Origin of the sequence: Paraflavisolibacter caeni (assembly GCF_025628885.1) — a bacterium.
GTDB classification, from domain to species: domain Bacteria; phylum Bacteroidota; class Bacteroidia; order Chitinophagales; family Chitinophagaceae; genus Flavisolibacter; species Flavisolibacter caeni.
In genome coordinates this window covers 461,370-922,742 of the sequence record NZ_JAOTIF010000001.1, presented here as the reverse complement: position 1 = coordinate 922,742, position 461,373 = coordinate 461,370, and the positions used below count along the sequence as shown (strand labels likewise).

Genomic DNA, 461,373 nt, shown 5'->3' with positions numbered 1-461,373 from the left:
GCAGAACAAAATGCTCATAAAATAACATTTGTTTCTTACAATGGATAAAAGGCATCCATTATAACCATGCAAAATCTTTTGCCTGGGGCATTTCGCTAAACACTTTGTGTACATGCTCAGGAGGAGTAATCAGCTTTCTTTGCTGTGTATGCATCCAGGCGCCATCAACAGAAAGCCGGGCAGCAACAGTTGACTTATTTTTTATGATCTCATGTTGTATACTCCAACGGGAGAAATCAGGCCGGGCTTTGCTAAGCTGTAAAGAAATATGAATCTCGTCGCCCAGAATGATTTCCTTTCTAAATACACATTCTTCCCTGAATAGAATCGGCCCAATCTGAAGCTGGTACATTGCCTCTGCAGTAAGACCAAACTGATTTAAGAACTCAATCCTGCAAAAAGCCCCCCAATCGTAATAAACTGAGTGCCTTAAATGAAAGTTTGGATCCAGATCTGACCACCTGATTTGTACCAACCTCTTATAATCTTCCATATTTGTCGTTCTTTTTAAATTTTTCCTTGAAAAAGCGCTCATCGCACCCATTTGTTTCAGAATCTTAACAGCTTTTATGGGCTCTATTTATACTACACCTTTATTTTTGCAGATTCAGTTGCCAAATAAAATGCTGCAGCCGTGTAAAACAGCTACCCATGAACACTGTTTAAAACATCAAAACAAAAGCATTTTATAGAATTATTTAAAACAAAAGATTAAACATGAAGAAAACCGTAATTGCAGCTTGCTTATTTTGTGCAATTTCTGCTTCTGCCCAGGTAAAAAAGGCAGTCGCTCCAAAAACTCCTGCGGGCACAACAAAGACCTCTGTAGCATCAAAACCAGCAACATCAACGACATTAAAGAACCTGAACGATTCTGCCAGCTATGCCATGGGTATCAGCTTTGCTAATTTTTATGTTCAGCAGGGCTTTTCTAATATCAACGTTGCCCTGGTGAACAAAGCGATTGATGATGTAATCGGCAAGAAAAAAGTATTGCTTTCCAATGAGGAGGCCAACATGATCATGATGAAATATGTAAACCAGGCTCAGGAAGCTAAAGCGAAAGGAAACATTGAAGCCGGAGAAAAATTCTTGGCTCAGAACAAAACCAAGCCAGGTGTGAAAACAACAGAATCAGGCCTTCAATATGAAGTGATCAAAGAAGGTACCGGCGCTAAACCATTAGCTACCGATACAGTTACGGTTCATTATGCGGGCACACTCCTGAATGGTGAAGAATTTGACAACTCATATAAAAGAGGCGAACCTATATCGTTGCCTGTAAACGGCGTTATCCGTGGCTGGACAGAAGCCTTACAATTAATGCCACTTGGTTCAAAATACAAGCTGTACATTCCTTACCAGTTAGGATACGGCACACAGGGAGCAGGAGCAATCCCTCCGGGCTCAGTTTTAATATTTGAAGTAGAACTCCTTAAGATTAATGACAAATCGTCTTAATTTACTTTATAAATAAAAAAGAGGGTGTCTCAAAAGTAAAATGAAGGCGCTGAGAATCGCATAAATGAAAATTGATTCCACCCCCTACCCGAATAAAAAGAGGGTGTCTCTTACTTTTGAGACACCCTCTTTTTATTATGCATGCTCAATAGCTTCATGGGCCATTTTTAATGCTTTCTGAAACTGTTCTTTTGGAGTGAGTTGGGTATTATCCAGAATGATTGCATTGTCAGCCTTTCTCAATGGACTAATCTCACGATTGGAATCAATATAATCACGTAGCTCCAGGTTATTTTTTACTTCTTCCAATGTTATGTTGGGATTTTTCTCATAAAGCTCCTGGAACCTCCTTTCTACCCTTACTGCATTATCTGCAGTCATAAAAATCTTGAGCTCAGCATCGGGGAAAACGATGGTTCCTATGTCCCTGCCATCCATAACAATCCCCCTCTTCTCTCCCATTTTTTGCTGCTGCGCCACTGCAAATTCACGTACTTCCTTAATGGCAGCGATTTCACTAACCTTTTCTGCAATCACTAAATCACGGATCACATACTCAACATTCTCACTGTTCAGATACATTTCTGACTTTTCACTCTGAGGATTGTATATAAATTCCAGGCTAATGTTTTCTAAAGCTTCTTTAACAGCTTTTTTGTGCGTCCAATCAATATGATTGCGTAAAAAATAAAGGGTAATAGCACGATACATAGCACCACTATCTACATAGACATATCCCAAGGCATTAGCTAACTCTTTTGCCACTGTGCTTTTTCCACAAGACGACCAACCGTCAATCGTGATAATGATCTTTTTATTCTTTTTCATCAACTTCTACTTTTAAATCCTTCGATTCAACTTGGCAAAAATGAAAATAATATACTGAACAACAAAATAGAACCGCAGATCAAGGGGATTAGGAACGGATGAATTGGATTTCCGTGTAAGGAGCCAGTGGAATGGTCAATGGTGAATTGTGAATTGAAGGAAAGAGAGAGGGTGGGTAGAATGACGAATGGGGTAATGAGGTTTGGAGTTTGAAGTTTGAAGTTGGGGGTTCAAAACTTGGAGGGTGGGGATTGGTGTTGTACCTTTAGGCGCAGTTCCATTGCCTCCGTTCAGGGCTTTTTAGGGCGTTCTGCCTGTAGGTTGTTTTCCCCTTATTTATGAGCATTTGCTCAATTCAGATCGAAGCATAGTCGAAAGATGGTCGAAGGATAGTCGAAGGATGATCGAAGGATGGTCGAAGTAGCCTAGGCTTAGGTACGGCTGATGTATACCTAAAGTACGGCTTAGGTATGGAGTAAGTAAGGCGCAGCAACGAAGGATAATTTGGTTTTGAGCGGACAAACAGGACAAAGGCGGTCATTTTGCAGTCAAGGGGCAAAATGGTCAGGTGATTGTGGTGAGGGTGACAACAGAAATCGTGACATTGTATGTGGGAGGAACTTATTAGTTATTATGGCTGGTGGGAGATAATAAAAAAGGTGCTGACTCATATTCTGAATCAGCACCTTGTATTTTAGGGAAACCCAGTTTAAGCTTTCGCTTCTTCTACTGGCTTTTGCAGTTCAAACTTCAACTTGCCATTTTCCTTATCCAGGTCAGCCTTCAGTATGTCACCTTGTTTGATGTGCATATTAAGGATTTCCTCTGCCAGAGGATCTTCCAGGTATTTCTGGATGGCACGGTGCAATGGACGGGCGCCAAATTGCTGGTCATAACCTTTATCAGCCAGGAATTCCTTAGCATCCGGAGTTAATTCCAGACTGAAGCCCAGGTTGTTCAGGCGCTTCATAACACCTTTCATCAGGATGTCGATGATTTCAAAGATGTGCTCTTTAGTCAGGGAATTGAAGATAATTACATCATCTATCCGATTCAAGAACTCTGGCGAGAAAGTACGTTTCAAAGCTTTCTCAATTACTGCCTTATGGTTTTCGTCAGCATTTTGTTGACGGGCTTGTGTAGCAAAACCTACACCTTCTCCAAAATCCTTCAACTGACGAACACCAATATTTGATGTCATGATAATGGTAGTATTCTTGAAGTCCACTTTTCTACCTAAACCATCCGTCAACTGGCCATCATCCAGCACTTGCAACAGGATGTTGTATATATCCGGGTGTGCTTTTTCAATTTCATCTAATAAGATGACACTATAAGGCTTACGACGGACTTTTTCTGTTAACTGACCACCTTCTTCATAACCAACGTATCCCGGAGGTGCACCAATCAAACGGCTAACGGTGAACTTTTCCATGTATTCACTCATATCTATGCGGATCAGCGCATCTTCAGAGTCGAACATATGTCGGGCCAATGAACGGGCCAGCTCAGTTTTACCTACACCGGTAGGACCTAAGAAGATGAACGTACCAATTGGTTTTTTAGGATCTTTCAAGCCTACCCTGTTACGCTGGATAGCTTTTACTACTTTTCCGATTGCCTCTTCCTGGCCTACTACCATTGCCTTCATTTCATCACCCATCTTACGCAGCTTTTCCGTTTCTGCTTCCACCATCCGTTTCACAGGAATGCCTGTCATCATGCTAATCACCTCAGCTATTTGTTCCTCTCCAATCGGGTAACGTTTGTGCTTGCTTTCCTCTTCCCATTGAGATTTAGCCTTTTCCAGTTCTTCGCCCAAGCGTTTTTCAGTATCGCGCAAAGCAGCTGCTTCTTCAAACTTCTGGCTTTTCACGACTCTGTTCTTCTCAACCTTGATATCTTCTATCTTCTTTTCCAGATCGAGGACGTTCTGAGGTACATTGATGTTCTTTAAGTGAACTCTTGCACCTACTTCATCCAGCACGTCGATTGCTTTATCAGGCAACAGGCGGTCAGTGATGTAGCGGTCACTCAGCTTCACGCAGGCATCAATAGCTTCCTGATCGTAAATAACGTTGTGATATTCTTCGTATTTAGGCTTGATATTGTTCAATATCTGAATGGTGTCCTCTACACTTGGTGGTTCCACCATTACCTTTTGGAAACGACGGTCAAGAGCTCCATCCTTTTCAATGTACATGCGATACTCGTCCAAGGTTGAAGCGCCAATGCATTGGAGTTCACCGCGAGCCAAGGCTGGTTTAAAGATGTTGGAAGCATCCAGAGAACCAGAAGCTCCACCAGCACCTACTATAGTATGGATCTCATCAATGAATAAGATCACATCCCTATTCTTTTCCAGCTCATTCATGATGGCCTTCATACGTTCTTCAAACTGGCCGCGGTATTTGGTACCTGCCACTAAGGCAGCGAGGTCAAGAGAAATCACTCTTTTATCGAACAGTACCCTGGACACCTTACGTTGTACAATACGAAGAGCCAGACCTTCCACAATTGCGGTTTTACCAACACCAGGTTCACCAATCAAAATAGGATTGTTCTTTTTACGACGGGAAAGGATTTGTGAAACACGTTCGATCTCCTTTTCGCGCCCAACAATCGGGTCTAAAGTACCAGTCTCGGCCAGCTTAGTGATATCGCGGCCAAAATTGTCCAATACAGGCGTTTTACTCTTTGTGGCACCCGCCTGACGAGATTTTTGTTGTGAGTACTTTTTTTCATCATCAAAATCATCATCACCCTCTTCCTGATACTCAGCTCTAACGTCGTTGGACTTAACCATTCCTAGTTCTTGTCTAAAGATGTCGTAATCCACGTCAAATTGATTTAAGATTTGAGTTGCAATGTTTTCCTTGTTCTTGAGAATTGAAAGCATCAAGTGTTCAGTTTCTACTGTAGGACTTTTTAATGCTTTAGCTTCCAAAACGGTAACCCTGATTACTTTTTCAGCCTGCTTTGTCAGCGGCAAACTATTAATATTAGCAATGTTTTTACCAGTCTTATCTTTAACAGCCAATTCTACTTCCTTTCTCAGTTCATAAAGATCTACATTGAAGGTCTTCAAAATCCGCACCGCAGTATTATCACCTTCACGAATCAAGCCCAGAAGCAAATGTTCCGTTCCAATGAAATCGTTACCCAACCGCAAAGCTTCTTCCCTGCTGAACGAGATGATTTCCTTTACTTGTGAAGAAAAATTATTATCCATTTGTTTTCTAATTGCTTTATAACAATAATACGAATATTTTTGAGGGGAAGTTGAGCAATAATTGTTAACTCTTTTCCCCGAAGTAATTATGGAAGTCAAAACTGATACCAAAGAAAAATTTCATGCCATTCGCGTGGTATCCAGCCATTTAACTGCTAATATGGCAGCAGATCTATATGAACAACTTGCGCCTATTTTACAAACTAGTATTCCAAATGTAGTGCTAAATGTTAAAGATGTAAAACATTTAGATGAAGATGCAGCCGAACTTGTCGTAAAGTTACAACAACACTTTTATGATAACAATGCCTCTTTTGTGATCTGCAATATAAACCGCGAGGTAGAAGACTTTTTAGAAAAAGCAAATTTGCTTGAGTTGATGAACATCACGCCAACTGAAAGTGAAGCCTGGGATATTGTGCAAATGGAAGAAATTGAAAGAGAGCTGTTAAATGATGAGGGAGATGAAATCTAAATTTTATTACAGTTAACTTATAGTAATTAACCACGACAGGAGTCAATTCAACTACTCCTCTTGTACTTCTATGAACCCTACCTTACACAATATTATTGCACAAAATTTAAAGATTCCCGAAGGAAGTTTACATTTTGAATTGGTAGGTGGGGGCAGCATCAATGAGACTGGAAGGCTAACAGCTGATGGCCAAAACTTTTTTTATAAAATCAATAATGCATCAAAGTTTCCCCATTTGTTTCAAAAAGAAGCCAATGCCCTAAGGTATATTTCCAGCCAAAAAATTATTAAGGCACCTGGAGTATTACATTGTATAGAAACAGAATCGGAACAAGTCCTGATATTGGAATGGATCAAAAGTGGTACTAAAACTCATCAATTCTGGAAATCATTTGGTTCCCAACTGGCAGCACTGCATTCCATAACAAACAGCCATTTTGGGTGGGAAGAACAAAACTATATGGGCAGCATAGAGCAGTCCAATCCATGGACGGAAGACTGGAGTTCTTTTTTTGCCAGCCAGAGGTTGATGCCCTTGGCAGAGCGTTGCCTGCAGGCGAATCTTTTAACAGTTAAACATCACCAGAAGCTAGAAAAGGTTTGTGATCAATTGAGTGCTGTTTTTGAACCGGAGCCCCCTGCCCTACTGCATGGCGATCTTTGGAGCGGGAACTTTATGTGCAACGACAATGAAGAACCTGTCTTAATTGATCCTGCCATATATTTTGGTCACCGTTCTATTGACCTTGCAATGACTACACTTTTTGGAGGATTTGACAAAGCATTTTACGAAGCTTATCATTATTATCTTCCTTTGCCGAACAACTACCAAGAACAATGGAAGATTTGTAACTTATATCCATTATTGATTCATCTGTATTTGTTTGGCAGCAGTTACCGCCCACAAATCGAACAAACCCTAAGTAACTTTCCGGTTTAGTTAGGATAAAGCGAGTGTACTGCATTAACCTTAATTTTATGAAATGCTATCGGTGACGATTTTAGGGAACAATTCTGCAGTCCCGGCCTACAACCGGCATCCAACCAGCCAGGTAGTTTCGCACGACGGAACAAGTTACCTTGTTGATTGCGGTGAAGGAACGCAAATCCAGATGATCCGATATAAGATTCGCCGCAGCAAAATTTCGCAAATCTTTATCTCACACCTGCATGGCGATCATTATTTTGGCCTGGCGGGATTGCTCAATTCATTCAATTTACTTTCACATACAAGTGAATTACATGTCTTTGGTCCGTCTCCTCTACAGCAGATCATTGAATTGCAGTTTGCCGCAGCACATACGCATATGTGCTACCCGTTGCATTTTCACACACTGACGCAAAATGAAGTTTTGGTTGATAATGATAAGATCAAGATCAGTTGCTTCAGAACGGATCACCGTATAGAATGCTATGGCTTTGTTTTTGAAGAAAAAATGAGTAAAAGAAAGCTGCTCTTAGACAGGGTACGGCAGTTACGTATCCCCGTAACTTTTTACAGTAGCCTGCAAAATGGCCTGGATTACATTACATCAAGAGGAGAAAGAATAAAGAACGACACTGTAACTGCTGCGCCTGAAAGAGGGAAAATATATGCCTTCTGTGCGGATACAAGGTATGATGAATCCATTATCCCCCATATAAGCGGCGCAGATATGATTTACCATGAAGCCACTTATCATGATAATATGCGTGATAAAGCTTATGAACGTTTTCATTCCACCACCAAACAGGCAGCAGTCCTTGCAAAGAAAGCTGGGGTAAGAAAATTACTCATTGGGCATTTCAGTTCAAAATACAATTCGCTGGATACTTTTCTGAAAGAAGCTAAGGATGTTTTTCCCAATACAGACCTGGCTTTAGAAGGTTTAACCTATGAAGTACACTAAGTGAAATTCTTTAAGTGATACATATTAAGATATGGTAATGATTAAAACTTTATAGAGGGAATTAATTTTTTAGCACAGTTTTCGCCATAGGTCCGACACTATCAATCTAACCATCAACCTATGAAAGAAATATACCTGCCAACCAGAATTATCAAATGGATATTTGCAGCGGCCGTCGTCGTTCTTTTATCCATTTCAGTAATTCTTTATTTGAGCTTTAGCAACCTTTTCGCCTCTTATAACCTACTCAATCAAAGCAATTCCATTACACTAAAATTGGAGCAGGTCATTTCTTACCTGAAAGATGCAGAGAATTCTCAGAGAGGATTTTTACTAACAAACGATTCCATGTACCTTGAACCAAGCCGGGACTCACAGAAGAAAGTATGGCAACTCATGTACGAACTGGAAAATATGATTTCCGAGCCCCACCAGGAAAAAAACTTGTCAAACCTGAGAAGATTAACTCTTCAAAGATTTCAAAGGCTAGATTCAACAGCTGTTTTTTATGCGCAAAACCACGAGCCAGCCAGGAAACAAATGGCCCTTTTACAAAGCAATGTTACTATGGACAAGATCCGTCTGCTGGTCAGCAAAATGCAGACAGAACAGATGAATGCATTTATGGAAAGTGATAAGGAAAGAAAGAAGTATAGTCAGTTTACTCCAGCCCTGGCCATAGCACTGATCATCACAGCTCTTATTATTATTTCTGCTGCTTTTTATCAACTTTCCAGACAGCTCTCTATTTCCAATAATTTCCAGAAACAATTATCCCAAAGCAATATTGACCTGGAAGAGAAAAAGAATGAGCTGGAGCAATCAAATGAGGAGCTTGAATCGTTCAACTATATTGCCAGCCATGATCTTAAGGAGCCTGTACGGAAAATAAAAACTTTCAGCAGCATGATCATGGATGTAGATTATCATAAACTTTCAGAAAAAAGCAAGCACAACTTCCAACGATTGGTATTTGCCGCAGATCGTTTGCAGCTATTATTGAATGATCTTATGGCCTATACAAGGGTAAGTGCAGCAAAGGAAGATTTTTCAGAAGTAGACCTTAAAAGCGTGTTGCAGGAATTGCGGGAAAGTATGAAAGAAAGCATTGAAGAAAATAATGCTGTTATTGAAGCTCCCAACTTGCCAACGATCAGGGCGATCCCTTTCCAGATTACGCAACTGTTTGAAAACCTGATCAGTAATTCGCTAAAATACCGCAAAGACTGGGAGTCTCCTTATATTACTATTCAGTGCAGCATCGTTGATGGCGAAGAAAAGCCAGAACAGATTACCGGAAGCCAAGAACATTATCATAAGATTGTTTATAATGACAATGGCATTGGCTTTAGCCAGGAATATGCAGAAAAGGTTTTTGAATTATTTTCCCGGCTACACAGCCAAAGTAATTATCCCGGAACTGGTATTGGATTGACCATTTGCAAAAAAATAGTACAAAACCACAAAGGCTATATAAAGGTTCAGAGTGAAAAGGATAAAGGGACGAGGTTTGAAATTTACTTGCCAGTTTGAGTCGGAAATAGAAAAACAAAGCCCCGGAGCTTGGAAACATCCGGGGCTGTCAATGAATAATTTATACCAGGACTTATTGTAAACTTGCCAGGAACTTCTTTACCTGCACATGAATGCCTTCACTTAGCGGCACCAACGGCAGTCGCAATTGATTATCTATAACTCCCAATTCATATAAGAATGCTTTTACACCGGCGGGGTTATTTTCTGCGAACAGCAGGTCAAAGCCTTCAAGTAGCGAAAAATGCAAAGATTGAGCTTTTTCAAAGTTGCCATTTAAAGCTTCCAGAACCATGGCACAAAAATCTTTAGGGAAGCAGTTGGCTGCCACGCTGATCACGCCATCAATTCCACAAGCGATCAGCGGCAAGGTGGTATGATCATCCCCACTGGTTACCAGGAAATCTTTTGGCTTATCCTTAAGGATGTGCATACATTGGATCATGTTGCCACTAGCCTCCTTGATACCTGCAATATTCTCTACCTCTTTCGCAAGGCGCAATGTAGTTTGAGCAGATATATTAGAGCCAGTGCGGCCGGGAACATTGTACAAAATAACCGGCTTTGGAGCGGCTGCGGCCAAAGCTTTGTAATGCTGGTAAATGCCTTCCTGTGAAGGTTTATTATAGTAAGGGCTAGCGGATAAAATAGCAACAGCTTTTTCCAGGGGAAAACTTTCTATTTCCTTGATCACCTCTTGTGTGTTATTACCACCGATTCCAATCACCACAGGAACACGTCCGGCAACGGCATCACAAGTACGATTGAAGATTTCCAGCTTTTCTTCCTTTGACAAAACGGGAGTTTCGCCGGTAGTGCCCAATGAAACCATGTATTGTGCACCGCCATTGATAACGAAATTTATCAGCTTATCTAAAGCATCGTAGTCTACCGAATGATCTTTTTTGAATGGAGTAACTAAAGCCACACCAGTTCCACGCAATAAAGCTTTTAAAGACATAAAAAAATTACGAGTTACGAATTACGAAAACAATTTGTTTCTGTCAGATCCTTTGAAATCACATTAGCCTTGCGCTTCGGTGTTTGCTTCCTCCCAGAATCCCATTTTACTAAATTTCTCGATCCGCTGATTCACGCGATCTTCAACCGGTATTTGTTTTATTTCCTGCAATACCGGTAATATAAAATCTTTTAACATTTGAGCAGCCTGGTTATAATCCCAGTGCGCCCCGCCATCAGGTTCAGGAATGATTCCATCGATCAATCCAAAACTAAGCATATTATCAGCTGTCAGTCGCAATTGGTCGGCGGCCACCTGTTTCTTTTCCCAGGTACGCCAAAGGATTGAACTGCAACTTTCCGGCGAAATTACCGTATACCAGGTATTCTCCATCATAAAAACCCGATCACCAACGCCGATGCCAAGAGCGCCACCAGAAGCACCCTCGCCAATGATGACGCAAATTACCGGTACTTTCAGGCGGATCATCTCATATATATTGCGGGCAATCGCTTCTCCTTGTCCCCTTTCCTCAGCTTCAAGCCCAGGATAGGCACCTGGGGTATCAATAAAAGTAATGACCGGTTTGTTGAATTTCTCGGCCAGTTTCATCAGCCGCAGTGCTTTGCGGTAGCCTTCAGGATTGGCCATCCCGAAGTTGCGCAGCTGGCGCGCCTTGGTGTTGATCCCTTTCTGCTGACCAATCACCATAACGGTTTCTCCTTCCAACTGGCAAAAGCCACCCACCATAGCCTTATCGTCCTTTACATTGCGGTCGCCGTGCAGCTCCACAAAGTTGGTCATCATCTTGTCGATGTATTTCAATGTGTAGGGACGGTCCGGATGGCGGCTTAACTGCACACGCTGCCAACTAGTCAAATTTTGTGTGAGCTCCTTTCTTTTTTCCAGGATATTCTCTTCCAGGCGGGCAATTGTATCTGAATAATCAATTTTTTTGTGCTCCGAAGTATGTTTTAATCGCTCAATTTCATCTATTAAATCCTTAATAGGTTTCTCAAAATCTAAAAACTGTCGGTTTGCATTAGAAGGCATAGGTACATTAATAAAGGCGCTAAAATTAAGGAGAAATATATTATTCGAATCAGGATTTGTCCGAACCAGAATTTGGAAGGGCTGCACTACCAACAAACGGTTCAGACAAGGCACAGAAGATATGCCGGCAGCAATGGCGGGGGAACCATGCAAAGAAGGCAATGGCAGACCTAGAAAATATGTACCGATTTTGAAGAATATTATTCCGCCAGAAGATGTTCCGGAACCGGAACCTTAGCATGAATATGGCGACGGAAGATCCAAAGCTCCCTGATGTCACTTACCGGAATGGTTTTATGAGGAAAAACCTCTGTATTATCACTTACCAGGATCCACTCCCGGCTAGATTGACGGATGATTCTTTTCACCAGCAGGGAATCTGCTGTGAGGATCACATAGACATTCAAATTCTTGATATCCTGCCAATCTTCTGCATGTACCATGCTGGCCAGGATTACATCCCCAGAAGAAAAGGTAGGCTCCATACTATCTCCGTCGATCTCAAAATAACTCCATTGAGCGCCCCCTGGGTGGACACCTGGTGGCAATGAATATTTTTCAAGACTTTCGATGAAGTCTACCTGCTCATATCCTTTCACATAACCAGCCTGAGCCTTTACTCCTACCAGGGGCACCCAAACGGTCTTTCTTTCCACTTTTTGCTCGCGCCGCTGCACATGATAAGGAAGGGAAGATACTTCAGAAGTTACTGGTTGTCCGATGACAATTGCATCCTGTGAATAAAATTCACTCTCCCGCTCCCTCACAAATTTTTCAATGCGTAAAATCGTGCTCCGACTGACCTTTGTTTTGCCCTTTTCGATCTTATTTACCAACTCGCGCGTAATGCCCAAAGAGAGCGCAAACTGCTCCTGGGTCATACTATATAACTCTCTGATTTTCTTGATGTTATGAGCAGAAAACATAGCTGTTAAGCAATTGTGAATATAAATGTGAATTTCGTGTGGATAATGTGAAATTTTGTAACTTTATCCTTCACAAATTTAGAGCAAAAATTCACATTTCCAAACGAAACAAGCACATGAAACAGAAAGTGACAAGGGAGTTTAGTTTTCACTACCCACTCACACAAAAGGTTGTGCGCAATTACCGCATAGTAACCGAACGAGTTGGTGACCTAGTGGTGGAAGGAACGGCATATTTCAATCCGGCTGTTTCGCCTTTTGATACAGAAAACAGCAGGTATGATGTGGATATAGACTTTATTAAATGGAACGACACTGATATAAAACCAGTCATTGAAGTATCAGGGATGCTGGATGACATTACTGAAGCAGCTATCCGGTATGTTCCCAGCCTGTTTCTCTCCAAACCAGCCAATGGACTTGCTGCTTAAAGATTTTCTCCTGACAGATTACTAAAAAACTATTGAAAACACCATGAAATTAAGAAAAGCGACACGTCAAAAAGCAAAAATACGCCTTGGACTTTCTGCAGTAAGCGGGGGTGGTAAAACCTATTCAGCCCTTTTAATTGCTCACGGCATTAGTGGAGACTGGAATAAGATTGCCATTATTGATTCCGAAAACAGCAGCGCGGACCTGTATGCCCACCTGGGCGACTTCAATGTACTTCCAATGACAGCCCCTTTTACTCCTGAAAAATATGTGGAAGCGATAAAGGAATGCGAGAAGGCCGGCATGGAAGTAATCATAGTAGACAGCATCTCCCACGAATGGGATGGCAAAGGTGGTTGCCTGGAAATTGTGGAATCATTGGGTGGCAGATACCAGGACTGGGCGAAAGTAACCCCACGACACCAGTCATTCATTGATGCGATCACTCAAAGCACCAGCCATATCATCACCACTGTACGCCGTAAACAAGATTATGAAATGATCAAGGACAATAACGGCAAGTTAAAGGTGGAGAAAGCCGGCTTAAAAGAAGTAACACGCGAAGGTTTTGAATATGAACTAACCATTAACCTGGAATTGGATATCAATCACAATGCTACTGCCAGCAAGGACAGAACAGGCATGTTCATGAACAAACCAGCTTTTGTGCCAACTGAAAAGACAGGTGAACTGATTCACCAATGGTGCGAACAAGGTGAAGAAGCGTTCAAGGTACAACCCGGAAGTGAATGGCATGAGCGCATTCAGCAATGCAAGACTCAAAAAGAACTGGTGGAATTATACAATAAGTTTAAAACCGATGTGGATGTAAATCCGATTTTACAGCAATTAATTTCTAACCGTAGAAACCAGATTAATGGCAAAACACTTAACGCAGCATAACCCGTTACCGGCGATTCGCGAGGGCCTGACGAAAACTCAAATCAGCAAACTGGCCAGGCAATCGGTAGAGAATGTCCTGGAAGATAATAGCTATATTTTCCAGGTAGCTGAAGCTATTGCAGCCATGGAAGAATTTGCAAAGCAGGTGAGAAGGGATGAAAGGTTTGTGGAAATATTGCGCGACGAGATCATCAAGCATAATGGCAAAGCTGCAACACCCTCTGGCGCCAAACTGGAAATCTGCGAGGCAGGCGTAAACTATGATTACTCCCAGGATGCAAGCTGGCGCTCTTTGGAGCAAGAGATCCAGGAACTCACAGAGAAGCGAAAAGCATTAGAAGAAAAGCTACGCCGGATTGCACCAGGTAAAATGTGGGTGGATAACGAAACAGGGGAAGTTTTTGAAGGCCCTTTAAAAATTTCGAAGTCTACATACAGAATCACGTTGGGCAAATAAAATAAGCGAACATGAAAACCATCACTCAAGATTGTATTGACATTGTGAAAGAACTGGCGGGGCACGAATACTTGTACTTCGACACCGCCCTGGAGGTTAGAACATCTCCGCACACTTTCCCCTTCCAGGCCTGGGGCGTTTGCGCGAGTCCCCAGGACGAGCTGTATGTCATGGATGGAAACCAGGAATGGCACAAAATAGAACCCAATGTGGGCAATGCTTATCTGGTTTTGGGGAGCCTTTACCAACGCCTGCAGCTACTCAAAAGGAAATTTCACCCTCACTCCTTAAAAGGGAGGAGCAGCGCGGCATAGATTCGCAATGTAAAGTGTAAGTAGCATAGTTCTTTAAATAGATTATTAAATAAAGCCTTCGGTGACCGAAGGCATGAGGTGTAATTATGAATCTAAGAAACATGGTAGCAGTTCAGCCTGTCAAGGGGACAGGGACCCCTAAGACCACAGCTAAACGAGCGCCAAAACAATATGTAAATACACTGGAGTACGAGTTAATAACCAACCTAGTACAACAGCAATACAGCAAAGACGGTGAAGTAAACTTTCCGTTACTGCTGTCTATTCCACTCCAGGACCGCATCCCTGCACTGGTACAGGAATTCGGTGTTAAACGTATGTACCATTTATTACTGATGATCGTAAAAGCCTTTACTTTCTCATTACCTATACCTAAAACAAAAAAGCTGAACGACACCAGAATGAGTGTTTGCGCCTGCGACCTGATCCTGACAGCACAGGAAGACCAACTGAGCCTGGAGGATATTATTCTCTTTTTTGAAAGGGCTAAAGCCGGCAAGTATGGCTCCATCAAAAGCCTGATCAGCCATTACCAGGTAATGACCTTACTTGATAAATACCGGGCTGAACGGCATGAGGCATTTATGAAAATCAAAGATGAGAAGGATGCCGCTCTGAAGACTTTAGGCCCAACAGAAAAGACCTGTGAAGAACCGAAGCAGATTGGAGAGATATTGAAGCAAGCTTCAATATTTGATATGAATAAGCGAATGAGCGGATGATATTAGATTATATGCTAATAGCAAAAAAGGCAGCCTTTCTGCTGCCTTTTTTTATAGCTATACCAACATTAACTACAATCATATCGGGTATAATCCTTGCAGTATGATGCAAAAAAGCATGAAAGAGTTTTTTTCTGCAAAAGACTTTGATGAAACAATAATTACTTGTCCACATTGTAACTGGAAGGGCTTAGGATCTGAAACCAATATTATTGACTTGTACGGCATATCCAAGTTAAGGGAGGTACACTGCCCAAACTGTGACAACTTTATTGCAGGCCTTGAAAGAGAAAGTGATCATGGTAATCCAGAAGGGGATGAGTTGAGTAATCAACTTGGGTGAAGTTGTTAATCATCAAACATAAAAAACAATTTTCATATACATTGGTCCAAACTGAATAATCATCTTCCCTTAGCAATGAAAACGCATTCTTCCTTCATTCAGCCGATTGCTTAATTTGCAGGTATGAGTGCAGGAAGAGACCATTATAACAGGGCGCCAGGAGCAAAGAGTACAGTGCAGGAATTAAGTTTCAAAGACCGCCTATCGGCACTACGAAATCTACCCCAATTTTTTAAACTCGTATGGCATACCAGTCCGCGGCTCACTGCCACCAATGCTATCCTCCGGATAGCCCGATCTGCTATACCAGTTACTGTACTATATGTAGGCAAGCTGATCATTGATGAAGTAGTAGCGATCACGCACGGCGGTAGCACACAAGGCAGTACGCTGCATCTTTGGGAGCTAGTAGCCCTGGAGTTTGGACTGGCAGTTCTTTCTGATGCCCTGAACCGGGTGATCATCCTTACAGAAAGCCTGCTGGGGGACCTTTTCTCCAATTACACCTCTGTCAAGATCATGGCACATGCAGCCACCCTTGATCTTGACCAATTTGAGGATGCCAATTTTTATGACAAACTGGAACGCGCCCGGCAGCAAACTGTTGGCCGCACCATCCTGCTTTCCCAGGTACTAGGGCAGGTGCAAGACCTGATCACTATGGGCTTTTTGTCTGTAGGATTGATCACTTTCAATCCTTGGTTGATCCTGCTGCTCCTTGTTGCTGTGCTACCAGCTTTCTGGGGTGAATCTTATTTCAGTGACAAGAGCTATGCACTCTCGCGTGGGCAAACACCGCAGCGACGTGAACTGGATTACCTGCGCTATATTGGCGCCAGCGACGATACGGCCAAGGAAATCAAAATGTTTGATCTCTCCCACTTCCTGATCGACCGTTTCCAGACATTGTCCAACCAGTTCTATAAGGATAATAAGAACCTGGCTATACGGCGATCTGTGTGGGGCACGATCTTTACCCTGCTTGGTACTGCAGGGTACTATGGTGCCTATATAGTAATCATCCTTAGAACCATTGAGGGCAAGCTTTCTATTGGCGACCTTACCTTCCTGGCAGGCTCGTTCCGGCAATTAAGAGGCCTGCTGGAAGGTATTTTAGGCCGCTTTACCAGTGTATCACAGGGAGCCATTTTCCTCTCCGACTTCTTTGACTTTTTCAAGATAGAGGCCCGCATCAAAGCAGCCGTCCATCCAAGGCCTTTCCCTAACCCTATAAAGCATGGTTTTGTTTTTGAAGACGTAGGTTTCCAATATTCGAACTCAGAGCGCTGGGCGATCCGTCATTTAAACTTTACCCTACATACCGGAGAGAAACTGGCGCTGGTTGGTGAAAACGGAGCGGGTAAAACCACGCTGGTAAAATTGTTAGCACGCCTTTACGATCCTACGGAAGGAAGCATACACCTTGATGGCCATGACCTACGCGAATATGACCTTGCCGGACTTCGGTTGAACATCGGAGTTATCTTCCAGGATTACCTACGCTACCAGATGACAGCTTCGCAAAACATTGCAGTAGGTAATATTGAAGAAAAAGAAAACCAGGATCTGATTGTTACGTCTGCACAACAAAGTCTTGCCCACTACCTTGTAGAGAAGCTTCCGGGGAAATACGACCAGATGCTGGGCCGGCGCTTTCACCAGGGTGTTGAACTTTCGGGCGGAGAATGGCAGAAGATCGCTCTTGCGAGGGCCTACATGCGCGATGCCCAACTGCTGATCCTTGACGAACCCACTGCGGCACTGGATGCCCGAGCAGAGTATGAAGTGTTTCAACGATTTGCAGAGCTTACAAAGGGGAAGACAGCCGTTTTGATATCTCACCGCTTTTCTACGGTCCGGATGGCAGACCGGATATTGGTCCTTGAAAAGGGAGAACTCCTGGAGATCGGCAGCCATGAAGAATTGCTGCAACAAGAGGGAAGGTATGCGGAGTTGTTTCATTTGCAGGCGAAGGGATATAGGTGAATGAAGAATGAGTTGAATCCGCCAGAGGCGGACAAGCTTGAATGACAATGATTCAAATGATGAATGAGGAATGGGGTGAAGGGAATGAGATGAGGATATTAGGGTATGGGGTGGGTGAAAAATGGTTTTCAAATACCAGACTGGTTGAGCAGGTAGGGCTTAGATACGGCTTTAGTACGGAGTAGATGGGGAGTACATGAGGAGTAACTATGGAGTAAGGTCTCTATAACATCTCTATAAAGTCTCTATAGATCGGGGAAAAATGTAAAATATAAAACTGGAGGTTAGTAGGATGGAAGATACAAAATGTTGGAGAATATAGTATTAAGGTTGGGGGGGCGAGAAATGAAAATTGGAGAAAGGGTAATAATGGCCCTGAACACCCTGATTGTTCCAAGAGACTCTGTCATGAAAAAGTATAACCATTTTTGAGTCAATTGTATTTGGCATGGGTATAGGATTTTTGATATGTTACTAACTTTTTTAGTATTAAAATACTAAACATTTTAGCTTTGCATTATCAACCAACCCATTATGTCCAACTGCGTTCGAACAATAGCACATTATGACCTTGACGCCTTTTATGTCAATGTTGAGTGCCTGAAGAATCCACAACTCAAAGGCAAGCCCCTGCTTGTAGGCGGCAAGAGCGATCGTGCCGTAGTGGCAGCCTGCAGCTATGAAGCCCGCAAATTCGGTATCCATTCCGCTATGCCCATGAAGCTGGCGCGGAGGCTTTGTCCACAGGCCACCATTATCAGTGGTGATATGGAGCATTATAGCAAGTACTCGCGGGTCGTTACCGATATTATCAGGGAAAATGTTCCTCAATTTGAGAAAGCTTCTGTAGATGAATTCTACGTTGACCTAACGGGAATGGACAAGTTTTTCGGCTGCATCAAATACAGCCAGGAGTTGAGGCACAAAATTACTAAAGAAACAGGGCTTCCTATTTCCAACGGAGTGTCGACCAATAAGCTTGTGAGCAAGGTAGCGACAGATGAAGCCAAACCTAACGGTGAATTACAAGTGCCTTCCGGAAGAGAAAAGAAATTCCTGGCGCCACTGGATGTGTCCAAACTGCCTATGGTAGGTGAAAAGACAACGGCCCTGCTGCGGCAAATGGGCGTTATGACCATCCAAACCCTGAGTGAGATACCTGTGGAAATGATGGAAAACCTGATGGGCAAAAATGGTATTGAGTTGTGGCGCAGGGCGAATGGAATAGACGATACGCCGGTAGTACCCTACCATGAACAAAAGAGCATCTCCACAGAAACCACTTTTGAAAGCGATACCATTGATATCCGCTTTATGCAGGCACAGTTGGTAAAAATGACGGAGCGCATCGGGTTTGAGCTCCGCCAGCAAAACAAACTTACAGGCTGCATCACCGTAAAGATCCGCTATGCTGATTTTAATACACTGACCAGGCAGAATACTATCGCGTATACCTCCGCTGATCATATACTGCTCAAAAAAGTGAAGGAACTGTTCACCAAGCTTTATGACCGAAGGTTGCTGGTGCGCCTAATTGGTGTGCGCTTCTCTCATCTCGTACCCGGCAATTACCAGATAGACCTTTTTGAAGACACCACCGAAATGATCCGGCTGTACCAGGCTCTTGATTCATTGAATTACCGTTATGGCCGCTACCTGATCATGAGGGCCAGCGGGTTGCTTTAAACTTTTCCAGTATGTACCTTAATTGTAAAACATATTTCTCATATCGCTACGGCACATTCAGTACAGAGGAGTTGGTAAAGGAAGGTGTAGAAGCCGGCGCCACGGCACTTGCGCTAACCAATATTAACAACACAGCCGACATGTGGGACTTTTATGAACACTGTACCAGCGCCGGCATTAAACCTCTATTAGGCGCTGAGATCAGGAATGGAGATGAACTGCTTTATATCCTGATCGCGAAAAATAATGCAGGCACATTAACCATCAACCGTTTCTTAACCCGGCACCTGCAGGAGGCGCAGCCCTTTCCACAACGTGCAGTAATAAGCCCCGACGCCTTTGTCATTTATCCATTAGGCAGCATTGACCCCATCGAACTGAAAGACCATGAGCTGATTGGCGTACAGCCAGCAGAAGTCACCAGGCTGTTTTCCATGCACACAGCCTCCTACCCCACCAAGTTTGTCATCCGGCAACCGGTTACTTTTAAAAATAAGAAAGGATATAACCTGCACAGAATTCTCAGGGCTGTCGACAAAAATATTATTTTAAGTAAGCAAACAGATGAACACAGGGCTTCACCCAACGAAACCATATTCCCTCCATCCTATTTACTCCATGCATTCAAGCAATACCCACAGATTGTTACCAATACCTTGCGCATTATAGATGCATGCAGTTACCAGGTAGACTTTCGCGAGGATAAGAACAAAAAAGTATTTACCTCCAGTGCAAATGACGACCGCATCCTGCTGGAAAAGCTGGCGCTCGATGGTATGCGCAACCGTTTTGGTGATCACAACAAAGAAGCAGAAGAGCGAGTCAGGAAGGAATTGCAGATCATAGACAAGCTTAGTTTCAATGCATACTTCCTGATCACCTGGGATGTCATCCGCTATGCACAATCAAGAGGCTTCTTTTATGTAGGCCGTGGCAGTGGAGCAAATTCTATTGTTGCGTATTGCCTGCAGATCACAGATGTAAACCCCATCGATCTTGACCTATATTTTGAACGCTTCCTGAATCCATACCGGGCCTCCCCTCCTGATTTTGACATAGACTTTAGCTGGCAGGACCGGGATGAAGTGATCGACTACATCTTCAAGCGCTATGGGCGCGATCATGTAGCATTGCTGGGCATGTTCAGCACCTTTCAATACAATGCCATTCTCAGGGAGCTGGCCAAAGTATTTGGCCTACCAAAGGATGAAGTGGATGCCATTTCTGCTAACCCCGATGCCATCCTCAATGAAGACCAAATACAGCGATATATTCTATTTTATGGAAGCATGCTGCAAAACTTTCCCAACCACCTGAGCATACATCCAGGCGGTATGTTGATATCGGAAGAACCCATCTATCAATACACAGCTTTAGAAATGCCACCCAAAGGTTTTGCAACAACCCAGATCGATATGTTCGGCGCAGAAAAAGTTGGACTCTATAAGCTGGATATACTGAGCCAGCGAGGATTGGGACATATCAAAGAAGCCATCAAACTGGTACGGCAAAATAAAAACATCACTATTGACATTCATGATGTAGAGCGGCTGAAAAAAGATGAAAAGGTGGCTGAACAGATCAGGAAGGCGGATACCATTGGTTGTTTTTACATTGAGAGCCCGGCCATGCGGCAACTGCTCAAGAAGTTGCGTTGCGATGATTATATTACGCTTGTAGCGGCATCATCCATTATCCGCCCCGGCGTTGCCCAGTCGGGCATGATGCGCCAGTATATCTACCGGTTTCACCATCCTAATGATTTTGAGTACCTGCACCCCAAGATGAAAGAGTTGCTGGAAGAAACCTATGGCGTTATGGTATACCAGGAAGATGTGATCAAGGTGGCGCACCATTTTGCAGGACTGGATATGGGAGAAGCCGATGTGTTGCGCCGGGCCATGAGTGGTAAATACAGGGGAAGAAAAGAGTTTGAAAGGATCAGGGACAAGTTTTTTCTCAATTGTAAAGAATTCGGCTATTCAGACGACCTTACAAAAGAGGTATGGAGACAGATCGAAAGCTTTGGAGGCTATTCATTTTCAAAGGCACACTCAGCCTCCTTTGCAGTAGAGAGTTACCAAAGTCTTTTTCTTAAAACCTACTATCCCATGGAATTCATGGTGGCAGTTATCAACAACTTTGGCGGCTTTTATTCTACTGAACTTTATTTTCATGAACTTAAAAGAACTGGCGCTCATGTTCATGCGCCTTGCGTCAACAACAGCGATGAGTTAACGGATATTCATGGAAACGAAGTATACATAGGTTTTATACACATTAAAAGCCTGGAGAAGGAGTCTGTTTTGCACATACTGGAGGAACGCAGCAGGCATGGTAAGTATGCACAGTTGCAGGATTTTATTCAGCGCACAGATATTGGTCCTGAACAACTTAATATCCTGATCCGCGTTGGCGCCTTGCGGTTCACTGGTAAGAACAAAAAAGAGCTGTTGTGGGAAGCCAACTTTTTACAAAAGCGGGTAAGGAAGCATGCATCCGGGTCTTCATCACTTTTTCCAGCCAAGCCCTTTCAATTTAAGCTGCCAGAGCTGCACCATACTGCCCTTGAAGATGCACTGGATGAAATAGAGCTACTAGGCTTCCCTCTTTGTCATGTATTTGACCTAGTGGATGCCGACACGTCGTTGTACATCAATGCCAAACAAGTACCTGAGCACCTAGGAGGGCAAGTGGATATTCTTTGCTATTATATCACTGAAAAACCAGTACGTACCATTAAAGGTCAGTTGATGTACTTTGGAACATTCATCGACTCGAATGGTGATTGGGTAGACACCGTTCATTTCCCGGATAAAGCTATAAAGCAGCGGCTGACGGGTAAGGGCTTTTATCATATACGCGGGAAGGTTGTTGAGGAGTTTGGGGTTTATAGTGTTGAGGTGGAGTGGATAGAGAAGAAAGGTTTTAAAGGTATATAACCCTTGCAAACCGCTAAAAGTTTCTCCGATTATTAGGAAGAAACTAACACAATAGATTGCTAACTTGCAGGAAAGGAGATATTCAACCATGAAAAAGGGAATTTTGCTTTTACTACTGGTAAGTTCCGTTTTTGTCCAGGCTCAATCGCTAAAAGAGGCTCTGTTTAGTGGAAAACTGAAAAACAGGCCTGGTACGGTTGTCCGGAAAGGAGATGATTTAAATGCAATAACAGATACTGTCCAAAAAATAGATACCGTCCATAACCTGGTGGCTAATGATAGCAGCAAAATACTGACAGCGCCTACAGTGGACTCTTCTACCAATAAACTGGCTAATAAAACGGATTCTGCAGCCATTACACCAATGGCGAATAAGAACAACAACCCAACTCCAACCGTTCCAGATGCAACGGGGGTTGATGCTGCACCTGGAATAGTTGCTGCCCCGGTGGTTGCTGATGCCGCAACCGAAAAAGCTGCAGCTCCTAAGAACAACAATGTACTATGGAAGGAATACATAGACACTGTTTCAAGCACAATAAAAACAGAGGTCTTACCGTCTAAGAAAGTCAAAAAGGAAACCTATTATGTAACGGTTTCCTATACAATTGGTACTGATGGACAGGTAGACATTACTGATGTGGCCGTTTCGCCGGAAAATTCATTCCTGAAAGACAATATCAAGTCAAGACTGATCCAGGATGCGCCTAAATTGAACCCTGTTTTATCCAGCACAGGAGCTCCGCGCAAAGTGAGTAAAAGGCACAATTTTACGCTAACAAAAGAGTAGGATCAGCAGGCTAATAGGTTATCATTGATGATTGCTTAGCTTTCATCAATAAATGTCGAAGCTTTTAGATAAATTGGTTTGGATAAACCATATTTGATGCTAAGAGCTTCGACATTTTTCATTGCACTCCTTATGCGCACCGTTACTACTGGAGTTTTCCTGCAAATCAAACGTCCTTTTTCTACATATTGATAAGAACTATTTTTACCAACCGGCCCCATGCCTCATACTCTAAACCATGGGCTGAAACGGACAAACGTTTTATGGACAGCAAACATTCAGCAATTTTTGCAGGCAGCAGGCAACTAGAGGTAACAGATGAATCTTTAGGCATTTCGTTTCCTGTATTGGTGCATTACCCTACATATCAGCCTTCTACTCCGACGCCATTCGGACCTTATATCATGGATGTAAGTCCTCAAGCAGACATTATCGATGGACAGTTTCCACTTGCGATCATTTCGCATGGCAACGGAGGCTCTCACCTATTGTATCGTACAATAAGTATCTACCTGGCAAAGAATGGATATATCGTAGCGATGCCTGAACATTACGGCAACAACCGTAACAACAATGAATTAGCCCAATCAACCGAAAACCTGGTACTCAGGCCCAAACATGTAAGCTTAACAATTGATGCGCTCCTATCTGAGAAGGATTTAGGCAAGTGTATATCCCCCAATAATATTGGGGTAGCAGGACATTCGTTTGGAGGTTATACAGCTTTGGCTTTAGCTGGTGGCATTCCATGGACACAAACAGGACAAAAGGTAGAAGCGCCACATGATCCAAGAGTAAAAGCTTTGGTCTTAATGGCACCAGCGGCAGGCTGGTTCATACCGAAGGATTCTTTAGCAGAAGTTACCGTCCCAATTCTATTGTTTGCTGCAGAACGCGATCCATATACACCAAAATGGAACGCAGATGTGATAATTAATGGAGTTTCGGACAAATCGCAGGTTACTTTCCGCCTGATCGAAGGCGCAGGACATTTTTCATTTCTAAGTCCATTCCCTCCAGCAATGAAGCATCCTGGTTTTCTGCCTTCGACAGACCCGGAAGGATTTGACAGAGAGCAGTTCCACATAAAACTACCACAGGAAATACTGAAATTTCTAAACGAGCAACTACATGCATCATGATATCAAACCATGTAGCGTGTTTAAAGTAATTGGTTCAAATACACAACCTGGCATGATTGTACATTATTAGTGAGGAAATGTACTATGAATTCATGCGAAGTGCCATTCCTTTCTTTTTATTAAATTCACACTACTTTTCTTAACTCTTAACCCATAAAAACGTTCAACTTGAAAAATTCTTTTTACTATGTGCTCGTTGTGGTTATTTCGTTGAGTAGTGTTTTAGCTTGCGAGCCTTCTAACGGGAATGAAGACATCAACAGGGATACAAATACCCCTGCAGATACCACACAATGGAGCGGCTTTACTGTACAGAAACTATATGATCAATTCCGTAATCCGTGGGGTATGGCCTGGCTCCCCGATGGACGCCTGCTTATCACAGAACGTTCAGGTGAAATCCTTGTTTTTAAGGATGACAAGTTTACAGGTGAAAAACTTTCAGGAGTACCAGCTGTTTTTAATAAGGGACAAGGCGGATTGATGGATATTCAACTCCACCCCAATTACGCACAAAACAAATGGATCTATATCACCTACAGCAAGCCGGGCCCTGGTGGCGCTGCAACAGCAGTCATGCGCTTTAAGCTGGAAGGTAACCAGATGGTAGAACAACAGGATATTTTTGTTGCAAAACCATATCTACCGGCAGACTTTCACTTCGGAAGCAGGGTTGTTTTTGATAAAAATGGGTTTCTCTACGTAAGCGTTGGAGAAAGGGGTACACAACCAAAGGTGCAGCAACTGGATAATGACCATGGTAAGATCCACAGGATATATGATGACGGACGAGTGCCTGCCGATAATCCATTTGCCGGGCAAAAAGACGCAAAAGCTTCTATCTGGACCTATGGTCACAGAAATCCTCAAGGTATGGTTTACGATGCTGCAAATGATCGAATTTGGGAAATAGAACACGGTCCAAAAGGCGGCGATGAACTGAACCTGATTCAAAAAGGGAAAAACTATGGCTGGCCTAAAACTTCGTATGGTATTAATTACGATGGAACGATCTTAACCGAGTATAAAGAAATGGAAGGTGTAGAAAATCCTGTTCGCTATTGGGTTCCTTCTATAGCGCCTTGTGGCATGATGCTGGTGACCAGCAAGCGATATCCTGAATGGAAAGGGAATTTATTGATCGGCGCACTTTCCTTCCGTCTCATTGCCCGTGTTGAGTTATCAGGTACTAAGTTTGTCAAGGAAGAAGATTTAATAAAGGATATGGCTCGCGTACGGCATGTGGCACAAAGCCCTGATGGTTATATTTATGCAATCACAGAAGGTCCTGGCCTACTATTGAAACTGGCACCGAATAAGTGATGTCGAATGGTTGCCATCACTTATTTATGCAGAAAAAAATCACACATGCGTGGCCGTTACTTATCTTTAGGACTTAATCATTGATCCGGATGAAAACATTGACGAAACGAAACTATTTTTTACTGATTGGGGCCATTCTCTTTTTCACAGGCTGTTCGAATTTAAATAAGAGCAGAAGTAATCATGAGTGGGTAAAACTTTTTAATGGCCAGAACCTTGATGGTTGGATCGTAAAAATACACCACCATGATGTGGGCGTAAATTTTGGAAATACCTTCCGGGCAGAGGATGGCATGATCAAGGTCCGGTATGATCAGTATGGAGATTTTAATGACCAGTTTGCCCACTTGTATTATAAAACTCCTTTTTCTCATTACCACTTAAAACTGGAATACCGTTTTACCGGTGAATTGCAGAAAGGAGCTCCGTCTTATACATTACTGAATAGTGGTGTTATGTTTCATTCACAGGATCCGCGCACGATGCCTAAAGAACAAAACTGGCCCATTTCAGTTGAAATGCAATTGCTTGCAGGATTGGGAGACGGGAAGCCGCGCCCCACTGGTAATATGTGTTCGCCGGGTACAGACATCGTTTACCAGGGCAAGCAATATGATGGTCACTGCCTGAACTCAACGTCTAAAACTTATGATAAGGGTGAATGGGTAAAGGCAGAACTCATTGTATTGGGAGATTCTTTGATCACGCATATCATCAATGGAGATACCGTGTTGCAATACAGTAAACCAACTATGGGAGGTGGTGTGGTATCCGGTTATGATTCCACTTTATGGCAACCAGGCAAGCCATTAAAATCCGGATATATTGCATTACAAAGTGAAGGACAACCTATTGATTTCAGGAATATTGAGTTGAAGAATCTTGAGCGGTAATTACAGCCTGCATAACTTGTAATTATAAAAAACTATTCCTCTTCCCTGTCTTCACTGCGGTTATCGGGCCGCTTTGGCAAGGAAAAGTCCTGCATTCCGAATTTATAAGTTAAACTGGCCCGGAAGGTGCGTACATTCCTTCTTCTGTATGACTCCTGATAAAATGTTTCTGTATCGTAGATATTGCCGAAGCGATAGCTGTTGAACACATCGTTGATATTAAAAGTAAAAGAAGCCTTATTGTCTTTCAGAAAATCTTTCCGTAAGGCAAAGTCAAGCCTGTTTTGTGGAACATTTCGACCTTGAGCCGTTACCTCTCTTGATTCGTATGCTCCTATGAGCTGAAAACGCAGGTCATTCAGCAAAGCATTTTTTGCAGCACCAAAGTTGTAATTCAATGTCAATTTTCCTTCCCAGTTAAAACCTTTATTAATTAGTCTCAGTTCTCCCACATCAGCCTTTACATTCCGGTGTTGCAAGTTCACTGTTGGCACTATATCAAAGTGCGTATCAAACCTATGTTGAAGGGTCAGCTCTAAACCAGAGTAGTTTGTGTAACGGGCATTGATGAATGTATTCAGGATCGCATTCGTATCTATAGCAGCATTGTTCAACTGCTGGTATTGTGATGCACTGATGGTATCACTATAGCGGGTGATATCACTCTGGTTGTTGCGGAAATACAACACCCCCAGAAAATTTCCTTTTTTATATTTCTGGTTATAATTCAATTCAAAGGAATTGATGAACTCAGGCTTCAACTCCGGGTTACCCTGCCGCAAATTTTGCGGATCGCTAATATCAACAAAAGGGTTCAGCTGCCAGAAGCCCGGGCGCTGGATCCGTCGTGTATAATTCACCTGTAGCTCGAGATGGTCACTTACCTGTTTGGTTAGGAAAAGACTCGGAAATAAAGCATCAAACAAACGTCCTAACGTACTGGGATAATCGTAACCGAATTTTTGAGCACTATCTATTAATTCCCCTTCAAATTGCGATACTTCTACCCGCAGGCCGGCCTGGTATGAGAAAGTTTTTATTTTATTGGAGTAGGTGATATAAGCAGCATTCACCATTTCGTCGTACGAATAATTATTACTAAGCGGCAATAAAGTTTCCGAACCATTGTTTAGTGAAAATGAAGAAAAATAACTGGTTTGCCGGTTGATATAGGAGCGCAAACCTGACTCCAATTTCGAGTTATTTCCGGTAGGGTCAACAAAATCCACTTGAAAGATGTATTGGTCGAAGTTATTACTGCCTTTATTGCGCACACGGGCATCGACACCCAAAGGTGAGCCATCAGGCCGGAAAAACCGGTTTACGATATTGGCCACTTCACTTCCTTCGCCCCAACTGTAATTGAAATTGGCGCTTAATTCTTTCCCTTGCTCCGGGAATTTATGGGTATAATTCAGTTGAGAATTGTAGCGGTCGAACTGGTTTCTGCCTTCTGCTTCCCGTTCTCCAAAGCGTTCCAAAATATGACTGCTGTTTAAGTACTCCTGGTCTTGCTCTTCGTTGTTGGAGAATTTGCCGCCAACAATATTTTGTGTCAGAGAAATTGTCGAACGGTTGGAGGCAAAGAAATCAACACCAAAACGTACAGACGAAAAACGCCGATTTATATCATTCCAGGAAACCTGGTTAAAATAGTTGCTCACGGCACCACCCACTTTATTTTGCCGCAAGGTTTTTCCCTTTGCCATTCCGCCTTGCCGATTGTAACTGCCAATTGCAAATACATTGAATTTCCCCTGCCGGGCATTCAATGTAAGATTTCCATTCAGAAGATCGGGGTGCCCTCCACCTACTGTGGCAATACCATTCAGACCAACCCTCCGGTTGCGCTTTAGAACTATATTAATGATACGCGCAGAACTAGTTGCATCGAATTTGGCAGAAGGATTGGTAATTAGCTCTACGCGATCAATCTGATCTGCTGGTATCTGGTCGAGCGAGAGAATGGTGGGATGCCCGTCTACAAAGATCTGAGGCTGTACGTTGCGCAACAGAACATTCCCTTCTACATCCACCGAAACGGATGGTATGTTTCTTATTACATCCAGAGCAGTCCCTCCAGTTGCCACGATACTGTTTTCTATAGAAAATACTTTGCGATCAATGTCCATCTGTAGTGCTGGCCGCTGAGCGGTCACGCTAACACTTTCCAGTACCTGAGCTTCCCGTTTCAGTGAAATATTACCTAAGTCAATGATAGATGCTCGTCTTTTCAATATGATATTCTTCTCCCATTTTTCATAGCCAACACCTGATAAGGTTACGCGGAAGGAGTCTGCCTGTGGCAGGTTGCTAAAATTAAAATCACCATTGCTTTTGGTAAACATGACACTGACAAGTGTATCCTTTTCTGCACTGACACTATCTTGTAAATAAGCATATAATTGAACGGTAACTAATTCGATGCCTTTGCGGGTTACAGCATCTATGCACTTTCCCTGAATAGTTTTGTTATTGAAACTATTGTTATTTCTCTTTGTTACAGGTGACTTTTCAACATCAACCTGGGCTTGCGCAGTCAGGAGAAAGAAAATAGATAGTAAAAGGAGAAATGGTATCAAAAGCGAAAATCAGGCTATTTGAACATATGCCTATTAGCAAGGGTTGCAAAAAGAAGGCCAACTAAACAGCCAGGCATATCAACTGAAAAGCCACAAATAACTGATAAACAATCACTTGTGACTCTTTATTCTTACGAACAGGACTCGTCAGACCTTTAGGCATTAGCCAATGCACGGTCCAGGTGCACATAGCCACCATCTACGTGAATGATTTGGCCTGTGGTGTGGCTGGACTTTTCGGAAAGCAAAAACACCGTCATGTTGGCTATTTCCTCAGCCGTGGTCATCCTGTTTTCCAAAGGAATTTTAGAGGTAATCTGTTGCAACTTTTCTTTCGGATTTGGAAGGGTCTTGATCCACTTGTCGTACAAAGGCGTGTAACATTCCGCAACAATAACAGCGTTGACCCGTACCCCATGCTTGAGCATTTCTACGGCCCATTCCCTGGTCAATGCATTCCTGCCCCCATTGGCAGCAGCATAAGCAGATGTACCGCCCTGGCCTGTTTCCGCAGTTTTGGAACCAATATTTACAATCGCTCCCTTTGATTTTATCAACTCAGGGAGTGCAAAATGAGCCATTAAATAATAGTGCACCAGGTTGCTATGCAGGCTTTTCATAAACTTGTCATAGCTACCACTCTCCAGCCCTACCCCGTCATTGACCCCCGCATTGTTCACCAGGCCATCAATACGCCCCAACTCATTCAGGACAGCTTTTACAGCCTGCTCACAATCTTCGGGTTTGGTTAATTCAGCAGTTACCTGGAAAGCTTGTCCGCCAGCATCCTTAATTGCTACAACTGTTTTATTGTTATCGTTTTCATCTCTGCCAACAACTACTGGTATCGCCCCTTCGCTGGCCAGCACTTTGACAATGCCTTGCCCTATGCCTTTAGCACCACCGGTGACAATGATTACTTTATCTTTTAATCCTAAGTCCATTATTTAAGCTTTAATAGTTGTCGTTTTAACCTCTTTATATATTTCTTTGGTAAAGGCGATTACTTTTTGTTTGGAGGTACCCAAGCCATCGATACCCAGCTCTACGACGTCTCCTGGTTGCAAATACACCTGGGGGTTGAAGCCCAGCCCTACACCAGCTGGTGTACCGGTAGAGATCATGTCTCCTGGTAAAAGGGTCATAAAGCGGCTCACATAAGAGATCAGGAATGGGATTTTGAAAATGAGGTTGGCGGTGGTGCCATCCTGCATCATCTTCCCATTCAAGGACAGCCAGAGGCGCAGGTTGTCCACATCCGCGATCTCCTCTTTGGTGGCCAGAAACGGTCCTACCGGAGCAAAGGTGTCGCAGCCCTTACCCTTATCCCAAGTGCCATTGCGTTCCAGTTGAAATTCCCGTTCACTGACATCATTATGCAGTGCATAACCAGCCACATAGTCCATAGCCTCTGCTTCTTCCACATAGCTAGCCTTTTTTCCTATGATCACCGCCAATTCCACTTCCCAGTCTGTTTTTTGGGAGTCCCTGGGGATCATCACCTCATCATTGGGACCTATCAAAGCGGTAGTCGACTTCATGAATATTACGGGTTCTGCAGGTATGGTAGCGCCGGTTTCTTTGGCGTGATCAGCATAGTTGAGGCCAATACAAACAATCTTGGAAGGACGGGCAATAGGACTGCCTAAACGTTCGTCTGCCGATACCTTGGGAAGTTTTCCCTTATTGGATTCCACAAATTGTTGCAGGCGCTTCAGTCCGTCATTTTCAAAAAAGTATTCATTATAATCTTCAAAGTAATCCGAAACATCAAACCATTGACCTTCATGAATAATACCAGGTCTTTCTAATCCTTTTTCACCAAAACGAATCAACTTCATAGTATTGTATTGAATGGAAATTATCTTTTAATTATTCAGTTTTATAAATCCGCCATCAATGGGGTAATCACAACCGGTGATGAAAGAGGCTTCATCAGAACAGAGGTAGAGAATGAGACCTGCAATTTCTTCGGGCTTGGCCATGCGGCCAATAGGCTGGGTTTTAGATAACTTTTCAAACATTTCTGCTTCCTTGCCGGGGTAGTTTTTTTGCAAAAACCCATCCACAAAGGGAGTATGCACCCGGGCAGGGGAAATGCAGTTGCAGCGGATGCCCTCAGTGATGTAATCCTTAGCCACCGAGAGCGTCATGGCAGCCACCGCTCCCTTACTCATAGAGTAGGCAAAGCGATCCGGAATGCCTACGTTGTTGGCAATAGAGGCCATGTTTAAAATGATACCCTTCCCACTTTTTTTCATCAATGGAAGAGCCGCATGCAAACAGTTGTAGACACCTTTCACATTGACCTGGAACACCCGGTCAAAGTCTTCTTCCGAGGTGCTGTCACACTTGCCAATGTGGGAGATGCCGGCACTGTTGACCAGGATGTCAATGCGGCCAATGCTGTCAAACAGCTTTATTACCTGCCCCTGCTTCGTGACATCACAGGCATGGGCAATGGCTTTGCCATTTACTTTATTATTAGCTATAGTGCTTACAACAGCGTCCAGGGCGTCCGCATTTAAGTCCAGGGCATGCACCTCGGCTCCTCTTTCGGCAAATAAAAGGGCAACCGCTTTACCGATGCCACTGCCGGCACCAGTCACGACGGCTATTTTTCCTGCTAAATTGTTCATGGGTTTTCAATTAATTGTTATAGAGATACACCTCGTTTCCAGGGAATAAAATCATCCTGTCCCAACAGCACGGCCTTGGGCGTTTCCTCCCCGCTGGCGGCCCGGATGCAATACTCCAGGATCTCCTCTCCCATCTGTTCAATGGTCTTTTCACCGGTGATAATACAACCGGTATCGATATCGATGATATCACTCATTCTATTGGCCAGAGCGGTATTGGTAGCCACTTTAATGGTAGGACAAACCGGATTACCGGTAGGTGTTCCCAGCCCTGTGGTGAACAGGATCAAAGTAGCGCCAGAGGCTGCCTTACCAGTTGTAGCCTCCACATCATTGCCGGGGGTACACACCAGACTTAAACCGTCTTTAACGGCAGGCTCGGTATAATCCAGTACATCCTGCACAGGAGAGCTGCCTCCTTTACGGGCTGCTCCCGTGGACTTGATGGCATCGGTGATCAAGCCGTCTTTAATGTTGCCGGGCGAAGGATTCATATGAAAGCCCGAGCCTAGTTTTTCAGCCAGCTCATTATAGGATTCCATCAGGTGGGTAAACTTGTTGGCAGCTTCTTTGCTGACACAGCGGTCCAACATTTCCTGTTCCGCCCCGCAGAGTTCCGGAAACTCGGCCAGCAATACTTTTCCGCCCAGGGCCACCAAAAGGTCGGAAGTATAGCCCACCGCAGGATTGGCAGAAATGCCACTGAAGCCATCACTGCCTCCGCACTTCACACCAATAGTCAATGCACTCAGGGGAGCGGGCTCTCTTTCAATTTTATTGATCTCAATGAGGCCCTGGAAGGTCTGCCGAATGGCTTCACTCACCAGTTGCTCTTCACTTGCAGTCTTTTGCTGCTCGAAAATGTAGAGGGGCTTATCAAAGGAAGGATTACGCTTTTTCAGATCGCTGAGGAAATTTTCAACTTGTAAATGCTGACAACCCAGGCTCAGCACAGTGACGCCTCCCACGTTAGGATGGTCGGCATAAGCGGCCAGCAGGGCACTCAGTGTAGCGGCATCCTGGCGGGTACCACCACAACCACCACTATGGTTCAAGAATTTGATACCATCTATATTTTTAAACACCCGTGCGGAACTCTTGGCAGCCACGGGATAAAGGCTAACGTTGGAAATATCTTCCCCTGCCTGGTAAGCATGGAGCAAATCCCTAGTAAAGCTTTCATATTTATCACTTTGGGCATAGCCCAGCTCATTGTGCAGGGCTTCTTTGATCATATCCAGGTTGCGGTTCTCACAAAACACCATGGGCACAAACAGCCAGTAGTTAGCAGTACCAACTCTTCCATCACTGCGCTTGTAGCCATTAAAGGTTCTGTGTTGGTATTTGGAGACATCGGGCTTCAGCCATTGCTGCTGCAAGCCACGGTAGGCATAAGCACTGGCAGCATGTTTGGTATTGGCTGTAGTCATCAGACCGCCCTGAGGCACAGGAGTCTGTGTTTTACCTACCAGTACTCCATACATAATCACTTCATCACCTTCCTTCATGTCCCGAATAAAAAACTTGTGTTTGGCGGCAATATCTTCCTTAAGGATAAAATCTTGTCCATTATAGGCAATGGGCGTTCCTAAAGGCAAGTCCTTTAAAGCCACCAGTACATTATCCTCAGGATGTATTTTTAAAAAAGAATGAACACGTTCTTCCATGATTTGTTTAATTTTCATTTAATTGAAAAATCTGATCCATCAATATCCATTTCTCACCAGGTTTTGCCCATGGTAATGCCTGCTGGTATTTCCACATGAGCTCCTCCCAAGCTTGCACCTTTTCATTACTTTGATCCAGTTGCTGCTTTCTTTCAAAGCTAAAGGATTCATCCACTTCCATGATCATAAACATACGGTTGTGGCTGCGGTAGATGTCCAGGTTCACAATGCCGGCCTCTTTGATGGAGGCAATGATCTCCGGCCATACAGCCCTGTGGCAGGCTTCATATTCGCGGATCAATTCCGGATCATTCTTTAGATCTACGGTGAGACAATATCTTTTGTTCATACAGTATTATTGCGACAGTTAACTATGAGATAATTGAACACTTAATTCTTTGGCTTCTTTGTTGGTTACCAGGCGAAGGGAGAAATAAGCCACGGCCACAAAGCACAGGGCTGGTACCATATAGGCCACCTGGATGTGGAACAAATCAGACACACGGCCCATCACCAATGGCATGACCGCTCCACCTACAATGGCCATGATCAGCAAAGAAGAGGCCTGCTTGGTCCGCTCTCCCAGTCCGATCAGGCTTAAAGAGAAAATGGTGGGGAACATGATGGACATGAAAAACTGTAAGGCCACCAGGGCATAAATGCCTGCCAGGCTCTTATTCATCACTACTACCACCAACAAACCTATACTGATCAGGCTATAGAGCAACAGCAGGCGGGCAGCTGAAATATATTGCATCAGGAAGGTGCCAATGAAGCGTCCACCCATGAAGGCAAAGAGGGCAGCCGATAAATACAGGGCTGCTACTTTTTCATCCATGCCTTCCGCATAGCCGGCATAGCGGATGAAAAAGCTACCCACACACACCTGGGCGCCTACATAAAAGAACTGAGCCACCACCCCGCGCACAAAATTCTTTTCCTTGAAGAGATTTCCCTTTGTAGTAGTAGTTGCAGTACCCTGGGCTTCTGCAATTTCGGGAAGGGCGGTTTTCCAGATCAGTGCTGCAACCAGCAACACAATGATGCCGATGATGAGGTAAGGCAATTGCACAGCACTGGCTTCCTTGGTCAGAAAGGCATTCAATTCTTCGCTGCTCATACCCTGTTTGGTGGCATCTGAAATAGAGTTGCCTGTTAATATTACGGTGCCCCCGATCAAGGGAGCCAAAGTGGCAGCCAGGCCGTTGAAGGACTGGGCAAAGTTCAGGCGGGTAGTGGCCTTGCTTTCATCCCCTAAAGCATTGATGTAGGGGTTGGCAGCTGTTTCCAAAAAGGTCAGTCCGCTGGCAATGACAAAAAGGGCCAGCAGGAACAAGGAATAGTTGCGGGTACTGGCAGCTGGATAAAACAGGAAGGCCCCCAAGGCAAAGAGGAGCAGGCCAAAGACAATACCTCCTTTATAGCCGTATTTTTTCATAAACAACCCTGCTGGCATAGCTACCAGGAAGTAAGCAATGAAAAAAGCAGAATCGATAAATGCCGATTGCATATCTGAAAGCTGACAGGCCTTTTTCAAATGGGGAATCAGGATCGGGTTGAGATTATGGGCAAAGCCCCACAAAAAAAACAAGGAGGTCACTAAAATAATGGGAAGCTTGTACTTACTAGAACTTTTCATATGAATAAATTGTTTTAGCAATCGCATATTAATCAGACAGTATGCTCATTACTTTTACGAACTGCCTGTCGCGAATGATGTGTAAATGATCAGGAAAAGCAAAAAAAGAATTTATATACCAGCGGATCCATTATAAAATTGTCAAACTATTCAACAATTTTAGCATTAGCATTTCATTTACGCCCTTCAGATCACCAGTTTTTCAAGAAACAACACTTTTTTTCCATTAATGTATTCATAACCCTAAAGATTTTATAAAATAAACTATTTTGGCAGATCCTGTGCTCCATCCAAAGCTTTTACCGTTAATTTAGCTTAATAACCCTAAGTAAAGCGATGAGACCCCAATTGCTGAAAGTACTCAAAGGTCCAGGCCGTTCATTTAGTGTGCGCCAGGATATCGTGCCCCATGTAAACACCCGTTGGCATTATCACAACGAAGTAGAATTGATTCACTTCAAAAACGGCGAAGGAACGCAGTTCATTGGTGATAATATTTCCAGGTTCAATCCCGGCGACGTAGTACTTGTAGGAAGCAATCTCCCACATTATTGGCGGTTTGATGACGCTTACTTCGATGAGAGCTCCAAGAAAAGCGCAGATATCAGAGTTGCCCATTTTCATGAAAACTTTTGGGGCGAGCATTTCCTGGATCTTCCGGAAAACCTATCCATAAAAACAGTGCTGGAAAAAGCTAAAAGAGGAATACAGGTTACAGGAGAAAACAGCCTTATTGTAGCAGAAATACTAGAAGATTTATTAGTAGCTGAAGGTCCCCGAAGAATTGTTTTATTGATAGAGGCATTGAATACCATTGCAAACTGCAATGAATTGACACTTTTATCTTCTATAGGCTTTAAGCATGATCTATTAGAATCTGAAAAGGACAGGATCAGTGCGATTTACGAATATTCAATGAAAAACTTTAAGCGCAAGATCCAGTTGGAGGAGATATCGGATGTAGCAAGTATAAGCCCGAACTCATTTTGCCGGTATTTTAAATCCAGAACAAGAAAAACCTATTCCCAATTCTTACTTGAATTAAGAGTAGGCCATGCTTGCAAGTTGCTTATAGAAAATAACCTTAGCATCAAGCAAATTTGTTATGAAAGCGGTTTCAACAATTTTACTTCGTTCCATAAATATTTTAAAATTATTACAGGAAAAAGCCCACTGATCTACCAGAAAGAATTTACAACTAACTAACCAACTAACTAATTCATTGTTACATCAATTACACATTGAATAATATCTTACTAATACTATTGTAAGCAACAAGAGAATGGTTTATATAATATACATTTTTTTTGGGAAACGCCCTCACATAAACGCATAAATATTAATTTTTTTATTCAACAGTAATTGAAAACTTTGTATACAAATACATTACAATGAGAACCATCTTCATGGCAATTGCATGCATGTATGTCTCTATTTCTTGCTATGCCCAGATATCTGACGCTGAAGCAGATGCTGTTGCTAACCTATTAGGTGTTCAAAAGAAACAGGCCATAGCTAAGTTAGTCTCAGTTTCCGGAAAGGATTCCATCGCATTCTGGAAGCTTTATAATGAATACCAGGAAAAGAACCTTGCTATAGCCAAGAATAGAATTAGATTATACGAACAAACGGCTCATTCATATGGCAATATGACTCCAGCTTCTGCCGATTCGTTAGCGAAGAAATATTTTGAGAATCGAATGGTTCAGGAGAAGAGTCTCGAAGAGTATTATAAAAAGATCAAAGCTGCCACAAACTCTGTAGTTGCTTTTCAATTTTACCAGGCAGAAATCTACCTGACCACTCAAATCAGGGCTTCCATTATGCAGCAAATTCCTACATATGGAGAAATCCAACTTGCTGCTAAAAAGAAGCAATAATCTTTTTTACCTACCGGATAAAATAAATGCACTAAGGCATAACGGATTCTTGTGAAACCAGCCACCCATCACAAGAACCCGTTTCTATTGCTAGAACTGCGATGATCATTTGAGGATCGACGCAGTTCTGGGAATTAAAAGAGGTTTTTGCTTTTAATTGTAAATTCCTTTTTAAGGCGGATATCGGTGGACGAGCTGCCGATCATGATTTCAAATTCACCTGGCTCTACGGTCCAATTCATATTGATGTCCAGCAATGCCAGGTCATCAGGCTGTAGCGTAAACTTTACTGTCTTCTTTTCACCGGGCTGTAAATGGATGCGTTCAAATCCCCTCAACTGCATTTCATAGGTGGTTACACTTCTGATCTTATCTTTCAAATAAAGTTGTACCACTTCATCTCCTTTTAATTGTCCGGTATTGGCAACATCCACATAAACTTCAATGGTTCCTTTGGAAGCCGCAACTTCTGGAGAAACCTTCAAATTACTATACTCAAAACTGGTATAGCTCAACCCAAAACCAAAGGGATACAATGGCCCATTCACACTTGTTTTTCCATAACCATTTGGCCCGTCTGAAGGCTGACCCGCATGAGAACCGGGTTTAAATGGAAAATTCAACTCTAATTGCCCGGTAGTTTTGGGAAAGGTCATTGTTAACTTTCCTCCCGGATTGTAATCACCGAAAAGGGCTTCTGCAATCACTTTTCCACTAGAAGGACCAGGAAACCATGCCTCGAGAATAGAAGGGATATAGCGGTCGGCCCAGTTGATTGTCAAAGGCTGCCCGTTTATTAATACAAGCACCACAGGTTTGCCGGTTGCATATAAAGCTTCCAGCAACTGCTGTTGCCTGCCAGGTAAATCAAGAGATGTCCGGGAGAGGCTTTCTCCTACACATTTTTCATCCTCACCCAAAACGGCAATAATCACATCAGCATCTTTAGCTTTATCGACTGCTAGTTGCATACTATCTTGCTCGCCGTTGTTTAGCGGAGTAGAAATGACCTCTGTTTCCGGCCAGCCGGGATTGGTCACATCACAGCCTTTTTCATACATTACATTGATGCCATTTCCGGCTTGAGCCTGGATGCCTTCCAACACGGAAATAACCGGGTTATTGGATGGTCCATAACGGCTAACAGCATAGCCCTTTGCAGCTGCCAATGGCCCTGTGACCAAAATGTTTTTCAGATTGATTTTTTGAAGGGGGAGCAGGTTGTTTTTATTTTTCAGCAACACCAGTGATTCTCTATGTAATTGCAGGGAAACAGCTTCATCCTTTGTGGTATGAACCAGTTTATCTGCCTCCGCCGGTTTGCTAACATATGGTTGATCAAACAGACCTAGAACAAATTTCACGCGCAGCACTTCTCTTACTCTTTCATCCACATTGGTCATGGATAACTTTCCTTCTTTTACCAACTCGCGGATGTTGGTGATATATTCTTTCGGGCTGTAAAAATTGGTCCAAACATTCAACCCTGCCTCAACTGCCTGACGGGTAGATTCTTTAAAGTTCTCAGCGACATGGTGTTTCTCGTGCAAAAATTCAACCGCCCTGCTGTCTGAAACTACGTATCCATTAAAACCAAATTGCTGGCGCAGTAACTGGGTTAAAAAATAATAACTCCCGGTGACAGGTATACCATCCCAGTCGTTATAACTACTCATAACGCCCAAAGGTTTTGCCTCCTGGATCACTTTTTTAAATGGATACAGGTACAATTGGTGCATTTCCCTTGGCGCCACATGCGGGTCGGTCCTGGCATCACCATCACGGCCTCCCTTGGGAACGCTGTAGACTGCATAATGCTTCAAGGTAGAAGCAACACCCTGGCTTTGGATACCTAATACCATCTGCTTGCCCAGTTCTGCGATCAGGAACGGATCTTCTCCATAACATTCTACGACCCTGCCCCATCGCTGGTCTCTAGCCGGGTCTAAAATAGGTGCATATACATTCGTGTAACCAAGCGCCTTCGCTTCTCTGCCTACGATTTGTCCCGCCTGGTTGATCAAACCCTTATTCCAGGTAGCACCAATAGAAATGGGAGCAGGCAGTGGGGTTGCCCTGTCGTGACAAAGTCCGTGAATGCCTTCGTTGGTAAAATCAACAGGAATACCGAGGCGAGTTTCCTCTACAAACCATTTCTGAATGGTGTTTATGGCTTCAGCATGCCTGCTGAATGGATATGAATATTTGGATTGTGCGCTCTTATGATTAGGCAGGCTGTTTAATTCTTCATCAATATTGGCGATACCATCCTTCCATATTTCATTCTTCCAGTTGGCTGTAGGCATTTCATCTTTTAATACCCTTCCATAACCATAGAGTGTAGCCATCTGGCAAGTCTTTTCATCCAGTGTCATCTGGGATAAAAGATCCTCTACCCTTTTATCAACCGGTAAAAGCGGATTTTCAAAAACATCTTTTACACCATTCTTATTAAAATCAATCCAACCGTTATTGTAGATACTTTTTTTGCTTTGTGCCATCAGCACTGCAGTACTCAAGCAAATTGCAACAGTTAAAAGCCTCTTCATAGTTATTCGCAGGAAAATTTAATTTCCGGCAAATATATCCTCCATTCAATCCAATGAACATGACTTTTTTATAAAATGAAGTGATGCTATTACCCAAACAGGCTATCCAGCAGTTTGACAATTCAAAAGCGCCTCATGTAATGGGTAATCCATCTCATTATTCATATGCAGACTACGACTTATTTCATCAACAAGGTCGTTGATGTAGCATGGCTTTTCAAAATAATATTGAGCGCCATAACTATATGCTAATGCAATATTTCTTGCATTACTGGAGCCACTCCAAAAGATCACAGGAATATCCCTGAATGAGGGAATCGTTCGAATCAACCTTAAACATTCAAGGCCATTTTGCTTTGGCAAATGAAGATCAATAAATATGATGGAAGGCTTCGTATTTTCCAGGAAGGACCAAAGAGCTTCTGCAGAATTGATACAAAAAAATTCAATATCACTGGAAATTTTCGATACTGCCCTTTGAAACAAATAACAATCATCCTCGTCATCGTCAATCAGGAGTATGGATTTGTAATTAATAACTGGATCAAACATTGGCTTCTAAGTAAGGTCAGGATTATGGTTTACGTGTCTAAATAACACAATACTACGTGCGAATATATATTATTATTACATAAAGTGCAAATCAGATCAGTTGAAAATTGGCGAAACGATCGAGTAAATAATAAAAAAATAGCCAACTTTTCCCGGTTGGCTATTTCCTGTTTTGAAGGAATTGGGTGTTGAGCGTTTTTAGTATGCTTTTCTTAACATGTCCGCAAATTCATTGGGCAGCGGGCTGTCCTCCACCGCTTTGGCTGCTTTTTCCACATCATATTCAAAGCGTATGAACTCTACTTTCACTGTATCCTTGTCAAGTATGCTGCTGTCTGGGTTAATGGTTAATAAAACATAACAGCCATTGGGATTGCCGTCTTTGGGTTTACCTACTGAACCAATGTTAATGGCGTGGCGGTAGTGAGCGTTCTCCTGAGATTCTGTTGGCAAAACTCTGTGATAAGGTTTATGGGTATGACCAAAGCACATGATATCAGCATCGGCTTCTTCCATTATGCGGAGCAGGCTTTTTTCTTCTCTTTCTTCGAAGAGGTATTCATTGATCTTACGCGGGCTTCCGTGTACGAGCAAAAGATTCAATTTATCTTCGTTCAGCTGGAACTCTACCCTGATGTGTGCAGGAAGCGTGCGCAGGTATTTGCGTTCTTCGGGTTGTACAACAGAATCTGTAAAGGCTATAGATTGCTGACCCAAGCTTTTATCTTTATCTGTTTTATAGGCACATCCACAATCACCACTCATCAAACCAATGCCCTGGTCGTAGTTACCTGCAATGGTTGGAATGCGTCTGCGCTTGATTTCATTGATCACTTCATTTGGCCAAACGTTGTAACCTACCAGGTCTCCAAGGCAGTAAACTGCATCAGGGTTTTGTTCGTCAATACTTTTCAAACAGGCTTCCAATGCAGGAAGGTTGGCATGTATGTCACTAAACAGTGCTATTCTCATGATTAAGCGCTTTGTAATTGGGGTTGTTTATAATATTTATTTCTAAGCCAAAAGGCTACATTGACTAATGCGATCAGGGCCGGTACTTCCACTAAAGGGCCAATGACACCGGCAAATGCCTGCCCGCTGTTGATACCAAACACACCAATGGCCACAGCGATGGCGAGCTCAAAGTTGTTGCCGGCAGCTGTAAAGGCAATTGATGCATTCCTGGAATAGTCAGCTCCCAAGGCTTTTCCCATGAAGAAACTTACCAGGAACATGATGGCAAAGTAGATGACAAGTGGTATAGCAATACGCACTACATCCATAGGTATCTGCACGATCAACTCTCCTTTAAGGCTAAACATCACAACGATTGTAAATAGTAAGGCAATCAGAGTGATGGGCGAAATCACAGGGAGGAATTTATTTTGATACCATTCCTCACCTTTTGCTTTTAGCAACACCATCCTGGTAATGACACCTGCGGCAAAGGGAATACCCAAGTAAATGGCAACACTTTCTGCTATTTGACCGATGCTTACGTTTACTTCTGAACCACGAATACCAAACAGAGGTGGTAGAAGGGTAACGAACACATATGCATATACACTATAGAGTAATACCTGGAAGATACTGTTCAGGGCCACCAGACCAGCTGCATACTCGCGGTTGCCTTCAGCCAGTTCATTCCATACGATCACCATAGCTATACACCTTGCAAGGCCGATCAGGATCAATCCTACCATATATTCCGGGTAATCTCTCAGAAATGTAATAGCTAATACAAACATCAGGATGGGACCTATTACCCAATTGAGCAATAGTGAGGTACCCAATATCCTGGTGTTTTTGAAAACCTCTCCCATTTTCTCGTAACGCACTTTAGCTAATGGCGGATACATCATCAGGATCAACCCGATTGCCAACGGTATATTGGTAGTACCAGTTGAGAAGGAATTGATAAAGCCTGATGAAGAGGGTATAAAATAGCCGATGGCTACACCTGCTACCATCGCTAAAAAGATCCAAAGCGTTAAATAGCGGTCAAGGAAACTGAGTTTTTTTCTTTCCCTGGCCGGGGTACAATTGTTTGCTGACATTATTTGATTTTTAATTACCTACTATTTTACTTCTGCGTTCCATGATGATGGTATCGCGCCAGATGCCATTCATCTGAGCGATTCGTTCACGACGGCCCATGATCCGAAACCCGTTTTGCTCATGAATGCGAACACTGGCTGTATTCTCAGGGAATATGCTGGATTGTAAAGTCCAAATACCGTTCTGCTCACTTTCCTGCACTAACTGCCGTAAGAGCTGAAAGCCAAGACCATTACCTCTATACATTTCAGCTACATATACACTTACTTCCGCTACACCTTTATAAACAGGGCGGGTTGAGACATGCGAAAGCGCTGCCCAACCCGCTACTTTATTATCGATCAATGCTACAATACGACTATGTGGTAAATGTCCTCTATCCCACTCTTCCCACGATGGAGCAGACTGCTGAAATGTTGCCTGGCCTGTAGCAATGCCTTCCAGGTAAATAGCTCTTACCTGGGGCCAATGTACTATATGCAGTGATTGAAATAAAAACATATGTTCTATTTAGCAGCATCCAGCTTTAGGATCGCAACAAGGCGTTTCTGCGTAAACAGTAATGCTGTAGATACCTGTGCCAGATTGTTTAAATGAATCGATTTGTTCTGCTGACAGGTAATTGCTTAGAATATCATCGGGAATGACGATTTTCTTTTCCTTCTGCAGGGTAATGTTTGTAAAGCCACTGCTTTCGATGAGTTCCAGGTATGTTTGTTTTTGGATGGCACCGGCTACACAACCGGCATACATTTCAGCTGCAGAACGAATATTGTCAGGTAAAGTACCTTCCAGGACTATATCTGATATGCTGAAGTGACCACCAGGTTTTAGGACGCGGAAGATCTCTTTGAAAACACCGTCTTTATTGGGTACCAGGTTGAGCACGCAGTTGCTGACAATGACATCTGCGACATTTCCGCCTACAGGCATTTTTTCAATATCGCCCTGGCGAAATTCTACATTGTTGAAGCCTAACTTTTCAGCATTAGCCCTTGCTTTTTCGATCATAGCAGGTGTAAAGTCAATTCCTATTACCTTACCTTTTTCCCCTACTTCATGCCTGGCTATAAAGGCATCATTACCTGCTCCAGAACCAAGATCTATCACTGTATTTCCTTCTTTGATCTTAGCAAACTGGGTAGGCAAGCCACAGCCTAAGCCAAGGTCTGCATCAGGATTATAACCTTCCAACTGGTTGTAATCATCTGCCATAATGTTGTATACTTCAGTTGAGCAACAACCGGATCCGCAGCAGGAAGACTGATTGGTCTCTTTGTCCTGCTGGGCTATCGCAGCGTACTTCTCGCGAACGATCTCTTTTAATTTATCCTGAGATTCCATGGTATTTGATTTATTGCATTATTGTAATATTACGATCATTGATTGTAAAAAAAGGTCAACAACACTTATTCTTATTTTCATAAGCTACAAAGAAAGACGCCAACTGCTGCTTGTACTCTTTCCACACCTTTTCATCAATACAGTAACAAATACTGGCTCCTTCCACGGTTCCTTTGATCAGACCAGCAGTTTTCAGCTCCTTCAGATGTTGAGAAATGGTAGCCTGAGCAAGGCCCAGTTCTTCCACCAAGTCGTTACAAATACAGGCATTGGCTTTGATCAGCTCCTGGATAATCGCAATGCGGGCAGGATGGGCCAGCGCCTTCATCATTTGAGCGAGCTTATTTTGCTCTTGCGTGAATATTTCGGTTTTCGATGCTCCCATATCTATCGCAATATTACGATAACTATTGGTAATAACAAAAAATAGGGGCTGTTTATGAAAAAGGCCAATTGCTTGAACAGCAACTGGCCTGGAGTGAATGGATAGCCCTTCTTTTTCAAGACCCTTTATTTCTTAGGATGCACATAGGCTTCTGCCTTCTTCTGCTTTTTGTCTACTTTCTGTTTGGCCAGACTCATCCCGCATTTGGGGCAAGTACCAGGTTTATCGCTTTTCACATCCGGATGCATGGGACAGATATACAATTTCATCTCGCTCATCTTCATCGCTTCTTTTTTGGATTGCGTTAAAGGAGCATTGCATTTGGGACATCTGCCTGTCACGTTACTGACTACTTCCGGATGCATCGGACAGGTGTACTTAGCCTGAACAGTGGGAGCAGGAACATTCTTTCCTTTTACAACGTTGTTACCAGCCTGGGCAAGCATGACCTGAGCGCTTAACAGGATGGTGATCATTATAATTATCTTTTTCATTTTACTTAGTTTTTTATTTTGAATCAATGATTTAAACAGAGGAGCCGATTACAAAAGCATTGTTGACATGAACTTTACTTTTCATTGCCCTGGAAATCTTATTACGAGGTGCAATAAATGCTTTGACGAAAGATCAATTTATTGGCGTATTGAACTGCAGCTATATCAGTTTCATCGCCGGAGGGGAATGGTATCAAATTCTAAAAACGTTATTGAAAATAAATATGGGGACTCCATATTTTCCAAGGGGCGCGTTGATGCTATTAGCCCTGACTGTTGTATAGACGGTTATATGTGCAGTTGGTAAGTAAGAAAAAAGGAGGTTCAGCTTTACAGGGAACAATTTAATAAAAAGGGCCTGCTCCGTATTGCTGGCAATGTCCAAGTTTGCCGTTTTCAATTCATCCTTACAACAATCTTTAGATTTTATTTCACCAGTGCAGTCTTTTGAGTTATGGCCAGCAGCACATTTTTTGTCTGTACCTGTTAAGTCCCATGAAACCAATTTGCCCATACAGTAGTGGAAATGCAGCCCCATTCCACTTGCTTCAGAGAGATAGATGAGCGCTAATATGAAGACAAACAGCTTTTTCATAACTCCAGCAAACTTAAGAATTCACAAAGCGCTTTTCTATGATGCCGGTCATTGCATTGTCCAATAATTATCAATCGCCGTACGACAAGAAACTAATGCTATCAACGCTCAATTGACCGGAAGGCCGGGAAGCGGCACTCATTTTTATTCCCTGGTTTTTATTTTTCAATTAGATAAGGTAAATTAGGAAGTGTAACTTTATGTTGTTCAATTAGAATACCTATACTCCTCTACCCTGAATGTAAATACCTATTACCGGCTAATCTTGGATACAGTGTTGAAACAGTTCATGTAAACCTGGTATAAATGCTACGTTCTTTCTAAAATTAATTGTATGAAAAGAATAGTCATTTCCACACTGTTTTTCTCCTTAGCCATTTGCTGTTTCTGCCAACAAACAAAAGTTCCTAAAACATTGACCAGCCAGGATTACCTGAAAAAAAGCAAACGCCAGAAAACCGCAGCCTGGTTATTGACAGGAGCAGGCACTATTGGATTGATTACCACAATGACAATTGATGCAGGTCAGGCAGTTGAGGGAGGTCTAACAACATTATTCTCATTAGGCTATGTTGAGCCTGAATACCATTCTTACACAGTGCCTTACTTATTAAGTGCTGCCTGTGTTGTGGGAGGTATTACTTATTTCATTTCTGCTTCAAAAAATAAAAGGAGGGCCCGTTCCGTCTCAACTGACTTGAAAATGGGCAATATACCTGTTCTGCATCCATTCAGTATTGCAAAACGGTATTATCCTTCTGTAAGCCTACAGGTTGCATTATAGCATACAGATAATATTCGTGGAGCTTTGAATTTTGCACTTAGGACTTTTGGTTCAGGTGTGTGAGTTTAAAATTCCGGAATTCCACTTTCATGGGAGGTCCTACATGTACCTGAACGCCTAACAGGCCAGTCATTCTCCCGTTTACAGGATCATGATCGATGACTTCTGACATCAGTACGCCATTGACATAATGCTGTATGTGGTTTCCCTTGGCAATGATCTTATAGTGATTCCAACTACCGGGCGCATGGATGAAGTTCCTGAGTGAATCTTCTGATCCTAAAGACTGCAGTACCACTGAGGGTGTCCAAGTGTTGTTTTTGATGTAAGCCTGTAAAGAATCTTTTGCTACAGGAGGCAGTTCTACCCTTTGGCCACGTTTGGCAATGGTGGTCCGTCTGCGCTCTTCATAATTCATGCCGGTATAGTTGTCGTTACTTCTACCTCCAATGTCCCCTTGATAGCCCCTCAAAGCAAGAGGAATACTATCTATTTCTTCACTTCTATAATTAATACCACTGTTCCCATTTAAGGTAATCCTGTAGTCCACCTCCAATTCAAAATCCTGTACTGTACCACCACGCCAGATGAGAAATGAATTACGTTTGAGCAAGGTGGAGGGTGTAACCTCTCCGACTATACTACCGTTCTCTACTCTCCAGTAGAGCGGATCACCTTCCCATCCCTTTAATGTTTTTCCATCAAAAATCTGCTGGGTACCAGATTGTTTGCTGACAGATTTAGAAGGGGAGCAACTTCCTATTAAAAACATCAATCCCAAGAGGACTACGTAGTATGTATTGTGAATTTCCGGGTATGATTTTACTAATTGAATATACTTCTGAATAAGACGCTTCATTTTCATTTGTTTCTTATACGTTTAATGTCTAATTGTGAATCTTGCCATCACATAACTATACCTCTGTTAAACTTACTGATTTTGTACGAGCATAATGGAATGCATTATGAAGGCTTTCTTAAGCCATCAGGCAATACATGGCAAGTCGTAAGGCACTAAGCAATGTAAATGTTGCTATTTGACCACTTTCATTTTCTTAGTAGCTAATGTTTTATTATCTACAACCAGGGAGTAGTTATATACTCCACTGGCTAAAGCAGAAACATCAATATTGATGTTTCCGGATGTGCCCAGAGTAACCTGTCGGATACTTCTGCCTAAAGCATCAGTAATGAGCAGGTATGCCCTGTTGCTTCCCCCTGGTATGGCATACTGAATAGTAGCGGTGCTCTTTACCGGATTGGGACTAACGTCACTCAATTGAAAACTGTTTAAAAATGTATTGACGCTTCTTCCTTTTTTCAGGTTTATGATTTCTTCCTTTAATTGTTCTATTTGCTGTTGTTGTTCCTGCATAGCCTTGATCAAAAGAGGAATCAGTTCGGTATAGTTTACCGCTTTAAGGTCGGTATTTTCCGAAGGTTGTGATGGAATGGTTTTAATGGATGGCAGTCCCCCTGATTGTTCGGGTTTTGAAAGCCGGGCTAAGAGCGTACTCATCTTTGTTTCTTTGACCAGAGCAGGCAGTACTTCTGCTACATCCTGAGCTATTAAACCATAGTGTCTTCCTTTAGGCAGATTCATCAACTTAAAATTGCCATCCTGTTTGTACTCGTATTCTTTAGGCTGAAGCTTGTTAATCACTGCTATAGCACTGCTGATCTCAGTAATGTTTTGTTTGAGCATTCGATCAGAACTCTCGTAGGTTCCGGTAGTAAAAACATTGCCATCAAAATAACCAGCCCATTCAGGGCTATATCCAAAGACCCCGTAGTTGGTGCCTACGCCATAAACCCCATAAGAACCTTCACCGTAAGCGCCTACAACGTTACTGACCCCATAGATCCCATAGCTATTGCCCTTACCATAGGTGCCGACACCATTCGTAGCAGTACTAGTGCCACGGAGACCATAAGTAATGCTTTGCGCATCAACACCAGTATGCCCTCCCTGGATAGTTAAAGCAGGTGCAGTAGTAAAGCGGCCATTAATAGTAGCGCCATCGGATACAGTAAAGGTTCCACTTACATTCAGGACATTGAATACAGCCAATCCGTTGGTAAACGCTCCATTACCTACTACATGCAGTTTATAACTAGTTGAGGTAGTTCCGATGCCTACATTGCCTGCTACATACAAGCCATTGGCTGGTCCGCTGGAACTGCTGCCCACAGAAACCCCGCCATTGCTGTTGACGATTAGTTTTGACGAGCCATTGATCTGAGCCCTGAAGGGACTACCCGAAGCTGTATTGACCACCAGCTTCGAGCTGAGTGTGGTGGTGCCAGTACCAATGCCTACATTGCCCGAGGCATCCAGGCGCATGCGTTCTGCATTGTTGGTGAACAGCCGTAAGGGGATGGCATTGGTGGTACCGAGTTTGGAGGTAGTGGCTGAAGCATTGGAGTTACCAGCCAGGCTCCAGTAAGGGGAGGTATTTTGGGCCAGCGTGTCCTCAGGGATGAGGGCAATGGCCAGCGCCAATAGTAATAACCGTTTCATGGTATAGAAGTTTAATGATGATCACCGGAATGAAATCAAAGGGTGTCAAAATGAAAGCTGTTGAGAAGGAATGCCGGGCAGAAATTGATGATCCATTTGCTTCAAACCTGGAATCAAGCGCAATGTGGAAGAAACCTGGTAGTAGAATAAAACCTGATTGCACGAATCCAGAAAGCAACTGTGAAGGTACTCTCTTCATGGAAGGTGGACAATCTCTGCCAGTAGACAGGGCGAAGAGTTCTTTGTTATTGACACGGTAATAAGCACCCAAATGACGAGGCCATAAAAAATATACCATGACTTAGTAGTTCGTTTCCTTCCCGATGAATGGTATTTCCTGGTCTAATAAGATTCTTTTCTTCATTCTTGAACTACAGATTATGGAAAACATTCACCCTTTGTTGAATATTGCGTTTTTGCCATTTTCATGCTTTATCCTAGGCTTTGGTATGCCTTTGCTATGCCTTTACTATGCCTTTGGTATGGAGCAGGTATGGAGGGATTGATTCGAATGATGAATGACCAATGGGGAGAAAAGATGATAGATAATAGATGTGAGGTTTGGGTTTGGGTTTGAGGGAGGGTGTAGTGGTTAGGTGTCAAATGCCTAAAACTTCAAATTTGTAAAACTTAGAGAAGCTAGTTGAAATGGTTGATCTTGCCATTTTCGTTATCTCTAGCATGTTTTGAAACTTCTTTATATTCAACTGTTTTTTGCAATAGTCTGTATGATAGTTGTGGTTTTCCAATAAACAAATAGTGCTGTTGCACCATTTTTCTTTACTTATGTGAGTATGATTTATTGCTTCAATTTCTTTTCTCACTAGTTGATTCAGTATTGGAAACTTGTCTGTTCCCAAATTATATAGGTCAGCATCGCATAAAATCTGCTCCAGGAGGCTGGCAGGAGCCTGAGGCATCTTTGTGCCCAGAATACATTTTCTTACTGCATCTATGGTTCTTTCATCTAAACCATTAATGATTAAAAACTCTTCTGCCTTTTTTGCTCCTATTAACTCATGATTCAATATATCTTCATAATAGCCACTATCATGGAACCAAGCTGCAATAGTGCAGATAAAAAAATCTTTTTTATTTAACCTATAATGCTTTGATATCTCAGTCACTGCAGAAACTACACTTTCTGTATGATTCAAATTATGGTAAATGAAGTTTTCATTCCTATGATCTTTCATGTATGTTCTTATGTAGTTAGAAGCTCTTGCTACAAACACTTGATAATTCATATGAAAATATTTAATTGACATATACTAGTCTCAATAAAAAAGAATTTGTTACCCACTTTTCTGATAAAAAAGTCAGCGCTTTTAAATAATCCGCACAAATGGTAAGCAAAAGCCTGCTAATAGCAAAACGCAATAAATTGCTCCCTTTTTGCTCCCTTATCGGTATAATAAAGCGCAAACTCTTAATTATATTGAGTTTGCGCTTAGAGGTGGTAAAGAAGACATTATATGGACCTGAGATCACCTGGTCCTAAACCGGCGAAAAGGACCATTAGCAATCTTATTGCTTCCTTACCTGACAACAACCAGGCGTTTACTGTCGACCTGTTTTCCATCTACCCATAAGGTATAGAGATAAATACCAGAAGAAAATTCATTTGCATACAATGTGACCTGATTGTTCATGCTGTTCAACTCAATAGTCCGTCGAACATCGCCTTTCATACCTGTGATGACCAATTTGGCTGACAGAGCGTTGGCGGGAATATAAAAACGAATGGTCGTTTTGTTGTTAAAAGGATTGGGCACATTCTGTTCCAGGTTAGCAGCATGAACAGACTGCTCCACACCTATAACATCGCCAATGGTTTCGTTTTTTGTGGCCATTGTTATGACCTCAGTAGTTGTAGCGGTTGAGTTCGGTTTAAGCAGCGTGATCTTCCCTGTATTCCCCCCATATTCTGATACATAGATATTTCCATTCCTTACATCTTCAACAAGATCCAAAGGATCCACAAAGCCGGTGAAGCCCTGAATGGATGATCCATCTTTGTAATCAACAATATCATTGTACGTTCCACCAGGCGTGAGCGTGATAATATCATCATTTTGACTGTACCTCACTACGAGGAGTTTTCCTTTGAGGGCGCCATTAAAGACGTTGCTCTTGTATTCGATTGCTCCATCAGGTGATTTGTTGGCCTGGAAATCAAATGCATATCCCCTCCAGTTCACATCTGGCAAAGTACCTACAGGATAAGCATTTACCTGGGCCTTGTCTGTGTTCGCAGTAGGATTGCCGCCATTAAGCACATACTCTCCCCGCATAGGATTGGGATGGCCGTAATAACCACCTTTCTTTACCCTGAACAGAAAATCATTTTGTGTTTGCTGCACATTGGTTAAGGCCGGAACATAAGGACCATTGTAGGTAGTGCCATTGGGCCTGAGGGTTCCATTGACCGATGCCGGCGTATTGCCTCCGGCTGCAGAGCCGTTGGTGGGAACATATAACTCACCATTGCTGTGCCATACCAGGTCATAAGCATTTCTTACACCCGATGCATAGATCGTTAAAGGCGCAGTGGTTGCGTAAGGGTTATACGTACCGCCCCCTTCTGCTGTTTTCACATTCAAAGGCAGGGCACCTAATTTGGTTTTATCGAGACGCAGTACTGCCGCTGAAAGCAAATGCTCTGCTCTATTGCCCCAGGTTTGATCGGCTTTACCCATCGCACTGTTGGAGCCCTGGGTGAAATACAAAGCACCATCAGGCCCGAAAGCTATGCTGTTGGTCAGGTGGTCTTTCACTGACCTGGGCAAATTGATCAATACATCCTGAACATTCTGCAGGTTGCTACCGCTTAGCTTTGTCAGTTTACCATCCCAATCGGGGCCGTTTAAAAACACATATGTACTGTGGGTTACCCAAGCAATCAAATTCGTAGCTGTTGAAGCGGGATCAAAAGCAAAGCCAATGGCTAACCTGGGTGTCCTGGCGCCATAGGCATCCTGTAAAGCATAGATGAGTTGAGGCGTATCCAAAGTACCATCCGCTTTTATAGTAAAACGTTTAATGATCCCATCAATGGATAAGGCATAGAGTTTACCATCAGGCCCAATGGTGAGACTGGAATGTCTACCTGCCGCATTGGAAAGTTGCACCTGCATAAATGCAATACCGGATGTAGGATGAGGTGTAGCGGTAGTGGTGAAACTACAGGAATAAGGTATAAAGCCAGCGCCTGATAAATCCTTGACACCGCTGGTAACTGAGAACACATAAGTGGTACTTAATTTTAAAGGAGCAGAGGGCACTAAGGTAATGGCATCACCTCCTCCTGTTCCATTCACATTTGCCGGCACCCTTGTCCCGGTTGCTTTTTCAGCGAGATAGACAGTAGAGGAAGTTATAGTGGCGTTGTTGATGCCACCGTTGGGCAGGTTCAGAATACTCGTTGATATTGAAGCGTATTCACTGACATTTGTGGCGCCATATTCAGGATTGACGGAAACTACAGAAGGTCTCTGGACAGAAGCCTGCTGAACGATTATATAATTGATCTTGGTGTTGGTCCCACCAAATGCATCAACTGTTAAACGCCCATCCGTTACTTTAACCGAAACAGTGGCTTTTCTAAATCGCATACTGGTGGCAGGTACAAAGTCTAAAATAACTGGTACACCTTCCGCACGAATGGTATGCCTGCTATCAAGATAGGCCCCATCTCCTACCGAAACTGTAACATCATAAATGCCATTGGCTACCAGGGCTTCCCACCTGCCTTCAACAGGCGTACCACTAAAGCCAGCAATATCATCTGCCTGCATATGCATGAACGTTGCCAGCAAGGTATCGGAAGGACTACTTCTTTTACGCCCGTTTTTAGTCAGGTCCAGAGGCGTATTATCGTTTCTATTGATCCACCCATAGGTATTGCCTGAGCCCTGGTAGGCAGAGGTGCGTAGCCCGTAGGCTTGTCCAAAATCTCTCAGCCAACCGGCAGGTGGTATGGTTGCCGCGTCCTGAAAATTAATTTTAAAACTTGTCAAGGCAGCCATCGTTCCCGTTTCTGCTGGTGCAGCGAAGGTGTTGATGGGCGGGAAGGACAAAAGGATAACCACGACAGCTATAGCTGTCGACAAAGACAGAGAAGTCTTTCTCATGATAAGAAAATTTAGTAAGGTGTTGTTCTTAAAACTTATAGATTGCCTGAAGGATGTAGTATAACAAGATCAGAATTGCAAAAGGGAGGCGCCTATTTCATTAATTGTAAACTAAGACAGGCAAAAAGAAGTGAGGATCAATAGAGCATTTTTCTTGTATATACACTGGAAATTCACTCAATTGTATTTGAAGCACATCTGCACATTGATCAATATGCCACAGGTAAAGTCTTTTACTTACAATTATTCTTTGTATGATTTCCTTAAAAAGTATTTCTAACAGTCCCTGGCAGCAGGCCTGCTCCAGTTGTTCTATTGGAGAAAGATGCTGTGTGCTGATAGCGGTATTGGCTTTGCGCTTTTGTCTTTGAGCAAATGTAGTGTTGTCAGGAAGTAGTATTTCCAGTTGCAGGGGATTGTGTTGCATAACTTCTGGTTTAAGAGTGACTATTTAGAAGAGCAGGCCTGCATCATCATTTCAACGATGTATAATAATGTCTCTACTAAAGGAAAATTGTTACCCTGCTTTCCAAGAAAAATTTATCACTTACAGAAGTGTAGCTTATAAAGAAGTGAGGATTTGCTATGAATTGGCTGCCTAGTAGTATATTTTATTCAACCAAAACGAAGGCAGCCCAAAAATAAGGATGAGGGTATTTTGCTTTGAGTTGTAGTTGGGCTGATCTTAAAGCATCCTGTGGGCTTTGCCCGGTTAGCCAGTAGTGATAAAATAATATCATCAGCTGCATGGTGACTTTATCCGGCACCTGCCAGAGAGAAACGATCATTTGCTTGACCCCTGCCATCTTCAAAGCTCTTTGCAGACCAATGACCCCTTCATTGCCCTTGAGATCTCCCAGGGCTGTCTCACAGGCACTCAGCACCACCAGGTCTGTACTGCTCAAATCCATCTGTGTCAATTCATAAGCGGTGAGGATACCATCTTCTTTTCCAGCTGGCACCGGCTTTCCAGCCCAAGCATCATTAGCCCCAGCCAGCACCAGTCCACTACGAAACAAGGGATTCTGCTGCAGCGTAAAAGCACTACCCTGTCTTAGATCGGCTTCATTAGTTTTCTGTTCCCTTACCGGCAGGAAGAAGCCATGAGTGGCCAGATGCAATACCCCGGGGCTGTTACCACTGAAATGCTTGAAGGTTTCTTCTGTGGCCTCGGAGCCACTCAGGGTATTCACTTCCATGCCAGCTTTGGTCAATACTGTTTTTAAGCTATCCAGTTCTGCCTTGGTGTAAGGCAATGGCTGCCAGCCTGAAGTGCCGCCCCTCGCCTCTTTAGTGTCCCAGGTGTACAAATTAAAGTCTGAGATAGCGGTATTTACTTCATAAAGTCCCCTCGTGTTCGTCTTGTGTATTGCCAGGCTATTTTGGACTGAGTTACTAGGAGCAGAATAGGTAATGTTTCCCCAAAGAGAGGCTGTAAGTGATTTGCTGTTTGGTTGCGTTGGCAGAGCAATTGAGCGAGTGCTCAATCGTTGACGGAGCTGGTATTTGTCTATGAGCAGGTTGGAGGCATCTATAGGTAGTGCCTGAAAGGACAGACGATGCAACAGTCCGGCTGGTGCATAATATACCGTTTTAACTCCCTGCAGGTATTGTTCCAAAGGTTTCCAAACCAGTTGGTACAGGGAGTCAGCCATATTTCCTTTTCCTGTTTTCCTCCTGCCATATAGTTGGTCCACAGTTTGGAAAGTAGTGTTGGAAGAAGCGTATAAAAGACGCTGCAATTGCTTTTCCTCACAAAGGGGCAGGAAGTGAACCGTAGTATCCCCGGGTAACAGCACCAAAGCGGCATACATGACGCTGTCGGTCCATGTTCTGTTGTTGTAAACCCTAAAACTGTTTCTAATGTTGTACACTCTAAAACTAGTAAACTCCACAGCAGCTTCTCCCTTTTGCAGTTTTTGAGCGATGTCCTCAACGTCAATTTTCTGGTTTTGCAGTTGCTGACGGAAAGCAGCCGTAGTCCGGGAGAGTTGTTGTTCCAATGCATTGGTAGCTTCTTCCAGGCTGTCCAGATAAGAAACCCGTTGTTTCAGTGGCCGCAGCAGCTGTTTGCCCAAAAAGGCTTTATTGGCCAGCCACTCTTTATACAGCTGCAGAGCGATGCTGTCGCCGCTTCTGCGAATGCTGTTGAGCACACCTTTCTGGTCTTCCAACACCATTCCTTTCAAAGCCAGCTCATTCTCATATACCTGCTTTACAAGTGTTGCTTGGTGATTCTTTTGACCCAAAAGCACAGAAGGCAGATAATGGAACTGGTCGGATTCCCTGCTCAAAAAAGACATCTTCTCATTTTCGGATAAAGCAGTATAGGCTTGACGGATATATTTCAGTTCAGTAGCAGAAGCTTCCAAGAGCAAGGGATAAGCTTTATCCTGCCTGTTCAAGATACTGTAGAGAAAACCCAAGCCGTTTAAGTTTCTCAAATAATAGGGATGTTCTTCTCCCAGTACTTTTTTCCTAATGGCTAAGGCTTCCAGATGTAACGATACTGCCTTTTCATACTGGCCCAGATCCCTATACAAATAAGCCAGATTATTTAAAACACTAGCATAATAGGGATGATCTTCTCCCAATACTTTCTTTCGAATAGCCAATGCCTGCTCGTATAAAGGCAAGGCCGTTTCATAATGCCCCATTTCCCTATGCAGTATGGCCAAGAAATTTAAAGTAGTAGCATAATCAGGGTGCTCTTCTCCCAGTATTTTCTTTCTAATGGCTAAAGCTTGTTCGTATAAAGGCAGTGCCTTTTCATACTGGCCCATATTCAAATACAAATAAGCCAGGTCATTTAAACTGGTTGCATAATCAGGGTGTTCTTCTCCCAGTGATTTTTTCCTGATGGCCAAAGCTTGCTGATGTAAGGGGAGCGCTTTTTCATAATGAGCCATTTCCCTATATAAAAATGCCAGGTTATTTAAAACATTAGCAGTATTGGGATGATCTTCTCCCTGTACTTTAATTGTGATGGATAAAGCTTGTTCATATAGAGGCAGGGCTTTTTCATACTGCCCCATTTCTTTATACAGATATGCCAGGCTATTTAGACTGGTTGCATATTCCGGATGTTCTTCTCCCAGTACTTTCTTTTTAATGGCTAAAGCCTGCTCATATAAGAGCAGGGAAGTTTCATACTGGCCTAACCTCATATACACATCCGCCAAATCATTTAATGTGGTTGCGTACTCAGGGTGTCCTTCTCCCAGTATTTTCTTTCTAATGGTCAAGGCTTGCTGATACGGGAGAAGAGCCGTTTCATACTTGCCCATTTGGAAATACAGATTGCCCAGGCTATTCAGATTCCGAGCATATACAGGATGCTCTTCTCCATAGCAGGCTTTCGTAAGAGCCACAATAAACTGGCGGAGCATTATTTGCTTGTTTGGATCTCCTTTTGTCGCCCCCTGTTGTGATACCTTTGCGGCTGCAACCATAAAAGAATCTGCCTGCTTGCCGAGTTTTTCCCTACCTCCTGCTTTCAGCAACCAATCAAAAATGAGCCACTGCTCTTTTTCAGCAGCCTTTATCAATGGAGTGACACCTTCAGCATCATCAATATTCACCCGCGCTCCTTTTTCCAATAAATAGCTCACTACATCCAAATGACCAGCATCAACAGCCCACATCAAAGGTGTCCAGCCATCATTTTTGAGGCTTTTGGGATTGTATTCTTTTTCATCCAGAGGTAAGCGCAAAGTGTCGGCCAAGAATTGTAATAATTCCAATTTTCCCCTTCCTGCTGCTATCCCTTGCATGCTGCCGTAATAATGATCATCGACATTAATGCCTGCAGAATCACAAGCCTTTGCGCCCTGTTGCACCAAGAGCCTGACCAAAGGAAGATCACAATAATATGCTGCCCACATTAAGGCATTGGTTTCATTGCGGCCTGATACATTCATGCCGACGGTACTCTTCATGCATTGCTGCAAGGCCGTTGGATCACATTTTTTTATAGTGTTGAATAAGGTACTGTCTATTTGCCCTCTTGCCGGTGATGAGACCATAAGTAAGTATACCGGCAAGAGCATCCATAAACGGACCAGGCAAAAGTCAGCAAGACGAACCATATTGAAAAAGCATTAAGCATTCAAGGTATCAAGCACCTTCAATCATTGAAGCTGTTCAATAGTAACTGTTTCAACCAATAGGTTACATAGGTAAGAATCAAGCGCCGGTTCAACAAGCCATGAAGTAAAACTGCCTGCTATTAAATATAATGATTTTTTTTAAGTTAAATCTTATTTTTTTCACCTAACAAAAGGGTGTTCAAACTTCATTTTGACCTGATACCCGTTATGTATTACACAGTATAACGGACATTAATCCCCGACATCTTAGAAGTCAGTGGAAACCAAGGTTTTAAATCAACCAGCCGCCATGTTATTTTCTAATGAAAATAATCACCAATGAACATCTCAAAAAATTGGTATTGAACCAGGTAAATTAACCATAGTTGCGGCATTCCCTTTCATTAAAATTTTTTGTAAATTCATATTATGCACCCGGACCAAAAGTATATTGATGCATTATTAAATAATGACAGAAAATTATTGGGTGAACTTTACCAGAAATGCTTCCCAATTATTAGAAATATGGTGGTGCAAAACAAAGGTACAGAAGCCAATGCGGCTGATATTTTCCAGGAAGCTTTGGTTGATCTATTCAAGATCGCAAAGGCCCGGCAGTTGACCTTACAATTCTCCATATGTGCTTATATAAAGGGCATGTGTACCAACAAATGGCGCGATGAATTAAAAAAAAGTAACTCTGAGGGGGTAACATTTACAGATTTTGACAGACAGGATGATATAGGAGAAGACTACTTCAAGGTGGCGGAAGAACACAACTTGAAACAAGCCCGTCTGAATTTAATCAAAAAGAAATTAAATGAGATGGGCGAAAGCTGTAAAGAATTAATCCGGCTAAGCTGGGCAAGGAATGCAGCAGGCAAGAGAATATCAACAGAGGAGATTGCCAAAGCTCTTCATATAACCGAAGGTTACGCCCGAAAGAAAAAGTCAGAATGTATTGTAAAACTAATGAGGCTGGTCATGGATGATCCTGAGTATAGAAACCTGAAACACTAACAACATGAATGAAATTTTGCTTGAAAAAGTAAAGGATTACTTCAGTGTCAACATGACCCCGGAAGAGAGATTGCAATTTGAGAAGGACCTGGAAACCGATGAGGAGCTAGCTAAACTATTTGATCTTTACCAAACTATTGAAAATGGAGTAGATGATATCGAAGAATATACAGAGGAAGAAGCGGCGCTTAGAGATACGTTGAAAGAACTGCATGAAGAATATGGCATCCATGAAAGGCATCATGAACCAGAAGCGTTCATAGAAGCCCATACCTCAACTACCGAAGTTGGCAAAGTAAGAAGTATAAACCTGTGGAAGAACCTGGCCATTGCTGCTGTACTCATCAGCATTATTGCATTGTGCGTTATCTGGTTGGTTCCGGAAAGAAAAAGCAGCCAGGATATTGCCAACAAAAATGAAACAAAAGAACAACCGGTAAGCACCATTCCTGAAGACACGTCCACACTACCGGTGAACAAAACAGATGAACACAAGGCGATGCAGGAAAAGAGTGAACCTCAACAAAACAAGGACAGTATCCAATCTATAAAACCTTCCACCCTAACTAAAGAAGAACGTGAGGCTTTGTATGCCAATAATTTCAAAGCAGATAAAACACCTGCCCGTACTCCAGACCTTCTGAAAGATGCAATGGATCATTATAAAGACCAGGAGTACAGAGATGCGATCGCTACAATTGACATAGAGTCCATTCAAACATCTCTTGAAGATCAAAGAACAAGAGGAATACCGGACGAACAACAGAGGCAAGAAGAAAATATCACCCTATTTTATGCTCATTACTACAAAGCCATAAGCCACATGGCTGAAAATAAGACAAGTCAAGCGATACCAGAATTACGTAATGCATTAAAGAGGAGCCCGGATCAATTCTGGCAAGGCAAAACGAGATGGTACATGGCTTTAGCCAACCTGAAAACCGGTAAAGTTAAAGAGGCAACGGCGTTGTTAAAGCAAGTGGCACACTCAAGTCAGGCAAGGGAATACAGACTAAAAGCATTAAAACTAATTAACGACCTTCCTGTGCAATAAACCGACTCATGAGCATTAGATAAGGAAGGGAACCAGTTACAACAAAACATTTCTTATCAGTCATTCTGATTGAAAGCCCTTTTCATTCATTTTAAAAATGAAGCCATATGAGATTTAAGGTCATTAAATCCAAGGCTACCCTTTTGGCCCTTTGGTTGCTCACTCAACTATATCAAGCATTTGATGCAAATGCACAGACATCCACCAGTTTAGTCAAAGGAATTGTGCATGATGCCAATAAAGAACCACTTATTGGCGTATCGGTGATCATTCAAAATAACAAAACCAATTTTACTTCTGGAACAAGAACTGATACTACTGGTGTTTTCTCTACCCGTATTCCTGCCGGCGGGTCATATAGTTTTTCTTTTTCCATGGTAGGCTATGAGTCACAAACATTGTCGGGTTATCACATCAAAGAAGATACGACCTTTTCCCTGGTAGTTGAAATGAAATCAACCACTGCATCCCTTGACGAGATTGTCGTTGTTGGGTATGGCACCAGGAAGCGGTCTGATGTTACTGGAGCTGTAGCCTCAGTGCCCAGGGAGCGCCTATCCCTACTCCCTGTTACCAATACTTTGCAGGCCATTCAAGGTACTGTGGCCGGTGTTCATATTTCACAAGGTTCTTCTGTTCCTGGCTCTGCTCCAACTGTAGTGATCAGAGGTGAAAGTTCCATAAGTGCTTCTACCAGTCCATTAATTGTTGCAGATGGTGTTCCATTTAACGGCTCCATTAATGACATCAATCCCAATGATATTGCATCTATTGACATTTTAAAGGATGCATCTTCTACAGCTATTTATGGCACAAGGGGGGCCAATGGTGTGATCCTGATCACTACAAAACGCGGCCAGACAGGAAAAACCATCATCGCCTACAATGGCTATGGAGGCCTTGAAGACTTTGCTCATACAGTTAGGCTTATGGGTCCTGAGCAATATGTTCAAAAGTATGCAGACTTCAAGGCCCAGGCGGGGATCAACAATACAAACGTGTTGCCTAATGCTTTTGAAAGAGATAACTATGCGGCTGGTATCACTACAGACTGGATAGATGAAATTTCACAACAAGGATATATTCATAACCACAGCTTGCGTATTCATGGTGGCAATAAAGATGTCAGGTTTTATGTTTCCGGTGATTACCTGAAACAGCAAGGTGTCATCAAAGGATACCAGTATAACAGAGCCAGTATACGATCTAACCTGGATGCAACCATTACAGATTATTTATCGGTTGGTTTGAATTTGTTTTTTACCAACAATAATTATGATGGAGGCAGGGCGGCCCTAACCTTGGCTAACGCAATGAGCCCTTATGGAACCTTATACAATGCCGATGGCTCTTATGCTATTTATCCTATGTTTTCTGAAACACTTTATACCAGTCCTTTATTAGGTCTTTACTCCACCCGAAATGACAGGAGCAAAAACATCAATACCAACGTCTTTGCTGAATTGAAACCAGGTTTTGTCAAAGGTTTAAAATATACAATCAATACAGCGTATAGCTATGTGCCCACCAGTTTTCAAAGTTATGTAGGAAGGAAAGCTAATAACCTACTTGGTGCAGCCCAGGTGGACAATACTGAAACAAAGAACTGGCTGATCGAAAATTTTCTTACTTATGAAAAGGCCTGGAAGAAACATCATATGAATGCTACAGGGTTGTACAGTGCGCAGCAAACGAATTTTTTCTTGTCCAGTACCATTGCCACCGGTTTTATCAATGATGCTATTTCATTTAAAAATCTATCCTCGGCGTCTACAACGGCAGGAGCTTCCAATTCCTATCAAACCAATTTGCTGTCACAAATGCTTCGTGTGCATTATTCATATGACAGGAGGTATTTGTTTACAGCGACTGCCAGAAGAGACGGATACTCTGCTTTTGGATCTGCCACTTCCAAATACGGCTTTTTTCCATCAGCATCGTTAGGATGGAACATCAGCAATGAGCATTTCATGAAAAATGTGAAGCAGGTCGGCAATCTTAAACTGAGGGTATCTTACGGGCTTGTAGGTAACCAGGCGATCGCTCCCAATGCAACAGCCACCACATTAGCCAACGTTCGCCTTCCTTACAACAGGATCAGCACTATTGGCATTGCGGCCAATGTATTAGGCAACGACGATTTAAACTGGGAAAGTACTTATTCTGGCAATGTTGGCATTGATTTCAGCATATTACAAAATAAAATCAGCGGAACCATAGACGCTTACAGCACCAGCACAAAAGACCTCCTGCTATACAGGGCAATACCTTCCATTACAGGTTACAACCGGGTATTGGCAAACCTTGGTAAAGTATCCAATAAAGGGGTTGAGATCAGTTTGATGAGTCAAAATATAAACAACAAAAATTTCAGGTGGGAAAGCACAGTCAATTTTACAACCAACAAAAACAAGATCCAGGACCTGTATGGAGATGCCAAAGATGATATTGGAAACAGGTGGTTCATAGGCCATCCTATCAATGTCATCTATGATTATCAGATAGCAGGCGTATGGCAGGCAGGTGAAGATCCCAGTGGCCAGGATCCAGGAGCTAAGCCCGGAGATCTCAAGTTTGCAGATGTTGATGGCAGTAAGACAATCACTCCAGCAGATAAAGTAATCCTGGGGCAAACAGCTCCCAAATGGTATGGCGGGCTCACCAATACCTTTCAATACCGGAACTTCCACCTCAACATCTTTATACAAACTGCGCACGGCGTTACTAAATACAATCAAATGATGGACTTCAGGGACCTAGGAGGCCGACAAAATCTACCGGCAGAAGCAGGTTACTGGACAGCTGAGAATAAGAGCAATACAAGACCATCGCTGACCTATACCAATCCAAGGTTATACGCTTATCCCCAGGATGCCAGCTATACCAGAATCAAAGATGTTACTTTAAGTTTTACAGCACCGCAAAGACTACTGGATGATATAAAATTAAGCGGACTTACTATTTATGCCAGCGGTAGAAACCTGGCCACCTTCACCAACTGGGTGGGCCTGGATCCAGAGGCTGATTTCAGCAGAAACATTACAACCAGTGTTGCCACCAACGAAAATAACTTTCCCTTAGTACGCTCCATCGTATTTGGCGTCAACATTACACTTCGCTAATTCAAAAAACTTTAATAAGGTGAAAAAGCAATTCCTATTACCAGCAGTCATGATCATTACAGTAGTAACCATAATATCCTGCAAAAAAGATTTTCTCGACGAAACGGTGGAATCGAATTATACCTTAGGGACATTAACAGACTCCCTTTCCTTTGAATCTGCAATTGCCGGTATCCAAGTTCAATACGGACTCTGGCACACCCTGCAGCAGGACAATGTGACCTCACAGGGATGGCTGGCTGCCTGGCAAGTTGGTACTGATGTGGCCTATAATAAATCAGTAGCTGATATAGACCCCTATATGGTTCCCTATATCAACTATGAAAAGCTCACTGCCAGCGACCCTGTTGCGTTGTTTGCCTGGAAGTGGGCCTATAACCTCATTAATAACTGCAATATTGTTATTTCAAAAGTTGACCAGGTGCCGATGGGCCTGTCCAATAAAAACAGTATCAAAGCAGAAGCCAGTTTTTACAGGGCCTTTGCCTATCATACGCTGGCCACTTTATTTGGCGGGGTGCCTATTACCACCGAACCAACAACGGAGCCTAAAACAGATTTTGTAAGAGCACCTCTAACGGAGGTGGACCAGCTGATAATTTCGGACCTAACATTTGCCAAAACCAATTTGCCTTCCATCGGCAATGTTAAATCCAATGCAGGCGGAAAGCTGTATGCGCGGGCCAATAAGGCGATGGCTTCCCAATTGCTGGCAGAAGTATACCTGAGAACAGGCGAATATGCAAAGGCAGAGCAGGAAGCAGATGCCGTTATCAATAGTGGTGATTTCAGTCTGACCACTTCAAGGTATGGTATCAAGGTCAACCAGCCCGGGGATCCTTTTTCAGATATGTTCATTTATGGCAACCAGAGGAGAAGCCAAGGGAACAAAGAAGCGATCTGGGTACATGAACTAGAAAACCCCAATACAGTGATCGGAGGTCTTGGTCCAGCTTCGTCCTCTCTTTTTCCAGGTTATATCTTTGCCGGGCCACAGCATCGCAGGGTATGGGTACCGCGTTATTATAATCAAAAAGGCATGGTGATAGCAGATACTTTGGGCGGCAGGGGTATTGCCCGGATGGCCCTTACCTATTTTGTCATACATCAATTGTATGAGCCTGATGACATGCGCAATTCGCAGTATAACATCAGGAGAAAGTTCTATTATAATGATCCCACGAATGCCAATTATGGTAAGGAGGTAATCCCAGGCGCCGGTGTTGATACAAACACTGCTATTGTGCCTTATACCACTAAGTGGAATGCATATGATCCCAATGCAGCTTTAGGAGGTACCAACTCCATCAAAGATATCATTGTGATGCGTTTAGGTGAAACCTATTTACTGAAAGCAGAAGCACAATTTAAACAGGGCAATTCAGCCGGGGCTGCTGCTACACTGAATATATTGAGAGCAAGGGCCCATGCTTCACTCATCGCAGCATCACAAGTAAGCATGGATTTTATACTGGATGAAAGGGCCAGGGAACTACTGGCTGAAGAAAACAGACGCATGACCTTAATGCGCACGAAAACATTGGTAGAAAGAGCTGCTGGCCGGGGATTGAAAATCACAGGGCTGGCATCCAAACATTTATTGTTGCCCATACCTATCTCAGAAATACAATTGAACAAGGATGCGTTACTGGAACAAAATCCAGGATATTAAGTAAGTACAGGAACCAGACAAAACTATTGTAGTATGAACTCCTCATTACTAAGGGCACTCTTATGCCTGCCCGTTAGCATGTGCCTGCAGGCCATTACATCAACAGTAACCGGCAGGGCGGCAGCACAAACTTTTGATCCTAACCTATCATTAAACGTTGCCATGGATCAACTGGCGCTGGCACAAGCTTATCCCAATAAAAGCTCATATCCCCGCTCTACCAACCCGGATGGCACCATCATCAGAGTAACCGCAGGAGACTGGACCAGCGGCTTTTTTCCAGGTTCTTTATGGTTGATGTATGAAAGGACAAAAGATATTGCCTGGCGGACAAGAGCCGAGCAATGGACAGCAGGACTGCAAAGCCAGCAATACAACACCTCCACTCATGATGTAGGTTTTATACTCTTTTCCAGCTTTGGGCAGGGATACAGGCTCACTGGCAACCAGCAATACAAAACGATCTTGCTGCAAGGCGCGAAATCTTTGGCTACACGCTACAATCCAATAGTAGGCTGTATCAAGTCGTGGAATAATGCAAACTATCATTTCCCTGTCATTATCGATAATATGATGAACCTGGAACTCCTGTTTTGGGCCACAAAGGCGAGTGGAGATTCCTCCTTTTATAAAATAGCGGTACAGCATGCGCTGACCACCATAACCAATCATTTCAGACCTGATCACAGTTCCTATCACCTGGTTGATTATGATCCGAATACCGGGAAAGTATTGGCCAAGCTTACTTACCAGGGATTGAATCATTTGTCCGACTGGGCAAGAGGCCAGGCCTGGGGCTTATATGGTTTTACGATGTGCTACCGCGAAACAAAAGATACCAGGTTCCTTGATATGGCAAAGAAGATCGCTGATTTTTATATTACACACCCGAATATGCCAGCCGATTTGGTTCCGTTCTGGGATTTTGATGCCTTTGATTTTCGTGATGCATCTGCGGCCAGTATTGCCAGTGCCGCACTGATGGAATTGAGCCAGTATGTGCCGGAAAAAAGAGATGTGTATTACAACTTTGGGATCAACACATTGAAAACCCTTTCTTCAACAACATACATGGCAGCGAAAGGCACCAACAATTATTTCATCAGCAGGCACTGCGTAGGCAACAAGCCAAAGAATTATGAAGTGGATCAACCGTTAGTCTATGCAGATTATTATTTCATTGAAGCTTTACTGCGCCATCAAAAACCATCTCCCATCGTAATGGCTACAGGTGGAAACAATAGAATAACGTTGAAGTGGAATGTCTCGACAGGTGCCAAGTATTATAGTGTGCTAAGCAGTACCACCAGTGGAGGTCCTTATACCACTATAGCCTCTACTATCACCGGCATCCAGTATACCCATAGCGGCCTGAGTGCAGGAAAAACTTACTATTATAAAGTAACGCCCTGGAATGCCATGGGAGCAGGTGAGGCATCAAAGGAGGCCAGTGCAACTACCAATCGACCGCCATACGTCAGTATGACCAGTCCTGCGAACAATAGCGTTTTCACAGCGCCAGCAACATTTACATTGAAGGCAGCCGCTTCAGATCCGGATGGCACTATTAGCAATGTCAAATTTTATAAGGGGACCAGTTTTTTAAAAGCCGAATACAATAGTCCATACACTTGCGACATCAGCAACCTGCCTGCAGGCACATACACATTCACAGCCAGGGGCACTGACAACCAGGGAGCGCAAAGCAATGCTGCATCAATCACTATAAATGTGGCAAGTGCGGAGCTCATCACTTACAAGCGGCCATGAGGCAAATAAAAATAGAATGAGTTGGCTGAAAATTATTCAGTCTTCCCTTTGATGAAAATGGTATTAGTTCATATTACCTGGCGACGACCAGTTTTTTGCTGTCTGTTTGAGTGCCATTGATGTAAAGGGTATAGGTATAAGTGCCTGCTGTCCATGCAGCTGTGTTTACATTGAGTTGACCATTTCCTTTATTACTGATGGTGATGCTTTTGATGATGGCTCCTTTCATGTCTGTAAAGACCATGTTGGCAGTACGGCTGTTTTGGGGAACATAATAGCGGATGAGTGCTGCGCCGGTTGTAGGATTGGGTGTGCTTTGTTCCAAGTAAGCAGAAGAGAAAGGAGCAGCATTCATATTGTTCATCGTTATTAGTGCTTCCAGCTTTTCAAGACGTTGTTCTAATTGTTCATTGTTGCTTCTTAATGCATCTACTTCTTCTTTGAGTTGTTTGTTCATGAAGTTCAATTCCTGCACGGCTTTGACTAATGGCACCACAAATTCAGCATACCTCAAGCCATAGAAGTCCTGATTATTCTTTGGCTTGTCAATACCACTGAATTCATATTGCAGCTTCTTTGCTATTTCCTCGACTTCCTGGGCCATAAAACCAGTATGAATGACTTGAGCACTGGCAGCTTTGGAAGCAATCTCTTCCGCTGAAGGTGTCGGTCTTGCACTTTGGCTTTCTTTGTCATCGATGGCTGGCAAATCCTTATTAAGCGCCTTGTCCAATCCTTCCACATCAACTGTGTAAGTAACGGGTCTTAACTGAGTGATAAATGCCAGTCCCGGGACATCTTCCTTTACATTCTTTTTATACCTGCCATCAGATAGCTTGGACCAGCTGGCATAGCCACCAATAGAAGTGACTGAGCTATTGCCGATACGCACCTGGTTGGAGGCTTTAGTAGTTGCTCCATTCCCCAAGGCAGTAGTATTGGAAAGGCCGGAGGTGGAAGGACCTGCCTGATCACCTATCGCCGTATTGTAAGAGCCGGTGGTGTTGCTGTATAAAGTAGCAACCCCCAAGGCTACATTATCATGGCCAGAAGTATTAAAACGTAAAGCATGATAACCAATAGCTACATTGTAAGAGGCGGTGTTGGCATATAAAGCATAATAACCACTGGCAGTATTGTAAGAGCCGCTTGAGTTGGAGTACAAAGCATTCACACCTATAGCCGTATTATAAGCGCCGTATTTATTGGAATATAAGGCCCATGCACCAACTGCGGTACTGGCATTAGTAGTGGAGTTTCTGTATAAAGCAGCATAGCCAAAGGCGCTATTGTAAAAGCCTGTGGTATTGTTGTCCAAAGCATAGGCGCCATACTTTGTATTCGATTGTGCGGATACAGCATGCAAGTTGGGTGTAGTCACAAGAAGGAAGAGCAGGACTGCTAAATGAAGAAAAGAAGGCTTTGTCATAACAGAGGTGTTTTAGATGTGTACAGATAGGATGTCCATCAGCTAACCATAGAGTGAGTAGAGAAGAAGGCCGGCAGGTGGAGGAGTGCCTTGCAGAAAACGAGCTATTATATCAGTATTGATAGGGACGAAAGAAATCACTAACAATGGCAAAGCTACCGCAAATCTATCACCTGCCTAAAAGTAAAAGGTGGCACCAAATGGGGCCACCTTTCTACTTCTTTTCGAAGGCTGAGTTATTTTGCAACAGTCATTTTCTTAGTGGCTACAATTTTATCATCTACAATCAAAGAGTAGTTGTAAACACCTCTGGCAAGGGAAGTGACATCCACATTGATCACACCAGAGGCAGTAAGTTGAAAGGCTTTAATCTTCCTGCCCAAAACATCTGTAATCAGCAGTTGTGACCTGATGCTTCCTTCAGGTATGGCATACTGAATAGTTGCATTGCCTTTAACCGGATTGGGACTTACTTCACCAAGTTCTGCCCTGCTTAAAAATGCATCGAAGCCCTGACCAATTGAAAGTTTCCTCACTATTGTCTTAAGGTCATCGATCTGCTGCTGTTGTTCAGAATTGTTCTGCTGTAATTTTTCTATCATTTGCTGTTGCTCCTGCACTGCTTTAACCAGGATCGGAATGAGTTCTGTATAGTTAACAGCTTTAAAGTTGATGATTTCCCCATTTGTTTCATTTACCACTGCAGGTTCAGAGCTTCCAGCATTGGACTGACCAACTACGGGTGCAGCAGCTTTTGCTGTTCGGAACTCGGTTTCCTTTACCAGATCAGGAAGCACCTGTTCCAAGTCTTGAGCAATCAGACCGTAGTGCTTGCCCTTAGGCAAGTTCATCAGTTTGAAGTTTCCATCCTGCCGGTATTCATACGCTTTGGGTTGCAGTTTGTTAATCACATCTATAGCACTGCCCATGTCAGTAATGTTTTGTTTGAGTTTACGGTCAGACCCTCCATACGTTCCTGTAACATAGATATTACCTGCAAAATAACCTGCATAGGAACTGGCAGTGCCGGTGGAGGCATAAATGCCATAAGAATATTGTGAGTAGGCATTCAATCCCCAACAACTACCAGTACCTGAAGCATACGATCTAAGGGCATCACCACCAGCATAGTTACTAGTTCCATATACACCAGTATTGCCAAAGCCATAAACGCCAAAAGTAGAACTAGTGCCGTAAACGCCATAAGTACCACCCGTGCCATAAACGCCATAATAACCAACTCCATAAACGCCATAACCGTTGCTTGTGTTCGCGGTGGCATAGATGCCTCTGCTACCACCTTGTGCAATAACGCCGTAGCCAGTGCTGGTAGTAGCGGTTGCTGAAACGCCATAATTACCTCCTTGTCCATGCACGCCAATCTGAGTACCAGTACCAAAAACGCCATAGGTACCAGATGAGCCATAAACACCTATATATGGGCTGTTGCCATAAACGCCATAGCTAGTGGTACCGGTAGTGTTTCCATAAATAGCGTGACCTGAACTTAGTACATTCAGTTTATAGTTGAGGGTATTGGTACCGATCCCCACATTGCCTGTAATATAGGTATTGCCTGCTACATGCAGCTTTTGAGCAGGGGCGGTGGTAGCAATACCTACGTTACCTGAAGTGTTGATATAGACCCGGGTGGCATTATTGGTATACAGCCGTAGCGGGATAGCATTGGTGGTGCCCAGTTTGGAGGTGGTAGAAGATGCATTGGAGTTGCCCGCCAGGCTCCAGTATGGAGAGGTGTTCTGAGCACTTGAATGCTGCGTACCTAGCAAGATAGCTAGTGCTACCAACAAGGATAGATGTTTGCTCATGGTTATTGCTTTAAAGTGATAAATTATTGTAGGGCATAGGGCTATTCCACAGGTAAGGATTGAAGATTGTAGAGTTAAATAGAGAATGGTAGTCGATAGGGTAAACCTTACTGCTTAGGTAGGAATGGTGTTCAATAGAGAATTGTTCCTCTAAAGTAAAACCATTTATAAAAGTTTCAAAGCTGATGGGCAGCATAACTTTATTGCCATGACTACGTCAATGTGATCTACGGGGAAGGTGCCAATTGCAACTTTTGAATGGGGTGTTTTTATTAAAAGAGGGTGCATTTAGGTGCATTTGGGTGCAAACGCGTCCGAATGGGCACCACCGTGAAAATGATTGAATTCTTCTGCTATCATTGTGTTGAGGATGGCAATAAAATCAATCTTCGTTGTTGATCCTGCAAGGCCTCCTCCGGGGTTGACAACAGTTAAAATCCATACAATATCTTATGGCAAAACAAGCAGGAATTTTTAAGGTAGAGGGTACCATGGGAGATGTTACTTTCTACAAATCAGGCGATGGCTACATGGTACGCCTGAAAGGTGGAATCAGCGGTAATCGCATTGCTAATGATGCAGCGTTTGTAAGAACGAGGGAAAACGGAGCTGAGTTTGGAAGGGCCGGTAAAGCCGGGAAACTGTTGCGTACAGCGCTGAACAGTTTATTGCAAAATGCTGCAGACAGTAAATTGATCAGTCGCCTGGTTACAGCGATGATGAGGGTGATCAAGGCGGATGCCACTAGTACCAGGGGCATGAGGAATGTGATTGACGGTGAAGTGGAGTTGTTGCAAGGCTTTGAGTTCAACAGTGAGGGCAAACTTTCTTCGTGTTTGTATGCTCCTTATGATGCCAGCATCAACAGAGCTACCGGGCAGTTTAGTGTAGCGGTGCCTCCTTTTATTCCCTCTCACATGATCGCTGCGCCAGGAGGTGCTACTCACTACAAGTTTATTACGGGGGCTGCTGAAGTGGACTTTACAGCTGGCAGTTACAAGGTGGATACCAAGGAAACACCTGTACAGATCCTGGACAACATGCCTACGGCTGCAGTGAGCCTGGAGAGTACGCTGACACCTGGCAGTACGCATCCGTTGTTTTTGGCCCTGGGTATTGAGTTTTACCAGGAGGTGAATGGGGAGATGTACCCGTTGAATAATGGATCATTCAATGCGTTGACGTTGGTGAAGGTGGAAGGGATTTAGGGTGTTTGGAGTTTGAGGTTTGGAGTTTGGAGTTTGGAGGGAAGATCTTTTCCTATGATTAACTAAGGGAGCCGGGGGAGGGTGAAGCTAGTGTTCCGAACCCGGCTTTCAATTTTCAACAATTCAAATTATTAGTATGAAGACGATATTAAATAGAATGGCGGCGCCGACGCCTCCTTTCTTTGTTAAGTTGAGAAATATAGGGTTAGTGCTTACGGCTGTTAGTATTGCGTTGACGAGTGCACCAATTGCTTTACCGGTGGTGGTGATCAAGATTGCGGGGTATTTGGCAGTGGCGGGTGGTGTAGCATCGGCAGTGAGCCAAGTGGCTGTGAGTGATGAATGATGAGTGGTGGAGGGATTTCGGATGTGGGATTTCGGATTTCGGAGAGGGTGATAAAAAATGGGAGGGATATTATGCAGCATTATTTTGATCCGATGACGAGGGTGGGTATGATTACTTCGACAGTGCTTACTGTGTGGGCGAATATCAGGAGTGAGGATTTGTTGAAGACGGCTATATTGGCGGCTGTGGGGGCGGTGGTGAGCTTTTTGGTTTCGCAGGTGTTGAAGGCTGTTATGAGGTGGATAAAGAGGTAGTGGTGGGTTAGATGGGTGTATAAAAAAATGATCCCCTCCGTTTGGAGGGGATCATTTTTTTATCGGCGTCAGACGGTTGTTTTCATAGGATTATTTAAACGCCATTGCTTTTCAAGGGTACGATGTTTTCAAAAGTGATACGGTTGTTTCAAAAGTGATACGGTTATTTTCAATAGTAGTACGGATGTTTTCAATAGGATACGGATGTTTTCAATAGTGGTACGGATCAAAAATCAAAATTCAAAGAAAAATCAGCAGGTAGTTTTGTTTTCACATAGGTTATTGGATTATACAGTTTTCATAGGTCATTGTATGGTTTTCATTGGTTATGGATGTTTTTCATAGGTCATTGATTCATTGGAGACACAAAGCTATATCTGAATATTTGCCTTTGTGGGTGAGAATCGTTCAATGGGGGTAGGAAAAGGCCGAAATGCAGATTCCCGGAGGTGGGATTCTTAGCACTATATTGCTGTTTTTCAATGAGTTAGTGATTACACTTAGCTTTCGCATAGAGGAGATTAGGTGTTAATCCTAATCCAGATTGGTAATAATGAAAGGCTAGTTGATCAGCTTGTTTTTTGTTGCTGGTTGGTTAAAAAACAATTAACCAAGCATCGTCTTTTCCGTGCTGGCCTACAATGTCGCCATCATTGCTATTTGTAGTTCCTGTAACCAGGTAGGTGCCACTGCCTGTCGCCACAATGGAATTGGCTACATCTAATCCTGTTCCACCAAAGGGCTTTTGCCATTCTATACCGCCATTGCTATTTAATTTCGTAACCCAGGCATCTCCACTCACATACTGCCCACTCCCATTCACACTGGCAGTGCTTCCTGCCACCATACAACCACCGTCAGGTGTGGGAATAACTGAGTGCCCAACATCATCATTTGATCCTCCCAAAGTTTTTTGCCATACCTTATTTCCACTCCCGTTTAGCTTTATTATCCATGCATCCTTGCCGCCATGCAAACCAGTCACATCGCCGTCATCACTAGTAGTGTAACCCGAAATAATGAAACTACCATCTGTTGTGGCTGCTATACTCCAGGCAAAATCTACCATAGTGCTGCCGAAAGCTTTCTGCCACTGTAAACTGCCGCTTTTATCAATTTTGAAAGCCCAAAAGTCTAACGATCCATGCGTTGGCATAACATCTCCGTCTGCACTGTAAGCATTACTGTATCCTATAGCTACATACCCTCCATCAGCACTTTTAGTAACAGATATGGCCATTTCTGAATTAGTACCGCCATATGCTTTTTGCCATAGTAGATTTCCAGTGTCATCAATTTTAAATAACCATGCATCACCAGCACCAGTTAAGCCCGGTGTCACATGTTGCCCACTCACATCACCATCAGTGCTTGCCGTTACCGCTGCCACCAAGTAGCCACCATCTGAAGCTGCAATAATGGAAAAAGCCTGTTCATAACTTGAACCTCCATAAGTTTTCTGCCAGACCTTGTTCCCATTTGCATCAATTTTTACCAGCCAAACATCTTCGCCCCCATGCTTGCTGGTTACATCGCCATCACTGCTGGCAGTCCTTCCAACAATAATATAGCCACCATCCGGTGTCGCAATGATTGCATTGCCATTTTCATCTGCGGAACCGCCATATGTTTTTTGCCATTGCTTTTTTCCTTCTGCGTCCACCTTAACCACCCACACATCTTTTTTGCCATGGTTCGCACTGACATCACCATTGTTGCTCAAAGTGGAACCTACAGCAATATAACCTTTGTCCGGGGTAGGAATTGCTGCAGTAAATTCATCGCTCTCCGTTCCACCATAAACGTTGCGCCATGGTGTAAATTCATATTGATTCTGAGTGATGGAAATGTTCACTGCTTGTGCTGCATTCTCATCCGGCTTCACTACTATAGTGGCTGTCCTGTTTGTGCCAGTGGTATTACTCTCTTGTATCGTAACATACACCTTTGTATTGCCAACTCCGTTGGTACTACTGGTTTTTAACCAGGTAGCGGTAGTTGGATTTATTGATAAGGTCCATTTACCACTGTAATTGACAGTAAAAGAATCAATAGCTGTCGAATTACCGTTTAAGGTTATACTGGTGGTACTGGTATTTAATTGAGGGGGTGTTTCATTAGAATTGCCAGATTTCTGGCAGGACACAATCAGGAATGTACATATAAGTACAAGAAAATCAATTGGTTGTTTCATTAGGTAGCGAATTTTTGGCGGCAAATATACTGATGGTTTATCATATGTCCGGACCTGGGTTTGTTATTGAAATCATAATGATATTTTATATGATCAGGTATTATTGCAATTAATCAAACTAAGACTAACTAATTATCCTGAGATAAGGCTTTGCTCTATGAGACTGTATTATGTTTTAAAATTGTATGACCAGATACTTTATGGTGTTCTTAATCCCTGGACGAAAGACTCCAATTCAGCGGTGAAATACCAGCACCTGCTGCATGAATTGACTTTGGAAACGTTCCATGTGCGGCCGATATTCGATATGAATTTCCTGAAGCCGGTTGGGCCGAAGAGACAATATTATGCGGCTATTATTGAGCATGAATTTAGAAGCATACTTAGCGATTTCGACCGAGAGATGGGTGCTGCTAACAGTGAGGATGAGAGGACCTTCCTTGCTACTAAAGTTCTCAAAAATGTTGATCAACATTTAAGGAGAACGGCTTTTATTATCAATAGCAAAGGATATAAGAGTGACATCATTTTACCGCCCAGTTATTTTCGCCATACCACTGAGTGTGACACAGCTGATGCGACCTATATCCTCCAGCTGATGAAATTCCAGTTGATCCGCCTTTACCTGGAATTGCAAGAAAGGTATGCGCCTTATATCGACATGGAAGTATTTTGTGAGGAGGATATCCACCAGCACTATTTTGGAGAAACGGCACCTGAGCGGTCATTCATTGTAAAGGTGTGTTCAACATCTATCCATCCTGTGCAGACCACCTATGTTCCGTCAACTGAAAAAGTGTTCCAACCCAGGATGTATGATGTGAGACCACCTGTACCGGGTGTGTTGTCCTATGAAAAGATCGTTGCTAATCAAGAAAGATTTGCGCGGCTGGAGCGTGTGTTGTTTGAACACCATCTTATTGACCATGATTACGAGTTTCAACGAAAGCCCATGGGTAATTATTTAAGAATGGCGGCAATCTACCTTGTTGCTTTTCAAAAGGGATATTTTCAAAAGTATTACTTTATAAATGGGCGTAGATATACGCTTACGGCAAAGGATGTGCTGAAATTTTTCAATCGCAGGTACAATATCCATATTGATAAGCAATTCAGAACCCTTAGCAAGAAGGGAGCATTGAGCCGTTTCCTGGAAAATAATCAAAATAATCTCTGGATTTCCCTTATAGACAAGTTATGAAAGTCCGGATTTTCCCATAGTTCGTACCAGAGCAAAATACCAGGGAAGCTTATAAGAAACTGACGTTCAGCAACATGCGAAAAATAGAAAATCCGGATTTTAGCAGTTTGAATTCTTTTGCACAATTTCACACTGACTCCGGAAACAGGAGTTGACTTTAGCGCTGAAGTCCATTTTATCACAATAATCTTCGTTATTAAAATGGACGAAATTTTCAAACGACTTGATGAAATCGTAGGTCTCATCAAGAACCAAAGTATTTACCTGAAAGAGGTCATGACTTTCAGTGAAGCCTGCCTGTACTGCAACTTTCCCAACGCTCATATGTACAGGCTTGTCAGCCAGGGGGGCATTCCTCATTATAAACCCAATGGGAAGATGATCTTCTTCCGAAGAACGGAGCTGGATACCTGGCTGCTGCGCAAACGCAATTTTACCAAGGATGAACTGAAACAAGTGGTCACTTCTTTTTTACTGGAAAAATCAAACGCAGACAAGCTGAATGAACAATGGATCGACAGCCAGGATGTGATGCAGGCACTGCATATCAGCAAAAGAAAATTACAAACGTTGCGCGACAACGGCAGTCTGCCTTTCACCCATATCGAGCACAAACTCTACTACAAGGTCAGCGATGTAGAAGCCCTATTGGAACAAAGTTATGTAACCTCAAAACCCGATACTCATGGAACAAAATAAAGACATCATCATCACCAGGAAAGACATTCTCGATCTTACGTATTATGGCATGAAGGTGTATGCCCATATACTGCATCATTATTATCCCAAGGATGAAACGGTTCTTGTTTTAAAAGGCAAGAAATGCAAGCCGGCTAAAAACCCTTTCAACGGGGATGAACATACGCTGATGGTGTATCTCAGGAAGGATATGGCGATGCATTATGATACAGCCGTTCAAAGTTTTGCAGGCAATGTATTTGCTTTTGCCGCACAGCACTACCAACTAAAAGGAGCAGCTTTGCTGGAAAGGATCGACGAGGATATGGAGCTGGGCATTGGCAAAAAACAGGTAGAGCGCCAAACTAAAAAAGCCAATGGTCAAAAGCTTCAACATCCTCAACTTCCTCAGAATCCTCAAATCCCCATTTCCTCATTGACCCATTTTTGTCATCATCCGCAAAATCCCACTGACATGAAAAGCAGAAAAGTATATAAAGTCAGATCTCCTCAATTCAGCTATTTCAGGAAGCCCATCCAAAATACCGTGCCTCTTGGATATGGCAGCCTTGTGGATATTTATAAGGTCATTACCAGTACCCAGTTTGAAAATGTCACCCAAAAACTAAGGGCCATCACAGATAAAGAGAAAGCCCGTAAGTTTAAAGAGAAGAATTTTGATTATGTTACTTTTTCCGGCATTTTCTCCAGCCGGGAAAATAATGCATTGGTCATACATTCGGGGCTTTTCACTGTAGACTTCGATCATGTGCCAGATGTTGAAGGATTGAAGCGACTGCTGTTGAAGGATCCGTACTTTGTAACAGAAATGCTGTTTGTCTCTCCTTCCGGCGATGGGCTCAAGTGGATCATTCCCATCAATACTAATAAAACATCACACCAGGAGTGGGCCCAAAGCATTGGTGCTTACCTTTTTAAAACGTACGGGCTAAAGATGGATCCGTCAGGCAAGGATGTGGCCAGGGCGTGTTTCCTGCCTTATGATCCTAATGCTTATATCAATCCTAAATATTTACATTAATGGAAAGAAAAGAATTTGATCCACAGGATTGGATAAAGAAGGAGGATAGTCATCAACCGGTTTACCAGACTGATGCCTCTGAGGTAGAACTTGTCATCAGCAGCATAGAAGCAGCAAGGGTGGATATTACAGCTTCTTACACCCACTGGCGTAATATAGGCTTTGGGCTGGCCAGTGCTTTTGGCGCAGCTGGCAGGGAATATTTTCACAGGGTCAGTTGTTTTTATCCCCGGTATGAAAAAGGGGAATGTGACAAGCAGTATGACCAATGCCTGAAGGCTAAAGGCAGCGGTATTACGCTTAAAACCTTTTTCTATTATGCCCAACAGGCGGGGATAGCCACAGCCACACCCCCAACCCCTAAAGTGGAGTATCAACGCACAGGCTCTGAGGATCAGGCAATGCAGGATAAGGTAGAGCAAGAGCAGGTGCAGCAGGAGTTGCAACCGGAGCCCGGGCCAGCAGAAGAACTTGAGCAAGGGCCTCCTACCCTGCCTGCAGGGATTTATGAAGAGGTCCCCCATTTTTTAAAGAAGGCAGTTGCGCTGGCCACCTCGAATGAAGAGCGGGATATTTTACTTTTGGGATCGCTGGTGGCCCTGAGTTCCTGCCTGCCTAAAATTTATGGTATCTATGATGGCAAGCAGGTGTTTTCCAACTTATTCCTTTTTATTACCGCGAGAGCATCAGCAGGTAAAGGCCGCCTGGTGCATTGCAAGCAGTTGGTGTTGCCGATTCACAAGCACCTGAGGGAACAGGCCCGTTTGTTGAAAAAGGAATATAACCTGTTATTGGCCGAGTTCAACCAGAATGAAAAAGATAGTAGTGTAGAAAAGCCCGGTAAGCCGGCTGAAAAGATGCTGTTGATACCGGCAAATAACAGTACTACTGGTGTGTTTCAATTGTTGCATGAAAATGAAGGCAGGGGAATGATCTTTGAAACGGAGGGAGATACCCTGGCGCAGGCTTTCAAGAGTGACTATGGAAATTACAGTGATGGTTTCCGGAAAGCATTTCATCATGAGACCATTTCCTATTACCGGCGTACAGACAGGGAGTATGTAGATATAGACAGCCCTTGTATCTCTACTATTTTAACCGGAACACCTAAACAAGTATCCACTTTAATTCCAAGTGCAGAGAACGGGCTGTTCAGCCGTTTTATGTTCTACTACATGAGTGTACAGCCGGTATGGAAGAATGTATTCTCTTATTCTTCAGATAACAGCCTGGATGCTTATTTTGGCAAGCTTGGGCAGGAGTTCTTTCAATTTTACAAGCAACTGGAAGAGCAGCAAGAGCCTATAGAGTTCCAGCTTACAGAGGAGCAGCAGGCTCAATTCAATCAATTCTTTTCTCAAATACAAGTGACCTATATCAGTTTGAAGGGTGTTGATTACCTGGCGACGGTGCGGCGATTAGGTTTGATTGCTTTTCGTACCAGTATGATCTTTTCGGCTTTGCGTATTATGGAGCATGGCACTATTGCCAGGCAGCTGCTTTGTGAGGACAGGGATTTTCAAATCACAAAGGATATCGTCAAAACGCTTGTGAAACATGCATCCAAAGTTTTCTCTGAACTTCCTGAAGAAGAACAATTGCCACAACGTAAAGACCTGAAAGAACGGTTCTTTGTATCTCTGCCTAAAAACTTTGGTAGAAAAGTATACCTGGAGGCAGCCATCAAGTTAGGTATACCTGATAAAACTGCGCAGCGCCACATTGCTGAATTCTGTAAAATGGGTATGCTTCAGCATAATGGGCGTGACAAGTACCAGAACTTAGTTGTCGAGAAAATGGACATTTTGGGGAGGTGAGGAAATGAGGATATGAGGATTTGGGATATCGGCTATTCCTACCATAAAAAAGAAGCCGTATCATAGTTTTGATACGGCTTCTTTAGAAAATGTCTTTACCAGATTAATTATCCTGTTTCTCTTTGGTTCCTTGTGCCTTGAAAATAGAAAAGCCTAAATTGATGCCAATCCAAGGTCTATTCCTGTAAATCCATTGTCTTCCCACTTCTCCTGCTACCAGGTCGTAACCAGCAAATGCACCAATTTGAAATTTATTGTACTCGAAAAGATAACCAAGAGATAAAGTCAATGCGGACTGGTTTGATTTTACTTTTACATATCCTTGCGTCGTTGTACTATCTACACCGATAGAGGTTATACCAAAGCCGGCCAGGAAGTTATGTGCTATTTCATTTGGTTCGAAGGTTTGTTGATGTTTCCAACCAAACAATAATCCCAGATTAAAATCATTATCAAAATCGAATGGTACACGGTAGCCGCCCTTTTTTAAGTCATCACCACTACCAGGTCTTATTTTCACCAGGGTTGTTGCTGCACCCACAGTAAACCCACCTTTCTTTTCCCACTTCTGTGCACTTAATTCATATTCTGCTTTTGGTAAGATAAAATATTTTGATCGCTCATTTTCAACAACATATTCCTTATTGAGTGTGTCATTGGATCTCCACTCCAAAAAGCTTATCACATAATCACCATCTTTCGTAATCCTGTCAATCGTGAACTCCCAGCCTCTTTCAACCGTTTTCTTTATAACATTTGCATCCTTGTCCTTTTTTTCATTCCCAAGGGGATCAGCTTCTTTTAATTCAGTTGACTGGGTGAACTGATGAATTCCTTTTAGTAAATCCTTCTGTGCGAAAGCATAAGATAAAGTAAATAGCAGGCAGAGTGTCAATACATATTTTCTCATAACGTTGGTTTTTTGGCGTGCAAAAGTGAGGCAAGTTTTTTAGAATACAAATAGTCTATGTGTTTTTTTCTTGTCCTGATATAATATTTCGGATATACTATGTTGTTATACTACCAGATTATAATCCCGCATGTTTGCCCAGTAAAGGTGTTGATCATAAGAGGTTTTTGTCTTTTTATTTATTATTTTAAAACGATATTAAATCATATCGTATGGTGTTATAAAACATTACATTGCGCCGCCAAAATTTAATAACTGTTGTTATGAGTAAGCAAAACCTGCAAACTAATGTCCTGCCATTTGACTGGCCCGAGGAAACAATCCTGATGTATTTTAACAAGAAAGAACAACCGAATAGTTACCGGCTTAACAATAGCCGATTTCCTAAACGGTGGGCAACACTTTTCCCAGACCTGAATCCCCCAGACTTTATATATACATCTTTCGAGCAGCCGGAAGAAGGTTTTGTTTCACAAGCTATTGACGTAAGGACTGACCACCCAGGCTTTGTTCAACATTATTACCACCATAAGCTACATCAACACTTTAAAGAGCAAGATGAGCTGATTGTAGCACCAGGCTTCACCAATGGAATCAACATTTGGGAGCCTGAAAATGAAACGGCAGATTGTTATGGATTCGAGCGTTTTTTCCTGCGCGTGCAACTACGGACATTAAGTGATCTACCTGAAATGGTAATCGCTTACAAGGGGCCTATTGAAGTACTCAAGAGCAGCATAGCCGACAATATATCATTTGTACCGACGACTACTTTGGAATGGGTATTGGCCGGAAAGCGCCTGGCCAGATATATTGATTATGTTCGGGAAGGTAATGTAGATTTTGGTGGTGCATATCCTGTATTAAACAGTGGACTTAGAAAAGCCTTAGGCATGGCAGCACCTCCAAGAGGGCAACCTAATCAATACACAGCGCATTATCAATACATCAAGGACTTTTGCAGCCAGTACCTGTATACAGCAGCGTTCAGGGCATGCATCCCTGTTCTTAATCGATTTTTACCAGCCAATTCAAAGCTGGTGCAAGTTATTCATCAAAACAATCATCATCAACAGCCTGGCAAGCGTACCAGACAGGCAGAAAAAAATACATCATGGAATTAAAGCCACACAAGTATTGTCCTCATCCCTATATCCAAATGTTCTTTATAGCACACTACCAGGACCAGCACCTAATTGAAACTTTACAACAATATTTATTTAAAGGGCACGGGCAGTTTCCTGGTTTACACAGATATGTTCAATTAAACATCCACCCAAATGAGGAGTTGGATATCGTGTTTCATGATCTTGAGCATCCCTACCGGGAAGTTACGATTGCCTTAGATAACAATGCCTTCAACTGGTATGGAGACATCACTTATATTGCTATATACATTTCGCCCTATAAGGACATTGACGAGGACCCGAAAGCCAATGCATTTCACTATCAAGTGATCAATGCCCTATTAGAAAGAGGGATTACTTTACAAGTATTCAAAGCGGAGCAACTGAACGATGCCGATGCACCTCTTGAAAAAATTCTTGCCGATGCTGCAGTTGCCATGCTGGCCAAACTAGACGGGATTCCCTGGCGCCTGACTGCACCGGTGAAGCGTGAGCTTACCTTTGGCATCAGCGCTTTTAAAGGTAAAGCGGATGGTGTACCCTACCTAGGATGTGCGTGCAACTTTAGCAATGATGGCACTTTCGAAGTATTTGAAGTTTTCCAGAAGCATGAAGTCAAACTGCTTGCTGGCTTTATCAGTTACATGACCAGCAGATACATTTATGAACATGAATATCCATCAAGGATGGTCATTCATTTTTACAAGAAATTAAGTCCTAAAGAACTGGAACCTATACAAAAAGCAATAGAGGAACTGCAATTATCGAAACCCATTCCCATCTTTTTGATATCTATGCATCAAAGCCCTGATATTCTTGCCTTCGATATGAATTCGGAAGACAGCATGCCCAATAGCGGTACCATTATCAAGGTTGGACAACATCAATACCTGCTTTATAATAATGGGAAGTTTGTAAATGGGCATTTTGATCACAACAATAGTTTTCCATTGCCTATCAAGTTGGAATTTGACTGCACAGATAAAGGGCTGCTTGAAGATAAGGAGGTGGTTATTGAGCTGATTGACCAGGTGTTCCAGTTTGGCCATATGTATTGGGGTTCTTTGCCGCAGCAGGGTTTACCGGTGAGTGTTTTGTACCCGGAGATGATGGCGCGGACTCTACCCTATTTTAAAGATGGGTGGATACCGGGTTTTGGGTTGAGGAATCTTTGGTTTTTGTGAGGGGGTGTGGGGAACGACAAAACCCGCTACGAGAGCGGGTTTTAAAATTAATTTATTGGTGTACCGGTTGCACCTCTTCATCGGGCTCTTCGGTTGATTCTTCTATCTTATCGGAATCTTTGGAGCGGCGCAATTTTACCTGGGGGTTTTCCTGTGTGCCAACAACAGTAAACGGAATGCCAATAATGCCAAATGGAGGCAAGCCAAGCCGGCCCGTTAGATTTAGCTTGCCATCAAAGCTAACCTGGCCTTCGAAGCGGGGATGAAAACCAAAAACTTTCATCTTTGTGCGTTGGAGCGTGATGATATTGTTGGCAATACTTGTTTTGATATCTACTTTCCTGAGATTCGGGTTGTTTACACTATCCTTATTGGTAGCCTTGCTTACAGCACTGAATAATTTAAGACCATTAACTTTTACGTCATGTAAAGACATAACACCGCCGCCTTTGAGTGAAGGGTAGATTGGTTCCATGTTGGCATCCAGTTTACCGCTTAATTTATAATCCAGGGAAACTATGCCCTCTGTTTTGGATGCAGAGCTGGCAAGGTCATGAAAGAGGCGGATCTCATTATATGCACGTTTTATATCGAAACTGTCTGCTTTGATATGATATTCGAAACTTGCTTTGCGTGGAGAAATGCTTGCATATGTCGCATCCATCTCTATTGGTGCATTAATCAGTTCAAAACCCGTTTTGTTGAGAATAAGCTTCCCGTTGGCGATAGCCATACCACCTTTGAAGTTTTGTATTTCAAGGCTATCATATGTTACTTTATTGGCTGCAACATTAAAAGTAATATCGAAGTTGGAAGGAATGATCACCACACCGGAGCTATCAGCCGGAGATGCAGTGGTATCGCCTGCATAAGCCATAAATTCATCCACGTAAAAGTGTTTGGTGTTTAGATCAAAGCTTCCTTTCAGCGGTGCATTTTCCTGCATTGCGTAATTGACAATATTAAAAAGGTAGCCATTTAATGTGATGCCTGTTTTGCCGTAAACAGCATTGAATTTTTCGAACCACGTCTTTTCATTTTCAAACCGGAACAGCCCGGTCTTTATCATAAATGGCAATGGAAAGTAGTTGGAGTACAATGTAATATCTTGTAGCTCTGCCGTTCCAGAATTGTTCAGCCTGTTGTAACGGCCTGCAGTTGCATCGCTTTGCAGGCCCTGCAGTTTAAGATTGGTTTTTATAGTGCCTTCTACGTTCAGCCCTTCCTGTGAAAATACCTGGTATATCCTTCCAATATCAAGCGTGCCGCTGGAGGTAATGTCATACTTCAGATCTTCAAAATTCTCCAGGTCTGCTTTTATAGTGAAAGGCTGGCCTTCGAATAAGAAAGAAATGGGTTGCAATTCAAACTGCATATCGGCCAATGTGCCTTTGTCTGTAATTGCATTCGCCCTTAGCTGTATCTTTTCTATAGGGTGGGGATAATAGCTGGTTTTTAAATAACCATTTTGCAGGTTGATGTTCGCCTTTGTTACGGGAAATTGTTTTTGATCTGGCAGGTATTTACCTTTTAAAATCACATCAAGATTAAGGTCGCCGGCAATATCTATGCTTTCAAGCGGGTAATAATTTTTGATATTGCCGAGATGCAACAAAGCTTTTAGATCTGCATCTACATTGGTAAGATCGTTGAGCCTGAAATAACCTTTGATATAATCACTGAGCATATTTGCGTTTAACTGCTCAATGGACAGATCAGTATGTTTGTAATTTCCATCGGAGTTCGAAGCATTTAGTTTGAAACTGATGTTTTTAATATCCTGCGGTAATGAAGTGAGTTTGAAATAGCCATTGGTTAAAGATGATTGCAGATTAAAGGCAGGGATATTGGTAATGATCGTATCTGTTCCCCGTCTACCTTTTTGCACTACCGCCGTCTCATATTTTCCGTCTGCAGTAAAATGAATTCTATACTTTCCTTTTACGTCAAAAGGTTGCACACCAAATGCCCTGTCCCATTTCTCCAGGTCCATTTCACTGTTGATCTTTGCATGCAGCTCAGGTCTGCTTAGATTCTTAAGTTTAATAATGGAGCTAAAATAGTCCTTGTCGATATTGAAGAAGATGGAATCAATATTTACATACAGGCTGTCTGTATTCAGTGAAGGAAGTTTTGAGTCGAAATTGAGGAACAGATTTTTTACAGGAGAGGGTACGTTCTGGTTATTAATATATCCTTCGCGGATAGTCATCTTAAAACCGAGATCAGGCATGAGGTTTTGTTCTGCAATATATTTTCCTTTTAAGTAGGCCTGTATCTCCGTTTTTCCACCAAGTTTTGTTTTGCTAAACCAATCCATATATTCAGGCGGCAAAGCAGAAAATACATCATGCAAGTCACCTTTGGTAGCGTTTAATTCAAAGTCAATATTATAACCCTGTTGCAGGAGCTCAAATTTGCCGACGAAATCCACGGGCAGCGAATTGATCAGCAGGTCATTTTTAGTGAACTCAAATGCAAGTGAATTGGTGTTGATCTTTGTAACAAGGTCGGCCCTTAATGTTTTTGAGTTGATATAGTGTCCAAAGTTGTAGTCAAAATCGAACGTTTTCACCTGTATGTTGGAAGAAAGATCAAAGATGGCCTTGCTCAGGTCACCCTTGCCCACATAGTCCAAATTTTGCGCTTTAATAAGAAGGGGGATTGATAGATCATCATACACAAGGTTGCTGTTATCTATCTGTATTCTTTCGATCTTTAAAGATGTACCGGAACTGTCTGGTGATGCAGCCGAATGTGTAGTATCTGATTTATACACATTATAATTGGCAGCACCTTCCGCATTTATTTTTATAAAAATATTTGCTTCCGTAAAATATATTTCATCGATACTGATCAATTCAGAAAATAAAGTTGAAAGATCAATTCCCAATGCCAATTCGCCCGCATTAAGCAGTGTATCTTTCGAGTAGGGAGCAGAGCCCATCACAGAAATATCATACAGCGTAAGGGTAAGCGAAGGAAAATGATTGAAGAATGAAAGTCGTGCCTTTGAAAAGTTCAGTTCAGTGGTAATGGCATTGTTGGCCCATTTTTTTATTTTATCCGCCACGAAGCCCGGGAACAAAACAGGAAGCAAAAACATGAGCAGTAAAATACTGCCAATGGTGATGCCACTTATCGTGAGGATTTTTTTCATCACTTGTAAATAAAATTATAACAATTAAATGATTAGGATTATCATGTTTGGACATTGACATTTTGAATATGCCAAGAATTATAAATTTTGGTAAGTGAACTAATGATCAATTATGATGTACAAAAACTAGAGCTCGATGGGTTGGGAAGACAGGATTCAACAGATTCCGGTGGTTTACGGAATGGCACATAATAGTAATCAATTTAAAAAAGAGCAATTACCCTTCTTACAAAATCCTGTATTCCGCTTCTGCTTCTTGCTCCGCTTTTAAGCGATAGAGCTCCTCTAACCTTGTAAAGGGGGCTATCAACCGCTCATCCAGACCTTTACTTTCCAGCCGGCTAAATATAGTATATCCTTGTTGGTCAGCTGCAAAGATGGTCTGGTAAAGAGAAAGGAAAGATTCGCTTTGTTTTTGCAAAGAACGAATAAAATAGTTCAAAGGCTCTTTTAATTTGGCCTCCAGCAATCCTGTAATCAGATGGAGCAGGTGTGCGGCATTGGGTCTGCTCTTTTCCAGGGATAGACAAGCCTGGGCATATAACTCTTTAATAGGAATGCCCAACGCATGCAATCCCATGTTGATGAAATAACTATTGTCTTCAAATGGATTCACTGCCCAACTCTCCTGCATAATGTTTTCAAGGAATAGCTGTTTATTCTGCGGACCATTTAAAGCGGTTGCCAGCAGTATAGGCCCGCAACAAGAAGGAGATGCGTCACCTGCAGCATGTTCGTTTAGGCGAATGATCAAATCCTGCCGGTGGATCCTGGCTGCAGGCAGTACAACATAATCCGGAAACAAGGGCTGCTGCAAACACCTTTCCACCTGCTTTTCTATAACAACTTCATAGCCCTCACAAGAATAATTTAAAAGGGCCAGACAAACAGCTTCTTGCAGGGCCCAGCCCAGCTCAAATACACGGTTGTAATAATCTATCAATATTGGTAACGTATTTGGTTGACCAAGATAGCTGAGCGCCACTAAGGTTTCAGGAGGGAAGTCTTCCCTTAGCACACCATTACTGATGGCCTGAGTAAACAAGTCTTCCGCCATTCGATCATTCCCGAGGGTCATAACCACCTGCAACAAGTCCTCATGCTTTTGCAGTAAAAAAAGCTGGTAAACCTGTTCTGCATCTTCCTCAGCACCATATTTACAAATTGTATCTAATAGTGGAGGCCGCAAAAACGAATACCGATCCAGTGAGGCTAATGCTTGGGTAGCTTTCAACATAAGCAGTTAAATATCATTTACATCAGAATAGTTGTACCGTTTGTCGCCTGGTTTGATTGGTAATTGGCCAAAGTATATCGTTACCTGTTTTAGCTGCCGGTGCAGTTACTTTCTGCTCTGTGAGTAAAAAACATTCAAAATTGACGGCTTCGCTGTATTCAATTTTTATGGTTTTCCCGGCATAACTTCTAAGATCAATTGAAATCATCGACCAGTCTTTTGCTTTAGCACTGGGCATTCCCGAAACAGCATATGATGCGTAATCATTGATTTTTGATTTGCTTGAACGCATGATGGGCGCCGACAGTCCGTTGATTTTTACTGAAGGTGTAACCGGGCGACCAATCAGCAGCAAGTCGCATCTTGATTGTGCATTTGCCGGAACCTGCAAGGTGGTAGACATGTCTTTTTTATTTGTACTAAACTGAACTGGCTGTAATGGCCGCACGCCAGAAAGGGCCTTACCTTTTTCAAACTCAAAAACCATGGTAGCATAGCCTGGCAACACAATCTCCATGGCTTTGCCTGCAACAAATGTTTTTGGATAAACATCCTGGTAAGGAAAGACAACCCGGGCCCGGTACTGTTCATTTTTATTGCCATAAAACTGAACACTTTCATTAAACGGAACAATCAATTTTTGTGCAACCGCTTGCGGATTACGGGCTACCAAAACAGCTTTATTCCCATCCCATCCAATATATCCATAAGTATTTCCTTCATCGGGGCGGCCGCCACAATAAACTGTATTATTCAAAGCGCCTCGGTGTTTGGCGGCCCAGTTGTTGGTGGTGCAAAGCGCCTTCCAGTAATCATCGCTCATTACAGATGGAGAGATGTACCATTCTTTCAGCAAGGTTCCCCGGCCATAATGCATGATCACATATTCCAACCAGTCTTGCAAATTATCCTGTGGACTCTCCATTCTTCCATCGCTTGTTTTAATAATGCCATGAGTCATTAACCGGGATATGGGCACTAAGGGGCGGTCGGCCGGATTCCCAAACATGCGGTAGATATAAGTATCCCGGTCGGTACTGGCCATGGCCCTGGTTGATATTTCGGGCCAGTTCTTATTAGTACCATCATCGCCAGCCAGCATCCATAAATAATCGGCATACATGAGCCAGTATGGCGAAAACCATATCCAATTGGTCAGGTTCTGATGTATTTCAGGGTTTATTTTTCTTGTGGCGAGTAACATTTGAATGGCCGCATCCAGGTTGGCCTCGTGCCCGTGTCTTTCTGTAGGCGGATGCCCATTGCCTTCGCCCGCATCACTTAAATCATTAAAGTCGTGTTTGTAATAAATGACGCCGGTTTTCTTAGTAATATCCGGCAGTTGTTGCAGCATTTTATTTTTGTATCTGGCTGCCGATAAACTATAATACCTGCCATATTGCGAGAAATAACTATTCCGCTTTGCTTCTTTATATCCTTGCTGAATGCCCCAATCGATATTATTGGTGTAGCCGTTCAGCGACAGCCACATGCCAAAGCCCACACCTTCGGCTTTCAGCTTATCACTCATTTTCCTTACATCATCAAAGCCATTAGGAAAGTATTTTGGCAGAGGTTCCCAAATAGATTTACGATCCTGCCAGCCATCATCCACCACCATGGCATCCATTTTCACGCCATAGGGCGCAATCGCTGTTTTAAAAGAACGCCAGATATTCAACAGGCCATCACCACTCAGATCTTTTGCCATGGGCTCAAACCAGTTGTTGTAATGCAAAAAAGACCGGGGTGCTTTCCAGATGGTTGATAAATAATTCATGAATGCCTGTTGCACCGATTGCCCCGGCAAACTAATTCCACATGTTGCAGTCTTGCTCAGCACCTGGTATTTTCCCGGTGTGGTTTCGACGGCATAACCGGGAAAATGCATGAGCCGAAGCATTCCTTTTTCGCCCTTTGGCTCAATATCTTTGCCCTCCAGATCGATATAGCTGTAGTTGCCTACTTTTTCGTAATACCTGCTATAATCTTTTGGCGTATTGCCATCGGTATGCCTGCTATAACCTGCGGGATATTCCAAGCCAAAAAACCATTTCTCATTTACAAACACGGGTTCGCCCCTTCCGCCACCCGAGGCATTTCCTTCTATAACAAACCGCTCCGTTTCCAACCGGTCGATGGTGGCATTTTTATCAAAATCCAGGCTTACCACTTTGCGTACAAATGGTTCGCCCTGACGAATGCTGTATTTGATATGTATTTGACCTGGCGCATCGGCAGGATATTGACGCCCATTTTCTTTTTGATAGCTGACGATCAACCAGGAAGAATCGCCTTTTTGCATTTGTCCTGGTTTGCCCTGAAGGATATAATCATTCAGTGTCACCGATTGATTATCCATAAACAGCATGTGCAGTTCCTCGCTCTTTACCGACAATACATTTTTCTTACCGGCATCGGCAAATTGAGTGGTCAGCCATACTCTTCCATTAAACTTCAACGTTCTGCTTATTCGATCGTTCTTTAGCACAAGCTCCTGCGCATCACTTTTTATAAAAAGGAAAATAGAAAATATCAACAGTGTCCAATATCGTACCGGTGGTTTGCTCATTTGCAATGATTTGTAGTTTTTTTATACTGCAGGTCAAAAAGCTTCAAAATAAGAAAAAGAAAATGCAGCAAGTGTATGCAAACGTTTGTGCAAAAAAGCTGTTCATAGTTTTGCTGTCCTTTATTCTACTTTTGGGCAAACCGTTTCTTATTTATGAAGATGACCATTTGTAAATTTTTGTTGGTGGGTTCCGCAGTTGTTATGGCAGGATTTGTCAGCCGTCGAGCCAACCTACCTCACCCGTGTTGAAAATGGCTGATCCTGGTAAATGCGACTTAACAGATCTTTCCTTGTAGCAGTGTAACGAGTATTTGTAATACCTGGTTCGTAAAATATACCTGTACTTTAAAACTATCTTCTTCCTTTACAGCATCGATTCTGCCCGAATGCACCATTATTCCATTTTTAACAACCACATATTCTGCATACAACGACATTTCACCGATTGCAGGCGCTTTAGATGCAAAACCGGTGATACCTACTCCCCAATCGGCAATAAAAAGCCTACTTACCCCCAAAGCCATTTGTTCAGATACTTTCAAAGAAACAGAGTTCACTTCCAAGGCATGAACAGGATCTACAGATAAGTGTCTTGTTTTCTGCCCGATGTTATAAGTAGTGATACCACCCTGAAAAAACTGCAGGGCTTTGGTTGCGCCAGAAAGCGCAGCCTGCAAATGACCAGCAGTAACACTTTCTGCTACTGCAATACTTTCCTTTGCTTTAATCAATGCTAATGCGAGCGCATCGAGTGCCTGTTTATCGTATACCATAGCCGGATATTTAAATTCAAACGTTTGGGATCATGTAAAAATGTTGTGCCAGCGGTGGAAGTGTTTTCTAAAGAACGTTCAGTTTGTTTTTATTTACAATTATCTTGCGCAACGACTTAATACTGCATGAAATACTTATTCCTGTTTGTCTGCCTGCTCTCCGCATTCAGTGGTTCTACGCAAAATAGTGCTACCATTACTTATGATGTAAAGTATCATGGTAAAGAAGTTCCTGAAGGACGCATTAAATTATTCATTGACGGTAAACACGCGCACCTGCAAAAAGTGGCAGACCCGAACGCCAAAGAACAGTTTTACCTGGATTATGCCACGAAGCGCACCATGCAGGTACTGACCCTGCAAAACAATGCTCATGTTACTCAGCTGAAAGATTTTAAAGATTACGAACAACCTGAACTGCTGCCGGATACGGCTACCATTTTGGGATATCCTTGTAAGAAGGCCAAAGTGATCATCCGCTCCAATACTGTTGAAGTATGGTATACCAATGCCCTTCCGATTAAAGGCACCCCAAGCATTGGAACAACGCCGGGATTAGGACTTGTATTGAAAACCGTGAGAAATGGCGAGTATGAAGTAATCGCCACCAATATCAATACCGGCAAGGTAAAAAGTACAGAGCTTAACTGGCCAACAACTGCCGGTATGGGAACTATTGTAGATGCAGCTACCTATAACCAGCAGGTGATAGAAAGCAGATTTAAAACAATAACTGTTTTCAACCATGAACAGATCTCCTTTGGTTATGATAAGTCTAATCCCGCGGAGGGACAAGCCAATGTTACTTACCACTATGCCGGAGGTACCGTAATCCTGAAGAAGATCAAATTGCCTAATTACGTAGCAGGCACACAGTTATTTGCAGAGCTGGCACAATATTCAAACGGGGATGCTTATGACAGAACCGGTTCCGTGTTTATGGTCCCCCTGGATAAGCAAGAATCTTTCTTGAACGGCCTGCAAAAAGGCGTAAAAAACCTGCCTGTATATAAAGAGAAATACCAGGGCGTGGTGGCTACTGACCATTACCTGCCCACACTGGAACTATTGAGATTCTTTACTCCATTTGGCATCAACAAGTATAATAAGGTTTCCAATATCAAGGGATACAACTGGGCGGATTCGGCAGTATTCCGTCAAGATATCACAGAGCTGCAACCCCGTTTGCAGGATGAGGTCTGGATCGGTGTGTTTATCGGTAACTATGACAAGGGCGGGCATGTCGTTAGCCTGCGCCTGAAATACTACCCAGGAGATGGAGAAGAGCATCAAAAGCCTGGACGATTCATTTTACCCATTTTCAATACCACCAATTTAATGGAGATGGCTGGCCAGGAATATGGCACCATGTTCGATCATGACTCCCTAACCGTAACTGTGGATATTCCACAAGTTGTGAAGAACTTACAGTTACGGTATATTACTACCGGTCATGGCGGCTGGGGCGGCGGAGATGAGTTTAACCAGAAGCTGAACGAGATCTTTGTAGATGGTAAACGGGTATATCATTTTATTCCATGGAGAACAGATTGTGCTACTTACCGTTTGCTGAATCCCTCATCCGGAAATTTTACCAATGGTCTCTCTTCTTCCGACCTGAGCCGTTCTAACTGGTGCCCGGGTAGCCTGACCCCACCGGTATACATACCTTTAACAGACTTAGCACCCGGCAAGCATACATTCAAAGTAGCAATTCCGTTGGGGCAAAGAGAAGGAAGCGCTTTCAGTGCCTGGAATGTATCGGGATGTTTGATAGGAACAACCAATTGACAGCTTCCTGTTTCGTTTTAACGACAAAGCCTGTTTTCTTTTCCAGTCTGTCAAAGAAAATATCCCTTTAAAAATTTATTAACACTCCTGAAAAAATTTCACTTCCTGTCAAGTCTATGTTTGAAAATTTTTCAGGATCCTTGTCAATTTTTCACATCAAAAGCCTCTCGCACATTGCTTGTATTAATGAATAGCGAAACTTAAAAATGGAGATTTATATGGCTAACATCATGAAAAGTATATACTGATCTTACAACTTACGATAATAACATTTAGCAGCGTAATCAACCACCTGAATACCGAGATCTATCCACAGAGTTAGCAGAAGTAATAAAGGATGTTGGATACGATCTCTACTATCAAATGAAGGGAAATGCTTACATAGGTGATGAAGTTCACTCACAGTGGAGTGAAAGGTATCCTACTTGGTAAATGAGAAGTCAACCGGTTTGCTGTAATGACCAGGGTTCATTTTAATTATTGTTCTTCAGGAACACCTGTTCTAAATACGCCACGATATGCAGGCTTTATGGAATTGTGCTACCTTGGAGCAGGCGAAGTCTACAGCTAACAATAAGAGACTTGGCGTGGGAAGAACGGCGTAAAATCAATTAGAATGAATCAGCTAAAGCTTTGATCTTCTTTATACCAGGCGAGTTTCTGCAATAGCATCAGATAATTGGCTCTCTATCTCATACAGCCAGCGTGTAGTTCCTGGTAGAAGTTTCCAAACCCTTTTTTCCTTTTCCTTTAAGCTAAAAGAAATGGGCTTGTTGTTTGCATCTTTTGATGTGATGAAGAATTTAACGCCCTGGTAGTTCCTTATCATTGTAAATTCAAATATCCTTGTTTCATTTCCAACTACTATTTCCTTGGTAAAACTTTCCATGTAATCTAAATTTTAATGATAAATGTGAATGCATTAAAAAGCCCCGGCTTGCTAGGGCTTTTCTTAAAGACTTATGTATTAGTACCGGTTTTTATTATAACTGCCTGCGTTGTTGAAGTTTCCGCCGAAATTGTTACGGGCGGGCCTGTCTTCTTTAGGCTTGGCTTCCATTACTTTAATGGTCCTGCCATCTACAGTAGACTGGTCTAATTCAGCAATTGCTTTTTTGGAAGCCGCATCATCAGGCATTTCCACGAATCCAAAACCTCTTGATCTTCCGGTTTCCCTGTCAGTAATCATTTTAGCTGAGGCTACTTCTCCATAAGGCGTAAAAAATGCTCTTAAGTCTTCATCCTGAACGTTGAAGCTTAAATTTGAAACATAAATGTTCATACTTGATAAATAAAATAAATTAAAAATATCTGAGGAAGGCAAGAAGTAAGAAACTAACTAAGATGCAAATCACTAAGCAGAATAATTAATGAATACTGATGCGAGGCTCAAATTAACCCAGTGAAGATAAGCTTTATTTTGGCATTATCTGTAAAAAGAATCATAATGCATGAATAATGATTCGCCAAAAGTTTAAAAGTATAAACCATAGCTTTCAGCTATCAGTACATCTCTCCATTGTTGTATCGGTCTTTTATAAGCCTGGCCAACCGGCATTATTTCACGATTAAGAAAAAAGAGACCTAACCGATTATGCCCTTGTTGGAATGTCGCAGAGCTATGTGCATTGGGCCTACCCACAAGCTGTATAAAGACAGTCCTAAGATAAAAGACATCACTTCTCTTGTTGTGTGTTATTCATCGCCCCAGCGCATAGCCTTACCGACCGAAAGCATTGTTTGTTGGCACCCTGCAGCACGGACTAAGGCGGCATACCAAAGGCCAAAACAAATAATATATTTCCAGGCCATTGCGGCCTTGATGAATGTCTTGAACAGGATGAAAATGTATGAACTTCAAAACAATGGTATGTTTAGCGGGCGCATATGCAAGTTTGCCTTTCCTGACTAACCAGCCAAAGAACTTGAACAGGCAGTTGCGACGGTCATTAAAAGTTTTGGGTCCAAATTGCTCTTTGCTGATTAACACCGGTGTATCCTCCGGGTCATAGTCTCCCCACTTCTTGAGCATGGCCCCATTCTACACAGTTATTGCTATAGTCTATCTGCAGCCCATTTATGCAGCCTACGTGGAAAATAAAAAAGGAGCTACATTTCTGTAACTCCTTTATTTTTAGTGGTCGGGAAGACAGGATTCGAACCTGCGACCCCCTGGTCCCAAACCGGTAAAAGGAACAAGAAGAGTTTTGGTTATCAGCAAATTATAATTCGCCACCTTTTGTCTCTTGTCAAATTCTACTGCAGTTATAAGCTTTTGTAGCTAATGTAACAGTTACAATAGTATTAATAAGGTTTAAGTACTTGTCCTGTATTAGCACCAAATACACTCTTTCTGAAGCCGTATTCGAGCTGCTTCATTGTTACCGGCATCTCGCCAGGAAAGAAGGGAAAATATTGCGGTGAATTTTCAATAACAGTAGGACTAACGGCATTGATACGAATACCATTCTCTAACTCGATGGCTGCTGCCCGAACAAATCCTTCTATTGCTGCATTCGCTGCTGATGCATTGGCAAAATTCTTTTGAGGCTCGTGGGTCAACGCTCCTGTAATTAATGTAAATGAACCCTTAGGATTGATGTAATGTTGACCTATCAAGACCAAATTAATTTGCCCCATCATCTTGCCTTCCACACCACTGCGAAACTCTTTATCGGTTAAGTTTTTCCAAGGACCGACATAAGTAGGACCTGCTGTGCAAATCAATGCATCGAAAGCACCCAGCTTTTGATACATCTTTTCTATTGCTTCCGGTGATGTAATATCTACCTGAACATCTCCTTTTTTGCGGTCTGCTCTTACTATTTCATGCTCTTTTTCCAATGCATTTGCCAAATAGCTTCCCATAGTGCCTGACGCACCTACAATTACAATTTTCATTTTCTGCTTTTACTTTTAAATGATTATGTGAAACAAAATTCGATTGGATTGTAACCAGTTTAGTTGAATGAAATCTTAGTTCTATAGCACTTATTTCAAATCAAAAATGTTCTTCAATCAGATCTTTGTTAACCATCAACCCTGTTGTGGTGCCCATTGAGACTGCATTAGCAACTGTCCGCATACGGGTCGTATTGTCTCCACAAGCAAATACGCCGTGAATAGTAGTCTTTTGTGCATTATCTATTTTAATGTAACCATCAGACGTTATCTCACAACCTAAGGCTTGCGGAATGCTGCAATGTTGAACAAATGGAACCCGCGCGTACAAAGCCTTTACAGGTGCTTTGCTTCCATCTTTGAAAATGATATTTTGGAGATACCCGTTCTTATGTTCTAATCTTTCAATCTCAGCCTGCACTATGTTGATGTTGTGCTTTTCGAGCTTAGCTGTATGCTGGTTAGTAAGTGTAGATTTTCCGTTCGTATAAAGGGTAAGATCATTCGTCCAGTTTGAAATAAGAGAGGCAAACTCATACCCACTGTCTCCATTTGCCAGTATGCCTGTCTTCTGATGTCGCACTTCATAACCGTGGCAATAGGGACAGTGAAGAACACTGATGCCCCAACACTCTGCGAAGCCTGGAATAATCGGCATTGTGTCCTTAATTCCTGTTGCGAAGACTATTTTTTTTGCTATGTATAATTCGCCTGACTGAACCTGAATTTGAAAACCGCTCTCCGTTATAATGCCTGCGGTTGCCAATCCATCAAGAAAACTAACTGTTCCATACATACTAACTTGCTGCTTTGCGAGGCTGGCAATTTCTTTAGGTGCCTTTCCATCATTTGTAAGGAAGTTGTGTGAATGCGGTGTTTGCTTGTTACAAGGATATCCACTATCAATTATCAAAACATTTCTTAACGCCCTTCCTAAAGCCATGCCTGCTGCAAGACCGGCGTAACTGCCACCAATTATTATTACATCAAATTGCTTTTCACTTTTCATGTTCTTTCTTATTGAACTATTAAAAAATTGCAGCGGCAACGCTACACTGGTTAATATTCGCTCACAAAAGTAGAATGGGCAAAGAGGGGTATGGTAGGACGATTATAAAGTTGACCAGGATTTTTCTCAAGTTTTAATTATACTGCTTTCTAAATGCATCCGGTGAATGCCCTGTGTGCTTCTTAAAGAACCTTATGAAGTAGGAAACATCTTCGTAACCTAAATGGTCGGCTACATCTTTTACCTGGTTAGACGTGGCAAGCAAATATCTCTTTGCTTCGAGTATAATTTGTTCGTTGATGAGGTCTGATACTGTTTTTCCTACAGACGCCTTTGTAATGGCATTTAACTGATACGAAGAAAGGCTTAATAAGTCAGCGTATTGAGAAACATTTTTCATGCTCCCAATGTTGACTTCTAACAAACGGATCAACTCTTCAAAACGCTCTTGAGTGTAGCCGCTTTCAGTTTTTGCTATGCTTTTCGGATTGCGGCTTTGCCTGATGTATTCTATGAAAAAAAGATCAAGGTTAGCTTTTATTGCTTCTACGTAGCCTTCTTGCTTCGTGGTAAATTCATTGAATACACTGGTTAAGATAGCGTGCAGTTTCATAAACCGCGAAGCTTCCACTTCGCAGTAATTTTTACTTGATGCTTTCTTCCATCGCTGATCAGTAATTGTATTTTTCGGTTGATAAAACGATAGATCAAACTCCATCAAAAAGCCTGTACTATCTGCCATCAATTCAAGCCTGTGTACCTGACCAGGACGAAGGATGAAAATTGAGTTATTATGTACCTCGTATTGCATAAAGTCTATCTCGTGAATGCCTGTTCCTTTGTGCAAGGCAAGTACAAAAAAGAAGTCATGTTTATGAAGGTCGTGAACTAAATCTTTCCCAATAAGCACTTGCTGAACATCACGAATGCTGAACCGACCAGCATTGCTTTGCTCCCTTTGGGCAGAGGTTATATGTCTGACCGGTATTGTTTTCATTGCTTAAAGTTATTGATATAGTCCAAGAAGCAGCCTGTGTTGAAAATGGCTGATCCTGGTAAATGCGACAAAGCCTAAACCGATATACTTAAGGAAAGTTCTTATCAACTTCCCGTATATCTTCTTTAGGATAGTTGTACTCAGCTTGCAATTCTTCTTCTGTAAAAGTTAAGCTATTGGGATCAATAATTAATGCTAAGGCTTCGTCCAATCTAGCATATTTTCCTTCAAAGGCACTGGAAACTTCGTTTGTCAGGTACACAGTAAAACGTAGCCCAATAGGAGCGGATGTTGATTCACCATCATTAAAATGCAACAAATCCATTAGTTGTTTTTTATACTTCATGAGCCTTTGGTAAACATCAATTAAATGTTTATGAGTGATTTCTCCCGTTTCGCCTAATTGCCCTTCATTTTCCCGAACAGTTGTTTTGATCATAGCGATAATGCCTTCATATTCACGAATGTTTTTTCCTTTGATGAAACTTCCCGAAAGCAAAGCATTTATGGTTGGCAATTGATTCACCAAAAGAAGGGATTTAGCTTTACCAAGAAAATTATTTGATCTTTGACTAAACAAGGCTTTGGTTAATGCATTGATTTGCCGAAGTCTTACATAACGGGGAGGGCTTTCCTTTAATAAGCCTTCTTTCCACAACTTAGGATTCGGGGTCATCTTCGTAAACTCGATGATCTTCTCGATCAGATCAACAGCCGTGTATTGCTTGTAAGTATTCATTTGTGGATGTTAAATAATTTTATCGCACCTGCTGAAATTATGAAAAGAATGGAACATTCAGAGGGGACTGTTACTTTTTCAACCGGTTGTACTTCTTCAAAATCTCCTGCACTCTTGCCTGCGGCAGGGCATAGAGGGTATTGCCATTATTTCCTTTCATGGTCTCAGCCGCTACCATAGCGTTGATGATGGCTTCTTCGGTTGCCTGCACGGTGGCTTCATAAATCTTGTCCATCAGCTCTTTCGGGATTGATTTCCATGTCTGGATGGTTCCTTTTTCGTTGGCCTGCGGCTCCTGTGTACTAAACGCCAGGAAAATATCTCCCGAACTGTTTCTTCCTAATCCGCCTGTTTTTGCTACGCCCAGCGAAACTCTTTTTGCCACCAGCTTCAACTGGCTGGGTAACAGGGGTGCATCTGTTGCCACCACAACGATGATGGATCCATCTTTTCGTTTGTTGTTGTTCGTTACCGGCATCAGATCTGTAATCTCCTGCCCTACCGGAATGCCTGCAATCAACAGATCTTTTCGTCCGCCATAATTGCCTTGTACAAATACGCCAACGGTATAATTGGCTGTGTCGATCCTGATAGCCCGGGATGAGGTTCCGCTGCCTCCTTTGAACAGGAACATCGCCATGCCTGTGCCCCCACCTACATTGCCCTCTTCGACGGCACCTGCATGGGCATTGTTCAAAGCTTCCCACACATGCTCCTTACGCACATGCAAACCGTTGATATCGCTCAGGATTCCATCCCAGGTTTCGGCCACTACGGGCAGTCCGAATGAAAAGTCAAACATTTCCGAACCAGAGAAATGCTGCACGCCCCAGGCGCCAATCGCATCACGGACAACACCTACACTGTTGGTATTGGTGATACCGATTGGTCCATAGCCTAATCCGTATTCTTCGATCACCGTTGTTCCAGTCATTTCCCCGTCGCCGTTCAGACAGAACCAGCCGGCGGGGTAAGCCGCATTGGTTTTTCCCTTGGGAAGAATAACGGTGACGCCGGTGCGAACACCTTTTCCTGCCGTGTCTTTGATGAGGGTTTTATAGCCCACTAAAACACCCGGAACATCGGTGATGGCATTGTTGGCTGCCGGTGTTCCTTCAAAGGGAATGCCCCATGCTCTTGCACGGAGTTTGGCAGTTTGCGCAGAGAGCAGGTTAAAACAGAGAAGGGAAATACAAAGAAGAAAGAACCGATACATGCAAACTAATTTGACGCAATGTAAACAGAAATTCGTAACCGGATTGGGACCAATGGAAGGGGTTTGCCCGCGTTACATGTAGCAATACAAGGAAAAAAAGCTGTTCATAGTTTTGCTGTCCTTTATTCTACTTTTGGGCAAACCGTTTATTATTTATGAAGATGACCATTTGTAAATTTTTGTTGGTGGGTTCCGCAGTTGTTGTGGCAGGATTTGTCAGCCGTCGAGCCAACCTACCTCACCCCTCCAATCATTTATACCAATATTCAGTGATCAGTGCATTACAAAAAGGATTCTTTGCCTCAGACGGGATTAATTGCGGCCAGTTAAAGCAACATGGCAATTTTGGCATTGGCACTTTTAATGATGTTGACGGAGAAATGATCGTACTCAACGATACTGTCTACCAGGCAACTGCCAGCGGCCAGGTTGTACCGGTAGCCGACAGCCTGCATACGCCTTTTGCTACGGTTACATTTTTTAAAGCAGATACTGCATTTACCCTCAGCAATGCCGGTCAGCCGGCCATTTATCAATTGCTGCAACGCCACATGGAGCATAACCAGGTGTATGCCATTAGGCTTACCGGTACATTTGATTCCATGCGTGTAAGAAGCGTGCCCAAACAGAAACAACCTTATCCTACCCTTGTGGAAGTTGCACAGAAACAAACAGAGTTTCAATGGACAGACATAGCAGGAACAATGGTTGGATTTTTTTCTCCCGAATATTTATCGGCCGTCAGTGTGCCGGGATTTCATTTTCATTTCCTTGATCACAAACGGACCCGTGGCGGGCATATGCTGAATTTTCGTACAGCTACAGTAACCGTTGAACTGGGCCGGATGCAGTCGTTTCAGATCGGATTTCCGCATTCAGCCGATTTCAATAAACTTCAGTTAACCGGTATCGATAAGCAGGATATCTACAAGGCAGAACATTAATGGTTGATGTTTCAAAAATTACCACAATTCTATATCTGTAGTATTGATTATTATAATAGTAGTTAAATTTTCTTTTTTTCAGTATAGCATGAAGACTGAGCACATTCTATTTTGGCAAAAGAGACCAACCTCCATATCTCAGAAAGCTAGAAATCTACAGAATTTTTTAAATCATATCTTAAAATCACTATGGTTTGTATATTAGCATGTTAACAAATCTACCCCCTGATTCTAAAGAAAATTTATAAACATACCACTAACTGCCACATGAAAAAGTATCTACCAGTTATAAAAAAAATAAATGCACATGTAACGGATTTCAACTCATACTTGCGCAAAGAGTTTACTTTTCCTTTATTAAATGAAGACAAACTTAATGATCAAACTTATTATTTGAACCCAACAGGAAAAGAATGGAATGACTGCCAATTTCCTCGCAATCCTCACATAGGTGGAGTATATTTTTACATGGGGGAAACTGTTTCAAGAAGAGACGACTTTCATGTTTATATTGGAAAAGCATCCATGAAGTCAAAAATTGGAGAGCGGCTTTATAATCATTTTAAAAACTGCTGGAAAACAAATGAAACAATAATAAGGAATAATAGAGGAGAACCTGTCCTAATTGAATTGATTACTTCTATTCCTTTCGAAAACGAAGCTCTAATTTTTTTAGCTCCAGCTCTGGAAGAATATTTAATAGACAAATTACGTTCGGATTTTCCATTATTCAATATAATTGGCAATAACTAGTTACACCATTAAGCTCAAATACATTGGCGTCATATTGATTTGGAACTACTCTAATATTCATCATATGGCATATACTAGGAAGAAGCAATACATTTATACAATTGAAGACCATCCTTTTGATACATTTATTCCGCCAAACACTAAATTTTTAATAATTGGTACATTTCCTACTTATATAAACAATTGGAGGTACAAATTTTATTATTCAGGTAAAGGGAACACCTTTTGGAATATCATAGAAAGTGTGTTCAAAATAAAGTTTAAATATCATGAGGGTGACGAAGCAGTTGAAGAAAGGAAAATGTTTTTAAGAACTAAACGTATTGGAATAACAGACATGCATGTAAAGTTCTATAGGAAAAATAATTATTCTACGGACGAAAACCTTCATACGATTATTTTGAAAGATGTATTCCTACTACTAAATCAACATCCTACTATTGAAAGAATAATTCTTACCAGCAGAACAGAAGTTTTTGGAGCATTGGGACTTTTGAAAACATAATTTATGCAAAAACAGTTTCATTTTGACGCTCCGATAAGAAGGTCGGATAAAATATTAGTATGAAAATTCAATTGGGATGGTAAGGACATTGACATCGTAGTACCGTTTTCCCCCTCACCACGCCTAATTTCTGACAATAAAACAACATTAAAGGAACTAACCAGTATGTATGAAAAATGCTAAACCTAATGATAAAAAAGTACGAATTGCCAAACTAGGGATTAGTGCTGAGACGATGATGAACGTAATATCAAGCTGTAATTTCTAGCTTCATCTTTTGTATTTTTACCAGTGGCATTTTAGAACTGGACGTTCAATGAATACAGCCACATTTCCAAACCTTGTCCATTATGCGTAAATTTAGGTACCATTATGAAAGTAAAGGCGATTTCTAAAGAAGATGCACTGATTCTTGCTCAACGAGATGAATCACATTTTTTTGACCATAAGGCGTTACAGGTTTCTGGTCAAAAAATTCAAAAAATTTCAACTGCATTTGCCAATGCTGATTGAGGAGAATTTATTATTGGAATTAAGGATTCAAAGGACGAGCCTGATATAAATAAACGATGGGCTGGAGCAAACAAAATAGAAGAATTCAATCCTCATTTACAAGCCCTTTCAGAAATTATTCCAACATTGGACTTCAGTTGCACTTTTTTCACCTGCAAAGATTTCCCTGGTATGGTTATGCAAATTAAAATTGAAAAGAGTGCAAGTGTGCATGAAACTGCTGCAAAGGAAATTTACATTCGGAATGGGGCGCAATCAAATAAAATAACAGATAAACAGAGGGTAGTCGAATTACAATTTGCGAAGGGAGCCTCTTCATTCGAAGATTTTGTGGTTAGTACACTCCCACCAGAAACTATCTTTGAATCCGATGAAATAAAGTCTTTCTTGAGTGACTTTTCGCCAAAAACAGATCCTCTTGATTTTACAATTAGTGAAAATCTTATCGATCTGAAAAATTATGATCCACGTGTTTCTGGGTTGTTGCTGTTTGCAAAAAATCCGTCTGCGTGTTTACCTCGGAAATGTGCGGTGAAAATAATTAGATATGAAACAAAAGAGGATGAGCCAGAAAGAGATTACTTAAAAGAAACTATTGCAATTGAAGGTCCGGCATTCAAACTAATCACTGAAACGGTCGAAAAGGTAACAGAAATCATGTCTTCAATCCATGTCTGGACTCCAGAAGGATTACGGTCTATGTCCTATCCACCTGAAGCAATATGGGAAATTATTACTAACGCCATTATACATAGAGACTATTCAATATCTGATGACGTTCAAATTTTAATATACGATAATAGAATAGAAGTTTTAAGCCCCGGAAAGCTTCCGGGATATGTCACAGTTGACAATATTTTAGATTCAAGGTTTGCACGTAATCATAAGCTTGTAAGAACACTTAGCAAATATAAAAACGCCCCTAATAAAGACATTGGAGAGGGCCTAAATACTGCATTTGAGAAAATGAAAGAGTGGAAATTAAAACCTCCAATTATTGAAGAAGTAGAGAGAAATGTAAAGGTTACAATACCACATACTCCACTTGCTAGGCCTGCAGAATTAATTCTTGAATTCCTTTCTCATAATGATAGAATCAATAATAAACAAGCTAGAGAAATTACTGGAATAAAATCTGAAAACTTAGTAAAAGTCGAATTTTATAAACTAAGAGATGAAGGATTATTAGAAAGGATACCTGGGCTTGAGGGGCCTGCTGCTGCATGGAGGCTTTCTAATAAAGGAAGAAACTTTATAAAAAAATAAATACATAGCCAAAGGGTGGCTAACACAATGATCTTGGCTTTTTGCAAGTATTTAAATAATTTTAATTCCACTAAGCAGTATTGTTGCAACCCCCAACCTTCAGCAATATACTATGGCAACACTCAATTACTTTTTACAGCGAGGTAAACCTAATAAAGATCAACTTAATATCATTGATATCTTCAATGTTAAAGATTTGCTTTCGCAAAGAGGATTCGAATGTACGTCAGAAGGGGAAATCGAAGATACTTTGTTAGATAAAAAAGCTAATCCCAAATTTGCAAGGGATAGTAATTACATTCCTAATTGGCAAGTTTTTGAGGAATTTATAGAGAAATTTTGCCAAAAGAAATTTCGCCTCTTTGTAAGAGACATGATCTTTGGAAATACAAGTGCAATATCTCCTTCTGAAACAAGTGATTATGTTTTTAAAGCCTCAGCTGAAAACGAAAAGCGTTATTCAAATACTGTTGAACTTTTAATGGCATACTTGTGCGTTAAAGAACTGAAAGCACTATCGGCAAGTTATGGTGTAAAAGTTAAGAATGCTCCAGATGGAGGCGACTTTGATTGTCTCGCAAATTTTCAAAACTCCCTATTTCATTTTGAAGTAAAATCAGGAAGCGTTAAAAATATTGATGAGACTACGCTCCGATGCTTCCTTAATCGACATACTTTTTTATCACCAAATGCATCTGTTTTATTTCTTGATTATAAAAGTGGTAATAAAAATAATTTGGACGACCTGATACTAAAATTTAAAAATTTGAAATTAGATTCTATTAGAAGAATACGCCGAATAAATAGGATAAAGGATGGATCAAATAAGTTCTACACTCTTGGGGGAGACCTGATTATTGTAGATCTTCACAACAATGAAAATATTTTATCAAACTTGAGAAGTGCAGTACAGTATTTTCATAGGTATAATTCATTCAGTAACACAATGACATACCACAAGATCAATCCTGAAAATATGGGGTATGAATCAACGAAACTGTTTTATGAAAAGTAGGTCATATAACATGGCATTGCAGGGATGAAAAAAGAGCCTTTGCACAAAAGAATTCAATTGCATTGCTTTCTAATTTTATAAAAGACCCAATTGACAAACCAACTGATGACTGGCTTCGATATCAAACAGGAAAAGAATGAGTAGCAAAATCCGGATTGTGGAATAGCAACATGTTTAATTATCCTTGCTCTGAGCAACGGTTTGTCATTAAGCATTGTACACCAAAAGTAGCGGGTATGGTAAGATCGATTAGCTTAAGAAGCTACCGCTTTGCAGAACGTTTGATGGTTGCTTCCAGAATGCCTTTAAAGTTTGCTTCCTCAAAACCTATCCGAAAATCATTTAACTGTTTATTATTAGCTCTAGTCAAAGCGGCAATAATTATCCTTATATCATTTTTAAATACTGAAACATTTTTATATGCCTCTTGGTACTGTTCTGAAGAAATAGATTGAGGGTCCTTTATGGCAGACTTATAATCAACATAAAAGCATTCTTGTTTTAAGTTATCTGCATTATCCCACCATTGGTAATTTTCTATGCCTGATATCACTCCATAAAGGACATCAGTTACTGCTTTCGCATAATACAAAATGGCATTCTCATCTTTCTTTTTCTTTTCTATAGATACAAGACTCTTTAAAGCCATTATCACTGAATAAAACTCCTTAATAATGGAATGCCTTGCTCTATGGTTACGAAAAAGGCTCTTATAACCTTCAACTTTGCGTAAATCGAAATCTTTACTCTCCAGGAACAGCAATAAAGCTTTAATTATTTCCTCTGTTCCTAAAATAAGGTGGGCTACAGCATTTGAATATTCCCCTGCCGGAGCAAGAATTTCAGCACAACGAAAATGGGTATTTGCATTTTTCATTACGACTAGATAAACATTTGCACATTCTGCTCTACTAATGTTTAAAAAGTTTTGAGAGAAAGTTACTTCCATAAGATTCGGATTTTAAAATTCAGGCTAAACAGTCTTGCCCGTGGTAATTTTATACTTTTTCAACCTTGATTCATTGCCTTTTAACCTGTTCTGCTGATAGAATTGTTTTACAGCGGCAAAGCTTTGCAAAACAGTTTCATCTATCGTTTTTCCATCAACAGGTTTTTCTTTCAAATCATTAATGGTTCCGATGAAACTGATAACTATAAAGTAATCATCAACAATTGCACAACTATTGGATAAGTTATACTTTCTTATAAAGTTTTCAAAAGCTTTTTGGTCTTCAAATGTATAAACCCGATAAAGGTTAAAAGGATATTCAACATTTTTAATAAGAGCATTGCCTGTAATAGCTGGGTGCTTAATAAATGCAAATGGTGTAGGCATTGTATTGTTTATTTGGTACGGTTATGCTTCTGCAGCAATTGTTAGTATTTCATTCTCTTCATGCACTTTATCTGTTCCTTCAAATGCTTCTTTTAGTACTGCTTGCAAAAGCTGTTGTGATTGAATTTGGTTATTAAAAATATGTTGCTCCAAATTATTAATGTATTGTAGGAGTTGTTCAACTTTTGCAATTATTTGAAGCTGTGTGTTCATCGGTGGAAGTGGAAATGCTTTTTCAAGAATATCCTCTCTGCTTATACCGGGTATTGCTATACCTGATTTTTGATCTTGAAGTTTATCGTAAATAGAAGCTAAAAAGAGTTTTACAAAGTCTCTTTTAATTAAAACAGTTCTAATGGCCATTAATTGACGTCCTATAGCTACATTATCTTCATGAAGTAAATTTAATTTACCAACACCAGAACCCTTAACTGTGATTAGAATATCATCTTTTTGTGCAAAAACCTTTGGCTTTTCAGTCCACCTTGTAAATACAGGTTTTAAGTCTCCAAAATCAGATGGTCCTGTTAAATATGGAACTCCGACACCAACCTCATTATAGTCATGTGCTTCAATATGTTGCCCTGATATAAGACTAATTACCTCCCCTACCCTACACCACACCCATCCCTTAGGCAACTCAAAAGGAATCTCTCCATCCGCAATAGGTGGTAATTCTTTTTCCTTCTTCAGCTTGCCTTCTCGAACTAGCTTTTGTTTTTCAGCTTTAATGCGTTTTAATAATTCGCTAGCTGATTCATCCTCTTCATCCCGCTTTGTCAGCTTACCTTGTACAGCTTCCTGTAAAATGGTTTGACGGAGGAGTTGTAGATAGGATTGTTGATTATTTAGTTCGTCATTTAATACTTGTAACTTGTTCTTTATGAATCCAAACCTTTTAACTAATTCTTTTTGCTCTTCAATGTGTGGCAAATAAACTTCAAATTCATAAAACTTGTCAGCTTGGAGCCTTTGTCTATTTGTTGTGCCTTCACTTGCCTTAATACATGCTTCATTAAAGTGAGATGTTGTTGTCAGCCAATAAAAATAGTGAAGATCAATTATGTTTGTATTAATATCATGTGACCAAAAGTCGTTTGTTACAACCGCACCATTTAATTCATTTGGCACTATACCAAAAGCTGCATTTCGAGCATCAATTCCAGATAATATAAATTGGTTTGTTTTTATTGAATATAAGGTCGAAGACTTAATAGAGCTACCTTTTACAGTTGCTCTTTTAACTACACCTTTGTGATACATTCTGATAGTAACAAGTGTATATTCATCCTGTGCAATAATTTTCACAGGTTCCTTTACTCTTTTCAAGAAATCTCCAATCCTCACTTTTCTTCCACTCATACTAGCCCTTTTTTTAATTCTTCTAATAATTCATTGCTTTTCTTGAAAGACTTGCTCAATAACTCCATCAACTCACTGCTTGCATATTCATGTTGCTCTTTCACAACATTTGGATTTTTTATATCTAAATTATAATTCCTATTCTTAATCTCCTTCACACTCACTTTCCATGCATATTCATTCTCCACCCTCCTATTCCACCAAGCTTTTTCAAGGTCAAATTCTTTAATGCTTATCGGCCTTGTTTTGTTGTAGTTCTTTACTCCATCTGGATAAGGATGCTCAAAATACCAAACCTCTTTTGTAGGTGTATCTTTCTCAAAGAACAACAGATTAGTCTTAATTCCTGTATATGGAGCAAATACGCCATTGGGCAGGCGTACAATAGTATGTAGATTACATTTCTCAAGCAGAGTTTCTTTAATGCGTGTAGCCACACCTTCGCCAAATAAAAACCCATCTGGTAAAACTACACCACATCTACCACCATCCTTCAGCATCTGCATAATTAGCGCCATAAATAGGTTGGCAGTTTCCCTGGTACGGAACTGGACCGGAAAGTTCTTCTCCACACCGTCTTCTTCCATACCTCCAAATGGAGGGTTGGTTACTATTACATCGACACGACGCGTGCTAAAGTCAATGTAACTGTAGCTAAGCAAGTTGTCATGGTCGATAGAAGGCAATTCTATACCATGCAGTATCATGTTAGTTGTGGCCAGCATGTGTGGCAGGGGCTTCTTCTCTACACCCCAAATACCGTTTTGTAGCTTTGCCCTTTCTGCTAATGTTTTTACACCTTCGTTTCTTTGGATGTGCTCTATTACATTGGTCAAAAATCCTGCTGTACCGCAGGCTGGATCCAGCACCTTTTCACCCAGTTTTGGATTTACCATTTCCACTACAAACTGGGTTATTGGCCTTGGAGTGTAAAACTCACCGGCATTGCCTGCACTTTGCAGGTCGCGCAGGATCTGCTCATAAATATCGTTAAAGGCATGTCGATCTGCCTGAGTACTCAGGTGAATGTCGCTATTGATTTTGTTAATCACTTGACGCAGCAGCGTACCGCTTTTCATGTAATTGTAGCTGTCCTCAAATACATCACGGACCATGCGGACTGCATCTTTATTATGATGCAGTTTCAAGTCCTTTAGGCGAGGAAAGAGTGAATTGTTGACAAAGTCCAGCAACTCATCACCAGTCATGCCTTCTTCATCAGCCGCCCAGTTGCGCCAGCGCAGATCCTTAGGTATTGGAGATTTATATTCTTCATTAATGATTTCCCAATCGTTTTCCTTTTCATCAAATATTTTCAGGAAAAGCATCCAACCAAGTTGGGAAATGCGCTGCGCATCGCCATCAACTCCGGCATCTTTGCGCATAATATCTTGAATCGATTTTATGGTAGAGGTTAATACAGACATACTAATTATAGATAATTAAAATTCAAAAAGTGCTTATATGCTTTTGCCGCAATAACTTCTTCTTGTGGGTATATATATTCTCGATCTATAGGCAAATTTCGTTTTCTACCTCTGGAATCATGAGTTAAATAATAACAGATGTATTCATAAAGAGCCTTATGAATATTATAACATTTGATTTTTGGAAATATAAAAGGAGAACCTTCAATGATTTTTCCCAATCCCTGAAAAAAATATTCTAAGGGTTTATCGGAACTTGAATTATAAATGAATAAGCCTTTTTGATTGATAATATTTAAGTTTTGCTGGTTATAAAAAATATTAAAGGAAGGTCTACTTTTTAACTTAAAAGCAAACCCATCCTTCATAAAGCCAGGAATATAAGCAACCTTATATTGACTTAGAAATTCGTATCTTAATTCTTTCATACTAAATACACTATCAGATAAGCCAATATTTCTGTCTTTGTAACTGTCTAGGATTTCGTCTATATTTTTTAAAGCAGATTTCAAAACAGATAACAGATTTATAAGTTCAGGCCACCTTGTATCAATTATATATAATGAACAGAAATTATCTATATCATTATCCGAATCTGCATATTTCAGTCCATCTGTTGCGAAAAAGAGCGCATTATCTAAACTATATGTCCAATCCAATAAAGGTGTAGGTGCGCCATAATGTTGTAAGAAACTTAAAATGGAAAGATCATATGCAGGTTGTCCAAATGCTGTAAAAAACTTTTCTAATAGTCCATTTTGCCACTTTTTAGCATTATTGATTTGACTTTTTATAAAGTCATTATAGGAACAATTAAAGTTCTTTAATTCCTTGTTAGCCCATTTCCTTTGCGCCGAATTGAATAATTTATACTTTGCATCTGAGCAACCTCTAAATAATAAATTATCCTTTTGCTTTTCATTTTTAAATTCCTTTATGAAATCGTCGAACTGTTCTCTAGAATAGATTTCAGTCTGTTCAAAGTTTATTGATTTGCCTTTAATGTTAGGATACGTAGTTAACCTTGCCATTATGCTAATTTATATAGTTGTTCTTCTAGTTCTTTTATAGCACTCCTGTACTTATCACGACTCCCAAACCGCTTAATGATTTCAATAGGCGTTCCGAATTTAGTAAATGGATCAATTGATAATACCTCAGTGCTTTCTATTGTTGCGATGCCTTCATCAGCATATTTATCTAATAAGGCTTCCAGTACTTTCCGTGATTGTTCACCATACTTTACAAAGTAGTTACGCTTCTTTACATTGTTTGCCCGCTCCTTCCGGGTAAGGGGTTGTTGATCAAATGCAACATGGCAAATAAGATCGAAGAGGTCTACTTCTCTATTTACTGCATCCTGCAATGTACTTACCATTACCCCTTGTTCTTCCAGTTCTTTTATGATTGCAGCCTTACGGTCTGCTTCGTTCCATTTATTTAAAAATTCATTTAAAGAGGCATATTGTCCTCTAACGATTTCCTTGGTATAATCCTTCAGGTTTTTAGTAATCAGTTTCCCATTCACATCAAAATACAATTCCTGTGATTGTAATACAGACACATCAACTCCATTTACATAAACTTTCTCCCTTGGTGGGGTGGGTGGCTGAGGAACAGGCTTGGGTGTTCCTTTGGGCTTCTGCTCATCTTCATTAATATTTCCGTTGTTATCATCTTCATCCGGTGCAGGATAACCATCTGAACCGCCTTCTTCTTCATCAGGATCAACAGGAGGGTCATTTTCACCTTTTTCTTTTATTTTAATAGGGTCACCATCGAATTTTTTATCAGCAAATAACTTTGTAGCATTCCTGAAATCAAGAATAGTAAAATATAACTTGTCGAATGCCTCATTAATACGTGTACCACGACCAATGATCTGCTTGAACTCAGTCATGCTCTGGATATTGCTATCCAGCACGATAAGTTTACAAGTCTGCGCATCTACTCCTGTAGTCATTAACTTGCTTGTGGTAGCAATAACCGGGTAACGTTCTTCCGGGTTAATGAAATTATCCAACTCTCTTTTACCCTCATCGTTATCCCCTGTGATCTGCATAACATATTTGTAATTCTCTGCAACCAAGTCTGCATTCTCATTGGCAATGGCATAACGCATTCTTTCGGCATGATCTATATCAACACAGAATATAATGGTTTTAGAAAAACGATCAGTTGCTTTTAAAAACTCGGTGACCTTTTTCGCAACAGTTTCTGTACGTTCATCAATGACAATGTTTTTGTCGTAATCTTTCCTGTTGTATATCCTGTCTGCTACTTCATTTCCCTTTTTGTCTCTTTTGCCTTTTCCTGGCCTCCAACCTTCTTCAGTATCGGTATTAAGCGTGACTCTTATCACTTTGTAAGGGGCCAAAAACCCATCATCAATACCCTGCTTAAGAGAATATGTATATAGCGGATCACCAAAATATTCAATATTTGAAATTTCTTTAGTCTCCTTCGGTGTGGCTGTAAGGCCAATATGTGTAGCATTCTTATAATATAATAAAATATCTCTCCAGGCACTGTCTTCAGCTGCGCTTCCGCGGTGACATTCATCAACAATAATCAAGTCGAAAAAGTCTCTGGAGAACTGTTTGTATATATTGTCAGCGTCCTCACTACCCGATAGCCCCTGGTAAAGAGCGAGGTATATTTCATAGCTCTTGTCCACTTTACGGTTCTTGACAACCGTCATCTTATCCCTGAAGTGCTTGAAATCACCACGTTTGGTTTGGTCAACTAGTGCATTTCTATCGGCGAGAAAAAGTATGCGTTTTTTTACACCTGCCTTCCATAAACGGTAAACTATTTGGAAAGCTGTATACGTTTTTCCAGTACCTGTGGCCATTACAAGTAAAATCCTGTCTTGACCTTTTGCTACCGCTTCGATGGTCCTATTAATAGCTATTTCCTGGTAGTAGCGTGGTTTTCTGCCAGAGCCATCCTCAAAATAAGGTTGTGAAACAATTCTTTCTTCTTCGGGTGTCTGTATACCCTTGTAGCTTTTAAACTTTTTCCAAAGATCATCAGGTGAAGGAAAATGATCTAATGAAAGTTCCTGCTCAATATTTTCACTTGCTGTGCGATCATGAAATAAAAACCCATCACCATTACTGCTAAATACACATGGGATATCCAAAATCTTCGCGTATCCTAAAGCCTGCTGGATACCAGAACCAATTGTATGGTTATTGTCTTTTGCCTCAATGACAGCTATAGGATTAGAATTGTAGTAAAGGATATAATCAGCTCTCTTGCGCTCACCTCTGGCTGTTAATTTTCCTCGCACGTAGACTTTGCCGTTGGTAAAGGAAACTTCTTCTAAAATCTGCGTATCCACATCCCATCCTGCTTTCTGCAAGGCTGGTGTAATAAGTTTTGTACAGATATCACGTTCGGAAAGCAGTTTCTTATCGATCATTTTGGTTGTACTTAGCTCTGGTGAGGTTTAGAGCGATAAAAATAATATTTAAACTTTTTCAACCCATAAAAATCCATCTAGCTCAACTGGTTAAATGTAAATAAAATATCACAGATCAAAACAGCTTCGTTATTAGCTAACCAGTTTAGACAAATGATGAAAAACAAACAAGGTTGCCATTTGCAAAGAAGGATCTAACAGGCAAAAAATTCTGGTATAAGGGAATAAAGAGGCTTTGTTATTGGATTGCAAGGTGATCTTGATGCAGTAATGCGCTGAAGATGTCGTTAAGCAATGGGCAGGTAGTAGGACAAAGCAACAAACTAAAAATAACCTAGTGGCTCATGTACGGGCAGGTATGCTTCTCTTACGCAAGTAACTCCTGCTGGATTCCAGCTAATCTTCCACAAAATATGAAGATCGACACAAAGGAGACACTTTCTATATTTTCCTCGTTGCTTTAGAATCGTTAGAAATGCAATCGCATATAATCAATATCGCAGTCTTTATTTCATTCACATTGGTTACAAAATCCTTCCCAAGCTTAATTGGATAGTTTTACATTAAGAGAATTCACAAAATATTTACTTAATGTAAATGTTAAATGCGTTTACCCTCTATGGTTATTAATTATATTCACGAATAAATCTATATCTTATGATTAACGAGCAATTAATCTTAAAGCTGATGTCGTATATCAATAGAAAATCAGTTATCGGCCTCATGGAAGAAGGCTTTCCCGAATTTACCCGCGAAGAAAACGATCAGATCCCAGAGCTATGCTTCCTTTTGCGCAAAGCTGGCTTTCTTGATAGCAAACATAAGAATTGTTATTTCTTAACTCCTGAGGGTGAGGAAGCGTTAAAAAGAAAATTACCTATCGGTTAATTCCTGCTTTTTCTTCGATAGGCAGGTTTTTGTAAATTGAGAGGAAATTATAAAATTATTTTTATGCTAGATGATAAAAACCAAGGCTTTCCACAATCGGAACCTCCCGGACCGTTCGAGAAGGGCGGGGCAAACAGTTTTCCTTTCGAGGAAACGACCACAAGAATAAGAAAAGGTGATGACGGCAGCGCAACAAATGATATTCCAAGGGAATCACCAAATATAGAACCTAAGAAATCCACATCATCTGAATAGCAAATAGTGGGCTGCAAAAAAGAGGGGCGCTATAACAATGATCAACATGGAAAAGTTGAGCAGTGTCCATCTTTTTCTATTCAGCGTGCGGTTTTCTTTTATATCATTTTCATAACTCATGATCAGGTTCAAGATGACGTTTTTCTGACGGAGGTTTTCGTCAGCGCCCTCATTAAATGACCTGCTTTCAAATATTTTGCAGGGCGTCCAACCGGGTATGCAATAATCTTTTGGCAGAATGGCAGCGATCAGTAAACCGGAAATGATAGCCAAGACAACGCTGCCCCATATCGCCATTTCTAACATAAGATCCCAATATTTATTTGTTTCCCATCGGTCAATCGAATAAGCCACAAGAGCGATTAATAAGGCAGAAGTGAGGTTCAGCATATTAGTTGCTCGCTCTGTAATGATCTGCCCTGTATCGACGGAATCTTGAAGTTGCTTTTCTGCCTGTTCCAAATAGAATTTCGCTTCATCTAGCGAAGTCTTTTCAATCTTTGTCTCTTCGATGCGGTAAGTTACTCTTTCGTTTCCTTTGAGTAAGATTTTTTTAAGCCACTTTGCCATCGATTTTTTCTTTGCCAGTCGTGAAGTTGTTTGTGTCTGGGTGTTTCCCATAGCTATTTAGCCAAGAAGAAAAAATGTTGCTTGTTGAAAAATGCTTTAAGGCTTACATTCTATTCTTCTCCAAATAGAATTGCGTAAATCTGCTTTTGGCAATACTATTTGACAGAAGTCGTTATTTCACCTTAAATCGGTCGGTCAGGTCCTTAGTAATTCTAGAATTAAGTTCCGTGAAAATCGCTTTTACTCCTTCGATAACACTGTCCTTATCGGTAATTTTGAACTCAACAGTCTTCCATTCAATTTCCTTATAGTTAAGTTTTCTATTATCCCAACTTTCTTCAATATAACTAGCGTGAAAATAGAAAAAGCGTATGGCTTTTTTTGAAAGGAGGAAAACTATAACAAGGTTGTAGCTGTTAATATTCGGGTATTTTGAGTTTGCAATAATAGAAAGCCCCTTGAACGGCACATCAATTTTTAAATCGTAGCCATCGAGCTCATATTTTGCAGGCTTTTCTTCCTGCACCTGCGACCTTAAACGTATTTGATTTGATAAAGCAGAGAACACTTCATTTGGATCATCATAAACTCGAGTGTGAGTTGGTTTGGCAAAAAAAGCATTTGGGTTCTCTTTTAGCCATTTCCCAATCGTAATACGTGAAGGAACATTCTTGATTTCTTCAATAACAGAGACCTTCAATTCATACAATTCATTAAGTTCAGGAGCAAGTTCAAGCTGTGATACCACACTCCTAATTGTTTCCAATAATGTAATTGCCTCTTCCTTGGTACTAAATTCCTTTGCTTCACTCTTCACCATATCAGCAATATTCGGAGCTTTAGATGCAGATGGTGCAGGTGCGGGTTTAGCAGACAAACTTTTTAAATATTCTCTGAGTTGAGGTTTTATTGTACAAAACCTTTCAGTTAATTCAGCCTGAATTACAAAAAACGGTGTTTGGTCGCCGTTGTTTTCGAACTCATCAGAAATAAAATCAATAATATCTTTGTACCTTATTTCATCAGTTTTATGCAGCTGAATAGAATCAATAAAACTTTTAGTAAAGAAACTCATCTCATCGTTTTGAAATGAGGATTGAGTATTAAGTGAAGAGTTCAAAAAGTAACACTTGTTAAAAGTTTGTTTTGACGAATCAAAATATTTAGCAATTGCGTCACTTTCTTTAATATAACTTGTGCCAGATTGACAAGCATCAATTACTTTGATCACAAGTTTTGGAGACAAAGTTTTCAGCAAGGTATCAATCTCCATGTTTTGCAATGAAGTTTGTTTTCTCTTAGATGGGTCAAAGTCCGAAAGAAGATAATAAAACTCATTATTATAAAATTCACCATGCCCTGTATAATAAAAGAAAATCTCATCGATTTTCTGCCCTTTATTTACAGAAACAAAGTTTGTCAGTTCGTCTTTTACTTTAGCACTTTCCTCATTAGCATTAAGAATTAATGTTGAATCGAATTTCTCGGTCTTTGTTATTGTGTTGTGGATAGCGGCTGTGTCATTCGCACAACCAGGAAGATTATTTCTTTTGTCTTTGTATTCGGCTACGCCTATTATTATTGCTAAATTCATATGCAGTTATTTGATTGCTACCAAAGTAAAAATTCATGTACCTTCTTATCCCAATTCCAGCTGATTATCAACTCCTATTTAAACAAGTTTTTATATAAGATGCAAAAATAGCAACAATGAAAACGAATTATCTATTTCTTCTGCATAAAAACAGAGTTACTTCGAGAAAAATATGATGCGGGATGACTAATTTAAATACCAACTTTTTAAAATAGTGGTTTCAACAACAATGGTCGCATCAACCAGTCCAAAAACAATACGGTTACCTAGGAGAAATGGTACCTGTTAGTTAAATTTATTACTAACTCTATATAAGGTATATAAAAGATGTAAACTAAAAAGTACAAGTTAACGAAATCAGAATACGATTTACTTCTAATTGATTTTTACTACACAAAAAATAAAAGCCCCTGAAAATCAGAGGCTTTAAATTTAAAGTGGTCGGGAAGACAGGATTCGAACCTGCGACCCCCTGGTCCCAAACCAGGTGCGCTACCGGCCTGCGCTACTTCCCGAGAAAATTTGTCCAGCGGTGAGGGAGGGATTCGAACCCTCGGTAGAGCTTTAAGGCCCTACGACGGTTTAGCAAACCGTTGATTTCAGCCACTCATCCACCTCACCGTCCTTACCTGCCTTTGCAAGCGGGTTGCAAAAATAGGGAGAAATTATTTACAAAAAACACATCCTAAAAAAAAAATAAGCACATCTATTTTCGATGTGCTTAGATATACAAATTTTTGAAGGTTTGGCTCTCGTTATCAGTGCATTACATGGCTGCCAGCTGCACTTTCTGCTGTAATTCGAGTACGTTGTCCCTGAATACACCGTCTGTGTCCATGAGGTCTTTTACGGTCTGGCAGGAATGGATCACGGTTGTATGGTCCCTACCGCCAAAGTGCTCTCCTATGGTTTTCAGTGAATTCTTGGTGAAGGCTTTTGCCAGGTACATGGTGATCTGGCGGGCCTGCACGATCTCCCTCTTGCGGGTCTTCTGGAGCAGCTTGTCGTAAGGCACTTCAAAATAGTCGCAAACCATGCGCTGAATGGTGTCGATGGTGATTTCCTTGCTGGAGGATTTGACAAAGTTGCGCAACACTTTCTTGGCCAGGTCCAGATCAATGTCCCTGCGGTTGAGCGAGGACTGCGCCAACAAAGAAATCAAAGCGCCTTCCAATTCGCGGACATTGCTGTTGATATTATAAGCAATGTATTTCACCACTTCTTTCGGCATTTCCAGGCCGTCATTCTTCATCTTTCTTTCGAGGATCTCTATGCGCGTTTCATAATCCGGCATCTGGATATCTGCGCTTAACCCCCACCGGAAGCGACTCAGCAAACGCTCCTGTACACCTTCGAGGTCTTTGGGCGATTTATCAGAGGTTAATACTAACTGTTTTCCTGATTGGTGCAGGTGGTTGAAGATGGCAAAGAATGCATCCTGTGACCGCTCTGCACGATTAAAGAATTGCACATCATCGATGATGAGCACATCGATCATCTGGTAAAAATGAATAAAGTCGTTCACCGCATTGTTGCGACTATGGTCGACAAACTGGTTGATGAACTTTTCGGAGCTCACATACAATACCACCTTGTTGGGCAGCAGCCGTTTTACTTCATTTCCGATGGCCTGGGCCAGGTGTGTTTTACCCAAACCAACACCACCGTAAATCACCAGCGGGTTGAATGAATTGGCACCAGGCTTTTCCGCTACTGTTTTACCAGCACGACGTGCCACACGATTGCTATCCCCTTCCACGTATGTTTCAAATGTGTAGATAGGATTCAGTTGCGGATCGATCTGCATTTTTTTCAATCCAGGAATCACAAATGGATTTTTTACTACGGGTGTGTTGATCACCAGGGGAAAATTCATTTCATTGTTTGATTGTGACTTGTAACCATGTGCTGCAACGTCGACTGTTACAGGTTTGTTGCGGTTATTGCCACCATCCACCATGATCCGGTATTCCAGGCGGGCATCCTTTCCAAGCTCTCTTTTGAGCGTTTTCGCCAAAAGATTTACATAGTGCTCTTCAAGGTACTCATAAAAAAACTGGCTGGGAACCTGGATGATCAAAACTTTCTCCTTTATGGAGACAGGTTTTATGGGCTCAAACCATGTTTTATAATGCTGCCACTCCACGATGTCTTTAATAATAGATAAACAGCTGGCCCAAACTTGTTCGGCGTTCTTATCCATGTAAGTAGTTTGCAATTTTTTATATTCAGTATTGAACAGTCGTCTGATAGTTTTTCACAAGTTGTGCGTAACTAAATTTCGCTATTATAGTTGAACGAATTTCTAACAATCTGTGTAAAAAAAAATTTTTTCTTCAATCCTTTTTTTCGTAATTAAAAAGAGACCAAAACAATCCAAATTTTTTTTACATACTGACAAAAAAATTATGCACGTCCACTATAATTATCCACAAAAAACTTTTTAGGAATTGCCTGTCGAAAGAGAAATCTTTGGTCCGGTAAAATCGAGAAATCCTGAAAAGGATCGCACCAAAATAGCGCCAAAATTGCATTGCAGCTGAAAACGGAATCATTTACACTACCTAAACATTTCAAAAACTTACAACCACAAACGCAAATCTAAATATTAAAAGAGGAAACATCAATAGGTTATGAACATTAATTAAAATGAAGCAATCAAAGTTCCGGCTATAAAAAAGATATCCACCATCCATCCATGCAGGGCTGTTGGTGATTTTTTGCAACAAAAAAAAATTGAAGAGTTCCCTATTTATTAACTCCTGTTAAAACCTTGCCTGGACCTGGAAGACAAACCTTGAAGCATTATGGTCCGGAACCGCAAGGTTTTTCTCCGCATACTTGTCGAAGATCATCCCCAGTTCGAAGCGCAGGAAATATTCGTCTGCCAGCTGGCAGGACAACATTGGCATGCAGGTCGTCTTTTTACAATTGTCTCTTTTCTCATCATAGTTTATAAATTCGTAACGTGTAGACAATTCCAATGACTTTACATGCGCGGAATTCATCTTGTATTTAAGGTTGGGTAAAACGTAATAACCAGAGAGCATATAATTCTGCATCAATTTGCGATCAACTGCAGATGTATCGAATGAACTATTGTTGGTGCCTCTTTTGTATTCAGACTGCACTTCCAGTTCCCACGGTCCACCCAATTGTGCAACGTGATCAATATCAGCATTCAAGGCCCAAACCTTTTCGCCCTTTGATTTTCCAACGCCCCCGTTCAAACCCAGTTTTGTTTTCGGACGTATGCCCAACTCCACACGGGCGGGAAACAGTTTACCATTATCGTTATCCGTCAACTGGTTGCGGCCATTGCCATTGAACACACCCAGATAATATTTCACCGGTATGTTTGCCACTTTGGCAGATCCGAAAACAGTTGCACCTAACTGGAAGCTTTGCCAACCGTTTGCACCAAATGCATAATACTGGTTGGTCCATTCGAGACTTTGCAACAATTCTTCGGGGTAAAGGTCTTCCCTACCGAAATAAGGACGGAACTGACCCACCTGCAGGTTGAGGTAATCACTGAATTTATATTTTATTGTTGCCAGTTCCAATACTTTATTGGCAGGATTCCCGATAAAGTCTGTCAGGTTTAGGAGCACGGCAGCTTCTGCCCTTGGCGTGATCTGTGATTTCGCCTGGACCCTTGCTCTTCTTAAAGAAAATGCCGAGGTAGCATAATCACCCGGGACAGCATGGTATTTACCATTGATGTCAATATTTTTATCAAAGGCGGAGGTATAGCGTGCCAACATCATTCCTGATACCACTACTTTTTTGTCTTTATGGAGACTATCCTGAGCGTTGGCAGCAAAGAAGAACAGGCTATTTATTATTACCAGCAGGGCGTTTACCAGATTTGACTTCATATGAGGCAGTTTTGAACCAGCAAAGCTGAGATCATTTGCCCAGGAATTAAATGAACTACTTCAAACGGTACAATGATTTCCATCAGACCTGCGGGAATAACCTGATCAGAGAAAAGATGCAAACGGGCGGCTTACCGCATTATTTATATGGACACTATACATAATCATTTGCAAACATGACATTCGTCACCAAATTAGCATGTTGAAAAAGGTGTAACTTAGACCGGTTTTAAGGCAATTAATTGCAAGAAGTACTTCAGAAAAACAGTTGTTAACAGCAACAAGATCAAACCTCTCTTAAAAGGGACCGTTTGATCCGAGATGGAGATTGAGGGAGACAAATTGAGATAAGAAACAGTTCAAACAATCGACTGGCATCTAATATCGTACTCCTAAAAAACACCACTTCTGAACTGCTTGCATATCCCCGCAGACTCTTTGGAAGCCGATGTCGCTTAAGGCTTGTGTCAATTACTACTGCCAATTGAATTGTTCAGCGTTTCTTTTCCTGTCTGATTTTCTAAACATTTTAAATTCTGAACAATGACCACAATTTCGTCACCAAAAGCAGCTATTGATACTGCACTGGTGAGCGCTTACAAAAAATCGTTAATTAATGATCTTGAAGCTTGGGTAAATACCATCGCAGAACAAACCAAAGCAGATTCTGTTTACTGGTGTGATGGTTCAAAGGAAGAATACGACAGGCTATGCAATTTGTTGGTAGAGAAAGGAACGTTCATACGTTTGAACGAAGAAAAAAGACCTGGCAGCTTTGCCTGCTTCAGCGACCCGAGTGATGTTGCCCGCGTTGAGGATAAAACTTTTATCTGCAGCCGTAGAAAGGAAGATGCCGGACCTACCAATAACTGGATGGAGCCGGCAAAGATGAAGCATATCCTTGACAGTCTTATGGAAGGCTCTATGAAGGGCCGTACACTTTATGTGATACCCTTCTGCATGGGGCCTGTTGGTTCGCAATATTCCAGGTATGGCCTGGAAATTACCGACTCGGAGTATGTAGTTGTGAATATGCATATCATGACCCGCATTGGTGATGCTGTACTACCTTATATTAAAAACAACGACTACGTTAAATGTATTCATACCGTTGGTGCCCCGCTGCAAGAGGGAGAAAAGGATGTATTATGGCCTTGTAATCCCAATGTGAAGTACATATCACACTTCCCGGAAGATCGCCTGGTGATCTCTTATGGCAGTGGCTATGGCGGTAATGCCTTGATGGGTAAGAAGTGCTTTGCGCTTCGCATTGCTTCTGTGATTGCCCGTGAAGAAGGCTGGCTTGCAGAACATATGCTGCTGATGGGCGTAGAATCGCCACAAAAAGAAAAAGTATATGTTGGTGCCGCCTTTCCAAGTGCATGCGGTAAAACCAACTTTTCGATGATGATCCCGCCCCAAGAATTGAGCGACTGGAAAATCACTACTGTTGGTGATGACATTGCATGGATCCACAAGGGGGCTGACGGACAGCTTCATGCCATTAATCCAGAATCCGGATATTTTGGCGTAGCGCCAGGTACCAATTACAAAACCAACCCGAATGCGATGGATACCATCCGGGCCAACACCATCTTTACGAATGTAGCCGTTACACCGGATGGAGATGTATGGTGGGAAGGTTTGACCAAAGAAATACCGGAAGGACTTACTGACTGGCATGGCAAACCTTATGATGCTTCCAGCGGCAAACCTGCAGCACACCCCAATTCAAGGTTTACTGCTCCTGCTTATCAAAACCCTGCTATCGACCCTGACTGGGAAAATCCCAATGGCGTACCTGTAGCAGCCTTTATATTTGGTGGCCGCCGCAGTACAGCTGTACCACTGGTGCATCAATCTTTCAACTGGAACTTTGGTGTGTATACAGCATCTACCATGGGTAGTGAAATGACAGCAGCAGCATTTGGTGAAATAGGAAAAGTGAGAAGAGACCCTTATGCCATGTTGCCGTTCATGGGTTATAATATTGGAGACTATATTAATCACTGGCTGCAATTTGGCCGGGATCTACCCAATGCGCCCCGCATTTTCGCTGTCAACTGGTTCCGGAAAGATGATAAAGGCAACTTTATATGGCCTGGCTTCGGACAAAATATGCGCGTGCTGAAATGGATCTACCAGCGCATCAAAGGCAATGCATCGGCTGTTGAAAGCCCAATTGGCTGGGTTCCCCGTTATGAAGATATGGACTGGACAGGTCTTGATTTCAGCAGGGACGATTTTGCCAGGATCATGACCATAGATCGTGAACCCTGGAAACAGGAATTGTTATCACACGAAGAACTTTTTGAAAAGTTCTATGACAAACTACCTAAAGAATTCTTTTTCTTGAGAGAATTGTTGTTATCAGCCTTGTGGCGTTCACCGGAACATTGGGGGCAACAGCCGGAACAGGTTTAACCCCCAGCTCCGCCTGAGGCGGAGAGCATCAGCGCTGCGAAGCCTTGGCTGATTTCTGTTCATACTTCCTCTTAAAAAGAGGAAGTATGAACTTCTATTAATTTTTCCAATATGAAATGGATTATTGATCTTTTTACAAACCACTCTACGGTGGCTTTTACGATACTGGTATATGCTATTGTGATTGCTTCCGGTGTTGCTATTGGTAAGCTTGCTTTTAAAGGTGTGAGTTTTGGTATTGCCTGTGTACTTTTCACGGGCATCATTGCCGGGCATTTTGGATTTCAAATTGAAAAAGAAATCCTGGAATTTATCAGGGAGTTCGGGCTTATCTTATTTGTCTATGCTATGGGCCTGCAAGTTGGACCGGGCTTTTTTGCATCCCTTCAAAAACAGGGGCTTAAACTCAACCTCGTTGCCGTACTCTGTGTACTACTCAGTGTTGCAGTAGTCGTTACCATTTATTTTATTACAGATATTCCCTTGCCTAACCTGGTGGGATTAATGTCAGGCGCAGTTACCAATACCCCGGGTCTTGGTGCAGCGCAGCAAACCTTAAAAGACCTCTCCTCCTTACATCCTGAATTGCAAAACTTGCCACCGATGGGTACATTTTATGCTTTGGCTTACCCAGGTGGTGTATTGGGCATTATACTGACCATTATCGTATTTAAATGGATCTACAAAATCAATATTGAAAAAGAAAAGCAGGCCTTGTTTCAAAAAAGTCTGGAACACACGCCCCGTCCCAGTACGATCAATTTAAAGGTCACCAACCCATCGCTTAACGGCAAGCCTGTGCAGGCCTTATTTGATACGATGCAGTCCAATTTTGTTGTATCGCGTGTTTATCAAAACAGCCAGGTAAAAACAGCCTCCAAAAACACTGTACTACATGAAGATGATGTGATACTGGTGGTGGCGCAACCCAATGACTTTATAAGGCTTAAAACCATTGTCGGCGAAGAAAGCAAGATGGACCTCACGAAGATCAGCGGGCCACTGGTAGCGAAGCAAATCCGCATTACCCGTAAAGAAGCCTGTTCCCGTTCACTTGCGGATATGAATACCATTGATGAATACGGAGTTACTATTACCAGGATACTTCGGTCAGGCATCGAGTTTATACCCGACGGCCATACACGTCTTCAATTTGGAGACATTGTAACAGCCATAGGAGAAGAAGATGAAGTGCAAAGATTGATCAGTAACCTTGGCGATTCGGACAAGAAATTAAAAGAACCGCATATTGCGGGATTGTTTTTGGGAATCGCATTGGGTGTTATTGTTGGCAGTATACCATTTGTGTTCCCTGGCATATCCGTACCAGTGAAACTTGGTCTGGCTGGCGGTCCATTGATCGTGGCCATATTCATCAGCCGTTATGCAAGCCTGTTTCCACTTACTTCCTACGTGACACAGAGTGCCAATTACATGGTGAGGGAAATAGGCATTGTATTGTTCCTGGCCAGTGTTGGCCTTAAGGCAGGTCCTGATTTCGTCAATACGCTGACATCGGCTCAAGGCCCTGTATTCCTGTTGATCGGGTTCTCTATTACCCTGATCCCTTTGGTGGTTACAGCAATCATATCAAGACTGGCATTTAAACTGAATTACCTTGAGATCTGCGGACTGATGGCAGGTGCTTCTACAGATCCTCCTGCGCTTTCTTTTGCAACGCAAATAGCGGGATCGGATGCACCAGCTATTGCTTATGCAGGCGTTTATCCTTTGACTATGTTTTTAAGGATATTGTTGCCGCAGATATTGTTGTTGTTGTTATTGTGAGTGGGCTAACCATCGGAGTTTTCTTCATCGTTGATTCTCCTTATGCGAATGTGCTTAGCTGATTCTTTCCGGGTGATCAGCATGGGTATTGCTACACCTCCGGCGAGGCTCATAAGGATGAACAATACTTTGAGGCCAGAGCTTATTGTATCTGAAAGCACCTGTTCAAAAGACTCAGGAGGAACTGTTCCAGACAACTTCATCAGGCCGAGCATCATTTTGTATGCAAAAATTCCTGGCACCATCGGGATCACGGCAGGAATGGAAAATACAAGTGGTGGCGAATGTTTGTTATGAGCTGCATAAATACTGATCAATCCTATTACAATTGCTCCAGCTAAAGTGGCCATAATAACACTGACTCCCAGAAAATGCATCAACAACACTTTAGTAATTCCTCCTGCTGCACCCATCAGGTAGATCGATAACATTGTGCGTTTTGGAACATTAAAAATGACCGCAAAGCCAAGAGCAGCCAGTCCAAACCAGATACATTTTTCAGCAAAGGTTATCCATTCCATCTGTTAAGCTTTATAAATGAGGAAAGAAGTAAACAGGCCAAGGGCAATTGCAAAGGCCAGGATCAATCCATTTAATCCCCGTACGAGGCCAATTTGAAGATTGCCATCGATCATATCAGAAAATGCGTTGATAAGCGGCACTCCTGGTATTAAAAAGAGAACGCTGGTTGCAAATGCCGGTTCATGACCTATACCAAACTTTATTGGCAACCCGGCAACAAGCGTAGCTGCAAGGGCAGCTAAGTAAATGCACAGGTAAGTATTAAAGCCCTTTTTAACCGTTTCCTGCCGTACAAATAATCCTACCATCGAGGCGGTGAACGTAATGAACATGTCCGTTATGTCACCTCCATTCAAACGGCAAAAAGATGCACCAGCTAATCCAATCAAAACAAGGATCAGCCAGCGTGGATAATGTGGTAAGGAAACCAAACGATCAAGCTCGGCCCGAATCTGCTCCACACTCCATTTTTCTTCTACTACAGCCCAGCTCATCCGGCTGATCCCTGAAACTACTTTAAAGTTTGCGCCATGTGGAGAAGTTCTCTTCAGACTGCTAAAGAATTCATCGCTACCCTCTTGATGAAGGCTCAGTAAGATGGTTCTGTGCGAGATCAGCAGTTCTGTTTTGTATCCAAATGATTCTGCTATGCGGTTGATGGTAATCCTGATCCTTCCGGTATTAGCCCCCGAGCTCATCAAAACAGCCCCTATATTGAGGAGGGTCATACCTAACTCCTTTACCTCAGTTTGTGTATCTGAACCTGGTATCACGTTGCATGAGTTTTAGACAATGCAAAACTAAGCAGATAGTTTAGATACCAGTTTGATGAGAATCAATTGGGGAAGAGACTTTGAATATTTCGGATGTGGGATTTCGGATTTCGGAGTTTTATAGTTTGGGGTTGGGGGTTGGCGTTAGAGGCGGATGTCCTTTTCTGTGGGGATGGGTAAATCGATGTTTAAGTTGTTGAAATAATTTGTTTTTACTTGTTTAAAAAACCAGACAACGTCGGTCAAGTTCCAATGGCCATGGGTATCTGCCAGTTTAAAGAACAAGAGATACATCAATCCTACACCAGGCCTTGTATCCACATTATCGTTCAACTCTTTCCATCGTTTGGTAGTGGGCAGCTTGCCTGTCCGCATCCATTCACAGAACAAGCCATAGGAAACATCATGTTCTTCGATGACGGAATAGATGCGCAATTTTTCTATAACAGACAAGAGGGTTTCGTTTTGCAGTATTTCAATAGCAGCGTATAAACTCACGATAGAATGCCTCTTTATTGTAAAATGCTTGTACAAAGGATGCCTCACCAGCTTTGTCTTATCGCATTCTACTTTACCGATATCATGCAGCAAGGCAACAATCCTCAACTCATCCATGAGCTTTTGCCGGTCTATATTCATGCGATCCAAAATATCAAACAGCTTTGACTGGAAAGAGCTTTGCCTGCGATGAAAAACTTTATATATGTTTTCAGTAACTGCAACCAGGTGATCGGATAACATTACACCGTCAACATTGGAATAATGGCTATCGACACATTGAGTTGCCCGTGTCCACCAACCAGATTGAAGAATTTTTTCAAACAATACATCCTCCCGTGAAAGAGTTTGAACATTGTAAGAGCGATTGTAGTATCCTGGCAGCATGTTAGTTAGGTTATATGGCTATGCCAATAAAACTATAAGTAATGTCAATACCAAAACCTGATTTTGGTCAGTTCCCTTTTCCTGTCCTATTTTCGTATTATTGGTTAGTATTTAGCTTGTTCGAAGCATAACACATAGAGAGACCGCACATGCAGCAGAAAATAGTCATCAAAGTATTACCCTCCGAGTCAGAAGATCAGCAATTGCTCACGCAGATTGCAGCCCAGGCGTGCAGTGTGTCGACTGACCGGATAACAGGCTATAATATTTTAAAGAAATCCATTGATGCCCGTTCCAGGCAAATCTGGGTTAACCTGACCCTGCAGGTATTTATTGATGAACCCTTTCATTCCTTACCGCTCATTCCGCTGGAATTACAGGATGTGCACCATGCTAATAAAAGGGTTATTGTTATTGGTGCAGGTCCTGCAGGGCTGTTTGCAGCTTTGCGCCTGATTGAGCTGGGCATTCAACCCATTGTGCTGGAAAGAGGAAAGGATGTAAGAGCACGCCGCCGCGATCTTGCCGCCATGAATAAAGAAGGTATTGTGAACCCGGAAAGCAATTATTGTTTTGGTGAAGGCGGTGCAGGAACATACAGTGATGGCAAGCTGTATACCCGAAGTAAGAAACGTGGCGATGTTCAACGTATCCTCAGCATTCTGGTACATTTTGGAGCAGAAGAAAAGATACTGTATGAAGCACATCCACACATTGGTACCAACAAGCTACCGCATATTATTACAGCCATACGAGAAAAGATCATTGAATGTGGCGGCAAGGTGTTGTTTGAAAACAAAGTAGTTGACTTTATCCTGGAAAGAGATGAAGTAAAAGGTGTGCAGACAGCAGATGGGGAAACGATCACAGCCAGCGCCGTTATTTTAGCAACAGGCCACTCGGCCAGGGATATTTTCCACCTGCTGCATTCAAAAGATATTCTTATTGAATTCAAACCATATGCTTTAGGTGTACGGATCGAACATCCCCAGTCGCTGATCGACTCCATACAGTACCACACACCTAACAGGGGCGAAGCTTTACCTCCAGCTTCTTACAGTCTTGTACAGCAAGTAGAGGCCAAAGGAGTGTTTTCGTTTTGCATGTGTCCTGGTGGTATTATAGCGCCAGCAGCTACTGATGTAAATGAAATTGTGGTGAATGGCTGGTCGCCCTCCAAGCGCAATAATCCTTTTGCCAACAGTGGTATGGTGGTCACGGCAGAAAAGGCGGACCTCGCCAATTCCAGTGAGTTGAAAAAATATATCAAGAAAAACCATTTGCCCGCTACAGAAGCACTATTAGGGCTCTACTTCCAGCAAATGGTGGAACAAAAAGCATATGAAGCCGGTGGTGGGAATCTGGTTGCGCCAGCCCAGCGTATGACAGACTTTGTGGCTAATAAAACATCTGCTTCTCTCCCGATCTGCAGTTACTTGCCGGGCATTGCCTCTTCCGACTTGCGGCAGGTATTGCCCCCCTTTATTCACAAGTCGCTGCAGGAAGGCTTTAAAGCCTTTGGGAAAAAGATGCAAGGCTACCTAACCAATGATGCAGTGGTGGTAGCAACAGAATCCCGTACCTCTTCGCCAGTGCGTATCCCGAGAGACAGTATGACATTGCAGCATCCACAAATTAAAAATTTATATCCCTGTGGCGAAGGTGCGGGTTATGCTGGTGGTATTGTTAGTGCGGCGATGGATGGAGAAAAAGTGGCGGAGAAAATAGGAGTTTGGAGTTGATGGGGCAACTCCAAACTACAAACTATGAATTATTCTTTATCAAATTGTTTGGCGAGGAGGAGGTCTTTTTCTATTAACTGATTCTTTTTATAGGCTTTCCATTCAGCCTTCATTTTCTTTTTTACTTTCTTATCGTTTGCATTGGTCACTAATGATTTCAAACCGGGTTTGCCTGCATCTACCCAGCAGGTGTACCAAAAGTCGGCATTTAAATGAGCAGCCTTGAGTAATTGCTGGTTCACTGTATTGCCGAGGCGTTTGTTGTAAGCTTTAGCGAATTCAGTAGTATATACTCTTGACATTTTTCCATAACGCATTTGCATGCGGAATTTGGCTGAATCTTCAAGTCCTCTGGAGGCTTCTATTTCCTGCTGGAAAACATCTTTGAGTAAAACATTCGCTTCACGGGCTGCCTCCCAAATTGCCTGTTCAGGATTTTTTAAATATTTCGCTTTATGTTTTTCATTCAACTCAAATTGGGACAATTCAATTTCAGGTATGGTGCTTTCCCATAAGCTGTGTAAACCTTTCTGACCGGTGAGCTGACCATCATAGTTCATGGTCGTATGCAACGGGACATGTGCATCTGCAATATAGTGCCCCATGTCAGCAGCATAAAATAAGATGCTGTCCTTATTCTCCTGTTTAAAAGCATTTGTCAATCTTTCTTTCATGACCATCACCCAGTAAGGTACATATCCGTATGCGAGCAGTGTGTCTTTGGAGTATTTTGCTACTGCATTATCCCATTGGTGTGGCATCACCCAAAGAGCAGAATCACCATAAGCTTCAGCGTCGATATAATGCTTGGGCTCTTCACTCTTATCTGAATTACGCCGTTGATCAGGTCTCACAGAATTTTTTACCAGGTAGTCCATATTTTCATAAAAAAAAGGGCGCATGGCCTTTGGCAGTTGGTAAATGGCCAGTTGATTGATCGTGCGGTGTGCCAGGAAACCCCAGCCGGAAAGGAGTACTGTTCCTAAAATAAAACAAACAGACAATAAAAATCGCTTCCCTATTCTCATTAGTGTACTTTTACGCGAAGGTAATGGGAGCGAAATGTAAAATGTAAACAACCTAAACTACAAACCTTACATTCATAATGAATCTTTTAGAAGCAAACCATCTAAAAAAATACTTTGCGACACAAAAGGCCGTAGATGACATCAGCTTTTCTATTGAAGCTGGCAGCATCTTCGGGCTGCTTGGACCCAACGGCGCGGGCAAGACCACCCTGCTGCGCATGATCACCGGCATTTTTTATCCCGATGAAGGCTCTATATTTTTTGAAGGAAAAGCATTCGACCCTACAAAAGACCTGGCCAAGATTGGCTATATGCCAGAAGAAAGGGGATTGTATAAGAAGATGAAAATTGGTGAGCAGGCTTTATACCTTGCCCAACTAAGAGGACTCAGCAAAAGTGAAGCCATGGCAGGTATTAAAAAATGGTTCGAGAAACTGGAGATGCAAAGCTGGTGGAATAAAAAAGTGGAAGACCTGTCGAAGGGTATGTCGCAGAAGTTGCAGTTTGTGACCACTGTTTTACACCAACCTAAACTGATCATCCTTGATGAGCCCTTCAGCGGATTAGACCCGGTGAATAGCAACATCATCAAAGATGAAATTTATAATCTTGCCCGTGGAGGTGCTACGATCATTTTCAGTACACACCGGATGGAGCAGGTGGAAGAGATCTGTGATCATATTATACTGGTGAACAAAGGCCAGAAGATACTCGATGGCAGTGTGAAGAATGTGAAGCAGCAATTCAAACAGCATCTTTTCAGAATAGGTTTTGAATCAGAAGCCAATGGACCTATCAGTTCAGCTTTCGAAGTGATCAAAAACAATCCTGATCATTCCCTGACGGTAAGGATCAATGAAGGGCATTCACCCAATGATGTATTGCATCATTTTTTACAACAGGGAGACAGCATTATTTCATTTAACGAGATCCTGCCTTCGTTGAATGACATCTTTATTCAGTTAGTAGAAGGGACTGCACCGAGCAGGCAGTTTCAGAGGGCGAATGGTGAATGGTGAATGGTCAATGGTGAATACAATTTTTATTATTAAAACTTTTTCATAGAAAATGAATAAGACATTGCTGATTATACAAAGGGAGTATTTGAGCAGGGTTAGAAAAAAAACATTTATTCTTTCCACGATCCTTACTCCACTACTGTTTGTTGGATTAATTGCAGCAGTAGTTGCGATCACAGTGAATAATGCAACCAACGAGAAGGTAGCAGTTGTTGATCCCGGCGGCATTTTTAAATACAGCCTGCAAAGCAGCGAACAGGTTACTTATGACTTCCGTAAAGATGTAGACACCAGCAATTTTTCATCTAAGGGATATTCGGCTGTATTACTGGCGCCCAACTCAGAGATGAACAAATCATCCAACTTCAAGATCGTGTCGCATAAGAGCCTGAGCAGGTTTGCCAACGACCGGATCCACGACGATATCAGTAAGGCATTAGAAAATAACCTGATTAGCCAGCAACTGAAGATCGACCCCTTGTTAATCGATTCACTCAAACACCAGGCGGAACATGTAGGCATTGAGGCCGTGAAGACTGATGAATCGGGCAACCTAAGCAACAGCAACTTTGATGTAGCCAGCGGCATCGGGTATGTCACGGGTTTCCTTATCTATATTACTCTATTCATTTATGGTGTCATGGTGATGAGGGGTGTGATGGAAGAAAAGACCAATCGTATTGCCGAAGTGATCGTATCTTCTGTGAAGCCATTTCAATTGATGCTGGGAAAGATCATTGGCATTGGAGCTGTTGGTTTAACGCAGTTTTTAATATGGATCGTTTTGATCTCATCGCTCAGCGCGTTGGCAGCATCGTTCATACCGCCAGATGTTTTGCAGCAGGTGCACGATGCACAACAGCAGATCCCTGGTTCGGCAACACAAACATCAGAGGCTATTAATAAACTGGCCAGTGCACAACAAAGCCTGGCTACCATTAACTGGGGCTTGCTGGTTGCCTGCTTTATCTTTTACTTCCTGGGAGGCTACCTGTTTTATGCTGCTTTATTTGCAGCTGTAGGCAGTGCAGTGAACGAAGATGCACAGGATGCGCAAAGCCTTACTTTCCCTATAACCATTCCAATTATCCTGGGCATTATTATCATGATCAACTCTATCAATGATCCGGGCAGTTCGCTGGCAACCTGGGCGAGCATCATACCATTCTTCTCCCCTATTGTTATGATGTCGCGCATTCCATTTGGCGTGCCTGATACTGTTCCTTACTGGCAATTGGGATTGTCCATGATATTGCTGATCCTTGGATTCCTGTTTACAACCTGGGTAAGCGCCAAGATTTACCGTACAGGCATTTTAATGTATGGCAAAAAACCCACATGGAAAGAAATGATCAAATGGTTGACGAGGTAAGGAATATTATCCCACTAAATGTGATAAAATAATCCCGGTAGCCACTGCAGCATTCAGCGATTCAGCTTCGCCCCTCCTGGGAATGGTAATTTTCTGAGTAGCTAATTGCATTGCTTCCGGGCTTATCCCCTTTGATTCATTGCCAATGATCAATACTCCATTTCCAGCTTTACCGCAATCATAAAGAGACGTACCATTTAAAGCCGCAGCATATTTGGGAGCCTGTTCATTTTTCAGCCATTGCAGGTCATGATCGTAATACACATTCACCCTGGCTATGCTTGCCATGGTGGACTGAACCACCTTTGGATTGTACCTATCGGCACAGCCTTCACTGCATATAATATCTTTAATGCCAAACCAATCGGCTATACGTATAATAGTGCCCAAATTGCCAGGATCCTGGATAGTGTCCAGGTAAAGACAAAGCTGGTCTGAAGCTGAAGGCACCTCTGGTTTAAACTGCCTGAGGACAGCAATCACTTCATTGGGTGTTTGCAGCTGGGAAATCTTTTCCAGTGTCCGTTCATCAATCTCTTCATATTTTATTCCCTCTACAGGGTGTTGCTGCAACCAGTCTTTTACCGCGTAAATCTTTTCAAAGCGTTCGGGGATCAATTGTACCAGTTCTGAAACGATCTTTGGGCCTTCAGCAGTGAATAAGCCGGTTTCCTCCCTGAATTTTTTGTGGCGCAAACTTTGAATATCTTTAGCCTCTTTTTTACTAAGCATAGTTGGGTTTTAACATTATGTTTTATTCTTGGGTAAAGTCATACAGGCAATCACTTTTGATCTACGTACCGCTAATGATGCTCATCATTGTTTCATCCTGTACGATCATAAAAGGTTATCCTAAAAACAAACCTTTTATTTACCAAACTAATATCCATTTGAATGGCAAGTTTACTAAGGATCAAAAAAAGGAGCTTGAATCAGAATTATACCAACAACTCCATGACAGCATCATGGTACGTTCCGTGCGCAAATTTAACCCTTTAGGAATTTTCACTTTCTTTCTAAAAAAAGGCCCCCGTCTTATATATACAGAAATTGTAAAGCCTGCAGTGTTTGATAGCCTAAATGCAGAAAAGTCGAAAACATTTATGGCGGCGAAACTACATTCACTGGGTTATTACCGCGACAGCATCAGCTATGATACCAGCCTGCAAGTAAGGGGAGTTCAGAGCCGGACCACTGTGAATTTTCATGTAACACCGGGCCACCTCTTTTTAATAGATTCGGTTTTATTGAACCTTGCCACTGACACCGCCAGTAAAAATGATGACACACTTCAAAAAATTACGCTGGATGCGCAGAAGGAATCCCTGTTGAAAAAAGGAGAGGCATTCGCCATGCCGCTCATATCTACAGAATTTGACCGGCTGACAGATGTTTATCGCAATAATGGCTACCTGCGATTTTCCAGGGAGGAACTGCTTGCTGTCTGGGATACTGTTGGACTGGCCCTACTACGGCCCACATTAGACCCGATTGAGCAGGCAACACAATTACAAGAATTGAGACGCAGAAGGGAGAATCCAAGTGCCAGCGTGGAAGTACGCCTGCGTGAAACCGAAGACACGACCCGCCTTACACGCTATTATGTAGGGAACGTGGTTGCTTACCCGGACCTGTCCATCGATACAGCCACGCTGGTCCCATTTGAAACTTATTTACAAGACTATAAAATTATATCTTACCGGAACCTGTTTAAGCCCAAATTAATAGCACGAAATATTTACCTTAAGCGTGGAGACCTATACAGCCAGCGCAACTACCTGCATACAATAAACCGGTTTAACTCTTTGGGTGCCTGGAGACTGGTGAGCATCGATCAAATACCGAGAGATTTTTCTGATACAGTTGATTTTAGAATCAACCTAACACCAGCTAAAAAATACCTGTTCAACTTTGATATAGAAGGTAGTAGTAACCAGCAGAACAAGAATCCTTTTATTCCAACAGACTTGTTAGGCGTTGGTGCGAATGTCGGGTTGCAAAACCGCAACTTTGGCAAGGCATCTAACCAGGCCAATACAGGTGTGCGCTATGGAATTGAGCTCGAATCGAAAGACAAATTTATCCAGACCAACCAGATTGCATTAATCAATACTGTTGCGTTTCCACGCACGATCCCTAATTTGAATTTTATTCCCAGTCAATGGAAGGAAAATTCCAAAACAATTTTTGCGCTGAATGCATCCAATGTAGACCGTAAAGATTTTTTTAATTTGACTGCTTTCAATACTTCCTGGGGTTTGTTGTTTAACTGGAAGAATAAACTCCTTGGCATCAAATTACCAAATATTGAATTAACATTCCTCGATCGTGATTCATTACTTGAAGAACTTATTAAAGATAATAAATCATACAGTTATATTTTCAATGACGGGCTGGTTACTTCTTCCATCTACACCTTTTCACAAACCACTGCCAAGAAAACTGTAACCAGTGTCAAGCAATTTAATTTAGAACCATCCGGCCTGATCCTGGGCATGTTTAAAAATAAAACACTGGACAGTAGTCTTTACCGGTTCATCAAGTTGGATGCGGAGTTCAGGCAAACACGTAAATTAGGGCGTGATGAATTTGCATGGAGGGCCTTTGCAGGTGTTGGATATGAGTTGCCATCCACACATAACCGGAACAACACTTCGCTCCCATTTTTTAAACAATACTATGGTGGTGGCTCTAATAGTATGAGAGCATGGGCACTGCGCAAGTTGGGGCCGGGTTCAACGGTACAATCTTTTGACCAGGATGTTGCACCGGAACGATTTGGAGATATTCAATTAGAAACGAATGCCGAATACCGCTTTTTCATCACAGATATTGGAGGAGTTCTCATCAACAGCGCCTTGTATACCGATATTGGTAATGTCTGGTTTTTGAGAGAAGCGCCAGGCTTCCCCGGAGGTGAATTCAAATTCAACAAGCTTTGGAAGGACCTGGCCATTGGTACAGGTACAGGACTACGTATCGACTTTGGCTTTTTTCTTGTGCGGCTAGATTATGCTTATAAAGTAAAAAACCCCAGCCCTGATACTATTGAAGCCCAAAACAAATGGTTTTATAATTGGAAGCCGCTGAATGGGCAGTTGCAGTTGGGGATCAATTATCCGTTCTAATGGTGAATGGTCAATTGTGAATGGTGAATGGGGCATAAAAAATGACGAATAAGAATCAGGCTTTACTACCTAAACTTATTCGTCATTCGAATTTTTCTTCATTCATCAGGCTGTTGCCTCTTCCATCTTCTCTCTTAATTCTTTTACAGTCATGTTGTAGAGTACGCTATGCCTGTTGGCAACACGCTGTACCAGGTGAACGTGGGCAATGAACTCCTGCACGATCTGTATTTTATCGCTGGGGGTTACCACCAGCAATTGCAAATGCAACTGCTTACAGAGTTCCATCAGGTAAGTTGCTTTTTCCTCATCCTGGTTACTAAAGCTTTCATCTACAGCAATGAAACGGAGGCTTTTGGAATTCTTGCCTTCCTTGGTAATACCAAACTGGTAGGCAATGGCACTACATAAAATTGTATACGTTAATTGAGCCTTTTCACCACCTGACAATTGTCCCATCTGGCGATAGGTTTTCTTCAACTCGTTGGTGTTGCGGTAAATTTCATCGGTCCAAAACTCAAACCAGTTACGCACATCCAATACACGGGCCCTGTAGGCTTCACTCTCATCCAGGCTGGCAACGAGCGGTTGCACTTTATCCCTGAAGTGAGCCGACTTTTCTTCAAAGCTGCTTTGCTGCCAGTTGGCTGCCTGTGGCAAGGCTTCCAGCAATTTAGAACGGAACTCTTTAACGGTTGTATCCATGACATTCCGGATACCTAATTGAATAAAGGTATCGGGTAAGCGGTTGAAATTGATACCAGCCAATGAGCTATTCAGTTTGTGAATACTGTTCTTGATCTCACGCTCCCACTTTTCCATTTCCTCATTCAAACCACCGATCTTGTAAGTGATGGTAATGTTGATGTAGTTATCGAAATCCTTCTTGTACTTAGGCAGGTTTTCATTTTCCAGTTTACCCAGCCACTCAATGTATTCTTCTGCAAAAGCAGGATCATCGGGCAGGTGGTGCACATCTCCGTTCCAATCGGGGAAACGCTGTTGAATTGTAATGGAAGGTGATTTAATGCGACTGATGCTCTTTTGTAAAGCACCTTCTTCCTTGTGTAAACTTTCCCTGAGTTCGCCTACTTTTTTACTGATGGCCGATCTCAGTTCATTATACGTTTCATCAATAGTTAGCAAGGTCAAAGTGGCGAAAGCAGATGCGTATTGTTGCTGAAACTGCAGTAGTGCATCTTTGTCTTCGTCCTTGATCAATTGTAACAAAGGCTGCAGATGTTGCTGTTGCTGTTGCCATTGCTGCAATTGATTTGTGGTTAAAGATTCGTCCCTGATCAATGCTGTTCTTTCTTCATCTTTAGAAGAGAGCTGCTGTTGAATCGATTCCAGCTGCTGGGTCAATGTTTTTAGCTGGTCGTTACTTTCACGCAGGCTTTCAATTTGCTGTTGTACAGCATGAATGGACCGCTGCACGCTACCAGCATCCATCAAGGCAAAACCTTCGTGTTCCTCAATCTTTAATATAGCATAGGACTGTGATTGTAATCGTGCAGCCTTCCGCTTACAACGTTCAATGGTTTCATTCGACTGGCGAATGGTTTCCAACAAGACGTCTCTTTTGGTTAGATATTTGGCTTTCTTTTTTTCGTTGTTCCAACCCATTACATAACGGCCCGGATCATTTCTATCCGGACGGTCATCTTTCTCATGGCGGTCACGGTTCTTCACCAATCCATTGATCGTAATGGCCCTATCGTAGCGATCCAGTTCCGATTCATCATCTATGCAGAAATAATCAAAGCTTTGAATGATCTGCTGTTGTACCCATTCGCTCAGCCTGTGCTCAGGATGGAATTCCAGTTTCTCGTAAACAGTACCTTCATCTGCATAGGGCAATAACACGTCGTCAAATACCTGGTAATAAACCAGGCGCGAACGCAGGTTGGTATTGTTGACGTAACGGTTTACTTTTTTATAATACTTTTCAGGTATCAGCAAGCGTAATGAAAAGCCGTGCAGCAATTTTTCGAGGGCTGCTTCCCAATGTAATTCTTCTGCACGTACCTGCATCAGTTCACCGGCGAATGGCAACTCTGAGATATCTATTTTCAGTTCCGTACAGATCTCCCTGCGCAGGTTCACCAGGTGTGAAGGAATGTTGTTCTTTGATTGCAGCAGCGCATTCAACTCCCGCTCAACGTCTTCTTTTTCTTCAGAAGCCTTGCGCAAAACATTTTTAGCTTCAAAGTCATCTTCTTCGTTCAGGCGCTGTTCTCTTTCTATGCGGTGTTTCGCTCTGCGGGCCTCTCCAACAATACGTTTATAGGCGGCCTCGTCAGCAGCAACGGTTTCTTCCAGACTCAATGCAGTGCACCATTCCGAGAATTTCACATAATTGGATTGTACCAGCTGCAATTTATCATTCAGCGATTTGATCTCCTGCTCCAGTTCTTTCAAACGCTGGCCTGCTTTATTCTGCTCAATCTGGTTGCGGGTAGTACGTTCCTTTTCAGTTAATTCAGCGATGGATTCCTTGATTGCAGACAATTTATTCTGAATCTCTCTCAGAGATTGCTCCGCCTCATCAACGGCAGTATGCAGCAATTGATTCTTCGTATAACCGTTCCAGATAGCCGCTATATCTAACTCTCTTTGAGATACATCCAGTTGTTGTTTGTAAGCAGCATATGTCTGGTAATGCAATTCCAGTATCTTCAACAGGGAGATTTGCTCTTCGGCCTTTTCGATATTCCTCTGAGCATCCAACAAAGTGTTCAGGTGCTTTTTCAACTCCAGGAACTGCTCTTCCATGTTGCGTGGCTCCAACATGTGTGTGCGGATGAATTCATCCAGGTTGCCCAACACCTTGATACCAACGGTCTGGTTGAACAGGCTAAGGGCCTGCAGGCTTTGCATACCGAGCACATCAGTCAGACGCAAAGCGTATTTGGAGGCAGCATCAAACCATTCGATCTTCGGCTTGCCGCCATTACGGTTGTATTGCAGATCCATCCTGCGCTTCCATCCACCACCCAGGTCAAATGGAGTAAAATCCTCTTCAATGTGCAGCAGTGTATGTGCGACGGCAAATACCTTTTTCATCTCCCCGCCGCTGAAATAACGAACCTGGAACAGGGATACTTCCTGGCCAGCCTCGTTAGAAAAGGCAGCCATCAGGATGCTGTAAGCCTCCTCTTTATTTTCACGCAGGTATAAGGTTTTAGTAGTGCTGCCGTTCTCACTATTGATCGTACCGTAACCACCCAGTACATAGCTCTCCTCAGTCCGGTCGCCTTTTTTCTCGCTACCAGATGACTGGTTGTAGAAGCGGTACTTTTTTTCGGGTACGATTAGTGTCAACAAAGCATCGACAAACGTGGTTTTACCACTACCATTGGCACCTGTCAACAGGGAAGTCTCACCCAGTGGCTTAATGACGTGCACATGCTCGTCGAAAGTACCCCAGTTATACACTTCCATATATTGTAAACGGAAACCTGACTTCTGGTTATCCGTGCTGAATACGCTCAGTTGCATAGTCGTTTAATTGCTGTTTAAATTGTTCTAAAACCTCGCTGTCCACCTTTGCTTTGATGATCTTGCGGATGCGGAATTTTTGCTCGTCGGCCAGCTCACTGTTGCCCATTTTATCGAGGAAACCGTTTTCTTCAGCTTTATCGATCAGGCGGTCGAGTTCTTTGATGAACTTGACACGGCTGGCATTTTCTTTAAAGAACAGTTCTGCATACTCTTTGATCTCACGGCGTTTTTTCACCAATTCCCTGGTGGTTTCATCGCCGGTTTCAAACTCCGCCATCATATCGCGCAACAATACCAGCAGAATGCTTTCCTCGTATGTAAACGACCTCCTAACCATCCAGCTAACGGCAGCTTCCTCATCTTCTTCATTGGAAAAATGTTTCAGGTAAGCATAGCCGTCTCTTTCATCCAGAACCAGGGAAAGGCCCAACTGGTTCACAAAAGTTGTCAGCTCTGTTTTATACAACAGTAGCTTTTCCCAGTTTGATTTTTCCAGGTATTCTACCGGCCCTTTCAGCAATTTGATGAAGACCGGTGTAAATGGTAGTATTTTATTGTTGACCACGGATTACAGGATTATATATGGATGAATCAAATTTTCTTTTTATAGATTAGCGATTGAACAACAAATAGGGTACTTCTATAAACTTGTTACTCTCGCTGTTCAAGGCAATATGTTCGCTCATGCTACTCATGATCTGCGCCTTGCCTCCTTTGTCTTTAACAAAAGAGAAGTAGGCAACCACTTCTGCCACGCCATATTCCAGTCCGGTGATTTCGATGATCTCTCTTAAAGTAGCTGTATGCTTATCTTTTAATATATCTTCTACGTTCTGCCACAATTTTTTCTTATCCACAAAAGGAGCATTCAATAAGCGGCTGAAACGAGCCATATCTTCAATCGTCTCGCTACCGCTTACCGGTTGCCTTACCATTGAAGGCATGTTTTTAGGTTCCTGCTGCAGCCTCCTGTCCATGGACAACCTGATTTCTGCAGCTCCTTCCACCTGAATACTGCAGGGAACGCTATCGTTGTCCATTAATTGCAGCACCAGTTCCTTGATCCCTCCAATTTGCTGCCGCAGTCTTTTGTGTTGCGCCATTTCCTTTTCCGTGATAATACGGCTTAATTTTTCTGCCATTTTATCATTGGCCTCATACACCACACGTCCCTGCTCCAGCAACATGGATTTGATGTTGTCCAGGAAGTAGTAATCAGAATCAATATTCCTCAATTGGAGCAATTCCAATAACTGGCTGGTCAGTTGCCGCCATTCCACCTGCCCTGCTCTTGAAATCAGGAAGTCCCAGAAAGCATAGAAACTGCGTCCCTGGTTGCTGTTGCGCAGGGCATCATAGGCGTCGAAGGCATAGCCAACAATAGCGCCCTTATTCACTTCGGCTTTCGTGTGTTGTTCAACGATGTTGCGGTGGATCTGCCTGAAGTTGTCTTCTACTTCGCGGAAGTCGCCCAGCAGCTCGTAACAGAGGCGGGTAAACATTTCAAGGCGTTCTGCTACCTGGGCATTGCTGTATACTTCCACGGAAGCACCATGCTCCAGGGCGTTGATTTCCCTGTCGATGTCGGCACGCTTGCTCTTTAATTCTTCCAGGCGTTTGAAACGGTCGTCTTCAGTTTTTTCAACTATATCATGGAGTGAGTTGAACAGCATTTTAAACCGGCTCTCCGTTCCCACGAAGTCGCGACGGCTAAGGGTTTGCAACCACTGGAACACCTTTTCCGTATGTGCACTCAGCTGGTACATGGTTGTGCCGTCAGCTGCGGGAAAGTCCTGCAACAGTCGTTTTTGCACCCAGTTGAGCAGGTATTTGCGGGCGCGGCTTTCCTCATCCTCACCAAACTCGATCTTCGCTTCTTCCCAGTCTTCTACGCCTTCATTTTGAGAACTAAGGGCTTCGGCTAGAAGTGTAGTCAATGAAAATTCAGGCAGGGAGAAAACAGATTTTTCCTTGAACACCTTGTACAAAAAAGGCAGTACCCAATGCGCATTGCGCAAGCGCAACATGTGCAATGCCGGGGCGGTATCGAACAAAAAGCTGATGTCGGAGCCTTTCATGGTATTTTATCCAAAATTTTGGGCGGGCAAAATACAGTTTAAGACATTGCGAAATGGTATTTGCGCCAATTGTGTGGATAAAAAGATGAGTTTGTGGAATGATGGTGGATAAGTTACTTACCTGCTTCAAGCACTACATGTTTGATATTCTTTCTATTGTAAGTATACGTAATATGAATTTTCCCATCTTTTGCCTGGATTACAGCCGGATAGCTAAATTCTTCATCCGAACCGTTTTCCAAAATGCATACATCTTTCCAGTTCAAGCCATCTTTAGAAACAGCCACATTCAGTTTTTGGCGATTATTCCACCAGTCCTTACCCTTGACCGTTGGATTGTAAACAATCAGCTGTATTCCGTTTTTTAATGTAACAGCATCTGTCCCGGAATTTGGATTTGGCAATTCTGACCGGGATAAGGCCGTCCACTGATTACCATTATCCTGCGACCATGCATAAACGACTCTATCCTGGTCACTCCTGCAAACGATCTGCAAGCGCTTGTTTGGATATTGTAGAATGCTCGGTTGAATTACTTTAAACTTACTATTACTATCTACTGGAATGATTTTCCAGGTTTTACCTAAATCTGAAGATTTCTCAATATGCACCTTCCAGGTATTATCAGTTTCCACACTTGAAGGGCTCAGTATCGTACCATCCGCCAGTTGGACAGGCTTATTTTTGATAGGGCCCAAAACGCCCGCAGGAAGCCGCTCGGGTTGATTCCAGGTTTTCCCATTGTCTTTCGAGGTGCGCACCATGCCCCACCATTCCCGGGGATTAGGCCCTACTTTATAAAAAAGAAATAATTGATCCTGTTTTGCTTTGAACAGCACTGGATTCCAGCATGGATACCTTAGTGTATCATTGATCACACCATCTGCAATGATATAGGGTTTTGTCCATTGGTTGTTTTGCTTAGCGGTTAACCAGATACAAACATCCTTGTCTCCTTCCCTTGAACCAGCGAAAAAGGACACCAGGATTTCACCAGGCGATGGTTCTACAATACTTGATGCATGACATGCCTTAAATGGACCATCATTCACAATGATCTCTTCACTCACTTTTCGAAAAGCCATTTGAGAAAACCCTGTTGAAAACATAAAAAGGGAAAGCACAGTTGCTACAATCTGTTTCATAAAATCGCAAAAGCTCATAACGAATTTAAAAATCACCTTTACTATTGACGAATGGTGTTAAGCAAACTCCTTCCCTACCACGGTCCAGTCATGGTTTCCATAACCTTTTGCGATCCATTGATCCATCAGGGCCGCAATTGCAGGAATGATCGCAAGATCCGTCCCGCCTTGTTGCGCAGCTTCCAGGAACAATTGCGTATCTTTTCTGGCCATAGCCAACTCCCAGGAAGGCTTTGTATCATCCCCAACGGTCATTCTTTTCAACCTGGCCTGCACCTGGGTACCCGGATTCCAGGATTCTAAGAGGGACATCAAATCATCTGTAGCAATGCCAAGCGCTTTTGTCAACGCAAGCGTGTCTCTTAAACCAATTGTCAAACACACCAGGAATGCATTGCCAACAAGTTTGATGGCCGCTGCTTTTCCCACTTCGGGTCCATAATGAAGCAGCTTGCCCGTCATTTTGGATAATACTGGCTCCAGTTGACCAATGATATCCTGGTCACCTGACAACAGAATAAAGCCTGTACCTTCCAATGCATTCACAGGACCCATGAATACTGGTGCATGTTGATAAATGAAACCTTTTTCCCTCCATTCCCTTGTTCTCCTGATCGCTCCTTCTTTTGAGGTAGTCGTATGGTCTAAAATAATAACACCCGGTGCAAATCCTTCACTGGCAGCTTCCAACACTTCGTCAACTGAGGCATCATCTTTCAATGTGAGATGAACCAGGCTTGCCCCTTTCACGGCATCCTTTACATCACTGAATGCCTTCGCTCCAAATTTTTCAAGCTCCAATGCTTTGGATGTTGTACGGTTCCAAACCTGCACTTGTTCACCCCTGTTAATCATGGCTTTTACAAAGTTGGAACCTAACAATCCCATGCCTAAAAATGCCTTCATATTGATTTTATTTTCTTGTAGCCTGCAAGTTTATGAAATAAAAATTTAAGCGGCCTGTTGCTGAGTTTTATCCATTACCCCTACATTTGTGCCAACTTTAGGGGTGCCGAAAGGCTGAGATGATACCCTCGAACCTGATCTGGATAATGCCAGCGAAGGGAAAAGTGATCCATATTACTTCGTTTCGTCCATTCCTAAAGTGTCAATTTTTAACCTTATACCGGAATGGAAATTCAATTGAATAATCAGCCAAAGAAAATCAGTCCCCATAGTTCGGTCCAGCAATTGTTGGATGAAGTAGTTGGTGAAAAGCAAAAAGGAATTGCTATAGCTATCAACAACACTGTCATCCCCAAATCTGCCTGGACGCAACATCTCATTCAATCCAACGACAACATTTTGATCATTAAAGCTACACAGGGAGGATAATACAGCTCCTCATCTTACCACTCACGAAAACATTGACATGAAAAAAACGAATGAAGTTCCCAAGCAGGAAGTGATCACGACCGCTCCGCTTCCCGGATCCAAAAAAGTGTATGTACCAGGGCAACTGCACAACATAAAAGTCGCCATGAGGGAAATTACACTTTCCACTACCAAACTTGCCAATGGCAAAACAGAAGAAAATGCGCCAGTAACTGTTTACGATACCAGTGGTCCTTACACTGATCCGGAGGTAAACATTGATATCAAAAAAGGCTTACCCCGGCTTCGTGAGCAATGGATCAAAGACAGAGGGGATGTGCATGAATTGCAGGAAGTAAGTTCCGCATATGGAAAAGACCGGATGAATGATGCCTCACTGGATCACCTTAGATTCGAGCATATTAAGAAGCCATTGATAGCAAAGGCAGAAAGCACTGTGACACAGCTGCATTATGCTAAAAAGGGCATCATCACACCTGAAATGGAATATATTGCGATCAGGGAAAACCAACGCATCGATGCATTAAAATACCAACTCAATGGCCAGTATGAACTGCTTACCCAACAACATGCCGGCAACAGCTTTGGAGCCAACACACCGAAAGGCCTGATTAGTCCGGAATTTGTTCGCCAGGAAGTAGCTGCAGGCCGTGCGATCATACCCAATAACATCAACCACCCGGAAAGTGAGCCTATGATCATTGGCAGGAACTTCCTGGTCAAGATCAATGCCAACATAGGGAATAGTGCTGTTACTTCCTCCATCGAGGAAGAAGTAGAAAAAGCAGTATGGGCTTGTCGCTGGGGCGCAGATACCATCATGGACCTTTCTACCGGGAAAAATATTCATGAAACAAGAGAATGGATCATTCGTAATTCGCCTGTTCCCATTGGTACTGTACCCATCTACCAGGCCCTGGAAAAGGTGAATGGCAAAGCAGAAGATTTAACCTGGGAATTATTCAGGGATACATTGATCGAACAGGCAGAGCAGGGCGTTGACTACTTCACAATACATGCAGGCGTATTGCTCCGTTATATTCCGTTGACAGCAAAAAGAATGACGGGTATCGTTTCCCGAGGTGGTTCCATCATGGCAAAATGGTGTTTGGCACATCATAAAGAAAACTTCTTATACACCCATTTTGATGAAATCTGTGAGATCATGAAAGCATATGATGTCGCGTTTTCACTGGGTGATGGCTTACGCCCAGGCAGTATTGCCGATGCCAACGATGAAGCACAATTTGCCGAATTAAAAACACAGGGCGAACTGAATCAAATTGCCTGGAAGCATGATGTGCAGGTAATGAATGAAGGTCCCGGTCATGTGCCCATGCATTTGATCAAGGAGAACATGGAAAAGCAACTGGAATATTGCAAAGAGGCTCCTTTTTATACCCTTGGGCCATTGACTACGGATATTGCTCCGGGTTATGATCATATTACCTCCGCAATTGGTGCAGCCATGATTGGCTGGTATGGCACAGCCATGCTTTGCTATGTAACGCCAAAGGAACACCTGGGATTGCCCAATAAAAAGGATGTTAAAGATGGTGTGATCACTTACAAACTGGCAGCACATGCAGCAGACCTGGCAAAGGGGCACCCGGGAGCACAATATAGGGATAATGCATTAAGCAAGGCAAGGTTTGAATTCAGGTGGGAAGACCAGTTCAACCTATCACTAGATCCGGATACAGCAAGGGCATTCCACGATGAAACATTACCGGCAGACGGCGCAAAAGTGGCCCATTTCTGCTCTATGTGTGGACCTAAATTCTGCTCCATGCAAATCACCCAGGAGATCAGGGATTTTGCAGATAAAGGCATGCTGGAAAAATCAAATGAATTCGCCCTGGGTGGTAAAGAAATCTACTCCTGACATGTTGATTGTAATTTCTGATGCAGCAATGATCCAAAATGAAGCAGAGATGATCAATGCCTTATTTAATGAAGGCATGGAAATCTTCCATTTGCGCAAACCGGAAGCAACTGCATCAGCATTGCAACAATTAGTGGAACAGGTAGATCCTGAACATCGGAGCAAAATATCCTTGCATGCGCATCATCATCTGGCAAGCATGTTGGGGACGATGCGCTTACACTATACTGAGTCAAAAAGAAGATGCAGTACCCAGGTGGAATGGCAGGCATTACAACAGGGTGGTTTTCTCTTAACGACTTCTATCCACCAGGTAGAGGAAGCAGATAATTTATCCTGCTGTTTTGCGTATGCTTTTTTGGGCCCTGTATTTAACAGCATATCAAAGCAAGGATATGAATCCACGATCTCAAAAGAAACAAAGCTTCCTTCACCAGGAACAAAGTTGATAGCGATTGGAGGAATCCGGGAAAACAACCTGGAGGATGCCTTGCAAATGGGCTTTCATGGTGTGGCAATATTAGGTTCAGTCTGGCAAAACAATGATCCGGTTAAAAGTTTCCGAAAAATAAAAAAAACATGGAATTCAATCGTCCTATAGTGTTGAGTATTGCAGGCCTGGATCCCTGTGGGGGTGCAGGTCTGCTTGCCGACATCAAGGTCTTCGAGCAACATGAAGTGTATGGCTTAGGCATATCAACGGCCCAAACTGTGCAAACAGAAAATGCTTTTTACTCGATACGATGGGAAAAAGATATAAACATCCTGGATGCAGTATCCAGGATGCTTTCCCATTACGAGGTTGCCGCTGTGAAGATCGGTATCGTACAAAACCTTGGATCACTACACCAGTTAGTTTCTGTGATTCATCAAAAAAGCAGCAACATCAAGATCATTGTGGATCCTGTCATTCGCTCAACAACTGAATTCAGCTTTTGGCAGCAGGGGGTTGATGAAATCCTATTGTACCAGCTATTACAGAATTTGGAATTGATCACGCCAAACTACAAAGAAATCGTTCAATTGGTAAATGAGACAGACGCCATAGAAGCGGCAAAAAAACTGTCTCAATACTGCAATGTTTTATTAAAGGGTGGCCATAATGAAGATGAACCCGGCGTTGATTACCTTTTTATGAAAACAGAAGTGACCAGGCTATATCCCGGCACTTCGAAAATATTTCCAAAACATGGGTCTGGCTGCATTCTTTCTTCAGCGATCGCGGCACAACTAGCCAGAGGCAATGATTTGATCACTGCCTGCAGAAAAGCAAAAAGTTATACGGAAAAAGTTTTATTAAGTAACTCTTCACTCTTAAGTTATCATGTTTTCTAAACTTCAATACATATCGCAAGGTAATACAGCCAATGAGCAAATAAAAAATATCCAGGAAGCACTGGATGGTGGCTGCACCTGGATTCAGTTGCGCTTTAAAAAGGCCCAACCATCAGAACTCCTGAAAGTAGCAGCAATTGCAAGAAAATTATGTTATGATCTCGAAGCCACTTTCATCGTAAATGACCACGCCGACATTGCAAAGGCTGTGCATGCAGATGGCGTACACCTGGGTTTGCAGGATATGCCTGTAGCGGAAGCAAAAAAGATCGTTGGTGATCAAATGATCATCGGAGGCACTGCCAATACTTTTGAAGATGTGCTGCAGCGCTACCGGGAAGGCTGTCATTATGTAGGTGTAGGGCCTTTCCGTTTTACGAAGACCAAGGAAAAGCTAAGTCCTGTTTTAGGGTTACCAGGTTATGAAATATTGATCAATAAAATGAACGCAGAGGGTATCAGTATACCTCTTTATGCAATTGGCGGCATACTGCCTGAAGATGTTGAGTCCATCATGCAAACAGGCCTCTACGGCATAGCCATTTCAGGAGCCATCACTCATCACGACCATAAAAAACAAATTGTTCAACAACTAAATTCTTCCTTGTATGCAAAAGCTTACAATAGGTAATTGCCAGTTCAATTCACGGCTTTTTTTAGGCACCGGCAAATTCGGCTCTCCACAAAGAATGGAAGAAGCTGTACTGGCTTCAGGAACAGAACTGGTTACTGTGGCCATGAAACGGATCGATTTCGAAACAGAAACAGATTCTCTGTTGGCACATCTGCATCATCCGCACATCAACTTACTGCCCAATACTTCCGGAGTACGCAATGCTAAAGAAGCAGTATTTGCTGCCCAACTGGCCAGGGAAGCATTGGAAACAAACTTGGTAAAGCTGGAGATCCATCCAGACCCTAAATACCTATTGCCTGATCCCATCGAAACTTTAAAAGCCACTGAAGAATTGGCAAAACTGGGATTTATTGTTCTCCCTTATATACATGCCGACCCGGTTTTGTGTAAAAGGTTGGAAGAAGCAGGAACAGCTGCAGTGATGCCATTGGGCTCACCTATTGGCAGTAACAAAGGGTTAAAAACATTTGATTTTTTAGAGATCATCATTGAACAAAGTAATGTACCTGTAATTATTGATGCGGGTATTGGCGCACCTTCCCATGCGGCTAAAGCAATGGAAATGGGAGCTGATGCAGTGCTGGTTAATACGGCCATAGCTGTGGCAGGCAACCCTGTACAAATGGCTTCAGCTTTTAAACTGGCTGTAGAAGCCGGCAGAATGGCCTATGAGGCCAAACTGTCTAAAGCAATAAAAGGTGCCATTGCCTCAAGTCCATTAACTGAATTCTTATATGATGACCTTTAAAGAGCATTTCGACCGCTATAACTGGGATGAAGTTGCTTCATCTATTTTGCTGAAAACGGAAGCAGATGTGGAAGCTGCTTTAGCTGCCCCCAGGCGTACACTGGAAGACTTCAAAGCCTTGATCTCCCCTGCCGCTGAACCCTACCTGGAGCGAATGGCCCAAATAAGCCACCAAACAACCCAAAAACGTTTTGGCAATACCATTCAGCTCTTCGCACCCATGTACCTGAGTAATGAATGTAATAACATTTGCACCTACTGTGGCTTTAGCTTTAACAATAAGATCAAACGCAAAACCCTTTCTGCCGCAGAGATCTTACAGGAGATCAATGAGATCAAAAAGCACGGCTTTCAGCATATCTTACTGGTCACAGGCGAAGCCAACCATACCGTGCATGTGGATTATTTTCTAAAAGCGATAGACATCATCAAGCCTCATTTTGCCAACATATCCATCGAAGTGCAACCACTGGAGCAGGATGAATATAAAACCCTTCATGAAGCAGGTGTTTACTCTGTGCTGGTGTACCAGGAAACCTACCACAAAGAAGCATACAGGAATTACCATTTGAAAGGCAAGAAGTCTAACTTCTATTACCGACTGGAAACACCAGACCGTATAGGCCGGGCAGGCATGCATAAAATTGGCCTTGGTGTGTTGCTGGGACTTGAAGACTGGCGCACGGATAGCTTCTTTTGTGCTTTGCACCTGGATTACTTGCAGAAGAGATACTGGCAGACAAAATATTCCATTTCTTTCCCGCGGATCAGGCCTGCAGAAGGTGTTGATATTACAGACCACCTGATCAAAGACAGGGAGCTGGTACAGTTGATCTGTGCCTACAGATTACTCAATGAAGATGTAGAAATATCTATATCAACAAGAGAGACTGAAAAATTCAGGAACCATATATTAAAACTGGGAACAACCACTATAAGTGCAGGCTCTAAAACCAATCCTGGTGGCTATTCTGTTGACCCCGACACTCTGGAACAGTTCGAGATCAGCGACGAGCGATCTGCCGCAGAAATGGCTACAATCATTGAAAAGCAAGGTTATGAACCAATATGGAAAGATTGGGATAAAAACTTCCAGTCCAATAAACTCTTTTCCTGAATGTAACAACCCTGGCATCTGTTCCCGGAGGCCAGGGTTGTACTTTATCCGGATTGGGAAGCATTACTACGACAACCCGAGCTCTTGATGTAAATTCTCGATCCACACACTATGTAACTTGCTTTCAATTTCACGAACTACACGGCACATTTCTTCCCACTCACTTGAAAAAGCTTTCAGTTGCTTTTCCATTTCTTCCAGGTGATTCTGTTCTTCAGCAATGATGTTGCGCACACTTACAGGACTCTTATATGCACGTAACACATCCTGGTAAATGGGATATAATTCATCGGCTCTTACTTCAATGGCATAGGTCACCAACAGGTAAGCTGCATATTTTAAACGCTCATGCTTCAACTCATGCTTCGATTTTAAATAGCGACAAACATCAATGTCCAATTGATTCAAATAAGCATAACTTGATTTAGGAGCTAACAGGTACTGCCATTCATAAGTAGGACATGCATCTTTGCGGATCTTTTGTATTTGCTTTTTCAAGTAAAAAGCATGCCTGGCTTCTTCTGATGCATGTTTTAAGATCACTTCATTAACGAAAATCGGGTGCTCACACTTCTTGATCTTTTTGGCTCCTACATTTTCCATCATGGACAATGTATTCAGCCAATAAGCATGAAGTTCAGGCTGCTCAATGATTTTATGTAATAGTGCTTGCATGATTAGTGTTTTAAAACTTAAGTATATTTTTCTTGTAAATAATGCAACATGTCTATGATTACACCATATACAAGTTGCAATTCAGTTTGTGTAATACAATATGGCGGCATGAAATAAATGATGTTTCCCAGCGGACGTAACAACACGCCTTTACCAAGGCAAAAGTTGTAAGCATCATCCCTGATCAAATTAAAGTAAGAAGTATTTTCTGTCGTCTTGATTTCCAGTGCCAGTATAGTTCCTGTCTGCCGCGCACCTTTAATGAAAGGATGATCCTTGATATTTTGAAGAAAGGAATGATGCTCCTGCGCAATCAGCCTGATTTGTTGCTGCGTCTCCGGCTGCGTCAATATTTCCATACTCGCCAGGGCTGCTGCACAGGCTACCGGATTAGCAGTATAAGAGTGCCCATGAAACAATGCCTTCGTTGCTTCATCGGAATAAAAAGCCTGATAAATATCTTCAGTGCATATAGTTACAGACAAAGGCAAAAAGCCACCGGTAATCCCTTTGGATAAACAAATAATATCCGGTCTATGAACCAGGTGTTCAATAGCAAAGTTCTTCCCGCTACGCCCGAAGCCTGTCATCACTTCATCTGCAATACATAAAACACCATTTCTTTTGGCCACAGCAAGTAGCATATCCAAATGTTCCGGCTTGTACATCTTCATGCCTGCTGCCCCCAATACCAGGGGTTCAAAAATAAAAGCAGCCACATCTCCTTTCGAAGTCATTTGCTGCAGCATTTCTGTGCATTGATCAATATTGTCATCAGAAGGAAGAGGGATATGCACTACATCAAACAACAACTCCTGGAAGGCTGCAGTAAATACACTTCTTGCCCCTACAGACATAGCGCCGAATGTATCTCCATGATAAGCATCTTCAAACGCGATGATCTTAGTCTTTCCAATCTCACCCTTATTATACCAGTACTGCAACGCCATTTTCAAGGCCACCTCAACTGCAGTGGAACCATTATCAGAATAAAATACTTTGGAAAAACTTCCTGGTAATAGTGCTAATAATTTTTCAGCAAGTTTAATAGCAGGCGTATGGGTAAACCCCGCAAAGATCACATGCTCTAACTGAAGACATTGCTGTGCAATCTTCTCTGCTATGTAAGGATGGGCATGTCCATGTATGTTGACCCACCAGGATGAAATGCCGTCCAGGTATTGATCTCCATTAGAGCTATACAGGTAACAACCTTCTGCTCTTTCGATATGAATAGCCTCACCGGCTAACTTCATCTGTGTGAATGGATGCCATATGTACGCTTTATCTTTCTCTGCCCAGTTCATAAAGCTTTGTTTTTAGATCGCCAGAAATAGATGTAGCAAATTCAGCAATGGTTTCCTTGTTCAATTGTTCAAACTGCGGGATGGAAAAGAGCAAAGGCAAACCTGTATATTGAAGAATAAATTCTCTTGTAGACAAAACCTCTTCACCACTAAACACAATGCCCAGTGGGCGTGCACCTGCAAGACTCAATGCCTGTACACTCAGTAAAGTATGATTGATGCTTCCTAAGTAATTGTTGGAAACCAATACTACAGGAAGATTTAAATGTCTGATCAAATCAATATTCAATAAAGATTCACTCAAAGGTGTCATCACACCACCAGCTGTTTCTACAATAATAGGAAGATCCGAAGAGGGTATCGTAATCCCTTCCAGCGTAATAGAAACCTGATCCTCTTTTGCAGCATAATGCGGAGATGCTGCTTGTGTCAGGCAAAATGCTTCCTGGTGAATATTGATATCATTATTGACAACATTCTTTTTGATAAACAAACTATCAGATGCATCAAGGTCTCCGGCCTGCACTGGTTTCCAATAATCATATCCAAGTGCCTGGACCATGACTGCAGAACAAACAGTTTTACCTATACCTGTATGGATGCCTGCAACTACCAGGTTCATGTTAAAAATAATTTTATGGCTGTCAATAATTGATCAATTTGCCTGCAAGAATTAAAAGCATGCAGGCAAATGCGTAACCTTTCGGAACCTGCCGGCACAGTAGGCGACAAAATAGCTTTCATAAAAAAACCCTGTTGCCTTACGTACTCGGCCAGCCGTTTCACCCGTTCATTACCCGGCACGATAACACCCTGTATCGGAGAAGGATTGAGCAGGAAGCGTACATCTTCTATTGATGTCTCCCTGGCAACTTTTTGAAAATGATGAATGAGCCCAAACAGCTTTTCCCTTTGTGCAACTGCCATTTCCTGGTATGACCTTTGAATCACTATAAAGGCATGTGGAGGCATAGCAGTTGTGTAAATAAACGAGCGGGCATGATTGATCAAATAATCACGCAGCAGGGAACTACCCACCACTGCGGCCCCATGACAACCAAGTGCTTTGCCAAAGGTGATGATGCGTGCCCATACATCGTTTTCCAACTGATGATGACATACCAAGCCCCTGCCCTGATCACCATAGATACCAACAGCATGAGCTTCGTCTACGATCAATGCAGCCTTATGCTCTTTGCATACATCTGAAATTTCCTGCAAAGGCGCCAGGTCACCATCCATTGAGTAGAGCGATTCAATAACAACATATACTTTTCCTTCCGCCTGCTTCAACTTCTTGCGAAGATCATCCACATCATTGTGTTTGAACTTAAAGCGTTTTGCCAGGCTTAGGCGCATGCCATCAATAATGCTTGCATGAATATGTTCATCGTAGATAAATACGCTATGCTTATCGGCAATGCAGGAACACAAACCCAGGTTGGCCATATAACCTGTATTGAACAAAAGTGCAGCTTCTGCATGGTGAAAGCCGGCAACTATGCGTTCTGTTTTTTCAGCTAACGGAGAGTTGCCGGAAACAAGCCTGGAACCTGTTGATCCGGAGGCCATCTCTTCTTGTGATCCGGTACCATCCAGGCTCAATAAGTTTGATTGTGCCAATCCCAAATAATCATTGGAACAAAAATCAATCAGCCCCTCATTGCAGGCTAATTGACGCAGCAATCCTTCCTGCTCTCTTTTCTGCAAAGATTGAGACAGGTATTCATCTATCAAATGAGTGTGGATCATGGCGCGCTCATCCCTTTTCTGACACCAAATGAGCATGTTCCTGCTGTACATCCTTAAACGGAGCCCTGGGTGTTAGCCCCAACAACTGGAACATCAGCCTGTCTTCGTTGACGTCGGGGTTCGGAGTCGTGAGCAACTTTTCGCCAGAAAAGATCGAATTGGCACCCGCCATAAAGCAAAGTGCTTGCTCCGCCAGGCTCATTTCATTTCTGCCTGCGGAAAGGCGCACAACACTTTTGGGCATGATGATTCTTGCAGTCGCGATCATGCGGAGCATTTCATCGATACCTACCCGCTTGTTGTGTTCCAATGGAGTCCCTTTTACTGGTACCAATGCATTGATGGGAACTGAATCCGGATGTACCGGTAAGGTGGCTAGTGTGTGCAACATCTTGATCCGGTCTTCATTGGTTTCACCCAACCCGATAATACCACCACTGCATACAGTCAGTTTAGCCTTACGTACGTTCTCTAATGTATGCAGCCTGTCATCATAGGTACGGGTGGAGATGATTTCTGTGTAATAATCTTCCGAGGTATCTACATTATGGTTGTAAGCAAAACAACCTGCAGCCTTTAATTTTTCCGCCTGTTCATACGTCAACATACCCAGCGTGCAGCATACTTCAACGCCCATTTCATTGACAGCGGTTACCATTTCAAGTACCCTGTCAAAATCACGGTTGTCCCGTACTTCTCTCCATGATGCGCCCATACAGATCCTGGAGGCACCATTGGCTTTTGCATTCTGTGCATGCGCTACTACTTTTTCCAGCGGCATCAGCGCATGTACATGGACATCAGTATTATACCGGGCAGCCTGTGGACAGTAGGCACAATCTTCCGTGCATCCACCTGTTTTTATTGAAATAAGGCTGCTCACCTGCACTTCACTATAAGCATTATTTTCTCTGTGCACCTGTGCTGCCTGGAAAACCAGGTCCAATAAAGGCCGGTTATAAATTTCGGATACTTCCTGGAGCGTCCAGTTATTGCGTATGGTCATCGTTTCAGGATATTTTAAAGGGAGCAAAAGTAAAGGGATTCCTGGCAACTTAAACGCATGAAGAAAAAGTACATGTATAAATCAATGGCAGGTAGAAAAAATAAATTACTAATTCCAGCTGTGTCAAAATTACACAATAGTCTATTATAAACAGCTAAGCGAAAACTGGCTTGTATAACCGTTGATTGCACATGCAGTAATTAAAAAAATTCTTGAAAGGTTTATGGAAAAAAACAAAAGTTATATCTCAATAATAAACTTAACATATGGACGCAACCAAAATTTTAAAAGCCGACATTCTTGACATTCTCTTTGAGAACAGGAACAAAGATTACGGAGCTTACAATTTAAGAAAGACATACAACAGCCGCATTATTACTGCTTTGGCCATTACTGGCAGTCTTGCTGCATTTCTGTTTATTGCATCTTTTGCTAAACCGATAGAGAAAAATGATGCAAAAATTGATATAAGAGATGTTGTGATAGAAGAAATTAAAACAGATGATAAGAAACCGGATCCCCCTCCTATTACACCACCAAAACAAGAAGTACCGCAAGTGGAACATACTAAGCTTACAAATATTAAAATTGTAGAAGACGATCAGGTGAAGAAAGAAGATCTTCCACCTGATGTCACAACACTGGCTGATACAAAGATTGACGTAGTAAATATAAAAGGTACTAAAGATCCGGGTCTTGCAACGCCACCAGTTATAGACGATAATAAGAATGTAGTGGAAGTTCCCAAAGCAAAAGAAAATGAACCAGAAATTTTCGACAAAGTTGAGATAGAAGCTGAATTCCCAGGTGGTTTAAGTGCCTGGTCACGCTACCTGCAAAACAAACTGAATAGCAATACGCCGGCTGAAAACGGAGCACCTAACGGATCTTATACCGTTGTTGTTCAATTCATCGTAGATAAGCAAGGAAATATCAGTGATGTAAAAGCATTAACGAACCATGGTTATGGAATGGAAGAAGAAGCTATACGGGTCATCAAAAGAGGACCACAATGGACGCCTGCCATTCAAAACGGACGTAACGTAAATGCTTACCGGAAACAACCCATTACATTCATTGTTGCTGAATGATCATTCATTGAAACAGGTAACAATAAAGCCCACCGGAAAGTGGGCTTTATTGTTATTCTACTGCTGCATCCTTATTGTTTTTGAATCACCCCACAGCCAATCCTTTCCCCTGAATTACCTGAAGGCTGGGAAGTATAATCATCTACACCACTATGTACAATAATGGTCTTGTTGAGGATGTCCGTTTTAGGATCTCCGCCAATTGACCACAAGTCTGATTCCAGCTCCATGCTTGCTTTGCCACTGGCATCTAAATTTATGTTCCCTATATCACCTGAATGAAAGGAACTGCTGCCCCACTTGCCATGGTTACTGTTGGTGGGATTCCAGTGTCCCCCGGCATGTTTTCCCATTTCGCCACAATCTGCATGTTCGTGAATGTGCACCGCCACACTTTGATTGGCTTTGGTGGGAACAGATATATCCAGTTTCATTTTCACTTTGCCGCCCTGCATCTGTTCAAACTGAACAGTTCCTGTTACAGCAGTATCAGGTTTTGTGCCTGCAAGTGTAGCTATAGCTCCACCCTGCATACTGCTTTCTTTGTTGCTGCTGCTTGTTTTCTTTTCATTACTGCAAGCAAGCAACACAAATTGAGAACACAATAGAACAAATAATAGTTTGATTACAAATAATCTTTTCATAATAAAGTATTTTTTCTTGCATAAAATTCCTTAAAACTTTCATACCAACCTTACTGACCACCAATAGCCAGGAACTCTTTAATTCCATTCATTACGCCACTTGGGAAAACACCAATGCCTAAGAGTATGACGGCAAGAACAATCAGTGCTGCGTACATGGCATTGTAAAAAAATGGATGCAGCACTTTTTCTTTTTTAGCAATTGATGGCGCTTCCGCAAACAATGTAGTCAGTATACGCAGGTAGTAATAGATCCCCACAACGCTGGTAAGAACCAACACAATAACCGGCGCCCATAAACCCTGCTGTACGCCGGAAGTCAGCACAGCAAACTTACCGATAAAACCACCCGTAAGTGGTATACCTGCGAGGGATAATAAGGCAACAGTTAAAACTGCGGCAAGTATAGGATGACGCCAGAATAACCCCCGGTAACCTTCTAATTTTTCTGCATCCCTTTCTCGTGTAGATAAGAGTGTGATGATTCCAAAAGCTACCAGTGTAGTAATGGAATAAGCCAGGAGGTAAAACATCGAGGCTTCAACACCTGCCTCATTGCCGGGCAGGAATGCAACGATCAGATAACCAAAGTGAGCAATAGACGAATAAGCAAGCAACCGCTTGATATTATCCTGCCGCAGGGCCAGGATGTTACCAGCAATCATGGAAAGTATTGCCAGTGCGGCAAAAATGGTAAAGGCCAGGGAATTGGCCTGCAAATGAACAGCCTGTCCAAAACGGAGCAGAACAGCAAATACACCAATCTTTGAAACAGTAGCGATAAATGAAGTCACGGGTGCAGGTGCGCCCTGGTACACATCAGCGGCCCACAAATGAAACGGCACTATGGCCAGTTTAAAGCCAATGGCTACAACCATCAATCCTACCCCTGTCACAAATAAAGGAGAAAGAGTTGTACCTGTTTTCTGGGCTATTGCATTGAATTCCATACTGCCTGTTTCCATATAGATCAATGCCATCCCAAAGAGCAAAAAGGCCGAAGATACAGCCGCCAATACAAGATATTTCAAACCCGCTTCAACAGCATTGTTGCGGGTACGCAAGTAAGCGATCAATGCATATAAACTGACACTCAACAGCTCCAGACCGATAAAGAGTGAAATGAAATGCCGGCTGATGGTCAATACAGCGGCTCCAAGTGTACTCAGGAAAAGCAGGATATAATACTCTTTAGGATTTTCTTCCCGCTCTTCGAAATAGATGAAGGAAAACAAACCAACCACCAGCACGGAGAAAATGATCATACCCGTAAATATGGCGGCAAAGCCATCTACTACCAGCAAAGGAAGCACAGCAACAGGCAACACATCACGCACATACCACATGGCCAGGATGACACTGCACATCATTAAAAAACCAGTTACCTGGATAACAGTATGAGACTGCTTGAAAGCGATCAGCAGGATCACAATGATGGATGCTGTTGCTAACAGCATAAAGGGAAGTAAGGCAAGGAGTTGGACTGAGGTCATGGGATTGAGATTACAGATTGATGATTGTTCATTTCAAAACTGACGCTTTTCTCCATTCCTTTAATGACCGGAGAAACAAGGTTCATTACAGGTTGTGGATACAATCCAAGCAACACAATGGCAATAGTAAGCGAAGCCATTATCAACATTTCGCGCATACTTAAATCAGGCAGACTTATATGTGATGATGGTTGCCCCAGGAAAACTTTCTGCAATAGTCGCAGGGAGTAGAGTGCCGAAAATACCAGTCCCAAGGTTGCCAGGACAGTGATGACCACGTTGCTTCCGAAACTGCCCATCAGGATCAGAAACTCCGCAATGAAGTTGCCCAGGAACGGCAAGCCCAGCGAAGCCATAGTAAACAACATTGCGACACCTCCCATTGCCGGCATAGAGGTCCACAAACCACCCATCCTGCCAATATCTCTCGTGTGTAAACGTTCTTTCAACATGCCCGCTAATACGAACAAGGCGCCCGTACTGATACCATGTGTGACCATTTGCATCACCACGCCCTGCATCGCCATCTCCCTGAAAGCAAATATGCCTACCAGGACAAAGCCCATGTGACTGACAGAAGTGTAAGCAATTAACCGCTTGATATCGGTTTGTGCAAAGGCCAGCAGCGCTCCATAAATGATACCAACAACTCCTAACAGCATTGCCCACCAGGCAACATCAGCCGTTACCTGTGGAAAGAGGGGCAATACAAAACGGATGATTCCATATGCACCGGTTTTCAACAACAAACCGGCAAGGATCAAACTACCTGCCGTAGGTGCTTCACTATGGGCATCAGGAAGCCAGTTGTGGAATGGGACCATTGGCAACTTAATAACAAAGGCCAGCAGGAATCCCAGCATGATCCAACGGGCAGTAGAAGCCTGCATGGTGGTACCCAACAGGTCGGTATAATCAAAAGAAAAAGCGCCGTTTTGAGCCGATGCAATAAAATACAAAGCCAATATAGAGATCAGCATAAGCAGACCACCAGCCTGTGTAAAGATGAAAAACTTGTAGGCAGCATAACGCCGGTTGCTGTCGCCCCAAATGGCAATCAAAAAGAACATTGGTACCAGCATTACTTCCCAGAAGAAGTAGAATAAGAAAAGGTCCAAGGCAACAAATACGCCACTGATACCTGTCAGTGTAAATAAGAGGTTGAAATAATAAAATCCTATTCTCCCTTTCACCTCATTCCACGAACAGAGTACAGACAGTGTACCCAAAAAGTAAGTAAGCAATAACATCACCAGGCTCAGCCCATCCGCAGCCATGTGAAAACTGATGCCATATGTAGGCACCCATGCCGCCTTATAATCGATCAGCCATGCATTGGCGCCACTTGTTGGAACGCCACCATGTTGCCACCAGATGCTGCAAGCCAATATAAGATCGAGCAGTACAGCCAGTAGCGCCACCCATTTCACTACCTCTTTGTTCCATCGAGCCAACAACCAGCAAATAAGCCCCCCAGCCATTAATATGATGATCATCCAGGCAAGTATCATAAAAAAAGATTTGTTTAGTTAAAGTGCCATATATCACCCCCATATCTGCAGCCCCAAAACGAAAATGATCCCAATCAGCACACCCACTACATACCAGCGCAATGAACCGTTTTGAGAAAACGAGAACCATTCATTCAAGCGCTGGCTGGTAGTGGCAATACCCTTGTTCAACAGGTCAAAAACATCACTTTTATTGATACGGGTTAGAAAGTAAAACGGTCTTACAAATACAGTGTCATATAAGTCATCGAATCCCCAGCCCTTATAAAAGAAATTCCGCAAACTCAACATCGCAGGAGATGCCTTCCATTGTTCAAGAATCGAAGTATTCTTGTAATACAAAACATAACCGGCATACACCCCTAAAAGTGTAACAGCAGCTGCTACCAGTTGAAAGATAATTTCAGGAGGGTGCCCTTCCTGTAACAATGTTTCGGGCAGATACCTCTGAACAAGGTCAGAGAATAAAGAAAGATGTACCAGGTTGTGTGGCCACTCAATAAACCCTGCAACAATACTTAAAACGGCCAGGATCATAAGCGGGATGGTCATCGCTTTACCAGGACGCTCACCAATATGGGTCTTCATATCGCCCCAGAATACCACAATCATCAGGCGGGTTGTATAAAAAGCAGTAATTAAAGCACCGGCAATGGCAACCAACCATAGCATAGGATTTCCATTTTGAGCACTCCAGGCATACCACAAGATCTGGTCTTTACTGTAAAAGCCGGCACTGATCAAAGGCAATGCCGCCAATGCTGCTGCACCTGCCAGGAAAGTCCAGAATACAACAGGCATCCTGTCTTTCAACCCTCCCATTCTAAAGATGTTGTGTTCGTGGTGCAACGACTCTATAACAGCGCCCGCAGCAAGGAATAAAAGGGCTTTAAAGAAGGCATGGGTAAAGAAATGGAAGATGCCTGCACTCCATGCTCCTACACCTAAGGCCAGGAACATATAACCGATCTGGCTGATAGTTGAATAAGCCAGGATGCGTTTGATGTCAGTTTGCGCCATTGCACTACAGCCAGCCACAAACAAAGTAATGGCACCTATAGCTGCTGTTGCAGCCATAGCCACGGGCGACAATTGAAACACCACATGCATACGGGCAATGAGGTATACACCGGCAGTCACCATGGTTGCTGCATGAATCAACGCACTCACTGGCGATGGGCCTGCCATGGCATCCGGCAACCAGGTTTGCAAAGGCAACTGGGCAGATTTACCCATTCCTCCTGCCAGTAGTAATAAAGCAATCCATGTAACATTAGAAGCACCGGGCTGGAAGTGAGCGGGCGCTTGCGTCATGATTTCAGGAATGTTCAGCGTTCCTAATTCACGGAACAGCAGGAAGAGGCCAATAGCCATTGCTGTATCACCAATGCGTGTAATGTAAAAGGCTTTATTAGCTGCAGCCACATTAGCCGGTGTTTCATACCAGAAGCCAATAAGCAGGAAGCTGCACAAACCTACCCCTTCCCATCCTAAATACATCAGCACCAGGTTATCTGCCATTACCAGCAGCAGCATGGAACAGACAAACAAATTCATGCTGGCAAAAAAGCGTGCATAGTCACGGTCGTGACGCATGAAAGCGGTTGAATAAATGTGAATCAAGGCCCCGACAAAAGTGATGATGAACACAAATACAAGTGTCAATGCATCCATCCGGAGATCAATGCCCGCGGAAAAGTTTTCCGTTTGCATCCATTGCCACAACGTTTGAGTATAGGCATTCCCGGTAGGCGGTGATTGTAAAAACTGCATACCAATGAAAATGGTGATCAGGGCTGCAGCGCTTACAGAACCGGCTCCAATTCCTGCAATAATGCTTTTAGGCAAATGCCTGCCCGTAAGAGATAGTATTAAAAATCCAGCCAATGGCAAAGCAGGAATTAATGCAAGCAGGTTATTCATATTGCATAATTTGTCTTGTTATATTGATGAGTATTCTTCCGTCTTATCTCTCAATTCCCTAAGCTCCTGAACATCCAATGTCTTGTGTTGCCTGTGAGTTTGCATTACCAATGCCAGTCCAACAGAAACTTCGGAAGCAGCCATTGCAAGGATGAACAAAAACATCACCTGTCCATCAGGCTGTCCCCACCTCGCTCCGGCGGCTACAAAAGCAAGTCCCGCGGCATTCAGCATGATCTCAACTGAAACCAGGATGAAAATGATGTTCTTTCTTGTCAGCACACCAACCAATCCCAACACAAAAAGTATAGCGGCAACAATCAATACAGCCTGAGGGTTAAAGGGCATGATTATATGGTTTGGAGTTCAAAGTATATACGTCTGGTTCAACGGTGTTTCAGAGCATGAGATCTTTACTATTTCATGGCTTATACGCCACTGGTTTAGTCTGTTTCTCATCTTCAGGTTTCGTGCTTCTTACCTCTATCTTGGTACTAACTTCCTCTTCCTGCAAGAACCGGTGCAAATGTTTCTTCTTATGCTTACCAATATGGGCAGCACCAACGATACCAGCCATCAACAGGAAGCCCGTTAACTCTACGGCGATGATGTATTCACCATATAGTGACAGGGCCACTTTTTTTGAATCGATGAAGATAAAAGATGCATTACCCGTTCCTGAACGAAGCAGCAGGTAAATGATCTCTCCCAATAATACCAATGACAGTATGGATGGACCTAACCACACTTTTGGCAGTAGCCATTCTTTTTCCTGTTGTGCGGTTTCTGAGCCCAGGTTCAGCATCATCACAACGAAAATCATCAATACGATGATCGCACCTGCATACAAGATGATTTCAAGGACAGCAACAAACGGCGCACCGAGCGAAAGAAAGATCATGGCTACAGCCATAAACGAAACGACCAGGTACAACAGCGCATGGATCGGTTTATAACGCGTAATAACCATAATTGTCGCTGCAATAGCGATAGCTGATGATAAATAAAATAAGACATTCATTTTTTTAGTTTCTGTTTTCTAACACTCCCCTTTAGAGCTGGTACCACCAAAGCAGAGTTTGTCCCGTCATTACGGGAGGGTTAGGGTTTAGGGCAACAAACTATGCACGTCAACAGGCGGCTCTTCATTATCCCCTTCTCCTTTCCCCTTAACGCCGGCCTGGATGCCTGCTACCTGGTAAAAATTATATCCCGGGTATTTGCCCTGGCTATTGATCAGTAAGTCTTCCTTTTCAAATACCAAATTCTGGCGCTTGTATTCGCCCATTTCAAAGTCCGGTATCAACTGGATGGCATAGGTAGGACAGGCCTCTTCACAAAAGCCACAAAAGATGCACCGGGAAAAGTTAATGCGGAAAAACTCCGGGTAACGGCGTCCATTTTCATCTTCAGTTGCCTGCAATGCAATGCAGTCAACCGGGCAGGCCGCAGCACACAAATAACACCCGACACAGCGCTCACCGCCATCAGGATCTTTGGTTAATACGATCCTTCCCCTCCAACGCGGATGTAGTTTTACTTTTTCCTCAGGATACTCTATTGTGACCTTTTTCTTGAAAAGGTGTAAAAACGTCAACCAGATCGTGCGAATGTGACTAAACATAGAAATAGTTTTAAAGTCAACCGTATATAATAACATCTACATTTCCCATTCGTCATTCCGTCATCCCCTGGTCCACAAGGCCACTGCCCCCGTCACTAGCAGATTCACCAATACAAGAGGCAGCAATATCTTCCATCCCGTTTCCATCAATTGATCATAACGTGGCCTTGGCAATGATGCGCGGAGCAGAATGAAAAACAAGATGAAAGCAAAAGTTTTAATAAAGAACCAGGCCCATGGTGGCAGAAAGGCTGGTCCCAGCCAACCACCAAAAAACATGGTAGTCATCATAGACGAAATCAGTGTAATCCCGATATATTCCCCTACGAAGAACATCCCGAACTTCATACCCGAATATTCAGCATGGAAACCAGCAATCAATTCACTTTCAGCTTCAGGAATATCAAAAGGCAGGCGGTGCGTTTCGGCTATACCAGCAATAAAGAAAATAATGGCGGCCACAGGTTGCTTGATAATAAACCACATATCCTGCTGTGCAGCTACAATGTCTGATAGCTTAAACGAACCTGTTAGCATCACCACACCCATCAGGCTCAATCCCATAAACACTTCATATGCGATCATCTGTGATGCGCCACGCAATGCTCCTAACAGTGAATACTTATTGTTCGACGCCCAACCACCCAATACGATGCTGTAAACACCTATCGACGACATAGCCAGGAAGAAAAGCAATCCTACATTGAGATCCGCAACCACAATGCCCGGAGCAAAGGGGATAATGACGAAACTTAACAAAGCGCTGCCCACAACAATGGCCGGCGCCAGGACAAACACTTTCTTATCTGCAAAAGGAGGGATCCAGTCTTCCTTAAAAAACAGTTTTAAAGTATCCGCCACTACAATAAAAATTCCCAGGGGTCCAGCCCTGTTGGGTCCTAGCCGGTCCTGCCAAAGCGCCAGCATTCTCCGTTCCACCCAGATCAACCCGGCGGCAATATTCAGCATCACAAACAGAACCCCTACTACAATGAGAACATGTTGTGTTACGGTCATGTTTCGTATGTTTAATATTCTAATTTTTACCTTTCCCCTCCCGACCATATAGAGACCTTATAGAGACTTTATAGAGACCTTACTGCGGTCTAACTCCATAGGAACTCTATATCTACTCCGTACATACAGCCCTCTAACAGCCCCCAAACTCCAAACTCCAAACCCCAAATCTCCTCTACCATCTATCATCTATTCTCCCCCATTCGTCATTCCATCGATTTTCCCCCACTCTCCCCAACTCATCACAGGCGATCCCTGCAATCCGGCCGCAACAAGTGCAATCCCTTTGGGTAAACCTTTCTGAATCTTCACAGGAAGCATGCAACTTGTCCCATTAATCTTTAACTGCACAGATGAGCCTTCCTCAACACCCAGACCCTGCAAATCCTCAGCAGACAAAGCAATACTTGGCTGCGGTGATAATTCCTGCAAGGCCTTCGTATAGCTGCTGAGTTCTCCAGAACCCAATACATGGTATTGCGGCAGCAGCAGCCATTTCTGGTGCCGGACGGCAAACGCTTCTGGTATTTCATGAAAAACAAGAGGAGTTGTTTGGGTGGGTTCCTTAAATAAGCTAATCCCCGGATCACCTCCCTTTAATGAACCGCCAGGTTCTTCCTGGTACTTGGTCACGGCTTGCACTGAATTCCATCCCGGGGCCCAAAAGAAAGGAATCAAGGGTGCCGGTGGCAACCCCTTGAATCCTTCCATAGTAAAAGAAAACGGGGAATCGTTATCCTGTACTGGTTTTGGTTCGCTAACATTCCGGTCGGCCAGCATAGCTGTGCGTCCGCTATATCGATGCGGCTCCCGGGGAATACGTTCCCCGTGTATAGTAAAGTGACGTGGTGGAGAAGATTTGGTGATGCCTTTAAATTGCGGCAACACAGATTCCAGTTTTTCCAATAACTCATTCGGGTAATGGTCATGCCCGTTACCCGCTTGCATTTTTAGAAGGTACAAGTGCCACAACCACTTCCAACTTTCCTTAATAATTCCTTCAGCTGGCACAAACACCTGGAAGTATCGCTGGGCACGGCCTTCATAATTCACCAGTGTGCCATCGCCCTCAGCAAAAGTTGCTGACGGTATCAACACCTGGGCTTTTTCTGTTGTAGCATTGTGCAGGGAGTCAATCACCACAGCATTCCTGCAATGGCTAAAGAAATCATCAACCAGGGTTGCAGATATGTTACGATACAGGTCATTTTCCAGGACAACAACAGTAAAGGAATCCCCTTCCCTTTGCATCCTGTCAACTGCTTTCTCCAACGAAGGCGCCTGCATCAGGGCAAGCCCCATACTATTACATTCAGGCAGTGCAAAACCCACTTTTGCATGGCAAGCAGTAGCAAGGGTGACGGCAGCCGTCAAAATACTTTCATTATAACAAGTGATCCCACTAATAATCACAGGATTTTTAGCAGTTTTCAACGCATTTGCTATAGCCTGCGCTTGCTGCAATAATGATTCATCATTAGATACCCCAGGTAATGAAGCATCAAGTTCATGAGCGATTGCCCAACCCAGCCTTGCGATATCATCTGGTGCTAAGCACTGCTGGTGTGCAGCAATTTCATCAAGTGGTGAACCAGCGACCGTTATATTGGCCAGGAATCCTTTTTGATCCTGCACATATTCTTTAATAGCGGCATCATGCCATAGAGGCAGGTTGGTTTTCTGGGCTGCCTGTGCTGCCGCAGTCTTCACTACTGATTGACGAACTGCTAAGGCCATCATGGGAGCCGTATTCCAGATATCTTCGCCCAGGACGACAACTACATCCGACTGTTCAATTTCTTTCAAGGATGCACTTCGTATGCTTCCTGTTTGCATCCAGCCAGCTATCTTCCTGGTCAGGTATGCTTCAGCCTCGCTTACCCCCTGGTAAAAGTTATCATGGCCAACCAGTTGCATGAGGGCAAAATTGCTTTCCACAGAAGCTCTTGGCGAACCAATGCCCAGCAACTTTTGATGCGTGAGGATGGTACCCATAGAACGCATCAGTTCTTCTTCACTGGCAGCTTCCCCTGTTCTATTGCGAATTATAGGTTGCTTAATCCGGTTTTCACTGTTGACAAACTCATACCCATAGCGTCCGCGGTCACATATAAAATAACCATTCACGTCGCCATTATAGCGGTTCAGAATACAACGCAGTTCACCATAACGCTCACCGGCAATGATATTGCATCCCACACTGCAATGGTTACAAACAGAGGGCGCCATTGTCAGATCCCATTTACGGGTGTAGTGCTCTTTGAGTGTCTTATCAGTGAATACACCGGTTGGACAAACCTCTGCCAGGTTACCACTGAATGGACTTTGCAGCACGCCATCTTTATCTCTTCCGAAATAAACATGGTTATGTGCTGCAAAAACATTCAGATCATCACCCCCGGCATAATCCCGGTAGTACCGAACACACCGGTAACATTGAATGCACCGGTTCATTTCATGGTGTAGCAACGGTCCCAGGTACTGATTTTTATAGGTACGCTTCCTGAATGTATAGCGACGGTAATCATGACCAGTCATTACTGTCATATCCTGCAAATGACAGCTGCCTCCTTCATCACATACAGGGCAGTCATGTGGATGGTTGGTCATGAGCCATTCAATGATCTGCTCACGGAATGCCTTGGCAGTCTGATCATTGATGGAAAGTCTCATACCATCTTTCACGCCTTCCATGCAACTCATAACGAGGCGCCCCTTCGTGTCGGCTTCATCTTTATAGACCTTTACCGCACACTGGCGGCAAGCGCCAACACTGTTAAGTGCCGGATGCCAGCAGAAATAGGGCAGGTCAAATCCCAGGGTAAGACAAGCTTCCAAAAGGTTTTTACCTTCTTTTACTTCGTATGGTTTGTTATCGATGTATATAGTTGGCATGGTAGATTTTTAATAAGGACATCCCTTTTGATGAATATGTCTTTCAAAATCGTCCCTGAAATATTTCAAGGCACTTTGCAGGGGTTCCATGGCTCCTGGCGCCAGTGCGCAAAAGGTATTGCCCGGCCCAAGGAATTGTGCATGCATCTGCAGCAGTTCCAGGTCTTCTGTGCGCCCTTCCCCTTTTTCAATACTTAAGAGTATCCTTTCCACCCAGGGCAGCCCTTCACGACAAGGGGTGCACCAGCCACAACTTTCCTGCGCAAAAAAGTGCTGCAGGTTGTGCACAAAGCCAACAGGACAGGTTGCATCGTCCATCACGATCATGGTCCCTGTACCCATACGGCTTCCGGCTGCAGCAACTGATTTAAAATCCATCTTCACATCAAGATGATCCACAGTTAGAAAGTCGGTAGAAGCACCACCAGGTAATATGCCCCTGATTTTATAGCCATTCTTCATACCACCGGCATGCTCTTCAATCAGTTCTCTAACGGTTACACCCATGGGTAATTCCCATGCCCCCGGACGATTTACCTTACCGCTGACACCATAGATCTTTGTACCTGCATCTTCGCTCTTACTCAGACCTTTGAACCAATCTGCTCCATTATTCACGATATGAGGAATACAGCAAAATGTCTCCACATTATTGACAATCGTTGGTTTGCCAAACAACCCGCTGATCTGAGGGAAAGGAGGCTTAGCCCTTGGCGTGGCACGCTTTCCTTCCAGTGCATTCAACAAAGCAGTCTCCTCTCCACACATGTATCGGCCAACACCAGTGTGCAGGTGCATTTGCAGGCTCCAGCCGCTGCCCAGGATGTCGTTTCCCAGGTAGCCAGCTTCATAGGCTTCAGCTATACTTTTGCGAATGAGGGCCGCTGCTTTTTTATACGCCCAACGTAAAAAGACATACGATATATCAGCCTGGATGGCATAAGCGGCAACGATCATACCCTCTATCAACTGGTGTGGATGTCCCTCAAGGAGCAACCTGTCTTTAAAGGTACCTGGCTCCATTTCGTCTGCGTTGGCAACGAGGTATTTGGGATGAGGCGCATTTTCTCCCATTGGTACAAAACTCCACTTCATCCCCGTGTTAAAACCAGCACCACCGCGCCCCTTCAGATTACTCTCCTGCACCATCTTCTGAACCTCCTGTGGCGTCATCTTTAATGCTTTGCGCACAGCTGAATAACCACCCTTAGCTTCGTATTCTTTAAGGCTTAGTGGCTGTTGCAAGTTGATATGTTGGGTTAAGGGCTTTTCCATCAAGCATTTACTTTATTTTATTCTTTTAAACATTTTACTCATCTATCATTTGTATTGAGCCAGAATATTTTCCAAATCCTGAACCTGCACATCCCGATACAGGTCTTCTCCAACCATCAAAGCCGGCGCATGATCACAACAACCCAGGCAGGCATTGGGTAATAGTGTAAAGCGCCCGTCAGGTGTTGTTTCTCCAAATTTGATATGCAGGTGTTCGTGCAGTGCTTCGTACAGTTTTTTATACCCCATTACATAGCACGATATGCTATCACACAATAAGATCACATGACGGCCCACTGGCTTGCGGAAAATGAGGTTATAGAAAGTAGCCACACTATCCACTTCTGCCGGGCTCATATCCAGGTAAGCAGCTACCTCTTCCAGCTTTTCATCGCTTACCCAGCCATGGTGCTGCTGCACAACTTTTAAAGCTTCTATGACTGCAGCCTTTTTGTGAGGCACCAGGCTTACTTCGTGGTCAATTGCATGTATTTCAGATTCGGATAACATATCCTTTTTGTTGTAAGCTTTTTATTCAAACTTTTAAAATCATTATCGCTTTCACTTGCATCATATCAACGGTCTATGTCAGCCAGTACAAAGTCCATTGCGCCTAATATAGAAAGCAGGTCAGCCACTGTATATCCCTTGCTGATATAAGGCACCATTTGCATATGAGGGAATGATGGCGTGCGGATGCGAACACGGTAAGGAGAAGTGTTGCCATCACTGGTCAGGTAATAGCTGTTAGCGCCTTTGGTTGCTTCTATGCAACTCATAGCTTCTCCGGCTGGAATCACTGGTCCCCAGCTAACACTCAGGAAGTGGGTGATCAGTGTTTCAATATCCTGCATGGTATATTTTTTCAAGGGTGGTGTTGTCAGCGGGTGATCCGCTTTGTAACTGCCTTCCGGCATGTTGTTCAGGCATTGTTCAACAATGCGCAGGCTTTGCCGCATTTCTTCTACCCGTACTACAGCCCTGTCGTAGCAGTCTCCATTTTGTGCAATGGGTATATCAAAGTCAAACATTTCATAACCGGAATAAGGCCTCTTCTTTCTAAAGTCCCATTCAAAGCCACAAGCTCTTAGCCCAGGTCCGGTTACCCCCCATTCTATGGCCTCTTCCAACGTAAACACACCAATACCTTTTGTACGCCCCTTGAAGATACTGTTCTTTATCACCATACTATTGTATTCCTTCAGCTTTTTAGGGAACATCTCAACAAATTCCCTTACCAGTCCATCCCAGCCATTGGGCAGATCCTGGGCAACGCCTCCAATACGGAACCAGTTGGGATGCATGCGGCCACCACAGACAGCTTCAATGATATCGAATACTTTTTCACGATCGGTGAACATGTAAAACACAGGCGACAACTGACCAACATCCTGGGCAAAGGTGCCGAACCATACCAAGTGACTGGAAATACGAAACAGTTCACACAGCATAACACGGATCACTTTCACACGGTCTGGCACTTCTATGCCGGCAAGCTTTTCAACGGCCAGGAGATAGGCGAGGTTGTTCATCACTCCTCCCAGGTAGTCTACCCGGTCGGTGTAAGGAATGTATGTATGCCAGCTTTGCCGCTCCCCCATTTTTTCGGCACCACGGTGGTGAAAGCCTATTTCAGGAACAGCATCTACAATGTCTTCACCATCCAATTGAAGTACAATCCGCAGAACGCCATGTGTACCGGGGTGTTGCGGCCCAATATTCAGGAACATAAAATCAGCATCCTCACTTTCCCTCTTCATGCCCCACTCTTCAGGCTTAAACTGCAAAGCAGCCTGTTCGCGGTCCATGAGGTCTTCCATCAATTTAAAAGGCCCGATCTCTGTAGCTCTGGCAGGATGCTCTTTACGCAGAGGGTGGCCTTTCCATGTAAGCGGCATTAAGATGCGTTGCAGATGCGGATGACCATCGAAGCGGATGCCAAACATGTCATACACTTCACGTTCGTACCAATTAGCGTTTTTGAAAAGGGATGTAATCGAAGGCATGGTTGGCATATCACCTTCCGGTGCTACTTTCAACCTGATGAAACTATTGCGCTTATAAGAAAAAAGAGTATAGACAACAGTAAAGTCTTTTGATGGAAGCCCATTCGTTTTTGCCCGGTCTCTTTCATCAATTCCGCACAGATCATAGAGAAAATTGAAAGGTTGCTCAACCGAGCTCTTGAGGTATCTTAGGATGGATATAACTTTATCTTTAGGCACCCATAATGTTAATATTTCATCAATCGTTGTTTGCCGTTGAATGTCATTATCGCCAAAGCGTTGTTGCAGATTCTTCAATATAGCAAAATCGTCGGGCATCGGGTGTTTGTTGATTTTATGTTTCAATATTATTAATCCTATTCGTCATACTACATTCGATTCATTCGCCATTCCCTAGACTTCATCAATCGTCCTGAAATCCACCATATTCATTCTCTCCTCTCTCTTCTTTTCCTTCATGGGTGTCATTTGTGGTCTAATGATGCCTTGATCACCAATCACCCAGCTCAAGGGACGTTTCTCTTTCCCAACGGCTTCAGACAGCAAAACCAATCCCTGCATAAAAGCATCCGGGCGAGGTGGGCATCCGGGTACATATACATCTACCGGCAAGAACTTATCTACGCCCTGAACAACACTGTAGATGTCATACATCCCACCACTATTGGCGCAACTACCCATTGAAATTACCCAGCGAGGCTCCATCATCTGCTCGTGCAGGCGCTTAATGATCGGAACCATCTTAATGAAAACAGTTCCAGCGATCACCATAACATCTGCTTCACGGGGCGTACCCCGGATCACTTCTGCGCCAAACCTGGCTATATCATATTTACTGGTAATACTGGTTGCCATTTCGACAAAGCAGCAGCTTAATCCAAAGTGAAAAGGCCACATGGAGTTTCTCCGGCCCCATGCCAGCAAACTTTGCATGGAAGTCAGCATGATACTTTTACTCACCGCTTCTTCCATACTGCCGGTACCGGAAATATTACCTGTTGATTCGCTTGGTTTACTTAACCACCACTTCATATAATTGATGATTTTGAAATTTGGTGAATTAGTGATTTATGATCACAGGTCATCAGCCTTGCTCCATTTCACATTTACATATTCAGGCTTTCACATTTTCTCCTTTCCTCTTCCAGTAGGCTCTCAATATTTTCTTTCCATCAGGCCCAATATCCAGTGCACCAATGCCCCATTCATAAATCAGTACCACTACCAGTTGCACAATAAAAACAGTTGCACCTATGTAGCCGGCCCAACCTAATTCATAAAGCCCAAGTGCCCACAAGAAAAGAAACACCGCTTCCACATCAAAAATGACAAACAGCATGGCCACGAGGTAGAACTGAGCGGAGAAACGCAACCTTGCAGACCCGGTTTGCTGAATGCCTCCTTCATAAGGCAGTTCTGTTGCCCTTTCTTTATGCCGCTGCCCCAATAAATAGGAAAGGGTCAGCATAGCAATCAGTAAGAAAACTACAAGGCCTGCATATAACAGCAAAGGCCACAAAACAGTACTGGTCGTTTCATTTCCTGGCATACCAATGGGTTTGCGTTATTGAAAAATGAACAAGAAATGCTATTACACTATAAAAGAAAAGAAGCAGCTTTTTTTTGGATTGGACGTAGGCAAGATCTATCAGGCTTCAAAAAACCATATAAGCCGAAAAAATTAACCTGTAATGTAGTGTTCCAGGTTTTCAATAATAAAATCTTTTTCTTTGAGCATATACTTCACGACATCACCTATTGATATGATGCCTATCAATTCTCCACGATCTAAAACTGGAAGATGACGAATATACTTATTGGTCATCACTTGCATGCACTCTTCAATGGTATTATCTGGGATAACATAAATGGGATGGTCGGACATAATGTCTCCTACAACCGTATCTTTCGAAGAACGCCCCTTCAGGATTACTTTCCTAGCATAGTCTCGCTCTGTGAAGATTCCAACTAACTTTCCGTTATCGCAAACAATCAACGCTCCTACATTTTTTTCTTCCAATGATTCTAAAGCATCATACACAGAAGTATCTGGACTTACACTATGGACTGCATTGCCTTTTGCCTGCAATATGTTTCTAACAGTACCCATAACTAAGGATTTAAGACAAGAACGTTACTATTAAATTAAGCCCTTTTTTAACTTCAGCAAAAAAAATTATAGCAGTGTCTGTTTTATTACTTGCATTCCCCTGAGAAAATTATAATTCACTCCCCTAAAATGTGACGCCAATAATATAATCACTAACTCTATTCATGAAAAAGTAAGACCGTTACCGGACAAAGAGTTATACTTATTGCCGATAACAAATCAATTTATTTGCGGAAACCAATAGCTATATTACTGCTGGGCTTGTTGCTATTAACCAACCTTGAGTTACACGAGCTTGTGTAGCTGCCAATTCTTATTGAGCATTTCCAGGGACATAAGGCGGGTAACTTACAAATGACATTTTAGGGCTTTATCCTGTGCTTTGGTAGGGCTTTGATAGGGAATATGTTGGGAGTATCGATACAGGAGGTATGCTTTAGCGTGGATGAGAGGAAAGAATGACGAATGGTGAATGGTCAATGGTCAATGGTGAATAAAGGGAAGTGTAAAGGGAGGGGGTTCAAAACTTGGAAGGTGGGGGTTGGTTGTGTATCTTTAGACTCAGTTCCATTGACTCCGTTCAGGGCATTGAAGGCGTTCTGCCTGTAGGTTGTTTTCCCCTAATTTAGGAGCATTTGCTCAATTCAGATCGAAGCATAGTCGAAAGATGGTCGAAGGATAGTCGAAGGATGATCGAGGTAGCCTAGCCTTAAGTACGGCTGATGTATACTTATGGTACGGCTTAGCTATGGAGTAGGTAGGGAGTATCTATACTCCAAGTATGCTTCAGCAACGAAGGATTATATAAAAAAAGCCACTCTTCAGTGGCTTGGAGGGTGATTATATTCTTTTATAGCCTGACTCGTATATCCTTTTTATTCTGAGCACAACTAACTCTTTTACAAGTGGAATTTCCGGAGGGTGGCATCCATCATCTTTTTGATTTCATCATTGCATAAGTTACCGATGCTGCCTTCGTGGGTATGGTGCAGACCTTTGGTATAATCGAAGTTAAACTCTCCTTTTTCAATTTGATTACCTACCTGCTGGTATGCTTCGCGGAAAGGTATGCCCTGGTTCACCAGTTCATTTACGGCTTCTACGCTGAACAGGTATTTATATTTCTCATCTGCCAGGATGTTGTCCTTGATCTCAATGTTTGTGAGCATTAAGTGCGCCAGTTGCAAGCAGGCTTTCAATTCTTCAATGGCAGGAAACAGGATTTCTTTGGTCAGTTGCAGGTCGCGGTGGTAACCTGAAGGCAGGTTATTCAACAATAATGTCAGTTCGTTGGGGATGGCCTGAATGCGGTTGCATTTTGCACGAATGAGTTCAAATACATCCGGGTTCTTTTTGTGCGGCATGATACTACTACCTGTAGTCAACTCGGAAGGGAAGGAAATAAAATTGAAATTCTGGTTGATATAAAGACAGCAATCCATTGCCAACCTGCTTAAAGTAGCGGCAATGCAGCTAAGGCCCATGGCTGTTACCTTCTCGGTTTTACCCCTGGTCATTTGGGCGTAAACAGAGTTGTAGTTCAGTGAAGCAAAGTGAAGGGCATTCGTGGTGAAGGTCCGGTTCAGAGGGAATGAAGAACCATAACCAGCCCCACTTCCTAATGGGTTTTTATTAGCAACAACATAAGCCGCAGCGAGCATTTCAAGGTCATCAACCAGGCTCTCGGCATAGGCACCGAACCAAAGTCCAAAAGATGAAGGCATACCGATCTGCAAATGCGTATAGCCAGGCAAAAGCTTGTCCTTGTACTTTTCGCTGTTCGCGATCAACAAGTCGAACAAGGTTTTTACTTCGTCCTTGACGAGGAGGATCGTTTCGCGTAAAAACAATTTGATATCTACAGCAACCTGGTCGTTGCGGCTGCGGCCACTGTGAATTTTTTTGCCAATATCACCAATGCGTTGGGTGAGCAACAACTCTACCTGTGAGTGTACATCTTCTACATTTTCAGCTATGGAGAATTCTCCTTTCTGGATTTCCTGCTGGATGTCCTGTAATGCTTTAACAGCAGTTTCTGCTTCATCCTTTGTCATCAGGCCCACTTCTCCAAGCATCGTTACATGTGCAATGGAACCCTGCACATCATGTTTTGCAAGGAGCTGGTCAAATTCCTTATCCCTGCCCACTGTAAACTTTTCTATGATCTCAGAAACGGAAGTACTCTCTTTTTGCCAGAGTTTCATCTGTGTATTTTTTATTTTTAAATGATCAGGTGGAATCCGCCATAAAAGTTTTCATCGCTATTGGTATTATAGCATCAAAATTTTATGGCTCATTTCATAATACCTGATTTAAAAGTTTGATATAAAGATCAATGCCCTCTTTTATTTCGTCTATATAAATAAACTCATCTGCCGTATGGCTCCTCGCAGAATCCCCGGGGCCCATTTTTAAAGCGACAAATGGCATCAATGCTTTATCTGATGTTGTGGGAGAGCCATAATAAGTCCTTCCCAGCTTTATTCCTGCCTGCACAAGCGGATGCTCCAAGGGGATTCCTGACGAACGCAGGCGGGTACTTCTTGGCTTTGCATCGCACTGCACATTACTGCGAATAATATCCAGGACCTCTTCAAAAGTATACAATTCATTCACCCTGATATCTACCACAAATTTGCATTGTGCAGGCACTACATTATGGGCTTTGTTCTCGGTTTCAATGACCGTTACGCTCATTTTTACCGGCCCTAATAAATCAGAAACCTTTGGGAACTGGTAGGATTGAAACCATTCAATATCTTTCAGTGCTTTGTAGATAGCATTTTCCCCCTCATTACGAGCCGCATGCCCGGCCCTTCCCTGAGCCATACAATCCAACACCATCAATCCTCTTTCAGCAACAGCCAATTGCATAAGTGTGGGTTCGCCAACAATTGCGCACCAGGCAACAAAAGGGTTTTTAGCCCCGGCTCCAACGGATTGCAGGAATTCAGGAGCGCGCAATAGGGCTTCAATTCCATTTTTGCCGCTGATCTCCTCTTCTGCAGTAGCCGCGTAAACAAGATTGTATTTGAGCTCCTGCTGATTGTAATAATGTAGGAATAGAGCTAGCAGGGAAACCAGAGCTCCACCAGCATCATTACTTCCCAAGCCAAATAATTTGCCGTCCTTTTCTATAGGAGCGAAAGGATCCAAAGTATAGCCTTTATTAGGCTTTACGGTATCGTGGTGAGAATTTAATAGAATGGTTGGTTTTGAGGCGTCGAAATATTTATTCTTTGCCCAAACATTATTTAAATACCTTTCAGAAGGCACATTGAACGTATGTAAAAAAGCTTCGATCGCGGCAGCCGTGTTCTCTTCTTCCTTGCTGAACGAGGGAAGTGCAATTAATTGCTTGAGTAAAGAAATTACAGGATCCGCTCTGCTCTCATCACCGGGGGAAATATTGGATCTTGTATTCTTGTTTTGATCATTGATCATTTCAGACATCAATTATTGAATATAAAGCAAGGTGCACTAAAATAAAAGCATTATGCTTCTGCCCTGATTGTTGTTCCGGCTTGGCCTTTAATCAATTGGCCCAATTCTTCCGCCTTGCCAATGATCACTTTTTGAACCCCGCTGTTCAGTGCAGCAAATGCATTATCCAGCTTAGGGATCATGCCGGCGAAAATGGCACCTTCAGCTTTCAACTGCTGGTAAGAAACAGGATTGATCTCATTAATCACTGTTGAATCATCTTCCGCATTACGCAGTACACCGCTTTTTTCAAAGGAGTACACCAGACTTACATCAAATGCCTGGCTTAGTCCCTTTGCAATTTCCTGAGCTATAGTATCTGCATTGGTGTTCAACAATTGTCCTTGCGCATCATGCGTAATCGGTGCTACGACAATGTTGATATCCTGGTTCAAGAGGGTTTGGAACAAATCTGTATTGATGGCATCCACATCACCCACAAAACCATAATCGATTGCGGCTCCTCTCCTCTTATGTGCCAGGATTGCATTTCCATCAGCCCCACAAATGCCAATAGCATTGGTACCTGCGGCCTGCAATTGCGCTACAATATTTTTATTCACGAAACCAGCATACACCATGGTAACCACCTTCAGTGTTTCCGCGTCTGTAATCCGGCGGCCCTCCACCATTTGCTGAGGAATATCCAATTGTGCAGACAGTCTTGTAGCCAGTTTACCACCACCGTGCACCAGAACCTTCTTTCCTTCAACAGATGCAAAGGTTTTCAAGAAAGAAGACAGTTTAGCCTCGTCATCAATAATGTTTCCACCAATCTTAATTACAATGAGTTGCTCCATTTGTTGCTTGCTGTGATTAGAAAAGTATACTGAATACTTACATTTTAGAAAGAATTTCTGAAAGCACAGCCTGTGCAGCCCAAACCCTGTTACCTGCTTCATGGGTAACAATACTATTTGCACTATCCAGCACATCGCCGCCTAATTCCAGATTTCTTCTCACCGGAAGGCAATGCATCACCTTAGCATTGTTGGTTTGCTTTAGCTTCTCGTTGGTCAACATCCAGCTTTGATCGTTTGAAAGAATCTTTCCATAATCCTGGTAACTGCTCCAGTTCTTCACGTAAATGAAGTCAGCATCTTTCAGGGCTTCATCCTGGTTGTGGGTAATGGTAGCTCCTTTTGTGAATTGCCCGTCCAGTTCATAGCCTTCAGGATGTGTCACTACAAAGTCTGCCCCGCCCCAGGCGTTCATCCATTGTGCAAAGCTATTAGCAACACATTGCGGCAAAGGCTTTACGTGCGGTGCCCAGGTCAAAACCACCTTTGGCTTGCGCGCCTCTTTGAACACTTCTTTTATGGTGATGAGGTCGGCGAAGCTTTGTAAAGGATGTAAGGTGGCACTTTCCATGCTTACTACAGGAATGCCGGCATATTTAATGAATTGATTAATGTACAGTTCACTGTAATCCTCTTCCCTGCTCTTCAGTGAAGGGAAAGTTCTGATGGCCAGAATATCAAAGTACTTGCCCATGATGGGAGCCGCTTCTTTGACATGTTCTACCGTGTTGCCATTCATGATCGCATCTTCGCCAAATTCCAAAGCCCAGCCCTCCTGGCCAACATTGAACACAATCGCTTCCATCCCAAGGTTCTGGGCGGCGATCTGTGTACTAAGGCGGGTACGCATACTTGGGTTCAAAAACAGGCAACCAATGCGCTTATTGGTACCCAATGTTTTGTCTTTGAAAGGATTGGCTTTGTAATCCAATGCCTTTTGTACAAGGCTGTCGATGTTTGATACGTCCTTAACAGAAATGAACTGGTTCAATTTTAGCAGGGTTTAAAATTACAATCTAAAGAACTTCAATCAGGCTTTGCTTTCATTAGTCACTTCAACTTTTTTTTCGCCATTCAGCACATTGATCTCTTCCTGCAGCACATCTAAAAACTCATCAATTTGCTTGCGTGTAATGGAGAGTGAAGGCAGTAAACGGATCACGTTTGGCTTGGCTTCACCAGTAAATATGAAGTGTTTATATAAGAGATTCTTGCGAAGGTCTTTTAATGCTTCGGGTACGTCGAAGCCAATCATCAGGCCACGGCCTCTTACGTTTTGGATACCTTCAATTGTTTTCAGACGGTTCATCAGGTACTGACCACGCTGTACGGCTTTTTCGATCAAACTATCCTTTTCGATCACTTCCAGAACTGCAAGAGCGGCAGCACAAGCTAACTGGTTGCCTCCAAATGTAGTACCGAGCATACCGAACTTTGGCTTGATGTGGGGTGCGATTAAAATACCACCTATCGGGAAGCCGTTGCCCATGCCCTTTGCCATTGAATAAATATCAGCATTTACACCAGCATGGTCATGCGAAAAGAATTTACCGCTGCGTCCATAGCCACACTGCACACTATCCGCAATCAATAAAGCACCATTCTGATCACACAAGCGGCGGATCAACTGCAGGAAGCTGTCGGTAGCTACATTGATACCACCTACGCCTTGAATGCCTTCAATGATCACTGCGCAAACTTCATTTCCCTTTGTCTGGAAATAAGATTTCAGAGCAGCTTCATCATTGAAAGGAAGGAAGTCTACATTTTCAGTTTCATTTACCGGGGCTACAATCGCAGGATTGTCGGTAGCAGCCACCGCCAGTGAAGTTCTTCCGTGGAAAGCTTTTTTGAAGGCTACAATCTTTTTCCGGCCTGTATGGAAAGAAGCAAGCTTTAACGCATTTTCATTAGCCTCAGCCCCGCTATTGCACAGGAAAAGCTGGTAACCGGTCTTGCCACTTACTTTAACCAGTTTATCTGCCAGTTCCTGTTGAATAGGTATCTTAACCGAGTTGGAATAAAAGGCAATTTTGTTCAGTTGGTCTTCAATTCTTTTCACCCAATGAGGATGTGTATGACCAATACTGATGACAGCGTGACCACCATACATATCAAGGTACTGCACACCGGCATCATCCCACACATAACAATCTTTTGCACGTACAATGGTGATGTCGTTGAGGGGATATACGTTAAATAGTGTGCCGTCGTGCTCGGAGCTTGTTTTATTGGGATTAGTCATTTTGTTCTCAAGTGTTTAATAAATTAATTAAATTCCTTAAAAGCCCATGGGTTTTAAGGAAAGGCCGGCACATTCATCAAAGCCGAACATAAGGTTCATGTTTTGCAATGCCTGCCCCGATGCTCCTTTTAATAAGTTATCGATAGCTGAATGCACGACTAACTTAGAGCCCACTTTCTCGAGGTGAATCACACATTTATTGGTGTTAACCGCCTGCTTTAAAAAGATAGGAGTTGTGCTTATAACAGTAAAAGGATGATCATGGTAGAAATCCTGGTATAATTGATTCAGTCGTTCCTGGGTTAAATCCGAATCGATCTGTGAACTAATGAAAATACCCCTTGTGAAATCACCTCTCCAGGGCACAAAGCTGATATCTATCTGGCTACCAGGCTGCAATTGATGGAGTGACTGTCCTATTTCATGCAGGTGCTGGTGAGAAAGGGTTTTATAAGCCTGAATGTTATTAGCCCTCCAGGAAAAATGCGAGGTAGCAGCCAGGCTTTGCCCTGCACCGGTAGAACCAGTGATACCTGTAGTATATACATCATGCAGCATGCCCGCTTTTGCCAATGGTAACAAACCTAATTGAATGGCAGTAGCAAAACAACCAGGATTAGCTATGTTCTGAGCAGAAATGATCTTTTCTCTATTCAACTCAGGCAAACCGTACACGAACTTACGGGCATCGAATTTTGAGGTCTGTGTAAGCCTGAAATCCTGAGAAAGATCGATCACCTTTATTGTTTCCTCAATAATGTGCTCTTCCAGGAATTTCTTTGCTTCGCCATGACCTACACACAAAAACAAAACATCAATATCATTGCTCAACTCACCAGCAAATTTCAACTCTGTATCGCCCAACAGGTCCTGATGTACAGCATACACAGGTTTGCCCGCATTACTCCGGCTATGGATAAAGGAAACAGAAACATAAGGATGGTTGATCAGGAGACGGATCAGTTCACCACCAGTATAGCCAGCGCCGCCAATGATACCAACTTTAATCTTGCTCACACCCCGGTCCGCCATAAGCGGAGAGGGCTGGGCTGCGGGGCTCTTTTTTTTAGAAGCACTCATTGTTTTTAGAATTCGTTAGGTTGTGAATTAACAAATCGGGTCTGTGCGTGGATACTCCTTTTAGGCATTGGAGGTATTATCTTCCTGCACCTGGAAATAAATAGAAGTTTGATTGCCAAAGATCTTGCTGAATCCTCTTACATCTTCACCGCTCCAACCTGTATTCATTTCGCCGTACTTACCAAATTTGCTGCTCATCAAATCAAATGGAGATTCGATACCGATCACCTGGAAGCGGTAAGGAAGTAATTGTACGAATACTGTCCCGGTAACGCTTTTTTGGGAACTTTCCAGGAAAGCCTCAATGTCTCTCATCACGGGGTCCAGGATTTGGCCTTCATGCAGCCAGTTGCCATAGAACTGGGCCAGTTGGTCTTTCCAACCCAATTGCCATTTGGTCAGCACATGCTTTTCCAAAGCATGGTGTGCTTTTAAAATCACCATAGGAGCAGCTGCTTCAAAGCCTACGCGGCCTTTGATACCAATGATGGTATCGCCCACATGGATGTCCCTGCCAATGCCATAAGGTCCGGCAATAGACTGAACATATTGAATTGCTTCGGTAGGATGGCTGAATTCCTTGCCATCTACCTTTACTAATTCCCCTTTCCTGAATTCCAGTTGCAATTCTCTTGCTTCTGAAGCAGTTACCTGGGTTGGCCAGGCCTCTTCCGGCAACATGCCTTTAGAAGACAGGGTTTCTTTACCACCAACGGAAGTACCCCAAAGTCCTTTATTAATTGAATAAACCGCTTTCGCAAAGTTCATTTCTACGCCCTTGCTTTTCAGGTAATCAATTTCCTGTTCGCGGCTCAGTTTCAAATCACGGATGGGTGTAATAATTTCAACACCCGGGATCATAATATGAAAGATCATGTCGAAGCGCACCTGGTCATTACCAGCACCGGTGCTACCATGAGCTACAGCATCAGCATTCAGCTTTTTAGCGTGTTCTGCAATATGCAGGGCCTGGCTTAAACGCTCAGCACTTACACTTAAAGGATAGGTATTATTCTTTAAAACATTACCAAAAATCAGGTACTTAATAATGCGGTCATAATAGCCTTTTACAGCATCGATGGTTGTATGCGTTTTTACACCCAGGTTGTAAGCATGCTCCTCAATCTTTTTCAGTTCCTCTTCACTAAAACCGCCTGTATTTACAATAATGCTGTGAACCTCGTATCCTTTTTCCTCAGTTAAATATTTAACGCAAAAAGTAGTATCCAATCCGCCGCTAAAACCTAAAACCACTTTATCACCAGCTTTCAAACCAGTTTGCTGAGCTTCACTATTATTTGACATTTCCTGCATGTTTATGTTCCGGTTATTAATTGAAATTTTATAATACTGTTAAAGATCTCTGCCCTAACTGGGAAGGATTAAAAGTTAAAAAAATGTGTTAACATAGATTTGAAGCGTGAAGTTCCGTTCTGCAGCCTCTTCAAACGATTCAGGAAACGGCTTTGCTTAAATTGGAGTAAGCGTTCATACACTTTTGACTTCTTTTCAAAATATTCCTTTGTTTCTTCGGGCTTATAATGATCTTTCGGATCATAGAGCATAGCCGTGCAAAGGCAATTCTTCCGGTCTTTGCTCATCAGGATATCGTAATTCACGCAGCTTTTACAGCCAGCCCAAAACGCTTCATCCTGAGTAAGCTCAGAGTAAGTAACCGGCTCATAGCCCAGTTCGCTGTTGATCTTCATAACAGCCAGACCTGTAGTCAGACCGAATATTTTGGCGTCAGGATATTTTTCGCGGGAGAGATCAAAAATTCTTTTTTTGATGCCTTTAGCCACCCCACTTTTTCTGAAAGCAGGCGACACAATCAGTCCAGAATTGGCAACATACCCGCCATGGCTCCAGGTTTCAATGTAGCAAAAGCCAACCCATGTGCCATCTTCGGTAACCGCAATCACGGCCTTACCTTCATCCATTTTCTGGGATACATATTCAGGGGACCTTTTAGCTATACCTGTGCCACGAGCCTTTGCAGAGGCTTCCATTTCGTTGGTGATGATTTCAGAATAAATCTTATCTGCAGGGGTTGCTACCCTGATGATAATATTTTGATTTTCCACGCTATAAAAGTATTTAGGAAAAAACTATAAAAGGATTACCAGTCCCAATTAAAATATGAATGTTCGGGGAGATATTTCACTGATAGGGGCCTTGGTGAACGGGGCTCGTCCTATCAGCCCTCACGTCGTCTTGAAAGATAGCGGAAAAGGTCAAAGCAAACAGCATACACACCCGTAGCCATGAACGGGTGAAAAACAAAGTATTTAGTATGTGTATTAGAGTTCACTTTTCTTGAAGTTGGCGCAAAGTTATATGATAGCATAAAAAAACAAGCAAAAAATTTTCGTAATAATTCCACAACTTTTAGACATGGTTCATTATGCCAAAACCGAACCAATTGCAATTCAATCTAATTGAAGGAGGTTCGCTAAGCGTTGAATTGAAGGAAATTTCGGAAATCTGTTAAAATATTGCTAATCGCCCTTCCGTTATCTTTGCTTTATAACCCATGCATATGCAAAAATTGCTTGACCTACGAAACGAACGACTGGAAAAAATCCGACTGGGCGGTGGCAAAAATGCCATTGCCAAACAAAAAGAAAAAGGAAAACTTACTGCAAGAGAGCGCATCAACTATCTCATTGATGAAGGTTCTTCATTCACAGAAATCGGCGCATTCGCCGGTTTCGAAATGTATGAAGAGCAGGGAGGCTGCCCAGCCGGAGGAACGGTAGCCGGAGTGGGCTATGTCAGTGGAAGACAGTGTGTAATTGTGGCCAACGATCAGACGGTGAAAGCAGGCGCCTGGTTCCCCATAACGGGAAAGAAAAACCTGAGAATGCAAGAAATAGCCATTCAAAACCGGTTACCTATTATTTACCTTGTGGATAGTGCAGGCGTTTATCTTCCCATGCAAGATGAAATTTTCCCCGATAAAGAGCATTTTGGACGCATCTTTTATAATAATGCCCAAATCAGCGCCATGGGTATATTACAAATTGCTGCTGTAATGGGCTCTTGTGTAGCAGGTGGTGCCTATTTACCTATCATGAGTGACGAAGTTTTAATGGTAGAAGGAGCTGGTTCTATCGTCATTGCAGGTCCCTACCTGGTTAAGGCAGCAATTGGAGAAGACGTTGATATTGAAACACTTGGCGGTGCTGTTACCCATACCGAGATTTCCGGTATGGCTGATTATAAATTCAAAACAGAAGAAGAATGCCTTGACCAGATCAAAAGGATCATGGACAAACTGGGACGATCTGAAAAAGCTGGTTTTGACAGGGTGCAGCCTGTCGAGCCCAAAATAAACCCGGAAGAATTACATGATATTGTTCCACTGGACAACACCAAGCCTTATGATATGCTGCAAGTCATTGAAAGGATCGTAGATAATTCGGAATTTGACCAGTTTAAAGAAGACTATGGCAAGACTATCCTGTGCGGCTTTGCCCGCATTGATGGCTGGGCTGTGGGTATTGTTGCCAACCAGCGCAAGATCGTCAAAAGTAAAAAGGGTGAGATGCAAATGGGAGGAGTGCTGTATAATGATAGTTCAGACAAGGCGGCCAGGTTTATCATGAACTGCAACCAGAAGAAAATTCCGCTGGTGTTTTTACAGGATGTTACAGGGTTCATGGTAGGCACCCGAAGCGAGCATGCCGGCATTATTAAGGATGGTGCTAAAATGGTGAATGCAGTTGCCAATTCGGTTGTACCCAAGATCACCATTGTTGTAGGCAATGCGTTTGGCGCAGGCTACTATGCTATGTGCGGTAAGGCCTATAATCCAAGGTTCATTTATGCATGGCCTACGGCCAAAATTGCTGTGATGGGAGGCGAACAGGCCGCCCGTACATTGCTACAGATACAGGTGGCAAGCATGAAAGCTAAAGGAGCAAAAGTATCGGCAGAAGAAGAATCCCGCCTGCTCAATGAAATAAAGGGCAAGTATGAAAAACAAACTACTCCCTATTATGCAGCAGCCCGCTTATGGGTGGATGACATTATTGATCCACTGGAAACACGGAAAGTGATTTCAGAAGCCATAAACGCTGCCAATAACAACCCCGAGGTGCCGGAATTAAAAGTTGGTGTTTTTCAGGTGTGATTTCTGAAAACCTGTAAGGTTTTTCAATTGTTATAGGTTTTATTTGCAGCTCAGGTAATTTAAACTAGATGTCAAACCCAATTACAATTTACACGGACGGTTCATCGCGTGGTAATCCCGGACCCGGAGGGTATGGAGCCATTTTAATGAGCGGGAATCATTACAAAGAATTATCAGCAGGATATCGCAGAACCACCAACAACCGGATGGAATTGATGGGCGTTATTGCCGCACTGGAAGCATTAAAGAAGCCGGGACAACACATTACTATTTATTCCGATAGTCAATACATTGTAAAAGCCATTCAGCAGGGCTGGCTGAATAAATGGATGGCCACCAACTTTGCCGGCGGCAAAAAGAACAAGGATCTGTGGGTTCGCTTTTACAATTTAGCCAAAGGTCATCACATTAAGTTTGTGTGGGTAAAAGGCCATGCAGATAACATGTACAACAACAAATGCGACCAACTGGCAACCACCGCCGCAGATGGCAGAAACCTCCAGGTGGATGAAGGATTTGAAATGGATCCCAATCACTTAACATTATAACAAAAAGCCCTGGAGTCAAATTTCCGGGGCTTTTTGTTATATCTCAACAAATTAATCAACAAATTAAGTTATGCCAGGCTGTGAACTGTTTTTGGTTCAGCAACCATTTTGTTGATCAGGTAAAACCCGCCAAACAATATTCCGCAGAAAAACAGGTCGCCTACCAAAACATTACCGGCAAATCCATTAATCAGGCCGTATTCACGATAAAAAGCCAGGCCATCATTATAGCACATCAACAAGCCATCAAAAGTTTTAGGGCGGTTAAAACCACCACCACCTGCCCAAACTACAAAGTTGGAAGCCAGGAAATACATCAATGAGCCACTAACTGAAAAACCAATTACGTTGAGCACATTTACTCTCTTCATTAAAAACCCGAAAAGAGTTAAACCAGCAAAAAGCAGGTAATTGTGCCACTGACCCACATAAAAACCTTGAATTTCACTTAACCCAGCTACGTAAAGAGACTCATACAAAACATCTGAAAGCAGCATGGAAAGAAGTGGCAGTACAAATGCAAGACGTTTATTGCTAATAACAGCACCTCCAAAAATGGCTAAAGCAATTTGTGGTGCAAAACCGTAAGGACGTCCATCCCATACACGGTACAAAGCCGCCACCAAGATCATCATTCCAAAAATAAGCAGCAGGGATTTATTAAGTTTCATCAGTAAAAGTTTAGACAAAAGTAAAGAAACAAGAGATTTATTCCTCAATCATCTGGGGTACAGCTGCCCGATACACTTCGGCCGGGCTGTTGGATACCAGTTGATAAGAAGTTCCGGCACAAACAAACGCGGCTTCGCCCTTGGAAAGACTCAATTGCACACCCTCACCTTTTACGCTAATGCTACCATCCAGTACCAATAGTATTTCGGCGCTATAAGTCCGAAGTTGCTGTTCTCCATTTTGAAGCAAATACTGATATAACTCAAACTCTGGTGCGGGAGTTTTGAACTGTATTTCCTCCTGTTCGTGCGCATGAGCCCCTAAAATGGTGGGGATCGTTTCTTCAAAACGGACATGCTTCATCAGCTCGTGCACATCGATGTGTTTATCAGTTAACCCTGCGCGCAGCACATTATCCGAATTAGCCATAATTTCTACATTCTGGCCTTCCAGGTAAGCATGAGGCAATTGAGCAGGCTGATAAATACCTTCACCAACCTGAAGATGTACCAGGTTGAATAAATAAATAGAGAAGATACCACGGTCGTACTGCCCATCTTTACAGAAAGTTTCAGCTGCGCGTGCTACCCAGAATTCCTCCTGGCTTTTCAGCAATTCACCATTCTTATATAAAGGGAGCACCCTGGCGACCTCTAATCCCAAAATTTGGTTGACCTCTTCCTGATCCATCAACATCACTTTTTCATACAGGCCCTGGTAACCATTTTTTTCAAACTCTTCGAGTAAAAAGTCAAAATCAGGCACTGCAGAAAGTACTTCTTTGAGTTGGTCAGCGGGTTTAAATCCATGTAATAACCAAAAATCACTAAGTGCCACCATTAGCTCAGGCTTGTGATTTTCATCTTTATAATTGCGGTGAGGGGCTGTAACCGGTATTCCAATCGCATTTTCAGCAGCATATCCAACCTCTGCCGATGGTTTGCTGGGGTGCACCTGAATGGAAAGCATTTGCTTTACATCCAACACTTTGAGCAGATAAGGCAGCTCACCAAATCTTTCTACGACTTCCTGTCCTAAAGCTTTTAATTTATTTTGCTGTATCAACTGGTTGAGCGCTGTTTCCTGGCCATCGATCTCTACCGTACTGGAGTGATTAGGGTGTGCTCCCAGCCAATATTCGGCATAAGGCTTTTGATCCGGATTTTTTGTACCCAGCAAATTGGGTATATATTGAGTGCCGCCCCACGAATAGTGTTGTACTTTTCCTTTTAGCTTACAGATGTTTTGAAGTGTAGACATTAACTGTTATTTTGGCGACAAAGATATATGGCAGCACACAATCAACTAGGGCAAAAAGGTGAAAGCATGGCCGAAGACTACTTCCAGCGTAATGGCTATACGATCCTGCACCGCAACTGGCGCCACAGTCATTTAGAAGTAGACCTAATAGCTACTAAAGGTAAGTTGTTACATTTTATAGAGGTCAAAATCCGGTCTTCGCAAAAACATGGTTACCCTGAAGATAGCGTCACCACGAAAAAATTGAAATTCCTTTTGAAAGCTGCAGATGCATTCCTGTACCTCCATCCTCAATATAAGCTCATTCAATTTGATATCCTGTCCATCACACTCACCAACACTGAACCAGAATACTTCCTGATTAAAGATGTTTATCTCTAACCGTTGATCCGCTCTATCATTTTTTCCACCATTTTAAATGTTGCGGGGCAATATTGTACATTTTGCTTGTGTACATGCATATAGTTAACCATTCGTTTTTTTGTCAGGTGAGGAAAGCCGGCACAATCTGCAGGACGCACATCGTAAATCATACACTTATTATCATTGCGATTCAGAAACTGGCATGGACGGCTACTGTTCATCCATTCACCAGTTTTCGCATCCTGAACCAGCCATTTTTCTTTAAACTGCTTCATGGTCATACCCAGCTGAGCGGCAATGCGTTTGATATCCTGGAAAGTGTACGTAGGCGTCATTTCACGGCAACAATTAGAGCACAACAGGCAATTGGTTTCCGCCCAGACATCTTTTTCAATGATTTCAGCCAACGCATCCAGCTTCTTAGGCGGATTGTTTTCCAACTTTGTCAAAAAACGCCTTAACCTGCTTTTGTGCTTCAACATATAGCTTTTGAACTTGCGCCGGAAATAAGACATATGGTAACTTTTCCTCCGAAGTTATATGAATTCGATCAATTACATTTGCCAACCTTAAAATGAGTCTAATGAGATATTTATTTTCAATCATTTCTTTATCCTTACTCTTTGCAAGCTGCTCCAATAACAAAGAGACTGCCTCCGCTAAACCTTTTTGTGATACCACTTGCAATACAGACACTTTTAAATTTGCAGGAGATCACAAGCTGAAACCAGTAGTGACCATATCAGTGAACAATTGCATTGCCGACACGCTTTCATTCAGCCACGAAGCCATGCCAGCCAGCCGCCAGGTTCACATGGGCACCTATCTTGGCCACCTTGTACGCCTGAATAACTCAGCGATCAGTGCTTATTTCAAAGATACCAGCTATGTATGGTTAACTTTCAACGATTGTGCTACCGGACGCGGATATTTGCTGAAACTGCCATTCAATAAAAAAGAGAGCATCCGTAAGATGTCCAGTGCTATCAACAGTTTTGACAAAAAATTCGTACTTCCAGAAGACCTGCGTGCCTATGCTGACTACAGTACTATCTATGTAGAAGATATAGCTACCGGTAAATCTGAAACCATGACTTTCAAAGAAGAGTACAAGATTGACTGGGATAACATTCATGAAACTATTGACTCAGTTAACATCAGCCGTAACCGCATTTATGTTCAATTGAAGAAAGACGGACAAATCGTTCCAATTGAAAAAAATATAAGCTTATAATTATTTATGGTCTGTGGTTTGTAGGTCTACACTGAAAAAGACAAACCACAGACTTTTGACAACAAAACTTTCATGTGGGAGCCATACAAAAAAGGATTTAAAGCATACCTGCAACTGGAGCGTTCTTTATCTGACAATTCGGTTGAAGCTTACCTGGCAGATATTGAAAAACTAACGGCTTTCCTTCAACATACCTCTACTTTAAAGACCCCCTCCGAATTAGCATTAAGTGACCTGCAGTCATTTATTAAATGGGTTGCAGAAATAGGCATGACACAGGCCTCACAGGCCCGCATCGTTTCAGGTATTCGCGCATTTTACAAATACTGCCTGTTGGAAGACATCACCAAAACCGACCCAACAGTGCTCCTGGAAGCGCCTAAACTGAAACGCCACTTACCTGACGTATTGAGCTTCGATGAAATTGAAAATATCATAGCCCAAATTGATCTTAGCACTGCCGAAGGAGGACGCAATAAGGCTATACTGGAAACCATGTACAGTTGCGGCCTCCGGGTAAGTGAAGTAGTTAATTTAAAACTATCGCAATTATTCCTGGATGTGGGATTCATCCGAGTTGTGGGCAAAGGCAATAAAGAACGGTTAGTTCCCATTGGCAGCAGCGCCATCAAACACATTACTATTTATCGCAAAAATATTCGAGTACACCTGCCTGTTCAAGCTGGTGAAGAAGACATATTATTTCTTAATCGAAGGGGCAAAAGACTTACCCGTGTCATGATTTTTCTGATCATTAAAGACCTTGTAAAGAAGGCAGGTATCACAAAAAATATATCACCCCACACCTTCCGTCATTCCTTTGCTACCCACCTTGTTGAGGGCGGTGCCGACCTGCGTGCCGTTCAGGAAATGCTTGGGCACGAAAGCATTACCACTACCGAAATTTATACACACCTGGACAGGGAATTTTTGCGGAAAACTTTGGAAAAATTTCATCCAGGATTTACAAAAAATAAGCAATAAGGCATTTTTCTATGGCTTAACTTCACATCTCAACTGAGTTCCGATCCTTTGAAGCCCCCTCCAAGCCCTTGAAATATTCTGTGTTTTTTAATAACACGAAGATTCCATTGTTATGGATAAAAACTCAAATGCGTTGAATTGGTTTGAAATACCTGTTACCGACTTAACCAGGGCCAAAATGTTTTATGAAACAATCTTCCAAATTAAAATGCAAATAATGCCTGAGATGCTGGGCATGAAGATGGCAGCTTTTCCAGGGGAAGCCAAAAGTGGGAAGGTAATTGGAGCCATCTGCGAAAGTGAAGTACACGAACCTTCCATGGATGGTGCAGTTATTTACTTAAATGCCAATCCTTCTATCCAGAAGGTACTTGACCGTATTGAACCAGCCGGTGGACAAGTGCTCATGCCCAGAACAGAAATCACTCCGGAAACTGGCTACATGGCTTTTTTCATCGATACTGAAGGAAACAGGATAGGATTGCATGCCATGCAATAGCATTATTCATTTTCTTCCAGATAGGCTATGATTCCTCCTTTAAGATTATATAAGTTTTCAAAACCAAACATTTGCTGTAGCTCACGAATAGCACGGGCGCTACGACCACCTGATTTACAATGCACCACTACTTTTTTGTCGCGTGCAATTTTATAAGCATGTTCCGAAATTGAACCCAACGGAATTAATTCTGCGTTGATGTTTATACTTTCATACTCATGTGGTTCGCGAACATCTATTACTTGAACATCTTCTCCATTGGCTTGCCATTGTCTTAGTTCTCCAGGATTAATTTCCTTTATGTCCACTTCGCTGGTCTTTATACCACAAAACTGTTCATAATCGATCAATGACCTGATGGTAGGATTGGCCCCGTTCAGAGGATTATCCATACTTCTTTTGATCTTCAATACGCGGCTCTCAAAACGCAAAGCATCAAACATATAAAAACGGCCACTCAAAATCTCCCCGATACCGGTGATTATCTTTATTGTTTCCAAAGCCTGCACACTACCAATTATACCGGGCAAAACACCTAACACACCTCCTTCAGCACAATCCTGTACTGTTCCTGGTTCAGGTGGTACCGGGTAAAGATCACGGTAATTAGGCCCCAATTCCCCATCTGGCTGCCTGAAATTAAATACGGATACCTGTCCTTCAAATTGGTGAATGGAAGCATATACATTGGGTTTTCCAAGCAGGACACAGGCATCATTGATCAGATAACGGGTAGGAAAGTTATCGGTGCCATCAGCTACTACATCGTAGTCCCGAATAATGTCCATTGCATTTCCGGAGGTCAGCCTGGTATTGAAAGGCACAATTTGGATGTGTGGATTCAATGCTTCTAACCTTTTACGGGCAGCTTCAACTTTGGGTTGCCCTATAGATTCTACTCCATATAAGACCTGCCGCTGCAGGTTGCTTTCATCTAACAAGTCAAAATCTACAATACCAATAGTACCAACACCGGCTGCTGCCAGGTATAGTAAAACGGGACTCCCTAAACCACCACAGCCAACTACCAGTACCTTTGCAGCTTTCAACTTCTTTTGGGCTTCCACACCAAATCCAGGAATTATGATATGACGGTTATACCGGGCAAGCTCGTCCTGATTAAAGTGAAGATCTCGATTTTCCATAATTGACCATTTTGATTTTGAAGTCTATTAACATCAATTGCTGGTTTTTGAAACAATACCTCATTGCCAGGCTGGCAAATGATCCAACTCAATCAATTTCCCTTCTTGTTTTTGCCACCCTCTTGTAGTAGTGCCATTCGTTATGACCAGATACTCCACCGGAACACTGATGTTGTAGCGCAACACTTGTTCCAGGACTGCTGCACTTAACGGCACTTCTGGGGCTTTACACTCTACCATCAGCCATGGCACAAATGCCTTATTATATATAAGTATGTCGAATCTTTTTCTGAGGTTATTCAAAGAAACCTCTTTTTCTAATGCAATCAATGTGGATGGATAACCCAGTACCTTGATCAAATAGTTTACAAAGTTTTGCCGTACCCACTCTTCTTCTGTAAGCTGAAGCCATACTTTGCGGATGGCATCAAATATGAAGTGCTTCTGCTCCTCTTCCCTGATATTAAACTGTGGTTCAGGGTATTCAACATGAATCATGGACCAAACTTATTGAAACTTGACCGGGACTTTATAATATTCTTTATACCAGGCAACAAATTGCCTGATGCCATCTTCAATAAGCGTAGACGGATGGTAATGAAAATCATTTTCCAACGCAGAAACATCTGCATAGGTAACATGAACATCACCGGGCTGCATTGGCATCATTTGTTTTTCAGCTTCCACACCTAGCTCTTTCTCTAATAAATTAATAAAGTAAAGCAAGTTAACAGGCTTGTGATTACCTATATTATAAATACGATAGGGGGCTTTTGAACTATCGGGCGAGGGATTGGTATCCATCCATCCGGGGTCAGACGATGCTGGTTGAAACAGCACTTTAGCAACACCTTCCACGACATCGTCAACATAGGTAAAATCTCGCCTCATTTCGCCACCATTAAAAACTTTTATTGGCTTACCGTCCAAAATGGCATTTGTAAAAGAAAAATAAGCCATATCTGGCCGGCCCCACGGACCATAAACGGTAAAAAACCTCAAGCCAGTTGTAGGAATTTTATAAAGGTGACTATAAACATGCGCCAATAATTCATTGCTTTTTTTAGTGGCCGCATATAATGAAACAGGATGGTCTGTGTGTTGGTCTGTTGCAAAAGGGATCTGGGCATTTAAACCATAAACACTTGAACTGCTGGCATAAACCAAATGTTTTACCGGGTAACTTTTACAGCACTCAAGTATATTGGTAAAACCAACAACATTACTATTAATATATGCCAAAGGATTCTCTATACTGTACCGAACACCTGCCTGTGCTGCTAAGTGGCAAACAACATCGAAATGGCTTTCATTAAAGAGCTTCGATAAAATATCTCCATCTTCCAGATTAGCCTTAATAAATGAAAAACCATCACTTTTTGTGCTTTGGATCAGCGTATCAGGTTCAATTTCCTGTTGATTGATCCCAAGTTCCTGTAAACGGCCGAACTTTAATCCAACATCATAATAATCATTAATATTATCCAGACCAACGACTCTATGCCCTTCTGTCAGCAACTTTTTCACCAGATGAAACCCAATAAAACCAGCAGCACCAGTTACCAGAATTTTCATTATATATTTTTTAATTCTTGAGGCGCGAAATTATCAAGTAATGTTGTATGGAACCAAGAGTTAATTTTATCAAGCACAAGTCAGTCTTCCATGACCAGCGCACATATGTATAAAAAACATGTTTATTTTTCAGGACATCTTTTTATGAAGTCCTCAGTCCTTTAACACCAAGTCTCGTCTTAAACTATAAGTTATTGAAAGGGTTCCCTGTATCCCGGAACGTAGTTCGCTTTCTGATTCCCTGGAAATTTCAAGAACTACCGGCCCGCTCTTTAAAGTTTGCAGAGAACTTTTTTTAATAATAAGTTTCCCGTTTTTAACAGCTTCCAATTGATTGATGCCATTGCTTTTGAAGGCGGTATCCATCACAACCACCCTGACCACATCTTCTGGCAGTAAGCCTTCCAGCAGCAAAACAAGATCACCTGCTTTTGAAACCGGCCCACTAAAATCCGTTAACAGTGACATTGAGTGAAACTCAAAATCTTCTTTATGTTTTTTATTATCGGTGCTAGTAAACGTTAAGGCATGCTGCCCTTCAAATTCTGATACGGGATTTTGCAGTTCATAATAAGGACCCAAATACCGGCTACTATCCAATTTCATGGCATGTCCGTCTAATTCTATTTTCGACGGTTCTTCAAGGGTGAGTGCATTTTTCATTGTTTGATTTCCAAATAACCGAACAACACAGGTGGCCATTTCACTCCCCTCCTCTGCCCTTATATCATAATGAGCATATATCCCCGGCTCATTCCTATTTATTTTAACCACATCGTCATCGGTACATGAAGCCAGGATCAATCCCGCCATAACGAAACAAAATCCTTTCATACAGGTAAATTACAGATAATATCCAGCCAGATTGGTATAAAACAAAACAAATACCCTGATAGCAGGTTAAGGTTTCCCTATAGCTGTAAACAGCATTCCCAATTTCAATTATCTTTGAACTTTCTGTCAAAATGGCTTTGATCCAAGTTCAGCATCTTTTTTGACAAGGAATCCGGACAGTTAAAAACCTGTCCGACTTTAGATTTTATATTTTAATTATTTATTATGGGCTTTTTTTCAAAAATATTCGGTGGCAGCAAGTCTGAAAAAGATGTGAAAAGCATTATGCCGCTGGTATCTAAAATTAATCAGAACTTCAACGCTTACCAAAGCCTCAGCAACGATCAGCTTCGCAATAAAACGAATGAGTTTCGTCAACGTATTAAGGAATATCTGAAAGATATTGATGCAACAATTGAAGCAACGAATAAAAAAGCAGATGAACTTCCTTATAACGATCTCACAGGCAAAGATGCTATTTATCAGCAGGTAGATAGTTTGAAAAAAGACAGGGACCAAAAAATAGAAGAAATCTTAAAGGAATTACTTCCTGAAGCTTTTGCAGTAGTTAAAGAAACTGCCCGTCGCTTCAAGGAAAATGCAGAGATTGAGTCTACAGCAACAGAGCTGGACCGCGAGCTGAGCGTTACCAAAAACTATATAAGGATCCAGGATGACAAAGCTTATTTTCAAAATGCATGGACGGCAGCCGGTGGACAAATTACCTGGAACATGTTGCACTACGATGTGCAATTGATTGGAGGTATTGTACTACACCAGGGTAAAATCTCAGAAATGGCGACCGGTGAAGGTAAAACCCTGGTATCTACCCTGCCAGCGTATCTCAATGCCCTTGCTGGTGAAGGAGTACACATTGTTACTGTGAACGACTACCTGGCCCGTCGTGACCAAGAATGGAACGGACCCATTTTCGAATTCTTAGGGCTGACGGTGGATTGTATTGACAAACACCAGCCAAACACTGAAGACCGTCGCAGAGCTTATAATGCAGATATTACATACGGTACCAATAATGAATTTGGCTTTGACTACCTGCGTGACAATATGGTGCACACCCCGGAAGAAATGGTACAGCGCAAACACCATTATGCAATGGTGGATGAGGTGGATAGTGTATTGATCGATGATGCCCGTACACCATTGATCATTTCAGGCCCGGTGCCCCGTGGTGACGACCAACAATTCCATATTCTGAAGCCCCGTGTGCACCAGCTAGTAGATGCACAGGAACGTTTGGTCCGCGGCTTCCTGAACGAAGCTAAAAAGAAAATTGCCGCCGGAGATGATGATCCGAAAAGCGGAGGCCTGTTTTTATTCCGTGCCTATCGTGGTTTGCCTAAATATGGTCCGTTGATCAAGTACCTGAGCGAACCAGGCGTGAAGGTAAAACTGCTAAAAGCAGAGAACTACTACCTGGCTGACCAGCAGCGTAACATGCATATTGTAGATGAACAACTTCTTTTCCAAATAGATGAAAAAAACAAAGCCGTTGACTTAACGGATAAAGGACTTGCAGCTATTACAATGGCTGGAGAAGATCCCGAGTTTTTTGTATTACCGGATATTGGCGTGCGTCTCTCAGAGATTGAGCAGGCAGATATTCCGGCAGAAGAAAAATTACGCGAAAAGGAAGCGATCTTAAATGATTATTCACAAAAGGCAGACCGAATTCACAGTGTTCAGCAGCTGTTAAAAGCTTATGCTCTTTTCGATAAGGATGTAGAATATGTGGTAATGGACGGTGCTGTAAAGATCGTAGACGAACAAACCGGGCGTATCCTGGACGGGCGTCGATACAGTGATGGTCTGCACCAGGCTATTGAAGCTAAAGAAAATGTTAAGATCGAAGCAGCAACACAAACCTATGCTACCGTTACGCTTCAAAACTACTTCCGGATGTACCACAAGTTGGCGGGTATGACTGGTACAGCCGAAACAGAAGCAGCAGAGTTGTGGAGCATATATAAACTGGATGTGGTAACCATTCCAACCAACATCCCGATCATCCGTAAGGATGAGCAGGACCTTGTGTATAAAACCAAGCGCGAGAAATATAAGTCTGTAATTGATGAAATAGAGGCCCTCCGCAATGCAGGCCGCCCCGTACTTGTAGGTACTACATCGGTGGAAGTGAGTGAACTCTTAAGCCGCGCCCTGCAGGTGAAAAAAATACCACATAATGTACTGAATGCGAAACAACACGCCCGTGAAGCACAGATTGTGGCTGAAGCCGGTTTGGCTGGCGCCGTAACTATTGCCACCAACATGGCCGGTCGTGGTACCGACATCAAACTCGGGCCTGGAGTGAAAGAGGCGGGTGGTCTTGCTATTATTGGCACAGAACGCCATGAAAGCCGCCGTGTTGACAGGCAGCTGCGTGGTCGTGCTGGTCGTCAGGGAGACCCTGGTACATCTCAATTCTATGTATCGCTGGAAGATGACCTGATGCGTATGTTCGGCTCTGAACGTATTGCCGGTATGATGGACCGCTTTGGTTACAAAGAAGGCGAAGTGATCCAGCACAGCATGATCACCAAGTCCATTGAAAGAGCACAAAAGAAGGTAGAGGAAAACAACTTTGGTATCCGGAAGCGCCTGCTCGAGTATGATGATGTAATGAACAAACAGCGTAATGCGATTTATGATCGCCGCAACCACGCCTTGTTTGGAGACCGCCTTGCTTTGGATATTGACAATGCATTCTCTGTAACTGCAGAAGAACTGATCAGCATTTACCGCGAACAAGAAGATTTCGAGGGCTTCAAACTGGCTTGCATCGTCAACTTTGCTATCGACACCAAGATTGACAAAGAACAGTTCTTAAAAACAGATATGAACACATTGGCGGATCAACTGTATGTGGAAGCTATTGAGAACTATCAACGTCATAAAGATGATGTAAAAACCCAGGCTGTCCCTGTTTTCCAAAATATCCGCCAAACACAGGGCGCCCATATCGAAAATGTGATCGTACCATTTACTGATGGCCGTAAAGGAATCAATGTAATGGCCAGCCTGGATAAAACACTGGCTACCGAAGGTGAGGAACTGTGTAATGCTATGGAGCGCAACATTACCCTTGCGATCATTGATAATAGCTGGAAAGAGCACCTGCGCGCTATGGATGATCTGAAACAGAGCGTACAAACAGCCTACCTGGAACAAAAAGATCCATTGGTAATCTATAAAATGGAGGCTTATAACCTGTTCAAGAACATGAGCAGTGAAGTGAACAAGGAAATCGTTTCTTTCCTGTGCCATGCAAGTTTACCGGTGCAGGAAGAAGTGCCGCAACAGGTTCACGAGGCTCAAATACAAAGAACAGATATGAGCCATATGCATATGAACAAGGAAGAGATCGATGCTGTTGGTGAAGATTATGCAGCGAATGAAAAGGATTATTATGATCCTTCTGAAACTGCAGTCAAGCAAGAACCCATCAAAGTTGGGCCAAAGATTGGACGCAATGATCCTTGTCCTTGTGGCAGCGGAAGGAAGTATAAAAACTGCCACGGTAAGGATCTTTAATAAAATGATCATTCAGAAAATAAAAAATGCCGCTGTTTTGCGGCATTTTTTATTGAAGTTTGCCAATTATTTTTAACGCCATGACGATCGCAAAATACATTGACCACACTATTTTAAAGCCCAATACGACACTGGCAGAAATTGAAAAACTTTGTGTGGAAGCCACAGAATACGGTTTCGCCTCGGTATGCGTGCCTCCTTATTTCATTAAAGATGCGGCTCGATTGATCTCTGGTTCCCAGGTTAAAGTTGCCACAGTGATCGGTTTTCCTTTCGGCTACAGTCACTACACTGCAAAAGTCGCCGAAGTGAAACAGGCTATTGAAGATGGCGCTCATGAACTGGATATGGTCATCAACATTGTAGCTTTGAAAAACAAGGATCTTGATTACCTGGAGAAAGAAATAAATGCAATCACGCAACAGATTGCCGGTAGATCGGTTTTACTGAAACTCATTATTGAAAGTGGCATTTTAACAGATGATGAAATTGTTACCTGCTGCGAGCTATACCAAAAATATCCTGTACAGTTTATGAAGACATCAACCGGATATGCAGATAAAGGGGCAACAGTGGAAGCGGTGCAACTGATGCGTCAGCATTTACCGTCTCAAATAGAAATAAAAGCCAGCGGAGGTATCCGGAATTATGAATTTGCCAAAAGCTTATTGGATGCCGGCGCCACCCGATTGGGCTGTAGTGCCAGCGTTGCCATCGCCAAGGGCGAAAGTGTAGCAGGTGCAGGCTATTAACTTTATAGCAACAATGCTGGAACTATTTTTGGTTTTAATATTACAAAAATGAAAAGATGAAATATTTCTTATGGCTTGTTTTGGTGCTTGCCGGAACTACTGGTTTTGCACAAAATGATTCAGCCTTCCGTACCGCTTCGTCTGTCATTGTGCACAAGGATTCACGCATTGATTTGCTGGTAAAGAAACAAACCAGTATCAATGTTGCATCAAAAAAAATGTATGGGAGCACCATGCGTGGCTATCGTTTGCTGGTGATGAATACCAGTAAACGCGATGAAGCCATTGCTGCTAAAACAAAGGTTTACACGTATTTCCCTGAATTGAAAGCTTATCTTGCTTACCAGTCGCCTTTTTTCCGATTAAAAGCAGGCAACTTTAAAACCAGAGACGAAGCAGTGCGTTACCAGCAGCAAATGAAGTCGATGTTTCCTAAAGGGGTTTTTATTGTAAATGATGTCATTGAAGTGAAACCTGTGAAGGATGATAACGAGGAACAGGATCAATAAAACGGTATTGAATCATTGATCTGCATTATTGAAGCTGTAAATCAAAATTTAATGACGTATTCTCTGGGTTTCAACTTAATTTAATTAATTGATTACTGCTTATGGTTATTCAGAAAATTAAAGAATTAGCAAAACAATATACGGCTGAATTCATTGATATAAGACGTTACCTGCATGCTCATCCGGAACTGAGCTACCAGGAATTTGAAACTTCTCAACTCGTTCAGCAAAAGCTAAAAGAATACAATATTCCTTTTGAAATCAAATCGACCACAGGAGTTGTTGGCATTATAGGTGGGAAAAACCCACAATCCAGGATTGTAGCGTTAAGAGCTGACCTGGATGCTTTGCCAATCACTGAACAAAACGATGTACCTTATAAATCACGAAATCCAGGCGTCATGCATGCCTGCGGACATGATGTGCATACGACATGCCTGTTAGGTGCAGCTAAGATTCTTTCTCAAACAAAAGACCAATGGGAAGGAACAGTAAAATTGATATTTCAACCTGGTGAAGAAAAGAACCCTGGAGGTGCTAGTCTTCTGATTAAAGAAGGTGTACTCGAAAACCCTAAACCTCAAAGCATTTTCGCGTTGCACGTAAATCCACAGCTCGAAGTAGGCTTGCTCAGTTTCCGTGCAGGAAAGGTAATGGCGAGTGCTGATGAAATTTATATTACTGTCAAAGGAAAAGGCGGCCATGCGGCTACCCCACACCTGACTTCTGATCCTATTTTGATTGCCTCTCATCTTGTTGTAAGCTTGCAACAAATTATCAGCCGCAATGTAAACCCCTTCTCTCCTTCCGTTTTATCTATTACATCTTTCCAAGGTGGATTTACAACTAATGTAATTCCTACTGAAGTAAAATTAATGGGAACTTTTAGAGCGATGGACGAAGAATGGCGTTTTAAAGCACATGAACTAATTAAAAAGCAAACGCTTGAATTGGTACAAGCCATGGGCGGTGAAGCCGATATTCACATTGATGTAGGCTACCCATGCGTATACAACAATGCAGAGCTGTACCAACGTGCTAAAAGTATAGCAGAAGATTTCATGGGTTCCGAAAACGTTCAAGAAACTGAAATGCGTATGGGAGCTGAAGACTTTGGCTATTACTCGCAACAAATTCCGGGTTGCTTTTTCCGACTAGGAACAGCCAATAAAGCCAAAGGTATTACTGCAGGTGTTCACACCCCTCTTTTTAACGTAGACGAAGCTGCTATTGAAATAGGAATAGGTATGATGGCAACCTTTGGAGCTACTGCAAAATAAGTTTGTCGTTACTAATTCTGTGTGATGATAATAAGAAACCACTTTCCTGATCCGGTAAGTGCAAACCAGGAAAGTGGTTTTAATGGTCAGTTCAATCATCAACTATAAACTAAATATTACATATTCCTTCCTCTAGAACCAGAGTTCTTTCCTGAAGAAGAACTTCTGTTGGAAGAGGAACTGCGTCCGGAAGAAGTACTTCTTGAAGTTGAACTCCTTGAGGATGAACTTCCTGGCATATTTCCTTTTCCGGTTGAAGAGCCTCTCATGTTTGAAGCAGATGTTTTACTGCCGCTTGATGAAGCTTTACTGCTTGAAGAACCTGCTCTTCCTGCTATTGTACTTCTTTCATTTGAAGAAGCGCCCCTTGCAGATGAGCCACTGGAACTCCGTCCTGATGTTGAAGAAGTTTTTGATGTAATGTTTCTGCTGGTACTTCCCCTGTTTGATGATGCTAAAGATTTGGTTCCGAGTTTTGAACTTGTACCCCTGCTGGTGGATTCACTTCTTGTACTTTTTTCACTTGGGGTACCACCGGTTGTACGTCTGGTGCCCGTGCTGCTTTTTGAAGTTGTAGTACGTCCGCTTGATGCAGCAGAACGGCCACCTGAAGTTGAACTGGAAGTACGGCCGCTTGAACTGCCGGAGCGTGCACTAGAACTGCCGGAGCGTCCGATTGAAGAACTCCTTGAACTTGATGTTTTCGTCGATTGCGACTGACCTGAGCGCCCTGCTGTCGTAGAGCGTTTCTGGCTAGTTGTTTTCTTTTCTGCCATAATAATGGGTTTTATGTACTATTTCAAAACACATGCCATGGCTGCATAATGTGCCCGTAAACGTTTTATCTTTCGCTGCAGAAATCTGTTTGTATTTTGCGCTAAAATTCGAGCTGCCATTAAAACGGGAAATGATTTGAGCAGATGTCTCATTTATTTCTAACCAATATTATATGCAAAACAATTTAAGAAAACAAGAAGCACTGAGGTACCACGCTAAAGACCGTCCTGGTAAAATTGAAGTAGTGCCTACAAAGGAAGCGAAAACCCAACGCGATCTTTCTTTAGCTTACTCGCCAGGAGTGGCAGAGCCGTGTAAAGAAATTGCCGCAAATAAAGAATCCGTTTATAAATACACTGCAAAAAGCAACCTGGTAGCCGTGATCAGTAATGGTACGGCAGTCCTGGGGCTGGGGGATATTGGCCCTGAAGCAAGTAAACCGGTAATGGAAGGAAAGGGTGTATTGTTTAAAATTTTTGCAGACATTGACGTGTTTGACATTGAGATCAACGAAAAAGATCCTGAAAAATTTATACAGATCGTAAAAGCGCTGGAGCCGACTTTTGGGGGCATTAATCTGGAAGATATCAAGGCGCCCGAATGTTTTGTAATTGAAAAATCCTTGCGGGAACAATTGACAATCCCCGTAATGCATGACGACCAGCACGGTACAGCCATCATCAGTGCAGCTGCATTATTGAATGCCCTGCAACTGCAAAAGAAGAAAATAGACAAAGTCTGCTTTGTAGTGAATGGAGCCGGAGCTGCGGCAATGGCTTGTATGGAACTTTATGTTTCCTTAGGTGCATTGCCCGAAAACTTTTATGTATTTGATATTAAAGGTCCCTTACATCGTGGCCGCACCGACCTGGAAGCGTTTAAACTCAAATTTGCAAATGCAAGTGCCGAACTTACGCTGAACACTGCATTGAAAAACGCAGATGTATTTTTGGGCCTGAGTGTAGGAAATGTAGTAACTGCAGATATGATCAAAGGCATGGCCAAAAACCCTATTGTGTTTGCAATGGCCAACCCTGACCCGGAGATAAGCTGGCACGACGCTACTTCAGCCCGTAACGATATCATTATGGCAACTGGCCGGAGTGATTACCCTAACCAGGTAAATAATGTATTAGGCTTCCCCTATATCTTCCGCGGTGCACTGGATGTACGGGCTACACAGATTAATGAACCAATGAAACTGGCTGCTGTAAAGGCTCTCGCCGAGATGGCCCAATCGCCAGTGCCGGATATTGTAAACCTTGCCTATAATACTAAAACCATCACTTTTGGTCCTGATTATATTATCCCCAAGCCACTAGACCCTCGTTTATTAGCGACTGTGGCTCCGGCGGTTGCCAAAGCTGCCATGGATAGTGGTGTTGCCCAGCAACCAATTAATGATTGGGAGAAATACCGAGCCGATTTGAACCGCAGGTTAGGCCTCGATAGCCAGGTTATGGGCATATTAGGCAACAAGGCAAGAAGAGACCCCAAAAGAATTGTGTTTGCCGAAGCGGATAACGCCAAGATCCTGAAAGCTGCGCAAATCATCATTGATGAAGGCATTGGATACCCCATCTTGTTAGGCGACGAAACCAAAATACAAACTATTGCACAAGCCAATGGTATAGACCTCGAAGGGCTTCCTATCTTTGACCCGCGAAGCGATGCCATGGAAGAAAAACGCAATGCCTATTCTGAAGTATTCTTTCAAAAGCGGCAACGTAAGGGCTTTAATTATTATGAGGCTAAAAAGATCATGAAAGACCGAAACTACTTCGGCTGCATGATGGTAGAAATGGGTGATGCTGATGCTATGATTTCCGGCCTGACAAAAAATTATCCAGACACCATTCGTCCTGCACTTCAGGTGATTGGTACGGATGAAGGCGTAAAAAAGATTGCAGGCATGTACCTGATGCTTACCAAGAAAGGACCACTTTTTTTAGCTGACACAACAGTAAACTTTAATCCTACAGCAGAAGAATTGGCAGAGATCACATTGTTGACAGCTAGAGAAGTGCGCAACTTTAATATCATTCCACGCATAGCCATGCTGAGCTATTCTAACTTTGGCAGCAGCAATTCACCGGAAGCAGAATTAGTGGCCAATGCAAGGAAAATTGTAAAAGAACGTATGCCTACATTGATCGTAGACGGCGAAATGCAGGCAAGTACGGCTTTGAACAAAGAACTTATGAGAGAAAACTATCCTTTCAGTGAATTGGTGGATAAGGATGTCAATACAATGATCTTTCCTAACCTTGCATCTGGAAACATTGCATACAATTTATTAAAAGAGCTAGGTGCGGCTGACGCCATTGGCCCCATTTTGTTAGGACTGAATAAGCCAGTGCATATACTGCAACTAGGCAGCTCTGTCCGAAATATTGTAAATATGGGTATCATTGCCGTCACAGATGCACAAACAAAAAACCAAACAGCTACCCAGGAAGCCATTAACCGCTCACCCTGGTGGAAGCGATTGAAACGGAACAGGCAACAGGCAATGTGATCATGAATGAATTACTAATCTTAAATAACTATGAACTTTCTAAGTGAAGTTGGCAAGTATATCCTGATGTTAAAAGGTATGTTTTCCAAACCGGAAAACTGGAAAATGTACTGGAAAGAATTTATGCACCAATGTGCCGAAATCGGCATTGGCTCTTTGGGTATTGTAGCGATCATCTCCATTTTCATGGGCGCTGTATCCACGGTTCAGACAGCCTATCAGCTGGTAAGCCCACTTATTCCCCTTTCTACCATTTCCACCATCGTAAGAGATACTGTTATACTAGAATTCTCCCCTACTCTAGTATCCATTGTACTGGCAGGCGTAGTGGGCAGCAAGATTGCCGGAGAACTGGGGAATATGAGGGTTTCAGAACAAATTGATGCCCTCGAGATTATGGGTATCAACACAAAAGCCTACCTGGTTTTGCCTAAAATCTTAGGAGCCCTGGTGGTGATCCCTATGCTGGTGATCATTTCTATGGCACTGGGTATTTGGGGTGGACGACTGGCTGGCTCCGCAGCGGGTATCCTCTCAGGGACTACATACGATAAAGGACTTTTCGCGGACTTTATACCTTATAATGTTTTCTTTGCCATGGCAAAAGCCTACACCTTTGCATTTATCATTTCCAGCATACCGGCCTATTTTGGCTATCACGTAAAGGGCGGTGCCCTGGAAATTGGTCGCGCCAGCACCAAAGCGGTCGTTGTAAGCTGTATAGCCATACTGTTTGCCGATTATATATTGGCGGCTTTATTATTATAATAATGAAAAAAACAATTATTCGGAATAATGCACTATTGATCTTCGGCATTTTGTCTGTGTTGAACCTCATTATTTTCTATTACAGGGACTATTTCCAGTATAAGGCATATATCAATTACAATTCATTGTATATGCCGTATGATTCTACAGGCTCAAACAAATGGAAAGAATTCTATGAAAACCTAGATAAAAAAGAAATTAAGGAGGCAGACAACATTTTACAGAAGAATACCGAAATAAAGAAAAAAACCTCTACAATAGAAAAAGTTTTAACGATTGGGAATTTTATTTACAATGAATTCCATGCACAAACAGGAATGCCTACCAAGAATTCACTGTATTTATCAGCAATACCACTTTACAGGTTTTTAAAACAAAATAGAAAAGAAGAACTCTGGTGCGGACAATATGCTTCAATGATGCTTACTTTTTGCTGGTCGCAAAACATTGCAACTCGCTATATTGAAATCTTTCATCCTGGAAATCATCATACGATAAACGAATGTTTTATACCAGAATTGGGTAAGTGGGTAATGGTAGATATAACTAATAATATTTTGATATCTGAAACCAGACAGAATGGATATTTAAATTTTGTTGACTTTCATAATAAAGTAAACTCATTTCAGGAAATTTCGTTAGTCAGTTCAACAAATAATAAAATAGGAAAAAGCCTGTTGGATAAGAACAATTCATTTGTAACTACCTATTTTAAAGATAATGATCAGTATTATTTTTACCATCACATAAATTTAAAAAAGGCTTATAAATCAACAGAAAAAATCAAACGCTACTTCTTTCCCATGTATTGGTACGAGATTTTTAGTGAAAATCAATCAACTAATTTATTATTTTTTGTAAAATTAATATTTGTATTTGCCTGGTTATTAAGCCTCATCTATTTACTAAAAACATTGTTTTATATATGATCGAAGTAAAAAACCTAAAGAAGAGCTTTGAAGAGAAGACAGTTTTAGAAGACGTTAGCTGGAAAATGGAACCAGGGCAATGTAACCTGATTATCGGATCAAGTGGTAGTGGGAAAACTGTTTTTATGAAGTGCCTCGTAGGCTTATTCCGGCCCGATAAGGGTGACATTCTATACGATGGCCAGAACTTCACCCAAATGACCATTGAACAGAAAAAAGAGATCCGCAAAGAGATTGGTATGCTCTTCCAGGGCTCTGCCCTCTTCAGCAGCATGACTGTTGAAGACAACATCATCTTCCCCCTGAAAATGTTTACAAACGACAGCCACAAGAAAAAACTGGAAAGGGTAAATGAAGTTTTGGAAAGGGTAAACCTAAAAGGCAGCAACAAAAAGTTCCCGGCAGAATTATCAGGTGGCATGATGAAGCGGGTGGGTATCGCCCGCGCTATTGTGCTGAACCCAAAATATTTATTTGTAGATGAACCCAACTCCGGCCTGGACCCCCAAACATCTGGACTTATTGATAAACTTATTGACGATATCACCAAGGAATATAATATTACAACAGTCATCAATACGCATGATATGAATAGCGTAATGGAAATTGGTGACAATATCATTTATATGTACCAAGGCCGTAAAGAGTGGGAAGGCAATAAAAAGGAGATCATTTTCAGTAAAAATGAACGTCTCAACAACTTCATCTTTGCATCTGAATTTCTAAAAGACGCCAAAGACATGCGGATGCTGGAAGAAACTGGTCATATTCCCAACAACCGAGATATGCAGGAAATCATCAATAACGAGGAGCCTTTGATTCCGCCTGATGAGAATGAGCAGGTGTAGGTAAGGATAGACAGCGGCTTGGATTAAAAATGAAGGATCGAAGTATAAGAACTAATGTTTTTCTTGTTTATTTTTAGCTACCTTCATCTTGTATGGGCATATAAATAATATTAAATTTATTTTTATTTATAAGAAATTCCATAAAATGGCACCAAAATGCCGTAAAAACAAAACAAAAGACTAGAAACTCTTTTACTCACCCCTATCTTTGCGCAAAATTTTTAGGTCATGAACTTGCATGAATATCAGGCGAAAGAACTGCTAAAAAAATTTAATGTCCCCGTACAGGAAGGATATGCCTGTAGCACCCCACACGAAGCCGAAGAAGCTTACCGTCAAATCAAAACTCAATACGGCAGCAACTTTGCCGTGGTAAAAGCCCAGATCCATGCTGGTGGCCGCGGTAAAGGTAAAGTACGCGAAACCGGCGTACATGGCGTAAAAGTGGTAAAATCACTGGATGAAGTAAGCGATACCGCTCAAAAGATCCTGGGAGGTACACTGGTTACCATTCAAACCGGAGAAGCTGGAAAAGTAGTGAACAAGATCCTGGTAGCCCAGGATATGTATTATGAAGGGCCAACCGAGCGGAAAGAATTTTATCTTTCTATCCTGCTGGATCGTGCTAAAGGCCAGAATGTGATTATGTACAGCACCGAAGGGGGTATGGACATCGAAGAAGTAGCGCACCATACGCCTGAAAAAATATACAAAGAGTGGGTACACCCTGGTGGCGGCCTACAAGGTTTCCAGGCTCGCAAAATTGCCTTCAACTTAGGACTCCATGGCGAGGCCTTTAAGAACATGACCAAATTTGTAACCAACCTCTACAATGCATATGTAGGATTGGATTGCAGCATGCTGGAAATCAACCCGCTGTTTAAAGCAGCTGACAATAAAATTGTTGCTGTAGACTGCAAGATGAACCTGGATGACAATGCATTGATGCGTCACTCGGACCTGTCTGCTCTGCGCGACCTCACTGAAGAAGATCCTACAGAAGTAGAAGCAGGCAAGCACAATCTGAACTTTGTAAAACTGGATGGAAACGTAGGTTGCATGGTAAACGGTGCTGGTTTGGCTATGGCCACTATGGACATGATCAAATTAAGCGGTGGTGAGCCGGCCAACTTCCTGGACGTGGGTGGTACTGCCAACGCGCAGACCGTTGAAGCAGGATTTCGCATTATCATGAAAGATCCCAAAGTAAAAGCCATCCTTATTAACATCTTTGGTGGTATTGTACGTTGTGATCGTGTAGCTCAGGGTGTTATTGATGCCTACAAGAATATGGGTAACATCAACATTCCTATCATTGTACGTCTGCAAGGTACCAACGCCGAAGAAGCCAAGAAGCTGATCGACGAAAGCGGACTGAAAGTACAGAGCGCCATCTTGCTCAGCGAAGCAGCAGAATTGGTGAACAAGGCTGTAGCTTAAATAAAAAGTAATCATTACAATATACAATGATCCCGTTCAGCTTCCAAATTGAACGGGATCATTGTTTTAACAGCTATCCTCATCAAAATTACTGGATACCAGCTGTTAACAATAATGCCAATTTTTACTGCATCACGAATTTCTTCTGCATTTGCACAGGACCTTGTATATAATAAATGTAAACTCCAGTCTTAACAAGGTTTATTAATGTTAAATGGGTTAAAGCTCCTCCTCCATGGTTAATGTATTCAACACTTACCACCTGTCCTGCTGTATTCAAAATACGACACATGTATTTACCAGCCGGCAAGTCACTAATCTGCAAAGAAACCTGACCATCCTTAGCAAACACATTCATACCACTATATTTAGCTTCTAACCTAATGCTTACAGAATCGCTAAATATAAACTTACCGCTAGTTTCCACTGCCTTAATTCTGTAAACAATCTTCCCTTCTAAATTATTATTATCTATCCATGTATAAGATGCACTACCATTATCATTCTTAGCAGGAGTTATTCTCTTCACAGCATAAAATATTTGTCCACCAACTGACCGCTCAATATCATAATACGCAATGCCTGATTCTGTTAGATTGGTAAATTCCACTTCCACTCCGGAAGATTGCTTAGAGGCCCTTACATTGTAAAAATGAACTGGCAACACATCAAAACCGGCAATCCCAACAGCAAAGGGTGAAAAAGTAGCAATATTCATTCTGGTAGCCGTGTAGTTAACAGCATCAAAAGTACCTGATGGAGCATCCCAATTTCCATTTGTAAAATGTGAAATACCTAACCCTGTTCCATTTTCAAGAGCTGTCAAGACATTAGTTCCTTCCAGATTCTGGCCTTTAGGCCAGCTCAAACTTATATCTGTCGCTAAATTTTTAGTTCCTGTTACATCCCAAACAACATTGACAACATTCTTTCTTTGGGCTTCTTCCAGGGGGAATCCAGGTTTTCCATTTGCGGTAATACCCTTAAAAACAGTGATCCCGAAATCATTACTCGAGGAGGGTATTATTGTTGCTGGTAAATAATAGGTACCATTACCAACTGGAAATAAATAACTCGTATTAGCTGGAATATTAATTACATGCAAAATTCCCATTTGCCCACTATTATTTACTTGCGTAACAATATGCTTAGTAGCACTGAATGGCTTGCCTAATATTTCTTTTGAACTGAAATTTGTTAATGCTAATGTTTTAGAAACAGGAATCGTTAATAAGCCTTTATTCAAAGTAAGGACTTCATAAACATTAGCGCTTTGGGTCAATTCAACACCATTTTCATTGTCAATGATCAAATTATTGAACGTAGTTATAGAAGAACCATCTACTTTCTGACGGGCAGTTCCATTAAAGGAAATTGTACCAAATCCTGCGGTAAATTGATCTCCATTATTGAACCAATTACCTTTAATACTCAGGACATACTTACCCGCTAATAATAAAGGGGCTCCAGTTAAAATAGTGAAATTGCCATTAACTGTATGGTTTTGCCCAAGCATCCAGCTTTTCTGCATCGTGCCACTAATAATCAAATTATTATAATCAAGATCAGTTACTATCTGAGTATTAATCGGACCATCAGTTGGTGCTGTACTTCGATAGTATTCAACCGTGCCATTAGAACTGAGGCTATTTAAATCCCAATCAACATTAGTGCTGATTCGTTCAAAAGAGGCATCACTACTTCTACCCAAGCCTCCATGATTAATTGTTCTAATATAGCCATTTGGGCCCATAGTCAATTTTGTCATTCCTCCTTGCGGCTTTATTACTCCAATCGGAGAAGTAAAGTCCAAGGTACCATTCACAACAAGAGAGCCGTTGTTTGGAATTGTAATACTAGCAGTTGCCTGGTTCAAAGTAACGCCATCATCAATTGTAAGCGTTCCATTAATTTTAAATATACCTGATACAGATTTGATACCTCCTCCTGAAAGTCTTAAATTTTTATAATCCATTGTATAAATTGTTTGGTCACCATTCCTTGAATATTTAATTGTGGAACTACTTCCATTTAAGTATAGAGCAACGATTCCAGAACCAGGCATAGAGAACGGAATTGCACCAGCAAGATCAAGTGTACCTGTTCCCGGGCTAACATTTAGACTAAGACAAGACGTTGGTCTATTACCTCCATCTGAATCTGCGTCCAAAATGACAGTACCTTTAACCATAACAGAACCTGAACTTATATAGAATAAAGAATGGCCCAGATTATTACCATTTACTTCTGCTCTTACTATAAGATCACCTGAAATTTCTAATTCGGATATAGTCGATGTTAATGTTGAAGAGCATACTTGGATTGGATCTTTTATTATAGACCCAACTTTTACGGATTCACAAAATATCTTACCTCCGCCTTGAATTGTAGCATTAGTGCTATTGCTTGCAGCATTTTGAAGCAAAATCCCTTTGGTAACATTTAAAACAACACCTGGACTCACAGTTAACTGTCCTTGAATAGAACTCGTATTTAAAAATGTAATAGAATTAATTGCTGATGTCACAGAAACGGTAATGGTATGTCCTGGTTGAATAAAGACATTGTCTCCACTTTGAGGAACTACACCACCAATCCATGTACTTGAGGTCTGCCAGTTGCCATTGCCAGCAGATGTAATATCTGCAGCAAAGCAAAAAGAAATGGGAAAAGATAAATTTGAAATAACAATTGCTACAGGGAATAATATCTTCCTGTATAAAGATTTCTTTACCATATATTGAAAGTTAGTTTTGGTGTAGCCTTACACAGGTTAAGCCTAATTCTTATTATTCAGAAGATAAATAATAAGTTCAATATTAAAGACACATTAAATTTATACATGCGCTGTATAAAATGCAAGCTTTTCTAAAGTATTTTTTGCAAAAAACACTTATACGCTACTGAACTTCAATAAGATATGCTTGTCTTAAATATGCACTATCATTAACAAACCCATCTTATCAAAGATTGTCAACAATTAAAAAAGGCCCCACTTATGCGGGGCTTTTCTACTAATCTAAAAACTATTTTACTTTATCTGCATATTTCCAAAACTTCCCTTCACATCAATCCTCGTCTCTACCCAATTCATTCCAATTTTAGGATTATGTAAGCTATTTATATGAAAACTATACGTACCTGCCAATAGCTTCTGCCCGGGGTCATAAGAAGTAAATTGTAAAACACCATCAGCATTCCCAGGATAAAATTCTACATATGAGTATGTGTCTTTTTTATACCTGTAATTCACCTGTGCATCACCCTGAAGTCCGCCAACCGGAGAAGACACGATTGTGTATGCACCTACAAGACCAGGTTTCAGCTTTCCTTCATTAATAGTAAATTTAATATAATCGTTTCCTTGAGGATAAGGAATATCCACTGCCAAAATCAATTGCTTGCCCGTATTGTTGCTGCCAGATATCTTAATGGAATCTCTACTTAGTACAAAGCTCACAGAATCTGCTGTATTGCTGGCAGGATATGTAAACTTTCTTAATAAAGTTGCAGTCTCGTCAGGCAAATTCGAAACCGACCCTGGTTTTTGAACATCTTTTCTGCAAGAGCAGAACGAAATAACAACAATAAAAAGAGGTAAGTAGAAAAACTTCATATGCGCCAGGTATTTGTTCCCAAATCTAAAAGCGCCCCTACATTATGACAAATACAGGCATGTTAATTATTTTATAAGCAAGAGCAGTGGTAACAGACATGTATAAACGGAGCAAATAGACAGGTCTACCAATTCTTTGATGGTAATACAAGCAACAGAAAAATATAGGCCGGTGCGGAGAAAGGAAAGAAATGCACGGTCGACGGCCATATGACTTCATTTAAAGTAACAGCAAACAATCTGGTAGCAGAATCAGTTCAATACTTTAAAGACAACTTATCTCAACACCAATTCTTCCTTCAATTGCTTGATCTCTTCTTGCAACTTTAACTCTCGATCGTGTTTAGCAGCAGCTTCAGCATATCTCTGTACACGGGCAAATCGTTCTTTCCAGATGGCAGCCTGGTCCATTTCAGCCTGCAACGCCTTCATTTTTTCAATCAGGTTGTACCGCTTGACCAGCCAGTTCATGAGAAACAGATCGACCAGTGCACCGATACCGAAAAAGCCAGCTGTACACATCCATATAATTGCAGTCTTTTTCTTTTTCAAATAAAAGCGGTGAAATCCCAGGCAGCCAAAAAAACCAGCCAGCCAAAGCCAATAGGCATTTTGTAAAGATTTTGGTTTGAAATTATCCATTGGTTTAAAAGAATTGTTTTCTTAAAGCCAAAACATAGGGTTATGAGAAAAGGATTTACAAGAAATGCTTATTTCATCAGCAGTTAGTCGTCAATAAATTCTAATGGGTCGGAAGTTGGATAGGATGTTTAGGATCCTTCGGCAAAGTGCGTCTTAGCAAAAGCAATGCCTATTCTTTTAAAATGGGAAAAATTGCATAATAAAAATATCAATAACTAGCAAAAAAACAAATTAACATAAGGCAAATTATAAAAAGCTCCTTAATATAAAATAAATACCAAATATATTATAAGAGTTTTCCGTTCAAACCTCGCCGTTAAGATCACTTCCCAATCTCAATTTGATTTTCCATTTCCTTTTTAAATCGCCCCATATTAACATACAATATCATACAATCTACACTTCACCTTCGCTGCTAGCCAAACCTAAGTGTTGGTAAAGCTTAATTGTTCACATCCCATTTCCAGGTGCGAAAATTGTATCAACTTTGTGTCAAACCATTGCTTTTTAGTGAATAACTGTCATAAAAATGTGCATAAAGGTTGCCTGGAGTTGTGGAAACAAATAAAAGGCGAATGGAAAGGATATCACCTATTTCTGCCAGTATCTTTACAAACTGGCTTAGTGATAACACTTAGAGTTATAGCCATCAATACATGTTACAAGTCTGGTCGAAACCTTTTTGTCATTGATAAAAAATCAATGGTTTAACCTATTTTCTGAATTTTATGGATGTTTCAAACCTCAATCGCGACAAAAAGCAAAGAAGAAAGGCCTCTGTGGACCTGAGTACAATGGTGTATGGCAAAGTGCCGCCACAGGCAAGAGAACTGGAAGAAGCCATACTCGGTGCCGTTATGCTCGAAAAAGGAGCTTTTGATACCGTAATTGAAATCCTGAAACCAGATTGTTTTTACGTAGATGCGCATCAGCGCATCTTCCGGGCCATGCAAGGCCTGGCGAATAAAAGCCAGCCTATTGATATCCTGACAGTAGTGGAAGAATTAAGATTCCGCGAAGAACTGGATATCGTGGGCGGTCCATACTATGTTACAAAACTAACCAATAGCGTCGTTTCCTCTGCCAACATTGAAGCTCACTCGCGTATTGTGCTGCAGAAGTTCATCCAACGTGAACTCATTCGCATCAGTGGTGAAATCATCTCCGAAGCTTACGAAGACAGCACCGATGTGTTCGACCTTCTGGATATGGCAGAGAGCAAAATGTACGAGGTAACCAGTAACAACCTGAAAAATAGTTATAAATCCATCGACTCGGTACTGGTACAAACAATACAACGTATTGAAGACTTGCGCCACCGGAACGAAGATATCACCGGTGTTCCTAGTGGTTTCCCCAGCCTGGACAAAGTAACCTACGGCTGGCAAAATACCGACTTGATTATCCTGGCGGCCCGTCCTGCCGTGGGTAAAACAGCCTTCGCGCTTAACCTAGCCCGTAATGCGGCCCTGCACCCTACCAAACCTACGCCAGTTGCGGTATTCTCCCTTGAGATGAGTGCCAGTCAGCTGGTACAACGTATCTTATCGGCAGAAAGTGAGATCTGGCTGGAGAAAATTGCCCGGGGTAAGATGGAAGAACACGAAATGAAACAGCTCTATGCAAAGGGTATCCAAAGGCTCGCCCAGGCACCCATCTTCATTGACGATTCTGCCGCCCTGAACATCTTTGAATTGCGCGCCAAATGCCGCCGCTTAAAAAGTATGAATAATATCGGCTTCATCATCATCGACTACTTGCAGTTGATGAGCGGAACCGGAGACAAAGGCTCCAACCGTGAACAGGAGATCAGTACCATCTCCCGTAACCTTAAGGGTCTCGCTAAAGAGTTGCAGGTGCCAATCATTGCATTGTCTCAGTTAAGCCGGGAAGTTGAAAAAAGAAAGGACGGCGACAAAATGCCGCAGCTGAGTGACCTTCGTGAATCTGGAGCCATCGAGCAGGATGCCGACATGGTTTGCTTTATCTACCGTCCTGAATACTATAATATCAATAACAATGAAATGGGAGAAAGCAACCGAGGTGAAACGCACATCCGTATAGCCAAACACCGTAACGGTTCGCTGGAAACTATTGTATTGAGGGCCCGCCTGGAAATTCAGCGATTCTTTGATGATTCGGCCGGCAATTTTGGAGGAAATCTCCCATCTAACTTTAAACCGGTGCCAGATGAAGACGGTCCTCGTATGTATATTCAAACTGGTAGTAAAATGAATGACCTTCAAGATGATGATGATCCTTTCTAAACCTCTGATGATTACGGGAAAGTTCGGATAGGAATTAATTGAAAGCTTGAAATAATCATGGCCTTACCCTTTTTTTACATTGATGATATAGCAGCTGGTGATATCGTACTGGATGAAGATACATCCAAACATATCACCCAGGTATTGCGCATGAAGGTTGGCGAGCAATTGCTGTTAACCAATGGCAGGGGAATAAAGGCGTCAGCTGAAATCATCAATGATCAACGTAAAAAGTGCGAAGTAAAAATTTTAGAAACAGAAACTGAATTACAGCTTTCACCCAAAATAGCCATTGCCATTTCACTTATTAAAAACAATTCACGGTTCGAATGGTTCCTCGAAAAAGCAACTGAGATTGGTGTTAACGAGATCATTCCTTTGATTTGCGAAAGAACAGAAAAGGAGAAATTCAGGCATGAAAGGTTGCAGCAAATACTAATCAGCGCAATGCTCCAATCTCAACAGTGCTGGTTGCCTGTACTGCATCAGCCAACACTGTTTGAAGAAGTGGTGATTCAATCAAATAAAAATGGTCAGCTCCAGCAGGAATTTCACTATGAGCAGAAATATATAGCACATTGCCTTCCCGAGCAAAAGCAGCAACTGGCCGCATTCTCCACAAAACAATCATCAATCATCCTTATCGGCCCAGAAGGAGATTTCAGTCTTCAGGAAATCAATATAGCATTACAACATAAGTTTCAGCCTGTAGCTTTAGGTAATACCCGCCTGCGCACAGAAACAGCAGGTATGGTTGCAGCAGCACTGTTAAGAAATGTATAGTCGATAACCTATCAAAACTAATGTGCCTGATCGTCTGTTAAAACTTCCTCTCTTTGCACTGGTCCACGTAGTTCAACGGGTTTGGTTATACGCTTTCTCAGTCGCATATTCAGTAACTCTACGCCAAATGAAAAGGCCATCGCGAAATAAACATAGTTTTTCAAATGCAATTCATGCGCCTGCTCTGAATTCCAGCCTTCCATCAATAATACAACAGCCACCAGCACCAGAAATGAAAGCGCCAGCATTTTCAGTGTTGGGTGTTTATGAATAAAGTCAGAAATCTTCTGACTAAATAAAAACATGATTACCATCGCAATACAAACTGCAATGATCATGATTGGAAGCTCTTTAGCTATACCTACTGCTGTGATCATACTATCAAATGAAAAGATCATATCAACGATGATAATTTGAAGAATGGCAGCTCCAAATGAAGCCGCTTTCTTAGTAGCATTGTCTTCTAAAGCTGCTTCATCTCCTTCTAGCTTATGGTGTATTTCTTTTACAGTTTTATACAGCAGAAACAATCCTCCGCCAATCATAACCAGGCTTGCAAGGTCGAAGCCTCTGCCAAAGACAGTAAATAGAGGTTTCCCTTTTTGCTGCACCAACCAGCTCAGGCAGAATAACAAAATTACACGCACACCAATACCAGTCACCATCCAAAGCCTTCTAGCATTTAATTGCTTGCTCTTATGAAGCCGCCCCATGATGATGGAAACAAAGATCACGTTGTCAATTCCTAGTATCACTTCCAAAAGCGCTAGCGTAAAAAGACTAATTATATTATCTATTGAAAATAACCCTTCCATGGTCCAGATGTTTAATGTTTAATGAAATTTACCCGCTCATTGCCTATTGCAAATAGTACTTTACAACTGATCGCAGATTTTCTTTACAATAAAAGGGCCTTCATAAATAAAACCTGTCCATACTTCGCAAAGAATACCGCCTGCTTGCATTTTCTCTTTGGCATCATTGGCTGTAAATATGCCACCACTGGCAATAATGGGTATCGTTCCTCCTGTCTTTTTATGTATATAGGAAACGACCTCAGTAGCACGTTTTTGTAAGGGCAATCCACTCAAGCCGCCAGCACCTATTTCTTGAACCTCTTCATTTTTTGTTTGAAGGCCGCTCCTGTCAATTGTAGTATTCGTTGCGACAAGACCATCAAGATTGATTTCTTTAGCAAGGTCTACCACATCATCGATCTGGGTCCAGGTAAGATCTGGTGCAATCTTCAACAGAATAGGTCTAGGCTGCTTATAATCTTTATTCAGCGTCTGAAGGTGAGTCAGAATTCTTTTCAAAGCATCCTTTTCCTGCAGCTCTCTCAAGCCTGGGGTGTTAGGAGAACTAACATTTACGACAAAAAAGTCTACGTAGTCATGCAATGACTTAAAGCAGATCTCATAATCCTTCCATGCATCCTCATTAGGTGTCACCTTGTTTTTACCAATATTACCACCGATAATGAGTGGTAAATGCGTACGCGATTGGCCATTGCCCATGGATAATTGACGTTCTTTCCATGCCTTTAACCTCTTAGCAACAACTTCAACCCCTTCATTATTAAATCCCATTCTGTTGATCAGGGCTTTATCCTGTGGCAACCTGAATAATCGTGGCTGATCATTGCCCGGCTGGGCTTTTGGAGTCACCGTACCTATTTCAACAAAACCAAAGCCCAACATCTCCAATTCGCTCAAATAATTGGCATTCTTATCAAATCCAGCACCTAGGCCGATTGGATTTTTAAAAGTCAAACCAAAGTGTTTGGTGACAAGAGAAGAACCCCCATCGAGGCGTTTTGGGGAAAACAGTTTTGAAAGACTTTTACGGACAAAAGGAATTGAGCTCAAGGTTCTTAATCCGAACATTGAAATATGGTGCGCCGTTTCTGGCTGAAACCGGAATAAAATGCTTCTAAGTTGTTGATACATGGGGGTGCGAAGATAAGGATAGCGTAAATGAGATGGAACGACAAAACTCTACTTTTAAGGCTGAGTGTAAATTCTTAATTTTATAAGAACACAAATTTGAACATATGCAGGAAGCTTATATAGTAGCTGGTTACCGTACCGCAGTAGGTAAAGCAAAGCGTGGTGGATTTCGCTTCTTCCGGCCAGACGACCTGGCCATTGAAGTCATCAAAGGCTTGTTGAATTCTGTTCCTCAGCTGGATAAAAATCTGGTAGATGATGTGATTGTTGGCAATGCTGTACCGGAAGCTGAACAGGGCCTTCAGGTTGGTCGTATCATCGCGGCCCGCGGTATTGGCTATGATACACCAGGAATGACAGTCAACCGCTATTGTGCCTCCGGATTGGAAACAATTGCCATTGCCACTGCCAAGATCCGCATGGGTATGGCAGATTGCATTATTGCCGGCGGCACCGAAAGCATGAGCCTGGTACCTACAGCTGGCTGGAAGACAGTTCCGGCCTATTCCATTGCTAAGGATGATCCTGATTATTATTTAAGTATGGGACTAACAGCCGAAGCTGTGGCAAAAGAATACAATGTTAGCCGTGAAAGCCAGGATGAATTTTCTTACCACTCCCACCAAAAGGCATTGAATGCAATTGCCAATGGTTATTTCCAAAAGGGCATTTTACCCATTAATGTGGAAGAAGTTTACCTGGATGAAAAAGGTAAAAAGCAAAAAAGAACTTTTATAGTCGATACAGACGAAGGCCCTCGTGCTGATACTTCAATGGAAGTATTAGCAAAATTGAAACCGGTGTTTGCAGCGAATGGTGTAGTCACAGCCGGCAATTCTTCTCAAACCAGTGATGGGGCAGCTTTTGTTTTGGTCATGAGTGAAAGATTAATTAACCGGTTAAACTTAAAACCTATAGGGCGATTAATAGCCTGTGCATCTGCTGGCGTACATCCACGCATCATGGGTATTGGCCCCGTTGCTGCTATTCCTAAAGTGTTACAACAAGCTAATATGAACCTATCGGATATTGACTTAATTGAATTAAATGAGGCTTTTGCATCACAATCAATTGCAGTGATCCGGGAAGCTGGATTAAATTCCGAAATAGTCAATAAAAATGGAGGTGCAATAGCATTGGGCCATCCTCTGGGTTGTACCGGTTGCAAATTAACTGTTCAAATTTTAAATGAGCTGGAAAGAGAAAACAAAAAATATGGTATGGTGACAGCCTGCGTAGGTGGCGGACAGGGAATTGCCGGAATTGTGGAAAAATTATAAACCGCAGGGAAGTATTATTTAAGGCAGATGTGTTGATATCTTTTAACTCAACAATAAGCTCAATTGGTGAAAAACTAATATATTTGTGTAAATAACATATTTGTTGCGTAAATGTCAAATAAGTTAATATGTAAATCTCTGATTGAACATTTGTAGAAAGCTTATTGAGCCGCGACAAAGGAAAATTCAACTAACTGTGAATTCCATAAAAAAAGTCTTATACGCTGATGATGATTTAGATGATAAAGCTTGGGTAAGCGAGGCTTGCAAATCCATGGCTTCTCCAATGTATATTGACTTCGTAGAAAATGGAAAACAAGTCTTAGCCTATCTTGCTAACTGCAATGAAGACAGTAAACCCGCGGCCATTATCCTTGACTTAAATATGCCAACTCTTGATGGCAGGCAAACATTACAGCGCCTTAAAGCCATGCCTGAGTTTAAAGACATTCCTGTAATCATCGTTACAACCTCTGCCAGTAAAATAGATATGGAAATGTGCAAACGACTTGGCGCAGCCATGTACCTGACCAAACCTGACACTTATACTGGCTGGCAACAAATTCTGAAACAACTGGAACCACTTGTTATAGATTAAACACTAGTTTTTGATTCTGAAATTATCTATCATAGATTCCTATTCAAGCCGCTAAAAGCGGCTTTTTTATTTTTGTGCCCATTTCATTTAAGCCAAAGAAGTAAATGGCGTAGTCACGTTTGCCGTATTGAACCAAATTTAAACAACCGTTTCCTTCCGTTCTCCTATCTGCTGGCGCCACATGGCGTAGTACAGGCCTTTTTCTTCCAGTAAATTCTCGTGTGTGCCGGTTTCTACTACTTCTCCCCTCTCCAATACATATATCCTGTCAGCGTGCATAATGGTGGATAGACGGTGGGCAATCAAAATGGTGATCTGATTATTTAGTGCAGAAACCCTGCGAATGGTCCTACTGATCTCTTCTTCAGTAATGGAATCAAGTGCCGAAGTAGCTTCGTCAAAGATCAACAAACGAGGCTTGCGCAATAAAGCACGCGCTATGCTCAGGCGTTGTTTTTCACCGCCTGATAATTTAAGTCCGCCTTCACCTATCATAGTATCAAGTCCTTTCTCTGCCCTAGCCAATAGGTTTTGACATGAAGCCATCTGCAAAGCAGCAAATAAATCTTCCTCTGAAGCAACGGGATTCACAAACATCAGGTTTTCTTTTATTGTACCTGAAAACAACTGCGTATCCTGTGTCACAAAACCTATCTGGTTGCGCAGGTCATTGAAATCTATTTGATTCTCATCCAGTCCATTATAAAAAATTTTACCATCCAGCGGACGATACAAACCAACAAGTAGTTTCATGAGGGTCGTCTTGCCGGAACCTGAAGGACCAACAAATGCAATGGTTTCACCTAAAGTGGCGGAAAAGCTGATATCATCTATTGCTTTGTGCTTAGCAGTCTGGTGTTGAAAACTAACATTTCTAAAATCCAATTTTTCAACTGGTCCTAAATGTGTTGGTTTCAATGGCATTGGCTCCGGAGCCTTTTTCATCAGGTTCTTAAAATTGAACAGAGAGGCTTCTGCCTCGCGATAGCTTAATATGATGTTGCCGATCTCCTGCAAGGGACCAAAGATGAAAAACGAAAAAAACTGCATCGTAACCAACTGCCCGGCATTCATCTGTTCATGATATACCAGCCACAGAAGCATAAATAAAATGATTTGCCGCAGTGTATTTACAAATGTTCCTTGTATAAATGAAATACTACGAATGCGTTTCACTTTTGTCAGCTCCAGCCCCAGTATTTTGTATGTGTTTTTATTCAGACGATCCACTTCCTGCCCGGTTAAACCCAGACTTTTCACCAGTTCAATGTTGCGAAGAGATTCCGTAGTTGTACCAGCCAAAGAGGTCGTTTGTGCAACAATGACCTTTTGAATGGTTTTTACCTTCATACTCAACAGGTTAGAAATTAGCATGAGTAATGCAATTCCACCAAAATAAATAAAGGGTAACGACCAGTGAATACGAAACGCAAAAACAGCAACAATAACAATTCCCACGAATACTGTAAATAATATATTGACAAAATTGTTGATAAAACGTTCTGTATCTGTTCGAACTTTTTGTAAAATGCTCAATGTTTCACCACTACGCTGGTCTTCAAACTCGGCATAAGGCAGCTTCATAGCATGTTGCAAGCCGTCGGTGAAGACCTTGGCCCCGAACTTTTGCACGATCACATTTAGAAAGTAATCCTGGAAGTTTTTAGCAATACGGCTTACCATGGCGACACCAATGGATGCTCCTAAAAGTAATAAGACCGGCTGTGCAAATTTCCCAAACGGCCGGTAGGCTTCCGGGTTTTTAGAATAATCAAAAGCAAAGTTCAGCAGCTTACCAAAAATGATCGGATCAAGCATGGAAAAGCCAATATTAATAGCGGCAAGGAGAAGCACTAAGAACACCACCCATTTATAAGGCTTAAAATACTGCATTAATATCTTCATGAGACAATACGATTGTTTGTATACAGTTTATAGTTTTTTATTTGTACTTAAAGTTGACTTTTCTGGTTTGGAACTTTACTGAACAGACAAGTTCTTCCACCAGTAAGGACAAGTATAAACTACAACCGAAAACTACAAACTTATCAAGAGATTCTTTTCTCGTACTTCCGTATAGACCATCCCTTGCCCGTTAGCTCTTTCCACCATTTTTTCAGTAAAGGCAATTGTATGTGCTTTTTTTTCTCCAATTTAATAGCGCCAACATCCAAATGGTTTATCAGCTTTACCAGGCTTGGAATACTCTCTTCTTCATTCTTTCTAAAGAAAGTCTGAAGAAGTTTGCGGAATTCATTCAATTCGAAATAATCTGCAAAGTAATCATTTGCGGTTTTGATTGGCGGCTGTTTTTGAAAAGCATGACTGAAAGCAAAATTTACAGCAAACGGGTGGGGGATCTTTTGAAACAAACCATTGATCATTTCACCTGCATATTTTACAACATGCAACATGGAATTATTCAATCCAATAATTGCTGCATTATGAACAGGCGTTTCATGCACTTTAGCAGGTAATCCATCCATTTGATGTTGTGATTGGGATAAAATAGATTGTACTTGCTTGGCTACACTATTATGACCATTTGTTTGAGGCAATTCTTTCCTGTATAAAAAGAGTATCCCCTTTTCGATTTCCCCGAAAAGTGTTTCTAAAGGTTTTAATGGGTAAGTAGCAGTATCACAAATGAGAAGATTACCATGTGTAGTTAAGAAAAACTTTTGAATGATCTGCGCTTTTGCATGCGAATGCTCATTAAAAGGACCCGTGATTTCAATATGTGGGAAGAAAGTGAGGAAATCATCAAAAAGGCGGGGATGCCCTGTATGTACTACTACAAAGAGGCTGGGAGGCGGCTTAAGATTATAAACTGATAAAAGCTTAAGCAGGGCATAGCGGCACTCATTAGTACTGTGTATGCCTTCGGACGCATTGTACAAAATATAGTTCTGCATGCTGCAGATAGTTTATGTGATGGGAAAAGGCTGCGTATCAAGCTGTACAAACATCTAGCCAATTAACCAATATATTGCAGTTTACCTCCTGGCAGATGATGAATGTATTATCCGGCCCAGCCCTCTCTATCTAAACTCCTGTAATGAATGGCTTCAGCCAGATGCTCGGGTTTTATATCATCACACAATGCCAAATCGGCTATAGTGCGAGCAACTTTAAGAATGCGGTCATATGCACGGGCAGAAAGATTCAGCTTTGTCATAGCAGCTTTCAAAAGGTTTTGACCTGTTGTGCTTATCATGCAGATTTCACGTAATTGCCTGCTAGTCATTTGTGCATTGCAATAAATGCCGTGGCTGCTTTTAAAACGCTCAGCCTGTTTTTCCCTGGCTTTCATCACCCGCTCTCTGATTTCTTTTGAGCCTTCCTGTAATTTCATAGCTGATAAGCCATTGAAAGGAACCGGAGTAACCTCCACATGCAGATCAATGCGGTCCAAGAGCGGCCCCGATATCTTGTTCAGATATTTCTGCACGGAACCTGGAGGACAGCTGCATTCCCGATCCGGGTGATTATAGTATCCACATGGACAAGGGTTCATGGATGCTATCAACATAAACGATGCAGGGAAATCAATAGCTACCCTAGCACGGGAAATTGTCACATTTCTTTCTTCCATAGGCTGACGCATGACCTCAAGTACTGTGCGCCTGAATTCTGGTAATTCATCAAGAAACAGGACTCCATTGTGAGCCAGAGAGATCTCGCCCGGTTGTGGCACACCACCGCCGCCAACCAACGCCACATCTGAAATGGTGTGGTGAGGAGAACGGAAAGGGCGTCGAGAAACAAGGGTAGCATTTTCCGGCAACTTACCGGCTACTGAATGGATCTTAGTGGTTTCCAAAGCTTCATGTAGTGTTAGTGGGGGTAAGATGGAAGGCAAACGCCTGGCCAGCATGGTTTTACCGGCACCGGGGGGCCCTATTAGAATTACGTTGTGCCCACCAGCCGCAGCAATCTCCAGTGCCCGTTTGATATTTTCCTGGCCTTTAACCTCAGAAAAATCTAACTCAAAATCGTATTGAGACTGGAAAAACTCTTCACGAGTATCAACCGTTACAGGTTTTAAACTTTCTTCACCACTATTGAAAAACTCAATTACATCCCTAATGTGATGAACTCCGTATACTTTAAGGTTATTTACAATACCAGCCTCTCTGACATTAGCTACAGGCACAATTACTCCTTTGAATCCTTCTTTCCGTGCCTGTATCGCAATAGAAAGAGCACCTTTGATCGGTCGCACTTCACCATCTAAACTTAGTTCGCCCATAATAATGTACTGCTCCAGTGCATCATTATTGATTTGGGAAGAGGCTGCAAGTATGCCGATGGCCATTGGCAAGTCGAAAGCTGTACCGCTTTTTTTAATATCAGCTGGCGCCATATTTACTACAATGCGGGTGCGGGGCATCAAAAAGCCTATAGATTTAATTGTACTTTCCACCCGTTGCAGACTCTCCTTTACAGCATTGTCTGGCAAACCTACGATCAGGTATTTTGTTCCAGTTTCCATAGAATTCACTTCCAAGGTGATCGTGATCGCTTCTATACCATACACAGCACTTCCATAAGTCTTCACCAGCATAAGCAGTTAATTTTCAGTATACAGAATTTGAAAGAAGTAGCGACAAGAAAGGAATGAAGCAGTCTCATTTTGGTTTTGTTTGGGGTGGTAAGATATAGGTTTTGAATAAAAAATAAAATGATATAAGCGGGGATGAGGGATGATTCGAATGACGAATGGAAGAAGTGTAAAGTGAGGGGGTTCAAAACTTGGAAGGTGGGGGTTGGTTTTGTACCTTTAGGCACAGCTCCACTGACTCCGTTCAGGGCTTTTTTGGGCGTTCTGCCTGTAGGTTGTTTTCCCCATTATTAATGAACATTTGCTCAATTCAGATCGAAGCATAGTCGAAAGATGGTCGAAGGATAGTCGAAGGATGGTCGAAGTAGCCTAGGCTTTGGTATGCCTATGGTGGGGAGTATCTATACTCCAAGTATATTTCAGCTAGGGAGTATCTTGGGAATAGACAGGGAGTAAGTATGGGGTAAGTAGCGGGAATGGATGGGTACTGTTGAAATACTCTAGCCCTACTATCAATATACTTATGGTATACTGAAGCTACTAAAGATGAATTCTGTTGAAGCGGACAAAAAGGACGAGTGTTGACAGAAGATGTCAAAGTGGTTATTGGGTTTGTGGATGTTGATGGAACTGAACATTCAATTATTGAACCAGAATGAGTATATAATTTGCCTTATTGGGCACAGGAACAAAAGATGTATGAAATATGAGTTTTTCAAATAAATAGAAATACAAATCAGTTAATGCACAGCTTATTTATGATTTAAAGGGCGTAAAAACACTTAATTTTTACATATTTTAAAATTTATAAGCAGAAAAAATACAATTGGCAACAAAGTTGAATGAAACGATGCAGTCTTACTTCACTAAACAACCTCAAAACTTGACTATGAAAAAGCTCTTCATTGCAACTCTTGCATTTGTATTCGTTCATTGCAATACGCCTGAGCCGACTACAACCAATCCAGGAACTACTGATACCTCTACAATGACCAAGACAGATACGTCAATGATGGGTACCGACACAAGCATGAACAGAACAGATACCAGTGGTACAAGAGATACCACTAAACCAATGTAATAGAGGTATAAAGATTCTATTGAAGGCAATGCTTTTGCGTTGGCCAAGTAACGGGTGATAGCATTGCCCTTCTTTCCTCATGTCTTATCCATATACTTCAAGTCAGAATAAATCCTTACTTATCCCCAATCTGTAGTGAATGGTTCTGTTTTTGCTTTTCTAATATAAACAGTTAACAATGAACAGGCTTTCTTATTTATTGCTATTGGCTTTGGCAGTTTCAGCCACTCTTACTTCCTGCGAAGTGGTTGAAGGGATATTTAAAGCAGGCTTCTGGTCTGCAATTATCCTGATTATTGTAATAATCGCACTTATAGGATGGATTGTATCAAGATCCAGAAGATAAGTATGTAGTGAGCAGAAAATGTATGTGAAGAAGGGGGCAACTATTAATCCTAACATTAAATCACAAGCCTCTTGCACCGTTCTACTATCCAACTACTGAGGTTTCACTTTTCATTTTTCCTGCTGCCAGTATATTTGTTTGCTATCAGCCAGGCACCGAATGTGAACTGGCTCCATGCAATCATTGCTTTCGTGATCTTGCATTTGCTGGTATACCCTGCAAGTAATGGCTATAACTCATATATGGATCGAGACGAAACGCCTATTGGTGGATTAGAAAAGCCACTACAGCCCACAAAACAATTGTTTTTTGTTACTGTGGTGATGGACATACTTGCGGTTAGTTTATCAGTTTTGCTTTTGAATGTCAGGTTTGCGGTGTGTATTTTGTTCTACATTCTTGCTTCCAGAGCATACAGTTACCGGAAGATCCGACTGAAGCGCTACCCAGTAGTGGGATTTCTTACCGTTTTCGTTTTCCAGGGTGCTGTAGTTTTCTATGCGGTATATACAGCCTGTGTAGGCGCAGTTTCACAAGCAATTCCCATTCTGCCCTGTTGGATTGCCAGTCTGCTGATTGGTGCTTTGTATCCGCTTACTCAAATCTACCAGCACGATGCAGATCTCAAAGATGGTGTAGTTACCTTAAGTTACTTGCTAGGCAAAAGAGGTACTTTTATTTTCAGTGCATTGCTCTTTATCATTGCCACGATTTCTTTATTTATTTTATTCAGGCAGCAGGAACAGCTGGCTAAGTTTTACTTATACCTGCTCGTTACCTTACCGGTGGTATTGTTTTTTTGTTACTGGATGGTTAGGGTGTGGATCAACAACACAGCTGCAAATTTCAGGAACAGCTTGTTGATGAACCTGGTATCAACCCTTTGCACAATCATTTTTTTCAGCACTCTTATTTATACCAATCATATTGAGCAGGATCGTTTCAATAGGCACGGCAGTACCAGCATTTTGCCACCAGCAAAATGACATACTACAATTTATGGAGGCTGTGTATGCAGTGGGTGAAGCTGAAATGCGAAAGTTGCGATTTGTTTACCGTCAAAGCGGTATTCAGCAACGATATTCTGTATTATCCGATTACAGCCGCCCGGTAAATGAATGGAGGTTTTACCCTCAAAGTGAAAACCTGGAACCATTTCCTTCACTTGAGCAGCGAATGGCTGTTTTTAGCAAGCACGCACCACAACTTTCAATTGACGCTATCCGCAACTGTCTTGATGGCGTGATACACCACGAAGAAATCACTCACCTAATGACTGTCAGTTGCACAGGCCTCAGTGCACCAGGACTAGATCTACAGGTGATGGAATTATTGGATTTGAGGAAAGATATCTTTCGTACTTCCGTAAACTTCATGGGCTGCTATGCAGCTATCCATGCATTGAAGTTGGCGAATATTATCTGCAAAGGAAATTCAGCTGCGCGTGTACTGATTGTATGTACCGAACTCTGTACGTTGCATTTCCAGCGGGAAGCCACACCAGATAATATCATGTCGTCCCTGCTGTTTGCAGATGGTGCTGCTGCTGCCTTAATAGTACCAGAAGAAAGTGATTATAGAGGATTGGACATAACCGGATTTTATTCAGAAGTGATCCCAAAAGGAAAGCGGGACATGGCCTGGGAGCTTTCTTCAACCGGTTTTTTAATGACCTTAAGTGGTTATGTACCTGAACTTATAGAGGAAGATTTTTCGGGTGTTGTAGAACGTTCCCTGCGGTCTGAAATATTCTCACAAGATGAAATTACTCATTGGTGCATACATCCCGGAGGAAAGAAAATTCTTGAAGCCATTCAGAAAAGTACGGGCGTTGAGCCAATACAATTACAAGAGTCTTACCATATCTTAAAGAATTACGGTAATATGTCATCTGCAACCATATTGTTTGTGTTGAAAAATATTTTGCATCAAAACCAAGAAAAAAAGAAAGTCTTTGCCGCGTCTTTTGGGCCTGGGCTAACAGTTGAAACTTTTACTGCTGTATCGTAATTGATTGTTCATCTTAAAAGGAATTGAGCAGGAACGATTCTTTTTGTATTTTATTCCTAAAATCAATATTGATCCTATCAAACAGAAGTTTAGATCATATCAAAAAGAACTACTTGACAATCCATTTATTCCTTTTAGAGATATAAAAAAGAATATGGAGGAATTGGCTTTTATTAACCATCGGTTGGGCGGGCACCATATTACCCTTCAAGGAGTGAAAGCCTTATTAAAAAATCACAAGAGACAAGAGCCCGTGCAAATAACAGAAATTGGCTGTGGAGGAGGGAATAATTTATTCACCATACAAAAATGGGCAGAAAAAAATCATGTAAAGGTTGAGCTTACAGGTATCGACATCAATAAAGAATGTATTGCCTTTGCCAAGGAGCAGCCTCAAAATAAAGACATTCGTTTTATATGTTCCGATTACCGCTCGGTTATGCTTTTGCCCTCCAGACAAGTGGTTTTTTCATCCCTTTTCTGTCATCATTTTACTGATGAAGAATTGGTATTTCAATTAAAATGGATGTATCGTAACAGTTCCATTGGCTTTTTTATCAACGATCTGCACCGGCATCCCCTCGCCTATTATTCCATTAAATTGCTCACCAGCATCTTTTCAAAAAGTTACCTGGTAAAGAACGATGCCCCCCTTTCGGTAGAGCGGGGATTCATCAGGAAAGAGTGGAGCAATCTTTTTCAGCAAGCAAACATAGAGGATTTTACTTGCCAGTGGAAGTGGGCGTTCAGATGGCTGGTTATCTGTAGGAAGAAATGAGTCAACTTAATTCCATATATGATGTAGCCATTGTTGGTGGAGGCCTGGCTGGTCTTTCCTTATCTATACAATTATCTTCCAGAGGGTATACTGTGGTGTTGTTTGAAAAGGAGCGGTATCCATTTCATAAAGTTTGTGGCGAATACATCAGCATGGAATCGTGGAATTTCCTGGAAAGCCTGGGCTTTCCACTTACCTCATTATCTCTGCCAAGGATAGAAAAACTTCAGTTGTCTGCCCCTAACGGACGTAAGCTTACGGCTGAGCTCCCTTTAGGAGGCTTTGGCGTGAGCCGATATATGATTGATGCTAATTTAGCTTCCATAGCAAGAGCAAGAGGGGTTTTGGTATTAGAAGAAACCAAAGTGTCGGATATACTTTTTGATGATCAGGAGTTTATCGTTTCTTACCAGGATAAGGAGGATAGCAAGCAATTAACAGCAAGAATTTGTTGCGGCACTTTTGGCAAACGGAGTAACCTGGATATTAAATGGAAGCGAAACTTTTTAGAACATAAAAGTAGTCACCACAGAAATTACATAGGTGTAAAATATCATATAATGACGGATTGGCCGGCAAATGTCATAGGCTTACACAACTTCCAAGATGGCTATTGTGGTATTTCGAAAATTGAAGATGACCGGTATTGCTTGTGTTATATGACCACTGCAGCCAATTTAAAAAAGCACAATTCCTCTATCCCGGAAATGGAGCGGGAAATACTTTTCAAGAACCCCTCATTGAAAAAAATCTTTACCCATAGTGAAATACTTCCTGGTTTCCCCCTAGCGATCTCTCAAATCAACTTTAGCGTAAAAAGCCAGTTGGAAAACGGAGTGCTGCTACTGGGTGACGCCGCAGGCACTATTACACCATTGTGTGGCAATGGCATGAGCATGGCCTTACACAGCAGTAAGATAGCCGCGAGGCTAATTGAAGCCTATTTAAAGAATCTTATTTCCCGAGGCCAAATGGAATCAGACTATACCCGCGAATGGCGCCATCAGTTTTATAATCGACTAAGGACTGGCCGGATACTCCAAAACTTCTTTGGTGATGAGCGTTTGAGCAACTTGTTTGTTGGTATGTTCCAGGTGTTTCCTTTTCTATCCAAGGCGGTCATCAAAAAAACACATGGCCAACCTTTTTAAGAGACTATCAGTTTCATATCCAGCAAAAAGGCATATCATTTGCACTTAAATGGAAAAACAATGCAAGGTAAAAAAACTGTAGTGCTGGGTGCATCGCAAAATCCCTCCCGATATAGCTATTTGGCCTTACAGGAATTGCAGGAAAAGGACCACCCGGTATTTGCAATAGGTAAGCGGACTGGAAAGGTAGGCTCAGTAAACATTGAAACGGACCATTTGCCACTTGAAGGAGTAGATACTGTAACATTATATCTAAACCCAATGCATCAAAGAGAGTATTATGATTATATACTTTCCTTAAACCCCAAAAGAATCATTTTCAACCCCGGGACCGTGAACGAAGACCTGATGAAAATTGCCAGGGAAAACCATATCGAACCAGTGGTTGGTTGCACTTTAGTAATGCTGGCAACAGGGTTATATTAAACTAAAACAGGTACTACATTTTGCGGAAGTGCAGAGAGCCCAATTTTCTTCATGGCAAATCTGTACATCTATTTTCCGGCCTCGCATAATCTTTATTGTTTATTTATTCTTGGTTTCGTAACAGATTTTCAATAACTTAGGAAAACATCTTTTTATGCGTTGGAGAAAATTTAACGGGGAAACCATAAATCTTCCGATCTACCAGGCTGTTGAAGCTGCAATCAAGCGCGAGACAGCAGCTGGTTACAAATTAAAAGTGTGCATAGGCACTGACTCACAAGTAAAAGGAAGGGAAACAGAATTTGCTACCGTAGTTGTTTTTTTACGAGAAGGCCATGGGGGCTTTATGTTCATTCACAATGATAAAACACTGCTGCAGTACTCTATCAAAGAGCGGATGCTGGTGGAGGTTGCCAGAAGTATAGAGATTGCATATGAACTATGCAATCTTTTTACTTTATATGATGTAGATATGGAAGTCCATGCCGATATTAATACCAATCCGCATTTTAAAAGCAACGATGCCCTGAAAGAAGCAATGGGCTATATACTGGGTATGGGCTTTGCCTTTAAAGCCAAGCCGGAGGCGTTCGCCAGTAGCAGTTGTGCTAACCGGGTGGTGAATTAGTTTTCTTTTTCCATGGTTTACTAAGGAGCACTCCCACTATTATTACCAGTGCAAACAGACCTATAATGATCTTTTTGAACTGAGCGAGCTTTCTTTCGCTTTCCTGTAATTGTTCTGCAGGTGACAATTCAGGAGCCGGGTATGTTTCCTTCAAACTTTCCTCATTGGGTAAGGTACGTCCTTTCGCCCTGGCCAAGCTATCGCTCCATTCTTTAAAAATGTTGATCTCTGAATCTATCCTTTTTTGTAATTCAGCGGTATCCACTTCCACCTCATCCTGGGCAAATGAGCAATTATTGAAAATTAAAAAGAGGAAAAGAAATAAAATAGATCTATTATCTATTAAGGTCACAAAATATCGCTTAAGAATTTAAAATTTAACCTGTCTATTCAGCTCGCTGATGAAACTTAATATCTGCTTTCCACCTGTATGTTTGACAGCAGATGTTACAAAGTGTGGAGGTAGTTCTTCCCAGGTTTCGCTCATAGCCTCTAAAAATTGACGCACATGGGCAGCTGTTTCCTTCTGGGTTGTTTTGTCTGATTTGGTAAACACCAATGCGAAAGGGATCTGCCACTCACCCAACTGGTTAACAAAATCCAAATCAATTTTCTGCGGCTCATGACGACTATCGATTAGCGTAAATAAGTTGAGCAGGTTTTCCCGTTTACGAACGTAGTTTTCGATCATTTTTTGCCAGCTTTTACGCTGCGACTGTGAAACTTTGGCATAACCATAGCCCGGAAGGTCTACCATGTACCACTCTTTCCTATCACTGGAGATGATGTTAAAATGATTGATCAATTGTGTTTTCCCGGGGGAACCCGATACCTTGGCCACTTCTTTTTTATTACACAGCATATTAAGCAATGAAGACTTTCCTACATTGCTCCTGCCTATGAAAGCATACTCTGGCCTGTCCGGCTTGGGACAGTTATCTATTGAAGGACTGCTGATCAAATAAGTGGCGTTAATAATTTCCATGGACTGCAAAGTAACTCCTATTCTCCGTTACTTTGCAGGCTTATGACAGATTTTCCCCACGACAGCATAAAGCCTTACGACGTACAAGGTGGTAAAAAGGAGCAGGTAAGTGAAATGTTTGACCGCATAGCCGGCCGGTATGATTTCATGAACCGTTTTTTGAGTGCTGGCATTGATGTAAGCTGGCGCATCAAAGCGATCAAGGAACTGAAGAAAGACCAACCCCAGCATATTTTAGATGTAGCTACCGGCACTGGCGATATGGCTATTCGCGCATGCAAAATGTTGCATCCAACCAAAATTACAGGCATTGACATTTCTGCAAAAATGCTCGAAATAGGTCGCCAGAAGGTAGATAAAGAGGGCTTTAGCGGGAAAATTGAACTTTTGCAAGGAGATAGTGAAACCATCAATTTTGGAGATAACACTTTTGATGCAGTTATGGCAGCATTCGGTGTTCGCAATTTTGAACACCTGGAGAAAGGCATGAGTGAAATACTGCGGGTAATGAAACCAGGAGCGAGACTGATTGTACTGGAATTTAGTAAACCGAGAATCCCAGGAGTAAGATCATTGTATAACTTTTATATGGGTGTAATAGCACCACAAATTGCAAAACTCTTTAGTCAGAACAAAAGGGCCTATCAATATCTTAACGAATCAGCCAAAGCTTTTCCTGACCGAAAAGATTTTATAACTGTATTGAATAAAGCCGGTTATATAGAAACTTCTTTCAAACCACTCACTCTTGGAATTTGCTGTATCTATCGTGGGAGAAAGCCTGCTTGATCATTACAACCGGAACGGATCTTCATGCAAGATGAATAAGGCTTCAGAAAATATTCATCCGGATGTGATGACAATTTTTTTATCGTAAAGGCGTTATTCATTTCTATCGAAGGAGCAAATACCATCAGCTTTGAATCTAGACGATAGCAGTCATCCTATAATCGATTGGAAATAAATAACTTATGAATTCTGTGCATCAAGTGAATATCAAATCCCTGTACCGTAAAACGATAACACTCTTTATACTTTGTTTTATATTTCTTTCTTTCAACGCCAGATCTCAAAAAGTTCTATACCAGGAAGACCATGATAATAAGCCCTATTATTTTGGTATTACTCTTGCCGCGAATATGGCTCGTTTTCATACAGAACTTCACGAACAGTTTTTACACCAGGATAGTATTTTAGTAGCAGAGCCTCTTAACTCAGGTGGATTTTCACTGGGACTGCTTGCAACAGCAAGACTCAGCCACAGGTTTGAAGGCCGTTTCAATCCGCAACTGTCATTCTTAGACCGGAGTATTGCCTATAAACTAACATATCCTGAACATGACGGAGAAACAAGTATCAACAAAAAAATAGAATCGGTTATCGTAACCTTTCCTTTACAGTTAAAATTCCAGTCTGATAGGATTGGAAACTTCAGGGTTTACTTATTGGGAGGTGGCAAAATGGATTTTGACCTTGCTTCCAATGCCCGGGCACGCAAGGCAGAAGAACTGGTTAAGATCCAAAAGTTGGATTATGGCGTAGAGGGTGGTATTGGTTTTAACTTCTATTTCCCAAGTTTTATATTTTCTCCAGAAATAAAATTCAGTAACGGGCTGCGCAACATCCACAGCCGTGATGAAAACCTTAAGTTTTCCAGCGTAATTGACCGCATTCAATCAAGGCAAATTGTGTTTTCTATTCATTTGGAAGGATAATACTACATTCCTCCCCAACGGTAGCTCTCATGTTTTAAGCCAACCAGATCTATCACCCTATTCACCACAGTTAGGGCTGCATCTTCAATGGTTTTAGGATTGCTGTAAAATGAAGGCGAGGCCGGACATATAACGCCGCCAGCCAATGTAACGGTCTCCATGTTGCGGATATGCACAAGATTATAGGGCGTATCGCGCAAAACCAATATCAACTTTTTTCGCTCCTTAAGTATCACATCGGCACCACGTGTGATGAGATCGTTTGACACGCCGGAAGCGATCCGGCCCAAAGTACCCATCGAACAGGGAACAATGATCAACGCGTCGTATTGAGCCGACCCTGAAGCAAAAGGTGCTGTGAAATCTTTTGTAGAAAAATAACGCGCATTGTAATTTTTATAACCTTCGCCACCTATTTCTGTTTGCCATACAAAAGGAGCATTATCACTCATCGCAATTGACAACTCTGCCACCTGCTCTTTTAGTAATATTAATTTATCTAACAACAATTTGGCATAAATAGCTCCGCTGGCTCCTGAAATTGCTACGGCAATTTTTTTCATTCTTTTCAATTATAGGTTGAAATTACAGGAACACTAATAAATGAATTCAATGTTTTCATTTATTGCTGAAAGTTTTATGTGAAGAACCAGTTCCTCACTGAATTGGTTTTCACAACTAAACAGAAAGTATCTATTTAAAAAGGATATCCTATTGCAAAATTAAAGACCAGGTTTTCATCCCTCCAATCCGGGTTACCCAAATCCATATCCTTGAAGATCCATCTTTGACCTTCAGGCTGCCAGGGTTTATGAAAGGGCATGGCGAGATCAAGGCGCAGGATCAGGATGCTTACATCCAACCTTACGCCCAGGCCGGCATCGATGGCTAACTGCTTTATAAAGTCTTTCGATAGTTTCCCTTCTGCTTTGTATAATACAGTATCCTTCATCCATATATTTCCAGCATCGATAAAAACAGCGCCCTTAAAGCGCCCACCCAGGGGATACCGCAGTTCGGTATTCATTTCCAGTTTATAGTCGCCCCCGATCTCCGGGAATGTACTTTGCTGCAATTCAGTGGCCTGTGTACTTCCGGGCCCGAGGTGTCTTGGAATAAAGCCCCGCAGGCTATTGGCGCCACCAATGATATATTGTCTCGAAAAGGGAAGAAAAGGAGAATTCCCATAAGGATAACTGGCCCCGATGATCAGGCGATTCGCCCAATTAACATTTGGTCCTAACTTCCTGTAAAACCGGTAATCAAAAGCAGCTTTTAAATACTGCATAAAATACGAATCACCGATCTTGGTGGAAAACGGACCGTTGTTTCCTTTAATGAAGCCAAGGATAGTACCTGCAAATTCAACGCCGGCATGAAGATAGGAGGCATTCATTTTATGAGGCGGATTGTTGGTAACTATATATTGCATGCCGAGTGAAGGGATAATGATCGTTGGAAGCACAAATCCTAGGTTAGATTCATTACTCATTCGGGTGGTAAATGTATTCGTAAAATTAGCAGTATTGGTCACCGTCAGGTTAAGTGGGGTAAGCCGGTATTCCTTGGCTGCGGTATGACCCCACCTCCACTCATATCGGAAATTAAAAAAGTGTTCCGTATATAGATCCTGGTGCCTCACCCAATCATAACTAAGCGGGAAAAAAGTTCTGGGGAATTTAGTAAAATCATTGCTCGCCCTGAAAGGTGCTATTAGTTTGGGAATATTTAAGGACGCTTCGATTCCTAATCGCCAGTTATTATTAGCACTCAGTGAATCGTTCGGAGTCAGCTCAAACGAACCGGTTGCCTTGATCACCAAGGCTTCAGCCCCCCGGAAAATATTCTTGTCTGCCCATTGCAGGCTCAACTGCCCGCCACTGTAGCTATTGCTTCGGGTGAAACCGCCCAACTCGGTCTGTAGCTTCTTTTTCTTCAAAGGCGCCATATAATAGGTCACATCCATCAGGTCTTTACTGTCGGCAACTTGCGTAAACTGGGTTTTAATAAATCGAAAGGTTCCAAGACTATTCAACCTGACCTGGGATTTATTTTGCTCAGGCAGTGAATAAAGGCTGCCTTTTCGAAACGTAATGGCCCTGGAAAAAATATCTGGCTTAAATTTCCTTGCTGAATCATAAATATGAATCCCCTTATATTGTGGCAGCATCTTTACCTGGCTGTCGGGCAAAGGTTGTAGCGAAGTAAAGGGGGTGAGTACAACAACATGATTGATCCTATAGGGTGTTTTTGCCGCAGCAGGGATAGGTTGGTTAATGGCCCAATAAATTGCTGCCGTATAATTGTGATGATTCGTGTCAATATAGGTGAGCAACAAATCATTTTCAAAATAATAGTAACCCTTTTCCTTTAGCAATAAAGTAAGGCGCTCTTTTTCTGCTTTAATTTTTCCCACACTATATTGTTCACCGGTTTTCAGACGCGCTTCCTCTTTAGGCAATTGTAAGAGATCACTTGCCAATTGGCTGCTGTCCAGCCGCCACCTGATGGGTCCAATCATATAGGGGCGCTCCACCTTAGCCTGGTATAAAACCTTCAATTTCTTCTTAACTGTAATCGTATCTCCAACCACCTTGCTATTAAAGTAACCTTCGTTCTCAAGCAGTGTCTCCATGTTTTCAGCAATGGATGCAGGAGAGAGACTTCGGGAAGTCACCGGGGCTTCTCCAAACTTATTCCGGAGCCAGTATTTGATTCCTTTTTCCTTTTTGGGCTGTCCTATTGCATACCAAAGCCACACTTTATAAGGCTGCCCCAAAAGCATCTTATTGGTTTTAGGTGCGGTGATGTCAGCCAGTTTGTTTTTGAGCACTGAAGTTTTGGTTTTTACTTCCGGAGCCTTTTCAACTTCTACTTTAGCGCCATAATACAGCTTTTCTCCGGCTGGTAAACGGCGATTCACGCCACAGGAGCAACAGCCTGCCAGCAGAATAATGAAAATGATATTTTGCAGCCTCCTCCTCATTTTTCTTCATTGGGTAAATACTTTTTACGATGAAGCAATTCCTTTAGGTGATCATAAGATAACTCAAAAGTGAAACTAACGCCTACTTCAGTAAAATAGCCCTGTACGACAGCGTCGAATTCATTTTTCTGGTAAGCTTTTACCTGTAGATGTCCGTCTTTCGACAGTTTATAAGTAGTGGTGATATCAGGAACGTATTGGCTCCCGCTCTTTTGGGCTGATGAGCCGTCGTCGTTGAGAAGAAAGTTTTCTTCAACGGAAATAACCATCCGGTTTTGGAACAGATCTTTGGACATGGCCACTCCAAGATCTGTTTTCGATATCGGGTCATCTCCCGATTTATAGCTCGTCATGTTCACATCTATGTCAACACCTTTAATTAATTGGTCAGCCACCTGGTTCATGGCCTCCGCCAAAAAGCTGCTCACGCCTTCCTTTAATGCGTTATTTACATTGAGATTACTGCTGGCAACTGTATTAGACCCTTCTGCACTAGAGAACCGCTTGGTTAACAACAAAGAAAACACCTGCTTATTCATGGCTGAAACATCATTTCGAAGCCTGTCAAGTTCGTGTTCAATATCTGACCTCACTGAACTGTTCAGACTGTTTTTTCCTTGTTTTAATTTAATGTCAAAGGAAAGTACTGGTTTCGATACCGGCCCCTTAATCATAAATACAACAACAAAGGTTGCTTTTTGTGAATAGGCCTCGTCATCAATATCCTTGTAGTCCAGCAATCCTTTAGCACTAGTTTCTACTTCATATTCAGTGGTTACATCGGCCACAGCCGACATAGGGTCGCCATCAAATGTGATCGTGCTGCCTGCTACCAACATAAACTTTCCCTTCAGTAATAGATTGTTCATTTTGTAATAGCCGGATTGGAGATGATACACACCATTAATTCCCATCTGCCCGCTTTCCCCCAACCCTGCATTTAAACGGCCTTCTCCTTTAACGAGCAATTCATCATTGGTTGAAGGGTCAATAATGACGCTGAATACTGCATCCTTGCTTACTTTCAGGTCCAGGTTATACTTCAGTCCTTTGAATTCCTTACGTGCTGTAATGGAATCCTTTACCGGCGCCTCAATATCTGCACCTGGTAAAGAAAGGGTATCGATGTCAACAAAAACAATTCCGCCTTTCTGCCTTTTGATGGAATTGCTTTTGGGAGACAAAAGAAAATGAACACTGCTCTTTTCGTGCAGGTATGCATTTCCGTTAATGACGGGCTCTTCACTGGTGCCTTTAATAGCAACTTGTGCATCCAGGATGCCTGTGCCGTAAATGTGACTTTCCGCCTGGCGGACTGCATTCAATACAACAAGTTTTTTGGTCTCAAGGCTTAAATCCATCCCAACTTTTCCTATTGAAATTATTTTCACTTGCCCCTGCACGGTTAATGGATGGCCTAACGTATCAGAGATGATAAATTTCCTGAAGTTTATTGCAGGGTATTCAATATAGATCTTTTGTTTGTCTATCCTGTAAAGGGCATTGAAATCTTTAAGAGCAAACGTGACTGAATCCAAACTGATGACGCCTTGACCGCTTAGTGAGTCTGGAGAACCAGCCAACTGCAATTCTCCACTTATTTGACCGGATACACGGGTAAGCCACTCTTTCGTAAATTCCTGGGCCAGGTTGATATCAAGCTTTTGTAGCCTGGTATGCACGTTGATCCTCTCATGAACCGGGTGTATACTTCCGGAAAAATCCAACTGATTATTACCTGATATGCTTCCATTCATGACCAGGCTATCACCACTGGTATTGGAATGAAAATTAAGATCTCCAACAGGAATATTGTAAACTGCCAGGTTCTTTGCAATGATATCTCCTGTTAATACGGGCACCTTATTAATTGGTTGCTGAATATTGATATCTGCTTTTAGCGTGCCCTTTGCGATCATGGTATCTCCATAGGATGCAATTGCCAGGATATTACCGATATCAAAACTATCAATTCTGATATCTATAGGCGATATGGTTTGCCGATCCTTACTGTTGATGTATAATATTTGGCCTTTATTTTCAAGAGAAAGATTGTCCACAATAAAACCATCCTTTTGAACAGTCACACTATTGTCAATGGGTACTTTCCATTTAGAATAGTTAAGGTTTAAATCATCTGACAGCCTGAATATAGTTCTGTTCTTTTCGAATGTTACACCTACACTTCCCGAATAATACTCCTTACCCGTAGTGTCTTCTACCTTGCCCTTTACATCCAACTTGTCTTTCCGCAACTCGCCGGTAATATTTGGGGAAGCAAGCGGCTTAGCTCCGCCAAGTATTTCCCGTCCTGATAAAACAAACTGTATTGCCGAATCGGATGACTCCGCTTTAAATTGCAAATCATTACCCACATAATTGTCATACTGAATACTGGGAGCTGACATCTTAATAAAAAGAAAAGAATCTTTTTTGCCTGCATCATAGGTGCCATTTATCATTACTGGTTCATTGAATGTAAGCTCCGGCACCAATGAACTCAATAATTCATCTTGTGTCAATTTCACATCAACACTGGTCCGGCGATTCCGCATACCTGGCAGACCGAGATCTACATGTGCCTGGTCTTTCACCAGGTAAACAGCTTTCAATAAAGACGAGATTTCTGAGGAAAGCATATTAACCGGATAATTGCACCTCAGTGTTGCATTGATAAATGGAGCATTGGCCAATAGAAGAGTACTGTCCGGGTCAGATTTACAAATGAATGAAATACTGTCTGCAAAAACCTCCTTTCCCCGGACGGTGATTCTATTACTATCTGCCCTGATACTTGCATTGATTCGTTGTGGGCTTGCATAATCTGCATCAATATTGATGTTGGAGGCTACAATGATGCTATCGCCAGTAAGATGAATCTTATTAAGGTCAGCCCTCCCAATAAGAATATTCCCCTGCACAGCAGTGCCCCGGTTGCTGATATGACCCTGGAGGTCTATTTCTGTTTCCAGGTTGGGATCATCGATCCGTCCTCTTGCAGTAAACACTGATTTGGAGATTCCGCCTTCCAGGTTAATATTGGAATAGGAATACCCTTGGATCGTTGCAGATGCAAGCTGCAGTACAACAGTTGCAGCCAATTGGCCCATCTGTATTCCTCTGCCTTTGATCAAAACATGGCCGGTAGTTTTTCCCAAAATAGAATCAAGCCCTAACAATTTTCCGGTTTCAAATTGGTTGGCATCCAATTGAAAATCATAATCCAGTTGGTTGGGATCACTGATATTTTGAGCAGTTCCTTTAACATTCAATTGCCCTAATGTGCTGTTCAGCCTCAGATCGGCTGTAAGCTTTTTGCCAGTTCCCTGTATTTGGCCTGCCATAGCGACATCTCCGGGCAGCCTGGTATTTGCTTTTTCAATCTGGTCTAGAAGGTCCTTTGAAAGTATTTGTTTTTTTAGATGCAGTTGATCAATGGTAGCCTTATAAACTGGCGCGGTTGAGCCTCTGATATTCAAATCTATGCTGCCATTGAATTGAACCTGTTTACTGGAAGTTGTAAGGCGAACTTCTTCCGCCTTGAAGTTGAACAGGTCTCCCGAAACATTCGCTGAGACCATTATATTTTCGGATGGCAACAGCGAAACAGGTAATATTTTTTTTAGGCCGGGTTGTATCAACAACAGGTCTCCATAATTGATGGTTGAATTTTTAATCCGGACTTTGGGAGGGTTAGCAGCCTGGTAAGAACCAGGCCCGTAAGGCAATATAAGGTTTCCTCTTGTAGACAATTGAGACTGATTGATGGCGGCACTAAGATCGCTTACACTCAACAGGCTTTTAGTGAGCCGGACCTGGGCAGTCATTTTTTTAAAGTTAAGCTGATCATTCATCAGCAGGGAGCGGACATCCAGATTTGTGAGCAGGCGTGAAGAATCGAGATCACCATGAGTGATTACCAGGCTAATTCTTTGAAGATTGAGATGCTGCCAGTCTAATCCACCCTTTGCAGGAACCGCTGAATTATGGTAGGCAAATGAATTATTGTTTAACGTAATCGTGTCTACATGGATATCCCAATAATAATTTTTAGTGGGCGATTGCTTCTGCTCTTTTTCAGAAGCTACCTTCCTGGCCGGAATACAGCTCAACAGTTCAACAGTTGACTTGTTTATGCTAATATGCCTGCCCTTAATAGTTTGGCTGGCCAGGTCCAAAAATCCATCTTTGAATTGCAAGCTATCTACCAGGATATCAATACCTGTCTTATCGCAGGGGCCGTGGTATGAAAACCGGATGTTTTGTAACCCCAATTTATTGATGGCCACTACCAGGGCAGCCGGGTCAGCCCGGCTACTGGAAGTTGTTACAGGCTTACTATTTCCCGATGAGAATGAGTCAATAATGGATACCTGGCTGTTCATTAGCAGGAGTTGATTGACACGGAAAGTCGTTTTTTCCAGGTTAAGCTCATCAGGAGTACAGGAAAAACTGCCAATGACTGCAGAAAGGTAAAACTTCCCCTTCTTATCGTTTAAGCTAAACCTGACATTATCCAGGAAGAGCTTATTAGCCGACAATTGCATGGGAGTGCTTTTTGATGGGGCTGTCTTTGGCTTGGAAGAAGGCGTAAAAGCATCAAGGATGAACTGGAAATTGAAGGCGGTATCCCCGGCTTCGCGGCCTAAATGAAGCGTAATCTCCTCTAAACTAACCCCAGTGATATCAACTGTATTCGAAAGGAGTTTAAGGGGCTTGATTCCGGCATACAGGCGGCCACCGCTTAACAGCGTATCCCTTTTACGATCCAAAATGAGCACCTGCTCAAGGACGATCCAGTTTGGCAATCGGTAATCGATACTTCCAATATTCACCCCAGTCATCCATTTCTGTTGCAAATAGCTTTCAACCTTTTGTCTTACGATTGATTTGCCAATGGGTGTGTGGAGAAATAATAGAAAACCTGCAATTAAAAAAATAATTATTGCAAAAAAAATAACGGCTCTTTTGATCCATTTCTGAACCATAATTTTTAAAGTAACCTATTGACGTCACTAAATTTACAATAATTATTTCTGCTCTGTTTTTGCTGCCTGATCAGTGAATTTTTAACCGGCACAGCGTATCGTGTTCGTAAAAACAGCTACGGTCATAACTTGATCAATTGGTATATATTCAGAAGGGTATTATTTAAGTTTTCCTTCTTTAGCTTCTTCTTTCATCTTTTCATTAGCAACTATTGCCAGTTCTACACGTCGATTTTTCTTGCGATTCTCTTCGGTGTCGTTGGCATATTTGGGTTGCGTTTCTCCATACCCTTTTGTAGTGAGGCGATCTGCACTAACTCCTTTTGAAATAAAAAAATCCTTTACAGCATTAGCACGCTTTTCGGACAATGTCATATTGTATTCATCACTACCTGAATCATCAGTATGGCCTTCTATAACAATATTTGTTTCCGGATATTTGTTAAACACCTCTACAGCACTGGCCAGATCGCTTTTATAAGAGTCGTTGATTACACTGGAGTTTTTTTCGAACATAAGCTCCGATCCAAATGTCATGTTGATACCTTCACCTACCCTTTCAACCTGTGCAGTTGGTACGGCTTGTTTCAAGTCCTTTGCCTGGGTATCCATTTTCTTACCAATCAGATTGCCGGCAGCACCGCCAATGGCCGCACCAGCCAGTATACCCCAAATGCTTCCTTTGGTAACTGCTGCGCCTATAGCAGCGCCTCCGCCAGCACCTATTATAGTTCCTTTTTGTTGCTTATTCATGGTTGAACATCCAGCAAAAAGAATTGATGCGGCTGTAATGCATAATATAGTCTTTTTCATAGCTTAATTTTTTATTTACAAACCAGGGAAGCAAACATATCTTGTTTCATATCTTTCAAGCCCAGGGATATGGCTTTTTTTAATTCTACGCACACCTGGTCCCTTTCCTGTGCAGACATTTTACTTCGCAGCTCTTGCGTATTATTGGTATGGTATTTTTCCTGTAACATTTTCACTCGCGCATTGCTTCGTATCTCATACATCTCAGCGTCGGCCTTTCCCATTTCAACTGCTTTATCATATTGCACAAATGCTTCATCGTATTTTTTTTCATCACACAACATATCTCCTTTTTGTATTACATAGTTTGGATTGGAAGGATCTAAGGCCACGGCTTTCTCAAGAAAGTAATTGGCGCTATCAGCATTGTTTAATTGACGCCAATGGAATGCAGACATTAATGCATAGTTGGAAGCTCTAGCTTTTGTATCCTGATTTTTTTCGGTAAGAGCTATCAATTTTGAAAAGGTTTGATTGGCTGCATCAAATTGCTTCAGTTTATTTTGAGCTAAAGCTTTTTGAAAAAGCGCAGCAACACTCTTGTTTTTTGTTACTTTTAATGCAGCATCACTGGCCACTATGGCCTCTTCATATTTAGCCAAGCCGTTATAAGCTTCGGCCTTGCCCACAGCAGTTGCTTCTTTAGCATCTTTTGTCGTGCATGATTTTTCCATGGCAGTAAAGGCGTCAATGGCTTCCTGATATTTTTTTTCCTTTAATAAACTAATCCCATTATTGTTTTGCTCGCGGCATTTTTTTCCCATTGTAATTGTTTGAGCAGATACCGCAGTGTATATAAAAAAGGCGGCAATAAGTAATAAAACCCTTTTCATATCAATGTATTTTTGAGTTATGTAAACAAATCTGTTATTTCGGATAAACACCGGCCTGGCCTTCTCACAGGGCAGTAATTTTAAACACTGATCTTTATGATAGATTTACAAATGACTGTGCAGAAAAAAAACATTTAAAGGAAAGATCCCTTCTTTCCAACTCTTTTTGAAATAAGCTAAAGCGATCTGAAAGTATATTAAATATACAACAATTATTATTATCCATTTTAGTCACCATATGAACATCCCTCAAAATTTATTTGGAATTACTAACTTTAAGAAAGATAAGTTATCCGCATATTTTACCACCAAAATCATAGGTGTAAAGATTGTGTCCACAGAAACAGAATCAAAAAGCGATGTATAGGATTATTTCATGTAAACAGTTTTGAACCTGGCTAAGGCAGCCATCCGGGCTTTATTTAATACCAGGACATCACCCGTAACATTGAAATTATCCGCTGCTTGCAGGGCTTGCAAGAATTTGGTTTCTACTTCCAAAGCCGGACAGGGCCATCCGGGTGGATATGACCTTAGAAAGTAAGATCCTGTTTCCACTACCCAAATCATAAGTGCCGGAAATGCTGTTACATCCACCAATACCGATAAACCTGTTCTCCTCATCCTTAAAGATGATATGTGGCTCTTTGCGATATGTGCTGTCCACACTAACCGGTTGTCCATAAAGTTCAGTAAGCTTCCAGTATTTTTCCAGCAGGGCATAATATTCTTTGCTTAAAATATATTTACCGGCCAACCCACCAGAGATCTTATTGCCATTTTTATCCAATTGTGTCAAAGTATTTTCACCTACAAAGTAGCTGCTTTTTTCCTGGCCGTCCAAGGTTATCGTACTGCCCTCATTGTTCCAACTGAACTTGCCCGAATACTCGTGTGCACTGTCTGATTTGCCGAGGTATTTTAATTTGAGACGATAACTAAGATCTTTATTCAGATAAACAGTGGTTTGAATGCCCTGGCAATCGGCACAGGGAAGAACGCCCCGATAGATACCATCCCAATCAAGTGAGTTGCGGCTGTTATCAGACTTAGTTGATGCCATATTTTTTGTTGTAGTAGAAGGTGTCTTGCAGGTATAAAAGCCAATGATAAACGATATGAATATACTGGCAAAAAGTAGCTTTTTCAATGGTTAAAGCTTTATTAAGTCAATAGATTTCTTTAATCGAATTCACTAAAACACTTCATTCAATCCAAAGAAAATTCCATCGGACCCATATTTCCCTTTTGCAAAATCGGCACATAAAGTTATCCGACCTTGTTTTTTAAAAAGAACCCGTAGACCAACTCCGCCGCCTGGCTCCCATGAATCGAAAACCTTTGTATTATTATCATCTGAAGCGGATTGCAGATTAAAAAAACAAACCCCACTCAAAAATTTGTTACGTAAAATTGGAAACCGGTATTCGCTTTCTAAATATGCATAAGATGGACCTTTAAAGTATCCCAATGTATAACCCCTGCCGCTCCGGCCATATGTATCAGATGCTGTGCCAGGTAATCCCAAGTACGGTAATTCGCCGCCCAATTCGTAAGATGCCCAATGCCAAAGAGCTATGACATGTTCCGGGTTGCGCTTGCTTAAAGACCAATACTTTCTAAATTCATATTGAAGTTGTAGTGATTGCTTATTACTTCCCAGCCATACCGGATTAAAACAAAAGCTCAGATCAGCGTATATCCCTCCATAAGATCGTACAGGGTGTTCCCTTGTATTATATTGTAGAGTTAGTATAAAGCCGTTGAGTGAATACCCAGTTGTATCAAAGCCATTACGCAAACTATACCGTTTATGTGGCGTGCCCAACAAATTTGTGTTTTTTTCCTCTTCGATGTTTGAGAACATATTGATATTGATACCCGCCCCAACAAACCAATGCTGTGCAATTTTTCGATACAACTTTTCAAATAATCTTAAATAAGTATACTTAATGGGGTAGGCACTATCAGCAATTTTAGTTGGTAATTCATTAATATTGAAACCGTTGCCGCTACCACCTGCCCTTTTCTTTGTACCCAATCCATAATCTACCTGTCCGTACCGGGCAATTTGCCAGTTGCCTTGCCAGTTCCATCGATTTTGAGCCGTAAACAGATTATGCCTGAACTGTACGTTCTTTATTCCCTTGGAAGAATAAAAGCCTTCCAGTCCATAAACAGAATAAATAGTATTTTCCGGGCTACCGTTTTGCTTTCCACCGGATATTTTTGCACCAATTATAAAACCAAAACTTGGATTATATCCGAATGAAGGTAATAAAGCAATTCCTGTTTTTTTACCAAGCTTCAAAGTATCTGCCTTTCTCTTTGTTATTTTAAGAAAGACATCTGATATATCCATAGGCTGTACTGTATCCTTTTTCTGGGCCTCTGTTTTTTGTGCTTTTGAAGTATTCAATAAACAACATGCCGATACTGATAGCACAACAATAACTATCTGCGCAAAAGACTTACAGTTTTTTATAAGTAAATGCATAAAAAATTATGATTTGCGCTCATGAACTTACTTTTGATTATTGGAAATTCTTTAAAGCAGTTAAGCCTGACCGTACGAAATGAGTTTCTGCTGTAAAATCATAATCCATCCAATTTTCATTTTTGAAGATGTAATGATTTGACTTAGTTAAATAGGCGTTACAGATGTTAAGCAGTCATATGCAGTTGTTTTACAAATCTACTACTAATTCTCTGCTTTATTCAGCACTGGCCTGGAATAAGCCCTTTCAATCTTTGCCAATTTTTCTGAAGCAATTGTTTATTGGATTGAAAGGGATACTACAATTTGAGATATTAGACTACGTTCATTAAATATACTATGACAAAAATTTAGAATTGTATTCGAATATGAATGGCTTTATTTACTAAAAAGGCATTCATAATCATTAGAACTATTATTCATTAAGGTTGAAGCATAAAATTCGATACTTTTAAGCACTTATTCTGCTCATTACCATGAAGTTTGATACAGTTACGATAAAAGACATTGCCAAAGCACTTAATCTGTCAACATCCACTGTTTCCAGAGCTTTAAGAGGCAGCTATGAAATAAGCCCTGAAACCAAGAAGCTGGTTTTGGAGTATGCAGAACAGATCAACTATCGGCCAAATCCCATTGCACTAAGCCTAAAAGAGCGGAGAAGCCGTGCTATCGGTGTAGTTGTAAGTGAAATTGCCAATACTTATTTCTCGCAAGCTATCAATGGCATAGAGTCGATCGCTTATAACAAAGGCTATCATGTAATCATTACCCAAAGCCACGAATCACAGGAACGCGAAAAAGTGAACGTTCAGCACCTAGTTTCACGTTCAGTAGATGGCTTATTGGTATCCTTGTCGAGCGAGACATCTGATATTTCCTTCTTTAAGGAATTACATGAGAAAGGACTGCCTATTGTCTTTTTTGATCGTATTCCAGATGAAATTGAAACTCACAAAGTAGTTGCCAATAATTACCAGGGGGCATTTGATGCAACTGAGCACCTTATTTTTCAGGGTTTCAGAAATATCGCACATATCACCAGCTCAGCATTTCTATCCATTACAAAAGAAAGGTTGAGAGGGTATAAAAATGCTTTGGAAAAGCATGGTATTCCATTCAACGAAACTCTTATTAAACATTGCAATCATGGCGGTATGATTGTAGAAGAAGTTGAAGAGGCTGTGAACGTATTGCAGAAAGGGGAAAACAAGCCTGATGCTATTTTTTGTGCTGGCGACCGGATCACTATGGTTTGCTTCGGTATCATCAAGGAATTGAAATTAAATAAGGAACTAGGCTTTACCGGCTTCACTAATACCAACCTTGCCCATTTATTCTCTCCGACATTAACTGCAGTTCGCCAGCCAGCCTTTGAAATTGGACAGGTAGCCATAGAACATTTGATCCAAATCATCGAAAGCAAACGTCCTATTACAAAGTTTGAAACAAAAATGCTTGATACAGACCTGGTTGTTAGAGAATCTTCTATTAACGTAAACAAAGAAAAAATAAAAGCGAAATTGTAATTGCCTAAACTCAGGAACTGTTTTCGTATTAGCTGGATATCCCAAGCTAACATTTATTAAAAATTAATAAAGATTTTATTACATAAAAAAGCGCTCCAACTTTCAAGATTGAGCGCTTTTTTTATTGTATAAGAATGTAGTAAGCGTTAAGAGGTTATTTTCATTTTCCCAATACATTTCTCCAGGCTCTCTCTCCAGTTTTTCAGTTTGATACCGAACGTTTGCTGTATTTTAGTTTTATCAAGAACGGAATACTGGGGGCGCTGTGCAGGCGTAGGATATTGCTCTGTTGTAATTGGATTAACCGTGCAGGATGCATTGGAAAGCCTTTTGATCTCATTAGCAAAATCGAACCAACTGATCAAACCCTCATTTGTAAAATGATAGATACCGGGTACCCATTTGCCACCATCAATAATCTGCATAATTACCTCTGCCAGATCAGCAGCATTGGTAGGTGTTCCGTATTGATCAGCAACCACACCTATTTCAGGCCTGCTTTGCATTAACCGGAGCATAGTTTTTACAAAGTTGGCACCATAGGTGGAGTATACCCAGGCCGTACGGATTATGATCACATCAGTGTTCGCTTGAACTGCTTCTTCTTCCCCTTTCAATTTTGATTGGCCATATACATTGGCAGGATTCACCGGATCAGATTCCTTATAAGGTTGGGTTGCCTTTCCGTCAAATACATAATCAGTAGACACATGTACCAACTTAACATTGTGCCCGGTACATGCTTCGGCAAGATTTCGTACAGCCTCACTATTGATGGCAAATGCAAGTGTAGCATCTGTTTCCGCCTTGTCAACTGCAGTATATGCAGCGCAATTCACCAAGTAATCTGGTTTGATTTCTTCAATAGTTCTGTCTACTTCATCCTTTTGAACAATATCCAGATGTTCCTTATCATAAAAGAAGAATTGGTAACCTTTGAAGCGGGAAGCCAACTCCTTGAGCTCACTCCCCAATTGGCCATGTGAGCCTATAACAATGATCTTTTTCATAATTAAAATTGGAAATTGGAGACAGAATCCTTGAAAACAGGAAGCTGTAAATCTTTTTCAGAAACAATAGCTCTAGCTGGTTCAACTTTCCAGTCTATACCCAATGTAACATCGTCGAAACGGATACCGCCTTCACTTTGTTTATTATAAAGCGCATCGCATTTATACATTACTACGGCAGTTTCACTTAAAACTGAAAAGCCATGAGCAAAGCCAGCAGGAATCAATAACTGCTTCTTGTTATCCGCTGATAACTCGATACCAAAATGCTTTCCGAAGGTTGGTGATCCTTTGCGTATGTCCACTGCAACATCATAAATAACGCCTTCCAGAACCCTTACCAGTTTGGATTGGGCATGGGGGTTCAACTGGTAGTGAAGTCCTCTTATAACGCCATAAGAAGATTTGGACTGATTGTCCTGTACGAAATTGCAAGTAATACCGTTTTGATTAAAAACGGCCTGATTATAAGCTTCAAAAAAATAGCCGCGGCTATCTGCAAAAACGGTGGGTTCAACAATGATCAACCCCGGAATCTCACACTTTGTAAATGGCATGTCGAAAATTAAAAGGCAATGATCAATAATTATTAATTACTAATTATTGATCATTGCTTATTATCTATTGTATTTTATAATTAAAAGCTCCAGTAGGATCTACTTTTGATTTTGCCCCGGTAAATACCTTTCAGGTCAGCGATCAAGGCCTTGGGTTTAGTAATGGATTCAAAATACTGGTCATCCAGCGCAGCATAAGGCTCATGACAAACCGATACAATCACCGCATCATAGCCGCCATCCACTCCATCAGCCAGCTTAAAGCCATACTCATGATGCAGTTCCTCAGAGTCGGCATGGGGATCCACCACATCCACATTCAGGAAAAAGTCTTTGAGCTCGCGTACCACATCAGCCACCTTGGAGTTGCGGATGTCGCTGACATTCTCCTTGAAGGTAGCTCCCATCACCAGCACCTTGGCAGCTTTGACATCACTGACCTCACTGATGATGTGCCGCACCACTTTGCGGGCCAGGTAATGTGGCATATTGTCATTGATATAACGACCTGCCAGAATTACCCTGGAGTTATAGCCCAGCTCACTGGCTTTATAAGTGAGGTAATAGGGATCCACTCCAATACAGTGACCACCTACCAGCCCAGGGAAGAATTTCAAAAAGTTCCACTTGGTACCGGCGGCTTCCAGCACTTCATAGGTATTAATGCCCATTTTGTCAAAGATGATCGATAGCTCGTTCATCAAAGCGATGTTGAGGTCTCGCTGGGTATTTTCAATGATCTTGGCCGCCTCTGCCACCTTGATGGAGGAGGCCCTGTGCACACCAGCCTTCACCACCAGTTCATACACTTTGGCAATAGTATCCAGGGATTCGGCATCACAGCCGGAAACCACTTTGACGATGTTGGCCAGGGTGTGGTGCTTATCGCCCGGGTTGATCCGCTCAGGGGAATAGCCCAGTTTAAAGTCGACCATGTTTTTCAACCCGGAGAGCTTTTCAATAATGGGCAGGCAGTCCTCCTCGGTGCAACCCGGATAAACGGTGGACTCAAACACCACGTAATCCCCTTTTTTGATCACCTTGCCGATGGTCTCGGAGGCTTTTTTGACCGGGGTAAGGTCGGGCACATTATGATCGTCCACGGGGGTGGGTACGGCCACAATAAAAAACCTGGCTTCTTTTAACTGTTCCAGGCAGGAGGTAAAGGTGATGTCGCAGTGTTCAAAGGCTTCTTTTTCCAGTTCATTGCTGGGGTCGATGCCCTGCTTCATCATCTCCACGCGTTTGGCATTGATATCAAAGCCGATGACGGAGGTTTTTTTGGCAAATTCCAGGGCGATGGGCAGGCCCACATAACCCAGTCCGATCACTGCCAACTTTTCTTTTTTCGCTACGAGGTCTTGGTACATTAAGGTATTATATAATTATTTACTATAATGATTTAGAAGTAAATGGCTCATTTCACGCTTACGAACTCTTTGGGTTCTTTGGCCCATTCCTCTGGCGGCAGGGACTTGAAGTAGGCATAGGTGCGCTCCAGACCTTCCTTTCTGCCTACCATCGGCTGCCACCCCAAAATGTTCATGGCCTTTGTGATATCTGGCTGCCGCTGTTTGGGATCATCCGCCGGCAAGGGCTTAAAGACAATCTTGACGTCATTGCCCGTCAATTGCAGCACTTCCCTGGCAAAATCCAACAAAGAGATCTCGCTGGGATTGCCAATATTCATAGGCAAATCATAGTCACTCAACAGCAGGCGGTAAATGCCTTCAATCAAGTCATCCACATAGCAAAATGAGCGGGTCTGCGAACCATCGCCAAATACTGTGAGGTCCTCGCCCCTGAGGGCCTGACCGATAAAGGCGGGCAGCGCACGACCGTCGTTGAGGCGCATGCGTGGACCATAGGTATTGAAGATGCGTACAATGCGGGTGTCCACCCTATGAAAAGTATGGTACGCCATGGTGATCGACTCCATGTAGCGCTTGGCTTCATCATAAACGCCCCTAGGCCCTACCGGGTTGACATTGCCCCAGTACTCCTCAGTTTGCGGATGCACCAGCGGATCGCCATACACCTCTGAGGTAGAGGCCACCAGGATGCGAGCTCCCTTGGCTTTAGCTAGCCCCAGGCAATTGTGGGTGCCCATAGCCCCTACTTTAAGAGTCTGAATGGGTATTTTCAGGTAATCGATGGGGGAGGCAGGAGAGGCAAAGTGCAGGATGTAGTCCAACTTGCCAGAAATATGAATGTACTTGGTGACATCATGGTGGTAAAACTCAAAATCTTTGAGCTTAAAGAGGTGTTCAATGTTTTTCAAATCACCAGTGATGAGGTTATCCATAGCGATCACCTGGTAACCTTCCGAAAGGAAACGTTCACACAGATGGGAACCCAGAAAACCGGCTCCCCCTGTTATCAATACTCGTTTTTGCATGGTCTTCAGTTAATACACTATTAGGGCCATGAATAGCCCTAATAATGTATATATTATAGAATGGTTGTTATTGACTTACGTATTTACTGACCGTGGGACGCCCGATACTTTCATAATAAAACCCTTTCTCCTGCATAGCTGCTACATCAAAAAGGTTGCGGCCGTCGAACACCACCATTTCTTTGAGTGCAGAAGTGATCTTGTCAAAATCCGGGGTACGGAACTCGTTCCACTCTGTAGCTATGATGAGCGCATCTGCACCTTCCAAACACTCATATTGAGATTCAGCAAACCGTATCTTGTCACCAATCAAAGTTTTTACATTTTTCATGGCTTCAGGATCATAAGCAGTTATGACAGCACCATTTTCCACCAATGCATCGATAATCTCCAGAGCCGGAGCTTCACGGATATCATCTGTATTTGGCTTGAAAGCAAGTCCCCATAGGGCAAAATGCTTACCAGCAATTGAGCCGCTGTAATAATCTTTAATCTTTTGCACCAGGTGCTGCTTTTGGCGTTCATTTACTTCCATCACTGCAGAAAGGATCTGGAAGTCATAATCCACTTCATTGGCAGAATGCACCAATGCTTTTACATCCTTGGGAAAGCAGGATCCGCCATAACCAATTCCAGGGAAAAGGAAGCGCTTACCAATTCTTTCATCGCTACCGATACCTTTTCTAACCATATCAACATCTGCACCAAGGCGTTCGCAGAGTTGAGCCACCTCATTCATAAAAGATATCTTGGTAGCCAGGAAGGAATTGGCTGCATACTTGGTTAGTTCGGCGGAACGTTCATCCATAAAGAGGATGGGATTACCTTGCCGAACATAAGGCGCATACAAGTCTGTCAGTAATTTTTGGGCTCTTTCAGAAGTAGTACCGATTACGATGCGGTCTGGCTTCATGAAGTCATCAACGGCCACGCCTTCACGCAGAAATTCCGGGTTGGACACCACATCAAATTCGCCCTTATAGTTGCGGGCAATCGCGGCGTGCACTTTTTCCGCAGTACCAACAGGAACGGTGCTTTTATCAATAATTACTTTATAATCTTGAAGAAGTTTTCCTATATCTTCTGCCACACCTAATATATACTTTAAATCGGCAGAACCATCTTCACCTGGCGGTGTAGGTAGTGCAAGGAAGACTATTTCGGCATCCCTGATGCCATCTGCCAGCGATGTGGTAAACTGCAGGCGTTCCTCTTTGAGGTTTCTTTCAAAGAGTTTTTCCAGGCCGGGTTCATAGATGGTGATGCGGCCGCCCTGCAACATATTAACTTTTCTTTCATCTATATCCACACAGGTCACTTGATTACCCGTTTCAGCTAAACATGTACCAGTTACCAGGCCCACATAGCCTGTACCTACTACTGAAATCTTCATATTTGGAATCTATGGTTTAAAGGTTTACAAAACTTAAAACACTTTCTACTATGAAATTAAGCTGTTCCTCCTGCATTTCGGTATGAATCGGCAACGAAATTACTCGTTCTGTCAGCCAATCAGTTACCGGCAGGTTCACATTTGATGATATAAACTGCTGAAACATCTGTTGCCTGTGAGCAGGAACAGGATAATAAATCATAGAGGGGATATTCTTACTCGCAAGATACTGCTGTAATTGGTCTCTGTCAACCCCTTCAAGGATTAATGTATATTGATGAAAAACATGATGGCTATACGCAGCCCTGAATGGTGTAGTGATTTTTGAATTCCCTGCAAAAGCTGCATCATAGTAGTCTGCGACCTTTCTTCTTGCATCAATGTAACTATCGAGATGCCTCAATTTTATATTTAGGATGGCAGCCTGAATTGTATCCAGGCGACTGTTGCAGCCTACTAAATCATGATAATAGCGTTTGCTTTGCCCATGGTTGGCGACCATTTTTAACTGGTTAGCCAGTGCATCATCATTGGTCATAATAGCCCCCCCATCGCCATATCCACCGAGATTTTTTGATGGGAAAAAGGAAGTTGTTCCAATTGTACCAATAGAGCCGGTTTTCTTTTTGCTTCCATCAGCGTATATATATGCACCACCTATTGCCTGGGCATTGTCTTCTATGACATAAAGATTATGACGCCTGGCAATGTCCATAATTTCTTCCATAGGCGCGGCCTGTCCGTAAAGGTGCACAGGAACAATAGCCTTTGTCTTTGGAGTGATTGCTTTTTCTATTTCTTGCGGGTCAAGGCAAAAAGTTTTAGCATCAACATCAACAAAAACCGGTTTCAAGTTTAATAAGGCAATGACTTCCGCTGTGGCAATGAATGTAAAGGAAGGAGTAATCACTTCATCTCCAGGCTTTAGTCCCAATGCCATCATAGAAATTTGAAGTGCATCAGTACCATTGGCACATGGAATAACATGTTTTACATCATTATATTGAGCTAAAGAAGCAGCAAACTCCTGAACTTCAGGTCCATTAATAAAAGCACTGCTTTCGAGAACTTTTAAAACTGCAGCATCAATTTCATCCTTGATGTTTTGATACTGCTGTTTTAAATCTACCATTTGAATAGAACGCATTGTAAAAAGTAATTTGGAATTGGGAAACAGGAATATGCAAACAGGATTTCACCTATTTATATTTAAATGAGTGAGAAATGACGTTCAGTCCTAAATTCCTGACTCTTATTAATTAATTCCTTTTTTCCGAACGCCGCAAAAATAGTAAAATATGGATTGGAAGATTATTTGACTTTACTTTTGCTGCAATTGAAACTCCCTAGCACTTGATTTGGATTTATAACATCTTTATTTTTTTTTATCAGTTCATTGTTAAAATTGCCTCTTTCCGCAACGAAAAAGCAAAGCAATGGCTCGTTGGACGAAAAGATATATGGGCACAATTAGAACAACAATTACCATCCAAGGAACCAATTATCTGGATTCACAGTGCTTCAACCGGAGAGTTCGAGCAAGCTAAGCCGATAATTGAACAATTAAAAAATTCTTACCCTGCCTATAAAGTTTTAGTAACATTCTTTTCTCCCTCTGGATATAATGCTGCGCGCAAGTATGCACTAGCGGACTATAAATTTTACTTACCAGTCGACACCAGAAGAAATGCAGGACGTTTTCTGAACATTGTCCGGCCGCAGCTTGTCATATTTGTAAAATATGAATTCTGGTATCATTATCTAAAAAGCATAAGCAGTCGCAATATTCCACTCCTACTTGTCTCTTCGTCATTTCGTAAGAACCAGGCTTTCTTTAAATGGTACGGAGGGTTTTATAAAAAAATGCTGCATTTTTTCACCTGGATCTTTGTGCAGGACGTCTCATCCTTAAACATTTTGAATCAACAGCAAATTATCCATTGCAGTATCAGTGGAGATACCCGATTTGACAGGGTTGCGGCCATAGAAGAAAACTTTTCAGAAATCCCATTGGTGGCAAGATTTACCGCCAATGAAAATGTAATGGTTGCAGGCAGTACATGGCCTGAAGATGAAGAATTATTGGAAACGCTTGCCGCTCAATTCCCAGCGCTAAAATTTATTATTGCGCCCCATGAAATTAATGAAGGCCATATCCAGAATATTCAGAATAGGCTTCCATCACCAGCCCGTTTTTCCCAATTGAAAGATAATGAATCCAACCTTCAGGATTACCAAACACTGATCATTGATAACATTGGTATGCTGTCAAGATTATACAAGTATGGCAGCATTGCTTATGTAGGCGGGGCTTTTAAAACCGGGCTTCACAACATTTTAGAAGCAGCTGTATATGGAAAGCCCGTAATTTTTGGTCCAAACTATCAGAAGTTTCGGGAGGCAAAAGAACTGATTTCTGCAGGCGGGGCATTCAGTATAACAAATGCCGCCGACCTCCAGCAAAAAATTTCAATTTTATTAAATGATCAACATGCACTTGCAGTTGCCAGTGAAGCTGCTGCAAACTATGTAAGTAATAATAAAGGAGCTACTGCACGTATTTTTCAAACAATTCAGGAGAAACGTCTTCTTACCAGGTGATAAAAATGTTGTACTGAATCCTTGTAATCATCCCAGCCCAGCTTCACTTTCAGTTCCCTGTTGATCCAATATTCGGCTTCAGGAAGGATGTGAAAACCATTAATGGTCTTAATGCTACGTTCATACATCGTCTCATCGCCACGGAATAATTCATTCACAAAAACAAACCGGTCATTTACACCAATGGCTTTTCTAAGATCTTTAATGGGAGTTTCCTTGAGCACATGAGCCAGTTCCTTTTTATTCTCCTTTAGCCTATCATTCAGCGTTTCTTTTGATTCCCCAACAAGATCATTGATTTCCTTTTGGAGCTTCAAATCCTTTTTGGGCGGCTGGTATTGCGTTAATGTAGGAGCTTCCTCAATGGCATCGAAATGATTATCCATCACCAGTGGATGCACTATCTTTTCGGGCTCTGGCGCCGTTTCCTGAATCTTTTGCTTAGGAGGTAAATAAGGTTCATGTTCAGGGCGCTCTGCTGCAGTAACAACCGGAGGAATGTTAGGTACAGACTCCTGAGCTTTCTCTTCATTAAAATTTGGAAGTTCTTGTCCTGGTTGCTCAACCGCTTTAGGCACTTCAGCAACGGGATTCATATGAGGCACAGGTGGCACTCTGTAAATTGGTGGTGGTATTGGATGTCCTTGAGCAACAGGTTTTGCTGTATTTTGAAAGGTTTCCTCCACATGCTGTACAGGTGAAGGCATTTCCTTTTCTTCAGGTATGGATACTTCTTCAGTTTTCTCTGGAGCCTTCATGGATTTTGGCTCTCTATTCAAAACCGGGTTTGGATTTGATGGCATTACCACTGTAACTTTTTTAGTTACAGGTGATGTATTTCTTTTTTGAATCAGTAATAATTCATTTTGCAACAACTGAGTTGTAACCAACATGGCTTCTACCCCTTCATTTCTCTGTTGCTGCTGAATAAGTTTATCTATTAAAACCTTGACACGTTCCATTTGTTTATGGTACTTTTGGCCGCTAACGGAATGGTTAAGTAATTGTTTTTCATTGTAAAATGAAATTAAAATTACAACCGTATCCTGTATAATGCTACAATGACTGCTTAGAATTTAGCAAATGTTTATCGAACCGAACATAAAAGGAGAACGCCGCGGATGGATTGAAGTGATCTGCGGCTCAATGTTTTCAGGAAAAACAGAAGAGCTTATACGGCGACTTAAGCGGGCAATGATTGCCAATTTGAAAGTAAAAATATTTAAGCCGTCCATGGATGTAAGATTTGATGAAGCGAAAATTGTGTCGCACGATACGAACTCTATCATCTCTACACCAATTGACCACTCCAGCCAAATTCTAGAACTTGCTGACGATGCTGATGTGGTGGCACTGGATGAAGTACAATTTTTTGATGATGACATTACTGAGATTTGCGATGAATTGGCATTTAGAGGAATCAGGGTAATTGTTGCTGGTTTGGATATGGATTACCAGGGTAAACCTTTCGGCCCTGTGCCAAGTTTGCTGGCAAAGGCTGATTATGTTACCAAGTTGCATGCGATTTGTGTCCAATGTGGACATATTGCCAATTATTCATATAGAAAGACACCAAACCAGGAAAAGATCATGCTGGGCGAAAAAGATGTATATGAACCCCGATGCCGCAGGTGTTATTTACTGGACGGGAAAATAGATTAAAAGCATACTACTAACATTTAATAATTGATGATTTCCCTTTCACAAATCTGGGCTCTTTTTAAAAAAGACCTCCTGCTGGAGATCCGTCAGCAGTACACTTTCTATGGTATTCTTCTGTATGTCGGTGCAACGATCTTTGTTATTTATATGGCAATGGAACAAACAGAAAGCCAGGTATGGAATGGACTCTTCTGGATCATACAATTATTTATATGTATCAATGCCGTAGCCAAGAGTTTCTTACAGGAAAGCCGCGGGCGCATGTTGTATTTCCAGGCATTATTAAGTCCCCAAAACTTTGTACTGGCAAAGCTGCTTTTTAACTCATTATTAATGGTCGTCATGAGTGCAATCAGTCTTGGCTTGTTTATGCTTTTCCTGGGCAACCCTGTTCAGAAAATGGCAGAATTTTTTGGATTGGTGCTATTGGGTGGCTGGGGCTTAAGCCTTGTGTTCAGTTTCCTGGCAGCTATAGCTGCCAAAGCGCAACAAAGCGCGGCCATTATGGCCATTCTCGGCTTTCCGCTCATCATTCCTCAATTACTGATGCTGATGAAGGTTTCCAATACTTTTTTCAGCAAATCCAACCCCGAAATATTAACTACGGTAGTTTTACTCGCAATCATTGATCTTTTCGTCATTATCCTTGCGATTATACTATTCCCTTTTTTATGGAAAGATTAAAGAGATGAAACTCCAACCTTGTCTCCTTAAATTTGCTCAACTTTGTGCTTCGCAGCACTAAAGCGTTCAAAAAACATTTTATTCATTAAATTAAAGACTAATCAGTGGCTATGAAAAAATGGTGGTGGAAAATACTCTGCATCGTTTTACTGACTTATACTTTTATAGGAGGTTTATTATTTCCTGTTCCCAGGATTATGATCTTAAATGAAACCATTCGCAACCTGTACTTCCATGTGTGTATGTGGTTTGCAATGATGATTCTATTCACCATTTCTGTCATAAATGCAGTTAAATACCTCAATAAACATGACCTGAAGTATGATATCAAGTCACGGCAATATGCGGTAGTAGGTATCGTTTTTGGCCTGTTAGGCTATGCCACGGGTGTTATCTGGATGTCATTTACCTGGGCGGATCCTAATAATCCGGCAGTTGCTTCTTTCAGTGCTATTGCCAAGGAACCAAAGCTTATCGGGGCTGCCATTGCATTGTTGATTTACTTTGCATACCTGGTACTGAGGGATTCTATTTCAGATATAGATAAAAAAGCGCGGATCAGTGCTGTTTACAACATCTTTGCTTTTGCCTTTTTATTTCCTTCTATCTGGATATTACCCCGCTTGTTGCCAAGTTTACATCCAGGAGGGGAAGGCAATCCTGCTTTAAATTATAATGATATCGATGCCCGCATGAGATTGGTATTCTATCCTGCTGTTATTGGCTGGACACTATTAGGTTCCTGGATCGTAAGCCTTAAAGTGAGAATGAATATTTTAAAGGAAAAAGAACACCTGTCAGACATTTATTTACAAGAAAAAAACGCACCTATTCATGAAGCATAAACTGATCTCTACCCTTTTCCTACTGCTCATCAACTTCTTTGCTTTTGCTCAAAGTAAAAATGTGGAGATGGCTGATACTTTCCGCAGTAATGGAAAAATATATGTTGTTGTAGCTGTGATACTGACCATTTTTGCAGGCATCATTATTTATCTGATCCGCCTCGATAAAAAGATTTCCCGTTTGGAAAAAGAGCTCTGAGAAGTTTATTAATAAATGTTAATAGTATTTAGTTTTTTGATTTTGCATAATGAAAGCTCATCCTGATTATTCAATTATTCTAAGTTTGAAAGAATTATTGAATAATAACGATAACTATAAACTATAGACCATTAACAATAAACTCTTTCATAGCTTTAGGAAATGAAAACGATTGCACATGATACACACAAGAGAGTTCAACTTTACACAAAGCGTTAATCAGAGCTTTGATAAAGCTGCAAGATTTACAAAATGGGATACAGGCATTCTCAAACAAATAAAAGCATGCAATGCCGTATACCGTATGAAGTTTCCCGTACGCATGGATGACGGGCGTATTGAAGTAATTGAAGCTTACAGGGTACAGCACTCACAACACAAAACACCTTGTAAAGGAGGAATCCGTTTTGCCGCAGAAGTCAATCAAGATGAAGTAATGGCATTGGCTTCACTCATGACCTACAAATGCGCCATCGTGAATGTTCCCTTTGGCGGCGCAAAAGGGGGTATTAAAATCAACCCGAAGGCACACTCGCCTTACGAATTGGAAAAGATCACCCGCCGCTACACCGCCGAGCTCATTAAGAAAAACTTTATTGGACCTGGTACTGATGTACCAGCACCAGACTATGGGACAGGTGAACGCGAAATGGCATGGATTGTGGATACCTACCAAAGTCTTCGCCCTGGCGAAATAGATGCTGCCGGATGTGTAACAGGTAAACCCGTTACGCAAGGTGGAGTTCGCGGTCGCAGGGAAGCTACCGGACTGGGCGTATTTTATGGGCTGCGTGAAGTATGCAATATGCCCGATGTAATGGGAAGACTTGGATTGACTACAGGAGTGACCGGAAAAAGAGTGATTGTCCAGGGACTTGGCAACGTTGGCTATCATACAGCTAAATTCTTTCATGATGCTGGGGCAAAGATCGTTGCCTTGTCAGAATATGAAGGGGCTATTTACAATGATGAGGGACTCAATATTGAAGAAGTATTTGAACACCGCAAAACTACGGGATCCATACTCAACTTTCCCCAAGCCCATAACTTCGACAAAAACACAGATGCATTGGAATATGAGTGTGACATCCTTGTACCTGCAGCGTTGGAAAATGTAATCAATGGAGATAATGCTCCAAGAGTAAAAGCAAAGATTATTGGTGAAGCTGCCAATGGGCCACTTACACCAGAAGCCGATGAAATCTTCATTGAAAAAGGAACACTTGTAGTGCCTGATATTTACCTGAATGCAGGAGGTGTTACCGTATCTTATTTTGAATGGCTCAAAAATCTCAGCCACGTTCGTTACGGACGCATGGAGAAACGCTTCAACGAAAACATGAATGCACACATTCTTGGCCAAATGGAAGAACTGACTGGCAAGCGTGTAGTGGAACATGAACGGCAGTTTATTATGCATGGTGCCAGTGAAGCTGAATTGGTGTATAGCGGTCTTGAAGAAACTATGATAGACGCTACTCACGAAATCATGAACGAGTGGAAACGCAATCCTGATATTCCGGATATGCGTACTGCAGCCTTTGTTGTAGCCATTAATAAAGTGGCTAATGCATATGTAGAACTGGGTATCTTCCCATAAAAAGCATAAATCAGGTAATAAAATAAAAGCCCCGCGATCGCGGGGCTTTTATTTTGCTATTGTTTGTAAATTGCCCAAGTCCCAATCATATGAAGAGATTTTACATGCATGACGGAAAGGCACAAAAGGGGCCGTACGACATCGACGAGCTGAAGCAACAAAACATCTCGCCGCAAACGCCTATATGGTCCGATACCCTGAAAGACTGGACACCGGCAGGACAGGTGAAAGAGTTGCAGGAATTATTCAACAGCCCTCCTCCTCCTTATCATCATCCAATGTCAAATCAACAGCATACCTCCCAACCTTATAGATTGATATGGATCGCAGCATTGGTTTTAGCCTCTATTGTTTTTTTAGCCATTATCTTTTTTGTCAATAAGAGGAATATGGAAACAGACGGACCAACTGTAAGCACTGCTTCGACTGCTTCTCCTAAAAAACCTGGTATACAGGAATTGGATGAAAAGGAAAGGCAAAAGATCGCGTTGGAGCATGCCCAGGAGATCATTAACAGGGAATACCGAAACAACTGGAGCAAATACATCACATACCAATCCAGTGATTTTAAAGTTGGCTTTTTCGGTGGCATCAGTGATCTTGAAATCACTGTAACGAATAATACAGAGAGTATATTAGATGAAGTTGATATTAAAATAGATTATATCAAGGAAAGCGGTGATTTATGGGAAACCAAAGAGGTTGTTTTTTCCAATATCCAGCCAGGCACCAGCAAAACAGTTAAAGCTCCTGAAACCAGCAGGGGGATCAAAATAAAAACAGCCATCACCAGTATCACAGCAAAGTCACTATCCTTTTGTTACGACATCTCTCAAGAGAAACAAAGAAGAACAAACAATCCTACTGACCCATGGAAATGCAGGTAGTTTCATTACTTATAAAAATCTCCCGGTATAACTCTCCTTCACTTTTTTCAATCCTTCCGGTTTGCCGGCATACACCAGGCTGCCGCCATCATCACCGGCTTCAGGGCCAAGATCAATAACCCAATCGGCACTCTTGATAACATCTGTATTGTGCTCAATTACTAATATGGAATGTCCCTGGTCGATCAGGGCATTAAATGAAGCGAGCAGTTTTTTGATGTCATGGAAGTGAAGTCCTGTAGTTGGCTCGTCGAAGATGAACAATACTTTTCCGGCGGACTTGCCTTTGCCTAAGAATGAAGCCAGCTTCACCCTTTGTGCTTCACCGCCAGACAAGGTATCGGATGATTGCCCCAGTTTTACATAGCCCAAGCCAACTTCGCTCAAAGGCTTGATGGCGTTGCATATAGCTTTCTGTTCTTCGAAAAAGTCAAGAGCTTCATCCACGCTCATTTCCAGTACTTCAAATACATTTTTGCCTTTGTACTGAACTTCCAGCACCTCTTCCTTGAATTTATGACCATGGCAAACCTCGCAGGTCAAATGCACATCGGCCAAGAACTGCATTTCAACGATCTTTTCCCCTTCCCCTTTGCAGGCATCACAGCGGCCTCCGTCAACATTAAACGAAAAATGTTTCGGCTGGAAACCTCTTATTTTACTCAGAGGCTGGGAGGCAAACAGATCGCGTACATGATCCCATGCTTTGATATAGGTTACAGGATTACTTCGTGAAGACTTACCGATCGGATTCTGGTCTACCATTTCCACCTGGGTAATGGCATCAATATCGCCGGTTATGGCCCTATGGAAGCCCACTTTCTCGCCTGGTTCACCCAAATGTTTTTTCAGTGCAGGATATAAAATATGTTTAATCAAGGTCGTCTTCCCGCTCCCACTGACGCCACTCACGACGCCCAGGACATTCAACGGGAATTCAACTGTGATATCTTTCAGGTTGTGCTGGCGGACACCTTCGACAATAATTGATTCGCGCCATTTGCGCACCTTTTTGGGTGGTTCGATGGTGAGCTCTCCGTTTAAATACTGGCCGGTAAGGCTTTGGGGATTGCTAATGATCGCATCATAGTTGCCAGAAGCAATCACCTCGCCACCTAAATGAGAGGCAAGCGGGCCCATATCGATTATATAGTCTGCTTCACGCATCATCATTTCGTCGTGTTCAACCACAACGACGGTATTACCCAGATCACGGAGTTCCTTTAAAACCCTTATGAGGTTTTGCGTATCGCGGGAATGCAGACCAATAGATGGTTCATCGAGAATATATAAAGAATTGGTCAGGTTACTTCCCAGGCTACGGGTAAGCTGAATGCGCTGGCTTTCACCCCCACTAAGCGTATTGGCCAAGCGGTTGAGGGTGAGATAACCAAGTCCGACATTCAATAATGTATTGAGCCTGTGGTTGATTTCGATAACGATCCTTTTGGCTACGGTAGATTCGTATTCAGAAAAGTAACGGACGGCCTCTTCGAACCAAACGTTTAAATCTTTTACAGGCATCTCGCTCAGTTCGCCGATATGCCGGCCATGCACTTTTACGTACAAAGCCTCCTTGCGCAAACGGTATCCCTTGCATTCAGGACAGGTGGTACGGCCACGATAGCGGCTTAAAAGCACACGGTACTGAACTTTATACAAGTTTTGTTCTACTTCCTTGAAGAAGTCGTCAATTCCATAAACATGCTGATTACCTTCCCATAAAACGCGGTACTGCTCTTTGGTCAGGTCGGCAATGGGTTTGTGTACCGGGAAGTCGAAATGGCGGGCTGCCTTTACAAAACTCTCCTTCCATTTACCCAGTTTCTCTCCTTTCCAGGGCGCAACGGCACCTTCGTAGACGCTTAATCTTTTATCCGGAATCACCAGGTCTTCATCAATACCCAACACCTGAGAAAAGCCTTCACAAACCGGGCAGGCACCAAAAGGATTGTTGAAGGAAAACAAGTTAGGAGAAGGTTCTTCGAACGTCATTCCGTCCAACTCGAAACGGTTATTAAAATGCAGTAACCGGTTCCCGTCCACTTCAACATACACATCGCCTTCACCTTCATAAAAAGCTGTTCCTACTGAATCAGCCAGGCGGTGTTCGTCATCTTCGTCAAATTCTTTAGCAACAATGCGGTCGATCAGCACGTATACATTGGAAGGAAACTGAAAAGTCTTCTGAAAATCGACACTATTCTCTTCCAGTAAATCTTCGATCCGGTAAATAGCACTTTCCGACACAGGTGCTTCCTGCTGCGACACTGAGAGTTCAGAAACGTAAATCCTGGAAAACCCTTTCTGCATCAAGATGTTCAATTCCTCTTTAATATCACGGTTGCGGTGCTGCTTAAATGCGGTGAGGATATATACCTTACTTCCCTCCTTCAATGCCTTGACTGCATCCACGACATCTTTCACATCATCTTTTTTAACCACACGTCCGGAGACCGGAGAAATGGTTTTACCTACCCTTGCAAACAAAAGACGGAGATAATCGTATATCTCAGTCATGCTGCCCACGGTACTGCGAGGCGTGCGGGTAATTACTTTTTGCTCGATGGCAATAGCCGGGGCCAAACCTTTGATGTAATCCACATCGGGTTTGTCCATGCGGTTCAAAAACTGGCGCACGTAAGCACTCAGGCTTTCTGCATACCGCCTCTGCCCTTCGGCATATAATGTATCTATAGTCAATGAAGACTTTCCTGAACCGGACACACCGGTAACCACAATCAACTGGTTGCGCGGAAAAGCAACATCAATATTTTTAAGATTATGGACACGGGCTCCTTTTATGAAAATGGGTTCGCTTTTATGCAAACCACCCTTCGCTTCTTTTATAACTGCCTCTATTTTCATGATAAAAAACTTAGCAAAAATACGGGATTGCGGAATGCTGATTTGAGATTTAAGAATTTGGAAATTTGGCAGGGAGAAGTGGTGATGGATGACAGATATTCGATGATAGATGATAGATGGGTGGTGACTGGGCTGTTAGAGGGCAGTTGATACGGAATAGACAGGGAGTTCCTATGGAGTTACACTGCAGTAAGGTCTCTATAACATCTCTATAAGGTCTCTATAAGCTGGGTGGAAATGTAAAATGCAGCATAGAAAACTGAGGGGTTAGTGTGATGGGGAAATCATAAAAATTGTGGAAATAAGTGGATTGAAGAATTCCCATTTCAGCAATAAATATGGCAAATTTTTGAAATTAGTTAAAAAGTTATCGATTGAAGTGCTTGGCCTGATTTTTTAGTAGCTTATTTCTGGTATCGGGTTGAAAAATACTTTGAGGTTGCCATGTGTGTCTGAACTTTTGAGGATTAGAGGCCTGCCGATTCGTTTCCAAATCTTTCTACATCTATTTGTTAAACTTTTATATATATTAATGATTAACAGTATTTTTTGAAAAGAAAAAAGGATGAGCCTAAAAAGTGCTTGCGAAATTTAAAAAAGCATTTTACTTTTACTCTTGCATTTTATCCTAATCCGTAAAATAATAGCTTATCGTACGATTTTTACTCCAAGAATTTTTACATAATCCGCATCAGAAAATCTAATAAACGATTAGGAGTATTATGCCATCTTTAACATCACTAAACGACCATGAACTTGTAAACTCTTTTGTTGCAGGTAATATAAACGCATTAGAAACGCTGATATTGCGTCACAAGGATAAAATTTATACATCTATCCTATTTTTGGTTAAAGACCAGTACCTTGCTGAAGACATTTTCCAGGATGCTTTTATTCGCATCATTGATACCATGCGCAGTGGAAGGTATACAGAGGAAGGAAAGTTTTTACCTTGGGCCATGCGTATAGCACACAATCTTTGTGTGGATCACTTCCGCAAGGTAAAGCGTACACCAACCATTAAAAACAGTGAAGACCAGGATATCTTCGAAGTGCTCAATTTTACAGAAGAAAGTGCCGAAGATAAAATGATCAAAAAGCAAAGTCACAGCCGGGTGAGAGATATGCTTGACATGTTGCCAGAAGACCAGCGGGAAGTGATCGTGCTGCGTCATTATGCGGATATGAGTTTCAAACAAATAGCCAGTGTCACCAATTGCAGCATCAATACGGCTTTGGGCCGTATGAGGTATGGTCTCATCAACCTGCGCAAAATGATGACCCAAAAGCAAATTGCACTTTAGAATTACTGTTAACAATTCATATAAATAATGAAATGACCCACTTTCAACAAGGGCTCTTTTGTTGTTTATTTAAGCGAATGAACAACTCATAACCATGATAAGTTGTTCATTCGCTTTGCTATGACCAGTAATCAAGTCATTGTCATTCTTAATCTCCAACTGCACCCCAAACCGCATTTGTAGGAGGCTGATTAGGAATGACGCCCAATTATCCCGACTCACCCCGGTCCGCCTAAGGCGGAGAGTGTCAGTGCTGTATAGCCCTGACTGTTTATTTTCTTAAAAAATGAAGCCCTCAACTTTTTAAAAAGTTGAGGGCTTCATTTTTACGTTCGTTTATAAACCTTTTATTTCCTTAATCCTTAAAACGATTAATGGCTTCAAAGGCAAATTGACTTTTTTAAAGTCTTTATCATACACCCGGTAATCCATTTCCTTTGTGGTTTCAAATATTCCGGGATATTCAGTAATGGTCATATCCCAAACGTCAATGATCTCCACCTTAAAACGGGTACCTGGCATTACTTTTTTATAATCGGCATTTTTAACTGGGAGGTTAAACAGCCACGATTGATTTATCTCTTTGCCGAAATTGATAAAGTAATATCCATTGCCTGCGGTAGCAGTTTTATTATCGCGGCTAATGTCGGCTAATTGCAGGGAGTTGGGGCATTCCTCCACGAGTTTTCTAAGAAATGCAATCCGTTTCCAACTAGTGCCTCTAAAATGACCACCCTTGGCCCAGAAGATGGTATCGGAATCGTCCTTAAACATATAACATTCGCCATGGGTAACATAAGTACCGCCCATCACCCCATTTAACACCAAATACGTCATTTCCTCGGGGCTATAACGCCCCCAGCGGTATGGCAAATTCCCTTCATATCCCACTTCGTCGGAAATAATGGGCTTGTGGTAGATCTGACGCAACAAGGCTGCCGAACCGGGGCTTTGAACCGGTGATTCATCCTGTATGCTAACATGGGTAAACTCCGGCTTCCAGTAATCGAAATAGGTGGCAGTTGCTCCGTGTATAGAACACAAATGACGATAAGGATCGTTGGCGACAACGGTTTTGGCGATCAGATCCCAGTCCGCCGGAGTTTTAGCCTTTACATAGTCCCATTCATTGGCCAATGACCACCATACATTCCGGAAAGAGGCCAATCGGGCCGTCAGGTATTTGATGTAGCGAATGTTCGTTTCATTGATCATGGCGTCGAAACCCCAACGTCCTTTATCATAGGGATGAAACAGGATCAGGTCGGCTTCGATGCCCAGGCTATCCAATTCATCTATACAATGCTCCAGGCGCTGAAAAAATACAGGATTGAATCTTTCAAAATCCCAGACTTTAATCTCATTGCCCTTTTCATCCTTTTTAGTTCCTTTCAATTCAAAAGGATACACTTCCGGCTCTTCTTTGACCAGGGAATAATTTTTTGGAAAGACGCACATCCGGATTTTATTGAAACCCGATTGTTGCAGCGCATTCAGCGTAGCTTTTTGCACCCCTTGATCCATATGGTTCCAGGCGTATGCAGTCGTTCCAAATGGATAATAGGGTTTCCCATCAGCATACCTGAAACTATATACATCAGACACTTTGACCATGCCGTGATTGTTACCGCCAGGCTTTACACATTCTAAGGACCCTTTTTTATTGTTCAATTGCGACAGATTACTGGAGGTGGTATACCGCCAGGAGCCAAGCCTTGTTGGCATGAACCGTATTTTATAGTTTCCTTCGCCATCATAGAAACCGTTGACCGAAATGCTGGTGTCTTCCCCAGTAAAAGTGGCCTTTAGGCTGACATTGGTAAAAGGATTTTTATCGGTACCGGCTTTGAGGAGGACTTCATACCTGCCCCATTGCGCAACTTTTTGTTGGGCCGTTGCTGCCAGACCCGGTAGCACCATGTAGCAAAACCAGAGTATTATATTTTTTATTTTATTCATTTCTCTTTTGTTTACTTTCTTTTACCTACATATCAACTTCGAATAGTTACATTAATTTACGTTTTCCAAAGATATGGATTGGCTAGTACTAAAAAAATAGTAACAAATGCGGAGGCCTTGCTTCTAGTGAAATGATTGATAAGCTGTAATGGAAGTGTGTTATTGGATGGCGCAACCTCTCGAGCGCCATATAAAGGTTGGCTGTCGCCAACAGAAATGCAAGGCGTGTTTACCATCGCAATACCATGACCGCTGCCGGGTAAACCGGCAGGCAATAAGGCGCACGCACCATTTTCGAATTGACGTATTGCAAGACTGGGCTAAACGATGGGCCTGGTTGCTATTATTATTTCTTCATGGCATTCAAGCCGCATTGCAGCCATTGGACAAACTCTTCTGCAACAGGGGTATAAGATTTGGTTTTGGTCAATACTTTTTCATCGGGACTGATAATAGCATATTGCGGCTGCGAGACAGCATTAAAATTTTCCGATTGAAACGTGGCCCATTTGTCACCAACAGTAACAATAGATTTCTCAACACCAGTTTTTGTTTTGAACTGAACCTGTTCGGCCAGCGGCAATCTTTTACGCTCATCAACATAAAGTGATACCACAATAAAATCATTTTTCATCATGCGTGCTACATCAGGATTGGGCCAAACTTTTTCTTCCATACGACGGCAATTGACACAGGCCCAACCTGTGAAGTCAATGAGAACAGGCTTGTTCTTTTCTTTTGCCAGGCGCAGGGCTCCTTCATAATCGTTGATTATAGGCTCAATATTTTTTTCACAGTTCACCGGGTGTTTGTAAAGGCTATAACACATGGGTGGCGGGAAGCCGCTGATCAATCTAAGATTGGCCGCGCTTGTATTGGTAACACCAGGAACCAGATAGAGCGTTGCTGCTGCAAACAAAATGATGAACGCCCAACGGGTTTTGGTCATCTTCGGCTTACTATCATGTGAAAAACGGATTACTCCCAGAAGGTACAACACAATGGCTATACCAATGATGATCCAGATGGCTATGAAAGTTTCGCGTCTTAAAAAGCCCCATTGCTTGACAAGGTCGGCATTTGATAAAAACTTTACTGCCAATGCCAGTTCAAGGAAGCCCAGCACTATTTTAACACTGGTGAGCCAACCGCCAGATTTGGGCAGTGATTGCAACCATCCCGGGAATAGTGCAAATAAGGCAAAGGGTAAAGCCAGCCCGAGACCAAAGCCTGCCATACCGGAAGTCAACTGAATGGCACCACCATCGTTGGTCAGCGCACCTGCCAGCAGGGAACCGAGGATAGGACCCGTACATGAAAATGAAACAATTGCCAGGGTCAACGCCATAAAGAAAATACCCCAAAAGTCACTAATGCCAGATTTTGTATCTATTTTATTGGCAAAGCCTGAAGGCAGTCCTATTTCATACAAGCCAAAAAAAGAAAGAGCGAAAAAAATGAAGATGACGAAGAAGGCAAGATTCAACCAGATGTTTGTGGAAATGTTATTGAGCACTTCAGGGTTGGCCTGATCAACGATATGGAACGGCAAACTTAAAATCACGTAGATAAGAAAGATGCTAAAACCATACATCAAAGCATTCCTTACACCTTTCTGCCTGCTGCCGGAACGCTTGGTGAAAAAAGAAACTGTAAGCGGAATGAGGGGGAAAACACAAGGAGTGATCAATGCGATCAATCCACCCAGAAAACCAAGCAAGAAGATGCCTGCCAGGCTTTTATCTGCAGTATCATCATCACCACATATGGATACAGGATTGCCCAGATCGAGTGAAGATATCCTGATTCGCGTAGAAGCAGCTGTCCCCCCTTCAAGTGGAACGGTAAAATTAAAAGCGGTACCGGGGTAAAATTCATCCGCCTTTCCATAAGTATATAGCAAAACACCTTGTAAGGTTGCGGGTACAGGTCCCTTGATATTGATTAGCTGCTTCCAGGAAGTCGGGCTCTCATAAATCTTTACGGAAGTGCCCTCAAAAATGGAACTTTCCACTTTCCTGGCATTGCCAGAATCATTCATCTCGCTCACCAGCTGGATAGAAGAATCCGGAAACTGGAGTTCTGTTGTGGCAATATCACTCAACTTCTGATTGGGAGCATATAACTGCCAACCATTGGTATTGCTTACTGAAAATTGAACTTCATATTGTCCATTGCCTATTTTCCGGCTGGATACCTTCCATGGCAATACCGAGGAGGAATCCTGTGAAAAAGCAAAAGAGCTAATCAAGAAAAATAAAACGAACAGAAATGATGGTTTGCAAGAATTCATTCTACAAATTTTAAACAAGGCCCTTTTTATCAAAGGGGAACAGCCTTTGCGCACAGGGTTCCGGGCTTCAAGCTTATTTTAGTTTGATCTGCAAAGAAATGATGTTTGCCTGTAAATCAGTGCTTCTGCTGTAATGCCCGTACCGAAGTTCTAAAGTGTTCACATGCTGTATGCCCAATACCCCCCTTGGTGGTGCAAACCTAATACCTGTGCCAAAGAAATGACTGTTAAACTTTGACAGGTCATAATCAGAGGTGAAGTACTGATCGCTGAAATTGTGCAATTGGTAAGGCGCAAAGTAATCAGCAGCCGATTGGGAATAAAAGCGGTAATAAGGACTTATTGAAACAAAAGGGGTTAATTTAACCGGGGTCTCCAGTTCCGCCGTATGAGCTTTTACGCCCCAACCATCAGCATAAAAACGATAGAAAGAACGCAAAATGATCTTATCGCCTAAAAAGTAATTAGCCCTGATCCCGATGGGGAACTTTACACGGGTATCTGGCAGGGTTTCTGAATTCAAAGAGCCATCCTTAAAATATACACGCTGGTATTTTGTAGCCAGCAACCCGGTTTGATACACAGGTTCTGCAATAACGGACAACTGTAATCGTTGATTAATGACTTGTGCCAATGAAAGTGAAAGGCTAAAAGAATTGCGGTTAGGATTTTCATTCTTGTCCTCATTATAACCCCGCAACTCAATGGGATAAATGATATGCCATTGATCAAAATAACTTTGGAACTTAAGCCCAAACTCCCGGTTATTGTCTTTTGAAGCTTTGGTATAACTGGCACCAAAGCCTACAGAAGTGTAGTCAAACTCCTGGGAATAGGAAGCGGCAAGCCCGATTGATGACTTCTTTTTTTCATTCTGCAATGTCCAGGAAAGCGTTGGATAAATACGAGTATCAGAATAGGATGCAGAAGTAATTGTGGAAGGGTCAATTTTATCAGAAGAAGCGGAAGTGTAGTGATCTATACCCAACTCCAGTCCATAACTGTGTTTACGGGCCTTGCGATCATACTTTGACAATTTGAGTTCGAATGTATTTGCAAAGTCGGATAGTTTTTCAGTCCCAATACCACCTGTAACTGCGGAATTATTTCCATCCTGGTGGTAATAGCTGGAGACAAAGTTTACTTCATCTAACTGAAGTTTCCTGCTTTTATAATTTGCGGTATCCGCGCCCTGGGAGAATGCACTTAAAATACCCAGGTACATGCCTAATAGAGTTAGAGATATCTTTCGCATTGATCAGGGAGAATTTTGAGTAACGAATGATTCGAATGACGAATTAGTTGCAGCCGCAACCACCACCGCTTTTACCGCCATTGGCGCCGGAAGCACCTTCGCGGTAAGACTGAAAACTTTGTTCAAACCGCTGTGATTTACGGGCTGATAATTCCATTTCCGAATCATTGAGACGACTTTTCTGATACTCCTTTACTGATTTACAGGAGGAAAATGCGACAACAGCTCCTATAAAAAAAAGTGAAGTCCGAATAGCATAAGGCTTATTCATTTTTATGAAATTTTAATATTGTGCGTAGTATACATCTTATTATCATCATCAATAATGATGCAGGCCACCCCATGTAATTGATTGATCATATTCAACCCGGCCCTGATGCCCATGACCATAACCGGTGTAGCCATGGCATCTGCCAATTCAGCACTGGAACAAATAATGGTAACACTTTTTATGCCACTGACGGGCATACCAGTTTTAGGATCAATGGTGTGCGAATATCTCTTTCCATCAATGATGGCAAACTTTTCATAATTGCCGGAAGTAGCCACTGCCATATTGCTGATATTCAAGTAGGAGAAAGGATGTTTTGTATCAGGATCAGCAATCCCTACTGTCCACGGGCTTCCATTTGGTTGCCCTCCCCAAGTAATCAAGTCTCCAGCTGCATTTACAACGCCGCTTTGAACACCATTTCGCATCAAAATCTCTTTGGCTTTATCAGCGGCATAGCCTTTACCGATCCCACCAAAGCCAATACGCATTCCTTTTTCCTTCAAAAAGACAGTGCAATTAGCTTCGTCAAGAATCACATTCCGCCAGTTGATCAACCGGACCATTTGCCTGGCTGTTTCCTTATCAGGGAGCGCTGTCATGCTGGCATCAAAGTTCCAAAGGCTTTTATCAACAGATCCATAAGTAATATCAAAAGCACCTTGGGTCAATTTTGAAATTTTAAGGGAGCGGTAAACCAGGTCAAATACTTCCCGATCAACCTTTACGGGTGTTATACCAGCATTCCTGTTGATCAAAGCCGTCTGGCTTTCTTCATTAAAGGTGGTGAGCAACTTTTCAATGCGACTGATCTCTGTTACCGCCTCATCGATGCGTTCATTTGCCCAAGAGGCATCATTGTGAACAACCGTAATCTCAAAACGATTGCCCATCAGGCGCAAAACTTTTTTATGTGCTGTTTCTAGCGACAGGCTGCTATCAGCGGGGTGCATTCATTGCCGTATTTAATTCGTTTACGAACTGTTCCGGTGTTTCATTTGGAAGACCTTCCCATTGTTTCAAAATCTTTCCAGATTCATCGGTCAGAATGGTAAAAGGAAACTTTCCCTCAGGGTTATAACGGTCTGCCAATGCTTCATTCGCTTTCATTTGGTCTTTTGGTAATTGATTTTTTTTCAAACGCGGAAAGTCCGCGCGCACCAACACCAACTTTTCAGTAGCATAACTTTCAAAAGTGGAGGATTCAAAAATCTCCTTTTTCATACGGATGCAGGGGCCACACCAATCAGACCCAGAGAAGTTAATCAATATATACTTGTGAGACTGACCTGCCTCTGTTTTTGCCTGGTCGAAATTTGTAAGCCAAGGTGCAGGAATCAACCAAAAGGCAAAAACGAAAAGTTTGAAAAGAAGATGCATGGAAATTTAGTTATTTATGGTTATGAAGGGAAAGACAATACAATATAAAAATTCTCATTAAAGCATAAGCTTATGCTTTAATGAGAACGGAGAGGAACAACATTTATTTTCTGATGGTTCCAAAAAATGTAGCGCGTTAAGATTAATTTAACGCTACTGTAAAGTTCACAGTTTTGGGAGGAAGGCATTTTTTATCATCGCAGGTTTGGAACTCAAGCTTGCCGGCTACAGCAGTTTTAGCCTTTCCTTTAACAGTTACTTTTTGAATGAAATTCACTTTCTGGCTGTATTGATTTGCAGAGACATCCAGCTTTTCGTCTCTGAACTTTTCCAGTTTACCTACTTCTTTGACAGCACCGTCAAACTGCAACAGTGGGTTTTTCGAAAATGAAAAAGAAGTGGGTACCGCAATGGCATCATCTGGTTGATTTTGAGAATACAAGTGCCAACCCGGAAGAATACTTGCAGTTAAATGGATCTCGTAAATTGTGGGACTGATCTTCTTAGAGCTGAAAGCCCAGGATACAGGTGATTGTTGGGCAAAGGATAAACTACCAAATAATAATGAAGCAATTACAAATATTTTCCGCATAGAATACATCTTTTTGCCTTACAAATTTCCTGAATTGAATGCTTTTATCATGTTAAAGTAAAACGATAAAAGCCAATAATCAGCCAATTATAAAAATGCAAAATGAAGTTGCCATGAACCATCATTGGACACAGCAACTTCATTTTAATTATTTAGATATATGCCGGTTTACAGGATATATTATGCCGTTTCCAGAACCAGCGAAAACAACTTGTTAAAAAGCTTGCGGCCATCTGTATTGTGCAGAGCAGAAGAACATGCTCTTTCCGGGTGGGGCATCATACCAATAACATTCCTTTCAGCATTACAGATACCGGCAATATTGCGTACAGAACCATTAGGGTTCGCTTCTTCCGTTTCATTTCCTTCCTCATCGCAATATTTCAGCAGCACCTGGCCATTTGCTTCCAATTGATTTAAGGTCTGTTCATCAGCATAGTACCGACCTTCTCCATGGGCTACAGGGATCTTGTAAATTTCGCTGTCAGCATCTTTTATAAAAACGTTCCTACAAACAAACTTCTGGTGGGCATTTCGTAATAAAGCACCAGGCAGCAGGTGCGACTCGCACAAAATCTGGAAACCATTGCAAATACCTAATACCTTGCCTCCTCTTTGCGCAAAATCAATAACGCTTTGCATAATAGGGCTGAAACGTGCAATGGCGCCTGTACGAAGGTAATCGCCATAAGAAAAGCCTCCAGGCAAAACAATGCAATCTTCGGTAGTAAAACCGGCAAGATCACTGTTTTTATGCCACAGCATTTCTGACTTCTGTTTCAGGTCTATTTGCAGAGCTTCATGAATATCCCTATCGCAATTTGAGCCCGGGAAAACTACAACGCCAAATTTCATAATAGTGAATTGAGCCGCAAAGATAGTTCACAGTCTCAAGAGTTCCCGAGCTTCTATGATAAAGGCTTCAAAAAGTTTAGTTTCTCTTCCAATACTAGTTTACCAGTGCCGTAAAGTTGCTTAAACCTTCCACCCCAATTTTACAAACTGCATTACCAGGATGAAGGCAACAGTTGCAAAAAAGATTCCCAGGGATATCCACCTTTTTTTGGGGTACAGGTAGGCACTTGAATGAAAAGCAGCAAAGGGCGCGGTCATAAACAACCAGTTATGCAGGCGATTGTCTGCATTTATAAAGGGTATTGCCATAGCAGTGATCAAGTAAAGAACCAGCAAGGTCCAGTTCTTACGTACCTGGATCAGCATTCTGCGCAAATGTCCCCTGATGTAAGCTGCTCCTACAAAGAAGGGCACAAATAGCAAGATCGCAACAATAATGATCGAGGCAGACATCCGCATGTCGGGCAGACCAATTGTCACATTTGGAATTATGCGGTCAGGAGTCAGTTGATCGACCAGGAATAAATAAACAGCGTAAAAATAATAAGGTGTCAATGCCCCAATAAGCATCAATACCAGCTCATTAAAACGAAAGGGCTTCAGTATAGCCATTCCAAGGCAAAGCGTAAGCAAAAAAGCTGCGGAGGGGAAGAAAATAAAAGAACTAAAGCCAACAATGAGACCTATATTATAAACAATACCCTTTGCAGCCTGTTGGTTGTACAACCTGAAAAGTTTTCCGAAAGCCCAGATGATGAGCGTTGCTGCTACCAATTGAGGAGAAAGATAGCTCCATTCAGGTAAGAGCGAAGTGACCAGTAAATAAGCCATTGCAGGCAAAAAAGTTTGATGCGTGGTCATCCTGTATTCATTCACATAATGATTCAGCATCAGCGCCTGTACATATAAAATAAGGAAGGCAACAAAGGCAGATGCCGAACTGTTGCTTTCCGTAAGCCCCAGAAGGGAAGAAAAATAAGGGTATAAACCACCGTCAGTTGCTGTTGCCTGTAGCGGTACAGAATACAGGAACAGGGGTATTTTGATCAGTAATCCGAAAATGAACAGCACTGCAACATTTGCAGGCGATTTTTGTTTGAAAAGTGCAATCACGCGGCAATGCTATTAATTAAATTCCACTTTAGCAAAGCAAATGTAATTACGATAATAGCAGGGGATGATCATTTGCCGACCGCTCACCTGTTTTCCATATTTGGCAAGAAACTCATACCCCTTATCCAGATTTTTTAATGTTGGATTACGGTTGATCTTACCATCTGCAGTAAGTATCAAGTCGTTCAACAGCAATGTCCTTTTTTCTTCCTGGTTGTAGAGGAAATGGATCTGGCCCCCTGTATTCAGGATCTGATAGGAAATGCGATCGTCTGACTCATCATCAAACTGTCCCTTGTGAATCACATTGCTCCACTCGAGTTTGCCGGTATTATCAAAAGAAAGAACGGTAATGTTATCAGCATGATGGCGCATCGCCTGTCCGCGGTTGTAATACTGGTTGCGCCACCACCAACTGTTATAAGGTGAAGAATAGGAATAATAATCATATGCACTCATTGGATACCCATACAGGTAACTCCAGCGGTTCCAACTATTGAAGCGGGATGTAGTGTAATAAGATTCACTGCCTATAATAAAGCCACCATCCCTTTTTACAATGATATTACGGATAAAATAATCATTAAAAGCAGTTTTCACCGAGGCCTCACCCCTGGCTTCGGCCCTTAGCTCATCACTAAAGTTCACTGCATTTTGCATCACTGGCTGCCCGGATTGTTTATCCCAGCTATAGAAATAAAATCCTTCAACATTACCACGGCGTTGCTTATAGTAAAAAGAGGTAAGGAAATACCGTTTGTTATTATTATCTACCTTAATATGCGGCTCATCCAGGTAAAGCTTATCATGAGGCACCTTAACAGTAGTAAATGAATCAGCCATTGCCGGTTTCAGCACAAGGTTGGTTTCCACTACATTATCATTGCTGTTACGGGTAAACTTGGTAAATACCAGGTCGCCATCATTGTCCAGGTTGAATTTGTCCAGGAAATCATCCCGCTCTTGCATAGGCATATTCAATTGAGTTCTCTTTTTCAAATTCAATTCCTTGTCATATAATAAAGTAGTTACAACATAATTAGATTTATTACGGGAATTGATCTTAAAGACCATAATACTGTTCTTGTCCTCGCTGCTAACGGCAGAATAAATACGGTCACTACTGGAAAAACCAATATGAGAAGTATCTAATTTATAAACCTCTGAAGCCTTTTTTCCATTTTTATCTACTTTAACAGCGTCACAATAAACAACATTTTTACGTTGGTATTGGTACACCATGTAGGCGAAATCAGGGTAAGAAAAAAAATCGATATTAATCAGCCTGTCATAAGGGATATAATCATGGAGTACTTTTTCAAGCTGCTTCATTTCATTATCGTATACACTCACATAATTTTTCCCGCTAAGACTTTTATAAACTAAAAAATTACCGGAAACCTTACCAATCACTTCAAAATTCATACGGCGACTCTCATCACGCTCAGGTTCAGAATAGATGATCCGTTGGGCGAAAGTGGTACCGGATATTAGAAAAACAAAGAATAAAAACAAAAGACCATTAAACTTCATAGGAGAAAATTAACTGCTTAAAATTAATTGTTGCGCTGTTAATAAGACGTGTAAATTTTGAAGAAGCTGCATGAATAATATCAGAACCGGCTGTACTTTTCCTTTACTTTTTGGATACTTGGTCTAAAGTTGGTATATGAATCTTTGAAGTTTGGCATTACATTTAACATTAGTTTGAGGATTTATTTTGCACCCTTAATAAACGGCATATAGTGAAAGTTTCAACCAAAAGAGCGACGCTTGCAGGATTATTAGTGGCTTTGGGGATTATTTATGGCGACATTGGAACTTCGCCTTTATATGTTTTTAATGCAATTATTTATGGCAGAACCATATCTGAACCACTCATCATAGGCAGCCTTTCCTGTATCATTTGGACCATCACCCTACAAACAACGATCAAATACGTACTCCTGGTTTTAAGAGCAGATAACCGTGGAGAAGGTGGCACATTCGCCCTGTATGCCCTGGTACGCCGACGACGAAAGTGGCTGGTGATCCCAGCTATGATTGGCGGCGCAGCCTTGCTTGCTGATGGAATGATTACACCTCCCATCTCTATTACCTCTGCGGTTGAGGGCCTTAAAGAACTTCCAGCTTTCTATAATATTGAAGAAAATGTTGTTTACATTGTTTTAGTCATCCTGACCCTATTTTTTTTCCTGCAACAATTTGGAACAGCCTCCATAGGCAAATTATTTGGACCGGTTATGATGATCTGGTTCACCATGCTGGCAGTTTTGGGCGTTGTACATCTTACTGATGATCTTACTATTTTTAGAGCCTTTAGCCCTCACTATGCCGTCAACTTTGTATCCACCTACCCGGATGCACTCTGGATCATTGGGGCAGTTTTTCTCTGTACTACAGGTGCAGAGGCCCTTTATAGTGATCTTGGACACTGCGGAAGGGCCAATATCAGGACATCCTGGGGTTTTGTCAAAATATGCCTTTTGCTCAACTACCTGGGCCAGGCAGCATCCTTGCTGCACTATCATAAAGGAGTAACCATTACAGATGAGATAAGAAATGAGATAGGAATTAATGCCTTTTACGACCTCATGCCTCAATGGTTTATTATTATCGGAGTGGTCATTGCAACGAGCGCAGCCATTATTGCCAGCCAGGCAATGATTTCAGGTTCTTTTACCCTGATCAGCGAAGCCATGCGACTGAACCTTTGGCCAAAGTTCAAGATCCGCTACCCATCTGAAGAAAAGGGACAGTTGTTCATTCCTTCCCTCAACCTATTTATGTATATCGGCTGCGTAGTCATTGTTCTTTACTTCCAAACTTCATCAAGAATGGAAGCGGCTTATGGCCTGGCTATCATCGTAACCATGCTGATGACCACGATGCTGTTTTCCAACTTCCTGGTATTGCAGCGGGTGAAGCCAGTTTATATTTATACATTTTTGATATCTTATACAATTATAGAACTGGTCTTCCTGGTTGGATTGCTGCAAAAGTTCACACACGGAGGTTACATCACTGTGTTACTGGGCGGGGTGATGTTTGTTGTGATGTATGCCTGGCATAAAGCAAGGAAGATCAAGAACCGCTATGTGGAGTTTGTACGGCTGGAGCACTATATTCCCAAGATCCAGGAGTTGAGCAACGACCGCTCGGTACCCAAGTATGCCACCCACCTGGTGTACCTGACCAGTGCCGACAACCCCAAAGAAATTGAGCATAAGATCATCTATTCTATACTGAACAAAAAGCCCAAAAGGGCGGATATCTACTGGTTTGTGCATGTTGACACCCTGGATGATCCTTATACTGCAGAATATAAGGTGGACCATATCATTCCCAATGATATCATCCGCGTGGAATTCAGATTAGGCTTCAGGATAGAACCGCGTATCAACCTGATGTTCCGCAAAGTGGTGGAAGACCTGGTGGCCAACAGGGAAGTAAACATCACCAGTCGCTATGAAAGCCTGGAACGCAGCAATATTGTGGGAGACTTCTCCTTTATTGTCATGGAAAAATACCTCAGCCAGGATAACGACCTGCCGATCATTGAGCGCATGGTCATGAAGCTTTACTTCTGGTTGAAGGATGTCAGTCTTTCAGAAGAAAGGGGCTTTGGACTGGATGTCAGTACGGTAACCGTAGAAAAGTTCCCGCTGATCGTGGCACCCGTTACCAACCTGAAACTGAAGCGGATCGAAAGCTAAAACCTCACCGCTTTTTTCCTTTAGCCTTTCCAGTTTTTCCTGTCATGCCTAAATCCCTGTCAAACAGGTACATACCTCCTTTATCGTCCCCAATCAGCTTTAGTTTATCTAAAATATTGCGGGCCAGGGTTTCTTCTTCAATTTGTTCTGCAACATACCATTGAAGGAAATTGTGGGTAGTATAATCTTTTTCCTGGATACAAAGTTCTACCAGGGCATTGATTTCATTAGAAACTTTGATTTCATGGGATAGAACGATATCAAAGATTTCCTGGATGCCCTGAAAATCATTCTGCGGAGCAGCAAAAGCAGGCACGAGCCCATGGCCGCCGCGATCATTGATATAATGAAAAAGCTTCAACATGTGCATCCGTTCTTCATCGGAATGATGATATAAAAATGCAGCAACGCCATTATAACCTTTAACCTGGCACCAGGAGGCCATGGCTATATAATACATAGAAGCATACCCCTCCAGGTCAATCTGCCGGTTCAAAGCACTTTCGATTTTTGATGAGATCATAAACAGAGGTTTCTTGAAATTTACGCATTCCTGCTCTCTTTGTTAAGTTTATTTTAAAGAAAATTTGTTCATGTAACTTTTTGACGTTGCTTTGCCTCTAACCAATAAAGCCAGGACTATGACAAAACTTTATACATTCTTTCTTCTTTGCCTGCCATTTTTCTATTCCTGCAAATCTGCCAGCAAAGCTTATGAACAGGGTGATTATGAAAATGCTATAGAGCGATCCATCAGAAAATTGCAAAAGGATCCTGGTGACCGGGAAGCTAAAGAGCTGCTTCAGAGCTCCTATAAATTTGCTGTTGAACGCCACGAGGAGCAGATCCGCATTTTATCCAATAGCAGCAGCGACAGGAAATGGGAACAAATGTTCAATGAATACAATTCGCTGCAGCGATTGTACAACATGATCAGGCAATATCCTTCTTCATCAGCAGCTGTGCATGCGCGGGATTATTCCAGCTATATTGAAACCTACAGGGATAAGGCAGCCGATGCGCATTATGAAAAGGGGTTAAAATGGCTGGATGATGGAACAAAAATCGGTTTCCGGGAAGCTTATCATGAATTCAGGTCAGCTCTTTATTTCAAGCCAGATGATATTGATATCCAAAAACAAGTCCAGCTTTCTTATGAATCTGCACTGGTAAGAGTAGTTGTATTACCAATTGATGCCATTAATGGCAATTATTATTATAATAATAGCTCATTCCAGATGCGTAACTTCCAGGATCAGTTGATCAGGAATCTGAATTTACGCTCCAATGACAACTTTGTAAAATTTTACAGCACACTGGATACCCGTAGTGGGGCTTTCAGGCCCGACGAAGTACTGGAAATGCGGTTAGGACGCATCAACATAGGTCAACCCATTGACCAGCAGCAGTCTCGCCAGGTTTCAAAAGAAGTTGTGTCAAAAGAAATTGTGTACAGGAAAGACTCTATCGTTAAAGAATACACTAAAGTTTACGCAACCATCAATGTAATCAACAGAATACTGGTTTCCAATGGAGATCTTTTTGTTACCGCCAGAGATGAGAATGGAAAGATCTTTTGGTCCGACACTTTTATAGGCGAGCATCGCTGGAATACGGAGTTTGCAACTTATACGGGTGATGAAAGAGCATTAAGTGATAATGACAAAGCCCTCATCAACCGAAAACCCAATACTCCACCGGCCCCTGAAGCTATTGTTGAAAATATCTTCCGCCAAATCGAAGACAATTTATCCCTACGACTGAAAAACTATTACTTGCGCTATCAATAGGCGATGACAGATGGCAGACGATCATTTAAGAATTGCTCATCTGCCATCTATTCTTCAATCGGCACCACCTTTCTCTTTTGGTTCGATTTAACCTTTTCAGGAATTGCGGCGAGTATTTCTTTTTTGAGCGCCTGCACTAACCGGCGCTTCACATAATTCCGGTGCGTTGCAATGCTCACTTCCCTTACTGGAGCCGGCGCTTTAAAATACCGTAAATGCTTTTGCTGTTTAGGACTCATATCCAGTGTTGCCAATTCGGGAATAATGGTAATGCCGTCGTTGGTATCTACCAAGCGCCTCAGGGTTTCTATGCTGCCGGCCTCATATTCGAAATGGCTGCCTTCTTTACTGCTTTTACGTAATTGACAAAGATTGACAATTTGCGAACGAAAGCAGTGCCCCTCTTCGAGTAACCACAATTTATTTGGATCAATATCAGTAGGTAACACATAGCTTTTCTTATATGCTGCATTGTCTTTGGAAACATATGCTACCAGCTCTTCATAAAACATAGGGTCTTCATTGATACCCATTTCCTGTAAAGGGGTCACCAGGATCCCTGCATCAATACGGCCTTCCCGCAACCGTGCAATGATCAGGTCGGTAGTCAACTCATTCACCACCAGTTTAACCTGAAGGTATTTTTGAGTGAAAGCAGGAATAAACAGAGGCAATAAATAGGGGGCCAATGTAGGAATAATCCCTACCTGTAGCTGACCATGCAAAATCCCTTTCTGTGTTTGCACCACTTCCAGTACGCCATTACATTCTGCAACGGCTTTTCTTGCCTGTGCAATGATTTCAGCACCAGCCTGAGTGGGTACCACCGGCTGCTTGCTACGATCAAAAATCTGCACCCCCAATTCCTCTTCCAGCTTTTGGATCTGCATGCTCAAAGTTGGTTGTGTAACAAAACATTGAGCCGCAGCTTTTGCAAAGTGACGCGTATTGTCAACCGAAATAATATATTCTAATTGCGTCAGGGTCATTTAATAGGATTTATCTATTTTACTATAAAAATAATCAATTTCACCAATCAGGCTTTTCTAGCCATATTTGTTTCATTATAACAACACGCCTCTCAAACATAAATACTTACCGTTATAAGCAAACAAAAGTTAACCACAGCATCTGGCATTCCTTATTACCATCTCGAAGACACTCAAAGCATTGGTCCACGTGGTCCGTTACTGCTTCTCTGCTAATTGAACATTTTCGCCTTTGATTTGTAATTTATACTCCACACCCACTTTCAAGGCAAAATTCTCTTCTCCATGGCTCACGGGAAAACCAAAACAAATAGGGTAATCGAATTCTTTCACCTGATCGTATATTAATTCATAAGCATTTTTGCCGAAAGGCCTCTCCGTATCTTTACTATCAGTAAAACCTCCAATGATCAGTCCTGCCAGGTTTTTCAACTTTCCACTACGTTTTAATTGCAGCAGCATCCGGTCAATGTTATAGAGATACTCACCTACATCTTCTAAAAAAAGTATCCTGTTCTTTGTTTTATAATCTGAAGGGGTTCCTATTAAATGAGCCAATAAAGCAAGGTTTCCCCCAACAAGTACACCCTCTGCATCTCCTGTATGATTCAACTGGTGGGGCTGACATTCATATACCGCAGGCTTGCCCTCCATGGCATCTTTCAGGGATTGTATATACAGACCGTTGAATCCTTCGCCATTAAAGGCCGCGGCCATTGGCGAATGCAGCGAGGCAATTTTGAAGCAGGAATAAAGGTGGCAATGGAAAACAGTAATATCACTAAAGCCAATCAGCCATTTAGGATGTTTCTGAAACTTCTTAAAATTAAGATCATCTATAATCCGGCTAACGCCATAGCCACCACGGGCGCACAAAATGGCCTGCACATTTTTATCATCCAACATTTCCTGCACATCCTGCAAACGCTCTTCGTCTGTTCCCGAAAAATAATTATCAGATGAACTTTGAGTAGTATTACCCAACTTAACCTGGTAGCCCCAGTTTTGAAGTGTCTCAATACAGGTTTGCATTTTTTCAAAGTGCATAAAACCCGCAGGTGCAACAATCCCTATCGTGTCGCCTTTCTGTAAATAAGGAGGAATGATCATTATTTAATTTCTATTAATGTTGTTTCGTCTGATGTTACTTTCAATCGATGTTTCACCCCGCACTTCAATGCGAAATTGGCTCTCTGGTGGCCAACAGGAAAATCAAAGCAAACAGGATATGTATAATTTTTCACTTTACTCAATATAATCTCTTGCAAAGACCTTCCAAACTCCTCTCCCTCATCGTCCGGCTTTATGTTGAAACCACCAACGATCAACCCCTTTAACGTCTTTAGCTTACCTGTACGCTGCAGGTTCCAGAACATCCGGTCAATACTATACAGGTACTCACCAGTATCTTCCACAAATAGGATCTTTCCAGCCGTATTGATATCGGAAACCGTTCCGGACAGGGTCTCCAGCACTTTCAGGTTTCCCCCAACCAGGGTCCCTTCTGCTATCCCGGCTCTGTTACAACTATTAGGAAGGGCAGTATATGCCATTTGCTTCCCACTCAAAGCCTCTTGAATAGACTGTATCGTCTGCACCTGTATAGGCTCCGAAATGGCAAGGTCGTCAGGAAAACTATTACACATCTTTGAGTGAATCGTCGCAATCCCGCAGTTCCGCTGAATATGACTATGCAAAACCGTTACGTCGCTAAAACCGATGATCCACTTTGGCCTCAACTTGAACCGGGCCCAGTCCAACTGGTCTACTATTCGAACAACTCCATATCCCCCCCTGGCACACATAATAGCCTTAATAGAAGGATCATCCAGCATCTGCTGGAAGTCGGCAGCCCTTTCTTCATCAGTGCCTCCAAAGGAGAAATCCTGTTTTCCAATGGTATTACCAATTTTTACTTTATATCCCCAGCTTTCCATAATAGAAATGGCTGGGCCCAGTCTTTCTATGGTAATATGCCCTGCCGGTGCAGTAATGCCCAGGGTATCACCTGGCTTTAAATAAGGTGGAATTGCAGATATATCAGTTTTTATAGATAAATGAAGTGAAGCAGCGGCTTTGGCTTCCCGGATTGGGAAAACAAGAGCAGAGGAAAAGGCACTAAGGGCGGATAGAAAGCGCTTCCGGTTCATAATTAAAGATCACAATTTATTACTTGTTCATTCAAATAAAATCATTTAAAAAAAGCTTTCCGGTACTTTTGCGCAGATTGAAAGAATTGAAAATGACTACAGAAAATACAGCATCACAAGAAACTCCTGCTGCAGCTGGGGGTAAATTACCCAAAAGGTATCTGGTCACTTCTGCCCTACCTTATGCCAACGGCTTGAAGCACATAGGGCACCTGGCCGGGGCTTACATTCCTGCAGATATTTATGTACGCTACCTGAGAGCACAAAAAAGAGATGTGGTTTACGTGTGTGGAAGCGATGAACACGGTACGGCTATTCCTATCCAGGCCATGAAAGAGGGTACAACTTCCCAGCAGATCATCGATAAATACCACGCAATCATCAAGCAGAACTTTGAAGACCTGTCTATTTCATTCGATATTTACGACCGCACAAGCAATCCTATCCACCACGAAACTGCTCAGGAATATTTTACTTACCTGAACGACCGTGGCGAACTGGAAGTAAAAGAAAGCGAACAATACTACGACGAAGAAGCGCAAACCTTCCTGGCCGACCGCTATATCAAAGGAACCTGTCCTAATTGCGGCTTTGAAGGAGCATTTGGCGACCAGTGCGAAAGATGTGGCACTTCTCTAAGTCCGGACGAACTGATCAATCCGGTAAGCACATTAAGTGGCAAGCCTCCGGTTAAGAAAACCACCAAGCATTGGTACCTTCCTTTGAACAGACATGAAGAATGGTTACGTACCTGGATTTTGCAGGAACATGCTAATGACTGGAAGACAAACGTGATCGGTCAATGTAAAAGCTGGATAGACAATGGCCTGCTCCCCCGCGCTGTGACCCGCGACCTTGATTGGGGCATCAAAGTTCCCCTTCCTGATGCAGAAGGCAAAGTGCTCTATGTATGGTTCGACGCACCAATCGGATACATTAGCGCCACCAAACAATGGGCAAAGAATACCGGCAAGGACTGGGAGCCTTATTGGATGGATAAAGACACAAAGCTGGTGCATTTTATTGGGAAAGACAACATCGTGTTCCATTGCATCATCTTCCCTGTCATGCAAAAGCTGCACGGTTTCCTGGTACCGGACAATGTACCTGCAAACGAGTTCATGAACCTGGAAGGTGACAAAATGAGTACCAGCCGTGGCTGGAAGCTTGAAATGCAGGATTACATTGACGACTTCATCAAAAAAGAAAACGGCGGCCCTCAATTGGCGGACGCACTCAGGTATTACCTGACAACCATTCTGCCTGAAAATAAGGACAGCGAGTTTACATGGAAAGGATTCCAGGACGCCGTAAACAGCGAACTGGTTGCCATCTTCGGTAACTTTATTAACCGCACTTTTGTGCTGATGCACAAGTTGTGTCATGGCAAAGTGCCTAAGTTCCATAATGATCTTATTGACGAACAGGATAAAGGACTCATCGCAGAGATCAGCCTGACAAAAGCCAAAGAGGAAGACTTGCTGGAACAATACAAATTCCGCGATGCCCTGTTTGAGGTGATAGACCTGGCTCGTAAAGGCAACAAGTACATGCAGGACAAAGAGCCCTGGATCAAAGCAAGGCAGGTAGGTGAAGACGGAAACGTAACAGAAACAGCCCAGGCACAGATAGACAATTGCCTGCACATTTGTCTACAATTGAGTGCGAATCTCTCTATCCTCATCAACCCATTCTTACCCAACACAGCAAAGAAAATGTGCCACATGATGAAAGTGGTAGATAAAATGCTTGAATGGGGAAATGCAGGATCCATGAAATTATTGAGCGTAGGTTATTCCCTCCGCGCACCGGAATTATTATTCAGAAAAATTGAAGACGCAGAAGTGAAAACACAGATCGACAAATTACAAGAGGCAGTTAAAGCCAGGGAAGTTGCCGCTTCCCAGGTAGCCACCAATGAACAACCGGCAACAAACAATGAGCAAAAGGAAGGAACTCAAACCAATCCGGATCAAAGTGCCTCAGTAGAGGCCGCGGCCAAAGCCGAAATCATTTACGATGACTTTGCCAAGCTTGACCTCCGCGTAGGTACTATACGCTCAGCTGAAAAAGTAGCCAAAGCTGATAAACTCTTAAAACTTGAAGTGGATATGGGCTTTGAGAAAAGAACCATCGTTTCCGGTATCGCACTTCACTTTGCACCGGATGAGATCATCAACAAGCAGGTAGTAGTAGTTGCCAATCTTGCCCCTCGTAAAATGCGCGGCATTGAAAGCCAGGGCATGATACTGATGGCAGAAGACCAGAATGGCAAATTACATTTTGTGAGCCCAGAAACGGCAATCAACCCCGGCGCTACAGTGAGTTAACAGCATCACAAATACATCAAACAATTAAGCCGCTTCCCAGCGGCTTAATTGTTTATAGAGCCCCCGGTATCTCAGCTATTGTAATCTCTGGCACGAAAATTTAATAAGCCATCGAGTTAAAGACACATTAAATAAAGCCCTACATTATGAAAAAGATCTTTGCAATGGCATGTGCAGTGTTATCACTGACTGCATGCAAGAACAAAACAGGTACATCTACTGTTAATACAACAGATACCGTAACGACCACGACAGTTGACACCAGCACCGCCGCTACAACAGTAGATACAACAATGACAACAACCACTACCTCAACTGCATATACTCCGGGAGAAGGAGATGTCATTTATCGTGAAAAAAAGGTGATGGTTTACAAAAACGGGCAATGGGTAGTGACGGAAGAAAATGTAAAAATGGATAATGGTGTTGTAGTACACAAAAATGGAATTGTAATGAAAGATGGTAAAGAAGTGAAACTGGAAGACGGTGAAGTAGTGAACAAAAGTGGTAATATCTTCGACAAGACCGGTCACGCCATTGAGCATGCTTGGGATGCTACTAAAGAAGGTGTGGAAGATGCCGGTAAAGCAGTAAAGAAAACAGCTCAAAAAGTTGGAGAAAAAGTTGAGCATGCAGTTAAGGATGATAAGAAAGAATAATTACCATTGTTTATGTAATATCCCTGCCTGTAATATAGAATACTCGCAGGGATATTCTTTTATGCATCCAGCAGTCCTTTATCAACTCCATATTTTCCCGCCTGCAGTCAAATATTATTACCCACTACTTCATTACCCACTCATCCTATTAATCCCATCTTTTCAAAATAAAGCATTAATTTAAGCGCCTGAACTGTAACCATCCGACAACCTATTTGCACAATATGTCCGCTTCAAGGCGTAATATACTACCGAGACCAGTCATAATAATAGGCGTAGTACTGTTGATAGCTCTCGTTAGCCTCCAACTCTGGTTCAGTTATAACGCCTCAGGTTTCCTGGAGAACATTGTCAGTCAAAGGTCGCATGGCAAACTGAAACTAAAAGTAAAAGGCTTAAGGTTCAACATTTTTAGCAACTATGTAGAAGTGAAACAAGGCACACTTGTGACAGGCAATGCGCTTTCGAGTCCTGCTACTTATAATATAAAGCTCAGCAAACTGTCATTGCATGTAAGCTCATTCTGGCCTTTATTGTTCCAACGCGCTTTAATGCTCGATTCTGTTAAGATTTACGACCCTATTGTTGATGTAAACCGCTGGCGGGAAGATACAGCATCCATCTTCAACAAAAGCGATTTTTCCTTACCTAACGAATTAGGAAGAATGTACAACTCCCTTCTCGATGGACTGGAAGCTTTTGGCATCAAGAAGATCGTTGTAGAAAGAGGCCGATTCCGGTTCAACAATAAAATGGACCCGGACAGCCGGCCGGTAGTTCTTTCCAATATATACTTTAACCTTGTACGCCTGGCAGACGGCTCCATCCAACGGGATGCCTATATTCAGGATAAGCAAAGTGTAGAATTGCGCACTTACAACCAGGACATAGTACTACCAGGAGGAAGACACCGTCTTTCATTTAGCAATTTCCGTCTGGAACTTTTTCAAAAGCGGATTGAACTCGATAGCTGTACACTCACGGCACAGTCAACCGGCGCTTCTAAAAGCAGTTTTAATATCTTCTTCAATAAACTGCTTCTCGTTGGTGTGGACTTTAATGCTATGTACCGAAACAATCTGATTCGAGCCGATTCTGTTTACTGTATAGAACCGATGATCCATCTTGTATTTAATCGTTCTGATAGCTCACAGGCACAAGTGGTACAAACCAAATCCAAACCCGACCCCGAAAAAATACTACGCGATCTTACCGGCGATCTTGACCTTGCATTTGTAGGCGTGAAAGACGCAGGTATAAGAGTGGATATCCATGGATTAAAGAGCCGCTCACTTTACAATTCCCGTAAAGATGACTTTGCCATGCACCATCTGCGTATTAGTCCGGATTCTTCAATTCCTGTTAAAGTAGATCAATTTGACCTACTGGTAAGGGATTACAGATTGTACAACCAGGATAGTTCAACTGCCATTGGTTTCGATAGTGTGCATTTTAGTAACAATAAAATAGTATTGAGCAATTTTTCTGTTGTCACCACTCCTTCCAGGTTTGGCCCATCTAATTTTAGAAATTTCAAAATTCCACATTTCGAGCTGGTTGGACTCGATTGGTACGAACTCATATTCGAAGAAAACCTTTTTGCCAATGAAGCAACACTGTATAATCCTATTATTAACTATAAGGGAGCTCCACGCAATCCATCGAGAAAAAAGGCAAACTTGTTTCAAATACTAAGAAGCACGGATGCATTGCTTACACTTGACAGAATCAATGTTGTGAATGGCCAGTTGAATGTACAACTAGCATCTGGCACATCTATTCATTTGCAAAATGCAGAACTTGGCTTGCATAGCAATAAACTGCTGGCATCTAAAAACAATGAAGGCGTAAAAAGTGCCATTGACAATCTGTCTTTTAAAACCGGCATTATCCATCTAAAAAACCTGACTGCCAGGCTGGATAATGTACAATACACAGGTAATAAACTGGCCACCGCCCAAAGCCTGATCATCAATAATAAAGATAAAAGCGTTTATGCTACTGCTCAAAATGTCAGAATGAACAACCTGCTGCTGGATGAAAGTGCACAATCTGTTATTGTTGACGGATTGCAGTGGCAAAGCGCATCTATCAATTTATCAAATGCAGGCACCATTGAAAATGACTCTCATGGCAAGACCAATGTTTCTTTTCATAATATTTCCGGACACAATACACAAATCCAGCTCTCAAACAAGTCAGCAAACCTTTCTACCTATCTTCAGTCTATCAGCGCCGCTTCATTCGCCCTGGCGGGAAATCATCCTCCCAAAATTGAAGGACTCGTTATCAATGGAGATCAGCTTTCTTTTGCCAACGGCCCCATGACCATAAAAGCAGGTGACTTTTACATTGCTGATGGCGTACAATCTTATATTTCGGACCTTAAGCTCGATAAGTTTGAAAACAGGGACAGTTTTAAGGTGCGTTTACCTAAAGCAGCATTTTTATTGAACGTCAATTCTGTGCTTCACAACAATATTCAATTAGATAAAATACAGCTGCAAAGCCCTGATATTAGTATGAGCAAATGGCAGCCAATAAAACCTAAGGAGCATACTGGTAATATCAGATTACACATAGGAGCATTAACAGCCACAAGCCCTTCTATAAAAATTGTTGTCCATAGAAACGACTCTTCAAGCTTCATCAATCTGCCCAGGTCGAAAGATGGCCGGATATTGATCAATAAATTGACGATGAATCAGGATGGCACCACTATAGGAAAGCTTTCGCTGGAAAGTGAAGCTGCTACCTTTACTAAAACCAATGGCGAAACGCTTGGGGTTGAGAAGGGAAATATAAATGTTGAATTATCTGATATCCATTTATCGAATGGAGGAGCAAAACCCAGTTGGAATACCTTGCTCACCAGGTTATACCTTTCAAATCCCAATAGCTTTACAACACGCAGTGGAGGCCGCTTTTCTTTTGAAAAGGCTTCTGTTGGCAATTTTCAGCTGTCTTCCGAAACCATTACCGACTTTAATAAACTTGCGCGCTTAAACTTTACAGCATGGGTACGCACCACTACCGGTCAATACGTTGATAGCAATACAACGATCAAATGGTTTAATGCAGGTTACAATGCCGATGAAAAAGTAATGACACTCGATTCGTTTGTTTACCTACCCACCCTCTCCAGGGATTCATTGATTGCAGCCACCCCTTACCAAACTGATTACAAGACGCTTCATACCGGCCCTGTTCAATTTACTGGTTTCGACCTGGAACGGTATAATAAAGACAGTATTTTCATAGCCAATACCATCACCATTTATCGTCCGCTGATCTCGGTTTACCGCGACAAACGCCATCCTTTCCTGGGTGGCCAGGTTAAACCTTTGCCGGCTGAAACGATGAAGCAAATAAAACTGCCAATATCTATAGGCAAAATTAATCTGATCAATGGATTGCTCACGTATACCGAACTGAATCGGAAAACAAGAAAAGAAGGAACTATTGCATTAACAAACCTGGATGCGTCCCTGGGCAATATTACCAACCGGAACCTGCAACTGGGCGACTCCTTGTCTTTGAGCCTGGATGCCATGCTTTTGGACTCTGCCCAACTCCGTTTGCGGGTAAAAGAATCCTATACAGATTCACTGAACGGCTTCTTAATGACATTGCGTATGAGGCCCGCCTCTTCACTCACATTCTTAAACCCTGTATTGGTACCACTCTCCAATATCAAAATAACTTCTGGCGTCATTGATTCTTTGCACTTAAGAGCTATAGGCAGTGAATATGTTTCCTTAGGCGAAATGAACATGTTTTACCACGACCTGAAGATCAGGCTAATGAAAGGCGGTGACGAAACAAGGTCTACATTTATCCGCAAAATTCTTTCCGGATTGGCCAACACCTTTGTCATTAAAAAGGATAACAATGGACAAAGCAGCATCGTATATTTCGAAAGGCGCCGCGACCGTTCATTTTTCAATTACATCGTAAAAATGACCTTTAGCGGGATGGCATCAAGCGTTGGTATAAAAAACAACAAAAAATATATGCGCCGGTACCAAAAAGTTCTGCAAGAAGGAAACCTCCCCCCCATCAGGTTCGAAGATGCGCTGGAAAAAACACTGGAAAGCAAGAACGGTGGACAGGATAAGGGTATTAAACTTGGATTTAAGAACAGTAAAAATGAAAAAAATGATAGAATCGAAAGAAATGAAAAAAGTGAGAAGGAAAAGAACAGGTTGCTCCAACCTTGAGACAACCAAGAGCTCCAATTTCACGTTTCTCATATAACTGCACTCCATTAGCCATCTGGTATTACCTATTTTACATTTTAAATTTAAATTATGAAACGGATCGTTCTCATTTTACTGGTAATTATTATACTTGCAGTAGGCTGGTATGCCTATAGAGCTTATACAGGAAAAGTAAAGTCTCTGACAGAAGTAAAAACAGACGTAAAGATCAATGCAAAAGAATTGATTGCAGCATTTGAAAAAGATTCAGCTGCTGCTAACAAACAATATTTGGGAAAGGTGATGGAAGTAACTGGCAATGTAAAATCAGTTGAAAAAGAAGAGGGATCTGCCACTGTTTCCTTGGGTGAAAGTGGAGCAATGTCTTCTGTCAGGTGTAGCATGGATACAACTTATGTACAAGAGGCAGCGAATATACAGGAAGGAAATTCAATAACTGTTAAAGGTGCCTGCACCGGCTTTATGTCCGAAGAACTCTTAGGCTCAGATGTAATCCTTAACCGTTGCATCGTCGTAACGGGCAAAAAATAAATAAAATGAGAAACAAATTGTTTTTGGCAATCAGCTTTATCTTAATGACAGTTTTTGCTCAGGCACAGGATAAATTTTTCACCAAAAGCGGGAAAATCAACTTTTACTCAGTTGCCCCCCTGGAAGACATTGAAGCCAAACACAAATCGGCCGTAGCAGTTCTCGATACTAAAAACGGGACGCTACAGTTTTCTGCCTTAATAAAAGGCTTTGAATTTGAAAACGAAGAAATGCAGCAGCATTTCAACGAAGACTATATGGAAAGCGACAAATTTCCAAAGTCCGAATTCAAGGGACAGGTCGTCAACAATGCAGCCGTAAATTATCAAAAGCCAGGTACCTATCCTATACAGGTGAAAGGCGCACTAACGATCCGTGGTGTTACCAAGGAAGTACAAACGCCCGGCACAATTAAAGTAGACGGCGATGGAGTAAAGGCTGCTGCCACCTTCAATGTTCAGGTTGCAGATTATAACATTAAGATCCCTTCTCTTGTAAAAGATAAAGTTGCAAAAACTGTTAAAATAACCGTCGATACTAAACTGGATCCTCTGAACTAATCAATACTTCTTCAGAGGACTTAAATTAAAAAAGGTTGAAGGTATTACAATGATACTTCAACCTTTTTTAATTTAAGTTTATTGATCATTTATTTCCCTTTTGAGGTCAAGCTGTTGATATACACTTCCACATTTGTATAAAATTGATGTAGCTTATTTCCACTGGCATCTGTCGCATCATTTGCATTCAAGCCATTCTTCTGTTCCCATTCATCAGGCATACCATCAGCATCACTATCTTTTGGAGCAGGCAAAGATTGCAACACTGGCCAGGCTTTCGAAGATATACTATAATCAGTACCATGAGGAAAACCTCCTTGCACATCAATAAAACGACCTGTCCTGTTCCGAACATCTTTGATGATCCTTTGATCTAAAGTATCCCTGCGATAGGAAGCTCCGGCACTCTTCAAAACAGCCTCATAAGCTCCCTGAGGGCTTTGCATAGTTATAGCGACTGAAGAAAAAGGCGTATTCACTTTTGCTTGATCAGCATCTGCCTTGGTTCCATCTTCCATAATAACTCCCAACCAGTTATTGGTAGTAACTTCTGGTGCACCATCAATATAATTACCAGCAAGGAAAAACTTCCCAAATGGAATCTTTGGCTCTTTCTTATAAGGATTGACTACTCTGTTCTTTACCTTTTCATTGGTAGAAGGGCCATACTTGTAATAATTGTTCACAATGTTGTAATTACCACCTTCACCAGCATACACATTATTAACACCCCAATCATAGATTACATTGTTCCTGAAATCAGCATTTTCTATAGGACTGTTCCTGATACCATCAAAGCGTGGTGTCCTGCTGTTACAGTGAGCAAATAGGTTGTGATGGAGGGATGCATGCTTGCCGCCCCATATGCCACCGTAGCCATGATGCTCGAAATCAGTATCCCCTGTTTCAAAATGATAGGAATAGTTCAGAGGCTCAGATAATAAGTTCCATTGCAAAGTGGTACTGTCTCCTGCATAAACAGAACAAACTTCATCTGTACTCCAACTCATTGTGCAGTGGTCAATGATGATCTTATTGCGTCTGGTACCACCGAAAGCATCATCACCTCCAGCTCCATCGATCTTGCCCTTATTCTGATACCTGTCACCCATACGAAACCGCATATAGCGAACAATGATGTTATCACCACCCAATTGCACTGGGTAATCAGCAAGGCAAATACCATCACCAGGAGCCGTCTGCCCTGCTATGGTAATATCAGATTTGATAGACAATGGCCACTCAAGGTGAATAGTTCCTGAAACGGCAAAAACAACAATTCGAGGTCCCTTTGCCAAAACAGCATTACGAAAGCTGCCTGGACCGTCATCATTTAGATTTGTAACGACCATCACTTTACCACCCCGTCCCCCGGAAGTATATTTTCCCCAGCCTTCAGCGCCAGGAAAAGCAAGGGCTTGACCATTGGTAACATTCACCTGCTGATTGGCATCAAATTGTTTGCTTGAAACCACTTGCGCTTTCCTGGTTTGTGCACAAGCCTGCAGCAACAATGCAGCAGAAAAAATAGAAAGAATGAATTTATTGAGCATGTCTAAAAATAAATAGGTTGAAACAATTAAGGCTGCAAATAATGCAGCCTTAACCTTAATTAACTATCAAAAAAAATATTATCTCCATCTTGGATCACCAGCAGTTGCCTTACCTGCAAAGGTATTGTCCTTGATTTTAAAGTCGCCGGTAGCCGGACCTTGCCACAACTCAGTATAAGATTTAGTATAAGCAATTAAGTTTGGCAAATCATTAGATGTAAATACAACATCAGTTGTCTTATAGCTTCCACTTACATCAATATTTGTAGATGCACCAAATCTAGCCCCTCTAAATGCTGTTACAGGTGGAGTTGCGGTAGTTCCTTTACCAATTCCAAATATGCAGCCTGCAATCTTAATTCCGCCGCTGACATTATTGGTACCAGAAGTGCTGTAATCTATAAAATAGTTTCCACCCAATGGTGCTTCATTTATAGTACAATTTTCAACAGTTACCGTGGTTGAATTTTGTTTGCTGGTAATTACTTTTTCAGTCTTAAAAATAGTACTGTTCTTGATTGTGATGTTTTCGATCTTGCTTAAAGCCACATCTACATTCACTACACCATAGTTACCTACGCTATCAATTACGCAATCATTAATGGTGAAATTGGTGATGTTAACTGCAGCTGTCTGCAAACGCACCATCCCTCTGAATACTCTTGCTACACAAGATTCAAAGCTGAGCCTGCCTACATTTGCAGCAGCGTTGGCATTCACTACATATTTACCAGTATAATCACTACCTACCAGTTTCACATTCTTAAAGTCTATATAATCAATGTTACTTCCAGCTACCAGGTTAAAGTTACCTGTGAAATAAATAGTTGCAGGTTCTGTTACCAATAGATCTGAACCACTCAGAATAGTCACTGATTTATCAAGACTCAAACCCGTAGCAATATTGTAAGTATAACCTCTTTTCAAGATAACCGTGCTGCCATTTGGTATCAGTGGCAATGTATCGGCCAATACGGAAGGCCTGTCAGCTATACTCCTTAAATCAACCAAAGTACCAGATAATGGAGCTTTAGTAGTATAGTTGTCCCAACCACGAACAGTTGTACCGCTATATAAATACACAATGTATTGGGAAGAACCAGCTAATCCATTGATGATTTTATATTTATTAGAAACATCTGTACTTGTTAATGTTACTTCCTTAACCAGTGAACTGTCAGATCCTTTCAGCACTTTTATTGATGTAACAGTTGCACCACTGTTTGTCCAGCTCACTTTGATTGCCTCATCACTTACATCATTCACAGTAGGTGTTGCCAGGATAGTTGGGAACTTAGGTGTCTTAATACCTCCCAAATTGGAGTATTTAGAATTTTTCACGGTATCCTGAGCATTGGCCTTCACCTGTACTTGGTACAACTGGTTCCATTTCAAATCCTGAAAAACCGCATAGCTCGTATCAATGTTTATGGTTGCATCAATTGTACGGAAAGTATCACGGCTGATTTGAACAGTGTAAGAAGACGCACCGGTGATCTTCTGCCATGAAGCAGATACCCAGTTAGCTTCTGATACTAAACCTTCTTTTGCCACAGGCCTGAAAAGTCTTGTCGCCTCTGGTAAATCTTCTTTTTGGCAAGAGGCCAGGGCCATAAGCACAGCCCCAAACCCCAGAATTAAATTTCTCATCGTTATATAGTTAATTCTCACTAAGATGTTTTTTAAATTGATTAATAACCGTATTGCCCGGCATTTGTAACCGAACCAAGGCTGCTTGTAACTACAGAAGAGTGAACAGGCAGGATGTATCGTACAGGAACACTACCGGTATTATCAGCATATCCTCTCCACTGTCTTAAAACATAGTCCGCAGGTGCATTCGTTGTCGTATTGCGCATTGAAACCAACCAACTTACCTTGTAATAGCCATCCGGGTTATCACCTTTATTAGGCACATCTATTACTGGAACGTTCGTTGCTTTTGTGAACTTGTTCAACCAGGTAACAGAACCATCAGCGTTCTTCTTATAGTACATATAATCGGGGAGATTTGCATAAGTACCAGTTCCAGCAACAGCATCTTCTCCCATTTTAGTAAGTGCATTCCTGGTCTCAGCTACTTTTTTACCAAAAAGGTTCCAACGCTCTAAATCGTATTTACGGATACATTCGCCACCAAATTCCCATGCACGTTCGTTAACAATCGCATCAAAAAATGCGTCTTTGCTGCCTGATAAAGAAGCTACATAGCTATCCACCTTTTCAGCCCAGGCAGATTGAGAAAAGGCGCGTTGACGTACCTTTTTCAGGGCGTCCTGAGCAGCAGCTGTTGGGCCATTCAGTTCATTTTCTGATTCCGCCAACATGAGCAACACATCTGCATAACGCATCAGGGGCCAATTGATACCAGTACCTTTTGCTGAAGCAGAACCTAATGCTACAGGCACCATCATCCTGTTCCATTTACCAGGAGCAATTGAAGTTGCTCCGGTAGGAGTTTGTTTCAGGTCTTTATCATAATATATAATTGAGCAGGTTACATCCAACCGTTTGTCCAATGTATCAAATGAATGATAATAGGTTGGAGGGAAACCCAAGTAGTTTGAGCCAGAGCCATAAGGGTGCGTACCAGCATCCACTCTTATACCATTACACCAGGCTACATCTCCAAAACCAGGTTGAAAAGCCACTTCATAAAGTATATCAGAATTAACAGGCTTGATGTATTTATTTTCATTCATAAATACAGTCTTATAATCGCCAAGATCGCGAGGCTTCAAACTAACCAGCTTCTTAGCATAGGTATTCGCGACCTCATAGTATTTACGATAGTCATCCTTTCTGCGCATTTGCATGTCAGGATACAGCCAGTAACCACCACGCATCAAAGAAAGACGTGAGATCATTCCAATTACAAATTCCCTGTTGATGCGCTCAATACCATAATCCAATTGGTCAGCCCAATACATTTCAGGTTCAATTGCTATCAGATCATCAATCAATGTAGAGAGGATCGAATCCCGGCCTGCTCTTGGCAAATAGAAGTTATCACCAGCCCTTGTTGGGGTCGTTTTAAACGGAACGTCTCCCCAATGATTCATCAGCAGGTAATACCAATATGCACGCAGCGTGAGGGCTTCGCCTTTTAACTGCTTCATCTCTTTATTATCCTTGATAGCGCTTTTATCAATGCCTTCGACACATTCATTGGCCAGGTTAATAGCCTTGTACGCATTATTCCACACTGTACGTAAATCGGCATTGGCATCAGTTGCCTCAAACGACCAAATATCACGGCGGGAGTTATCCGGAGAAGCACCTACACCTCCACCTTCAATGTCGGTATTTCCGGTAAAGATGTTAGAAACACGGGAAGTAAATGCATCCTGGTTAAACAGTGCATATACGCTCAGCACAGCCTTCTTGGCATCTGTTTCATTCCCAAATACATAGTCTGAAGTAAATTCAGATTCAGAAGTTGTATCCAGGTACTTTTTGCACGAAGCAAAAAGCAGGGAACCTATTGTTAGACTAAAAAATATGATTCGTTTCATCTTAAATGAATTGTTTGTTGAAATTGATTTTCGCTTAGAAAGTAACGTTTAAACCAAAAGTGTATGTCCTGGACTTAGGATAAGCAGAATAGTCAACACCAGGTGTCAACTGGGAATAAGAACTGCTTCTTGTTGCGCTCACCTCAGGATCAAAACCACTGTATTTAGTGAACAACAATGCATTATAAACAGTTGCATAAGCCCTGAGTTTAGACAATCTAACTTTTGAGATCACGCTCTTTGGTAATGAATAACCAAAAGTCACGTTGTTCAGGCGAATGAAAGAACCATCCTCTATAGCCCAAGAGTGTACTACAGGAGAAGCTGTACCCATTGAAAATGGAGTCCAGATCTTCGCATTCTTATTCAATTCTGCCAATTCCGCGAGGTCTGTTACCAGATTACCGTTTGCATCAATGTACTTATAACGATCGTTATAATTCATTGTGTTCAGCATGTTACCATAGGTAGTTCTGTACAGCATGTTAAAGGAGATCTTGCCTGTATTGTAAATATCATTGCCATACACCCAGTTGAAGAACAAACCTGCATCAAATCCTTTATAAGTACCACTCAGGTTGAAACCACCCTGAGCTTTAGGCAATGCATTACCAATCACGGTACGATCTTTATCTGCAGTGATCAAGCCATCTCCATTCAGGTCCTTTAACTTCAGCAAACCAGGTCTTACACTCAAACCACCCATTAAAGAACCTACATTGGCAACTTTATCGTTTAAAACATAAGTCTTTGTTGCCGCATTATAAGAAGTGAAGTCATCTGAAGTATACATTCCATCAGTAACAAAACCATAAATCAAACCAACTGATTTACCAACTTCTAACATGTAGTCATCTGAAGACTTCAAATCCGTACCTGCCCAACCAGATTGATACCATTTTTGGTTCACTCCATCCAGCTGGTCAATCCTTGAACGGTTCATACCTGCGTTGAAAGAAGCAGTGATTTGAAGGTCTTTTTTATTGACCAATATACCATTCAGTGCCAATTCAATACCTCTGTTTGAGGTTTGACCAATATTTGTCAATTGAGAAGAATAGCCTGTATAATCAGGAATGGTTTGTTGAACCAACAGATCCTTAGTAGTATTCCAGTAAAGATCTAAAGAACCACTGATACGGTTTTTGAACAGGCTGAAGTCAGCACCAGTGTTCCGGGTAATGGTAGTTTCCCATTTAATATTGGGATTCGGAAGAGTACTACTAGCTGGTGTCCAGTAAGTATTGGAAATATCACCCCAACCATATGTTCTATTGTCGGATGGTGTCCATATTTGTCTCCAGGCGTTATTAGGAATGCGGTTATTACCAGCCGTTCCATAGCTAACCCTGAATTTAAGATCGTTGATAAATTCAACGTCTTGCAGGAAATTCTCTTTAGATGCACGCCAGGCCAAAGCTGCAGCAGGGAATAAACCCAGGCGGTTGCCCGGAGCAAATTTGCTGGAGGCATCACCACGGTTGGTAAGCGTCAACAGGTATTTATCTTTATAAGTATAGTTGATACGGCCAAACACAGAGAACATATTTTCACCTTCGTAAACAGAAGTGGAATGTCTGTCCTGTGTACCTAATGCCATATTAGCAAACAACACTTCGGGTGTCAGGTTCACGGCAAAATATTTAGCCCTGTTGAACTCTGAAAATCCTTCACCGCCTAAAACTTCCTGTCCAACCATCACATTGAAGTCATGATCGCTTCCAAGGTTGAAAAGATAAGTGAGGGTATTGGCCCAACGGTATTTTGTTCCGTTAGAGTTGGTAATTTCACCTAGAGGCAGGTTACCACCTACGTTCTTAGATTCACCGGTTAATGGACCATAATAACGTTTGTTCTGGCCGAAGCTCAGATCATAACCAAACTCAGAACGGTAAGAAAGATTCTTAATGATTGACCAGCTTGCGGCAGCATTCATATTCAACACTTTATCATTCCTTCTTCGGTAATCTTGTGCTGCAAGATCAATTGGATTAATAATGCTTTTCAGAAACTGCTCATATTCATCATCACCTGAACCTGCGGCAATTTCGTCCATCTTGATGGCATCAGCCAAACCATTGACAGGACGGGTTGTGATACCATCACCAATCCTGACACTTGAGCTACCAGAAGTACCGGCCCCATCTACAACAGTATTGGAAAAACGCGCCCCCAAATCCAACTTCAAAGCATCTGAAACAGCATGGTTTAATTTAAAGTTCAGGTAAGTTCTTTGATAGGCCGACCCTGGCATCAAACCTTGATCCTTGTTATTTGCAAGACTGAAGCTCAATTTTGTTTTGTCAGTTCCACCTGTAACACTCAGATTATGTTGCTGGGAAACTACAGGTTTGCCGAACAATTTATCTTGCCAGTCAGTTCCTTTCTGACTTTTATACAATTCAAGGTCTTCATATACACCAAAGTATTTAGTGAAGTTATCCAGGTCTGATTGACTTCTCACTTTTGCATATTCATACTGTGCCAGAGTGAATTCATATGGAGAAAGTACATCTAACTTTTTAGGAAGCGTTCTTAATTGGGTAAATCCATTATAAGATATAGAAGTTTTACCTCCTTTTGCGCTCTTAGTAGTAATGATAACAACACCGTTTGCACCCTTTGCACCATAGATCGCAGCAGTAGCTGCGTCTTTTAAGATGTCTATGCTGGCAATGTCATTAGGAGAGATATCATTCATACTACTTACCTGGAAACCATCCACAATGTATAGTGGGGAATTGTCCTGAGTAACAGAGCCGCCACCCCGAACACGAATAACGATTTCTGCACCCGGAGCACCATCAGTAGTAGTAACTGAAACACCAGGCATTCTACCGGTAATGGCTTCAGCCGCACTGGAAACCGGCACTTTTTCCAATTGCGCAGCATTCATTGAAGATACTGTTCCAGTCAGATTCTTTCTTTTTGTGGTACCGTAACCAATTACAACCACCTCGTCCATAGATGAGGCCTGTTCTTTCAATACAACCGTAACATTTGCTTTCCCATTAACTGCCACCTCTTGTGTAGCATTCCCTACATAAGAAAACACAAGGGTCACATTCAGGTCAGGCACCTTAATACTGTAATGGCCTTTTTCGTCAGTCGTTGTCGCTGTAGTTGTTCCTTTTACTTTGACAGTTGCACCGGCTAGCGCTTCACCGTTTTGCTTCATTACATCACCGGACACAGTTACATTCTGAGCCCAGGTAGTTACAAAAGCAAACAGTAAAAGCAGCAGGTACGAAATTTTCATTTTCATATTCTAAGCTTTAGTGTTTAAAAAGTTTATATTGATATACATAGAATTCCCTTTACCGGAATGGCATCTCATGGTCGCTGGGGTAAAAAATCGAGAAGTTTGGGAAGAGGTTGTAATGTAGAAGACAATGCGACAGGCATCGTTTGCAATGCATGTTTCTGGTGAGATATGCATGTTACAACCGTTTTACTAACACATCATGCTAACCAGATGAAGCACCTGGGCTTAGAAAAAATCGTGTAGTCAATGTTTTGCCACAAGCAATCAAATTCATAGTTGCGTTCAGTTTGAATTAATAATGATCATTCCTGCTAATGAACCACCTGGCTTCATTAAAGCTTTAATCATTAAAGACGCAACAAGATCAAAATAGGGGTACTGCCGTTGAATATTTTTTTTAAACTTACATATGGAGCTTAATAACCAGCATTCTGACTGAGGTTGGGATTTACGTCACGTTGGGTTTGAGGGATAGGCAAAAGCTCACTTTTACCTGGTGTAAAACCCATGGCAAAGGCGCTCGCAAATCTTTGATGACTGCTTCCTCCCAACCACCAGTTTACCCTTGTTTGTCCTGCAGGAGCACTAATAGCAGGACTAGGTTTGTAAAATGAGTTTAAGAAGGGGTTGAAATCATCTACATTAGACCGCATCGGCTTGTCGACAAAATATAGATAAGAAGGCAATTGAGAGGCATCTTTAGCATATGCAGGGCCATCTTCCATATAAGTAAAAGGTGTAAATGCAGGGCGGGAAGAAGTTGTAGTTGTAGCCCACGTATTAAGCCTGGCCCTGGTTTCTGTAATAGCAGTTGCCAAAAGGTTCCAACGGATCAAATCATATTTCCTGATACCCTCACCACCAAACTCTAACATTCTTTCCTTTACTAAATATTTAAAGAAAGCTTCTTTTCCGGAAGTGGGGATCACTGGGGGTGTCTCTTTATATGTTCCACCATGTCCCCTTAAATTTACTTTCCGTACTGCTTCAATGGCAGCAGTTGTCGGCCCATTATTCAATTCATTTTCAGTCTCAGCAAACCATAACAAAACATCAGCGAATCGGATAAGCGGCCAGCTTAACTGCATATTTTGTAAACTATTGTTCGTTGCAGGCCTGTTTGATGTGGTAGAATTACCGGCACTGAACACATAACTGGGGTTGGTTACCCATTCTTTTCTGAATTTACCATCATTGATGGCATTGATGGAATGGCCGGTTTTAATGGTATCAAAGGTGATTTCGTACGGCACGCAAGTGACATCTCTCCTGACATCTGTTGAATCAAACATATAAAAATAGGTGGGCAAAATATTTAAGTTGCCTCCTCCTACTCCATTCACTCTGGTACCAGTCTGAATCCCCAATTTACTATCTGCATTGCTCCCATATGCCATAGAGGCCACCATCATAAATTCACCTGCCGGATCATTGGTATTGTGCGCAAGCAAATAGTCTTTAAAGATGCTTTTATAAGATGACAATAATGAATGTTGATCGGGATGTGCTAAAATTTCTGCACACTCATCATGAGCAATTTTATAAAAATCCAGATAATTAGAAGGACGGATCAATGCCCCTCCTGTAACCGGTAAAGAATACCCGCCCCTGGTTAAAGCTATTTTTGCTCGCAGTGCTTTCGCAGTACCTTTTGTAAACCTTTCATCTACAGCATCTCCGATAGAGGTCACTTCTGTTCTCCAGGGTAATAAGGTTTGCGCCAGCGCCAGATCAGACAATAGTTGGTCATAAATGCTGTCACGACTAGTACGGGATTTAAACAAATCGGTCTCAAATTGTGAAGGTTGCCATTGTACAGGTATATCGCCAAAATTGCGGCAAAGCTCATATAAGTACTGGGCTCTTAACACCAATGCTTCACCATGCATTCGCTTCAATTGAGCTTGTTGCAAAGGGCTTCCACTTTTGTACAACTCCATTTTTGGTATATTGTAAATACACAGATTAGCCCTTTCAACACCCTGATACAATTGGTTGAATGGGTTCGTAATCTGAAGATTTCCAGGAATACCCAGGTACTTTGCCAAAAGCTGGCCTTCATCATTTGTCTGTGTATTGGTACCCTTTTGTATTTCGTCTGTGTCATATGGCCAATAACCGCTTAGGCGGATGCCATAACCAAAATCCCCTGCCATGGGACCATACGCGCCAAGCAACGCTTTCCTGGCATTGGGCATATTGTCAAAAACATAAGTAGCATCAAAAGAGGAAACGGCTTCCGGAGAAAGAAATTTTTTACACGATGCAAAATGGCTACAAATCAAAATGAGAAGGACTGTTTTGATCAAAAGTTTTTTGTTCATCGTTTGCATAACACTAATAAATTATAGATAAAGCTTATTTAAAAAGTTAAATTAACGCCAGAGACAAAGGTCCGTGCCCTGGGATAAGCAGAGTAGTCAACCCCCATTGTTGTGGGATCATTTCTTCGTGCATTTACATCCGGGTCGAAACCGGTGTATTGGGTAAACAACATGGGATTATTCGCTGTAATATAAAACCTTAAACGATTGAGCTTCAACCTATTCAACAAAGCTTTTGGCAGACTATACCCAAGTGTTACATTGTTGACACGTAAATAAGAACCATCTTCTACAGCAAACTTTTGAGGATTGAAACTTACAGTTCCGGTTGATGGAAACCAGATTTTTGCATGGGCATTTGTTTCAGCTAATAGCTTGGGATCAATACCAACTACTGCATTGTTCACAACAGCCTGAATCAATTGACCATTGGCATCAATCATTTTCCACCGGTCTTTCATTATGGAAAGTAGGTTAATATCGTTGCCTACCGCATTACTGTATTCCAGCTTGTTAGCATTGAAAATATCATTTCCATAAGAAAAGTTCAGAAAAAGACTCAGATCGAAATTCTTGTAGGAGAAGTTTTGTGTGAATCCTCCAAAAAAGTCGGGTTGTGCATGACCAATAATAGTACGGTCATTGTCCAAATCGATCACGCCATCACCATTAATATCCTTGAATTTTGGCGATCCTGGCTGAACACGGTCACTTAACACCTTGCTGTGATCAGCTATACCGGCTTTCAATGTATATTCATATTGGAATTGCGAGTACGACGTGTTGGAATAAGGCTTTACATCAAAATCATCAACTGTAAAAAAACCATCATTGACCAGGCCGTACATCAAACCAGTTTCCTTCCCCACTTGCAAAATATAATCAGCAGGAAAGTTAGCGGTGCTGAACCAGCCAGAGTTCCGCAATAATTGCTGATTATTGCCTAAGGATACAACCTTGTTTTTATTAAATGCGATGTTAAAATCCAAGTTCCAGCTGAAATCGCCTTTGCGGACAATTTGAGAGGATAGTTGCAATTCGATACCCTTGTTTTGAGTGGTACCAATATTTTGAAACTGATTTGTGTATCCACTGGAGGTTGGTATAGCATTATATAATAAGAGATCCTCAGATTTGTTGGAATATGCATCTACAGAGATATTGAACTTGTTATGTAGCAAACTGGCATCTATACCAATATTTTGAGAAATGATCTTTTCCCACTTTAACCGCTCGTTTCCCAGATTATTAGGAATAAAGGTGCTGTTCAAAATATTATTCAAACCATAACCACCATTGAAAGAGGAAACATATGTAGTTCTATAAGCAAAAGGATCAATACGGTTGTTGCCTGAAGTTCCATAAGAAAGCCTTAATTTAAGGTCATTAACGAAAGGCATATTACTAAAGAACCGCTCATTCCCCAGACGCCACGCAAAAGAAACAGAGGGAAAATAACCCCACATATTGGAGGGAGAAAAAATGGAAGTGCCATCTGCGCGTATCGTAAATTTCAGCAGATATCTTTTATCATAATTATAATCTATTGTTGAGAAAAAAGATGCACCCCTATATGGCTCTTCGCTGGAAACAGGATTGGGCTGAATTAAAGTTCCTGAAGATGTTGCTGCTAATTGAAGATTATTGAATGCTTCGTCAGCAGAAATACCAACAGGAAACCAGCGAATTTCCTGTGCGAAGCTGTTTTCAACACTCTGCTGCGTTTCTTGTCCCAAAAGAATGGTCAGCGCATGTTTACTATTAAAAAGCTGGGGATTTGAATAGGTAAATACATTCGAATTAGTAAATGATTTCCGGCTGGTATTGCCTAGATAAACAAGAGGCTGCTTCTGGTTAGTTTTTGAAGCGAGCGTGATCGTATCATCAAAAAACTTATAATTACTCAAAGTGACGTCATAACCTAAGGTTGTCCTGAACTGTAAATTCTTTACAAGCTTGTACTGTAAATAACCACTCATGAAATAAACATTCGTATACCTTCTTCTGACTTCAGCAGCAGAAAGCAGCAGTGGATTAATGATATTGAGCCCATTTCCAGCATTGCTGATATCTAAGTTCGGGTCATAGAAATCCTCCGGATGGTCTTCGAGAAGCAAAGGGCGGTATCGAATATAATTTCGCAACCTGTTAGAACCTGCGCCCCCTTCATTAGAAGTGCCGGCACCGTTTATCCTCTGATAAGTGTACCGGAAATTGAACCCAGCTCTAAGTTTACTATTGGCCTTATGGTCAAATTTAAAATTTGCTGATCTACGCTCTAAATCAGAGTTAAGTAAAATACCATCCTGGTGATTGCCGGTCAGGCTCAGATTGTAAGTATTTTTATGATCGCCTCTCGAAATACTGATATTATTCGAATGTTGCAAAGCATCTCTACCCATTGTTTTTTCCTGCCAATCGTAACCAGTTATCTTGCCGTAATAGTTTTTAATGGAACCAAAATTGCCCATATTACCGGTATAGCGGCTGATTACAGAAGTATCATTTCTCCATAAAGCTCTCTCCCACTGATATAAAACAAATTCGTAAGGATCCATCATATCCAGCTTTGATGCCAATTGCTGTACGCCAACAGAACCATTATAGGAAACCTGGATTTTACCGTTGGTGTTCTTTCCGCCTTTTGTTGTAATTACCAAAACGCCATTCGCTCCCCTGGCACCATATATTGCGGTTGAAGCTGCGTCTTTCAAAGCATATACCGATTCTATATCTTGCGGATTCAAAACATCCAGTGCATGCTCAACAGGCATGCCATCTACGATGTATAATGGGCTGCCATCACCCGTAATGGAATTCCGGCCCCTGATATTTATAGTAGCTTCAGCACCGGGAGCTCCATCCGAAAGACTAATCTGCACGCCTGCCAGTCTGCCCTGCAAAACGCTAACCAAAGAGTTTAAAGGGTTATCCTTCAATTCCTTAGCTTGAACGCTGGATACAGAAGCCATTAAATCTCTGGGACGGACGACTTCATAACCTATGACTACTACATCTTCAATCTTGCTTTCAGCATCCTGAAGCTTTATGGTAAGATTGTTTTTATGTCCAATTACAACTTCTTTCGACTCTTTATGCACATAAGAAATGATTAATATAGATGTAGTATCTGAAACAGTAATGGTGAAACTGCCATTTTCATTAGCTACTGTTGCATTTTTTGTACCCTTTTCAATAATAGTAGCAGCCGCTAGCGGTTCTCCTTTAACATTGACTACTTTTCCTGAAATTTTTATGGGAGATAATAGGTTCGTATCACTTACGGGAGCAACAGGCTTATCGATGATCGCTTCTTTTACAACGATTGTCTTATCAACTATAGCGTAAGTTAAAGGTAGTTTTGAAAAACAAAGTGTTAGAGCCTGTTCTAATGATGCATTTTCAATTGAGACGGTTACTTTATCGTATTTTTTCAGAAGACCATCAGCATAAAAAAATGAGTAACCAGTTTGGTTTGTTATTTGTTTGAAAACTTTTTCAAGTTTACTATTCTTTTCTCGTAAACTCACTCCTTGAGCAGACAACCTCGCTCCCCCAAAAGAAAATAATATGGCAACCAGAAACACTATTACTCTCATTAGATCCCAATTACCTAAATTTTAGAAGAGAAGATTGATAAACGATTCTTATATGAACAGTCAAAAGCAATCTTTGGCATAAATTCAAAATTCTAAGTTATGGCGATAATCCAAATCTGGCAATTATTTGGTGTAAACGAAGTTGTAAAGAATTGTTACAACGCTCCAGTCAGTCATTTCTCAAACCTTATTTTATTAAAAATAAAAGGAGGGGTTCCCCCCTCCTTTGCTTGCCATTCGAAACAGTTTTTTTGTTTTACTATTTTATAATGACCTAAGTATATACACCCTATTTGCCTGTGTTGACAGGTCATACTCGTACGTTTTCTTCAATTGAGGTTTATTCAACTTTGCCTTCTCTGAAATGAGGGGGTCCTTAATCTGCGCTACGGTATAAAAAGAATTCGGATTCACCCCTTTTGCTTCTTTAAATGGTACCTGGCCCAAAACGCTCAGTGGATCATATACCCTGATCCTGCAATTACCTCCTAATTTAGACGTCACCTTCACCTGGCTAACTTTCCCTTCCTTCCAGCTTATATCCAGCAAAAAACCTCCTCTCGCCACAAGCCCCTTTACAGTGCCATTGGGCCATGCATCTGGCAAGGCTGGCAAAATATGAATAGCTCCATCATGAGACTGTAGCAGCATTTCGGCAATGCCTGCCGTACAACCAAAATTACCGTCGATCTGGAAAGGAGGATGGGCATCAAATAAATTAGGATAAGTACCGCCATGTTCACTTTTTGCTTCTATAGGCGCAGGCGTCAACTGGTCGGCTATCAGCTTGTAAGCTCGATTTCCATCGAGCAGGCGTGCCCACCAGTTCACTTTCCAGCCCATGGACCAGCCGGTCGATACATCACCCCTGTACACCAGGGAAGTTCTGGCCGCGTCAAACAATTCCGGATGGCGGTATGGAGAGATCTGATTACTTGGATACAAGCCATACAAATGCGAAATGTGACGGTGCTTGTCATTGGGCCTGTCCCAATCCTGCATCCACTCCTGCAATTGACTGTGCTGGCCTATTTGCATAGGTGGCAGTCTTTGGATCATGGTTTGTAAGGTATCAGCAAAAGCGCCATCAGTACCCAATATCTGGGCCGCCCTGATAGCATTGGAAAATACATCAAACACCAGTTGGTTGTCCATGGTAGTCCCGGCAGCTATAGAAACACCACTCTGGTAAGAGTTTTCCGGCGACATGGAAGGAGCCACCACCAGCCATTTGTTTTTAGGTTCTTCCTGCAAAACATCCACGTAAAAAATGGCTGCCCCCTTTACAACAGGGTATACCTCCTTTAAAAAAGCCTTATCACCGGTGTACAGATAATGCTGCCATAGATGTTGACTCAGCCAGGCTCCGCCCATGGGCCACAAGCCATAAAAAGCACCATCTACCGGACCAGTGATTCTCCACAGGTCAGTATTGTGGTGAACAGCCCAACCCCGCGCCTCGTACATTTTGGAGGCACTTTCTTTCCCGGTCTGTGCCAGATCCTTAAGCATGCCGAAAAGCGGCTGGTGCATTTCTGGCAAATTAGTGACTTCGGCAGGCCAGTAATTCATTTCTGTGTTAATGTTGATGGTGTACTTGCTATCCCAGGGTGGGGACACCTTATCATTCCAGATACCCTGCAAATTGGCTGGTTGCGTACCTGGCTGGGAACAGGAAATCAACAGGTAACGTCCAAATTGAAAGTAAAGCGCCGCTAAATGTGGGTCATTGCCTGAAGCAAATTCCGCTATACGGACATTGGTAGGCTTTCTTGCAGCCTCCGTAACACCCAGATCCAAAGAAACCCGGTCAAAATACTTGCGGAAACTCTTGATATGTTCTGCCCTGGCTGTAGCATATTGCTTGCGCACAGCATTAGAAAGGAACATTGCTGCTTTTGCGGCTGCATCGCCACTGAGGTCTTTATAAGTCTTAAAGTTAGTACCAATGGAAATATAAAGAGTGGCTACATCAGCACCCCTGATTTGCAGACTGCTATCTGTTGTGCGCACGCTTCCCCCTTCTACTTTGGGCTGCACCTGCGCCTCAAATTGTATCCGCCCTTTTTTATTGTCAACATCACCGCTTTTTCCGGAAAGTATAAGTTTGCTACCCGCAGCTTTCACATTGTACACTTTATGCGGACTGTTCATCACCAGGTTGCAGTTAATGCTTTTAGGTTTACTGGCAGTCAGCCTTACAATGATCACCCCGTCAGGAAAAGAAGAAAAGATTTCACGCCTGTAGACCACCCCACCAACTTTGTAAGAAACTGTAGCTATGGCATTTTGAATATCCAGATCACGGTAATAGTCTGTTGCATTTTCCTGGCCAGGAAAATGAATAAAGAGATTACCTACAGGCTGGTAAGGCATGCCATAATTATTATCCGGAGCAACCTGCCTGGGTATTTTGCTGTTCGCCTGTTCCTGCGCTTCTTTATACTTTCCTTCAAAGATCAATTTGCGAACTTCCTGTATGGTTGGATACAGGCCCTCCACCACATTGTTGCCTGGCTCTCCGGCCCATACGGTTTCTTCATTGAGCTGCAATTGTTCCTGAGCAACATTGCCAAAGATCATAGCTCCCAAACGGCCATTACCAATGGGAAGCGCCTCATTCCAGTTCGATGCAGGCTGTTGATACCAAAGTTTTAAATTGGATAACTGATTATTTTGCGAAAACGCTTGCCCATAAATGAGCAGCAAAACAAGAATATACGACCGGATCATGATAAACTTATAAATTGTCTTAACCTGTTTTGAATTCTTTGCTAATACTAATTGATATTGAATATTCCTGCGCTTGCCCCATTTTCGAATACAACCTTATTTTTAACGGCGGATGTATTAGTATTTACAACTTTTATGTTGCTGCTTTCTGTATTTAAAGATTACTGAATAGGCTCTACCCTGAAATAGTCGAAGTCTGCATAACCTGCATCATTGATCTGGGTCTGCCTGGTGCAGAACAGCCCCACCTTCGCACCGATCCACCTGCCTACTTCAGCTGTGAACTCCTCGCCCACTTCTGTGTACTTCTGTCCATCCACACTATAACTAAAGCGACATTTTCCACCCTTGCTCACTTTCACTCTGAAGAACACAGTGGAATCCTTCATCTTCATTATCTCCTGCTCCACTTCAGGTTTACCTCTTTCGGCATCCTTACCCAATGTATAAACCAGGTAAATCCCATCCTTTTTGCTCTTCAAGGCCACATTGGCATAGCTGAAGCCCATGATGGTCAGTCCCGCCTTTTCATTTTCCAGCTTGTTGTTAGGGGTAAAGATCATCTTCGTAGTCACCATGAACTCCTCTGCGGGAAATTTCTGCAACAGCACATTGGGCATATCCCAAAGATTGCGGGCACTGTCTGCCTTATCTGAAAACAACCTTAAGCTTCCTTTGGCTGTATTCAAGAACGCCCAGGTGCCCTTGGGATTGGCCATCCACTGCCACTGCAGCCCCAACACTGTCCCATTAAATTCATCACTGTCCGGAGGAGTAGCTATGGGATAACTCTTGCCCACATTGGGCTTTTTGTAGGTCAGCACCGGCTCTCCTTTGCCATCTCCATCTTTGTCCACGCCAATCACTGGCCAGTCACCTACCCACTTCATCGGTTGCAGGTGCACAATCCGGCCATAGGCTTCTTTGTCCTGGAAGTGGAAGAACCAGTCCTCGCCTGTAGGGGTAGTTACCCAAGCCCCTTGGTGGGGTCCATTGATGGGAGAAGAGCCCTGGTCCATCACTACCCTTCTTTCATAGGGTCCATACACGCTTTTTGAGCGCAGTACCAGCTGCCATCCTGTAGGAACACCTCCTGCCGGAGCAAAGATGTAGTAGTACCCATTACGCTTGTAAAACTTAGGGCCTTCAAATGTAGGGTCCAGTTCATGACCGTCATAAACCATCACACCCGCATCCAGGGTTTTGGTACCCTCCGCGTTCATTTTTTTAACCACCACAATGCTTTTGATACTTGCCCTGCTGCCGGCATAGGCATGCACCAGGTACACCTGCCCATCATCATCCCAGAGCGGACAGGGATCGATGAGTCCTTTACCGCCTTCCACCAGCACTGGCTCACTCCAAGGACCAGCGGGATTTTTGGCTTTGGTAAGATAGATGCCAAAATCCGGATCCGGGTAATAGAGGTAAAACTCCCCTTTGTGGTAGCGGATGGCCGGAGCCCACACACCATTCCCATGCTGGGGTTTGGAAAAATGTTCAAAAGGTGGTTGGCGTTTAAGAGCATATCCGATTAAAGTCCAGTTCACCATATCCTTAGAATGAAGAATTGGTAAACCAGGAATATCTTCAAAGGAAGAAGAGGTCATATAATAATCATCTCCAGCCCTGCATACATCAGGATCAGAATAGTCGGCATGAAGCACCGGGTTTTTGTAAGTACCATTGCCCAGGTCAGAAACCCAGACTTTAGAAACAAAGGGCTTCTGTACTGCCACATTTTTAGTGGCCACACCACCATCTTTTTGTGCTGCTGCACTCAAAGCAGCTACACAACCAAAAGCAAACAAAGTTCTTTTCATCAGTAGTTCTATAGTAATAATTAAAAGTTGAATTGTTTATAGTTTATAACCAATGGCCCTAATGTTTGTTTGCCACAGGCTCCGCAGCGCTGGCGCTATCCGCCTTAGGCGGACTGGGGAGAGACTTGGCCTGCTCTGCATACTTCAACATATTCAGCAACAATTGCAGTCCTACCACGTTAGCAGCATTTTTTTGAGACGTATTGAAAGTAGTCATGGCAGCATTCTCGCCATCTCCTTCCGCCTTCTTTTCCATCTTCACATCTTTCAAACAAGAGAATAGATCCAGGGCAGACAAGATCACTTTCCTTCTTCCATGTGGTATCACACTCAACGCAGAATATACTTCCTGCTTGTGATCGGACACGCATCCTACAATGGTTTCTCCATTGAAAATACGCAAACCTAAACGGTTTTTATTGTAAGTAGCAAAGCATTGGTATTCCCAATTAAACACACAATTCTGTGGCAACCCTGCAAATAAAGGATGCTGCTTTACAAAGTAATTACCACCATACCATGTGGTACCCAACTCTTTCAGACCGCGATAATCGATTACTTCCTTACGACCTAAGAAAGTAGCCCACTTCTCAATATTTCCTACAACAATCAAAGTATTACCTTCATTTACCCATTCCAGTATTTCTGTTACCAAAGGATTACCAGTTTGCTGAGGCTCGAATGCTCCAACCACCAGGTATTTCCCTTCTGGTCTTCCGTCTTTAAACTCTTTGAAGTTGTTGACACCTGCAGATTGTAAAAAGTTGGTCAACACTCCACTGGTATCAGCAACCATTCCCATAGCAGGAACGCCTGTAGCATCCAGGCGAACAGCGAACAATTGGTCATCTCCTGTAGCAACTGTTCTATTACCTCTTTTCAATTCAGCTGTAATTGTTGTATAACCTTCCGAAGATGGAACAAACATCAAACCTTGCGTCAGTAATTCTCCATATTTAATACCTCCCGAAACCTTTACTGGTACCGTTTTGCTCCACACAACCTTTCCACCTCCATCAGTTGCTTTCACATTGAGTTCGAAGTCACCCTTCACATCCTTTTCATTCACGATGAATAGATCTACCACTGTAGTATCTCCAATAGCCAATACCTTGCGGTTCATCTTCACTGCCACATAAAGCGGTTGATTATATCGGGCAATCAGGTTTACATCTCCCTTGGGATTACGATAGTTATCAACAATACCAGAGTGGTTTTCCAGTTTCATGCTTTCCCAGCCATTTACTGCATAACCATCAACAATGTTGTTGATGCGGATGTTTTCTATAGCCCTGCCCTGGTAATAATAAGCTACATTACCCATTGCCTTGGTCAATGCATCTACAGAAGGAAATGCCTTGCTGAAACCTTTTGTTTTTAAGAAATTGTCATAGGCTTCATACCACTTCAGGTAAGCATCGCTTTCCCAGCCAATATCCTTTCCTCTTTTCAAAATATCATCCCTGATCAGTTCCAATCTCGGCGGAGCACCAATGGCGCCTTCCTCTCCATAGTAAATGATCTCGTCTTTATGATCAGTATAGCGCAGGTATTTGGTCGGACTACTGTATAAGTTATCATGATATGTACCAGGCCCTCCTGCATGGTGCTGGTCAAACCAACCATAATCCCTGAATGTAAAATCATAAGGAAGTAAGTGAAGTTTGAAGCGTGGATCTGGTCCCATCTTGATATCACCATTAGAGGAATTGTATGTAATGATCCTGGTTTCATCCAACTTGTGTGCAGCAAGCATTTGTTGCCTGTCCTGCTCCTGCGGCTGTGCACCACGTTCATTATGCATATTATAAATGACAAGTGAAGGATGATTGCGGTCGCGGCGGATCATACGAAACAACTTTTCATTGCGGACAGTGAAGTAGTAACTTGCCTGCATCTTACCCAACGAATCAGTAGCATTGAATCGATCTGCAGGATACTGGTTGCCGCCAGGTTCTTCAAAGTAAAGAAGCCCTAATTCATCAGCATAGTCCAATACAATCTGCTGACCAATGGTGCGGTGGAAATTGAGCATATTTAATCCAATGCTCTTGGCAACCATAATTTGTTTTTTAGCCAATTTATCTGACGGGGTAATGCCATTGATTGGCCAGAAGCCCCAGCTAATGGAGGTACGCAGTACAATGCGATTCCCGTTAAGATAGTATTGTTTATCACCGGCTACGTCCCTTACTTCGAACCAACGGAAACCAAAGCGCTTGTTTAAAGTATCAATAGAACTGCCGCTTTTTAAAGTAGCAGTAAGTACATACAAGTTTGGATCATCAACACTCCAAAGCTTGGCGTCATTAAGAGCGATTGTAAAAGTCTGGGTGTTGCTTCCGTCTGCAACATTTTGAACGCTATATTGTTTTTGAAAAACCATTTTCTGCGCACCTTTTGCTTCTTTGATCTGTATCAGCAAAGCGCCGTTTACAGGTTGACCTGAAACATTTTCAGTAGTAACAGCTACATCAACCTCGTTCTCCTTAGGCTTATTCTTCACAAAGATGTCGCTGATGTAAGCCTTATCCGTAGCTACAAGTTGCACCTTGCCAGTAATGCCTCCAAAACCGTGAGTAGGCTGAGTCCTGTAAGCCCCCCACATAAAATTTTGAGAATCACGCCAGTCAAAGTTCCCATTGGGATCAGTGATGCGCACAGCAACTTCATTCTCCTTACCATAGACAACAGCATCTGTAATATCCACTTCAAAAGGTGTGCTGTTCACCAGGTCATAGCCCACCAGCTTTTGATTGACAAAGACTTCGGCCCTGAAACGTACTGATTCAAACTGGAGTGTGATGCGTTTGCCCTTTAATGTTGCAGGTAACGCAACCTTTGTGGTAAACCAGGAAACACCCAAATAATTACCCGATACACCAAAGGGATTACCGTTATTACCCCAGTAAAATTCTTCAACGGTTGCAGGAAGATGAACCATTTTACCGTTAGCGCTCTGAAGTGCAGCCCACCCACCAGTGGGTTTATTGACAGGTAACTTTTGTATAGCAACCGGAGGCGTGTATAAAACATCATTCTTCCACTGGGCTGCAGTATCCAGCCACAGTTTCCAGTTATTTCCTGAAATATTTTTTACAATTCTACCTTGCTGTGCAGAGACGTTTAAGGAAATAAAAGATAACAATAAGCAGATAGTTTTGGTTTGGATTTTCTTAAGGAACATCATATTTTAAAATTATGGCAGCGTTAATAATGGCAGCTTTAGTTTTTATTAAGATTTCACGATGATTTTCCTGCCTTCTATTTCAAATTGCACCTTGCCTGTAAGTTCTAGTATCTTTAAAAGCTGCGAGATATTTACATTTCTTGAGATCTGTCCGGAAAACCGCTCCGAAATTTTATCCCTGTATTCAACTTCTATATCATACCACCTGGACGCCTGGCGCAGAATGGTCTCCAGATCAGCACTTTGAAATTGAAACAGGCCATTTTTCCAGGCTATTACTTCATCAAGGTTTACATCATTTTCTACCAGGATTTGCTCACCCCTACCTATCGCAGCCTGCTGTCCGGGTTTCAACATACGGGTTTGTGTGCCTTTAGAAACTTTTACACTTCCCTCCAGCAAAGTGGTAAGCATAGCCGATTCATTATTGTAGGCATTGATATTAAAATGAGTACCCAACACTTGTATGTCCGTCCCGTTGACACGAACATGAAAAGGCATAGTAATATTCCTGGCCACTTCAAAATATCCTTCACCCTTTAGCTCCACCACCCTTTCCTTCCCGGCAAAAGCTGCGGGGAAATGAAGGCTGGAGGCAGCATTAAGCCAAACCTTTGTTCCATCTGCTAAAACCAATTGGTACTGCCCACCTTTAGGCGTGGTGATCGTGTTGTATAAAATTTCATTCGGCTTGCCATTCTGAGAATGATAAGATACTTGACCGTTATCAAGCATTATAATTTTCACCATATCCTGCTGCGCCAAAGTTCCTTTCCTGGCACTATCCAGCACAATTTCAGTTCCATCAGCCAGTCGCAATATGGCTTTATTACTGCCGGGAGCAATATCTTTATTTACTTTGGGTTGTGTGCTGATAGCGATTTCCTGTTTTGTCTTTTGTGATTTCCACAACCAAAAAGCCCCTGAACCAAGTAATAAAATGAATACTGCCGCCACCGCCATTCGACGCCAATTCATGCGCACCACTTTTGCCGATTTCTCTTCCCTCCTGATCGCCTTTTGTACATTTTCCTGGATCTGGCCTAATAACGCACTGTCTTCATCAGACTCAAATGTGTGTTCCTCCAGTTCTTTATCTAAAATAGCCTCCAATTGCTCCTGGTGCTGTTTTTCTTCCAGCATCCTGTTTAGCTGCACACGCTCTTCCTCAGAAAGAGATCCTGACAAGTATTTTTCCAATAAAGCTTCAACAGATATCTTATTCATATTTTTTCAGATTGAGACCTTAACGGCACAGCAATCTTCAATATAATTAAAGACGCATTGAATTGACAATAGGGGTACCTGTATTTAGACTTTTTCAAAACTTAACCGAGTTTAGTAAAATGATAAAAAATATGGTAAGGTTTACCTCAGCATGTGTTCGCATGTATGTCCTTAGGAAATTCAATGACCTGCCAATATGTTTTTTTACCGTCTCCCTCGACAGATTCATCTGCGCTGCAATCGCTTCATAAGAAAGCCCTTCATCCCTACTTAATAAAAAAGCTGTTTTCTGTTGCTGGGGCAACAATTCAACGGCCGTCTTCAAATGTTGTTGCAACTGTTTGAAAGAAAGCTGCTGGTCAGGAACAACTCGCTCTTCCTTATAAACATCCACAACATCCGGATCAAGCGGATTAGCTAACTTCTTCCTTAGTTCGCTAATAATGTGGTTTCGGGCCGTGATAAACAAAAAAGAATCAAAACGCTCAATTTGAGGAAGCGTCTCCCGTTTTTCCCAAATCTTTATAAATACTTCCTGTACAATATCCTGTGCCTGATGGGATGACTTCAAATAGGTAAGAGCCTGACCATAAATATTGTTCCAATAACGGCTCACCAGGACCGCAAAGGCTTTTTCATGGCCCTCTGCAATTTGCTGCAACAAGAGTCTGTCATCGCTTAAAGCGTTCTTATCCATATGAATCCTGATTGGCCGCTTCCCGGAAAATTTACCAGGGCTTTCAAAATTAAGCAAATGAACACTTAATTGAATGACAACACTCAATTTATAATACGATTTTAAGGCCACTTACTCAATAGCACTACCAACAATAATTAAAATAGTACCATTTTTCATTAATATAGTAGTTATCATCTTCATTACACACCTAAGAGCCTGAGAATCAAATAGCGAACCCCAAATTGCTTTGATTACATTTTTGTTTGGATTACATTTAAATGATAGATCAGATCTATAACCGCTCTAAAAAATATTCATATGAAACTACGTGTCGTGGTTTTAGGTGCCGGATTCGGAGGTCTTGAACTCAGCACCATTCTTTCTGAAAAAATGGGAGATCAGCTCGATCTTACCCTAATAGATAGAAATGATTCATTCTTTTTCGGATTCTCAAAGTTAGATGTCATGTTCGGTCAAAAAGCACCTGAAGATGTACGACTCTATTACAACAACATCCGGAAACTTGGTGTAAAATTTATCCGGGACACCATAACTTTCATAGACCCTGTAGCAAAAATTGTAACAACACAGCATGGCACATACGAAGCCGATGTATTGGTAATTGCGTTGGGTGCGGATTACGATATTGCGGCAACAACAGGACTTGCAGAAGGTGGGAATGAATTTTATTCTTTTGCAGGTGCAGAACGTTTAAGAAATGCACTGCCTACCTTTTCAAAGGGTAAGGTAATTGTAGGAGTGTGCTCTGCCCCTTTCAAGTGTCCTCCTGCGCCAAGTGAAGCAGCTCTGCTCATGCATGATTATCTTACCCAGCGTGGTATCCGCAATGAATGTGAAATTAGTATTGTCATGCCCTTTGGATTGCCAATTCCCCCATCCCCGGATACATCAAAAGCATTACTGAAAGCTTTTGCGGAACGCAATATCAATTTCATTCCCAAACATTTTATTAAGGCCATTGATCCATCGCATAAGGTTGCAATTCTTGATGATGAAACTGAAATGCCTTTTGATTTGTTTTTGGGAATTCCCAAACATTGTGTTCCGGAAGTGGTTGAGAAAAGCGGTATGACGGTGAATGGATGGATCCCTGTTGACCGGACAAATCTTAAAACCCAATATCCTAATGTATATGCTATTGGCGATGTAAACAGCGTAGGTACACCTAAAGCCGGCGTGTTTGCAGAAGGGGCTGCAAAAATTGCTGCGGCATCCATTGTTAAAGAATTTAGGGATGGAGAACAACCATTACCTTATAAAGGAGATGGCACGTGCTATGTAGAATTTGGAGGTGGCCAGGTGGGGAAAGTATATGTTGATTTCTTTTCAGGTCCTTCACCTTTTGGTATCTACACAGAAGCCTCTGTTGATCTTGTTGAAGACAAACATCAATTTGGTTCCAGTAGAGAAGCCCGTTGGTTTAATGGAACTCCTAATAGCGCATCATGAAATATTCTTTTCTATAACCGCTGCTGTCCATTGGACGTTGAGCGCCTCCTACCGCTGTACTGCGGGTAGGATCTGGTTTATGTCTAAGATCCAACAGTTGAATTAATAAATATATGCTTTAGCATAGATGGTGTCGATCAACTGTTTTGACACCAGCGATAGTTATTTATTTATAGGGTTTCCGGTTGCTGTCCATGTGGGTGAATTCATTTTTAGTCCAGTAATTTTTAAAACATAAGCAGCATCACAAGGTGGGACGGATGGTAAATTTACCTTTAAACCAGTAGCATTCTGACTGAAGGTAAGCTGACCTTTTGAGCCCAGCATAGTAACGGAGGTGATCTTACCTTGAAGCGACTGACCTTGTGCAAGAGATGAGATAAGTATTGAAGCACCGGGCCATTTACCAACGATGATGGCATAGAGCGCATCTCCTTTAACAGTAAAGCGGATCTTATGCGGCCCATCCTCGCCAAATTGAATCCAGTTATGCGTACCGTAGATGGCATCGCCATTCACATCAAGCCATTTACCAATATCGAGCAAAGTTTCCTGCTGTTCCTGGGGAATGACACCGTCTGCTTTTGGTGAAAGATTGAGAAGAAGAGTGCCGTTCTTACTTACAATATCTACTAACGTTCCAATAATCGATGCCGCACTTGCCACACCCATATCACTGGTATATCCCCAGGTAGAACCGATCTTACTGTCTACCTGCCAAACCCCTGTGCGTATGCCCGGCGGGATTCTTCCTTCAAAATCAAGAATGGAGCCGATGGTTGTAATATTGGTGCCTGCAGGTGCAAAGGCCGCTTTTTTAGTGCTTATCGAAACTTCCTTACCCCATTGTTTTGCACGGTTGTAATAGTAAGCTGCTATCTGAAGCTTTAAAGGGTCAAGGTAACGCTGGTCAATACCATTGTCGAACCATAACATATCGGGCTGGTATTTATCAATCAGTTCTACATTGCGCTCAAACCAGTTAACTAAAAAATTCTGGCAAGCCGTATCGCTTCGATCAGCTACGTTGTAAAAGCCTATCCAGTTCGGGTCGAAAAGGTCAGCTTTTTCCGCTTTCATCTGTTCCAGCATGTCAGCAGGGGGATTGATGAACTGGAAGTTTTCTATCCCATGATTAGATACCCCGAATTTAAGGCCCTGTTTACGCACTGCTTTGCATAGTTCGCCAATGAGGTCACGTTTTGGCCCCATTTGTTTGGCATTGTAAGGCGTAACCTTGCTATCCCACATGGCAAAATTATCGTGATGCTGAGCAGTTGGAATTACAAACTTTGCCCCCGATTTTTTGAATAGTTCCGCCCACGCATCTGCATCAAATTTTTCCTGGTTAAATAACGGTATGAAATCCTTGTAACCGAATTTGTCCTGCGGCCCGAAATGTTCGCTATGCCAGGCAATCATATCCTTATTGCCATACATGTGCTTTTCGTACCATTCACTTTTATAAGCAGGTACTGAATACAACCCCCAGTGCATAAACAAACCAAACTTTGCTCCCACAAACCATGAGGGCACTTGATAATTGGCTTGCAGGGATTTCCAAGATGGCTTAAAAGGTCCAGGCGGAAGTTTAGATGGAATCTTTTTTACTGCCCCCTCTACTACCTTAAGTGTTGTTTCCGGCGCCATATCGAAACCGTAATCATTTCCAGCTTCGCCTATTGCTGTGTTGAGTGGCCTTGTAATCGGAGGATCGTGTTGCGGCATGCCGGACTTCGCGGCGGGTAGCGTTTCTTTAGAGGTCGCCTTTATTTGAGCTTCTGCAGGTAAAGTATGTTGGAACATGAAAACAGAAGCGCCAAAGAGTAAATGCATGAATCGTTTTGTCATAAGAGATAGATATCAATTTCTGATGATATAGGTTGACATGTTTGTCCTGGTCATTTCTTTGTTAGACTTCGGAATATTAATCTTTGTATGAACTATATAAGATCAACACCGGTAACCTTTAAAGTATAAGCATTTTCACATGGCTTTTGAGCAGGTAATATTACTTTTAAACCTTCATTATCCCTTGTGAATTGAACCTTTCCATGGCCGAGTAATTCAACATTATCAATCCTGCCCACTTTCTGCTCGCTGTTCGTAGACAAAGGTCTGATCACGACTTGCTGCCCTTCTGGCCAGCCCATAAAGAAAGCGTACAAGTCCTTGCCTTTAGTAGTAAACCGGACATCTTCATGTGTAAATTGTTTGCGGTTTCTTTCATTAAATTGCTGGGCCGAATTCACTTCTTTTTCATTTTTGGTTATCTGTGATTGCGGACCCTCTCCATAGATCTTCCAAGGCCTTGTTGCATAAATGCCTTCGCTGTTTACTGCCATCCATTTTGTTATCCCATCCAGAACCGTTAATTCATCGTTATCCAGCATACCGCTTGCTGGTAACGGGAAGTTGAGCATCAGGTTTCCATTACGGCTTACAATATCTACCAACAGGTCAACTACTGTTTTTGTTGATTTATAACGACCTACTCTTTCCCTATTGTAATGCCAGTCTCCAATACAGGTATCGGTTTGCCATGGCTGCGGCCAGATGCTCTCCACTACACCACGCTCTACGTCAAATACGCAAATGCCAGTTCCCGGAGCCGAATCTTCGGGTCTCTTACTGGTATATACCGCCTGTGTTTTTTCGCCATTTTTATTAGCGCTTTTATTATACAAATGCGCTAATATGCTTAAGCCATGTTCTTCAAAAGGCATATGACCATCACAATACAAAAGATCTGGTTCATATTGATCAACCAGGTCTTTTATCCTATCGAACCAATGCCTCTTCCAACTTTCAGGAATACCATTTTCATCCCAATCAAGCTTGCGATTAAACACTTCTTCGCACCGGCCATAATAGTCAAAATTCTTTGGATCTGCACCATCATAAGGAACTCCTGCCAATGGACCATCTTTATCACTCCCTTTACTGGATGAAAACCATTTATAGGTAACCCATAAATGATCACTGATACCAAATTTTAAACCATGCTTCTGTGCTGCTTTTTTAAAGAGGCCCACTATATCTTTCTTTGGTCCCATATTCACAGAATTCCAGCGGTTATGTTTAGAGTTCCACAAGTCAAAATTATCATGGTGCACACCCATAGTCATAAAATATTTAGCACCAGCTTTTTTATATAAACCAAGCAGGTAATCGGCATCAAACTTTTCAGCTTTCCAGGCAGGTATGGTATCCTTGAATCCAAACTTGGATGGATGACCATAAGTTTTCACATGGTGTTCGTATTGTTTATTACCTTGGATATACATGTTACGGGCATACCAGTCGCCAGCTTCAACAGCCGATTGTGGGCCCCAGTGCGCCCAGATGCCAAACTTTGCATCGCGGAACCAATCCGGAATCTGGTAACTCCTTAAGGAAGCCCTTGTCCCTTCAAATTGTCCCTTATCTATAGGCAAAAGTTCAGTAGGAACTTTGGTACCCGTATTGCTTAATGCAAGAGCAGGATTCAGTTGCAAAGCAGGAACCCCTATGGCAAGGCTCTTTAAAATGTTTCTTCTTGAGATAGGCATTTTATATCGTTTTATTTTTAAAAAATTGAAGAAATTATTCTTGATCAGCCGATTTCAATCATTGCTTTAATAACTCCATTGGCTGGATTTAACCACTGTTCAAATTCATCTTTCACCTTATCAAACAAAACCCTGTGTGTAATATAAGGTGTCGGATCTACTTCTTTACTCTTCATAGAAGCAATCACATGTTGAAAGTCTTCTCTTGTTGCATTGCGGCTGCTCATTAAGGTGGCCTCTCTTTTATGAAATAGCCAGCAAGAAATAAGCAATATAAGAAGCCGAATCAATGAAGGCTGATTGGGCATCACTCAACTGGCAGGCTTTCTTTAAATGCGGAATCAAGATAGGATTCAGGTTCAAAGCAAAGCCCCATAAGAAGAAAAGAGAAGTAATCAGAATGATGGCAAAGCTCGTTTTCGCTGTTTTCATTGAATATGCATTAATAAATGAACAACTGTATAATATGCTTTTTTGCCTTGGCAGAATACTACCATTTTAAATTAGGTAGTAACTTAAAAACATTACTAACCTAACTTAAAATGGTATCAATCTAAATACATTGTACTTTACTACGTTCCTGTAATATCCGAATCAGAATCAAAACCGATTTAATAACCAGGGTTTTGAACGAGTACTGGTTTATTTCGATCAACTTCAGTTTGAGGAATAGGCCAGAACTCATACTTACTCTCATATTTTGTTTTAACAGTAGGAGCCAACGGATTGGGAATGAAGCCATTTAACTTTTGTTCTGCTATGCCCCATCGTCTCAAATCAAAATAACGTAAGCCTTCCATAGCAAATTCCACCCTTCTTTCATGTCTTATACGTTCCCTCATTTGATCTTTTGACAAACCTTGCGGTAGTGGCGGCATATTAACACCTGGCCTGGCTCTAACTTCATTAACCTGCTGATAGACAGAGGCATCCGGTCCCACTGCTTCATTTTGAGCTTCAGCATACATCAGCTTGATGTCTGCAAAACGTAACAAGACATAATCATTATCATCCAAAGCACCATAATCTGGATTCACCAAGCCAGGTGTCAACCATTTTTTTACAGCATAATAACCTTCTATCCAACTGTCTTTTCCTGGAGTGGCTACTGAAAGATCGCCAGTAAATGGCCACCCTTCAGCTTTGGTATCACCGGGCATGAAAAACGTCATGGTCTTTCGCGGATCTCCAGCCTCATATTCGTTGATGAGATCCTTGGTACCCAGCTCACCTTTCCATCTTTGCAAGTGAACCGCAATAGCAACATCCTGGTGCTGGATATTGGGAAGCAGGTATTTCACAGAAAACATAATTTCTTTACTATTGTTCTGATCTGGCTTATAAAAATTAGATGCATAATTGGGATTCAAAGAATAAAAATTGTCAGTAATAATTTGCTTGGCAAGAGCAGCCGCTTCTGCATATTTTTTTTCAAAAAGCAACACCCTTACTTTATAACCTTGTGCAGTGCTTTTTACTGCATGACCCGAACTATAAGTTGTATTTGGCAAGGCGGCAATGGCTGAATCCAGGTCGCTTTCTATGAACTTAAGTACATCAGCTCTTTCTGATTTAGCTAATCCATTTTTATAATCCATCCCAAACGGATCATCCTTAACAATAGGTACATTTCCATACAATTGTGCAAGCCAAAAGTAGTTGAAGGCCCTTAGAAAATAGGCTTCACCCTTATAAGCTGTTAATTTATTCCCCGAAAGCACTTTACCAACATTGGCAAGAAATGAATTGATAGCTGCAATAGCACGATAATTATTGACATAATAGTTCGCTACAAATTCGCTTGATGAAGGCGTAATACCCGATCTAAGCGCAGATGTACCACCACCATAATTATATTGGCCATAAGAATCGTCACTGTAATTATCCCAAGACACGATTGTGTATTGCGAAGTTGCATAACCTCCACCGCTAGCATATAGGTAATTGTATAAACCTGTTAATGCCAGGTCTGCGTCTGCTTCTGTCTTCCAAAAAACAGTAGTAGATAATTGATCTGGAGGAGTCACATCTAACAAGTCCTTTTTACAGGAGCTAAAAAACAAAGAAGCAATGAAACAATAGTGTATGATATATTTTGAATAAGATTTCATATTACACAATTTAAGAGGTCGTTAAAACTGAACATTGGCACCAAAAATAAAAGTCCTGATTTGCGGGTAGGTTACATAGTTACCATCCCCTCCTCTTTCTGGGTCAAGGCCTGGATATTTACTAAACGTTTTTACGTTATCGGCAGAAAAATATATTCTTGCTGATTTCATTCCAGCTTTAGCAACCAAACCAGTAGGTAGCGTATAACCTACCTGGATATTCTTCAGCCTTAAAAAAGATGCATCTTTCAAAAAATAAGTAGAACGATAATTCTGAACCGGTGCATAACTATCTGCTACATATATTTTTGGCATTGAATTGGTTGGATTGGTTGGTGTCCACCTGTTTCTCCAATCAGTAGTAGGAACAGATCCTTGCCTGAAAGGTTCTATACCCCAGCCGGTGACATAAGTTTTTTGGCCTTCCGATCCGTATAACTGGGCGCTGAAATCAACATTCCTCCAATTGGCTCCAAGATTGACTGCATACTGGTAAGAAGGATATTTACCGCTTATATAAGTACGATCTTTGTCATCGATTATTCCATCTCCGCTTATATCTTTTATTTTTAAATCACCTGGTGTTGGTGTCACTGGTTGCTTGGGTGATTTATCAATTTCTTCCTGGCTTTGGAAGATACCATCCCAAACATACAAATAATATTCATCCAGCGGGTGCCCTTCTTCCCTAATGGTTGTATTACCAATTTCGGTTTTACCATATTCTTCCAATGTGTTTTTGTACGTCTGGAAGTTAACGCCAACATTATAAGAAAAGTCATTAATGATTCTATCTCTGAATTGTGCGGAAAATTCTAATCCTTTGTTTCTAACTGCACCATCATTGATGGTAGGCGCATTTAAACCCAACCAAAGTGGCACTTGAGAAGTTCTCAATATATCAAAGGTGTATTTGTTGAACCAATCTGCCGTTAAAGAGAATTTATTATTAAATGCAGTAAGATCCATTCCTATATCAATGACCCTGGTGGTTTCCCATGTTAAGCCGGGATCAACCAATGTACTTGCAGAATAACCCGGTGATATTGTGCCTCCAAACACATAGTCCCTGTTACTGAGGGTAGGCTGGTAAGGATAAGTACCGATATTCTGGTTGCCCAGCTGGCCCCAGGAACCCCTGATTTTTAAATCATTCAACCAACGTACATCTTGTAAAAAGGATTCTTTTGAAATTCTCCATCCTCCCGAAAATGAATAAAATAAACCCCACCTGGTATCTTCTGGTAAACGGGATGTTCCATCATAGCGGATACTAGAACCTAAAAGATATTTATCCTGGAAATCGTAATTCACATTTCCGTACAGAGAACGGATTGCCCATTCAGAAGAGGTACCATTGTTGGTCATTCCATTAGTTGGCCCTGCATTCAACTCTCTTAAAAGGTTGGTTGTAAACTGGGTGCGACCGGCATTAAGATTGCTGGCCTGGTTATGTTCCTGCTGGAAGCCGCCAAAGGCAGAAACATTATGATCGCCCAGCATCTTCTTATAGCTTAATTGGCTATAATAAACAGTGTAAATATTATCACCTCTTCCCACATTCAATCCAGGTGTTCCAACATCCAATAGTCCTGCCGAACTCATATCGTTATAAAAATAAGTTTGCACGACCGGCCTGAAATCATTTGATTTAAATGAATTATAATTCAATCCAGCCCTGTTTTCCCAGGTTAATCCCTTTAAAATTTCTATATCCATAGAAAGGTTACCCTGCAAATAATAATCATCTGATCTTACCCTAACATCTTCGCCCACTAATGCCACAGTGTTTTTATTTCCCTGCTCATTTGGGTAAGCTCTTTTGATCCACTTACCATCAGGTGACTTTGGTGGATAAAGTGGTGATTGAGCAAGTGTAGAGAGGAACATATCACCCGAACCTTGGGGTGGGTATTTCCTGTCACCGTAACGAGCTTGCAGATTCGTACCAATTGTTATACGCTTATTAACTTTTGATGATAAACCAAGATCCATGGTATATTTCTTATACTCAAATCCTATCATCGTTCCTGGTTGATCAGTATATCCAAGACCCAGACTATAACTAGTATTTTCCTTACCACCGCTAAGATTTAAATAATGATTATGGGTATAGGCTGTTTGAAAAAGATCATCCAGCCACTTATGGTTGGGATACTTAACCCTGTCAGTTGCATTTCTATATAAATCAATTTGCGCCTGTGTATATAATGGCTGGCGGCCTGAGTTTCTGTATGCCTCATTTGACAATTCCATATATTCTGCAGAATTGCTAATGACATCAGGAAGGCTGGTGGGATTTGAAATGCCTAAATTGTAATTATATTGAAGAGAGAAAGCTCCTTTTCCCTTCTTTGTTTTCACAACTATTACACCGTTGGCACCTCTTGACCCATAAATAGCTGCAGAAGCAGCATCTTTTAATACAGTAACAGATTCAATATCATTTGGATTCAATACAGTCAAATTGCCCGGCAAACCGTCTATAATCACTAAAGGGTCATTACCAGCACCACTAAATGTGCTAACACCCCGGATCCGCAAACTCACCCCTTCATTACCTGGCTCTCCCGATCCTTGTATTACTTGCAATCCAGGCAATTGACCCTGAAGTAAAGTAACAGGATTGGTCGCAACCCGCTTATTCAATTCCTCTCCCGAAATACTAACTGCAGCACTTGTTAGTTTTCTTTTAACCTGCGTACCATACCCTACCACAACTACTTCACTCAATTTTTGGGTAGTAGATTGCAATTGAATATTTAAAGCTGTCCTATTCCCTATGGCCACTTCCTCATTTCCATAACCAACTGAGCTAATTAAGAGCGTAGCATTTGGTGGGGCACTAATTGTAAAATTACCGTTCGCATCTGTTTGCGTAGCTGTTTGGGTTCCTTTTACTTGAATGGTAGCACCTGTTAAAATTGAATCCCCGGCAGTCACCCGACCTTTTATTATGTGCTGGGCATACAAAATGGATGATAAGAAACTAAAAGCTATAAGAAGATAAGGCCTAAGGCTTTTTCGGGAACGTATAATTCCCTTTTTGTAGAAGAAAGGTTTCCTCCAGGTTTGCAAGCAATTTTTCATGACTATTTTTTAAATTTAAGAAAAGATGGCACCAAAAGGCTGCTTAGTTAAATGAGGTGGATAGTTTTAGATTTCTTTTGAAAGAACATCCCTGTAGAAACAGGAACGTTTTGGATTGTTTGCCATATGAAAATCTTACTATTTACTACAATTTAACTTTCGTAACCGCCAAATAGATTTGATGTGTTTTTGTAACAATATTTTTTCCCAATAAGCCAGCCCGCTAGCTATAATAAATAAGGCACTGAGAAAAAATGCATAAGACCTTGTTGCAGCTGCTGGATAAAACAAAAAGGCTCCAAATGCAAATAAGAGAAGGCCAAGGATAATACCGCCCTTGTAACCAAAACGGTTCATGAATTTACCGGCCGGAATAGCCAACAAGAAATAAGCAATATAAGAAGCCGAATCAATGAAGGCTGATTGGGCATCACTCAACTGGCAGGCTTTCTTTAAATGCGGAATCAAGATAGGATTCAGGTTCAAAGCAAAGCCCCATAAGAAGAAAAGAGAAGTAATCAGAATGATGGCAAAGCTCGTTTTCGCTGTTTTCATTGAATATGCATTCAAACAGCCCCTCATCCCACTTTTACTTGCTGCTCCTATAACTGGAATATCTTATCCATCAAAATCCACTTTTCCCCTGCCTTCGCCCAGGGAAGTGGTTGCTGAAATTTCCACATGAGACGCTCCCATTCCTGCACCTTTTCATTAGCCTCATCCATTACAGATTTCCGCTCAAACGAAAATGACTCATCTGTTTCCATGATCATAAACAGCCGGTTGCCAGTCCGGAAAATCTCCATATTCAGTATGCCGCTATCTATAATACTTTCTTTCACTTCAGGCCAGACCATTTGATGCCAGGCTTCATATTCAGCAATAAGAGCAGGATCTTCATTAAGATCCAGGGCTAGACAATGTTTTTTCATACGCAACTTGATATACTGGCCTGTTGTTCATGAATACAACCCAGTTTTTTTTATTAGAATATCCTGCTCGTTTATTAATAAACAAAAGGTTTACAATTGTATGATCAAAGTTAACTATGGTGCACACCGGAACTGTTATCTGTATTAGACTTTCTTTTATCTGAATCCGACTATTTTTATAAATTTGTTTACCAGAGAAATTAATTATGAGCAGAAGATGGTTAAACCACTCATTCTCTTTATTGCATGTAGACCATGTACGATTAAATCATAAATGGAATTATACCAATGTAATAAGCCCTTATTACCGTATATATTATATTGATGAAGGAGAAGGCTTTATATTAAGCTCGAAAGAAACTATAAAACTAGAAGCCGGATACCTTTACATAATCCCAAGTTTCACTTTATGTAATTTGAAATGTTCAGCTACGCTAAGCCAATATTTTCTTCATTTATTTGAAGAATCGCCCGATGGTATCTCTTTATTCTCCAACAACCGGACGCTGATGCAAGTACAGGCAAATGATATAGATATTGCTAACTTTAAAAGGATACTGCAAATAAACCCTGGCAGGGGTATCAACCGTTCAGACAACCCCAAAGTATACGAGAAGAATGTCTATTACAAAGAGTATCAGGAATTAAATAACATGCAGCGTGATGCTGTATACTTGGAAACCCAGGGGATTATTTTACAATTGCTCTCCAGGTTCTTAGATTCAGAGAAATTCAAACAAAAAAATGCGGCTTCCATTCCCTCAAAAATCTTAGAGGCAATAAGCTATATACAGCTCAATTTAGATAAGGACCTTACAGTTGTGAATTTGGCAAAAAGGGCGAACCAGAACCTGGATTATTTTTCAAGGTTATTCCTACAATATACTGGAGAGAGACCTCATGCATACGTTCAGGAAAAGAGGATTGAAAGAGCACAGTACATAATTACAACTACCAATAAGTCCTACTCTGAAATAGCAGAAGAAACAGGATTTGAAAGCCTGCCCCATTTCTCAAGAATCTTTAAAAAGGTTACCAGTCTGACGCCTGGTCAATATAGACAGCAAAACCACTCGTTTAGTATGTTTCAATAACCTCTTACACAACCCATCCTTCAATTTTCAAATAACCGAGCAAGCGCGGATCATCAGCGGACATAGCTGGAAGCCAGAGTTCGATTGGCTCACGGTCCCACCAAAGGCCCTCGGGATTACCCGGAGGTGCAAAGCAGTAATGATACAGCACTGCCCGGATATAGCGCGGTGGCTTGTCAGGGAAGGGATTGACAGCAAACAAACCCACAGCACCAGGATCATTATGAAGGAGCTTCCATACTAGATGCAGCGTCCAGGGATACCTGTTAGGCGACCCCATAGCGGCGAACCACATCTGCCAGTCAAGGCGCAACTGGTAGGGCGCTATCTGGGGTGGCCGCTTGTCCAGGGCGACTGGTAAGCCTTTGTAGATATAGGGTTTCCAGTCGGCTCTGTCGCTGGGATACTCGTCGCTTGTTCCCTCAAACACCACATTGAAACGTTCCTTTCCCACTGTTCCGAAGGCCCCATAGGTATTGACAAGGCGCAGCGGGTTGAAGGAGGTGTTCATGACCTGCCGCCTGGAGGCTAGGTTCTTGACAGGACGATAACTCAGAAAGCCAACCACTGCCATTACTATATAAGCGGTTACTTGCTGAGGAATGGATACCCTGGCTTGGACAGTAGCAATCTGTGCCTTGCGGACAAGCCAGCGGGGCAGCACCTTTGCCCAGAAGCCATCGTCCATACAGGCCAGGCCAGGGATGATCGTCAGCCAGTTTAAGATTGAGAGGTTGCCGCTAAGGATAATACTGCCCTGGAAGATTACGATCACTGCCCCCGCAACCTGCCTTGCTAGACGTGGCCAGAACACAAACCATGGCGCACCCAGTTCGGCCAGGTGATTGAACCACACGCCCATTTTCAGAACTGGACGTGGCAGGAAATGAAACCACCGGCTCAGGGGATTGGGAATGGGCTGGGTCTCGAAGTGGTAATAGAGGGCGGTGCCTTCACGCCATACCACATTCCCGCGGATCTTGATCAACCCTGAACCAAGCATGATGCGAAAGATCAGCCACCGGAACAGAACGATGATGGGCAAGGGCGGTGCGTTACGGGGAAATGGATGCATGTCAAGTAAGGGACATAGAAAAATAGCTAGGAATCCGGTCTCTGTAAGTTGGCTCTCCCAGCCGTATCCATACCACTCCTGCCCTACATGAACAATAGATAGATAAAGAACCCAGAGCGCGATCAGCAGTGGGACATTGGCATATCCTGCAATGACCACGCAGGAAAGCACCAATCCGGTCCAGGATACTGTTAAAAGAGCTTTGTCAGAATGCCGGTACCAGAAAAGTGAAGGCAAGCGCCTGATGGCGGCTCTTTGAGAGCCCAATACACGACTCACCCGCTTCAGGTAAGGCCCTACAGGAGTCAGGCCCTTAGAGCCGATCAAAGGAAGGATCTGCCGCACAGCCACAAGGAAAGCTACCCCATAGATGACTCCAACCATCCGAAGGATCAGAAATCGGGTCAGCCAGTTCCTTTCACTTTTCACTTATTAAAGTTAATGCTTATGCCTCTTTTCTGCTCCTGCCGGGCTTTGAATGTCATTCAGCACCTGTCTTGCATTGGCCAGCTATTCCACTTCTTCTCCTTCATCACCATCCTTGGTATAAATGGCAATGGCACCGCCAGGCGCACCCCATCCTCCCAAAAACGGGCTTTTTATAACCTTGATCATGGCAATGTCATGCACAGGCAACATATTGAGGAAGCCGGCATCTACACGGATTTCATCAACAAAGATGGCAGCGGGTTGGTTGCGCAGATAAGGAATGCGGATGTTTCTGTTGGTATATACCTGGAGGCCAGCCACCCTGCCTTGCAACCAATCCAGTACATTAAAGTAGCTATTGGCCCCAATGGCATTATTGTCATTCACCAGGTCAAAGTAGGTTCCATCAACAGTGCTGAAAAGTCCACTGGTGTATTTTTGATCCAGCTGTTCTTCCCTGCCAAGAGGTACATGACGGCCTCTTTGGGCAAAAGTTGCTATGGTCAGAAGTGAAATAAGAATGGTAAGTATGCACTTTTTCACGGTTTACTACTCCTTTGTATTTCAGCTAATATTTTATCCCGAAATACACTGTTATAACAGAAATAAGTATGCCGGAAAGAGGTAAGGAATTGTTAGTTTTTTGCAGGCTTTCCGACCTCTAAAAAAACAAACGGAAAGGGCTTGCACCCTTTCCGTCGTCATTCATTGCTGAACTTATAATTGCTAAAACAAATTATTGTTTTACAATTTTGTGAGTAGTGATCCGCTCACCATTTCTTACCACCACATAGTAAATACCAGCCTTTAACCCTTTAGCAGGTATACTGTACGAGCTGTTGGTTAACCGTTGTGAAAGCACCATTGCACCACTGGCGTTATACACTTGCAGCGAAGCACCCGCCTGTAACTTGCTTACATTGATGTTGATGTGATGCGCTACAGGATTAGGATAAACCTTAACCTGGTAAGCAGTTGACTCTTCACCAACGTTATGGGAAGAAACCACAGAAGCTATAGCATTGCATCCGCCCAGCCGGTCGCCATGAGCCAAATGATCCTGCACATCTTCTGAAGAAATGCAGATCTCTTTGCCGTTGTGGCAAACCTTCACTTTGCTGTTGTCCTTACCACAGCTTACATCTAAAGTATTGATCACAATAGAGGTAGAAGCAACACACTGGTAAGCATCCTTTACTGTAACAGTATAGGTACCTGCAGCACTCACGGAAATAGACTGATTGGTCTGTCCGTTATTCCACAAGTAAGTGTAAGGCGAAGTGCCACCACCAGCTACAGTATTAATATGAAGCAATGTAGGTCCATAGCCAAGGTAGATGGTGTTCTGTTCATCCACAGCTGGATTCATAGCATATACATCAGGAATGCTAACGGTCAAAGGAGCATTCACCACAATTGTGGTCTGAGCAGTGCTTTCATTTCCATGGCCATCATCAACTACCCAGTTGATGGTACTAGTGCCCACACCAAAGCTACCACTGGCATCAGCGCCGCTTCCACTTCTGGTAGTTGCTCCACTGATGGTATAGCTGATGTTTACCGCGCTGCACTGATCCGTTGCTGTCAATTGAGGAATAGCATAAGTGCCGCTGGTATGATAACACTGTGTGGGCACAGTAGGTATATTCGTAATCACAGGCTTGGTCACATCCTTCACCACCAAAGAACCATTGACATAAGTAATGCGATAGTTGGAAAGGCCTGTACCTAAGGCATTATTGGGAACTATAGGATAAGTACCAACGCCTCCTCCAGTGCTATTGAATGCAACCTGGTTAACGGCATCACCAGATACAAGTCCATCTGCAATAAATGCTGTAGTACCCAGCTCCATAACACTACCACATTCCATAGTCTGGTCAGCAGCAGTAATGGTCAATGGCCTTTGACCAATAGTAATCGTAGCTGTAGCAGAAACCGGAAGATAGTAACTGTTTCCTGCAAAGGACGCCGTAACGGAATAGGTTCCGGCACTTTCAGGAGCACCTTCTAAAACTTGTCCCTTGGCATCTGTATAAGCAAAGCTCACTTCAGGGCTTAGCTTGTCTGCTTCACCACCTGTACCATAAGCAAAACCTGCAGCCGCATGTGACTGCCCATCATAGGTAAAATTGCCACCTTCCAGATGAATAGCAGCCCCGGCTTTGGAATAATTGGTAACACCAAATGAAGAAAACGAGCTGATTCCGGAAACTGTTGCTGTATACGGATCCGCAGTCGTTCCGCTTCCACCAGGTGTTGCAGCCGTGATGTTCCAGTTGCTTCCTGCATACTTCATAACTGCTAATAATTGCGCAAGATCAAATCCACTAGCCTGATCAGCAGCCTGCCATCCGAACTTGGCAGTCACATTGCTTCCGCCTTCAACATCCTCACTGATTTCCCATTGTTTATTCACTACTTTACTTGCATCAGTAACGGGATGGTCAAAGGCATTTTTAACATTTACAGCGAAATTATCGACAGTACCACTGTTGGTTAATACAACCGGGTTATAACTGCTGGATGAAGTACCGATAGGGAAGGTTACAGCTGTTGTTCCTACCGCTCTTTTCAAACTTCCATTTTCTGAGGTTATGAAATAATTCCCTCCCAGGTTCAGGTTGGAAGTTTTCGTAGCATCCACCAATCCTCCATCAGCTATCGTCAACAATACTTTACCGTTGTTGGATGCTGAAGGTGCACTGTTCACAGTATTGAATCCGGTCCCCAGTTTTAAAGTTCCTCCTGAACCTATATTCAGTGATACAACCGATGAAGCATTGGTTGAATAGGCAACCAGGTTGGATGTAGTTGTAGTTGCACTCAGATCTAGTGTACCATTGATATTATAAGTATAATTACCACCAGGATTTGCCGTGCTGGTTCCTGTTGGACTGAATGATCCTGAAGGATGGGTCAGCTTAACGGTTTTTCCGGGATTGATCGTCAGTGTAACGTTCTCGTTCACTGTATTACTGCTGTTATTGTAATATGCCGTAAACGATCCGCTGTTATAAGATAAACTCACATCCTGGTCAAAGATTACCTTCAGTGCATTCGGATTGGCAGGTAACGGACGCAGGCGGGTAATTTTAGATACACCCGAACCTGTCCACAATACAGAAGCACAGGCTGGATTAAATTCCAGGGTGATCAGATCATCCGGGTTGGCATCACCTCCAAATACACCATCATTCTGGATGATCACACTAGCGGCAGAACCGGCACCAATGCGCAGGGTTTGTGAACCTGGTGTTGCCCCATAACCGCCATTGCTTTTAAGAACAGCACCGTTTTCAATGTACAGGCTGTTCACGCCCTTTAATCCATCAATCATTACGGTATGCCCGGCTCTGATGGTAACATTTACATTGCTTGGCTGAACACCTAACCCTTGCAAAACCCACGACTTGGATGATGCACTATATTTTTCCCAGATGGAAGTTGCATTCGTACCATTGCCGCTGGATGCGTTGGTCCAGAAGCCTGAACCAGCAGTCCTGAATTCACCATCTAAAGGAACACTGGGATCAACAATAGCTACATAACTGTTATGGGATGCTAAGCCAGCTTTAGAAGCTTTTACATAGTAATAATAGATGGTTCCTTTTGCAGGCACACCATCAGTAACACTGAAAGCTACGATCTCATCGCTTCCTCCGTTTACTTCATTGATCTTTGTAAAATTGACATTGTCTGTGCTGCGGTATACCTCGTATAACACACCACTCATAGGCCAGCTTAAGTTCCAGCTAAGTGTAGTATTGGAGGCACCTCTCTGAGCACGGAAGTTAGAAACAGCTAATTCAGTGGTAGCAGAACCATTTAATGCAGGGAAAGTAGTAAATGGATTCCACGATCCAAACAGGTTGCTATTTACATAATAAGGCGCAGCTTCTGCATCAGTCAATTGCTTCGACCAGGAAACACGTTGACTAACATCAACAGGATCACCATTGTATTTCCTGCTTTTATATTCTGCATAAGTAATGAGTGAGGTATTAGTTGTGGAATTCCAGACAGACCAACCTGCAGGCATAACCGATGTACCCATTACTGTATTAAGAAACACGGTTTTTGATTCTTTTCCCTGATCATTTTGCCAGGGTCTTCCTAAAGAATAACTGGTAACCCCGCGGTTATTAGGAATTCGGCAATCCCTGAATACTTCACCGTATGTCTGTCCGGGCGGCGTATTGGCCGCAGTAACGTAACCTCCGGAGTTGCCATCAACCCGGTCCCTTCCGTAAATGATACAGGCATCAAATGCCGCTGTCGAAGCACCGAATATAAAGTCAGTATTTCCATCAATGTAACACTCTTTAAAATAGTGCCTTTTGCCATCACCATTGTGCCACACCGTATCCTGGCCACTGATGAAACGGCAATTCTTGAAGGCACAACGGTCACCCACCACATACAAAGCAAGCGCTTGCGGGCCATCTCCTACATAACCGGATGCATTTTCAACAGTAACGCTCATCATGAAAAAGTCACTGGCATTCACTGTAAGAGTTGCAGATGTGCTGGTACCAATCGTAACTCCATTTTCTACTTTACCGGAATAGGAATCCCAGCTAATGATCGTATTGGCAGCACTTTCTCCTATAAAATGTATGAATGGTTTATTAGATGGAATATTGACCTTCTCAACGTATTTACCATTCGTGATATAGATAATGTATGGAGTGGTCCGTCCTGTAGGCGCTGCATTAATAGCAGCCTGGATACTGGTATATTGACCACTGCCATCCAATGCCACCACAGCGTCTGCATTGGCTGGCGTGTAGATAACCACAGGAGCAGTTGTTGCACCGCTTACTGCAATCGTAGCTGCAGTCGCACCATTGCTGCTTGTGGAAATATTCCCTCCGTAGGAGCCCGCCTCAGTAGCATTCAACCTTACAAATGCAGTTTCGTTAACACTGTTATTACTAGGCACAAAACTCAATGATGTACTCCAGGTATTGTCATCATCTGATAATTCAAATCCTGAAGGAACAGTAACCTGTACATTCCCTGAAAGATTGCTACCAGTAACCGTAAACTGTTTGGAAGCAGAAGGCGTACCCACAGTCTGGGAAAACGAACTGATACTGCCTGAAAGAGAAACAGTTGGTACTGATACATTCAAAGTGCTCTGGACTGATACAGCCTGCGAATAGTTAAAGGCCTTATCTGCTGTGAATATATGATAATAGTATGTCGTACTTGCTGCCAATGCAGCTACACTTCCATCATCGGTAAAATTGGTAGCTGTCCCTGTATAGACAACGACATTGTCAGAACCCATCGTATTGCCGGCAACATAAACACCATTGGCATTGGGCACAGGTGCTGTCGCAGAAGTGCTCCGCACTACAACATAACCACCACCATCAAAGCCACTGGCAGGAGCTTGCCAGCTAACAGCAATATTGTTGACATCAACACTTTTGTTAGCAGCTGGCGATATTACGGCATCCGGAGCTGTAACATCAAATGAATTTCCGGGATAAATTACATAGTCGTCAATATCAAAAAACGGGGATTGCGGATTTTCCACTTTAACACCGCCAAATGTATTCGTAACAGTTACGCCACTTTGGGTGGTCATTACACCGCGGAAAACTACCCAGTCGGATAAAGCTGTACTATGCAGCACCACATCTTTCTGAGATGTGGTAGTTCCGGTGCTGCCACTCATGCCACCTACTATACTATTATAACCACTCAGGGATAAACTTCCAGCTCCGGCACTGGCAGCTTTCTTATACCAGAACTGCACCACATAACTGGTGCCTGCCTGCAAAGTGGGAGATGTTAATACAGGTGATACCAGGTATTTAACACTGGTACTGGAGCCATTCCAATGCATTACTTTAGAACCTGTACGTGCACCGCTACTCAGTATTTGAAAATTAGAAGAAGCTTCCCATTTAGACGTTGAAGTATGAGAAGACACTGTAGCATAAGAACCTGGAGTCTGGTTTTCAAAACCACCATCCATATCCGGGAAAGCACCTATTGGTTTGCTTTGCACTAAAGGCGCAGGCACCGACGTTGTTCCATTCACTGCAAAACTAAGTGTAGGAGCGCCACCGCCGGAAGCGACAATATTTCCGGAATAAGCTCCGGTAGCCGCTGCATTCAGGCGCACACTGATCGTAGTGGAAGAAACAGCTCCTTCATTGGCTGTTAAACTTACACTATTGCTCCAGTTGATGCCATCAGTAGATACTTGGTAATTGGCTGGCGCCGAAATGGTGATATTACCGGTAAGATGTGCACCGGAAACAATAAACGTCTGCACGGCAGAAGGAGCGCCAGTTGTTTGTGCAAAACTGCTGAAACTTGGATTGGCATATATCACCGGATCGGTATTGACAACCGGATTGGTAAGGCTGTTCAGGTAATTTTCCAAATTAGTGAAACCATTTGCAGCGACAATACCCCGGTCATCGGAACTATTGAGATTTAAGCCATTGGCAGTTTCCCAGCTGTCAGGCATACCATCATGGTCACTATCCACTGGAGCCGCCGTAGCATTCAGGTTGGGCCAGGCCGTCACCGTCTGCTCATATGGCGTTCCATGGGGATATCCACCTTGCACATCAATGATGCGCCCCGTGCGGTTGCGCACATTGTTTACAATCCTTTGGTCCAAGGTATCTCGATTAGGCAGGGAACAACCCGAACCCTGCAATACCGATTCATAAGCATCCGTAGCCGATTGCGTGGTCACAGGATACCCTAATTCAAAAGCACTGTAAGACCGCACGGTAGCCAGATCTGCAGACCCGCCCTGCGGCACTACACCCCCGGACCAGTTGTCCGCAGTATAGGCAGCAGAACCATCTACATAGTTGCCCTCCACAAACCACTTGCCATAAGGAGTAGAGGTACCATAACTGGGATTACAAATCCGGTAGCGCACCCCACTGCTGGTATTGGGGCCATACTTGTAATAGTTGTTCACCACATTGTAATTGCCCCCATCACCCCCATACACGTTATTGATACCCCAGTTGTAAATAACGTTATTGCGGAAATCCACATTCTCCACCCCTACCGTGTTGGGGCTGTAAGTGCTGATACCGGCAAAGCGGGGGTTGCGGTTTCTACAGTGGGCAATGAGGTTGTGGTGCATCGTGCCTCTCTTGGCCCCCCAGATACCCCCATAGCCATGCTGCTCATAGTCCACATCCCCGGTTTCAAAGTGGTAGGAGTAGTTCAGGGGCTCAGAAACCATACACCACTGGATGGTGAGGTTGTCCCCCCTATAAATGGTCAGGGCCTCGTCCGAGCTCCAGCTCACCGAGCAGTGGTCGATGATAAGATTATTGGACCCCAGGGCACCAAAGGCATCATCGCCTCCACTGCCATCCACCGGGTTGCCATTGGCATCCAGCTTCTTTTGGTTTTTGTCCCCCATTCGGAAGCGCATATAACGTACAATGACATGGTCGCCACTGATGGAGACAGGGTGGTCGGCTACACAAATACCATCACCAGGAGCGGTTTGACCAGCTATCGTGGTATTGGCCTTAATGCTCAATTTGGAATTCAGGTGGATGGTGCCTGATACCCGGAACACCACGGTGCGGTAGGTAGCCGGGGCTGTGAGGGCATAGCGCAAACTGCCGGGCAGTCCGTCATCACTGAGGTTGGTGACCTCAAAAACGGTGGTGGGCGTAGAGGGTGTCCCCCTACCCCCGGTGGTATACATACCAGACCCCTCCGCTCCGGGGAAGGCAATCTGTTGCGCATTGATTGTGCTCGCCCTGAATAGGCCCAGCACAATCAATAAATAAAACAATAGCAGCTTACTGCGTGTGTAAAACATACAATCTATAGGTTTTGATTTAAAACTCGTTGATGACTAAATGGTGAATGAAACTTTCTAATAGCACACGATTACACAGATAGCAACCATCTCTTAAAAACAGGCAATACTTTGCATATCCTCAGATTCACATCCAGGAATTTGTAGAATAATAAAACTATATGGACAGCCTGGTAGTACTTGCTAAAATTGAATGAGAAAACAAATGGTTCGAATTCTGTAAACGGATATAAACAGATGAACCCTTATGCCTAGGTAATATCATAGATTAACTGTAAGGAATAGGTCTTCTTGAAATATTACATTCAAATAATCCCGGGAACATATCTCTAATCATCTATTATAAAACAGCTTTGACCCGGAATTCAAAGAATTGCAAATTCAAATTCATTCAATCCTTCTGGATGATGCGATTGATGCACAGGTAATTTTGTGATATTAAATGAAGAATTAAGATCAGGTTTCTAAGTAAGCATATGGATTATAACAAGAAGGTGAAATGAAAGGGAACTTTGTCTTAAACTTAATTTTCGTTCCCTCTTGATAAGACATAGGGTTCGGAAGACACCAGCATAACGATGTCTGGGCAAAAGCAATCAATTTCATAATTGTGTATTCGGTTAGAGTTAATAATGATCAGATCATTTGCTCTTCACTAACTCAAGCATGAACGGAAGTGATCACAACTCGTCCAATTTTATATTGAGTCTCCACCACAATGATTAAAGACGCAATGTTTTGAAAATAGGGGTACCTACCATTCAATTATTTTTAAAATTTTCAAACCAGATACCCACCACTCTCCTACTCAGCCCCCCTTCACTCCAAACCTCAAACTCCAAACTTCAAACTCCAAACCTCAAAATTCCGAAATCCCAATATCCCCTCTTAAACCTCTCATCCTTCCTCCACCATCTTTCCTCCCCAAATTCCCTTTCCCCTGTTTATCTTTGCGGCCTTTAGAAAATATATACAATGACCATCTCCTACAATTGGCTGAGCGAATATTTACCCGTTAAGATCGACCCCGAACGACTTTCCCGCATCCTGACCTCCATTGGTCTCGAGGTGGAAAAGATGGAAGTGTTTGAAGAAGTAAAGGGAGGACTCAAGGGCCTTGTCATTGGCGAAGTGCTCGAAACTGAAAAGCACCCCAATGCCGACAAACTGACCGTAACCAAAGTATCTACAGGCGGAAAAGAACCCCTCCAGATCGTTTGCGGCGCTCCCAACGTAGCTGCCGGCCAGAAAGTAGTAGTGGCTACCGTAGGCACCACTATCCACCCTACTGCCGGAGATTCCCTGACCATGAAAATCGCAAAGATCCGCGGTGTGGAAAGCTACGGCATGATCTGCGCTGAAGACGAGCTTGGCCTGGGCACTTCCCATGCCGGTATTATGGTCCTGAACGCCGACGCCAAAGTGGGCCAAACAGCCGAAGAGTACTTCAAACCTTATACAGATATTATATATGAAATAGGCCTTACCCCCAACCGCATGGACGCCATGAGCCATTGGGGCGTGGCCCGCGATGTTTGCGCCTATATCACCCACCACGACAAAAAAGAAGCTAGACCGGTAATGCCGTCAGCTCCTTTCAAAGTGGACAATCAGTCACTGAAAATCAGTGTAAGCGTAGAAAATGAGAATGCCTGTAAACGTTACGCTGGCGTTTGCATCAGCAACATCAAGGTACAGGATTCACCAAAGTGGTTGCAAAACAAATTGAAAGCCATCGGCCTGCGCCCTATTAATAATATAGTAGACATCACCAATTTCATCCAGCACGAAACCGGCCAACCGCTGCACGCCTTCGATTATAACGAGATCAAAGGCAGCAAAGTGGTGGTAAATACATTACCGGAAGGCACGCCTTTCGTTACCCTGGATGAAAAGGAAAGAAAACTGAGCTCCGAAGACCTGATGATCTGCGACGCAGAGGAGGGCATGTGCATTGCCGGCGTTTTCGGCGGCCTGCATTCAGGTGTGTCCGAAAAAACCACTAACATCTTCCTGGAAAGTGCCTGGTTCGATCCTACTTTCATTAGGAAAACTTCTTTCCGCCACAACCTGCGGACCGATGCGGCTACCCGCTTCGAAAAAGGCGTGGACATTTCCAATACGGTTAGTGTGTTGAAACGTGCAGCGGCTTTAATGAAAGAAATAGCCGGAGGAGAAATTGCATCCGATATAGTAGATATCTACCCTGATCCCCAGCCCAAACAGCAGATCGTTTTCAAATTCCAGTACCTGAAAAAGTTGAGCGGCAAGAACTACCACCCGCAAACGATCAGGAATATCCTGCAAAGCCTGGGATTCACCATTCTTCGTGAAGATATCGACGCCCTGTTCCTGGAAGTTCCTTATCACAAACACGACATCAGCATCCAGGCCGACCTGGTGGAAGAGATTCTGCGGATCGATGGTCTGGATAATGTGACCATCCCAACCTCTATTACCATCACACCTGCAATTGAAGAAAACAAAGGTGCTGACCAACTGAAAGAAAAGATAGCGGGTATATTGGTGGGTAACGGCTTCAACGAGATCCTGACCAACTCCATTACCAATTCTAAATATTTTACAGAGCTGGAACTGAGCCAAACCGTAAAACTGCTCAACAACCTTAGTATCGAACTGGATGTAATGCGTCCCGCCATGCTGCCTACAGCTTTGGAAGTCATCGCCTTCAACCAGAACAGGAAAAACAACGACCTCAAGTTCTTTGAGTGGGGTAAAACGTACAAATCCGCAGAAGTGGGCAAATATGAAGAAACCTCCCATTTCTGTATCTATTTGACAGGTGCCATGGTTGAAAACCATTGGAAAGGAAAGGGCAAACCCGCCGACATCTACTACCTGAAAGGAATCGTGGAAGCAGTATTCCGGGCTGCCGGTGTTACGGTTTCCTTCGCCACCGGGGGAAGCACAAATAGTTTGGAATTAGCCATTACTGGTTCAGCAAACGGTACCAGGCTGGTAGAAATGGGTAAGATATCCGGCAAAACAGCACACAAGTTCGACATCAAGCAGACTGTTTTCTATGCGGACATCAACTGGGACGTGTTGGTAAACCTGTCTTTGAAAAAGAAGATCAGCTACACAGAAATATCCAAGTTCCCTGCAGTAGAAAGAGACCTGGCCATCGTAGTTCCAAAAGACTTGAAGTACGAAGCCATCAAAGGTCAGTTGGACAAGTTACGTCTCAACAAGCTGCAGCACATCCAGCTGTTCGATGTGTTTGAAAGTGAGAAACTCGGTGCCGGCAAAAAATCCATGGCCGTCAATTTCACCTTCCTCGATGAGGAGAAAACCCTCACCGACAAGGAAATCGACTCCTGGATGAATAAAATAATGACAACGCTCGAAAAAGAACTCGGCGCAGAGATCAGGAAATAATTAACCAGGCAGAGGCTTGCCATAGGAATACGATTGATCGCTCCTTTGACAAGCCTCCGTTTTATAATCAATCCTTTTATTTTCAGGCGCCCTGGAAAACACTTTTTCAAATTAGTTTTAGAATATAGTAAGAGCAAACTAATGAATGAAACTTCAAATAACGAAGAATATAAAAGCTCCCCTTCAGGCCCCGTTCCTCCAAAACGAGTGACTGAAGAAAACAATCAGGGAGACACCACCTCCGAATCTGGTGGCGTAGATGCTCAATTCAATATAATCAGCGGAAAGCTGCAGCAATTAGCCAGGAAGCAAAACCGCTTGCAGAAGGAAAACGAACAACTCAGGCAGGAACTGGAAGAAAGCCGTAAAAAACAGGTTTCCTACGAAAAAAAGATCATGGAAGTGGAGCACCGCATCACCGTTCTGAAGCTGGGCTCAGGAGATATGGCCGAAAAAGACAAAAAGCAATTTGAGAAAACTTTGAATCAATACATCCGGGAAATCGACAAATGCATAGCTTTTCTAAGCCAATAATCCCATTTCACGCCCCTTATTATAATATTATTACAATAGTACAATATGAACAATCTCATACCCACCAACTTAGTCATAGGCGATCGCACCTATAGAGTAAAAATTCACCCCAAAGACGAAGAGGTAGTACGCAAAACCGTAAAAACCATCAACGATAAAATAGTAGAATACAAAACCCAGTTTGCCGGCAAAGACCTCCAGGATTATATTGCCATGGTCCTCGTTTGGTTTGCTACCGAACAAAACGCAGCTATCTCCAACCAGGTAAACCTCGACAATGTGAGCAGCCGCCTCCAAACCCTCGAGCGCATGATCGACGACGCCCTTGAAGACAAAGAATAATTTTACCAAACCTCATAAACTCACCCCCACCATCCTTTGTTGCTCCGCCGTACCTACTCCGTATCTAAGGCATACCTGAGCCTATAAAGCCTTATCTGAGCTATCCATCTAATATTTAATTACTTCAGCATCCCTAAATTCCCTTCACTCCAAACCCCAAACCTCAAAAACTTAAATCCTCTCTACCCTCTATCATCTCTCATCTACCACCTACCTTCTATCATCTTCCCTCCCTCCATTCGTCATTCCTAATATGCCTTATAGTAATCTTATAGAAAACTTACAGTAAAGTTATAGTAAACTTATAGTAGAGTTATAGTAAACATTAGCCGTACATGCTAACTACATCCTCCTCGACCACTCCTCTACTACTCCGGATCAACCCCGTATCTACCATATACCTACGCCCTACTATCCCCTTATCCAACCCACCCATACCTTCAGTATAGCTGAAGCATACTTACAGTATACCTGAAGCACGAAACAGATTTTGACCCCTCTCTTAACCCTAACTTATACCCCTACATCCTATTATCCCAATATCCAATATCTCCCCTCTTAAAGTGCAGCAACAATTCCGTTCAGGCACCAGGACGCCCCTCTTTATGCTCTAGGGTATGAATTCCTTTCCTATCATTGAACAGACTTTGTATCTTCGCCAACCTACTGCTTTTCAGCAGTATGTATTATTTTTAACTATATAAGAACAAACAATTTTTCAAAACCGATTAAATGGACTCAATTATTCTGTCTATAATTGTTGCGATTGTTGCCTTGGTTGCCGGAATTATAGCCGGCAAATTCATCTTTGCAAAAGATACCCGGCAAAGGGTCGAAGAGGCCGAACAGCATGCCCAAAACATCATCAGGGAAGCCGAGTTAAGAGCGGAAACTACTAGAAAAGAAAAAGAATTGGCCGCTAAAGAAAAGTTCGTACAACTTAAAGTGGAGCATGAAAGAGAGGTTACAGAACGGAACCGCAAACTGAGCGAAAGTGAGAACCGCATCCGCCAGAAAGAATCTTCCTTGAATCAGAAAGCAGACCAGTTGGACAAGCAGATCAAAGAAAACGAAGCGATCAAGCAAAACCTGAACAAGCAGATTGAAGTGGTAAGCCTGAAACAGGCAGAACTGGACAAGCATCAGGAAGAGCAAACCCGTCGTTTGGAAAAGATCTCTGGCTTAACAGCCGAGGAAGCAAAGGCTCAATTGGTTGAAAGTCTGAAACAGGAAGCCCACTCCCAAGCCCTCGCTTTACAGCAGGATATCGTAGACGAAGCAAAGCAAAAGGCCAACAAAGAAGCTCGCAAAATTATTATCCAAAGCATTCAACGCACAGCCGCTGAACAGGCAATCGAAAATGCCATCACCGTATTTAACCTGGAAAGCGACGAGATCAAAGGCCAGATCATTGGCCGTGAGGGTCGCAACATCCGCGCTATTGAAGCAGCCACTGGTGTTGACCTGATCGTAGATGATACTCCGGAGGCCATTGTCCTCTCCTGCTTTGATCCCCTGCGTCGTGAAATCGCCCGTTTAAGCTTGCAGCGTCTTGTGGCTGACGGCCGTATTCACCCTGCCCGTATCGAAGAAGTGGTAGAAAAAACCCGCCGCCAACTGGAAGAGCAGGTGATGGATATTGGCGAACGCACTGTGATCGAGTTAGGCATCCACGGTCTTCACAAAGAACTGGTGCGCATGGTTGGTAAAATGCGTTTCCGCTCCTCTTATGGCCAAAACCTGTTGATGCACAGCCGTGAAGTGGCCAATCTTTGTGCCGTAATGGCTTCTGAGCTCGGCTTGAACCCCAAGCTGGCTAAAAGGGCTGGTCTACTGCACGATATTGGTAAAGTTCCTGATGAAGAAACAGAATTAAGCCATGCCTTGTTGGGAGCTAAACTGGCCGAGAAGTATGGTGAAAACCCTGCAATTGTAAACGCCATCGGCGCCCACCACGACGAAATGGAAATGCAGTATGTCATCTCTCCTATCGTCCAGGCCTGTGACGCCATTAGTGGTGCACGCCCTGGTGCCCGCCGCGAGATCATGCAGCAGTACCTCCAGCGCATTAAAGAACTGGAAAACCTGGCTACTAAATACAATGGAGTGGAAAAAGCCTACGCCATTCAGGCCGGCCGCGAGTTGCGTGTCATTGTAGAGGCAGACAAAGTTTCTGACCAGGAAAGTGAACGCCTTTCATTTGAAATTGCCCAGAAGATCCAGACCGAAATGACCTATCCCGGCCAAATTAAGGTAACTGTGATCAGGGAAAAACGAGCAGTGAACGTAGCTAAATAAAGACCCTTATAAATAAGAAGCCCTTAGCTTGAAATGAGCTAAGGGCTTCTTATTTACGAATTATATACAACCCCGCATCCCTCCGGTCATCAGAGACCTCCCCTATTTTATTTACCATCCTCATCACAGCCTTCAACCATTGCCATCCCCGCCCAGAGTCATTTTAACACCAATTCACCTCCCTTTGCCTCCTGCACTTTTCCAAATTCCTAAGTAGAATCCTGCTCCCCCTCGTCCGTTTTAAATTCTATCTTTTACATTTATCTTTTCATTATTCACATTTTTTTCAACTTCACCTATCGTAATATCAATCTTTCCCCTTACCTTTGCCGTCCTTAAAATTTCATGTTATGAACTCCGCGGTGCAATATGTTCACGAGCAGTTAACCGGTAAAAAAGTATTTCCGAAGTTTAAAGCAGGCGATAACATTACTGTTAATTATAAAATTATTGAAGGAAGCAAAGAAAGAATCCAATCCTTCAAAGGCGATGTAATCAAAGTACAAGGCCAGGGTTCTACAGCTACCTTTACTGTGCGTAAAATCTCTGACGGTATTGGTGTTGAAAGATTATTCCCTTTCTTTTCTCCTAATATCGACTCTATCGAGTTGAATAAATCAGGTCGTGTGCGTCGTGCTAAACTTTTCTACCAACGTGAACGCAGCGGTAAGAGCGCAAGGATTAAAGAGAAAAAGAGAGCTACAGTGGCAGCAGCTACAGCTTAAGCCTTTGTTAATATTTTTGAAAGCGGAAGAACTATCTTCCGCTTTTTGTTTTTAGCAATCAAACTGATTGTACATTGCTCCTTATTATTTTTATAACTTTGTAATCATCTCTTTACAAATAAATTTATAATTTATGAGCCTTGGTTGGAACGAAATTCTGCTTATCCTCCTGGTTGTACTCCTGTTATTTGGTGGCAAAAAAATACCCGAACTGATGCGTGGCCTTGGTAAAGGTATCCGTGAATTCAATGATGCCAAAAGCAATGTGCGCAAGGAACTGGAAGAAGGCATGAATGAAAAAGAAAGACAAACAACGTCTTCTACTACGCAACCTTAATATCCAACATTGGGATGTTAAGTGAAGAGGGCATTAGCAGCTTATACAACCGACTAAGCGCTTGTTAATATTTATTAAAGCGGAAGAAAATCTTCCGCTTTTTGCTTTTATAAACAAATGAGTCTGTAACTTGCTTCCTGTTAAAAAAATGTTTTCATCTTTTCAAATCCTTTATTTATGAGCCTTGGCGGAAGTGAAATCTTACTAATCCTGGCAGCCGTGTTATTGTTATTTGGTGGTAAAAAAATACCTGAACTCATGCGTGGTTTAGGGAAAGGTATGCGTGAATTCAATGATGCCAAAAACAATATCCGTAAAGAAATAGAAGATGGCATCAATGTAAAAGATACCCAGGAGGCACCGCCGAAACAAGCATAAATTATTATAGAATTCCAGTGTCGTTTAGTTATGTTTCTCGCAAAGCCTAACTAAACGACATTTATTTTAAAATACATTCTTAACTGTTCACTGCTTAATATATCACTTTGTTTTCCTATACATCTATCCCGCAATATCAGTCGCAACTAAAGACCGGAGCAGTTACCTGCGTACAAGCTGTAAAGCATTATTTAGAAAATATCGAACAACAGAAGCACCTGAATGCTTTTGTGGAAGTTTTTGGTGAAGAGGCATTGAAAAGAGCTGCGGAGTTAGACGCCTTACCAGCAAATGCTGAAAAAGGCAAACTTCATGGAGTGGTTATAGGAATCAAAGATGTTATTTGCTACAAAAACCATCATGTTACTGCGGCATCAAACATCCTGAAAGATTTCACTTCTCTTTATTCTTCTACAGCGGTACAGAGACTGCTCAATGAAGGAGCCATCATTATTGGCCGGCAAAACTGCGACGAGTTTGGTATGGGTTCTACCAACGAAAACTCGGCCTACGGACCGGCACTGAACCCTGTTCAGAATGATGTAGTTCCGGGAGGCTCTTCAGGCGGTAGCGCGGCAGCCGTGAAAGCCGGATTGTGTATGGCTTCCTTAGGTACAGACACAGGTGGTTCAGTGCGCTTACCAGCTGATTTCTGCGGCATTGTTGGTGTAAAGCCTACTTATGGACGGGTGTCCCGTCATGGGCTGATCGCTTACGCTTCTTCTTTTGACCAGATTGGAGTTCTGGCCAGCAATGTAGAAGATGCAGCCTTGATCCTGGAGGTAATTGCCGGAAAAGATGAGTTTGATAGCACAGTTTCAGTAAAAGAAGTAGGTCCATACAGCTCGGTTTCAATTGAAAGCGATCGCAAATACCGAATCGCCTATTTTCCGGAGTGGCTGGAGCATCCTTCGGTAGACCCTGAAATATCTTCACAACTGCAGAACCTGCTCACATCCCTGAAAGAAAAGGGCCACCAGGTAGAACCAGTCCATTTCAAACTGACGGAATATATTGTTCCGACCTATTATATCCTGACCACGGCAGAGGCATCTTCCAACTTATCCCGTTTCGACGGAGTTCGCTATGGGTACCAGGAGAAGAAATCATTCGGCGAGCTCACGGACTTTTATAAGCAGAACCGTTCAGCAGGCTTTGGAAAGGAAGTAAAACGTCGTATTATGCTGGGAACATTTGTGCTTAGCGCAGGTTATTACGATGCTTACTTCACCAAAGCTCAGCAGGTAAGGCGCCTTTTACAACAGCAAACAGAGGAAATCTTCAGGGACTTTGATATTATTCTGGCCCCCACCTCCCCTACAACAGCCTACAAATCAGGTGAAAAGATCAAGGACCCGCTGGCTATGTACATGGGAGACATTTTCACTGTTTTTGCCAACCTTGCCGGCATTCCGGCCGTCAGTTTGCCACTTTTTAACCATTCCAATACACTTCCTTTTGGTGTTCAGGCAATGGCAAATCGATTTGATGAAGTATCTTTGCTACGCTTTTCGCATCTGTTAATGAAGTGAAAGTAAGTGCCTCATTAAAAAATTGGTAATGCAGAAAGTTTTATTGTTAGCCATATTCCTCACCGGGTCTTTCATTAAAGATACTGCAGCTAAAACCTGGCAAGGAGGCGAAGCAAACTACATCCTGCACGACTCACTAATTAAGGGGGTGATACCTGCTGATCCCAAAGAAGGATTCAAAGACCTGTTTGTCAGAACTACGGCAAAGGGCTTAAATGTCAATAAACTGAATCCCCTGGCACTAAACTTTGTTCAGGATTATATGAACCGCTATAGTGCCCACTTATATGACATGAAAGGCTGGGGTAAGCCTTACTTCGACCTGATGAACGGCATTCTGACACAACACGGCTTACCAAATGAGTTAAAATATCTATCTGTTATTGAATCCAATCTTCATTCTTATGCAGTTTCATGGGCCGGTGCAGTTGGGCCCTGGCAGTTTATGCCTGAAACGGCACGCAACATGGGATTAAGAGTAAATTCTTTAAACGACGAACGTACTGACTTTTTCAAAAGTACACATGCTGCTGCCCGTTATTTGACCCAGTTGTATGGGCTATTTGGTGATTGGCTCCTGGTGATTGCAGCTTATAATGGAGGTCCAGGAAATGTATATTCAGCAATGCGCCGAAGCGGCAGCCGCAACTTCTGGGATCTGCAATACTACCTGCCGGAGGAATCCAGAAACCATGTAAAGAAGTTTATTGCCACTCACTATATTATGGAAGGTGATGGTGGGGTTACTACGCTGACAAAAAAGGAAAGGGAAAACTTCATGCTGAATGAGGCGCTTAAGCCTGCGGCTGATGATGACAAATCTGAAACAATGAATGTAAGCGGTAAATACAATTCCCTGATTATTGCACAAGTGATTCAAATAGACCTGGTGGCATTCAACCGCCTGAATCCAAACTTTGATAAGTTACTGTCAGCTAATGGAAGTTATGACATGCGTTTACCTTCAGATAAAATGTTATTGTTCCAGGCAAATAAACCACAAATACTGGAGCAATCTATTCGTTTAATGCTAACAATGGACGGCAGGTAATTTATTGTTTTAGGCCGGGTCAATATGATTAGTAATCATCCATGAAGAATCGTTAACTCGGCACCCAGCACTCTCTTTATCGCTTCCGCTTTGAGCATACATTCTTCCCACTCTTTTTCTGCATCAGAGTAAAAAGTAATACCAGATCCAACCTGGTAAGACAGGTATTGGTTCGAGGCATTATACATAATACTCCTGATCACCACGTTGAAATCAAAGTTGCCATTAGGATCAATATAACCAACTGAACCGGAGAAAATGCCTCTGTTGGAAGGCTCGTATTGATCTATCAGTTGCATTACGCGGTACTTTGGTGCGCCAGTCATAGAGCCCATTGGAAAAGTAGCAGGGAGTATGGCAGAAAATGGAACATTGCCATCCAATTCTCCGCTTACAGTGGAAACCATCTGATGCACTTGAGGAAAGGTATAAATTCCATACAATTCATCCACTTTTACTGTAGCACCCTTGCAAATCTTTGAGAGGTCATTGCGTACTAAGTCTACCACCATTACGTTTTCAGCCCGCTCCTTAGAGCTAGCCAGCAACTCTTCTTTTAATCGCCTGTCTTCTGCTTCATCATCCAGATTTCTTTTTGCAGTGCCTTTCATTGGCTGTGAAAGAATTTTTGTTCCTTCTTTGGCGATGTATCGTTCAGGGCTGGCACAAATAAGGTATTTATCATTCAGTCGATATAAAGCGGAAAAAGGTGTAGGAGAAACAGCAATGAGTTTTTGATAGATAGAAAGAGGTTCTATGATAGCTTTTTCTGCATAGAACTCCTGGCAGAAGTTGATCTCATAACAATCACCTCTCAAAATATGTTGCTGCAGTTTCCTGATGGTTTGCAAGTATTCAGCCCTGGTGATACGTTGCTGGATATTTAAATTAGCATGTGGCTGTATTGCATGCTCTTCTTGCTGCATGATTTGTAAGTATACTTCTTCCGGAGATGTAGCTTCAATACAAAGCTCATTGCCATTGATCGTCAGGATTACTTCAGGAACAAAAAAGAAAAAATCAGGGAAATGTAATGAGTCGGGCTTGTTATTGCTTAAGCCATGCAGACTTGATTTCAGGTTGTAGGCAATGTGACCGCAACTCCAGTCATTTTGCATTGCCAGGAAGTGGTCAAGTTCAGATACATCGCTTGTATCCGAGCTTATCAATGCACGGACGCCAACAGCCAATAAACATTCGTAATAATGTGGCTGGAAATTATAATGCAGGTTATCCAAATAACAAAAAATGTTGAACTGATTAGCCCAGTTCAACATTTTTGTTTTTACCTGCACTACATCACTAACTGAATAGCTTCTCTTAGCCAGGATATTTAATTAAATAATGAATTAAAAGTCTTCGTCTTCGTCATCAAAGCCCGAGTCGTTAAACAGATCCATGTCTTTGAAGTCTTCATCATCTTCGAACTTAACATCCTCCTCCTCTTCTTCCCCTTTCTTGCCACCGCCTTTTTTAGATTTAGGCAGATCAAACTCTTCGAAGTCCGGATCCCAATCATCTTCTTCATCATCTATATCCATATCTTCTTCATCATCAAAATCATCCTCGTCTTCATCCTTTGCAGGAGCCTTTGTAGCGGACTTCTTTGGAGCTACTTCTTCTTCAATAGAAGCTTCATCATCTTCTACTTTCTTTTTGGGGGCTCTTCCTTTGGCCTGTGCTATTAAAGTATCCAGCAATGTGCTTTCTTCAAACATTGGTTCTACAGTTAGTATCGACATATTCGTAACATTAAGCGGTGTAAAATTTCAGCGAAGTTTTTAATTAGCCAAATTTTCAAAAACATTTTTTTGTTGCCTCTAAAAGACTTTGAAATCAGTTTTTGGTAATCTGGTTTCTGAAGCTTGCAAATTTATTTCCAAATTCTCAATTTCAAGCTACAGATTCATCATATTATTTATTTACTTTAATTAACTGATCACGACCAGGTCCATTGGAGATGTAGCTAATGGGCACTCCCAATTTTTCATTTAAGAAAGCGACATAATTCTTCATTTCCTGAGGCAGAGCATTAGACTCTTTGATTCCTGTTGTATCAGTATTCCAGCCCTTAAAGCTTTGGTAAACAGGTTCGATTTTGTTCCAGGTCATTTGGAATGGCACCTGAGTATCTTCTTTCCCGTTGATCTTATAAGATGTACAAACAGACAGGTCGCTAAAAGCATCAAGAACGTCAGCTTTGGTCATGATCACCTGAGTAACGCCATTGATCATGCAGGCATATTGCAGGGCTACCAGATCCATCCAACCGCAACGACGAGGTCTTCCGGTAGTAGCACCAAACTCATGACCAATCTTGCGCAATTGCTCACCAGTTTCATCTTCCAATTCTGTTGGGAAAGGACCGCTACCTACCCTTGTACAATATGCTTTGGATACACCGAAAACTTCTTTGATTTTCTGTGGGGCAACACCTAATCCATTGCACACTCCGGCAGAAATTGTGTTGGAAGAAGTTACAAACGGGAAAGTACCGAAGTCGATATCCAGCATGCTTCCTTGTGCACCTTCGGCCAGTACTTTTTTGCCCTCGCTGATCTTATTATTGATAAAGTATTCGCCGTTTACAATATTCAGGCTGCGCAAGAATTCAATAGCATCCAGGAATTCTTCTTCCCAGGCAGTAAGATCTTCTGTAAAGTTGTAATTGTCCAGAAGCTTTTGGTGCTTCAGGCGCAGCTTGATATAAGACGTTGTAAAGCTTTTATGCAACAAGTCACCTACACGCAAAGCGTTACGGCCCGTTTTATCCATATAGGCAGGTCCAATACCTTTTAAAGTAGAACCGATCTTTTCATTGCCTTTAGCCATTTCAGCAGCTTTATCCAATGCACGGTGTGTAGGCAGGATCAAATTGGTGCGCTCAGAAATAAAAAGGTTCTTGCGGAGGTCAACACCGAAAGCTGCTACGGTTTCAGCCTCGCGACGGAGGGTTACCGGATCCAATACCACACCATTTCCGATCAGATTTACAGTACCCTGGTGGAATACACCAGAAGGAATCTGGTGAAGCACTATCTTTTTGTCACCCACATAAAGCGTGTGACCAGCATTAGGACCGCCCTGGAAACGAGCAATTACATCGTATTGAGATGCGAAATAATCTACTATTTTACCCTTGCCTTCATCGCCCCATTGAAGACCCAGTATAACATCAACCATAGAGGAGTTATTAAATTGAGTGGCAAAAGTAGGGGAAATCTCAGTTTTGAGGGTGAAGTTAGCGGGTTGAAGTTCAAAGTTTGGGAAGAACCAGGTAACGTTGGGAATAACGAATAAAAGGAAGTGTAAAGGGAGGGGGTTCAAAACTTGGAGGGTGGGGGTTGGTTTTGTACCTTTAGGCGCAGTTCCCTTGACTCCGTTCAGGGCTTTTTGGGCGTTCTGCCTGTAGGTTGTTTTCCCCTTATTTATGAGCATTTGCTCAATTCAGATCGAAGCAGAGTCGAAAGATGGTCGAAGGATAGTCGAAGTAGCATCGGCTTAGATACGGCTGATGTACGGCTATGGTACGGCTTAGGTACGGAGTAGGTAGGGAGTAAGTATGGTTCAGGGATGAGTTGGGGATTAGGGGGTCAAAATCTGTTTCGTGCTTCAGGTATGCTGTTAGTATGCTTCAGGTATGCTTCAACTATACTCCAGGGATACAGCAGGAATACTGTAGCCCTACTTTAGGTATACTGATGGTATGCTTCAGGTATACTTGATCTACGAAGGATGAGTTGATTTTAGGAGGATAAACAGGCAAAAGCGGTCAGATTTGCCTGAAGGAGATGGTTTTGACTATTGAAATAATAAACCCCATCCGATTGTTGTAAGATGGGGTTGAATTGTTATGAGATAGACTTGATTGAACTTTTATTTTTCTATTAATCATTTAAGCGTTTGCTTCTGCATCGAAGCGGTCGACAGAGTGGATGCCTTTCAGGTCTTTGAGGCTGATTACCAGTTCATCCAGTTCTTCTTTGTCATGAACAAATAGCTTGATACTACCCGAGAAAATACCTTCTTTTGATTCAATCGTCAGGGCGGAAATATTGAGGCCCATATCTCCACTGATCACATTGGTAATTTTGTTAATGATACCAACGTCATCCATACCAACAATCCTAAGGCCGGTGAGGAATGATATTTCCTTGTTCTTAGCCCACTTCGTTTTGACAATGCGGTGCCCGTAGTTGGACATCAGCTTGGTAGCATTGGGACAGGAGGTGCGGTGAATGGTCAAGCCTTTGCCTGTGGTTACAAAGCCAAATACATCATCGCCTGGGATGGGTTTGCAACAATTGGCCAAGTTGTACATGATCTTATCGCTGCTTTCGCCAAAGATCACCAGTTCAGCATCCTTCTTTGGAAGGGCCGGATGGATAATTTCCGATTTAGGTTCGATATGTTTCACTACTGGCTTAGGTGCTTCCAGCCTATCGCCAATGACCTTGAATTCCTTTAAGTCTTTGAGATCGATATTTTTTATTGCGATCTGGTAATAAAGTTCGAGACCGGAGTTTACTTTATACCAGCTGATCAGCTCATCGATATTATGGTGATTGAAGGTAGCTCCTATCCCCTCGAGCTTGCGCTGGAGTGTATATTTTCCTTCCTCGGCCACTGCCTTCTTTTCTTCCTTCAGGGCGTCCTTAATCTTGGTACGAGCCTTGGCGGTTACCACGAAATTCAACCAGTCTTCGGAAGGCTTTTGCTTGTTGGAAGAAATGATCTCCACCTGGTCACCGCTGCGCAGTTTGTGGCTGATAGGCACCAGCTTGTGGTTAACCTTAGCACCGATACATTTAGCTCCGACCTCACTGTGCACTAAAAATGCAAAGTCGAGCGCGGTAGCACCGATGGGCAGCATTTTGACGTCGCCCTTAGGAGTGTAGACATAAATTTCCTCGGCAAGGAAGCTACGCTTGAAGTCCTGCAGAAAGTCGACAGAGTCAACATCCTGGTTGGTGATGACTTCCCGGATCTGGGTAAACCATTTATCAAAACGGTTTTCGTTGTGGGTACCTTCTTTGTATTTCCAGTGAGCGGCAAGTCCTTTTTCGGCGATTTCATTCATACGTCTTGTCCGGATCTGCACTTCTACCCACTTGCCCTGTGGGCCCATTACAGTCGTATGCAACGCCTCATAACCATTGCTCTTTGGATTGCTCAACCAGTCGCGCAGACGCTCAGGAGAAGGGTTGTATTGGTCTGTAATCATCGAATACACCTTCCAGCAGTCCTCTTTTTCTTTTTCCTGAGGAGAATTCAAAATAATACGGATAGCGAAGAGGTCGTATACTTCTTCGAAGGACACGCCTTTCTTTTTCATTTTATTCCAGATGGAATGGATGCTTTTCGGGCGCCCGTATATTTCGAAATTCATCTCTTCCTTATCCAGGCTATCCTTGAGGGGCTTGATAAATTCGTTGATGTAGCGGGTCCTCTCCCTTTTGGTCTCGGCCAGCTTACGGGCGATTTCCTTATAGGTATCCGGCTCCAGGTACTTCATGGCCAGGTCTTCCATTTCCGTCTTCATATTATACAACCCCATGCGGTGTGCCAGGGGAGCATATACATAAACGGTTTCGGAAGAAATCTTCAACTGCTTTTCATGCTTCATGCTATCGAGCGTGCGCATATTGTGCAGGCGGTCGGCCAGTTTTATCAAAATAACCCTTGGATCATCCGTAAGGGTTAAGAGAATCTTTTTAAAATTTTCGGCTTGTTGTGAGGCATTGACATCAATTACGTTCGAAATCTTGGTCAAGCCGTCCACAATTTTAGCGATCTCGCTACCAAACTCGCGTTGAATATCATCGAGGGATATATCAGTATCTTCTACAGTATCGTGTAAAAGGGAGCAAATAGTAGAACGGATACCCAAACCGATTTCTTCCACACAAATTCGAGCTACAGCCAGCGGATGCAGGATATAAGGCTCGCCACTTTTGCGACGCATACTTTTGTGCGCATCGGCGGCCATTTCAAAAGCATGACGTATCAATTTCCGGTCGCCGGACTTAGCACGGGACTTCAGGGCACGCTGCAGGGCACGATACTCCCTCAGGATCAGTTTCTTTTCCTGCTCTTCATTCAAATTATATTTAGGCTTTTGCGCGACAGTCTCCATACGTCACGAATTTAGGTTTTTTATTAACTGTTTTTTTTAACAAGAAAAAGGATTAACAACTTGTGTAAAAACCCCTACATTTGCAACCCGATTGAGAATTGAAGGTTCAAAGTTCAGTGTTCAAAGTCGAATTATTTCAATTAAAATATCGAAGAGCACGAATAGCTAAGAACTTCAAATCAGTAATGCGGATGTGGCGAAATTGGTAGACGCATTAGACTTAGGATCTAACGCCGCGAGGCATGGGGGTTCGAGTCCCTCCATCCGCACAGGACGAATGTCGAAAAGGAACAAGGAATAAAGATTAATGAAGTGAAGAAAATGTTCAAAATGCTCCTGATCCGTATTAGGAGGTCTACATTCAATGTTCAATATAAAATGATGGACATTGAAGCGTGAAAAGTGAACCTTCATTTAAGTTCTTTATTTTTTGTTCCTTGTTCGTTATTACAACTATACAACAATAGAAATTTATGGCTACAGTAACTCAGCAAGAGGTTGCTCCTTTACACAAGCATTTAAGTGTTACTATCAATAAAGAAGATTATCTGCCTTCTTTTGAGAAATCATTAAAAGATTATAGCAAGAAAGCCAATATTCCTGGCTTCAGAAAAGGCATGGTTCCTACCGGCCTTATCAAAAAAATGTATGGTCCTTCCCTGTTCACTGATGAAGTGCTGCGTGTAGTGGATCGTGAAATTTTCAAATACATTGACGCAGAGAAGCTTGACATTTTTGCACAGCCACTGCCTGTAGATCTCAACATTGGACAACTGGATGTCAACAATCCAATCAATTATACTTTCACTTTCGAAGTGGGCATGAAGCCTGAGGTAAAAACTCCGGAACTGTCTCAACAGACCCCTACCCGCTACAAAGTGGAGATCACAGACGAAATGCTGAATGAAGAAGTGGAGCGCCTGCGCACCCGCTTTGGTAATATGACTGAACCTGAGTCTGTTAACAGCGATGAGAACGTGCTGAATGTAACTTTTGTGGAAACCGACGCAGAGGGCAACGAAATTGAAGGTGGCATCAGAAAAGATAATTCCCTGCTTGTAAAATACTTCAAAGAAGAATTCCGCCCCAACCTTATGGGAAAGAAGAATGATGACGTATTGCAAGTAAACCTGGAAGAAGTTTTCGGTGATAAAGAAAAAGAGTGGATCGTAAATGATCTTGGCCTGGACAGTGCAACAGGAAAGAATTTTAAATTGATCATTACAAAAGTTGGTCTTGTAGAACCACGTGAGTTGAATGAAGAATTCTTTGCTCAATTGTTCCCTGCTGAAGAAATCAAAACAGAGGAAGCTTTCCGCAATAAAGTAAAAGAAGGGCTTCAGGCACAATGGGATTCTGAAACCCGCAATCAATTGCACCATACGTTGTACCACGTATTGCTGGATAACACACAAGTGTCCTTCCCTGAAGACTTCCTGAAACGCTGGATCAAAACGCAAGGAGAGAACAACCAGCCTAAAACTGATGAACAAGTAGAGCACGAGTTCCCTGCATTCATCAACCAGTTGAAGTGGAGCCTGATCACAGACAAATTGATCCAGGAAAATGATATCAAGGTTACACAGGAAGATGTGCGCGATTTTGCCAAGCAACAATTACTTGGATACATGGGTGCGAGCGCCCTTGATGAAGAGCAGGATTGGGTTCGTGACTACATCGACCGTATGATGAAAGACAGGAAATATGTTGAAGATGCATTCAACCGTCTTCAAACTCAAAGGTTGTTTGAATGGGCTGAAACTAAGGTGAATGCTACTGAGCAACCGATTAGCAAGGAAGAGTTCATTAAGATGAATGAAGAGCATCAGCATCATCATCATTAATGGAATGATGAATGATTTGAATAACGAATTAATGAAGAGCGAGAGGGAGGAAATAGAATAAGAATTATTATTAATTTATATAGTTTATAGAATGGAGAACTGATCGCTCAGTTCTCCATTTTTTTTGAGTCCTTGGCTGTAAAGAAGCATCTTATTAAAGAATACATTTCCTTTTCTACTTTTTATCGAATATCTTTCATGGTAAAGAAGCTCTTGCCTCTTTTTGTGCTCTGCCCTTTTGTCGCATTTTTTATATAGCACAGTATTTGGTATGACACAAACACTTAAATTGCTTTATCATTAACACTAGACGATATGAGTTTTCAATCAGAATTTGAAAAGTATGCCGTGAAGCACCTCGGCATGTCAAGTAATACCCTTAACAGTTACTCCAAGCACATGGTAACTGCCTTAACACCGAACATCATTGAAGAGAGGCCCATGAACGTAGCTGTTATGGATGTATACAGCCGTTTGATGATGGACCGCATCATCTTCCTTGGCTATCCCATCAGTGACGAGGTAGGTAATATAGTAACAGCGCAACTTTTGTTTTTAGATTCTTCCGACCGCACCCGTGATATTAATATGTACATCAATTCGCCGGGTGGAAGTGTATATGCCGGTTTGGGCATTTATGATACGATGCAGTTTGTATCCCCTGATATTTCAACGATTTGTATTGGAGTAGCAGCTTCCATGTCGTGTGTACTTCTTGGAGCTGGGACAAAGGGAAAGCGTGCTGCATTGAAACACTCACGGATCATGATGCACCAACCTAGTGGTGCGATTGGCGGCCAGGCCAGTGATATTGAAATTACTGTGAACGAGATCCGTAAGTTGAAGAAAGAACTTTATGAAATAGTGAACCGTCATACCGGCAGATCGATAGAACAGATAGAAGATGATTTCGACCGTGACTATTGGCTTACTTCTGAGCAAGCTAAGGAATATGGCTTTGTTGATGAAGTGTTGCTGGTAAACGCGAGGAAAGAGAAGAAAGCAGAGTTGAAGGGATGATTTGAAAGACGAATGACGAATTATTTGGAAAGGGACCGGATGAAGAATTGGGAAAATGATGAGAAATGGGATTGGATTTTAATAAGATTCGAATAGGTAGATAATCAAGTTCTTATATTTAAAATTTGACAAAAGATGTTTTTAAAAGACGACATATATAGCCGCTTACCACTGATGCAACCACAACCTCAGCCAAGCCCGGAACCAGGAACTCCGGAAGAACCTGAGACAGAGGAAGAAAGAGAAGAACGTGCCCAAATGGACACCCAGATGCTGTACAAGAGACTGGAAAAGTACTTTTTCCAAACCCGCAGCATTTATTTATGGGGCATAGTTGATGACAAATCGGCTAAGGACATCGTAACCAAACTGATGTTGTTGGAAGCTGATAAGTCAGGAGAAGAGATCAAGTTTTTCATCAGTAGCCCTGGCGGCTCAGTTACCAGCGGCATGGTGATCTATGATACCATGCGCATGATCAAATCGCCTGTAAGTACCATCTGTATGGGATTGGCAGCATCTATGGGAAGTATCTTACTGAGTGGAGGCACTAAAGGGCGCAGGTTTATATTTCCAAACGGAGAGGTTATGATCCACCAGCCTTCACTGGGCGGCCATATCCAAGGTGTGAGTGCTGATATGGAAATCCATGCGGAACAGATCAAACGCACCAAAGAAATGGGGGCCCGTATTCTGGCTGATAACACAGGTCAGACGTTTGAGAAGGTTATGAAAGACTTTAACCGCGACTATTGGATGGATGCGCAGAAGTCCATCGAGTATGGTATTGTGGATAAGATTATAGACAAGCTGTATTAGGAGAGATGACTGATGATAGATGATTGATTATTAGTTATTGATGAGTGGAAATTGAAGAGAAGTGTAAAGAAAATGTAAAGATCTTGTTATGAAAGATCAAACATAATAAACACTTTGACTTAATAAATCATTCATAAACAGACTAATTCTTTCTTAAATCCTTTAAAAAACCGTTGTCCTGAGCCAACGGTTTTTTAATTTTGCAGAATGCTTTAAGCAGCGTTCTTATTAAATAAGCCTTCTATATAAATAAATTAATCAACTGTTAATGGCTAAAAACTTATTACACTGTTCCTTTTGTGGCCGAAGCCGGGATGAGGTCAAAATCCTCATTGCGGGCCAGGAAGGGCACATTTGCGAAAATTGTGTAGAGCACGCCCGTGAAATCATTGACCAGGAGCTGATGATCCGTGACGAAAAGGCACCTTCTTCTTTTAAGCTCACCGTAAAGAAACCTATTGAAATCAAGAAGTTTCTGGATGAGTATGTAATTGGGCAAGATGAGGCTAAAAAGGTTTTAGCTGTGGCAGTTTATAACCATTATAAACGTTTACAATATAAAACAGCCGAGAATTCGAGCCACGAGATTGAAATTGACAAGAGTAATATTGTAATGGTTGGGGAAACCGGTACAGGTAAAACTTTACTGGCCAAGACAATCGCGAAACTGCTGAATGTACCATTTGCTATTGTTGATGCTACTGTGTTTACCGAAGCAGGTTATGTAGGTGAAGATGTGGAAAGCATTTTAACCCGTCTGCTGCAGGTTTGTAACTATGATGTAGCAGCTGCAGAACGCGGCATTGTGTACATCGACGAAATTGACAAAATAGCACGCAAAGGAGATAATCCTTCGATCACCCGCGATGTGAGCGGAGAAGGTGTTCAGCAGGGCATGCTGAAGCTTCTGGAAGGCACCGATGTATTGGTGCCACCACAAGGAGGCCGTAAGCATCCTGAACAGAAGCTAATCAAGATCAATACACAGAATATTTTATTCATTTGCGGCGGTGCTTTCGACGGCATTGATAAGATCATTGCCCGTCGTGTACAAACGAATACGATTGGTTTTAATGTAGACAAGCAGTTGCAGGAGAACATGAAGAAAAACCTGCTCCGTTTTGTAAATGCACAGGACCTGAAAGCGTTTGGCCTGATACCCGAACTATTGGGACGTCTTCCTGTGGTTACTCACCTGGATCCATTAGATGCGATCACATTAAGGTCGATCCTCACAGAGCCTAAGAATGCATTGATCAAGCAATATGTCCGACTGTTTGAGCTAGAAGGCATCCAATTAACGATTGAAAATGAAGTGCTTGACTTCATGGTTGAAAAAGCTATGGAATACAAGCTTGGAGCGAGGGGTTTAAGAAGTATATGTGAAGGCATTTTAACCGATGCCATGTTTGAACTTCCTTCTTCAAAAGAAAAGTTCTTTACTGTAGATATTGATTATGCCACCCGTAAGTTTGATAAGAGCAAACTGAGTTTGCTAAAGGTAGCATAGTCGGGAGATAAACATCTTAATCATTAAAATCAGAATTTATGTTTGACAACATGTTTGGTATGAACAAAGGAAAGGCTGAAGGCCAGGTAAATGAATTGGTAGACAGATTAAAAGAAAGGGCTGGGCTGTCAGATGAGCAAGCGAATAATGTGCTTGAAACACTTAAGGATTTTGTTGTAGAAAAGTATCCAATGCTGCAGGGCGCAGTAGAGAGTATTTTTGGAAATAAGTAAGAGACTTATTGAATCTGTTTAATATTTAAGCTAAATTTTATATTCTTTTTTTAAACAAAAAAAATCCCGTTGCTAACGGGATTTTTATTTGGGTACATTTGGTTTCTCCAGAAATGTAAACTCTCTTTAGCTGCAACCCATGCTATTACCACAGTTCAGGCACTTATAGCAAGTACCACTTCTTACAGTAATATGACCACAGGTATTACAAGCAGGAGCGTCGCTTTGCATGCTGCGGGCGGCAACGTTTACAGCACCTAGGCCAGCATTTTCATCTTTAACAGCGACTTTTTGAGTTTTTACGCTTTGAGGAGCAACAACCCGAACACTTGACAACTCTGGTTGACTAACCGGTTCGTCCCAATCGTCTTCACCAGTATTCATTACTTCCGGTTTATCAAGAACGTGAACCAGGTCGGTTCTATTCAAGTATTCATAACCGAGAACTCTGAATATGAAGTCAACAATCGAAGTTGTTGACTTAATGTTTGGATGCTCAACAAAGCCTGCTGGATCAAATTTAGTGAAAACAAATTTCTCTACAAATTCTTCTAATGGAACTCCATATTGGAGACCTATCGAAATTGAGATCGCAAAACAGTTTAACATACTACGCATTGTAGCCCCCTCTTTTGCCATATCAATGAAGATCTCACCCACAGTACCATCGGCATATTCACCAGTGCGCAGGAATACTGCCTGGCCGTTGATCTTAGCTTTTTGTGTAAAGCCTCTACGTTTTGCAGGCAGCGCACGTCTTTCAACGATCATAGCCAACTGACGTTTCAGCTGTGTATCAGGAGATGCCTGTACTCGTTTCTGCACTTCATCCAGTAATTCTTCAATGGTCAGCTTGCCCATGTCGATAATACCCAGGTCAGCTTCCATTACCTGCGCCTCTTCGTCCTTGCCATTTTCCCCTTCTTTCTTCTTTTTATCACTCTTATTGCTCAAAGGCTGAGACAATTTAGAACCGTCACGGTAAAGCGCACACGCTTTTAAGCCCAATTTCCAGCTTAACATGTAAGCATCTTCAATTTCTTCAATTGTTGCTTCGTGCGGCAAGTTGATTGTCTTTGAGATCGCACCGCTGATGAAAGGTTGTGTAGCACCCATCATACGGATATGGCCGTGTGCATGGATATAGCGCTCACCTTTCTTACCGCATTTATTTGCACAGTCAAATACAGGCAGGTGTTCGGGCTTCAGATATGGAGCACCTTCAACTGTCATGGTACCACATACGAAGTCATTAGCTGCATCGATTTGTTCATCGGTGAAGCCAAGTGCTTCGAGAAGACTCCAACCAAAGTCGTAGTATTGTTCCGGAGCAAAGCCTAAACGTTTCAGACATTCTTCGCCTAATGTATATACATTGAATACAAAGCCGATCTCGAAAGCAGAAGCAACAGCTGCGTCCAACTTTTTAATCTCAGATTCAATGAATCCTTTTTCGCTCAATGTCTGGTGATTGATGTAAGGCGCGCCAGAGAAAGTACCGCTACCTACGGCATATTTAATAATGGCGTCTGTTTGTTTTTGGTCATAGCCCAGGTTTTTCAAGGCCACAGGAACTGACTGGTTGATGATCTTGAAGTAACCACCACCTGATAATTTTTTAAATTTCACCAATGCAAAGTCTGGTTCTACACCGGTGGTATCGCAATCCATTACCAGACCAATAGTGCCTGTAGGAGCGATTACAGTTGCCTGAGCATTCCTGTAACCATATTTTTCACCCAGTTCAACAGCTTCATCCCAAGCTTTGCAAGCAGCTTTCAGTAAATAGTCAGGGCAATATTTTGCTTTCAGGCCCTGAGGCTTAATGCTCAGGTCTTCGTATTCATCTGCATCATAGGCGGCCAAACGGTGATTGTGCATTACCTTCAGCATCGAAGCTTTATTTTCTTCATAGCGCACGAAAGCACCCAAGTTCTTCGCCATTTCAGCTGAAGTTTTATAAGCCGTACCTGTCATGATGGCTGTAATGGCACCGGCAATAGCGCGGGCTTTTTCACTGTCGTAAGGAATACCGCTTACCATCAGCATGGTACCGAGGTTGGCATATCCCAAACCAAGCGTTCTGTATTCATAGCTTAATTGAGCCACTTCTTTAGAAGGGAATTGAGCCATCAACACAGAAATTTCCAGAACGGTTGTCCATAAACGGCAGGTATATTCAAAGCCTTCTACGTCGAAGATGTTCTTTTCAGTATCAAAGAACTTCATCAGGTTGGCTGAAGCCAGGTTACAAGCAGTATTATCGAGGAACATGTACTCACTGCAAGGGTTAGAGGCCCTGATTTCGCCACCAGCTGGGCAGGTATGCCATTCATTGATGGTTGTATTGTATTGGGTACCGGGATCCGCACAACGCCAGGCTGCATAAGCGATCTGGTTCCACAGTTCACGGGATGGAACTTTCTTCATAACGCGGCCGTCGGTACGTGCGGTTAGTTCCCAGTCCTCTCCTTTTTCCAATTTTTCGAAGAAGGAATTAGGGATGCGTACTGAGTTGTTAGAATTTTGGCCACTCACTGTACGGTAAGCTTCACCTTCGTAGTCGCTAGGGTAACCAGCAGCAATCAAAGCAGCTACTTTCTTTTCCTCTTCTACTTTCCAGTTAACAAACTGAACGATCTCTGGGTGGTCCAGGTCGAGGCAAACCATCTTGGCTGCACGACGTGTGGTTCCGCCGCTTTTGATAGCGCCAGCAGCGCGGTCACCAATTTTCAGGAAACTCATTAAGCCTGAAGAAGTGCCGCCCCCACTCAGTTTTTCACCTTCAGCGCGAAGGTTAGAAAAGTTTGTACCAACACCAGATCCGTATTTAAATATTCTGGCTTCACGAACCCACAGGTCCATGATACCGCCATCAGAAACTAAGTCGTCATCAACACTCAGGATAAAGCAAGCGTGAGGTTGTGGTCTTTCATAAGCTGAAGTAGAATTCTTCAACTTACCGTCTTTAGGGTCAACATAATAGTGTCCCTGAGGCTTCCCTGTAATCCCATAGCTCTCGTGCAATCCTGTGTTGAACCACTGTGGAGAATTGGGTACACACATCTGGCCAAGGATGCTATATACCAATTCTTCGTAGAAAACCTCTGCGTCCTTTGCACTGGCGAAGTAGCCATATTTTTCACCCCAAACTCTCCAGCAGTTAGCCATGCGGTGAGCAACTTGCTTTACCGAAGTTTCACGCCCGGTAGTACCATCCGGCTGAGGCACGCCCGCTTTACGGAAGTATTTCTGGGCAAGAATGTCCGTAGCAATTTGGCTCCAGCCCTTAGGAACTTCCACATTATTCATTTCAAACACAACCTCTCCGCTTGGATTGCGGATGACAGAAGTGCGGTAGTCGTACTCGAAGAGATCAAATACAGAAGTACCTTCTTTGGTGAATTTGCGTTGGAAGGTTAATCCTTTGGTCGTGGTTTTCTTTGCACTGGCCATATTGTTGAGTTTAGTTTTCTTTTCTTTCGGAGGCTCCTTTTCCTTAGGAGTCTCAATATTCTGTGCAGTTGTTTCAGCTTTAATCTCTGCGATAGTATCAGCTTTTGGAGCTAAACTTTCAGCAGCTTTTGCTGAGTTTTCGACATTCTTCACTGGATTCTCTGAATCCTTAGCGTTTTCAAAGTTGTTTGGACTATCAAATAAGTCTTGAAAGAGATTCATTTCCATCCTCAAAAGTTTTGCGGGAGAACGAAAATATTTTTACTAAGTGAAAATACAGGGCCATAGATATGCACACGTGTGCATAAATCAGGTGAACAAATCGTAAAAAGCAAGCTGGTAGTGATTTTCAGAATTTATGCACCTCCTTTTGGAATATTTGAGGATATTTTTTTTTGGTAGTCAGGAAAATAATTTTTAACTACCAGAAAGTCCTTTAATATACGTTTTTTCTGTGAAAAATATTTAAAAGAAGCGGTAGTATTTATGTTAAAAATCCATGCAATCACCCGTTACATTATATCATAATTCTTTGTTAGCGGTGACGATTTTCTATACATGAAAAAGATCAAAAAAAGACTCCAAAATGATCTATTTGGCAGCATCAATTGTACCAGTCCTTTTTAACCATCCCGGATTCCAAAAACTTTTTTGCATTTTTGCAGCAACATAACCCTTGTGGATGACTGTTTATCAATCGTTACTGGAAAAGAAAAAGAGCGGACAAAAGTCTTTTGCCATTTTAATAGACCCGGACAAAACAGGGAAATCTTCATTACATGCTGTAATTGATTTAGCCTTGGAATCAGGTGCTGACTATTTTTTTGTAGGTGGCAGCCTTGTGATTTCCAATCAGCTCGATGAAATTGTTTTAGAAATAAAAAAACAATGTAATATTCCTGTAGTCCTGTTCCCAGGCAGTCCTTCACAAATCAGCAGGCATGCCGATGCCTTGTTATATTTATCTCTCATTTCTGGCAGAAATCCTGAATTATTGATCGGGCAACATGTTATCTCTGCTCCTTTTGTAAAAAAGAGTGGGTTGGAGATAATTTCTACAGGTTATATGGTTGTTGATGGCGGAGCGCCTACTACGGTTTCTTATATCAGCAATGCGACTCCTATTCCTTCTGATAAAAGCGATATTGCTTTATGTACGGCTATGGCGGGCGAGATGCTGGGCATGAAACTGATTTATATGGATGCTGGCAGCGGTGCTAAAAAAGCCATTTCTGAAGAAATGATTTCAGCTGTTGCAAAAAACATCGATGTACCACTAATTGTTGGCGGGGGTATCCGTGATGCAGAAAAAGCGTATCTCAATTGCAAAGCAGGCGCAGATGTTATTGTTGTAGGCAATGCCATTGAAAAAGACATTCTACTCATTAAAGAAATGGCAGCAGCGGTGCAGGCTAAGGTTGTCATTTAAGCGCAGGAACGCGGGTAGGGGTATCATTTCCTGCAATAATGGTTCTGCTACTCTCTGCTATGGCTTTAATGATCTGCACCATGTTATTCAAGTCCAGGGTTTCAACTTCATCTTCTACAGAATGGTAATATTTTTCATCATCCATTTTGGCTGTTGAAATTGTATGCGCAGGAACACCCAGCCTTGCTAGAGTTGCATTGTCGGAGCGATAAAATAATTGCTGTTCCGGGTAAGGATCAGGGTAAAAAGAGAAAGCTGTTCCCTTCAGATTTTTCTGCATGATCTTACCCATGTCAGTTTTTTCAAAACCGGTAATGTAGGCAGTGTTCTTACCCCACTTAGATGTAGTGCCAATCATCTCTATATTAAACATAGCAACTACCTTGGCCGGATCGAATTGCTTAGAAAAGTACTGGGAACCAAAACCTCCAATTTCTTCAGCGGTGAAGGCAGCAAAGACCAATGTACGATCGTTGTTTGCTAATTGCTTGAAATACTGTGCCAGCATGATCACAGCAGTGGTGCCTGCGGCATCATCGTTGGCTCCGTTATAGATGCTATCGCCATTTTCCGGGACCCCAACACCCAAATGATCGAAATGTGCAGAGAAAATGACAAACTCCCCGGGCTTTGTTTTACCCGGCAGAATGCCAACAACATTATTCAATTTTGGACCTTCGCCAGATAAAGATTGTCCAGGTTTCAGGTTGAATGTTTGCAAAAACTGGCCACCTGCTATGGGTTGCAATCCAATGTGTTGAAATTCTGAAGCGATAAAGAGGGCTGCCTTTTCACAGCCTTGGGTTCCAGCTTTTCTACCCTGCATACTGTCTGCAGCCAGGACCTTGATGATCTTTTCGGCCTCTTTTGCTTCAAATACAATACTTTTTGCCTGAGCACTAGCAATGAAGTGAAAGGAAATGAGTAAAAAGGAAATGGCTGCTTTTAGCATGGCTTATAATGATATTGAAAATTAGGATATTGGAATATTGCAGCCGTTTTTACAGGCTCATCATTTCTTTAAATTTCACAGTCTGCCTGCGGCTTACTTCAATTTTTTCTCCCCCTTTTAACTCCAGAAGTAAGCCCCCGTTAAAATAGGGCTCTATTTTATCAATCATTCGCATATTCACAATATGCTTTCGATTGGCGCGGAAAAATACTTTTTCGTCCAGGCGCTCTTCCAAGGCATTCAGTGATTTTAATATCAGTGGTTTATTATTGCCAAAGAACACTTTTGCATAGTTCCCAACGCTTTCAAACAGGCGGATGTCGCTTAATTTAACAAACCAGCAGCGTTCGCCATCCTTTACAAAAACCTGGTCATGTTCAGTAAGCAAGCTCCTGTTGGCATCAGTGGCAGTTGTATTATTGCTGTTACTATTTTCTGCGGCATTCAACTTGTGAATAGCATCAGCCAGACGTTTGGGTTCTATGGGTTTTAACAGGTAATCCAAAGCATTTACTTCAAATGCTTTTAAGGCAAATTCATCATATGCAGTTGTGAAGATCACATGAGGAGCGCGATCCAATTCGTTGAGCAGATCGAATCCAGTTTTGCCAGGCATCTGGATATCCAAAAAAATCAGGTCAGGGTTCAGGTTTTCGATTTTGGAAAGCCCCTCATCAGCATTAGCCGCTTCATCCACGATCTCTATTTCCGGGAAATCCTGCAGCAGTTTTCGCAATTCTGTTCTTGCCAGACGTTCGTCGTCAATAATTATTGCTTTCATTGGATGAATTTATAATTTATTGTTTGGAGTATGGAATTAAGCTTTACAGTTGAAGATTTATTATTTTAAGCAGGTATCATCACCTTTGCTTCTACTAATTGTTCGTTTAGCTGCCTAATTTCAAAACTGGCTTTATTTCCAAAAAGCAGTTGCAGTCTGTCCTGGGTACTAGAAAACCCGAAACCGGCACGATTTGCACCCCCATTCAAATGCCCTGTGTTTTGTACAGCCAACAGATGGTAATTATCTTTTATTCCGGAAATGATCTTCACCATACCACCCTGAACCTGTTTGCTGATTCCATGCTTAATCGCATTTTCTACCAGGGTCTGCAACATCATTGGCGGCACTTGTTTTTCCAAGGTTCTATCTTCGACGTCATAGACCACTTTCAGCCGGTCTTCGAAGCGCATATTTTCCAAGGCCAGGTAGTCTTTTACTATTTTCAGCTCTTCGTTCAGACTAACAGTTTCCCCTTTCTCTGTTTTCAAGCTGCTTCGTAAAATATTGCTCAATTCAGTAACTGCTCTCCTTGCCCGTTCCGGATTTTCATCAATCAGGGCGCGGATACTGTTCAAGGCATTGAATATAAAATGAGGGTTAATGTGCGCCTTGATCGTTTTCAGTTCCAGTTCCTTTACCATGGCTTCCAATTGCAGGGTATCCATTTGCTGCTTCCGGCTTTTCATGATATAATGGTACATGAAGTAGATAAGGTTCCAGATAAACAACAAGGAAACACCTGTACTGAAATTGTAAAAGAACAGCTTATGAAAGGCCGCTTTTTTATTCCTGATGGTTAGCCACAGATCGCACACCTGTTCGAATGGTGTTTGGATCATAGCCATCAGGATAGCAAATGTAATCGTCAGAATAATGAAGATAATTACCTGCTGCTGGAGGCTTCTCAATAAAATTGATGAGCGGCGGATGATCATCCGCATCAAATGAGAGAAGATAATACCTATTTCTACAAAGAAAAGGACACGGAAAATAGTTTCCCGGCTCAATTGGTCAAATAAAATGGCGAAAAAGATGCTAATCAGAGCATATACACCCCACCCAACGAATTGAAAAGTCCAATAACGGGCATTAGATGGCTTCATATAGCAAAGCTACTTTTTCAGTGCATGGCATCAAAGCGTATAAATATACCAACGGGGAATATCTGATTTAAAAGGAAAATTTCCACACCTCATCAGTGCAAACACTTATTAGAATAAAATAACAAGACGGCAAAATATATCTATTATGATTTAATATGTTATTTCGCTAATTGTAATTCATTAATTTAGAGCCCGGCTAAACCCGTAACGTGAAAAAGTTCCTAATCCTAGCCCTATTGATTTTGTTTCAATTCTGCTCTTTCGGGCAGGGCCGTGTTGTTATTAATGAATATTTACCCTGGGCAAGTAGTGGCTGCAATACAACAACCGAATTTGTTGAGTTGTATAATTTCGGACCAGGACCTGTAAACATAGGGTGCTACATTTTAACAGAAGGAGACTTTTCCATTACCATTCCCTCTAACACAATTTTACAACCTGGCCAGTATTATCTTATATCCGGGCAAGACATATTACCCAAGGGCTGCGGTAATTTAGACAGTGCGGTCCATGTTAGTCTCAATTGGACTACCTGTAATTGTACCAGCGGCACTATACCAACAAACAATGATGGTCTTTTTACTGATGGGGGCAATGGAAATGAGCAGGTGGTTTTATTGGATCCGAATCTCAATGTGGTAGATGCCCTTGTACGTGATCCATCAGCAACCGAGGCGTCTGCATTTATCCAAACCTCCACACTCAATGGAAATTGCACTTCAAGGAGCTTTGACCTGGACTTGATAAATATTCCATATGAAACAGCCGTTGGACAATCGACCGGCCGCGGCAACTCGTTTGCCCGTATTATTGACGGTGATTGCAAATGGATCAAGGAATCTACCCAAAGTGCAAATGCCCCTAATTATTCGCTTGGCGATGCTGCCTCCATATCCTATGAATTAACAATTACCAATTCGATGGAGTGCAATAACAGTAAAGGCGCTATTTCCATCAATGTCATTGCCACAAGCTATACGGACATATTCCCTATGAATTACACCCTGGCTTATGATGCAGACAACAATCAATTATTCTCATCTTCCGACCAGTATACCAGTGGTGTAGACAACACCCCAAGCAGAATTGATATTAACGATTTAAAGGCCGGTAACTACCGGATTACGTTATTTACTCCGCAGGCCTGCAATTCAAAAACTTTTGATTTTCAAATCCTGGAGTGCAGTACTGTTTTACCGGTGCATATATTGTCTTTCAAACACCTGAAGACAGAGGATAACAAGCAAAGTTTTTCCTGGGCGATCAGTGAAGTGGAATCTGTTCGTACTATCCTATTGGAGCAGAGTAATCATAACAGTGGGTTTACGACTGCCTTTCATCAGACTATCGACGACCGTTCGTCTGGCACACAAACATTTTCAGCTGTCATACCGGCTTCAGAAGCCAGGTTTTTCAGGCTACGTATTACTTTAAAAAACGGAAACGTTATTTATTCGGGCATTATCAGCACGCATTCTTCCATTTCTGTTACTGCCAGCAAGTTGTGGCCTAATCCGGCTAAAGGATCTATCACAATACAACCCGGAACACCATTGCCCTCCCAGTTAAGCTATAAAATTTACAATCTTCAAAATAGCCTGGTGGAACAAGGTGATTTGCATATTGGGAGTAATCAATACAATTTTACGCTGCCCGTTCATCATTTATCTAAGGGGTTTTACCAAGTTTTTATTTATTCCGTCGACAATTTTAAACCAATTTCGTTGCGGTTTGTTAAAGATTGATGAAGGACGGCTTCTGACTGAAGGGAGGTTGGTAGAAGATTGCTGATTAGGGAATTGAAGGTTTAAGTGAATTGGTGGGAAGAGAAGATGAATCGGTAATAAAGGGCGGTACAGATTAAAGATAAGTGTTAATAGTAGGCAGGTGAAGCAGTGAACTTTTCAGCAAGATGAAATAATGGATTATTTTTACCCCTTAAATAGCGGGCATGCACATAGAACCAGGGGCGTTGTTAAGAACAATACAGAGTCCCGATGACTTAAAAAAGATTCCACAGGACAAGTTGTACCAAGTATGCGACGAACTTCGTCAATATATTATTGACGTCGTGAGCGTTCACGGAGGACATTTTGCGGCCAGTCTTGGTGTTGTGGAGCTTACAGTTGCCTTACATTACGTTTACAATACTCCGTATGATCAGCTGGTATGGGACGTAGGACACCAGGCTTACGGTCATAAAATACTCACCGGCCGCCAGCAATTTTTCGAGACCAACCGCAAATACGGCGGCATCAGCGGTTTCCCAAAACGCAGTGAAAGCGAGTATGACACCTTTGGAGTTGGCCATTCTTCCACCTCTATTTCTGCGGCCCTGGGTATGGCTATGGCAGCAAAGTATAAGGGAGAGAAGGATAGGAAATCAGTTGCTGTTATTGGCGATGGCGCTATGACAGCCGGTATGGCCTTTGAAGCCCTGAACCATGCAGGGGTTGCAGATAGCGATGTTCTGATCATTTTGAACGACAACTGCATGAGCATCGACCCCAACGTGGGTGCCCTGAAAGAATACCTTACCGATATTACCACCTCTCATGCGTATAACAAGTTTCGTGATGATGTATGGAAGTTGCTGGGCAAACTGCCTGTAGGAAAAAACTTTACCCGTGAAATGGCTTCAAAGCTGGAGGCAGGCATAAAAGGTATGGTGAGCAGGAGCAGCAACATGTTTGAATCGCTGAACCTACGCTATTTTGGCCCTATTGACGGCCATAACATCACTAAACTTACGGATACTTTAGCTGATTTAAGAAATATTCCAGGGCCTAAGCTTTTGCATGTGCTGACTGTAAAGGGCAAAGGTTATGCACTGGCTGAAAAGGATCAAACCAAATGGCATGCCCCCGGCTTGTTTGACAAAATTACCGGCGAGATCTACAAAAAGAAGTACGACTTACCCCAACCTCCTAAATACCAGGATGTTTTCGGGCACACTATTATAGAACTGGCAGAACAGAATAGTAAGATCTTTGGCATTACCCCAGCCATGCCTAGCGGCTCTTCGTTGAAATTCATGATGGAAAAGATGCCTGATCGTGCTTTCGATGTAGGTATTTGTGAGCAACATGCGGTGACGCTTAGTGCCGGTATGGCGACCCAAGGCATGAAGGTATTCTGCAATATTTACTCGTCTTTTATGCAACGGGCGTTTGACCAGGCTGTGCATGATGTGGCCATTCAGAAGTTACCGGTCGTTTTCTGCCTGGATAGAGCAGGATTGGTTGGAGAAGATGGCCCCACCCATCATGGCGCTTATGATATACCATATTTCCGCTGCATTCCGAATATGATCATTTCGGCACCGATGAATGAGGCAGAACTGCGCAACCTGATGTACACCGCTCAATTGGACAGTACAGAACTTCCCATTGTGATTCGTTACCCAAGAGGCGAGGGTGTGCTTTCAGACTGGAGGAAGCCATTCGAAACTGTCACCATTGGTAAAGGAAGAAAATTAAGGGATGGAAAAGATATAGCCATTCTTTCGTTTGGCCACCCTGGGAATTTTGCAGCAGCCGCTATCCGGGACCTCAGGACTGATAACATCACACCTGCCCATTATGATATGCGTTTTGCAAAGCCACTGGATGAAGAATTGCTACATGAAGCGCTGGCCAAATACGATAAGATTATTACAGTAGAAGATGGCTCTGTAGTTGGCGGCTTTGGCAGTGCGGTGTTGGAATTCATGCAACAACATGGCTATAAAAATGATGTACGTATTTTAGGAATTCCGGATCGTATTGTAGAACATGGTACGTTGAAAGAACTGCACCGTGAGTGTGGTTATGATGCGCAGGGAATTGCGGATGCAGTGAGAGAGATGATGAAAGAGCGGGTAGGAATGACAATAGTGGGATGATTCATGAATGCTTACAGTTTCATGAAGTGATTCTTTTTAGAGGTTTTGCAACGAAGGGGAATACGGTTGTGCCCTACTGTAGGCTGCAAGTAAATGCCGGTATTGTTCTTCATTTAACTTGATCCTCTATTTGCTTCTGATACTAGAATATTGAAATATTAGTATAACTGAAGAAGAGAGCAATAAATGATAAAAGCGAGTTGTAAAAACTCGCTTTTATAAGACAGTTAGTGCTGTACCCTAAATATTCAAGTGGTATAGGATAGTGGCTTAGCTTTTTCAGGATATTGGATGCAAATGTTTTTCTAAAGATTATTTGGATAGTATTGTCTTTCAAAGGATGATATAACAAATCTATCCAAACACCTCCAACACCCACCTATTAATCGTTCAAAAAACGTTTTAACATCGACGAAAGCGGAAAAATGATCGGCGAAATCCAAAAAAGATGGTTAAAATCTCCAAAAATGGAGGTAAACAACATTTATAATAAATGCATATGCTCCTCGTCTGTCAGACCTTCTTCCGTTTCATTGTACTCCAAAAGAAAGTTATTACGCCCATCTCCTATCATAATACGCAAGTATTTCTGTTGTACTAACTCCAGCATAGACAGGAATACGAAAATGGCATGCACGCGATTTTCGACTACTTCAAAAACCTTTTCAAAGGACAAGCTACGCTCACGCTGTGCAATCGAGATCATGTCTGCTTTGGTGTGCTCCATTGTGTAATTGTACTGCACCACGGTGTGTACGGGCTTATTGAAGCGGTCCTCATACTTTTGCATCACACGCTCAAAAGCTTTCATCAACTTGAAGAGTGTAATTGTCTGTATTTCAGTACCCTCCCCGGCCTGCTCTCCTATTTCTATCATTTCTTTCTGAATGTTGCCCCTTTTTGCCATCAAGATCCTTTCGGCCTCAAGTTCTGCCATCCTGATAGCAGCTTCCTTGAACTTTTTATACTCCAGGATCTTATCAACCAATTCCTGCCTGGGGTCAATTTCATTGCCCTGTTCATCCAGTTCCTTGCGGGGCAGCAACATTTTTGCTTTAATACGCATCAGGGTAGAAACGAACAAGATGAATTCGCTCGAAAGCTCAATATCTAATTCCTCGCCTGTATGGATATAATTCAGGAAGTCGTTGATGATCTTTGTGATAGGTATATTATAAATATCCAATTCGTCTCTTTCGATAAAAAAGAGCAAAAGGTCGAACGGACCTTCAAATTGAGGTAGTTTTATTTGATAGTTGGTAACCAAAGGAAATTATTTAAAAAATAAAAATCCCGTTAACTAACGGGATGTAACAAAAATATCAACTTTTTAAAGTATCAATGAGGTGCCAGGCTGTAAATAATTATTAATTATAATTTATTAATCATTTGCCATTGAGCACACAGATCATGCTTTAAAAGAAAAGTGTCATACCTTTTGAGCATTGGTTCCATTCACCCTCAACTCATCCCTGATCTCCATCAACAATTTTTCCTGTAAAGTGTATTCTGGCGGAGCGGGAGCTACAGGAGCTTCTTTTTTACGCTTCATAACATTCATGCCTTTGATGACCATGAAGAGTGCAAGTGCCACAATAAGGAAATTGAGCACAGATGCCAGGAACTTCCCATATTTAACACCCCCCCAGCTAAGAGCTTCCAGGTCTTTCAGGTTAGCGGCTTCGAGCGCCGGAGCCAACAATAAAGGAGTAACTACATCGCTCACCAGTGAAGAAACAATAGCACCAAAAGCAGCTCCAATCACTACGGCAACTGCAAGGTCTACAACGTTACCTTTTAAAGCAAATTCTTTAAATTCCTTTATTAATCCCATAGCATAAGTTTATATGTTAAGATACAGCATTTATAGTTTAATTATTCGGTTTTTCAGGCAGCGAAGGAAATTTCATATTCAAAGCTTTCAATGCATTCACTAATGTTTGGGTAATGATAAATTCTTTATACCAGTTTTGATCGGCAGGAACTACTACCCAAGGAGTCGCATTACAAAATCTGAACACGTCTTCATACATCTTGCGGTATTGATCCCAAAGATTCGATTCTGTAAAGTCTTTCCGATCATATTTCCAATGCTTGGTTGGGTCTTCCAAACGCTCTTTTAAACGCACCTCTTGTTCTTCCTTTGATACATGCAAGTAAAATTTCAGAATTTGAGTAGAATTAGTCGACGCAAGCATTTCTTCGAAATTATTGATTGCATTAAAGCGAAGATGCGCTGTCTCGTCATCACATAATTTATGGACACGGGTTACTAAAACATCCTCATAATGAGAACGATTAAATATCTGAATTAAGCCCTTACCTGGTGTATGTTGATGAATCCGCCATAAGAAATCATGGGATAGCTCTTCTTGTGTAGGTTCTTTAAAAGACTTGACGCGAACCCCCTGCGGATTTAAGCTGCCAAATACCTTACGGATAGCCCCATCTTTGCCGCTGGCATCCGGGCCTTGCAGTACTACCAGGACAGCATGTTTTGCCTCGGCATACAAAAGATACTGCAAACTATCTAACTCCTCTAAAAGTTCTTCTGTCTGCTTTTTAATTTCTTTTTTATCCAGGTGCCCTGGTGCTTTTGTAGATATTTCTGATAGCAGATACATAAATGAATATTTATGATTTTTTAATACCAAAACTTCACCTTTGCTACCGAATTTATGCAAAAACAAAAAGTAATCAACTGGTCGATTTTTATTTTGCTATCATTTATCTGGGGCAGCTCATTCATCTTAATGAAGGTAAGCAAAGAAGATCTAACGGGTGTGCAAATTGGTGCTGTACGTATTTTTTCGGCTGGTTTCATATTTTTGGCACCAGCTATTTTTCATATTTCCAAAGTTCCAGTCAGGAAAATCCCATTGATCATTTTATCTGGCATATTAGGCAACTTATTGCCGGCTTTTCTTTTTGCAATTGCAATAGAAAAAAAGATAGACAGTTCACTTGCCGGCATTCTTAACTCGCTAACTCCTTTATTTGTTATCGTTATTAATATGCTCTTTTATAAAGCCAAACTACCCAGGCAGAAAATTGCCGGCGTGGTGATTGGCTTTATTGGTTTATTGGTATTAAGTTTCTCTGAAGGAGGTATCAGTTTTCATAATTCCGGGTATGCCCTATTGATTTTAGTGGCCACATTATTATATGGCATCAATGTTAACCTGGTGAGTCACTATTTAAGAGATGTGAACCCAATACACATGGCCACAATTTCTCTGGCCATTATGAGTTTCCCTGCAGGTGTTATCGCGTGGCAGCAAGATACTTTTGCATTATTACAATATAATGTTTCAGCCCGCTGGTCGTTTGCGGCAGCTGCCTTGCTAGGAGTAGTAGGCAGTGCATTTGCAACAGTTTTCTTTTATTATCTTATCAAAAAAGCAGGTGGTCTTTTTGCCACGATGACAACCTATGCGATTCCTATTGTAGCTATTTTCTGGGGCATCTTAGCAAATGAAAACGTAACAGCTATACAGATCTTTTGTCTAGGCGTGATCTTAGGTGGTGTTTACCTGGCTAATAAATCGTAGAGAGGAGTTTAGAAGAATTTAAAAGGTCTAATAAGTTCTTATTGTTATTCTTAACTCATTAGACCCTTTAAAATTATTTAAAAAAAGCCTGGTATTTAGACTGCCATAATATCTTTCTCCTTAGAGGCCAGGTGTTTATCTACCAATGCAATGTATTTGTTCGTCATTTCCTGCACTTCAGCTTCTGCATCTTTTGCTACGTCTTCGCTTAGGCCATTCTTCTGCAATTTTTTGATGCTTTCGATGGCATCGCGACGGATGTTTCTAATAGCGATTTTAGCATGTTCTCCTTCACCCTGGCACCTTTTAACCAATTCCTTACGCCTTTCTTCGGTCAATGGAGGTAAAAAAAGACGGATAATAACACCGTCATTCTGAGGGTTGATGCCGATATTAGAAGCTATGATCGCTCTTTCAATAGGCTGAAGCATGTTTTTCTCCCAAGGCTGGATGGTTAACGTACGAGCATCCAAAACACTGATATTTCCCACCTGGTTGATTGGAGTAGGAGATCCATAATAATCTACCATAATTCCATCCAACATTTGAGGATTTGCTTTGCCGGCACGGATTTTCGCCAATTCTCCTTCCAAATGCACAATTGCCTTTTTCATGGAATCTTCTGCTAAATCAATAGTTAACGACAACTCTTCTGACATAGGTATCTTAGTTTAGAAAGCGCAAAACTAAGGAAGGAATCATTATGGCGAGCGCAAATATTCAGTTTTATAACTTACTGGTCAACAGCAACTTTTTCGGGCTCCAATGAAATGACCTTTGTCCGGGAAATGCTTCTCACATTAGGTTGTAGTGCAGGCACTTGTTTGTTGATTTTTTTAGCTTTTGGCTTTTTGCCATACAACAGGATAGCCAGAAACCCCAGGGAAGCAGCCCCCAAAATGCAGAGCAGAAAGTTGGGTCCTAATAAGCGACCAAAATAAGCCAGGCTAATAAACAATACATTCAAAAGAAAACAGCAGGCTGTTACATATTTATGATTTAAACCTCTATCCAGCAACAAGTGGTGTATGTGATTGCGATCAGGAGAAAAAGGAGACCTTCCTTTATAGATCCGGATGCTAAATACCCTTAAAGTATCCAAAATAGGAACCATTAAAACAGCAATACCGATTCCAACAGCAGATTCAAGGTGAAAAGGAACAGCAACAGAATCTGCCACATTGATAAACTTAATCACCAAAATAGAGTTCAATAATCCTATCATCAGCGAGCCGCTGTCACCCATAAAGATCTTCGCAGGATGAAAGTTAAAGATCAAAAAGCCTATCAGACTCCCTGCCATGGCAAAAGCCAAAAGTGAAAAAGAGGGCAACCCTGCCAAATGAAAATAAGTTCCAAAGACTACCATGGAAAGTAATCCCAGCATGCCAGCCAGGCCATCAACACCGTCAATTAAATTATAAGCATTAATGATCAGGATGATTGTAAAGTAGCTCAATCCAAACCCTATAATATCAGGCAATTTGGTAAAACCCAATATACCGTGCATGCTATCAATGCGGATGCCGCCCAGGTGAACAAGAATTGCGGCTACAGCTAGCTGGCAGATAAACTTTTTACGGGCCGATAATATTAAGATATCATCTTTTAATCCCAGGAAAAAAATAATAGTAGCCGCAGCAAAGAAATATTGGAATTCAGGATTGGTCTTATTGGAAATAAAAAATAAAGTTGATAAAAAGAATCCTATAAAAATACCTACACCACCCAGTGAGGCTATTGGTTTTTTATGAATCTTACGATCATCGGGCATATCATACAGCCTTTTTTCATTGGCTATCTTGATAATTGCAGGTATTGCTAAGTATGTTAAGATAAAGGATACAGAAAGGGTTAAGAGCACGAAAATCATAATGCAGCGGTTTATATGGTGCGTAAAATTAGTACTAACAATCCAAACATTAAATATTATTTATTTATTATGCTTTTTAGCACCTTATTATTTAAAGACCGCTTGCCCTTTTTGTATTGGTTGAAGATTTCTCATTTCGGTTGGTTAAAAGGTTATGAATGCAGCTACACAGCAAAAATATTATGCCAGCTTTTTTTTCACGTAAGCATTAATGTTCAAACAAAAAAATTAAGCAGTTACATTTTAAGTAGAAATAACTCATCAGTTAATGTCTTTTTATTTTCCTCTACCCCTCACCGATATATTAAAATTGAAAAGAATTATAATAAAATATTCATGCAATGTTGTTTTTTCTCTACATGCCAAATCTTATTCCGACCGTAGGCTAAACTCCTGTCGCGCTGCTTTTCTGGCTGGTAACCAGGATGCCAGCACGGCTATAACTAAAACGGTTATGCCAACCAGTAAAAAGTCTGACAGGGACAGTTTGACAGGAAAATAATCAATCAGAAAAGTGCCGCCCTGGAGGGGGATCAATTTAAAGTTGACTTGTAGAACTGCTAAGATAACTGCTACCAACATACCGGAGCAGCCGCCTATAACGGCCAGCAGCACTCCTTCGCTCAAGAAAATCTTTTGAATGAATGACCTGCTGCCGCCCAATGCATGCAAAACACTGATGTCCTGTTGTTTTTCTAGTACCAGCATCGTCAATGCTCCAATCATATTAAAGGCTGCCACAACCAGGATCAAAGAAAGAATGGCATAGATCACCCATTTCTCTGCCCGCATTACCGAATACAGGCTTTGGTTTTGCTCGTACCTTGTTTGAACCAGGTAATGATTACCTAATACCATTGCCAGGTTTTCTTTAACCTCATCAGGATCAGCATCCTGGTTTAATATCAGTTCGGCCGCTCCATACTGATCAGCTCCCAATCCAAGCATTCTCTTTAAAAACTCAAGGTTCGTTATGGCATATTTATTATCAAAGTCCTGCTGAATTAAAAAGGTTCCAGAAGTATTGATTGTATCTGCGCTGATTGAGTTTAGTGGGTTAGACAAGTCCACTCCTGATTTTTTGGGAAGGTAAACCACCAAAGGAGCGAGACTCCTATCGCTTTGAACTGCTACAGCGTTTTCAATTCCAGCACCCAGCACCAGGAGCGGGAAGTCGGCATCGCCGGTCCGGAAATTTCCTTTGACGATATGCTTTGATACACCTGTTACTTTAGTATATTGGTCATCTACACCTTTTAAATAAATAATAGATTGAAATTCTCCGTTTTGCAACAATGCTTTTTCTTCCGCAACCAGGGAAATATTCATCACGCCCTTTACTGACCTGATTTTGTTTAACTGCTCCTGGCTAAGGGTGATCTGTTTACCGGTTGCCGGAGAAACCCTGATATCAGGATAAAAAGAAGAGTAAAGAGATTTTACAAGGTCCTCAAAACCGTTAAATACACTTAATACCAGGATCAGAGAAGCCGTTCCAATGATGATGGCGAGTATACTGATCCAGGCAATTATATTTATAGCATTTGTAGTTTTTTTTGCTTTAAAATAGCGCCAGGCGAAGAGAAAGTTCACGAGTTTACAGGTTTACGGGTTCATGAGTATAGGATCACTCCTAAGCGCTAATCTTCACTGGTCTCCTTTTGATCTTTTGCGCCTTCTTCTCCTTTTTTTATTTCTTTAAATATTTCTTCCATTTTGAATACATGGTCAAGCGTTTCGTCAAGGAAGAACTTTAATTCCGGAATCCGGCGCAACTGCTGTTTCACCCTGGAAGCCAGTTCCTTTTTGATTTCCCACTTATGATCTTCTATCTTTTTTAAGGCCACCTTTGCTTCTGTCTGAAATATGCTTAGGTAAATTCTTGCTTCCAAAAGGTCAGGAGTGATCTTCACTGTTGATATAGAAACCAAACCGCCATTGAGCATATTCAATCCCAGGTGCTGAAAGATGCTGTTCATTTCTTCCTGAATCAGCCCACCTACTTGCTTTTGTCTTTTTCCTTCCTGCATATATTAACCTTTATTGGATGTAAAAGTAGTTACTTTTGCCGCGTTTAAGACATCAAACCCGGTCCTTTCCTTAGTTGTTCCTATGAATTCGGCGCCTGGTTCGGTCAAATTACAGCATTAAAACCATCATGAAGAAATACGGACGAGTTTTCCAATATCTAAAAGATTATAAAGGACAAGTACTCATATACTTTTTGTTTATTGTTCTGTCTATTGCATTTTCCATTATTTCCCTGGGTATGTTGATGCCCTTTTTAGATCTTATTTTTAAAGGAGAACAATCAGGCACCGGCAGCCTCATCAGTGCAACCAGCAACCCCCTAGTTAAAGTTTTCAAGAATTTCTTGTTCCAGCAAATTTCCAAGGGCGAAGATGGCATTGAAAGCAAAACCAAGGCACTAGGCATCATATGCGGTTTGATCATTGTTTCCATTTTCTTCAAAAATCTATTCCTTTATCTTTCTAATTATATATTAAATCCTTTAAAGAATAAAATAGTCAACAGGCTACGCTCGGAACTTTACAATAAAATACTACAACTCCCAATAGGTTTCTTTACTGAAAAGCGTAAAGGCGACCTTATCAGCCGCATTACAAATGATATGGGAGAAGTTGAGTCTTCAGTTGTGGGTACACTGGAAGGCTGGATAAGGGATCCTCTTACGATTATTATTAATCTTTCTGCCCTTTTCATATTAAGCCCCCAGCTTACTTTTTTTGTTTTGCTGCTTATACCCTTTGTAGGGACTTTCATCGGCAGGATTTCACGCTCCCTAAAAAGACATTCTTCAGAAGCGGCTCTGCATTATGCGGATTCAGTTTCCGTTTTGGATGAGACATTGTTAGGCCTGCGTGTGATCAAAGCATTCAATATTGAACCATTACTGCGTAAAAAGTTTTTCAGTATTGATAAAAAATTATTAGAGGCCAAGAACAAAATGATTACACGCCGCGACCTGGCATCACCCATGTCGGAATTTTTAGGCGTTATGGTGTTTTGCGGTATTCTATATTTTGGTGGATCGCTGGTATTGAAAGGAAGAATTATGGAGGCATCGGCTTTCATTACCTACCTGGCCTTATTTTATAATATTATCAACCCTGCCAAATCACTTTCCACTTCGTTCAGCAATATGCAAAAGGGGACAGCAGCCATTGGACGCATAGAAGAAGTATTGCTTACAAAGAATACAGTAGATGATAATATAAACGGGAAAAGGCTTGAAATCTTCCAGCACAGTATTGAACTGCGTAATGTTTCGTTTGCGTATGATGGGGTCAGTGTATTGGAAAACATCAACCTGAAGATAGAAAAGGGAAAAACGGTAGCATTGGTAGGATCATCAGGTGCAGGTAAATCGACCCTGGCTGACCTGGTTCCACGTTTTCATGATGTTACAAGCGGAGAATTGCTGGTAGACGGCGTCAATATAAAAGAATACTCCCTCGAATCGGTAAGGGATCAAATCAGTATTGTTACACAGGAACCTATTTTATTTAATGATACGATAGCTGCCAACATCCAGTTGGGTAAGCAATCTGCAAAACTGGAAGAGATTGAAGCGGCGGCCAAGGTAGCTAATGCCTACCAGTTCATTACAAAGAAAGAAAGAGGGTTTGATACTAATATTGGAGACAGGGGCAGCAAACTAAGCGGCGGCGAACGTCAGCGCTTAACTATAGCCAGGGCCGTTCTGAAAAACCCTCCGATTTTGATATTGGATGAAGCTACTTCTGCGCTCGATACAGAAAGTGAACGACTGGTGCAAGACGCCATTAATAATATGATGCAAAACCGCACTTCTATTGTAATAGCCCACCGCCTGAGCACAATCCGCCATGCAGACGAAATCATTGTGCTGCAGAAGGGCAGGATTGTTGAAAGGGGTACACACCAAGAGTTATTGGAAAAGGGAGGGTACTATTACCGGCTGGTACAGATGCAGGAGGTGAAGTAGGCCCCCTTATTTCAACACTTCACGGCTGATGACGATTTTTTGTATCTCGCTGGTTCCTTCACCGATGGTGCATAGTTTGGCGTCGCGGTAATACTTTTCTACAGGAAAGTCTTTGGTATAACCGTACCCACCGAATATCTGAACGGCATCGTTGGCAACTTTTACGGACATTTCACTGGCATAATATTTCGCCATTGCAGACTGCGTGGTTACAGGTTCATTTCGCTGTTTCAGATCGCAGGCTTTGTAGATCAGCATTTCTGCAGCAACAATCTCAGTAGCCATATCTGCCAATTTGAAAGCTATTGCCTGGAAAGAAGAAATGGGTTTATCAAACTGTTGGCGCTCTTTTGAATATTGTAAAGCGGCCTCATAGGCACCTTTGGCAATACCAAGTGCAAGTGCAGCTATGGAAATTCGCCCGCCGTCCAACACTTTTAATGCCTGACGAAAGCCATCACCCACCTCTCCTATGCGGTTCGCATCCGGCACAACGCAATTAGAAAAAACCATCTCTGTTGTTTCGCTGGCGCGCATACCTAGCTTGTTTTCTTTTTTACCCCCACTAAAGCCCGGACTGCCTCTTTCAACAATAAAGGCAGTAGCATTGTCCTTAGTACGCGGTTCGCCGGTACGGCAAATCACCACCGCCACATCTCCGCTACGGCCATGCGTGATCCAATTTTTAGTGCCATTGATCACCCAATGATCACCTTCGCGGACAGCAGTACAGCGCATATTGCCGGCATCGCTACCGGTATTGGGTTCGGTAAGCCCCCAGGCTCCCAGCCATTCAGCTGTTGCTAATTTGGGCAGGTATTTTTGCTTTTGTATCTCATTGCCAAAAGTAAGGATATGTCCAGTGCATAATGAATTGTGAGCCGCAAGGCTTAAGCCTATGGACCCATCTACTTTGGCAATTTCTTCTATAATGACTTTGTATTCATAATAGCCTAATCCCGTACCACCATAATGTTCCGGAACCAGAACGCCCATTAAGCCGATCTCTCCCATTTTCTTAAAAAGCTCAATAGGGAAATCCTGGCTTTCATCCCATTTCATTACATAGGGTTTGATATACTGTTGTGCGAAATCCCTTGCTGTTTGTGCGACCTGTGAAGTAATTTCTGAAATCTCGAAATCCATAATTAAGGGTTAAGATGAAAAAGCAGTCGCAAAGAACTGCTATTCCAAATATAAGCATCCAAAAGGGGATTTGGAATATTGATCTTATAAATTCAGAATCAACCCGTCGTAAGCAAGGTGCCTGCCAGAGGGGAGTTCTTTTTCTATTTCATTGTGCCGGCCTAATTGGTGCGATATATGGGTAAAATAAGCATCCGGGATCGCCAATTCATCAGCAAGTTCAATAGCTTCACTTAAGGAGAAATGAGAAATATGAGGTTCCTTTCGCAATGTATTCAGTACTATGACCTGGCTTCCTGCAATCTTTTCCTTTTCTCCATCTTCAATGCGGTTAGCATCTGTAATATAGGTGAAAGGACCAAAACGAAAGCCGTAAACCGGCATCTTTAAATGCCAGACCATAATGGGCGTTACAGGGATATCTCCAATATAAAATGGTTCTTCAGTTATGGTATTTAAATCAATTTCCGGAATGCCGGGGTATTTTTTATCTGCAAAAGCATAAGCAAACTCACGCATCAATCCGTCTATTGTCATTTGATTGGCGTATACCTGCATAGATTGTTGCTGCAGGTAATTAAAAGCCCTTATATCGTCAAGACCTGCTATATGGTCCTTATGAGGATGCGTAAATAATACAGCATCCAGCTTTTTTACCTGGGCTCTTAACATTTGATAACGGAAATCAGGTGTGGTATCAACCACTATTGTAGTCTTAGGAGACTGCACGAGAATACTGCTGCGCAGGCGTTTATCTTTCTTATCAGACGATGTGCAGACATAACATCCGCAAGCGATCATAGGCACTCCACTGCTGGTGCCCGTTCCGAGAAAAGTAATGGTCAATGGCGGACTGCTCACGGTGTAAATGTAAACCGCGGATTGATAGGATTCATTATGATTACCAGTATTCTTACAAAAATTTCTGCTGCCAGTTAATTACAAATAGTTATTAATCAATAATTATTGATTGCCTGCTTGTTCCTCAGCACCACTTTGCTTTACCCGGCTCATGATGTCGTGATAGACTTTTGCGCTTTCAGGAGAAAGGGTGCTGGGATCAAAATTGAATTGAGGAATCAACTCAATCAAAGCATTAATTCTTCCTTCCAGTGTCAGGAATTTATTCAGCACCACTACTTTTTTTTGTTCCAGGATACAGTATCCGCTTTGAAAGGTTCCTCTTTCATAGCGGATCACATAGTGCTGTTCTTCAACAAGTTTTTCAATTTTATTTAATGTTGTTTGTGTGTATTTCATAATTCAGCTATTTACTAACCATCTTAATTACCGGTACGATCATTTCTTCGAGACTTACACCGCCGTGCTGGAAGGTGTTGCGGTAATAGTTTACATAATGATTATAGTTGTTGGGGTAACATAAGAAGGTATCCTCACCAGCAAAGATGTAGGAAGAGTTTACTGTTGGAACGGGCAGGCCGCCTTCCCTTGGATCGCGGAAGGCCAATACTTCTTTCGGATTATAATTCAAATTGCGACCATGTTTGTAACGCAGATTGGTGGTCGTCTGCTTATCGCCAATAACTTTAGCCGGTGTTTTAACACGTACACTACCATGATCTGTAGTCAATATCAGTTTAATATTTTTATCAGCTACTTTTTTCAATGCCTGGTGAAGAGGTGAATGCTCAAACCAGGAGGCTGTAATGCTGCGGTAACTGGTTTCATCGCCAGCCAATTCTTTCAGCACCTCCATCTCTGTTCGCGCATGGCTCAGCATATCTACAAAATTGTATACAATTATATTCAGGTCATTTACCAGGAGGTTATGAATGTTATTGACCAACTCAAGCCCTGCCTGGTTGTTCAGGACTTTAGTATAGGAAAAGCGCAGGTTTGTTATTCCGAGTATTTTGAGTTGAGATTGAAAGAATTCTTCTTCAAATAAATTTTTTCCTCCTTCTTCGTCATCGTTTTTCCATTGCGTAGGATAACGCTTTTCTATTTCGATAGGCAGCATTCCGGCAAAGATGGCATTACGTGCATAATGAGTGGCTGTAGGCAAAATACTATAAAAGGTATCTTCCTCCATTATACGAAAACTTTCAGCAAATATGGGTTGTATGGTTTTCCACTGGTCAAATCGCAGGTTATCTATCAATATTAAAAAAGTAGACGTTCCCTTTTCAACATGAGGCAATATCTTTTCCCTCATTAATGTATGGGACATCACCGGCGCTTTGGATCCTTTGTCTTTTAACCATGAAGCGTAATTGCGGGAAATGAACTTAAAAAATTCAGTATTAGCCTCGCCCTTTTGTGTTTGCAGCACTTCCTGCATTTCAGGGGAATCGCTTTTCTGAAGCCCCAACTCCCAATACACTAGTTTTTTATAGATATCCATCCATTCATTGAAATCAGGGTTACTGTTCAACGCCATAAATAAATTACGAAACTGCTGCTGGTAAGCAGAAGTCGTCTTTTCTGCGACAAGGCGTCTATTATCAATGATTTTTTTTAAACTCAGCAATACCTGATTGGGTCTCACCGGCTTAATAAGATAATCTGTTATCTGACTCCCAATGGCTTCATCCATCAGGTTTTCTGTTTCATTTTTTGTGATCAACACTACTGGAATCTGGGCGTTGATCTCTTTAATTTTTGCGAGTGTTTCCAGTCCTGTGATTCCAGGCATGGTTTCATCCAGCAGCACTACATCTACTACATTTTCTTTTACATAATCGATTGCATCAAAGCCATTCGTAAAAGTTTGTACTTCATATCCTTTATTTTCCAGGAAGATCTTTTGCGATTGCAGACTTTCAATTTCATCATCTACCCAAACTATTTTAGCCAAAACCATGTTTATATATTATTTACGATTAAGGAACTACGATTTGAACTTTGAAAATTACCAAATATGTACCGCATAAAGCAGAAGAAAAACCAAATATAGCGGGAACGATACACCTTGACATATTACATATTGATTATCAATCACTTATCGTTTCTAAAACCTTCTATAAAATAAAAACTGTCTCTAGAGCCTGCAATTGCGGAGATCATATATTGGTATGATTAAAGACGAGTTTATTTCTAAATGGCAGGAGCTTTTGTTATTCTACCTTCGCACTTTATTTTACATTTATCTTATGGCCTTACGCAAAATTATCAATGACCCTGTTTATGGATTTATAACGATAGACGATCCGCTGATCTTTAAAATTATTGCACACCCTTATTATCAACGACTCCGGCGAATTCACCAGATGGCTTTCGCTTCACTGGTATACCCGGGAGCCGTGCACACGCGCCTGCACCATTCGTTAGGAGCTTATCACCTGATGCATAATGCCCTTAATGAATTGCGCAACAAGGGCGTTGATATATCCTTAGAAGAAGAAAGAGGTGCCAAGATCGCCATCCTGCTTCACGATATTGGCCATGGACCTTACTCCCATGCACTAGAAAGAAAACTGCTTAAAGGGGTACACCACGAACAGATCTCGGTAATGATGATGGAGCTTTTGAACCAGCAGTTTGATGGCAAACTGCAAATGGCCATCGATATTTTAAGTAGCAAACATCCCAAACAGTTTCTGCACCAACTGGTTTCAGGACAATTGGATGTGGACCGGATGGATTATTTAAGCCGGGATTCCTTTTTTACCGGGGTAGCAGAAGGAGTTATAGGTTATGACAGAATTTTAAAAATGCTGGCAGTACACAATGGCGAGCTTGTAATTGAAGAAAAAGCAATTTATTCAGTAGAAAAGTTCCTGGTAGCCCGACGGCTTATGTATTGGCAGGTGTACCTGCACAAAACTGTAGTAGCGGCAGAAAAAATGCTGGTTAAAATAATTAAAAGAGCACAGGAATTATTAGAAAATGGTATAGAACTGCATGCAGCTTCTGAAGCCCTGGATTTCTTTTTAAAGGACCATCAGTATACCAACGACTTTAGAAATCACCTGGAGAAGTTTTGCTGTCTTGATGATACTGATGTTATGTGCACCCTAAAAAACTGGTGCAACCACCAGGACGTTGTACTTTCCCTATTGTGCAAAGGCTTGGTTAACCGAAGGTTACTGAAAGTAGAATTTCGAACTGAGCCTTTTTCAAAAGAAGAAACAGAAGAAAAGTGTTCTAAAGTTGCCCGCCAACTCAATATTTCTGACTATGAGGCTGGCTATTTGGTATTTAAGGGCGAAGCAGTGAATACAACTTATAATCCTAATGACGAACGTATTAAAGTTTTGTTTAAAAATGGTACAGTAACTGATATTTCTAAAATTCAAAATGCTTTAATTCATCAACACTTCGCCTCCCCTGTTAAAAAGTACTACCTTTGCCGCTTTGAATAATTTTGCGACTTAAAAAGCAAGGGCAATAAAAGTTGAAAAAGTTAACAATCTGGTAATTATAATAAGTTAAGGAAATCTTACCTATTGAATACCAATCAGATAGCAATTTCAATAGCTTTTTACAAGCGAATGTTCATTAAACTCTTTACAATAAAATAAGTCAATACTGGTGCTCATAAAGCTTTGCCCGGTATTTTATTTTAATTGAACGATTTGCTGACCTGAAACTCATTTTACTATTAGCGATAACAACAAAGTATGCAGTTTACAGCCGCTCAGATTTCATTTTTAATAAATGGAAAAATAGAAGGGAATGCCGAAGCCGTCGTAACTTCTTTTGGAAAGATAGAAGAAGCGGAACAGCATCAACTTACATTTTTCGCCAATCCTAAATACGAAGAATTTCTTTATACGACTCATGCATCGATTGTCATTTTAAGCGAGGGTTACGAACTGAAACACGCTGTCCGTCCTACGCTTATCAGGGTTCCGGATGCCTATTCAGCATTTGCCCTGCTTTTAAGTAAATATGAAGAAGTAGCCCGCCAACAATTAAAAGGCATTGAGCAACCATCCTACCTTGCACCTACGGTGACATTAGGTACGGATGTTTATATCGGGGCATTCAGTTACCTAGGCAATCATGTAAAAGTCGGAAACAACACCAAAATTTATCCCAATACCTATATTGGCAATAATGTAAAGATTGGTAGCAACTGCATTATTCATCCTGGCGTTAAAATTTATCATGATTGCGTTTTAGGCAATAATGTGATCATACATGCCGGGACTGTAATCGGCGGTGACGGTTTTGGCTTTGCACCACAGGCTGATGGCTCTTTCAAAAAAGTACCACAAATAGGAAATGTGGTGATTGAAGACCAGGTAGAAATCGGTGCCAATACCACTATTGATCGTGCTACCATCGGATCTACCTTTATTAAGGCTGGAGCAAAGCTGGACAACCTTATCCAGGTTGCCCATAATGTGGAAGTTGGTAACAGTACCGTGATAGCTGCCCAGGCAGGTATTTCAGGTAGCACTAAAATTGGTAACCATGTCATGATTGGTGGCCAGGCTGGAATTGTAGGACATATTTCCATAGCTGATGGTTCTAAAATCAATGCACAGAGTGGGGTAAGCAAATCGTTGAAAAGCCCTAATACGGCAGTTACCGGTTCCCCAGCTTACGATTATACCAGTGCCTTGCGCAGCCAGGCAGTTTTCCGTAATTTACCTGAAATGGAAAGACGAATCCAGGAATTGGAAGAACTCGTCAGGCAATTGGTAGCAGAAAGAGTGAATAGCTTATAATTATTATAAGCATATAAATACATTTATAAAATTTGTTTATAGCCCTGGCATCGACCAGGGCTTTTTATTAGGCCTTTGAAGAAGTATAGCCCCTTCATATTACAGTTTTAGCTGTAGATGTTATATAAATGCCTCAAAGTGCAGATTTAAGCCTTGAATTCTTGTTTTTTAACGTCTTACAGATCCATTAAGCGGCTTATTTTCGATATATTTGCAAGAATGGGCCACGCCCAGTATTATTCAAATATCTAATTGATAATGAGCGATATTTTAGATTCGATAGCAGCGCCGGCACCTGCAACAACTCCTAATTACGGGGCCGACAGTATCCAGGTTTTGGAAGGATTGGAAGCGGTTCGTAAACGTCCCGCGATGTACATTGGTGATATTGGTGAAAAAGGTTTACACCACCTGGTGTACGAAGTTGTTGACAACTCAATTGATGAAGCCCTGGCCGGTTATTGTAAAAACATTACCGTTAACATTCATGAAGACAACTCCATTTCTGTTCAGGACGATGGCCGCGGTATTCCTACCGGTATGCACGCCAAAGAAGGTCGTTCTGCGCTGGAAGTGGTTATGACGGTTTTGCACGCCGGTGGTAAGTTCGACAAAGGCAGCTATAAGGTTTCGGGCGGTTTACACGGTGTGGGTGTAAGCTGCGTTAACGCATTGAGTACAAAGTTGCACGTAACAGTGCAGCGTGAGGGAAAGATCTTTGAACAGGAATACCGTCGGGGCATTCCGCAATATGCCGTACGTGAAATTGGCGCCAGTGAACAGACTGGTACAGGAGTTCACTTCTGGCCTGATGAGACCATTTTCATTACATCCACCTACAAAAAAGATATTCTTGAAGGTCGTTTGCGGGAATTAGCTTACCTGAACCGTGGTATCAGCATTACGCTGCATGACTTGCGTGAAAAAGACGAGGAAAGTGGTCTGACCTATTCAAAAACCTTCTTCAGCGAGGGTGGCATCGTGGAGTTTGTGGAAATGCTGGATAAAAACGCCGGCCGTACCTCTTTGCTGCCTACAGTTCTGTATGTAGAAGGCCGCGATGAAAAAACCAATGTAGCTGTTGAAGTTGCTACAACGTATAATGACAGCTTTAACGAACACATTTATTCTTACGTAAATAATATCAACACCATTGAAGGTGGCACCCACGTAACTGGTTTCCGCCGTGCTTTGACCCGTGTGTTCAAATCTTATGGAGACAAACAGGGCTTGTTTGAAAAAGCCAAAGTAGCTATTGAAGGAGATGATTTCCGTGAGGGTCTGAGCGCCATTATTTCGGTTAAAGTTCCTGAGCCTCAGTTTGAAGGCCAGACCAAGACCAAATTGGGTAATAACGAAGTAAGTGGCGTAGTAGAAACAACAGTTTCGAAAGTTTTAGAAGCTTACCTGGAGGAAAATCCAAAGGAAGCTAAAAACATTATCAATAAAGTAATCCTGGCAGCTCAAGCAAGGTTCGCTGCGCGTAAAGCCCGTGAACTGGTACAGCGTAAAAGCGTACTGAGTGGTGGGGGCTTACCTGGTAAACTGGCAGATTGTTCTGAGCGGGATGCTGAGCGTTGCGAGCTATTCCTGGTTGAGGGTGACTCAGCGGGTGGTACGGCTAAACAAGGTCGCGACAGGAGCTTCCAGGCCATTCTCCCCCTCCGCGGTAAGATCCTGAACGTGGAAAAAGCCATGGAGCATAAGATCTACGAGAACGAAGAGATCCGCAATATGTACACTGCATTAGGTGTGACTGTCGGAACTCCGGATGATCCCAAAGCCTTAAACCTGGCAAAACTCCGCTACCACAAGTTAATTATCATGACCGATGCCGACGTGGACGGAAGCCACATTGCTACACTGATCCTAACCTTTATCTATCGTTATATGAAGGAGATGGTAGAGCAGGGTTATGTATATATCGCCCAGCCACCTCTTTACCTGGTGAAGAGAGGGAAAGAACAGGCTTATGCGTACAATGAAGAGCAACGCAAGCAGCTGGTAGAAAAATTAGGTGGTGGTAACGAAGGCAGCGTACACATTCAACGTTACAAAGGTTTGGGTGAAATGAACGACGATCAATTGTGGGACACCACCATGAATCCGGATACCCGCACACTTAAACAAGTTACCATTGAAAGCGCCGCAGAAGCTGACCGTATCTTCAGCATGTTGATGGGCGATGAAGTGGCTCCGCGCAGGGAGTTTATTGAAAGCCATGCGAAATATGCAAGGATTGATGTATAAACACTAACAATAAATTCAAATAAAAAAGGCCAGGGGTTTACCTGGTCTTTTTTATTTGGGTTCGTAAAACCAGCATCTCATTACAATACTAATTTCATATGGATAGATCCGTTTAGGAAGAACTCGTGGCATGTAAATTTGTATTAATGTAATAATTAAAACAGATATATGGAAAGCAGTGAACTCACGGTAAAAAGGAGAAAAAGCAAGTTTGGCAAATACCTCACCATGCTTTTTATTTTCATTATTTTAGGTTTGGGCATCTATATTTATTGGAATTATTTTTACACATACAGCAGTGGAAATCGCTTTGGCTTGCTACAGAAGTTTTCTCATAAGGGCAACATTTTCAAGACCTATGAGGGAGAAATGATATTGAGTAGTGTCAGAGGATACAATAATGTTCCCATAGCTTCAGAAAAATTCTTTTTCTCCGTTCAGGAAAAAAATGTTGCAGACCAACTCATGAACATGCAAGGAAGGTATGTTACAGTTCATTACCTGGAGAAGAATGGTACTCTGCCATGGAGAGGAGAAACCAAGTATATTGTAGATAGTGTAAAAGAACAGTAACACCCGCAAGAATGTCAATCAGCCATTTAAAAACTTTCTTTCCCTATTTTTATGGCTTATTAACACACGATGCTTTACATACCTGACCTGACCCGGTATCACTCAATGGAATACCGAAGATGCGGAATCAGCGGGCTTAAATTACCAGCTGTTTCCCTGGGCTTATGGCACAACTTTGGCCATATTGACCCCCTGCAAAATTGCAAGAATATCCTACGTACTGCTTTTGATAATGGAATAACGCATTTTGACTTAGCAAATAATTATGGCCAGCCTGCCGGTTCCGCTGAGGAAAATCTTGGGAAGATTTTAAAAGAAGACTTTCACAGCCATAGAGATGAGCTGATCATCTCTACCAAAGCAGGCTATACCATGTGGCCCGGCCCCTACGGGGACTGGGGGTCAAAAAAATACCTTGTTTCCAGTCTTGATCAAAGTTTGAAACGCATGAGACTGGATTACGTAGATATTTTTTACCACCACCGTCCTGATCCGGAAACACCACTTGAAGAAACCATGCAAGCTTTGGATTTGATCGTCCGTCAAGGCAAAGCCTTGTATGTAGGCATTTCCAATTATCACCCCGAGGAGGCAGCGAAAGCATTTGCCCTGCTAAAGTCTCTTGGAACGCCCTGCCTAATTCACCAGCCTAAATATTCCATGTTCGTTCGTTGGGTGGAAGAAGAAGGGTTGCTCTCTTTGCTGGAAAAAGAAGGAGTGGGCTGCATTGCGTTTTCGCCACTCGCTCAGGGGCTTCTAACTGACAAATACCTGAAGGGCATACCAGCCGGCTCCAGGGCATCGCGTCCATTAGGTAATGGTGCTATTGTGCAAGATGCCATTACTGAGGAGAATGTCAGGAAAGTAAGCAAGCTGAACGAAATGGCGAAAGAGCGGGGTCAATCAATGGCGCAAATGGCTCTTTCCTGGGTGTTGAGAGATAAAAGGATTACATCTGTCCTACTGGGCGTAAGCAAACCAGAGCAAATTACCGATTCTATCAAAAGCCTTGATAATTATGCCTTCAGTTCTGAAGAACTACAAACTATTGATCAAATTTTAAAACCACAAACACTTACCGTTCAATAATGATACAAAACAACTACGACACTTCAGCACTTTACAATAAGTTTAAAGAGCTCTTTGGTACAGAACCGCTTATTGTGCGTTCTCCCGGCCGTGTAAACATTATCGGTGAACATACCGACTATAACGAAGGCTTTGTGCTGCCAGCAGCTATTGATAAAGCTGTTTACGTAGCCATACACAAAAGAGCTGATAACAAAATACGTCTTTACGCCAACGAATTCAATGAACATTTTGAAACAAGTTTACCTGATGTAAAACCCGGCGAAGGATGGTCAAACTATATTCTTGGAGTAGTGGATCAAGCAATAAAACGTGGTTATAAATTAAGTGGGTTCGACCTGGTAGTGGATGGCAATGTGCCTTTTGGCGCCGGCCTTTCCTCCTCAGCTGCCGTTGAATGTGCTACAGCATATGCTCTAAATGAAATTTTCGGTTTGGACATTTCCAAAACTGAAATGACAGGTATTGCCCAAAAAGCAGAGCATACATTTGCAGGCGTGATGTGTGGTATTATGGACCAGTTTGCTTCTATGTTTGGTAAAAAAGATCATGTAATTAAACTCGACTGCCGTTCATTGGAATATGAATATGTGCCGCTAAAACTAGAAGGATATAAAATCCTTTTACTAAATACCAATGTCAAGCATTCCCTTTCTTCATCTGAGTATAATACCCGCCGTGCACAATGTGAACAAGGTGTAGCCTGGGTGAAGGAACATTATCCCCAGGTGAATAGTTTGCGTGATATCAGCATGGAAATGCTAAATGAACATGTTGCACCTAAAGATGAAGAGATTTACAGAAGGTGTAAATATGTGGTGGAAGAAATCAGCCGCCTGCTGAATGGTTGTGAAGACCTGAAAGCCGGTCATGTAGAAGCATTGGGTAAGAAGATGTTTGAAACGCATGATGGTCTGAGCAAAGAGTATGAAGTAAGCTGTAAAGAGCTGGACTTTTTGGTTGATGCGGTCCGCAATAATCCAAATGTATTAGGTGCACGCATGATGGGAGGAGGTTTTGGAGGTTGCACCATCAATATAGTGAAGGAAGAAGCTATTGATTCTATGGTAGCAGCCATCAGCAAGTCTTATCAAGAGCATATGCAGTTAGAGCTAACCGCTTACATTGCACAGATTGAAAACGGCACATCAGTAGTTTCGACTATTACACCAGAAACGATCATTGCTTAATCTGTCTGAACCTGGTTTTGGAAAGATCAAAATGATAAATTTGAATAGAAAGAAGCTGGCCCTAAAGCCAGCTTCTTTGATTTATGCAACAGTTAATCTGAATATGGTCTGGGAATCGAACTTTTCGCCGGGATTTAATGTTGTGGTAGGGAAGTTCGGTTTGTTAGGTGAATCAGGAAAATGCTGGGTTTCCAGGCAAAAGGCAGTGCGTTTGTCATCTGTGGCGCCATTGGGAAACTTGTTTTTACCGGGCATGAAGTTACCGGTGTATAGCTGAATGCCAGGTTCTGTTGTAAACACCTCCAATTTAATTCCACTTTTATCACCAATTGCAGCAGCAGCAAAAGTTAACCCGCCATTCTCTTGATTCAACGCAAAGTTGTGGTCATAGCCTGATCCATTCTTTAGTTGTTCATGTTCGTTATTGATCCTGGCGCCAATAACTGTTGGCTGGCGAAAGTCGAAAGGAGTTCCTTCTACTGATTCAATGGTTCCAAAGGGAATAGATGTTTCATCAATTGGCGTATAATGATCTGCATTGATTTGCAACAAATGATTTAAGATCGTACCACTCCCTTGCCCATTCAAATTAAAATATGCATGGTTGGTGAGGTTGATAATTGTAGTCTGATCTGTTTCTGCTTCGAAGTGCAATTGAAGTTCGTTTTGATCAGTCAGATGATAGGTCACTTTAATCTGCAAATTTCCAGGATAACCTTCTTCACCATCCTTTGAAAGATAGTTGAAAACAACTGTAGCTTCATCTTTCTGCTCTGCATCCCACACAACATCATCAAAGCCTTTGATACCGCCATGCAAATGGTTAGGGCCATTGTTAGTGGCAAGCGTGTATTCCTTTCCATTCAAGGAGAACTTTCCAAAAGCGATACGGTTGGCATAACGACCAACTGTAGCACCATAATAAGCATCCTTTACATTGAAGTATTGGTCAAGATCGCTGAAGCCGATATTGACATCAAGCCTGTTCCCTTCTTTATCAGGCGCAGCCAAGCTCACCAGCTTTGCACCATAGTTCGTTACAGCAGCTTCGATATCCCCTTTTTTCAGATGGAATAATTGGATTCGCTTGCCATCAATGGAATGGTTAAAAGCAGTTGCTGGCGGAAGTATTTGCTCCATATTGTTCATATTCATTAGCATAGATTAGAATAATAAGATAATGTAAAATGCAAAATACTGAATGTATCATGGAAAATATCTGACATTTCCTCAACCTGTTTAGATTTGCTAACTAAATAAACATTCAATGAAAACCTGTTTCAAGAAACTATTTTTTCTTTCCTTCCTGTTTTCTTTTGCGTTTATGGCAAATGCACAACACCAGATTGAAAAAATCTGGGAAACCGATACAACTCTGACCACTCCGGAATCAGTTTTACCAGCCGGCAGTATTTTATATGTTTCATTGATCAAAGGAGCACCCTGGGAAGCAGATGGGAAAGGCGGCATTGCCAAAGTTGACAGAAACGGAAAGGTGCTTGACGCCTCATGGGTTTCAGGATTGAATGCGCCCAAAGGAATGGGATTGTCTGGCAATAAATTGTTTGTAGCAGATATTACAGAAGTTGTTGTCATTGATACAAAGACTGGAAAAATAGACCAGAAGATCGCTGTTGATGGTGCACAAAACCTCAACGATATCAGTGTTGACCAGAAAGGAACTGTTTACGTATCCGACTCTAAACTGGGTAACGTGCACCAGATTATCAATAACAAACCCACACTTTATTTATCCGGCCTTAACAAGGTGAATGGCCTCAAGGCTTATGGCAATGACCTTTACATGTTGACAGCAAAGGATGTTTATAAAGTTGGAAAGGATAAAAAATTAATTACTGTAGGTATCCAGGAATTGGGCGGAGATGGTATTGAACCTATTGGCAATGGGGATTTTGTTACCTCTACCTGGGCTGGTGTACTTTACTATTTGCAAAAAGACGGGAAACTGGAGACACTGATGGACACCCGTGAACAAAAAAGGAATGTCGCAGATATTGGCTATGATGCTAAACAACGCATTATTTATGTGCCAACATTTTTTGCTAATACAGTTGTAGCATATAAGTTGAAATAGATTATTCTATGATCAATTAAACCTTGACATGTTTAAGAATTTGGATTGCAGCCTCTTCAATGTTTTGTGCATTATAGTCTGGTGTACGCACCTCATTGACTAGGTAATCCTTTTCATTTCCATTGTCTATCAAAACAGTTTTGCAACCTGCTTTTTTGCCAGCCTCCACATCATTGAGCATATCACCGATCATCCAGGATTGAGACAAGTCGATATCCAGTTCCCTGGCGGCTTTTAATAACATGCCAGGCTGCGGTTTGCGGCAGTCACATGCTATTGCATATTCTTTTATGGCAGCATTGGGATAGTGGGGACAATAATAAAAGCCGTTCAATACCACGCCCTTTTCTGCCAAAAGGGTTTCGATCTTATGTTGCACATGGAGCAGCGCTTCCTCTTTAAATAAGCCACGGGCAACGCCCGATTGGTTGGAGACGATAATCAGTAAATAACCAGCTTCCTGCAATTGAAGCAATCCTGCTAATGCACCTTCCTGTAAACTAATCTTCTCCGGATCAACATTATAGGGTATATCCGGGATCAGGGTACCATCTTTATCAATAAAAATTGCCTTGTTCTTACCAGAAGTCATTTTGCAAATATCAGGCTTTTAGAACCGATTGCCATCGCAACCTCCTACTCTCTTAGTTGCAACTTATTATTGATAAACGCTGCAATTGTTTTACCTTGTCTTGCTCCTGCATCAACACTTGTACGGTAATGAATTCCGCCATACACCCTGCTGATGGAAGCTTCCTGCGCTGCCTGGTCAAAAGATTGAAAATTGCGCTTCGAGCCAATATATTCCAAGTCGCTGGTGTCTTCAAAAGCAAAGTTATCTCCAAAGCGTTTGGTAAGCACGGTAGCTGCGGCTGCTGAAATCCCGCTATGTCCACTTGTATATTCCGGGAAGGCTGGTGTTTGCAACATTGGCTGCCAATTGCGGTCTATAAGCTCGTTGATTACTGTAATAGGACGAACTACCTGGGAACGGTATTTTTCTTCCCAGCAAGCGATAAATGTATCAAACATTGCAATAGATGTTACTACATAAGCTTGTGCAGTTTCTATAGCGTTCAGTTGCTTCTTTTTGCAGGCTATAGCTGTAATGCCTATCCAATGTCCTGGCGGGGTAATTTTTTTGTTGGCATACATTAGGTGGCCGGAATGTTCCATTACAAAGGGATTATCATCCCAATAATGCGCAATGGTTCTCTGTTCTTCTGTGAGGTTATTACCAATCGTATAAACTTCTTTTACCATCTTATAAAAATCACTTATTGTATCCACCTTGTAGAGGGGTGGAGGTGGGCATTTAAATTGTGCAGCTGAATCAAGTGCTAAAGGCTTGATCAGGCTCCAATAAGGTTCTGTTCCATCCAGGTAATCTGGCGGAGTAGGTCTCCATTTTCCCGCCTGGTTGTTACCCAGAAATTTGGCCATGCCACGAGTTTCCTTATAATTATCCTTTGCTGCTCTTTCCAATACCTTATTTCCAATAGCCTCTCCCAAATCAAGAGAACGCTCGTAAGTGTCTATATCAAGGAGTGATTTAAAATCTGCATAAACCTTATTCTGATAGTTAAGCAACGTGTCTTTTGAGAACGTAATTTTTTCTGCCACCGTAAAAAATGATTTGGTAGCAGCCAGTAAATAATTGTATTGTTTTCCTTTTTCAGGAGAAGGCATTGGCGCAAAGCCGTTCAGCTGAGCAGCCAGTGAAGGATATCCTGCCTGCTCAAAACGGATTGCTTCATAGGCCGCCAAAGAAGTATAGGAGTAGATACGGCTGGCAACCGGTGGACCAAAGACATCGTGAATGATCACTTCGGTTAGCTGCTTCATATTGCGATGAAGCAGGTTGGGATCAGCCAGCAAATGATCATCAGCTTTTTGACCTGTTTGTTTACATGATGCGAGAAAAACAAAGGACATCAAAATGAGCAATACATTTTTCATGGCGGTCTATTTCAATACTTGCTTTTCAGCAAAATAAAAAAGGGGCCTTTCTTCCAGTCACTTGATGGTGTCATCAACTGCGGCCCGCCAGAATAATTTCCCAATACAAGATCAATCGTTCCATTACCGTCCAGGTCTCCAGCATCCATTGTCAACCATCGACCCAACTTACTTTCGGGAAAGGTGGAAGGCGTATACTTGAAATTACCTTTATTTTCAAAATATACAAAACCTTCTTCTGGTTGATGTGCATAATCTGCAAAAAATGAAATAGTGGCAATATCCAGATCTCCGTCTCCATCGTAATCACGAGCTAAAGCTTTATAGCATCCATTAATTGGGTAAAAGAATCTTTGCTTAAATCTGTTATTACCATCGTTTAAAAAAATATAAACACCGTGATAAGGCTTTAATACTTTGGAGTAATCGGCGTTATCGCCACAGGTATATACAATATCCTTAAAACCATCTTTGTCGCAATCTACCAATTCAAAAAAACTTGAACCATTCAAAGGAGGAAAGCGCAATACCTCGTCTTCTCTGAATTGCCCTTTTCCCTTGTTGGTATACAGAAAAACACCTTCCCTACCCTGGGCAAACAAAACCCAAAGATCAGGCAGGCCATCCTTGTTTTCATCTTGAACATAAACTTTAGTGGCCCCAGCTAAAGGTTGTAAGACATGTCGCTGGAATTTTCCATTTCCCATATTCTGAAACCAGGACAAGCTCCCGTTTAAGAAGCCAAATTCGCAAACCACAAGGTCCATCTTTCCATCAACATCCAAATCTGCCTCTGTAATTTGCACGGGCCGGGCCAAATCCTTGATGATCACGCTTATATCCTGCTCCAATTTACCTGATGCGTCAAAATGAACATAAGCCAGTTTTCCAAATCTTCCATTGTTAGGATTGAGTTCCCCTATATCGCAGGCCAGCAGCTTGTCTTCCTGAAAGTCTATATCCACAATAGAGCCCTTGGAGTTCAGCGAATCCACCACTGCCAATGAACTATCGTAGACCCAAAGTTTTTGTGATTTCAAATCATGCAGTAATAACCTGCGTTTTTCAATTTTAATATAAGATACTGTTGGATCGAAGGAATTTGAAATGGGTATTTCAACATCAAAAAGTGGCAGGCCTGTTCTAATTGGCATTTCGCGATTTTGGCCAGGCAAAGAATCAGGGGCAGTTGCCGAATAATAATCCAGTATATGCTGCCATTCAACCGCAGACAATACAGGCCTGGAAGGATAAAAGCCAGGTTGCAAATTCGGGTCTTTCCTAGCTGAAGGATAAACTTTAAAATCATAAGCAAAAATGCCAAGGTAGGGTCCCATATTAGGCAAAACACCTTCTTCCCAGCTTTTAGCATTTAACTGTGAAGGCTCTGGAAGCAAATGACATGACTGGCAGTATTTTGCAGCTAATTGTTCGCCTTTTCGAATGCTGGATACAGGAACATTTTTATGCGACTGATTTCTATGATAGTTCCGGCAGGAATAAAACATGACCAAAATAGAAGAGCAGCTCAGAAACCCATAAATAGCCTGACGCATTTTGATCATCTTGGTGCTGAAATTTTTTCTGATTTGAAATTAGTTTATGAGGCCAGAGTCCCGCTAATGATCCTCTTTCTTCCCTTGCCATCCATCACTTCCACTGAAGTCACTTTATTGTTTATGATTAAAAAGCGTCCGGACTGTGACAGAAAAGAAGAACCATAATATACTTCTCCCCTTTGTATCCGCCCATCCTTATATCTTATCAAAAAACTGACATCAGAAGGCTGTAAGGGAATACATTGAACCCTCTTTTTTAATTGGAAAATCTTCAGTGGACCTTTGTTCTGACTGGCTACTAAAAGGCAATCACCCGATTGAGAACGTAGTTTTACCAAGGCCTTTCCATTGCCTGGAATAAAAATGCCACTGTTTAAAATTGATAAAGATGAAAAATTACCTTTTCCGTCACCTTTCAGGTATAACCCATTTAAAGCATCATAGCGGCCTACCGATACCTCTGCTCCATAATCATTGCCATTAATGACCAGGTCAAGGTTACCATCACCATCAAAATCCTCAGCAACCATACCATTCAGAACTGAAATCTGCGCCTGCATGGGCAGAGGAAGCAGAATAAACTTACCATTTCCATCATTGCGCATATAGGCCGATTGCAGATAATTTGCCTGTAAGCGCAATGCATCTTTGCGCTGCTCTTCCGTAAGCATCTCATCCATTGGTGCTATGGCAAACGAATGATAATTCTGGAACTTCGTTCTTAAACTAATCATTTGTTTTATCACTTCATCTCTTAGGTGTGCGGGGAACTCTTTCCTGGTTGTATCATTTTGTGATACCGGTAAGAAAAGTGATGGGAAAGCATCGTAGCTGCCATTGTTGTCAAAATCTTTAGCGGTAATGCAAACCGGGTATTTTTCACTGGCCCGGTAGAATGAGTTTTTACCCAGGTTGCCCACTATATAATCTACATCACCGTCGTTATCAAAATCACCAGGAGCAATTGTATTCCACCAACCGAATAAATTTGAAATAGGGAGATGAATATTTGTAAATCTGCCTTTTTCATTGCGCAGTAAAGTAATTGGCTTCCATTCTCCCGCAAGCAATAAATCTTGCCAGCCATCATGATCATAATCTGTGAATAGAGCATCACAAATAAGACCAATGTTGAGCAGCGGCTTTGCTATTGAAGCAGTGACATCTGAGAATTTGATCACTCCATTTTGCGAATCATTTCGGTAGATAAAACTGGAAACCGGTTTAGGATAATTCCAGGGATCAATACGGCCGGCAATAAACAAATCCAAATCACCATCGTTATCATAATCAGCAGCACGAACACAGGATTTACTGGTTAGATTCTGCGGCAGGGCAGTAGTATCTGGAGTAAAATTTCCTTTCCCATCGTTTACATACAACCTGTCCCGGTAAGCAATACTGTTGGCTGGTGCTTCATATCCGCCACTGGCCACGTATAAATCCAGATCATGATCTCCATCAGCATCAAACAACAAGATACCCATATCTTCTGCACCTTTATTTGTCTTTTTTTCTTGCAGGTTTCGTTGAACAAACCGGCCATCCAATTGCTGTAAAAAAACTTGTTCACCATAGTAAAAAGAACCGCCGCTAATGACATCCTCCAGGCCATTTCCATCTACATCTCCAACTGCCAATGCAGGCCCGTACTCAGTAAACTTGTGAGGCAATAGTTTTTGAATATTGAAATCCACAAAATCACTGTCCTGATGCACATACTGAATGTTGCGTTCACCAGTTACTTCACGGAATATTGCATTTTGAGCAACAGTTTCATGAGTAAAGGAATAATGCTGAGTGGCATTCTTAATGTTTACTTTCAACAATTGGTCAGCCTTTATGTTCTGCAATAATTGCATTTTGCCATTAGGCCATTTTATAACAACAGAATCAATAGATGCTACGGCTCCCAAACCAAATTGCGGGTCTTGCTGAATCGATGATAAATAGCCACGGTAAGGTGTTTGTTCATATACCTGTTGTTTGCCCTGGTAATAAAGTTCTACCCAGGTTCCAAAGCCATTTATATTCATTGTATCGCCTTCAAGGTGGATACGGAGATAATGATTTTTTTCATGGTTGTGTTCCCTTTCTTTGTTTTTATAAATAGAAGCTTCATCGTTAATGTTATTCACCACAAAATCCAGATCACCATCATTATCCAGGTCAGCATATGCAGCACCATTGGCAAACGTTGGAGTTGCTAAGCCCCATGCTTTTGTTACATTTTTGAACGTAAGATCACCATTATTCTTAAATGCATAGTTTGCAATCTTTACCTGTGGAATTTGTTCCAGGATTTCCTTTTTAGAAGCCAATAGCCAAGCCTTGTTTCGAAAGGTTATGAAATCGTGATCAGTAACATCTTTGGGAAAGCCATTGGTAATGATAATATCACGAAAGCCATCATTATCAAAATCAGCAACTACCGGTGCCCAACTCCAATCAGTTTCAGCCACGCCAGAAGAAAAAGCTATGTCACTAAATATAGGTACGCCAACAGAATCGTTCTGACCTAACCGCGGCCCTTGATTCAACTGCACTACATTCCGAACATATTGATACTGATAACCGTAATATTCATTGTTCTGGTATCTCTGATAACCTAATGGATTCAACATCATTTTTTTGCGAAAGTTGTCCTCAGGATTCATGTCAGCTTCAATGACATCCGCCAGGCCATCATTATTGATATCCATCACATCCTGCCCCATTGAGTTTTCGGAAGTATGCTTAAAATAAGTTGCTGCCTGATCGGTAAAAGAACCATTACCATTGTTGATAAAGAGATTGTTATTGGAAAGGAAATCATTAGTGACATAAATATCTTTCCAGCCATCTTTATTGATATCCGTAATATTTACCCCGTGACCATATCCCTCAACAGTTATACCTGCCTCCTTTGAAACATCAGTAAATACAGGATGCTTCAGATGATTGTCCCAGTCATTTCGAAATAGTTTATCAGTATTAGGATGTTCGCTGTTTTTTAAAATGGGCCGGAAGGTATTTGGATACTGGTCTTTCACAATTTCATTTACCAACAGATACATATCCAGGTCTCCATCATTGTCGTAATCAAAAAAAGCAGCCATGGTTGAATGACTGGTATCAGCCAGTCCATATTCCACTGCCCTATTTATAAAATGAGGAATCCCTTTGGCATTCATCCCTTCATTGATGTACAAAAGGTTTTCTCTTTTTTTAGGGTTTGATAGCAAAGAAGCAGAAACGTATAGATCCATCAAACCATCATTATTGATATCCACAATGCTTACGCCGCGGCACCAGCGGCCATCACCACCAACACCTGCATCATCCGTAATATCTTCAAACTGAAAATCACCTTTATTCAGGTACAGTTTATTGGAAACCATATTGGCCGTAAAGTAAATATCCTGTAAGCCATCGTTATTAAAATCGGCAATACCAACACCACCTCCGTTATAGATATTTTCTACATTTAAAATATTAAGTGTATCGTCATCTTCTATTTGATTATTGAAATGAATTCCGGAATGAGAGGAATCAATTTGTTCAAACATTTTTTTACCCTGGCAGCTAAAAGCAACTGCAGTGAGAAGAAGAAGCAAAAAGCGGTGATATATGGTAAGCATTGTATCAGGTAAGTTACAAAGAATGCTCTAAAAAAACCATATCGTTACATGATTCAAAAGCATATAGTATCAATAACACAAACAGGAAGAACCACCTTAAGAAAGGTGGTTCCGTATAATTATTCCGTATGGTTATTTCTGAATAATAAAATAAATGTTCAGCACTCTCAAGGCCCAATTAGTAACCAGGATTTTGTTTTAAAGTTGCCTTACCATCTTTCATACTTTGAGTGATAGCGAACTCTGGAATAGGTAAGTACTCATGTTTTCCTTTTTGAAAAACAACGCCTCCTAATGCAGAAGCACGTCTGGATGATTCTTTAGACAGGTATTCACCATTTATAGTTTCGGCTGCAATGCCCCAGCGATTCAGGTCAAATAAACGATGGCCTTCCATTGCCAGTTCCAGTTTTCTTTCAAAGCGTACGGCCTTCCTTGCCTCATCTTTATTCGTAAAAGTTGGATATGGACCAATGACATAATTAGCAGCATTTGTTCCGTCATCTTTTTTTACCGGCGAAGCAGCGGCTCTGGCCCTTATCATATTCACATATTCTGTTGCCTTGGCTAAACTACCAACCTCCACTTCAGCTTCTGCAGCCATCAGCAATACATCAGCATAACGCATGATGGTATAGTTCAAGGCATCGTTATTCCAACCCCAGCCTACTGCACCTGCCAGTGTACCAAGATCTGCTTTATAAAACACATTTTTCTTAGGAGAGTAAGGTCCGCCCCAATCAACTTTTCTAATCCAGCTTCTACCGGGGTGAATTCCCCAATCCAAATAAGGAATGCCTCTCCTTCCTACAGACCAATCCAGTCGTGGGTCAAGATTACCGGCATATGGAGTAAAAGGTTCAGAGGAAAGTAAGTTCTCATCACTTGTAACATTAGAATTGTTATAAGTATCAAGCAAAGGCAAACCAGCAGAATTTGTTTGATAAGCATTTACCAGGCTCTGTGATGGTTGAAAAAATCCACAACATCCTGCTCCAGGCGTTGAAGGAGAATGTGGAAAAGCCAAAGTCAGATCGTAACTTCCATTGGTATTAGATCCATCACCATAAGACGCTTGTATTGAAAAAATTGTTTCCCGGTTATTTTCTGTAGCCACCCTGAAGTTTTCATGATAATTGATCGCCAACTGATATCTAACGCCTCTGCTGGTCTTCCCATTTGCAATGATCTGGTCAAAAAGAGGTTTCGCTTCAGCAAATTTATTCTGGAACATATAAGCTTTTGCCAGGAAAGCTGCTGCAGCCCATTTATTGGCCCTGCCAACGTGTGGCTTCACTTCATCTAGATTATCAAATGCGAATTTAAAATCTGCTTCAATCTGTGGCCAGATGTTCACATAATTGCCACTGCCATCGGTATTGGGAACTTTAAAATCTGTTACAGTTTCGTCAATAAAAGGAATGTTACCGAACACCTTCTTCCCTTCAAAATGATGATGTCCTCTTAAAAAGCGAGCTTCGGCCTCGACCTGTTTTTTCTCAACATCACTCATATCCTTAACCTTAGGCAGTAATCTCAACACCTGGTTGGCCTGTCCAACACCATCCCAGATCCCATTCCATTTATTTAAAACATAAGGGTTACTGAATTGCACTTCAAAACGCATAATAGGGTTTAGATCTACCTGGTCAGTTGGTTCTGTGCCTTCGTAAGCATCTCCCCCTAATACACTGCCCCAAAGCCAATTGCTGGCGCCCGCATACCAGGTAGCTTCATTACCATCCAATGTTGCATAAGCATTGATCAATGCGCCATTAAGCCCTTGCTTGTTGGTGAGTTGCGCTTCAGTATAAACGCCTTGGGGGGCAGGCTCTAAAAAGTCGTCTTTACAGGCATATAGGACAATCGTGACTGCAACCAGTGTTACAAATAAATATTTTATCAATATATTTTTCATACTTAGTAAGATTTAAGGATTAGAAAGAAACATTTAATCCTAAGAGAAACTGCTTAGGAGTTGGGAACCCGGCTCGATCAACACCTATAAAGGTATCGGTTGAAATATCATCTACCCTGTTGTTGATCACGCTCAGATCTGGATCAGGGCCACTGTAATTAGTGATGGTGAACAGGTTTTGGGCCTGAACATACAACCTGATATTAGACATTCCTATCTTGCTGATCATGCTCTTAGGCAAGGTGTATCCCAATTGAATGTTTTTGGCTCTTAGATAAGAACCATCTTCTACATAGTATGAGTTAGAGTTAGCGCGGACAAATGAAGTAAAACCGTTTTGACCAGGTTGCAGTACTGGAAGTTTTGCATTCGTATTTTGCGGGGTCCAGGTATCGTTTAGCACTCTTGTGCTTACGCCACCCACAAACACACGCATATCAGTGTAATACTTTGTATAGTTGTATATTTTATTGCCTTGATTCCAAAACAGGAATAGGTTGAAATCAAAGTTTTTCCAGTTGAGTCCCAGGTTAGCACCTAATTGGAAATCAGGATGTGGACTGCCCAATATTACCCTGTCTGCTGTCGTTATATCTCCATCACCGTCTATGTCTTTATACTTCCAGGTGCCTATAGTTCCTGGGGCGCCATTAATCTTAGGTCCCCTGTTCACATCCGCGTCGGTATTGTAGAAACCATCAATCTGGTATCCGTAAAAAGAAGAAATCGGATCTCCTGCACGGGTTATTAAGGCATTATTTAAACGATCAAAATTTACCAATCGAACCGTACCTTCCTCATTCATTTTTGTCAGTTCATTCTTATAATGAGAGAAGTTCAGCGAAAAATCATAATTCAGATCAGTGGTAATGGCGCCATGGTGGTTTACTGAAATCTCAAATCCACTGTTGCGCATAGTGCCTATGTTTTCCTGCGGCTGCGTAGCAAGAGGCTCTAAACCGTTTCTCAACTTGGGCACCAACAGGTCTTTGGTGTCATTATGGTAGTAGTCAAAAGTGAAATCCCATTTCCCCTGAAAAATGGTAAGATCCAGGCCAATATTCTTAGATTCAGTCGTTTCCCATTTGGTAGAAGGATTTCCAATCGTGCCTACTCTATAACCTGTAACAGCAGAAGTATTATTACCGCCAATATCATAGTTGGTTGAGCCTGCAGTAGATGTAAAGGATGTATATTGATTGAGTGCACGTACATTACCAATACTGCCCACTTCACCCCAGCCGGCACGTAATTTCAGATCGGTTACCCAAGTGAGTGATTTCATAAAGTCTTCCTCAGAAATACGCCAGCCTACACCAACAGAAGGGAAATTAGCATAACGGTTTTCCGGACCAAAAACAGAAGCTCCGTCTCTTCTTATCGTTGCGTTCAAAAGATATTTTCCTTTATAAGCATAATCCGCTCTTGCAAATAGAGAACTAATCGTTACAGTTTCTAAGCCTGGGATGTTTTCCTCGTCCAGGTTGTAATTGAAAACGTTTCTATCACCAGGTAACAGCCCGGCTCTGTCAAGCTGTATAAAATCGTCATTGTCAAAATCAAACCTTTGTCCAGAAGCACGCACAACCTTGAACTTCCTTTTAATTGCTTCGGTGCCCACCAAAATTTTCAGGTCATGATCTGTGGCAATTTGTTTTTGAAAAGTTAGCGTATTGGTCCAGGTCCAGTTAATGCTGTTGTATGTCCGCTCATTTAATTGAGTGACTGCCCGGTTTTCTGCACGTTCATATGTCTTTCTTGCTATATCTCTTTGATACTGACTACCTAGATCAACGCCAAATGAAGTACGTGCGGTCAGGTATTTAACGGGAATAACTTCTGCAAACACATTTCCAAAAAGCTTGTAATAAATGTTCTTGTCGTCAGAATCCCTGATCAACGTAGCAAGAGGACTGGAACCATTTCCCGATTCACCAACAGCATTACCTCCAAAACCGCCTTTAATGTCGTAAAGAGGTATATAAGGTACCATTCTATATGCCCAAGACCAGGCGCCTTCCTCTCCTCTTTGATCACCACCGAGGCGGTCTTCATAACTTACCTGGAGGTTTTCTCCAAATCTAAAGTAGCTTTTGGGCTTAAAACTGGTATTGGCACGAACCGTATAACGTTTATAATCTGTATACTTGAAAACTCCTTCCTGGTCAAAATAATTCAATCCGACAGAATAAAGCGCCTTATCGGTACCCCCTGTAGCAGTAACCTGGTGGCTTTGGATAATGCCATTTCTAAGAACGGCATCAAACCAGTCAGTCCCTTCGGGTGTGGTTTTTAATATCTGGTACAAAGGATCCAGTGAATACAAGGAAGGATCTGCTTTTGGATCACCAGCGGGAACACCACCTTTAAATGCGGAGCTTACCACAATATAATCAGGGACTGCAAACGATCCATTGGCACCAAAAACCGGGTGTTTATAATTCAATGCAGGGTCATTACTATGAGTTGTGGACCTTGTCAGGTACTCCATATATTGACTGGTGTTCAGCAAATCAGGTACCATGTCATCTGTAATGGTTTGAAAACCTACGTAACCATCATACGAAACCTGGGCCTTTCCCATTCTGCCTTGCTTTGTAGTGACGATCACTACACCATTGGCAGCCCGCGTTCCATAAACAGCTGAAGCAGTGGCGTCTTTTAATACCTGCATGGATTCAATATCCTGTGGGTTTAACGACGATGGATCTTCTGTAGGAACTCCATCAATTATATATAATGGGTTGTTGTTTCCGAACGATTGGAAACCCCTGATCCGTACAACAGCACCAGAACCAGGCTGCCCAGTATTGCTTACCACAACACCGGCTGCACGGCCCTGTAACTGGGCGGATAAGTTGGCAGAGGGTGTTGATTTAAGATCTTCTGTATTCACCACAGAAACCGCCCCGATAATATCCTTTTTTTTCTGCGTTGAGTACCCCGTTACCACTACCTCGTTTAGTGATGTAGTAGTTGGTTTCAGTGAAAGGGAAAGATTGTTTTCTGCCCCCAGCGGAATTTCCCTTGTTTCATATCCTACATATGAAACAATGAGGGCCTCCCTGCCAGCAGGAACAGAAATGCTGAAATTACCATTATCATCTGTCAATGCAGCGAGCGTTGTTCCTTTAACCGTAATGGTTGCCCCCCCAACGGGTTGCCCATTCATATCGGTTATCTTTCCCGTAAATGTCTTCTGCTGTGCAAATAAAAGTGAAGTAAAACAGGTTAGGCACAGGGCCAATAGCAGCCTCCGTGCAATTAGTTTCAATGGCATAGCAAGCAATTTTAGTGTGAGAACATTAAAATACTACTATTAATTTAACCCTTTTTTTTGTTAATTATTTCCTAAAACCAGATTTTAAATTTTGAAATATCGAATACCTATAAAAAAATATCAACTTGGCTATATAAATATTATTGTGACAAGGATGCTGTTCTATGAGTTCTCCTCTAGTTACCTATTTCAACACCTGCATATCCAAAATTCCTACTCCACATTCTACATATTTCGCAAAACATCCTTTAACTTCAGATTTCGCTTAATAGACTTTCTTAAACATTGCCATATGAATTTAGACAGGAGATCTGTCCTAAAAAATCTTTTAGTCGTTACCGGAGGAGTGATCTTTCTTCCATCTTGCCTGCATAAAAACGATGCAACAACATCTATTCAACTGAAGAATCTCGCCCTGACGGGCAATGACGAGCATTTGCTGGCAGAACTCTCGGAAACCATCATTCCAAAAACAGATACACCTGGAGCGAAAGACACCTATACACACCTTTATATCTTAAAAACGATAGATGATTGCAGGACAAAAGAAGATCAGAAGAAGTTTGAAAAGGGCCTAAAAGCTTTTGGCAAGTTTGTTCAAAAAAGCACCCAAAAATCATTTATAGAGTTAACGCCCACTCAACGGGACGGTGTTTTACTGCAAATGGAAAGAAAGAAAAACGTGCCCGAAGATGTCCAGGCTTTCTACAAAACAATAAAGGGATTAACGATTCAAGGTTTTATGTCCTCAAAATTTTATTTAACTAAAGTGCAGGTCTACGAATTAACGCCCGGGCGCTTTAAAGGATGTATACAACTACCACAACCCCTGAAAGGGAATAAGCAACATGTCTGAGGATGATTGAGCGAACCACAATTTTCTTGAATTCCAAATATAGATTTTCATGGGTAATGATATTAAAAACCGCAGGTTTGATGCAATTGTTATTGGCTCTGGCATCAGTGGCGGATGGGCAGCCAAAGAACTCTGTGAAAAAGGGCTGAAAACACTGGTATTGGAACGTGGGCGTGATGTCAGGCATCTGAAAGACTACCCTACCGCCAATAAATATCCCTGGGAGTTTGAGCACCGTGGACAAATGCCCAAAAAGGTCGAGGAAGAGAATCCGATTGTAAGCCGTTGTTATGCTTTTCGAGAAGACGCTGCGCATTTCTTTGTAAAAGACCAGGAACATCCATATGTGCAGGAAAAGCCATTTGATTGGATCCGGGGCTACCAGGTAGGCGGAAGGTCTTTACTTTGGGCCAGACAAACGCAACGCTGGAGTGACTTTGACTTTGAAGGCCCCGCCCGTGATGGTTTTGCAGTCGATTGGCCGATCAGGTACAATGACCTTGCTCCCTGGTACAGTTACGTAGAAAAATTTGCTGGTATTTCCGGTAATAAAGATGGCTTACCGCAACTACCTGACGGTGAATTTCTGCCTCCCCTTGAACTAACCTGCGTCGAAAACTATTTCAAAGATTTTGTAACTAAAAATTATAAAGACCGCCATATTATTTATGCCCGTTGTGCGCACCTTACTCAACCACAGCCTATGCACCTGGAGCAAGGAAGGGCGCAATGCCAGAAGAGAACCTTATGCCAGCGCGGTTGTCCATTTGGCGGTTATTTTAGTTCTAACGCTTCTACTATTCCATGGGCGGAAAAAACAGGTAATCTTACCCTGCGTCCTTATTCTGTAGCTCATTCTATCATCTATGATGAACAGAAAGGAAAAGCTACCGGCGTCAGGGTAATCGATGCCCAATCCAAAGATGCAATAGACTTCTATGCACCAATCATTTTTGTAAATGCCGGAGCACTCAACACCAACCTGTTATTACTCAATTCAATATCAAAGCGATTCCCCAACGGCATGGGAAATGATAACGGCTTGCTGGGCAAGTATGTAGCATTTCATAATTACCGTGGTCGCATTTCAGCACAATACGATGGATTCAAAGATTTTACTACAGACGGACGCCGTCCTACCAGTGCATATATTCCAAGATTCAGGAATGTATTTAAACAGGAAACGGATTTTCTACGTGGTTATGCAGCTGGATTTGCCGCAAGCAGGCCAATGAAAATAGATGGTAATGCCTTTGGTTTACAACTTAAAGAAAACCTGATGAAGCAGGAATTAGGGCCATGGAGTGTGAATTCGCACATAATGGGGGAAACCATTCCGAAAGAAAGCAATTATGTTGCCCTAGATCATAATAAAAAAGACGAATGGGGCATCCCTCAGTTAAGCATAGCCGTTGATTATGACGACAATGATGAGAAGATGCTGAAAGACTTTTTTGAGCAGATGACAGAGATGTATACCAAAGCAGGATTCATAAATATCAAAACCACGGACTCCAGACAAGCCCCGGGTTTGGACATTCATGAAATGGGCGGTGTACGTATGGGCCATGACCCCAAAACCTCGCTCTTAAATAAGTGGAATCAGTTGCATACCTGTACCAATGTCTTTGTGACAGATGGAGCCTGTATGACTTCTACATCTACACAGAACCCATCATTGACCTATATGGCATTAACTGCCAGGGCAGTAGACTATGCACTAAAGCAATTAAAACAGAATGAGATTTGAAATTTAAATCAACATCTTCCTGATTTCAGCTGTTTTGTAATCAGGGCAGGCTCCTGCATAAGAAGCTATTAATGAGCCACTGGCGCAGGCAAAGTTCAGCGCCTGCTGCACCTCTGCTCCATTCAATATCTGGCACAAAAACCCGGCAAGAAATGCATCACCACTGCCCACTGTATCAGCTACCAACACCTTGTAACCCGGATGCTCAAAAATCTTTCCCTGTGCATTGATCATTGCGCCATGCTCGCCACGTGTCACGATAATTAAAGGAATATCCAATTCGTCCTGTACTTTTTTTAGCTGATCGATCAATGAATTGTAATCACCATACCAACCAGCAAGTAAGTTCAACTCTGCTTCATTCAATTTCAGAATGTGTACACCATGTAGCAATTGAAGCGCCAGGTTCTTATCAAAATGTGGAGGCCGGATGTTAATATCAAAGACTCTTTTTTGAGCACATTCCAAAAGAGAAAGCAGTGTATTGCGGGAGATTTCACTCCTTGCACCCAGACTGCCGTGGACAAAAAATCCGGCGGCCTCAACTATCTTCTGCATATCCTCATTCCACTCAATAAAGTCCCAGGCAACGGGTTGCACAATTTCGTAAGTCATTTCATGATTGGCACCCGGGCGTGCATACACAACACCAGTTTGATGCTGGTTGTCTGATTGTATATAATCTGTTACAACATTTTGCTGTTGCAACAATTCCAGCAGTTTTTTACCACGTTCATCGTTACCAATTCGTGAAATCATTGCAGTATTGATTCCATGTTTGGTCAAATGATAAGCCACATTCATGGGAGCCCCACCGGCTTCTTCGCCTGAAGGCAATATATCCCACAAGATTTCGCCAAAACAAACAACAGAGTATTGAGATTCCATGGTCAATATGTTACAATACAATTTAAACTGTTTTCGAATAATAGATCACTATTTTTTCTCACATACAGGAATATTCCGATTCCCATTATTTATTTATAAGGGCTGATTGAATTCAATATCTTCTTCAATTGTACGTACTTCATTAAATGCTAAAATAATATTAGCAAAATGTTATTTAAAGAATGTTTTCCCTTATTTTTGCACTGCTTAAATAAAAAATTGACTGCCTGGGGCTTTCGAAAGAAAGCCCTTTTTTTTGCTTACAGATTTACATCTCTACATGTACACAGATCTTTAGGACAAGTGTTTCAAACATGGTTCATCATTGCTTATTAAAAGAATGTTAAGCTGCTGATATTTCACCGTTTTGTTTATGTCATTCCCAACAATCTTGCATCAACAGAAAAAGTAAACACTATGAAAAGAACAATTTTTATCTTATTAAGTTTCCTTGCTGTTTTCACTGTGAGCGCACAAGAGTTTTATAACCGCCAGAGAGTTGTCAATGTACAAGCATCGGCAGAAACAGAAATCACACCAGATGAAATTTATGTGCAGGTGATCTTGCAGGAATATGATAAAAAAGGATCCGGAAAAAAAGTTGACATTAACACCATCAAGAATGAATTCTTAAGCCGGATGAAAAAGCTAGGTCTCACGGAAAAAGAAATCAGTGTACAAAGCTTTAGCGGATCGGACGGTAACTATTGGTATTGGTATAAAAAAAATAAGAAAAATCCCGACCTTAAAGCTTCTATTAATTATCTAATCAAATTGGGTTCTGTAAAACAAATAGAAGAAGTGGTACAAAACCTGGACGACGAAGCCACGCAAAACTTTTTCATTCAGAAAGTTACACATAGTAAAATAGAAGACTATAAGAAACAGTTAAAAGCACAGGCATTGAAACAGGCAAGAGAAAAAGCAAACTTTATGGCAGAAACATTAGGAGCACAGGTTGGAGATGTATTGCAGATCAATGAACCACAAGAGATCATAATTAGCCCGTATATATATAGAGACGCTATGAGGGTACAAAAAGCAGAAGCTATGAGCACGGCAGATGAGCCGGCATTGAATGTAGATTTTAAAAAGATCAAACTCCGGTTTGAAGCGCCAGTTTCATTTCTATTGAAGTAAAGGCTGACAGTTCTTTTAAAATTGAATGCCCCCTACATTGCAGGGGGCATTCAATTTTTCAGGATATTAATTCAAATAAAAGGATGTTATATTGGATTTATACACGATGCTGTATTCGCTTATCTACATTTCAGATGGTTTATATTTTTGCTGCTCAATAGCTGCCCCTAACTCATTAACTATATGGATATTATTGCAATCAGACTCCCAATAGTTTTCGCTTTTATAAAGAGCCAATAACGCAGGAGGCTGGCCTTCCACATTACAATCATCCAGCTTTGCTTTATAAAAATCCTCACCCACACAGTACACACTGTAAAAAACAATGGACTCCTGATAAAAAAGCGCAGCTTTAAACTTCACAGCCATATAAACAGTTTAGATATTAAATCTAATAAAACATCAGGCAGAAGTCCCTCTTTTTACTCCAATCAGGGCATTTAATAGGCAAAAAGGACATTTTTATCGATGAAATTGTGAGCTTTCCGGCTTATTTAGCAACCAAAACATCAAGCATTTTCTCAGCAACCAGGGCATTTCCTTTTTCATTCAAATGCACGCGGTCAGTAGTTAATATCCCGGATTCTTTATTATCAGGGTTATTTTTCAAGTTATAATCAAGAAAAGCTTTTCGAAGATCAACCAGCTTGCAGTTATTGGCTTTAGCCAGATTCCGGATCATATTGGCATACAGATTCAGGTCGCCATCCTGCTGGTTAGTATAATCAGTTCTTTCACCGATAACCGCAGGTGTTGCCAACACCACCTGGATACCCTTTGCTTGTAGTTTCTTAATAATAGCCTGATAGAAGCGCTCAAACTTTTGCGGATCTGTACCAGTACCGGAAGTTGTCTTGTGCCAGACATCATTCACGCCAATGTATATAACAACAACATCCGGATTCCTGGCCAATACATCATCTTCCATACGCAGGTATAGATCATATACTTTATTTCCACTAATGCCTGCACCTATTAATTCATATTGCGATGAAAGATTGTTCTTAACAAGGGTCTCATTCATTTTGGTAATATATCCTCCCGGATTAACACCCATTTGCGTAATAGAGTCACCAAAGAGAATGACGCGGGTCTTTTTTTGAACGGTCATCGAAAGTGTAATGATCGCTAATAAGAACATTAGTAGTAGTCTTGTTAATCGTTTCATTGAAATGAAGTTTACAATTTTAATTTTAAAGATAAAGGTTCAGCTATTACTTTAATTTGAGATTATTTGATACTGGAAATACCTCTAACCCTGATGGATATACCGCCACCAGGTTGCCCGCTGTTATTGGTGATCGTTACACCTGCGACTGAGATGGTTCAGTTTTAGCCGAACAAACCGGCTTGTACTAAAACATTATTTTTTTCTGTCTGACCTGATTCGTGGTTGCTGATGACAATTTCAGAATATCCTTTTTTGATCATCAACTCTTTCATAAAACGGTAACGAGGAACATACCGTGTAACAAATATGAGGTAACATACATCTCCATCCTGTTTGTAACTAAGTACGATTGAATGATATCCTTTTAAATTTTTCAATCCACTTAAAAAGGTTTTAACTATAAAATGTTCTCTTTGCTGTGCGTTCAACCTTCCGGAAACAGTCTTCAGCATATCAGCCGTTGTTTTACCAAATATTGTTTCCAGGTACTTTGCTTTAAATGGATTTTCAATCATCCTTTCCAACAAGGAAAACGGAATCTGAAAGAAGCAATCAATGTTTCCATCCTTTATATATGAAGACAACAATTCCAGGTTCAGATCTTTTATATGAAATGGATCAATAGCTAACAGTGATGGAAGAAGGCGGATTTTTTGCAGGTTACAGATGAGATCATCAAAAGAAATCCCCTTCTCAAACAGAGGTGCATGCGTCAACTTTTCAACGCATTCCATATTGGCTACTGATTGCTTCAACTTGATAAGATTTTTAGATTCCTTATCACAAAATATGGACACAAGCATATTTGCCATTTCTTCACAGGCTGCAGCATTCCTTAACAGGAGCAGCGGAGTCGCCTTTGATCCATCTTCATATTTTCCCGAACCAGAGAAGAAATCAAGAAAGCCGATCTTGCCGCCCACTTTTTTAGCAAATGGCACAACCACCTTTGCCCAGTGGGAGAAATACGAGACAACTATATTGTCCTTAACAGCTAAATCAGAAAATTGGGGTACGCGAAAACTCGACTGCATGCTAACAAAATTAGCAAGTTATTTAAAATCATTGTTGCATATGATCAGACAAATAAATATTGAAAGGCAGTTAGTACTTGCCACTACAAACAGGGTCCGGGTAACAGAACATCATTCCAGCCATGGATAATGAATTCAATATCAGTATAATTTGCTTAACTTTTAAACGCGTTTCATTCATTTCATGATCCATAATTTATGCCCTGAAAACTATTTTTGTTTTTATATTTTTTTCAATTATTTTTTCTAAATTTAGTATGCAGCTAATCAAAAAAGATGGCTGTCTTAAAAAATAGAACAGGTTCTTCTTTTTAGCATTAATTAGACCGCTAGCTGAATCACTTTCTTTGATGACCCTTAACAAACCGCATTTAGATTTAGAAAAGGGAGAAGAACTAACAAACTACTGCTTCCAAGTAACAACAGGCTTAACTCATGTGTTTAAAGGAAACTCATGAATAATATTGTTGTTTTGTCAAACTAGGTGTACCCTTTCACAGTTTCATTAACACTTAAAATAAACGCTATGAAAAAAGAAAACACCTCCCTTTTCAGCAATCTTTTTGGTGCTAAAAAAAGCCCGGCGCCAGATCCTGGAAAGTCAACTCAAGTGGTCATTTCTTCCTACTCCCAGCCACACGTGCTACAACAAAAAATGAAGGAAGAAAGATTAACCCATGGCGAAACAGTGACTGTAAACATTTCACCAGTACGCCTGGAAAGTGATCAAGGTAGAATGACTATGTATTTCTGCCCCATGAAGAACATAGAAGTTCTTGCAACTATTAACAATGGAGATGGCGGCAGCCTTCCAGCACAAGCTACGGTTGAAGGACTTTCTGTGCCAGAAGATTTGAAACCAGGTTTGTACAAACTTAAGAATGTGGTATTATCATCAAATGGAACATTGCAGGTAAAAGCTACCAGTAAAACAGTATGGGAAAATGCATAATCGCGAATATCCTGATAAAGTGTTTCCCAATGGAGTAATCATTTTTTGAATAATACACAGAAGAAATAGGGGCTCTTGTTATTGATCGCCAGTTTAACAACTCGCAAAGCTAAAGTTGCTCAATAACATTCCAAAGCTCCTATTTCTTTAAGACAACGAATTACTATTCATCAATTTTTGCTAACTGATTTCAAATGAAAGAGGCTAACTCCTATTTGGAATTAGCCTCTTTTATTTTTGTCCACTCAAAAAATGTCCGTTAATAACGGCCATCTTTTTTATCCATGTCACGACCAATAACATAACCGCCGCCTGCACCCAACACACCACCGATCACAGCACCCATAACCCGGTTCTTTTTATTGATCACTGCACCTGCAGCTGCACCAGTGGCTCCTCCGATCACAGCACCTTTTGCCGATTTACTCCATCCTTTTTTAGCAGGAGCTTCAGCAGTATTGGTTGATTCAGACCCTATCGATCCGGCACCTGTATTGCTGTTGCTGTTTTCAGATACAGAGGTATTGGATTCTGAATGTTGTTCAGCTGGCTTAGCGACAGGCTTTGCTGCAGGGTGATATGTCTTTTTCGCCTTTTTTACCGGCGCCGCCGCTGCATACTGCACTGTGGCCTTTTCTGGTGTTTGTATTTCTGCTATTTGTTGTTGCAACTTCCACATTTGATATTCAGCCAGGCCAGAAGTATCCGGCTTTACAGCCTGTACTTGCTCAACAGCAGGTGATGCAGCATCAGTTTTAGGATTATTGCTACAAGCTGCAAATACTACAGCGATACTAAAAAATGGTAAAATTCTTTTCATAAGTTTTATTTTATTTTTTTTAATTCCGTTTTCCGGTGTTCTATATTATCTGACTGAGCACGAATGAAAAGGTTTTAACCACTATTGTTAAAAGAAAATAAAATACCTGATCAGTTACCAAAAAAAGAAGAGGTTGCCTCAATTGTAGAGACAACCTCTGAACTATGATGTAATGATATATTAAGTGCTTCAATAATTCTGAAGCGGGCAGGTCAATAACTCTTTATGAGCTTAAGCTACCTTTAAATCTTCCGCGAGCACTTCAACTTCTGCTGATTTCACAGTTTTAATGATTCGTGCAGCAACTTTATATGGATCAGCGGCACTATTTGGACGACGGTCTTCTAACCATCCTTTCCATCCTCTTTCTACAGTTCCGATTGGAATTCTGATAGAAGCGCCTCTGTCTGAAACACCATACTTGAATTCATTAATAGCTGCCGTTTCGTGCTTACCTGTTAAACGCAGGTGATTATCCGCACCGTATACTTCAATATGTTCGCTGATTACCGGACGGAAGGCTTCGCAAACTTTTTCATAGATCTCACGGCTTCCGCAAGTTCTCAACACGGTGTTAGAGAAGTTAGCATGCATACCACTACCATTCCAATCCAGGTTACCCAGCGGTTTGCAATGCCAGTTGATGGCTACACCATATTTTTCACCAATTCTTTCCAGCAGGTAACGAGCAATCCAAATCTGGTCGCCAGCTTCTCTTGCACCTTTCGAAAAAATCTGGAATTCCCACTGACCAGTAGCAACCTCAGCATTGATACCTTCTACATTCAAACCGGCTTCCAAACATGCGTCAAGGTGTTCTTCAACGATTGCACGGCCATATGCATTACGCGCACCTACTGAACAGTAATAAGGACCCTGTGGCCTGGGGAAACCACCTTCAGGAAAACCAAGAGGTTTTTCTGTTTCCGGATTCCACAGGAAATATTCCTGCTCAAAGCCAAACCAGAAATCATTATCATCATCATCAATCAACGCTCTACCATTACTTGGATGGGCTTTACCATCAGGACTCAATACTTCGCACATTACTAAATATCCGTTTTTACGTTGAGGATCCTTAACGATAAAAACAGGCTTCAATAAACAATCTGAAGAACCCCCCGGTGCCTGCTCGGTTGAAGAACCGTCGAAACACCACATAGGGCAATCTTCCAATTTACCTGAAAAACCTTTTTCAATTTTAGTTTTGCTACGAAGGCTTTGTACTGGTTGATAGCCATCAAGCCAAATGTACTCTAGTTTAGCAATGGACATATTTATTTATTTTTTATTTTATATGACGTTTTGTTAAGTAGTCCAATTCTGAATTACTGCCAAGGTTCAGGGGGTAAAGGGTTATTAATCAATACTGTCAATCCAACCAGGATTGAAAAACAAAAAGGCATTGCCCTCGCAATTGCTTATACAAAAACTGTAAGCAACACCTTTAAGTTGTTGCGATTTGTAGCGCTAAAATAGAAAACTTTATAAAAAAACAAAAATAATTATTATTTTAATATTTGTAATTACCCTAAAAAACGAGATAATCTCCACATTTTCATAAAAAATAGGCTTAACATACAAAAAACAACCACTTAATTAATACACCATTAGCAGCAAAACATTTATTGTATATTATCATAATACATCTGCTAATCATTAAATATTGGAATGTTTTACTCATCAACAATGGTAGCAGTTGATGCGTAGTAGATACGCCTTAGGTACGGGGTAGATACGGAGTATATATGGAGTAGATAGGGAGTATGTACGGCTAATGTTTACTATAACTCTACTATAAGTTTACTATAACTTTACTGTAAGTTTTCTATAAGATTACTATAAGGCCTCTAGTGAATTACTGCAAGGGGGAAATGAAGTGGGGAACAGAGGGAATGACGAATGGGGGAGAAAAGATGATAGAGGGGAGAGGGGATTTTGAGGTTTGGGGTTTGAAGTTTGGAGTGAAGGGGTGTGAGCGGTAGGATGGATAGTAGATGAGAGATTATAGAAGGTAGATGATAGAGGGATTATTGCAGGACTAAATCAATAAAAGCAAATAAGAAAGATGAAGTCAACTATTTCAAAGTTTTGCTTTCTTTACATCCTGTATGAAACCCGAATTATATTTTGATATAGGTTCGACTGAAAGTGGTGGTAGCTTGTACCGTATTCAGCATGGAACAGAGCCTCCCTCCTATTCATATCAACACAGTACTTATGATGAATCTAAAGATGAGTTTAAAGTATTTGAAACAACCTACCCTTCTTTTAAAGCATTCTGGCAGGAACTAACCAAGAACAAAGAATGGTTCTATCTCCACCCGCTTTACGTTCATCCGGAACAAAGGGCTTTTGTGCAACAACAATTGCAGCATGTTAACTGGGATATACATCCCAATAAGAAATGGCAGGAAAGCCATCAGCGTCAATGGAAAAAAGTATTAACTGATCCAAAGGATTATTACAACCCGTTCTAGAAGATCTCAATAAATAATACCGTTTTAATATGAATAGTGAATGGTGAATGGGCAATTGTGAATAGTGAATGAAGGGTGATGAGGGATGAATGGGGAGGAGGGATGAATGGGGAGGAGTCAATGGTGAATGGGCAATATCCTAAACAATATCCATACTAACCATTTGAATGTGGTATCAATTTCAATATAAAGCAGGCGACAACATGGGTTGTCGCCTGCTTTATTATACGAGCATTAATGACTAGTAATTCAATAGAGAACCAATATTCACCGGCTCAATTTCCAAACGCTCACACCAGGTTAAAAAACGATCATAAATTTCATCAAGCACTTGCTTTTGCTGCGGTGTTAAAGCCAACACATGTGCCCTGCTGATGGGGCGTATGGGTAACCCTCTTTTACTTAAAAAGTATTTTGCACATAAAGGATAAGCCTGGTGGATCAAAGGATCCACACTGGAGAGTTCAGATTGCAGCCATTTAACCTCTTCCTGCCTTTCCGGATTGGTAGCATTTTCACACATCCACACCATGACTTCCGGATAAAAGTTACCAGATATGGATGACATTCCTTTTGCACCCATTTGCAATGAAAACATGGCGTTCGGTGTATGTGCGTCATAAAACTCGAGCTTATTGCCTTCATGCTCTTTTAATACCTTCAGTTTTGCCTTAACCTGCTCCAACTCTATTGAAGTGTCTTTATGATAAACAAAACGGTTGGTCTCTAACAATGAATTGAATACATCCGCACTAAGTATCCTCTTATAAGGTGCAGGACATTCATACAAGCCCATTGGAATATCGCTGGTCAGTTTCAACATCTGATCAAAGTTGCGGATCAGCACATCATCACCATCTTCTACTTTGGCAAAGTGCCCTGTAATTAAGATTACAGCATCAATACCTGTATCATAAATCCTTTTAGTAAACTCTGCTTTATCCTCAATAGTCAGCCCAAAAGAACCCGTAGCCACCACAGGCACCCGGCCATTTACATACCGGGTAACATGTTGGGTCAATTCTAAACGTTCATCTTCACTAATACTATACATCTCGCTACTCAGGCAATTGGCAAAAAAACCTTTTACACCCGCAGCTAAATAAAAATCAATTAACCTTGTTACGACCTCAAGGTCAACTTTTGCTTTGAGGTTGAAGGGTGTGATCATTACAGGTACAAACTTCTTCTCGCTATTCATATTGATTTCTTTAAGTTGAGTGGTGATTTATGTTGTTTTTGCAATGCCACCCCTGTTAAAAAGATGCTTAAAGCACCAACAACAATCGTCATATTGGCATGTAGGGGATTGCGCAACATGGGCGGAAAAGATCCTGTTTGCGAAAAGGTCATCCAGATAATGATCAGTGTACCTGTGATCACTGCAATCATAGCTGTTGAACGGCCAGCATGACGGGCAATCATACTTAACGAAAATATCCCCAGCATACCGCCTGCAAATATTCCAGACAGCTTCCACCACAGATCAAGTACACTGTTGACGCCAATAATGCTAACACCAACCGCAGTTGCCAGCAGACCAATAACAATAGTAGCTATGTACAGGATGCGCAGCTGTTGCTGATCAGTAATGTTTTTATTGATGTATCGTTTATGTATATCCAGCATGTAAATAGTAGCTGAGCTATTAAACCCGGAACTGATCGTGCCCATAGCAGCTGAAAGAATAGCCGCGAAAATTAAGCCTACAATACCAGATGGTACTTTATGTACAATAAAGTGTGGTAAAACTTTATCACCTATCTCAGCATCAGTTAGTACAGCAGCTTTCGCAGCAATAGCTTCTGCAGTTGCCCCTGTTCCTAACTTAATTGCCGCAACTTGTTGCTTGACATGAAGCAGCATATCAGGATGCTGGTGGTAGTAGGTAAAAAGACAGGTACCAATAACAAAAAACATCAAAGAAGAAGGCAGGTACATGTAAACACAAAGCCATAGAGATTTGGAGGCTTCCTTTACATTAGCTGCAGTATGATACCGCTGCACATAATTTTGATCAACACCAAAATTGGTCAAATTGATCAATACGCCATATAGGAATACAACCCAAAAAGTGTCCCTGGTAAAATCAGGCTGGAAACTACCCAAACTTAACTTATCACCAGTGATCGAATTGTGGTAAATCTCGCTGACGCCTCCCCTGACGCCCCAGATCACCAACACCAAAACCAGGATAGCTCCAACAGTTTTAATGATACTTTGCACGACTTCGGTCCAGATCACAGCTTCCATGCCCCCCATAACAGTATATACCGTAACGACAGCGCCGGTGATCAGGATAATCATACGAATATCAACACCAGTAAGGGCATTCAGTGTTAAACCTACACCCAAAAAGATAGTACCGGTACGGGCCAGTTGCGTTAACAGAAAACAGACAACTGTATAAGTCCTGGCCCAGGGACCAAACGTTTTTTCAAAATGTTCATATGCAGAAACCTCACCTGTTTTACGGAAGAATGGGATCAGGAACTTTGCGGCAATAAAAGCAGCTACCGGCAATGTGAGCGTAAATACAAAAGAGTTCCAATTACCACCAAAAGCTTTACCTGGGTTACCAATAAAGGTATTACTGCTTAAATAGGTACCAAAAAGCGATAAGCCAATAGCCCATCCCGGGATCTTTCCCGAAGCTGTAGTGAACTGTGCCGTGCTCTTGTTTTTCCTTCCCAGGTAAATACCCATTAAAATCATGGAAAGAAAATAAACAACGATAATAACAATGTCTATAACAGGCAATCGGTTCATAAAATCATATTTGGCTGGCTTAAGGCTGCTGAAATAAAGTTAACAGTACTGCATAGGATAACAATGTCAGTATTTACTGAAAGAATGGACTATTTCACTATATACATTAGAAGACAACAGTAGATGAGTATTATTTTCTACAAGCTCAACTACTGGATTCTACATTTTGAAGCTATTGAAAATGAATTTCTTATAAAACCAGGTTGAAACACCCTGATCATAATTCTGGAATATATTTTGTCAAAGTAGTACTGGTTTTTCATAGGATATTAGATTTTTAGAACAGGGCAGGATTTCTATCCAGCCCTTTTTTATTATCATCTTTCAAACTTCCCTATTCTATTCACTCATAGCAAACCAGTTTTTCATCAAGAATAATAAAGCTACTTCCGAAAGTGAGTGGATAAAATTGTTTCGCTCTTTTTACTTTCTGATCTTTTACAGATTTCTGCTCAGAAACAGGAACCAGGCAGGGAGATTTCACCTCATGCTGTGTTTCATTGTTTACAATAAAACATAAAAGTTCCAGTGTGATTACAAATGTTATCCTCAGCATTATCATTTTATTTACCGTGTGGAAAATCATTTATTGCCTGCAAGGTGATGAATGATCAATTTCCCCAGGATGAAATGTGATGAAAAGGCAGAAAATTGTGTTCGCCATTCAGGATGCCTTTTATTTACTAAGTTCAATCCATAAAACTCCGGACGGTAAAAAAGGTGGGATTGGAATAGAGCTTCCATCACTATTTCATAAGGTTTCGTCACATTTGCTATATTCAACTATAGCTTTCGATTAACATTGCCGTCAGAAAAACTTACTATGAAAGAATTCATCAAAAGAACAGTCAACTTTACCAGGGTTGAATTTTGGGCGGCAACCACAATATTTGTTTTTGCAATTTTCTTCCTTATTACCAACACATTAGGAAATGACTGGAACGCTGTTAAAAATACTTCCGAAAACATACGTATCCCCTTTGACTACTACTTTACTTCAAAACTCCTTCGATATACAATCCTATACCTTGCATTTTTACTGTTAAATTTTGTTATAGTTCCAAGGTTGATCAGAAAAGAATCATTGGTCCTGGATATCCTATTGATTATATTGATCTTCCTGGCAGTAGGCCTGGCCTTTGGCATCATCAATACCCAACTGAAACGACTCCTGCTACCTGGCTACCAGGCCAACCACGCAACTCATATTTCTGTCATTCAAAATAATTTTCTTTTTGCAGCCTGGCTTTTATTACTCATGGGTTTTTATTCTGTGATCAAATACGCCAGCTTGTATCTTTTAACGCATGCTGAAACGATTCAATCAAGGTATAAATTCGTTGCACCCGGAAGTTTGGTTGCATCTGTTATATGGATGATCACCATGTTCCTGTTATTAACGGTCACCACAGAGGAACCTATTAAAGCAATATGGGGTACTATTCTACCATGCTCTATCCTCTTTTATTCCTATGCCTTTCAATTCCTGATTCCCCAGTCTCTCTACAAAAAGAAACCTTTCCGCGCCTATATCGGGAAAACCCTGCTTATACTCATTTTAGCATTTATACCCGTTGCGTTATTGGGCATGTTACTTACCAATCATGGAGATCCAGGCCTGGCCATCAGCTCTTTAAATACAGCAGTTCAACTATTGATCATCATGCCGCTCACCTGGGTGCTTTATAAACGGCATATGCGTGGAAACGAAGAAATCAATTACTTGAAAAAGGAATTAGGACAATCTCATGCACATTTCGACTTTCTTAGATCCCAGATCAACCCTCACTTTCTTTTTAATGCCCTGAACACGATTTATGGTACTGCTTTACAGGAAAACGCAGAGCGTACCAGCGAAGGTGTCGAAAAACTAGGTGATATGATGCGGTTTATGCTTCAAGAAAATATGCAGGATAAAATTTCCTTATCGCGAGAAATTGATTATGTCAACAACTATATCAGTTTACAAAAACTACGGACTGACGCCAATCCGAATATAAAAATTCAAACAGAAATTGAGCAACAGGTCAACATCATCCAGATCGCACCCATGTTATTGATACCTTTTGTTGAGAACGCATTTAAGCATGGCATTAGTTTCAGGGAACCCTCTTATATTACAATCACGCTAGAAGTCAAGGATCGTACCTTATATTTTGATGTATGTAATAGCAAGCATACAAGACAGGAAAATGACCCTGAGCAAAATAATAGTGGCATCGGTTTGAACAATGTAAGGCAACGTCTCAAGATGTTATATCCTGGCAAACACGAACTGGTCGTGCGTGAAACGAAAAAAGATTTTTTTGTACACCTTACCTTACAGCTATCTTAATCAAAATGAAAGCAATCGCTATTGATGATGAACCCATTGCTTTAGAAATTATTAAATCGCACGCTTCTAAAGTACCATTTATTGATTTGAAAGCTGTATTTACTGATGCTTTCAAAGCGCTGGAGTACCTGCAAAAAGAAAGTATTGATTTGATCTTCCTGGACATCAAAATGCCGGATATTTCAGGGATAGACTTTTACAACAGCCTGAGTAAAAGGCCGCTCCTGATTTTTACCACAGCTTATACAGAGCATGCTGTCACCAGTTTTGAAATGGATGCCATAGATTACCTGTTAAAGCCATTTTCCCTGGCCCGTTTTATTAAAGGATGTAATAAAGCCTTTGAAATCTATAATTTCCGGAACAATGCTGAAACTTCTGATCATTTGTTCATCAAAACCGGATATGAACAAATCAAAGTATTGTATGAGGATATACTTTATTTAGAAGCAACGGGCAACTACGTAACTTTTGTATTGAAAGACAAAAACATCCTTGCCCGCAGTACTTTTATTGAAGCCATCAACCTCCTGCCCCCTGACAAATTTGTAAGGATACATAGATCATATCTTGTGGCCATTCAAAAAATAGATAAGGTGGAACGACACCAGGTAACGATACAAAAAATCAAAATACCGGTTAGTGAAGCTTATAGCCAGGAGCTTTCTGATCTATTGAAAAGGTAATTTAAGGAGAACAGTCACCGTATGCCTGGAAAAGATGAAGCCTGAAATTCTTTTTATAGCATAAACAAAGAGTGCGGCAAATTGCCGCACTCTTTGTTTATGCTATTTGTTTGACTACTTACTTTGCTGCATGTACAAATTCTAACGCTTTATCTAACTGCACATCAATGTTACTTTTAATAGCCGTAGTATCGTAAGCTATCTGGATATCGGGGGTAATGCCTTTGTTTTCATAGCTAACCATGTTTTTATCTCTCATAGCCACCCCTGGTGTATATACCTTCACAAAATTAGCTGCAGTAAACTGACCACCTAAGTAACGAATATCCTGAGGTGGGATCTGCCCGGTACCACCCCATGTTTTCGTACCTACCAAAGCCGATTTAGGGAAAATGGCTTTTACAGCCATCGAGGTTACTTCTGACATACTAACAGAATTATTATCAATCAACACGGCAACTGGCTTGTTGGTAAAATCGATGGCAGCCGGCTGAGGATGCACATAACCTTTCATCCAAGGTGTGTACTCCAGTCTTCCTGTTCCGTTTTTTGTGTGCGTATAACAAAAATGTTTAGGCTCTGTAATCAAACGTCCCAACAGAAAATCCAGGTCAGATACATTTCCCCCTCCGTTTGAACGCAAATCGATGATCAGCCCGTCTATAGAAGGGTCTTTAGTGTAGCGGAAAAAGTTATCCAAAACTGGCTTAAAAGGGTAGGCTGTTGTATTATTATATAAATAGCTTGCTAATATTTGGAAGCTAGGGAACTCCAGATACAATATATTTTTATTATTTCTCTTAATAACGCCCAAATTTACTACTATACTATTACCCACCATTCCTGCTTCAGGATTTGTCAGATAATTCTGGGGAATCGTCTGGTCAAATACTTTTCTCGGAATTGGAGCTGCATCTCCTCTCAACTGATGCCGGATAGCGACCGGCTGAAAATTATAGCCATCAATCTTATAACCTTGTACTACATAAGAAGTTTTACCATTAAAAGAAAGTTCCAAATGCCCGTCCGCCAAATCCTTGGTCATATCTACCAAATACTGGGTAGCTAGCTGAGGATTATTCGGATCGTCCTTATGTTTATCCAAAAACTCAAACCGTGGTTTGTACGTTTTATAGATATCGTCCCAATTCACTGTTTCTATATCCCAAAAGACATAGTTAGTATTCATTCCATTCCAAAATGCATCAAAAACTTCGGTATAGTTTTTTCCTGTATAACTTGTTAGTCGATCTTTTGGTTCAATATCTTTTCTACAGGAAGTTACAACCAATCCAAGGGCACACACAACCAACATACTTTGTATGTTTCCAATGCCCATTTTTCTTAAACTATTATTAATGCGTGTAAACATAATTAATATCATTTTGAAGTCAATAATGACCCCCTTTTCTATTTACTATTAATAAATTGAATGGCTCTTTCCAATTGAGGATCAACCCCTGTTTTCAACATTGTAGCAATCCCGGCATCTGTATACTTGACTTCAATATCTGGTGCAAATCCTGAGAAGTTAAACTTGCGATTTTCATCTGTTATAGCCGAAGAAGACATCCTTACGAAAGCAAATGATCCCAAAGTAAATGGCCCTCCGAGAGCAGTGGTTGCATTGGTTGAAATCAACCCTGCAGAACCAAAAGTTTTCTCACCAATCAAAGTCACTTTAGCATTTGGCAAGGCTTTAAATGCCTGAACCATTGTTTCACCCAGCCCGGATGTATAAATATCTGTCAGGATAATAACCGGGCGGGAAAAGTCTTTCGCATTCGCCTGTGGCGTAATGCTCATAGGTAAAAATGGAGTATAATCTAACCTCCCTACACCCGACTTATATCTGGTATAGCCAAATAAAGTTGGCTTGGTAGTAAATTGTCCTACTAAGTAATCAACATCTTCCAAGTTACCACCTCTATTATTGCGGATGTCAATAATTACCGCATCGCAATCTTCCTTGTGGATAGCATCATAGAAATTTTTAATAACAGGACGGGCAGGAGGTCTGGTGCTTGGAATCGTACTGTTATACCCCTCCTTTATCATGAAATTGTTCATGCTCGTGTACAGGATATCCTTCGACCCTTTGGATATTCTGCCCGTTATGATTTGAAAAATTTCAGCAGTATTAATATTCCGATATTGACCATAGTCAAATCCTGATAAATAGTTGTTCTGAACAATATGATCAAACAAGGTATCTGGCAACGCGGCATGAGTCTTCAGAGTCCTGAAAAGTTTAGGCATGAACACTACATAATCCTTGTAATATTCGCCATCAAAAGTAAAATTACCTCCGGAAGGAATATTCAGATAAAACTGCCCATCGCACAGTTCTTTGGTCATATCAGCCAAATACTGAAAACATAGATTTTGTGTGCTATCAGATAATGGCTTGAGGTCTAAGGAATCAAAGCGGGGCTTATAAATTTGATACATACTATCCCAATTCACCGTTTCGATATCCCAAAACACATAGTTGGTATTAACTCCATTCCAAAAAGCCTTGAAAAACTCTCCGTAATTATTGATCTCATAATCAGAGGTCAACTCACGCTTCATTATCTCGTGTTTACAGGAAAACATCCCTGTAACCAATGTTAATATAAGGGCACATTTTAAAATGTGGCGACCCTTAAAATATTTATTAGAATACATCATTCTTTGCATTATTAGTGTTCATACAATTACACATCAACAATAACAGCTCTTATTTAGCTGATGAATGGTTCTTCACTTTGAGCTTGGGCAATTGATATTGCACGCCCACCAATATGCTATAATTGTCATTATACTTTGGCGTCTGATTTTCAGAATATGCCTTTTGCAAATCCGTCAGAGCAGGAGTGTATCTGCCTTCAATTGAGAAAGTATATTTTTTATTAGGCATATATTGAAGCCCTACTCCGGCCAGGCCACCTAGCTGAAACCTTCTGTCTCTTACTTCTGAAAAAGTATAAGCCTCATCGTATGGCAAATAGTTGTTTGGATCCATAGACGACATGGCTCTGCCTTTTACATGGCCACTCATCCAGTATTCAGCATATCCTCCTAAATTCAGAATACCATACAGACTTTGATGCTTTGTAAATTTTCCTCCAAATCTGAATTGAGCCATTACAGGCAATTCAAGAAACGTATTTGTTGATTGCTGATACATCGGAGAATAATAGTCCGTACGTTGCATCTTAAAGTTTTTCTGAATATAGGTAGGCACCGCTTGTATGCCTCCAAACCAGGAGCGTGAAGGAAATGCATAACGTACGGACACCCCTGCTGAATAACCATATAATGGTTGATAATCAAGAAACGGCTTATCAGAAGCATTAGTAACAAGATAGTTTCGGTTAGCACCGGCTTCCACTCCTACATACAATTGCGCCTGCAATTGATTCACACACATCAATGCTGATACACACAGCATTGTAACGATCTTTTTATACATATTAACTATTTAAAATTCTTTTATTGTAATTTAATTGGCGATGCAGAATATTTTTCTGTTTTATTTATCCATGCGGCTCCTAATGCACCGGCATCATTGATTCCCCATGCCCAAATGGTTCCATCTGACTTTAAGGCATACATAACACTGCCAGACCCGACAAGTGTACTTGTTGTGAAATTAGGCATCTGCACCGGAGTGGTATAAGGTATAGAAACAGAGCCTAAACCCATTTGACCATCCGAGTTTTCTCCTACATTCCATACTGTTCCATTTGTTTGTATAAAGCTTGTGTTAGATAAATGAGAGGAAATAGACCCAATTGACTTGCCGTTGAAGAACGATATATTTGTCAATGTGGATCTGTTAGTTCTATCTCCCAATCCTAATTGACCATTAAGATTTACCCCTGTACCCCACAGTTTACCAGAATTATCAATAATAAATAGATCATTTCCTCCAGTAAATAATTTGGCAACACTACCTGCCGGATTAGGTATCAATACAGGTGTTGTTCTTTTGAGATTATCACCAACACCCAATTGCCCGGATGCATTTATACCCCAGCCCCAAAGCTCTCCATTATTCTTCAGAGCAATTACTTCAGAACCGGTAACATTCAATTGCTTAACATTGCTAATCGGTAGTTGAACAAAAGAGGACTGCATATCTTGTGCAGGCAGTAGAAATACATTCCCAAAGTTTCTTCCTGACCCCCAAACCGTACCGTCTGGTTTCAGAATAAATACCTCTCCGAATGTAACTTCAATATTCACAGCATTATCCATAAAAGGTACTCTTGTCATAATAGGAGTTCCATTTCGGTTGCCTATCCCCAACTGACCGTATTGGTTGCCAGCTGCCCAGGCAGTACCATCTTTCAGTTTTATTACACTTGCAACTTCACCGCTAAACAGTTGCACCGCATCATATACCGGCACTTGTGATAGTCTATTGCGGCTGCTGAAATCTCCCAGCCCTAACTGACCGGAAAAATTATTTCCACAAACCCATACAGTACCATCGTTTTTCAAGCCCATCACATGGCTATAACCCGATACAATACTTGTAAACACAGGAGCTTGTACAGCACTCACAGTTATTCTAACTTTATAGGTAGCTTTCTTACCGGCTCCCCACACAGTGTACTCCACAGGATTAGTAAAGTTTTGCTTTCCTTTGGGACTAATGCTATCTGCATAAGTAAAAATAGTAGGCTCCAGTGCTGTTATATCTGTACCATAGTCTACCATTAGCTTGATTGCAGTATCACCAAGTATCATCCCCTGGTAAGGCCTGTTAAGCTTAGTGTTGCTACTTGTTTTCTCCAACCAAAAATCATCAATTCCGGCTTCACTATTGGATTTTGGCGTATATTCAGTTTCTTTGTTACATCCCAACAATGATACTACTGAAAATAGGACAAGAGATAAAGAACCTAGTTTAAAATAATTAGCCTTTCTTCTCATAATCTTTTTTTACGTTTCATCCCAACTAACAGCCGGGATGAAATTTCCTCATTTTATTAATTACACTTGAAATACTCAGGAGAATAATCGTTACAAACTATATTTCCATTATCATCATATACTATAATCTGTGCAGGAGTAATTGCCAGCCCTCCGGTCCTTCTTGCCATAACCAACGAATAGTTATCTTTTGTTGCGTTATTTATTCTTACTGTAGCCAATGAAATTCCACTAGCATCCAAAAATTGAGGCACACGCAATCCCCCAAAAAGATTTTGAGGATTGGCAGCAAATATGGTTGGATGCCTGGTAGCCTGCCCGAAAATAGTACACTCTGCTGTTTGAGTAGGAGAAACACGCGCATCTTTGTATAGCAGATAGTAATCATCCATTCCTGTTGCTGCTGAATTATTCGCAAACCAGTAATCCCAGCTTTTTTGCACTCTTATATCCAAATTTTTAAGTTGTGTACAACCATCCAAATACAGAAGTATCAAATTAGGGTTTTTAGTCAAATCCAGATTCCTTAGTGGTGTTCTCATCATTGTTGCGGAAACCAACTTTGGATTTTTACTGAAATCAAGAGTATCAATATTGGCATCATCAAACCCTACATACTTCAATTCAGAATTTTTTGTCAAATCAATACTAGTCAAACTATAACAAAATGAGGTGAACAACCAATATAGCTTAGGATTTTGCGTAACATCAATCGAATTGATAGCACCACAACTTTCAAAGAACAAACGCCCAAGATTAGGACAGGCAGCTGTATTCACAGATTTCAAAGAAGACAATCCATAACACATCAAATGCTGAAGATTATTAGTATTTGCAACATTCAGGTTGTTGAGCCTTGACATGGCAATCAGGTTAATATAATTGAGTGCAGGCAGACCAGAGAAATCCAGTTTTCTGGCAGGCATATCAGAAATTCTGATAAAACGCATGCTGGTACAACCACTTACATCCAGAGATTGCAAATCCTTATTAACAAGAAGTTTCAGTGTATCCAACTTCATTGTTGCAGAAAGTACCAGGGTATCAATTGCACTATTACGCACAATGAGCTTGCGCATGTTCGTGAAGTACTGAATACCTTTCAAACTAGCTACTTGTTGCCCATTACAAGTTACCGTATCGATATTCATGGTACCTGTGAAATTTGTTACCTCTGCATTCGTAATGTTAATACGTTTTCCTGTATTATCAAATGCATTAGGACAAACATTAGCTTTCAGATAAACCCTGAAAACACTATCAGGAATAAGTTTTAAAGTAGCAGTTTCCTGAGGATTGCCATTATTATCTGTAAGATCTTCAGGCGCAACCGATTTTTTAGAACAGGCAAACAATAAAATACTGCTTACTACCATCACTGACGCCAATATGCGTGGCAGAGAGAATATATTTTGTTTCATAGCAAATTTTATTTTTTATTATTTTCTATATTATAAAGGATTTTGTTCGATAATCTTTCCAGAGGCATCAATCTCTGCCTGAGGAATAAGAAACTGCCATTTTATATCACCGGCAGGAACCGACTTTTGATAAGATTTATAAAACGTGTGTCTGCTTCTGTCTAAAGGCTGGTTCAAACGCTTAAGATCATAAAAGCGGAAACCTTCTCCCCAAAGCTCAATACGTCTTTGAAATGAAATTTCGTTTAGTAAGGCTGTACCCGTTTTAGTAGAAAGCATATAAGCTGCATCCCTTTGCTTTGCCAATGGATATAATGCTGCAGCAGCCTTTGCACTATTACCCATCTGAGCATTGGCTTCAGCTTCTATTAAATACATTTCAGATGCACGCATCAATGGTAAATCACCTATACTTAGTTCGGGATTCGCCACTTTGAATTTACGTTGCATAAACTTCACACGTGTACCAACATCTTTTCCGGATGCGTCTTTTGGAACAGGGAACGAAAGGTTTGCGCCTGTTGAATCCCATAACTGCCAGCGAACATCTGTACTGGGAATTAACCTGTACACAGAATCCAACATAGCTCTTGGTGAACTAATGATGTTTTGTGAAGGGAAATTGCACGACATATAAGCGAAGAAAGATGCAAAATAGGTCGTTTGATTTTCCTGCTGATGCGATCCCCACATCCATTCAGGGTTATTGTTGTCGTTAAACCCTGACATATAAGATACCGAATCCATAAGTGCATAACCGGACCGGGCTGCTGCTGCCATAGTGGCTGCGGTAGACCAATTCTGCTGGGTCAGGGCTACTCTTGCTTTGAAACCTTGCGCTACACTTTGATTCAGATGCGACTTATTGGCACGCTTATAACCATCCAACAATAAAATAGCACTATCCAAATCAGAGTTAATCAGATTATACACCACTGCTACACTTGCTCTTGGTTTCACGGGTTCCTGACTATGACGAACAATTCTCAATCCAAGTCCTGTATTAGTGCCATTGGCATTGAAGCGTTCTCCATACAATTGTATCATCTGAAAGTAAGCCCACCCACGGTAGGCATAAGCCTGTCCTAAGATAGCTTTCTTATCTTCCTCACTTCCCTTAGAGGCTTTTACATTATCTATCAGAAGATTGGCATTGTTGATAATCTCATAATAGAAAAAGTAATTGAAATACACTAATGCAGACAACTGATTCCTATTGGTATTATACCACAGGTAGGGAGCTATATACCAGTCCTGAACAGACGATAGGGTAATATCGTCTCCCATTGCATCCATATCCATCATATTGGCACCCTGACCAACCCTGTCCTGGCGTCCCATATGCGATGTATACAAAATCCTGTGTATCCCATTGAGTAATTTCCAACAACCATCGGTTGTTTTTAGGGCAATGTCCTCGCTGATGCGGTCGGTTGCCGTAGTCTCTAAATAAGACTTTTTGCAAGAAACCAGCATACTGATTGCAACAACACAAATAAGAATATTGATTCTATTTATAATACGCATATACTATTTTATAAGTTGGCTACAACACCTAATGAATAAACTCGTCTTGGCACAAAACCGTTAGTAGTGGTTCCGTTAAATGATTGCAATACATTCATCCCCTTCCTTGCAGAGAATTGATAAACATTTTCTACACTCAGATAGGTTTGCAATCCTGCCAGCTTTAACTGTTTCAGTACCGAAGGTTCAAAACTGTATCCCAAATTGATATTGTTTACAGTTAATGAGGTTGCGCTAATCAACCACCTGCTTGAACTTCCGTCAAAGTCACCAGAGCGTCCATAGTCCATACGAGGAATGTCAGTTTGATCACCAGTTTGCTTCCAACGCCCTGCTATATCTGCACTCACAGCTTGACCAAAGGTTGGTGACATCAGTGTTGCATACAGACCATCATAGGCCAAACCACCTATTTGATAAGTAAACAGTACATTTAAAGAAAAGTTTTTATACCGTACATCGTTGCGCAGGCTACCATACAAATCAGGAATAGCTGATCCATGGTAGTCATATTTAGCACGAGCAACTGTCGTAGTATATCGTTCACCCATTATGGTCTTATCAGGATAATCATATGGAGCACCATCATCATAGGTATTTTTAGGATCTAACACAAATAACGCATCACCGTTAGCAGGATCTACACCTTTATAGGATATTAACCAAAAATCATAAACAGAGTGTCCTACAGACAGTTTTTTGGTACCGGAGACGATTTCCTTATTGGTTTCAGGCATTTTGGTAACCTTGTTCTCCAGGGTTGAGGCATTAAGCACCATTTGCCAGTTAGCCTTTTTGGTCTGAAGCACTGTACCAGTTACAGATGCTTCCCAACCACGATTATACATACTGCCTATATTTTGCCAAATAGAATAAACGCCACTTGGTGTACCACCACCCGACAATGGCTGTGGCACTGCAAATACAAGCCCGGTTGACTGCTTATCGAAATATTGAACATAACCGGAGATCCTGTCTTTGAACAGTGAAAACTCAATACCGAGATTCAGGTTATTCAACGACTCCCAGGTCAGGTCCTTATTTGGTATCACTGCGTAGATATAACCTGGTTCCTGAGCATTGTTATTGGACATATACCCACCTTGATAAGCGTAGCTTCCCACGGCATCATTACCTACTTTACCATAAGATGCCTTTAGCTTCAACTCATTGAGATAAGGTAGATTGACGTATTCTTGAAAGAATTTTTCTTTGCTGATGCGCCAGGCTCCACCTACTGACCAGAAATTGGCCCAACGCTTGTCTGTTGCGAAGAATGAGTTACCATCTCTTCTTACAGATGCAGTCGCAAAGTAAGTTTCATTAAAATCGTAACTAATACGCGAAAGATAGCTTTCAACGCGTTTAGCAATAGAGTAAGAATTTGGCATCTCGGAAGAAGTAGAATAGTTGCCTAATTCTAAATTGTTGCCGGCAGCAATTTGTCCTCTTACTGAAGCACTTGTTCCACTTGACTTACGATCATAATTTTCATGACCAATCAACGCCTCAATATTATGTCCATCAAAACGTTTGGTGTAATTTAATAGTTGGTTAAAGGTATAACTCCTTACAACATCGCTACCCCTAGTTAGTGCACCCGAAGGAGCACCATCACCAATAATTGGGTTCATGTATTGGTAAGACTCGGTAGTTTCCTGATCCAAACCAATATTAGAAGTAAACTTCAGATTTTTATGTAGCGCAACATCTATATTGGTACGTGCGCCTAAACTAATACCGGTAAGATAGTTTACATTGAGCAGACCTTCTGCCAGGGCATTACGACCCAGAGCAAAAGGACGAAGACTACCGGTATGAACACCATCATCATATTTAGGTTTGCCATTATCATCCAATATATATGCACCGGTTGCATCATGTGCATACACCGGATAAATAGGCCCCATAGAACGGGCAAACATGAATGGATTGACGTATGCATTACTAGAAGTCGGCGTTTGGTTGGTGTTTGTAGATGAGCCATACACATTCAGCCCTGCTTTAACTTTAGAGCTTATGCGTGCATTAGCATTTACACGTCCGTTCCAACGCTTGAAGTCTGAAGTAGGCGTGTACCCATTCTCACCAATGTATCCCATTGAAGCATAATAATCGGCTGTTTCATTACCACCATTGAACGAAACGGTATATTCCTGTCTGTAACCTTTACGGGTAGATGCTTTCTCCCAATCAAGATCGTCTGGATAAAGCAATTTGGCATTGGGATTCAGCTTTCCTTCGCCATCTACAATTTTATCATCAGGAACATTAAAAGGGTTATACCCCAACATTGACTTAATGTCTTCTGTTGCATATTTATCAGCCAACATACCACCCTGGCTACTCACCAACCCATTTCTGTAGAACTCCCACATCAGCGGATAATATTCATATGCATTTACACGGGCATATTCGGGTAACATACGCTCACTAAACCCTTGCGAGGTTTTAAACTGCACCGCTGGTTTTTTATTCCTGGCACTTCCTTTCTTTGTAGTAATCAGGATAACACCATTACTACCTCTCGAACCATATAATGCTGCCGATGCGGCATCCATCAGGGTAGACATAGAGGCCACGTCTGCGGCATTGATACTGGCCAGGTCACCATCATACACAATACCATCAACAACAATCAGTGGGCTGCTGCCTGCGGATATAGACCCAAAACCACGAACTCGGATATTTGGCGAACCACCTGGCTGACCACTACTCAGTGTACTCTGAATGCCGGGTGCAGCACCTGTTAATGCTTCGGCCAGGTTCGTTACAGGCCGCCTTACCATCTGGCTGTCGGATATCTGGGCAATGGCTCCTGTCACTGCCGATCGCTTTTGTGCGCCATAGGCTACAACAACCACCCCTTCAATTGTCCTTACATTACTGCTGTCCTCCTTCCATTTCTGAGGTCTTTGATAAATGGGGATTTTGGAGGTATCCACCACCGGTTTGGATGCAGACCGGCCGGGCCCCTGTTGCTGCGCATCGGAAACAACAGGAAAAGCGCCCAGGAACAGGGCAACGATTGTTACGGATAAAATTTTTGTCTTCATAGAACACTTACACATTCATCTCCACAGGGAGCCATTAAGAGAATGACCAGGAATGTAGTTTTTAATTGATTATTTATTCAGGGAACGCAAATTTGGATAGCCGTTATTAGTACCTGCCACCACATTCCATACCGCTGAAAAATCCCAGTTCAGGAATGTAGCTTTTGTTTTCATCTCTTCAGTTGTTTTTCCATTGGCGGTAATGCTATTATCCTGGGCAAGCGATCCATCGCCTCCTCCCAGATTAGCCCGACCGGTAGTTGTTTTATCCCAATAATTAGTGCATACGCCACTGAAAACAAAGACATTATTAGGCGTATTGCCCACAAGCCCTCCTATCAGGTAAGGAGCTGTATCACTTGTCGACACGCGCGAAACAGCACCCATAGCGTAACAATAGGTAACAGAAACAGGGCCTGCAGCAGGAGAGATTTGCCCGATCAGCCCACCAATACGTGATCCTTTATGAAAATTTGTATTAGTGCCATTAGCACCAGCAACTGCACCTGTTGCATAACAATTTTGAATACTACTGGTAGCAGGCGAGATAGAATTCACGCTACCGATCAGCCCTCCAAGACTATTAGAAGCTACTAAGCTACCTACAGTATTTTCAGGCGTTTCTTTCACGCTGCCGGATGCATAACAGGTTTTAACAGCAGATGTATTGACGTAACCAATAAGTCCTCCTATAGACGCTCTACTCTGCACAGAACAGCTTGAATAAGAATCGGATATATCACTATTCAAAGCCCCTCCTATCAATCCTCCCGCGTCACTGGCTGACTTAATAGCGACACTACCCGCTGAAGGCGTTAATGCAGCATAGCATTTACTAATTGTAGAATTACTGATATAGCCTAAAAGACCTCCTGTATATGTTTTTCCCGATATTGACGCATTGCCGGTTACATAACAATTTGTAACCGTAGTGGAGTCAGCAGCCCCTAAAAGGCTACCCACTTGACCAGTTCCATTCTCCCTATCATCAAGATCAACGATGCCTTCAGGACTCAGTTGAATGCCTATATTTTTGAAAGTAGCACGCACCGCCAATCCAAATATGCCATCGCCATTTTTACCATTTTTACCCGGAACAAAACCGTCAGGCGGAGGTACTCCATCAGGACGATTTATAGTGGCGAAGTTTTTTATAATGTGATTCTGACCATCCAGTGTTCCCCTGAACGCCACTTTACCTCCATTTACATAAGTGGCGCCAATAGAGTACCATCCATTATACTTATAATCACTGATGCCGGTAATCGCATTGGCATTGGAGGCTGTCATATCAGGCAGTTGGATATCGTTCATCAATACATAACTGTCATTTAGCCCATTACGAATATCACTCAACTGCTTAGGAGTATAAATGCCATAAGGATTGTTCACTGCATCATATACCGGGGCGGTTATTTGCACAGAATAGCTCTTACCCTGGTTAGTATTGATGGTGTAGGTTACTCCTTTTGTATAATCTTTGGCAACAGCCGGATCAGGACTGATGCTATAACCCGCAGGCAAAACTGCTGCTGCACTCAATTGTGTTACATCACAACTGCGGGGCATATTTTTCAATACCTGAACAGCATTATCAATAGAGATAGACGTAGTATCGGCGCCGAACTTAAAGGTGACGGCCTGAAACTGGGCAACCTGCGATTCTTTTTTACAGCTAAATAGGACTGATGCAAAAAGTAAAGCGCATATTGCTCCTGATAATCTATAGTTCATGAATAATAATATTTATGGATGAATGTAAAGCCCTGCCTAAACAGGGCTTTACGATTAATGACAAATTAAAAATTAAGGATACACTTGCAAATTCATCCAATCTGTCTCGTTCCTAAATACTCTTATACGTATTTTATAGAAAGTAAACGAGCCATCAGCTTTTGTTCCTACAACCAGATAATAATAACTAGGATAATTAGTATTACTCATCGTATTCGAAGTAGGCGTACCACTAATAGCACCCGTAGCGGTATTAAATGTCAACCCAAGAGACGCAAGAGTTGGCGTAGTGGAAGTTGTCGGATATATAGCATAGGTTCCACCTCCTAAACTACCAACAGCTGCCAATTGAGTAGTAGTGTAACCGGGATATCCATTCGGAGTAGCTGTCGCTACACTTACCGGCTGATTTTGAAGGAAGGCAAATGAATTACTTAACTCGGATCTTTTCATACCGGAACTATAAGTAAAGTAGGGACTATTGGCTACAATTTTCACATTAAATGTACCAACAGGACCACCGGGTGCCGCATTGTTAACAGTCACTGCACGATCAGCAATCGTCGCGGTTCCGGTTTTTGCAGCGCCGGAAATAATACCGGTAGCAGTTGCAAAGCTAAGACCATCCGTAGTGCTGCTATACGCAGGACTCACACTATAATTAGATGGCTGACCAGCCAAAAGCAAAGGATTCAGATACATGGCAGGTATAGCAGCGCCTGTACCTGTTAAATTAGTACTATCATTCCTGGTGAGATAAATGGTACCACCCGATACGATTCGCGCACAAACAGTATCTATCAGACTACCACTAGTCCAGGCCAACATATAGTTGATTTGCGGAGCTATAGCTGTAGCGTCAATTTTCAAAGGCACATTCACATCCGTGTATCCACCAGTATTCATACCGCGCACCACAACAGTTACATTAGCCGCTGCCGTAGGATTGCCCCCGATTTTCCCGGTTGTAGCATCCAGCGTTAAACCTGCAGGTAAAGCAGGACTGCCTGGCGCAATGATATATTTCTTAATCAGACCAAGGCCAGAAGGCGTTAGTAGAGTTGGTTGAAGATTAGGACCAATATCAGTACCTGCTGTAAAAGATCCTTTGAACGTGTAGGTGAAGTTCGGTTTCCAATCATTAAGAATAAAGCTTATAGTAGCAGAGGCCGCTTTATTGGCAGAACTGATACCTGTAATGGTAACAGTATATGGTCTTGGTACTTCAGTGGAAGAAGTCAGTTTAGCCGGCGAACCACTTATTTGACCTGTTTGGGGATTAAAGGTCAGACCATAATAAGACAGACTGTCCGGGTAAGGTGATACAAAATACCGACTGAATGTACCGGCAATGATAGTAGGCGATAAAGGCGTAGTGTTCAATGCTGTTGAATTTAACTCGAAAGTGTAAGTAGGCGTGGTACCATAATTAAAGCCAACTGTTCCTATAGCAAGGGTCAAGGTGTCGGTATCAAAACCACCGGGGCCCATAGCCTTAACAACAAACTGGGTGGGCGTCAGCGTATCGCTGGGCGTACCGCTGATAACACCACTGAGCTTATCAATCACGATGCCCTTTGGCAGCACTGGAGATATTGAGTATTCTGTAATGGCGCCGCCCGTACTATCAGGCCTTACCGGCAGCAGGGGCGCATCTTCAGAACAAACTATTATTTTTTGTGCATAGGCAATAACCGGCGGCTTGGCTACATCCTCCGACTTCTTACAGGCAAACAGTAAAGCAATCGTTAACATTGTAAGCAGCGAGTAGCTTACATACTTTCTTGAAAAACAAAAGTGCATAATTCTCATAATAAAAATGGACGTTTAAGGTTTATAGGCATACGTAAATAGACGTTCTCTCAGAAGAACCAATGATGATAATCGATAAAGCTGGTTTAAATGCCTCTATACCTTTCATCGTTGTTAGTTTCCCTGTTTTGCTTTGTATAACACAAAAGCAAAATCAATTGGCGTTTTACAAATTGTTTTGTTTTAGCAATAAATAATGTTAATAATGCTGGTTCTGTTGATGGTATTAGAGGTCCATATAAAAATGGCGAGTATGATATTATAGGTAAAATCCCAGCAAATAGATAATTGAAATCAACAATAGCTTATTCTCATGTTCGAACTCTTACAACTTATCAGTACCACCGAAGCGTTAAGGTACGATGGTTTGAAAACCCAGCAGGAACGCATTGTACAAAACCGGAACATTAAATGACGAACCTCAAATTACAAATGACGAATTTTGGTGTATTAAAATCATGTTTTTATCCTCCAAAATAAACAGTTGGTCAACATGGTGCCTTTAGGATTTCTTTAAGAAATCACGTTTTATAAGGAGAATTAGAACATTTTTTTATAAAGCAGGATTTTTTGTACAACAGAGTGGCATATGCGCAGGGGGCCTAGATGGTGAATTGCATTTTGACAGCCATCCCCAGGCCCCTTTTCCTTAAGCGTAGTTTTTATGTAGCCGCAGGCGTTTGTTTTATACTGTGTTATAACGAGTACGAGATGTTTGCCCGCAAAGGAAAATGGGAATAAGGAGACAGAGCATAATATCCAGCGCGTTCAATTCGTTATCTCGTTTCATTTTTTGGCAATTTTATGCTGGTCTCTTAAAACTTTATAATGTTTAAGCACCATGTAAGCCCTATAGTACTTGTAAATATTGCTCACATACTGAACCGGTTCCACCCCGATATGTTGTGCCGCTAAAATCTCTACATTATTAAACCATTCATTTGCATTCAGACCTTTTTCCATGGCCTCTCTTCTTAATTTTCTAACATTTCCGGGTCCCGCATTATACGCTGCCAATGCAAAAAGATGTACGTTCAATGTATCCATTTGTTCCGTGGAAAAATAATTGTCAATTAAATATCGCATGTATTTTACACCAGCATGAACATTATTTTCGGCATTTTTTATATTGGGTATATTGATAGGAGGATTTGCAGCTGTAGAAGGCAGCAACTGCATTAGACCTACCGCGCCGGCATGGCTCACTGTTTCCTGCTTCAATTGAGACTCCTGGAATGCCTGGGCTGACAGTAACAGCCAGTCAAGTGAATATGCATTTCCGTATTTTTGAAACAAGGTTCTAAAGTTATTTAAAGCCGCCAATGCTTCCGGGCTTTGAGCGTTACGCAACCTTTCTTTATTTTTCAGGTATTTGTCATAGAGCATGTTCCCGGTCGTCGTTCCCTTTCTTATAGTCGGAATAAATTTATTGACAGCGGCTTTTAATTTTGGTGAATTTTTCCTGAATGCCCATCCATATGACACGTTAGTTTTAACTGCAATATTCGTGTATACTTTCAGGTCCTTATACACACTATTCCAAAGCGTTGCAAGATCCTCAGCAATTATGGTGTAGGGGATCAATCCTCCATTTACCATTTCAAGCATATCTTCCGCTTCAAGATAATGACCTATAAATTCAATATGCACAGGTTTGAGACCGATTCTTCGAAGCGAATCATTAAGCCTTATTAATGAAGCCTGGTAACTGCTGTTTTCGCGTATATATATATGTTGACCAGCGAGATCCGTAATTGATTGAATAGGCGGCGCCGAAGGTCCTCCTACCACAATATCTTTTACACCAGTTACAGTTGGTAATGAAAAGTCTATTAGCTTCTCTCGCTCTGGGGTTATCGTATAACCCGATGCTATCATATCCGCGTAACCATCATTCAATAATTGCAAGATATGCTCCCGACTGACGGGCATAAAAATGACATGTACCCTGGGAGGATTGAAGTTCAATTGCCTGTTCAGTTCTTTCTCAAAAAGATTGAGCAGGTCATAGGCAAGACCATACCTTTTCATTCCTTCAACGTAGTAGTAGGTTTTTGAGTAGGGGACAAGAACACGTATATACCCTCGAGCAATTATACTATCCAGGTCGCCAAATGCAGTTTTTGGCAATCCTAATATCTCATCCTCAGCAGCCCAATGAAAATAGGAAATGCTGTCACCTTTTATATTGATTGCGTATGACTCGGCGGTGTCAGTAATTTCGGGATCTAATCTTACTGATCTTACAGTTGCATTCTCACATGCAAAATGGCAAACAATTACCATCAAAAAAATACAAAAATGGATAAATCGTTTCATTTTCCCACCTCCTCAAATCGTTACCATTTCAAAATTTATGTTGAGACATGATTAGGTTGCAGCGGGTACTTTTGTCTTTGCCTTACACACTAAGTATCGGCTTTGTAAGTTCCTGTAAGCCCATCCTTATTTAGTGCCAGAATCAATTAGAGTTTTAGTTTTCGAAGTTATGATTTTGCCTATATATGAGGAATTCAGTTTAACTGATTCCTTTTGAAACTTATGTGTATCTAATCAAACGGGAGAGCTAATAAGTGCCGGTACTGGCCCACCAAAACCACCAGTACCCCAGGTTATAACCACTGTCCATACTCGCGGTCAAAGTCGGTATAATCAATAGCAGCCCATTTTCCTTCTTCATCGATAATGCCATGCTCAGTTGATCGCTTCCAAAAAATTCCACAAAAAATCAGAATTTAACTGTATTCAGATGCTTGTCAACTAAAATGCCATCAATCGGTTTCAAATCAAAATCCACTTTACGCTTAGCCTTCAGCTTTATGACAAACAATTCTGCTGTTCCTTCTAATGGTTCTTCATCGCCTATATTGACAAAAGTGGGATACAATGCTTTTTTGCCATTACTGTGCAGTCGGTCATTAGTCATGTTCTCCATGTTTTTCACATTGACCGGAACAATGCCTACAAATTCAAAATCCTGTTGATTGTAAGGTAATGCAAAACTTAAAGCGTTTACCGAATTTAAGTTGACGCCGTTTACTTTTATTTCAACCACTTCGTCCTTGTTGTATGAGATTTTATCAGTGCTGATCTCCAGTTTCCCACTTAAGTTATCCTTTTGATCCGAGTTCACAACACCATCAAGACGGGTGGCTACATTAGAAATATCGAAAGCATCTATCAAATCATTTTTGTTCACATCACCTTTGCTTACATAACCTTCAAAATCATTATCGCCTTTTCTTAAACCGGTGTAATTGATATAAGAAGTAAGGTCGTTATCATCAATCCTGTGATCGTTATTAATATCGCCGGGAATAAAGCTTTCAGAACCAGGCACTCTGAAAACATATAGCTCACGGCCCGATCCATAATCGCCAACACCACTGGTTACAGATATTTTGATATAACGTGCCGTAGGATGATTATTGAATATAAATTCTTTTGTATCTCCGTTCACGGCCCAATCAAAAAACCCTGCTTCTTTCCAATTGATTTTGTCCATACTATAGAAGATGCTTCCTTTCAGCAAAATACCATTGCCTTTGTCACGTGGCAAGTATTGAATTTTGTCCAACTGGTTCACCGACATCAGATCCATCACTATATCAAATGGAACAGCTTTGGCACCCCATTTCGTATGCCACATACTACTTTCATCAAAATCAAACAATTTTGAAATTTTACTGCCGCCCTGATCAGGCACAGTATTTTCAGCAACAATATTTTTAATGGCAAACTCCAATGGATTTTTCTTTGTGATGGCTGAAAACTCTTTCCATGCTGAACTTCCGGTTTTGTTTACAGAACGCAGTTTGAAACTGTATTTTGTTTCAGGCCTTAAATCACCAAACAATAAACCAGTGTCCCTGATATTCATGTAACGTTGCCCGTTAAATTCAATTTCATAATAATCGGCGTTGGACACTCTGCTCCATGTAGGTTTCAGTGTATAAGCTTCTGTGTTGGAATCTAAAACCTGTGCTTTTACAGGAGCTGTTATTACACCGGATAATTTGTGTAAATGATCAGCAGGCTCAAAACGGAATCCGTTTATGGTGAGCATTACCGCATTAGCGATAATATCTGTTGCGGCAACTTTTACAAGTAACTGAGGGTTTTTAATCATTTTCACTTTTTCAAATTCGCTTCCTTTGGTAGCAAACTGGTTCATGTTGGGAGCGGCATCATAGAAATAAATATTGGTGCTGTTTACAAAATTTTCTTTGGATGCGGCTCTTGTTAATCTTACAGTTTTTGTACCTACCTTAACACTAACTGCTGTAGGTTGTTGTGTTAGGTTGATGCGGAATTCAGTCGTTTTGCTTTTTACAAAGCCACTGAAATTTGCTTTTGTTGGATGAACCGTAATAATGGCTGTGTTATTTGCTACAGAAGATTGGATCAAAGTAGTGGCGCCTTTGCCTTCTTTATAGTCTTGTGTAAGTCCGTCGTCATCATATTCGGTAAAAGAAGTTTTACCTGCAGGATACACTTCATAAATACGCAATCCTTTATCAATCCCTGAAACATTATTATTCGGGTTGGTCATGGGAATGATTGCTCCGCTTTTAACGAACACAGGCAGTTTCCAGATTGGCGCTTCAAAATAATTGAGAATACAACCGCCTTCATAAACATCACCGGAGAAGTAATCAATCCATGTCCCCGTTGGTAGATAAATGCCATTGCGAATATCATTGCCTTCTTTATCTGATTTGGTTGCCATATAAATCGGCGCAATCAAAAAAGAAGGACCATACAGGTATTCATATTGTGTGGATTTGCCTAAGGTGTATTGATTCGGATAGTCCAGAAACAGGGCGCGCATTGTTGGCAAACCGTTCACCGCTTGTTTGGCAATACTGTATGCGTATGGGATAAGTTCCGATTTCAATTTTAAATAAGTGCGATTGATAGAGGTGGTAGGTTCGTTTAATGCATGCGGATATTTTTCGTTGGCGCCCCATCCGTCCATGTTCAATTGCATGGGAGTAAAAGCTTTCCATTGAAAGTCCCTCGTATTGACAATTGGATTTCTTCCGCCAAAAATGCCATCCATATCGGAGGTGATGTTGGGTTGCCCGGATAATCCCGAACCCAGGTAGGTAGGAATATGAAAGCGGATATATTCCCATTGGCCGCCGGTTTGATCGCCGGTCCATATGGTTGCATAGCGCTGTGTTCCAGCCCATCCATCCAGGGAAATGATAAAAGGACGGGCATTGTTGCCATGAAGCGGCGTGATCTTCGCTACATCGGAAACACCATTCAGGCCAAATGAATAACCTTGTCCCACCCAGGCCACATCCGTTTTCAACACCCGTACACCGGCTACGCCTGTTTCTTTCACAATGTCACGTTGCAATAAAGCGCTGACACCGTCTTTAGGATGCAGGTCCGACTGTGTCCACAACCCGATTTGTACACCTTGCTGCCTTGCATAGTCGCCAAAAGATTTTAGATTTAGAATATTACTGTCCAATTGACTTGTTTGTCCGTAACCAGCTCCATATCCATCATTGGGAAGTATCCAGCCCAAAGGCATGTCGTATGCTTTATAACGGTCAACCACAGCACGGGCCGAAAACTGGTAATTATTTTTTTCTCCATTCAGCGATTCTTTAATTCCGCCATTGTCCTTCTGGCTTTCCTTATAACGACGGCCATCTTCAAATAAAATTCCGTTGGTATCTTCTTTCCAGTAATCCCTGTTGTAAGCATTCAAATGGCCTTCATAAAAACCAAATTTGGGGAGTAGAACCGGATGGCCGGTAAGCTGGTAAAAATCATTCAACAGCGAAACCGGTTTTTGATCAATCATAAAGAACACATCCAAATAGTTGGTTTCATGCGAAAGGATTACAACGCCTTTTCTCTTTGCGCCGAAATCGTATTTCCCTTTTTTGAAAGTATGCCACATCAGGCCATAACCGTTCGTGCTCCAGTAAAAAGGTGTGGGAGAGGCCACGCCTTCGTCGGTCCAGCTATTCTGGTTTTCAATGGCAATCATTTTTCCTTTATGCGAGAATCTTCCGTTCTGCACACCGCCACCATAAAAATATTCCTGGGGATTTTCTTTCAGCTCCAGAGTTACCTGTTTTTTGTCGAACTGAACGGGTGCAAGCGTTTCCACTACCTGCTTATTTTCCTTATTGAATATTTTCAAACGGGTTGAAGCTTTTTCCAGCTCAATATTTATTTTCCCGGTGCTGATGTTGATCTTGTTACTATTGCTGCTTACCTGCAATTTTGAAATAGCCTTTCGCGGACTGTCCACTAAAATTTTTGCAGATGGTTGTGCTTCAGGATCGCGGAAGGTGCTTACTGTCTTATCATAGAACAAGCGAAAAATATTATCACCATAAAAGTCAAGTAGCATACGTTGCTGGTTCGAAAGTCTTACTTCCACCGTGGTTGCATTTATCTTTTCGGCATTTACAATCCGCAATGTATCTTGTTGCAGTTTAGGATTTGAACCGTTTGGATTCTGCGCTGTGGCTTTAAAGGCAGAAAGTACCCAAAATGTCAGGAAGAAAAAGAGGAGTATTGAAAGCTGCGATTTCCTTTTCATTATCAATGAAAAATTGGTTATAGTATGCAAGCAAGTTAAGAACCAATCCGGCCAGTACTTCAAGCAAACGTTTGCGCAATATTAATCAGCTTCCCAGTTGTTTTTATCCTCTTCTTTCAATTTTGGTGCTGGTTTGGCGTCTGACATTTGGTAAAAACAAATCGGTACTTTCTAATTTGTTGAAAAGAGAGGAAAAACAAGTAAAAGCATAGTAAAAGCAACAAAGAGAATATGTGGCTACTTTCCGATACAGAAAATACAAACCCGCTACTGGAGCGGGTTTCATTATTTAAAGGTACAAATAGGGAACAAAAAGATAAAAATTAAAGTTTTTAAGGCAGGAAATCAAACTTACTTTCCAGTTTGGAAAGTAGAAAATTTTCCTTCCAACGTTGAAGCATTTGCGATGGCATGGCAATAGCGAACTGTCAGCCGGAACAAATGCTTAATTGAAAAACTGAAGTTGAAGATAACAACAAATGTTCAACAGCGTAGTGTCTGCCGAAGCTAAAGCCGATTAATGATTTGCAGCCGAGTGTTTAACGTCCAGCCATGCTATTGTAAATGCAATGTTAGTGGTTCGGGCTTCTTTTATTATTGTCCACTTTTGGTCAAAAGACTTAGAAACATCTTCGAACCCATTGCAATTCCAAATCTCTTATTAGGACGGATGCTTCTTATTTAAAACTTTTCCAAATTTTCTGATTTGAATAGTTCCTTTGTAATTATCCGACAATTCTCCGCCAGCTCGTTTAGAGTACAGGTGATTACATCGAGATTTACAGGTAATCCGTTTTTAGTCTCTACAAAGTCAATGTAAAGAACATTCTTTTCGCTAACATTATGTGTGCCTTTTAATTGCTGGAATATATCGAAAGCCCGTTCCTGGTCGTTTCCAATAAAGAATTTTGCAAATCCCTCAAGTCCGCTGGGCGTTTTTAATGTTAGCGTTATATAAAATTGAGTTTCCATAAAATTTGGTTTAATCAGAATTAACCAGGTTTTTTACATAAACAATATCTTTGAGAATCGTCATCCATATAGATGATAGTAACAAGGATAGCCCAATCACTGCCAGGGATGATTTAAAGAAGTTGTAGTCAATAATATTCAATTGATGAGCCAATGAACAAGCCAACAATCCAAATTCCCCTGTTTGCGACAATAAAGTACCGGCATACATACTGTCCCGCCAGGAAAATTTCATTAATCTAAATACGATAACAGATAATAAACCATTGATAAAAAGTATGCCGAATGTTAGCGTAATAATGATCGGATAATGTTCCCGGATATAATGCAGGTCAAGCATTAAGCCTACAGATAGAAAGAAAAGAGATACAAAGAAAATTTTAAAAGGACGCAATACGTTTTCAAGCCAATGGAATGCACTGGTACGTCCAATATAAACTCCAGCAACGAAACTTCCGATGGCGGGGGTAAGACCTGCAAACGAGGTAATCAGGGCAAACCCAAGACATATTGCGACGGCAGTAAACACCTGCAGCTCATGATCGGTTCCTATCTCCTTGAAAAACTTTAACTGGACAAGATTCTTATTCCTTATCGCTCTCAATAAGAAAAATATCAAAACACAGCCTATTAACGAAAACAAGAGTTTAGTAATGTCGTATTCCCCTTTGCTTAAGAATTGCAAAAAGGTAAGTGTCGGCGCCAGCATAAGATCCTGAAGCAAGAGTATGTTCAGCACAGTTTTTCCGATCTGTGTAGATAGCTTATGATTTTTTCTTAAAAATTCACTTACTACGGCTGTACTATTGAAAATAAAAGTGACCGCAAGTAAGAAAATATATCCGGTATTCCAACCCAGCCATTTACCTAAAAAGACTGAAAAGATAATACTCAATAATGTCCTGACACTTTGTGCAGTAAATGATTTCAATAAAAGAGTTCTATTTCCAGGGATATTGATTTCAATTCCCAGAAAGAACATCAGTAGCAGGATCCCTACATCTCCTAATACAGAGATATTTTCAGGTTCTGAAAAGATGCCAGTTATATGGGGGCCAAGAACTATTCCGGCAAAAACGTAAGCTACCAAATAAGGCTGATTTAATTTTTTCAGCAATACAATTAAAAGTAGAATCAGCAGACACATTACGCTTATAGCAAACAATAAATTGTGCATACTTCTTCACTTTATACTCTCATCAGGATTCAAAACCTAAAATAAAAGGGTGGAATGATTCGATTCCACCCCTCCCACTTTCCAAACAAAACCTCACATTAGCTTTACTTGATTTCAATGTTTTTGGAAAGCCTTTTAGTCTTTTCATTTTTAGCCAGTGTCAAGTGCAGAATACCATCAGTATAGGTTGCGTTAATTTTATTTACGTCAACGGTATCATCCAGAGTGAATGATCTGCTAAATGACCGCTGAACATACTCATTATGAACCCAGCCTGCTTTTTGAGAACTGTTATTTTCACTTTTGGTGTTAAAAGAAATAGTGAGCAAGTTGTCGTTGATACTGATGTTGAAGTCCTCCTTCTTACATCCAGGCACAATCACATCCATTTCATACTGATGGTCTGTCTCACGAACATTGACCGGGACAGTGCCAGTTGTAAGCTGACCTTCAACATTCCAAAAATTGTCATCAAAAAAACGGCGTAAACTATTTTGGAAGATGTTGTCAACTACATTTCCAAAAGTAACTGATGGGGTATCATTTTGCCTTTTAGCAATAGCGGTTGTCATACAAACCTCCTTTTTTTAAAATGGCTGTAACAGACTTAATGCCAAACAGTTAAAAGAAAAAAAATGACATTTTTTGTGTCATTTTTTCATTTTCTGAGCTTACAAAACTGTCCAAATTTCTTATGCTAATCTGATTTATCTATAGTTTTCCCTTCGGATTGACTTCTTGTTAATTCTGTGATAGGTTTATAGCGTGGGACTTCTTGTTTGTTTGCAAAGGTGTCGTTATAGCCTGACCGGTAACGATTTAGGAGCTTTGCGTTCGTGTGGGAAGTCCATGAACCGTCAGTCCTGGATTAAGATAAATTGCAAAATTGAAATACTGATGTTTAACCTATGTACAACAGCCCACATGACGCAAAATTCAAGTTAGCAGCACCAGTAATTAAAATTCAAGTTAGCAGCACCAGTAATTATGGAAACTCCAACCTTCTTGTCCACAGTAGGGTGTCGGGAAATGGAATGTCCAACATATCAAAAGTCGCTTTTGAAATTAGCAATTCACATTTCTGTGGCTCATTGTCAATATAGATAACAGGAAATGACCTGTTCAAAAGAGCTTTTTCCGCACCTTTCACAAACTCAGGAAAGGAAGCCTTTTGCTTATAAATTTTTCCGTCTACTGTGTAGGTGTAGTCTAAGTACAGTCTTCCCTTATAGTCATACTTAAAAGCAAAAGGTACACCTGAAGTGATTACACCCCTTGATTTAAAAGACGCTTTTTCTCGTGAGGTATACCACAACCCAAAAACAACTAATACAACGATGAAGAGCGAAACTCCAACTATGTCTTCTTTCCTTATTCTTTTCATGTAACTATTTATTATTGCGCCTATTACCGTTCTGTTTGATTTTAATATTAAATTATTTATAATATCACATTCATTCCTTAACTAACTTTATCATAGATAATTCAAAACTACCTTTCTTTTTACGGAGGTAGTTTACAAAGCCAGTGTTCCTTGTTATTGTTTTTACTTCAAATTATTATCCGCTCCCTTTCTGAACAAAGGGCAAAGAAAATAAGCAGCCGTTTCCTTTTATCCAAAGCCGCACCCATGTAATCTTCACACGTTCTTCTGCTACCTGTCAAAAGCCGTATGCTGTCTAAACCTGCAAATCATTTTTTAATCCTTAAACTGCTTTGTTATGAAAAAGATGATTACCGCTTTATGTCTGCTCTTTAGTTTAAACGCCCTTTCCCAAACTACTTACTTTGTAAACGATAATGCATCCGGTGTCAACAACGGTAGCTCCTGGACAGATGCCTTCACCAAACTGCAGGATGCCCTGACAGCTGCAGTGAGCGGTGACCAGATCTGGGTGGCTGCCGGCATTTATTATCCCGATGAAGGAGTAGGATTGACCAATAACAACCGCTCTCATTCTTTTCACCTGAAAGATGGGGTAGCCATTTACGGCGGTTTTGCCGGCACAGAAACCCTGCTTAACGAGCGCAACGTAACGACCAATGTATCAACCCTAAGTGGGGATATTGACCAAAACGATCTTGCTCCAGGTGGCGGCAATAACAACAACGCCTTAAATGTGGTGCAAAGCAGTAGTGTGGGCAACAGCGCCCTATTGGATGGCTTTACCATAACAGGGGGGAATGCCAATTCTTTTCCGGATAATTTTGGTGGCGGGATGAGTAATTCCTCTTCCTCTCCCAGCCTGGTTAATTGCAGCTTTTCAGGAAATTTGGCTGGTCTTTCGGGCGGAGGCATTTATAACACTTCTTCTTCCCCTATACTCACCAATTGCAGCTTTTCAGGAAATATTGCTTTTATTAATGGCGGAGGAATTTTTAATAACGCTAATTCTTCTCCCGTACTCACCAATTGCAGCTTTTCAGAAAATGGGGCTGATGTTGGCGGGGCCATCCGTAATGACAATTCTTCTGCTCCCAGTCTGACTAATTGCAGTTTTTCAGGAAATACGGCAGGAAGTTCAGGCGGCGGAATCGCTAATTCTTTTTCTGCGCCCAGTCTGACCAATTGCAGCTTTTCAGGAAATACGGCTGGTCCTTCAGGCGGCGGAGGTATTTATAACTTTTTCTCTTCTCCTACTTTTACCAATTGCAGCTTTTCAGGAAATATGGCTTCTGGTTCTGGTTTTGGCGGTGGAGGAATCGCTAATGACAATTCTTCTCCTACACTCATCAATTGCATCCTTTGGGGCAACACAGTTGATCAGATTCTTGACGCCGGCGGCAGCACTGTGGTTACCTATTCCATCGTGCAGGGTGGCGTTCCCGGCACGGGCAATTTGGATCAGGACCCACTGTTTGTGGATGCAGCAAACGGGGATTTGCACTTGCAGACGGGCTCCCCTGCCATTGATGCAGGTCTGAACAGCGCCAATTCCACAACCGTTGATCTGGATGGGAACCCTAGAATTGTGAATGGCACTATAGACATGGGTGTCTTTGAGTTCCTAAGCACCACTGCCCCTCTTGTGATCACCTCTGTTACAGCCACGCCAGCTTCGCTATGGCCCCCCAACCACGAGATGAAAGAAGTACAGGTGACTGTCGTAACTAGCGGAGGTAATGGAAACACTAATTGCCAAATTACAGCTGTGTCCAGCAATGAACCGCAAAGCGAAGGTGCCAAAGATGACCTTTCTCACGACTGGCTGATCACAAGCCCTGACAAGGTGCTGCTACGCGCAGAACGGAATGGGAATGGTAATGGACGGATTTATACCCTTACGGTTACCTGTACGGATGTTGGTGGTAGTAGTGCTTCCAAAACTGTTACTGTTATAGTACCACATGACCAAGGTCATAAGGCTGACATTGCCCAATCCGAGCGCAGTGAAGCCATAAGTGAGGAAGCCGGTGCCTTGCACATCACCGCTTCGCCTAACCCAAGCACGCACTCCTTTAATTTGACCATCAGTGGCGGCAATGAGCAGGAAAGCATTTGGCTACGGGTAATCAACACTCATGGCAAAGTGGTGGAACAAAGACAAAACATTAAATCCGGAGAGACCTTGCAAATTGGACAGGGTTATGCAACGGGTATGTACATAATCGAAATTCAGCAGGGCGGTGAGCGAAGAACTATCAAAGTGGTGAAGCAATAAGTTTCTAAAAGCAAAAGGCTGTTAAATACATAAATGGCTGTCTTACAAAGAGGCAGCCATTTATGTATTTATAATAAGAATGGACAGTAACCCTGAAGCCCGTTGTTTTAGGTGATATTTGTTTGACCTGAAAGGACTTGAATCTTTCTAATATGTGTATCCATTTGATGATTGATCATCTGGTCATAGTCAGTTGGCTTTTCATGTCTTTTATTCATCAAAATGAATAACTCTAGTCCAAGTAAAAGTAAAAACCAAATTATGTAAACAATAGTTGCCGGAAGCGACCTAGAAAGAAGGCTCCACATTATGTTCAATTCATCTAAAAAGCCTGTTTTTGCTTTCAAAGTTCTTTCTACTGAACCACGTAAATTAGCCAAGGAATCCTCTTTTGCTATTTTCAACTTCTGCAGTGTTGTAATTTGAGTGTCTAAGGCCGCAAGCAAAGCAGCATTAGGATTGGGAACCTGAGATTTAGTGATTGTTGGCTTGTTGACATAGTTAGTATTGCTTTTCGTCCCGCTAGAATCCGTTACAGTATGTGTTACAGGAACAGGCGACATTTGAACAGTAGTAATTGTTGTTAGTGGATTGTTTGCTACATCCGTCGCCAATTTTGTTCTCTGACTATCTTTAGACAAGAGTTGATTGTTTAGTTCAGCTATTTGTAATTTCCTTTCCGCTGCTCTCTTTGGATAAATGTTTTCTACTATATTATTAATAAACTGCTCCTTTTCTAGGTCAATATCATCTTTGAATATTATTTGATCTATAATCAAGGAGCCAATAATGTAAACATCCATACACAATTGATTAAAAAAGCCCCTGAAATAGAGGCTTTTACACGATTTACTATGTTTTTGTTATTTGCTTATTTTGTGGGCCTACTTTCCAATGCAAAACTTAGAAAATATATAATCCAACTGGTCATCATTAGTTACTTCACCAGTGATCTCACCCAGGTACTGCAAACAACGGCGAATATCAAGCGCTAATAAATCACCTGGCAGCTGGCTATTTAATCCTTCCGTAATGTCCTGTAAAGAACTGTTTACTTGTTGAAGGGCATGATAATGACGTGCATTGGTAACAATGGTGCTTTCAGTCTGCGCCTTGTCTTGCAGCACGATATCAACCATGCGCTCTTTCAATACTTCCAGGTGCAACTGGCTTTGAGCTGATATATAAATAACACCACTGCATGATGAAAACTTATTTCTGATTGTTTCATCATCTTCCGCATCGGTTTTGTTACCAACCAGTAAATACAGCAATTGCTGGTGTTGCATTTCTGCCGCAACAGCTTCTACTTCAGCGAGAAGCATCTCATGTACATCAAATAAATAAAGTACTATATCCGCCTGCTTCATTTTTTGCAGGCTCTTTTCAATACCTACTGTCTCAATAACATCATGCGAATGATCGCGGATACCTGCTGTGTCTATGAGCCTGAACAGAATACCGTCGATATTGATGACTTCTTCAATAGTGTCCCTAGTAGTACCAGGTATGTCACTGACAATAGCCCGATCCTCATTTAAAAACGCATTCAATAATGTTGACTTCCCGGCATTGGGCTTTCCGATAATAGCCACGCTGACACCATTCTTGATAACATTGCCAAGCCGGAAAGAATCAAGAAGTTGCTCCGTCTGAACTTTTATTTTTTTAACTAAATGCTCCAGTTCTGTCCGATCTGCAAATTCCACATCCTCCTGTGAAAAATCAAGTTCAAGCTCAATGAGGGCAGAAAACTTGATGAGTTGCTCTCTAAGCTCACTCAATACCCTTGAAAAGCCTCCCCTGATATTATTCAAGGCTGTTTTACGAGATGCTTCCGTATTGCTGGCAATAAGGTCGGCAACAGCTTCCGCCTGGGTCAGATCCAGCCTACCATTCAAAAAAGCGCGAAGTGTGAATTCACCAGGTTTAGCTAACCGCGCCCCCTTTGCAAGGCAGGTATCTATAATTCTTTGCTGAATGAAAGGTGAACCATGGCAACTTAATTCAATCACATCTTCACCTGTATAAGAACGAGGTCCTTTAAACAGCGATACCACAACTTCATCAAGAACCTCTGAATGATCCTTTAGAAAACCTACATGAATAGTATGTGTTTTCTGTTGGTGTAAATCTTTATGAAATAAACTATTTACAATATCAATTGCCTGCTTTCCACTCAACCTGATCACTCCTATAGCCCCAACACCTGGAGGAGTTGCCAATGCTACAATGGTATCTTCCCAACCGGTTAATTTTAAACTCATGGAGGTCAAAATTAGATAGATAAACAAAAAAATCCCGTCTTGCGACGGGATTTGTATTGAATTGCTTTTGACCTTAATTTACTCTTCAGCAACAACGAACGTAATTGGCTGCTTACGGTAAGCGTTTACGTTACGTCCATTTTGAATAGCAGGAGTCCATTTAGGACCTCTTTTTATCGCGCGGACGGCTTCTTCTTCCATTCCGTATCCATGGCTGGTCAGTGCTTTTACGTCACTGATACCACCTTGTTTGTCCACGATAAATTGAACCATTACTGTATAAGATCCGGGAGGCGCTCCATTTTCGATAGGAGTGTTGTTGTTAAGGTTTCTTTGCAGATACCTGGCCCAGGCGCTTAAACCACCAGGGAACTCGGCTTCTACTTCCACCTTTTCAAAAACCTTATTTTCATCTTCCACTTTAGGAGCTTCAACCACCTTCTTACCTTCATCCACTACAGGAGGAGCAGCAATACCAACATCTTTAACACCTTCCTGGCTTACTACGTCGATCTTAGTGTCTTCCAGCTTTTCTACTTCTGGTGGAATATCCTCTTTTTTCACCTCTTCATCTTTAACAATCTTAGGAGGTGTAAACTTTGTCATTTCCACCTTTGGTGGCTCTACCTTTGGCGGCGGCGGCGGTGGAGGCGGCTCATTTTTCTTTTCCTCTTCCTGTTTGATATCTTCCAGCACTACTTCTTTTACTTCTATTGCTGCAGTCTTATTGCTTTCCAATGACTGCACTATAAAGAAGTAAACAAATAGAAGCGCTGCGACACCAGCAGTAATCGCCAAAGCAATCCAGATCCGCTTGTTGTACGTCTTTCTTAAGTGATAAGCTCCATATTCCTTATTTCTGCCCTCAAAGACAAGATCAAGGATATCGGCGCTTAAAATTTTGTTTGCTTCCATGTTTGAAATTTGTTATTTAGATGCATGAGCATCCAATTTTCATAAACTTTTCCAGTTTATTTTATTTTCCTCCTGCACCTTCAGTGGCCTTTATCAACTGCATTTCCCCGTCAGAAATATCAACCAAAGCAAAACGTTTTACTTCGTTAATTGTCATTTCATCAAGTATGTCTACCGTATTTTTATAGGTAGCTTCCGGAGTTGGTTTGATCACAACAACCATATCTTCATCAGAAGTATGCTTTTTCTTGTCGATAAGTACTGAACGGATACCTTTTTCAGGATCAAAAGAACTTGATTTAAAGTTAGAACCATCCGGGGACAACTGACCTTCATAGTAGAAGACATGATTGTCTTTACCAAGCATCACAGTTAATGCTCCTGATTCTTTAGCCTTATTCAGCTCTTCTTCATTTTTGGTGTCCTTCGGCATATACAGGTCCATAGTAGCTGGCGAGCTCATCGTTGATGTAAAGATGAAAAACGTAATGAGCAGGAAGCCAAGGTCCACCATTGGTGTCATGTCTACGCGGGTAGACATTCTTTTCTGCTTTTTGACGCCAGGCCCTTTTTTATGGCCACTATCGCCACCACCAGTATCTAATGAAGCCATAACTTACTTTTTGTGTTAAAAAAATTATTTACTGCTAGAAGAACGAATTACTTGATTTGATTCCTTGTTTTATACAAAGCAGATCCAACAGGTGCATCTTCCGGAGAAGTCACTAATTGGAATTTGTAAATATCATTCTTCTTAAATGCGTCCAAAACATTCTTGAAATCAGGATACAAGGCCGCATTATCACCTTTGATCAGGTAGTTGATCTTTTTACCTGCTAAAGACGTTACTGCATCACGGATCCAGAAAGTCAATTCGTTGTTGGCAGAATCGCGCACAGGTATACCAGATTGAAGAACATTTTTCTGATTTTCAAGTGGCTGTGATAGTAAACTCTTCAATTGCGTGAAGGGAACACCAATGGACACAGACTTCACAAAATTGTTCATTTCAGCTTGCGTTAACCCTAAGTTTCTCGTTGTGTTCAGGTTACTGATCACACTCATCTTTGCCTCAGGATCGTTTTCAACCAACATGGTAAAGAATACCCTGCCTTTTCCATCCAGCTCAACCATTACTGCGTCATTTGCCGGCAGTTCCTTGGTAGAAACAGAATTAGGAGTGGTAATCTGCACGGGTTCCGGCGGCTTCATCTTTGTCGCCATAATGAAAAAGGACAGGATCAAAAATGCTATGTCCACAAAGGGAGTCATATCATTTTCTGTACTTTTTCGAGGAATTTTTACACTCGGCATGATTTAATATTTTGTATTGAGATGCATTAGTTTCCAAAATCCATAAACTTTTTTTGCTTATTTGTACAAAGAAGCAAAAGATTGGGTCAGGGTGAAACCAGATTCATCAATACCGTAAGTGATGGCATCAATTTTAGTCGTAAACACGTTGTACATTACCAGGGAAACTGCCGAGGTACCAATACCCAAAGCCGTATTATACAGGGCCTCAGAAATACCTACCGCCAACTCAGATGCAGCACCGGCACCACCTTCTTCCCCTAACTGGGCAAAGGAGCGGATCATCCCCATTACCGTACCCAACAGGGCAACGAGTGTACCCAGAGATACAATGGTAGACAGAAAAACCAGGTTCTTCTGCAGCATTGGAAGCTCCAGGGCCGTGGCTTCTTCTACTTCTTTTTGGATGGCCAGCACCTTTTGTTCGGTATCCAGCTCACTGTTGTCGATCATTTCACGATAGCGACGAAGACCAGCTTTCATCACATTGGCTACTGAGCCTCTTTGGCGGTCGCACTCAGCCAGGGCAGCATCCACATTGCGGTTGGCCAGGTGGTATTGTACTTTGCGGATAAAGTCTGCAATAGATCCTTTTCCTAATGCTTTTTGGATGGTCAGCAAGCGCTCAATGGAGAAGGTAAACACCATCAGCAACAAGCCGATCAACAAAGGCACGATGATACCACCTTCATAGATGCGGTGGAAGGCACCCTTAGGTCCACGGTGTTGGGGCCAGAAGCCGCCGGCGGGATCGGGTTGTTTAAAGCCATCCTCCGAACCAATGATGAATCTCCAAATACAATAACCGGCTACAATACAAATCACCGGAGCTAGCCAGGAAATGATGTTGCTACTCTTCTTAGCCTGCACGCTTGTAGCCTTCACTGATGTCTTCGTTGCAGTCGGTTTTGACTCTGCCATTTTCTTTGAATTTTAAGTTTAGAAATAAAAATTTAAATAGTAAATAATTCAGGGTCACAATTCTAAGGAAAAATTGTGTGAATTAGCATAGTATTTTCAATTTTTTTCAACGTTTTGTTCCCATGATTAAAAAAAATTAACTACACATGACCAAATAAAGGTGCGACTCTGATTTTTAATAGGCTGATGCATTTCCTTACTCATAACGCAGAGCTTCAATAGGATTTAATTTCCCCGCTTTCAATGCTGGATACAAGCCTGCCAACAAACCGACCACGCTACAGATAGAAATACCGTAAAACACCCAATCCCAAGGCACCACAAAACCAGTCTTTAATACTATTGAAAATAAGTTCCCAACTAATATGCCTAAAATGATTCCAAACAAAGCACCAAAGAAACTGATGAGTATGGCTTCTAATAAGAACTGAAGACGGATATTCTTGCTCTTTCCTCCTATTGCCTTGGCAAGTCCTACTTCCTTTGTTCTTTCAGACACGGCAACCAGCATTATATTCATTAATCCAATAGCGGCCCCGATCAATGTAATCAAACCAATAACAGTAGCCGAAATCGTTAAAAAGCCGAGGCTGTTCATAGCCTTTTCGGCTACACTGTCACTCCTGTCTATAACAAAGTTACTTTCTTCTGTTGTATTCAACTTACGAATGGCACGGAACTGTCCTTCCGCCTCACCCATAGCATTTTCAACCTGGTTGATATCATCAGCCATCACCCCGATCACATACGAATTTGTATTGCCATAATACTTCTTGATATTATTATAACTGGAAATAACAACATTATCCCGGCTGAAACCAAATGTTGACCCTCTTGAAGATAATACACCTATTACCCTGTATTGAATTCCATTAATACGTACTACCTGGTTGACAGCTTTTACAGGACCGGCTTTAAATAGCTTTTTAGCTACATCATTTCCTAACAAACAGAAATTACTGCCCGATTGCATGTCCTGCCTGCTGAAATTGCGTCCAGCAGCCAATTGAAATCCATTCAATATTAAATAGTTTTCATCTGCCCCAAAAACAAAAACATTCGGACTTGTCTTTACCGATCCTTTATTGACAATTGCATTCCTGTTAGCTAAAACAGAAATACCTACCGTTGCGGGGAATTCGTACTTTTCAGAAAACCACATTGCCTCATCATCCGTAATACGTTTGTTTAAATTTGATTTTTTTTCTCTTTTGGCTCCTTTCTTCGATAATTTAACCTCATTATTATTGTTGCCAAATTGAAAATTACGCTCCTTATAACGGATTGTAAAACCAGAAGCGCCCATGGAAGAAAAACTCTCTGTGAGCTTTTGATTCATCGCCTTAATGGCTGTTATAATGCCTACAAGAGCCATAATGCCAAATGCAATGATTGAGATGGTTATTCCTGTACGCAATTTATTACTGCGTATGGTACGAAATGAGATAGATAAAACGTCAGTTATTTTCATGAAAAAAGGTTTCCTAAATTAGGAAACCTTTCTTAAAATAATTATTTTTTTATATCGCTTAGAAATAAAGCCAGTATGTCAACAGGTTGGGGAATACACCTAGAATGATTGTCAATGCAGCTACTGATACCAATGTGTATTTATAGCCCTGACTGATTTCTATAGATTGTTCCATGCCATCCTTAAAATACATGGCTTGTATTAAGCGGAAATAATAATAGACACTCACAGCTGCCATTAATACTGCAAATATGACCAGCCATATGCTGCTTCCGGCAGCAATGGTTGCACGCAACATATAAAACTTTGACAGGAAGCCTGCCGTCAATGGAATACCTGCTAAAGACAAAAGAAAGACCACCAATGAAGCTGCTATAACAGGCTGGTGCTTGGCAAATCCATTAAATCCATCAAAGGTGTAATCCTTCATCTTGATGAGTACGGAAAAGATACCAATGGTAGCCAAAGAATAGGCAGCAGCATACAGCAATAAACCTTCTTTGGCATCAGCATTTAATGAATAAATGGATAACATCATGAAACCAGCTTGTGCAATACTGGAATAAGCCAGCATACGTTTAACACTCTGCTGGAATACGGCCGTGATATTGCCGATAAACAACGTTGCTGCAGTAATAATAGCAACAATTAATCTCCACTCAGGACGAATGTTGCCAAAAGCTTCATCAAACAAACGCATAAAAGCTATAAATCCTGCAGCTTTTACAATCGTTGCCATAAATGATGTAAATACTGTAGGAGCTCCATCATACACATCAGGTGTCCAGAAATGAAATGGAGCTGCTGAAACTTTAAAACTAAGTGCAAACAATAGCATCATGACCCCGGCAATCAAAAGAAGAGAAGTGTTACCAGTTGCAAATTCTATCAGATCCAAACGGAAAGTGCCTGTAGCGCCATAAATCAATGCTATGCCCATCAACATCAAACCTGTTGAAAATGAACCCATCAAAAAGTATTTCAGAGAAGCTTCAATACTCTTCAGGTTACGTTTATCAGAACCTGTCAATATATATAAAGGAATAGACAATATCTCAATCCCCAAAAACAAGAGTAACAGGGATTTGAATGAAGCTGAAATTACTACACCACTTAATATAAAGAAGATCAGCGCAAAGTATTCACTATAATTGACACCTACCTTCTCCATATCTTTCGAAGAAAGCAGGAAAAAAACTAATGTAGAAAGATTGGCAATCAGGCTAAACAAAAGAGCGAAACGATCAAAAGCCAACATTCCAATAGTGTTAATATGGAAGAAAGCAACACCCCGCATTTCGAGCATATTCGCAATGGTAACAACCACCAGCAAAATAATGGCGAGGCTCCGGACAGCGCTTTTCTGTTTGAACATAAAACCGCTGAACATCATAATAACAGCGCTAATAGCCGATAATATTAATGCATTCATAATTACTTGATCAAATAAGCAACGTTTGCTTCTTTTAAAATTGTTTCCACAAAACCATCTGTAAGGTTAAGCAGCGGTTGAGGATAAATACCAAAAACCAAAATCAATAATACAATTGCACCTAATGAAAACTTTTCATTGATACTGATATCATGTGCTTTTGCTGTAATTGCATTGGCATCTCCATAAAGCACTTTCTGGATCATATTCAGCGTATAGACAGCCGCTAAAATGATACTGATACCTGCTAAAGCAGCGAATACGATGTTGTATTTTGTTACTGTGGAACTGAAAATACCATTGAACATCATAAACTCACCAACAAATGCATTGGTTAGAGGTAATGAGATATTGGCCAGTGCAATGATGACAAATAAAATGGCCAAAGCCGGAGCTTTTTGCGCTATACCACCCAATTCAGACATTTTACGTGTTTTAAACTGGCGTTCTATTAATTCTACTACGATCCACAAACCCAGAATGTTGATACCATGGTTAAACATCTGCATCATTACGCCTTGTAATCCACTTTCAGTCTCAGCAAAAATTGTGGCAGCCATCAAGCCGATGTGAGCAATGGATGAATAAGCAATCAAACGCTTCAAATCGTCCTGGCGCATCGCAATGATTGATGCATATATAATACCGATGACAGCCAGGCTCATCACAAAGTCTCCCCAGGAATAAGCAGCGATTGGCAAAACTGGAAGCACCCAGCGAATCACACCAAACACACCCATTTTAACCATAATGCCACTCAATACCATTGTTGTCGCTGTCGGTGATTGTTCATAAGTGTCTGGCTGCCAGGTGTGAAAAGGGAAAACAGGCATCTTCACTGCGAAGGCTACAAACAACAACCAGAATACAAAATATTGATCTTTTACAGGGAGATCCAATCTGTAGAATGATTCAATAGAAAATGAACGGTCAGGCGTCTGAAAATACAAGTACAGCAATCCGATCAGCATCAATACAGAACCTGTAAAAGTGTAAATAAAGAACTTGAAAGTAACTGGTATTCTTCTCTCGCCGCCCCACTGGGAACATAAAAAATATACAGGAATAAGCGCGAGTTCCCAGAAAAAGTAAAACAGCAAAGCATCCATGGAGGTGAATACACCGATTAAACCAGCCTGCGTCAGCAGCATCAAAGCATAAAAGTTATATGCCTTCCTATATTCGGTTTTCCAGGTTGCAATGAATATCAGGGGATATGATATTGCAGTTAATAAACAAAGAAGCTGGGACATTCCATCCAGCTTAATAGTAAAGCTGCTACCTAAACTTCCCATCCATCCAGCGGAAAATTGCAGGCTTGGAGCATGATCTGGTAAAGCCAGCGCGACCAGGGAAACAGCCAAAGTAGCAATAGATACTAGTAAAGACCAGGTTTTTGCCGATTCGCCTTCTTTCAAAGCAAAAGAAACCAATCCGCCAATTAATGGAATTAATATTAATAATAAAACAACCATATTAGTTCGATTTACGAAGTACGATATCGATTTTGAATACCTCTTCGTTTTTTATAAGCTATTATCTAGTCACTCCTATTCAGGTTCAGATTACCTCTTCAGAAAAAATTCCAGTACAAAAAACAGTAGCATGCTCAATACCATCAACAATAAATAATTACCTACCAGTCCGCTTTGTAGCCAACGCAACTGGCGGCCTCCGTAAGTAACCAACTTCCCTACTCCATTTACCAATGCATCAATGCCAAGTTTTTCAAAATAGTTGTTGGCAATACCACCCAACTTATTTATTGGCTTCGAGACTAAGGTATCATACAATTCATCAACGTACCATTTGTTTTCCAGCACCTTTCCAAATGCTGTATATTTTTCTTCCTTGTAGGTTCTGTAACGCATCCACGCAATTAATATAGCGATGATAGCGATACCTGTTGTCAGGCTCATCAACAGTATTTCGGTGGAATGTTCAATATGGTGAGTTGCTGATGGAACGACAGGTGAAAGGAATGCAGCCAACTTTTCTCCTCCATGTGTAAATACTTCAGGCACTCCTACAAATCCGCCGATAATAGAAAACACCGCCAGAATAACCAGGGGAACGGTCATTGCTGCAGGGCTTTCATGAACATGGTGCCGCTGTTCTTCATCTCCCCGGAAACCACCATAAAATGTGATAAACAGCAGACGGAACATATAAAATGCCGTTAACGCCGCTGTAATCAACCCAATAGCATATAAGAATTTATTGTGTTCGAACGCACTTAATAAGATCGCATCTTTTGAAAAGAAACCAGAGAAAGGAGGAATACCAGCAATAGCGATGCAACCAATCAGGAAAGTCCAGTAAGTAATTTTCAACTTATTCTTCAACCCGCCCATAAAACGGATATCTTGTTCTCCGCTCATTGCATGTATCACACTACCAGAACCTAGAAACAACAAGGCTTTAAAGAAGGCATGGGTCATCACATGGAAAACCGCGGCAACATAAGCTCCGGTTCCTAAAGCCAGGAACATGTATCCAAGCTGGCTGACTGTTGAATAAGCCAGCACTTTCTTAATATCATTCTGTTTCAGAGCAATGGTTGCTGCCAATAATGCAGTAGCCGCGCCAATGATGGCAACAATATTTTGCGTCAGGGGTGCAGCTGAATACAAAGCGTTACTGCGGGCGATCATGTAAATACCTGCTGTTACCATTGTTGCCGCATGAATTAATGCAGAAACTGGTGTCGGGCCGGCCATGGCGTCTGGCAACCAGGTATACAATGGAATCTGGGCACTCTTACCAGTGGCACCAACAAACAACAAAATTGTGATTCCAATGATATCTGAAGATGAAAGCTTTCCTACGTTGGCAAACACTTCTGTATAATTAGCAGTTCCCAATTTTGCAAATAACCAGAACACAGCCAACAAAAAGCCCAAGTCACCAATCCGGTTCATGATAAAGGCTTTGTTTGCCGCATTATTGTAATTCGTATTCTTAAACCAATAGCCAATTAATAAGTAAGAGCACAATCCCACGCCTTCCCAGCCGATGAACATGATTACATAGTTTGCACCCATAACCAGGAGCAGCATTGAGAACACAAAGAGGTTCAGATAGGAAAAATACCTTCCGAAATGTTCTCTTTTTTCTTCATGCATGTAAGAGGTAGAATATACATGGATAAGAAAACCTACTCCCGTAATGATCAGCAGGAACAATGTGGAAAGCTGGTCAATTTGGAATGCAAAAGGAATTTTTAAAGTGCCGGCTTGAATGAAGTTAAAATAATGAATAGGCGTAGTGGAATAACTCCCATTAAAAAAGATCATCAGGCTAATAATAAAAGATACCAGGACGGTACCGCATCCAATGATGCCAATCAGACCCTTTGATAAATACTTCCTTCCAAGGCCATTGATTAAAAAGCCAATAAAAGGTAGCAGTGGAATTAGTGCAATCAATTTATTCATACTCCCAATCCGATTTAGGCGGAAAGTTTATTAACACTCCAGGTAACTGGAAGTGTGTTCTTGTTAAGTAAACTATTTTCTATTTTATGAACTCATATGTTCCGCCCCTGGCGGATAACAGCTTAGTGCTTTAACCTGTTCAGGAAATTAACGTCAATTGAATGCGTATTTCTAAACATCATAACGATAATCGCAAGCCCAACACTAACCTCAGCCGCCGCTACCACCATGATGAAGAATACAAATAATTGACCGTCGCTCCCGGCTAATGGATCCTTTGCAACATTTGCTATATGATGCATTTTGGAAAATGACACCAGTAAAAGGTTAACCGCATTCAGCATCAGCTCGATACACATAAAAATGATAATGGTATTCCTGCGGGTCAACACCCCCACGATACCAATTACAAATAATGCGATCGATAGAAATATGTAATATTTAATATCCATTGTATAATATAAAAGAACCTTTAATCAATGCTACCTACAATAAAATGGCGACTACTTCTGACATCTGCCATCTCTCTATTCGTCATTCCTATCATTCTTTCTTACCAATTACCACAGCCCCTACCATCGCACTTAAAAACAAAATACTGCTGATTTCAAAAGGCACTACATATTGGTTGAACAAGACCTTACCCAGGTTCTGTATTAACCCTATTTCACCGGAAGTCAAGTCAGCCATATGTGTTTCTGTCTTGCGCAAAACAGCAATCAGTACCAAAAGCAGGCAGCCGCCGGACACGGCACTTGCAAGTTTTAACCATTTGCTTTTTTGTGGTTCCGTATCCTTGCCTAGATTCATCAACATGATCACAAACAGGAACAATACCATGATAGCACCAGCGTAAACAATAATATTTACAATGGCCAGGAATTGCGCGTTCAATAAAATGTAATGACCAGAAATGCAGAAGAATGTAACGATCAGCCATAAAACACTGTAAACAGGATTTTTACTGGTGATCATCATCAGCGCACTGAAAAGCGCGACAATAGAAAGAGTCCAGAATAGTATTTGAGTGATGCTCATTATGCGGTTAGTTCTTTTATTTAATGTCCTTGCCAATTGTACCTTTCGCCTTGGCGTATTCTTCAGGTTGTGTTACAGGGTTAGGTATTAACAAATCCTCTTTTTTATAAATAAACCCTTCCCTGCCATAATTCGCTGGTGTAAAGGTTTGAGTTAAATAAATGGCGTCCTTTGGACAGGCTTCTTCACAAAAGCCACAGAAAATACAGCGCAGCATGTTGATTTCATATTTAGCTGCGTATTTCTCCTCCCTGTACAAATTCTCTTCACCAGGCTGACGCTCGGCGGCTTCCATGGTGATTGCTTCAGCTGGGCAGGCTACGGCACAAAGGCCACAGGCAGTACAACGTTCACGGCCTTCTTCATCACGGTTTAAAATTTGTACGCCCCTGAAAACAGCCGAAAATGGACGCTGTTGCTCAGGATAATTGATCGTTGGTTTCTTTTTAAACAGGTGACTGAATGTAATGCCCATTCCTTTAATGATCGAAGGAAGATACATTTTCTCCATGGCCGTCATTGGCCTGCGATCTACCTGTTTTGATCTTTTTGTTAATGCTTGCATATAGATACAGCTTTTAGCTATTTGCCACGAGCTGCCGGTTTTAATTAAAAGGTTCGCAAAATTATATTGTTTCTAGCAATAGCCAACTTTATTACTAAGCAGTAAAATAGGCTGGGCTTCAGTTTTATCGATTCAAAAGCAAAACTACAACTGCAGTAAGCAGCATATTCGCCAGTGCCAAAGGCAACAACTTTTTCCATCCAAGATTCATCAATTGATCGTAACGGAAACGGGGAATAGTCCAGCGAATCCACATAAAAAGGAAAATAAACAGGACAGCCTTCAACATCAAAACGCCAAATCCAACAACGCCTACCCACCATGCATTACCCCAGGCACCTTCATTCACAAAAGGAATATCATATCCTCCAAAGAAAAGTGTAGCCATAATCACACTGCTGATAAACATATTGATGTATTCAGCAAACAGGTAAAAGCCCAATTTCATGGATGAGTATTCCTGGTGATAACCAAAATTCAGTTCATTTTCTGCTTCCGGCAAATCAAAAGGAGTTCTGTTACATTCTGCCAAAGCGCAGATAAAGAAGATTAAAAAACCCAGCGGTTGGTATATAATGTTCCAGCCATGTTGTATTTGCTCTTGAACAATAACACTCAATCGCAAAGAACCTGAAATCATCAGCACTGCAATAAGAGCAAGACCCATTGCCAGTTCATATGAGATCATCTGTGAGGCGCCCCTGATTGCGGCAATTAATGAAAACTTGTTGTTCGATGCCCATCCTCCTATCATAATTCCATACACACCAAGGCTTACCACGCCAAATACATAAAGAATTCCAATATTGATATCTGCAATCTGCAATGGCACCTGGCGACCGGCAATCTCAATAGTTGTTCCCCATGGAATCACTGCGCTGGTCATGGTTGCAGTGATCATTGCCAGCATTGGCCCAAGAATAAAGAGGAATTTGGACGAAGCTAAAGGAATGATCTCTTCCTTCATAAATAACTTTAATCCATCAGCCATTGGTTGGAGCAAACCGAAAGGCCCGGCCCTGTTTGGCCCGCGACGATCCTGTAAAAATGCAGCGATCTTCCTTTCTGCATAAGTACTGTACATTGCTACTACCAGGGCTATCGTTACGATAGCGGCAATAAGTATGAATTTTTCAAGGACAATAAACCAGTCAAATTGCAACAGGTACATAATTAACCCCCATCCTCTAAGAGGATTTATTTTTGATAATGTCTAGTAATGAACACTTTTATATGAAATGGCTTTAAATTCAAGGTGTTTCAGGATTTGTAGAATCCGTTCCTTTCGGATTGGCTCCCTTTCCTGCTTTCAAATCAGTAGGATTATGCCCTACAGCCATTTGATTGCCATTAAAAGTCTGGCCAGTTGCCGGACCTTGAATTTCGTTCAGGTCAACAGTATTCACATCACTTATTGAATGAATATCCATCAACAACTTCGGCTGTCTGCCGTCCATGACAGATGTGAAAGTTTCTTTCGGCTTCACAACATTCACATAATGGCCGGCATTGATCACAGAATGCCTGTCCAGTCTCGTGGGGCCCTCAATTACCCAATCACTTACTTTCTTTTTTTCAAAGCGGCATTCATTACAGATCCAGTCTTCTACTTCACCCCATTGATCCTTGCGGGCAGTTACCCTCAGCACATCATCCCCCCTCATCCATAATCTAACTTTCCCCTTACAAGTAGGGCAGTCACGATGAGCATCTACAGGTTTTGTAAACCATACCCTGTTTTTAAACCGGAAAGTACGGTCAGTCAAAGCACCAACAGGGCATACATCAATGACGTTTCCAATAAATTCATTGCCCAGGGCTTTCTGAATGTAAGTGGCTATTTGTGCATGATCTCCTCTGTCCATAACACCGTGTTCCCTATTGCCTGCAACCTGGTCGGCTGTATAAACACAACGGTAACACAATATGCAGCGCGTCATGTGTAGCTGGATATAAGGACCTATGTCAATACGCTGGAAAGTCCTGCGCTTAAACTCATAACGGGTAACCTCCGAACCATGTTCATAGCTCAGGTCCTGCAAGTCACATTCACCGGCCTGATCGCAAACAGGGCAATCCAACGGGTGATTGATCAGCAGAAATTCCACGACCCCCTTGCGGGCTTCCAAAACAGCAGGGTTTGTTATATTCTCTACTACCATTCCATCCATCACAGCGGTACGGCAGGAAGCCACAAGTTTTGGCATTGGCCTTGGATCAGCAGCAGAACCTGCAGCTACCTTTACAAGACAGGTACGACACTTTCCGCCACTGCCCTGCAACTTGCTATAAAAGCACATGGCTGGCGGCACAACATCACCACCGATCTTGCGGGCAGCCATTAATATGGTAGTGCCTGGCTCTACTTCAACAGTGATATTGTCTATGGTTACTTTCAATAATTTTTGTTCCATATCCCTGATCCGCTTAAACCGCGGATTTGATTTTCATATTATTTCTTTATTGCTAGAACATTGATCATATACCTGCAATTGCTTCAGCAGGTTTGATAGGATCTGCATAATGAGCCAATCCGAAATTCCTGATCTGTGCTTCATCCGGATGTGTAACATGCCACTCGAATTCATCGCGGAAATGACGGATAGCAGCGGCTACCGGCCAGGCTGCAGCATCTCCCAACGGACAAATAGTATTGCCTTCTATTTTCCGCTGTATATCCCACAGCAGATCAATATCGCTCATCTTACCCTTACCATTTTCAATGTTGTTCAGGATCTTTTCCATCCAGCCGGTTCCTTCACGGCAGGGTGAACACTGTCCACAACTTTCATGACGGTAAAACCTTGCTAATGAGAAAGTATGACGCACAACACACTGATCCTCGTCCAGGACAATAAAACCGCCAGAGCCCATCATAGTCCCCGTGGCAAAGCCGCCGTCGGCCAGGCTTTCATAGTTCATCATCCTTGTTTCTCCCTTTGCCGTTTTCAACAGCAAATTAGCCGGTAAGATCGGAACGGAAGATCCGCCCGGAATACAGGCCTTCAAGCGCTTACCATTGGCAATACCACCACAATATTCATCACTGAAAATAAATTCTTCTACAGAAATGGTCATATCGATCTCGTAAACACCAGGTTTATTCAGGTTGCCACAGGCAGAGATCAGCTTGGTTCCGGTCGACTTGCCTATACCAATTTTAGAATACTCTTCAGCCCCAATATTCATGATCGGCACTACTGCTGCAAGGGTTTCAACATTATTGACAACGGTGGGACTGTCCCACAAACCTTTTACAGCCGGGAATGGAGGTTTGATCCGTGGGTTACCTCTCTTTCCTTCCAGGCTCTCTATCAGTGCAGTTTCTTCACCGCAGATATAAGCCCCGGCACCACGTTGTACGTAGATCTGGCAATCAAAGCCGCTGTTCAAAATGTTTTTACCCAGCCAGCCAGCCTGGTTGGCTTCTGCAATGGCTTGCTCTAAAATGTCTACTATCCAAGCATACTCACCTCTTATATAAATATAGGTCCTGTGCGAACCCAAAGCGTAAGAAGAAATGATGAGTCCTTCAATAAGCAGGTGTGGGATGAACTCCATGAGGTAACGGTCCTTGAAAGTTCCTGGCTCCGACTCATCGGCATTGCAAACCAGGTAACGGGGCACCCCTTCAGGTTTGGCCAAAAAACTCCACTTTAAACCGGTAGGAAAACCAGCTCCACCGCGACCGCGCAAACCACTTTTCTTGACTTCTTCCACAATGTCTGCAGGCGACATTTTAAATGCCTTCTCCACAGCAGCATATCCGCCATTTTTCCGGTAAGTATCATAATAGCGGATACCTTCAATATGTGCTTTATCTAGTAATAATTTTCGACCCATATATACTATCTCTAAAGAGAAGTTTTAACGATTAAACTCACAAAGAATCTAATAGTTAAATATTTATTTTGTTATTATATATTTTTAGCTCTTTGGCGCAATCTTCACAGCCTGTCTTGCCCATATCCGCCATTTACCGTTTTCTTTTTTCCAAACTTGTAATATGCCGAGATTTAGCGGGGTTTCCACACCTTTTTCATCTACACTGATCGCACGAAAATTATGACGTACGATTGCCGTCTTTTTATCTACATCAATGCTTAACCTTTCAAATTCACTGTTTTTATAAGTTGTCTTGCTAACAGCTGCATTATGAACCATTTCTTGCTTTTTCTCCAGGTTACCACCGGAATGCCCATAGGTAACCCTGTCACTTACCAGGTCATTCAGGGAGTTACTGTCTTTTGTAGCAAAAACAGCATTGCTTAATGCTTCTACCCTTTTCCAAACTTCCTCATCTTTTGATTGTGCTGATGCTCCGAAGCAAATGATTAAAAAGGCGGCTATCAATAAAGATCTCATAGTGTATCTATTAAATGGTGGTTTTTATCAGTTTTGGAATCATACCATCTCCAAATCCCTAAATCTCCAAATCAGCAATACCCTAGTTATTCGCTGCAGCATTCTGCCTGCACTCCTCAACGATCTGGTCTATTCTTTCTTTCGTCAGATGCTCTTTGAAGTATTTACCCATTTGCATCATGGGTGCATAGCCACAGGCACCCAGGCATTCAACAGTTTTCAGGGTAAACAACCCGTCTGCCGTAGTCTCCCCCACCCCTATATTCAGCTTCTCTTTGATATAAGCAATAATTTCATCGCTGCCACGCAACATACAAGGCCCTGTTTGGCAAACTTCAAATACATATTTACCAACAGGTTTCAAATGATACATACTGTAAAACGTAGCTACTTCATAAACTTCAACGGGCTTTAATTGAAGCAGCTCCGCAACATAATCCATTGTTTCCGGGCTAAGCCATCCCCACTCTTCTTGCGCCAGGTGCAAAACTGGGATCAAAGCACTCTTTTGCTTTCCCTCCGGGTAACGGGCTACAATTTCTTGTACTTTACTTAGTTTTTCTTCTGAAAATTTCAC

371 protein-coding genes, 3 tRNA genes and 1 riboswitch (1 of these 375 cut by a window edge) are annotated in these 461,373 nt (G+C 41.9%); of the genes, 142 read left to right on the top strand and 232 right to left on the bottom strand.

Features of this window, described 5'->3' with window-relative positions; genetic code table 11:
* Nucleotides 1–48 carry the 3' end of an exonuclease domain-containing protein gene (locus OCK74_RS03855; protein ID WP_279295675.1) on the top strand. Its footprint begins 1,329 nt before the window's first position, so the window shows 48 of its 1,377 coding nt (coding positions 1,330–1,377); the start codon falls outside the window, past its left edge; its stop codon occupies nucleotides 46–48.
* A 10-nt stretch (nucleotides 49–58) separates the two neighbouring features.
* Here the strand turns inward: OCK74_RS03855 and OCK74_RS03850 are convergent, their stop codons facing one another.
* Nucleotides 59–493, bottom strand: coding sequence for an acyl-CoA thioesterase (locus OCK74_RS03850; protein ID WP_279295674.1), 435 nt, complete (start codon nucleotides 491–493; stop codon nucleotides 59–61).
* A 224-nt stretch (nucleotides 494–717) separates the two neighbouring features.
* Between OCK74_RS03850 and bamJ the strand changes: the two genes are divergently transcribed.
* Nucleotides 718–1,461 (top strand): BamJ family beta-barrel-assembly machinery protein, encoded by a 744-nt coding sequence (bamJ, locus tag OCK74_RS03845; RefSeq protein ID WP_279295673.1) that lies wholly within the window; start codon nucleotides 718–720, stop codon nucleotides 1,459–1,461.
* Between the two features lie 135 nt (nucleotides 1,462–1,596).
* Here bamJ and cmk read toward each other — a convergent pair whose 3' ends face one another.
* Together cmk and OCK74_RS03835 are read right to left on the bottom strand one after the other, a co-directional pair.
* Complete coding sequence (gene cmk, locus OCK74_RS03840) at nucleotides 1,597–2,289, bottom strand: (d)CMP kinase (protein ID WP_279295672.1); 693 nt, start codon at nucleotides 2,287–2,289, stop codon at nucleotides 1,597–1,599.
* 709 nt (nucleotides 2,290–2,998) lie between these two features.
* Nucleotides 2,999–5,521, bottom strand: a complete 2,523-nt coding sequence (locus OCK74_RS03835; protein ID WP_279295671.1) for an ATP-dependent Clp protease ATP-binding subunit — start codon at nucleotides 5,519–5,521, stop codon at nucleotides 2,999–3,001.
* Nucleotides 5,522–5,609: 88 nt separating this feature from the next.
* On the opposite strand from OCK74_RS03835, the gene OCK74_RS03830 reads away from it, so the two are divergent.
* The 4 genes from OCK74_RS03830 to OCK74_RS03815 all read left to right on the top strand — a co-directional run bounded on the left by OCK74_RS03830 (nucleotide 5,610) and on the right by OCK74_RS03815 (nucleotide 9,418).
* Complete coding sequence (locus OCK74_RS03830) at nucleotides 5,610–5,996, top strand: STAS domain-containing protein (protein ID WP_279295670.1); 387 nt, start codon at nucleotides 5,610–5,612, stop codon at nucleotides 5,994–5,996.
* A 70-nt stretch (nucleotides 5,997–6,066) separates the two neighbouring features.
* Nucleotides 6,067–6,936 (top strand): fructosamine kinase family protein, encoded by an 870-nt coding sequence (locus tag OCK74_RS03825; protein WP_279295669.1) that lies wholly within the window; start codon nucleotides 6,067–6,069, stop codon nucleotides 6,934–6,936.
* 43 nt (nucleotides 6,937–6,979) lie between these two features.
* The gene (locus tag OCK74_RS03820) at nucleotides 6,980–7,885 is read left to right on the top strand and encodes a ribonuclease Z (protein WP_279295668.1); all 906 of its coding nucleotides are present in this window, start codon (nucleotides 6,980–6,982) and stop codon (nucleotides 7,883–7,885) included.
* Nucleotides 7,886–8,005: 120 nt separating this feature from the next.
* Entirely contained in the window at nucleotides 8,006–9,418 is a 1,413-nt protein-coding gene (locus OCK74_RS03815; protein ID WP_279295667.1) for a sensor histidine kinase, read from the top strand.
* A gap of 73 nt (nucleotides 9,419–9,491) precedes the next feature.
* Here the strand turns inward: OCK74_RS03815 and dapA are convergent, their stop codons facing one another.
* The 3 genes from dapA to OCK74_RS03800 all read right to left on the bottom strand — a co-directional run bounded on the left by dapA (nucleotide 9,492) and on the right by OCK74_RS03800 (nucleotide 12,358).
* On the bottom strand, nucleotides 9,492–10,379 hold the full coding sequence (gene dapA / locus OCK74_RS03810) for a 4-hydroxy-tetrahydrodipicolinate synthase (RefSeq protein WP_279295666.1): 888 nt from the start codon (nucleotides 10,377–10,379) through the stop codon (nucleotides 9,492–9,494).
* Nucleotides 10,380–10,442: 63 nt separating this feature from the next.
* Nucleotides 10,443–11,432 carry an acetyl-CoA carboxylase carboxyltransferase subunit alpha gene (locus OCK74_RS03805; RefSeq protein WP_279295665.1) on the bottom strand — a complete coding sequence of 330 codons (990 nt, stop codon included), beginning with the start codon at nucleotides 11,430–11,432 and terminating at the stop codon, nucleotides 10,443–10,445.
* Between the two features lie 200 nt (nucleotides 11,433–11,632).
* Complete coding sequence (locus OCK74_RS03800; RefSeq protein WP_279295664.1) at nucleotides 11,633–12,358, bottom strand: S24 family peptidase; 726 nt, start codon at nucleotides 12,356–12,358, stop codon at nucleotides 11,633–11,635.
* A 116-nt stretch (nucleotides 12,359–12,474) separates the two neighbouring features.
* Here OCK74_RS03800 and OCK74_RS03795 point away from each other — a divergent pair, with 116 nt between their 5' ends.
* The 13 genes from OCK74_RS03795 to OCK74_RS03735 all read left to right on the top strand — a co-directional run bounded on the left by OCK74_RS03795 (nucleotide 12,475) and on the right by OCK74_RS03735 (nucleotide 26,291).
* On the top strand, nucleotides 12,475–12,789 hold the full coding sequence (locus tag OCK74_RS03795; protein ID WP_279295663.1) for a hypothetical protein: 315 nt from the start codon (nucleotides 12,475–12,477) through the stop codon (nucleotides 12,787–12,789).
* Between the two features lie 43 nt (nucleotides 12,790–12,832).
* A complete protein-coding gene (locus OCK74_RS03790) occupies nucleotides 12,833–13,693 on the top strand; it encodes an AAA family ATPase (protein WP_279295662.1) in 861 nt (286 codons plus the stop codon).
* Nucleotides 13,668–14,150 carry a hypothetical protein gene (locus OCK74_RS03785; RefSeq protein WP_279295661.1) on the top strand — a complete coding sequence of 161 codons (483 nt, stop codon included), beginning with the start codon at nucleotides 13,668–13,670 and terminating at the stop codon, nucleotides 14,148–14,150. Before OCK74_RS03790 ends, OCK74_RS03785 begins: the two co-directional genes overlap by 26 nt.
* Before the next feature lie 11 nt (nucleotides 14,151–14,161).
* Nucleotides 14,162–14,464: a hypothetical protein gene (locus OCK74_RS03780; protein WP_279295660.1), complete on the top strand. Its 303-nt coding sequence runs from the start codon at nucleotides 14,162–14,164 to the stop codon at nucleotides 14,462–14,464.
* An 86-nt stretch (nucleotides 14,465–14,550) separates the two neighbouring features.
* Complete coding sequence (locus OCK74_RS03775; protein ID WP_279295659.1) at nucleotides 14,551–15,186, top strand: hypothetical protein; 636 nt, start codon at nucleotides 14,551–14,553, stop codon at nucleotides 15,184–15,186.
* Between the two features lie 103 nt (nucleotides 15,187–15,289).
* Nucleotides 15,290–15,529, top strand: coding sequence for a hypothetical protein (locus tag OCK74_RS03770; protein ID WP_279295658.1), 240 nt, complete (start codon nucleotides 15,290–15,292; stop codon nucleotides 15,527–15,529).
* A gap of 123 nt (nucleotides 15,530–15,652) precedes the next feature.
* Nucleotides 15,653–17,515: an ABC transporter ATP-binding protein gene (locus OCK74_RS03765; RefSeq protein ID WP_279295657.1), complete on the top strand. Its 1,863-nt coding sequence runs from the start codon at nucleotides 15,653–15,655 to the stop codon at nucleotides 17,513–17,515.
* A gap of 534 nt (nucleotides 17,516–18,049) precedes the next feature.
* A complete protein-coding gene (gene dinB / locus OCK74_RS03760; RefSeq protein ID WP_279295656.1) occupies nucleotides 18,050–19,201 on the top strand; it encodes a DNA polymerase IV in 1,152 nt (383 codons plus the stop codon).
* An 11-nt stretch (nucleotides 19,202–19,212) separates the two neighbouring features.
* Nucleotides 19,213–22,143, top strand: coding sequence for a DNA polymerase III subunit alpha (locus OCK74_RS03755; RefSeq protein ID WP_279295655.1), 2,931 nt, complete (start codon nucleotides 19,213–19,215; stop codon nucleotides 22,141–22,143).
* 88 nt (nucleotides 22,144–22,231) lie between these two features.
* On the top strand, nucleotides 22,232–22,933 hold the full coding sequence (locus tag OCK74_RS03750) for a hypothetical protein (RefSeq protein ID WP_279295654.1): 702 nt from the start codon (nucleotides 22,232–22,234) through the stop codon (nucleotides 22,931–22,933).
* A 263-nt stretch (nucleotides 22,934–23,196) separates the two neighbouring features.
* Nucleotides 23,197–24,075 (top strand): alpha/beta hydrolase family protein, encoded by an 879-nt coding sequence (locus OCK74_RS03745; protein ID WP_279295653.1) that lies wholly within the window; start codon nucleotides 23,197–23,199, stop codon nucleotides 24,073–24,075.
* 168 nt (nucleotides 24,076–24,243) lie between these two features.
* The gene (locus OCK74_RS03740; RefSeq protein ID WP_279295652.1) at nucleotides 24,244–25,398 is read left to right on the top strand and encodes a PQQ-dependent sugar dehydrogenase; all 1,155 of its coding nucleotides are present in this window, start codon (nucleotides 24,244–24,246) and stop codon (nucleotides 25,396–25,398) included.
* 89 nt (nucleotides 25,399–25,487) lie between these two features.
* Nucleotides 25,488–26,291, top strand: a complete 804-nt coding sequence (locus tag OCK74_RS03735; protein ID WP_279295651.1) for a 3-keto-disaccharide hydrolase — start codon at nucleotides 25,488–25,490, stop codon at nucleotides 26,289–26,291.
* A gap of 32 nt (nucleotides 26,292–26,323) precedes the next feature.
* Here OCK74_RS03735 and OCK74_RS03730 read toward each other — a convergent pair whose 3' ends face one another.
* The 7 genes from OCK74_RS03730 to fucP all read right to left on the bottom strand — a co-directional run bounded on the left by OCK74_RS03730 (nucleotide 26,324) and on the right by fucP (nucleotide 34,818).
* Entirely contained in the window at nucleotides 26,324–28,873 is a 2,550-nt protein-coding gene (locus OCK74_RS03730) for a TonB-dependent receptor (RefSeq protein WP_279295650.1), read from the bottom strand.
* Nucleotides 28,874–29,028: 155 nt separating this feature from the next.
* A complete protein-coding gene (locus tag OCK74_RS03725; RefSeq protein ID WP_279295649.1) occupies nucleotides 29,029–29,817 on the bottom strand; it encodes an L-fucose dehydrogenase in 789 nt (262 codons plus the stop codon).
* A gap of 3 nt (nucleotides 29,818–29,820) precedes the next feature.
* Nucleotides 29,821–30,714 carry a fumarylacetoacetate hydrolase family protein gene (locus OCK74_RS03720; protein ID WP_279295648.1) on the bottom strand — a complete coding sequence of 298 codons (894 nt, stop codon included), beginning with the start codon at nucleotides 30,712–30,714 and terminating at the stop codon, nucleotides 29,821–29,823.
* A 27-nt stretch (nucleotides 30,715–30,741) separates the two neighbouring features.
* Entirely contained in the window at nucleotides 30,742–31,512 is a 771-nt protein-coding gene (locus tag OCK74_RS03715) for an SDR family NAD(P)-dependent oxidoreductase (RefSeq protein WP_279295647.1), read from the bottom strand.
* 17 nt (nucleotides 31,513–31,529) lie between these two features.
* Nucleotides 31,530–33,179, bottom strand: a complete 1,650-nt coding sequence (locus tag OCK74_RS03710) for a UxaA family hydrolase (RefSeq protein WP_279295646.1) — start codon at nucleotides 33,177–33,179, stop codon at nucleotides 31,530–31,532.
* A gap of 7 nt (nucleotides 33,180–33,186) precedes the next feature.
* Nucleotides 33,187–33,528, bottom strand: a complete 342-nt coding sequence (locus OCK74_RS03705; RefSeq protein ID WP_279295645.1) for an L-rhamnose mutarotase — start codon at nucleotides 33,526–33,528, stop codon at nucleotides 33,187–33,189.
* Nucleotides 33,529–33,546: 18 nt separating this feature from the next.
* Nucleotides 33,547–34,818 carry an L-fucose:H+ symporter permease gene (fucP, locus tag OCK74_RS03700; protein ID WP_279295644.1) on the bottom strand — a complete coding sequence of 424 codons (1,272 nt, stop codon included), beginning with the start codon at nucleotides 34,816–34,818 and terminating at the stop codon, nucleotides 33,547–33,549.
* A gap of 336 nt (nucleotides 34,819–35,154) precedes the next feature.
* Here fucP and OCK74_RS03695 point away from each other — a divergent pair, with 336 nt between their 5' ends.
* Together OCK74_RS03695 and OCK74_RS03690 are read left to right on the top strand one after the other, a co-directional pair.
* Nucleotides 35,155–36,024, top strand: coding sequence for an AraC family transcriptional regulator (locus OCK74_RS03695; protein ID WP_279295643.1), 870 nt, complete (start codon nucleotides 35,155–35,157; stop codon nucleotides 36,022–36,024).
* A 185-nt stretch (nucleotides 36,025–36,209) separates the two neighbouring features.
* Nucleotides 36,210–36,698, top strand: coding sequence for a hypothetical protein (locus OCK74_RS03690; protein WP_279295642.1), 489 nt, complete (start codon nucleotides 36,210–36,212; stop codon nucleotides 36,696–36,698).
* Between the two features lie 134 nt (nucleotides 36,699–36,832).
* On the opposite strand, the gene OCK74_RS03685 is transcribed toward OCK74_RS03690, so the two are convergent.
* The 9 genes from OCK74_RS03685 to OCK74_RS03645 all read right to left on the bottom strand — a co-directional run bounded on the left by OCK74_RS03685 (nucleotide 36,833) and on the right by OCK74_RS03645 (nucleotide 44,675).
* Nucleotides 36,833–39,247, bottom strand: a complete 2,415-nt coding sequence (locus tag OCK74_RS03685; protein WP_279295641.1) for a glycoside hydrolase family 3 N-terminal domain-containing protein — start codon at nucleotides 39,245–39,247, stop codon at nucleotides 36,833–36,835.
* Between the two features lie 102 nt (nucleotides 39,248–39,349).
* A complete protein-coding gene (locus OCK74_RS03680; RefSeq protein ID WP_279295640.1) occupies nucleotides 39,350–39,799 on the bottom strand; it encodes a response regulator in 450 nt (149 codons plus the stop codon).
* A 198-nt stretch (nucleotides 39,800–39,997) separates the two neighbouring features.
* On the bottom strand, nucleotides 39,998–40,771 hold the full coding sequence (locus OCK74_RS03675; RefSeq protein WP_279295639.1) for a metallophosphoesterase family protein: 774 nt from the start codon (nucleotides 40,769–40,771) through the stop codon (nucleotides 39,998–40,000).
* 2 nt (nucleotides 40,772–40,773) lie between these two features.
* Nucleotides 40,774–41,856, bottom strand: coding sequence for an ACR3 family arsenite efflux transporter (gene arsB / locus OCK74_RS03670; protein WP_279295638.1), 1,083 nt, complete (start codon nucleotides 41,854–41,856; stop codon nucleotides 40,774–40,776).
* 10 nt (nucleotides 41,857–41,866) lie between these two features.
* Nucleotides 41,867–42,358 carry a GNAT family N-acetyltransferase gene (locus tag OCK74_RS03665; protein WP_279295637.1) on the bottom strand — a complete coding sequence of 164 codons (492 nt, stop codon included), beginning with the start codon at nucleotides 42,356–42,358 and terminating at the stop codon, nucleotides 41,867–41,869.
* Nucleotides 42,359–42,367: 9 nt separating this feature from the next.
* Nucleotides 42,368–43,201, bottom strand: a complete 834-nt coding sequence (locus OCK74_RS03660) for an arsenite methyltransferase (protein WP_279295636.1) — start codon at nucleotides 43,199–43,201, stop codon at nucleotides 42,368–42,370.
* 55 nt (nucleotides 43,202–43,256) lie between these two features.
* Complete coding sequence (locus OCK74_RS03655; protein WP_279295635.1) at nucleotides 43,257–43,586, bottom strand: ArsR/SmtB family transcription factor; 330 nt, start codon at nucleotides 43,584–43,586, stop codon at nucleotides 43,257–43,259.
* Between the two features lie 125 nt (nucleotides 43,587–43,711).
* Nucleotides 43,712–44,080: a heavy metal-binding domain-containing protein gene (locus OCK74_RS03650; protein WP_279295634.1), complete on the bottom strand. Its 369-nt coding sequence runs from the start codon at nucleotides 44,078–44,080 to the stop codon at nucleotides 43,712–43,714.
* A 193-nt stretch (nucleotides 44,081–44,273) separates the two neighbouring features.
* Complete coding sequence (locus tag OCK74_RS03645) at nucleotides 44,274–44,675, bottom strand: HYC_CC_PP family protein (protein WP_279295633.1); 402 nt, start codon at nucleotides 44,673–44,675, stop codon at nucleotides 44,274–44,276.
* Nucleotides 44,676–45,009: 334 nt separating this feature from the next.
* On the opposite strand from OCK74_RS03645, the gene OCK74_RS03640 reads away from it, so the two are divergent.
* Nucleotides 45,010–45,459 (top strand): hypothetical protein, encoded by a 450-nt coding sequence (locus OCK74_RS03640; protein ID WP_279295632.1) that lies wholly within the window; start codon nucleotides 45,010–45,012, stop codon nucleotides 45,457–45,459.
* A 37-nt stretch (nucleotides 45,460–45,496) separates the two neighbouring features.
* Here OCK74_RS03640 and OCK74_RS03635 read toward each other — a convergent pair whose 3' ends face one another.
* From OCK74_RS03635 to OCK74_RS03605, 7 genes are all read right to left on the bottom strand, one after another.
* Complete coding sequence (locus OCK74_RS03635; RefSeq protein ID WP_279295631.1) at nucleotides 45,497–46,318, bottom strand: 3-keto-disaccharide hydrolase; 822 nt, start codon at nucleotides 46,316–46,318, stop codon at nucleotides 45,497–45,499.
* Between the two features lie 174 nt (nucleotides 46,319–46,492).
* Nucleotides 46,493–47,980 carry a tail fiber domain-containing protein gene (locus OCK74_RS03630; RefSeq protein WP_279295630.1) on the bottom strand — a complete coding sequence of 496 codons (1,488 nt, stop codon included), beginning with the start codon at nucleotides 47,978–47,980 and terminating at the stop codon, nucleotides 46,493–46,495.
* Nucleotides 47,934–48,278, bottom strand: coding sequence for a hypothetical protein (locus OCK74_RS03625; RefSeq protein ID WP_279295629.1), 345 nt, complete (start codon nucleotides 48,276–48,278; stop codon nucleotides 47,934–47,936). The genes OCK74_RS03630 and OCK74_RS03625 overlap by 47 nt, the downstream gene beginning before the upstream one ends.
* A 301-nt stretch (nucleotides 48,279–48,579) precedes the next feature.
* Nucleotides 48,580–49,227 (bottom strand): HD domain-containing protein, encoded by a 648-nt coding sequence (locus OCK74_RS03620; RefSeq protein WP_279295628.1) that lies wholly within the window; start codon nucleotides 49,225–49,227, stop codon nucleotides 48,580–48,582.
* 291 nt (nucleotides 49,228–49,518) lie between these two features.
* A complete protein-coding gene (locus OCK74_RS03615; protein ID WP_279295627.1) occupies nucleotides 49,519–52,113 on the bottom strand; it encodes an Ig-like domain-containing protein in 2,595 nt (864 codons plus the stop codon).
* 100 nt (nucleotides 52,114–52,213) lie between these two features.
* Entirely contained in the window at nucleotides 52,214–52,540 is a 327-nt protein-coding gene (locus OCK74_RS03610) for a hypothetical protein (RefSeq protein WP_279295626.1), read from the bottom strand.
* A 184-nt stretch (nucleotides 52,541–52,724) separates the two neighbouring features.
* Nucleotides 52,725–56,201 (bottom strand): tetratricopeptide repeat protein, encoded by a 3,477-nt coding sequence (locus tag OCK74_RS03605; protein WP_279295625.1) that lies wholly within the window; start codon nucleotides 56,199–56,201, stop codon nucleotides 52,725–52,727.
* A 429-nt stretch (nucleotides 56,202–56,630) separates the two neighbouring features.
* Here OCK74_RS03605 and OCK74_RS03600 point away from each other — a divergent pair, with 429 nt between their 5' ends.
* The 5 genes from OCK74_RS03600 to OCK74_RS03580 all read left to right on the top strand — a co-directional run bounded on the left by OCK74_RS03600 (nucleotide 56,631) and on the right by OCK74_RS03580 (nucleotide 64,839).
* Nucleotides 56,631–57,221, top strand: coding sequence for an RNA polymerase sigma factor (locus tag OCK74_RS03600; RefSeq protein WP_279295624.1), 591 nt, complete (start codon nucleotides 56,631–56,633; stop codon nucleotides 57,219–57,221).
* A 4-nt stretch (nucleotides 57,222–57,225) separates the two neighbouring features.
* Nucleotides 57,226–58,275 carry a hypothetical protein gene (locus tag OCK74_RS03595; RefSeq protein WP_279295623.1) on the top strand — a complete coding sequence of 350 codons (1,050 nt, stop codon included), beginning with the start codon at nucleotides 57,226–57,228 and terminating at the stop codon, nucleotides 58,273–58,275.
* Nucleotides 58,276–58,382: 107 nt separating this feature from the next.
* Nucleotides 58,383–61,397: a SusC/RagA family TonB-linked outer membrane protein gene (locus OCK74_RS03590; protein WP_279295622.1), complete on the top strand. Its 3,015-nt coding sequence runs from the start codon at nucleotides 58,383–58,385 to the stop codon at nucleotides 61,395–61,397.
* A gap of 19 nt (nucleotides 61,398–61,416) precedes the next feature.
* Nucleotides 61,417–63,069, top strand: a complete 1,653-nt coding sequence (locus OCK74_RS03585) for a RagB/SusD family nutrient uptake outer membrane protein (protein ID WP_279295621.1) — start codon at nucleotides 61,417–61,419, stop codon at nucleotides 63,067–63,069.
* A gap of 33 nt (nucleotides 63,070–63,102) precedes the next feature.
* The gene (locus tag OCK74_RS03580; RefSeq protein ID WP_279295620.1) at nucleotides 63,103–64,839 is read left to right on the top strand and encodes an Ig-like domain-containing protein; all 1,737 of its coding nucleotides are present in this window, start codon (nucleotides 63,103–63,105) and stop codon (nucleotides 64,837–64,839) included.
* 73 nt (nucleotides 64,840–64,912) lie between these two features.
* On the opposite strand, the gene OCK74_RS03575 is transcribed toward OCK74_RS03580, so the two are convergent.
* Together OCK74_RS03575 and OCK74_RS03570 are read right to left on the bottom strand one after the other, a co-directional pair.
* Nucleotides 64,913–66,268, bottom strand: a complete 1,356-nt coding sequence (locus OCK74_RS03575) for a T9SS type A sorting domain-containing protein (protein WP_279295619.1) — start codon at nucleotides 66,266–66,268, stop codon at nucleotides 64,913–64,915.
* Between the two features lie 236 nt (nucleotides 66,269–66,504).
* The gene (locus OCK74_RS03570; protein ID WP_279295618.1) at nucleotides 66,505–68,097 is read right to left on the bottom strand and encodes a tail fiber domain-containing protein; all 1,593 of its coding nucleotides are present in this window, start codon (nucleotides 68,095–68,097) and stop codon (nucleotides 66,505–66,507) included.
* A gap of 452 nt (nucleotides 68,098–68,549) precedes the next feature.
* Here OCK74_RS03570 and OCK74_RS03565 point away from each other — a divergent pair, with 452 nt between their 5' ends.
* The 3 genes from OCK74_RS03565 (at nucleotide 68,550) to OCK74_RS03555 (ending at nucleotide 69,905) form a co-directional block, all read left to right on the top strand.
* Nucleotides 68,550–69,305: a hypothetical protein gene (locus OCK74_RS03565; protein ID WP_279295617.1), complete on the top strand. Its 756-nt coding sequence runs from the start codon at nucleotides 68,550–68,552 to the stop codon at nucleotides 69,303–69,305.
* 136 nt (nucleotides 69,306–69,441) lie between these two features.
* A complete protein-coding gene (locus OCK74_RS03560; protein WP_279295616.1) occupies nucleotides 69,442–69,651 on the top strand; it encodes a hypothetical protein in 210 nt (69 codons plus the stop codon).
* Nucleotides 69,652–69,722: 71 nt separating this feature from the next.
* Nucleotides 69,723–69,905 (top strand): hypothetical protein, encoded by a 183-nt coding sequence (locus OCK74_RS03555; protein ID WP_279295615.1) that lies wholly within the window; start codon nucleotides 69,723–69,725, stop codon nucleotides 69,903–69,905.
* A 595-nt stretch (nucleotides 69,906–70,500) separates the two neighbouring features.
* Here OCK74_RS03555 and OCK74_RS03550 read toward each other — a convergent pair.
* A complete protein-coding gene (locus OCK74_RS03550) occupies nucleotides 70,501–72,099 on the bottom strand; it encodes a BACON domain-containing protein (RefSeq protein ID WP_279295614.1) in 1,599 nt (532 codons plus the stop codon).
* Nucleotides 72,100–72,256: 157 nt separating this feature from the next.
* On the opposite strand from OCK74_RS03550, the gene OCK74_RS03545 reads away from it, so the two are divergent.
* From OCK74_RS03545 to OCK74_RS03530, 4 genes are all read left to right on the top strand, one after another.
* On the top strand, nucleotides 72,257–73,300 hold the full coding sequence (locus OCK74_RS03545) for a DUF6617 family protein (protein WP_279295613.1): 1,044 nt from the start codon (nucleotides 72,257–72,259) through the stop codon (nucleotides 73,298–73,300).
* Between the two features lie 201 nt (nucleotides 73,301–73,501).
* A complete protein-coding gene (locus tag OCK74_RS03540) occupies nucleotides 73,502–73,999 on the top strand; it encodes a helix-turn-helix domain-containing protein (RefSeq protein ID WP_279295612.1) in 498 nt (165 codons plus the stop codon).
* Nucleotides 73,986–75,020, top strand: coding sequence for a BT4734/BF3469 family protein (locus tag OCK74_RS03535; protein ID WP_279295611.1), 1,035 nt, complete (start codon nucleotides 73,986–73,988; stop codon nucleotides 75,018–75,020). The genes OCK74_RS03540 and OCK74_RS03535 overlap by 14 nt, the downstream gene beginning before the upstream one ends.
* Nucleotides 75,020–76,837: a DUF3987 domain-containing protein gene (locus OCK74_RS03530; protein ID WP_279295610.1), complete on the top strand. Its 1,818-nt coding sequence runs from the start codon at nucleotides 75,020–75,022 to the stop codon at nucleotides 76,835–76,837. Before OCK74_RS03535 ends, OCK74_RS03530 begins: the two co-directional genes overlap by 1 nt.
* A gap of 103 nt (nucleotides 76,838–76,940) precedes the next feature.
* On the opposite strand, the gene OCK74_RS03525 is transcribed toward OCK74_RS03530, so the two are convergent.
* On the bottom strand, nucleotides 76,941–77,747 hold the full coding sequence (locus OCK74_RS03525) for a hypothetical protein (protein WP_279295609.1): 807 nt from the start codon (nucleotides 77,745–77,747) through the stop codon (nucleotides 76,941–76,943).
* Between the two features lie 263 nt (nucleotides 77,748–78,010).
* On the opposite strand from OCK74_RS03525, the gene OCK74_RS03520 reads away from it, so the two are divergent.
* Both OCK74_RS03520 and OCK74_RS03515 read left to right on the top strand, forming a co-directional pair.
* Nucleotides 78,011–78,871, top strand: coding sequence for a hypothetical protein (locus OCK74_RS03520; protein WP_279295608.1), 861 nt, complete (start codon nucleotides 78,011–78,013; stop codon nucleotides 78,869–78,871).
* A complete protein-coding gene (locus OCK74_RS03515; RefSeq protein ID WP_279295607.1) occupies nucleotides 78,862–80,058 on the top strand; it encodes a Piwi domain-containing protein in 1,197 nt (398 codons plus the stop codon). The genes OCK74_RS03520 and OCK74_RS03515 overlap by 10 nt, the downstream gene beginning before the upstream one ends.
* 52 nt (nucleotides 80,059–80,110) lie before the next feature.
* On the opposite strand, the gene OCK74_RS03510 is transcribed toward OCK74_RS03515, so the two are convergent.
* The 4 genes from OCK74_RS03510 to OCK74_RS03495 form a co-directional block, all read right to left on the bottom strand.
* Nucleotides 80,111–83,218 carry an AsmA family protein gene (locus OCK74_RS03510; protein ID WP_279295606.1) on the bottom strand — a complete coding sequence of 1,036 codons (3,108 nt, stop codon included), beginning with the start codon at nucleotides 83,216–83,218 and terminating at the stop codon, nucleotides 80,111–80,113.
* 226 nt (nucleotides 83,219–83,444) lie between these two features.
* Nucleotides 83,445–84,455 carry a hypothetical protein gene (locus OCK74_RS03505; RefSeq protein WP_279295605.1) on the bottom strand — a complete coding sequence of 337 codons (1,011 nt, stop codon included), beginning with the start codon at nucleotides 84,453–84,455 and terminating at the stop codon, nucleotides 83,445–83,447.
* A gap of 22 nt (nucleotides 84,456–84,477) precedes the next feature.
* Nucleotides 84,478–87,027, bottom strand: a complete 2,550-nt coding sequence (locus tag OCK74_RS03500) for an alpha-galactosidase (protein WP_279295604.1) — start codon at nucleotides 87,025–87,027, stop codon at nucleotides 84,478–84,480.
* Between the two features lie 275 nt (nucleotides 87,028–87,302).
* Nucleotides 87,303–87,800, bottom strand: a complete 498-nt coding sequence (locus tag OCK74_RS03495; RefSeq protein ID WP_279295603.1) for a CinA family protein — start codon at nucleotides 87,798–87,800, stop codon at nucleotides 87,303–87,305.
* Between the two features lie 126 nt (nucleotides 87,801–87,926).
* Here OCK74_RS03495 and OCK74_RS03490 point away from each other — a divergent pair, with 126 nt between their 5' ends.
* On the top strand, nucleotides 87,927–89,591 hold the full coding sequence (locus OCK74_RS03490) for a PNGase F N-terminal domain-containing protein (protein ID WP_279295602.1): 1,665 nt from the start codon (nucleotides 87,927–87,929) through the stop codon (nucleotides 89,589–89,591).
* 643 nt (nucleotides 89,592–90,234) lie between these two features.
* Here OCK74_RS03490 and OCK74_RS03485 read toward each other — a convergent pair.
* The 8 genes from OCK74_RS03485 to OCK74_RS03450 all read right to left on the bottom strand — a co-directional run bounded on the left by OCK74_RS03485 (nucleotide 90,235) and on the right by OCK74_RS03450 (nucleotide 96,453).
* A complete protein-coding gene (locus tag OCK74_RS03485; RefSeq protein ID WP_279295601.1) occupies nucleotides 90,235–90,480 on the bottom strand; it encodes a hypothetical protein in 246 nt (81 codons plus the stop codon).
* Between the two features lie 78 nt (nucleotides 90,481–90,558).
* Nucleotides 90,559–90,873, bottom strand: coding sequence for an RNA recognition motif domain-containing protein (locus OCK74_RS03480; RefSeq protein WP_279295600.1), 315 nt, complete (start codon nucleotides 90,871–90,873; stop codon nucleotides 90,559–90,561).
* Between the two features lie 438 nt (nucleotides 90,874–91,311).
* Nucleotides 91,312–91,623, bottom strand: a complete 312-nt coding sequence (locus tag OCK74_RS03475; RefSeq protein WP_279295599.1) for a hypothetical protein — start codon at nucleotides 91,621–91,623, stop codon at nucleotides 91,312–91,314.
* Between the two features lie 272 nt (nucleotides 91,624–91,895).
* Nucleotides 91,896–92,492, bottom strand: a complete 597-nt coding sequence (locus tag OCK74_RS03470) for a short chain dehydrogenase (RefSeq protein WP_279295598.1) — start codon at nucleotides 92,490–92,492, stop codon at nucleotides 91,896–91,898.
* 100 nt (nucleotides 92,493–92,592) lie between these two features.
* Nucleotides 92,593–93,501 (bottom strand): NAD(P)/FAD-dependent oxidoreductase, encoded by a 909-nt coding sequence (locus OCK74_RS03465; RefSeq protein ID WP_279295597.1) that lies wholly within the window; start codon nucleotides 93,499–93,501, stop codon nucleotides 92,593–92,595.
* Nucleotides 93,502–93,634: 133 nt separating this feature from the next.
* Nucleotides 93,635–94,498, bottom strand: coding sequence for an AraC family transcriptional regulator (locus OCK74_RS03460; protein WP_279295596.1), 864 nt, complete (start codon nucleotides 94,496–94,498; stop codon nucleotides 93,635–93,637).
* Nucleotides 94,499–94,586: 88 nt separating this feature from the next.
* Nucleotides 94,587–95,237, bottom strand: a complete 651-nt coding sequence (locus OCK74_RS03455; RefSeq protein ID WP_279295595.1) for a hypothetical protein — start codon at nucleotides 95,235–95,237, stop codon at nucleotides 94,587–94,589.
* Nucleotides 95,238–95,307: 70 nt separating this feature from the next.
* Entirely contained in the window at nucleotides 95,308–96,453 is a 1,146-nt protein-coding gene (locus OCK74_RS03450; protein ID WP_279295594.1) for a DmpA family aminopeptidase, read from the bottom strand.
* A 155-nt stretch (nucleotides 96,454–96,608) separates the two neighbouring features.
* Between OCK74_RS03450 and budA the strand changes: the two genes are divergently transcribed.
* The 7 genes from budA to OCK74_RS28075 all read left to right on the top strand — a co-directional run bounded on the left by budA (nucleotide 96,609) and on the right by OCK74_RS28075 (nucleotide 101,589).
* Nucleotides 96,609–97,397 carry an acetolactate decarboxylase gene (budA, locus tag OCK74_RS03445; protein ID WP_279295593.1) on the top strand — a complete coding sequence of 263 codons (789 nt, stop codon included), beginning with the start codon at nucleotides 96,609–96,611 and terminating at the stop codon, nucleotides 97,395–97,397.
* A gap of 267 nt (nucleotides 97,398–97,664) precedes the next feature.
* Entirely contained in the window at nucleotides 97,665–98,150 is a 486-nt protein-coding gene (locus OCK74_RS03440; RefSeq protein WP_279295592.1) for a hypothetical protein, read from the top strand.
* Between the two features lie 64 nt (nucleotides 98,151–98,214).
* Entirely contained in the window at nucleotides 98,215–98,655 is a 441-nt protein-coding gene (locus OCK74_RS03435; protein WP_279295591.1) for a uracil-DNA glycosylase family protein, read from the top strand.
* 372 nt (nucleotides 98,656–99,027) lie between these two features.
* A complete protein-coding gene (locus OCK74_RS03430) occupies nucleotides 99,028–99,168 on the top strand; it encodes a hypothetical protein (protein WP_279295590.1) in 141 nt (46 codons plus the stop codon).
* Between the two features lie 171 nt (nucleotides 99,169–99,339).
* Nucleotides 99,340–100,434 (top strand): ATP-binding protein, encoded by a 1,095-nt coding sequence (locus OCK74_RS03425; protein ID WP_279295589.1) that lies wholly within the window; start codon nucleotides 99,340–99,342, stop codon nucleotides 100,432–100,434.
* Between the two features lie 112 nt (nucleotides 100,435–100,546).
* The gene (locus OCK74_RS03420; RefSeq protein WP_279295588.1) at nucleotides 100,547–101,449 is read left to right on the top strand and encodes a hypothetical protein; all 903 of its coding nucleotides are present in this window, start codon (nucleotides 100,547–100,549) and stop codon (nucleotides 101,447–101,449) included.
* A 5-nt stretch (nucleotides 101,450–101,454) separates the two neighbouring features.
* Complete coding sequence (locus OCK74_RS28075; protein ID WP_480287411.1) at nucleotides 101,455–101,589, top strand: GIY-YIG domain-containing protein; 135 nt, start codon at nucleotides 101,455–101,457, stop codon at nucleotides 101,587–101,589.
* Nucleotides 101,590–101,711: 122 nt separating this feature from the next.
* Here the strand turns inward: OCK74_RS28075 and OCK74_RS03415 are convergent, their stop codons facing one another.
* The 6 genes from OCK74_RS03415 to hsdR are packed head-to-tail and all read right to left on the bottom strand — an operon-like array spanning nucleotide 101,712 to nucleotide 109,001.
* Nucleotides 101,712–102,398: an AbiV family abortive infection protein gene (locus tag OCK74_RS03415; protein ID WP_279295587.1), complete on the bottom strand. Its 687-nt coding sequence runs from the start codon at nucleotides 102,396–102,398 to the stop codon at nucleotides 101,712–101,714.
* Nucleotides 102,399–102,422: 24 nt separating this feature from the next.
* Entirely contained in the window at nucleotides 102,423–102,785 is a 363-nt protein-coding gene (locus tag OCK74_RS03410) for a hypothetical protein (protein WP_279295586.1), read from the bottom strand.
* A 21-nt stretch (nucleotides 102,786–102,806) separates the two neighbouring features.
* The gene (locus OCK74_RS03405) at nucleotides 102,807–104,147 is read right to left on the bottom strand and encodes a restriction endonuclease subunit S (RefSeq protein ID WP_279295585.1); all 1,341 of its coding nucleotides are present in this window, start codon (nucleotides 104,145–104,147) and stop codon (nucleotides 102,807–102,809) included.
* The gene (locus tag OCK74_RS03400; protein ID WP_279295584.1) at nucleotides 104,144–105,574 is read right to left on the bottom strand and encodes a type I restriction-modification system subunit M; all 1,431 of its coding nucleotides are present in this window, start codon (nucleotides 105,572–105,574) and stop codon (nucleotides 104,144–104,146) included. Before OCK74_RS03400 ends, OCK74_RS03405 begins: the two co-directional genes overlap by 4 nt.
* A 5-nt stretch (nucleotides 105,575–105,579) precedes the next feature.
* Complete coding sequence (locus OCK74_RS03395) at nucleotides 105,580–106,605, bottom strand: FRG domain-containing protein (protein WP_279295583.1); 1,026 nt, start codon at nucleotides 106,603–106,605, stop codon at nucleotides 105,580–105,582.
* Entirely contained in the window at nucleotides 106,605–109,001 is a 2,397-nt protein-coding gene (gene hsdR, locus OCK74_RS03390; RefSeq protein ID WP_279295582.1) for an EcoAI/FtnUII family type I restriction enzme subunit R, read from the bottom strand. Before hsdR ends, OCK74_RS03395 begins: the two co-directional genes overlap by 1 nt.
* A gap of 657 nt (nucleotides 109,002–109,658) precedes the next feature.
* Here hsdR and OCK74_RS03385 point away from each other — a divergent pair.
* Nucleotides 109,659–109,889: a hypothetical protein gene (locus OCK74_RS03385; protein WP_279295581.1), complete on the top strand. Its 231-nt coding sequence runs from the start codon at nucleotides 109,659–109,661 to the stop codon at nucleotides 109,887–109,889.
* 243 nt (nucleotides 109,890–110,132) lie between these two features.
* Here OCK74_RS03385 and OCK74_RS03380 read toward each other — a convergent pair whose 3' ends face one another.
* From OCK74_RS03380 to OCK74_RS03355, 6 genes are all read right to left on the bottom strand, one after another.
* Nucleotides 110,133–110,765, bottom strand: coding sequence for a hypothetical protein (locus OCK74_RS03380; protein ID WP_279295580.1), 633 nt, complete (start codon nucleotides 110,763–110,765; stop codon nucleotides 110,133–110,135).
* A 121-nt stretch (nucleotides 110,766–110,886) separates the two neighbouring features.
* Entirely contained in the window at nucleotides 110,887–112,308 is a 1,422-nt protein-coding gene (locus tag OCK74_RS03375; RefSeq protein WP_279295579.1) for a caspase family protein, read from the bottom strand.
* A gap of 438 nt (nucleotides 112,309–112,746) precedes the next feature.
* Nucleotides 112,747–112,823, bottom strand: a tRNA-Pro gene (locus tag OCK74_RS03370).
* Nucleotides 112,824–112,838: 15 nt separating this feature from the next.
* A tRNA-Ser gene (locus tag OCK74_RS03365) sits at nucleotides 112,839–112,929 on the bottom strand.
* Nucleotides 112,930–113,074: 145 nt separating this feature from the next.
* Nucleotides 113,075–114,511, bottom strand: a complete 1,437-nt coding sequence (gene dnaA / locus OCK74_RS03360) for a chromosomal replication initiator protein DnaA (protein WP_279295578.1) — start codon at nucleotides 114,509–114,511, stop codon at nucleotides 113,075–113,077.
* A gap of 562 nt (nucleotides 114,512–115,073) precedes the next feature.
* Nucleotides 115,074–116,189 (bottom strand): porin, encoded by a 1,116-nt coding sequence (locus OCK74_RS03355; RefSeq protein ID WP_279295577.1) that lies wholly within the window; start codon nucleotides 116,187–116,189, stop codon nucleotides 115,074–115,076.
* Between the two features lie 543 nt (nucleotides 116,190–116,732).
* Here OCK74_RS03355 and OCK74_RS03350 point away from each other — a divergent pair.
* Together OCK74_RS03350 and OCK74_RS03345 are read left to right on the top strand one after the other, a co-directional pair.
* Entirely contained in the window at nucleotides 116,733–118,613 is a 1,881-nt protein-coding gene (locus OCK74_RS03350; RefSeq protein ID WP_279295576.1) for a phosphoenolpyruvate carboxykinase (GTP), read from the top strand.
* 111 nt (nucleotides 118,614–118,724) lie between these two features.
* On the top strand, nucleotides 118,725–120,401 hold the full coding sequence (locus OCK74_RS03345) for a putative transporter (RefSeq protein WP_279295575.1): 1,677 nt from the start codon (nucleotides 118,725–118,727) through the stop codon (nucleotides 120,399–120,401).
* 5 nt (nucleotides 120,402–120,406) lie between these two features.
* Here OCK74_RS03345 and OCK74_RS03340 read toward each other — a convergent pair whose 3' ends face one another.
* The 3 genes from OCK74_RS03340 to OCK74_RS03330 all read right to left on the bottom strand — a co-directional run bounded on the left by OCK74_RS03340 (nucleotide 120,407) and on the right by OCK74_RS03330 (nucleotide 122,581).
* Nucleotides 120,407–120,922, bottom strand: a complete 516-nt coding sequence (locus OCK74_RS03340; protein ID WP_279295574.1) for a threonine/serine exporter family protein — start codon at nucleotides 120,920–120,922, stop codon at nucleotides 120,407–120,409.
* Between the two features lie 3 nt (nucleotides 120,923–120,925).
* The gene (locus tag OCK74_RS03335) at nucleotides 120,926–121,696 is read right to left on the bottom strand and encodes a threonine/serine exporter family protein (RefSeq protein ID WP_279295573.1); all 771 of its coding nucleotides are present in this window, start codon (nucleotides 121,694–121,696) and stop codon (nucleotides 120,926–120,928) included.
* Between the two features lie 144 nt (nucleotides 121,697–121,840).
* Nucleotides 121,841–122,581, bottom strand: coding sequence for an HD domain-containing protein (locus OCK74_RS03330; protein ID WP_279295572.1), 741 nt, complete (start codon nucleotides 122,579–122,581; stop codon nucleotides 121,841–121,843).
* A 149-nt stretch (nucleotides 122,582–122,730) separates the two neighbouring features.
* Between OCK74_RS03330 and OCK74_RS03325 the strand changes: the two genes are divergently transcribed.
* A complete protein-coding gene (locus OCK74_RS03325; RefSeq protein ID WP_279295571.1) occupies nucleotides 122,731–124,323 on the top strand; it encodes an NAD(P)/FAD-dependent oxidoreductase in 1,593 nt (530 codons plus the stop codon).
* Between the two features lie 29 nt (nucleotides 124,324–124,352).
* Here OCK74_RS03325 and OCK74_RS03320 read toward each other — a convergent pair whose 3' ends face one another.
* On the bottom strand, nucleotides 124,353–125,351 hold the full coding sequence (locus tag OCK74_RS03320) for a zinc dependent phospholipase C family protein (protein ID WP_279295570.1): 999 nt from the start codon (nucleotides 125,349–125,351) through the stop codon (nucleotides 124,353–124,355).
* Between the two features lie 77 nt (nucleotides 125,352–125,428).
* Here OCK74_RS03320 and OCK74_RS03315 point away from each other — a divergent pair, with 77 nt between their 5' ends.
* Nucleotides 125,429–126,370, top strand: a complete 942-nt coding sequence (locus OCK74_RS03315) for an ABC transporter ATP-binding protein (protein ID WP_279295569.1) — start codon at nucleotides 125,429–125,431, stop codon at nucleotides 126,368–126,370.
* A 49-nt stretch (nucleotides 126,371–126,419) separates the two neighbouring features.
* A complete protein-coding gene (locus OCK74_RS03310; protein WP_279295568.1) occupies nucleotides 126,420–127,742 on the top strand; it encodes an ABC transporter permease in 1,323 nt (440 codons plus the stop codon).
* A 6-nt stretch (nucleotides 127,743–127,748) separates the two neighbouring features.
* On the opposite strand, the gene OCK74_RS03305 is transcribed toward OCK74_RS03310, so the two are convergent.
* Nucleotides 127,749–128,474: a TrmH family RNA methyltransferase gene (locus OCK74_RS03305; protein ID WP_279295567.1), complete on the bottom strand. Its 726-nt coding sequence runs from the start codon at nucleotides 128,472–128,474 to the stop codon at nucleotides 127,749–127,751.
* A gap of 17 nt (nucleotides 128,475–128,491) precedes the next feature.
* Between OCK74_RS03305 and OCK74_RS03300 the strand changes: the two genes are divergently transcribed.
* Nucleotides 128,492–130,870 (top strand): BamA/TamA family outer membrane protein, encoded by a 2,379-nt coding sequence (locus tag OCK74_RS03300; protein WP_279295566.1) that lies wholly within the window; start codon nucleotides 128,492–128,494, stop codon nucleotides 130,868–130,870.
* A gap of 105 nt (nucleotides 130,871–130,975) precedes the next feature.
* Here the strand turns inward: OCK74_RS03300 and OCK74_RS03295 are convergent, their stop codons facing one another.
* From OCK74_RS03295 to OCK74_RS03275, 5 genes are all read right to left on the bottom strand, one after another.
* Nucleotides 130,976–134,371: an ATP-binding protein gene (locus OCK74_RS03295; RefSeq protein ID WP_279295565.1), complete on the bottom strand. Its 3,396-nt coding sequence runs from the start codon at nucleotides 134,369–134,371 to the stop codon at nucleotides 130,976–130,978.
* Entirely contained in the window at nucleotides 134,343–134,939 is a 597-nt protein-coding gene (locus OCK74_RS03290; RefSeq protein WP_279295564.1) for a DUF4194 domain-containing protein, read from the bottom strand. The genes OCK74_RS03295 and OCK74_RS03290 overlap by 29 nt, the downstream gene beginning before the upstream one ends.
* Before the next feature lie 46 nt (nucleotides 134,940–134,985).
* Nucleotides 134,986–136,452: a DUF3375 domain-containing protein gene (locus tag OCK74_RS03285; protein ID WP_279295563.1), complete on the bottom strand. Its 1,467-nt coding sequence runs from the start codon at nucleotides 136,450–136,452 to the stop codon at nucleotides 134,986–134,988.
* 113 nt (nucleotides 136,453–136,565) lie between these two features.
* A complete protein-coding gene (locus OCK74_RS03280) occupies nucleotides 136,566–137,597 on the bottom strand; it encodes a sialidase family protein (protein WP_279295562.1) in 1,032 nt (343 codons plus the stop codon).
* Nucleotides 137,598–137,654: 57 nt separating this feature from the next.
* Nucleotides 137,655–138,503 (bottom strand): NAD(P)-dependent oxidoreductase, encoded by an 849-nt coding sequence (locus tag OCK74_RS03275; RefSeq protein ID WP_279295561.1) that lies wholly within the window; start codon nucleotides 138,501–138,503, stop codon nucleotides 137,655–137,657.
* Nucleotides 138,504–138,592: 89 nt separating this feature from the next.
* Nucleotides 138,593–138,681: riboswitch (TPP riboswitch) on the top strand.
* 47 nt (nucleotides 138,682–138,728) lie between these two features.
* Here OCK74_RS03275 and thiS point away from each other — a divergent pair.
* From thiS to thiH, 7 genes are read left to right on the top strand one after another with little or no spacing between them, the layout of a single operon-like run.
* Nucleotides 138,729–138,932: a sulfur carrier protein ThiS gene (gene thiS, locus OCK74_RS03270; RefSeq protein ID WP_279295560.1), complete on the top strand. Its 204-nt coding sequence runs from the start codon at nucleotides 138,729–138,731 to the stop codon at nucleotides 138,930–138,932.
* A gap of 37 nt (nucleotides 138,933–138,969) precedes the next feature.
* On the top strand, nucleotides 138,970–140,817 hold the full coding sequence (thiC, locus tag OCK74_RS03265; protein ID WP_279295559.1) for a phosphomethylpyrimidine synthase ThiC: 1,848 nt from the start codon (nucleotides 138,970–138,972) through the stop codon (nucleotides 140,815–140,817).
* Between the two features lies 1 nt (nucleotide 140,818).
* Nucleotides 140,819–141,418, top strand: a complete 600-nt coding sequence (locus OCK74_RS03260) for a thiamine phosphate synthase (protein WP_279295558.1) — start codon at nucleotides 140,819–140,821, stop codon at nucleotides 141,416–141,418.
* On the top strand, nucleotides 141,397–142,152 hold the full coding sequence (locus OCK74_RS03255) for a hydroxymethylpyrimidine/phosphomethylpyrimidine kinase (RefSeq protein ID WP_279295557.1): 756 nt from the start codon (nucleotides 141,397–141,399) through the stop codon (nucleotides 142,150–142,152). Before OCK74_RS03260 ends, OCK74_RS03255 begins: the two co-directional genes overlap by 22 nt.
* Nucleotides 142,142–142,783, top strand: a complete 642-nt coding sequence (locus OCK74_RS03250; protein WP_279295556.1) for a thiamine phosphate synthase — start codon at nucleotides 142,142–142,144, stop codon at nucleotides 142,781–142,783. Before OCK74_RS03255 ends, OCK74_RS03250 begins: the two co-directional genes overlap by 11 nt.
* On the top strand, nucleotides 142,761–143,537 hold the full coding sequence (locus tag OCK74_RS03245) for a thiazole synthase (RefSeq protein WP_279295555.1): 777 nt from the start codon (nucleotides 142,761–142,763) through the stop codon (nucleotides 143,535–143,537). Before OCK74_RS03250 ends, OCK74_RS03245 begins: the two co-directional genes overlap by 23 nt.
* A complete protein-coding gene (gene thiH / locus OCK74_RS03240) occupies nucleotides 143,524–144,654 on the top strand; it encodes a 2-iminoacetate synthase ThiH (RefSeq protein WP_279295554.1) in 1,131 nt (376 codons plus the stop codon). The genes OCK74_RS03245 and thiH overlap by 14 nt, the downstream gene beginning before the upstream one ends.
* 66 nt (nucleotides 144,655–144,720) lie before the next feature.
* Here the strand turns inward: thiH and OCK74_RS03235 are convergent, their stop codons facing one another.
* Genes OCK74_RS03235 through bioB form a run of 5 tightly spaced genes read right to left on the bottom strand, consistent with a single transcriptional unit; the run spans nucleotide 144,721 to nucleotide 149,394 of the window.
* Nucleotides 144,721–145,329, bottom strand: a complete 609-nt coding sequence (locus tag OCK74_RS03235; protein ID WP_279295553.1) for a hypothetical protein — start codon at nucleotides 145,327–145,329, stop codon at nucleotides 144,721–144,723.
* A gap of 17 nt (nucleotides 145,330–145,346) precedes the next feature.
* Nucleotides 145,347–146,636 (bottom strand): adenosylmethionine--8-amino-7-oxononanoate transaminase, encoded by a 1,290-nt coding sequence (gene bioA / locus OCK74_RS03230; RefSeq protein ID WP_279295552.1) that lies wholly within the window; start codon nucleotides 146,634–146,636, stop codon nucleotides 145,347–145,349.
* Entirely contained in the window at nucleotides 146,614–147,258 is a 645-nt protein-coding gene (gene bioD / locus OCK74_RS03225; protein ID WP_279295551.1) for a dethiobiotin synthase, read from the bottom strand. The genes bioA and bioD overlap by 23 nt, the downstream gene beginning before the upstream one ends.
* Nucleotides 147,255–148,388: an aminotransferase class I/II-fold pyridoxal phosphate-dependent enzyme gene (locus OCK74_RS03220; RefSeq protein ID WP_279295550.1), complete on the bottom strand. Its 1,134-nt coding sequence runs from the start codon at nucleotides 148,386–148,388 to the stop codon at nucleotides 147,255–147,257. Before OCK74_RS03220 ends, bioD begins: the two co-directional genes overlap by 4 nt.
* Nucleotides 148,389–148,395: 7 nt before the next feature.
* Nucleotides 148,396–149,394 (bottom strand): biotin synthase BioB, encoded by a 999-nt coding sequence (gene bioB / locus OCK74_RS03215; RefSeq protein ID WP_279295549.1) that lies wholly within the window; start codon nucleotides 149,392–149,394, stop codon nucleotides 148,396–148,398.
* Nucleotides 149,395–149,660: 266 nt separating this feature from the next.
* Between bioB and OCK74_RS03210 the strand changes: the two genes are divergently transcribed.
* Complete coding sequence (locus OCK74_RS03210; protein WP_279295548.1) at nucleotides 149,661–150,485, top strand: energy transducer TonB; 825 nt, start codon at nucleotides 149,661–149,663, stop codon at nucleotides 150,483–150,485.
* Nucleotides 150,486–150,556: 71 nt separating this feature from the next.
* Here the strand turns inward: OCK74_RS03210 and OCK74_RS03205 are convergent, their stop codons facing one another.
* From OCK74_RS03205 to OCK74_RS03095, 23 genes are all read right to left on the bottom strand, one after another.
* A complete protein-coding gene (locus OCK74_RS03205; RefSeq protein WP_279295547.1) occupies nucleotides 150,557–151,129 on the bottom strand; it encodes a superoxide dismutase family protein in 573 nt (190 codons plus the stop codon).
* 50 nt (nucleotides 151,130–151,179) lie between these two features.
* The gene (locus tag OCK74_RS03200) at nucleotides 151,180–152,622 is read right to left on the bottom strand and encodes an NADH-quinone oxidoreductase subunit N (RefSeq protein ID WP_279295546.1); all 1,443 of its coding nucleotides are present in this window, start codon (nucleotides 152,620–152,622) and stop codon (nucleotides 151,180–151,182) included.
* The gene (gene nuoM / locus OCK74_RS03195) at nucleotides 152,619–154,133 is read right to left on the bottom strand and encodes an NADH-quinone oxidoreductase subunit M (RefSeq protein ID WP_279295545.1); all 1,515 of its coding nucleotides are present in this window, start codon (nucleotides 154,131–154,133) and stop codon (nucleotides 152,619–152,621) included. The genes OCK74_RS03200 and nuoM overlap by 4 nt, the downstream gene beginning before the upstream one ends.
* A 33-nt stretch (nucleotides 154,134–154,166) precedes the next feature.
* A complete protein-coding gene (nuoL, locus tag OCK74_RS03190) occupies nucleotides 154,167–156,056 on the bottom strand; it encodes an NADH-quinone oxidoreductase subunit L (RefSeq protein ID WP_279295544.1) in 1,890 nt (629 codons plus the stop codon).
* Between the two features lie 18 nt (nucleotides 156,057–156,074).
* Nucleotides 156,075–156,404 (bottom strand): NADH-quinone oxidoreductase subunit NuoK, encoded by a 330-nt coding sequence (gene nuoK / locus OCK74_RS03185; RefSeq protein ID WP_279295543.1) that lies wholly within the window; start codon nucleotides 156,402–156,404, stop codon nucleotides 156,075–156,077.
* 73 nt (nucleotides 156,405–156,477) lie between these two features.
* Nucleotides 156,478–157,077: an NADH-quinone oxidoreductase subunit J gene (gene nuoJ, locus OCK74_RS03180; protein WP_279295542.1), complete on the bottom strand. Its 600-nt coding sequence runs from the start codon at nucleotides 157,075–157,077 to the stop codon at nucleotides 156,478–156,480.
* Nucleotides 157,078–157,164: 87 nt separating this feature from the next.
* Complete coding sequence (gene nuoI / locus OCK74_RS03175; protein WP_279295541.1) at nucleotides 157,165–157,680, bottom strand: NADH-quinone oxidoreductase subunit NuoI; 516 nt, start codon at nucleotides 157,678–157,680, stop codon at nucleotides 157,165–157,167.
* 60 nt (nucleotides 157,681–157,740) lie between these two features.
* Complete coding sequence (nuoH, locus tag OCK74_RS03170; RefSeq protein ID WP_279295540.1) at nucleotides 157,741–158,697, bottom strand: NADH-quinone oxidoreductase subunit NuoH; 957 nt, start codon at nucleotides 158,695–158,697, stop codon at nucleotides 157,741–157,743.
* 189 nt (nucleotides 158,698–158,886) lie between these two features.
* A complete protein-coding gene (gene nuoG / locus OCK74_RS03165) occupies nucleotides 158,887–161,592 on the bottom strand; it encodes an NADH-quinone oxidoreductase subunit NuoG (RefSeq protein WP_279295539.1) in 2,706 nt (901 codons plus the stop codon).
* Between the two features lie 9 nt (nucleotides 161,593–161,601).
* Nucleotides 161,602–162,867, bottom strand: a complete 1,266-nt coding sequence (nuoF, locus tag OCK74_RS03160) for an NADH-quinone oxidoreductase subunit NuoF (RefSeq protein ID WP_279295538.1) — start codon at nucleotides 162,865–162,867, stop codon at nucleotides 161,602–161,604.
* Between the two features lie 45 nt (nucleotides 162,868–162,912).
* Nucleotides 162,913–163,377 carry an NADH-quinone oxidoreductase subunit NuoE gene (nuoE, locus tag OCK74_RS03155; protein ID WP_279295537.1) on the bottom strand — a complete coding sequence of 155 codons (465 nt, stop codon included), beginning with the start codon at nucleotides 163,375–163,377 and terminating at the stop codon, nucleotides 162,913–162,915.
* 65 nt (nucleotides 163,378–163,442) lie between these two features.
* Complete coding sequence (gene nuoC, locus OCK74_RS03150; protein WP_279295536.1) at nucleotides 163,443–165,191, bottom strand: NADH-quinone oxidoreductase subunit C/D; 1,749 nt, start codon at nucleotides 165,189–165,191, stop codon at nucleotides 163,443–163,445.
* A gap of 75 nt (nucleotides 165,192–165,266) precedes the next feature.
* A complete protein-coding gene (nuoB, locus tag OCK74_RS03145; protein WP_279295535.1) occupies nucleotides 165,267–165,905 on the bottom strand; it encodes an NADH-quinone oxidoreductase subunit NuoB in 639 nt (212 codons plus the stop codon).
* Between the two features lie 82 nt (nucleotides 165,906–165,987).
* On the bottom strand, nucleotides 165,988–166,422 hold the full coding sequence (locus tag OCK74_RS03140) for an NADH-quinone oxidoreductase subunit A (RefSeq protein WP_279295534.1): 435 nt from the start codon (nucleotides 166,420–166,422) through the stop codon (nucleotides 165,988–165,990).
* Between the two features lie 132 nt (nucleotides 166,423–166,554).
* Entirely contained in the window at nucleotides 166,555–166,983 is a 429-nt protein-coding gene (locus OCK74_RS03135) for a CBS domain-containing protein (RefSeq protein WP_279295533.1), read from the bottom strand.
* 899 nt (nucleotides 166,984–167,882) lie between these two features.
* Nucleotides 167,883–169,187, bottom strand: a complete 1,305-nt coding sequence (gene argH, locus OCK74_RS03130) for an argininosuccinate lyase (protein ID WP_279295532.1) — start codon at nucleotides 169,185–169,187, stop codon at nucleotides 167,883–167,885.
* Between the two features lie 94 nt (nucleotides 169,188–169,281).
* Nucleotides 169,282–170,427 (bottom strand): M20 family metallo-hydrolase, encoded by a 1,146-nt coding sequence (locus tag OCK74_RS03125; protein ID WP_279295531.1) that lies wholly within the window; start codon nucleotides 170,425–170,427, stop codon nucleotides 169,282–169,284.
* 50 nt (nucleotides 170,428–170,477) lie between these two features.
* Entirely contained in the window at nucleotides 170,478–171,266 is a 789-nt protein-coding gene (gene argB / locus OCK74_RS03120; protein WP_279295530.1) for an acetylglutamate kinase, read from the bottom strand.
* A 37-nt stretch (nucleotides 171,267–171,303) separates the two neighbouring features.
* On the bottom strand, nucleotides 171,304–172,257 hold the full coding sequence (locus OCK74_RS03115) for a Rossmann-fold NAD(P)-binding domain-containing protein (RefSeq protein ID WP_279295529.1): 954 nt from the start codon (nucleotides 172,255–172,257) through the stop codon (nucleotides 171,304–171,306).
* Nucleotides 172,258–172,296: 39 nt separating this feature from the next.
* Nucleotides 172,297–173,511, bottom strand: a complete 1,215-nt coding sequence (locus tag OCK74_RS03110) for an aspartate aminotransferase family protein (RefSeq protein WP_279295528.1) — start codon at nucleotides 173,509–173,511, stop codon at nucleotides 172,297–172,299.
* A 36-nt stretch (nucleotides 173,512–173,547) separates the two neighbouring features.
* The gene (gene argC, locus OCK74_RS03105) at nucleotides 173,548–174,591 is read right to left on the bottom strand and encodes an N-acetyl-gamma-glutamyl-phosphate reductase (RefSeq protein WP_279295527.1); all 1,044 of its coding nucleotides are present in this window, start codon (nucleotides 174,589–174,591) and stop codon (nucleotides 173,548–173,550) included.
* A gap of 60 nt (nucleotides 174,592–174,651) precedes the next feature.
* Complete coding sequence (gene argG / locus OCK74_RS03100; protein ID WP_279295526.1) at nucleotides 174,652–175,896, bottom strand: argininosuccinate synthase; 1,245 nt, start codon at nucleotides 175,894–175,896, stop codon at nucleotides 174,652–174,654.
* A 77-nt stretch (nucleotides 175,897–175,973) separates the two neighbouring features.
* On the bottom strand, nucleotides 175,974–176,675 hold the full coding sequence (locus tag OCK74_RS03095; protein WP_279295525.1) for a GNAT family N-acetyltransferase: 702 nt from the start codon (nucleotides 176,673–176,675) through the stop codon (nucleotides 175,974–175,976).
* Nucleotides 176,676–177,130: 455 nt separating this feature from the next.
* Between OCK74_RS03095 and OCK74_RS03090 the strand changes: the two genes are divergently transcribed.
* On the top strand, nucleotides 177,131–178,726 hold the full coding sequence (locus tag OCK74_RS03090) for an acyl-CoA carboxylase subunit beta (RefSeq protein ID WP_279295524.1): 1,596 nt from the start codon (nucleotides 177,131–177,133) through the stop codon (nucleotides 178,724–178,726).
* Nucleotides 178,727–178,794: 68 nt separating this feature from the next.
* Nucleotides 178,795–179,274, top strand: a complete 480-nt coding sequence (gene rnhA / locus OCK74_RS03085; RefSeq protein ID WP_279295523.1) for a ribonuclease HI — start codon at nucleotides 178,795–178,797, stop codon at nucleotides 179,272–179,274.
* Between the two features lie 68 nt (nucleotides 179,275–179,342).
* Here the strand turns inward: rnhA and OCK74_RS03080 are convergent, their stop codons facing one another.
* Both OCK74_RS03080 and manA read right to left on the bottom strand, forming a co-directional pair.
* Complete coding sequence (locus OCK74_RS03080; RefSeq protein WP_279295522.1) at nucleotides 179,343–179,945, bottom strand: DUF6580 family putative transport protein; 603 nt, start codon at nucleotides 179,943–179,945, stop codon at nucleotides 179,343–179,345.
* A 37-nt stretch (nucleotides 179,946–179,982) separates the two neighbouring features.
* Nucleotides 179,983–181,206, bottom strand: a complete 1,224-nt coding sequence (gene manA, locus OCK74_RS03075) for a mannose-6-phosphate isomerase, class I (RefSeq protein ID WP_279295521.1) — start codon at nucleotides 181,204–181,206, stop codon at nucleotides 179,983–179,985.
* Between the two features lie 27 nt (nucleotides 181,207–181,233).
* Between manA and OCK74_RS03070 the strand changes: the two genes are divergently transcribed.
* Nucleotides 181,234–181,587, top strand: a complete 354-nt coding sequence (locus tag OCK74_RS03070) for a YraN family protein (protein WP_279295520.1) — start codon at nucleotides 181,234–181,236, stop codon at nucleotides 181,585–181,587.
* On the opposite strand, the gene OCK74_RS03065 is transcribed toward OCK74_RS03070, so the two are convergent.
* The gene (locus OCK74_RS03065) at nucleotides 181,584–182,084 is read right to left on the bottom strand and encodes a YkgJ family cysteine cluster protein (protein WP_279295519.1); all 501 of its coding nucleotides are present in this window, start codon (nucleotides 182,082–182,084) and stop codon (nucleotides 181,584–181,586) included. The two genes, OCK74_RS03070 and OCK74_RS03065, sit on opposite strands and share 4 nt — an antisense overlap.
* Nucleotides 182,085–182,152: 68 nt before the next feature.
* Here OCK74_RS03065 and OCK74_RS03060 point away from each other — a divergent pair, with 68 nt between their 5' ends.
* The 3 genes from OCK74_RS03060 (at nucleotide 182,153) to OCK74_RS03050 (ending at nucleotide 184,286) form a co-directional block, all read left to right on the top strand.
* Nucleotides 182,153–182,803 (top strand): hypothetical protein, encoded by a 651-nt coding sequence (locus tag OCK74_RS03060; protein ID WP_279295518.1) that lies wholly within the window; start codon nucleotides 182,153–182,155, stop codon nucleotides 182,801–182,803.
* Nucleotides 182,804–182,875: 72 nt separating this feature from the next.
* A complete protein-coding gene (xerD, locus tag OCK74_RS03055) occupies nucleotides 182,876–183,787 on the top strand; it encodes a site-specific tyrosine recombinase XerD (RefSeq protein ID WP_279295517.1) in 912 nt (303 codons plus the stop codon).
* 112 nt (nucleotides 183,788–183,899) lie between these two features.
* Nucleotides 183,900–184,286, top strand: coding sequence for a VOC family protein (locus OCK74_RS03050; protein ID WP_279295516.1), 387 nt, complete (start codon nucleotides 183,900–183,902; stop codon nucleotides 184,284–184,286).
* A gap of 2 nt (nucleotides 184,287–184,288) precedes the next feature.
* Here the strand turns inward: OCK74_RS03050 and moeB are convergent, their stop codons facing one another.
* The 4 genes from moeB to OCK74_RS03030 all read right to left on the bottom strand — a co-directional run bounded on the left by moeB (nucleotide 184,289) and on the right by OCK74_RS03030 (nucleotide 187,840).
* Nucleotides 184,289–185,431, bottom strand: a complete 1,143-nt coding sequence (gene moeB, locus OCK74_RS03045; protein WP_279295515.1) for a molybdopterin-synthase adenylyltransferase MoeB — start codon at nucleotides 185,429–185,431, stop codon at nucleotides 184,289–184,291.
* A 60-nt stretch (nucleotides 185,432–185,491) separates the two neighbouring features.
* Nucleotides 185,492–185,929 (bottom strand): type I restriction enzyme HsdR N-terminal domain-containing protein, encoded by a 438-nt coding sequence (locus OCK74_RS03040; RefSeq protein WP_279295514.1) that lies wholly within the window; start codon nucleotides 185,927–185,929, stop codon nucleotides 185,492–185,494.
* A gap of 9 nt (nucleotides 185,930–185,938) precedes the next feature.
* Nucleotides 185,939–187,006, bottom strand: coding sequence for an NAD-dependent epimerase (locus OCK74_RS03035; RefSeq protein ID WP_279295513.1), 1,068 nt, complete (start codon nucleotides 187,004–187,006; stop codon nucleotides 185,939–185,941).
* Nucleotides 187,007–187,159: 153 nt separating this feature from the next.
* Entirely contained in the window at nucleotides 187,160–187,840 is a 681-nt protein-coding gene (locus OCK74_RS03030) for a hypothetical protein (protein ID WP_279295512.1), read from the bottom strand.
* A gap of 225 nt (nucleotides 187,841–188,065) precedes the next feature.
* Between OCK74_RS03030 and secA the strand changes: the two genes are divergently transcribed.
* From secA to sucC, 10 genes are all read left to right on the top strand, one after another.
* A complete protein-coding gene (gene secA / locus OCK74_RS03025; protein ID WP_279295511.1) occupies nucleotides 188,066–191,389 on the top strand; it encodes a preprotein translocase subunit SecA in 3,324 nt (1,107 codons plus the stop codon).
* A gap of 80 nt (nucleotides 191,390–191,469) precedes the next feature.
* Nucleotides 191,470–192,141, top strand: a complete 672-nt coding sequence (deoC, locus tag OCK74_RS03020; protein ID WP_279295510.1) for a deoxyribose-phosphate aldolase — start codon at nucleotides 191,470–191,472, stop codon at nucleotides 192,139–192,141.
* 56 nt (nucleotides 192,142–192,197) lie between these two features.
* Nucleotides 192,198–192,650 (top strand): SPOR domain-containing protein, encoded by a 453-nt coding sequence (locus OCK74_RS03015; protein WP_279295509.1) that lies wholly within the window; start codon nucleotides 192,198–192,200, stop codon nucleotides 192,648–192,650.
* Between the two features lie 101 nt (nucleotides 192,651–192,751).
* Entirely contained in the window at nucleotides 192,752–193,930 is a 1,179-nt protein-coding gene (locus OCK74_RS03010) for a M20 metallopeptidase family protein (protein WP_279295508.1), read from the top strand.
* Nucleotides 193,931–194,098: 168 nt separating this feature from the next.
* The gene (locus OCK74_RS03005) at nucleotides 194,099–194,650 is read left to right on the top strand and encodes a hypothetical protein (RefSeq protein ID WP_279295507.1); all 552 of its coding nucleotides are present in this window, start codon (nucleotides 194,099–194,101) and stop codon (nucleotides 194,648–194,650) included.
* Between the two features lie 229 nt (nucleotides 194,651–194,879).
* Nucleotides 194,880–197,225: an NADP-dependent malic enzyme gene (locus tag OCK74_RS03000; protein ID WP_279295506.1), complete on the top strand. Its 2,346-nt coding sequence runs from the start codon at nucleotides 194,880–194,882 to the stop codon at nucleotides 197,223–197,225.
* Between the two features lie 30 nt (nucleotides 197,226–197,255).
* On the top strand, nucleotides 197,256–197,993 hold the full coding sequence (locus tag OCK74_RS02995) for an MlaE family ABC transporter permease (protein ID WP_279295505.1): 738 nt from the start codon (nucleotides 197,256–197,258) through the stop codon (nucleotides 197,991–197,993).
* A 131-nt stretch (nucleotides 197,994–198,124) separates the two neighbouring features.
* Entirely contained in the window at nucleotides 198,125–198,922 is a 798-nt protein-coding gene (locus OCK74_RS02990; protein ID WP_279295504.1) for a transglutaminase domain-containing protein, read from the top strand.
* A complete protein-coding gene (locus OCK74_RS02985) occupies nucleotides 198,919–199,770 on the top strand; it encodes an ABC transporter ATP-binding protein (protein ID WP_279295503.1) in 852 nt (283 codons plus the stop codon). The genes OCK74_RS02990 and OCK74_RS02985 overlap by 4 nt, the downstream gene beginning before the upstream one ends.
* 228 nt (nucleotides 199,771–199,998) lie before the next feature.
* Nucleotides 199,999–201,210: an ADP-forming succinate--CoA ligase subunit beta gene (sucC, locus tag OCK74_RS02980; RefSeq protein WP_279295502.1), complete on the top strand. Its 1,212-nt coding sequence runs from the start codon at nucleotides 199,999–200,001 to the stop codon at nucleotides 201,208–201,210.
* Between the two features lie 124 nt (nucleotides 201,211–201,334).
* On the opposite strand, the gene OCK74_RS02975 is transcribed toward sucC, so the two are convergent.
* The 3 genes from OCK74_RS02975 to OCK74_RS02965 form a co-directional block, all read right to left on the bottom strand.
* Nucleotides 201,335–203,947, bottom strand: coding sequence for a G8 domain-containing protein (locus tag OCK74_RS02975; protein ID WP_279295501.1), 2,613 nt, complete (start codon nucleotides 203,945–203,947; stop codon nucleotides 201,335–201,337).
* Between the two features lie 294 nt (nucleotides 203,948–204,241).
* Nucleotides 204,242–204,826, bottom strand: a complete 585-nt coding sequence (locus tag OCK74_RS02970; RefSeq protein ID WP_279295500.1) for a hypothetical protein — start codon at nucleotides 204,824–204,826, stop codon at nucleotides 204,242–204,244.
* Between the two features lie 276 nt (nucleotides 204,827–205,102).
* A complete protein-coding gene (locus tag OCK74_RS02965) occupies nucleotides 205,103–205,468 on the bottom strand; it encodes a TM2 domain-containing protein (RefSeq protein WP_279295499.1) in 366 nt (121 codons plus the stop codon).
* A 728-nt stretch (nucleotides 205,469–206,196) separates the two neighbouring features.
* On the opposite strand from OCK74_RS02965, the gene dnaB reads away from it, so the two are divergent.
* Nucleotides 206,197–207,735, top strand: a complete 1,539-nt coding sequence (dnaB, locus tag OCK74_RS02960; RefSeq protein ID WP_279295498.1) for a replicative DNA helicase — start codon at nucleotides 206,197–206,199, stop codon at nucleotides 207,733–207,735.
* Between the two features lie 57 nt (nucleotides 207,736–207,792).
* Complete coding sequence (locus OCK74_RS02955) at nucleotides 207,793–208,518, top strand: RsmE family RNA methyltransferase (RefSeq protein ID WP_279295497.1); 726 nt, start codon at nucleotides 207,793–207,795, stop codon at nucleotides 208,516–208,518.
* A gap of 17 nt (nucleotides 208,519–208,535) precedes the next feature.
* Here OCK74_RS02955 and OCK74_RS02950 read toward each other — a convergent pair whose 3' ends face one another.
* Both OCK74_RS02950 and OCK74_RS02945 read right to left on the bottom strand, forming a co-directional pair.
* Nucleotides 208,536–209,333 carry a TerC family protein gene (locus OCK74_RS02950; RefSeq protein WP_279295496.1) on the bottom strand — a complete coding sequence of 266 codons (798 nt, stop codon included), beginning with the start codon at nucleotides 209,331–209,333 and terminating at the stop codon, nucleotides 208,536–208,538.
* A gap of 60 nt (nucleotides 209,334–209,393) precedes the next feature.
* Complete coding sequence (locus OCK74_RS02945) at nucleotides 209,394–210,467, bottom strand: quinone-dependent dihydroorotate dehydrogenase (RefSeq protein ID WP_279295495.1); 1,074 nt, start codon at nucleotides 210,465–210,467, stop codon at nucleotides 209,394–209,396.
* Nucleotides 210,468–210,571: 104 nt separating this feature from the next.
* Here OCK74_RS02945 and OCK74_RS02940 point away from each other — a divergent pair, with 104 nt between their 5' ends.
* Both OCK74_RS02940 and OCK74_RS02935 read left to right on the top strand, forming a co-directional pair.
* Nucleotides 210,572–211,747: a thiolase family protein gene (locus OCK74_RS02940; protein ID WP_279295494.1), complete on the top strand. Its 1,176-nt coding sequence runs from the start codon at nucleotides 210,572–210,574 to the stop codon at nucleotides 211,745–211,747.
* 196 nt (nucleotides 211,748–211,943) lie between these two features.
* On the top strand, nucleotides 211,944–212,345 hold the full coding sequence (locus tag OCK74_RS02935; RefSeq protein ID WP_279295493.1) for a response regulator: 402 nt from the start codon (nucleotides 211,944–211,946) through the stop codon (nucleotides 212,343–212,345).
* Between the two features lie 138 nt (nucleotides 212,346–212,483).
* Here the strand turns inward: OCK74_RS02935 and OCK74_RS02930 are convergent, their stop codons facing one another.
* From OCK74_RS02930 to OCK74_RS02920, 3 genes are all read right to left on the bottom strand, one after another.
* On the bottom strand, nucleotides 212,484–214,250 hold the full coding sequence (locus OCK74_RS02930) for an ABC transporter ATP-binding protein (RefSeq protein WP_279295492.1): 1,767 nt from the start codon (nucleotides 214,248–214,250) through the stop codon (nucleotides 212,484–212,486).
* Between the two features lie 143 nt (nucleotides 214,251–214,393).
* Nucleotides 214,394–215,260, bottom strand: a complete 867-nt coding sequence (locus OCK74_RS02925) for a hypothetical protein (RefSeq protein ID WP_279295491.1) — start codon at nucleotides 215,258–215,260, stop codon at nucleotides 214,394–214,396.
* Between the two features lie 107 nt (nucleotides 215,261–215,367).
* The gene (locus OCK74_RS02920; protein WP_279295490.1) at nucleotides 215,368–216,912 is read right to left on the bottom strand and encodes a YifB family Mg chelatase-like AAA ATPase; all 1,545 of its coding nucleotides are present in this window, start codon (nucleotides 216,910–216,912) and stop codon (nucleotides 215,368–215,370) included.
* A gap of 886 nt (nucleotides 216,913–217,798) precedes the next feature.
* Here OCK74_RS02920 and OCK74_RS02915 point away from each other — a divergent pair.
* The 8 genes from OCK74_RS02915 to OCK74_RS02880 all read left to right on the top strand — a co-directional run bounded on the left by OCK74_RS02915 (nucleotide 217,799) and on the right by OCK74_RS02880 (nucleotide 223,329).
* On the top strand, nucleotides 217,799–217,990 hold the full coding sequence (locus tag OCK74_RS02915) for a hypothetical protein (protein ID WP_279295489.1): 192 nt from the start codon (nucleotides 217,799–217,801) through the stop codon (nucleotides 217,988–217,990).
* 178 nt (nucleotides 217,991–218,168) lie between these two features.
* Nucleotides 218,169–218,336: a hypothetical protein gene (locus tag OCK74_RS02910; protein WP_279295488.1), complete on the top strand. Its 168-nt coding sequence runs from the start codon at nucleotides 218,169–218,171 to the stop codon at nucleotides 218,334–218,336.
* Between the two features lie 71 nt (nucleotides 218,337–218,407).
* On the top strand, nucleotides 218,408–219,322 hold the full coding sequence (locus OCK74_RS02905; protein WP_279295487.1) for a UbiA family prenyltransferase: 915 nt from the start codon (nucleotides 218,408–218,410) through the stop codon (nucleotides 219,320–219,322).
* Nucleotides 219,264–220,346, top strand: coding sequence for a type III polyketide synthase (locus OCK74_RS02900; RefSeq protein ID WP_279295486.1), 1,083 nt, complete (start codon nucleotides 219,264–219,266; stop codon nucleotides 220,344–220,346). Before OCK74_RS02905 ends, OCK74_RS02900 begins: the two co-directional genes overlap by 59 nt.
* A gap of 4 nt (nucleotides 220,347–220,350) precedes the next feature.
* Entirely contained in the window at nucleotides 220,351–221,124 is a 774-nt protein-coding gene (locus tag OCK74_RS02895) for a methyltransferase domain-containing protein (RefSeq protein ID WP_279295485.1), read from the top strand.
* Entirely contained in the window at nucleotides 221,121–222,275 is a 1,155-nt protein-coding gene (locus OCK74_RS02890; RefSeq protein ID WP_279295484.1) for an NAD(P)/FAD-dependent oxidoreductase, read from the top strand. Before OCK74_RS02895 ends, OCK74_RS02890 begins: the two co-directional genes overlap by 4 nt.
* Nucleotides 222,276–222,335: 60 nt before the next feature.
* Nucleotides 222,336–222,701: a CoA-binding protein gene (locus OCK74_RS02885; protein ID WP_279295483.1), complete on the top strand. Its 366-nt coding sequence runs from the start codon at nucleotides 222,336–222,338 to the stop codon at nucleotides 222,699–222,701.
* A 154-nt stretch (nucleotides 222,702–222,855) separates the two neighbouring features.
* On the top strand, nucleotides 222,856–223,329 hold the full coding sequence (locus OCK74_RS02880; RefSeq protein WP_279295482.1) for a ribonuclease H-like YkuK family protein: 474 nt from the start codon (nucleotides 222,856–222,858) through the stop codon (nucleotides 223,327–223,329).
* Here OCK74_RS02880 and OCK74_RS02875 read toward each other — a convergent pair.
* Nucleotides 223,310–223,681, bottom strand: coding sequence for a hypothetical protein (locus tag OCK74_RS02875; RefSeq protein ID WP_279295481.1), 372 nt, complete (start codon nucleotides 223,679–223,681; stop codon nucleotides 223,310–223,312). The genes OCK74_RS02880 and OCK74_RS02875 overlap by 20 nt on opposite strands.
* Nucleotides 223,682–223,699: 18 nt before the next feature.
* The gene (yihA, locus tag OCK74_RS02870; protein WP_279295480.1) at nucleotides 223,700–224,314 is read right to left on the bottom strand and encodes a ribosome biogenesis GTP-binding protein YihA/YsxC; all 615 of its coding nucleotides are present in this window, start codon (nucleotides 224,312–224,314) and stop codon (nucleotides 223,700–223,702) included.
* Nucleotides 224,315–224,356: 42 nt separating this feature from the next.
* Between yihA and ubiE the strand changes: the two genes are divergently transcribed.
* A complete protein-coding gene (gene ubiE, locus OCK74_RS02865) occupies nucleotides 224,357–225,103 on the top strand; it encodes a bifunctional demethylmenaquinone methyltransferase/2-methoxy-6-polyprenyl-1,4-benzoquinol methylase UbiE (protein ID WP_279295479.1) in 747 nt (248 codons plus the stop codon).
* Between the two features lie 182 nt (nucleotides 225,104–225,285).
* Nucleotides 225,286–226,029 carry a type IX secretion/gliding motility protein PorT/SprT gene (porT, locus tag OCK74_RS02860; protein ID WP_279295478.1) on the top strand — a complete coding sequence of 248 codons (744 nt, stop codon included), beginning with the start codon at nucleotides 225,286–225,288 and terminating at the stop codon, nucleotides 226,027–226,029.
* A 2-nt stretch (nucleotides 226,030–226,031) separates the two neighbouring features.
* Here the strand turns inward: porT and OCK74_RS02855 are convergent, their stop codons facing one another.
* From OCK74_RS02855 to OCK74_RS02825, 7 genes are all read right to left on the bottom strand, one after another.
* The gene (locus OCK74_RS02855) at nucleotides 226,032–226,592 is read right to left on the bottom strand and encodes a UbiX family flavin prenyltransferase (RefSeq protein WP_279295477.1); all 561 of its coding nucleotides are present in this window, start codon (nucleotides 226,590–226,592) and stop codon (nucleotides 226,032–226,034) included.
* Between the two features lie 134 nt (nucleotides 226,593–226,726).
* On the bottom strand, nucleotides 226,727–229,015 hold the full coding sequence (gene tamL / locus OCK74_RS02850; RefSeq protein ID WP_279295476.1) for a translocation and assembly module lipoprotein TamL: 2,289 nt from the start codon (nucleotides 229,013–229,015) through the stop codon (nucleotides 226,727–226,729).
* The gene (locus tag OCK74_RS02845) at nucleotides 229,012–234,003 is read right to left on the bottom strand and encodes a translocation/assembly module TamB domain-containing protein (protein ID WP_279295475.1); all 4,992 of its coding nucleotides are present in this window, start codon (nucleotides 234,001–234,003) and stop codon (nucleotides 229,012–229,014) included. The genes tamL and OCK74_RS02845 overlap by 4 nt, the downstream gene beginning before the upstream one ends.
* A 159-nt stretch (nucleotides 234,004–234,162) precedes the next feature.
* Nucleotides 234,163–234,816, bottom strand: a complete 654-nt coding sequence (locus OCK74_RS02840) for a YiaD family glycine zipper/OmpA-like lipoprotein (RefSeq protein WP_279295474.1) — start codon at nucleotides 234,814–234,816, stop codon at nucleotides 234,163–234,165.
* 11 nt (nucleotides 234,817–234,827) lie between these two features.
* Entirely contained in the window at nucleotides 234,828–235,649 is an 822-nt protein-coding gene (locus OCK74_RS02835) for a tetratricopeptide repeat protein (protein WP_279295473.1), read from the bottom strand.
* Between the two features lie 454 nt (nucleotides 235,650–236,103).
* Entirely contained in the window at nucleotides 236,104–236,799 is a 696-nt protein-coding gene (locus OCK74_RS02830; protein ID WP_279295472.1) for a copper resistance protein NlpE N-terminal domain-containing protein, read from the bottom strand.
* 45 nt (nucleotides 236,800–236,844) lie between these two features.
* Nucleotides 236,845–238,146 carry a BamA/TamA family outer membrane protein gene (locus OCK74_RS02825; RefSeq protein WP_279295471.1) on the bottom strand — a complete coding sequence of 434 codons (1,302 nt, stop codon included), beginning with the start codon at nucleotides 238,144–238,146 and terminating at the stop codon, nucleotides 236,845–236,847.
* A 476-nt stretch (nucleotides 238,147–238,622) separates the two neighbouring features.
* Between OCK74_RS02825 and OCK74_RS02820 the strand changes: the two genes are divergently transcribed.
* The gene (locus OCK74_RS02820; RefSeq protein WP_279295470.1) at nucleotides 238,623–239,675 is read left to right on the top strand and encodes a LacI family DNA-binding transcriptional regulator; all 1,053 of its coding nucleotides are present in this window, start codon (nucleotides 238,623–238,625) and stop codon (nucleotides 239,673–239,675) included.
* Between the two features lie 146 nt (nucleotides 239,676–239,821).
* Here the strand turns inward: OCK74_RS02820 and rfbD are convergent, their stop codons facing one another.
* The 6 genes from rfbD to OCK74_RS02790 all read right to left on the bottom strand — a co-directional run bounded on the left by rfbD (nucleotide 239,822) and on the right by OCK74_RS02790 (nucleotide 246,180).
* Complete coding sequence (gene rfbD, locus OCK74_RS02815) at nucleotides 239,822–240,685, bottom strand: dTDP-4-dehydrorhamnose reductase (RefSeq protein ID WP_279295469.1); 864 nt, start codon at nucleotides 240,683–240,685, stop codon at nucleotides 239,822–239,824.
* A gap of 2 nt (nucleotides 240,686–240,687) precedes the next feature.
* The gene (rfbC, locus tag OCK74_RS02810) at nucleotides 240,688–241,242 is read right to left on the bottom strand and encodes a dTDP-4-dehydrorhamnose 3,5-epimerase (RefSeq protein WP_279295468.1); all 555 of its coding nucleotides are present in this window, start codon (nucleotides 241,240–241,242) and stop codon (nucleotides 240,688–240,690) included.
* 80 nt (nucleotides 241,243–241,322) lie between these two features.
* Entirely contained in the window at nucleotides 241,323–242,612 is a 1,290-nt protein-coding gene (locus OCK74_RS02805; protein WP_279295467.1) for a nucleotide sugar dehydrogenase, read from the bottom strand.
* Nucleotides 242,613–242,659: 47 nt separating this feature from the next.
* Nucleotides 242,660–243,640 carry a UDP-glucuronic acid decarboxylase family protein gene (locus tag OCK74_RS02800; RefSeq protein WP_279295466.1) on the bottom strand — a complete coding sequence of 327 codons (981 nt, stop codon included), beginning with the start codon at nucleotides 243,638–243,640 and terminating at the stop codon, nucleotides 242,660–242,662.
* A gap of 67 nt (nucleotides 243,641–243,707) precedes the next feature.
* The gene (locus OCK74_RS02795) at nucleotides 243,708–245,033 is read right to left on the bottom strand and encodes a UDP-glucose dehydrogenase family protein (protein ID WP_279295465.1); all 1,326 of its coding nucleotides are present in this window, start codon (nucleotides 245,031–245,033) and stop codon (nucleotides 243,708–243,710) included.
* Nucleotides 245,034–245,049: 16 nt separating this feature from the next.
* A complete protein-coding gene (locus OCK74_RS02790; protein ID WP_279295464.1) occupies nucleotides 245,050–246,180 on the bottom strand; it encodes a DegT/DnrJ/EryC1/StrS family aminotransferase in 1,131 nt (376 codons plus the stop codon).
* A 206-nt stretch (nucleotides 246,181–246,386) separates the two neighbouring features.
* Between OCK74_RS02790 and OCK74_RS02785 the strand changes: the two genes are divergently transcribed.
* Nucleotides 246,387–247,634, top strand: coding sequence for a 3-deoxy-D-manno-octulosonic acid transferase (locus tag OCK74_RS02785; RefSeq protein ID WP_279295463.1), 1,248 nt, complete (start codon nucleotides 246,387–246,389; stop codon nucleotides 247,632–247,634).
* Here the strand turns inward: OCK74_RS02785 and OCK74_RS02780 are convergent.
* Nucleotides 247,607–248,596, bottom strand: coding sequence for a hypothetical protein (locus OCK74_RS02780; RefSeq protein WP_279295462.1), 990 nt, complete (start codon nucleotides 248,594–248,596; stop codon nucleotides 247,607–247,609). The two genes, OCK74_RS02785 and OCK74_RS02780, sit on opposite strands and share 28 nt — an antisense overlap.
* A 121-nt stretch (nucleotides 248,597–248,717) precedes the next feature.
* Between OCK74_RS02780 and OCK74_RS02775 the strand changes: the two genes are divergently transcribed.
* From OCK74_RS02775 to OCK74_RS02750, 6 genes are all read left to right on the top strand, one after another.
* Nucleotides 248,718–249,296, top strand: a complete 579-nt coding sequence (locus OCK74_RS02775) for a thymidine kinase (protein WP_279295461.1) — start codon at nucleotides 248,718–248,720, stop codon at nucleotides 249,294–249,296.
* A 27-nt stretch (nucleotides 249,297–249,323) separates the two neighbouring features.
* Nucleotides 249,324–249,980, top strand: coding sequence for a heme exporter protein CcmB (locus OCK74_RS02770; RefSeq protein WP_279295460.1), 657 nt, complete (start codon nucleotides 249,324–249,326; stop codon nucleotides 249,978–249,980).
* Nucleotides 249,981–250,090: 110 nt separating this feature from the next.
* Nucleotides 250,091–250,825 carry a cytochrome c biogenesis protein CcsA gene (gene ccsA, locus OCK74_RS02765; protein ID WP_279295459.1) on the top strand — a complete coding sequence of 245 codons (735 nt, stop codon included), beginning with the start codon at nucleotides 250,091–250,093 and terminating at the stop codon, nucleotides 250,823–250,825.
* Complete coding sequence (locus OCK74_RS02760; RefSeq protein ID WP_279295458.1) at nucleotides 250,815–251,024, top strand: CcmD family protein; 210 nt, start codon at nucleotides 250,815–250,817, stop codon at nucleotides 251,022–251,024. Before ccsA ends, OCK74_RS02760 begins: the two co-directional genes overlap by 11 nt.
* Nucleotides 251,025–251,202: 178 nt before the next feature.
* Nucleotides 251,203–252,624 (top strand): Glu/Leu/Phe/Val family dehydrogenase, encoded by a 1,422-nt coding sequence (locus OCK74_RS02755; protein ID WP_279295457.1) that lies wholly within the window; start codon nucleotides 251,203–251,205, stop codon nucleotides 252,622–252,624.
* Between the two features lie 89 nt (nucleotides 252,625–252,713).
* The gene (locus OCK74_RS02750) at nucleotides 252,714–253,511 is read left to right on the top strand and encodes a DUF4339 domain-containing protein (RefSeq protein WP_279295456.1); all 798 of its coding nucleotides are present in this window, start codon (nucleotides 252,714–252,716) and stop codon (nucleotides 253,509–253,511) included.
* Between the two features lie 9 nt (nucleotides 253,512–253,520).
* Here OCK74_RS02750 and uvrA read toward each other — a convergent pair whose 3' ends face one another.
* The gene (gene uvrA, locus OCK74_RS02745; protein ID WP_279295455.1) at nucleotides 253,521–256,379 is read right to left on the bottom strand and encodes an excinuclease ABC subunit UvrA; all 2,859 of its coding nucleotides are present in this window, start codon (nucleotides 256,377–256,379) and stop codon (nucleotides 253,521–253,523) included.
* Between the two features lie 722 nt (nucleotides 256,380–257,101).
* On the opposite strand from uvrA, the gene OCK74_RS02740 reads away from it, so the two are divergent.
* Complete coding sequence (locus OCK74_RS02740; protein ID WP_279295454.1) at nucleotides 257,102–257,683, top strand: RNA polymerase sigma factor; 582 nt, start codon at nucleotides 257,102–257,104, stop codon at nucleotides 257,681–257,683.
* Between the two features lie 336 nt (nucleotides 257,684–258,019).
* Here OCK74_RS02740 and OCK74_RS02735 read toward each other — a convergent pair whose 3' ends face one another.
* The 10 genes from OCK74_RS02735 to OCK74_RS02690 all read right to left on the bottom strand — a co-directional run bounded on the left by OCK74_RS02735 (nucleotide 258,020) and on the right by OCK74_RS02690 (nucleotide 268,934).
* Complete coding sequence (locus OCK74_RS02735) at nucleotides 258,020–259,642, bottom strand: DUF5060 domain-containing protein (RefSeq protein ID WP_279295453.1); 1,623 nt, start codon at nucleotides 259,640–259,642, stop codon at nucleotides 258,020–258,022.
* A gap of 346 nt (nucleotides 259,643–259,988) precedes the next feature.
* Nucleotides 259,989–261,935, bottom strand: a complete 1,947-nt coding sequence (locus OCK74_RS02730) for a protein-disulfide reductase DsbD family protein (RefSeq protein ID WP_279295452.1) — start codon at nucleotides 261,933–261,935, stop codon at nucleotides 259,989–259,991.
* Nucleotides 261,936–262,008: 73 nt separating this feature from the next.
* Nucleotides 262,009–263,190 carry a DUF3570 domain-containing protein gene (locus tag OCK74_RS02725; protein ID WP_279295451.1) on the bottom strand — a complete coding sequence of 394 codons (1,182 nt, stop codon included), beginning with the start codon at nucleotides 263,188–263,190 and terminating at the stop codon, nucleotides 262,009–262,011.
* A gap of 43 nt (nucleotides 263,191–263,233) precedes the next feature.
* Nucleotides 263,234–263,461, bottom strand: a complete 228-nt coding sequence (locus OCK74_RS02720) for a DUF4266 domain-containing protein (protein WP_279295450.1) — start codon at nucleotides 263,459–263,461, stop codon at nucleotides 263,234–263,236.
* A 2-nt stretch (nucleotides 263,462–263,463) separates the two neighbouring features.
* On the bottom strand, nucleotides 263,464–264,414 hold the full coding sequence (locus OCK74_RS02715) for an FAD:protein FMN transferase (RefSeq protein ID WP_279295449.1): 951 nt from the start codon (nucleotides 264,412–264,414) through the stop codon (nucleotides 263,464–263,466).
* Entirely contained in the window at nucleotides 264,401–264,841 is a 441-nt protein-coding gene (locus OCK74_RS02710) for a thioredoxin family protein (protein WP_279295448.1), read from the bottom strand. Before OCK74_RS02710 ends, OCK74_RS02715 begins: the two co-directional genes overlap by 14 nt.
* Before the next feature lie 142 nt (nucleotides 264,842–264,983).
* Nucleotides 264,984–265,433 carry a protein-disulfide reductase DsbD domain-containing protein gene (locus OCK74_RS02705; RefSeq protein WP_279295447.1) on the bottom strand — a complete coding sequence of 150 codons (450 nt, stop codon included), beginning with the start codon at nucleotides 265,431–265,433 and terminating at the stop codon, nucleotides 264,984–264,986.
* 180 nt (nucleotides 265,434–265,613) lie between these two features.
* Complete coding sequence (purQ, locus tag OCK74_RS02700) at nucleotides 265,614–266,288, bottom strand: phosphoribosylformylglycinamidine synthase subunit PurQ (protein WP_279295446.1); 675 nt, start codon at nucleotides 266,286–266,288, stop codon at nucleotides 265,614–265,616.
* Between the two features lie 120 nt (nucleotides 266,289–266,408).
* Nucleotides 266,409–267,401 carry a hypothetical protein gene (locus tag OCK74_RS02695; RefSeq protein WP_279295445.1) on the bottom strand — a complete coding sequence of 331 codons (993 nt, stop codon included), beginning with the start codon at nucleotides 267,399–267,401 and terminating at the stop codon, nucleotides 266,409–266,411.
* Nucleotides 267,402–267,413: 12 nt separating this feature from the next.
* Complete coding sequence (locus OCK74_RS02690; RefSeq protein ID WP_279295444.1) at nucleotides 267,414–268,934, bottom strand: hypothetical protein; 1,521 nt, start codon at nucleotides 268,932–268,934, stop codon at nucleotides 267,414–267,416.
* Between the two features lie 212 nt (nucleotides 268,935–269,146).
* Between OCK74_RS02690 and OCK74_RS02685 the strand changes: the two genes are divergently transcribed.
* Nucleotides 269,147–271,117, top strand: a complete 1,971-nt coding sequence (locus OCK74_RS02685; protein WP_279295443.1) for a KUP/HAK/KT family potassium transporter — start codon at nucleotides 269,147–269,149, stop codon at nucleotides 271,115–271,117.
* A 4-nt stretch (nucleotides 271,118–271,121) separates the two neighbouring features.
* Here OCK74_RS02685 and OCK74_RS02680 read toward each other — a convergent pair whose 3' ends face one another.
* The gene (locus OCK74_RS02680) at nucleotides 271,122–271,640 is read right to left on the bottom strand and encodes a ferritin (protein ID WP_279295442.1); all 519 of its coding nucleotides are present in this window, start codon (nucleotides 271,638–271,640) and stop codon (nucleotides 271,122–271,124) included.
* 118 nt (nucleotides 271,641–271,758) lie between these two features.
* On the opposite strand from OCK74_RS02680, the gene OCK74_RS02675 reads away from it, so the two are divergent.
* A complete protein-coding gene (locus tag OCK74_RS02675; protein ID WP_279295441.1) occupies nucleotides 271,759–272,907 on the top strand; it encodes a hypothetical protein in 1,149 nt (382 codons plus the stop codon).
* 47 nt (nucleotides 272,908–272,954) lie between these two features.
* Here the strand turns inward: OCK74_RS02675 and OCK74_RS02670 are convergent, their stop codons facing one another.
* The 3 genes from OCK74_RS02670 to OCK74_RS02660 all read right to left on the bottom strand — a co-directional run bounded on the left by OCK74_RS02670 (nucleotide 272,955) and on the right by OCK74_RS02660 (nucleotide 276,046).
* On the bottom strand, nucleotides 272,955–273,896 hold the full coding sequence (locus OCK74_RS02670; protein ID WP_279295440.1) for a hydrogen peroxide-inducible genes activator: 942 nt from the start codon (nucleotides 273,894–273,896) through the stop codon (nucleotides 272,955–272,957).
* Between the two features lie 198 nt (nucleotides 273,897–274,094).
* Nucleotides 274,095–275,006, bottom strand: coding sequence for a S66 peptidase family protein (locus tag OCK74_RS02665; RefSeq protein ID WP_279295439.1), 912 nt, complete (start codon nucleotides 275,004–275,006; stop codon nucleotides 274,095–274,097).
* Nucleotides 275,006–276,046, bottom strand: coding sequence for a S66 peptidase family protein (locus OCK74_RS02660; RefSeq protein WP_279295438.1), 1,041 nt, complete (start codon nucleotides 276,044–276,046; stop codon nucleotides 275,006–275,008). Before OCK74_RS02660 ends, OCK74_RS02665 begins: the two co-directional genes overlap by 1 nt.
* Before the next feature lie 92 nt (nucleotides 276,047–276,138).
* Between OCK74_RS02660 and metG the strand changes: the two genes are divergently transcribed.
* The 5 genes from metG (at nucleotide 276,139) to OCK74_RS02635 (ending at nucleotide 284,346) form a co-directional block, all read left to right on the top strand.
* Nucleotides 276,139–278,376: a methionine--tRNA ligase gene (metG, locus tag OCK74_RS02655; RefSeq protein ID WP_279295437.1), complete on the top strand. Its 2,238-nt coding sequence runs from the start codon at nucleotides 276,139–276,141 to the stop codon at nucleotides 278,374–278,376.
* Nucleotides 278,377–278,522: 146 nt separating this feature from the next.
* Nucleotides 278,523–279,035 carry a DUF6799 domain-containing protein gene (locus tag OCK74_RS02650; RefSeq protein ID WP_279295436.1) on the top strand — a complete coding sequence of 171 codons (513 nt, stop codon included), beginning with the start codon at nucleotides 278,523–278,525 and terminating at the stop codon, nucleotides 279,033–279,035.
* A 224-nt stretch (nucleotides 279,036–279,259) separates the two neighbouring features.
* Nucleotides 279,260–283,255: an AsmA family protein gene (locus OCK74_RS02645; protein ID WP_279295435.1), complete on the top strand. Its 3,996-nt coding sequence runs from the start codon at nucleotides 279,260–279,262 to the stop codon at nucleotides 283,253–283,255.
* 90 nt (nucleotides 283,256–283,345) lie between these two features.
* A complete protein-coding gene (locus OCK74_RS02640; RefSeq protein WP_279295434.1) occupies nucleotides 283,346–283,786 on the top strand; it encodes an OB-fold protein in 441 nt (146 codons plus the stop codon).
* A gap of 5 nt (nucleotides 283,787–283,791) precedes the next feature.
* On the top strand, nucleotides 283,792–284,346 hold the full coding sequence (locus OCK74_RS02635) for a YceI family protein (protein WP_279295433.1): 555 nt from the start codon (nucleotides 283,792–283,794) through the stop codon (nucleotides 284,344–284,346).
* Between the two features lie 89 nt (nucleotides 284,347–284,435).
* Here OCK74_RS02635 and OCK74_RS02630 read toward each other — a convergent pair whose 3' ends face one another.
* The 11 genes from OCK74_RS02630 to OCK74_RS02580 form a co-directional block, all read right to left on the bottom strand.
* Nucleotides 284,436–285,899, bottom strand: coding sequence for a pectate lyase family protein (locus OCK74_RS02630; protein ID WP_279295432.1), 1,464 nt, complete (start codon nucleotides 285,897–285,899; stop codon nucleotides 284,436–284,438).
* Nucleotides 285,900–285,977: 78 nt separating this feature from the next.
* Nucleotides 285,978–287,549, bottom strand: a complete 1,572-nt coding sequence (locus OCK74_RS02625; protein ID WP_279295431.1) for a DUF5123 domain-containing protein — start codon at nucleotides 287,547–287,549, stop codon at nucleotides 285,978–285,980.
* A 41-nt stretch (nucleotides 287,550–287,590) separates the two neighbouring features.
* On the bottom strand, nucleotides 287,591–289,414 hold the full coding sequence (locus OCK74_RS02620; RefSeq protein ID WP_279295430.1) for a RagB/SusD family nutrient uptake outer membrane protein: 1,824 nt from the start codon (nucleotides 289,412–289,414) through the stop codon (nucleotides 287,591–287,593).
* Nucleotides 289,415–289,448: 34 nt separating this feature from the next.
* Complete coding sequence (locus OCK74_RS02615; RefSeq protein ID WP_279295429.1) at nucleotides 289,449–292,679, bottom strand: SusC/RagA family TonB-linked outer membrane protein; 3,231 nt, start codon at nucleotides 292,677–292,679, stop codon at nucleotides 289,449–289,451.
* Nucleotides 292,680–293,095: 416 nt separating this feature from the next.
* On the bottom strand, nucleotides 293,096–295,003 hold the full coding sequence (locus tag OCK74_RS02610) for a RagB/SusD family nutrient uptake outer membrane protein (RefSeq protein WP_279295428.1): 1,908 nt from the start codon (nucleotides 295,001–295,003) through the stop codon (nucleotides 293,096–293,098).
* 38 nt (nucleotides 295,004–295,041) lie between these two features.
* The gene (locus tag OCK74_RS02605; RefSeq protein WP_279295427.1) at nucleotides 295,042–298,602 is read right to left on the bottom strand and encodes a TonB-dependent receptor; all 3,561 of its coding nucleotides are present in this window, start codon (nucleotides 298,600–298,602) and stop codon (nucleotides 295,042–295,044) included.
* Between the two features lie 264 nt (nucleotides 298,603–298,866).
* The gene (locus tag OCK74_RS02600) at nucleotides 298,867–301,335 is read right to left on the bottom strand and encodes a glycoside hydrolase family 95 protein (protein WP_279295426.1); all 2,469 of its coding nucleotides are present in this window, start codon (nucleotides 301,333–301,335) and stop codon (nucleotides 298,867–298,869) included.
* Nucleotides 301,336–301,496: 161 nt separating this feature from the next.
* The gene (locus OCK74_RS02595; protein ID WP_279295425.1) at nucleotides 301,497–303,158 is read right to left on the bottom strand and encodes a glycoside hydrolase family 43 protein; all 1,662 of its coding nucleotides are present in this window, start codon (nucleotides 303,156–303,158) and stop codon (nucleotides 301,497–301,499) included.
* A 58-nt stretch (nucleotides 303,159–303,216) separates the two neighbouring features.
* A complete protein-coding gene (locus OCK74_RS02590; RefSeq protein ID WP_279295424.1) occupies nucleotides 303,217–306,306 on the bottom strand; it encodes a glycoside hydrolase family 2 protein in 3,090 nt (1,029 codons plus the stop codon).
* An 87-nt stretch (nucleotides 306,307–306,393) separates the two neighbouring features.
* Nucleotides 306,394–307,575: a FecR family protein gene (locus OCK74_RS02585; RefSeq protein ID WP_279295423.1), complete on the bottom strand. Its 1,182-nt coding sequence runs from the start codon at nucleotides 307,573–307,575 to the stop codon at nucleotides 306,394–306,396.
* Nucleotides 307,576–307,669: 94 nt separating this feature from the next.
* Nucleotides 307,670–308,272, bottom strand: a complete 603-nt coding sequence (locus tag OCK74_RS02580; protein ID WP_279295422.1) for an RNA polymerase sigma factor — start codon at nucleotides 308,270–308,272, stop codon at nucleotides 307,670–307,672.
* 300 nt (nucleotides 308,273–308,572) lie between these two features.
* On the opposite strand from OCK74_RS02580, the gene OCK74_RS02575 reads away from it, so the two are divergent.
* A complete protein-coding gene (locus tag OCK74_RS02575; RefSeq protein ID WP_279295421.1) occupies nucleotides 308,573–309,724 on the top strand; it encodes an NAD(P)/FAD-dependent oxidoreductase in 1,152 nt (383 codons plus the stop codon).
* A 162-nt stretch (nucleotides 309,725–309,886) separates the two neighbouring features.
* Here the strand turns inward: OCK74_RS02575 and OCK74_RS02570 are convergent, their stop codons facing one another.
* From OCK74_RS02570 to OCK74_RS02535, 8 genes are all read right to left on the bottom strand, one after another.
* A complete protein-coding gene (locus tag OCK74_RS02570) occupies nucleotides 309,887–311,575 on the bottom strand; it encodes an alpha-L-fucosidase (RefSeq protein WP_279295420.1) in 1,689 nt (562 codons plus the stop codon).
* A 92-nt stretch (nucleotides 311,576–311,667) separates the two neighbouring features.
* Nucleotides 311,668–313,275 carry an alpha-L-fucosidase gene (locus tag OCK74_RS02565; protein WP_279295419.1) on the bottom strand — a complete coding sequence of 536 codons (1,608 nt, stop codon included), beginning with the start codon at nucleotides 313,273–313,275 and terminating at the stop codon, nucleotides 311,668–311,670.
* Nucleotides 313,276–313,319: 44 nt separating this feature from the next.
* On the bottom strand, nucleotides 313,320–313,502 hold the full coding sequence (locus tag OCK74_RS02560) for a hypothetical protein (RefSeq protein ID WP_279295418.1): 183 nt from the start codon (nucleotides 313,500–313,502) through the stop codon (nucleotides 313,320–313,322).
* A gap of 16 nt (nucleotides 313,503–313,518) precedes the next feature.
* Nucleotides 313,519–313,707: a hypothetical protein gene (locus OCK74_RS02555; protein WP_279295417.1), complete on the bottom strand. Its 189-nt coding sequence runs from the start codon at nucleotides 313,705–313,707 to the stop codon at nucleotides 313,519–313,521.
* A gap of 179 nt (nucleotides 313,708–313,886) precedes the next feature.
* Nucleotides 313,887–315,386, bottom strand: coding sequence for a RagB/SusD family nutrient uptake outer membrane protein (locus OCK74_RS02550; RefSeq protein ID WP_279295416.1), 1,500 nt, complete (start codon nucleotides 315,384–315,386; stop codon nucleotides 313,887–313,889).
* 21 nt (nucleotides 315,387–315,407) lie between these two features.
* Nucleotides 315,408–318,476 carry a SusC/RagA family TonB-linked outer membrane protein gene (locus tag OCK74_RS02545; protein ID WP_279295415.1) on the bottom strand — a complete coding sequence of 1,023 codons (3,069 nt, stop codon included), beginning with the start codon at nucleotides 318,474–318,476 and terminating at the stop codon, nucleotides 315,408–315,410.
* Nucleotides 318,477–318,614: 138 nt separating this feature from the next.
* Nucleotides 318,615–319,031, bottom strand: a complete 417-nt coding sequence (locus OCK74_RS02540) for an MFS transporter (protein WP_279295414.1) — start codon at nucleotides 319,029–319,031, stop codon at nucleotides 318,615–318,617.
* A gap of 47 nt (nucleotides 319,032–319,078) precedes the next feature.
* The gene (locus OCK74_RS02535; protein ID WP_279295413.1) at nucleotides 319,079–319,408 is read right to left on the bottom strand and encodes an L-rhamnose mutarotase; all 330 of its coding nucleotides are present in this window, start codon (nucleotides 319,406–319,408) and stop codon (nucleotides 319,079–319,081) included.
* A gap of 206 nt (nucleotides 319,409–319,614) precedes the next feature.
* Here OCK74_RS02535 and OCK74_RS02530 point away from each other — a divergent pair, with 206 nt between their 5' ends.
* A complete protein-coding gene (locus OCK74_RS02530) occupies nucleotides 319,615–320,502 on the top strand; it encodes an AraC family transcriptional regulator (RefSeq protein WP_279295412.1) in 888 nt (295 codons plus the stop codon).
* A 4-nt stretch (nucleotides 320,503–320,506) separates the two neighbouring features.
* Here OCK74_RS02530 and OCK74_RS02525 read toward each other — a convergent pair whose 3' ends face one another.
* The 3 genes from OCK74_RS02525 to OCK74_RS02515 form a co-directional block, all read right to left on the bottom strand.
* Nucleotides 320,507–322,006: a lipase maturation factor family protein gene (locus tag OCK74_RS02525; protein WP_279295411.1), complete on the bottom strand. Its 1,500-nt coding sequence runs from the start codon at nucleotides 322,004–322,006 to the stop codon at nucleotides 320,507–320,509.
* Between the two features lie 81 nt (nucleotides 322,007–322,087).
* The gene (locus OCK74_RS02520; RefSeq protein ID WP_279295410.1) at nucleotides 322,088–322,549 is read right to left on the bottom strand and encodes a hypothetical protein; all 462 of its coding nucleotides are present in this window, start codon (nucleotides 322,547–322,549) and stop codon (nucleotides 322,088–322,090) included.
* A gap of 193 nt (nucleotides 322,550–322,742) precedes the next feature.
* Entirely contained in the window at nucleotides 322,743–329,834 is a 7,092-nt protein-coding gene (locus OCK74_RS02515) for a pectinesterase family protein (RefSeq protein ID WP_279295409.1), read from the bottom strand.
* A 975-nt stretch (nucleotides 329,835–330,809) separates the two neighbouring features.
* On the opposite strand from OCK74_RS02515, the gene pheT reads away from it, so the two are divergent.
* The 9 genes from pheT to OCK74_RS02470 all read left to right on the top strand — a co-directional run bounded on the left by pheT (nucleotide 330,810) and on the right by OCK74_RS02470 (nucleotide 340,430).
* Entirely contained in the window at nucleotides 330,810–333,233 is a 2,424-nt protein-coding gene (pheT, locus tag OCK74_RS02510; RefSeq protein WP_279295408.1) for a phenylalanine--tRNA ligase subunit beta, read from the top strand.
* Nucleotides 333,234–333,374: 141 nt separating this feature from the next.
* Nucleotides 333,375–333,767 (top strand): hypothetical protein, encoded by a 393-nt coding sequence (locus OCK74_RS02505; protein ID WP_279295407.1) that lies wholly within the window; start codon nucleotides 333,375–333,377, stop codon nucleotides 333,765–333,767.
* A 45-nt stretch (nucleotides 333,768–333,812) separates the two neighbouring features.
* Nucleotides 333,813–334,109, top strand: a complete 297-nt coding sequence (locus tag OCK74_RS02500; protein ID WP_279295406.1) for a cell division protein ZapA — start codon at nucleotides 333,813–333,815, stop codon at nucleotides 334,107–334,109.
* Between the two features lie 732 nt (nucleotides 334,110–334,841).
* Nucleotides 334,842–336,407: a ribonuclease Y gene (rny, locus tag OCK74_RS02495; protein WP_279295405.1), complete on the top strand. Its 1,566-nt coding sequence runs from the start codon at nucleotides 334,842–334,844 to the stop codon at nucleotides 336,405–336,407.
* Nucleotides 336,408–336,757: 350 nt separating this feature from the next.
* Entirely contained in the window at nucleotides 336,758–337,132 is a 375-nt protein-coding gene (gene rplS / locus OCK74_RS02490; RefSeq protein ID WP_279295404.1) for a 50S ribosomal protein L19, read from the top strand.
* A gap of 133 nt (nucleotides 337,133–337,265) precedes the next feature.
* Complete coding sequence (locus tag OCK74_RS02485) at nucleotides 337,266–337,469, top strand: Sec-independent protein translocase subunit TatA/TatB (protein WP_279295403.1); 204 nt, start codon at nucleotides 337,266–337,268, stop codon at nucleotides 337,467–337,469.
* 177 nt (nucleotides 337,470–337,646) lie between these two features.
* The gene (locus tag OCK74_RS02480; protein ID WP_279295402.1) at nucleotides 337,647–337,847 is read left to right on the top strand and encodes a Sec-independent protein translocase subunit TatA/TatB; all 201 of its coding nucleotides are present in this window, start codon (nucleotides 337,647–337,649) and stop codon (nucleotides 337,845–337,847) included.
* A gap of 107 nt (nucleotides 337,848–337,954) precedes the next feature.
* Nucleotides 337,955–339,379, top strand: a complete 1,425-nt coding sequence (gene gatA / locus OCK74_RS02475; RefSeq protein WP_279295401.1) for an Asp-tRNA(Asn)/Glu-tRNA(Gln) amidotransferase subunit GatA — start codon at nucleotides 337,955–337,957, stop codon at nucleotides 339,377–339,379.
* A 28-nt stretch (nucleotides 339,380–339,407) separates the two neighbouring features.
* Nucleotides 339,408–340,430, top strand: a complete 1,023-nt coding sequence (locus OCK74_RS02470; protein ID WP_279295400.1) for a lytic transglycosylase domain-containing protein — start codon at nucleotides 339,408–339,410, stop codon at nucleotides 340,428–340,430.
* A gap of 35 nt (nucleotides 340,431–340,465) precedes the next feature.
* On the opposite strand, the gene OCK74_RS02465 is transcribed toward OCK74_RS02470, so the two are convergent.
* The 4 genes from OCK74_RS02465 to OCK74_RS02450 all read right to left on the bottom strand — a co-directional run bounded on the left by OCK74_RS02465 (nucleotide 340,466) and on the right by OCK74_RS02450 (nucleotide 346,566).
* The gene (locus OCK74_RS02465) at nucleotides 340,466–341,707 is read right to left on the bottom strand and encodes an anthranilate synthase component I family protein (protein ID WP_279295399.1); all 1,242 of its coding nucleotides are present in this window, start codon (nucleotides 341,705–341,707) and stop codon (nucleotides 340,466–340,468) included.
* A 72-nt stretch (nucleotides 341,708–341,779) separates the two neighbouring features.
* Nucleotides 341,780–342,172 carry a hypothetical protein gene (locus tag OCK74_RS02460; RefSeq protein ID WP_279295398.1) on the bottom strand — a complete coding sequence of 131 codons (393 nt, stop codon included), beginning with the start codon at nucleotides 342,170–342,172 and terminating at the stop codon, nucleotides 341,780–341,782.
* A 172-nt stretch (nucleotides 342,173–342,344) separates the two neighbouring features.
* Nucleotides 342,345–343,868 carry an adenylosuccinate synthase gene (locus OCK74_RS02455; protein ID WP_279295397.1) on the bottom strand — a complete coding sequence of 508 codons (1,524 nt, stop codon included), beginning with the start codon at nucleotides 343,866–343,868 and terminating at the stop codon, nucleotides 342,345–342,347.
* 457 nt (nucleotides 343,869–344,325) lie between these two features.
* Nucleotides 344,326–346,566, bottom strand: coding sequence for a RelA/SpoT family protein (locus OCK74_RS02450; protein WP_279295396.1), 2,241 nt, complete (start codon nucleotides 346,564–346,566; stop codon nucleotides 344,326–344,328).
* 187 nt (nucleotides 346,567–346,753) lie between these two features.
* On the opposite strand from OCK74_RS02450, the gene OCK74_RS02445 reads away from it, so the two are divergent.
* From OCK74_RS02445 to OCK74_RS02420, 6 genes are all read left to right on the top strand, one after another.
* A tRNA-Leu gene (locus tag OCK74_RS02445) sits at nucleotides 346,754–346,835 on the top strand.
* 204 nt (nucleotides 346,836–347,039) lie between these two features.
* Nucleotides 347,040–348,410, top strand: coding sequence for a trigger factor (gene tig / locus OCK74_RS02440; RefSeq protein ID WP_279295395.1), 1,371 nt, complete (start codon nucleotides 347,040–347,042; stop codon nucleotides 348,408–348,410).
* 315 nt (nucleotides 348,411–348,725) lie between these two features.
* A complete protein-coding gene (locus tag OCK74_RS02435; RefSeq protein ID WP_279295394.1) occupies nucleotides 348,726–349,430 on the top strand; it encodes a ClpP family protease in 705 nt (234 codons plus the stop codon).
* 135 nt (nucleotides 349,431–349,565) lie between these two features.
* Entirely contained in the window at nucleotides 349,566–350,249 is a 684-nt protein-coding gene (locus tag OCK74_RS02430; protein ID WP_279295393.1) for a ClpP family protease, read from the top strand.
* A gap of 268 nt (nucleotides 350,250–350,517) precedes the next feature.
* Nucleotides 350,518–351,759, top strand: a complete 1,242-nt coding sequence (gene clpX / locus OCK74_RS02425; RefSeq protein ID WP_279295392.1) for an ATP-dependent Clp protease ATP-binding subunit ClpX — start codon at nucleotides 350,518–350,520, stop codon at nucleotides 351,757–351,759.
* Between the two features lie 38 nt (nucleotides 351,760–351,797).
* Nucleotides 351,798–351,992, top strand: coding sequence for a hypothetical protein (locus tag OCK74_RS02420; protein ID WP_279295391.1), 195 nt, complete (start codon nucleotides 351,798–351,800; stop codon nucleotides 351,990–351,992).
* 126 nt (nucleotides 351,993–352,118) lie between these two features.
* Here OCK74_RS02420 and OCK74_RS02415 read toward each other — a convergent pair whose 3' ends face one another.
* Entirely contained in the window at nucleotides 352,119–355,448 is a 3,330-nt protein-coding gene (locus tag OCK74_RS02415; protein ID WP_423803128.1) for a vitamin B12-dependent ribonucleotide reductase, read from the bottom strand.
* A 682-nt stretch (nucleotides 355,449–356,130) separates the two neighbouring features.
* Between OCK74_RS02415 and OCK74_RS02410 the strand changes: the two genes are divergently transcribed.
* Nucleotides 356,131–356,877 carry a phosphoglycerol geranylgeranyltransferase gene (locus OCK74_RS02410; RefSeq protein WP_279295389.1) on the top strand — a complete coding sequence of 249 codons (747 nt, stop codon included), beginning with the start codon at nucleotides 356,131–356,133 and terminating at the stop codon, nucleotides 356,875–356,877.
* Here the strand turns inward: OCK74_RS02410 and OCK74_RS02405 are convergent.
* The 3 genes from OCK74_RS02405 to OCK74_RS02395 all read right to left on the bottom strand — a co-directional run bounded on the left by OCK74_RS02405 (nucleotide 356,870) and on the right by OCK74_RS02395 (nucleotide 359,716).
* Entirely contained in the window at nucleotides 356,870–357,829 is a 960-nt protein-coding gene (locus OCK74_RS02405) for a M20/M25/M40 family metallo-hydrolase (RefSeq protein WP_279295388.1), read from the bottom strand. The two genes, OCK74_RS02410 and OCK74_RS02405, sit on opposite strands and share 8 nt — an antisense overlap.
* Nucleotides 357,830–357,878: 49 nt before the next feature.
* On the bottom strand, nucleotides 357,879–358,610 hold the full coding sequence (locus OCK74_RS02400; RefSeq protein ID WP_279295387.1) for a LytR/AlgR family response regulator transcription factor: 732 nt from the start codon (nucleotides 358,608–358,610) through the stop codon (nucleotides 357,879–357,881).
* 65 nt (nucleotides 358,611–358,675) lie between these two features.
* Nucleotides 358,676–359,716 (bottom strand): sensor histidine kinase, encoded by a 1,041-nt coding sequence (locus OCK74_RS02395; protein ID WP_279295386.1) that lies wholly within the window; start codon nucleotides 359,714–359,716, stop codon nucleotides 358,676–358,678.
* Nucleotides 359,717–359,925: 209 nt separating this feature from the next.
* Between OCK74_RS02395 and OCK74_RS02390 the strand changes: the two genes are divergently transcribed.
* Nucleotides 359,926–361,461 (top strand): lamin tail domain-containing protein, encoded by a 1,536-nt coding sequence (locus tag OCK74_RS02390; protein ID WP_279295385.1) that lies wholly within the window; start codon nucleotides 359,926–359,928, stop codon nucleotides 361,459–361,461.
* A 206-nt stretch (nucleotides 361,462–361,667) separates the two neighbouring features.
* Nucleotides 361,668–363,599: a 1-deoxy-D-xylulose-5-phosphate synthase gene (gene dxs, locus OCK74_RS02385; protein WP_279295384.1), complete on the top strand. Its 1,932-nt coding sequence runs from the start codon at nucleotides 361,668–361,670 to the stop codon at nucleotides 363,597–363,599.
* A 484-nt stretch (nucleotides 363,600–364,083) separates the two neighbouring features.
* On the opposite strand, the gene OCK74_RS02380 is transcribed toward dxs, so the two are convergent.
* From OCK74_RS02380 to OCK74_RS02370, 3 genes are all read right to left on the bottom strand, one after another.
* Nucleotides 364,084–364,866 carry a segregation and condensation protein A gene (locus OCK74_RS02380; protein ID WP_279295383.1) on the bottom strand — a complete coding sequence of 261 codons (783 nt, stop codon included), beginning with the start codon at nucleotides 364,864–364,866 and terminating at the stop codon, nucleotides 364,084–364,086.
* Between the two features lie 162 nt (nucleotides 364,867–365,028).
* Nucleotides 365,029–365,433, bottom strand: coding sequence for a large conductance mechanosensitive channel protein MscL (mscL, locus tag OCK74_RS02375; RefSeq protein WP_279295382.1), 405 nt, complete (start codon nucleotides 365,431–365,433; stop codon nucleotides 365,029–365,031).
* Nucleotides 365,434–365,470: 37 nt separating this feature from the next.
* Nucleotides 365,471–366,223, bottom strand: coding sequence for a PPK2 family polyphosphate kinase (locus tag OCK74_RS02370; protein ID WP_279295381.1), 753 nt, complete (start codon nucleotides 366,221–366,223; stop codon nucleotides 365,471–365,473).
* A 54-nt stretch (nucleotides 366,224–366,277) separates the two neighbouring features.
* On the opposite strand from OCK74_RS02370, the gene OCK74_RS02365 reads away from it, so the two are divergent.
* A complete protein-coding gene (locus OCK74_RS02365) occupies nucleotides 366,278–367,150 on the top strand; it encodes a DMT family transporter (protein WP_279295380.1) in 873 nt (290 codons plus the stop codon).
* Nucleotides 367,151–367,245: 95 nt separating this feature from the next.
* On the opposite strand, the gene frr is transcribed toward OCK74_RS02365, so the two are convergent.
* From frr to rbfA, 4 genes are all read right to left on the bottom strand, one after another.
* Nucleotides 367,246–367,809: a ribosome recycling factor gene (frr, locus tag OCK74_RS02360; RefSeq protein ID WP_279295379.1), complete on the bottom strand. Its 564-nt coding sequence runs from the start codon at nucleotides 367,807–367,809 to the stop codon at nucleotides 367,246–367,248.
* Nucleotides 367,810–367,883: 74 nt separating this feature from the next.
* Nucleotides 367,884–369,023, bottom strand: a complete 1,140-nt coding sequence (locus tag OCK74_RS02355; protein ID WP_279295378.1) for a glycosyltransferase family 4 protein — start codon at nucleotides 369,021–369,023, stop codon at nucleotides 367,884–367,886.
* A 369-nt stretch (nucleotides 369,024–369,392) separates the two neighbouring features.
* Nucleotides 369,393–370,616 carry an FtsX-like permease family protein gene (locus OCK74_RS02350; protein ID WP_279295377.1) on the bottom strand — a complete coding sequence of 408 codons (1,224 nt, stop codon included), beginning with the start codon at nucleotides 370,614–370,616 and terminating at the stop codon, nucleotides 369,393–369,395.
* A 47-nt stretch (nucleotides 370,617–370,663) separates the two neighbouring features.
* Nucleotides 370,664–371,053, bottom strand: coding sequence for a 30S ribosome-binding factor RbfA (rbfA, locus tag OCK74_RS02345; protein WP_279295376.1), 390 nt, complete (start codon nucleotides 371,051–371,053; stop codon nucleotides 370,664–370,666).
* 128 nt (nucleotides 371,054–371,181) lie between these two features.
* Between rbfA and OCK74_RS02340 the strand changes: the two genes are divergently transcribed.
* On the top strand, nucleotides 371,182–373,011 hold the full coding sequence (locus tag OCK74_RS02340; RefSeq protein WP_279295375.1) for an ABC transporter ATP-binding protein: 1,830 nt from the start codon (nucleotides 371,182–371,184) through the stop codon (nucleotides 373,009–373,011).
* Nucleotides 373,012–373,017: 6 nt separating this feature from the next.
* On the opposite strand, the gene OCK74_RS02335 is transcribed toward OCK74_RS02340, so the two are convergent.
* The 4 genes from OCK74_RS02335 to porX form a co-directional block, all read right to left on the bottom strand.
* Entirely contained in the window at nucleotides 373,018–374,157 is a 1,140-nt protein-coding gene (locus OCK74_RS02335; RefSeq protein WP_279295374.1) for an acyl-CoA dehydrogenase family protein, read from the bottom strand.
* An 84-nt stretch (nucleotides 374,158–374,241) separates the two neighbouring features.
* Entirely contained in the window at nucleotides 374,242–375,018 is a 777-nt protein-coding gene (locus OCK74_RS02330) for an MBL fold metallo-hydrolase (RefSeq protein WP_279295373.1), read from the bottom strand.
* 102 nt (nucleotides 375,019–375,120) lie between these two features.
* Nucleotides 375,121–375,417 (bottom strand): hypothetical protein, encoded by a 297-nt coding sequence (locus tag OCK74_RS02325; protein ID WP_279295372.1) that lies wholly within the window; start codon nucleotides 375,415–375,417, stop codon nucleotides 375,121–375,123.
* A 7-nt stretch (nucleotides 375,418–375,424) separates the two neighbouring features.
* Entirely contained in the window at nucleotides 375,425–376,981 is a 1,557-nt protein-coding gene (gene porX / locus OCK74_RS02320) for a T9SS response regulator signal transducer PorX (protein ID WP_279295371.1), read from the bottom strand.
* A gap of 289 nt (nucleotides 376,982–377,270) precedes the next feature.
* On the opposite strand from porX, the gene OCK74_RS02315 reads away from it, so the two are divergent.
* The 6 genes from OCK74_RS02315 to OCK74_RS02290 all read left to right on the top strand — a co-directional run bounded on the left by OCK74_RS02315 (nucleotide 377,271) and on the right by OCK74_RS02290 (nucleotide 384,898).
* A complete protein-coding gene (locus OCK74_RS02315) occupies nucleotides 377,271–378,482 on the top strand; it encodes an HD domain-containing protein (RefSeq protein WP_279295370.1) in 1,212 nt (403 codons plus the stop codon).
* A 258-nt stretch (nucleotides 378,483–378,740) separates the two neighbouring features.
* Complete coding sequence (gene lpxD, locus OCK74_RS02310; protein ID WP_279295369.1) at nucleotides 378,741–379,796, top strand: UDP-3-O-(3-hydroxymyristoyl)glucosamine N-acyltransferase; 1,056 nt, start codon at nucleotides 378,741–378,743, stop codon at nucleotides 379,794–379,796.
* Nucleotides 379,797–380,054: 258 nt separating this feature from the next.
* Nucleotides 380,055–382,046, top strand: coding sequence for a DNA topoisomerase (ATP-hydrolyzing) subunit B (gyrB, locus tag OCK74_RS02305; RefSeq protein ID WP_279295368.1), 1,992 nt, complete (start codon nucleotides 380,055–380,057; stop codon nucleotides 382,044–382,046).
* A 168-nt stretch (nucleotides 382,047–382,214) separates the two neighbouring features.
* Nucleotides 382,215–382,619, top strand: a complete 405-nt coding sequence (locus OCK74_RS02300; RefSeq protein WP_279295367.1) for a hypothetical protein — start codon at nucleotides 382,215–382,217, stop codon at nucleotides 382,617–382,619.
* A 69-nt stretch (nucleotides 382,620–382,688) separates the two neighbouring features.
* On the top strand, nucleotides 382,689–383,708 hold the full coding sequence (gene mgrA / locus OCK74_RS02295; protein ID WP_279295366.1) for an L-glyceraldehyde 3-phosphate reductase: 1,020 nt from the start codon (nucleotides 382,689–382,691) through the stop codon (nucleotides 383,706–383,708).
* Nucleotides 383,708–384,898 carry a galactokinase gene (locus OCK74_RS02290; protein ID WP_279295365.1) on the top strand — a complete coding sequence of 397 codons (1,191 nt, stop codon included), beginning with the start codon at nucleotides 383,708–383,710 and terminating at the stop codon, nucleotides 384,896–384,898. The genes mgrA and OCK74_RS02290 overlap by 1 nt, the downstream gene beginning before the upstream one ends.
* A gap of 81 nt (nucleotides 384,899–384,979) precedes the next feature.
* Here the strand turns inward: OCK74_RS02290 and OCK74_RS02285 are convergent, their stop codons facing one another.
* The gene (locus OCK74_RS02285; RefSeq protein WP_279295364.1) at nucleotides 384,980–386,053 is read right to left on the bottom strand and encodes an aldose epimerase family protein; all 1,074 of its coding nucleotides are present in this window, start codon (nucleotides 386,051–386,053) and stop codon (nucleotides 384,980–384,982) included.
* A gap of 112 nt (nucleotides 386,054–386,165) precedes the next feature.
* Here OCK74_RS02285 and OCK74_RS02280 point away from each other — a divergent pair, with 112 nt between their 5' ends.
* Nucleotides 386,166–386,993: an ATP-binding protein gene (locus tag OCK74_RS02280; protein ID WP_279295363.1), complete on the top strand. Its 828-nt coding sequence runs from the start codon at nucleotides 386,166–386,168 to the stop codon at nucleotides 386,991–386,993.
* A gap of 16 nt (nucleotides 386,994–387,009) precedes the next feature.
* Here the strand turns inward: OCK74_RS02280 and OCK74_RS02275 are convergent, their stop codons facing one another.
* The 6 genes from OCK74_RS02275 to OCK74_RS02250 all read right to left on the bottom strand — a co-directional run bounded on the left by OCK74_RS02275 (nucleotide 387,010) and on the right by OCK74_RS02250 (nucleotide 399,329).
* Nucleotides 387,010–387,585 carry a D-glycero-alpha-D-manno-heptose-1,7-bisphosphate 7-phosphatase gene (locus tag OCK74_RS02275; protein WP_279295362.1) on the bottom strand — a complete coding sequence of 192 codons (576 nt, stop codon included), beginning with the start codon at nucleotides 387,583–387,585 and terminating at the stop codon, nucleotides 387,010–387,012.
* Between the two features lie 44 nt (nucleotides 387,586–387,629).
* Nucleotides 387,630–388,952, bottom strand: a complete 1,323-nt coding sequence (locus OCK74_RS02270; protein ID WP_279295361.1) for a vanadium-dependent haloperoxidase — start codon at nucleotides 388,950–388,952, stop codon at nucleotides 387,630–387,632.
* Between the two features lie 11 nt (nucleotides 388,953–388,963).
* Nucleotides 388,964–390,517, bottom strand: coding sequence for an FG-GAP repeat domain-containing protein (locus OCK74_RS02265; protein ID WP_279295360.1), 1,554 nt, complete (start codon nucleotides 390,515–390,517; stop codon nucleotides 388,964–388,966).
* 35 nt (nucleotides 390,518–390,552) lie between these two features.
* The gene (locus OCK74_RS02260; RefSeq protein WP_279295359.1) at nucleotides 390,553–394,059 is read right to left on the bottom strand and encodes a VCBS repeat-containing protein; all 3,507 of its coding nucleotides are present in this window, start codon (nucleotides 394,057–394,059) and stop codon (nucleotides 390,553–390,555) included.
* 250 nt (nucleotides 394,060–394,309) lie between these two features.
* Nucleotides 394,310–396,049 carry a RagB/SusD family nutrient uptake outer membrane protein gene (locus OCK74_RS02255; RefSeq protein WP_279295358.1) on the bottom strand — a complete coding sequence of 580 codons (1,740 nt, stop codon included), beginning with the start codon at nucleotides 396,047–396,049 and terminating at the stop codon, nucleotides 394,310–394,312.
* 19 nt (nucleotides 396,050–396,068) lie between these two features.
* Nucleotides 396,069–399,329, bottom strand: a complete 3,261-nt coding sequence (locus OCK74_RS02250) for a SusC/RagA family TonB-linked outer membrane protein (protein WP_279295357.1) — start codon at nucleotides 399,327–399,329, stop codon at nucleotides 396,069–396,071.
* A 292-nt stretch (nucleotides 399,330–399,621) separates the two neighbouring features.
* On the opposite strand from OCK74_RS02250, the gene OCK74_RS02245 reads away from it, so the two are divergent.
* A complete protein-coding gene (locus tag OCK74_RS02245; protein ID WP_279295356.1) occupies nucleotides 399,622–400,185 on the top strand; it encodes a gluconate 2-dehydrogenase subunit 3 family protein in 564 nt (187 codons plus the stop codon).
* Nucleotides 400,186–400,234: 49 nt separating this feature from the next.
* The gene (locus OCK74_RS02240; protein WP_279295355.1) at nucleotides 400,235–401,935 is read left to right on the top strand and encodes a GMC oxidoreductase; all 1,701 of its coding nucleotides are present in this window, start codon (nucleotides 400,235–400,237) and stop codon (nucleotides 401,933–401,935) included.
* 3 nt (nucleotides 401,936–401,938) lie between these two features.
* On the opposite strand, the gene OCK74_RS02235 is transcribed toward OCK74_RS02240, so the two are convergent.
* Nucleotides 401,939–402,823, bottom strand: a complete 885-nt coding sequence (locus OCK74_RS02235; protein WP_279295354.1) for a carbohydrate kinase family protein — start codon at nucleotides 402,821–402,823, stop codon at nucleotides 401,939–401,941.
* 417 nt (nucleotides 402,824–403,240) lie between these two features.
* On the opposite strand from OCK74_RS02235, the gene OCK74_RS02230 reads away from it, so the two are divergent.
* Nucleotides 403,241–403,963 carry an SIMPL domain-containing protein gene (locus OCK74_RS02230; RefSeq protein WP_279295353.1) on the top strand — a complete coding sequence of 241 codons (723 nt, stop codon included), beginning with the start codon at nucleotides 403,241–403,243 and terminating at the stop codon, nucleotides 403,961–403,963.
* Between the two features lie 123 nt (nucleotides 403,964–404,086).
* On the opposite strand, the gene OCK74_RS02225 is transcribed toward OCK74_RS02230, so the two are convergent.
* The 3 genes from OCK74_RS02225 to tcmP form a co-directional block, all read right to left on the bottom strand.
* On the bottom strand, nucleotides 404,087–404,332 hold the full coding sequence (locus OCK74_RS02225) for a hypothetical protein (RefSeq protein ID WP_279295352.1): 246 nt from the start codon (nucleotides 404,330–404,332) through the stop codon (nucleotides 404,087–404,089).
* A 121-nt stretch (nucleotides 404,333–404,453) separates the two neighbouring features.
* The gene (locus OCK74_RS02220) at nucleotides 404,454–405,131 is read right to left on the bottom strand and encodes an SGNH/GDSL hydrolase family protein (RefSeq protein WP_279295351.1); all 678 of its coding nucleotides are present in this window, start codon (nucleotides 405,129–405,131) and stop codon (nucleotides 404,454–404,456) included.
* 164 nt (nucleotides 405,132–405,295) lie between these two features.
* Entirely contained in the window at nucleotides 405,296–406,168 is an 873-nt protein-coding gene (gene tcmP, locus OCK74_RS02215) for a three-Cys-motif partner protein TcmP (protein WP_279295350.1), read from the bottom strand.
* Nucleotides 406,169–406,694: 526 nt separating this feature from the next.
* Between tcmP and OCK74_RS02210 the strand changes: the two genes are divergently transcribed.
* On the top strand, nucleotides 406,695–407,120 hold the full coding sequence (locus OCK74_RS02210; protein ID WP_279295349.1) for a hypothetical protein: 426 nt from the start codon (nucleotides 406,695–406,697) through the stop codon (nucleotides 407,118–407,120).
* A gap of 259 nt (nucleotides 407,121–407,379) precedes the next feature.
* Here the strand turns inward: OCK74_RS02210 and OCK74_RS02205 are convergent, their stop codons facing one another.
* Nucleotides 407,380–407,940: a glycine zipper domain-containing protein gene (locus OCK74_RS02205; protein WP_279295348.1), complete on the bottom strand. Its 561-nt coding sequence runs from the start codon at nucleotides 407,938–407,940 to the stop codon at nucleotides 407,380–407,382.
* A 231-nt stretch (nucleotides 407,941–408,171) separates the two neighbouring features.
* Nucleotides 408,172–409,215 (bottom strand): glutamine synthetase beta-grasp domain-containing protein, encoded by a 1,044-nt coding sequence (locus tag OCK74_RS02200; RefSeq protein WP_279295347.1) that lies wholly within the window; start codon nucleotides 409,213–409,215, stop codon nucleotides 408,172–408,174.
* 836 nt (nucleotides 409,216–410,051) lie between these two features.
* Here OCK74_RS02200 and OCK74_RS02195 point away from each other — a divergent pair.
* Nucleotides 410,052–410,420 carry a hypothetical protein gene (locus tag OCK74_RS02195; RefSeq protein WP_279295346.1) on the top strand — a complete coding sequence of 123 codons (369 nt, stop codon included), beginning with the start codon at nucleotides 410,052–410,054 and terminating at the stop codon, nucleotides 410,418–410,420.
* Between the two features lie 241 nt (nucleotides 410,421–410,661).
* On the opposite strand, the gene OCK74_RS02190 is transcribed toward OCK74_RS02195, so the two are convergent.
* The 3 genes from OCK74_RS02190 to OCK74_RS02180 all read right to left on the bottom strand — a co-directional run bounded on the left by OCK74_RS02190 (nucleotide 410,662) and on the right by OCK74_RS02180 (nucleotide 413,745).
* A complete protein-coding gene (locus OCK74_RS02190) occupies nucleotides 410,662–411,621 on the bottom strand; it encodes a dihydrodipicolinate synthase family protein (RefSeq protein ID WP_279295345.1) in 960 nt (319 codons plus the stop codon).
* Nucleotides 411,618–413,189, bottom strand: a complete 1,572-nt coding sequence (locus OCK74_RS02185; RefSeq protein WP_279295344.1) for a sodium:solute symporter family protein — start codon at nucleotides 413,187–413,189, stop codon at nucleotides 411,618–411,620. The genes OCK74_RS02190 and OCK74_RS02185 overlap by 4 nt, the downstream gene beginning before the upstream one ends.
* A 343-nt stretch (nucleotides 413,190–413,532) precedes the next feature.
* Nucleotides 413,533–413,745: a hypothetical protein gene (locus tag OCK74_RS02180; RefSeq protein WP_279295343.1), complete on the bottom strand. Its 213-nt coding sequence runs from the start codon at nucleotides 413,743–413,745 to the stop codon at nucleotides 413,533–413,535.
* A gap of 267 nt (nucleotides 413,746–414,012) precedes the next feature.
* On the opposite strand from OCK74_RS02180, the gene OCK74_RS02175 reads away from it, so the two are divergent.
* Nucleotides 414,013–415,524, top strand: a complete 1,512-nt coding sequence (locus OCK74_RS02175) for a sensor histidine kinase (protein WP_279295342.1) — start codon at nucleotides 414,013–414,015, stop codon at nucleotides 415,522–415,524.
* A 5-nt stretch (nucleotides 415,525–415,529) separates the two neighbouring features.
* Nucleotides 415,530–416,210, top strand: a complete 681-nt coding sequence (locus OCK74_RS02170; RefSeq protein ID WP_279295341.1) for a LytR/AlgR family response regulator transcription factor — start codon at nucleotides 415,530–415,532, stop codon at nucleotides 416,208–416,210.
* Nucleotides 416,211–416,328: 118 nt separating this feature from the next.
* Here the strand turns inward: OCK74_RS02170 and OCK74_RS02165 are convergent, their stop codons facing one another.
* From OCK74_RS02165 to OCK74_RS02090, 16 genes are all read right to left on the bottom strand, one after another.
* A complete protein-coding gene (locus tag OCK74_RS02165; protein WP_279295340.1) occupies nucleotides 416,329–417,582 on the bottom strand; it encodes a S41 family peptidase in 1,254 nt (417 codons plus the stop codon).
* Between the two features lie 38 nt (nucleotides 417,583–417,620).
* Nucleotides 417,621–418,784 carry a S41 family peptidase gene (locus tag OCK74_RS02160; protein WP_279295339.1) on the bottom strand — a complete coding sequence of 388 codons (1,164 nt, stop codon included), beginning with the start codon at nucleotides 418,782–418,784 and terminating at the stop codon, nucleotides 417,621–417,623.
* Between the two features lie 148 nt (nucleotides 418,785–418,932).
* Complete coding sequence (locus OCK74_RS02155) at nucleotides 418,933–419,667, bottom strand: porin family protein (protein ID WP_279295338.1); 735 nt, start codon at nucleotides 419,665–419,667, stop codon at nucleotides 418,933–418,935.
* A gap of 20 nt (nucleotides 419,668–419,687) precedes the next feature.
* The gene (locus tag OCK74_RS02150; RefSeq protein WP_279295337.1) at nucleotides 419,688–421,136 is read right to left on the bottom strand and encodes an RCC1 domain-containing protein; all 1,449 of its coding nucleotides are present in this window, start codon (nucleotides 421,134–421,136) and stop codon (nucleotides 419,688–419,690) included.
* Between the two features lie 56 nt (nucleotides 421,137–421,192).
* Entirely contained in the window at nucleotides 421,193–422,557 is a 1,365-nt protein-coding gene (locus tag OCK74_RS02145) for a hypothetical protein (protein WP_279295336.1), read from the bottom strand.
* Nucleotides 422,558–422,587: 30 nt separating this feature from the next.
* A complete protein-coding gene (locus tag OCK74_RS02140; RefSeq protein ID WP_279295335.1) occupies nucleotides 422,588–424,084 on the bottom strand; it encodes a RagB/SusD family nutrient uptake outer membrane protein in 1,497 nt (498 codons plus the stop codon).
* Nucleotides 424,085–424,092: 8 nt separating this feature from the next.
* A complete protein-coding gene (locus tag OCK74_RS02135; RefSeq protein WP_279295334.1) occupies nucleotides 424,093–427,140 on the bottom strand; it encodes a SusC/RagA family TonB-linked outer membrane protein in 3,048 nt (1,015 codons plus the stop codon).
* Between the two features lie 69 nt (nucleotides 427,141–427,209).
* Entirely contained in the window at nucleotides 427,210–428,874 is a 1,665-nt protein-coding gene (locus OCK74_RS02130; protein ID WP_279295333.1) for a hypothetical protein, read from the bottom strand.
* A 72-nt stretch (nucleotides 428,875–428,946) separates the two neighbouring features.
* The gene (locus tag OCK74_RS02125) at nucleotides 428,947–430,686 is read right to left on the bottom strand and encodes a putative Ig domain-containing protein (RefSeq protein ID WP_279295332.1); all 1,740 of its coding nucleotides are present in this window, start codon (nucleotides 430,684–430,686) and stop codon (nucleotides 428,947–428,949) included.
* A 786-nt stretch (nucleotides 430,687–431,472) separates the two neighbouring features.
* Nucleotides 431,473–433,005, bottom strand: coding sequence for an MltF family protein (locus OCK74_RS02120; protein WP_279295331.1), 1,533 nt, complete (start codon nucleotides 433,003–433,005; stop codon nucleotides 431,473–431,475).
* Between the two features lie 247 nt (nucleotides 433,006–433,252).
* Nucleotides 433,253–433,408, bottom strand: coding sequence for a hypothetical protein (locus OCK74_RS02115; RefSeq protein WP_279295330.1), 156 nt, complete (start codon nucleotides 433,406–433,408; stop codon nucleotides 433,253–433,255).
* A 6-nt stretch (nucleotides 433,409–433,414) separates the two neighbouring features.
* Nucleotides 433,415–437,260, bottom strand: coding sequence for a TIM-barrel domain-containing protein (locus tag OCK74_RS02110; protein WP_279295329.1), 3,846 nt, complete (start codon nucleotides 437,258–437,260; stop codon nucleotides 433,415–433,417).
* A 681-nt stretch (nucleotides 437,261–437,941) separates the two neighbouring features.
* Nucleotides 437,942–438,232: a hypothetical protein gene (locus OCK74_RS02105; RefSeq protein ID WP_279295328.1), complete on the bottom strand. Its 291-nt coding sequence runs from the start codon at nucleotides 438,230–438,232 to the stop codon at nucleotides 437,942–437,944.
* 10 nt (nucleotides 438,233–438,242) lie between these two features.
* Nucleotides 438,243–439,379, bottom strand: coding sequence for a cation:proton antiporter domain-containing protein (locus tag OCK74_RS02100; protein ID WP_279295731.1), 1,137 nt, complete (start codon nucleotides 439,377–439,379; stop codon nucleotides 438,243–438,245).
* 134 nt (nucleotides 439,380–439,513) lie between these two features.
* Nucleotides 439,514–439,981, bottom strand: coding sequence for an Hsp20/alpha crystallin family protein (locus OCK74_RS02095; RefSeq protein WP_279295327.1), 468 nt, complete (start codon nucleotides 439,979–439,981; stop codon nucleotides 439,514–439,516).
* A 413-nt stretch (nucleotides 439,982–440,394) separates the two neighbouring features.
* Nucleotides 440,395–440,793 carry a hypothetical protein gene (locus tag OCK74_RS02090; RefSeq protein ID WP_279295326.1) on the bottom strand — a complete coding sequence of 133 codons (399 nt, stop codon included), beginning with the start codon at nucleotides 440,791–440,793 and terminating at the stop codon, nucleotides 440,395–440,397.
* A 337-nt stretch (nucleotides 440,794–441,130) separates the two neighbouring features.
* Here OCK74_RS02090 and OCK74_RS02085 point away from each other — a divergent pair, with 337 nt between their 5' ends.
* Entirely contained in the window at nucleotides 441,131–443,071 is a 1,941-nt protein-coding gene (locus OCK74_RS02085; protein ID WP_279295325.1) for a choice-of-anchor Q domain-containing protein, read from the top strand.
* Nucleotides 443,072–443,178: 107 nt separating this feature from the next.
* On the opposite strand, the gene OCK74_RS02080 is transcribed toward OCK74_RS02085, so the two are convergent.
* From OCK74_RS02080 to nuoE (OCK74_RS01995), 18 genes are all read right to left on the bottom strand, one after another.
* Nucleotides 443,179–443,874, bottom strand: a complete 696-nt coding sequence (locus OCK74_RS02080) for a DUF4407 domain-containing protein (protein ID WP_279295324.1) — start codon at nucleotides 443,872–443,874, stop codon at nucleotides 443,179–443,181.
* 81 nt (nucleotides 443,875–443,955) lie between these two features.
* Nucleotides 443,956–445,338: a tRNA uridine-5-carboxymethylaminomethyl(34) synthesis GTPase MnmE gene (gene mnmE, locus OCK74_RS02075; protein WP_279295323.1), complete on the bottom strand. Its 1,383-nt coding sequence runs from the start codon at nucleotides 445,336–445,338 to the stop codon at nucleotides 443,956–443,958.
* A 78-nt stretch (nucleotides 445,339–445,416) separates the two neighbouring features.
* Nucleotides 445,417–446,253, bottom strand: a complete 837-nt coding sequence (locus OCK74_RS02070) for an energy transducer TonB (RefSeq protein WP_279295322.1) — start codon at nucleotides 446,251–446,253, stop codon at nucleotides 445,417–445,419.
* A 61-nt stretch (nucleotides 446,254–446,314) separates the two neighbouring features.
* The gene (locus OCK74_RS02065) at nucleotides 446,315–446,866 is read right to left on the bottom strand and encodes an ExbD/TolR family protein (protein WP_279295321.1); all 552 of its coding nucleotides are present in this window, start codon (nucleotides 446,864–446,866) and stop codon (nucleotides 446,315–446,317) included.
* 47 nt (nucleotides 446,867–446,913) lie between these two features.
* Nucleotides 446,914–447,567: an ExbD/TolR family protein gene (locus tag OCK74_RS02060; RefSeq protein ID WP_279295320.1), complete on the bottom strand. Its 654-nt coding sequence runs from the start codon at nucleotides 447,565–447,567 to the stop codon at nucleotides 446,914–446,916.
* 57 nt (nucleotides 447,568–447,624) lie between these two features.
* Nucleotides 447,625–448,488, bottom strand: a complete 864-nt coding sequence (locus tag OCK74_RS02055; RefSeq protein WP_279295319.1) for a MotA/TolQ/ExbB proton channel family protein — start codon at nucleotides 448,486–448,488, stop codon at nucleotides 447,625–447,627.
* Between the two features lie 196 nt (nucleotides 448,489–448,684).
* Nucleotides 448,685–449,959: an ABC transporter permease gene (locus OCK74_RS02050; protein ID WP_279295318.1), complete on the bottom strand. Its 1,275-nt coding sequence runs from the start codon at nucleotides 449,957–449,959 to the stop codon at nucleotides 448,685–448,687.
* Nucleotides 449,960–450,017: 58 nt separating this feature from the next.
* Nucleotides 450,018–451,391 carry an NADH-quinone oxidoreductase subunit N gene (locus tag OCK74_RS02045; RefSeq protein ID WP_279295317.1) on the bottom strand — a complete coding sequence of 458 codons (1,374 nt, stop codon included), beginning with the start codon at nucleotides 451,389–451,391 and terminating at the stop codon, nucleotides 450,018–450,020.
* 2 nt (nucleotides 451,392–451,393) lie between these two features.
* On the bottom strand, nucleotides 451,394–452,866 hold the full coding sequence (locus OCK74_RS02040) for a complex I subunit 4 family protein (protein ID WP_279295316.1): 1,473 nt from the start codon (nucleotides 452,864–452,866) through the stop codon (nucleotides 451,394–451,396).
* A gap of 90 nt (nucleotides 452,867–452,956) precedes the next feature.
* Nucleotides 452,957–454,828, bottom strand: coding sequence for an NADH-quinone oxidoreductase subunit L (gene nuoL, locus OCK74_RS02035; RefSeq protein ID WP_279295315.1), 1,872 nt, complete (start codon nucleotides 454,826–454,828; stop codon nucleotides 452,957–452,959).
* A gap of 122 nt (nucleotides 454,829–454,950) precedes the next feature.
* Nucleotides 454,951–455,280: an NADH-quinone oxidoreductase subunit NuoK gene (nuoK, locus tag OCK74_RS02030; RefSeq protein WP_279295314.1), complete on the bottom strand. Its 330-nt coding sequence runs from the start codon at nucleotides 455,278–455,280 to the stop codon at nucleotides 454,951–454,953.
* Between the two features lie 91 nt (nucleotides 455,281–455,371).
* Nucleotides 455,372–455,866: an NADH-quinone oxidoreductase subunit J family protein gene (locus OCK74_RS02025; protein ID WP_279295313.1), complete on the bottom strand. Its 495-nt coding sequence runs from the start codon at nucleotides 455,864–455,866 to the stop codon at nucleotides 455,372–455,374.
* Between the two features lie 16 nt (nucleotides 455,867–455,882).
* The gene (gene nuoI, locus OCK74_RS02020) at nucleotides 455,883–456,431 is read right to left on the bottom strand and encodes an NADH-quinone oxidoreductase subunit NuoI (protein ID WP_279295312.1); all 549 of its coding nucleotides are present in this window, start codon (nucleotides 456,429–456,431) and stop codon (nucleotides 455,883–455,885) included.
* A 124-nt stretch (nucleotides 456,432–456,555) separates the two neighbouring features.
* Complete coding sequence (nuoH, locus tag OCK74_RS02015; protein ID WP_279295311.1) at nucleotides 456,556–457,602, bottom strand: NADH-quinone oxidoreductase subunit NuoH; 1,047 nt, start codon at nucleotides 457,600–457,602, stop codon at nucleotides 456,556–456,558.
* Nucleotides 457,603–457,681: 79 nt separating this feature from the next.
* The gene (locus OCK74_RS02010; protein WP_279295310.1) at nucleotides 457,682–458,845 is read right to left on the bottom strand and encodes an NADH-quinone oxidoreductase subunit G; all 1,164 of its coding nucleotides are present in this window, start codon (nucleotides 458,843–458,845) and stop codon (nucleotides 457,682–457,684) included.
* Nucleotides 458,846–458,909: 64 nt separating this feature from the next.
* Complete coding sequence (nuoF, locus tag OCK74_RS02005) at nucleotides 458,910–460,274, bottom strand: NADH-quinone oxidoreductase subunit NuoF (protein ID WP_279295309.1); 1,365 nt, start codon at nucleotides 460,272–460,274, stop codon at nucleotides 458,910–458,912.
* 84 nt (nucleotides 460,275–460,358) lie between these two features.
* Nucleotides 460,359–460,796, bottom strand: coding sequence for a nuclear transport factor 2 family protein (locus OCK74_RS02000; RefSeq protein ID WP_279295308.1), 438 nt, complete (start codon nucleotides 460,794–460,796; stop codon nucleotides 460,359–460,361).
* An 82-nt stretch (nucleotides 460,797–460,878) separates the two neighbouring features.
* Nucleotides 460,879–461,373: an NADH-quinone oxidoreductase subunit NuoE gene (gene nuoE, locus OCK74_RS01995; protein ID WP_279295307.1), complete on the bottom strand. Its 495-nt coding sequence runs from the start codon at nucleotides 461,371–461,373 to the stop codon at nucleotides 460,879–460,881.

Coding starts and splice junctions, on each gene's coding strand:
- OCK74_RS03850 (WP_279295674.1), bottom strand. CDS start 493: ATGGAAGATTATAAGAGGTTGGTACAAATCAGGTGGTCAGATCTGGAT.
- bamJ (WP_279295673.1), top strand. CDS start 718: ATGAAGAAAACCGTAATTGCAGCTTGCTTATTTTGTGCAATTTCTGCT.
- cmk (WP_279295672.1), bottom strand. CDS start 2,289: ATGAAAAAGAATAAAAAGATCATTATCACGATTGACGGTTGGTCGTCT.
- OCK74_RS03835 (WP_279295671.1), bottom strand. CDS start 5,521: ATGGATAATAATTTTTCTTCACAAGTAAAGGAAATCATCTCGTTCAGC.
- OCK74_RS03830 (WP_279295670.1), top strand. CDS start 5,610: ATGGAAGTCAAAACTGATACCAAAGAAAAATTTCATGCCATTCGCGTG.
- OCK74_RS03825 (WP_279295669.1), top strand. CDS start 6,067: ATGAACCCTACCTTACACAATATTATTGCACAAAATTTAAAGATTCCC.
- OCK74_RS03820 (WP_279295668.1), top strand. CDS start 6,980: ATGCTATCGGTGACGATTTTAGGGAACAATTCTGCAGTCCCGGCCTAC.
- OCK74_RS03815 (WP_279295667.1), top strand. CDS start 8,006: ATGAAAGAAATATACCTGCCAACCAGAATTATCAAATGGATATTTGCA.
- dapA (WP_279295666.1), bottom strand. CDS start 10,379: ATGTCTTTAAAAGCTTTATTGCGTGGAACTGGTGTGGCTTTAGTTACT.
- OCK74_RS03805 (WP_279295665.1), bottom strand. CDS start 11,432: ATGCCTTCTAATGCAAACCGACAGTTTTTAGATTTTGAGAAACCTATT.
- OCK74_RS03800 (WP_279295664.1), bottom strand. CDS start 12,358: ATGTTTTCTGCTCATAACATCAAGAAAATCAGAGAGTTATATAGTATG.
- OCK74_RS03795 (WP_279295663.1), top strand. CDS start 12,475: ATGAAACAGAAAGTGACAAGGGAGTTTAGTTTTCACTACCCACTCACA.
- OCK74_RS03790 (WP_279295662.1), top strand. CDS start 12,833: ATGAAATTAAGAAAAGCGACACGTCAAAAAGCAAAAATACGCCTTGGA.
- OCK74_RS03785 (WP_279295661.1), top strand. CDS start 13,668: ATGGCAAAACACTTAACGCAGCATAACCCGTTACCGGCGATTCGCGAG.
- OCK74_RS03780 (WP_279295660.1), top strand. CDS start 14,162: ATGAAAACCATCACTCAAGATTGTATTGACATTGTGAAAGAACTGGCG.
- OCK74_RS03775 (WP_279295659.1), top strand. CDS start 14,551: ATGAATCTAAGAAACATGGTAGCAGTTCAGCCTGTCAAGGGGACAGGG.
- OCK74_RS03770 (WP_279295658.1), top strand. CDS start 15,290: ATGATGCAAAAAAGCATGAAAGAGTTTTTTTCTGCAAAAGACTTTGAT.
- OCK74_RS03765 (WP_279295657.1), top strand. CDS start 15,653: ATGAGTGCAGGAAGAGACCATTATAACAGGGCGCCAGGAGCAAAGAGT.
- dinB (WP_279295656.1), top strand. CDS start 18,050: ATGTCCAACTGCGTTCGAACAATAGCACATTATGACCTTGACGCCTTT.
- OCK74_RS03755 (WP_279295655.1), top strand. CDS start 19,213: ATGTACCTTAATTGTAAAACATATTTCTCATATCGCTACGGCACATTC.
- OCK74_RS03750 (WP_279295654.1), top strand. CDS start 22,232: ATGAAAAAGGGAATTTTGCTTTTACTACTGGTAAGTTCCGTTTTTGTC.
- OCK74_RS03745 (WP_279295653.1), top strand. CDS start 23,197: ATGGACAGCAAACATTCAGCAATTTTTGCAGGCAGCAGGCAACTAGAG.
- OCK74_RS03735 (WP_279295651.1), top strand. CDS start 25,488: ATGAAAACATTGACGAAACGAAACTATTTTTTACTGATTGGGGCCATT.
- OCK74_RS03725 (WP_279295649.1), bottom strand. CDS start 29,817: ATGGACTTAGGATTAAAAGATAAAGTAATCATTGTCACCGGTGGTGCT.
- OCK74_RS03720 (WP_279295648.1), bottom strand. CDS start 30,714: ATGAAGTTGATTCGTTTTGGTGAAAAAGGATTAGAAAGACCTGGTATT.
- OCK74_RS03715 (WP_279295647.1), bottom strand. CDS start 31,512: ATGAACAATTTAGCAGGAAAAATAGCCGTCGTGACTGGTGCCGGCAGT.
- OCK74_RS03710 (WP_279295646.1), bottom strand. CDS start 33,179: ATGGAAGAACGTGTTCATTCTTTTTTAAAAATACATCCTGAGGATAAT.
- OCK74_RS03705 (WP_279295645.1), bottom strand. CDS start 33,528: ATGAACAAAAGATATTGTCTCACCGTAGATCTAAAGAATGATCCGGAA.
- fucP (WP_279295644.1), bottom strand. CDS start 34,818: ATGAAAAGTTCTAGTAAGTACAAGCTTCCCATTATTTTAGTGACCTCC.
- OCK74_RS03695 (WP_279295643.1), top strand. CDS start 35,155: ATGAGACCCCAATTGCTGAAAGTACTCAAAGGTCCAGGCCGTTCATTT.
- OCK74_RS03690 (WP_279295642.1), top strand. CDS start 36,210: ATGAGAACCATCTTCATGGCAATTGCATGCATGTATGTCTCTATTTCT.
- OCK74_RS03685 (WP_279295641.1), bottom strand. CDS start 39,247: ATGAAGAGGCTTTTAACTGTTGCAATTTGCTTGAGTACTGCAGTGCTG.
- OCK74_RS03680 (WP_279295640.1), bottom strand. CDS start 39,799: ATGTTTGATCCAGTTATTAATTACAAATCCATACTCCTGATTGACGAT.
- OCK74_RS03675 (WP_279295639.1), bottom strand. CDS start 40,771: ATGAGAATAGCACTGTTTAGTGACATACATGCCAACCTTCCTGCATTG.
- arsB (WP_279295638.1), bottom strand. CDS start 41,856: ATGTCAGCAAACAATTGTACCCCGGCCAGGGAAAGAAAAAAACTCAGT.
- OCK74_RS03665 (WP_279295637.1), bottom strand. CDS start 42,358: ATGTTTTTATTTCAATCACTGCATATAGTACATTGGCCCCAGGTAAGA.
- OCK74_RS03660 (WP_279295636.1), bottom strand. CDS start 43,201: ATGGAATCTCAGGATAAATTAAAAGAGATCGTTCGCGAGAAGTACGCT.
- OCK74_RS03655 (WP_279295635.1), bottom strand. CDS start 43,586: ATGGGAGCATCGAAAACCGAAATATTCACGCAAGAGCAAAATAAGCTC.
- OCK74_RS03650 (WP_279295634.1), bottom strand. CDS start 44,080: ATGAAAAAGATAATTATAATGATCACCATCCTGTTAAGCGCTCAGGTC.
- OCK74_RS03645 (WP_279295633.1), bottom strand. CDS start 44,675: ATGAAAAAGCTGTTTGTCTTCATATTAGCGCTCATCTATCTCTCTGAA.
- OCK74_RS03640 (WP_279295632.1), top strand. CDS start 45,010: ATGAAAAGAATAGTCATTTCCACACTGTTTTTCTCCTTAGCCATTTGC.
- OCK74_RS03635 (WP_279295631.1), bottom strand. CDS start 46,318: ATGAAGCGTCTTATTCAGAAGTATATTCAATTAGTAAAATCATACCCG.
- OCK74_RS03630 (WP_279295630.1), bottom strand. CDS start 47,980: ATGAAACGGTTATTACTATTGGCGCTGGCCATTGCCCTCATCCCTGAG.
- OCK74_RS03625 (WP_279295629.1), bottom strand. CDS start 48,278: ATGGTATATTTTTTATGGCCTCGTCATTTGGGTGCTTATTACCGTGTC.
- OCK74_RS03620 (WP_279295628.1), bottom strand. CDS start 49,227: ATGAATTATCAAGTGTTTGTAGCAAGAGCTTCTAACTACATAAGAACA.
- OCK74_RS03615 (WP_279295627.1), bottom strand. CDS start 52,113: ATGAGAAAGACTTCTCTGTCTTTGTCGACAGCTATAGCTGTCGTGGTT.
- OCK74_RS03610 (WP_279295626.1), bottom strand. CDS start 52,540: ATGCAACACAATCCCCTGCAACTGGAAATACTACTTCCTGACAACACT.
- OCK74_RS03605 (WP_279295625.1), bottom strand. CDS start 56,201: ATGGTTCGTCTTGCTGACTTTTGCCTGGTCCGTTTATGGATGCTCTTG.
- OCK74_RS03600 (WP_279295624.1), top strand. CDS start 56,631: ATGCACCCGGACCAAAAGTATATTGATGCATTATTAAATAATGACAGA.
- OCK74_RS03595 (WP_279295623.1), top strand. CDS start 57,226: ATGAATGAAATTTTGCTTGAAAAAGTAAAGGATTACTTCAGTGTCAAC.
- OCK74_RS03590 (WP_279295622.1), top strand. CDS start 58,383: ATGAGATTTAAGGTCATTAAATCCAAGGCTACCCTTTTGGCCCTTTGG.
- OCK74_RS03580 (WP_279295620.1), top strand. CDS start 63,103: ATGAACTCCTCATTACTAAGGGCACTCTTATGCCTGCCCGTTAGCATG.
- OCK74_RS03575 (WP_279295619.1), bottom strand. CDS start 66,268: ATGACAAAGCCTTCTTTTCTTCATTTAGCAGTCCTGCTCTTCCTTCTT.
- OCK74_RS03570 (WP_279295618.1), bottom strand. CDS start 68,097: ATGAGCAAACATCTATCCTTGTTGGTAGCACTAGCTATCTTGCTAGGT.
- OCK74_RS03565 (WP_279295617.1), top strand. CDS start 68,550: ATGGCAAAACAAGCAGGAATTTTTAAGGTAGAGGGTACCATGGGAGAT.
- OCK74_RS03560 (WP_279295616.1), top strand. CDS start 69,442: ATGAAGACGATATTAAATAGAATGGCGGCGCCGACGCCTCCTTTCTTT.
- OCK74_RS03555 (WP_279295615.1), top strand. CDS start 69,723: ATGCAGCATTATTTTGATCCGATGACGAGGGTGGGTATGATTACTTCG.
- OCK74_RS03550 (WP_279295614.1), bottom strand. CDS start 72,099: ATGAAACAACCAATTGATTTTCTTGTACTTATATGTACATTCCTGATT.
- OCK74_RS03545 (WP_279295613.1), top strand. CDS start 72,257: ATGAGACTGTATTATGTTTTAAAATTGTATGACCAGATACTTTATGGT.
- OCK74_RS03540 (WP_279295612.1), top strand. CDS start 73,502: ATGGACGAAATTTTCAAACGACTTGATGAAATCGTAGGTCTCATCAAG.
- OCK74_RS03535 (WP_279295611.1), top strand. CDS start 73,986: ATGGAACAAAATAAAGACATCATCATCACCAGGAAAGACATTCTCGAT.
- OCK74_RS03530 (WP_279295610.1), top strand. CDS start 75,020: ATGGAAAGAAAAGAATTTGATCCACAGGATTGGATAAAGAAGGAGGAT.
- OCK74_RS03525 (WP_279295609.1), bottom strand. CDS start 77,747: ATGAGAAAATATGTATTGACACTCTGCCTGCTATTTACTTTATCTTAT.
- OCK74_RS03520 (WP_279295608.1), top strand. CDS start 78,011: ATGAGTAAGCAAAACCTGCAAACTAATGTCCTGCCATTTGACTGGCCC.
- OCK74_RS03515 (WP_279295607.1), top strand. CDS start 78,862: ATGGAATTAAAGCCACACAAGTATTGTCCTCATCCCTATATCCAAATG.
- OCK74_RS03510 (WP_279295606.1), bottom strand. CDS start 83,218: ATGAAAAAAATCCTCACGATAAGTGGCATCACCATTGGCAGTATTTTA.
- OCK74_RS03505 (WP_279295605.1), bottom strand. CDS start 84,455: ATGTTGAAAGCTACCCAAGCATTAGCCTCACTGGATCGGTATTCGTTT.
- OCK74_RS03500 (WP_279295604.1), bottom strand. CDS start 87,027: ATGAGCAAACCACCGGTACGATATTGGACACTGTTGATATTTTCTATT.
- OCK74_RS03495 (WP_279295603.1), bottom strand. CDS start 87,800: ATGGTATACGATAAACAGGCACTCGATGCGCTCGCATTAGCATTGATT.
- OCK74_RS03490 (WP_279295602.1), top strand. CDS start 87,927: ATGAAATACTTATTCCTGTTTGTCTGCCTGCTCTCCGCATTCAGTGGT.
- OCK74_RS03485 (WP_279295601.1), bottom strand. CDS start 90,480: ATGGAAAGTTTTACCAAGGAAATAGTAGTTGGAAATGAAACAAGGATA.
- OCK74_RS03480 (WP_279295600.1), bottom strand. CDS start 90,873: ATGAACATTTATGTTTCAAATTTAAGCTTCAACGTTCAGGATGAAGAC.
- OCK74_RS03475 (WP_279295599.1), bottom strand. CDS start 91,623: ATGCTCAAGAAGTGGGGAGACTATGACCCGGAGGATACACCGGTGTTA.
- OCK74_RS03470 (WP_279295598.1), bottom strand. CDS start 92,492: ATGAAAATTGTAATTGTAGGTGCGTCAGGCACTATGGGAAGCTATTTG.
- OCK74_RS03465 (WP_279295597.1), bottom strand. CDS start 93,501: ATGAAAAGTGAAAAGCAATTTGATGTAATAATAATTGGTGGCAGTTAC.
- OCK74_RS03460 (WP_279295596.1), bottom strand. CDS start 94,498: ATGAAAACAATACCGGTCAGACATATAACCTCTGCCCAAAGGGAGCAA.
- OCK74_RS03455 (WP_279295595.1), bottom strand. CDS start 95,237: ATGAATACTTACAAGCAATACACGGCTGTTGATCTGATCGAGAAGATC.
- OCK74_RS03450 (WP_279295594.1), bottom strand. CDS start 96,453: ATGTATCGGTTCTTTCTTCTTTGTATTTCCCTTCTCTGTTTTAACCTG.
- budA (WP_279295593.1), top strand. CDS start 96,609: ATGAAGATGACCATTTGTAAATTTTTGTTGGTGGGTTCCGCAGTTGTT.
- OCK74_RS03440 (WP_279295592.1), top strand. CDS start 97,665: ATGAAAAAGTATCTACCAGTTATAAAAAAAATAAATGCACATGTAACG.
- OCK74_RS03435 (WP_279295591.1), top strand. CDS start 98,215: ATGGCATATACTAGGAAGAAGCAATACATTTATACAATTGAAGACCAT.
- OCK74_RS03430 (WP_279295590.1), top strand. CDS start 99,028: ATGAAAGTAAAGGCGATTTCTAAAGAAGATGCACTGATTCTTGCTCAA.
- OCK74_RS03425 (WP_279295589.1), top strand. CDS start 99,340: ATGGTTATGCAAATTAAAATTGAAAAGAGTGCAAGTGTGCATGAAACT.
- OCK74_RS03420 (WP_279295588.1), top strand. CDS start 100,547: ATGGCAACACTCAATTACTTTTTACAGCGAGGTAAACCTAATAAAGAT.
- OCK74_RS03415 (WP_279295587.1), bottom strand. CDS start 102,398: ATGGAAGTAACTTTCTCTCAAAACTTTTTAAACATTAGTAGAGCAGAA.
- OCK74_RS03410 (WP_279295586.1), bottom strand. CDS start 102,785: ATGCCTACACCATTTGCATTTATTAAGCACCCAGCTATTACAGGCAAT.
- OCK74_RS03405 (WP_279295585.1), bottom strand. CDS start 104,147: ATGAGTGGAAGAAAAGTGAGGATTGGAGATTTCTTGAAAAGAGTAAAG.
- OCK74_RS03400 (WP_279295584.1), bottom strand. CDS start 105,574: ATGTCTGTATTAACCTCTACCATAAAATCGATTCAAGATATTATGCGC.
- OCK74_RS03395 (WP_279295583.1), bottom strand. CDS start 106,605: ATGGCAAGGTTAACTACGTATCCTAACATTAAAGGCAAATCAATAAAC.
- hsdR (WP_279295582.1), bottom strand. CDS start 109,001: ATGATCGATAAGAAACTGCTTTCCGAACGTGATATCTGTACAAAACTT.
- OCK74_RS03385 (WP_279295581.1), top strand. CDS start 109,659: ATGATTAACGAGCAATTAATCTTAAAGCTGATGTCGTATATCAATAGA.
- OCK74_RS03380 (WP_279295580.1), bottom strand. CDS start 110,765: ATGGGAAACACCCAGACACAAACAACTTCACGACTGGCAAAGAAAAAA.
- OCK74_RS03375 (WP_279295579.1), bottom strand. CDS start 112,308: ATGAATTTAGCAATAATAATAGGCGTAGCCGAATACAAAGACAAAAGA.
- dnaA (WP_279295578.1), bottom strand. CDS start 114,511: ATGGATAAGAACGCCGAACAAGTTTGGGCCAGCTGTTTATCTATTATT.
- OCK74_RS03355 (WP_279295577.1), bottom strand. CDS start 116,189: ATGAAGTCAAATCTGGTAAACGCCCTGCTGGTAATAATAAATAGCCTG.
- OCK74_RS03350 (WP_279295576.1), top strand. CDS start 116,733: ATGACCACAATTTCGTCACCAAAAGCAGCTATTGATACTGCACTGGTG.
- OCK74_RS03345 (WP_279295575.1), top strand. CDS start 118,725: ATGAAATGGATTATTGATCTTTTTACAAACCACTCTACGGTGGCTTTT.
- OCK74_RS03340 (WP_279295574.1), bottom strand. CDS start 120,922: ATGGAATGGATAACCTTTGCTGAAAAATGTATCTGGTTTGGACTGGCT.
- OCK74_RS03330 (WP_279295572.1), bottom strand. CDS start 122,581: ATGCTGCCAGGATACTACAATCGCTCTTACAATGTTCAAACTCTTTCA.
- OCK74_RS03325 (WP_279295571.1), top strand. CDS start 122,731: ATGCAGCAGAAAATAGTCATCAAAGTATTACCCTCCGAGTCAGAAGAT.
- OCK74_RS03320 (WP_279295570.1), bottom strand. CDS start 125,351: ATGAGAATAGGGAAGCGATTTTTATTGTCTGTTTGTTTTATTTTAGGA.
- OCK74_RS03315 (WP_279295569.1), top strand. CDS start 125,429: ATGAATCTTTTAGAAGCAAACCATCTAAAAAAATACTTTGCGACACAA.
- OCK74_RS03310 (WP_279295568.1), top strand. CDS start 126,420: ATGAATAAGACATTGCTGATTATACAAAGGGAGTATTTGAGCAGGGTT.
- OCK74_RS03305 (WP_279295567.1), bottom strand. CDS start 128,474: ATGCTTAGTAAAAAAGAGGCTAAAGATATTCAAAGTTTGCGCCACAAA.
- OCK74_RS03300 (WP_279295566.1), top strand. CDS start 128,492: ATGTTTTATTCTTGGGTAAAGTCATACAGGCAATCACTTTTGATCTAC.
- OCK74_RS03295 (WP_279295565.1), bottom strand. CDS start 134,371: ATGCAACTGAGCGTATTCAGCACGGATAACCAGAAGTCAGGTTTCCGT.
- OCK74_RS03285 (WP_279295563.1), bottom strand. CDS start 136,452: ATGAAAGGCTCCGACATCAGCTTTTTGTTCGATACCGCCCCGGCATTG.
- OCK74_RS03280 (WP_279295562.1), bottom strand. CDS start 137,597: ATGAAACAGATTGTAGCAACTGTGCTTTCCCTTTTTATGTTTTCAACA.
- OCK74_RS03275 (WP_279295561.1), bottom strand. CDS start 138,503: ATGAAGGCATTTTTAGGCATGGGATTGTTAGGTTCCAACTTTGTAAAA.
- thiS (WP_279295560.1), top strand. CDS start 138,729: ATGGAAATTCAATTGAATAATCAGCCAAAGAAAATCAGTCCCCATAGT.
- thiC (WP_279295559.1), top strand. CDS start 138,970: ATGAAAAAAACGAATGAAGTTCCCAAGCAGGAAGTGATCACGACCGCT.
- OCK74_RS03260 (WP_279295558.1), top strand. CDS start 140,819: ATGTTGATTGTAATTTCTGATGCAGCAATGATCCAAAATGAAGCAGAG.
- OCK74_RS03255 (WP_279295557.1), top strand. CDS start 141,397: ATGGAATTCAATCGTCCTATAGTGTTGAGTATTGCAGGCCTGGATCCC.
- OCK74_RS03250 (WP_279295556.1), top strand. CDS start 142,142: ATGTTTTCTAAACTTCAATACATATCGCAAGGTAATACAGCCAATGAG.
- OCK74_RS03245 (WP_279295555.1), top strand. CDS start 142,761: ATGCAAAAGCTTACAATAGGTAATTGCCAGTTCAATTCACGGCTTTTT.
- thiH (WP_279295554.1), top strand. CDS start 143,524: ATGATGACCTTTAAAGAGCATTTCGACCGCTATAACTGGGATGAAGTT.
- OCK74_RS03235 (WP_279295553.1), bottom strand. CDS start 145,329: ATGCAAGCACTATTACATAAAATCATTGAGCAGCCTGAACTTCATGCT.
- bioA (WP_279295552.1), bottom strand. CDS start 146,636: ATGAACTGGGCAGAGAAAGATAAAGCGTACATATGGCATCCATTCACA.
- bioD (WP_279295551.1), bottom strand. CDS start 147,258: ATGAACCTGGTAGTTGCAGGCATCCATACAGGTATAGGTAAAACTGTT.
- OCK74_RS03220 (WP_279295550.1), bottom strand. CDS start 148,388: ATGATCCACACTCATTTGATAGATGAATACCTGTCTCAATCTTTGCAG.
- bioB (WP_279295549.1), bottom strand. CDS start 149,394: ATGACCATACGCAATAACTGGACGCTCCAGGAAGTATCCGAAATTTAT.
- OCK74_RS03210 (WP_279295548.1), top strand. CDS start 149,661: ATGGACGCAACCAAAATTTTAAAAGCCGACATTCTTGACATTCTCTTT.
- OCK74_RS03205 (WP_279295547.1), bottom strand. CDS start 151,129: ATGAAAAGATTATTTGTAATCAAACTATTATTTGTTCTATTGTGTTCT.
- OCK74_RS03200 (WP_279295546.1), bottom strand. CDS start 152,622: ATGACCTCAGTCCAACTCCTTGCCTTACTTCCCTTTATGCTGTTAGCA.
- nuoM (WP_279295545.1), bottom strand. CDS start 154,133: ATGATACTTGCCTGGATGATCATCATATTAATGGCTGGGGGGCTTATT.
- nuoL (WP_279295544.1), bottom strand. CDS start 156,056: ATGAATAACCTGCTTGCATTAATTCCTGCTTTGCCATTGGCTGGATTT.
- nuoK (WP_279295543.1), bottom strand. CDS start 156,404: ATGCCCTTTAACCCTCAGGCTGTATTGATTGTTGCCGCTATACTTTTT.
- nuoJ (WP_279295542.1), bottom strand. CDS start 157,077: ATGAATGTCTTATTTTATTTATCATCAGCTATCGCTATTGCAGCGACA.
- nuoI (WP_279295541.1), bottom strand. CDS start 157,680: ATGTTTAGTCACATTCGCACGATCTGGTTGACGTTTTTACACCTTTTC.
- nuoH (WP_279295540.1), bottom strand. CDS start 158,697: ATGACCGTAACACAACATGTTCTCATTGTAGTAGGGGTTCTGTTTGTG.
- nuoG (WP_279295539.1), bottom strand. CDS start 161,592: ATGCCAACTATATACATCGATAACAAACCATACGAAGTAAAAGAAGGT.
- nuoF (WP_279295538.1), bottom strand. CDS start 162,867: ATGGAAAAGCCCTTAACCCAACATATCAACTTGCAACAGCCACTAAGC.
- nuoE (WP_279295537.1), bottom strand. CDS start 163,377: ATGTTATCCGAATCTGAAATACATGCAATTGACCACGAAGTAAGCCTG.
- nuoC (WP_279295536.1), bottom strand. CDS start 165,191: ATGCCCGACGATTTTGCTATATTGAAGAATCTGCAACAACGCTTTGGC.
- nuoB (WP_279295535.1), bottom strand. CDS start 165,905: ATGAAGTGGTGGTTAAGTAAACCAAGCGAATCAACAGGTAATATTTCC.
- OCK74_RS03140 (WP_279295534.1), bottom strand. CDS start 166,422: ATGCCAGGAAATGAAACGACCAGTACTGTTTTGTGGCCTTTGCTGTTA.
- OCK74_RS03135 (WP_279295533.1), bottom strand. CDS start 166,983: ATGGGTACTGTTAGAAACATATTGCAGGCAAAAGGCAATGCAGTCCAT.
- argH (WP_279295532.1), bottom strand. CDS start 169,187: ATGAAACTCTGGCAAAAAGAGAGTACTTCCGTTTCTGAGATCATAGAA.
- OCK74_RS03125 (WP_279295531.1), bottom strand. CDS start 170,427: ATGATCAATGATCAAAACAAGAATACAAGATCCAATATTTCCCCCGGT.
- argB (WP_279295530.1), bottom strand. CDS start 171,266: ATGGAGCAACTCATTGTAATTAAGATTGGTGGAAACATTATTGATGAC.
- OCK74_RS03110 (WP_279295528.1), bottom strand. CDS start 173,511: ATGACTAATCCCAATAAAACAAGCTCCGAGCACGACGGCACACTATTT.
- argC (WP_279295527.1), bottom strand. CDS start 174,591: ATGAGTGCTTCTAAAAAAAAGAGCCCCGCAGCCCAGCCCTCTCCGCTT.
- argG (WP_279295526.1), bottom strand. CDS start 175,896: ATGTCAAATAATAGTGAAGCTCAGCAAACTGGTTTGAAAGCTGGTGAT.
- OCK74_RS03090 (WP_279295524.1), top strand. CDS start 177,131: ATGCAAAAATTGCTTGACCTACGAAACGAACGACTGGAAAAAATCCGA.
- rnhA (WP_279295523.1), top strand. CDS start 178,795: ATGTCAAACCCAATTACAATTTACACGGACGGTTCATCGCGTGGTAAT.
- OCK74_RS03080 (WP_279295522.1), bottom strand. CDS start 179,945: ATGAAACTTAATAAATCCCTGCTGCTTATTTTTGGAATGATGATCTTG.
- manA (WP_279295521.1), bottom strand. CDS start 181,206: ATGTCTACACTTCAAAACATCTGTAAGCTAAAAGGAAAAGTACAACAC.
- OCK74_RS03070 (WP_279295520.1), top strand. CDS start 181,234: ATGGCAGCACACAATCAACTAGGGCAAAAAGGTGAAAGCATGGCCGAA.
- OCK74_RS03065 (WP_279295519.1), bottom strand. CDS start 182,084: ATGTCTTATTTCCGGCGCAAGTTCAAAAGCTATATGTTGAAGCACAAA.
- OCK74_RS03060 (WP_279295518.1), top strand. CDS start 182,153: ATGAGATATTTATTTTCAATCATTTCTTTATCCTTACTCTTTGCAAGC.
- xerD (WP_279295517.1), top strand. CDS start 182,876: ATGTGGGAGCCATACAAAAAAGGATTTAAAGCATACCTGCAACTGGAG.
- OCK74_RS03050 (WP_279295516.1), top strand. CDS start 183,900: ATGGATAAAAACTCAAATGCGTTGAATTGGTTTGAAATACCTGTTACC.
- moeB (WP_279295515.1), bottom strand. CDS start 185,431: ATGGAAAATCGAGATCTTCACTTTAATCAGGACGAGCTTGCCCGGTAT.
- OCK74_RS03040 (WP_279295514.1), bottom strand. CDS start 185,929: ATGATTCATGTTGAATACCCTGAACCACAGTTTAATATCAGGGAAGAG.
- OCK74_RS03035 (WP_279295513.1), bottom strand. CDS start 187,006: ATGAAAATTCTGGTAACTGGTGCTGCTGGTTTTATTGGGTTTCATCTG.
- OCK74_RS03030 (WP_279295512.1), bottom strand. CDS start 187,840: ATGAAAGGATTTTGTTTCGTTATGGCGGGATTGATCCTGGCTTCATGT.
- secA (WP_279295511.1), top strand. CDS start 188,066: ATGGGCTTTTTTTCAAAAATATTCGGTGGCAGCAAGTCTGAAAAAGAT.
- deoC (WP_279295510.1), top strand. CDS start 191,470: ATGACGATCGCAAAATACATTGACCACACTATTTTAAAGCCCAATACG.
- OCK74_RS03015 (WP_279295509.1), top strand. CDS start 192,198: ATGAAATATTTCTTATGGCTTGTTTTGGTGCTTGCCGGAACTACTGGT.
- OCK74_RS03010 (WP_279295508.1), top strand. CDS start 192,752: ATGGTTATTCAGAAAATTAAAGAATTAGCAAAACAATATACGGCTGAA.
- OCK74_RS03000 (WP_279295506.1), top strand. CDS start 194,880: ATGCAAAACAATTTAAGAAAACAAGAAGCACTGAGGTACCACGCTAAA.
- OCK74_RS02995 (WP_279295505.1), top strand. CDS start 197,256: ATGAACTTTCTAAGTGAAGTTGGCAAGTATATCCTGATGTTAAAAGGT.
- OCK74_RS02990 (WP_279295504.1), top strand. CDS start 198,125: ATGCCGTATGATTCTACAGGCTCAAACAAATGGAAAGAATTCTATGAA.
- OCK74_RS02985 (WP_279295503.1), top strand. CDS start 198,919: ATGATCGAAGTAAAAAACCTAAAGAAGAGCTTTGAAGAGAAGACAGTT.
- sucC (WP_279295502.1), top strand. CDS start 199,999: ATGAACTTGCATGAATATCAGGCGAAAGAACTGCTAAAAAAATTTAAT.
- OCK74_RS02975 (WP_279295501.1), bottom strand. CDS start 203,947: ATGGTAAAGAAATCTTTATACAGGAAGATATTATTCCCTGTAGCAATT.
- OCK74_RS02970 (WP_279295500.1), bottom strand. CDS start 204,826: ATGAAGTTTTTCTACTTACCTCTTTTTATTGTTGTTATTTCGTTCTGC.
- OCK74_RS02965 (WP_279295499.1), bottom strand. CDS start 205,468: ATGGATAATTTCAAACCAAAATCTTTACAAAATGCCTATTGGCTTTGG.
- dnaB (WP_279295498.1), top strand. CDS start 206,197: ATGGATGTTTCAAACCTCAATCGCGACAAAAAGCAAAGAAGAAAGGCC.
- OCK74_RS02955 (WP_279295497.1), top strand. CDS start 207,793: ATGGCCTTACCCTTTTTTTACATTGATGATATAGCAGCTGGTGATATC.
- OCK74_RS02950 (WP_279295496.1), bottom strand. CDS start 209,333: ATGGAAGGGTTATTTTCAATAGATAATATAATTAGTCTTTTTACGCTA.
- OCK74_RS02945 (WP_279295495.1), bottom strand. CDS start 210,467: ATGTATCAACAACTTAGAAGCATTTTATTCCGGTTTCAGCCAGAAACG.
- OCK74_RS02940 (WP_279295494.1), top strand. CDS start 210,572: ATGCAGGAAGCTTATATAGTAGCTGGTTACCGTACCGCAGTAGGTAAA.
- OCK74_RS02930 (WP_279295492.1), bottom strand. CDS start 214,250: ATGAAGATATTAATGCAGTATTTTAAGCCTTATAAATGGGTGGTGTTC.
- OCK74_RS02925 (WP_279295491.1), bottom strand. CDS start 215,260: ATGCAGAACTATATTTTGTACAATGCGTCCGAAGGCATACACAGTACT.
- OCK74_RS02920 (WP_279295490.1), bottom strand. CDS start 216,912: ATGCTGGTGAAGACTTATGGAAGTGCTGTGTATGGTATAGAAGCGATC.
- OCK74_RS02915 (WP_279295489.1), top strand. CDS start 217,799: ATGAAAAAGCTCTTCATTGCAACTCTTGCATTTGTATTCGTTCATTGC.
- OCK74_RS02910 (WP_279295488.1), top strand. CDS start 218,169: ATGAACAGGCTTTCTTATTTATTGCTATTGGCTTTGGCAGTTTCAGCC.
- OCK74_RS02890 (WP_279295484.1), top strand. CDS start 221,121: ATGAGTCAACTTAATTCCATATATGATGTAGCCATTGTTGGTGGAGGC.
- OCK74_RS02885 (WP_279295483.1), top strand. CDS start 222,336: ATGCAAGGTAAAAAAACTGTAGTGCTGGGTGCATCGCAAAATCCCTCC.
- OCK74_RS02880 (WP_279295482.1), top strand. CDS start 222,856: ATGCGTTGGAGAAAATTTAACGGGGAAACCATAAATCTTCCGATCTAC.
- yihA (WP_279295480.1), bottom strand. CDS start 224,314: ATGGAAATTATTAACGCCACTTATTTGATCAGCAGTCCTTCAATAGAT.
- ubiE (WP_279295479.1), top strand. CDS start 224,357: ATGACAGATTTTCCCCACGACAGCATAAAGCCTTACGACGTACAAGGT.
- porT (WP_279295478.1), top strand. CDS start 225,286: ATGAATTCTGTGCATCAAGTGAATATCAAATCCCTGTACCGTAAAACG.
- OCK74_RS02855 (WP_279295477.1), bottom strand. CDS start 226,592: ATGAAAAAAATTGCCGTAGCAATTTCAGGAGCCAGCGGAGCTATTTAT.
- tamL (WP_279295476.1), bottom strand. CDS start 229,015: ATGAGGAGGAGGCTGCAAAATATCATTTTCATTATTCTGCTGGCAGGC.
- OCK74_RS02845 (WP_279295475.1), bottom strand. CDS start 234,003: ATGGTTCAGAAATGGATCAAAAGAGCCGTTATTTTTTTTGCAATAATT.
- OCK74_RS02840 (WP_279295474.1), bottom strand. CDS start 234,816: ATGAAAAAGACTATATTATGCATTACAGCCGCATCAATTCTTTTTGCT.
- OCK74_RS02835 (WP_279295473.1), bottom strand. CDS start 235,649: ATGAAAAGGGTTTTATTACTTATTGCCGCCTTTTTTATATACACTGCG.
- OCK74_RS02825 (WP_279295471.1), bottom strand. CDS start 238,146: ATGCATTTACTTATAAAAAACTGTAAGTCTTTTGCGCAGATAGTTATT.
- OCK74_RS02820 (WP_279295470.1), top strand. CDS start 238,623: ATGAAGTTTGATACAGTTACGATAAAAGACATTGCCAAAGCACTTAAT.
- rfbD (WP_279295469.1), bottom strand. CDS start 240,685: ATGAAAAAGATCATTGTTATAGGCTCACATGGCCAATTGGGGAGTGAG.
- rfbC (WP_279295468.1), bottom strand. CDS start 241,242: ATGCCATTTACAAAGTGTGAGATTCCGGGGTTGATCATTGTTGAACCC.
- OCK74_RS02805 (WP_279295467.1), bottom strand. CDS start 242,612: ATGTACCAAGACCTCGTAGCGAAAAAAGAAAAGTTGGCAGTGATCGGA.
- OCK74_RS02800 (WP_279295466.1), bottom strand. CDS start 243,640: ATGCAAAAACGAGTATTGATAACAGGGGGAGCCGGTTTTCTGGGTTCC.
- OCK74_RS02795 (WP_279295465.1), bottom strand. CDS start 245,033: ATGAAGATTTCAGTAGTAGGTACAGGCTATGTGGGCCTGGTAACTGGT.
- OCK74_RS02790 (WP_279295464.1), bottom strand. CDS start 246,180: ATGCGTTCTATTCAAATGGTAGATTTAAAACAGCAGTATCAAAACATC.
- OCK74_RS02780 (WP_279295462.1), bottom strand. CDS start 248,596: ATGGAACGTGTCAAGGTTTTAATAGATAAACTTATTCAGCAGCAACAG.
- OCK74_RS02775 (WP_279295461.1), top strand. CDS start 248,718: ATGTTTATCGAACCGAACATAAAAGGAGAACGCCGCGGATGGATTGAA.
- OCK74_RS02770 (WP_279295460.1), top strand. CDS start 249,324: ATGATTTCCCTTTCACAAATCTGGGCTCTTTTTAAAAAAGACCTCCTG.
- ccsA (WP_279295459.1), top strand. CDS start 250,091: ATGAAAAAATGGTGGTGGAAAATACTCTGCATCGTTTTACTGACTTAT.
- OCK74_RS02760 (WP_279295458.1), top strand. CDS start 250,815: ATGAAGCATAAACTGATCTCTACCCTTTTCCTACTGCTCATCAACTTC.
- OCK74_RS02755 (WP_279295457.1), top strand. CDS start 251,203: ATGATACACACAAGAGAGTTCAACTTTACACAAAGCGTTAATCAGAGC.
- OCK74_RS02750 (WP_279295456.1), top strand. CDS start 252,714: ATGAAGAGATTTTACATGCATGACGGAAAGGCACAAAAGGGGCCGTAC.
- uvrA (WP_279295455.1), bottom strand. CDS start 256,379: ATGAAAATAGAGGCAGTTATAAAAGAAGCGAAGGGTGGTTTGCATAAA.
- OCK74_RS02740 (WP_279295454.1), top strand. CDS start 257,102: ATGCCATCTTTAACATCACTAAACGACCATGAACTTGTAAACTCTTTT.
- OCK74_RS02735 (WP_279295453.1), bottom strand. CDS start 259,642: ATGAATAAAATAAAAAATATAATACTCTGGTTTTGCTACATGGTGCTA.
- OCK74_RS02730 (WP_279295452.1), bottom strand. CDS start 261,935: ATGAATTCTTGCAAACCATCATTTCTGTTCGTTTTATTTTTCTTGATT.
- OCK74_RS02725 (WP_279295451.1), bottom strand. CDS start 263,190: ATGCGAAAGATATCTCTAACTCTATTAGGCATGTACCTGGGTATTTTA.
- OCK74_RS02720 (WP_279295450.1), bottom strand. CDS start 263,461: ATGAATAAGCCTTATGCTATTCGGACTTCACTTTTTTTTATAGGAGCT.
- OCK74_RS02715 (WP_279295449.1), bottom strand. CDS start 264,414: ATGCACCCCGCTGATAGCAGCCTGTCGCTAGAAACAGCACATAAAAAA.
- OCK74_RS02710 (WP_279295448.1), bottom strand. CDS start 264,841: ATGCATCTTCTTTTCAAACTTTTCGTTTTTGCCTTTTGGTTGATTCCT.
- OCK74_RS02705 (WP_279295447.1), bottom strand. CDS start 265,433: ATGCGGAAAATATTTGTAATTGCTTCATTATTATTTGGTAGTTTATCC.
- purQ (WP_279295446.1), bottom strand. CDS start 266,288: ATGAAATTTGGCGTTGTAGTTTTCCCGGGCTCAAATTGCGATAGGGAT.
- OCK74_RS02690 (WP_279295444.1), bottom strand. CDS start 268,934: ATGAAGTTTAATGGTCTTTTGTTTTTATTCTTTGTTTTTCTAATATCC.
- OCK74_RS02680 (WP_279295442.1), bottom strand. CDS start 271,640: ATGATCTCATCAAAAATCGAAAGTGCTTTGAACCGGCAGATTGACCTG.
- OCK74_RS02675 (WP_279295441.1), top strand. CDS start 271,759: ATGACAAAACTTTATACATTCTTTCTTCTTTGCCTGCCATTTTTCTAT.
- OCK74_RS02670 (WP_279295440.1), bottom strand. CDS start 273,896: ATGACCCTGACGCAATTAGAATATATTATTTCGGTTGACAATACGCGT.
- OCK74_RS02665 (WP_279295439.1), bottom strand. CDS start 275,006: ATGATCATTCCTCCTTATTTACAGAAAGGCGACACGATAGGGATTGTT.
- OCK74_RS02660 (WP_279295438.1), bottom strand. CDS start 276,046: ATGAACCGGAAGCGCTTTCTATCCGCCCTTAGTGCCTTTTCCTCTGCT.
- metG (WP_279295437.1), top strand. CDS start 276,139: ATGACTACAGAAAATACAGCATCACAAGAAACTCCTGCTGCAGCTGGG.
- OCK74_RS02650 (WP_279295436.1), top strand. CDS start 278,523: ATGAAAAAGATCTTTGCAATGGCATGTGCAGTGTTATCACTGACTGCA.
- OCK74_RS02645 (WP_279295435.1), top strand. CDS start 279,260: ATGTCCGCTTCAAGGCGTAATATACTACCGAGACCAGTCATAATAATA.
- OCK74_RS02640 (WP_279295434.1), top strand. CDS start 283,346: ATGAAACGGATCGTTCTCATTTTACTGGTAATTATTATACTTGCAGTA.
- OCK74_RS02635 (WP_279295433.1), top strand. CDS start 283,792: ATGAGAAACAAATTGTTTTTGGCAATCAGCTTTATCTTAATGACAGTT.
- OCK74_RS02630 (WP_279295432.1), bottom strand. CDS start 285,899: ATGCTCAATAAATTCATTCTTTCTATTTTTTCTGCTGCATTGTTGCTG.
- OCK74_RS02625 (WP_279295431.1), bottom strand. CDS start 287,549: ATGAGAAATTTAATTCTGGGGTTTGGGGCTGTGCTTATGGCCCTGGCC.
- OCK74_RS02620 (WP_279295430.1), bottom strand. CDS start 289,414: ATGAAACGAATCATATTTTTTAGTCTAACAATAGGTTCCCTGCTTTTT.
- OCK74_RS02615 (WP_279295429.1), bottom strand. CDS start 292,679: ATGAAAATGAAAATTTCGTACCTGCTGCTTTTACTGTTTGCTTTTGTA.
- OCK74_RS02610 (WP_279295428.1), bottom strand. CDS start 295,003: ATGAACAAAAAACTTTTGATCAAAACAGTCCTTCTCATTTTGATTTGT.
- OCK74_RS02605 (WP_279295427.1), bottom strand. CDS start 298,602: ATGAGAGTAATAGTGTTTCTGGTTGCCATATTATTTTCTTTTGGGGGA.
- OCK74_RS02600 (WP_279295426.1), bottom strand. CDS start 301,335: ATGATCCGGTCGTATATTCTTGTTTTGCTGCTCATTTATGGGCAAGCG.
- OCK74_RS02595 (WP_279295425.1), bottom strand. CDS start 303,158: ATGAAAAGAACTTTGTTTGCTTTTGGTTGTGTAGCTGCTTTGAGTGCA.
- OCK74_RS02585 (WP_279295423.1), bottom strand. CDS start 307,575: ATGAATAAGATATCTGTTGAAGCTTTATTGGAAAAATACTTGTCAGGA.
- OCK74_RS02580 (WP_279295422.1), bottom strand. CDS start 308,272: ATGGATAAGAACGCTTTAAGCGATGACAGACTCTTGTTGCAGCAAATT.
- OCK74_RS02575 (WP_279295421.1), top strand. CDS start 308,573: ATGAAACTACGTGTCGTGGTTTTAGGTGCCGGATTCGGAGGTCTTGAA.
- OCK74_RS02570 (WP_279295420.1), bottom strand. CDS start 311,575: ATGACAAAACGATTCATGCATTTACTCTTTGGCGCTTCTGTTTTCATG.
- OCK74_RS02565 (WP_279295419.1), bottom strand. CDS start 313,275: ATGCCTATCTCAAGAAGAAACATTTTAAAGAGCCTTGCCATAGGGGTT.
- OCK74_RS02560 (WP_279295418.1), bottom strand. CDS start 313,502: ATGAGCAGCCGCAATGCAACAAGAGAAGACTTTCAACATGTGATTGCT.
- OCK74_RS02555 (WP_279295417.1), bottom strand. CDS start 313,707: ATGAAAACAGCGAAAACGAGCTTTGCCATCATTCTGATTACTTCTCTT.
- OCK74_RS02550 (WP_279295416.1), bottom strand. CDS start 315,386: ATGAAATCTTATTCAAAATATATCATACACTATTGTTTCATTGCTTCT.
- OCK74_RS02545 (WP_279295415.1), bottom strand. CDS start 318,476: ATGAAAAATTGCTTGCAAACCTGGAGGAAACCTTTCTTCTACAAAAAG.
- OCK74_RS02540 (WP_279295414.1), bottom strand. CDS start 319,031: ATGAAAACAGCGAAAACGAGCTTTGCCATCATTCTGATTACTTCTCTT.
- OCK74_RS02535 (WP_279295413.1), bottom strand. CDS start 319,408: ATGAAAAAACATTGTCTAGCCCTGGATCTTAATGAAGATCCTGCTCTT.
- OCK74_RS02530 (WP_279295412.1), top strand. CDS start 319,615: ATGAGCAGAAGATGGTTAAACCACTCATTCTCTTTATTGCATGTAGAC.
- OCK74_RS02515 (WP_279295409.1), bottom strand. CDS start 329,834: ATGTTTTACACACGCAGTAAGCTGCTATTGTTTTATTTATTGATTGTG.
- pheT (WP_279295408.1), top strand. CDS start 330,810: ATGACCATCTCCTACAATTGGCTGAGCGAATATTTACCCGTTAAGATC.
- OCK74_RS02505 (WP_279295407.1), top strand. CDS start 333,375: ATGAATGAAACTTCAAATAACGAAGAATATAAAAGCTCCCCTTCAGGC.
- OCK74_RS02500 (WP_279295406.1), top strand. CDS start 333,813: ATGAACAATCTCATACCCACCAACTTAGTCATAGGCGATCGCACCTAT.
- rny (WP_279295405.1), top strand. CDS start 334,842: ATGGACTCAATTATTCTGTCTATAATTGTTGCGATTGTTGCCTTGGTT.
- rplS (WP_279295404.1), top strand. CDS start 336,758: ATGAACTCCGCGGTGCAATATGTTCACGAGCAGTTAACCGGTAAAAAA.
- OCK74_RS02485 (WP_279295403.1), top strand. CDS start 337,266: ATGAGCCTTGGTTGGAACGAAATTCTGCTTATCCTCCTGGTTGTACTC.
- OCK74_RS02480 (WP_279295402.1), top strand. CDS start 337,647: ATGAGCCTTGGCGGAAGTGAAATCTTACTAATCCTGGCAGCCGTGTTA.
- OCK74_RS02470 (WP_279295400.1), top strand. CDS start 339,408: ATGCAGAAAGTTTTATTGTTAGCCATATTCCTCACCGGGTCTTTCATT.
- OCK74_RS02465 (WP_279295399.1), bottom strand. CDS start 341,707: ATGTTGAACTGGGCTAATCAGTTCAACATTTTTTGTTATTTGGATAAC.
- OCK74_RS02460 (WP_279295398.1), bottom strand. CDS start 342,172: ATGTCGATACTAACTGTAGAACCAATGTTTGAAGAAAGCACATTGCTG.
- OCK74_RS02455 (WP_279295397.1), bottom strand. CDS start 343,868: ATGCTCATAAATAAGGGGAAAACAACCTACAGGCAGAACGCCCAAAAA.
- OCK74_RS02450 (WP_279295396.1), bottom strand. CDS start 346,566: ATGGAGACTGTCGCGCAAAAGCCTAAATATAATTTGAATGAAGAGCAG.
- tig (WP_279295395.1), top strand. CDS start 347,040: ATGGCTACAGTAACTCAGCAAGAGGTTGCTCCTTTACACAAGCATTTA.
- OCK74_RS02435 (WP_279295394.1), top strand. CDS start 348,726: ATGAGTTTTCAATCAGAATTTGAAAAGTATGCCGTGAAGCACCTCGGC.
- OCK74_RS02430 (WP_279295393.1), top strand. CDS start 349,566: ATGTTTTTAAAAGACGACATATATAGCCGCTTACCACTGATGCAACCA.
- clpX (WP_279295392.1), top strand. CDS start 350,518: ATGGCTAAAAACTTATTACACTGTTCCTTTTGTGGCCGAAGCCGGGAT.
- OCK74_RS02420 (WP_279295391.1), top strand. CDS start 351,798: ATGTTTGACAACATGTTTGGTATGAACAAAGGAAAGGCTGAAGGCCAG.
- OCK74_RS02415 (WP_423803128.1), bottom strand. CDS start 355,448: ATGGCCAGTGCAAAGAAAACCACGACCAAAGGATTAACCTTCCAACGC.
- OCK74_RS02410 (WP_279295389.1), top strand. CDS start 356,131: ATGACTGTTTATCAATCGTTACTGGAAAAGAAAAAGAGCGGACAAAAG.
- OCK74_RS02405 (WP_279295388.1), bottom strand. CDS start 357,829: ATGCTAAAAGCAGCCATTTCCTTTTTACTCATTTCCTTTCACTTCATT.
- OCK74_RS02400 (WP_279295387.1), bottom strand. CDS start 358,610: ATGAAAGCAATAATTATTGACGACGAACGTCTGGCAAGAACAGAATTG.
- OCK74_RS02395 (WP_279295386.1), bottom strand. CDS start 359,716: ATGAAGCCATCTAATGCCCGTTATTGGACTTTTCAATTCGTTGGGTGG.
- dxs (WP_279295384.1), top strand. CDS start 361,668: ATGCACATAGAACCAGGGGCGTTGTTAAGAACAATACAGAGTCCCGAT.
- mscL (WP_279295382.1), bottom strand. CDS start 365,433: ATGGGATTAATAAAGGAATTTAAAGAATTTGCTTTAAAAGGTAACGTT.
- OCK74_RS02370 (WP_279295381.1), bottom strand. CDS start 366,223: ATGTATCTGCTATCAGAAATATCTACAAAAGCACCAGGGCACCTGGAT.
- OCK74_RS02365 (WP_279295380.1), top strand. CDS start 366,278: ATGCAAAAACAAAAAGTAATCAACTGGTCGATTTTTATTTTGCTATCA.
- frr (WP_279295379.1), bottom strand. CDS start 367,809: ATGTCAGAAGAGTTGTCGTTAACTATTGATTTAGCAGAAGATTCCATG.
- OCK74_RS02355 (WP_279295378.1), bottom strand. CDS start 369,023: ATGATTTTCGTGCTCTTAACCCTTTCTGTATCCTTTATCTTAACATAC.
- rbfA (WP_279295376.1), bottom strand. CDS start 371,053: ATGCAGGAAGGAAAAAGACAAAAGCAAGTAGGTGGGCTGATTCAGGAA.
- OCK74_RS02340 (WP_279295375.1), top strand. CDS start 371,182: ATGAAGAAATACGGACGAGTTTTCCAATATCTAAAAGATTATAAAGGA.
- OCK74_RS02335 (WP_279295374.1), bottom strand. CDS start 374,157: ATGGATTTCGAGATTTCAGAAATTACTTCACAGGTCGCACAAACAGCA.
- OCK74_RS02325 (WP_279295372.1), bottom strand. CDS start 375,417: ATGAAATACACACAAACAACATTAAATAAAATTGAAAAACTTGTTGAA.
- porX (WP_279295371.1), bottom strand. CDS start 376,981: ATGGTTTTGGCTAAAATAGTTTGGGTAGATGATGAAATTGAAAGTCTG.
- OCK74_RS02315 (WP_279295370.1), top strand. CDS start 377,271: ATGGCCTTACGCAAAATTATCAATGACCCTGTTTATGGATTTATAACG.
- lpxD (WP_279295369.1), top strand. CDS start 378,741: ATGCAGTTTACAGCCGCTCAGATTTCATTTTTAATAAATGGAAAAATA.
- gyrB (WP_279295368.1), top strand. CDS start 380,055: ATGAGCGATATTTTAGATTCGATAGCAGCGCCGGCACCTGCAACAACT.
- OCK74_RS02300 (WP_279295367.1), top strand. CDS start 382,215: ATGGAAAGCAGTGAACTCACGGTAAAAAGGAGAAAAAGCAAGTTTGGC.
- mgrA (WP_279295366.1), top strand. CDS start 382,689: ATGCTTTACATACCTGACCTGACCCGGTATCACTCAATGGAATACCGA.
- OCK74_RS02290 (WP_279295365.1), top strand. CDS start 383,708: ATGATACAAAACAACTACGACACTTCAGCACTTTACAATAAGTTTAAA.
- OCK74_RS02285 (WP_279295364.1), bottom strand. CDS start 386,053: ATGAATATGAACAATATGGAGCAAATACTTCCGCCAGCAACTGCTTTT.
- OCK74_RS02280 (WP_279295363.1), top strand. CDS start 386,166: ATGAAAACCTGTTTCAAGAAACTATTTTTTCTTTCCTTCCTGTTTTCT.
- OCK74_RS02275 (WP_279295362.1), bottom strand. CDS start 387,585: ATGACTTCTGGTAAGAACAAGGCAATTTTTATTGATAAAGATGGTACC.
- OCK74_RS02270 (WP_279295361.1), bottom strand. CDS start 388,952: ATGAAAAATGTATTGCTCATTTTGATGTCCTTTGTTTTTCTCGCATCA.
- OCK74_RS02265 (WP_279295360.1), bottom strand. CDS start 390,517: ATGATCAAAATGCGTCAGGCTATTTATGGGTTTCTGAGCTGCTCTTCT.
- OCK74_RS02260 (WP_279295359.1), bottom strand. CDS start 394,059: ATGTTTGAACAAATTGATTCCTCTCATTCCGGAATTCATTTCAATAAT.
- OCK74_RS02255 (WP_279295358.1), bottom strand. CDS start 396,049: ATGAAAAATATATTGATAAAATATTTATTTGTAACACTGGTTGCAGTC.
- OCK74_RS02250 (WP_279295357.1), bottom strand. CDS start 399,329: ATGCCATTGAAACTAATTGCACGGAGGCTGCTATTGGCCCTGTGCCTA.
- OCK74_RS02245 (WP_279295356.1), top strand. CDS start 399,622: ATGAATTTAGACAGGAGATCTGTCCTAAAAAATCTTTTAGTCGTTACC.
- OCK74_RS02240 (WP_279295355.1), top strand. CDS start 400,235: ATGGGTAATGATATTAAAAACCGCAGGTTTGATGCAATTGTTATTGGC.
- OCK74_RS02235 (WP_279295354.1), bottom strand. CDS start 402,823: ATGGAATCTCAATACTCTGTTGTTTGTTTTGGCGAAATCTTGTGGGAT.
- OCK74_RS02230 (WP_279295353.1), top strand. CDS start 403,241: ATGAAAAGAACAATTTTTATCTTATTAAGTTTCCTTGCTGTTTTCACT.
- OCK74_RS02225 (WP_279295352.1), bottom strand. CDS start 404,332: ATGGCTGTGAAGTTTAAAGCTGCGCTTTTTTATCAGGAGTCCATTGTT.
- OCK74_RS02220 (WP_279295351.1), bottom strand. CDS start 405,131: ATGAAACGATTAACAAGACTACTACTAATGTTCTTATTAGCGATCATT.
- tcmP (WP_279295350.1), bottom strand. CDS start 406,168: ATGCAGTCGAGTTTTCGCGTACCCCAATTTTCTGATTTAGCTGTTAAG.
- OCK74_RS02210 (WP_279295349.1), top strand. CDS start 406,695: ATGAAAAAAGAAAACACCTCCCTTTTCAGCAATCTTTTTGGTGCTAAA.
- OCK74_RS02205 (WP_279295348.1), bottom strand. CDS start 407,940: ATGAAAAGAATTTTACCATTTTTTAGTATCGCTGTAGTATTTGCAGCT.
- OCK74_RS02200 (WP_279295347.1), bottom strand. CDS start 409,215: ATGTCCATTGCTAAACTAGAGTACATTTGGCTTGATGGCTATCAACCA.
- OCK74_RS02195 (WP_279295346.1), top strand. CDS start 410,052: ATGAAACCCGAATTATATTTTGATATAGGTTCGACTGAAAGTGGTGGT.
- OCK74_RS02190 (WP_279295345.1), bottom strand. CDS start 411,621: ATGAATAGCGAGAAGAAGTTTGTACCTGTAATGATCACACCCTTCAAC.
- OCK74_RS02185 (WP_279295344.1), bottom strand. CDS start 413,189: ATGAACCGATTGCCTGTTATAGACATTGTTATTATCGTTGTTTATTTT.
- OCK74_RS02180 (WP_279295343.1), bottom strand. CDS start 413,745: ATGCTGAGGATAACATTTGTAATCACACTGGAACTTTTATGTTTTATT.
- OCK74_RS02175 (WP_279295342.1), top strand. CDS start 414,013: ATGAAAGAATTCATCAAAAGAACAGTCAACTTTACCAGGGTTGAATTT.
- OCK74_RS02170 (WP_279295341.1), top strand. CDS start 415,530: ATGAAAGCAATCGCTATTGATGATGAACCCATTGCTTTAGAAATTATT.
- OCK74_RS02165 (WP_279295340.1), bottom strand. CDS start 417,582: ATGTTTACACGCATTAATAATAGTTTAAGAAAAATGGGCATTGGAAAC.
- OCK74_RS02160 (WP_279295339.1), bottom strand. CDS start 418,784: ATGAAGCGTGAGTTGACCTCTGATTATGAGATCAATAATTACGGAGAG.
- OCK74_RS02155 (WP_279295338.1), bottom strand. CDS start 419,667: ATGTATAAAAAGATCGTTACAATGCTGTGTGTATCAGCATTGATGTGT.
- OCK74_RS02150 (WP_279295337.1), bottom strand. CDS start 421,136: ATGAGAAGAAAGGCTAATTATTTTAAACTAGGTTCTTTATCTCTTGTC.
- OCK74_RS02145 (WP_279295336.1), bottom strand. CDS start 422,557: ATGAAACAAAATATATTCTCTCTGCCACGCATATTGGCGTCAGTGATG.
- OCK74_RS02140 (WP_279295335.1), bottom strand. CDS start 424,084: ATGCGTATTATAAATAGAATCAATATTCTTATTTGTGTTGTTGCAATC.
- OCK74_RS02135 (WP_279295334.1), bottom strand. CDS start 427,140: ATGAAGACAAAAATTTTATCCGTAACAATCGTTGCCCTGTTCCTGGGC.
- OCK74_RS02130 (WP_279295333.1), bottom strand. CDS start 428,874: ATGAACTATAGATTATCAGGAGCAATATGCGCTTTACTTTTTGCATCA.
- OCK74_RS02125 (WP_279295332.1), bottom strand. CDS start 430,686: ATGAGAATTATGCACTTTTGTTTTTCAAGAAAGTATGTAAGCTACTCG.
- OCK74_RS02120 (WP_279295331.1), bottom strand. CDS start 433,005: ATGAAACGATTTATCCATTTTTGTATTTTTTTGATGGTAATTGTTTGC.
- OCK74_RS02110 (WP_279295329.1), bottom strand. CDS start 437,260: ATGAAAAGGAAATCGCAGCTTTCAATACTCCTCTTTTTCTTCCTGACA.
- OCK74_RS02105 (WP_279295328.1), bottom strand. CDS start 438,232: ATGGAAACTCAATTTTATATAACGCTAACATTAAAAACGCCCAGCGGA.
- OCK74_RS02100 (WP_279295731.1), bottom strand. CDS start 439,379: ATGTGTCTGCTGATTCTACTTTTAATTGTATTGCTGAAAAAATTAAAT.
- OCK74_RS02095 (WP_279295327.1), bottom strand. CDS start 439,981: ATGACAACCGCTATTGCTAAAAGGCAAAATGATACCCCATCAGTTACT.
- OCK74_RS02090 (WP_279295326.1), bottom strand. CDS start 440,793: ATGAAAAGAATAAGGAAAGAAGACATAGTTGGAGTTTCGCTCTTCATC.
- OCK74_RS02085 (WP_279295325.1), top strand. CDS start 441,131: ATGAAAAAGATGATTACCGCTTTATGTCTGCTCTTTAGTTTAAACGCC.
- OCK74_RS02080 (WP_279295324.1), bottom strand. CDS start 443,874: ATGGATGTTTACATTATTGGCTCCTTGATTATAGATCAAATAATATTC.
- mnmE (WP_279295323.1), bottom strand. CDS start 445,338: ATGAGTTTAAAATTAACCGGTTGGGAAGATACCATTGTAGCATTGGCA.
- OCK74_RS02070 (WP_279295322.1), bottom strand. CDS start 446,253: ATGGAAGCAAACAAAATTTTAAGCGCCGATATCCTTGATCTTGTCTTT.
- OCK74_RS02065 (WP_279295321.1), bottom strand. CDS start 446,866: ATGGCTTCATTAGATACTGGTGGTGGCGATAGTGGCCATAAAAAAGGG.
- OCK74_RS02060 (WP_279295320.1), bottom strand. CDS start 447,567: ATGCCGAGTGTAAAAATTCCTCGAAAAAGTACAGAAAATGATATGACT.
- OCK74_RS02055 (WP_279295319.1), bottom strand. CDS start 448,488: ATGGCAGAGTCAAAACCGACTGCAACGAAGACATCAGTGAAGGCTACA.
- OCK74_RS02050 (WP_279295318.1), bottom strand. CDS start 449,959: ATGAAAATAACTGACGTTTTATCTATCTCATTTCGTACCATACGCAGT.
- OCK74_RS02045 (WP_279295317.1), bottom strand. CDS start 451,391: ATGAATGCATTAATATTATCGGCTATTAGCGCTGTTATTATGATGTTC.
- OCK74_RS02040 (WP_279295316.1), bottom strand. CDS start 452,866: ATGGTTGTTTTATTATTAATATTAATTCCATTAATTGGCGGATTGGTT.
- nuoL (WP_279295315.1), bottom strand. CDS start 454,828: ATGAATAAATTGATTGCACTAATTCCACTGCTACCTTTTATTGGCTTT.
- nuoK (WP_279295314.1), bottom strand. CDS start 455,280: ATGGATATTAAATATTACATATTTCTATCGATCGCATTATTTGTAATT.
- OCK74_RS02025 (WP_279295313.1), bottom strand. CDS start 455,866: ATGAGCATCACTCAAATACTATTCTGGACTCTTTCTATTGTCGCGCTT.
- nuoI (WP_279295312.1), bottom strand. CDS start 456,431: ATGCAAGCATTAACAAAAAGATCAAAACAGGTAGATCGCAGGCCAATG.
- nuoH (WP_279295311.1), bottom strand. CDS start 457,602: ATGTACCTGTTGCAATTTGACTGGTTTATTGTCCTTGAAAAATTCATA.
- OCK74_RS02010 (WP_279295310.1), bottom strand. CDS start 458,845: ATGGAACAAAAATTATTGAAAGTAACCATAGACAATATCACTGTTGAA.
- nuoF (WP_279295309.1), bottom strand. CDS start 460,274: ATGGGTCGAAAATTATTACTAGATAAAGCACATATTGAAGGTATCCGC.
- OCK74_RS02000 (WP_279295308.1), bottom strand. CDS start 460,796: ATGAGATCTTTATTGATAGCCGCCTTTTTAATCATTTGCTTCGGAGCA.